General features: G+C 25.9%; 346 protein-coding genes, 23 tRNA genes, 3 rRNA genes, 1 other RNA gene and 10 pseudogenes. 185 read left to right on the forward strand and 198 right to left on the reverse strand.

From position 1 onward, the window contains the following. The coding region (gene dnaE / locus D9V68_RS01210; RefSeq protein WP_261979599.1) for a DNA polymerase III subunit alpha at positions 1 to 2803 on the forward strand (2803 nt) is incomplete at its 5' end. Between the two features lie 130 nt (positions 2804 to 2933). Here dnaE and D9V68_RS01215 read toward each other — a convergent pair. Further along, the gene (locus D9V68_RS01215; protein ID WP_158357554.1) at positions 2934 to 4664 is read right to left on the reverse strand and encodes a proline--tRNA ligase; all 1731 of its coding nucleotides are present in this window, start codon (positions 4662 to 4664) and stop codon (positions 2934 to 2936) included. Positions 4665 to 4930: 266 nt separating this feature from the next. On the opposite strand from D9V68_RS01215, the gene flhB reads away from it, so the two are divergent. Continuing rightward, positions 4931 to 6082, forward strand: a complete 1152-nt coding sequence (gene flhB / locus D9V68_RS01220; RefSeq protein WP_158357556.1) for a flagellar biosynthesis protein FlhB — start codon at positions 4931 to 4933, stop codon at positions 6080 to 6082. After that, positions 6075 to 8165, forward strand: a complete 2091-nt coding sequence (gene flhA / locus D9V68_RS01225) for a flagellar biosynthesis protein FlhA (protein ID WP_158357558.1) — start codon at positions 6075 to 6077, stop codon at positions 8163 to 8165. The genes flhB and flhA overlap by 8 nt, the downstream gene beginning before the upstream one ends. A 112-nt stretch (positions 8166 to 8277) precedes the next feature. Here flhA and argS read toward each other — a convergent pair whose 3' ends face one another. Then, positions 8278 to 10005, reverse strand: a complete 1728-nt coding sequence (gene argS, locus D9V68_RS01230) for an arginine--tRNA ligase (RefSeq protein WP_158357560.1) — start codon at positions 10003 to 10005, stop codon at positions 8278 to 8280. 367 nt (positions 10006 to 10372) lie between these two features. On the opposite strand from argS, the gene D9V68_RS01235 reads away from it, so the two are divergent. The 3 genes from D9V68_RS01235 (at position 10373) to D9V68_RS01245 (ending at position 12134) form a co-directional block, all read left to right on the forward strand. Continuing rightward, positions 10373 to 11918 (forward strand): 16S ribosomal RNA (locus D9V68_RS01235). A gap of 53 nt (positions 11919 to 11971) precedes the next feature. After that, positions 11972 to 12048, forward strand: a tRNA-Ile gene (locus tag D9V68_RS01240). 13 nt (positions 12049 to 12061) lie between these two features. Beyond that, a tRNA-Ala gene (locus tag D9V68_RS01245) sits at positions 12062 to 12134 on the forward strand. Here D9V68_RS01245 and gloB read toward each other — a convergent pair. Beyond that, positions 12116 to 12886, reverse strand: coding sequence for a hydroxyacylglutathione hydrolase (gene gloB / locus D9V68_RS01250; RefSeq protein ID WP_158357561.1), 771 nt, complete (start codon positions 12884 to 12886; stop codon positions 12116 to 12118). The genes D9V68_RS01245 and gloB overlap by 19 nt on opposite strands. Positions 12887 to 12913: 27 nt before the next feature. Beyond that, a pseudogene (rnhA, locus tag D9V68_RS03180) lies at positions 12914 to 13398 on the reverse strand (ribonuclease HI). 40 nt (positions 13399 to 13438) lie between these two features. On the opposite strand from rnhA, the gene dnaQ reads away from it, so the two are divergent. The 5 genes from dnaQ (at position 13439) to grpE (ending at position 16251) form a co-directional block, all read left to right on the forward strand. Then, complete coding sequence (gene dnaQ / locus D9V68_RS01265; RefSeq protein ID WP_158357567.1) at positions 13439 to 14158, forward strand: DNA polymerase III subunit epsilon; 720 nt, start codon at positions 13439 to 13441, stop codon at positions 14156 to 14158. Between the two features lie 70 nt (positions 14159 to 14228). Beyond that, positions 14229 to 14302: transfer RNA gene (locus D9V68_RS01270), tRNA-Asp, on the forward strand. 80 nt (positions 14303 to 14382) lie between these two features. Continuing rightward, positions 14383 to 14970: a D-sedoheptulose 7-phosphate isomerase gene (lpcA, locus tag D9V68_RS01275; RefSeq protein WP_158357569.1), complete on the forward strand. Its 588-nt coding sequence runs from the start codon at positions 14383 to 14385 to the stop codon at positions 14968 to 14970. 117 nt (positions 14971 to 15087) lie between these two features. Continuing rightward, positions 15088 to 15573, forward strand: a complete 486-nt coding sequence (gene gpt / locus D9V68_RS01280) for a xanthine phosphoribosyltransferase (protein WP_158357571.1) — start codon at positions 15088 to 15090, stop codon at positions 15571 to 15573. 102 nt (positions 15574 to 15675) lie between these two features. After that, positions 15676 to 16251: a nucleotide exchange factor GrpE gene (gene grpE / locus D9V68_RS01285; RefSeq protein WP_158357573.1), complete on the forward strand. Its 576-nt coding sequence runs from the start codon at positions 15676 to 15678 to the stop codon at positions 16249 to 16251. 108 nt (positions 16252 to 16359) lie between these two features. On the opposite strand, the gene D9V68_RS01290 is transcribed toward grpE, so the two are convergent. Then, positions 16360 to 16638 (reverse strand): RnfH family protein, encoded by a 279-nt coding sequence (locus D9V68_RS01290; RefSeq protein WP_158357575.1) that lies wholly within the window; start codon positions 16636 to 16638, stop codon positions 16360 to 16362. 71 nt (positions 16639 to 16709) lie between these two features. Between D9V68_RS01290 and smpB the strand changes: the two genes are divergently transcribed. Together smpB and tadA are read left to right on the forward strand one after the other, a co-directional pair. Beyond that, positions 16710 to 17198: an SsrA-binding protein SmpB gene (gene smpB, locus D9V68_RS01295; RefSeq protein WP_158357577.1), complete on the forward strand. Its 489-nt coding sequence runs from the start codon at positions 16710 to 16712 to the stop codon at positions 17196 to 17198. Positions 17199 to 17214: 16 nt separating this feature from the next. Then, positions 17215 to 17697: a tRNA adenosine(34) deaminase TadA gene (tadA, locus tag D9V68_RS01300; RefSeq protein WP_158357579.1), complete on the forward strand. Its 483-nt coding sequence runs from the start codon at positions 17215 to 17217 to the stop codon at positions 17695 to 17697. Between the two features lie 2 nt (positions 17698 to 17699). Here the strand turns inward: tadA and acpS are convergent, their stop codons facing one another. The 5 genes from acpS to lepA all read right to left on the reverse strand — a co-directional run bounded on the left by acpS (position 17700) and on the right by lepA (position 22542). Continuing rightward, positions 17700 to 18080 (reverse strand): holo-ACP synthase, encoded by a 381-nt coding sequence (gene acpS / locus D9V68_RS01305; protein ID WP_158357581.1) that lies wholly within the window; start codon positions 18078 to 18080, stop codon positions 17700 to 17702. Between the two features lie 57 nt (positions 18081 to 18137). After that, positions 18138 to 18986, reverse strand: coding sequence for a GTPase Era (gene era, locus D9V68_RS01310; protein ID WP_158357583.1), 849 nt, complete (start codon positions 18984 to 18986; stop codon positions 18138 to 18140). Beyond that, on the reverse strand, positions 18983 to 19663 hold the full coding sequence (rnc, locus tag D9V68_RS01315) for a ribonuclease III (RefSeq protein WP_158357585.1): 681 nt from the start codon (positions 19661 to 19663) through the stop codon (positions 18983 to 18985). The genes era and rnc overlap by 4 nt, the downstream gene beginning before the upstream one ends. A 125-nt stretch (positions 19664 to 19788) precedes the next feature. Continuing rightward, the gene (gene lepB / locus D9V68_RS01320) at positions 19789 to 20733 is read right to left on the reverse strand and encodes a signal peptidase I (protein WP_158357587.1); all 945 of its coding nucleotides are present in this window, start codon (positions 20731 to 20733) and stop codon (positions 19789 to 19791) included. Positions 20734 to 20748: 15 nt separating this feature from the next. Continuing rightward, a complete protein-coding gene (lepA, locus tag D9V68_RS01325; RefSeq protein WP_187308327.1) occupies positions 20749 to 22542 on the reverse strand; it encodes a translation elongation factor 4 in 1794 nt (597 codons plus the stop codon). A gap of 227 nt (positions 22543 to 22769) precedes the next feature. Here lepA and mnmA point away from each other — a divergent pair, with 227 nt between their 5' ends. From mnmA to ribA, 11 genes are all read left to right on the forward strand, one after another. Then, positions 22770 to 23873 (forward strand): tRNA 2-thiouridine(34) synthase MnmA, encoded by a 1104-nt coding sequence (mnmA, locus tag D9V68_RS01330; protein ID WP_158357591.1) that lies wholly within the window; start codon positions 22770 to 22772, stop codon positions 23871 to 23873. Positions 23874 to 23905: 32 nt separating this feature from the next. Next, on the forward strand, positions 23906 to 24538 hold the full coding sequence (gene hflD / locus D9V68_RS01335; RefSeq protein WP_261979600.1) for a high frequency lysogenization protein HflD: 633 nt from the start codon (positions 23906 to 23908) through the stop codon (positions 24536 to 24538). Positions 24539 to 24548: 10 nt separating this feature from the next. Further along, entirely contained in the window at positions 24549 to 25922 is a 1374-nt protein-coding gene (gene purB, locus D9V68_RS01340) for an adenylosuccinate lyase (protein WP_158357593.1), read from the forward strand. Between the two features lie 108 nt (positions 25923 to 26030). Next, on the forward strand, positions 26031 to 26621 hold the full coding sequence (locus D9V68_RS01345) for a transglycosylase SLT domain-containing protein (RefSeq protein ID WP_158357595.1): 591 nt from the start codon (positions 26031 to 26033) through the stop codon (positions 26619 to 26621). 95 nt (positions 26622 to 26716) lie between these two features. Continuing rightward, the gene (locus D9V68_RS01350) at positions 26717 to 27499 is read left to right on the forward strand and encodes an enoyl-ACP reductase (protein ID WP_158357597.1); all 783 of its coding nucleotides are present in this window, start codon (positions 26717 to 26719) and stop codon (positions 27497 to 27499) included. Positions 27500 to 27712: 213 nt separating this feature from the next. Continuing rightward, positions 27713 to 29650 (forward strand): exoribonuclease II, encoded by a 1938-nt coding sequence (rnb, locus tag D9V68_RS01355; protein WP_158357600.1) that lies wholly within the window; start codon positions 27713 to 27715, stop codon positions 29648 to 29650. Positions 29651 to 29706: 56 nt separating this feature from the next. Then, positions 29707 to 30351 (forward strand): YchE family NAAT transporter, encoded by a 645-nt coding sequence (locus tag D9V68_RS01360; RefSeq protein ID WP_158357602.1) that lies wholly within the window; start codon positions 29707 to 29709, stop codon positions 30349 to 30351. Between the two features lie 40 nt (positions 30352 to 30391). Further along, positions 30392 to 31042, forward strand: a complete 651-nt coding sequence (gene lipB / locus D9V68_RS01365) for a lipoyl(octanoyl) transferase LipB (RefSeq protein WP_158357604.1) — start codon at positions 30392 to 30394, stop codon at positions 31040 to 31042. A gap of 100 nt (positions 31043 to 31142) precedes the next feature. After that, positions 31143 to 32096, forward strand: coding sequence for a lipoyl synthase (gene lipA / locus D9V68_RS01370; protein ID WP_158357606.1), 954 nt, complete (start codon positions 31143 to 31145; stop codon positions 32094 to 32096). 63 nt (positions 32097 to 32159) lie between these two features. Next, positions 32160 to 32870, forward strand: coding sequence for an orotidine-5'-phosphate decarboxylase (gene pyrF / locus D9V68_RS01375; RefSeq protein WP_158357608.1), 711 nt, complete (start codon positions 32160 to 32162; stop codon positions 32868 to 32870). Between the two features lie 71 nt (positions 32871 to 32941). Beyond that, on the forward strand, positions 32942 to 33532 hold the full coding sequence (gene ribA / locus D9V68_RS01380; RefSeq protein ID WP_158357610.1) for a GTP cyclohydrolase II: 591 nt from the start codon (positions 32942 to 32944) through the stop codon (positions 33530 to 33532). 104 nt (positions 33533 to 33636) lie between these two features. Here the strand turns inward: ribA and D9V68_RS01385 are convergent, their stop codons facing one another. The 9 genes from D9V68_RS01385 to trpD all read right to left on the reverse strand — a co-directional run bounded on the left by D9V68_RS01385 (position 33637) and on the right by trpD (position 42282). After that, complete coding sequence (locus D9V68_RS01385; RefSeq protein WP_158357612.1) at positions 33637 to 34044, reverse strand: H-NS family nucleoid-associated regulatory protein; 408 nt, start codon at positions 34042 to 34044, stop codon at positions 33637 to 33639. A 259-nt stretch (positions 34045 to 34303) separates the two neighbouring features. Then, positions 34304 to 35764, reverse strand: a complete 1461-nt coding sequence (gene cls, locus D9V68_RS01390; protein WP_158357614.1) for a cardiolipin synthase — start codon at positions 35762 to 35764, stop codon at positions 34304 to 34306. Positions 35765 to 36045: 281 nt separating this feature from the next. Then, positions 36046 to 36453 carry an acyl-CoA thioester hydrolase YciA gene (yciA, locus tag D9V68_RS01395; protein ID WP_158357616.1) on the reverse strand — a complete coding sequence of 136 codons (408 nt, stop codon included), beginning with the start codon at positions 36451 to 36453 and terminating at the stop codon, positions 36046 to 36048. Positions 36454 to 36485: 32 nt separating this feature from the next. Then, entirely contained in the window at positions 36486 to 37019 is a 534-nt protein-coding gene (locus D9V68_RS01400) for a septation protein A (protein WP_158357618.1), read from the reverse strand. A 28-nt stretch (positions 37020 to 37047) separates the two neighbouring features. Beyond that, complete coding sequence (locus D9V68_RS01405; protein WP_158357620.1) at positions 37048 to 37791, reverse strand: YciC family protein; 744 nt, start codon at positions 37789 to 37791, stop codon at positions 37048 to 37050. Between the two features lie 91 nt (positions 37792 to 37882). Then, a complete protein-coding gene (gene trpA / locus D9V68_RS01410; RefSeq protein ID WP_158357622.1) occupies positions 37883 to 38686 on the reverse strand; it encodes a tryptophan synthase subunit alpha in 804 nt (267 codons plus the stop codon). After that, positions 38661 to 39872 carry a tryptophan synthase subunit beta gene (gene trpB, locus D9V68_RS01415; protein ID WP_158357624.1) on the reverse strand — a complete coding sequence of 404 codons (1212 nt, stop codon included), beginning with the start codon at positions 39870 to 39872 and terminating at the stop codon, positions 38661 to 38663. Before trpB ends, trpA begins: the two co-directional genes overlap by 26 nt. A gap of 39 nt (positions 39873 to 39911) precedes the next feature. Next, positions 39912 to 41273, reverse strand: a complete 1362-nt coding sequence (gene trpCF / locus D9V68_RS01420) for a bifunctional indole-3-glycerol-phosphate synthase TrpC/phosphoribosylanthranilate isomerase TrpF (RefSeq protein WP_158357626.1) — start codon at positions 41271 to 41273, stop codon at positions 39912 to 39914. Beyond that, positions 41236 to 42282 carry an anthranilate phosphoribosyltransferase gene (gene trpD / locus D9V68_RS01425; RefSeq protein WP_158357628.1) on the reverse strand — a complete coding sequence of 349 codons (1047 nt, stop codon included), beginning with the start codon at positions 42280 to 42282 and terminating at the stop codon, positions 41236 to 41238. The genes trpCF and trpD overlap by 38 nt, the downstream gene beginning before the upstream one ends. 221 nt (positions 42283 to 42503) lie before the next feature. On the opposite strand from trpD, the gene D9V68_RS01430 reads away from it, so the two are divergent. The 4 genes from D9V68_RS01430 (at position 42504) to topA (ending at position 47947) form a co-directional block, all read left to right on the forward strand. Then, positions 42504 to 43394 carry a DMT family transporter gene (locus D9V68_RS01430; protein WP_158357630.1) on the forward strand — a complete coding sequence of 297 codons (891 nt, stop codon included), beginning with the start codon at positions 42504 to 42506 and terminating at the stop codon, positions 43392 to 43394. A gap of 47 nt (positions 43395 to 43441) precedes the next feature. Continuing rightward, complete coding sequence (locus D9V68_RS01435) at positions 43442 to 44191, forward strand: pseudouridine synthase (protein ID WP_158357632.1); 750 nt, start codon at positions 43442 to 43444, stop codon at positions 44189 to 44191. A 32-nt stretch (positions 44192 to 44223) separates the two neighbouring features. Then, on the forward strand, positions 44224 to 45234 hold the full coding sequence (sohB, locus tag D9V68_RS01440; RefSeq protein WP_158357634.1) for a protease SohB: 1011 nt from the start codon (positions 44224 to 44226) through the stop codon (positions 45232 to 45234). Positions 45235 to 45355: 121 nt separating this feature from the next. After that, positions 45356 to 47947 carry a type I DNA topoisomerase gene (gene topA / locus D9V68_RS01445; RefSeq protein ID WP_158357636.1) on the forward strand — a complete coding sequence of 864 codons (2592 nt, stop codon included), beginning with the start codon at positions 45356 to 45358 and terminating at the stop codon, positions 47945 to 47947. 75 nt (positions 47948 to 48022) lie between these two features. Here topA and D9V68_RS01450 read toward each other — a convergent pair whose 3' ends face one another. Next, positions 48023 to 48820 (reverse strand): inositol monophosphatase family protein, encoded by a 798-nt coding sequence (locus D9V68_RS01450; protein ID WP_158357638.1) that lies wholly within the window; start codon positions 48818 to 48820, stop codon positions 48023 to 48025. A gap of 227 nt (positions 48821 to 49047) precedes the next feature. Here D9V68_RS01450 and rlmN point away from each other — a divergent pair, with 227 nt between their 5' ends. Genes rlmN through glyA form a run of 4 tightly spaced genes read left to right on the forward strand, consistent with a single transcriptional unit; the run spans position 49048 to position 53938 of the window. Further along, positions 49048 to 50157: a 23S rRNA (adenine(2503)-C(2))-methyltransferase RlmN gene (gene rlmN, locus D9V68_RS01455; RefSeq protein WP_158357640.1), complete on the forward strand. Its 1110-nt coding sequence runs from the start codon at positions 49048 to 49050 to the stop codon at positions 50155 to 50157. A gap of 51 nt (positions 50158 to 50208) precedes the next feature. Continuing rightward, on the forward strand, positions 50209 to 51315 hold the full coding sequence (gene ispG, locus D9V68_RS01460) for a flavodoxin-dependent (E)-4-hydroxy-3-methylbut-2-enyl-diphosphate synthase (protein ID WP_158357642.1): 1107 nt from the start codon (positions 50209 to 50211) through the stop codon (positions 51313 to 51315). Positions 51316 to 51366: 51 nt separating this feature from the next. Continuing rightward, positions 51367 to 52638 (forward strand): histidine--tRNA ligase, encoded by a 1272-nt coding sequence (gene hisS / locus D9V68_RS01465; protein WP_158357644.1) that lies wholly within the window; start codon positions 51367 to 51369, stop codon positions 52636 to 52638. Between the two features lie 46 nt (positions 52639 to 52684). After that, entirely contained in the window at positions 52685 to 53938 is a 1254-nt protein-coding gene (gene glyA, locus D9V68_RS01470) for a serine hydroxymethyltransferase (protein ID WP_158357646.1), read from the forward strand. Positions 53939 to 54022: 84 nt separating this feature from the next. On the opposite strand, the gene bioD is transcribed toward glyA, so the two are convergent. After that, positions 54023 to 54694: a dethiobiotin synthase gene (gene bioD / locus D9V68_RS01475; protein WP_158357648.1), complete on the reverse strand. Its 672-nt coding sequence runs from the start codon at positions 54692 to 54694 to the stop codon at positions 54023 to 54025. Between the two features lie 258 nt (positions 54695 to 54952). Next, positions 54953 to 55984 (reverse strand): biotin synthase BioB, encoded by a 1032-nt coding sequence (bioB, locus tag D9V68_RS01480; RefSeq protein WP_158357650.1) that lies wholly within the window; start codon positions 55982 to 55984, stop codon positions 54953 to 54955. Positions 55985 to 56063: 79 nt separating this feature from the next. On the opposite strand from bioB, the gene bioA reads away from it, so the two are divergent. Further along, the gene (gene bioA / locus D9V68_RS01485; protein ID WP_158357652.1) at positions 56064 to 57350 is read left to right on the forward strand and encodes an adenosylmethionine--8-amino-7-oxononanoate transaminase; all 1287 of its coding nucleotides are present in this window, start codon (positions 56064 to 56066) and stop codon (positions 57348 to 57350) included. Positions 57351 to 57356: 6 nt separating this feature from the next. Here the strand turns inward: bioA and pgl are convergent, their stop codons facing one another. Beyond that, complete coding sequence (pgl, locus tag D9V68_RS01490) at positions 57357 to 58358, reverse strand: 6-phosphogluconolactonase (RefSeq protein ID WP_158357654.1); 1002 nt, start codon at positions 58356 to 58358, stop codon at positions 57357 to 57359. Between the two features lie 30 nt (positions 58359 to 58388). Then, positions 58389 to 60809: a transcription-repair coupling factor gene (gene mfd / locus D9V68_RS01495; protein ID WP_158357656.1), complete on the reverse strand. Its 2421-nt coding sequence runs from the start codon at positions 60807 to 60809 to the stop codon at positions 58389 to 58391. Positions 60810 to 61366: 557 nt separating this feature from the next. Here mfd and D9V68_RS01500 point away from each other — a divergent pair. The 4 genes from D9V68_RS01500 (at position 61367) to gap (ending at position 65599) form a co-directional block, all read left to right on the forward strand. Continuing rightward, complete coding sequence (locus D9V68_RS01500; protein ID WP_158357658.1) at positions 61367 to 62566, forward strand: FtsX-like permease family protein; 1200 nt, start codon at positions 61367 to 61369, stop codon at positions 62564 to 62566. Then, positions 62559 to 63242 carry a lipoprotein-releasing ABC transporter ATP-binding protein LolD gene (gene lolD / locus D9V68_RS01505; RefSeq protein WP_158357660.1) on the forward strand — a complete coding sequence of 228 codons (684 nt, stop codon included), beginning with the start codon at positions 62559 to 62561 and terminating at the stop codon, positions 63240 to 63242. The genes D9V68_RS01500 and lolD overlap by 8 nt, the downstream gene beginning before the upstream one ends. 18 nt (positions 63243 to 63260) lie before the next feature. Then, positions 63261 to 64496 (forward strand): FtsX-like permease family protein, encoded by a 1236-nt coding sequence (locus tag D9V68_RS01510; RefSeq protein WP_158357662.1) that lies wholly within the window; start codon positions 63261 to 63263, stop codon positions 64494 to 64496. Positions 64497 to 64594: 98 nt separating this feature from the next. Then, complete coding sequence (gap, locus tag D9V68_RS01515; RefSeq protein ID WP_158358260.1) at positions 64595 to 65599, forward strand: type I glyceraldehyde-3-phosphate dehydrogenase; 1005 nt, start codon at positions 64595 to 64597, stop codon at positions 65597 to 65599. Positions 65600 to 65785: 186 nt separating this feature from the next. On the opposite strand, the gene queF is transcribed toward gap, so the two are convergent. Beyond that, complete coding sequence (gene queF, locus D9V68_RS01520) at positions 65786 to 66574, reverse strand: NADPH-dependent 7-cyano-7-deazaguanine reductase QueF (RefSeq protein WP_158357664.1); 789 nt, start codon at positions 66572 to 66574, stop codon at positions 65786 to 65788. A gap of 133 nt (positions 66575 to 66707) precedes the next feature. Further along, a complete protein-coding gene (gene fldA / locus D9V68_RS01525; RefSeq protein ID WP_158357666.1) occupies positions 66708 to 67223 on the reverse strand; it encodes a flavodoxin FldA in 516 nt (171 codons plus the stop codon). 405 nt (positions 67224 to 67628) lie between these two features. Here fldA and phrB point away from each other — a divergent pair, with 405 nt between their 5' ends. The 7 genes from phrB (at position 67629) to D9V68_RS01560 (ending at position 76608) form a co-directional block, all read left to right on the forward strand. After that, positions 67629 to 69068, forward strand: a complete 1440-nt coding sequence (gene phrB, locus D9V68_RS01530) for a deoxyribodipyrimidine photo-lyase (RefSeq protein ID WP_158357667.1) — start codon at positions 67629 to 67631, stop codon at positions 69066 to 69068. Between the two features lie 7 nt (positions 69069 to 69075). After that, positions 69076 to 69822, forward strand: a complete 747-nt coding sequence (locus tag D9V68_RS01535) for a Nif3-like dinuclear metal center hexameric protein (RefSeq protein WP_158357669.1) — start codon at positions 69076 to 69078, stop codon at positions 69820 to 69822. Between the two features lie 64 nt (positions 69823 to 69886). Further along, positions 69887 to 72613: a 2-oxoglutarate dehydrogenase E1 component gene (locus D9V68_RS01540; RefSeq protein WP_158357671.1), complete on the forward strand. Its 2727-nt coding sequence runs from the start codon at positions 69887 to 69889 to the stop codon at positions 72611 to 72613. Positions 72614 to 72630: 17 nt separating this feature from the next. Continuing rightward, complete coding sequence (sucB, locus tag D9V68_RS01545; protein ID WP_158357673.1) at positions 72631 to 73839, forward strand: dihydrolipoyllysine-residue succinyltransferase; 1209 nt, start codon at positions 72631 to 72633, stop codon at positions 73837 to 73839. Between the two features lie 77 nt (positions 73840 to 73916). Continuing rightward, entirely contained in the window at positions 73917 to 74612 is a 696-nt protein-coding gene (gene gpmA, locus D9V68_RS01550) for a 2,3-diphosphoglycerate-dependent phosphoglycerate mutase (RefSeq protein ID WP_158357675.1), read from the forward strand. Positions 74613 to 74749: 137 nt separating this feature from the next. Then, a complete protein-coding gene (gene pfkA / locus D9V68_RS01555) occupies positions 74750 to 75712 on the forward strand; it encodes a 6-phosphofructokinase (RefSeq protein WP_158357677.1) in 963 nt (320 codons plus the stop codon). 53 nt (positions 75713 to 75765) lie between these two features. Next, on the forward strand, positions 75766 to 76608 hold the full coding sequence (locus D9V68_RS01560; RefSeq protein ID WP_158357679.1) for an MIP/aquaporin family protein: 843 nt from the start codon (positions 75766 to 75768) through the stop codon (positions 76606 to 76608). Between the two features lie 5 nt (positions 76609 to 76613). On the opposite strand, the gene tpiA is transcribed toward D9V68_RS01560, so the two are convergent. From tpiA to serS, 7 genes and pseudogenes are all read right to left on the reverse strand, one after another. Then, complete coding sequence (tpiA, locus tag D9V68_RS01565; RefSeq protein ID WP_158357681.1) at positions 76614 to 77384, reverse strand: triose-phosphate isomerase; 771 nt, start codon at positions 77382 to 77384, stop codon at positions 76614 to 76616. A gap of 101 nt (positions 77385 to 77485) precedes the next feature. Further along, positions 77486 to 77788 carry an integration host factor subunit beta gene (ihfB, locus tag D9V68_RS01570; protein ID WP_261979573.1) on the reverse strand — a complete coding sequence of 101 codons (303 nt, stop codon included), beginning with the start codon at positions 77786 to 77788 and terminating at the stop codon, positions 77486 to 77488. 75 nt (positions 77789 to 77863) lie between these two features. Further along, entirely contained in the window at positions 77864 to 79537 is a 1674-nt protein-coding gene (gene rpsA, locus D9V68_RS01575) for a 30S ribosomal protein S1 (protein WP_158357685.1), read from the reverse strand. Between the two features lie 125 nt (positions 79538 to 79662). Next, positions 79663 to 80318: pseudogene (gene cmk, locus D9V68_RS01580) on the reverse strand ((d)CMP kinase). A gap of 47 nt (positions 80319 to 80365) precedes the next feature. Then, the gene (gene aroA, locus D9V68_RS01590) at positions 80366 to 81652 is read right to left on the reverse strand and encodes a 3-phosphoshikimate 1-carboxyvinyltransferase (protein WP_158357691.1); all 1287 of its coding nucleotides are present in this window, start codon (positions 81650 to 81652) and stop codon (positions 80366 to 80368) included. 63 nt (positions 81653 to 81715) lie between these two features. Then, positions 81716 to 82804 (reverse strand): 3-phosphoserine/phosphohydroxythreonine transaminase, encoded by a 1089-nt coding sequence (gene serC, locus D9V68_RS01595; RefSeq protein ID WP_158357693.1) that lies wholly within the window; start codon positions 82802 to 82804, stop codon positions 81716 to 81718. Positions 82805 to 82842: 38 nt separating this feature from the next. Next, positions 82843 to 84126: a serine--tRNA ligase gene (gene serS / locus D9V68_RS01600; RefSeq protein WP_158357695.1), complete on the reverse strand. Its 1284-nt coding sequence runs from the start codon at positions 84124 to 84126 to the stop codon at positions 82843 to 82845. A 345-nt stretch (positions 84127 to 84471) separates the two neighbouring features. On the opposite strand from serS, the gene trxB reads away from it, so the two are divergent. From trxB to aspS, 3 genes are all read left to right on the forward strand, one after another. After that, positions 84472 to 85431: a thioredoxin-disulfide reductase gene (gene trxB, locus D9V68_RS01605; RefSeq protein WP_158357697.1), complete on the forward strand. Its 960-nt coding sequence runs from the start codon at positions 84472 to 84474 to the stop codon at positions 85429 to 85431. 121 nt (positions 85432 to 85552) lie between these two features. Next, positions 85553 to 85771 carry a translation initiation factor IF-1 gene (infA, locus tag D9V68_RS01610; RefSeq protein WP_158357699.1) on the forward strand — a complete coding sequence of 73 codons (219 nt, stop codon included), beginning with the start codon at positions 85553 to 85555 and terminating at the stop codon, positions 85769 to 85771. A gap of 186 nt (positions 85772 to 85957) precedes the next feature. After that, positions 85958 to 87724 (forward strand): aspartate--tRNA ligase, encoded by a 1767-nt coding sequence (aspS, locus tag D9V68_RS01615; RefSeq protein ID WP_158357701.1) that lies wholly within the window; start codon positions 85958 to 85960, stop codon positions 87722 to 87724. 6 nt (positions 87725 to 87730) lie between these two features. Here the strand turns inward: aspS and znuB are convergent, their stop codons facing one another. From znuB to pyk, 3 genes are all read right to left on the reverse strand, one after another. After that, positions 87731 to 88525, reverse strand: a complete 795-nt coding sequence (znuB, locus tag D9V68_RS01620) for a zinc ABC transporter permease subunit ZnuB (RefSeq protein WP_158357703.1) — start codon at positions 88523 to 88525, stop codon at positions 87731 to 87733. A 34-nt stretch (positions 88526 to 88559) separates the two neighbouring features. Continuing rightward, complete coding sequence (gene znuC / locus D9V68_RS01625) at positions 88560 to 89276, reverse strand: zinc ABC transporter ATP-binding protein ZnuC (protein ID WP_158357705.1); 717 nt, start codon at positions 89274 to 89276, stop codon at positions 88560 to 88562. Positions 89277 to 90354: 1078 nt separating this feature from the next. Continuing rightward, the gene (gene pyk / locus D9V68_RS01630) at positions 90355 to 91797 is read right to left on the reverse strand and encodes a pyruvate kinase (RefSeq protein WP_158357707.1); all 1443 of its coding nucleotides are present in this window, start codon (positions 91795 to 91797) and stop codon (positions 90355 to 90357) included. Between the two features lie 240 nt (positions 91798 to 92037). Here pyk and zwf point away from each other — a divergent pair, with 240 nt between their 5' ends. The 5 genes from zwf to tsaB all read left to right on the forward strand — a co-directional run bounded on the left by zwf (position 92038) and on the right by tsaB (position 97711). Beyond that, on the forward strand, positions 92038 to 93513 hold the full coding sequence (gene zwf, locus D9V68_RS01635) for a glucose-6-phosphate dehydrogenase (RefSeq protein WP_158357709.1): 1476 nt from the start codon (positions 92038 to 92040) through the stop codon (positions 93511 to 93513). A 204-nt stretch (positions 93514 to 93717) separates the two neighbouring features. Continuing rightward, entirely contained in the window at positions 93718 to 94596 is an 879-nt protein-coding gene (gene htpX, locus D9V68_RS01640; RefSeq protein WP_158357711.1) for a protease HtpX, read from the forward strand. A 358-nt stretch (positions 94597 to 94954) separates the two neighbouring features. Beyond that, the gene (gene cspC / locus D9V68_RS01645; protein ID WP_158357713.1) at positions 94955 to 95164 is read left to right on the forward strand and encodes a cold shock-like protein CspC; all 210 of its coding nucleotides are present in this window, start codon (positions 94955 to 94957) and stop codon (positions 95162 to 95164) included. Between the two features lie 274 nt (positions 95165 to 95438). Continuing rightward, entirely contained in the window at positions 95439 to 97010 is a 1572-nt protein-coding gene (locus D9V68_RS01650) for a TerC family protein (RefSeq protein ID WP_158357715.1), read from the forward strand. A 35-nt stretch (positions 97011 to 97045) separates the two neighbouring features. Next, positions 97046 to 97711 (forward strand): tRNA (adenosine(37)-N6)-threonylcarbamoyltransferase complex dimerization subunit type 1 TsaB, encoded by a 666-nt coding sequence (tsaB, locus tag D9V68_RS01655; protein ID WP_158357717.1) that lies wholly within the window; start codon positions 97046 to 97048, stop codon positions 97709 to 97711. Between the two features lie 146 nt (positions 97712 to 97857). Here the strand turns inward: tsaB and minE are convergent, their stop codons facing one another. From minE to minC, 3 genes are read right to left on the reverse strand one after another with little or no spacing between them, the layout of a single operon-like run. Further along, the gene (gene minE, locus D9V68_RS01660; protein ID WP_158357719.1) at positions 97858 to 98109 is read right to left on the reverse strand and encodes a cell division topological specificity factor MinE; all 252 of its coding nucleotides are present in this window, start codon (positions 98107 to 98109) and stop codon (positions 97858 to 97860) included. Positions 98110 to 98111: 2 nt separating this feature from the next. Then, positions 98112 to 98924 carry a septum site-determining protein MinD gene (gene minD, locus D9V68_RS01665; protein ID WP_158357721.1) on the reverse strand — a complete coding sequence of 271 codons (813 nt, stop codon included), beginning with the start codon at positions 98922 to 98924 and terminating at the stop codon, positions 98112 to 98114. Between the two features lie 26 nt (positions 98925 to 98950). Beyond that, on the reverse strand, positions 98951 to 99664 hold the full coding sequence (gene minC / locus D9V68_RS01670; RefSeq protein ID WP_158357723.1) for a septum site-determining protein MinC: 714 nt from the start codon (positions 99662 to 99664) through the stop codon (positions 98951 to 98953). Positions 99665 to 99894: 230 nt separating this feature from the next. Between minC and rsmC the strand changes: the two genes are divergently transcribed. Then, a complete protein-coding gene (gene rsmC, locus D9V68_RS01675) occupies positions 99895 to 100911 on the forward strand; it encodes a 16S rRNA (guanine(1207)-N(2))-methyltransferase RsmC (protein WP_261979604.1) in 1017 nt (338 codons plus the stop codon). A gap of 7 nt (positions 100912 to 100918) precedes the next feature. Here the strand turns inward: rsmC and D9V68_RS01680 are convergent. Together D9V68_RS01680 and D9V68_RS01685 are read right to left on the reverse strand one after the other, a co-directional pair. Beyond that, positions 100919 to 101005, reverse strand: a tRNA-Leu gene (locus D9V68_RS01680). Positions 101006 to 101016: 11 nt separating this feature from the next. After that, positions 101017 to 101087: transfer RNA gene (locus D9V68_RS01685), tRNA-Cys, on the reverse strand. Between the two features lie 148 nt (positions 101088 to 101235). On the opposite strand from D9V68_RS01685, the gene D9V68_RS01690 reads away from it, so the two are divergent. After that, positions 101236 to 101320: transfer RNA gene (locus tag D9V68_RS01690), tRNA-Ser, on the forward strand. A gap of 96 nt (positions 101321 to 101416) precedes the next feature. On the opposite strand, the gene D9V68_RS01695 is transcribed toward D9V68_RS01690, so the two are convergent. Both D9V68_RS01695 and murJ read right to left on the reverse strand, forming a co-directional pair. Continuing rightward, positions 101417 to 102484, reverse strand: coding sequence for an OmpA family protein (locus D9V68_RS01695; protein WP_158357727.1), 1068 nt, complete (start codon positions 102482 to 102484; stop codon positions 101417 to 101419). 217 nt (positions 102485 to 102701) lie between these two features. After that, complete coding sequence (gene murJ, locus D9V68_RS01700) at positions 102702 to 104237, reverse strand: murein biosynthesis integral membrane protein MurJ (RefSeq protein WP_158357729.1); 1536 nt, start codon at positions 104235 to 104237, stop codon at positions 102702 to 102704. Between the two features lie 189 nt (positions 104238 to 104426). On the opposite strand from murJ, the gene pyrC reads away from it, so the two are divergent. Continuing rightward, complete coding sequence (pyrC, locus tag D9V68_RS01705; protein WP_158357731.1) at positions 104427 to 105479, forward strand: dihydroorotase; 1053 nt, start codon at positions 104427 to 104429, stop codon at positions 105477 to 105479. Positions 105480 to 105507: 28 nt separating this feature from the next. Here the strand turns inward: pyrC and flgN are convergent, their stop codons facing one another. Both flgN and flgA read right to left on the reverse strand, forming a co-directional pair. Beyond that, on the reverse strand, positions 105508 to 105909 hold the full coding sequence (gene flgN, locus D9V68_RS01710; RefSeq protein ID WP_158357733.1) for a flagellar export chaperone FlgN: 402 nt from the start codon (positions 105907 to 105909) through the stop codon (positions 105508 to 105510). Between the two features lie 49 nt (positions 105910 to 105958). After that, positions 105959 to 106609, reverse strand: coding sequence for a flagellar basal body P-ring formation chaperone FlgA (gene flgA, locus D9V68_RS01715; RefSeq protein WP_158358262.1), 651 nt, complete (start codon positions 106607 to 106609; stop codon positions 105959 to 105961). A 240-nt stretch (positions 106610 to 106849) separates the two neighbouring features. Here flgA and flgB point away from each other — a divergent pair, with 240 nt between their 5' ends. The 10 genes from flgB to D9V68_RS01765 all read left to right on the forward strand — a co-directional run bounded on the left by flgB (position 106850) and on the right by D9V68_RS01765 (position 115365). After that, complete coding sequence (gene flgB, locus D9V68_RS01720; protein ID WP_158357735.1) at positions 106850 to 107263, forward strand: flagellar basal body rod protein FlgB; 414 nt, start codon at positions 106850 to 106852, stop codon at positions 107261 to 107263. Positions 107264 to 107271: 8 nt separating this feature from the next. Then, a complete protein-coding gene (flgC, locus tag D9V68_RS01725; RefSeq protein ID WP_158357737.1) occupies positions 107272 to 107685 on the forward strand; it encodes a flagellar basal body rod protein FlgC in 414 nt (137 codons plus the stop codon). A 7-nt stretch (positions 107686 to 107692) separates the two neighbouring features. Further along, on the forward strand, positions 107693 to 108370 hold the full coding sequence (locus D9V68_RS01730; RefSeq protein WP_158357739.1) for a flagellar hook assembly protein FlgD: 678 nt from the start codon (positions 107693 to 107695) through the stop codon (positions 108368 to 108370). A 41-nt stretch (positions 108371 to 108411) separates the two neighbouring features. Continuing rightward, a complete protein-coding gene (locus D9V68_RS01735) occupies positions 108412 to 109641 on the forward strand; it encodes a flagellar hook protein FlgE (RefSeq protein ID WP_158357741.1) in 1230 nt (409 codons plus the stop codon). Between the two features lie 22 nt (positions 109642 to 109663). Next, positions 109664 to 110410: a flagellar basal-body rod protein FlgF gene (flgF, locus tag D9V68_RS01740; protein WP_158357743.1), complete on the forward strand. Its 747-nt coding sequence runs from the start codon at positions 109664 to 109666 to the stop codon at positions 110408 to 110410. Between the two features lie 19 nt (positions 110411 to 110429). Next, positions 110430 to 111212, forward strand: a complete 783-nt coding sequence (gene flgG / locus D9V68_RS01745) for a flagellar basal-body rod protein FlgG (RefSeq protein ID WP_158357745.1) — start codon at positions 110430 to 110432, stop codon at positions 111210 to 111212. 85 nt (positions 111213 to 111297) lie between these two features. After that, complete coding sequence (locus tag D9V68_RS01750) at positions 111298 to 112014, forward strand: flagellar basal body L-ring protein FlgH (RefSeq protein WP_158357747.1); 717 nt, start codon at positions 111298 to 111300, stop codon at positions 112012 to 112014. 189 nt (positions 112015 to 112203) lie between these two features. Then, the gene (locus tag D9V68_RS01755) at positions 112204 to 113325 is read left to right on the forward strand and encodes a flagellar basal body P-ring protein FlgI (protein ID WP_158357749.1); all 1122 of its coding nucleotides are present in this window, start codon (positions 112204 to 112206) and stop codon (positions 113323 to 113325) included. Further along, a complete protein-coding gene (locus tag D9V68_RS01760) occupies positions 113325 to 113636 on the forward strand; it encodes a rod-binding protein (protein ID WP_158357751.1) in 312 nt (103 codons plus the stop codon). The genes D9V68_RS01755 and D9V68_RS01760 overlap by 1 nt, the downstream gene beginning before the upstream one ends. 94 nt (positions 113637 to 113730) lie before the next feature. After that, positions 113731 to 115365: a flagellar hook-associated protein FlgK gene (locus D9V68_RS01765; RefSeq protein ID WP_158357753.1), complete on the forward strand. Its 1635-nt coding sequence runs from the start codon at positions 113731 to 113733 to the stop codon at positions 115363 to 115365. A gap of 145 nt (positions 115366 to 115510) precedes the next feature. Here D9V68_RS01765 and rne read toward each other — a convergent pair whose 3' ends face one another. After that, complete coding sequence (gene rne / locus D9V68_RS01770) at positions 115511 to 118432, reverse strand: ribonuclease E (protein WP_158357755.1); 2922 nt, start codon at positions 118430 to 118432, stop codon at positions 115511 to 115513. A gap of 330 nt (positions 118433 to 118762) precedes the next feature. Here rne and rluC point away from each other — a divergent pair, with 330 nt between their 5' ends. The 11 genes from rluC (at position 118763) to D9V68_RS01825 (ending at position 126848) form a co-directional block, all read left to right on the forward strand. Then, entirely contained in the window at positions 118763 to 119716 is a 954-nt protein-coding gene (rluC, locus tag D9V68_RS01775; protein ID WP_158357757.1) for a 23S rRNA pseudouridine(955/2504/2580) synthase RluC, read from the forward strand. Between the two features lie 84 nt (positions 119717 to 119800). Further along, positions 119801 to 119965, forward strand: a complete 165-nt coding sequence (rpmF, locus tag D9V68_RS01780; protein ID WP_158357759.1) for a 50S ribosomal protein L32 — start codon at positions 119801 to 119803, stop codon at positions 119963 to 119965. Positions 119966 to 120270: 305 nt separating this feature from the next. Next, positions 120271 to 120768, forward strand: coding sequence for an ACP S-malonyltransferase (locus D9V68_RS01785; RefSeq protein ID WP_158357761.1), 498 nt, complete (start codon positions 120271 to 120273; stop codon positions 120766 to 120768). After that, positions 120746 to 121222 (forward strand): ACP S-malonyltransferase, encoded by a 477-nt coding sequence (locus tag D9V68_RS01790; protein ID WP_261979575.1) that lies wholly within the window; start codon positions 120746 to 120748, stop codon positions 121220 to 121222. The genes D9V68_RS01785 and D9V68_RS01790 overlap by 23 nt, the downstream gene beginning before the upstream one ends. Further along, entirely contained in the window at positions 121215 to 121943 is a 729-nt protein-coding gene (fabG, locus tag D9V68_RS01795; RefSeq protein WP_158357763.1) for a 3-oxoacyl-[acyl-carrier-protein] reductase, read from the forward strand. Before D9V68_RS01790 ends, fabG begins: the two co-directional genes overlap by 8 nt. 85 nt (positions 121944 to 122028) lie before the next feature. After that, on the forward strand, positions 122029 to 122271 hold the full coding sequence (acpP, locus tag D9V68_RS01800; protein ID WP_158357765.1) for an acyl carrier protein: 243 nt from the start codon (positions 122029 to 122031) through the stop codon (positions 122269 to 122271). Positions 122272 to 122381: 110 nt separating this feature from the next. Continuing rightward, entirely contained in the window at positions 122382 to 123020 is a 639-nt protein-coding gene (gene tmk / locus D9V68_RS01805) for a dTMP kinase (RefSeq protein ID WP_158357767.1), read from the forward strand. Further along, positions 123017 to 124003 carry a DNA polymerase III subunit delta' C-terminal domain-containing protein gene (locus tag D9V68_RS01810; RefSeq protein WP_158357769.1) on the forward strand — a complete coding sequence of 329 codons (987 nt, stop codon included), beginning with the start codon at positions 123017 to 123019 and terminating at the stop codon, positions 124001 to 124003. The genes tmk and D9V68_RS01810 overlap by 4 nt, the downstream gene beginning before the upstream one ends. A 23-nt stretch (positions 124004 to 124026) precedes the next feature. Then, on the forward strand, positions 124027 to 124824 hold the full coding sequence (locus tag D9V68_RS01815; RefSeq protein ID WP_158357771.1) for a TatD family hydrolase: 798 nt from the start codon (positions 124027 to 124029) through the stop codon (positions 124822 to 124824). 149 nt (positions 124825 to 124973) lie between these two features. Beyond that, the gene (ptsG, locus tag D9V68_RS01820; RefSeq protein WP_158357773.1) at positions 124974 to 126407 is read left to right on the forward strand and encodes a PTS glucose transporter subunit IIBC; all 1434 of its coding nucleotides are present in this window, start codon (positions 124974 to 124976) and stop codon (positions 126405 to 126407) included. Between the two features lie 96 nt (positions 126408 to 126503). Then, entirely contained in the window at positions 126504 to 126848 is a 345-nt protein-coding gene (locus D9V68_RS01825; RefSeq protein WP_158357775.1) for a histidine triad nucleotide-binding protein, read from the forward strand. Positions 126849 to 127316: 468 nt separating this feature from the next. On the opposite strand, the gene D9V68_RS01830 is transcribed toward D9V68_RS01825, so the two are convergent. From D9V68_RS01830 to pncB, 3 genes are all read right to left on the reverse strand, one after another. Next, complete coding sequence (locus D9V68_RS01830; protein WP_158357777.1) at positions 127317 to 128456, reverse strand: porin; 1140 nt, start codon at positions 128454 to 128456, stop codon at positions 127317 to 127319. Positions 128457 to 128493: 37 nt separating this feature from the next. Next, positions 128494 to 129897 carry an asparagine--tRNA ligase gene (gene asnS, locus D9V68_RS01835; protein ID WP_158357779.1) on the reverse strand — a complete coding sequence of 468 codons (1404 nt, stop codon included), beginning with the start codon at positions 129895 to 129897 and terminating at the stop codon, positions 128494 to 128496. 174 nt (positions 129898 to 130071) lie between these two features. Then, positions 130072 to 131271 (reverse strand): nicotinate phosphoribosyltransferase, encoded by a 1200-nt coding sequence (gene pncB, locus D9V68_RS01840; RefSeq protein WP_158357781.1) that lies wholly within the window; start codon positions 131269 to 131271, stop codon positions 130072 to 130074. 233 nt (positions 131272 to 131504) lie between these two features. Between pncB and pyrD the strand changes: the two genes are divergently transcribed. The 3 genes from pyrD to D9V68_RS01855 all read left to right on the forward strand — a co-directional run bounded on the left by pyrD (position 131505) and on the right by D9V68_RS01855 (position 136528). Then, positions 131505 to 132515: a quinone-dependent dihydroorotate dehydrogenase gene (gene pyrD, locus D9V68_RS01845; RefSeq protein WP_158357783.1), complete on the forward strand. Its 1011-nt coding sequence runs from the start codon at positions 131505 to 131507 to the stop codon at positions 132513 to 132515. Between the two features lie 104 nt (positions 132516 to 132619). Continuing rightward, positions 132620 to 134722 (forward strand): bifunctional 23S rRNA (guanine(2069)-N(7))-methyltransferase RlmK/23S rRNA (guanine(2445)-N(2))-methyltransferase RlmL, encoded by a 2103-nt coding sequence (gene rlmKL, locus D9V68_RS01850; protein ID WP_158357785.1) that lies wholly within the window; start codon positions 132620 to 132622, stop codon positions 134720 to 134722. A gap of 21 nt (positions 134723 to 134743) precedes the next feature. Beyond that, positions 134744 to 136528 carry an ATP-binding cassette domain-containing protein gene (locus D9V68_RS01855; RefSeq protein WP_158357787.1) on the forward strand — a complete coding sequence of 595 codons (1785 nt, stop codon included), beginning with the start codon at positions 134744 to 134746 and terminating at the stop codon, positions 136526 to 136528. Between the two features lie 27 nt (positions 136529 to 136555). On the opposite strand, the gene D9V68_RS01860 is transcribed toward D9V68_RS01855, so the two are convergent. The 3 genes from D9V68_RS01860 to D9V68_RS01870 all read right to left on the reverse strand — a co-directional run bounded on the left by D9V68_RS01860 (position 136556) and on the right by D9V68_RS01870 (position 142038). Continuing rightward, positions 136556 to 137506, reverse strand: a complete 951-nt coding sequence (locus D9V68_RS01860) for a rhodanese-related sulfurtransferase (RefSeq protein ID WP_158357789.1) — start codon at positions 137504 to 137506, stop codon at positions 136556 to 136558. A gap of 51 nt (positions 137507 to 137557) precedes the next feature. Then, positions 137558 to 140431 (reverse strand): valine--tRNA ligase, encoded by a 2874-nt coding sequence (locus D9V68_RS01865; RefSeq protein WP_158357791.1) that lies wholly within the window; start codon positions 140429 to 140431, stop codon positions 137558 to 137560. A gap of 95 nt (positions 140432 to 140526) precedes the next feature. Continuing rightward, positions 140527 to 142038: a leucyl aminopeptidase gene (locus D9V68_RS01870; RefSeq protein ID WP_158357793.1), complete on the reverse strand. Its 1512-nt coding sequence runs from the start codon at positions 142036 to 142038 to the stop codon at positions 140527 to 140529. Positions 142039 to 142191: 153 nt separating this feature from the next. Between D9V68_RS01870 and argF the strand changes: the two genes are divergently transcribed. The 4 genes from argF to D9V68_RS01890 all read left to right on the forward strand — a co-directional run bounded on the left by argF (position 142192) and on the right by D9V68_RS01890 (position 145202). Then, positions 142192 to 143208: an ornithine carbamoyltransferase gene (gene argF / locus D9V68_RS01875; protein ID WP_158357795.1), complete on the forward strand. Its 1017-nt coding sequence runs from the start codon at positions 142192 to 142194 to the stop codon at positions 143206 to 143208. Positions 143209 to 143351: 143 nt separating this feature from the next. After that, a complete protein-coding gene (pyrB, locus tag D9V68_RS01880; protein ID WP_158357797.1) occupies positions 143352 to 144284 on the forward strand; it encodes an aspartate carbamoyltransferase in 933 nt (310 codons plus the stop codon). A 1-nt stretch (position 144285) separates the two neighbouring features. After that, complete coding sequence (gene pyrI / locus D9V68_RS01885) at positions 144286 to 144750, forward strand: aspartate carbamoyltransferase regulatory subunit (protein WP_158357799.1); 465 nt, start codon at positions 144286 to 144288, stop codon at positions 144748 to 144750. A 50-nt stretch (positions 144751 to 144800) separates the two neighbouring features. Next, entirely contained in the window at positions 144801 to 145202 is a 402-nt protein-coding gene (locus D9V68_RS01890) for a Rid family detoxifying hydrolase (RefSeq protein WP_158357801.1), read from the forward strand. A gap of 54 nt (positions 145203 to 145256) precedes the next feature. Here D9V68_RS01890 and D9V68_RS01895 read toward each other — a convergent pair whose 3' ends face one another. The 13 genes from D9V68_RS01895 to greA form a co-directional block, all read right to left on the reverse strand. Further along, positions 145257 to 147062 carry a DEAD/DEAH family ATP-dependent RNA helicase gene (locus D9V68_RS01895; RefSeq protein WP_158357804.1) on the reverse strand — a complete coding sequence of 602 codons (1806 nt, stop codon included), beginning with the start codon at positions 147060 to 147062 and terminating at the stop codon, positions 145257 to 145259. A 403-nt stretch (positions 147063 to 147465) separates the two neighbouring features. Continuing rightward, positions 147466 to 149589, reverse strand: coding sequence for a polyribonucleotide nucleotidyltransferase (gene pnp / locus D9V68_RS01900; RefSeq protein ID WP_158357806.1), 2124 nt, complete (start codon positions 149587 to 149589; stop codon positions 147466 to 147468). A gap of 184 nt (positions 149590 to 149773) precedes the next feature. After that, a complete protein-coding gene (rpsO, locus tag D9V68_RS01905) occupies positions 149774 to 150043 on the reverse strand; it encodes a 30S ribosomal protein S15 (protein ID WP_158357808.1) in 270 nt (89 codons plus the stop codon). 102 nt (positions 150044 to 150145) lie between these two features. Next, on the reverse strand, positions 150146 to 151084 hold the full coding sequence (truB, locus tag D9V68_RS01910) for a tRNA pseudouridine(55) synthase TruB (RefSeq protein ID WP_158357810.1): 939 nt from the start codon (positions 151082 to 151084) through the stop codon (positions 150146 to 150148). 16 nt (positions 151085 to 151100) lie between these two features. Beyond that, positions 151101 to 151481 (reverse strand): 30S ribosome-binding factor RbfA, encoded by a 381-nt coding sequence (gene rbfA / locus D9V68_RS01915; RefSeq protein ID WP_158357812.1) that lies wholly within the window; start codon positions 151479 to 151481, stop codon positions 151101 to 151103. Positions 151482 to 151525: 44 nt separating this feature from the next. Beyond that, a complete protein-coding gene (gene infB, locus D9V68_RS01920) occupies positions 151526 to 154168 on the reverse strand; it encodes a translation initiation factor IF-2 (protein WP_158357814.1) in 2643 nt (880 codons plus the stop codon). Positions 154169 to 154185: 17 nt separating this feature from the next. Then, positions 154186 to 155673 (reverse strand): transcription termination factor NusA, encoded by a 1488-nt coding sequence (gene nusA, locus D9V68_RS01925; protein ID WP_158357816.1) that lies wholly within the window; start codon positions 155671 to 155673, stop codon positions 154186 to 154188. Positions 155674 to 156020: 347 nt separating this feature from the next. Beyond that, positions 156021 to 156103, reverse strand: a tRNA-Leu gene (locus D9V68_RS01930). Positions 156104 to 156143: 40 nt separating this feature from the next. Next, positions 156144 to 156452 (reverse strand): preprotein translocase subunit SecG, encoded by a 309-nt coding sequence (secG, locus tag D9V68_RS01935; RefSeq protein WP_158357818.1) that lies wholly within the window; start codon positions 156450 to 156452, stop codon positions 156144 to 156146. A gap of 229 nt (positions 156453 to 156681) precedes the next feature. After that, positions 156682 to 158016: a phosphoglucosamine mutase gene (gene glmM, locus D9V68_RS01940; protein ID WP_158357820.1), complete on the reverse strand. Its 1335-nt coding sequence runs from the start codon at positions 158014 to 158016 to the stop codon at positions 156682 to 156684. A 196-nt stretch (positions 158017 to 158212) separates the two neighbouring features. Then, positions 158213 to 160045, reverse strand: a complete 1833-nt coding sequence (gene ftsH / locus D9V68_RS01945) for an ATP-dependent zinc metalloprotease FtsH (RefSeq protein ID WP_158357822.1) — start codon at positions 160043 to 160045, stop codon at positions 158213 to 158215. Positions 160046 to 160110: 65 nt separating this feature from the next. Then, on the reverse strand, positions 160111 to 160731 hold the full coding sequence (gene rlmE / locus D9V68_RS01950) for a 23S rRNA (uridine(2552)-2'-O)-methyltransferase RlmE (protein WP_158357824.1): 621 nt from the start codon (positions 160729 to 160731) through the stop codon (positions 160111 to 160113). A 51-nt stretch (positions 160732 to 160782) separates the two neighbouring features. Next, entirely contained in the window at positions 160783 to 161262 is a 480-nt protein-coding gene (greA, locus tag D9V68_RS01955; RefSeq protein ID WP_158357826.1) for a transcription elongation factor GreA, read from the reverse strand. Positions 161263 to 161783: 521 nt separating this feature from the next. Here greA and D9V68_RS01960 point away from each other — a divergent pair. The 5 genes and pseudogenes from D9V68_RS01960 to cgtA all read left to right on the forward strand — a co-directional run. After that, complete coding sequence (locus tag D9V68_RS01960; RefSeq protein ID WP_158357828.1) at positions 161784 to 162050, forward strand: BolA family protein; 267 nt, start codon at positions 161784 to 161786, stop codon at positions 162048 to 162050. Between the two features lie 38 nt (positions 162051 to 162088). Next, positions 162089 to 163342 (forward strand): UDP-N-acetylglucosamine 1-carboxyvinyltransferase, encoded by a 1254-nt coding sequence (gene murA / locus D9V68_RS01965; RefSeq protein ID WP_158357831.1) that lies wholly within the window; start codon positions 162089 to 162091, stop codon positions 163340 to 163342. A 107-nt stretch (positions 163343 to 163449) separates the two neighbouring features. Continuing rightward, a complete protein-coding gene (rplU, locus tag D9V68_RS01970) occupies positions 163450 to 163776 on the forward strand; it encodes a 50S ribosomal protein L21 (protein ID WP_158357833.1) in 327 nt (108 codons plus the stop codon). Between the two features lie 3 nt (positions 163777 to 163779). Continuing rightward, a complete protein-coding gene (rpmA, locus tag D9V68_RS01975) occupies positions 163780 to 164034 on the forward strand; it encodes a 50S ribosomal protein L27 (protein ID WP_158357835.1) in 255 nt (84 codons plus the stop codon). Positions 164035 to 164128: 94 nt separating this feature from the next. Beyond that, a pseudogene (cgtA, locus tag D9V68_RS01980) lies at positions 164129 to 165133 on the forward strand (Obg family GTPase CgtA); the annotation flags it as partial. Positions 165134 to 165192: 59 nt separating this feature from the next. Here the strand turns inward: cgtA and rpsI are convergent. Both rpsI and rplM read right to left on the reverse strand, forming a co-directional pair. Next, positions 165193 to 165585, reverse strand: coding sequence for a 30S ribosomal protein S9 (rpsI, locus tag D9V68_RS01985; protein WP_158357839.1), 393 nt, complete (start codon positions 165583 to 165585; stop codon positions 165193 to 165195). A gap of 18 nt (positions 165586 to 165603) precedes the next feature. Further along, positions 165604 to 166032, reverse strand: a complete 429-nt coding sequence (gene rplM, locus D9V68_RS01990) for a 50S ribosomal protein L13 (protein WP_158357841.1) — start codon at positions 166030 to 166032, stop codon at positions 165604 to 165606. 191 nt (positions 166033 to 166223) lie between these two features. Here rplM and D9V68_RS01995 point away from each other — a divergent pair. The 6 genes and pseudogenes from D9V68_RS01995 to rplS all read left to right on the forward strand — a co-directional run bounded on the left by D9V68_RS01995 (position 166224) and on the right by rplS (position 170918). Next, positions 166224 to 167380: pseudogene (locus tag D9V68_RS01995) on the forward strand (chorismate mutase). Between the two features lie 140 nt (positions 167381 to 167520). Further along, positions 167521 to 168876 (forward strand): signal recognition particle protein, encoded by a 1356-nt coding sequence (gene ffh / locus D9V68_RS02000; RefSeq protein WP_158357843.1) that lies wholly within the window; start codon positions 167521 to 167523, stop codon positions 168874 to 168876. 92 nt (positions 168877 to 168968) lie between these two features. Then, entirely contained in the window at positions 168969 to 169226 is a 258-nt protein-coding gene (gene rpsP, locus D9V68_RS02005) for a 30S ribosomal protein S16 (protein WP_158357845.1), read from the forward strand. After that, complete coding sequence (gene rimM, locus D9V68_RS02010; protein ID WP_158357847.1) at positions 169220 to 169750, forward strand: ribosome maturation factor RimM; 531 nt, start codon at positions 169220 to 169222, stop codon at positions 169748 to 169750. Before rpsP ends, rimM begins: the two co-directional genes overlap by 7 nt. A 14-nt stretch (positions 169751 to 169764) precedes the next feature. Then, positions 169765 to 170537: pseudogene (gene trmD, locus D9V68_RS02015) on the forward strand (tRNA (guanosine(37)-N1)-methyltransferase TrmD). Positions 170538 to 170570: 33 nt separating this feature from the next. Continuing rightward, on the forward strand, positions 170571 to 170918 hold the full coding sequence (gene rplS, locus D9V68_RS02020) for a 50S ribosomal protein L19 (protein WP_158357851.1): 348 nt from the start codon (positions 170571 to 170573) through the stop codon (positions 170916 to 170918). 94 nt (positions 170919 to 171012) lie between these two features. Here the strand turns inward: rplS and tldD are convergent, their stop codons facing one another. Next, a complete protein-coding gene (gene tldD, locus D9V68_RS02025; RefSeq protein ID WP_158357853.1) occupies positions 171013 to 172464 on the reverse strand; it encodes a metalloprotease TldD in 1452 nt (483 codons plus the stop codon). A 161-nt stretch (positions 172465 to 172625) separates the two neighbouring features. Between tldD and aroQ the strand changes: the two genes are divergently transcribed. After that, on the forward strand, positions 172626 to 173078 hold the full coding sequence (gene aroQ / locus D9V68_RS02030) for a type II 3-dehydroquinate dehydratase (RefSeq protein WP_158357855.1): 453 nt from the start codon (positions 172626 to 172628) through the stop codon (positions 173076 to 173078). Positions 173079 to 173179: 101 nt separating this feature from the next. On the opposite strand, the gene fis is transcribed toward aroQ, so the two are convergent. Both fis and rluD read right to left on the reverse strand, forming a co-directional pair. Next, on the reverse strand, positions 173180 to 173476 hold the full coding sequence (fis, locus tag D9V68_RS02035) for a DNA-binding transcriptional regulator Fis (protein WP_158358266.1): 297 nt from the start codon (positions 173474 to 173476) through the stop codon (positions 173180 to 173182). A gap of 148 nt (positions 173477 to 173624) precedes the next feature. Next, positions 173625 to 174563 carry a 23S rRNA pseudouridine(1911/1915/1917) synthase RluD gene (gene rluD, locus D9V68_RS02040; protein WP_158357857.1) on the reverse strand — a complete coding sequence of 313 codons (939 nt, stop codon included), beginning with the start codon at positions 174561 to 174563 and terminating at the stop codon, positions 173625 to 173627. Positions 174564 to 174706: 143 nt separating this feature from the next. Here rluD and D9V68_RS02045 point away from each other — a divergent pair, with 143 nt between their 5' ends. From D9V68_RS02045 to gshA, 6 genes are all read left to right on the forward strand, one after another. Next, a complete protein-coding gene (locus D9V68_RS02045) occupies positions 174707 to 175447 on the forward strand; it encodes an outer membrane protein assembly factor BamD (RefSeq protein ID WP_158357858.1) in 741 nt (246 codons plus the stop codon). Positions 175448 to 175608: 161 nt separating this feature from the next. Continuing rightward, positions 175609 to 178263 (forward strand): alanine--tRNA ligase, encoded by a 2655-nt coding sequence (gene alaS, locus D9V68_RS02050; protein ID WP_158357860.1) that lies wholly within the window; start codon positions 175609 to 175611, stop codon positions 178261 to 178263. Positions 178264 to 178456: 193 nt separating this feature from the next. After that, complete coding sequence (csrA, locus tag D9V68_RS02055; protein WP_158357862.1) at positions 178457 to 178642, forward strand: carbon storage regulator CsrA; 186 nt, start codon at positions 178457 to 178459, stop codon at positions 178640 to 178642. A gap of 162 nt (positions 178643 to 178804) precedes the next feature. After that, positions 178805 to 178897 (forward strand) — tRNA-Ser (locus D9V68_RS02060). Between the two features lie 19 nt (positions 178898 to 178916). After that, positions 178917 to 178990: transfer RNA gene (locus D9V68_RS02065), tRNA-Arg, on the forward strand. A gap of 116 nt (positions 178991 to 179106) precedes the next feature. Then, on the forward strand, positions 179107 to 180660 hold the full coding sequence (gene gshA / locus D9V68_RS02070) for a glutamate--cysteine ligase (protein WP_158357864.1): 1554 nt from the start codon (positions 179107 to 179109) through the stop codon (positions 180658 to 180660). A gap of 133 nt (positions 180661 to 180793) precedes the next feature. On the opposite strand, the gene metK is transcribed toward gshA, so the two are convergent. Next, the gene (metK, locus tag D9V68_RS02075) at positions 180794 to 181933 is read right to left on the reverse strand and encodes a methionine adenosyltransferase (protein ID WP_158357866.1); all 1140 of its coding nucleotides are present in this window, start codon (positions 181931 to 181933) and stop codon (positions 180794 to 180796) included. A gap of 223 nt (positions 181934 to 182156) precedes the next feature. On the opposite strand from metK, the gene D9V68_RS02080 reads away from it, so the two are divergent. After that, positions 182157 to 182834, forward strand: a complete 678-nt coding sequence (locus D9V68_RS02080) for an endonuclease (RefSeq protein WP_158357868.1) — start codon at positions 182157 to 182159, stop codon at positions 182832 to 182834. Further along, a complete protein-coding gene (locus D9V68_RS02085) occupies positions 182782 to 183582 on the forward strand; it encodes a 16S rRNA (uracil(1498)-N(3))-methyltransferase (protein WP_410051798.1) in 801 nt (266 codons plus the stop codon). Before D9V68_RS02080 ends, D9V68_RS02085 begins: the two co-directional genes overlap by 53 nt. A gap of 31 nt (positions 183583 to 183613) precedes the next feature. Here the strand turns inward: D9V68_RS02085 and D9V68_RS02090 are convergent, their stop codons facing one another. The 5 genes from D9V68_RS02090 to D9V68_RS02110 form a co-directional block, all read right to left on the reverse strand. Next, a complete protein-coding gene (locus tag D9V68_RS02090; RefSeq protein ID WP_158357872.1) occupies positions 183614 to 184204 on the reverse strand; it encodes a 5-formyltetrahydrofolate cyclo-ligase in 591 nt (196 codons plus the stop codon). Positions 184205 to 184214: 10 nt separating this feature from the next. Continuing rightward, entirely contained in the window at positions 184215 to 184877 is a 663-nt protein-coding gene (rpiA, locus tag D9V68_RS02095) for a ribose-5-phosphate isomerase RpiA (RefSeq protein ID WP_158357874.1), read from the reverse strand. Positions 184878 to 185057: 180 nt separating this feature from the next. After that, positions 185058 to 185132, reverse strand: a tRNA-Gln gene (locus D9V68_RS02100). 35 nt (positions 185133 to 185167) lie between these two features. Continuing rightward, positions 185168 to 185249: transfer RNA gene (locus D9V68_RS02105), tRNA-Leu, on the reverse strand. A 5-nt stretch (positions 185250 to 185254) separates the two neighbouring features. Beyond that, positions 185255 to 185331: transfer RNA gene (locus D9V68_RS02110), tRNA-Met, on the reverse strand. Between the two features lie 90 nt (positions 185332 to 185421). On the opposite strand from D9V68_RS02110, the gene glnS reads away from it, so the two are divergent. The 4 genes from glnS (at position 185422) to queE (ending at position 191002) form a co-directional block, all read left to right on the forward strand. Then, a complete protein-coding gene (gene glnS, locus D9V68_RS02115) occupies positions 185422 to 187116 on the forward strand; it encodes a glutamine--tRNA ligase (protein ID WP_158357876.1) in 1695 nt (564 codons plus the stop codon). A gap of 134 nt (positions 187117 to 187250) precedes the next feature. Further along, positions 187251 to 188924 (forward strand): CTP synthase, encoded by a 1674-nt coding sequence (locus D9V68_RS02120; RefSeq protein ID WP_158357878.1) that lies wholly within the window; start codon positions 187251 to 187253, stop codon positions 188922 to 188924. A gap of 8 nt (positions 188925 to 188932) precedes the next feature. Beyond that, positions 188933 to 190237, forward strand: a complete 1305-nt coding sequence (gene eno, locus D9V68_RS02125; protein ID WP_158357880.1) for a phosphopyruvate hydratase — start codon at positions 188933 to 188935, stop codon at positions 190235 to 190237. A gap of 105 nt (positions 190238 to 190342) precedes the next feature. Further along, complete coding sequence (gene queE, locus D9V68_RS02130; RefSeq protein WP_158357882.1) at positions 190343 to 191002, forward strand: 7-carboxy-7-deazaguanine synthase QueE; 660 nt, start codon at positions 190343 to 190345, stop codon at positions 191000 to 191002. A 19-nt stretch (positions 191003 to 191021) separates the two neighbouring features. Here queE and queD read toward each other — a convergent pair whose 3' ends face one another. The 9 genes from queD to cysG form a co-directional block, all read right to left on the reverse strand. Next, the gene (queD, locus tag D9V68_RS02135) at positions 191022 to 191405 is read right to left on the reverse strand and encodes a 6-carboxytetrahydropterin synthase QueD (protein ID WP_158357884.1); all 384 of its coding nucleotides are present in this window, start codon (positions 191403 to 191405) and stop codon (positions 191022 to 191024) included. A gap of 49 nt (positions 191406 to 191454) precedes the next feature. Next, positions 191455 to 192450, reverse strand: a complete 996-nt coding sequence (locus tag D9V68_RS02140) for a peptidoglycan DD-metalloendopeptidase family protein (RefSeq protein ID WP_158357886.1) — start codon at positions 192448 to 192450, stop codon at positions 191455 to 191457. Between the two features lie 39 nt (positions 192451 to 192489). Beyond that, positions 192490 to 192966 (reverse strand): 2-C-methyl-D-erythritol 2,4-cyclodiphosphate synthase, encoded by a 477-nt coding sequence (gene ispF, locus D9V68_RS02145; protein WP_158357888.1) that lies wholly within the window; start codon positions 192964 to 192966, stop codon positions 192490 to 192492. 21 nt (positions 192967 to 192987) lie between these two features. Next, the gene (gene ispD, locus D9V68_RS02150; RefSeq protein WP_158357890.1) at positions 192988 to 193692 is read right to left on the reverse strand and encodes a 2-C-methyl-D-erythritol 4-phosphate cytidylyltransferase; all 705 of its coding nucleotides are present in this window, start codon (positions 193690 to 193692) and stop codon (positions 192988 to 192990) included. A 65-nt stretch (positions 193693 to 193757) separates the two neighbouring features. Continuing rightward, entirely contained in the window at positions 193758 to 193958 is a 201-nt protein-coding gene (locus D9V68_RS02155; protein WP_158357892.1) for a septum formation initiator family protein, read from the reverse strand. 41 nt (positions 193959 to 193999) lie between these two features. Continuing rightward, positions 194000 to 194626, reverse strand: coding sequence for an adenylyl-sulfate kinase (gene cysC / locus D9V68_RS02160; RefSeq protein WP_158357894.1), 627 nt, complete (start codon positions 194624 to 194626; stop codon positions 194000 to 194002). Beyond that, on the reverse strand, positions 194619 to 196049 hold the full coding sequence (gene cysN / locus D9V68_RS02165; RefSeq protein WP_158357896.1) for a sulfate adenylyltransferase subunit CysN: 1431 nt from the start codon (positions 196047 to 196049) through the stop codon (positions 194619 to 194621). The genes cysC and cysN overlap by 8 nt, the downstream gene beginning before the upstream one ends. A 21-nt stretch (positions 196050 to 196070) precedes the next feature. Further along, positions 196071 to 196979: a sulfate adenylyltransferase subunit CysD gene (cysD, locus tag D9V68_RS02170; RefSeq protein ID WP_158357898.1), complete on the reverse strand. Its 909-nt coding sequence runs from the start codon at positions 196977 to 196979 to the stop codon at positions 196071 to 196073. Positions 196980 to 196994: 15 nt separating this feature from the next. Next, a complete protein-coding gene (gene cysG, locus D9V68_RS02175; protein WP_158357900.1) occupies positions 196995 to 198410 on the reverse strand; it encodes a siroheme synthase CysG in 1416 nt (471 codons plus the stop codon). A 130-nt stretch (positions 198411 to 198540) separates the two neighbouring features. Here cysG and D9V68_RS02180 point away from each other — a divergent pair, with 130 nt between their 5' ends. Beyond that, positions 198541 to 198801, forward strand: a complete 261-nt coding sequence (locus D9V68_RS02180; RefSeq protein ID WP_158357902.1) for a hypothetical protein — start codon at positions 198541 to 198543, stop codon at positions 198799 to 198801. Positions 198802 to 198855: 54 nt separating this feature from the next. Here the strand turns inward: D9V68_RS02180 and D9V68_RS02185 are convergent, their stop codons facing one another. From D9V68_RS02185 to mutS, 4 genes are all read right to left on the reverse strand, one after another. Next, a complete protein-coding gene (locus D9V68_RS02185) occupies positions 198856 to 199593 on the reverse strand; it encodes a phosphoadenylyl-sulfate reductase (RefSeq protein ID WP_158357904.1) in 738 nt (245 codons plus the stop codon). A gap of 15 nt (positions 199594 to 199608) precedes the next feature. Next, positions 199609 to 201318, reverse strand: a complete 1710-nt coding sequence (gene cysI / locus D9V68_RS02190; protein ID WP_158357906.1) for an assimilatory sulfite reductase (NADPH) hemoprotein subunit — start codon at positions 201316 to 201318, stop codon at positions 199609 to 199611. Then, the gene (locus D9V68_RS02195; protein WP_158357908.1) at positions 201318 to 203126 is read right to left on the reverse strand and encodes an assimilatory sulfite reductase (NADPH) flavoprotein subunit; all 1809 of its coding nucleotides are present in this window, start codon (positions 203124 to 203126) and stop codon (positions 201318 to 201320) included. Before D9V68_RS02195 ends, cysI begins: the two co-directional genes overlap by 1 nt. Positions 203127 to 203294: 168 nt before the next feature. Continuing rightward, a complete protein-coding gene (gene mutS, locus D9V68_RS02200) occupies positions 203295 to 205700 on the reverse strand; it encodes a DNA mismatch repair protein MutS (RefSeq protein ID WP_158357910.1) in 2406 nt (801 codons plus the stop codon). A gap of 166 nt (positions 205701 to 205866) precedes the next feature. Here mutS and D9V68_RS02205 point away from each other — a divergent pair, with 166 nt between their 5' ends. Further along, positions 205867 to 206481 (forward strand): DsbA family protein, encoded by a 615-nt coding sequence (locus tag D9V68_RS02205; RefSeq protein WP_158357912.1) that lies wholly within the window; start codon positions 205867 to 205869, stop codon positions 206479 to 206481. Positions 206482 to 206628: 147 nt separating this feature from the next. Beyond that, positions 206629 to 207492 (forward strand): 5'-3' exonuclease, encoded by an 864-nt coding sequence (locus tag D9V68_RS02210; RefSeq protein ID WP_158357914.1) that lies wholly within the window; start codon positions 206629 to 206631, stop codon positions 207490 to 207492. 83 nt (positions 207493 to 207575) lie between these two features. Here D9V68_RS02210 and yihA read toward each other — a convergent pair whose 3' ends face one another. Then, positions 207576 to 208193: a ribosome biogenesis GTP-binding protein YihA/YsxC gene (gene yihA / locus D9V68_RS02215; RefSeq protein WP_158357916.1), complete on the reverse strand. Its 618-nt coding sequence runs from the start codon at positions 208191 to 208193 to the stop codon at positions 207576 to 207578. Positions 208194 to 208461: 268 nt separating this feature from the next. Between yihA and typA the strand changes: the two genes are divergently transcribed. Continuing rightward, positions 208462 to 210291 (forward strand): translational GTPase TypA, encoded by a 1830-nt coding sequence (typA, locus tag D9V68_RS02220; RefSeq protein WP_158357918.1) that lies wholly within the window; start codon positions 208462 to 208464, stop codon positions 210289 to 210291. Between the two features lie 85 nt (positions 210292 to 210376). On the opposite strand, the gene gmk is transcribed toward typA, so the two are convergent. Then, positions 210377 to 211003, reverse strand: a complete 627-nt coding sequence (gmk, locus tag D9V68_RS02225) for a guanylate kinase (RefSeq protein ID WP_158357920.1) — start codon at positions 211001 to 211003, stop codon at positions 210377 to 210379. Between the two features lie 109 nt (positions 211004 to 211112). Then, entirely contained in the window at positions 211113 to 212072 is a 960-nt protein-coding gene (gene ygfZ, locus D9V68_RS02230; protein WP_158357922.1) for a tRNA-modifying protein YgfZ, read from the reverse strand. Between the two features lie 171 nt (positions 212073 to 212243). On the opposite strand from ygfZ, the gene prfB reads away from it, so the two are divergent. The 12 genes and pseudogenes from prfB to tusA all read left to right on the forward strand — a co-directional run bounded on the left by prfB (position 212244) and on the right by tusA (position 225395). Further along, positions 212244 to 213342, forward strand: a protein-coding gene (prfB, locus tag D9V68_RS02235) for a peptide chain release factor 2 (RefSeq protein WP_187308322.1) whose coding sequence is annotated in 2 segments (ribosomal slippage) — positions 212244 to 212318 and positions 212320 to 213342 — 1098 coding nt in all. Because the reading frame shifts where the segments join, the coding sequence is not laid out codon by codon here. A gap of 9 nt (positions 213343 to 213351) precedes the next feature. Then, positions 213352 to 214872: a lysine--tRNA ligase gene (gene lysS / locus D9V68_RS02240; RefSeq protein ID WP_158357926.1), complete on the forward strand. Its 1521-nt coding sequence runs from the start codon at positions 213352 to 213354 to the stop codon at positions 214870 to 214872. Positions 214873 to 214929: 57 nt separating this feature from the next. Then, positions 214930 to 216183: a diaminopimelate decarboxylase gene (lysA, locus tag D9V68_RS02245; RefSeq protein WP_158357928.1), complete on the forward strand. Its 1254-nt coding sequence runs from the start codon at positions 214930 to 214932 to the stop codon at positions 216181 to 216183. 39 nt (positions 216184 to 216222) lie between these two features. Further along, a complete protein-coding gene (lgt, locus tag D9V68_RS02250; RefSeq protein WP_158357930.1) occupies positions 216223 to 217080 on the forward strand; it encodes a prolipoprotein diacylglyceryl transferase in 858 nt (285 codons plus the stop codon). 6 nt (positions 217081 to 217086) lie between these two features. Then, complete coding sequence (gene thyA / locus D9V68_RS02255) at positions 217087 to 217881, forward strand: thymidylate synthase (RefSeq protein WP_158357932.1); 795 nt, start codon at positions 217087 to 217089, stop codon at positions 217879 to 217881. A gap of 62 nt (positions 217882 to 217943) precedes the next feature. Continuing rightward, positions 217944 to 219263 (forward strand): tRNA (N6-isopentenyl adenosine(37)-C2)-methylthiotransferase MiaB, encoded by a 1320-nt coding sequence (gene miaB, locus D9V68_RS02260; protein WP_158357934.1) that lies wholly within the window; start codon positions 217944 to 217946, stop codon positions 219261 to 219263. Between the two features lie 168 nt (positions 219264 to 219431). Further along, positions 219432 to 219749 carry an rRNA maturation RNase YbeY gene (ybeY, locus tag D9V68_RS02265; protein ID WP_261979606.1) on the forward strand — a complete coding sequence of 106 codons (318 nt, stop codon included), beginning with the start codon at positions 219432 to 219434 and terminating at the stop codon, positions 219747 to 219749. 81 nt (positions 219750 to 219830) lie between these two features. Further along, complete coding sequence (gene corC, locus D9V68_RS02270) at positions 219831 to 220703, forward strand: CNNM family magnesium/cobalt transport protein CorC (RefSeq protein WP_158357938.1); 873 nt, start codon at positions 219831 to 219833, stop codon at positions 220701 to 220703. Positions 220704 to 220792: 89 nt separating this feature from the next. Next, positions 220793 to 223372 (forward strand): leucine--tRNA ligase, encoded by a 2580-nt coding sequence (gene leuS, locus D9V68_RS02275; RefSeq protein ID WP_158357940.1) that lies wholly within the window; start codon positions 220793 to 220795, stop codon positions 223370 to 223372. A 37-nt stretch (positions 223373 to 223409) separates the two neighbouring features. Then, complete coding sequence (gene holA / locus D9V68_RS02280; protein ID WP_158357942.1) at positions 223410 to 224405, forward strand: DNA polymerase III subunit delta; 996 nt, start codon at positions 223410 to 223412, stop codon at positions 224403 to 224405. 28 nt (positions 224406 to 224433) lie between these two features. Further along, positions 224434 to 225077: pseudogene (gene nadD / locus D9V68_RS02285) on the forward strand (nicotinate-nucleotide adenylyltransferase). 81 nt (positions 225078 to 225158) lie between these two features. Further along, positions 225159 to 225395 (forward strand): sulfurtransferase TusA, encoded by a 237-nt coding sequence (tusA, locus tag D9V68_RS02290; protein WP_410051799.1) that lies wholly within the window; start codon positions 225159 to 225161, stop codon positions 225393 to 225395. Between the two features lie 146 nt (positions 225396 to 225541). Here the strand turns inward: tusA and asd are convergent, their stop codons facing one another. Beyond that, a complete protein-coding gene (asd, locus tag D9V68_RS02295) occupies positions 225542 to 226654 on the reverse strand; it encodes an aspartate-semialdehyde dehydrogenase (protein ID WP_158357944.1) in 1113 nt (370 codons plus the stop codon). A gap of 343 nt (positions 226655 to 226997) precedes the next feature. Between asd and D9V68_RS02300 the strand changes: the two genes are divergently transcribed. The 7 genes from D9V68_RS02300 to recD all read left to right on the forward strand — a co-directional run bounded on the left by D9V68_RS02300 (position 226998) and on the right by recD (position 239586). Then, positions 226998 to 227591, forward strand: a complete 594-nt coding sequence (locus D9V68_RS02300; RefSeq protein ID WP_158357946.1) for a YhgN family NAAT transporter — start codon at positions 226998 to 227000, stop codon at positions 227589 to 227591. Between the two features lie 183 nt (positions 227592 to 227774). After that, positions 227775 to 228944 (forward strand): phosphoglycerate kinase, encoded by a 1170-nt coding sequence (locus D9V68_RS02305; protein WP_158357948.1) that lies wholly within the window; start codon positions 227775 to 227777, stop codon positions 228942 to 228944. Positions 228945 to 228984: 40 nt separating this feature from the next. Then, a complete protein-coding gene (fbaA, locus tag D9V68_RS02310; RefSeq protein WP_158357950.1) occupies positions 228985 to 230061 on the forward strand; it encodes a class II fructose-bisphosphate aldolase in 1077 nt (358 codons plus the stop codon). 116 nt (positions 230062 to 230177) lie between these two features. Continuing rightward, a complete protein-coding gene (gene mscS, locus D9V68_RS02315; RefSeq protein WP_158357952.1) occupies positions 230178 to 231023 on the forward strand; it encodes a small-conductance mechanosensitive channel MscS in 846 nt (281 codons plus the stop codon). 53 nt (positions 231024 to 231076) lie between these two features. Further along, on the forward strand, positions 231077 to 234304 hold the full coding sequence (gene recC, locus D9V68_RS02320; RefSeq protein ID WP_158357954.1) for an exodeoxyribonuclease V subunit gamma: 3228 nt from the start codon (positions 231077 to 231079) through the stop codon (positions 234302 to 234304). 1 nt (position 234305) lies between these two features. After that, a complete protein-coding gene (gene recB, locus D9V68_RS02325; protein WP_158357957.1) occupies positions 234306 to 237782 on the forward strand; it encodes an exodeoxyribonuclease V subunit beta in 3477 nt (1158 codons plus the stop codon). Between the two features lie 4 nt (positions 237783 to 237786). Continuing rightward, the gene (gene recD / locus D9V68_RS02330) at positions 237787 to 239586 is read left to right on the forward strand and encodes an exodeoxyribonuclease V subunit alpha (RefSeq protein WP_158357959.1); all 1800 of its coding nucleotides are present in this window, start codon (positions 237787 to 237789) and stop codon (positions 239584 to 239586) included. 29 nt (positions 239587 to 239615) lie between these two features. Here recD and argA read toward each other — a convergent pair whose 3' ends face one another. Together argA and D9V68_RS02340 are read right to left on the reverse strand one after the other, a co-directional pair. After that, positions 239616 to 240944: an amino-acid N-acetyltransferase gene (gene argA / locus D9V68_RS02335; protein WP_158357961.1), complete on the reverse strand. Its 1329-nt coding sequence runs from the start codon at positions 240942 to 240944 to the stop codon at positions 239616 to 239618. 161 nt (positions 240945 to 241105) lie between these two features. Further along, positions 241106 to 241182, reverse strand: a tRNA-Met gene (locus D9V68_RS02340). Positions 241183 to 241303: 121 nt separating this feature from the next. On the opposite strand from D9V68_RS02340, the gene mltA reads away from it, so the two are divergent. From mltA to nusB, 5 genes and pseudogenes are all read left to right on the forward strand, one after another. Next, on the forward strand, positions 241304 to 242377 hold the full coding sequence (gene mltA / locus D9V68_RS02345; RefSeq protein WP_158357963.1) for a murein transglycosylase A: 1074 nt from the start codon (positions 241304 to 241306) through the stop codon (positions 242375 to 242377). Between the two features lie 39 nt (positions 242378 to 242416). Further along, a complete protein-coding gene (gene ribE, locus D9V68_RS02350) occupies positions 242417 to 242893 on the forward strand; it encodes a 6,7-dimethyl-8-ribityllumazine synthase (protein WP_158357965.1) in 477 nt (158 codons plus the stop codon). A gap of 49 nt (positions 242894 to 242942) precedes the next feature. Beyond that, on the forward strand, positions 242943 to 243914 hold the full coding sequence (gene thiL, locus D9V68_RS02355; protein ID WP_158357967.1) for a thiamine-phosphate kinase: 972 nt from the start codon (positions 242943 to 242945) through the stop codon (positions 243912 to 243914). A gap of 58 nt (positions 243915 to 243972) precedes the next feature. Beyond that, positions 243973 to 245076, forward strand: a pseudogene (ribD, locus tag D9V68_RS03215) (bifunctional diaminohydroxyphosphoribosylaminopyrimidine deaminase/5-amino-6-(5-phosphoribosylamino)uracil reductase RibD). A gap of 18 nt (positions 245077 to 245094) precedes the next feature. Then, positions 245095 to 245526: a transcription antitermination factor NusB gene (nusB, locus tag D9V68_RS02370; RefSeq protein ID WP_158357971.1), complete on the forward strand. Its 432-nt coding sequence runs from the start codon at positions 245095 to 245097 to the stop codon at positions 245524 to 245526. Positions 245527 to 245558: 32 nt separating this feature from the next. Here nusB and dxs read toward each other — a convergent pair whose 3' ends face one another. The 3 genes from dxs to D9V68_RS02385 all read right to left on the reverse strand — a co-directional run bounded on the left by dxs (position 245559) and on the right by D9V68_RS02385 (position 249502). Further along, positions 245559 to 247385: a 1-deoxy-D-xylulose-5-phosphate synthase gene (dxs, locus tag D9V68_RS02375; RefSeq protein WP_158357973.1), complete on the reverse strand. Its 1827-nt coding sequence runs from the start codon at positions 247383 to 247385 to the stop codon at positions 245559 to 245561. Between the two features lie 13 nt (positions 247386 to 247398). Further along, positions 247399 to 248277 carry a polyprenyl synthetase family protein gene (locus tag D9V68_RS02380; RefSeq protein WP_158357975.1) on the reverse strand — a complete coding sequence of 293 codons (879 nt, stop codon included), beginning with the start codon at positions 248275 to 248277 and terminating at the stop codon, positions 247399 to 247401. A 64-nt stretch (positions 248278 to 248341) separates the two neighbouring features. Beyond that, on the reverse strand, positions 248342 to 249502 hold the full coding sequence (locus tag D9V68_RS02385) for an MFS transporter (RefSeq protein WP_158357977.1): 1161 nt from the start codon (positions 249500 to 249502) through the stop codon (positions 248342 to 248344). A gap of 69 nt (positions 249503 to 249571) precedes the next feature. Between D9V68_RS02385 and D9V68_RS02390 the strand changes: the two genes are divergently transcribed. Further along, positions 249572 to 249916 carry a TusE/DsrC/DsvC family sulfur relay protein gene (locus tag D9V68_RS02390; protein ID WP_158357980.1) on the forward strand — a complete coding sequence of 115 codons (345 nt, stop codon included), beginning with the start codon at positions 249572 to 249574 and terminating at the stop codon, positions 249914 to 249916. Positions 249917 to 249935: 19 nt separating this feature from the next. On the opposite strand, the gene cyoE is transcribed toward D9V68_RS02390, so the two are convergent. From cyoE to cyoA, 5 genes are read right to left on the reverse strand one after another with little or no spacing between them, the layout of a single operon-like run. After that, a complete protein-coding gene (gene cyoE / locus D9V68_RS02395) occupies positions 249936 to 250793 on the reverse strand; it encodes a heme o synthase (RefSeq protein WP_158357982.1) in 858 nt (285 codons plus the stop codon). Positions 250794 to 250814: 21 nt separating this feature from the next. Continuing rightward, positions 250815 to 251144: a cytochrome o ubiquinol oxidase subunit IV gene (cyoD, locus tag D9V68_RS02400; RefSeq protein WP_158357984.1), complete on the reverse strand. Its 330-nt coding sequence runs from the start codon at positions 251142 to 251144 to the stop codon at positions 250815 to 250817. After that, on the reverse strand, positions 251144 to 251755 hold the full coding sequence (gene cyoC / locus D9V68_RS02405) for a cytochrome o ubiquinol oxidase subunit III (protein ID WP_158357986.1): 612 nt from the start codon (positions 251753 to 251755) through the stop codon (positions 251144 to 251146). The genes cyoD and cyoC overlap by 1 nt, the downstream gene beginning before the upstream one ends. Then, the gene (gene cyoB / locus D9V68_RS02410; protein ID WP_158357988.1) at positions 251745 to 253748 is read right to left on the reverse strand and encodes a cytochrome o ubiquinol oxidase subunit I; all 2004 of its coding nucleotides are present in this window, start codon (positions 253746 to 253748) and stop codon (positions 251745 to 251747) included. The genes cyoC and cyoB overlap by 11 nt, the downstream gene beginning before the upstream one ends. A 3-nt stretch (positions 253749 to 253751) precedes the next feature. Beyond that, positions 253752 to 254672 (reverse strand): ubiquinol oxidase subunit II, encoded by a 921-nt coding sequence (gene cyoA, locus D9V68_RS02415; protein WP_158357990.1) that lies wholly within the window; start codon positions 254670 to 254672, stop codon positions 253752 to 253754. A gap of 220 nt (positions 254673 to 254892) precedes the next feature. Between cyoA and D9V68_RS02420 the strand changes: the two are divergent. The 6 genes and pseudogenes from D9V68_RS02420 to ppiD all read left to right on the forward strand — a co-directional run bounded on the left by D9V68_RS02420 (position 254893) and on the right by ppiD (position 263347). Then, positions 254893 to 255253 (forward strand): annotated as a pseudogene (locus D9V68_RS02420) (BolA/IbaG family iron-sulfur metabolism protein). 129 nt (positions 255254 to 255382) lie between these two features. Next, positions 255383 to 256705, forward strand: coding sequence for a trigger factor (gene tig / locus D9V68_RS02425; protein WP_158357994.1), 1323 nt, complete (start codon positions 255383 to 255385; stop codon positions 256703 to 256705). Between the two features lie 132 nt (positions 256706 to 256837). Next, a complete protein-coding gene (gene clpP, locus D9V68_RS02430; RefSeq protein ID WP_158357996.1) occupies positions 256838 to 257452 on the forward strand; it encodes an ATP-dependent Clp endopeptidase proteolytic subunit ClpP in 615 nt (204 codons plus the stop codon). Positions 257453 to 257549: 97 nt separating this feature from the next. Beyond that, a complete protein-coding gene (gene clpX / locus D9V68_RS02435) occupies positions 257550 to 258836 on the forward strand; it encodes an ATP-dependent protease ATP-binding subunit ClpX (protein WP_158357998.1) in 1287 nt (428 codons plus the stop codon). A 183-nt stretch (positions 258837 to 259019) separates the two neighbouring features. Continuing rightward, positions 259020 to 261356: an endopeptidase La gene (lon, locus tag D9V68_RS02440; RefSeq protein ID WP_158358000.1), complete on the forward strand. Its 2337-nt coding sequence runs from the start codon at positions 259020 to 259022 to the stop codon at positions 261354 to 261356. A gap of 122 nt (positions 261357 to 261478) precedes the next feature. Beyond that, positions 261479 to 263347: a peptidylprolyl isomerase gene (ppiD, locus tag D9V68_RS02445; RefSeq protein ID WP_158358003.1), complete on the forward strand. Its 1869-nt coding sequence runs from the start codon at positions 261479 to 261481 to the stop codon at positions 263345 to 263347. Between the two features lie 84 nt (positions 263348 to 263431). Here ppiD and queC read toward each other — a convergent pair whose 3' ends face one another. Continuing rightward, on the reverse strand, positions 263432 to 264127 hold the full coding sequence (gene queC, locus D9V68_RS02450; protein ID WP_158358005.1) for a 7-cyano-7-deazaguanine synthase QueC: 696 nt from the start codon (positions 264125 to 264127) through the stop codon (positions 263432 to 263434). Between the two features lie 240 nt (positions 264128 to 264367). Here queC and D9V68_RS02455 point away from each other — a divergent pair, with 240 nt between their 5' ends. Continuing rightward, the gene (locus D9V68_RS02455; protein WP_158358007.1) at positions 264368 to 266113 is read left to right on the forward strand and encodes a SmdA family multidrug ABC transporter permease/ATP-binding protein; all 1746 of its coding nucleotides are present in this window, start codon (positions 264368 to 264370) and stop codon (positions 266111 to 266113) included. A 23-nt stretch (positions 266114 to 266136) separates the two neighbouring features. Beyond that, a complete protein-coding gene (locus tag D9V68_RS02460) occupies positions 266137 to 267882 on the forward strand; it encodes a SmdB family multidrug efflux ABC transporter permease/ATP-binding protein (RefSeq protein WP_158358009.1) in 1746 nt (581 codons plus the stop codon). Positions 267883 to 267886: 4 nt separating this feature from the next. On the opposite strand, the gene ffs is transcribed toward D9V68_RS02460, so the two are convergent. Then, positions 267887 to 267982, reverse strand: an RNA gene (ffs, locus tag D9V68_RS02465) — signal recognition particle sRNA small type. Positions 267983 to 268194: 212 nt separating this feature from the next. Here ffs and dnaX point away from each other — a divergent pair. From dnaX to adk, 4 genes are all read left to right on the forward strand, one after another. Beyond that, positions 268195 to 269280: a DNA polymerase III subunit gamma/tau gene (dnaX, locus tag D9V68_RS02470; RefSeq protein ID WP_158358011.1), complete on the forward strand. Its 1086-nt coding sequence runs from the start codon at positions 268195 to 268197 to the stop codon at positions 269278 to 269280. 268 nt (positions 269281 to 269548) lie between these two features. Then, positions 269549 to 269878: a YbaB/EbfC family nucleoid-associated protein gene (locus D9V68_RS02475; protein ID WP_158358014.1), complete on the forward strand. Its 330-nt coding sequence runs from the start codon at positions 269549 to 269551 to the stop codon at positions 269876 to 269878. 111 nt (positions 269879 to 269989) lie between these two features. After that, positions 269990 to 271864, forward strand: coding sequence for a molecular chaperone HtpG (gene htpG / locus D9V68_RS02480; protein ID WP_158358016.1), 1875 nt, complete (start codon positions 269990 to 269992; stop codon positions 271862 to 271864). A 73-nt stretch (positions 271865 to 271937) separates the two neighbouring features. Then, entirely contained in the window at positions 271938 to 272585 is a 648-nt protein-coding gene (gene adk / locus D9V68_RS02485; RefSeq protein WP_158358018.1) for an adenylate kinase, read from the forward strand. Between the two features lie 17 nt (positions 272586 to 272602). Here adk and D9V68_RS02490 read toward each other — a convergent pair. Beyond that, a tRNA-Arg gene (locus D9V68_RS02490) sits at positions 272603 to 272676 on the reverse strand. Positions 272677 to 272839: 163 nt separating this feature from the next. Between D9V68_RS02490 and folD the strand changes: the two genes are divergently transcribed. Then, positions 272840 to 273697, forward strand: a complete 858-nt coding sequence (folD, locus tag D9V68_RS02495; RefSeq protein WP_158358020.1) for a bifunctional methylenetetrahydrofolate dehydrogenase/methenyltetrahydrofolate cyclohydrolase FolD — start codon at positions 272840 to 272842, stop codon at positions 273695 to 273697. Positions 273698 to 273701: 4 nt separating this feature from the next. Here the strand turns inward: folD and cysS are convergent, their stop codons facing one another. Further along, positions 273702 to 275087 carry a cysteine--tRNA ligase gene (cysS, locus tag D9V68_RS02500; protein ID WP_158358022.1) on the reverse strand — a complete coding sequence of 462 codons (1386 nt, stop codon included), beginning with the start codon at positions 275085 to 275087 and terminating at the stop codon, positions 273702 to 273704. A gap of 187 nt (positions 275088 to 275274) precedes the next feature. Here cysS and ybeD point away from each other — a divergent pair, with 187 nt between their 5' ends. Then, positions 275275 to 275538, forward strand: coding sequence for a DUF493 family protein YbeD (gene ybeD, locus D9V68_RS02505; RefSeq protein WP_158338733.1), 264 nt, complete (start codon positions 275275 to 275277; stop codon positions 275536 to 275538). A gap of 114 nt (positions 275539 to 275652) precedes the next feature. Here ybeD and cspE read toward each other — a convergent pair whose 3' ends face one another. From cspE to D9V68_RS02540, 7 genes are all read right to left on the reverse strand, one after another. Then, positions 275653 to 275862 (reverse strand): transcription antiterminator/RNA stability regulator CspE, encoded by a 210-nt coding sequence (cspE, locus tag D9V68_RS02510; protein WP_025369112.1) that lies wholly within the window; start codon positions 275860 to 275862, stop codon positions 275653 to 275655. Positions 275863 to 276144: 282 nt separating this feature from the next. Beyond that, positions 276145 to 276260: ribosomal RNA gene (rrf, locus tag D9V68_RS02515) — 5S ribosomal RNA — on the reverse strand. Between the two features lie 103 nt (positions 276261 to 276363). Further along, a 23S ribosomal RNA gene (locus D9V68_RS02520) occupies positions 276364 to 279282 on the reverse strand. A gap of 154 nt (positions 279283 to 279436) precedes the next feature. Beyond that, positions 279437 to 279509: transfer RNA gene (locus tag D9V68_RS02525), tRNA-Glu, on the reverse strand. A 117-nt stretch (positions 279510 to 279626) separates the two neighbouring features. Beyond that, positions 279627 to 280481 carry a shikimate dehydrogenase gene (gene aroE / locus D9V68_RS02530; protein ID WP_158358024.1) on the reverse strand — a complete coding sequence of 285 codons (855 nt, stop codon included), beginning with the start codon at positions 280479 to 280481 and terminating at the stop codon, positions 279627 to 279629. Next, positions 280474 to 281001 carry a Sua5/YciO/YrdC/YwlC family protein gene (locus D9V68_RS02535; protein ID WP_158358272.1) on the reverse strand — a complete coding sequence of 176 codons (528 nt, stop codon included), beginning with the start codon at positions 280999 to 281001 and terminating at the stop codon, positions 280474 to 280476. Before D9V68_RS02535 ends, aroE begins: the two co-directional genes overlap by 8 nt. A 94-nt stretch (positions 281002 to 281095) precedes the next feature. Continuing rightward, positions 281096 to 281569, reverse strand: coding sequence for a DUF494 family protein (locus D9V68_RS02540; protein ID WP_158358026.1), 474 nt, complete (start codon positions 281567 to 281569; stop codon positions 281096 to 281098). A gap of 243 nt (positions 281570 to 281812) precedes the next feature. Between D9V68_RS02540 and def the strand changes: the two genes are divergently transcribed. Both def and fmt read left to right on the forward strand, forming a co-directional pair. After that, positions 281813 to 282334 carry a peptide deformylase gene (gene def / locus D9V68_RS02545; protein WP_158358028.1) on the forward strand — a complete coding sequence of 174 codons (522 nt, stop codon included), beginning with the start codon at positions 281813 to 281815 and terminating at the stop codon, positions 282332 to 282334. A gap of 6 nt (positions 282335 to 282340) precedes the next feature. Beyond that, the gene (gene fmt / locus D9V68_RS02550) at positions 282341 to 283288 is read left to right on the forward strand and encodes a methionyl-tRNA formyltransferase (protein WP_158358030.1); all 948 of its coding nucleotides are present in this window, start codon (positions 282341 to 282343) and stop codon (positions 283286 to 283288) included. 102 nt (positions 283289 to 283390) lie between these two features. Here fmt and rplQ read toward each other — a convergent pair whose 3' ends face one another. The 37 genes from rplQ to D9V68_RS02735 all read right to left on the reverse strand — a co-directional run bounded on the left by rplQ (position 283391) and on the right by D9V68_RS02735 (position 305223). Further along, entirely contained in the window at positions 283391 to 283780 is a 390-nt protein-coding gene (gene rplQ / locus D9V68_RS02555; protein ID WP_158358032.1) for a 50S ribosomal protein L17, read from the reverse strand. 44 nt (positions 283781 to 283824) lie between these two features. Then, positions 283825 to 284814, reverse strand: coding sequence for a DNA-directed RNA polymerase subunit alpha (locus D9V68_RS02560; RefSeq protein WP_158358034.1), 990 nt, complete (start codon positions 284812 to 284814; stop codon positions 283825 to 283827). Positions 284815 to 284841: 27 nt separating this feature from the next. Then, positions 284842 to 285462 carry a 30S ribosomal protein S4 gene (gene rpsD / locus D9V68_RS02565; protein WP_158358037.1) on the reverse strand — a complete coding sequence of 207 codons (621 nt, stop codon included), beginning with the start codon at positions 285460 to 285462 and terminating at the stop codon, positions 284842 to 284844. Positions 285463 to 285487: 25 nt separating this feature from the next. After that, complete coding sequence (gene rpsK, locus D9V68_RS02570) at positions 285488 to 285883, reverse strand: 30S ribosomal protein S11 (protein ID WP_158358039.1); 396 nt, start codon at positions 285881 to 285883, stop codon at positions 285488 to 285490. Between the two features lie 17 nt (positions 285884 to 285900). Next, positions 285901 to 286257 (reverse strand): 30S ribosomal protein S13, encoded by a 357-nt coding sequence (gene rpsM / locus D9V68_RS02575; protein WP_158358041.1) that lies wholly within the window; start codon positions 286255 to 286257, stop codon positions 285901 to 285903. Positions 286258 to 286339: 82 nt separating this feature from the next. After that, entirely contained in the window at positions 286340 to 286456 is a 117-nt protein-coding gene (gene rpmJ / locus D9V68_RS02580; protein WP_158358043.1) for a 50S ribosomal protein L36, read from the reverse strand. Between the two features lie 32 nt (positions 286457 to 286488). After that, positions 286489 to 287808: a preprotein translocase subunit SecY gene (gene secY / locus D9V68_RS02585; RefSeq protein WP_158358045.1), complete on the reverse strand. Its 1320-nt coding sequence runs from the start codon at positions 287806 to 287808 to the stop codon at positions 286489 to 286491. Positions 287809 to 287818: 10 nt separating this feature from the next. Further along, the gene (gene rplO, locus D9V68_RS02590) at positions 287819 to 288253 is read right to left on the reverse strand and encodes a 50S ribosomal protein L15 (RefSeq protein WP_158358047.1); all 435 of its coding nucleotides are present in this window, start codon (positions 288251 to 288253) and stop codon (positions 287819 to 287821) included. Between the two features lie 4 nt (positions 288254 to 288257). Continuing rightward, positions 288258 to 288437 carry a 50S ribosomal protein L30 gene (gene rpmD / locus D9V68_RS02595; RefSeq protein ID WP_158358049.1) on the reverse strand — a complete coding sequence of 60 codons (180 nt, stop codon included), beginning with the start codon at positions 288435 to 288437 and terminating at the stop codon, positions 288258 to 288260. A 10-nt stretch (positions 288438 to 288447) separates the two neighbouring features. Continuing rightward, positions 288448 to 288951: a 30S ribosomal protein S5 gene (rpsE, locus tag D9V68_RS02600; RefSeq protein WP_158358051.1), complete on the reverse strand. Its 504-nt coding sequence runs from the start codon at positions 288949 to 288951 to the stop codon at positions 288448 to 288450. A gap of 15 nt (positions 288952 to 288966) precedes the next feature. Further along, positions 288967 to 289335 (reverse strand): 50S ribosomal protein L18, encoded by a 369-nt coding sequence (gene rplR, locus D9V68_RS02605; protein WP_158358053.1) that lies wholly within the window; start codon positions 289333 to 289335, stop codon positions 288967 to 288969. Between the two features lies 1 nt (position 289336). Then, a complete protein-coding gene (rplF, locus tag D9V68_RS02610; protein ID WP_158358055.1) occupies positions 289337 to 289873 on the reverse strand; it encodes a 50S ribosomal protein L6 in 537 nt (178 codons plus the stop codon). A gap of 10 nt (positions 289874 to 289883) precedes the next feature. After that, on the reverse strand, positions 289884 to 290276 hold the full coding sequence (gene rpsH, locus D9V68_RS02615; protein ID WP_158358057.1) for a 30S ribosomal protein S8: 393 nt from the start codon (positions 290274 to 290276) through the stop codon (positions 289884 to 289886). 30 nt (positions 290277 to 290306) lie between these two features. Continuing rightward, entirely contained in the window at positions 290307 to 290612 is a 306-nt protein-coding gene (rpsN, locus tag D9V68_RS02620; RefSeq protein WP_158358059.1) for a 30S ribosomal protein S14, read from the reverse strand. A 14-nt stretch (positions 290613 to 290626) separates the two neighbouring features. Next, positions 290627 to 291166 (reverse strand): 50S ribosomal protein L5, encoded by a 540-nt coding sequence (gene rplE, locus D9V68_RS02625; RefSeq protein ID WP_158358061.1) that lies wholly within the window; start codon positions 291164 to 291166, stop codon positions 290627 to 290629. Between the two features lie 13 nt (positions 291167 to 291179). Beyond that, on the reverse strand, positions 291180 to 291494 hold the full coding sequence (rplX, locus tag D9V68_RS02630; protein ID WP_158358063.1) for a 50S ribosomal protein L24: 315 nt from the start codon (positions 291492 to 291494) through the stop codon (positions 291180 to 291182). Between the two features lie 25 nt (positions 291495 to 291519). Beyond that, the gene (gene rplN / locus D9V68_RS02635; RefSeq protein WP_158358065.1) at positions 291520 to 291888 is read right to left on the reverse strand and encodes a 50S ribosomal protein L14; all 369 of its coding nucleotides are present in this window, start codon (positions 291886 to 291888) and stop codon (positions 291520 to 291522) included. Positions 291889 to 292025: 137 nt separating this feature from the next. Continuing rightward, positions 292026 to 292280: a 30S ribosomal protein S17 gene (rpsQ, locus tag D9V68_RS02640; protein ID WP_158358067.1), complete on the reverse strand. Its 255-nt coding sequence runs from the start codon at positions 292278 to 292280 to the stop codon at positions 292026 to 292028. Then, positions 292277 to 292471: a 50S ribosomal protein L29 gene (rpmC, locus tag D9V68_RS02645; protein WP_158358069.1), complete on the reverse strand. Its 195-nt coding sequence runs from the start codon at positions 292469 to 292471 to the stop codon at positions 292277 to 292279. The genes rpsQ and rpmC overlap by 4 nt, the downstream gene beginning before the upstream one ends. Next, positions 292471 to 292881: a 50S ribosomal protein L16 gene (gene rplP / locus D9V68_RS02650; RefSeq protein ID WP_158358071.1), complete on the reverse strand. Its 411-nt coding sequence runs from the start codon at positions 292879 to 292881 to the stop codon at positions 292471 to 292473. Before rplP ends, rpmC begins: the two co-directional genes overlap by 1 nt. Positions 292882 to 292901: 20 nt before the next feature. Next, a complete protein-coding gene (rpsC, locus tag D9V68_RS02655) occupies positions 292902 to 293603 on the reverse strand; it encodes a 30S ribosomal protein S3 (RefSeq protein ID WP_158358073.1) in 702 nt (233 codons plus the stop codon). An 18-nt stretch (positions 293604 to 293621) separates the two neighbouring features. Next, positions 293622 to 293954, reverse strand: coding sequence for a 50S ribosomal protein L22 (gene rplV / locus D9V68_RS02660; protein WP_158358075.1), 333 nt, complete (start codon positions 293952 to 293954; stop codon positions 293622 to 293624). A 19-nt stretch (positions 293955 to 293973) separates the two neighbouring features. After that, positions 293974 to 294267, reverse strand: coding sequence for a 30S ribosomal protein S19 (gene rpsS / locus D9V68_RS02665; RefSeq protein ID WP_158358077.1), 294 nt, complete (start codon positions 294265 to 294267; stop codon positions 293974 to 293976). A gap of 20 nt (positions 294268 to 294287) precedes the next feature. After that, entirely contained in the window at positions 294288 to 295109 is an 822-nt protein-coding gene (gene rplB, locus D9V68_RS02670; RefSeq protein ID WP_158358079.1) for a 50S ribosomal protein L2, read from the reverse strand. A 15-nt stretch (positions 295110 to 295124) separates the two neighbouring features. After that, positions 295125 to 295427 carry a 50S ribosomal protein L23 gene (gene rplW / locus D9V68_RS02675; protein WP_158358081.1) on the reverse strand — a complete coding sequence of 101 codons (303 nt, stop codon included), beginning with the start codon at positions 295425 to 295427 and terminating at the stop codon, positions 295125 to 295127. Continuing rightward, the gene (gene rplD / locus D9V68_RS02680; protein WP_158358083.1) at positions 295424 to 296029 is read right to left on the reverse strand and encodes a 50S ribosomal protein L4; all 606 of its coding nucleotides are present in this window, start codon (positions 296027 to 296029) and stop codon (positions 295424 to 295426) included. The genes rplW and rplD overlap by 4 nt, the downstream gene beginning before the upstream one ends. 17 nt (positions 296030 to 296046) lie before the next feature. Further along, positions 296047 to 296676 (reverse strand): 50S ribosomal protein L3, encoded by a 630-nt coding sequence (gene rplC, locus D9V68_RS02685; protein ID WP_158358085.1) that lies wholly within the window; start codon positions 296674 to 296676, stop codon positions 296047 to 296049. Positions 296677 to 296701: 25 nt separating this feature from the next. Continuing rightward, the gene (rpsJ, locus tag D9V68_RS02690) at positions 296702 to 297013 is read right to left on the reverse strand and encodes a 30S ribosomal protein S10 (protein ID WP_009874476.1); all 312 of its coding nucleotides are present in this window, start codon (positions 297011 to 297013) and stop codon (positions 296702 to 296704) included. A gap of 297 nt (positions 297014 to 297310) precedes the next feature. Beyond that, positions 297311 to 298495 carry an elongation factor Tu gene (tuf, locus tag D9V68_RS02695; RefSeq protein ID WP_158358087.1) on the reverse strand — a complete coding sequence of 395 codons (1185 nt, stop codon included), beginning with the start codon at positions 298493 to 298495 and terminating at the stop codon, positions 297311 to 297313. Between the two features lie 67 nt (positions 298496 to 298562). Continuing rightward, a complete protein-coding gene (fusA, locus tag D9V68_RS02700; protein WP_158358089.1) occupies positions 298563 to 300671 on the reverse strand; it encodes an elongation factor G in 2109 nt (702 codons plus the stop codon). A 111-nt stretch (positions 300672 to 300782) separates the two neighbouring features. Beyond that, entirely contained in the window at positions 300783 to 301253 is a 471-nt protein-coding gene (gene rpsG / locus D9V68_RS02705; RefSeq protein ID WP_158358091.1) for a 30S ribosomal protein S7, read from the reverse strand. A gap of 68 nt (positions 301254 to 301321) precedes the next feature. After that, entirely contained in the window at positions 301322 to 301696 is a 375-nt protein-coding gene (rpsL, locus tag D9V68_RS02710) for a 30S ribosomal protein S12 (protein WP_158358093.1), read from the reverse strand. 122 nt (positions 301697 to 301818) lie between these two features. Beyond that, positions 301819 to 302106 (reverse strand): sulfurtransferase complex subunit TusB, encoded by a 288-nt coding sequence (gene tusB, locus D9V68_RS02715; protein ID WP_158358095.1) that lies wholly within the window; start codon positions 302104 to 302106, stop codon positions 301819 to 301821. Positions 302107 to 302117: 11 nt separating this feature from the next. Then, entirely contained in the window at positions 302118 to 302477 is a 360-nt protein-coding gene (gene tusC, locus D9V68_RS02720) for a sulfurtransferase complex subunit TusC (protein WP_158358097.1), read from the reverse strand. Positions 302478 to 302495: 18 nt separating this feature from the next. Then, complete coding sequence (gene tusD, locus D9V68_RS02725) at positions 302496 to 302882, reverse strand: sulfurtransferase complex subunit TusD (protein WP_158358099.1); 387 nt, start codon at positions 302880 to 302882, stop codon at positions 302496 to 302498. Between the two features lie 68 nt (positions 302883 to 302950). Continuing rightward, positions 302951 to 303715: an FKBP-type peptidyl-prolyl cis-trans isomerase gene (gene fkpA / locus D9V68_RS02730; RefSeq protein WP_158358101.1), complete on the reverse strand. Its 765-nt coding sequence runs from the start codon at positions 303713 to 303715 to the stop codon at positions 302951 to 302953. A gap of 290 nt (positions 303716 to 304005) precedes the next feature. Next, a complete protein-coding gene (locus D9V68_RS02735) occupies positions 304006 to 305223 on the reverse strand; it encodes an aspartate aminotransferase family protein (RefSeq protein WP_158358103.1) in 1218 nt (405 codons plus the stop codon). A 271-nt stretch (positions 305224 to 305494) separates the two neighbouring features. Between D9V68_RS02735 and tsgA the strand changes: the two genes are divergently transcribed. Beyond that, complete coding sequence (tsgA, locus tag D9V68_RS02740) at positions 305495 to 306661, forward strand: MFS transporter TsgA (protein WP_158358105.1); 1167 nt, start codon at positions 305495 to 305497, stop codon at positions 306659 to 306661. Positions 306662 to 306738: 77 nt separating this feature from the next. On the opposite strand, the gene trpS is transcribed toward tsgA, so the two are convergent. The 5 genes from trpS to aroK form a co-directional block, all read right to left on the reverse strand. Further along, positions 306739 to 307761: a tryptophan--tRNA ligase gene (trpS, locus tag D9V68_RS02745; RefSeq protein WP_158358107.1), complete on the reverse strand. Its 1023-nt coding sequence runs from the start codon at positions 307759 to 307761 to the stop codon at positions 306739 to 306741. Between the two features lie 22 nt (positions 307762 to 307783). Next, positions 307784 to 308470 (reverse strand): ribulose-phosphate 3-epimerase, encoded by a 687-nt coding sequence (gene rpe, locus D9V68_RS02750; protein ID WP_158358109.1) that lies wholly within the window; start codon positions 308468 to 308470, stop codon positions 307784 to 307786. 63 nt (positions 308471 to 308533) lie between these two features. Further along, complete coding sequence (locus tag D9V68_RS02755; protein ID WP_158358111.1) at positions 308534 to 309346, reverse strand: Dam family site-specific DNA-(adenine-N6)-methyltransferase; 813 nt, start codon at positions 309344 to 309346, stop codon at positions 308534 to 308536. Positions 309347 to 309607: 261 nt separating this feature from the next. Beyond that, positions 309608 to 310690 (reverse strand): 3-dehydroquinate synthase, encoded by a 1083-nt coding sequence (gene aroB, locus D9V68_RS02760; protein ID WP_187308324.1) that lies wholly within the window; start codon positions 310688 to 310690, stop codon positions 309608 to 309610. A gap of 42 nt (positions 310691 to 310732) precedes the next feature. After that, complete coding sequence (aroK, locus tag D9V68_RS02765) at positions 310733 to 311254, reverse strand: shikimate kinase AroK (protein ID WP_158358116.1); 522 nt, start codon at positions 311252 to 311254, stop codon at positions 310733 to 310735. 556 nt (positions 311255 to 311810) lie between these two features. Here aroK and D9V68_RS02770 point away from each other — a divergent pair. After that, positions 311811 to 311895: transfer RNA gene (locus D9V68_RS02770), tRNA-Ser, on the forward strand. A 43-nt stretch (positions 311896 to 311938) separates the two neighbouring features. On the opposite strand, the gene deoD is transcribed toward D9V68_RS02770, so the two are convergent. The 3 genes and pseudogenes from deoD to D9V68_RS02785 all read right to left on the reverse strand — a co-directional run bounded on the left by deoD (position 311939) and on the right by D9V68_RS02785 (position 315555). After that, complete coding sequence (deoD, locus tag D9V68_RS02775) at positions 311939 to 312643, reverse strand: purine-nucleoside phosphorylase (RefSeq protein ID WP_158358118.1); 705 nt, start codon at positions 312641 to 312643, stop codon at positions 311939 to 311941. A 25-nt stretch (positions 312644 to 312668) separates the two neighbouring features. Beyond that, positions 312669 to 313913 (reverse strand): phosphopentomutase, encoded by a 1245-nt coding sequence (locus tag D9V68_RS02780; RefSeq protein WP_158358120.1) that lies wholly within the window; start codon positions 313911 to 313913, stop codon positions 312669 to 312671. Between the two features lie 53 nt (positions 313914 to 313966). Then, positions 313967 to 315555 (reverse strand): annotated as a pseudogene (locus D9V68_RS02785) (peptide chain release factor 3). Between the two features lie 305 nt (positions 315556 to 315860). On the opposite strand from D9V68_RS02785, the gene ansA reads away from it, so the two are divergent. Further along, on the forward strand, positions 315861 to 316877 hold the full coding sequence (gene ansA, locus D9V68_RS02790) for an asparaginase (RefSeq protein ID WP_158358122.1): 1017 nt from the start codon (positions 315861 to 315863) through the stop codon (positions 316875 to 316877). Between the two features lie 5 nt (positions 316878 to 316882). Here ansA and D9V68_RS02795 read toward each other — a convergent pair whose 3' ends face one another. Then, positions 316883 to 317458, reverse strand: a complete 576-nt coding sequence (locus D9V68_RS02795; RefSeq protein ID WP_158358124.1) for an NfuA family Fe-S biogenesis protein — start codon at positions 317456 to 317458, stop codon at positions 316883 to 316885. Positions 317459 to 317666: 208 nt separating this feature from the next. Between D9V68_RS02795 and D9V68_RS02800 the strand changes: the two genes are divergently transcribed. Then, complete coding sequence (locus tag D9V68_RS02800; RefSeq protein ID WP_158358126.1) at positions 317667 to 318353, forward strand: alpha/beta fold hydrolase; 687 nt, start codon at positions 317667 to 317669, stop codon at positions 318351 to 318353. 58 nt (positions 318354 to 318411) lie between these two features. Here the strand turns inward: D9V68_RS02800 and D9V68_RS02805 are convergent, their stop codons facing one another. Beyond that, the gene (locus D9V68_RS02805; RefSeq protein WP_158358128.1) at positions 318412 to 318924 is read right to left on the reverse strand and encodes a single-stranded DNA-binding protein; all 513 of its coding nucleotides are present in this window, start codon (positions 318922 to 318924) and stop codon (positions 318412 to 318414) included. A gap of 486 nt (positions 318925 to 319410) precedes the next feature. On the opposite strand from D9V68_RS02805, the gene dnaB reads away from it, so the two are divergent. From dnaB to hemW, 5 genes are all read left to right on the forward strand, one after another. After that, a complete protein-coding gene (dnaB, locus tag D9V68_RS02810; protein ID WP_158358130.1) occupies positions 319411 to 320790 on the forward strand; it encodes a replicative DNA helicase in 1380 nt (459 codons plus the stop codon). A gap of 298 nt (positions 320791 to 321088) precedes the next feature. Further along, positions 321089 to 322048 (forward strand): glutathione synthase, encoded by a 960-nt coding sequence (gene gshB / locus D9V68_RS02815; RefSeq protein WP_158358132.1) that lies wholly within the window; start codon positions 321089 to 321091, stop codon positions 322046 to 322048. Positions 322049 to 322061: 13 nt separating this feature from the next. After that, positions 322062 to 322475, forward strand: a complete 414-nt coding sequence (ruvX, locus tag D9V68_RS02820) for a Holliday junction resolvase RuvX (protein ID WP_158358134.1) — start codon at positions 322062 to 322064, stop codon at positions 322473 to 322475. Positions 322476 to 322519: 44 nt separating this feature from the next. Next, positions 322520 to 323203: a YggS family pyridoxal phosphate-dependent enzyme gene (locus D9V68_RS02825; RefSeq protein ID WP_158358136.1), complete on the forward strand. Its 684-nt coding sequence runs from the start codon at positions 322520 to 322522 to the stop codon at positions 323201 to 323203. 39 nt (positions 323204 to 323242) lie between these two features. Next, positions 323243 to 324373 carry a radical SAM family heme chaperone HemW gene (hemW, locus tag D9V68_RS02830; protein ID WP_158358138.1) on the forward strand — a complete coding sequence of 377 codons (1131 nt, stop codon included), beginning with the start codon at positions 323243 to 323245 and terminating at the stop codon, positions 324371 to 324373. 10 nt (positions 324374 to 324383) lie between these two features. On the opposite strand, the gene trmB is transcribed toward hemW, so the two are convergent. Then, the gene (gene trmB / locus D9V68_RS02835) at positions 324384 to 325106 is read right to left on the reverse strand and encodes a tRNA (guanosine(46)-N7)-methyltransferase TrmB (RefSeq protein WP_158358140.1); all 723 of its coding nucleotides are present in this window, start codon (positions 325104 to 325106) and stop codon (positions 324384 to 324386) included. A 122-nt stretch (positions 325107 to 325228) separates the two neighbouring features. Here trmB and mutY point away from each other — a divergent pair, with 122 nt between their 5' ends. The 3 genes from mutY (at position 325229) to murI (ending at position 327412) form a co-directional block, all read left to right on the forward strand. Continuing rightward, positions 325229 to 326305 carry an A/G-specific adenine glycosylase gene (gene mutY, locus D9V68_RS02840; RefSeq protein ID WP_158358142.1) on the forward strand — a complete coding sequence of 359 codons (1077 nt, stop codon included), beginning with the start codon at positions 325229 to 325231 and terminating at the stop codon, positions 326303 to 326305. Next, positions 326302 to 326535 (forward strand): oxidative damage protection protein, encoded by a 234-nt coding sequence (locus D9V68_RS02845; protein ID WP_158358144.1) that lies wholly within the window; start codon positions 326302 to 326304, stop codon positions 326533 to 326535. The genes mutY and D9V68_RS02845 overlap by 4 nt, the downstream gene beginning before the upstream one ends. Before the next feature lie 91 nt (positions 326536 to 326626). Further along, positions 326627 to 327412, forward strand: a complete 786-nt coding sequence (murI, locus tag D9V68_RS02850) for a glutamate racemase (RefSeq protein ID WP_158358146.1) — start codon at positions 326627 to 326629, stop codon at positions 327410 to 327412. On the opposite strand, the gene sbcB is transcribed toward murI, so the two are convergent. After that, complete coding sequence (sbcB, locus tag D9V68_RS02855) at positions 327390 to 328841, reverse strand: exodeoxyribonuclease I (protein ID WP_158358150.1); 1452 nt, start codon at positions 328839 to 328841, stop codon at positions 327390 to 327392. The genes murI and sbcB overlap by 23 nt on opposite strands. A gap of 51 nt (positions 328842 to 328892) precedes the next feature. Between sbcB and D9V68_RS02860 the strand changes: the two genes are divergently transcribed. Then, positions 328893 to 329201: a DUF496 family protein gene (locus tag D9V68_RS02860; RefSeq protein WP_158358152.1), complete on the forward strand. Its 309-nt coding sequence runs from the start codon at positions 328893 to 328895 to the stop codon at positions 329199 to 329201. A 29-nt stretch (positions 329202 to 329230) separates the two neighbouring features. Here the strand turns inward: D9V68_RS02860 and D9V68_RS02865 are convergent. Then, positions 329231 to 329303, reverse strand: a tRNA-Asn gene (locus D9V68_RS02865). 124 nt (positions 329304 to 329427) lie between these two features. Between D9V68_RS02865 and D9V68_RS02870 the strand changes: the two genes are divergently transcribed. Beyond that, positions 329428 to 329500, forward strand: a tRNA-Ile gene (locus D9V68_RS02870). A gap of 128 nt (positions 329501 to 329628) precedes the next feature. Further along, positions 329629 to 330273 (forward strand): orotate phosphoribosyltransferase, encoded by a 645-nt coding sequence (gene pyrE / locus D9V68_RS02875; RefSeq protein ID WP_158358154.1) that lies wholly within the window; start codon positions 329629 to 329631, stop codon positions 330271 to 330273. 19 nt (positions 330274 to 330292) lie between these two features. On the opposite strand, the gene dut is transcribed toward pyrE, so the two are convergent. The 14 genes from dut to pgi all read right to left on the reverse strand — a co-directional run bounded on the left by dut (position 330293) and on the right by pgi (position 346430). Further along, a complete protein-coding gene (gene dut, locus D9V68_RS02880) occupies positions 330293 to 330748 on the reverse strand; it encodes a dUTP diphosphatase (protein ID WP_158358156.1) in 456 nt (151 codons plus the stop codon). Positions 330749 to 330786: 38 nt separating this feature from the next. After that, positions 330787 to 331536: a 3'(2'),5'-bisphosphate nucleotidase CysQ gene (gene cysQ / locus D9V68_RS02885; RefSeq protein ID WP_158358274.1), complete on the reverse strand. Its 750-nt coding sequence runs from the start codon at positions 331534 to 331536 to the stop codon at positions 330787 to 330789. A 45-nt stretch (positions 331537 to 331581) separates the two neighbouring features. Then, complete coding sequence (rplI, locus tag D9V68_RS02890) at positions 331582 to 332034, reverse strand: 50S ribosomal protein L9 (RefSeq protein WP_158358158.1); 453 nt, start codon at positions 332032 to 332034, stop codon at positions 331582 to 331584. 46 nt (positions 332035 to 332080) lie between these two features. Beyond that, the gene (gene rpsR / locus D9V68_RS02895; protein ID WP_158358160.1) at positions 332081 to 332308 is read right to left on the reverse strand and encodes a 30S ribosomal protein S18; all 228 of its coding nucleotides are present in this window, start codon (positions 332306 to 332308) and stop codon (positions 332081 to 332083) included. Between the two features lie 82 nt (positions 332309 to 332390). After that, complete coding sequence (gene rpsF / locus D9V68_RS02900) at positions 332391 to 332732, reverse strand: 30S ribosomal protein S6 (RefSeq protein WP_158358162.1); 342 nt, start codon at positions 332730 to 332732, stop codon at positions 332391 to 332393. A 162-nt stretch (positions 332733 to 332894) separates the two neighbouring features. Beyond that, positions 332895 to 335090: a ribonuclease R gene (rnr, locus tag D9V68_RS02905; protein WP_158358164.1), complete on the reverse strand. Its 2196-nt coding sequence runs from the start codon at positions 335088 to 335090 to the stop codon at positions 332895 to 332897. Between the two features lie 91 nt (positions 335091 to 335181). Beyond that, positions 335182 to 336471, reverse strand: a complete 1290-nt coding sequence (locus tag D9V68_RS02910) for an adenylosuccinate synthase (RefSeq protein WP_158358166.1) — start codon at positions 336469 to 336471, stop codon at positions 335182 to 335184. 38 nt (positions 336472 to 336509) lie between these two features. After that, positions 336510 to 337439: a protease modulator HflC gene (gene hflC, locus D9V68_RS02915; protein ID WP_158358168.1), complete on the reverse strand. Its 930-nt coding sequence runs from the start codon at positions 337437 to 337439 to the stop codon at positions 336510 to 336512. A 2-nt stretch (positions 337440 to 337441) separates the two neighbouring features. Beyond that, on the reverse strand, positions 337442 to 338656 hold the full coding sequence (gene hflK, locus D9V68_RS02920; RefSeq protein WP_158358170.1) for an FtsH protease activity modulator HflK: 1215 nt from the start codon (positions 338654 to 338656) through the stop codon (positions 337442 to 337444). Between the two features lie 156 nt (positions 338657 to 338812). Then, positions 338813 to 339724, reverse strand: a complete 912-nt coding sequence (gene miaA / locus D9V68_RS02925; RefSeq protein WP_158358172.1) for a tRNA (adenosine(37)-N6)-dimethylallyltransferase MiaA — start codon at positions 339722 to 339724, stop codon at positions 338813 to 338815. Between the two features lie 37 nt (positions 339725 to 339761). Then, a complete protein-coding gene (gene mutL, locus D9V68_RS02930) occupies positions 339762 to 341417 on the reverse strand; it encodes a DNA mismatch repair endonuclease MutL (RefSeq protein WP_158358174.1) in 1656 nt (551 codons plus the stop codon). A 106-nt stretch (positions 341418 to 341523) separates the two neighbouring features. Continuing rightward, entirely contained in the window at positions 341524 to 342687 is a 1164-nt protein-coding gene (locus D9V68_RS02935; protein ID WP_158358176.1) for a mannitol-1-phosphate 5-dehydrogenase, read from the reverse strand. A gap of 46 nt (positions 342688 to 342733) precedes the next feature. Beyond that, positions 342734 to 344641 (reverse strand): PTS mannitol transporter subunit IICBA, encoded by a 1908-nt coding sequence (locus tag D9V68_RS02940; protein ID WP_158358178.1) that lies wholly within the window; start codon positions 344639 to 344641, stop codon positions 342734 to 342736. A gap of 139 nt (positions 344642 to 344780) precedes the next feature. Further along, on the reverse strand, positions 344781 to 346430 hold the full coding sequence (pgi, locus tag D9V68_RS02945) for a glucose-6-phosphate isomerase (RefSeq protein WP_158358180.1): 1650 nt from the start codon (positions 346428 to 346430) through the stop codon (positions 344781 to 344783). Positions 346431 to 346683: 253 nt separating this feature from the next. Between pgi and orn the strand changes: the two genes are divergently transcribed. The 3 genes from orn to D9V68_RS02960 all read left to right on the forward strand — a co-directional run bounded on the left by orn (position 346684) and on the right by D9V68_RS02960 (position 348439). Beyond that, positions 346684 to 347226: an oligoribonuclease gene (gene orn, locus D9V68_RS02950; protein WP_158358182.1), complete on the forward strand. Its 543-nt coding sequence runs from the start codon at positions 346684 to 346686 to the stop codon at positions 347224 to 347226. A gap of 86 nt (positions 347227 to 347312) precedes the next feature. After that, positions 347313 to 347388: transfer RNA gene (locus D9V68_RS02955), tRNA-Gly, on the forward strand. A gap of 328 nt (positions 347389 to 347716) precedes the next feature. After that, entirely contained in the window at positions 347717 to 348439 is a 723-nt protein-coding gene (locus D9V68_RS02960) for an N-acetylmuramoyl-L-alanine amidase (RefSeq protein ID WP_158358276.1), read from the forward strand. Between the two features lie 75 nt (positions 348440 to 348514). Here the strand turns inward: D9V68_RS02960 and rpmE are convergent, their stop codons facing one another. Next, positions 348515 to 348733 (reverse strand): 50S ribosomal protein L31, encoded by a 219-nt coding sequence (rpmE, locus tag D9V68_RS02965; protein ID WP_158358184.1) that lies wholly within the window; start codon positions 348731 to 348733, stop codon positions 348515 to 348517. A gap of 525 nt (positions 348734 to 349258) precedes the next feature. Between rpmE and hslV the strand changes: the two genes are divergently transcribed. The 4 genes from hslV to D9V68_RS02985 all read left to right on the forward strand — a co-directional run bounded on the left by hslV (position 349259) and on the right by D9V68_RS02985 (position 352685). Then, on the forward strand, positions 349259 to 349789 hold the full coding sequence (hslV, locus tag D9V68_RS02970; RefSeq protein ID WP_158358186.1) for an ATP-dependent protease subunit HslV: 531 nt from the start codon (positions 349259 to 349261) through the stop codon (positions 349787 to 349789). A gap of 11 nt (positions 349790 to 349800) precedes the next feature. Continuing rightward, the gene (gene hslU, locus D9V68_RS02975; protein WP_158358188.1) at positions 349801 to 351132 is read left to right on the forward strand and encodes an HslU--HslV peptidase ATPase subunit; all 1332 of its coding nucleotides are present in this window, start codon (positions 349801 to 349803) and stop codon (positions 351130 to 351132) included. A 200-nt stretch (positions 351133 to 351332) separates the two neighbouring features. Then, complete coding sequence (locus D9V68_RS02980) at positions 351333 to 351818, forward strand: Hsp20 family protein (protein WP_158358190.1); 486 nt, start codon at positions 351333 to 351335, stop codon at positions 351816 to 351818. 108 nt (positions 351819 to 351926) lie between these two features. After that, complete coding sequence (locus D9V68_RS02985) at positions 351927 to 352685, forward strand: FAD-binding oxidoreductase (protein ID WP_158358192.1); 759 nt, start codon at positions 351927 to 351929, stop codon at positions 352683 to 352685. Between the two features lie 15 nt (positions 352686 to 352700). Here D9V68_RS02985 and epmA read toward each other — a convergent pair whose 3' ends face one another. After that, positions 352701 to 353675, reverse strand: coding sequence for an elongation factor P--(R)-beta-lysine ligase (epmA, locus tag D9V68_RS02990; RefSeq protein WP_158358194.1), 975 nt, complete (start codon positions 353673 to 353675; stop codon positions 352701 to 352703). 69 nt (positions 353676 to 353744) lie between these two features. Here epmA and coaD point away from each other — a divergent pair, with 69 nt between their 5' ends. Next, entirely contained in the window at positions 353745 to 354239 is a 495-nt protein-coding gene (gene coaD, locus D9V68_RS02995; protein ID WP_158358196.1) for a pantetheine-phosphate adenylyltransferase, read from the forward strand. A 62-nt stretch (positions 354240 to 354301) separates the two neighbouring features. On the opposite strand, the gene D9V68_RS03000 is transcribed toward coaD, so the two are convergent. Together D9V68_RS03000 and D9V68_RS03005 are read right to left on the reverse strand one after the other, a co-directional pair. Then, positions 354302 to 355087, reverse strand: a complete 786-nt coding sequence (locus D9V68_RS03000; protein ID WP_261979584.1) for a hypothetical protein — start codon at positions 355085 to 355087, stop codon at positions 354302 to 354304. 290 nt (positions 355088 to 355377) lie between these two features. Then, entirely contained in the window at positions 355378 to 355719 is a 342-nt protein-coding gene (locus D9V68_RS03005) for a hypothetical protein (protein ID WP_158358198.1), read from the reverse strand. A 254-nt stretch (positions 355720 to 355973) separates the two neighbouring features. On the opposite strand from D9V68_RS03005, the gene D9V68_RS03010 reads away from it, so the two are divergent. After that, the gene (locus tag D9V68_RS03010; protein WP_158358200.1) at positions 355974 to 356714 is read left to right on the forward strand and encodes a class I SAM-dependent methyltransferase; all 741 of its coding nucleotides are present in this window, start codon (positions 355974 to 355976) and stop codon (positions 356712 to 356714) included. A gap of 72 nt (positions 356715 to 356786) precedes the next feature. Here the strand turns inward: D9V68_RS03010 and D9V68_RS03015 are convergent, their stop codons facing one another. The 3 genes from D9V68_RS03015 to dapF form a co-directional block, all read right to left on the reverse strand. Next, entirely contained in the window at positions 356787 to 358259 is a 1473-nt protein-coding gene (locus D9V68_RS03015; RefSeq protein ID WP_158358202.1) for an inorganic phosphate transporter, read from the reverse strand. A gap of 140 nt (positions 358260 to 358399) precedes the next feature. After that, positions 358400 to 359617 carry an MFS transporter gene (locus D9V68_RS03020; RefSeq protein WP_158358204.1) on the reverse strand — a complete coding sequence of 406 codons (1218 nt, stop codon included), beginning with the start codon at positions 359615 to 359617 and terminating at the stop codon, positions 358400 to 358402. 33 nt (positions 359618 to 359650) lie between these two features. After that, complete coding sequence (gene dapF, locus D9V68_RS03025) at positions 359651 to 360475, reverse strand: diaminopimelate epimerase (protein WP_261979607.1); 825 nt, start codon at positions 360473 to 360475, stop codon at positions 359651 to 359653. 150 nt (positions 360476 to 360625) lie between these two features. Between dapF and cyaY the strand changes: the two genes are divergently transcribed. The 4 genes from cyaY to D9V68_RS03045 all read left to right on the forward strand — a co-directional run bounded on the left by cyaY (position 360626) and on the right by D9V68_RS03045 (position 362743). Continuing rightward, positions 360626 to 360976, forward strand: coding sequence for an iron donor protein CyaY (gene cyaY / locus D9V68_RS03030; protein ID WP_158358208.1), 351 nt, complete (start codon positions 360626 to 360628; stop codon positions 360974 to 360976). Positions 360977 to 361044: 68 nt separating this feature from the next. Then, the gene (gene hemC, locus D9V68_RS03035; RefSeq protein WP_158358281.1) at positions 361045 to 361989 is read left to right on the forward strand and encodes a hydroxymethylbilane synthase; all 945 of its coding nucleotides are present in this window, start codon (positions 361045 to 361047) and stop codon (positions 361987 to 361989) included. Between the two features lie 11 nt (positions 361990 to 362000). Next, positions 362001 to 362333 (forward strand): uroporphyrinogen-III synthase, encoded by a 333-nt coding sequence (locus tag D9V68_RS03040; protein ID WP_261979585.1) that lies wholly within the window; start codon positions 362001 to 362003, stop codon positions 362331 to 362333. A 2-nt stretch (positions 362334 to 362335) separates the two neighbouring features. Further along, positions 362336 to 362743, forward strand: a complete 408-nt coding sequence (locus tag D9V68_RS03045) for a uroporphyrinogen-III synthase (RefSeq protein WP_261979608.1) — start codon at positions 362336 to 362338, stop codon at positions 362741 to 362743. Between the two features lie 5 nt (positions 362744 to 362748). On the opposite strand, the gene D9V68_RS03050 is transcribed toward D9V68_RS03045, so the two are convergent. The 9 genes from D9V68_RS03050 to D9V68_RS03090 form a co-directional block, all read right to left on the reverse strand. Beyond that, a tRNA-Pro gene (locus D9V68_RS03050) sits at positions 362749 to 362825 on the reverse strand. A 48-nt stretch (positions 362826 to 362873) separates the two neighbouring features. Next, positions 362874 to 362949 (reverse strand) — tRNA-His (locus tag D9V68_RS03055). Between the two features lie 47 nt (positions 362950 to 362996). Next, positions 362997 to 363070: transfer RNA gene (locus D9V68_RS03060), tRNA-Arg, on the reverse strand. 194 nt (positions 363071 to 363264) lie between these two features. After that, positions 363265 to 364524 carry a transcription termination factor Rho gene (gene rho, locus D9V68_RS03065; protein WP_158358214.1) on the reverse strand — a complete coding sequence of 420 codons (1260 nt, stop codon included), beginning with the start codon at positions 364522 to 364524 and terminating at the stop codon, positions 363265 to 363267. Between the two features lie 130 nt (positions 364525 to 364654). Then, a complete protein-coding gene (gene trxA, locus D9V68_RS03070) occupies positions 364655 to 364981 on the reverse strand; it encodes a thioredoxin TrxA (RefSeq protein ID WP_158358216.1) in 327 nt (108 codons plus the stop codon). 126 nt (positions 364982 to 365107) lie between these two features. After that, positions 365108 to 367123, reverse strand: a complete 2016-nt coding sequence (gene rep, locus D9V68_RS03075) for a DNA helicase Rep (RefSeq protein ID WP_158358218.1) — start codon at positions 367121 to 367123, stop codon at positions 365108 to 365110. Between the two features lie 68 nt (positions 367124 to 367191). Continuing rightward, positions 367192 to 368667: a ketol-acid reductoisomerase gene (gene ilvC, locus D9V68_RS03080; protein ID WP_261979609.1), complete on the reverse strand. Its 1476-nt coding sequence runs from the start codon at positions 368665 to 368667 to the stop codon at positions 367192 to 367194. Between the two features lie 28 nt (positions 368668 to 368695). Further along, positions 368696 to 370549, reverse strand: coding sequence for a dihydroxy-acid dehydratase (gene ilvD, locus D9V68_RS03085; protein ID WP_158358222.1), 1854 nt, complete (start codon positions 370547 to 370549; stop codon positions 368696 to 368698). A gap of 231 nt (positions 370550 to 370780) precedes the next feature. Further along, a tRNA-Trp gene (locus D9V68_RS03090) sits at positions 370781 to 370857 on the reverse strand. A 164-nt stretch (positions 370858 to 371021) separates the two neighbouring features. On the opposite strand from D9V68_RS03090, the gene D9V68_RS03095 reads away from it, so the two are divergent. The 5 genes and pseudogenes from D9V68_RS03095 to fdx all read left to right on the forward strand — a co-directional run bounded on the left by D9V68_RS03095 (position 371022) and on the right by fdx (position 375435). Continuing rightward, positions 371022 to 372236: an IscS subfamily cysteine desulfurase gene (locus D9V68_RS03095; RefSeq protein WP_158358224.1), complete on the forward strand. Its 1215-nt coding sequence runs from the start codon at positions 371022 to 371024 to the stop codon at positions 372234 to 372236. Between the two features lie 29 nt (positions 372237 to 372265). After that, positions 372266 to 372646 carry a Fe-S cluster assembly scaffold IscU gene (gene iscU, locus D9V68_RS03100; protein ID WP_158358226.1) on the forward strand — a complete coding sequence of 127 codons (381 nt, stop codon included), beginning with the start codon at positions 372266 to 372268 and terminating at the stop codon, positions 372644 to 372646. Positions 372647 to 372741: 95 nt separating this feature from the next. Continuing rightward, positions 372742 to 373272 carry a Fe-S protein assembly co-chaperone HscB gene (gene hscB / locus D9V68_RS03105; protein ID WP_158358228.1) on the forward strand — a complete coding sequence of 177 codons (531 nt, stop codon included), beginning with the start codon at positions 372742 to 372744 and terminating at the stop codon, positions 373270 to 373272. 6 nt (positions 373273 to 373278) lie between these two features. Continuing rightward, positions 373279 to 375076: pseudogene (hscA, locus tag D9V68_RS03110) on the forward strand (Fe-S protein assembly chaperone HscA). 23 nt (positions 375077 to 375099) lie between these two features. Then, a complete protein-coding gene (gene fdx, locus D9V68_RS03115; protein WP_158358230.1) occupies positions 375100 to 375435 on the forward strand; it encodes an ISC system 2Fe-2S type ferredoxin in 336 nt (111 codons plus the stop codon). 271 nt (positions 375436 to 375706) lie between these two features. On the opposite strand, the gene D9V68_RS03220 is transcribed toward fdx, so the two are convergent. The 4 genes from D9V68_RS03220 to D9V68_RS03130 all read right to left on the reverse strand — a co-directional run bounded on the left by D9V68_RS03220 (position 375707) and on the right by D9V68_RS03130 (position 377738). Further along, a complete protein-coding gene (locus D9V68_RS03220; protein ID WP_261979586.1) occupies positions 375707 to 375886 on the reverse strand; it encodes a hypothetical protein in 180 nt (59 codons plus the stop codon). A gap of 217 nt (positions 375887 to 376103) precedes the next feature. After that, complete coding sequence (locus D9V68_RS03225; RefSeq protein ID WP_261979587.1) at positions 376104 to 376277, reverse strand: hypothetical protein; 174 nt, start codon at positions 376275 to 376277, stop codon at positions 376104 to 376106. Between the two features lie 103 nt (positions 376278 to 376380). After that, entirely contained in the window at positions 376381 to 377073 is a 693-nt protein-coding gene (locus D9V68_RS03230; RefSeq protein ID WP_261979588.1) for a GTPase, read from the reverse strand. 89 nt (positions 377074 to 377162) lie between these two features. After that, positions 377163 to 377738, reverse strand: coding sequence for a YfgM family protein (locus D9V68_RS03130; protein ID WP_158358232.1), 576 nt, complete (start codon positions 377736 to 377738; stop codon positions 377163 to 377165). Positions 377739 to 377994 lie beyond the last annotated feature (256 nt).

A 377994-nucleotide genomic window follows, 5' to 3' on the forward strand; every position in this document is an offset into this window, starting at 1 on the left:
TTCAAAAATTCAAAAAAATTACAGTGATCAGCAATTTTTGAAAAGTGAAAAAGAAATGTGTGATCTATTTGCAGATATTCCAGAAGCACTTATTAATAGTGTAGAAATTTCAAAACGCTGTAATGTTTTTATATTTTCAGGGAAATATTTTTTACCCCAGTTTCCAACTGGTAAAATCAGTGTTGAAAATTATTTAATTACGCAAGCATATAAAGGTATCGAAAATAGGTTAAACTCTAGAAATTCAGATCATAAAAAATATGCACGTATTTTAAATAGATATAAAAATCGTTTAGATATGGAATTAAATATAATTAATAAAATGGGCTTTCCTGGGTATTTTTTAATTGTTATGGAATTTATAAAATGGGCAAAAGATAATAATATACCAGTTGGTCCAGGAAGAGGTTCTGGTGCAGGTTCTCTTGTGGCGTATGCATTAAATATCACAGAAGTAGATCCACTTTCTTTCGATCTTTTGTTTGAACGATTTTTAAATCCAGAACGTATTTCATTGCCTGATCTTGATATTGATTTTTGTATGGAAAAACGTGATAAAGTAATTGATCATGTTTCAGATATATACGGTAGAAATGCAGTTGCTCAAATTATTACTTTCGGCACATTAACTGCAAAAGCTGTTATTCGAGATGTAGGTCGAGTGTTAGGATATCCATATGGTTTTATTAACAAATTATCTAAGATGGTGCCTTTAGATCCTGGGATCACATTAAAAGAGGCTTTTTTAAAGGAATCTAAACTATCTAATCTGTATAAAAATAATGAAGATGTTAGAAATCTAATTGATATTGCTAAAAAACTAGAAGGAATACATAGGAATGTTGGTAAACATGCAGGTGGTGTCGTTATTTCACCGACTAAAATTACTGATTTTTGTCCACTATATTGCGACGAAAAAGGTGATAATCCTGTAACTCAATTTGATAAAAATGATATAGAATATGTGGGATTAGTAAAATTTGATTTTCTTGGTTTACGCACCTTAACTATTATTAATAGTACAGTAAAAATGATTAATTTTAAACTAAACTATAGTAAAGAAAAATTAATAAATATTAATTCAATTCCTCTTAATGATAGTAAATGTTTTGATGTATTAAAAAGTGCTCAAACCAATGGTGTTTTTCAACTAGAATCTTACGGTATGAAAGATTTAATTAAAAGATTACAACCTGATTGTTTTGAAGATATTATTGCTTTAGTAGCTCTTTTTAGACCTGGTCCTTTGCAATCTGGAATGGTTGACAATTTTATTAATAGAAAACATGGGCGTGAAAATATTTCATATCCTGATCATAAATGGCAGCATATACTCTTGAAGCCGATACTAGAATCGACATACGGTATTATTCTGTATCAAGAACAAGTCATGCAAATAGCACAAATTTTAGCAGGTTATACTTTAGGAAGTGCGGATATTTTAAGACGAGCCATGAGTAAAAAAAACGCAAAAGACATGGCAAAACAACGTTCTATATTTGAAGCGGGAGCTTTAAAAAATGGTATAAATAAAAAATTAGCAATAAAAATTTTTGATTTATTAGAAAAATTTGCGGGATATGGGTTTAATAAATCCCATTCTGTAGCGTATGCTTTAGTATCTTATCAAACTCTATGGCTAAAATCACATTATCCCGCTGAGTTTATGGCTGCAGCGATGACATCTGATATAGATCATACAGAAAAAATAGTAACGTTAATTCATGAGTCTTTAAATATAGGAGTAAAAATTATACCTCCAAACGTTAACTTAAGTAAATATGAATTTTATGTAAAAAATGACAAAAATATAGTTTATGGTCTTGGTGCAATTAAAGGAATAGGGGAAAATTCAATACATAATCTTGTGCAAGAACGAGAAAAAAATGGAGAATTTCATGATTTATTTGATCTCTGTATTCGTCTTGATTCAAATAAGATTAATCGTAGAATTTTAGAAAAATTAATTATGTCTGGAAGTTGTGATTGTTTTAATAAAAATAGAAATTATTTACTTCAATCTATTGATGATGCTATAAAATCTTCAAAAGAATCTGTTAAAATTAAACATTTTAAACAAGAAAGTCTCTTTGGTGTTTTCAAAGACGAATTAAACCAAGTAAAAAAAAATAATTTTGTCAACTTATCTTGTTCTGAAAAAAATAAATTAAAAAACGAATATCAAGTATTAGGGTTTTATCTTACAGGACATCCTATCGATCAATATTCTGAAGAACTAAAACATTATTTAAATGGTATGAAATTATCAAAATTAAAATTTATTGAAAAAAATAGAACAGTGTTAGTAGCAGGAATAATAGTTTCTATTAAAGTTAAGACCACTAAAAATAATAATCGTATAGCTATTTTAATATTAGATGATAATACTAGTCGTATAGAAGTGATAATTTTTACAAGTTTATTGGATGTATATGAATCTTTATTAAAATTAAATGAAATTTTGTTTGTAAAAGGTATTTTAAATGTTAATTTTATCAATGCATATACTAAAATAATCGCAAATGATCTTATGGATCTGAATATAGCAAGAAAAAAACATATAAATAAATTAATAATTATATTAAATCAAGACAAACAAGATTTATTTTTTTTGAATAAGTTACGTGCATGTTTAGATAAACAATCTAAAGGAAATATTCCTGTATTTTTTTATTGCTATAAAAAAAGAGTTTTTTTTAATTTAGCATTAAACAAAAAATGGTTTGTGATTATTACCGATGATTTTTTGCATGAATTAAAAAAAATAGTAGGATCAAAAAAAATAAAGTTGGAGTTTCATTAAAAAAATATGTACTGAGATAATATTTTTTTAGAAGATACTTTATTTTTATGACTGTATCTTAAATAAATTATTTTAATATTCAAAAAATATATTCAATTTTGATTATTAACATTTATTTTCATAAAAATGATTATTGTTTATTTCTTTTAGTTTTCAAGTGTTTAACCATAAAATTTGTTATTTCTCCAATTTTTACGAAAACAATTTTTTTATTCTTTCTTGCACGATATTCAACACTACCATTATTAATGGAGCTAGTACTGATGATTATTTGATGAGGAATACCAATTAAGTCCATCTCATTAAACATAATTCCTGGTCGTTCATTTCGATCATCCAAGATTACATCTATGCCATTTTTTTTAAATTCTTGATATATAATATTGGCTATTTTTTTTATTTCAATAAATTTGTGCATATTTATAGGTAAAATAACTGCTTCAAAAGGTGCTATAGAATTTGGCCAAATAATCCCATTATCATCATTGTTCTGTTCGATAACAGCTGCTACAATCCGTGTGATTCCTATACCATAACATCCCATATATAAATTTTCTTGATTTCCGTTCTTCATTTTAACAAATGCTTTCATTTTTCTAGAATATTGCTGACCAAGTTGAAATATATGACCAATTTCAATACTTTTTTTAATATTTAAATATCCTGATCCATCAGGACTCCAATCTTTTTTGGTTACTTTTCTAATATCTTTAATTATTGGTATAGGTAAATCAACACCCCAATTTATGTTAATAAAGAAATGATTTTTAACATTAGCACCTATAGTAAAATTTTTCATTTGAAAAGTAGAAATATCAGCAATAACAGGTATTTTTAACCCCAAAGGTCCTAAGAACTTTTTTGTTACTCCCATAAATGCAATTATTTCTTTCTCTTCGAGAAATACTAAAGGCTTTTTAAGAATATCAATTTTTTCTACTTTAAATAAATTTAATTCATGATCTCCACGTATTAATAATGCCGCTATTGAAGTGATATTGTTAATTTCAGTTCGAACTAAAATGGTTTTAATACAATTAGTTAATAATACAGTATTTTGTTCGAAATGAATCATAGATTTATTGCTTTTTTCTTTTTCAATAATTTTATATTGATTTTTATTTTTAAAAAAATTAATTGTTTCCATGGATTTAGCCATATTCATATTTGAAGAATATGATCTATTTTCAGAAAAAACGATTTCGTCTTCACCATTTTTAGAAAAGGATTGAAATTCGTGAGAAGTACTACCTCCTATAGAACCTGAATCAGCTTTTACAACACAAAAATCTAATTTTATTTTATTAAATATATTTATATAGCTATGATAAAATTTATCATAAGTATTCTCTAGACATTTTATATCGGCATGAAAAGAATAGGCATCTTTCATAGTAAATTCTCTTGCTCGAACTATTCCAAAACGAGGACGTATTTCATCTCTAAATTTTGTTTGTATTTGATAGACTGTAAGTGGAAGAGCTTTATATGAATTGATTTCGCTTCTTATAAAATCAGTAATAATTTCTTCATTAGTAGGTCCTAAAATAAAGTTTTTTTTATGACGATCAGAAAATCTTAATAACTCTTCTCCATATACATTTAAACGACCAGTTTCTTTCCATAATTCTTCAGGTTGTATAATTGGCATCGATGTTTCTAATGCATTAATTTTGTTCATTTCTTTTTGAATAATATTTTTGATTTTATTTAATACTCTAATTCCAGTAGGAAGCCAAATATATAAACCTGAAGATATTTTTCTGATCATACCGCTTCTTAACATTAGTTGATGACTGATAATTTTTGCATCATGAGGTATGTTTTTTAAAGTTGATAATAAGTATTGACTTGTGCGCATTTACTAATATCTCAAAAATAAAAGTTTTAATCCAAAAAAAATTTTTTGAAAAACTTTGTTTTTAATAGTGAATATAACTATATTATATAATAAAATCTTATTTTAAATACTTTTTTTTTAAATTAAATACAAATACATACTATATTTATATTCAAAAAAAATATATCTGATTTATTTGAATGATTAATAAAATTCACTTGTTTTTTTTTTGATAGAGAGGTTTAATAAATTTTTCATGTACAAAATAATGGTTAAAAACATTTAAAATGAATCATAATACACACGAGGAAAAAACAGAAAATCCCACCGAGCATCGTATTAAAAAATTTCGCAAAAAGGGAAAAACTAGATATTCTAGAGAGTTAAATTCTTTGTTGATTTTATTAGTTGGCTTTATAAGTTTATGGAAGTGCAGAGATTTAATTATTTATCATTTGAGCAATATAATGTTTAATGGTTTTTGTTTTAATAGAAATAATATTTTAGATGAAAAAAATACTTTATTAGAAATATTTATATCTTTTCAAGACATGTTATTTGTTTTTTTTCCATTTTTAATCTCTTTATTAATTATAATCACTATACCTCCAATGATTTTGAGTGGTATTAAATTTCATATGAACTCATTAGAGTTTAATCTTAAAAAATTAAATTTATTTAATGGGTTAAAAAAAATTTTTTCTATTCAAATAATAATAGAATTTTTTAAGATAACAACAAAACTATTTATAGTTGGAAGTATATCTTGTTGGTATATATGGTTTTCTTTTCCCGAAATATTAAAATTAATTAATGAAGATTATATTTCTTCATTATTTCATGGATTCAATATTATTGCATCTTCTTGCATTTTAGTCATACTAGGATTAGTTCCCATTGTTTTTTTTGATATTATTTGGCAACAATTTAATTATTATAAAAAATTAAAAATGACTCATCAAGAAATAAAAGATGAATTCCGCGAAAGAGAAGGAAATCCAAGTATTAAAATGCGTATTCGTCAAGAAATGAAAGCTGCTATACGTAGGAGAATGATTGCAGATGTTCCTAAAGCTGATGTAATTATAACCAATCCTATACATTATTCAGTTGCACTTCAATATGATGAAAATAAAATGCATGCACCTAAAGTAATAGCAAAAGGTATAGGTGAAACAGCTATTAAAATACAAACCTTAGCTTTGAAAAATAATATTTCTATTATTTCCGCTCCATCATTAGCTCGTTCATTATATCGTTATTCTGAAATAGGAAAATATATTCCAGACGCTTTATATAAAGCTGTCGCAGAAGTTTTAGCATGGGTTTGGAAAGTGCGAAAATGGAAAAAAGAAGGTGGAATTTTTCCTGAACAACCTCAAAATATATCAGTTCCATCAGAATTAACTTTTACAGGGGAATATAAAACTAATGATTAATTTTTCTTCTTTTTTCCGTGTGATAAAAAGTTTAAAAACGACTCAATGGCAAGTACTTGCTGGTCCGATACTTATTTTAATGATTTTAGCGATGATGGTTTTACCATTGGCACCTTTTTTCTTAGATGTTTTTTTTACTTTTAATATTGCTTTATCTATAATCATTTTGCTTGTTTCCATGTTTACTCGTCATACTTTAGATTTTACTGCTTTTCCAACAATTTTACTCTTCTCTACATTATTACGATTAGCTCTAAATGTCGCCTCTACTCGTATTATTTTTTTACAAGGTCATACTGGAACTAATTCAGCTGGAAGAGTCATTGAATCATTTGGTCATTTTTTAGTTGGTGGTAATTTTGCCATTGGAATCGTTGTATTCATAATTTTGGTTATTATTAATTTTATGGTAATCACCAAAGGGGCTAGTCGTATAGCAGAAGTTGGTGCTCGATTTATATTGGATGCAATGCCAGGGAAACAAATGGCAATTGATGCTGATTTAAATGCAGGTTTAATTGGTGAAGATCAAGCTAAAAAACGTCGTATAAAGATAACACAAGAAGCAGATTTTTATGGTTCTATGGATGGTGCAAGTAAATTTGTTCGAGGAGATGCTATTGCTGGAATTCTAATAATGATTATTAACATATTAGGAGGTTTGATTATTGGTTTAATGCAGCATCATATGCTTTTAAATAAAGCTGTAGAAGTGTATACATTATTAACTATTGGTGATGGTTTAGTGGCTCAAATTCCAGCTTTAGTTATTTCTACTGCGGCAGGTGTAATCGTAACACGAGTTAGTACTAATCAAAATGTTGGCGAACAAATAGTCAGTCAATTATTTTATAATCCTCAAGTTATTTTATTAAGTGCAATAGTATTAGGTATTCTTGGTTTGGTTCCCGGAATGCCGAATATTATATTTTTAATATTTACAGTTTTATTATTTATACTTTCTTGGTGGTTGTATGAAAAACAATATTATTTAGAAAATAATTTTTTAAATTCTAGTGAAAAATATAAATTAATACAAGACTCAATTTCAGAAGCTTCTTGGAATGATGTTGCACTAGAAGATCCAATTCGCATAGAAATTGGCTATAAATTAACACCAATGACTGATATTAATCAAAAAGGTGACTTGTTAGATAGAATTCGTGTAGTACGTAAAAAAATTGCTCAAGAAATCGGATTTTTACCTCCACTCGTACATATTAAAAATAATATGAATTTATCAGGCAATGTGTATCGTATTTTTATTAAAGGGGTAGAAGTAGGTAAAGGTAAATGTTTTTATGGACGTTTTATGGCAATTAATTCGGGTCGAGAAACAGAATCTTTGCCTTTTGAAAAAGTACATGAGCCTACTTTTGGATTATCAGGTTATTGGATTGATGAAGATTTTAAAAATACAGCTCAAAAAAAAGGTTATTCTGTCATAGAATCTAGTACTGTAATTTCTACTCATTTAAACTTTTTAATTTCTCATCATATTGATGAGTTATTTGGTCGTCAAGAAGCTCAGCAATTATTAGAGCATGTTGCTGTACACATACCTAAATTAACTGAAAATTTAATTCCTAATTTAATTAATTTGACAGTTTTTCATAAAGTTCTTAAAAACTTATTATTAGAACATGTTCCGATACGTGATATGAGAACTATTGTAGAAACATTATCAGAATATGCAGAAATTCAAAAAGATCCTGATGAATTAACTAGTATAGTTCGTATTGCATTAAGAAAAATAATCATACAAAAATTATTTAATAAAAAAGATATTATCGAAATAATAGGGTTAGAATCAAATTTAGAACAACTATTATTAAATACTTTACAATCAGGAAATAATACTATAGAACCCACTTTATCTGAAACTTTATTAGTAAAGACTAGAGAAGCTATTAAAAAACAGCTACTAAAAGGTTCTCCTCTTGTATTATTAGTTAGACATCCTCTGAGGTATTTTTTATCAAGATTTCTAAGACAAAGCCTTCCAGAATTAACTGTTTTATCTTATATGGAAATTGAAGAAATCAAAAAAATAAAGATCACTAATATAATTGGAAAGAATTAATTTTTTTAAATTTTAATACAGATTGGTGTGGTTTTAAGTGGTACATTTTAGTACTACATTATTTCCTCACCTTGCTGAATTTTTAAAACAAAAAAATACATTTTATTTAATTTTACATTTTTTGAGAAATTTTAATTCCTAGCATATTCAGTCCTTTTTTTAATGTTTTAGCTGTTAAAATGGATAATTTCAGTCTGCTTTTACGTATTTTTATTTTCTTAGAAAAAAGTATAGAACATTTTTCATAAAAAATAGAAAAATAAGTGGCAAGTTGATAAAGATATTTACACATAATATGTGGAGTACCTTTTTGAGCAATTAATAGAATAGTTTCTTCAAATTCTAGTAGCTTAATAGATAAATTAACTTCACTCTCTTCTGTTAAAGAAATTTTTTCTTTTAGTTTATTTACACGTATCTCAGATTTTTTTATTATAGAAATAATTCTTGTATATGCATATTGTATATAGGGGGCTGTATTACCTTCAAAACTTAGCATTGTATCCCAATCAAAAATATAGTTTGTATTTCTATTTTTAGATAAATCAGAATATTTTACTGCACTGATACCTATTATTTTCGCTAATTGTATTAGTTTTTTTCTAGATAATTTAGGTTTTTTTTCTTTAATTAAATGTGTAGCTCTTGCTATAGATTCGTCAAGTAGTACAGATAATTTTATGGTATTACCATCCCTTGTTTTGAACGGTTGTTTATTTTTTGATAACATCATGCCAAACATATGATGTTCTAATACAAAATCTTCAGGTATATAATTAGCTTTTTTAGCTATAGTCCATGCTTGTATTAAATGTTGATGTTGACGGGAATCAGTATAGTATATAATACGATCAGCATGTAGTTTTTCATATCTGTATTTAAAACAAGCAATATCTGTAGTAGAATACAAAAATCCTTTATCTTTTTTTTGAATCACTACACCCATAGATTCTCCTAATCTATTCTTAAATTCTTTTAAATAAACAATAGTAGAACCATTTTCTTCAACTGCTATTTTTTTATTTTTAAGATCTTGAATAATATCAGGAAGCATTTTATTATATAAACTTTCTCCCATAGTATCAGTTTCTTTTAAAGTAACGTTTAATCTTTTATATATTTTATAATTTTCTAGCATAGTAATAGATACTAATTTTTTCCAAATAGCATAACAATATTGATCTCCATTTTGTAATTTTACGACGTATTTTCTAGATTTTTCTGAAAATAATTTATTACTATCATATTTTTTTTTTGCTTTACAATAAATTTTTTCAAGTTCAACAAGGGAAAAATTATTTTTTTGTAGATTTTGATCTTCTAAGTATGCAATTAACATTCCAAATTGTGTTCCCCAGTCACCAATATGATTTGCTCGAATAACATTATGTCCTAAAAAACTTAGAATTCTTACTATAACATCTCCAATTATTGTTGAGCGTAGATGTCCGATATGCATTTCTTTTGCAATATTTGGAGAAGAGTAATCTATGACAATATTTTTAGGTTTAGCGTAATGTATACCGAGTCGAGATGAAATAAAAACTTTTTCTAATTGTTCAGATATCCATTGATGACGAATGAAAATGTTAATAAAACCTGGTTGAGAAAATGTTATCTTTTTATATATATGCTTATTTTTAATATTCAAAATTATTATCTTAGATAATTCATATGGTTCTAATTTTAATATATTAGCTATTTTGATTAAGTTATTAACTTGATAATGACCTAGTTTTATTTTTTTGTTTGCTGTGATAAGTGGTTCACAATTATTTATAGAACTAATTGAAATTAAAACATCTTGAATGTCTTTTTTTATTATATTTTTTAAATTCATTTTTAAAAACCTTTTACAAAAAGTGAAAAATTATTTATTGATTGTTTAAAAAATTAATATATATTTTTTATAATTCTCTGAGAGAGAATAAACGATTATTTATGCTTATATATAATATATATTATATTTTTTAAATTACTTATTAAACATCATTTTTACAACTTTAAAAATTTTTTATATTTTTTTATTAAAAAGGTTGACAACATAATGAAAAGAATGTAGTCTCTTAATCTAAAGTTTCAAAATTTAAAAACCGCTCTTTAAAAATATATTAGATAATCTGTGTGGGCACAGACAATTAAGTACAAAACGTATTTTTTTTATTATTTAAATTCTTAAAGAATTTTCTTCTTTAAGAAAAGTTTTTCAATTGAAGAGTTTGATCATGGCTCAGATTGAACGCTGGCGGCAAGCCTAACACATGCAAGTCGAGCGGCAGCGAAAGAAAGCTTGCTTTCTTGTCGGCGAGCGGCAAACGGGTGAGTAATATCTGGGGATCTACCCAAAAGAGGGGGATAACTACTAGAAATGGTAGCTAATACCGCATAATGTTGAAAAACTAAAGTGGGGGACCTTTTGGCCTCATGCTTTTGGATGAACCCAGACGAGATTAGCTTGTTGGTAGAGTAATAGCCTACCAAGGCCACGATCTCTAGCTGGTCTGAGAGGATAACCAGCCACACTGGAACTGAGACACGGTCCAGACTCCTACGGGAGGCAGCAGTGGGGAATATTGCACAATGGGCGCAAGCCTGATGCAGCTATGCCGCGTGTATGAAGAAGGCCTTAGGGTTGTAAAGTACTTTCAGCGGGGAGGAAAAAAATAAAACTAATAATTTTATTTCGTGACGTTACCCGCAGAAGAAGCACCGGCTAACTCCGTGCCAGCAGCCGCGGTAATACGGAGGGTGCAAGCGTTAATCAGAATTACTGGGCGTAAAGAGCGCGTAGGTGGTTTTTTAAGTCAGATGTGAAAGCCCTAGGCTCAACCTGGGAACTGCATTTGAAACTGAAATGCTAGAGTATCGTAGAGGGAGGTAGAATTCTAGGTGTAGCGGTGAAATGCGTAGATATCTGGAGGAATACCCGTGGCGAAAGCGGCCTCCTAAACGAATACTGACACTGAGGTGCGAAAGCGTGGGGAGCAAACAGGATTAGATACCCTGGTAGTCCATGCCGTAAACGATGTCGACTTGGAGGTTGTTTCCAAGAGAAGTGACTTCCGAAGCTAACGCATTAAGTCGACCGCCTGGGGAGTACGGCCGCAAGGCTAAAACTCAAATGAATTGACGGGGGCCCGCACAAGCGGTGGAGCATGTGGTTTAATTCGATGCAACGCGAAAAACCTTACCTGGTCTTGACATCCACAGAATTTTTTAGAAATAAAAAAGTGCCCTCGGGAACTGTGAGACAGGTGCTGCATGGCTGTCGTCAGCTCGTGTTGTGAAATGTTGGGTTAAGTCCCGCAACGAGCGCAACCCTTATCCCCTGTTGCCAGCGGTTCGGCCGGGAACTCAGAGGAGACTGCCGGTTATAAACCGGAGGAAGGTGGGGACGACGTCAAGTCATCATGGCCCTTACGACCAGGGCTACACACGTGCTACAATGGTTTATACAAAGAGAAGCTAATCTGCAAGGACAAGCAAACCTCATAAAGTAAATCGTAGTCCGGACTGGAGTCTGCAACTCGACTCCACGAAGTCGGAATCGCTAGTAATCGTGGATCAGAATGCCACGGTGAATACGTTCCCGGGCCTTGTACACACCGCCCGTCACACCATGGGAGTGGGTTGCAAAAGAAGCAGGTATCCTAACCCTTCAAAAGGAAGGCGCCTACCACTTTGTGATTCATGACTGGGGTGAAGTCGTAACAAGGTAACCGTAGGGGAACCTGCGGTTGGATCACCTCCTTAAAAATTTATACTTTTTGAAAGTGCCCACACAAATTATCTAATAAAAAATTAGAAGGCTTGTAGCTCAGATGGTTAGAGCGCACCCCTGATAAGGGTGAGGTCGGTGGTTCAATTCCACTCAGGCCTACCAACAAAAATCATCTGGGGCTATAGCTCAGCTGGGAGAGCGCCTGCCTTGCACGCAGGAGGTCAGCGGTTCAATCCCGCTTAGCTCCAATAAAAAAATCTTTTTTTAATCTTAATTTAACAAAAACCTCATAATCAGTACAACTTTCTTTCAATCCCATTGATTTTTTTAAAGAAAACTCATTTGTCTTTAAAAATAAATTAATCTTTTTTTCAAAAAAAATATAAGCGGGCAAACTAGATCTACCTAATTTGATTAGATTTTCTATTCTTTTAAAGAATATGTGAATTGTTTTATCATGAGGAAGAATGGAAAGAGAAAATTGTAAATTTGATAAAGTATATTCATGAGCACAACAGATAATAGTATTGTTTGGAAAAGATTTAATAAGTTTTAAAGAGCAGTACATTTCTAAATATTTTTGTTTGTAAACACGACCACAACCTCCCGAAAAAAGAGTGTCTCCGCAAAAAAGATATGGTTTACTATAGTATGAAATATGACCCGGAGTATGACCGGGAGTAAAAAATACATGAAATGTTTTGTCCAAAATAATAATTTTATCACCTTCAGTAACAATTTTATTAACATATTTTTTTTTTATTTCAGCGGGTCCAAACACAGTTATGTTCGGGTAACGATAGACAATTTTCTTTACCCCTCCCGTATGATCTAAATGATTATGAGTCAATAGAATAGCAATTGGATGCCATTTTTTTTTTTCTATTTCTTGTATAACAGGATCAGATAATCCAGGGTCTATAATAATACAAAAATTATGAGTATTAAAAAGAATCCAAATGTAATTATCAATTAATACGGGTATTTTTTTTAAAAACATAATATTAACCTTCTTTAATATAAAAAATTATTTAATATTCTTTGTTAATTTACTATTTTCATAGTAAATATCCTTCATAGAAGGATGGTGAGCAGAGTTTCTTGCTATTGCATCACATCTTTCATTTTCTAAATGACCAATATGAGCTTTAATCCAAAGCCAAGTTACTAAGTGTTTTTCTAAAGCTGCATTAATACGCAACCATAAGTCTATGTTTTTTACACATTTTTTTTTAGTCGTTTTCCATTTTTTTTTTTCCATAAAGGCATCCAGTCAGTCACTCCCTTTTTTACATATAAACTATCTGTAGTAATTTCCACTAGACAAGATTGATTGAGAAATTCTAATCCTGATATTACAGCCATTAATTCCATTCTGTTATTTGTAGTTAAATAAAAACCTGAAGTTAATATTTTTTCATGTAATTTGTAACGTAATATCGTACCATATCCTCCTGCTCCTGGATTTCCTAAACAGGAACCATCTGTAAATATTTTAATTATTTTTGACATGATGTAAGTTATTCCAAAATTATATTTAAAATTTTAAATTATGAATAATCAAAAAAGAATTGTTGTATTAGATACCGAAACAACAGGTATAAATAAAAAAGAACTTCCTCATATAAATCATCGAATTATAGAAATTGGTGCTGTTGAAATCATTAATCGTCGTTTTACAGGAAACAATTTTCATGTATATATTAGACCTAATAGATCGATAGACCCTGAAGCATTAAAGATTCATGGTATTACTGATGATTTTTTATTAAAAAAACCTTTATTTAAAGATATAGCTGAAAATTTTTTAAATTATATTAAAAATTCTCAACTAGTTATTCATAATGCCTCTTTCGATTTGGGATTTATAAATCAAGAATTAATTATATGGAATAAAAAAATAGAAAAAATTGATACAATTTGTTCTATTATTGATACATTAAAAATAGCTAGAAAATTATTTCCTGGAAAAAAAAATACGTTAGATGCTCTATGTGTACGCTATAAAATCAATAAATCTCATAGAAATTTACACAGTGCAATATTAGATTCTTATCTATTAGGTAAATTATATCTCTTAATGACTGGTGGTCAAGATTGTATGTTTTCTTATGATACAATAAATGATAAAAAATTTCTTGCAAAATCACAAAAAATTGATAGATTAAAAAAATTTTCTTTAAGAATTCTGAGATCTACAGAAGAAGAAATAAATTCGCATAAAAAATATTTAGAATACATGAAAAAAAATAGTCAATGTTTATGGAAATAATTTGTTATTTTTATAAAAAAGATCATTGACTGATTTTTTTAAAATATGTACAATGTAGGAATACTAAAAAGGTGCGGTAGTTCAGTTGGTTAGAATATCGGCCTGTCACGCCGAGGGTCGCGGGTTCGAATCCCGTCCGCACCGAAAAAATATAATATTAAAAAATTATTAATATATTTTTTAAATAAAAAAATAATTTTTTAAAAAATTACAAATTTAAAATTATGTATAAAAAAAAAATTTTTTCTGAGTTTAATGCCGCATCAAAAATACTTCATAAATTTTTAAAAGATGATAATCAAATAAATAATATTCAAACTGCCGCTATATTAATTGCTCAATCATTTAAAAATGGTAATAAAGTTATATCATGCGGAAACGGAGGTTCACACTGTGATGCAGCACATTTTTCAGAAGAACTAACTAGTGTTTATAGAAAAAAAAGATCTGGATATCCAGCAATTTCTATATCTGATAGTAGCTATATTTCTGCAGTAGGAAATGATTTTGGATATGATGAAGTATTTGCACGTTTTGTTCAAAGTATTGGATCTTCAGGAGATGTATTATTAGCAATTTCAACTTCTGGAAATTCCTTAAATATCATTAAAGCAATACAAGAATCAAAGAAAAAAAATATGAAAATTATTGTTTTAACGGGGAATGATGGAGGAAAAATTAAAGAACTATCTGATATAGAAATTTGTATTCCTTACTATGGATATTCAGATAGAATACAAGAAATGCATATTAAAATTATTCATATATTAATATTAATTATTGAAATAGAAATGAAAAAATCAAGCAATTAAATAATTTTTAAATAAATTCTATTCTAGAATATTAAAAATAAATTAAAATCCTACAATAATTACAACTTATTTCCACTTTCTAATAAATACTATTTTATAGTTTCGGAATTTCTTTTTATGGGTGAGAAATACATTGTTACTTGGGATATGCTTCAAATTTATACTAGAAAATTAGCTAATCGATTACTTAAAAAAATACATACTTTCAATGGAATAATTGCTGTAAGTCGAGGTGGTCTTGTTCCATCCGCTTTATTAGCAAGAGAATTAGACGTACGACATGTTGATACAGTATGTATAGCAAGTTATAATTATGATTGCTTAAAGAAAAATAGAAAAATCATTAAAAAAGCAGAAGGTAATGGAGAAAAAATTATTGTAATAGATGATCTAGTAGATACTGGTGGTACTGCGAAAATTATTAGAAATTTATATCCAAAAGCATATTTTGTAACTATTTTTGCGAAACCTATGGGTCGTTTATTAGTAGATGATTATATTATAGACATTCCTCAAAATGTATGGATCGAACAACCATGGGATATGTCAATTTCTTATATTGCTCCTCTTATTCAACACTATAAAATCAAAAAAATATCTTAATTAAAAAATATCATATTTCCTAAAAATTTTTTATAGAATTATTTAAAAAAATACAGTCTAAATAAATATTTTTTTGAAATAAATACTAAAAAGGATATATTTATGATAAATAAAGAAGAAAAAAAATTGGAAAAAGAACAAGAAAACTATAAAGATATAACAATAGACGATAATAAAAATAATAATTTAATAAAAGAAAATTTGATTAAATTCTTAGAAATTCAATTAAAAGAATCTGAAGAAAAAATACTAGAAGTAGAAATGATAACTGAAAAAGAAATAATATCAGTTTATAATAGGTTAGATAAAGAAATTGAAAAAGCTAGAAAATTTTCTTTAGAAAAATTAATTATAGATTTCTTACCTATTATTGATAATATCGAACGTGCATTAAATATAATAGAAACAAATAAATCTGATACTAATTATATAGCAATTTTCAAACAATTAAAAAATACCTCTGATTTATTAAAAAAATTTTTTACTTTATTACAGGTAAAAAAAATAGATGATATAAATATATCATTTAATCCAACAATTCATGAAGCCATGTCAATTCATTATACTGATGAGATGGAATCGAATCAAATAGTTACAGTTATGCAACCTGGCTATCTTCTACATGAATCTCGTTTATTGCGCCCTGCTATGGTAATGGTTTCAAAGAAAAAAACATAAAAATTATACATTTTTTAGATTTAATAATATTCAGTTTTTATTAGATCTAAAAATAAAACATTTTTATTGATAAAAACTGTATATTTTTTTTAAATTATTTTTGATTTTCTAAAAACAAAATACTTTTTTTCTTCTTCTTTCTTTTGGATCTATTATTAAATTTCTATAAATTTCGATTCTGTCTCCATCTTTTACGTGTGATTTTAAATTCACTAATTTATTATGAATTCCCACACGATTATTATGTAATGAAATACTATCTATTTTTTTTAATAAATTTGATGCTAAGATGGCATCTTTTACTGTTGATCTAGATCTAAGATTAACTTCATAAATATATTGAATGTCTGGTAAAGCATAAACAACTGTTACTTGAATAATGTTCATGTTTTTAAAAAAAATATAGTTTAATCTAAATCAATATTCTAACTCATTTCACTTTTGGAATAAACTAAATCATGATTCATAAAAAGAAATGTCATACAAAATCATCTAAGATTGTAGTTAATAATAAAGCATATCATAATTATTTTATAGAAGAAGTGTTTCAATCTGGTCTAATGTTAGAAGGATGGGAAGTAAAATCTATTAGATCAGGTAAAATAAATATTTCAGAGAGTTATATAACTAGCCATCTTAATCAGATGTATCTTTGTAATTCTTTAATCCAACCGTTACCAATGTCTTCAAATCATATTTTTTGTAATCCAACAAGAAAAAGAAAATTATTATTACATAAAAATGAAATTAATTTTTTATCTTTAAAAAAAAAAAATATAGGATATACATTAATTTCGTTATCTTTGTTTTGGAAGAGATCTTGGTGTAAATTAGAATTTGGATTAGCCAAAGGTAAAAATATGCAAGATAAAAGAATAGAACTAAGAAAAAAAGAATGGGAAAAAGAAAAGTTCAAAATACTTAAAAAAAATAAATTATTGTCTTGAAAATTTTTTATAAAATATGAAAAAAGATATAAAATGGATGAAATTAGCATTAAAATATGCATATTATGCTAAAAAAAAAGGTGAAATTCCTATAGGTGCAGTATTAATTTTTGAAGAAAGAATTCTTGGAATTGGTTGGAATAATTCTATTTCTCAAAATGATCCTACTGCACATGCAGAAATTATAGCATTGCGCAATGCAGCAAAAAAAATAAAAAATTATAGATTATTAAATACTACATTATATGTAACTTTAGAGCCTTGTATTATGTGTTGTGGAGCAATCATACATAGTCGTATTAAACGTTTAGTATTCGGTACACCTTGTAAAACATTTAGTGACAGATGCTCTTTAAAACATATTTTTTCAAATTCAGAAAAAGACTATAAACTAAACATCGAAAAAAATATTATGCAAAAAGAATGTGCTAGTATTTTAGTTAATTTCTTTCAGAAAAAAAGACAAGAAAAGTATATATCTTTAAATAATTTAAATTAAAGTTAAGACTCTAAAACAACTAAAGCATATACATATAATTTTTCATCAGATATACTAACATGTATAGATTTACATTGAATTTCTATAGCTTTTTTTAAAGCTTTTTTTAAAAAACGTAATTTTGGTTTTCCTGATTGATTATTATAAAATTCTAATTGCTTAAATGTTATTCCGTAATTTATTCCTGTTCCTAAGGCTTTAGAAGCCGCTTCTTTAGCTGCAAATTTTTTTGCAAGAAAAAAAATATTATTCTTACTCAGAACATATTGATTCCATTCTTCCTTAGATAAAATTTTTTTAGCAAATTTATTTCCATAATTAAAAAAAATTTTTTTAATACGTGAAATTTCTATTATATCTGCTCCTATACCTATAATTGGCATTATTAATAATATATCCTTTATTAAAACAATTAATTTTATTCTGCTTATTTGGGGGATTTAATTTTTAACCCATAAAATAAGATGAGTTTTTATGTGAAATTCTTTTTCTATATTCTTTCGAGAAATCATACTAATTTTTTTTATTTTCTCTCCATTACGACCAATTACAATCCTTTTTTGTCTTACATTTTCTACCCAAATAATTGCTCGTATACAATATACTTCTTTTTTTTCTGTTTTTTGAAAAGATACAATTTCAACTTTAACTATAGAAGGTAATTCATCACCTAGTAATGATATTAATTGTTCGCGAACAATCTCAGATGCTGTAAAAAATTGAGAATTTGTTGTGATATAGTTTTTAGGATATATATGAGATTTTTCAGGTAAATAGGATTTAATTATCTTATTTAACAAAATTATGTTTTTAGTTTTTTTTGCGGAAATAGGAATAACTTCTTTGGGATTAACTTTTTTTTTAAGAAAATCAATAAATGGTAATAAAATGACTTTATTAGAAATTTTATCAATTTTATTAATTAAAATAACAATTGGAACATTGTTTTTTTTTATTATATTGAAAATTTTTTGATCATGTTCAGTCCAAAAAATACGATCGATCATAAAAATAATTAATATTGTATTATTTGTTATTTTATAGCAGTTATTTTTTTTATAGTTAATTTGATCATTTTTCTTTTCAAATAATACTCCCGGTGTATCTGTATAAATAGCTTGATAATGTTCTTGTGTTTTAACACCTATAATATTTTTTTGTGTTGTATTTTTTTTTCTTGATACAATAGAAATTTTTTTTCCAATTATTTGATTTATTAAAGTTGATTTGCCAACATTAACTTTACCAATAATAGTTATATGTCCACAATATTTTCGTTGTATGTTCACTCTACACCTAATTTAATTAATGCTTTCTGTGCCGCATCTTGTTCGGCTTTTCTTCTACTAGAACCAGTCCCGATTAAATACTCTGAAATAGTGTTTACTTTACAGTGAATAGTAAATAATTGATTATGGGCTTCACCATATACTGCCACTATAAAATATGTAGGCAAAGACAAATGTTTTGATTGTAAATATTCCTGCAATCGTGTTTTAGGATCTTTTTGAGTATCTCCAGGGCTTATTTTTTCTAAACGTTTTTCGTACCATTTTAATATCAGTTCTTCTACAGTTTGAATATTACTATCTAAATAAATACTTCCAATAAGAGCTTCTACAGCATTTGCTAAAATAGATTCGCGACGGAATCCACCACTTTTTAGTTCTCCTTGCCCTAGTTTTAAATATTCTCCCAAATCAAATTCGCATGCAATTTCCGCTAAGGTATTACCACGTACTAAAGTTGCCCTCATGCGACTCATGTCGCCCTCATCAATGTATGGAAAATGTTGATATAAAGCATTAGCAATGACGAAGCTTAAAATAGAATCACCTAAAAACTCTAATCTTTCATTGTGTTTACTACTTGCACTACGATGTGTTAAAGCTTGTTTTAAAAGATCTTTATGAGTAAAAGTATATCCCAATACTTTTTGTATTTTTTTTGTTACTATATAGTTCATGTTATACCAATTGCAATAATATTTTAATTGATTCTACATATAACACAGGAAAAATAGAAATTTGATAAAATTGAAAGTGCATGTCAATATAAAAATATTATTATATTATGTTATAATAATTTTTTCTAATATATATTTCCAATTCTATTTATACGTATGCCAGTAGGCCATTCATTTTCATTTTTATCAAAACTCATCCATATTTTAATGGCTTTTCCCACTAAGTTTGTCTCGGGCACAAAACCCCAATAACGACTATCTAGACTATTATCACGACTATCTCCCATCATAAAATATTGACCCTTTGGTACTATCCAAGTTAACTTAGGCATGTTTTTTTGTTGATAGTAATTTTGTTGTGGATTTTCAATGTTATTTAAGAATAATATATTATGTTTTAAGTTGTCGATATTTTCTTGAACAATATCAAAATACAATGAATTATATATTTTTTTTCTTTCTGTAAAGTCATTTTTATTCAAAAAATATATTTTTTGAATAAAATTACTTGATTTAGCTTTTGAATAACTAATAAATAATTTTTTTTTGCAATTGTTTCTATTTAAGTAATTTGGATATATTTTGATATGTTTATTATGAATATCATATTTAATTTTATCACCGGGCAATCCAACTACACGTTTAATATAATCTATTTTATTATCACGGGGATATTTAAAAACGACAATATCTCCACGTTTAGGATGGCTTATATTTATTAATGTTTTGTGTGTAATTGGTTCTTTAATAGCATATGAAAATTTTTCTACTAAAATAAAGTCTCCAACTAAAAGTGTAGGCATCATAGAACCTGAAGGAATTTGAAAAGGTTCATAAAAAAATGAGCGTATAATAAATATTAATAAAAAAATTGGGAAATAAGATGCTAAAGATTCAAAAAAACATATTTGATTGTTTAAGTTTAGTGTATTTTTTTGGTATATATCATTTTTTTTAATTATTTTTTTATTAATTAAATAATTTTTAATCTTTTTTATACGATAAAATATCCAAAATATTCCAGTAAAAAATGTAATAATTAATAAAAAAATAGTTAGTATATTAGCCATTTTAATTTCCTTGTATTAATTTTTACTAGTATTTAAAATTTCTAGAAATGCTTGTTTAGGCATATTAACATTTCCTATTTTTTTCATTCTTCTTTTTCCATCTTTTTGTTTTTGTAATAATTTCTTTTTTCTGCTAACATCTCCACCATAGCATTTTGCTAGTACATTTTTTCTTAATTGTTTAATAGTCGAACGTGCCACAATAGAATTATTAATTATAGCTTGAATGGATATATCAAATTGATGCCTAGGTATTAATGTTTTCATTTTATCAACTATTTCACGAGCACGATATTGTGCATATTTATGATGTACGAGAATTGTTAATGCATCGACTTTTTCCGAGTTAATTAATATATCTATTCTTACTATTTTCGCAGATTGAAAAAATTTAAAATCATATTCTAACGAAGCATATCCTTTAGAAACCGATTTTAGTTCATCAAAAAAATTTAATACTACTTCGTTCATAGGTATATTGTATTTTAATGATACTTGATGTGTATGATAAACCATGTTAGTTTGAACACCTCTTTTTTTTATACACAAGTTAATAACTGATCCCAGAAATTGAGGAGGTGATAAAATATTACATTCAACTATAGGTTCTTCAATTTTTTTTATATTGGTCATCATCGGAAAACTAGAAGGACTATCTAAATAAATAATTTTTCCATTTAATAATTCTACTTTATAAATCACTGTGGGTGCAGTAGAAATTAAATCAATCCCATATTCCCTTTCTAAACGTGCTTGAATGATTTCCATATGTAATAAACCTAAAAATCCACATCTAAATCCAAATCCAAGAGCTGTAGAATTTTCCGGTTCATAAAATAGAGAAGAATCATTTAAACTAAGTTTTCCTAATGCATCTCTAAATGTTTTATATTGATCCGATACCATAGGAAACAAACCCGCATATATTTGGGGTTTGATTTTTTTAAATCCCATCAAAACATTTTTTGCAGGATTTTTAGCTTGAGTTAATGTATCCCCAACAGGAGCAGCTATAATGTTTTTAATACCGCAAATAATCCAACCTACTTCACCGCATTTTAATTTGTTTTTATTCAATTTTTTAGGAGTAAAAACTCCTAATTGTTCAACAAAATAATTTTTTCCTGTACTCATGACTTGAATTTGATCCTTTTCAAATAAAATTCCATTTTTAATTCTTATTAAAGATACGACACCTAAATAGTTATCAAACCATGAATCAATAATTAAAGCTTGAAGGGGATTCTCTATCGAACCATTCGGAGAAGGAATATCAGTAATAATCCGTTCTATTAATTCTTTAATGCCTTGTCCTGTTTTAGATGAACACCTAATAGCATCTAGAGCAGATATTCCTATAATGTCTTCTATTTGTTCTGCAACCTTATCTGGATTTGAATTAACTAGATCTATTTTATTTAAAACTGGAACAATTTCTAGATTCATTTCCAATGCTGTGTAACAATTGGCTAAAGTTTGCGCTTCAACTCCTTGAGTAGCATCTACAACTAATAATGCTCCTTCACATGCCGCTAACGATCGTGAAACTTCGTAAGAAAAATCAACATGACCTGGAGTATCAATAAAATTTAAATGAAAAATATCTCCAGTTTCATTCTTGTAATCAATCATAACACTTTGAGCTTTAATAGTAATGCCTCTTTCTCTTTCTAAATCCATAGAATCTAGCACTTGATGAGACATTTCTCTTTCAGATAAACCACCACATATTTGTATTAACCGATCAGATAAAGTTGATTTTCCATGATCAATATGGGCTATAATAGAAAAATTTCTTATATTTTTCATATGTATTTTTATACCATATTTATTTTTTATATATTTTAACATGCAGTTAAATATTTTTTATTATTTTTATAGACTTTTTAATTAAAATAATTTATTAAATATAAATTTAATATGTTTTATATATTCAGGATATAATAGTATATTCACTACTGTTATTTATAATATATAATAAATAATAAAAAAATATGAAAATATACGTATAAACAACTAAAATTAATATTATCAACATGACAATAAAAAAATATAAAAAAGTAATTGTTGCTATGTCTGGAGGTGTAGACTCATCCATTTCAGCATGGATGTTAAAAAAACAAAAATATAAAGTAGAAGGTTTATTTATGAAAAACTGGGAAGAAGATGACGAAAAGGGATATTGTAATTCTACTCAAGATTTATATGATGCAAGAAATGTATGTAAAAAATTAAATATATATCTTCATACAATAAATTTTTCTACAGAATATTGGGAACAGGTTTTTGAAAATTTTTTATATGAACATAAACAAGGAAATACGCCAAATCCTGATATATTATGCAATAAAAAAATTAAATTTAATTTATTTTTTAATTATGCTCTTAAAGAACTTGAAGCAGATTATATTGCTACAGGTCATTATGCTCGTATAAAAAAAATAAATAGAAGATATGTACTTTTAAAAGGTATTGATCTTAATAAAGATCAAAGTTATTTTTTATATACTTTAACTGAAGTTAAACTAAAAAAAATTTTATTTCCTATTGGAAATTTAATAAAAACTCAAGTGAGAAGTATCGCTAAAAAAATAAATTTAAAAGTCGCTGAAAAAAAAGATTCTACTGGTATTTGCTTTATTGGACCTAAAAAAATAAAAAAATTTTTAAGTCTGTATATTACTGAAAAAAAAGGTAATATAATTACAACTGACGGGAAAGTCATTGGGGAACATAACGGTATTTTTTATTACACTTTAGGACAAAGAAAAGGATTAGGTATTGGCGGAATAAAAGATAAATATAACATACCATGGTATGTAATAGAAAAAAATCTTAAAAAAAACACATTAACAGTTGCTCAAGGATCTTTTAATAAATCCCTTATGTCTATCGGTCTAATAGCTAAAAATATTCATTGGATTAATAATCAAGTATCTTTTCCTATTTCTTGTATGGTGAAAACAAGATATCGTCAAAAAGATATCATGTCTAATATAGAATGTATAAATAATAAATATATCAAGATAATTTTTGATCAACCCGTTAGAGCAGTTACACCAGGTCAATCAGTAGTGTTTTATTTATCAGAAAAATGTATAGGTGGGGGCATTATTAAATCTAGATTGCCATTATTATAATTTTAATTATTTTAAATAGTAAGGAGATAATTGTGATTAAAAAAATGTATTCAATTACATTATCACTTGCAGGTATTTGTCAGTCAGTTCATTTAGTACAACAATTAGCTCAATCGGGAAAATGCGATAGAGATGCATTTAAAGTATCTTTACAAAGTATTTTAGAAATCAATCCTGATTCTGTGATAAAAATATATGGTAATCATGAAAAAAATTTAAATGTAGGATTAAAAAAATTAGTATCGATTTTAACTTTTTCTAATTTTTCTTTTTCATATATAGAATTAATTAAATATATTTTTGACATGATGATTGTTGAAAGAAAATTAAAAAAAGATCATATGGCAACTTGTTCTTTAAAAAAAAAAATATTAATTGTATCTAGCGAGTATTATATTAATAATAATATTCATATTTTAACTAGTCAATTAGCGAAAATATATCTCGATATTATTAGTTCTTTAGGTTCTCGCATTTTAGTTAAAGGAGTTAAAGTTTTTTTACAAGATTTTACAATCCAGGAAAAAATTCGTTGCTTGTTACTTTCAGGTATTCGTTCTATAGTTCTATGGAAACAATTTGGCGGAAATCAAATAAAGTTAATATATTTTAGATATTATATTATTAGAAAAGCAAAAAAAATATTGTTTAATTTAAAAAATTAGGATGTAGTATATGGAATTAACTTCTTTAACAGCTATATCTCCTATTGATGGTAGATATAGCAGTTCTACAATATTGTTAAGAAATATCTTTAGTGAATTTAGTTTTTTTAAATATCGTCTTGCAATAGAAGTGCAGTGGTTAAAAAAAATAATTAGTATGTCTGAAATATTAAATATTAAAAGCGTCATAGATGATAAAGAAATACTATTTCTCGATAATATTATTAAAAAATTTAACGAAAAAGATGCACTATATATTAAAAATATAGAAAAAAAAACTAATCATGATATTAAAGCATTAGAATATTTTTTAAAAGAAAAAATTTCTAAATCAAAAAATCTTTCACTATTATCTGAATTTGTACATTTTGGATGTACATCAGAAGATATTAACAATTTAGCATATGCATTGATGTTAAAAGATGTGCGTAGTCAAATAATTTTACCATTATGGAAGAAAATTATATTTTTTTTAAAAAAAATGATTTTTCAATATAAAAACATTCCTTTATTATCTCTAACTCATGGACAACCAGCTACACCATCAACTATGGGTAAAGAAATTGCTAATTTTTACTATCGAATGCAACGTCAGTATATAAAACTTGAAAATATAGAAATATTGGGAAAAATTAACGGTAGTACTGGTAATTATAATGCACATTTAGCAGCATACCCAGAAGTTAATTGGCATAAAATTAGTGAAGAATTTATAAAATCCTTAGGTATTCATTGGAATCCATATACAACTCAAATTGAACCTCATGACTATATTGCAGAATTTTTTAGTTGTATGTCACTTTTTAATACAATATTAATTAATTTTAATCGCGATATGTGGGGCTATATTTCTCTTAATTACTTTAAACAAAAATCAATAGAACAAGAAATAGGCTCTTCAGTAATGCCACATAAAATAAATCCAATTAATTTTGAAAATTCTGAAGGTAATTTAGGTTTGTCCAATGCTTTAATGAATCATATGATAAAAAAGTTACCAATTTCTCGATGGCAACGTGATTTAAGTGATTCTACAGTATTACGTAATTTAGGAGTCGCTATTTCTTATGCAATTATCGCTTATTATTCAGTGTTATCTGGAATTAAAAAGTTAGAAATTAATGAATTTCAATTGTTTAAAAACCTAGATGAAAATTGGTCTATTTTATCTGAACCGATTCAAACTGTTATGCGTCGTTATGGAATTAAAGATGCATACGAACAATTAAAAATATTAACTCGAGGGAAAATAATAAATAAAAATATTATAAAAGATTTTATTTCTAATTTAGATATTCCAAAAAAAGAAAAAGAACGTTTAAACAAAATTACTCCTTTTAATTATATTGGCGCAGCTAGTACAATAATAAATGATATTAAATAAATGATTATTTAATTAATTAAAAATTAGCAAGAATATTTATTTTAAATATATAAGTAGTTTCTTATTTTTTATTTCATCAATAACATAAAACATTAAGGAATTTTTCTCATGAAATTAGGAATTTTAATTATTTCTATAATATTCTTAACTGGATGTAATAAATTTTTAAATACAAGACCAAATTTAAAAATAAATTATTTTTTACAAAAAAAAATTATAGAAAGGAATTTATACAACTGGAATAATTTAATTAAAGAGGCTTCTCAGAAATACAAAGTTGATGAAAAATTAATTAAATCTATTATTTATGCGGAATCTTCTGGTAATCCCAATGCTAAAAGTAGTTCAAATGCTATCGGATTAATGCAAATTAAACCTTCTGCTGCCGGATTGGAAGTATATCGTTTATATGGGAAAAAAGGTCAACCTTCTATTAAAGAACTATACAATCCAAAAGAAAACATTAACATAGGAACTGCCTATATTCATTTTTTAGAAAAAAAATTCACTCGCATACAAAATAAAGAAGTAATGAGGTCTGCTATTATTGTGGCATATGTTAATGGAATGAGTGGACTTCTTAAAATATTTTCTAAAAATAGTAAACAAGCTATAACCATAATAAATACTATGACAATGCAATCTTTCTGTACATACATAAAAAAAAACATCCAGCAAAACAAGCATTTCCTTATTTAATCAAAGTAATTAATATTTATAATCTAGTATAAAAAATTTTAAAAATAAATTTCCAACATTAAAAATAATTAATATCTACAATTGAGATGTCAAAAATGGGAATTTTGAAAGGTAAAAAAATTTTAATTACTGGAATTTCAAGTACTAGATCTATTGCTTTTGGTATAGCAAAATCTTTGTATAATCAGCAAGCAGAATTAGCTTTTGTATGTAAAAATGAAAAAATAAGCAAAAAAATCAAACATTTAGCAAATTCAATGGAATCAAGTGTTATACTATCATGTGACGTTTCTAATGATGAAAATATTAAGAATCTTTTTTTTAATTTAAGTAAAGTATGGAAGAATTTTGATGGTTTAGTCCATTCAATTGCTTATTGTCCTAAAGAATTTTTTCATGATGATTTTATTAATAGTATTACTCGAAAAGGATTTAATATTGCACATGAAATTAGTTCATATAGTTTTTTGGGATTAGTAAAAGAATGTAGAAATATGTTAAATAATTTTTCTTCTCTATTAACATTATCTTATATAGGTGCTCAAAAAGTTATACCTAACTATAATGTTATGGGTTTAGCTAAAGCTTCGTTAGAAGCTAATGTTCGTTATATGGCTTATACTTTAGGTGAGGAAAAAATTAGAGTCAATGCTATTTCACCTAATCCCATTAGGACCGTTTCTTCTTATAAAATCAAAAATTTTAATAAAATAAAAAACGATTCTTGTAAACAATCTTTTTTAAAGAATTCTATTACTATTGAAAATATAGGTAATGTTGCATCTTTTTTATTATCTAATTTATCTATAGGAATTACAGGTTCAGTAATTTATGTTGATAATGGATTTAACGTGAGTAGTATTAATAACGTATTATAATATTTATTATATTTAAATATTATTTATTTTAACATTAAACAGTAATATTTTAATAAAATATTTTATTTTTTCAAAGAAATTACTAAAACATTTTTATTACACACTTAAAAAAAATGATTTTTATGATATTTCATAAATGAGTTATATATTTAAATTAATTTTTAAACTTATAAAATGATTAATTTTCTACTATGACAATTAGGTCCCACTATTATGTTCCATAATAATCCATTATTAACACAGTTAAAAAAAAACTTGCATGCCAAGATCCCCCGAGTTGAAGGAATAGTAAAAAGTACTGAAAGAGGATTTGGATTTTTAGAAATCGATACACAGAAAAGTTATTTTATACCTCCTAAAAATATGAAAAAAGTTATGCATGGAGACAAAATAATTGCATTGTTAAAAATAGAAAAAGATAGAGAGATAGTAGAACCTGAAAAATTAATTGAACCTTTTTTAAATAGATTTGTTGGAAAGATAGAAGAAAAAAATAATAAATTATTCATAATACCAGATTATCCATTTTTAAAAGATCTAATAATATGTGAGCCTAATAAAAATTGTATGAATAATTTTTATAATGGAGATTGGGCAGTAGCTAAATTAATAAAACATAAACTTAAAGGAGATCATGTTTTTTACGCTGAATTAATTGAAAAAATTATACAAGAAGAGGATCCATTTGCACCGTGGTGGGTCACTTTAGCACGGCATAATCTTGATAGAAAAGAACCTTTAGCAGAAGAAAATGATCTTCTATTAAAAGAAAATTATGATAGAAAAGATTTAACCAGTTTGGATTTTATTACTATAGATAACATAAATACAAAAGATATTGACGATGCTCTTTTTATCGATGAGACATCTTCTCATGAGCTTTGTTTAACAGTAGCTATTGCTGATCCTACAGCGTATATAGAACGTGGTAGTAGATTAGATTTAATAGCTTCTAAAAGGGGGTTTACAAATTATTTACCAGGATTTAACATTCCTATGTTACCACGAAATTTATCAGAAAACATATGTTCGTTAAATCCTAATCAATGTCGTCCAGTACTAGCATGTCGTATTACTATTTTAAAAGATGGTGATATTTCAGATAAGATTGATTTTTTTTTAGCATGGATAAAATCAAAATCAAAATTATCTTATGAATACGTTTCGGACTGGATCGAAGGATCTGGTACATGGATACCACCTAAAAAATCTATTGAAAAACAAATATTACTTTTACATCGTTTATGTTTATTGCGTATAAAATGGAGGAAGGTGAATGCTGTATTATTTAAAGATAGTTTAGAATATCGATTTCATTTATCTGAAACTGGAAAAGTGATAGATGTGTCAATTGAAAAAAGACGTATAGCCCATAAAATAGTTGAAGAATCTATGATAATTGCAAATATGTCTGCAGCTAATTTTTTATCTAAAAATTTAGGTTTTGGTATATATAATGTCCATACTGGTTTTGATCTTGTTAATGCTGAAAATGCAGTTTCTTTTTTAAAAAATTATAATTTAAACTTTGCTGTTAAAGAAATAATGACGTTAAAAGGTTTTTGTAATCTCAGACGTGTCTTAAATATATTATCAAATAATTATATTGATAGTCGTATTCGTCGTTTTCAGTCTTTTGGAGATTTTAGCACTATACCAGGTCCTCATTTCGCACTTGGTTTTTCAGAATATGCAACGTGGACTTCTCCTATTCGTAAATATAGTGATATGATTAATCATCGATTATTAAAATCTATTATAAAAAAAGATCAAGCAATAAAACCGAGTGAAGAAATAAAATTTAAAATAAGTGAACAAAGAAGACGTAATAGAATGGCTGAAAGAGATGTTTCAGATTGGTTATATACTATATTATTACAGAAAAAAAAGTATCAAAATAAACAATTTAATGCTGAAATTATCGATATTACCAGAAGTGGCATGAGAGCTCGATTAATAGAAAATGGTGCTAATGTTTTCATACCCGGAGTTTTTTTACATCCAATCAGGGAAGAACTAACATTTAATCAAGAACTAGGAAAAGTTTTTATTAATGGTATTATACACTATAAAGTATCTGATTTTATTCGAGTAAATTTATCGGAAATTCGATTAGAAACACGAAGTATTATTGCTAAACCTGAGTATTAAAAATTTAAATATTTTTAAATAACTTGTAAACATTCAATATAAATCAGGAGTATAATATGAATATTTCAATTTTTGATTTATCTATATATATAAAATTTTTTATAGGTTTGTGTGCTTTGGTCAATCCAATTGGAATGATTCCTATTTTTACAACAATGACAAATAATCAGTCTTTTTTAGAAAGAAAAAAAACTAATTTAGTAGCTAATATTTCAGCATCATTGATTCTTTTAATATCGTTATTTTTTGGTAGTAATATTTTAAACGCTTTTGGTATATCTATTAATTCTTTTCGCATTGCTGGCGGAATACTAATTATTAGTATAGCATTCTCTATGATTAGTGGTGAATTTATCAATAAAATAAAAATAGCGAGGAACCAAAAAGAAGAAAATATAGATAATATTAGCGTTGTTCCTTTAGCTATGCCTTTAATTGCAGGTCCTGGAGCAATAAGTTCTACTATTGTTTGGAGTACATACTATTCTACTTGGATTAATTTATTTGGATGTAGTTTGGCTATTATTTTGTTTTCTCTGGTATGTTGGTTATGTTTTCAGGCAGCTCCATGTGTCGTGAAAATTTTAGGAAAAACAGGTATTAATATTATTACTCGTATTATGGGTTTACTACTGATGTCTCTTGGAATAGAATTTATCATTTCTGGAACGAGTACTATTTTCCCTGGATTATTACATTAATCTAATTAAAATATTCTTTAAGCGTACGTCGGATAGTGTCTTGCAAAATAAAATAATTATTTTTCGTAATTTAGGATTAGAACATTGGCTTACAACTGTTCACAAAATGAATAATTTTACAATATTACGTAATCTTTATACACTTGATGAAGTTTGGTTCGTTGAACATTATCCGATTTTTACTCAAGGACAAATAAACAAAGAAAAAAATATAATTTTTCCTAATAACATTTCCTTAGTAAATACTGATAGAGGTGGTCAAATTACATATCATGGACCAGGACAACAAATAGTATATTTTTTAATTAATCTAAAACGTCGTAAAATTAGCATACGTCAAATTATTGATATAATGCAAAAAATAATCATAGAAACATTAGATCATTTTTCTATCAAATCATATACGAAAAAAAAATATCCAGGTGTATATGTACATAAAAAGAAAATATGTTCTTTGGGATTAAGAGTTAAAAAAGGTTCTACTTTACATGGTTTAGCACTAAATGTCAACATGGATCTAACACCGTTTAATTATATTTATCCATGTGGAGATGTAAATATAAAAATGACACAAATAAAAGATTTTAATTTAAGCATTCAATTGATGGATATACAGAAGATTTTAATTCAAAAAATATCTAAGTTTTTGGGAGTAACTATGATTAATGGAAAAGATAAAAAAAATAAATAATTTTTTATTGAAAATATTATGTGTAAAATTTTTTTAGATAACTATTTAAAGTTTATATATAGTGTATATTTTAATATTTATAATTGAGATAATAAATTTTATGAAGAAATATAAAGATATTTTCTTAGAAAATAACATATCAAATAAATTAAATATTATTCCTACTAAAACAATTCACAAGGTTATAAATATATTAAAGAAACCTAATTGGATAAAAGTTAAAATACCTATTAATACATCTCGTATACAACATATCAAAAATGCTTTAAGAAAAAATAAATTACATTCTGTTTGTGAAGAAGCCCATTGTCCAAATTTATCTGAATGTTTTAATAACGGTACTGCAACATTTATGATTCTTGGATCAATATGTACACGAAACTGTCCTTTTTGTGCAGTATCTCATGGAACACCTCATTCTATAAATATAGAAGAACCCAAAAAATTATCTGATACAGTATTTGACATGAAAATTGATTATGTTGTAATTACATCCGTCGTTCGTGATGATTTATACGACGGTGGTGCTCAGCATTTTGTTAATTGCATTCAAGCCATTAGAAAAAAAAATACAGTAAAAATTGAAATATTAGTTCCTGATTTCCGAGGAAGAATAGATTTAATTTTAAGAATTTTTAATCAAGCATTACCTGATGTATTTAATCATAATATAGAAAATATTCCTAGAATGTACAAAACAATTCGTCCTGGAGCTAATTATCAAAGGTCATTGTCTTTATTAGAATTATTTAAAAAAAAATACTCCAACATACCAACTAAATCAGGTTTGATGTTAGGACTAGGTGAAAAAGATTCGGAAATTATTCAAGTAATGAAAGATCTTTATTCGAGTGGCGTTACACTGTTAACAATAGGTCAATATCTTCAACCTAGCATCAGTCATTTACCAGTACAACGATATGTATCACCTTTAGAATTTGAAAGTATCAAACAGGAAGCTTTATCGATTGGATTTAAGAATGCTTTTTGCGGTCCTTTTGTTCGTTCGTCATACCATGCTAATTTTCAATCTGATTTGTCTATTAAAAAATAATATTGACGATTTTTTGAAAATTATTTTTTATTGATGTATATTCTTTATACCAGAGGTTACATAGTGTTAGATCCTAATGTTTTTAAAATACCAAAAATTATTATTGCATTAGATTTTTACAATAAACAATCAGCCATGAAATTAGTCAATCTTCTTAATCCTTCTGTTTATTATTTAAAAATTGGAAAAGAAATGTTTACGATTTTAGGTCGTAAATTTATTAAAGAATTACATCAAATGGGATTTAATATATTTCTTGATTTAAAATTTCATGATATCCCTAATACTGTATTCAATGCTACAAAAGCAGCTGCAGATTTAGGAATTTGGATGCTAAGCGTTCATGCTGCAGGTGGCAAAAAAATGTTAATTTCTGCAAAAAAAGCATTAAAATCTTTTAAAAAAGCTCCTTTATTAATAGCTGTTACAGCACTAACTAGTCTGAAAGAAAAAGAACTTAAAGAAGTTGGGATTAATATTTCATTAACAGATTATATTTTAACTTTATCAAAATTATCTAATGATTGTGGTTTAGATGGAATTGTATGTCCAGGAAGAGAAGCAAAAAAAATAAAATGTTTATTTGGAAATAAATATAAAATTATTACGCCAGGTATTAGAGTTTCTGAAGATTTATTATATGATCAAAATAACGTTATTACTCCTCAAGAAGCAAAAGAATTTAAAATAGATTATATAGTGATAGGACGTTCTATTACCCTGTCTAAAAATCCAATTAAAAAATTAGATTCAATACTAAAATCTATGCAATAAATATATATGAAATAATAAAAGATATTTATCAATATTTTAAAAATATATTTTATCTTAAATCAAGAGGATTTATGCAATTAATAAAAATAGAAAAAGCTATATTACCTACTCCTTGGGGGGAATTTTTTATATTTGGTTTTGAAGAAAAGAAAAATGGTAAAAATCATGTAGCGCTTGTATATGGTAATATAAAAAAAAACACTCCCATTCTTGCAAGAGTACATTCAGAATGTCTTACAGGAGACGCTCTTTTTAGTTTGCGATGTGATTGTGGTAATCAATTAGAAATGGCTATGAAAAAAATTGTTAAAGAAGGAAGCGGTGTGTTAATTTATCATCGTCAAGAAGGAAGGAATATTGGTCTTCTTAATAAAATACGTGCATATGCTTTACAAGATCAAGGATTAGATACTGTACAAGCTAATCAGAAACTTGGATTTTCTGCAGATGAAAGAGATTTTTCATTGTGTGCTGATATATTTAATATATTAAATATTAAAAAAATTCGTTTGTTAACAAATAATCCGTTTAAAGTCCAAATGCTCAGTAATGCTGGAATAAAAATTGTAGAAAGAGTCCCTATTATTACAAAAAAAAACTCCACGAATTCTCATTATTTAAAGACTAAGGCTGAAAAAATGGGCCATTTATTATCTGAATAGAAAAATAAATTATTTTTTTTAATGTAGATTAAATTATATATTGTGCTATACTAAATAATACTAATAATAGTAGGGGTTTTTTTGATTAACCCCCCAAATTCATATTATAATAAAAAATCCTCTAATATTTTATCATCTTTTAAAATCGCATCTTTTATTACTGATGGAGTGCGTCCTTGACCAGTCCACGTTTTAAAATCTCCATTATTGTTAATATATTTATATTTTGCTGGTCTTTTTGGTCTTTTTCGTTTTTGTAAAGATTTAATAGAATTAGTTTTTGTTAATAATTCATTTGGATTTATGCCGTCAGCAATAAGCATTTCTCTGTATCTTTTTAATTTTATAGTTCTATTTTCTATTTCTTCTTGTATTTTTTTTTCTTCTTCTTTTCTTTCATTTACAATAATTTTAAATTTTTCTAATATTTCTTCTAGAATTTCTAAAGAACATTCTCTTGAATGTACACGAAGCGTACGAATATTATTTAGAATTTTTAGTATTTCATTCATCATCATGTTCTCATAGCATCAGTTTAAGGTAAAAGTATTTTACTTAATAATTAAATATCAAAAATGAGAAAATAACAGTCTTATATAAAACTTTTGTATATATTATATAAATTTTAAAAATTTTTTAAAAAATATATAATATAAATTTATTTTTGTATAAAAATTATACAAAATTTTAGATGTGTATAAAATGCATGCAATTATATTGTGAAAAATAAATATATATTTTTTAATAAAAAATATTTTATAAGTATTATACTTATAATAATGGACTTAAAAAATAAAATATTTTTTCAAGCACTCTAGTCCAATACGCACGCATAGACCAAACTTTTTTATCTAATAAATAAGAATCAGAAATATACTGATTGTGTATACACAATAAATTACGTCCGAAATTACTATCATCGATTACTAAAGTAATTTCAAAATTCAACCAAAGACTCCTCATATCTAAATTTACAGTACCAATAAGACTTAATTGTTGATCTACTAATATACTTTTACTATGTAATAATCCTTTTTTAAATTGATAAATATTTACTCCAGCTTCTAATAATTCACTAAAAAATACTCTACTTGCCCATTTTACTAAAATAGAATCGTGATACAAGGGTATAATAATACTAACTTTAACTCCTCTTTGAGCTGCAGTGCAGATGGCGTGTAATAAATCTTCACTGGGTACCAAATAAGGAGTAGTCATAATTAATTCATATCTAGCTGAATAAATAGCAGTCAATAGTGCTTGATGAATCATGTTTTCTGGAAAACCTGGTCCAGATGCAATGACTTGAATACTAGAATTTTGATTTGATTCATTTTTTATCATGTTCTTATTAGGCAATGGAGGTAAAATCTTAAAACCTGTTTCAATTTCCCAATCACAAGAATAAATTATTCCTATTGTTGAAGCTATAGGTCCTTCTATTCTGGTCATTAAATCAATCCATTGACCAACACCAGAAGATTTTTTAAATAAATAAGGATCTACAAGATTCATACTGCCTGAATATGTAATATAATTATCAATCAATACAATTTTTCTATGTTGTCTAACATCTATACGTCTCAAAAAAACTCGTAGTATACTAACTTTTAAAGCTTCTACAATTTGAATACCAGATTCCCTCATAATTTCAACCCAAGGACTTTGAAAAAATTCAACACTTCCCGCAGAATCTAACATTAATCTACAATGTATTCCACGTTTTGCAGAATCAATTAAAGCTATTGCCACATCATCTGCTATTCCTCCTGGTTTCCAAATATAAAATACCATTTCAATATTTTTACGTGCCAAATAAATATCACGTATTAATATTTGCATAGTTTTTTTAGTATTAGTCAATAATTTAAGCTTATTACTTTTAATTCCTGCAATACCTTGTCTATGTTTGCATAATTGGAATAAAGAAGTAGCTACTTCACTATTGTTCATTTGAAAAATATATGTACAGGACCTTAATTCATTCAACCATTTATTAGATATAGACCAAATTCTATTCGCAATTTTTTTTTGTCTTTTCCCTAAATATAACTCACCAAAAAAAAACCAAATAGAAATTCCAATAAGAGGAATAATATAAACTATTAAAAGCCAAGACATAGAAGAGGGTATACTGCGACGTTTGATTAAAACTCTAAAGGTAATACTAGCAATTAACAACCAATAAATTGAAAAAACTAGACATTTGATTAAATTATAAAAAATATCCATCCATTGAAGGTCCTATTTATACTTTTTTTTAAAAAAGCGTCTTTTTATTTAATTAAATATTCTTTTATTTTTAAAAATTAAATTTGTATAATATTTAAAGTAATAGGATAATTAATTAATACTCCAAATTTATTTATTAACATTTAAAAATTAATTTTTATATTTAAAATTAATAGGAAAATCATGATTTTTTTACTTTTATTAACTATTAATGTATTAAATTTAATTAATATGATTTTAATAAATAATTATTTCTATTTTTAATTTTTGTATATTTTTATTTAAATAATACTCATAGGTAATAATTCACGAGGTTTTCCTATTTTATCAATTGCTACATAGATAAATTCTGCTTCTGCAGCACAGTAAAATTGACCTAATGGTTTCGAATAAATTTTTTTAATCCATATTTCCACATTAATTTTAATCGAACTTTTACCAATTTTAATACACTTTGCATAGCAATTAACAATATCACCAACTGATACAGATTTTAGAAAAGTGATTCCATCAACTCGTACTGTTACTACTTTTCCACCCGCAATTTCTTTTGCTAATATTGCTCCGCCCATATCCATTTGAGACATAATCCACCCACCAAATATATCACCATTAGCATTAGTATCTGCAGGCATTGCAAGTGTTTTTAATACTACTGTTCCCTTTGGTAATTTATTTTTTTCTAGCATTGTTAAAATATTCACTCTGTTATTTTAAAAAATTATTTTTCTTTTGATATTTTGTAGTTTATATAAATACCAGTTATTAAAATTAAAAAAAACGTTAAAGATGTAAATCCAAAAACTTTAAAAGTCACCCAAGTTTTTTCTGAAAACCAGAATGCTATATAAATATTTAAAATACTACAAAATAAAAAAAATAAAGACCAAAAAAAATTAATTTTTCGCCAATCTACGTTAGATATACTAATATCTTTTTCTAAAAATCTTTGTATTATTGGTTTTTTTGTTAAAAATTGACTAGTTAATAATACTATAGAAAAAATTATATAAATTATTGTTATTTTCCATTTGATAAATTGACTATCGTGAAAAAATATTGTTAGAGAACCAAAAAAAGCAATTACAAAAAAACTAAATAAATTAATTTTATCTATTTCATTATAGATTACCCAATAAATTATACATAATAATCCTGATGTAATAATTAAAGATCCAGAAGCTATAAAAATATCATAAAATTTGTAAAAAATGAAGAAAATGAGCATTGGTAATATATTCAATATTTGTTTCATAGTATAAACCTAGATAATCTTTAAATTTTCAAGTATTTGAAAATATCATATAAAATCGAAATAAGTATATAATTAAAATAGAATACAATATATTTGTACTGATATTTGATATTAAAAAAACTATGTTTTTATTTGAAAGATAGATACTAGATAATAATGTTATTAGAATAAATTTTCCAAACATCCACAATAAAACGCCTGATGCTATTATTTTTATATTTTTCCAGGAAATATGCATACTGAGACGTATAGAATCTATTAAACTATTTTTTTTAAAATAAAAAATAATAGGTGTTAAAGATAGTATTATTGTTAATACAATACCTGGAATAACTAATAACATAAAACCTAATTGAATAATAAAAGCAATCATAAAATTTAAAATAAACAAGCTTGGTAAAAATAAAAATAAAGAATGTAATACTTTTAGAATTGGTTCTTTTTTATCTTTAGATAGATTAGAAATTAAAGTTATCATACTTCCTAATAATAATGTTTTATTAATTAATAATTCTATTATTTTGAATATAGAATATTTTAATAATTGAGCTTTTTCTTCAAGATTCATATTATGAATTAATTCCAATAATGATTCAGCATTAATAAAATTATTATTCTCTATTATAAATATAATATGCATATCTGGTTTAATAAACATATCTATGAACATACTAATAAATGTTATGAATATAGATATAAAAAAAATAGTTGCTATTTGTTTATGAAAAAAATGACGCGTATCATGACGCAATTCTTTTGCTGTAATTAGCATATGCACGCTCCTTATCAACACTGTGTACAATACGAAGATATACATATTATTTTAGATGAGCATATTTTTTATATATAAAAATTATTAATTATTATTGAGTAGAGATTTTTAGCAATCTAGTAAAATCTTTTATTTTTTTAAACATTATATTTTCTTGAGTAAAATTTTTTTCGATAATATCTATGATTGCTGAACCACATATTATACCTGATAAACCTGATAATATTGCTTTTTTGACTTGTATAGCATTGGAAATTCCAAAACCTTGTAATAAAGGAAGAGAATTATATCGTTTTATTTTTTTGATAAAATCCTTAGATAGTGAAGGAGTTTTATCTTCTATTCCCGTTATTCCAAGACGAGACAATACATAAATATATCCTTGTGCATATAAAGAAATTTTTTTCAAGAATTCATCGTCTGCATCTGGTGGACATATAAAAATAGAGTTAATTTTATATTTGTTTGCAGTTTCATAAAAAATTTTTGATTCTTCAATCGGAACATCAGCTATAAGCACTGAATCTAAACCGCAATTTGCACATTTCCAATAAAAATTATCAATACCCTGATTATATATAAGATTAGCATATATTAAAACACCAATAGGTAATTGTGTATTTTGGGCCCTTAATTTTTTTAATATTTCAAAATATTCTGAAAACGTATTTTTTTTAGATAAAGCACGTAAACTTGCTTTTTGAATAATAGGTCCATCAGCGAGAGGATCCGAAAATGGTATTCCGATTTCTAAAGCATCAGCACCATTTTTAATTAAAATTTCAATTATTTTTATCGATATTTCTAAAGATGGATCTCCTAAAATTACAAAAGGTACAAAACATCCTTCTTTTAATAAAGATAATCTTTTAAACATTTCTGGATATCGATTCATTATATTTTTCCTTTTTTTCTAAAATATTATTAACTGTAAAAATATCTTTATCCCCACGTCCAGAAAGGTTAACAACAAAAAGTTGTTCTTTGTAAGGGTTTTTTTTCATTAATTTCAATGCATACGCTAATGCATGAGAAGATTCCAAAGCAGGAATAATGCCTTCTTTTTTACATAGAATTAAAAATGCATTTATAGCTTCTTCGTCAGTAATAGATACATATTGAGCTCGATTAATACTACTCAACCAAGCATGTTCAGGACCGACAGATGGAAAATCCAATCCCGCTGAAATTGACCAAGACTCTTTAATTTGACCTTCTTTATCTTGCATTAAATAAGACTTCATACCGAAATAAATACCAGTTCTTCCATGTTTTAACGGTGCCCCATGTTTTCCTGTATGTATACCCTGACCAGCGGGTTCTACACCAATTAAATTTACTTTATCATCCATAAAATCTGAGAAAATACCAATTGCATTAGAACCACCACCAATACATGCAATGATGGAATCAGGTAGTCTATTTTCTTTCTCTAATATTTGTTTTTTTGTTTCTGTTCCAATCATTCTTTGAAATTCACGAACCATAGTGGGGTAAGGATGCGGCCCAGCTGCAGTCCCAATCATATAATAAGATGTTTTATAACTTTTAGACCAATCGCGCAAAGCTTCATTGCATGCATCTTTTAAAGTTCCTGAACCATTTTTTACTGATATGACTTTTGCACCCATTAATTGCATACGAAAAACATTTGTAGATTGTCTTTCAATATCTTTGAATCCCATATAAATTCTACATTTTAAATTTAATAATGCACAAGCAATAGCAGTAGCTACACCATGTTGACCAGCACCTGTTTCAGCAATAATTTCCTTTTTTTTCATTCTAAGTGCTAACATAGCTTGTCCTAGAACCTGATTAGTCTTGTGTGCACCACCATGTAGCAAATCTTCCCTCTTAAGATAAATACGTGTTTTTGTACCTTGAGTTAAATTATTACATAAAGTTAATGGAGTAGGTCTTCCTGCATAATTTTTTAATAAATCATAAAATTTCTTTTGAAAACTTATATCTTCTTGCGCGGCAACAAAATTTTTCTCTAATTCAAATAAAGCCGGTATTAATATTTGAGGAACGTACATACCACCAAATTCACCAAAATAAGGATTCAGTAAAGTCATGCGATTCTTTCCTATTAGTTTGTTAACTATAAAAATAGTTTAATAATGTCTTAATCGTTTAAAAATTTCTTTGATTTTTTTATGATCTTTAATGCCAGGAGAGGTTTCTATACCAGAATTAATATCCAATCCTGAACAATTTAATTTAGAAGCCAGAATGCAATTATCTAAATTAATTCCTCCAGCTAATAAGACATTATCTAAAACATGATTATGCAAAATAGACCAATCAAAAGACTTATTACTTCCTCCAGAATTAGAATCGAATACATACATACTTATATTATTCCAATTAAGACTCGGTAATTGAGATTTAATAGAAAAAGCTTTCCAAATTCTAATTTCTTGAGGTAGTATTTTTCTTAATTTATGAATATATTCTTGATTTTCTTGTCCATGCAGCTGTACTGCATATAAAGATAATTCTTCAGCAATATTGACGATAATATTAATTTCTTCATTTTGAAAAACTCCTATAAATCTTAATTTGCTATTTACAATAATATTGTTTGCAATTTTTTTATTAATTTTTCTAGGTGAGCTTTTTACAAAAATAAGTCCACCATAAATAGATCCATATTTTTCAACAATTTTTATATCAGTGTGTCGAGTTAATCCACAAATTTTATTATTACCTATCATGATAGAACGTATACCCATCTCTAAATTTTTTTTAGACATTAAATGAGAACCAATTAAAAAACCATGCACAAACTTACTAAGTTCTCTTACTTGACGATATTTTTGTATACCTGATTCACTTACGATGATAATATTTTTTTTAATTAAAGGTGCTAATATACGAGTACGATTTAAATCGATTGATAAATCGTGTAAATTACGATTATTAATACCAATAATATTAGCTTTTAACTCAAGAGCACGATTTAATTCTGCGATATTATTTACTTCAGTCAATACACTCATATTTAATTTTTTTGCTATTATAGATAGCTCTTTATATTGTATATCATTTAAAACAGATAGCATTAATAAAATAGCATCTGCATTATAATATCTAGCTAAATATACTTGATATGGATCAATAAAAAAATCTTTGCATAAAATAGGCTGAGAGACAGATTCTCGAACTATATTTATAAATTTTAAATTTCCATGAAAATATTTTTCTTCTGTAAGTACTGAAATAGCAGAAGCATATTTTTTATAAATATTAGCAATATTAACCAAATTAAAATCGTTTCTAATAACTCCTAAAGAAGGAGATTTTTTTTTGCATTCTAATATAAAAAAAGGGTTTTTTTCTTTTAAAGAATCATAAAAATTACGTGTATTTTTATTAATTTTATCTTTAAAATTAACTAAAGGTTGTTTTTTTTTTCTAAACGCAATCCAGTCTTTTTTATCGTATATAATTTTTTTCAGTATTGTCTCTTGCATAATTATCTTCTTTTAGCATTTCAGCAACATTTCTTATATGTTTATAAACATCTCCACTGCGAATTTTATCTAATGCCAATTGAGTGTTTTCTTTTAAATTTTCTTTTCCAAATACTTTAAATAATAATGCTACATTGACTGCTATTAATTCTTCATGCAATCTATGACCTTTTCCTTGCATTGTTTGACTAATAATATGATAATTTTCTTCTAATGAACTTTCTGTAAATAATTTTTCGGTATGTATTTTTAGACCAAAATCTTGTGGTCCCAATTCATATGAAATAACTTTTCCATTGAACAACTCAGAAACATATGTTATTCCATTTAATGAAACTTCATCAGTATCATTACCGTGTAAAACGATGCTTCTTTTATATTTTAAATATTTTAAAATTTGTACTGCAGGACCAATTAATTTTTTATTATAAACACCAATTACAGAAAGAGGAGGTAGTGCAGGATTAAGAAAGGGTCCCAATATATTTAAAATCGTTTTAGTTTTTAAAATTTTACGAACATTATTAGAATATTGAAAACCATGATGATATTTAGGAGCAAATAAAAAACAAATATTTAATTCATCTAAAGATTTACGAGATTTTTTTGAAGATGCATATAAATTTATGTTGAATTTTTTCAAAAGATCAGAAGAACCTGATTTACTAGAAATTCCTTGATTACAATGTTTAATAATTTTATAGCCACAAGTTGCAGCAACAAAAGCACTTGCAGTTGAAATGTTAATAGTATTTTTAGAATCTCCACCCGTTCCTACTATATCAGAAAAAACATAGCTAGGTCTTGGAAAGTATTTCATATTTTCTGAAAATGCATATATTGCTCCAATGATTTCTTCTGTTGATTCACCTCGTATTCGCATTGCAATTAATACAGATGCTAATTGTACATCTTTGATTCTTCCAGAAGAAATAGATTTAAATAATTTATAACTTTCTTCTTGACTCAAATATTTTGAGTCGTAAATTTTATTTAAAATTTTTTGCATTTATGACCTTAAGTATTTTAAAAAATATTTATTTATATATAAAATCTTTTTATGTTTATTATTGTTAATATTTTAATAATGATCTAATTAAAAGTAATTTACGTTTAGTAAAATATCTCTTTGTAGTATTTATAAATAACTTTAAAACTAAAAATAATATATAAATATTAATGAAATACATGATATATGTTATATTTTTATTTTTTTTTGGGGTACTTGCAATGAATAAAATAGTAATAATAATATTATTTTCTCTAGTATCAATTACGTGGGGAACTACTTGGATTGCAATGAAAATTGCAATAGAAACTATTCCTCCATTTTTTGCAACTGGAATACGTTTTTTAGCAGCATCCCCCTTATTAATCATTCTTGCTTATTATACAAAAACACCTCTTTTATTTCCATATGGACAAAGATGGTTTCAATTTATTATTTCTATCTTTTATTTTTCTTTACCATTCACATTAATGTTATATGGAGGTAATTATGTTAGTTCTTCTATAGCTTCTATTATATTTTCAAATATGCCTGTGGCTGTATTAACAGTATCATTTTTATATTTAAAACAGAAATTATTTTTTATTCAAAAAATAGGAATATTAATTTCTTTAATTACATTATTAATTGTTTTACTAATAGAATTAGAATCACAATACTTTTATCAGTGGAAGGGAATTTTAGCTTTACTATTTGCCTTATTTAGTCATGCTATGATTTATGCTGAATGTCAAAAAAAATGCTGTAATGTATCAGTTATCACCTTTAATGCTTTGCCTTCATTAGTATCTGGAATATTATTGTCTACTATATCTTGGTTTATAGAACATCCTCATATTAATACATTTTCTAAAAAATCTATTTTTGCTATATTTTATCTTGGAGATTTTTCTGGAATTTTTGGAATTTTATCTTATTTTTATTTACAACAAAAAGTGAGTGCATTTTATGCTTCTACTGTTTTTTTAATTTTTCCAGTTATTGCTGGTTTTTTAGAAAACTATATTTATAAAAATACGATTTTATTTTATGAAATGTGGTTTATTTTTCCTTTAATTATAGGAATATTATTAACTTTAGTTCCAATAAATTATCTAAAGAAAAATAAATAACTTATTATCATTAATATATTTCTAAAAAAATATACAAGGATATAAAAATGACTGAAAAAATACAAAAAATATTATCGCATTTTGGATATGGTTCACGTCGTAATATCGAAAAAATGATTAAATCTGGAAATATATTTATTAATGGAAAAAAAGCACTAATTGGTCAGCGTATAGATAATCAAAATCCTGGAAAAATTACAATTAAAGGAGAAAACATATTTATAAAAAAAAAGGATTTTAAAACTAAAGTACTAATTTATAATAAACCTGAAGGAGAAATTTGTACTAGATATGATGCTAAAAAACGTCCTACTGTATTCGATACATTACCATTTTTAAGTACCAATAGATGGATTAGTATTGGAAGATTAGATCTTAATACTAGAGGATTATTATTATTCACAAACAATGGAGACCTAGCTAATAAACTCATGCATCCTAGAAATAAGATAGAAAGAGAATATTATATTAGAGTTTTTGGAAAAATTAACAAAAATACAATGAATATTTTAAAAAATGGAGTTAAAATTAAAGATGGTTATGCTTCATTTAAAGAAATACAATCTATTAATGATAAAGAATTAGGAAAAAATAAATGGTTTAAAGGAGTTATATGTGAGGGGAGAAATCGCGAAATTCGATCTATGTGGGAAAAGGTTAAATGTCAAGTCAGTCGATTAATTAGAATACGATATGGAAATATTATTTTACCTAAAAACTTAAAATTAGGACATTGGATAGAATTAAATTCTATATTAGTAGATAATTTATATCGTTTAATTTCTATTAAATACTAAAAATTTTATTTATTTTAAAAAAGGTTTATTTTGTGAATGTACTTGTAAATTACGAATTATTCTTAGCAAAAATAATTACTTTAATTATAATGATTGTTTCTGTCATACTACTATTTTCTGCAATAATGAAAAAAAACAAGAGCAAAAAAAGTAAACTAAAATTTACTTTACTTCAAGATAATTATAAAAATATAAAAAATAATATTTTATTATCAACAATGAAAAATTTTGAAAAAAAAATATGGTTAAAAAAAGAGAAAGAAAAAAATAAAGAAAAAAACAAAGAAAAAAACAAAGAAAAAATATTATACGTTTTAGATTTTAAAGGAGACGTTTATGCAAACGAAGTAGCTGGATTACGAGAAGAAATCTCTGCCATACTTTCAGTTGCAAAAAAAAATGATGAAGTATTATTGCGATTAGAAAGTGCTGGAGGTGTGATTCATGGATACGGCTTAGCCGCTTCTCAATTAAATAGATTGCGTCAAAAAGGAATAAAATTAATAGTCTCTGTAGATAAAATTGCAGCCAGTGGAGGCTATATGATGGCTTGTGTTGCAGACTATATCATTTCAGCACCATTTGCAATAATAGGTTCCATTGGTGTAGTAAGTCAAATACCTAATTTTAATAAATTATTAAAAAAATGTCATATAGATATTGAACTTCATACTGCTGGGGATTATAAACGTACTTTAACTATGTTTGGCAATAATACTGAATCAACACGTCAAAAATTTTGTGAAGAACTGAATACAACACATGAACTTTTTAAAAAATTTATTCAAGAAATGAGACCTTCTTTAAATATTGAAAGTGTATCCAATGGAGAACATTGGTTTGGAACAATGGCTTTAGAGAAAAATTTAATAGATGAAATCAGAACTAGTGATGATATCTTAATTTCTAAAATGGAAGATTATACTTTATTACATATCCAATATATTTATACTAAAAAAATATTAGAACGTTTTGTTTCTTCTATATTAGATAATATTAGTAAAATTTTTCTTAAAATATTTTTTTATAAAAATTATTTATAATCTTACAAAAGAAAAATGACATAAATAAATTTTTCAGAATAATTAATTTTATATTTAGTCATTTTATTACTGCAATATAAATTAATATAATTCAATTTAATATTATTGACTGGATAAAAATATGCAAAAATCTCTTGTGATAGTTGAATCTCCAGCAAAAGCAAAAACTATCAATCAATATTTAGGTCAAAAATACATAGTTAAATCCAGCATCGGACATGTGCGAGATTTACTTTGTGGTAAATCTAAAAATAAAGAAAAATCTAAAAAATCTGTTAACAAAATAAAAAAAAATATTTTAAAATCTGATGAAAAAAATATATTAATACAACAAATAGGTATTGATCCTTATCATAATTGGAAAGCTGAATATTATATTTTACCTGGTAAAGAAAAAATAATTTCTGAACTAAAAAAAATTGCAAATGAAGTAGATCGAATATATCTCGCTACAGATTTAGATAGAGAGGGAGAAGCAATTGCCTGGCATTTAAAAGAAGTTATTGGAGGAGATTCTTCTAAATTTAGACGTGTAGTATTCAATGAAATTACAAAACGTTCAATAGAAAAAGCTTTTCAAAATACAGGACACATAAACATGAACCGCGTGCACGCTCAACAAGCACGTCGTTTTATGGATCGAATTGTAGGATATATGATTTCACCTTTGTTATGGCAAAAAATTTCGAGAGGTTTATCTGCAGGACGTGTACAATCAGTAGCTGTTCGAATAATAGCAGAACGTGAAAATATTATAAAAAATTTCATACCAGAAGAATATTGGAAACTAAATGTTTCTCTTTATTCTAAAAACAAAAAAGAAATTACGATGGATGTTACACATAATCATAATAAAATATTTCGTCCAATAAATAGAAAAGAAGTAGATTTCTCAATAGAAAAAATTAAAAAATCATTATGCATTGTTCATAATTATGAAAAACAAATACTGTATAGAAGAGCACCTGCTCCTTTTATCACTTCTACTTTACAACAATCTGCTAGCCTTCGTTTAGGTTTTAGTGTAAAAAAAACAATGTTTTTAGCACAAAAATTATATGAAGAAGGTTATATAACTTATATCAGAACTGATTCTAATTATTTAAGCAAACATGCTATTGAAAGAGTTCGTACATATATAAAAAATTTTTATGGAGAGGATTATTTACCTCAAGAACCTAATATATACTCTAATCGTGAACATTCTCAAGAAGCTCATGAAGCTATTCGTCCATCTGATGTAAGAATAAAAGATATAACTTCAGGAAAGTTAAATGCAGATGCTAAAAAATTATATATGTTGATTTGGAATCAATGTATAGCATCTCAAATGACATCAGTGAAATATCAATCTATAACTATCACAGTATTATCTGATACATTTAAGTTAAAAAAAAATGAAAAAATAGTGCTTTTTAATGGTTGGACTAGCATTTTAAAAGAAGAAAAAAACATCATTACTGAATTTCCTATATTAAATATAGGAAGCGTATTGCGTATAAATAAAATCGTATGTAATCAAAACTTTACTAAACCTACACCACGTTTTAGCGAAGCATCTTTAGTACGTGAATTAGAAAAAAAGGGTATCGGGAGACCTTCTACTTATGCTTCAATTACATCAAAAATACAAGAAAAAGGTTATGCAAAAATTAAAAAAAATAAGTTTTATGCAGAAAAGATGGGGGAAATCCTTACTGTTAGATTAAAAAAAAGCTTTAACAATTTAATTGATTATAATTTTACTGCACGTATGGAACAAAAGCTGGATCAAGTGGCTGAAAATAAAATTGCTTGGAAAAATGTACTAAATTCTTTTTTTAAAGATTTTTCTCAACAACTAGAACAAGCAAAAAAAAGTCCAGAAGAAGGAGGAATGGAACCCAATATTATTGTTCTCACCTCAATTGATTGTCCAGTATGTTCTAAAAAAATGGGAATAAAAACTGCTATTACAGGTGTTTTTCTTAGTTGTTCAGGATATAATTCCGAACCTAAAGCCCGTTGTAAAAAAACTATCAATCTTATCTCATTGCGTGATTTTGATGAAAAAGAAAAAAAAGACAAAAAACATGTATCTTTAGAATTAGTCAATCAATGTCATATATGTAATATGGCAATGGATAGTTATTTTATTCATCAAAATCTTAAATTACATATTTGTGTTAATAATCCTAGTTGTATTGGCTATAAACTAGAAAAAGGAATTTTCAAGAGTCCTACTTATTTATCTAAAATAATTAAATGTGAAAAATGTCATGATAATATGACATTAAAAACAGGTCCATTCGGTAAATTTTTTATATGTATAAATAACACATGCAAAAATACAAGAAAAATCTTATCCAACGGTGAAATATCTGATCCAAAATTAACACCAATCCCTTTTCCAGAATTACTCTGTAAAAAATCTAACGCATGGTTTGTTTTAAGAGAGGGAATATCTGGTATTTTTTTTGCTGCAAATACCTTTCCTAAATCACGTGAAACTAGATCTCCACTTGTTGAAGAACTTGTTCGTTTTAAACATTTATTACCAGAAAAAATAAATCATTTATCCAGTGCCCCTATTATTGATAATAAAGGTAATAAAACTATAGTTTGTTTTAATAAAAAAACTAAAGAACACTATATTGCCTCTAAAAAAGAAGGAAAATTTACAGATTGGTCAGCTATATTTATTAATAAAAAATGGTGTGTTTTTAATAAATAGCATTTTTAAAAATCAAGATAGTATTAGTGTTTTATATGTAAAGTTTAACTGAAAAGTCTATTAATGTGAATAAAATTATGGAGAATAACATTCTCGTACTTTTTCAGTAATTAGTCTAATAAATTTAGGACTACCAATTAAATTTCCAGTACGGCTATTATTATCTCCATGTCCTCCTGTAAAATCACTAATTAAACACCCAGCTTCTCTCACCTGTAGTTTACCTGCTATAAAATTATTGGGAGCTAAATTAAAATCAAATAAGCAATCGATTTTTCCAGCGGCAACATAAGCTAAATCAAGAACAGTGGAACCAGTACATCTAAAAGAAATTCCATAAAAAGTTAATTTTTTATATATTTCAAAATAGAATAAAGCTTGATTATGAACATAATTAGGTAAATTAACTGCGACTGTAGTACAATTTAATTTATTAATATTGCTGCATCGAGTTCGATAACCATTTAATTGTGAACCTTGTCCTTTTACCGCTGTAAATAAATCATTTCTTATAGGATCGTATATTACGGAAATTTCTATTTTTCCTTTCACAAGAACAGCAATAGAAATACAAAAATGAGGAAAGTGTTTGATGAAATTATTTCTTCCATCTAATTCATTAATAATCCAAATAGTATTTATTTCATTGTTATTTAATAAAATTTTTTCGTTTTTGTTTAAAATAATATGATTTGGATAAGATTTATAAATAATTTCAGTAATAATTCTATATGTTTTATACATAATTTTATTTATAAATATTTTATTTTTTTCTCTATCTTCATCAATAAATTTTTGTGTGTCATAATTTTGAACAATAGTATTTCCTCCCTTTCGTACCGCACGAATAGCTATATTTAACATTGGATGCATTAAAATCTCCTAGATTCTAAAATTTATTAGAATAATAGCATGATTTAAATATCTTTAATATTCATTAATAATGAAAATATTTTTGATATATATAAATAAAACAATTAAATATTGTATACTACAATATTTAATTAAGTTATATAAAATAATGTATTTCATTTAATTTTTCTATTACATAACATGTTAAATAAAAAAATATTTTATAAATATATATTTAGGGTTTTTAGATGAACAAGAATATTAACATATTAAATATTTCAAAATCTAAAATCAATTTATTAGATTTAAATCGTATAGATTTAAGATCTTTTCTTATTTCTCTAGGGGCAAAGAGTTTTACTGCAGAACAAATTATGAAATGGATTTATAATTATTACTGTGACGATTTTAATAAGATGCTCAATATTAGTATAAGAATAAGAAACAGATTACATGAAACAGCTTGCATATTCGCATCAAAATTTATAGAAGAAAAAGTATCTTGTGATGGTACAATAAAATGGATTACTGCAATTAATAATCAAAAAATAGAGACAGTTTATATACCGGAAGAAAAACGTTCTACACTTTGTATCTCTTCACAAATTGGATGTGCTTTAAAATGTAATTTTTGTGCTACTGGAAAACAGGGTTTTAATAGAAATTTAACAGTTTCTGAAATTATTTCTCAAATTTGGAGAGCAAATAAAATTTTAAAACAAAAAAAAATGAAAAAATGTATTACTAATATAGTTTTTATGGGCATGGGGGAACCTTTATTAAACTTAAAAAATGTTATTTCTGCATTAAAAATAATTTTAGATAAACATGGTTTTAGTTTATCCAAAAGACGTATCACTATATCTACATCGGGAGTAGTACCAGGATTAGATAAACTAAGAATTAGCATGATTGATGTATGTTTAGCTATTTCTTTACATGCTCCTAGTGATTGCATTAGAGACTGTATCATGCCAATTAATAAAAAATATAATATTGCATCTATTTTAAATTCAGCTTTAAAATATCTACAATATTCTAATGCTAATCGAGGTAGAATAACAATAGAGTACGTCATGTTAGATGGAATAAATGATTCTAATAAAAATGCTGAACAATTAGCTCAATTATTACATTATATACCTAGTAAAATTAATTTAATTCCTTGGAATCATTTTATAGGTGCTTCTTTTCAATGTAGTGATATTAACAGAATTAATATTTTTGCAAATATTTTAAGGAATAAAGGATTTACAACAGTTATTAGAAAAAATAGAGGAGAAGATATTAATGCTGCATGTGGACAGTTAACAGGTACTATAATAAATCGTATTAAAAAAACACTTATTAATTTATAATATAATTTATTTATTACATTTTGATTGTATAAAATATATAAACAACATTTTATGAAAACATATAAAAATATTAATAGAAGACAATCTGATCGTATTTATGTCGGGAAAATACCCATTGGGAATAATGCTCCTATTTCAGTTCAATCGATGACTAATACTCGCACGACAAATACTTTACAAACAATTAATCAAATTTTAGAATTACAAAAAGTAGGAGTGGACATTGTTCGTGTCTCTATACCTACATTAAACGCTGCAGAATCGTTTAAAATCATCAAAGAAAAAGTAGAAACACCGTTAATTGCAGATATACATTTTGATTATAGATTAGCTTTAAAAGCTATAAAATATGGAGCAGATTGTTTAAGAATTAACCCAGGTAATATCGGAAACAAAAGAAGAGTATCAGAAATAATTAATGCTGCAAAAGATAAAAACATTCCTATTCGTATTGGTATAAATGCAGGATCATTAGAAAAAGACATATTAAAAAAATATGGCATTCCAACTCCAGAAGCTTTAGTAGAATCAGCAATAAGAAATATTGAATATTTTGATAGTTTAAATTTTAATCAGTTTAAAGTCAGTGTAAAAGCATCTGATGTATTTTTAGCTGTTGAGGCTTATAGAATATTAGGAAAAAAAATTACACAACCTTTACATATTGGTATAACAGAAGCAGGAAGTTTAAGAACTGGAACCGTAAAATCTTCTATAGGAATTTCTGCATTGCTATCAGAAGGTATTGGAGATACTTTACGAGTATCGCTAGCTGCAAATCCAGTTGAAGAAGTAAAAGTAGGATACGATATTTTAAAAGTTTTATGTTTAAGATCAAGAGGAGTTAATTTTATTGCTTGTCCTACTTGTTCTAGACAAGAGTTTGATGTAATTAATACAGTAAATCAATTAGAAAAGAAATTAGAAGATATTTCTACTCCTATAGATGTATCTATTATTGGATGTGTTGTTAATGGTATAGGTGAAGCCAAAGTAGCAACATTAGGATTGACAGGAAGTTATAAAAAAAGTTCATTTTATGAAAATGGAATACGTCAAAAAAATAAATTAAAAAATGAAGAAATAATAGAGCAAATGGAAATTAAAATTCGTAAAAAAGCAAAAGAATTAGATAAATTAAATTATTTAAAAAAATAATATTTAATTACATAAATCTTGCTTATTTTATATTAAATATAAGAGAAAATTGTGAACAAAGAAATTAAATCTATTAGAGGTATGCATGATTATTTTCCAAAAGACTTAAAAATATGGAATCACATAGAAACTATTTTAAAAGAAGTATTAACTAGTTATTGTTATTTAGAAATCAGATTGCCTTTATTAGAAAAAACAGAAATCTTTAAAAGAGCTATCGGTCATGTTACTGATGTAGTAGAAAAAGAGATGTATTCTTTTAACGATCGAAAAGGTAACAGTTTAACTTTACGGCCAGAAGGTACTGTAGGTTGTGTAAGAGCTATAATACAAAATCATTCTCTGCATAAAAAAAATAATAGATTTTGGTATTTAGGTCCTATGTTTCGATATGAAAGGCCTCAAAAAGGAAGATATCGTCAATTTCATCAATTAGGTGCAGAAGTATTTGGATTAGATAGAGAAGATATTGATTTAGAAATGATTCTTTTAACCAATCGTTTATGGAAGAGAATGGGTATTGATTCTTATCTAACATTAGAAATTAATTCAATTGGTTCTAAAACAGATCGTTTTCAGTATAAAAAGAAACTAGTTTTATTTCTTGAAAAATATCAAAATTTGTTAGACCAAGATTGTAAAAGACGATTGTATACAAATCCTTTAAGAATTTTAGATACTAAAAATATAGAAATACAAAAAATTTTAGAAAAAGCACCGTTACTTACTGAGTATATCAATCTTTCTTCACATAATCATTTTAAAAATTTATGCAGTATGATTAGTTCTTATGGAATACAATATAAGCATAATAAAAAATTAGTACGAGGACTAGACTATTATAATAACACTGTATTTGAATGGAAAAGCAATAAAATAGGTTCAAAAGATGCCATTTGTGCAGGTGGAAGATATGATTCTTTAATTGAAGAAATGGGGGGTCCAAAAACACCTGCTATAGGATTTGCCATCGGAATAGAACGTTTAGTTTTACTTATACAATCATTAAAAATTTTTTCAGAAAATATACAAGATATTGATATTTATATTATTTTTATAGGGGAACATAATAAATGTCATGCTTTAAATTTATCTGAAGAAATAAGAAATTTACACCCTAGATTAAAAATCTTTATTAATTTTTTTGATCAAAATCTTAAAAAAAAAATAAAAAATGCGATTAATTCTTCAGCTAGAATTGCTATTCTAATAGGTGATAATGAAATAGAAAAAGAATGTTTTTTAGTTAAAGATTTAAAAAAAGAAAAAGAGTTTTATCTTTCAAAAACACAACTAATAGTACAAGTTAAAGACTTTTTTTAAATAAATTTTTTCATTTTTTTTGTGTAATTAAAATTTTAGGTAAAATATGTTTAATAATAAAATAGATTTTTCTCTATATGATCCAGAATTATGGAATGCTATAGAACAAGAAAAAATAAGACAAGAACATCACATTGAATTAATTGCTTCAGAAAACTATACAAGTCGTTATGTTATGTATACACAAGGTTCTCAATTAACGAATAAATATGCAGAAGGTTATCCTGGAAAACGCTATTATGGTGGTTGTAAATATATAGATATTATAGAAGAATTAGCTATTAGTCGAGCAAAGAAATTATTTAATGCAGACTATGCCAATGTACAGCCTCATTCTGGTTCTCAAGCTAATTTTGCAGTTTATACAGCATTATTAAATCCTGGTGATACAATATTAGGAATGAAATTATCACATGGAGGACATTTAACTCATGGATCTTCTGTGAATTTCTCAGGAAAAATATATAATGTGATTTCATATGGAGTAGATCAAAAAGGTGAAATCAATTATGAAGAATTATTATTTTTAACTAAAAAGTATAAACCAAAAATGATTATTGGTGGTTTTTCAGCATATTCTGGAATTTGTGATTGGAAAAAAATGCGTGAAATTGCAGATACAGTCAGTGCCTACTTTATTGTTGATATAGCTCATATAGCTGGTTTAGTAGCAGCTCAAATTTATCCAAATCCAATAAATTATGCACATGTTGTTACTAGCACGACTCATAAGACATTAGCAGGACCTCGGGGTGGACTTATTATCGCTAAAAATGGAAGTGAAGACTTATATAAAAAACTTAACATGTCAGTTTTTCCTGGAGCACAAGGAGGACCTTTGATGCATGTAATAGCTGGAAAAGCTATTGCATTTAAAGAAGCGTTAGAGCCAAAATTTAAACAATATCAAAAGCAAATAGTAAAAAACTCAAAAATTATGGCTCAAAATTTTTCTAAAAGAGGATATACAATAATATCAGGAGGAACTAATAATCACTTGTTTTTAATTGATTTAACTAATAAAAAAATAACAGGAAAAGATGCAGATATTACTTTAAGCAAAGCCAATATAACTATTAATAAAAATACTATACCTAATGATCCGAAAAGTCCTTTTATTACTTCAGGTATACGCATTGGTACACCTGCAGTTACTAGAAGAGGGTTTAAAGAAACAGAAGTCACTGAAGTATCCAATTGGATATCTAGTATATTAGACGATATAAATGATGATAAAAATATTGTTAATATTAAAAGTAAAGTATTAGAAATGTGTTTAAAATACCCAGTTTATATTTAATTAAAATATATTCATCTTTGTTAATGATTATATTAATAGTGATACAAAAATAGTTTTAATAGAATTAATTTTTATTTTTTTCATTTAAGGTAATTTTATTTTGATACTTTGGAAATTAATTTTCTTTGTATCTTCTAAATAAGGGATTATTCCTAATAATGGAGCTTTAATATAACTTAACAAAGTTTGAATATAACATAAATTATATTTATCTTTTGGATAAATGTTGTTAGCAATCCAACCTCCACATTTTACTTGTTCTGCAATAATAGCTTTTTCTGTTAAAATAGCATGATTGATACAGCCTAATTTAATTGCAACAATAATAATAACAGTTAATTTTTCTTGTTTTACCCAATCTGAAAAAGTATCTTTATAAGATAATGGTGTATACCATCCACCAGCACCTTCTACTATAATCCAGTTGCTTTTTTTAACAATATTTTTTAGACCAAAAGACAAATGTTCTTTTTTAATAATATTTTCTTGAAATTGACTTAAAATATGAGGAGGAGCATTTTCAATAAATGAAATTGGATTGATTTCTCTATAACTCAATTTAATAGAACTATTTCTCCTAAGAAGGATCGCATCATTATTTAAAAATTTATAAGATTTTTTTTCACATCCAGAAGATACAGGTTTATATCCTATTGTTTTATAGCCAGCTTGAGTTGCTTTTTTTAATAGAATACTACTTGCAATAGTTTTTCCTATATTGGTATCAGTTCCAGTAATAAAAAACTTTTTAATCATGATAAAAAAACTTTTTTGTTAACAATGATATTCATATTCAATATACCTCCGAATTGAGTAACTCGATATAAATTATTATATTTATTTAATACAATAATATTGTAACATTGAGTTACTCTTAAAAGAGAAAATATTATTATGATTCATAAGAATTATCTAATTTTTTTACAAAATATTACACTGATAGAAAAAATATGCAATATTAAATTTAATTACATAATATAAATTTTCTTGAAAAATTAAGAAGATTTTTATGTATTATGATATTGCACCATTATAATACTGATCTTTGTTAATTTTGAACGGTTTAATAAAAAAATTATATTTTTTTTCTTCTGATATCGTTTTCTTTTTATACTCAGGATGTAAATTTAACTGTTTTAATAATTTTAAGTCCTGTTTTTCTTCTGGATTATCTGCAGTGAGTAATTTACACCCGTAAAAAATTGAATTTGCTCCCGCCATAAAACACATTGCTTGAGTTTGATCATTCATTTTTTGACGTCCAGCAGACAGTCTAATATAAGATTTTGGCATCATAATACGAGCTGCTGCAATAACACGAATAAAATCAAAAGGTTCTACATTTTCATTATTTTCCATTGGTGTTCCTGGAATTTTAACCAACATATTAATAGGTACACTTTCTGGTGGAATAGGTAAATTAGATAATTCCATTAACAATTCCATACGGTCTTGTATTTTTTCTCCTAAACCCATAATTCCGCCAGAACAAATTTTCATCCCAGCATTACGTACTTTATCTAAAGTATTAAGTCTTTCTTTATACGTGCGAGTGGTAATAATACTGCTGTAAAAATTAGCTGATGTATCTAAATTATGATTATAAAAATCTAAACCTGCGTTTGCTAATTTTTTTGCTTGTTCATTGCTTAGTGTACCTAAAGTCATGCAAGTTTCCATTCCCATAGATTTTATTTCTTTGATAATTTTTTCTAAATAAGGCATATCTTTATCTTTGGGGTTTTTCCACGCAGCACCCATGCAAAATCGACTAGAACCTGAGGTTTTTGCTTTTTTTGCAGCATTAAGAACTTGTTCTATTTCTAACAAAGGTTCTTTTTTTAAGTTTGTTTTATATCTTGCGCTTTGTGGACAATATTTACAATCTTCTGGACAAGCTCCTGTTTTTATAGATAGTAATGTACTTATTTGTATTGTATTGGGATCAAAGTGTTTTCTATGTTCTTTTTGAGCTTGAAACATAAGATCAAAAAATGGTTTTTTAAAAAGCAATTTTATTTCTTCTAGAGTCCATTTTTTTTTCATATTTATCTCCTAAAAAATTATGATTTTATTTTAGTAAAGGTTTATACTGAATTATGTAATATTTTATATATAAATAATTATGAGTCAATCTGATACATGTTTTGATTATAAACATATTTGGCATCCTTATTCATCTATGACTAACCCCGTTCCTTCTTTTTCCGTTATATCTGCTAAAGGGGTATATTTAAAATTACAAAACGGAAAAAATATTATAGATGGTATGTCTTCATGGTGGTCTGTAATACATGGATATAATCATCCTATTTTAAATAAAGCTTTAAAAAAACAAATTAAGAAAATGTCTCATGTAATGTTTGGAGGAATTACACATCCTCCAGCAATTAAACTATGTAAAAAATTGATTGCATTAACACCAAAAAAATTAGATTGTATTTTTCTTTCTGATTCCGGTTCTGTTGCTGTTGAAGTAGCAATGAAAATGTTAATACAATACTGGCAATCTTTAGGTCAAAAAAGAAGATTATTCTTAACAATTAGAAATGGATATCATGGTGATACTTTTGCTGCTATGTCAGTATCTGATCCTGATAATTCTATGCATAAACTCTATAATAATTTATTACCGATAAACTTGTTTGCAAATGCTCCAATTTCTTCTTTTAATGAAAGTTGGAATACCAGTGATATTATATCTTTTCAAGAAAAAATAGAAGAAAATTCATTGAAAATAGCAGGAGTCATTTTAGAACCTATAGTACAAGGTGTAGGAGGTATGAATTTTTATCATCCTACATATTTAAAAAAAATAAAAATTTTATGTGATCGTTATTGCATACCATTAATTTTTGATGAAATTGCAACTGGTTTTGGTCGTACTGGGAAATTCTTTGCTTTTGAACATGCTGATGTAGTTCCAGATATACTATGTTTAGGAAAAGCTATGACTGGTGGCACAATAACTTTAGCTGCCACTTTGACTTCAAGACATATTGCTAATACTATAAGTAAAAGTAAAATAGGTTGTTTTATGCATGGCCCAACTTATATGGGTAATCCATTAGCATGTGCTGTTGCTAATGCTAATATAAAAATATTAAACACTAATCAATGGAAAATACAAGTATCTAATATTGAAGCACAACTTGTTAAACATTTACTACCATTAATGAATCATCCCTATGTAGTAAACGTGCGTATATTAGGTGCTATTGGTGTAGTAGAATGTTCTCGTTTAGTTAATATGTTTTTAATACAAAAATTTTTTGTTAAACATGGTGTCTGGATAAGACCATTCAAAAGATTAATTTATATTGTACCACCTTATATAATTCATTCTCATGCATTAAAAAAGCTTATTGACGTAATCGAAAAAGCTTTAAATAATAGAAAATTATTCATATAAATATTATTATAATTTATGTATAACTATCCAGATAGGTCTTTCACCAGTATTGTATGTATTATTCTTTTTTAGTTCTCCATTTTTTTCGGAAATATTATATATAACTAATTTATTAGATTTTTCACCGGCTACTATTAAATATTGGTTGTTAAAATCAATATGAAAGGATCGAGGTTGCTTTTCTGTTTGATAACTTTTATAAAATACAATTTTTTTGTTATTTTGATTAATATGAAATAATGAAATAGTATTAAAAAATCGATCAGAAGCATATAAAAAACGTCCACAAGATGTTATATGAATATCGGAAGACCAATACTTTTCGGTACATTGATTGTTTAAAATATTAACATTTTGTATTTTTTGTACTCGTGTTATATTGTTTATTTTATATATTTTCCATACATCTATAGTTCCATTTAATTCGTTTATAGTATAAATAAAATCTTGATTAGGATGGAAAACAATATGACGTGGTCCGGATTTTGCTTGAGTGTGTAATAATTTTTGTTCAGTGTTTTTTAATATCCCAAAATCTGTTAAATAATACAAATAAATACGATCTTCTTTGAGGGACATAACAAATAGTACATTGTACTTATAATTTATTTTTGCAGCATGACAACCTTCTATATTATAGATAATTTGTATGGGATCTTGAGGAATGCCATACTTATTTAATGGACTTACACTAATGCAATTTCCATGATACGAACTGCAAAATAAAAATTTTTTATTGTAGTTTGAAGAAATATAATTTGGTTTCCCTGGAATAGAACTTTCGTTTTTCTTTTCAAGAAAACCATTTTTATCTATAAAATATGTAAAAATTTTGTTATCAGGACTAATTCCAGCATATAATAAATTCTTATTTTTAATAATTTTTATAGGTTGAACTTGACCTTCTGTATTAGTTTTTTGTATTAAATTCATCTCTCCATTTTGATGTAAATTCCAAACTTCAATGTTTTTACTCTCAGAGTTTGCAATATAAACAACTTGTCTCATGCTAATTCCTTTGATATTTATTAATGATATTTACATATTCTGTTTTAAATTTTTTAGTAAATCTATGATCCACTGAAGGCGCATAAAATCATTTTTTGTATTAATAGTAAATTTTATTTTTGTCGAACTCTCCATTTTCCAAACTTTTGGTTCTTCTGAAAAAATTTTAAGTAAATATTGTATATTAATAGAATTATTATGATTAAATTCTATAAAACCTGTATTTTTACTAGATTGAATATATTTAACACCAATTTCATATGCTATTAATCGAATTTTAGCTATGATAATTAAATTTTTAGAAAAATCAGGTAAAGGTCCAAATTCCTTAATTAATTGATATTCTATTTCTTCTATTTTTTTTTCATTTTCAGCACTAGATATTTTTTTATAAAAAAACAGTCTTGTATTAACATCTATAATATAATCTTCAGGTAATAAAGAGGATACATCTAATTTAATGTCTAATGGTTTATCTAACAATTTATTAATAGATAAATTTTTTCCTTTTTTTAGTAAAGTAATAGCATTACGTAATAATTTCATATATAAAGAAAGACCTATGTTTTTTATGTGTCCACTTTGTTCTTTTCCTAACAATGAACCTACCCCGCGAATTTCAAGATCTTGATTTGACAAAGAAAAACCACCTCCAAAGTTATTAATTGATGAAATTGCTTCAAGTCTTTTTTTTGCATCCGGAGTAATTTTTTTAAAATTGTTAACAATAAATAAAGCATATGCTTGATGATTTGATCTACCAATACGACCACGTAATTGATGAAGTTGAGATAATCCAAAATGATCAGCATTTTCAATGATAATTGTATTTGCTCTAGGTATGTCAAGACCACTTTCAATAATAGTAGTACAAATTAAAACATGAAATTTATTGTTATAAAAGTCATTCATTACTGTTTTTAAATCAATATCATTCATTTGTCCATGACCTATTTTGATCTTAGCTTCAGGAATTAATACTGATAATTTTTCAGCAATACTAATGATATTTTTAACTTTGTTATATATATAATAAACTTGTCCGCCTCTTGATATTTCATGTAAGATTGTTTTTCTTATTAATAAAGGATTATATTCTTGAATAAATGTTTTAATTGCTAATCTTTGAGCCGGAGGTTTTTCTATAATAGATAAATCTTTTATCCCAGTTATAGCCATATTTAAAGTACGAGGTATAGGTGTTGCTGTTAAAGTTAATATGTCAATATTAGAATATATTTTTTTAATGTTCTCTTTATGATTAACACCAAATTTGTGTTCTTCATCAATAATTAACAACCCAAGATCATACCATTCTATTGTCTTGAATAACAGCTTGTGAGTTCCTATTAAAATATCAATTTGACCGTTCTTGGTATTTTTAAAAATTAAATTTTGTTCTTTTTGGTTTTGAAATCTAGATAATATATAAATATTAACAGGCCAATTAGAAAAACGTATTTTAAAATTTTCATAGTGTTGTTTAGCTAATAAAGTAGTAGGTACTAAAATCGCTACTTGTTTATTATTAGATACAGATAAAAAAGAAGCTCTCATTGCAATTTCTGTTTTTCCGAAACCTACATCACCACAAATTAAACGATCCATAGGAATAGATTTAGACATGTCTCTTAATACAGATTGCATTACTTGATTTTGATCTTGTGTGATTTGAAATGAACAATCATTACAAAACATGTGATATTTTTCTTTATTTTCTTTAAAAGAAAATCCTTTTTTAGAAGCCCTTCTTGCATAAATATCTAATAATTTAGCTGCATGATCGTATACGGTTTTGCTAATTTTTTGTTTTTCTTTACTCCATTCCTCACCCCCTAGCTTATGTAAAGGAGCATGTTCCATCGATTTCTTAGTATAGGATGAAACAAGATACAAATATGAAACTGGTACATATAATTTATCTCCTTCTGCATATAAAATGATTAAATATTCAGATTTTATACTAGCAGTTTTTATAGTAGTCAATCCTTGATATCTTCCAATTCCATGTTCAATATGAACAATTGGTTGGTTGAAAATAAATTCAGATAAATTATCTTTTTTAAAAATTGCATTGCTTTTTTTAATATTAGAAAGATATATACGATTAATTAATAATGGTAATAAATCTTGCGTACAAATAAATAAAATATTATTTTTCTTATCTATAAATCCTTTTTTAAGTTCTTTTATCATGTAAAAATAATCATATTTTTCATCTATTTCAATAATTTTTTTGATATATTGAGGATCAATATTATTTTTAATTAAAAATTGTAAAATATTTTTTAAAGTTTCATCTTTTGTTAAAGAAAAGATTATTTTTCCTGAAAAAAAATATAAAAAAGATGATAATTTATTATTTTTTTTTGGATTTTTAATTTTTTCAAATAAAGTTAATAATTTTTGATATTTGAAATCAATAATTTTTTTATTTTCTGTTATTTTCATAGAAGCATATTTTTTGAAAGAAAGTAATAAAATTTATTTTTAATTAATTTTTTCTACTTACAGTGTAATATTAAAATATTTTAAACTTTATTTTATTAAAATCTTTATATATTTTAGATTAAATTCTATTTTTTATTTTTTTAAAAAATAAATATAATTTGCATAAATAAAAAATTTCTTTATGATTAATAATATTTTTTAGAGTTATTTTATATTTATATATTCAAATATCATCGATCATATAATACTTGTTTGTAAAATGAACAAAGTAACAATTTATTTATAAAAATTACTCTAATGCATTATTAATGTAATATATTTATTTCATGATATTTATTTTTTCAAGTCATCAGATAAAAATATATTAGTAATATATTTTTATAATTCAAAAAAAAATTAAGAGTATTATGAAATAAGTTGTATTTACTAAAATTAAATGAGTGAAGATTTTAAATCTTATAAGTTTAAATTTTTTATAATTATTTGAAATAACATTTAATTTTACTAAATATTTATTATTTTTTATAAAATTTTTTCTATGTTAAGATAATATCACAATGTATCAGCCTATATCTTTTTTTATTGGTTTTCGTTATTTATGGAACACTCATTTACCAAAATTTAAAAAAATTATTACTATTTTATCTATTATAGGTATCAGTATTAGTACAACTACACTTATTATTATAATATCTATAATCAATGGATCTGAAGAAAATTTTAAAAAAAATATTCTATCTTTTCTTCCACATTTGATTATCACTAATCACAATAAATATATTAATAAAATAGAATTTCCTAAAGATATTTTAAAATTAAATAATTTTGAAAAATTTTCTGATTTTATTAGTAAAGAAGTTGTTGTAAAAAGCAAAAATGAAATAACTATGGCGGAAGTAATTGGTGTTGATATTACTAATTATGATAATGTAATTAACTATAATATTAAAGATATTTTAGAAAAATTAAAACCAGGAAAAAACAACATAATTATAGGAAGAGAATTAGCTAAAAAAATAAATGTTAATATTGGTGATAAAATTCAATTGATTCTTTTATCGAATAAAATAAATTCTTTTTCAGGAAACATTTTTAATCAACGTATATTTAAAATCATTAGTACATTTTCAACTCAAAACGAAGTTGATTATTATCAAATTTTGATGAATAAAAAAGATTGTTTAAATTTTTTAGATTTTTCAAAAAATTATATTACTGGTTGGAGAGTCTGGTTAAAAGATCCATTACTTTTAGATTTTGATAAAATAAAAAATTCATCTAATCAGTTAGTTTTATTAGATTGGACGTTACAAAAGGGTGAACTGTTTAAAGCAGTAAAAATTGAAAAATATATTATGCTGTTTTTGTTTTTTTTGATTTTATTAATATCTAGTTTACATATATTTATAACTCTTACTGTATATACGATAGAAAAAAAAAATACTATTGCTATTTTAAAGACACAAGGATTGTTGAATTGGAAAATCATATTAATATTTGTTATTATAGGTTCTAGTACAGCTATTATTGGAAATATCTTAGGTACAATTATTAGTATTACACTAATTATTCAAAATGATTTTTTAAAATATCTTATTCATATTTTTTTTAAAGAAATTGATATTTCAATAGTAATTGTACCATTTCAAATTTTTTTCATTAATATGATATCTATATTATTGACTATTTTATCGACATTATATCCATCCTGGAATATCATCCGACTAAAACCAGCTAAGATTTTATCCAATGAATAATATTATAGAGTGTATAAATTTAACGAAATCTTATCAAGATGGAGACTCATGTTTCAATATTTTAAACAAGATATCATTTGAATTAAAAACAGGAGAAATAGCTGCGATTATAGGAAAATCAGGTTCGGGTAAAACAACTTTACTACATTTACTTGCGGGATTAGACAACCCTACTTCTGGTAGTGTATTATTTAACGGTAAATTATTTACTTCTATGTCATCTAATAAGATGGCAACATTTAGAAATACAAAATTAGGTTTTATTTATCAATTTCATCATTTACTACTAGATTTTAATGTGATAGAAAATGTTGCAATACCCCTTTTAATTAACAATAAAAGCAAAAAAGAATCTGAAGAAATTTCGTATGAAATATTAAAAAAAGTTAATTTAGAAGAAAAAATAAAAAAGTATCCATGTGAATTATCTGGAGGCGAAAGACAACGTGTTGCTATTGCTCGCGCACTTGTAAATAAACCTGTTTTAATAATAGCGGATGAACCTACCGGTCATTTAGATCAATATAATACAAAAATTATTTTAAATTTAATATTTCAATTAAATGCTGATTTTAATACTTCTTTTTTAATTGTGACACATGATCCTTTTCTAATAAAAAAAATATCTGTTTTATTCAAAATAAAAAATGGTCAACTATTCAGTTATAAAAATTAATAATAAAAGAAATATTCAATGAATTTTTTACCTTTTTTAATCGCGGAAAGATTATATCTTAAAAAAAATAAAAACTATACGCTATTTTTGATTTCGATTTTATCTAAAATAGGAATATCTGTTAGTGTATTTGTATTAATTATAAGTTTTAGTGCGTTTAATGGGTTTCAAATATTATTAAATCAAAAAATTTTATCAGGTTTACCACATGGTGTTATTCAATTAACGGATCAATCATTATTAAAATGGCAAGATATAATAAAAAAATTAAAATTTTTTCCAGAAATTACTTACGCTGAACCTTATATTTTAACAAACGGACTATTATTAATAAACAATAAAACTAAACTGATTGAAATTAAAAGCTTTAGTAATATAAAAAATTTCAAAAAAAAATTTTCATTGCAATATAAAAAAAATGATTTTTTCAACAAAAATAATACTCATGAAATTATTCTTTCATCTTATTTAGCAAAATATTTATCAATTAAAAAGGGTAGTTCAATTAATTTAATTATTTTAAATAAAAATGAAAAGCATTTTGCTTTTCATTTAAGATATTTTCCTTTAAAGGTTACAGATGTTTTCGAATCACATGGAATGTTAGATTCAAATATAGGATATGTTCCTTTTAATTTTTTTAAAAAACATCTTGCTATCAATAATGCTGTTAATTCGATAGAATTAAATACATCTAATCCTTTAAATGCAAATCAAATTATCATAAATGTAGCAAAGAAAATAAAGACCCCTCTTTTGATATATACTTGGATTAACAGTTATAAAAACATATATGAAGACGTTAAAAAAATCAAAGCAATTATATATATAGCACTTTTATTATTAGTGATAATTTCATCTTTTAGTATTGCGTCTATATCTTTAATGACTATTTCAAAAAAAACACAAGAAATTGCTATTCTGCGTAGCATAGGTGCTAATAATTTTCTTGTTCAAGTAATTTTTTTATATTATGGTCTGCGTTCTATAATTATAGGTAGCTTGATTGGGTTGTGTATAGGAATAATAACAATATTAAATTTTAAAAGTATATTGTATTTTTTAGAAAAGTGCTTTAAACAAAACATATTATTAGATAATATCTATTATAATAACTTTTTATTATTAAAGTTAAACACATTAGATGTGATTATTATATTTACAAGTACTATAATAGTAGGAATTATAACAAACTGGTATCCAGCATATTACGCTTCACAAATTAATCCAAGTGTAATACTAAAAGAATATTAATAATATTTTTTAAAAAAGAACTTTTAAAAAATTTATTAACATAATATATGAAAAATAAGATAAATGTCTTATTAAAATATTTTTTAAACGGTGGAAATATGACGATTAAAGTAGGCATTAATGGATTTGGTCGCATTGGGCGCGTATTATTCCGACTAGCTCAAAAACGTACTGATATTGAAATCATAGCTATCAATGACTTATTAAGTCCTGAATATATAGCTTATATGCTAAAATATGATTCTACGCACGGATTGTTTAAAAACAACATTGAAGTTAATAAAGAAAATATTATTGTTAATGGAAAAAAAATTCGTATTACTGCAATAAAAGATCCTGAAAAATTAATGTGGAATGATTTATCTATTGATGTAGTAATTGAATCAACAGGGCTTTTTTTAACAAAAGAAACAGCTTATAAACATATTTTAGCGGGATCTAAAAAAGTTGTAATAACAGGTCCTTCAAAAGATAATATTCCTATGTTTGTACGAGGTGCTAATTTTGATAAATACAAAGGAGAAAATATCGTATCTAATGCATCTTGTACTACTAATTGTTTAGCTCCTTTATCTAAAATAATCGATGATAATTTTGGTATTATTGAAGGTTTAATGACAACTGTTCATGCCAGTACAGCAACTCAAAAAATTGTCGATGGAGCATCTCATAAAGATTGGAGAGGTGGTAGAGGAGCACTACAAAACATTATTCCATCATCTACTGGAGCAGCTATTGCTGTAGGTAAAGTGTTACCAAAATTAGATGGTAAACTAACTGGAATTGCATTTCGAGTACCTATATCAAATGTATCTGTAGTAGATTTAACAGTTCGTTATAAAAAATCTGCTACATATAAAGAAATATGTCAAATTATTAAAGAAGCGTCTCAAAAAGAAATGAAAGGAGTCATGGGATATACAGAGGATGAAGTTGTTTCCACAGATTTTAATGGTCAAGAGTTAACGTCTATATTTGATGCTAAAGCAGGTTTATCATTAAATAAAAACTTTGTAAAATTGATTTCTTGGTATGATAATGAAACAGGTTATTCTAGTAAGGTTCTTGATTTAGTATCTTTAGTATCCAAAAAACAGATATAAATAAAAAAGAATAGAAATTTTAAAAATATATTTTTTAAAAAAATAATGTTTTATATTGCATATATATAATAATATATTTTATTTTTTTTGTATATAGCAGTATTAAGTTTATACCTAATACTGCTATTATTTTTGAAAAAATATTTTTTAATATTTATACTGAGAATGAACATTATAAAAAAATTTTTATTGTCTTGCCATTCGAATAAGGCAAGGTAAATAAATAGCATTACTTCTCCAGGGATTGATATCAATCCCACCCCGACGTGTATATCTAGCGTATATACTAAGTTTTTTAGGTTTGCAAATAGTTTCAATATCATTAAAAATTCTTTCAATACATTCTTCATGAAATTCATTATAATTACGAAACGAAATTAAATACTTCAACAGTGCGACATGATCGATGGCTTGTCCAGTATATACTATTTGTATTGATGCCCAATCAGGTTGTTGTGTAATAGGACAATTAGATTTGAATAAATTACTATATAAAGATTCTTCTACTACATCTTTTTTTAAATAATTTTCAAGCAATAGTGGATTATATTCATAACATGTAACTTTAATATTTTGATTATCTATACAAAACCCTTGAAATTTTGCTATTTTTTCATTTTTGATTTGATCTAAATCAAATAAATTTATAGATACTTGTCCATCAACACACATACTAAGATCAAATTTTAATATTTTAATAAAGTCTTTAACATTGTTAAATTTTATTTTATTAAAACTATTTATATAAATCTTAAAACTTTTAGATTCGATAATATTTATACTAGTTATATTAATTGCTATTCTAGCAACAGCTATTTGTGGTAATCCATTTTTGTTTAACCAAGACAACTCATATAATGTCCAAATGTCTTGTCCGATAAAAGGTAAATTTATATCATTTATTTTAATTTTTTTGCGATTTTTCTTACGGGGTATACTTTTTAATAAACTAAAATGATCTATTTTAAAACTCATATTTTTTCTTTTTATTTTATTTTATTATTATAAATATAAAAAAATATATACATATTCATGTAATAATATTTTCTATTTTTTCTAAAATACATAAATGTATTTTACAAAATATTTTTTTATAATAATGTGATGTTTAGTTACAGTTAAAATAAGGTAGAATTATTTTAAGCCATTGCTGGATTCTTTCTTCCGTTTTTTCGGCCTGTCGATCTTCGTCTAAAATTAATCCAACAAAATAATCTTTATTTAATAGAGCCTTAGATTGTTCAAAACAATATTCTTTTGTAGACCATCTGCCAACGATATTAGCTTTATTTTTTTTGATAATTTTGTAAATTATACCTACTGCATCACAAAAATATTCACTGTAATCTTCTTGATCACCACATCCAAACAACGCTACATTTTTATTCATAAAATTAATTTTCTTAAGAGTTGGTAGAAAATCATCCCAATCGCATTGCACTTCACCATAATACCAGGTAGGAACTCCTAATATCAAATGATTAAAATTTTCAATATCTTGTTTAGAAGTATTGCTAATATCATATAAAAAAGAAATATCATTGCCTATATATTGTTGAATTAATTTTGCTATCTTTTCTGTGTTTCCAGTATCACTTCCAAAGAAGATACCTATCTTATTCATAGCAGTTCCCTACAATAAAGTGTATTTTTAAAAAAAATAATATACGATTGTGTATATTTCTAATTATTTTATTAAGATGTATATAATATATAAAAAATTATATTAAATAAAATAATAAAAATTTAGTACATGTATACAATACAAAATCATTTTTAATAAAAAATATTGCTGCTCTATTTTTTTATTTTATCTATACTATATAAAAGTATGTTTTATAAATATACAATATTTATTTTTCTAAATTTTTATAATTATTTTTTTAAATTATTAAAATGTTATGATTAGTAGTTAATAAAGAAGTTCTCTATACTTAATAAAAAATAAATTCTAAAAATATTTTTTACTAAAACCATAAAATATATTAGTAAAAATTTTTTATACATTAATATATAAAATATAAAAATTATGAAAAAAAATTTAATCTGGTTTCGTAATGATTTACGTATATATGATAATACAGCTTTACATCAAGCATGTAGATCTAATCAAGATAAAGTGCTAGGTTTATTTATTGATACTCCAATTCAATGGAGTCAACATCACGTATCTAAAAAAAAAATATCGTTTTTTAAGCATCATCTTGTTTTTTTGAAAGAAGAACTATTTAAATTAAATATTATTTTATATTATCATGAATCTACTAATTTTTTAAATTCTATAGAATATTTAATATATTTCTGTCAAAAACATGAAATAAATAATATATTTTATAATTATCAATATGAAATTAATGAACGTAATCGCGATCATTTGGCTAAAAAAAAATTATCTGAAAAAGGTTTTTTTATCAAAGGATTTCATGATAATTTATTAGTTACTACTGAAAAAATAAAAAACACAAAAAATGAAACATATAAAAATTTTTCGTTTTTTAAAAAAAAAATTATAAACAATTTATATGGTAATATACCACAATGTTTTCCTATTCCTTTAAAAAGAAAACCAGATAGAGATCTTTTTCTAAACTATACATCTTTAGAAACGATACCATTGAATTTTAATAAAAATATTTTTCCTATTGGAGAAAAAGAAGCTATAAATCGTTTAAATGATTTTTGTAAATACAAAATTAACGATTATCATTTTAAAAGAAATTTTCCTTTTTTAAATAATACTAGTATGTTATCTCCTTATTTATCCTCAGGAATAATATCATCTCGCCATTGCCTGATGATTCTTTTAAAAATAAAAAAGAATATTCCACAAAATGTATTTTTTACTTCTTCTTGGTTTAATCAAATATTATGGCGTGAATTTTATTATCATTTACTAATTGGTTTCCCAAATATTAGCAAAGGATATCCATTGTTGACATGGGAGAAAAAAATTAATTGGAGTACTAACACTAAGTGTTTTGATGCATGGAAAAAAGGAAATACAGGATTTCCTATAATAGATGCCGGTATGAGACAATTAAATGAATTAGGATGGATGCATAATCGATTAAGAATGATTACAGCGAATTTTTTAATAAAAAATCTCTTAATTAATTGGAGGCAAGGCGAAGAATATTTTATGTCTCGTTTGATTGATGGGGACTTTGCTCTAAATAATGGAGGATGGCAATGGTCAGCATCTATTGGAACTGATCCAGTTCCTTATATAAGAATTTTTAATCCATATCATCAATCAAAAACATTTGATAAAACAGGTTCTTTTATAAAAAAATTTATTCCGGAATTAAAAAATATACCAAATAAGTATATTCATGAACCGCATGAATGGTCAAAACAAAAAAATTTGAAACTAGATTATCCTAAACCCATTGTAGATTATGATAATAGCAGAAAAAAATCTTTATTAATCTTTAATCAAGCACGACTAAATTCAAAAAAAATAAATTGAGAAAATTATGAACAATTTTTTTTTAGAAGATGTTATCAATAAAAAACTATTATCTTATCAATACAATGATATAGTTCCTAATGGCTTGCAAATTGAAGGAATATCAATAGTAAAAAAAATTATTACAGGAGTTACTGCCTGTCAAGATTTATTAGATCAAGCATTACTAAATCATGCTGATGCTATAATAGTTCATCATGGTTATTTTTGGAATAACGAATCAAAATATATACATAATATGCAAAGAAAACGATTACAAACTATACTTTCTCATCAAATCAACTTATATAGCTGGCATTTACCCTTAGATATTCATCCGAAATTAGGTAATAATGCACAAATAGCTAAAAAATTAAATATTTTTATTAAGGGAAATATTGGAATACCTTATGTATTTTGGGGAATTTTAAAAAACAAAATGACAGGGATTGAATTTGCAAAAAAAATAGAAGAAAAATTTAAAAAATATCCTATACATATATCTAAAAATACTCCAGAGTATATTAATCGTATTGCTTGGTGCAGCGGTAGAGGCCAAAGTTTTATTAAACAAGCATATAAATTTGGAATAGATGCTTTTTTAACAGGTGAAATTTCAGAGGAAACTACTCATATTGCAAAAGAATTAGGTATTCATTTTTTTTCTTTAGGACATCATGCTACTGAAAAAGATGGTATTCAGTCTTTAGGTAAATGGTTGTGTAAAAAATATAATTTAGATGTTGATTTTATTGATATTTATAATCCCGCATAATTTTAGAGATCACAAAATATTATTTTTGAAGATTTAATATAACAATTTTTTAAAAAAGAAAATTATGAAAAAAAATAAAATAGAACATTGGTTAAATTCTTCTTGGCTATCTGGAAACAATCAAAACTACATAGAAAATATATATAAAAAATTTTTAATAGATCCTCAATCTATTGATAATACATGGCATGAAATATTTTTAGAAATATCTCAAGATAGAAAAAATTTTTACGGAACAAACTGCATTAAAAAAAATACCGGATCAATAATAAACAAAATTAATTATATTATTAATGCATTTCGTACAGAAGGTTATAAACAGTCTTTGACTGATCCCTTGAAAATAGAAAAATACGAGAAAATTCAGAATTTACAACTATCATCTTATGATTTTACAGAAGAAGAAATAAAAGAAAACATTGAAATTAGTTTTAAAAATTGTAGTAATTTTAAGACTAATATCATGGATTTATACAATATATTATATAAAAAATATTGTGGTTTTATTGGTTTTGAATATATGTATATAGATAATATATCAGAAAAAGAATGGATTTCAAATTATATAGAATCTATTTTTGAAGATAATTTATTTAATACACAAGAAAAAATAACTTTTTTACAAGAAATTACTTTTGCTGAAATTTTAGAACAATATCTTGGAAAAAAATTTCCTGGTGCTAAGCGTTTTTCTTTAGAAGGTGCCGAGATATTAATTCCAATACTTCATGAAGCAATAAGATTTTCAAAAAAAAATAACATATCAGAAATAATATTAGGTATGGCTCATAGAGGAAGATTGAATGTACTTGTTAACGTTTTAAATAAAAGTCCTCAAATTTTATTTGACGAATTTTTAGGCGTCAATGTTTCTCATAAAACAAGCGGTGATGTCAAATATCACATGGGAGGCACTGCGGAAATTAAAGATAAAAAAAAAATAAAACTAAAAATGGCATGTAATCCATCTCATTTAGAAATAATTACTCCTGTTATCTTGGGAATGGCTAGAGCTTCTCTTGATAATCTGAAGAAAATTGATAGTGAAATCTTACCTATTAGTATTCATGGGGATGCTTCTGTAATTGGTCAAGGTGTAGTTCAAGAAACACTAAACATGTCTCAAACACCAGGTTATAAAGTAGGAGGTACTGTTCATATTGTCATTAATAACCAAATTGGTTTTACTACTTCACATCCACAAAATCTTCGTTCTAGCAAGTATTGTACCGACATTGCAAAAATGATTCAAGTACCTATTTTTCATGTTAATGCAGACAACGTAGAATCATCTATTTTTGCTATGCAATTAGCCCTTCATTTTAGAAAAAAATTTAAAAAAGATGTTTTTATAGATTTAGTCTGTTATAGACGTAATGGACATAATGAAGTAGATGAACCATCAGTTACACAACCAGTTATGTATAAAAAGATAAAAAATCATCTGACTATTAGAAAAATATATTCTGATTTATTAATATCTAAAAAATTAATTACACCTCAGCACAACGAAGAAATTATTAATAAATATTCTTCTAAATTACAAACAGGTCAACATATTTTTTCAAGGGATAAAAAAATAAAATTTTTATATGAAAATGAAAATATTATTTTAGAACAAAAACATACAAAAAATATGAATATCTCTACATTAAAAAATTTATCTTTATTAATCAATACCATTCCTGATTCAATAAAAATACATCATCGAGTTAAAAAAATTTATCAAGAAAGATTGGAAATGGGTCAGGGATTAAAATTATTTGATTGGGGTGCAGCTGAAACATTATCTTATGCTACAATTATGAAAGAAGGAATTTCTTGTCGTATTTCTGGAGAAGACGTTAGTAGGGGAACTTTTTTTCATCGTCATGCTTTCGTTCATAATCAAATTGATGGTTCTATTTATACCCCTTTAAATAATATTAACAAACACCAAGGAACATTTCAAATATGGGATTCTGTATTATCAGAAGAAGCAGTGCTAGCTTTTGAATATGGATATTCTTTATTCCCATCTAATACACTGACTATTTGGGAAGCTCAATTTGGAGATTTTGCCAATGGTGCCCAAATAGTTATTGATCAATTTATCAGTTCTGGTGAACAAAAATGGAATACAAAATCTAATTTAGTTATATTTTTACCTCATGGTTATGAAGGACAAGGACCTGAACACTCTTCTTCTAGAATAGAAAGATTTCTTCAACTGTGTGCAGAAGAAAATATGAAAATATGTATACCTACTAATTCAGCGCAAATATTTCATATTTTAAGACAACACGTTTTTGATAAGATCTATAAACCATTAATTGTTTTTACCCCAAAATCTCTTTTAAGAAATCCTATGGCCAGTGCTTCTTTAAATGTTTTAGTGAATGGTAAATTTGAAAAAATAATAGATGAAGTAGATAATTTTACAAAAAAAGCAACACGTCTTATTTTTTGTTCTGGTAAAATTTATTACGATTTATTACAGAATCGTCGTAAAAATCATATCGATGATATTATTTTAATTCGGATTGAACAATTATATCCTTTCCCTAAACATGAAATAGAAAAAATTTTACAGAATTATTCCTATATAAAAGATTTTATTTGGTGTCAAGAAGAACCTTACAATCAAGGAGCATGGCTTTACATCAAGAATTATTTAAATAATATATTACCAAGAAATATTTCATTAAAATACATTGGTCGTAAGTGTTCAGCTTCACCTGCAGTCGGGCATATTTCTATCCACAAACAACAACAAGAAAAAATAATTCATAATGCGTTAAATATTAATTAAACAACACAGGATAAAGAATGAAAACGATTAATATTCTTGTTCCAGATTTGCCAGAATCTATTAGTAATGCGACAGTTGTAAAATGGCATAAAAAAATAGGAGAAATAGTTTATTCTGATGATAATATAGTTGATATTGAAACAGACAAAGTAATGTTAGAAGTAACATCTCCCTGTGACGGAATTTTACAATTAATTATAGAAAAAGAAGGTAATATAGTTATATCTCAGCAAATACTTGGTCAAATAAATAAAAATGAGATTGTTGATAATGATATGCCTGAAAATCTTATTGAAAAACAAAAAAAAGATCTATCAAAAGAAAATGAAGAAATTTTTCTACAAGAACATATAAAATATTTAACTCCATCTGTAAGACGATTAATTAAAATCAATAAAACTCACAAAAATAATTATAATAAAAAAATAATTATGCAAAATAAAACAAATAGTGAAAGTTTTACACAAACAATTAAACAAGAATCAAACACAAATTTAAAAAGTGATGATACTGTACATACCAACAACAAGTTCGAAAAAAGAGTCAAGATGACTCGATTAAGACAAAGAATTGCAGAACGATTACTAGATAGTAAAAATAATACAGCTATGCTAACTACTTTCAATGAAGTAAATATGCAACCAATAATACTATTGCGTAAAAAATACGGTGAAGATTTTGAAAAAAAATATGGTGTGCGAATCGGATTTATGTCTTTTTTTGTAAAAGCAGTAGTTCAAGCCTTAAAAATATTTCCACAAATTAATGCTTCTATAGATGAAACAGATATAGTATTTTATAAAAATTTTGATATAAGCATTGCTATTTCAACACCGAGGGGATTAATAACACCAGTATTAAGAAATGCCGATAATATGACAATGTCAGAAATAGAAAAAAAAATTAAAGAGTTTTCTATTAAAGGATTTGAAAATAAAATTAATATGAAAGAATTAATAGGTGGTAATTTCACGATTACTAATGGTGGTGTTTTTGGATCTTTAATGTCTACTCCTATTATCAACCCCCCTCAAACAGCTATATTAGGTATGCATATTATACAAGAACGTACAATAGTAGTGCAAGGAAAAATTAAAATCCTTCCAATGATGTATTTAGCATTATCTTATGATCACCGCTTAATTGATGGTAAAGAATCAGTTAGTTTTTTGATAACCATCAAAAATATATTAGAAGATTTTACTCGTATTTTAATTGATATATAAAAAAAGAAATTTTTTTATTAAAAAATAATTAATATTAAAAATTAATAATTTTATAAACATATATTACAAGAGAAAAAATGAAAATTAATAAAGTAGTTTTAATCAGACACGGTCAAAGTGAGTGGAATGAATTAAATAGATTTACTGGATGGCATGATGCTGAATTATCTCACAAGGGAAAAGATGAAGCAAAATCTGCTGCTCGTCTTTTAAAAAAAGAAAAATTTTTTTTTGACTATGCTTATACGTCTGTATTAAAAAGAGCAATACATACCTTACAACATGTTATAGACGAATTAAACCAGTCCTGGTTATCAATAAAAAAATCTTGGCGTTTAAATGAAAGACATTATGGTGCATTAGAAGGATTAAATAAGAATGAAGTAATAGAAAAATATGGAGAAGAAAAAGTCATGCTGTGGAGAAGAAGTTTTAATATTACTCCTCCTCAAATTAGTATGAAAGATAAACGTTTTCCAGGATATGATATGCGCTACTCTCATTTGAATACTAATGAGATTCCTCTAGGAGAAAGCTTGGAAACAACTGCAATAAGAGTAATACCTTATTGGAATAAAATTATTTATCCACAATTAAAGAAAAACAAAAAAATACTTATTGTTGCACATGGAAATTCCTTACGTGCTTTAATACAATATTTACATAAAATAGAAAATGACAAAATTGTAGAACTCAACATTCCAACTGCAACACCTATTATTGTAGATTTCGATGAACAAAACAATCCCGTTAAATGGTATTATTTAAAATAATTTTGTTAAGAATTATTTTTCTCATTTTACAATCCTCTAAACTTCAATACTAAATTTATATAGTTAATCTAGAATTATATTTGTAAAAATTATTAATTAATAGCAAATAAATCAAAGTCAAAAAATAAGAGGTTTTAGTGATTAAAAAAATTGGAGTTTTAACCAGCGGTGGAGATGCTCCAGGAATGAATGCGGCAATTAGAGGAGTAGTTAGAACAGCGCTGAGTGAAAAATTAGAAGTTTTTGGTATTTATGATGGATTTTTAGGTTTATACGAAAATCGTATGGTACAGCTTGATAGATACAGTGTATCTGATATGATCAACAGAGGCGGGACATTTTTAGGATCAGCTAGATTTTATGATTTTCATAAAGATAAAATACGTTCTATTGCAGTTAAAAATTTAAGAAAGAGAAATATAAATGCTCTTGTTGTCATTGGAGGTGATGGATCTTATATAGGTGCACAGAAATTAACGGAAATGGGGATTCCTTGCATTAGTATTCCTGGTACTATAGACAATGATGTAGCAGGTACTGATTATACAATAGGTTATTTTACAGCTCTACAAACAGTTGTTGAAGCAATTGATCGATTACGAGACACTTCCTCTTCTCATCAGCGTATTTCTATAGTAGAAGTTATGGGAAGATATTGTGGAGATTTAACATTAGCTGCAGCTATTGCTGGTGGATGTGAATTCATTGTATTACCAGAGATTCATTATACTAAAGAAGAACTAGTTCTTGAAATACAAGCAGGTATTGCTAAAGGCAAAAAACATGCTATTGTAGCAATCACAGAATACATTTGTGATGTAGAAAAATTAGCGCAATATATCGAAAAAAAAACAAACCGGGAAACTCGAGCAACTATTCTTGGACATATTCAAAGAGGAGGAGCACCTGTAGTATACGATCGTATATTAGCTTCAAGACTTGGTGCGTATGCAGTGGAGTTGTTAATAAAAGGTTATTTAGGTAAATGTGTCGGAGTACAAAATGAAAAAATGGTTTTTAATGATATAAAAAACGCATTAAAAAATATGAAACGTCCTTTTAAAAAAGATTGGTTAATTACTGCGAAAAAGTTATACTAATATAATATTAGTGCCGGTATTTCCGGCGCTCTCTAAGCTTTTAACTTGATCTTATTTTTCAAAAAAAGTCATACAGGTTTTGCAAAAATGAAAACTTTAAAAAAAAAAATATCATAAAACAATGTTTTTTTGAGTTTTTTGGTACAGGTTTAATAATATTTTTTGGTATAGGATGTTTAGCTGCTTCAAAACTAACAAATATTAATTTTAATCCATTTGAAACCAGTTGTATTTGGGGGTTAGCAGTATCTATATCAATTTATTTTAGTTCTTCAATATCTGGAGCTCATTTAAATCCAGCCGTTACTATTTTCTTGTGGTTATCTTCTAACTTTAACAAAAGTAAAGTTTTACCATATATCATATCTCAAATTTTTGGTTCTTTTTTTTTTACAATACTAATTTACTTTCTTTATTATGATGTATTAATTGAGTTTGAAAAAAAACATAATATTATAAGAGGAACACAAGAAAGTCTTAATTTAGCTTCTATATTTTGTGTTTATCCTAACTATCAAAATAGCTTTGTGTATGATTTGATTATAGAAATATTTTCAACTGCTTTATTTATGATCATTCTTTTAGAATTTAATAATAAGAAAAATAATTTTTTTTTATATCATAGTTCTATAGTACCTATTTTAATAGGAGCATTAGTTTGTATGATCAATTTAGTTATTACTCCTTTAAATAATATAAGTTTAAATCCAGCTCGTGATTTGGGTCCTAAAATATTTTTAAGTATAACTGGATGGGGGTTTTTTTCTTTTACTGGAGGAAATAAAAACTTTTTATATTGCTTAATTCCTTTAATAGGTCCTATTTTAGGTGCTAATTTAGGAGGTTGGATACACAAAAAGATTCTTGTTAAGAATTTTTTTGATAAAAATAAATAATATTTTTATTCTCCAGTAATGTGACAAGCTATTCTTATGATTTTAAGAAATTCTTGAGGATTTAAAGATGCACTACCGATTAATAAACCGTTTATATCTGACTGTTTAAGAAATTCTTTTGCATTAGAATGATTAACCGAACCTCCATATTGAACTATTGTTTCGTTTATACTACTAGGATCATGTTTTCTTATGTAATTTTTTATGAATTCATGTATTAATTGCACATCTTTAGGATGAGCTGAAAAACCTGTTCCGATAGCCCAAATAGGTTCGTAAGCAATTACTGTATTTCTAAATGCTGAATTTCCTAACTTTTGAAAAATACAACTGAGTTGTTCTTTAATAACTTGTTTTGTTTGACCATTTTGCTTTTCCTTTTCTGTTTCTCCTACACATAAAATAGGTATTAATTTTAATTTTTTAACTAAAAGAAATTTTTTTGCAATAAAATCATTAGTTTCCTGGTGAAATAAACGTCTTTCAGAATGTCCAATAATAATATATTTTACACCAATATCTTTTAGCATCAAAATAGAACTTTCTCCAGTAAATGCTCCTTTAAGATTAATATCTACATTTTGTGCAGCAAGAAAAATATTCATATCATTAATACATTGATATACTCTTTCTAAATACACATCAGATGGAGCAAAAACAATCGTACTTTTGTTTGCATAAGCAGATAAATTTAATTTTAACGTTTCAAAAAAACTAGAAATCATCTTGATATTTCCATTTAATTTCCAATTAGCAACAATTAAAAAATTTTTCATTATTTTACCTCAATTTTGTTAAAATTATAGAAACTAAGCTTTTTTATAAAAAATTATATAGACACTTAGTTTCTACATGATAAAAAGAACATTAAAATATACTATTTGTATATATTTGTTCGATTACGTAATTGTTTTCCTGGTTTAAAATAAGGTATATATTTCTCATTTAATTTTAATGTTCTTCCAGTTTTTGGATTGCGACCAATACGAGAAGAACGATAATGTAAAGAAAAACTACCAAATCCTCGAATTTCGATTCTTTGTCCTTTAGCTAATGACATTGTCATATGTTCTAACATTTCTTTTATAGCAAGTTCTATTGTTTTATTTGAAGTATGAATACTCTTTTCAGCAATTCTTTCGAATAGTTCTGATTTAGTCATAAATCCTCTATAATCCACAGATCTTAAAAGTTTATTAATTCATATCATAAAGAATTAATTTTATAAGTAAAACATATTTATTTTATAAAATAATTATTCAGTATTTTGAGCGGCTTTAAAAGCTTCTGCCATGACGTTAGAGAACGTATCATCATTTGTTTTATTAGATAAAATTACTGTATCTTTTTTTTCTTTTTCATCTGGAATATGAATAATAAGATAAATTGTTCTATTTTTACGATCAAAACTAGATAACTTAACTAAAATTTCTTCTTCGATTTTTAATTTTTTAATTGTTTCTTCATAGTCTAAACGTGAAATATCAGATAATTTTACAATACCTTCTATATCTTCTTGTAATTTTATTACTGCTTGTTTTTTATCAAAAGATTTAATTTTTCCAGTAATAATTGTACCTTTTTTATGATTTGTAATATATATCATAAAAGGATCATCTTCTAGTTGTTTTATTCCTAAAGATATGCGTTCTCTTTCTGCATCTACTTGAAGAACTACAGCGGAAATCTCATCACCTTTTTTATATTGCTTAACAGCTTCTTCTCCAGGTATTTTCCAAGAAATATCGGACAGATGAACCAATCCGTCAATGCCTCCATGTAAACCAATAAAAATACCAAAATCTGTAATAGATTTTATTTTTCCAGCAACATGAATTCCTTTTTTGTGAGTTTCAGAAAACTCTTTCCATGGATTAGTTTTACATTGTTTAAGACCAAGAGAAATTCGACGACGTTCTTCATCAATATCTAAAACCATCACCTCAACTTTGTCATTAACAACTACTACTTTAGATGGGTGAATATTTTTATTAGTCCAATCCATTTCCGATACATGTACAAGACCTTCCACTCCTTCTTCTATTTCTACAAAACAACCATAATCTGTTAAATTAGTTACACGTCCGTTTAATTTAGTTCCTTCTGGATAACGTTTAGAAATAGCTATCCATGGATCTTCTCCTAATTGTTTCAATCCTAATGATACACGTGTTCGTTCTCTATCAAATTTTAAAATTTTAATATTAATTTCATCGCCTACATTTACTATTTCACTTGGATGTTTAACTCTTTTCCAAGCCATATCTGTAATGTGTAATAGACCGTCTACACCCCCTAAATCTACAAAAGCTCCATAATCTGTTAGATTTTTCACAATCCCTTGAACATGCATGCCTTCCTGTAAATTTTCTAGTAATTGATCTCTTTCGGCACTATTTTCTGATTCAATAACTGCTCGACGTGATACAACAACATTATTTCGTTTTTGATCTAATTTTATTACTTTAAATTCTAGTTCTTTTCCTTCAAGATGAATTGTTTCTCGAACTGGGCGAATATCTACTAAAGAACCTGGTAAAAATGCACGTATATCATTTAGTTCAACAGTAAAACCTCCTTTTACTTTACCGTTAATCACACCAATAACTGTTTCTGATTTTTCATGAGCTTGTTCTAATATCAACCATGCTTCATGACGTTTTGCTTTTTCACGAGATAACAGTGTTTCACCAAATCCATCTTCAATAGCATCTAAAGCAACATCAATTTGATCTCCTACATTAACATCTAAAAATCCTTGAGAATTTTTAAATTGTTCAGCAGGAATTGAAGATTCAGATTTGAGACCTGCATCAACTAAAACTATATCTTTTTCTATAGAAACAATTGTACCGCGAATAATTGAGCCTGGACGAGTTTTAATTTCTTTTAGTGATTCTTCAAATAATTGAGCGAAAGATTCATTCATATTAATAATATTAGAAATATTTATTTAGTGTTCATTTTTACTTCATGTTAAAATGATCTTGTTTTATATGTCTTATAATAATCCTTATTAAAGAGTATAATTTTAAAAAGTTAAATTAATTTCAATCATATTTTAATTTTTTCAATAATATATTCCATCACAGTTTTAGTAATTTCTGATATACTCATATGAGTAGAATCTAATATTATAGCATTTTTTGGTACGCATAAAGGAGAAATTAAACGATTTTGATCACGTTCATCACGATTCTTCATTTTTATTAACAATTTTTCAAAACTAACATGATAATTATACTTATGTAATTGTGACATTCTTCTTTTTGTACGTATTTCTAAAGAAGCATTCAAAAAAAATTTAAGTATAGCATTAGGAAAGACTACAGTACCCATATCACGTCCTTCTGCTACTAAACCAGGCCAACTTCTTAGTAATCTTTGTTCTTTTAATAAAATTTTTCTAATGCTAGGATAAGTAGCTAACTGAGAAGAAACTTCACTAATTTTTTCAACATCTATTAACTGATGAAGATAGTCGATACTTTTTTTTTTATTAATGAAAAATTTAAATTTTCTATAAAACAAGTTATGTTTTTTTCAAAAATAGGAATATTATTATATAATGCTAAAAAAGCCACTAATCGATAAATTTTTCCTGATTCTAATATAGACCAATGTAATTTATTTGCTATTATTTTAGATAGAGTACTTTTTCCAACACCACTAGGACCATCAATAGTAATAACAGGAGGTTTATTTATCATATTTTATCTTTGATATTTAAGAATACTTTATTAAAAAATTATGCCAATCAATCAGATTGACTAATAGACGAAAAAACTTTAAAATAAGACGGAAAAGTTTTTGAAGTACAATCTGGATTGAGTATATTTATACCAGTTCCAGATAAAGACACCAGTGAAAAACACATAGCTATACGATGATCATCATACGTTTCAATACTAGAATGTTTAAAAATAGTAGGGGGAGTAATAGATAAAAAATCTTTTCCCTCTTCAACTATAGCACCAATTTTTCTTAATTCTATAGCCATTGCTGTTAGACGATCAGTTTCTTTCACTCTCCAATTATATATATTTCTAATAATGGTGGTTCCTTTTGAAAAAAGAGCTACAATTGCAATTGTCATTGCCGTATCAGGAATATGATTCATATCTAAATCTATTGCATTTAATTGATTACGAGTACAAGTTATAGAATGATCTCCCCAACTAATTATTGCTCCCATTTTTTCTAATACATTTGCAAATTGTATATCACCTTGAATACTCTTTTTACCAACACCAATAACTTTAATTGAACCACCTTTGATAGCAGCAGCCGCTAAAAAATAAGAAGCTGATGAAGCATCTCCTTCAATTATATATTCCCCGGGAGTTTTATACTGTTGTTGACCCTTTATATAGAAAATTTCATAAGAATTATGTTTAATTTTTATTCCAAAAGATTGCATTAACTTTAATGTAATATCAACATACGGTTTAGAAACTAAATTTCCTTTTATAAAAATAGTTGTATCTTTTAAAGCAAGTGGAGAACTAATTAATAATGATGTTAAAAATTGACTAGAAATATTACCATTTAATATAATAGAACCACCAACAAAACCACCTCTGGTACGTATCGGCGGATATCCTTTATTTTTTTCATATTCTATAACTGCACCTCCTTGCTTTAATGCATCAACGAGATCTTCAATAGGTCTTTCATGCATTCTCTCATTTCCACTTAATATAATATTATTTTTATGTAAAGATAAAGCAGCAAGAAGAGGTCTCATAGCAGTACCTGCATTGCCTAAAAATAATGAAACAGTTTTAGACAAATGAAAAGATTGACCTATACCTTCAACATAACATTTTGTTTTATCATTTGATAAAGAATAATTAATTCCTAATTTTTTTAAAGCATTTAACATATGTTGAGTATCATGACTATCTAATAAATTACTTAAAAATGTTGTTCCTTTTGCCATTGCAGAAATTAATAAAATTCGATTTGAAATGCTTTTTGAACCAGGTAAATAAACAGTTCCATTAACATAAGATATCGGTTTTAAATTAAAAGAATCTTGCATAATAAATATACACTCTATCTAATTAAAGTTGAAATAGTATTTAGAAAATAAATTAGAGGTAATTTATCCGTATCTATTTTCAAAATATGACATAAATTTTACTAAAGATTTTATTCCTTCTAATGGCATGGCGTTATAAATAGAGGCACGCATACCACCTACTAGACTATGTCCTCTTAAAGAAGTCAAACCTAATTCAAAAGCTTCTTGTAAAAAAATATTATTTAATTTAGGCTCAATTAAATGAAATACAACATTCATCTGTGATCTATTTTTCTTGTCTATTCTGTTGATATAAAAATCACTATTATCAATTTTTTTATACAATAAATCTGATTTTTCTTGATTCAATATTTCAATTTTTTTTAAACCACCTTGCTTTTTTAACCATTTAAAAACTAATCCTGATAAATACCAAGCAAATGTAGGGGGTGTATTAAACATAGAATTATGTTCTGATATTTTTTTATAATCTAAAATAGAAGGGGATATTTTAGAATAATATTCTATTAATGTTTTTCGAATAATAATTATTGTTATACCTGCTGGACCAATATTCTTTTGAGCACCCGCATAAATTAGATCATAATTTTCAATATTAATTGAACGAGACAAAATAAAAGATGAAAAATCTCCAATAACTATTTTGTTATCGAAAACAGGTTCTTGATAGATAGATAGTCCTTCTATTGTTTCATTGGGGCAATAATGAATATATGCTGAATTTTTATTAATATTCCATTCTTCAATAGGTAAAAGAGATATTTTCTCATTTATCATTTTTGTAATAAATATAGACTTAGGCCTGCAATATTTTTTAGCTTCTATTAATGCGCAATTTGACCAATATCCACTATTTATATAGTCTGGGATTTTTGAATCATTACCTAATAAATTCATAGGAACAGCAGAAAATTGTCCTCTAGCACCACCTTGACAAAATAATACTGTAAAGGAATCTGGAATCATTAATAAATCTCTCAAGTCTTTTTCTGCTTCTAAAGCAACTTGAATAAACTCATCACTACGATGACTAATTTCCATAATAGACGAACCTGATTGATTCCAATTTTTTAGTTCTTTTTTTGCTTGTTGAAGAACATCTTTTGGAATCATAGCTGGACCAGCACTAAAATTGTAAACTACGTTCATTGTTTCTCACCAATTATCGTTTAGAATTATATTTATAATTAGTTTATAAATTCTAAACCTCGCATATATTTTTTTTGAAGAATTTTAGGAATTTCTACACGACCATCAGAATGTTGATAATTTTCTAAAATTGCTGCTAGCGTTCTACCTATTGCCAATCCAGATCCATTTAGCGTATGTACAAAATAATTTTTTTGTTCAGATTTTTTTCGATAACGAGTTTTCATACGACGAGCTTGAAAATCACTCATATTAGAACAAGAAGAAATTTCTCTATATTTTTCTTGAGCAGGAAACCAAACTTCTAAATCATAAGTTTTGACGGAAGCAAAACCCATTTCTCCTCCACATAAGAGTATTTTTCTATATGGTAGTTCTAAGAGTTGTAGTACTTTTTCAGCATGATTTGTCAATTTTTCTAAAGTTTCCATAGATTTATCTGGTGTAACAATTTGCACTAATTCTACTTTGTCAAATTGATGTAATCGAATCAATCCTTTTACATCACGTCCATAAGAAGATGCTTCTGAACGAAAACAAGGCGTATGTGCAGTTAACATAATAGGTAAATCTTTTTCTTCTATTATTTTGTTACAAACTAAATTAGTTAATGGTACTTCTCCAGTAGGAATTAATATATAATCGTGTTTATTCATAATATTTATATGAAATAAATCATCACTAAATTTAGGTAATTGTCCAGTTCCATATAAAGCTTGAGGATGAACTAAATAAGGTACATAAGATTCTATATAACCATGATTGATAGTGTGCAAATCTAACATAAATTGACTTAATGCACGGTGTAAAAGAGCGATATTACCTTTCATAACAACAAATCTTGATCCCGAGATTTGTACGGAAGATTTCCAATCTAATTCATTGAATTTTTTTCCTATTTCTACATGATTTTGAATTACAAAGTCATACTTTCTTTTTTTACCCCAATATTTAATTTCTTTATTATGACTTGATTTGTTTCCTTCAGGAACATCATCAGAAGGAATATTAGGTATACACATAGAAAAACGATAAATTTTTTCTTGTAAAGAACTAAGTTCAAGTTTAGAAGCTTGTAAATCTTTTCCTAATTGTATAACTTGGTTTTTCAAATATGCAGTTTTTTTCTTAATATTTTTTGCATCTCTAACTAAATTTGATAAAGAATTGTGTTTATATTGTAAATTTTCAGTATGAATTTGTAGTTTTTTACGTTTATCTTCCATAGAAGAAATAGCGGAAACATCTAATTCATAACCCTTTTTCAATAATTTTGCAGCTGTTGAATATAATTCATTTCGTAATAAATAAGGATTTAACATGGTATTTTTCTTTTTTTTTAATTATTTATGAATGTTTTAATTTCATAAAATATATAAAAATTGTTAATTTTATTAAATATTTATAAATATATAATATTTTTAATAATTGATTGCATTCAGTATATAATAGATTTGTGTATTTTTAATACTATACTTAATACGTAAAAAGATATTTGATATAATTCAATTGAATATATAAAGTAAAGTTATAAAATTTAATTATTATAAATAATAACTCATTTTTTTATTCATCACATAATTTTTTATATGTAAAATATTAATAATTAATTATCATATGATATATATTTTTTTTAATAGAATAAATTAACTTCGAAGGAATTAAATATGCGTACTATTGAACATAGAAAGGTAATTATTTTAGGTTCTGGACCTGCAGGATATACTGCAGCGATATATTCTTCAAGAGCTAATTTAAAGCCTCTTTTAATTACGGGAATAAATCCAGGAGGACAGTTGATGAATACTAATGAAATTGAAAATTGGCCTGCAGATATGAATCAAATAAGTGGTAAAGAATTAATGAATCGTATGCATAAACATGCAGTAAAATTTAACACTGAAGTTATATCTGATAATATCACTTGTGTAAATTTCAAAAAAAAACCTTTTTTTTTAGAAGGAGAAAATAATCAATATACTACTGATTCAGTTATTATTGCTACTGGTGCAAACCCTCGTTATTTAGGATTAGAATCAGAAAATACTTTTAAAGGAAAAGGTGTTTCAACATGTGCTGTTTGCGATGGTTTTTTTTATAAGAACCAAGAAGTAGCGGTTGTAGGTGGTGGAAATACTGCTATAGAAGAAACATTATATTTGTCTAATTTTGTTGAAAAAATATATCTCATACATCGTAGAAACAAATTTAACGCTGAGAAAATTTTACTTGATAGATTAAGAAAAAAAATACAAAGCAAAAAAGTGGTACTTTATTTGAATTCTACTGTAAAAAATATATTAGGTAATTCTTCTGGTGTAACATCTGTATTAATTAATCAAAAAAATCCCGAAGAAGAAAAATTATTTCAAATAAACATTTCTGGGATCTTTATTGCCATTGGATATACGCCTAATACAAATATATTTGTTAATCAGTTAGAAATGACAGATAATTATATTAAAGTTATGCGGGGAATGCACGGAAATTACACTCAAACAAGTATTCCCGGTATATTTGCGGCAGGAGACGTAATAGATCATGTTTATAGACAAGCAATTACATCATCTGCTAGTGGTTGTATGGCTGCATTAGATAGTGAACGGTATCTTAATTCTTTAATATAGAAAAATTATATTTAAAAAACATAAATAGATTGTAGATCATACTAGTCAAAATGACTAGTATCTGGTATAATAGAGCATTTTAACATCATATTTAAAAAAAATATCTAAAAATGAGAAAAAAATGGCAAAAGAAGAAAATATTGAAATGCAAGGAGTAGTAATAGATACACTACCCAATACCATGTTTCGTGTAGAATTAGAAAATAAACATATTATTACTGCACATATCTCAGGAAAAATGAGAAAAAATTATATTAGAATATTAACCGGTGATAAAGTTACTGTAGAGTTAACACCATATGATTTGACTAAAGGTAGAATTATTTTTAGAAGTCGTTAGTTATAATATTTTAAATAAAATATTAATTAAAATTAACCATACAAAATATCAAAAATCAATCAATTATTTTATAAAAAAATAAAATTCACTCCCTCAAAACTTATCTATGTATTTAAAAAATCTATTAATAAAAAATCATTAAAAATAATTTTTTTGTTATGAAAATAAAAAATTTAAAGAGAATTTATGCGTACTGAATATTGTGGAAACATTAGAATAATACATTTAAAAAAAACAGTTAAACTATGTGGTTGGGTGCATAAAGTAAGAAATTTTGGTCAGTTTATTTTTATAGACATGAGAGATTTTACTGGTCTTGTTCAAATTATCTTTGAATTAAAAAATAATATAATTTTTAAAAATGCTTTAAATTTAAGGAATGAATTTTGTATTCAAATTTCCGGTATTGTACAGAAAAGAGAAGAAAAAAATATAAACATAAAAATGAGAACAGGAGAAATAGAGATTTTAGCATCTTCATTAAATATTTTAAATATTTCTAAATCCTTACCATTAAATCATACTAATCATAGTAACGAGGACTCAAGATTAAAATATCGATATTTAGATTTACGTCGTTTTAATATTTTAGAAAATCTTAAAATAAGAAACAAAATTACTTATTTAATACGAACTTTTATGACAAAGAAACATTTTCTAGATATCGAAACTCCTATTCTCACAAAATCCACACCGGAAGGTGCTAGAGACTATTTAGTACCTAGTCGTAACCATCATGGAAAATTTTATGCATTACCTCAGTCCCCTCAATTATTTAAGCAAATATTAATGATTGCCGGTATTGATAGATACTATCAAATAGTAAAATGTTTTCGTGATGAGGATTTACGATCAGACCGGCAACCAGAATTTACACAAATTGATATTGAAGTTTCATTTATGAGTTCTGATAAAATTCGCAATTTAACAGAAAAACTTATAAAAAAAATTTGGTTTAAAATACTAAATATTAGACTAAGAAAATTCCCAAAAATATCTTTTCATGAATCAATAAAAAGATACGGATCAGATAAACCTGATCTAAGGAATCCAATAGAAATTATTGATGTACATGAAATATTTAAAAATAAAAAATGTACATTATTTTTTAATATCAATTCTAAAAAAAACAATCGAATAGCATTATTATGTATTCCAGGGGGTGCAAATCTCAGTCTAAAAAAAATTGATTCTTATACTGAATATGTAAAACAATATGGTTCTAAAAAATTATTTTATATAAAAATAATACAATTTAATGTTACATCTAAAAATATTCGTAGCTCAATGAAAAAGATATTAGATGAAAAAATTTTAGAAAAAATACTCAAAAAAAGCAATGCCAAAAAAGATGATATAATTTTTTTAATTGCTGATGAAGAACATATTGTTAATAAATCGCTTGGTATGTTGCGCTTAAAAATAGGTGATGATCTTAATATTACTCAAAAAAATACTTGGAAACCAATTTGGATAGTTAATTTTCCTATGTTTCATAAAGACGTTAAAGGAAATTTTTCTTCCGTTCATCATCCATTTACTGCTATAAAAAAAATGGATGAAAAAAAATTACGAGATTCACCTGATCTCGCTATTTCAGATAGTTATGATCTTATAATCAACGGTTATGAGATCGGTGGTGGTTCAGTACGTATTCACGATTCAAAAATACAAAAAAAAGTATTTGATATTATTGGAATGAAAAAATTAATACAAAATGAAAAATTTGGTTTTTTAATAGAAGCATTACAATATGGTGCTCCTCCACATGCAGGAATAGCTTTAGGATTAGATAGAATCGTCATGCTTTTAACTAACAGCCAGAGTATTAGAGACGTTATTGCTTTTCCTAAAACAACATCTGCAGCTTGTTTGATGACAAATTCCCCTAGTATTTCAGATAATTTAACATTACAAGAATTAGGTATTAAAATTATAAAAAATAAAAAATAAAATATTTTATTTTTGATAAAAATATTTTTTAATATTACTTAACACACAAAGAAAAGAAGAGCACAATACAATAGATGGACTAGCTGGAGTATTATAAAAAATAGATAAAAATATTCCTCCTGTAACAGATATAATACTCACTATTATAGCAATAATAACCATTTTTTCCGGAGAACCTGAAAAATGTTGTGCAGTTGCAGGTGGAATAATTAATAAAGAAGTGATCAATAATGCACCCACAAACCTAATAGCTATAGAAATAGTTAAAGCACTCATCAACATTATAGTTAAACGGGCATAAAAAAGATTTACTCCGTCTATTTGAGCTAATTCTTCATTAATAGTTGCTGATAAAATATGATTCCAACGAAAAAACAAAATACTCAGTATTATTATACTACTTATCACAATAACAATTAAATCAGATTTTTGTACGGATAATAAATTACCAAATAAATAATTAGTAATATCTATTTGTTGTTTAGTAGACATTAAGCTAATTAAAACTATTCCCAATGATAATGTACTATGTGACGTTATACTTAAAATAGTATTTAGTGAACAAGGTAATAATTCTTCTAACCAGGCTATAACAAATGCAATTAAACTCATCAAACAAATCAGAACATAAATAGAACTAACATTCAAGACGACAGATATGGCTATTCCTAATAGAGAAGAATGTGATAAAGTATCACCAAAAGAAGACATCCGACGCCAAACTATAAATGAACCCAATGGTCCAGTTATTAAAGATATTATAACACCTGCTAACCATCCTGAGAAAACTAGTTCAAACATAAAAATCACTCTATTAATAATATTAATATATTTTTTAAAAATCGTGTGTATGATTATGATTATGATAATAAATAGCCATTTCTTTTACACGTTGCAATCCAAATATAGAAATAAATTCCGCATTATTATAAACAGTTTCTGGAGCGCCAGAACAACAAATATGATTATTCAAACAAATTACCTCATCTGTCTTTGCCATTACAAAATTTAAATCGTGAGAAACCATTAAAACAGAACATTTTAATTCATATCGAATTTGATTAATCAATTCATATAAAGCAAGTTGTCCCATTATATCAACTCCCTGTGTAGGTTCATCTAAAACAAGAAGATTCGGATCATGCAATAAGGCTCTAGCTAACAGAATTCTCTGCATTTCTCCACCAGATAATTTTTGCAACTGAGAATCTTTTAAAGATTCCGCTTTTACACGTTTTAATATTTTTGATATTTTTATGTCATCTGTTCTTTTAGATAATTTCATGAATCGTTCTACTGTGATCGGTAATAATGTATTAAGAGATAATTTTTGCGGTACATAACCAATAGACAATTTACAAGAACGAACAATTGTACCAGTATTAGGTTTTATTAATCCCAAAATAATACGTACTAAAGTAGATTTACCAGCTCCATTGGGTCCGATTAAAGTAAGAACACGATTAGGAATTAAAGATAATGATATGTTAGAAAGGATAGAGCGATTAGAAAAATTTACATAAACATTTTTTAATTGAATGAATTTTAACATATCTTAATAAATCATTTTTTTTAGTTCCTATATTATAGGATATATTTTTTCAGATGAACATCAATATTATATTAAAAAAAAGTAAAAAATTCTAATTTTATTATTCTAATAAGAAATTAAAGTGAATTTTTTAAGTAAATAATAAATTTTTATCAAAAAAAATATTTTAAAAAAATATAGGAGATTGATAAAATGATTCTTTTTTTAATTAATATTAAAACAATATTTAGTTGTTTATCAGGCTCTAAATAACTCTTTTATTACACAAATTAAATGAAAGTTTTTTTAAATAAAATAGAATTGAGTTTAAAATACTTATAGAGCTATACAAATAATTATATAAATAATATTACAGATTATAGTCGTTTCGTTCGCACTGGAGAAAAAATCAATGAAGTTAACTATGAGAACTGAAATAGAAAATCTTTAATTTTTATAAAAAAATATTTATCTAGCAAAGTTCTGTTGTTTTTTAAAGTATATAGTAACCACGTTTAAATAAATCTTAAATCAATAGTATGATTAAAATAATGCAATGACCAGTAGATTTTTATCAATTTTAAATAAGAAGTGATTTTAATTTATTTATTCACATAATTTATTAAATAATAATTTTTACAACATCAATGTTTTTAGTAAAAAATGAATGTATTTATTGTTTGTTTTTCAAACAAAATAGAATTTCTTCTTCATTTTATTTACATTATCTTAATCTTAGTAACGCATTTCTTAACACTTAATTTATAAATAGATTTAGTTATTTCTAAAAGTATTTTTTATGTAGCTAATAGTAATAGTAAAATCATTAAAGAACATCTTAATAAAATATCTAGTTTTTAGATTATATATAAACAAATAAGTATGAATACAAAACTCGATATACATCAAAAAATTTTAATAAAGATACATGAAAAATTTAAAATAAAAGAAAAAATTACTTAACCGGGTAATACCAGATATACTGATAAATGATATTTATACTATAAAATCTGGATTAATAATTATTCTATTAATGTATCAATATAAAATCATATCGTTTCTATGCTAGTATCAATAAAAAATTGAATTTTAATGCAAGTTATATGACTTTTAAAATTCTACTAGTATTAGTTTTACCTATTTTACCCATAATATCACCTTGAGTTATAATAACTAAATCACCAGTATATAAAAAACCTTTTTTACACAAGAGATCAATTGCTTCATTAGCGGCTTGAAAACCATTATTTTCGCTATCGAAATATATGGGAGTAACGCCTCTGTAAAGCGCTGCTAAATTTAAAGTTTTCTTATGTTTTGATAAAGCAAAAATAGGTAATCCAGATGTAATTCTAGATGTCATAAGTGCAGTTTTTCCTGATTCAGTCATTGTAACAATCGCGGTAATTCCTTTTAAATGATTAGCAACATACATGGCAGACATTGCAATTGCTTCTTCAATATCATTAAATTTTGCATTAAGACGATGTCTAGAAACGTTAATACTTGGTACTTTTTCTGCTCCTTGACAAATTTTTGCCATTTTTATAACAGTTTCAGATGGATATTTACCAGATGCAGTTTCAGCTGAAAGCATAACTGCATCACTACCATCTAAAACAGCATTAGCTACATCCATAACTTCCGCACGAGTAGGTGATGGATTTAAAATCATTGATTCCATCATTTGTGTTGCAGTAATAACTATTCTATTTAATTGTCTAGCAGTTCTGATTAATTTTTTTTGAATACCGGCAAGTTCAGAATCACCTATTTCTACGCCCAAGTCTCCTCTAGCTATCATAATTGCATCTGATGCTAATATTATATCTTCTATAGTATTTTGATTTATCACGGCTTCTGCACGTTCTATTTTTGCTACTATTTTAGCATTACTTCCAGATTTTTCAGCTAATTTTCTTGCTTTTTTTAAATCATCACTACATCTTGGGAACGATACTGCTAAATAATCTACATTGATTTCAGCTGCTAGTATTATATCTTTTTTATCTTTTTCAGTTAATGCATTTGCAGATAACCCACCACCTAATTTATTAATACCTTTATTATTAGAAAGAATCCCTCCTATAACCACTCTCGTAAATATTTCATGATGAGTAACTTGTATAACTCTTAACTGTACTCTTCCATCATCTAATAATAGTATATCATCCACTTTGAGATCATATGGTAATTTTTTATAATCAATACCTACTCTATCTTGATTTCCATCATTTTCTTCTAACAGAGCATCTAAGATAAAAAAATCATTTATATTTAAAAAAATACTATTTTTTCTAAATCTAGAAATTCGAATTTTAGGACCTTGTAAATCACCAAGTAATGCAATATGACAATTTAAATTTCTCATGATTATTTTTGCTTTTTTGGCTCTTGATCTATGTTCGTTTGCTGAACCATGAGAAAAATTTAATCGCAAAACATTTACTCCAGAACGAATTATTTTTTCGAGATTATCATTTGCATCTGTAGAAGGTCCTAAAGTAGCTACAATTTTTGTTCTTCTTAATCGATTTAACATAAAAAATACCTTTTTAAAAATTTTTTAAAATTGTTTTTTAAAATAAATATTAGTTTAATTGCGGGAAATATTTATTTAACTTTATTAAGTTATTTAGTAAAATCAATAAAAATAATTTAACTAATCAAATAGTATATTATAAAAAAACAAAAATCTGTAATAATAGTATGATTTTTATAAAATAAAAATTTTGTGTGTAAAGTATTTATTTTATATATAAATTTTAAAAAAGAGAAAATTATGATCACAGAAACAAATCAAGCTTGCGATTTAGTAATTTTTGGAGCAAAAGGAGATTTAACGAAAAGAAAATTGTTACCTGCTTTATATAGATTAGAAAAATCTAAAAAAATACACAAAGATACACGTATAATTTTTTCAGGTCGTGCTAATTGGAGTACTAAAGACTATATAATAGTAGCAAAAACAGCAATAAAAAATTTTTTAAATGAAGAAATTGATAGTGTTATTTGGAAAAAATTTGTTTCACGTTTACATTTTTGTAATATTGATTTTTGTGAATTACTACATTTTTTTCGATTAAAAGAAATATTACAGAAAAAAAAAAATATCATTATTTATTATTGTGCAGTTCCTCCTAATACATTAAATGCTATTTTTACAGGTTTAGGAAATGCAAATTTAAATGTAATTCCAGCACGTATAGTTTTAGAAAAACCATTAGGAATTTGTTTAGAAACGTCAAAAAAAATTAATAATCAAATTTCTAAATATTTTCTAGAATCACAAATTTTTCGTATTGATCATTATCTAGGAAAAGAATCTATACTTAATCTTCTCGCTTTACGTTTTGCTAATTCATTTTTTTTTCATAACTGGGACAATAAAATTATTGATCATATTCAGATTACTGTATCCGAAGAAGTGGGAATTGAAGGTCGTTGGAATTACTTTGATCAAATGGGACAAATGAGAGATATGGTGCAAAATCATCTTTTGCAAATACTAACCATTCTTGCCATGGATCAACCGAAAAATATTACATCTGAAAGTATCCAATATGAAAAAGTAAAAATACTACGTTCTCTTAATCCAATTGACATTAATAATGTTCATAAAACAACTGTTCGAGGACAATATTGTTCTGGAATGATCAAAGGGAAACAAGTACCGTCTTATTTAGAAGAATATGGTGCGAATAAAAATAGTAATACTGAAACTTTTGTTGCTATTAAAGTTTATATTAATAATCAAAAATGGTTTGGTATTCCATTTTATCTGAGAACAGGAAAACGTTTAGCACAAAAATATTCTGAAATAGTAGTTTTTTTTAAGAAAGTACCTATAAATTTATTTAAAAATTCAAATTTAGAATTATCACAAAACAAGCTAATCATACGTTTAGAACCAAATACAAATATTAAATTTAATATTTTCAATAAAACACCGGGATTAGACAGAGAATATCAACTAGAAAATTCTCAATTAGAATCTATTCATTTGTATAAAAAATATTCTAAAAATTTAATTGATGCTTATGAAAGATTATTATTAGAGAGTATGAGAGGCGTAAAATCATTATTTGTATGTCGTGATGAAGTGGAAGCAGCATGGAAGTGGATAGATCCGATTATAGATGGATGGAAAAAAATGAAAAATAATACTCCTGAATTATATATATCAGGAACTTGGGGACCAAAAAATTCAGATTTACTACTTGCTCGTAATAATCATTTTTGGCATAAATTTAATTAAAAATAATTTTAAAAAATTGATCTGTCTTGACTTGATTCAGTCAACTATGTTAGCTTAAAAATTAATGTTTTAATATTCATCAAAATAAAAAATAATATAGAAATTGATATATTAAAAAAATTTAAAAATATTTACTTTTATAATAAATATTAAATTATTAGTTTAATAAATATTTATTTTGCTAAGCGAGGAAGATAATATCTCATGATACGTATTATTCTTTTCTTATTAACTAATTTAGCAGTTATGTTAATATTTAGTCTGATTCTTAATCTTACAGGTATTCAGTCTAATAATATTTATAGTTTATTAATTATGTCGAGTTTATTTGGTTTTAGTGGTTCTATTTTATCATTAATTCTATCAAAATGGATCGCATTAAGATCTGTAAATGGAAAAATTATCACTCATCCTCGGAATGAAATGGAAAATTGGCTAATAGATACTATTCGCGAACAATCTATTAAAAAAGGCATTATTATGCCTCAAATAGCAATATATCATGCACCTGATATTAATGCATTTGCAACAGGTGCGCGTCGTAATTCTGCTCTAATTGCTATTTCCACGGGACTATTGGAAAATATGACTCGTCATGAAGCAGAAGCTGTAATTGCACATGAAATCAGTCATATTTCCAATGGTGATATGATCACTATGACATTAGTTCAAGGTGTCGTTAATACTTTCGTTATTTTCATATCTCGTGTTCTTTCACAAATAATTAGCAGTACAATATCAAGCAATCGAAATGAAAATAATGTAGAAGAACGAAATCCTTTTCTATATTTTTTAATTTCTACATTCTTAGAGTTAATTTTTGGTGTTTTAGCTAGTATTATTACCATGTGGTTTTCTAGACATCGTGAATTTTATGCTGATGCTAGCTCTGCAAAATTAGTAGGTCGTGAAAAAATGATTTCTGCATTAAATCGTTTAAAAACAAGTCATGAACCTCAAGAATCTGATAGTATGATTGCATTTTGCATTCATGGAAAATCTAATTCTTTTCTAAAATTATTTGCATCTCATCCAACTCTAGAAAAAAGAATTCAAGCACTATATAAAAAAGAATATATGTAGTAAAAACATACTTCTCTTAATAGAAAAATATTTACCATCTTTCTATTAAGAGAACAAAAAAACATATAAAAGTATTTTTTTAGAATATTAATTTAAACTTGTTTTTTTATATAAAAATGTTATTATATGAAAATATTATGCTTTTTATTATTGAATTTTAATTATTAATTAAATATTTAAGTAAAACAAGCTACAATTCTGTTTATGCATAGAATCTTAAAGTTAAAAAAGTTTAGAGTAAAGACGTTGACACAACTTCTCTTGCCAAATCTTAAATTCATGCCTCATACAGTAATGTTATTGTTTTCTCCATAAATTAGCATTAAGACTAATAAATATTCCTTAAGGAAGTTACAAAATGGCTAAGATTAAAGGTCAAGTTAAGTGGTTCAACGAGTCTAAAGGTTTTGGTTTTATTACGCCATCAGATGGAAGCAAAGATGTCTTTGTTCATTTTTCTTCAATTCAAGGAAACGGCTTTAAGACCTTGAGTGAAGGACAAAACGTTGAATTTGAAATTCAAGATGGACAAAAAGGTCCTGCTGCAGTAAATGTTTTTTCTATATAAAATAAATACTAGTTAAGAAAAAATTTTTAAAAAGCCCTCTGTGATAAAAAATCAGAGGACTTCATTTTTTCAAAGATATTTAATACTTTTAAAAAATTAATAACTTCATACATGAATTCTCTCAAAATCTGTTCATTCGCATGATCTTTTTTATCCAAAACTATTTTTAATATTCTAGATATAATCAAATAAAGAGTATATCGACATAAGATATTTTATATCTCAGATGTATTAAATATTATGCTGTCCTATTTTTTTTTATGGAGTTTTTCTGATGGAGTTTTTTTTAGACCCGTCAACTTGGGCCGGCTTATTAACACTAGTTATCCTAGAAGTAGTATTAGGAATTGATAATTTAATATTTGTAGCAATTTTATCAGAAAAACTACCTCCTAATCAAAGAGATAAAGCGCGTTTAATTGGTTTAGGATTAGCTCTAGTGATGCGTTTAGCATTACTATCATTAATATCTTGGGTTGTAACACTCACTTCTCCTATTATTCACAACCATTTTTTCTCTTTATCAATACGTGATATAATTCTTTTATTTGGTGGTTTGTTTTTATTATTTAAAACTACAATGGAATTACATGAAAGATTAGAAAACAATCATCATGAAAATTCAGAAAATAAAAATTACGCAGGTTTTTGGGCTGTAGTAATTCAAATAGTCGTATTAGACGCAGTTTTTTCTTTAGACGCAATAATAACGGCTGTTGGTATGGTTAATCAATTATTAATTATGATGATAGCAGTTATATTGGCAACTATATTAATGTTATTAGCATCAAAAAAATTAACTAATTTTATTAATCTTCATCAAACAGTAGTAGTACTATGTCTTAGTTTTTTATTAATGATTGGTTTTAGTTTAGTGACGGAAGCATTAAGATTTTGTATTCCTAAAGGATATTTATACGCAGCAATAGGATTTTCTATTTTAATTGAAATTTTTAATCAAATAGCTCGTCATAATTTCATGAAAAATCAATCTAGAAGACCCATGAGACAAAGAGCAGCTGAAACTATTTTGCGTTTAATGATAAAAGAAAAAAATAAAAATAAACAAAAAAAAGAAATAAAAAATAATAATAAAAAAACAGAATCTATTGAATCATCATCAGAAATAGAAACATTTAAAGATGAAGAAAGATATATGATAAATGGTGTTTTAACCTTAGCTGGACGTTCTATTAGAAGTATAATGACTCCTCGAGGTAATATTTCTTGGGTAAATACAGAAAAAAGCACTGATGAAATTCGAATGCAATTATTAGATACTCCACATAGTTTATTTCCAGTTTGCAAGGGAGAATTAGATGAAATAATAGGTATTGTACGTGCTAAAGAATTACTTGTTGCTATTGAAAAAAAAATAGACGTATCTACTTTTGCAAGTAAAATATTACCAATAATTATACCGGACACCTTAGACCCTATCAATCTTCTTGGTGTACTTCGCCGTGCTCAAGGTAGTTTTGTGATTGTCAGTAACGAGTTTGGAGTCATACAAGGATTAATTACTCCTTTAGATGTTTTAGAAGCTATAGCAGGAGAATTTCCAGATGCTGACGAAACACCAGACATTATACAAGAAAATAATAGTTGGCTAGTAAAAGGTGAAACCGACTTGCATTCATTACAACAATTACTCAATACAGAAGAATTAATTAAAGAAAAAAATTACGCCTCTTTAGGCGGTCTGTTAATTGCTCAAAAAGGTCAACTACCTCTTCCAGGAGAAACTATTTACATTCATCCTTTTAATTTTCATATTATTAAAGCAACAGAATATCGAATTGATTTAGTCAGAATTATTAAAAATCAAGATGAAAAACTTAAATAATTCTTCAAGAAATTCAATAAGTCATTGAGAAAATTATGTCCAATATAATTTTAGCTATTGATAGTTCAATGGATTGTTGTTCAGTTGCTATATATAAAAATCAATATATTTATTCTCTATCAGAGATGTGCAAAAAAAAACATACAATAAAAATTTTGCCTATGATTCAAAAAGTATTATTTCAAACTAAAACCAAATTACAAGAACTAAACTATGTCTCTTTTGCAAAAGGACCGGGAAATTTTACAGGCATACGTATCGCTGCAAGTATTGCACAAAGTTTCTCTTTAAGTTTGCAGATCCCTATTATTAGTGTTTCTACACTAGCAATTATAGCCGAAAAAGCATGGCGAAAATATAAGAAAAAATATATCATATTTGCAGTTGATGCAAAAAAAACAGAAGTATATTGGGCAAAATATACAAGAAATAGTCAAAATATTTGGACTGGAGAAAATACAGAATCTTTAATAAAAAAAAAATTAATCAAAGATAAAATTAGCAATTTAAAAAATAATTGGACTCTTATCGGTAATGGATGGGAATCAATCGAATACAAAAATTTTTTAAACGTAAATAAATTTCATTATTTTTTACCTAATGCACAAGATATAATTCCATTTGTTTTATTAAAAATAAAAAACTTAAAAACATCTTGTTCTAAAGATAATGATATAAATTATATATATGATCATTTTTAAAAAATGATATATTATAATTAATAACAATCAATACTGAAATATTAAATATACTTCAGTATTGATTGCATTAAATTGAAATAAATAATAAAGTATATATGTAAATATTAATATTCTCATTATTAATTTAATATATTTTAGTGAGTACTTTAATCGGGTAAAATAATATTTAATTCTAATATAGAAATATCTTCTTTTTTTTGTTCTAATTGAACCGTTACCATATTTGGTTCTATATTTACATATTTACAAATTACAGATAGTATTTCACGTTTTAATTGTGGGAAATAATCTGGTTCATTGTTATATTTTCTTTGTTCTGCAACAATTATTTGCAATCTCTCTTTTGCAACATTGGCAGTATTTTTATGACGGGATAAAAAAAAATCCAACAAAGCCATACCTATCTCCCGAATAAACGTTGTAAAAAACTTTTTTTAGCTTCTTCAATAAAGCGAAAACTACATTCTTGTCCTAATAATCGATTAACGGTGTCATAATAAGCGCATCCCGCATTTGAATGGACATCTAAGATAATAGATTCTCCTTGATTAGAAGCGCGAAGAACTGATGTGTCTTCTGGGATTACACCTATTATTGGTATTTGGAGAATATCTAAAACATCTTTCATACTTAACATCTCACCTTTTTTAACACGTGTAGGATTGTAGCGTGTTAACAAAAGGTACTCTTTTATGGGAACGTTATTTTGTTCAGCTCTTTTTGATTTAGATGCGATAATTCCTAAGATTCGATCAGAATCTCGTACTGAGGAAACTTCGGGATTAGTAGTAATGATAGCTTCATCCGCAAAATATATTGCTAAAATGGCACCAGTTTCAATGCCCGCCGGTGAATCGCAAATAATAAAATCGAATTTCATTTTTATAAGTTCTTTGAAAACTTTTTCGACTCCTTCACGTGTTAAAGCATCTTTATCTCTAGTCTGAGATGCTGGGAGGATAAATAAATTATTTGTTTTTTTATCTTTTATCAAAGCCTGATTAAGTGTTGCATCGCCTTGTATTACATTAATAAAATCATATACCACTCTACGTTCGCATCCCATTATTAAATCTAAATTTCTTAATCCTATATCAAAATCTATAACAATCGTTTTCTTGCCCCTTTGTGCTAAACCAGTTGCAATAGCTGCACTTGAAGTAGTTTTACCTACACCTCCCTTCCCTGAAGTTACTACAATAATCCGTGTCATATAAAAAAATCCTTTAAAAAATACACTTAACCGAGAGAATTAATCGTTAAAAATTTATTTCTTAAGTAAATTTGAACTGATTTTCCAATAAATTCAGCTGGTATTTGATCTGATAACCAATATTCACCAGATATAGAAACAAGTTCAGCAAATAATGCTGTGCAAAATATTTTTCTTGTTGTGTCTCCATCAGCACCTGCAAGAACTCTTCCACGAACTACACCATAAATATGAATATTTCCATCTGCGACTAACTCAGCTCCAGCACTAACATTATTAACTACTATCAAATCAGCATGTTTTGCATAAATTTTTTGACCTGAACGTACAGGTATATCTATAATATGAGTTTTTTCTATTTTTTTTGTGATTGCTATTTTTGTTTTTTCTGTAGAAGCGATCGAGATATCATTGATGAGATTTTTATTTTTCTTTTTGCTTTCTGATAAAATAGGCAATCCTGAATTAATAATAATTCTTTTTAATGTTTTATCTTCACAACCGCTTACTCCTATAACAAAAAAACCATGAGACATAATAATTTCTTGTATTTTCTTCCAATCTGATACATTACATAAGCCTGATACATTAACAATAACAGGTGCGTTTTTAAAAAATTTTGGACATTCTTGAATTTTTTTATATAATGATTCATTAATCAAATCTATATTATGATTATTTAAATACATTACTAGTAATGTAAAATTACTACCCTTAATTTCAATGGATGTTTTTAGCATATTTATTGCTCAATAATATATACTTATATTCACATAAAATTTATATATCATTTTTATATCTGATTATAAATAAAAAAAAAAGAATTTATGCAAGTGAATTATAGTATAAATACTATATGATAACAATTTCTATTTTTTAATTAAAAAAAACAATACTTTTATAAGTATATTTTTAAAAAATAAATTAAAAACATTTTAAAAATATTACAAAGGAAAAAAATATTTTGTTTTTGTGTAAAAGCAGCAAACTTATATTGCGTCATAGCAGTATATTTAAAACTAAAAAAGTATTTTTTTCAGGAAATATACAAGATAATTTTCCTTTACGCCTCTCCACTGTTAATACAAAAATAAATCTTTATAAATATAATATATATATTAATTTAAAAAAGAATGTAAAAAATATAAAAAATATTCATATTTATAATAATTTATTAGTTTCACAAGAAATGATTCAAAACTGCGATACAATAATTTATTATTGGCCAAAAGATAAATCCGAAGCACAATTTCAATTAATAAATTTAATTTCACATTTACAAATAAATACTGAAATTTTTATTGTAGGAGAAAATTCTAGTGGAGTAAGAAGTGCGCCATTAATTTTTAAAAACTGGATTACTTTAAATAAAATAGATAGCGCAAAACATTCTCTTTTAATTTCAGGATTTTTAAAAAAACAAAAAAAATTTATATTAGAAGATTTTTTTAAGACACACATATGGAAAAAGTGTTTTATACAATCTCTTCCAGGTGTTTTTGGTTATAAAAAAATAGATGAAGGTAGCGAGCTACTCGCTTCTACTTTTACAAAAAATATAAGTGGGAAAGTTTTAGATATAGGTTCCGGAACGGGATTTTTATCAGCATCACTACTTTGTATTTCTCCTCAAGCAATTCTAACACTAGTTGATAATAATATAGCTGCATTAAAATGCAGCCAATATACACTTGATTCAAATCAATTAAAAGGAACAGTAATATGTAGTGATTTATACTCAAATATATGTCAAAAATTTGATTTGATTATTTCCAATCCACCTTTTCATGAAGATTTAAAAATTAATTTTAATATAATAAAAAAAATAATTTATGCTTCTAAAAAATATTTAACATTAGAAGGAGAATTAAGATTTGTAGTCAACAGTTTTTTAAATTGTGATAATTTATTAGAAAAGATATTTAAAAAATACTTTATATTAAAAAAAACAAACAAATATAAGATATATCAAGCTTTTTTAAAATAAAAATGTATGGTACCCGGAGCGGGACTTGAACCCGCAAAGCTTTAAAGCCGAGGGATTTTAAGTCCCTTGTGTCTACCAATTTCACCATCCGGGCTAATTTTTTAGAGGCGTATCCCGGAATCGAACCGGGCTATACGGATTTGCAATCCGCCACATATCCAATCTGTCAACACGCCTATAACATCATTATAGAAAAAAAAAATAAAAATTACAAATAATTTTTTTTAAATTCATTTATAAAAATAAACTAAAATTATCTTTGCAATATATAATATAATCATTTATTATTAGGATAATATCCTATTTAAGTTATTTTTTTATATCGGAGAGGTGGCCGAGTGGTTTAAGGCAGCGGTCTTGAAAACCGCCGACGAGCAATCGTCCGAGAGTTCGAATCTCTCTCTCTCCGAAATAATATAAAATAAAACTTAATAATAACTATCCTTCCATCGATATAATCAAAAAAACTATAACTAAATCAAACATTTAAGATATATATAAATTTTTATTGAATATCAGATAAAACTTCAATTTCTACGCGACGATCTGGAGCTAAGCAACTAATTAATAAAGGTTTGTTTTCTATATCTTTACAAACTTGATTAGTTAATGGATACGCGTTTCCCATACCTTGTACTGTGATGTTTTCTCTAGAAAAACCTCGAGATGTTAAATAATTTTTAATACTATATGCGCGATCTTCAGATAATTTTTGATTATATTCTGAATTGCCTATTTTATCAGCATGTCCTAAAAGAACAATCGAGATATTTTTTAGTTTCATCTTTTTTAGATCACTTTCTAATTTATCAAGTTTATCATAAGCAATCGGTTTTAATTCTGTGCTATTAAAAGGAAAATTAATATTTTCATTCAATATACTATATTTAGTAGTATTTAATAATTCATCATCATAAGATGAAAAAACATCATTAATATCAGGTTTTCCAAATTTCCATCCTAAAGAAAAAACAGCATCTCCGATAGAAGGTTTAATAGATGAATTCATTATGTTTTGAACACTATTATTCCAACTATAATCTAATCTAGTAATAAATTTTTTATTAAAAATATATTCGGCACCTAAAGAAACACTAGGTAATAATTTACTTTCTTTAGTAAACATGTTTTGTAAATCTTGTTTAGAAGAAAGATTATCCCAAGGAATCATACTACCTAATTTTGTATAAACATGAAAATTGTCTGTGATTGGATAAGATAGCTTTGTTGATAACTGCAGTCTATTAGACTGTATATATTTTTGATCTTTTTGATCTTTTTGAAACATTAAATGAGGAGCAAAACCATTAGTATCATTTTCTATTTCAAAACCAAAATAAGGATTAAATTCGTATCCTAAAAATAATCCAATAATTGGAGCACTAAATTTGTCTTTTAAAACATCAATTTTACTAAAATAGTCATTTTTAGAATTATTAACAACATATTTTAAAGGATCAAATTGAGACCATCCAATCTTAGTACCTAGATACCATCCATTTTTTTCTTCAGCTTGAACAGACGTGACTAAGCTTGCTAATAAAAATACGATAGCAAGAGTTCGTTTTTTCATTTGAAACTCCATTATTTTTAGATGAATGATAAGTCATATGAAATATATGTATTTTTTTATAATAGTACGTAAATATGATTTAAAAAATAATTGAGTAACTTCAAATACAGTTATATTTTAATATTCTTTAAAATCATATTATATAATAAATATCACATTAATTATATAATAATGATTACATATCATGTATATATGATTAATATGATACTAATTTATTTCAAGAATTTTTATCAAAAAAATGTAATAAATGTATTCCTAAAAAATGTAACATAAAAAAATATCCAATTCCAGATACAAATAGAACAAAAAATAAACGAGCAATTTTATACAAAAAAGAACCTATACTCCATAAGGGCATATAATATAGTATAAAAAATACAATCAAAATCATCGTTAATGTTGATATAATGACACTCATAAGAAAAATTAATTCGCTATATTTTAAATATATAATTTTTTTTTGATGTAACTTCCAATAAAGTAATGACAAATTTACCCATCCAGATATGCTTGCGGATAAAGCAAGACCGGCATGTTTAAAATAAAAAATTAAAAATGGATTCATTAATTGAGTCAAAAAAAGTGTAAATAATGAAATCTTCATAGGAATATTTATTTCTTCACGAGCATAAAAAGCAGAAGATAAAATTTTTACTAAAATAAAAGAAATCAAACCAAAAGAATATAATTCTAATGTTTTTTTTGTCATTAAAACATCAAGATCTGTAAACTTTCCATATTGGAAAAGAACTATAACTATTGGTTTTGCTAGAAAAAAAAGTATTGCTGAAATTGGAATGGATACAATTACACCAACACGTAACCCCCAATTAATTAATTTTTTATATTCCAATATTATACCGGATTTATAACTCTTAGTAAGAGATGTAAATAAAATAGTACTTAATGATACACCCAATATTCCTACTGGAAATTCTATTAATCGATCAGCATAATAAATCCAAGATATTGATCCAGAATTGAGTGATGAACTAAAAATAGTATTTATCACTAAAGAAATTTGATTAGCAGAAGCACCTAAAATAGCGGGACCTATTTTTTTTAAAATCTTCAAAAGACCAATATTATTCCAATTTATACTTGGTAAAACTAACATATTGATTTTATATAAAAAAGGAAGTTGATAACATAGCTGCAATAAACCACCTATGATTACAGCCCATGCTAGTGCAATAATAGAGGGATGAAAAAAAGCACTAAAAAATAAAGAAAAAATAATAATACTAATATTTAAAAATATTGGAGATAGAGCTGGAATAGAAAAATAGTTCCAACTATTTAAAATTGATGAAAACAATGAAGACAAAGAAATCAATAAAATATAAGGAAATATTATTTTTAATAAACATGTAGATACTCTTAATTTTTCAGGAATTTCTGTAAAGCCTGGTGCACTAATTAAAATTAAAAAACGAGAATAAAATATTCCCAATATTGTCGTTATCAACAAAACAAAGATCATAAAGCCAAATATAGAAGAAATAAAATTTTGTATATATTTCTCATTTTTATTCACTCTATATTCCATTAATATAGGAATAAAGGCCTGAGAAAATGCACCGTCAAAAAAAATGCGACGTAGTAAGTTAGGAATTTTAAAGGATATAAAAAAAGCATCGGTAAACATAGAAGCACCGAATATACTAGCTATTAAAATATCTCTAATAAAACCTAATATACGAGATATTAAAGTCATAAAACTTACTGATATTAAAGATTTTAAAAGTTTCATTCTACACTAACCTATAAATATAAAAAGATATTTTAATTTTTCTTAATGAGATAAACATGTTATATATTAAAGACTAATTATGAAAAATGACTTTTAAAAAATAATTTCAGTTTATATAAAAATATTTATTTAAAAAATATTGATAATTTAAAATTATTTAAAACAATTCTACTTAATCATAAGGAAAATATGCCTGAAATTATAAGAAAAATTACAATTATAAAACCTGATGATTGGCATGTTCATTTAAGAGATAATGAAATTTTAAAAAAAGTTATTCATTATACCGGTAAATTTTATAATAGAGCTTTAATTATGCCAAACCTTGACAGTCCTATTACTAATTGTTTTAAAAGTATTCATTATCGTAGCAAAATTTTAAATGCAATGAACTTGAAGTATAAATTCCAGCCATTAATGACTTGCTATTTGACTCGATTTACAATGCCTGAAGAACTAAAAATTGGGTTTTCTAAAAAAATATTCATAGCAGCTAAATTATACCCTAATGATTCTACAACCAATTCAAAAACAGGTATAAAAGATATCAGTTACATTATCCGAGTTCTAGAGTGCATGGAACAAATAGGAATGCCATTACTTATTCATGGCGAAGAGATCGATCAAAATATTGATATTTATGATAGAGAAGCAAAATTTATTGAAAATACTTTAGAACCCCTACGAAATAAATTTCCAAAATTAAAAATAGTATTGGAACATATTACAACTAAAGAATCTGTAGAATATATTAAAAAAAGCGATCCTTATTATCTTTCTGCTACTATTACACCACATCATTTAATGCATAATCGAAATGATATGTTTTTTGGTGGAATTCAACCATATCTTTATTGTTTACCTGTTTTAAAAAACAAAACTGATCAAATAGCATTAAGAGAAGCTATAGCTAGCGGAGATAGACATTTTTTTTTAGGAAGCGATACAGCACCTCATTTACATAAAAATAAAATTAATATTGTAGGACGAGCAGGTATATTTAATGCTCCTTCTTCTTTATTGTGTTATGTTCAAGTGTTTGAAGAAATGAATGCTTTAAAGTATTTACAATCTTTTTGTTCTGAAAACGGTCCGAAATTTTACAACATGCCTATTAATAAAAAAACTATAACTCTTGTGAAGAGTTCATATAGAGTCATTAAAAAAATTAATGTTGGAAAAAACAATATAATTGTTCCATTTTTAGCAGGTAAAAATTTAAATTGGTCTATTGAAGATTGATTCTGATTTAATTGTATTTTAAAAATATTTAGTTTTTTAAATTTCCTTTAATATTATAAGTAATACATGTTTTATATGATGGTAGTAGTTCTAAAAAATATTGATTTAAATAAAATTTTTTATTGATAAGAATTTTGTTTTTAAGATTTAATTCTCTCAATAACAAACATTGCTTTACTATTTTATTCCAATAATTATGCAATTGGTAATTATTTTTATAGGGTGCAAATATACCATATTTTTTTTCAAGAACTATCCTATTTTTATTTAATAAAAAATATTTTTTCAATAATATTTTTTTTTTAGTTAATTCTAATTTTTCTCCATTTTGATAAGAATGCAATAAATTATAATATTCTTGGTTTAGTATAATTCCTAAAGAAGATAAAATATTTTCTATTTTTTTTATTGTATCTATTAAATTATTCATTTGTCTATATTCCTATCAATATATAATTGTATCAAATAAAAATATTTTTTTACAGGGGAACAATTACTTCACCATTTTTATTAATAATTCCCGTAATAATTTTGCCATTTTTTGTTTTTACACGTATCTTGTCATTTTGAACCCCATTACCTAACGATGTGGCTTTAGAAGAAATAGAAAAATTACTTCCTTTCATAATAATAGTTACTTGTTGATTAACTTTCACTAACCATAATGGCCTCGTCATTAAAGATGTTATTGCTTGTAATGGAAAAATATCACGTAAATTTACTCTATTGATAACATCTTTTTTCTTTCGATAGGTATTAGTAGGTAATATATCTAGTCGTCCTATTAAAATTTTCAAGTCTGATTCTTGTATTTTAGTTCCCCTTGGAATTTGTCTGCTTGCTACAATATATTCTCCTTGAGCTTGAATTTCTACTTTTAAGTAATAATGTTGTTCAGAACAGGTCAAAAGAACATCTATCAAACCCAGACAATCAAAATTATTTAAGATAGAAAAAATAGGTTTTTTACAATATGTATTTTTTTTTAATGGAGTACGTATTATGATGTGTATATTATCCTTACTATAAGGATATTCTTTTTTAAAAAAATTATTTAATTCCTTAGTTAAACTAATAGCATCAACTTTAAAAGATAAAAAAAATAATAAAAAATATATTGTTATTTTTATTAGAATCATTGTTGTCCTTAATTTAAATTAATTCAATAACTTATATACTATAGTGTTTTAAGATCATTTTCTTGATAGAAAATATTTAATAAAGGTATAATAAAAAAATATATGTTTATTTTTATTTTTTTACAAAAAACATCATGAAAAAATAGATATTCTTAAAAAAACAGAATAATATACTATATTTATATATTTCTTTAAAAATAAATTTTTATATTTAATATTTAAGGATCAAATATGTTTGATAAAATAAATAAAATTTTTGATTTTAGTCAGAATGCATTGAATCTTTATGCTAAAAGACAAGAAATTTTATCTTCTAATATTGCTAATGCTGATACACCTGGATATAAATCTATAGATATAGACTTTAAAAACGAACTGAGTAAAGTACTACAACAAAAAAATATAAAAAATAAAAATATTTTATTAAAAAAAACATCTCTTTATCATTTAAATGGAAAAAATAATCATTCATTTTCATTAAAATTTATACCTGTTGTAGATGCAAATCAAATTAAACCAGACGGCAATACAGTCGATATGGATAGAGAAAGAATTGAATTTATAGATAATAGCTTAAAATATCAATCAAGTTTGATCTTTATGAAAAATCAGATCAAAAATATAATGAGTGTCTTAAAAGGATAATATAGATTATGTCTCTTCTAAATATATTTAATATTGCAGGTTCAGCACTAACTGCACAGTCACAGAAAATAAATATCATTGCTAGTAATTTAGCTAATATGGAAAGCACTATATATAAGAATGGAAAATATTATCCATATATTGCAAAAACAGTTTTTTTTAAGTTTGATGGTTTAAAAGAAAATTCAAAAATAGGTGGAGTAAAAGTATCTAATATACTTGATGATACAACTCCCATGCCATTAATATATGATCCCAATCATCCTATGGCTAATAATAAAGGTTATGTTCTAACATCTAATGTCAATCCTATTACAGAAATGGTCAACAACATATCAGCATCGAGAAGTTATCAAGCAAACATAGAAGTATTAAAAACAGCTAAATCAATGATAATAAAAACACTAACAATTAGCGAATAATGAAAAAATGAGCACTATAAATGTTAATTCATCCATAGATAATACAGTAATAAAAAAAAATGGTAATGATTTTCAAAACAATTCTAATCCATTAGATTTACAAAAAAACTTTTTAAGTTTATTAATTGCACAAATTAAAAATCAAGATCCGACTGATCCTATTAAAAATACTGAATTGACATCACAATTAGCACAAATTAATACAGCAAGCGGAATTGAAAGATTAAATAGTACTGTAGGAAATTTTTCTAGTCAAATTAATCATACTCAAAACATTCAAGTATCTTCATTAATTGGACATCATGTCATGATACCAAATACTCAATTAGTACATACTGAAAATACTGAAACAAGATTTGGAATAGAGTTAATTGGAGACGCTACTATAGTAAAAATACAGATTACAGATGAAAATGAAAAAATTTTACATGTAAAAACGATAAAAAATGCTAAACCTGGAGTATATAGTTTTAAATGGGATGGTAAAGATTTAAATAAAAAAAATGTTATGACTGGAAAATATAATATTTTAGTTATAGCTAAAAACAAAGATCAAAATGTTCCTGTACAAAGCTTAAGTGCAGCATTAGTAAATAGCATTATCACGTCTTCTGGAGATCCTATTATTGATTTAGGAGCTTTAGGTAATACAACACTTTCAAAAATTCGTGAAATCTTCAAATAAAACAACTATGTTTATTTACTATAAATGAAAGGAGCGAATATATGTCGATTATGGACGCTATAAGTGGTTTACTTGTTAGTAATGATAACTTAGATATTATATCTAATAATATTGCAAACGCATCTACTATAGGATATAAATCTAGAAAGCCAATTTTTTTCAATATTTTTTCTCATTCTTTTTATTCAAATAGTACTAAAGGAAATGGTGTCGGAATTTCAAATATTGTACAAAACTTTAATAATGGAATGTTAGTTGAAACTGGTAGAGATTTAGATTTGGGAATTATAGAAGAAGGATTTTTCCGAGTTTTAGATTCTCAAGGTAATATACATTACACTAGAGATGGTCAATTTCTGCTTGATAGAAACAAAAATATTATTAATATGCAAGGAATGTATCTGACTGGAAAAAATATATCTCACTTACAAAATACATTAGATAATTCGTCTAACTTAACACCAATTAATTTACGAGATACTTTTATATTAAAAGAAAAACCTACTTCTTCTATTACATTGAAAACTATTTTAAATAGTAACACTGATCTTACTAAAAAAACAGATAATTCTAACGAAAATGTATCTGAATCAAAAGATTATAAAACTTATTTTAATATATATAATAAAGCTGGGAAAAAAGAAAAAATAGAGATTTCTTTTAATAAAATAAAAACAAATACATGGATGGTAAACATAAAATCTCAAGATTTTATTAATAATTCAAACAAAAAAAATATTGATACAAGTTTTGAATTAAAATTTAATTCTAATGGTGAATTAACTTCTGATAAAATATTCAATATTAAGTCAGAAAATTCAAAGTATGAAAATATTACTCTTAATTTAACTGATACTATAGAACAATCAGATGTTGATAATTCTTGGGAACAATATTCTCAAGATGGACATTCAAAAGGTTCTCTAAAAGCATTCAATATTTCCCCAAATGGTGAAATCATTGGAACTTATTCTAATGAAGAAGTAAAAGTAATAGGTCAAATATTACTATCAAAATTCATTAATCCTGAAAAGTTACAACCTGAAAGTGGTAATTTATGGTCTGCGACTCGAGAATCAGGAAAAGAAAATATAGGAATGGCGGGTAGTAATGGTTTTGGTTTTGTAACTCCAAGAACTTTAGAAGCATCAAACGTTGATTTAAATAAAGAATTAATAAATATGATTATAGCACAGCGTAATTATCAATCAAATGCTCAATCTTTTAAAACAGAAGATAAGATTATTAGTACATTAATTAATTTAAGATAATAAAATAGGATTAAATACTATAATGGAGAATTCAATATATAACTCTATGATTGCCGCTAATCAATTATTAGAAAAACAAACCGTCATTTCTAATAACTTAGCAAATATTTCTACCACTGGTTTTAAAGAAAAATTTAATTATGCATTACAAAACCAGTATGTTAAAAATTTATATAAAACTTATAACAAAATTACAAAAGAATATCATAATCTTTCCCCAGGAACATTAAATTACACAAAAAGAAATTTAGATTTATTTGTTCAAGATAATGGTTGGTTAACAGTTAAAGATATAAATGGTCAAGAAGCATACACAAAAAATGGTCATTTAAAAATAAATTTAAAGAGAATGTTAACCATTCAAGAAAATGAAGTAATAGGAAGTAATGGAAGTATAAGAATACCAAATAATGTCAATGTAAAAATTTTATCTGATGGAATCATTACTTCAATAGAAAAAAAGAACAATAGTTTTTTTAAAACTAAAATAGGTGCATTAAAATTAGTACGCTTGCCTATACAAGATCTGATACAAAAAGAAAATGGATTATTTTATCTTAAAAAAAATAATTTATTTAAAAACATTATAAATCATGATGATAGCATACACGTAAAATCGGGAATGTTGGAAGAAAGTAATGTTAATGCCGCAAAAAACATGATAGAGATGATATCTAATTCTAGACAATTTGACATTCAAATGAAAATGATATCTATATGTGATAAAAACGCTGAATATGCAAATCAGTTAATTAATATTAACAATTGAAAATAAACAGGATAAAAATATGATTCCTTCTTTATGGATTTCTAAAACTGGTCTTGATGCTCAACAGATTAATATGAATGTTATTTCTAACAATTTAGCTAACGTTAGTACTAATGGATTTAAACGTTCTAGAGCAGTTTTTGAAGATTTAATGTATCAAACAATACGTCAAGCAGGAACAAATTCATCAATGGATACAACTTTACCATCTGGATTACAATTGGGTACTGGAGTAAGACCAGTAGCTACTGAAAGAATTCATAGTCAAGGTAATCTGTCAAAAACAGATTCTTCAAAAGATGTAGCTATTAACGGACCGGGGTTTTTTCAAGTACAATTACCTGATGGCAATATAGCATATACACGAGATGGTTCTTTTCAATTAGATCAAAATGGTCAATTAGTCACTAATAGTGGTTTTCCTATCATACCGGAAATTAGCATTCCTCCTAATTCTACAAATATTAACATAGCAAGAGACGGTGTAATTAGTGTTGCACTACAAGGACAAACACAGCCTATTTTTGTTGGTCAATTAAATTTGATTAATTTTGTTAATCATTCTGGTCTAGAAAGTTTAGGAGAAAATTTATATCAAGAAACTCAAGCGTCAGGATCACCAATTGAAACTACTCCAGGTTTGAATGGTACAGGATTATTATATCAAGGGTATGTTGAAACTTCAAATGTTAACGTTGCTGAAGAATTAGTTAACATGATTCAAACTCAAAGAGCATATGAAATTAATAGTAAATCTATTAGTACATCAGATCAAATGTTACAAAAATTATCACAATTATAACCATTTAATTATATTAACATGTTTTATAAACGTGTTTAAAGAAAAATTTATATATTAAACGTCTATCATTAAAGGTAACTGTTTCGTGATAAAGTTGTTTATTTGTCGAATTAAATATTGTTTAACCGCTATTTTTTTATTAATAATTCAGAGCTGTTCTAACATTGAATATACACCCCTGGTAACAGGTACTACAACTGCTATAGCACCTGATTTTTTACCTAAAGTAATCAATGGCTCTTTATTTCAAGAAAAAATACCACTAAATTATGGGTATCAACCATTATTTGAAGATCATCGTCCACATAATGTTGGAGACATCATTACGGTTGTATTACAAGAAAATATAAGCGCAAGCAATAGTTCTATTACAAATGTTAGTCGAGATGGTAGTGCCAATCTAGGCATAACAATATCACCTGGTCAATTAAATCCTATGCTAGGTGTGAATTTAAAAGACAATACAACTGGATTTAATGGCATAGGAAAAAACGATTTTTCTGGGAAGGGTAGTAATTCAGCTAAAAATAAATTTACTGGACTCATTACTGTTACCGTGCAAAAAATACTTCCAAATAGTAATTTAAAAGTTATTGGAGAAAAACAAGTTGCTATTAATGAAGGAAAAGAATTTATTCGTTTTTCAGGTGTAATAAATCCTAATAATATTAATAAACATAACTTAATTTCTTCTACTCAAATTGCTGATGCACGTATTGAATATGTAAGTCATGGACGAATTAATGATGTGCAAAAAATGGGATGGTTACAGAGATTTTTACTAAAAATCTCTCCAATATAGATATTTTTTATGAAATTATATACATACTAAATTAAATTGACTCTCATAAAGAACATTCCCAGTTCTTTATGAGAAAAATATTGAACATTTAAAAAAATAAAAAGTTTTTTTATATTTAAAAGACTCATCGAAAAAATATATTTATATATACTATAATACTTTTAACAAGTGCATTCATAAAGGTTTTTTATGTCTAAGAAAATATTATTATTGATTAAATCAATTATTTTTATTCTTATAATTTCTTCATCTCCTTTGCATGCTGAAAAAATACGCGATTTAACTAGTATTCAAGGAATTCGGAATAACCAACTGATTGGTTATGGTTTAATAGTAGGTTTAGACGGTACAGGTGATCAAGCTACACAAACTCCATTTACTAATCAATCATTAAATAATATGCTATCACAATTAGGTATTAGTATTCCTTCAGATACTAGTATGAATTTAAAAAATGTAGCTGCAGTAATAGTTACAGCAAATTTACCTCCATTTAGTCACACAGGTGAACAAATAGATGTAATTGTTTCATCTATGGGAAATTCTAAAAGTCTTAGAGGGGGAACATTATTAATGACTCCTTTAAAAGGTACTGATAATCAAATTTATGCTATTGCTCAAGGAAATATATTAGTATCTGAAAAGAATAATTCTGAAAATAAATTTCATTATATTCATTCCAAACAAGTAAATTCTGGAAGAATTCATGATGGTGCAACCATTGAACGTGAAATAAATTCTAATTTTGGAAAACAAAAAACAATTAACTTACAATTAAATCAAGAAGATTTTAGTACAGCACAACGTATTAGCGACATGATCAATATAAAATATCCAGATACAGCTACACCAATTGATTCCAGAACAGTACAGTTAAATACTGTACCTAACAATGATGTTCAAGTACACATGCTTTCTAACATTCAAGATATAGATATTTCCTTACCGTCACAAAAAGCAAAAGTTGTAGTTAATCCTCGCACTGGTGAAGTTGTTATTAACGAAGCAGTAAAATTAGGTTCATGTGTAGTTTCAAATCATAACATGTCTATTATAGTGCACGAAATTATAGACAAAAAAAGAGATTTATACTTTTTAAAATCATTTATTAAAAAAGATGAAAAAAAAGAAACTTCTTTAGAAGATATAGTTGATAAGAATTATATGGAAAATCTTCTTTTACGTAAAGAAAACCTAAATAATATAGTTCGGGCTTTAAATAAATTAGGTACTAAACCTGATGAATTAATGTCTATTTTGCAATTAATGAAACGCGCTGGCTGTCTTAACGCTAAATTGGAAATTGTTTAATGAACGATAATTTATTGTTAAATATTTCAAATTATAACACAAAATTTATTAATGAACTAAAATATCAAGTACATAGCAATCCTAAAAAATACGCCTTGCAAACAGCTAGAGAAGTTGAAAGTGTATTTATTCAAATATTACTTAAAAATATGAGAAGTTCTTTATCAAAAGATACTTTGTTAGATAACAATCAAAGTCGTCTCTATACTGATATATATGATCAAAAATTATCAGAATATGTAAGTAAAAAAGGAATTGGATTGACTGATATTATTTTAAAACAAATACAACTAAAAAAAAATATTGAATAAATATATATATATATTAAATATGATTAATATGTACTATTCTACATTAGAAAATATGTTGTTTAATAAAACACATTTTATAAAGTAAGGAATAAAAATGAGTTCTATATTAAATACAGCTATTGCTGGTATTAACGCAATGAAAATTATGATTGATAATACTGTTAATAAAATTAATAATCCCACTCAAAAAAACACAGAGAAACGTGTTTTTTTGGAAAATACTATACAAGATTCTAATGTAAACACAGCAGTAAAAGTAAAAGAAATATACGATAATTATAATGATTTTATTACAGAAGAAAGAAGAAAAACTAATGTACAAGTTCAAGATGAACAAACTAAAATTGAACAACTATTAAAATTAGAAGATTTATTATGCGAAAAATCAAATATTTTTAATGAATTAATTAATGATTTATATGAACAAATAGACAAAGATATCCTTGTAGATAAAAAAAACATTATCAATGATAAAATAAAAGAAAAATTAAATAATATAATTTTCACTCTTCATGATTTTGATAAAAAATTAAAATTTCTAGAAAAAGATATAAAAGAATCAGTTGTAAATAATTTAAAAAAAGTGAATTCTTTAATTGATGAAATTCATGACATTACGATTGACATTCGCTATTTTCCTGTTTTTAAAATCCCTAATAAGGTTGAAAATCTTATGGAAAAAAGAGATAATTTAGTGGATGAATTAAATGATTTAATTGGAGTGAAAGTTGTTAAAGGTAACGATAGTTATAAAATTTATTTAAATAATGGAATGTCTATTATCAATAACAATCAAAAGCAAAACTTAATTCCACTTACATCTGAATCTGATGATAGATATATAAGTATAGGATATATCGATGATGATGAAAAAACAGTCAAAAAAATAGAAGATATGATCCCGAGTGCTTCTATAGGAGCTCTTTTAAAATTTAAAAGAGATGAATTAGCTAATGCAAGAAATAAAATCGGACAATTAACAATTAATTTTGCTGATAGTATTAATTCATACCACACATTAGGATATGATATGTTTGGGCATGTTGGTAAACAAATTTTTAATATTAGCAATCCAGAAATTATATCAAGTTCAAGCAATCGTACATATCCTCTAACATCTGTAAAGTGGGTTTCTACTAGCAATGCAAAAGCTACTGATTATATTCTATATTTTAAAAATAACAATTGGATGATAACAAGACTGTCAGATCGAACTCAAGTACAACCTAATATACGTCAAGAAAATAATGAAACATTAATTACTTTTGATGGAATGGAATTTTCAATACAAGAGGGAAATACTGATGGCAATATTTATATGATTAAACCATATTCTAAAACGCTAGAACAATTAGAACTATTAATTGATGACGACGAACCATTTGCATTCTCATCAGATAAAATAAGTATAAACAATCAAAATAGAAACAATGCTATAATAATAAAAAAATTCAATCAAGATCTTTTAGTAGATCATAAAGAAACTCTTGATACAGCATATCAAAATTTTTCTAAATCTATAGCTCATAAATGTAATGCTCTTGAAGAAGAATTACCTTTTAAAAAAAATATGATCAGAATACTTCATAATAAAAAAATATCTATGTCGAATAATATTGAACAGGATTATCAGAATTTAAATTATCAACAAGAATGTTATCTTGCAAATGTAAAGGTATTGCAAACAGCTGAAAGAATTTTTAATGAAATAATTGAATGCTATAGTTAATTATAAAAAATATATTTATAAAAAAATAAAAACTTACTTTATAAGTAAGTTTTTATTTTTTATATAACTAGATAGTTAAGTAACTCATATGTGAATATGTTTTTTAATTAATATTCAAAAATATAACATATTATAATAAAAATTTTTATTTAGGCTTTGAAACAGGAGAACTAGAACAATTTGTTGCAGAATGTGCTCCTGCAGAATTTTTTATTCTAATACTTGATTTCATTGTCAATAAATCAGAATTAATTGTTGTTTTTTCATTCTTTAACAACAATGTCTCAGAAATTTTTGTTATAGGTGCACTTGATTGATTTCTTTTATTTTCTCTTTTGTTAATGGTATTTAAAAATATATTTTTTTTATTTGAAATGAACAAACTGTTTTCTTTAGATGCTACCATTAATTTAGATTTGATAATATTTTGGATTGAAGGATTATTTTTTAAAAACTTTTTACATTCATATACTTCACTGTGTAATTGTTTTTTTCTAAAAAAATCATGATTTTTAATATATTTTTTATTTAGTGTTTTTTCTAAAAAAGTTTCATTGTTTTTTGTATCTACAGAAGATATAAATAATTTTTTTTTATTACTTATTTTTTTTTGTTTTTTTCTTTCATCTAATGTATATAGATGTTTAATCCAAACTTTGCCTAATGCTAATTCTAATGAAAATACTGAAGAAACATTTAATTTAGGAGATTGAATAAGATTTATATTTGCAGGATTTTTCTGTACGATTTTTTTTGTTAACATTTTAGAATAATTTATAAAATGATAAAATATAGTATTATAGTCAATATTAGTAATGCAACACTTATTGAGTGAAATATTTTTAAAAAAAATATTTTGATGCTTATATTCCTGTTTTAAATTAAAATTTTTCATTTTATGATTTTTGTGATTTGTATTTAAAACATTATTTGATTTATTTTTTATATTATAAAAAAAATTATATTCACTACATAATTTTATTTTTTTGTTTTTTAAATGTTCTATTTCATTATTTGTATAAAAATTATTAGATTTTTCTAAAGAGAAAGAATGACTTTTTTTAATTGATTTAAATTTTGCATTTTTTAAAGATAAATTTGTAATACTTTCACTTAAATTATACATCTCATTATCATGTTTTTTTTCTTTCGATAAATTTAATGATATATTTTTTTTTCTAAATAATTTAGATGAAATTGTTATCTTTTTTTTGTCATAATTATCTTCATTTAAAGAAACACGTTTTTTTTTTAAGAAAATACTATTTTTACCATGAATAGTATTATTTTTAAAAATTTCGCTTGTAATAAAAATATGTTTAACTAAAAAAGAACTTTTAAGCCAAGTGATTATTTTAAATATAAAATTATTATTATTTGACAGTTTTGTACAAAATTTTTTACAATTATTTTTTTGTGAAACATTTTCTTGTTCTTTGTTTATATTGTTAAAATTATTTTTAAACAAGTTACATTGCTTTAAATCTAATTTTTTTTTCTTTTTTCTTTCTAAAATCTTTTCTGTTAAGAAATGTGCTATTTTATTTTTTCGAATTTTAGAGAGAGAATAACTAATCGAATTTACACTTTCACCTTTTCGAATTCTAGATACAGAATAATGAGGTGTTTTCATTTTTTTACTAGGAATAATAATTGTTTTTCCGCCTGCTTGACGTTTTTCAATAGCATGTACAGCCGCTCTTTTTTCATTCAATAAATAACAGGCTATTTCTATAGGCACAATAGCATGTACTTCATATGTATTTTCTTTTAATGCTTCTTCTTCTATTAATCGCAAAATAGACAAAGACAAAGATTCATTATCTCTAATAGTTCCTGTTCCTGTACATCTAGGACAAATATGGTGACTAGATTCACTCAAAGATGAACTTAATCTTTGTCTGGACATTTCCAATAAACCAAATCGAGAAATATGACCAATTTGAATACGTGCTCTATCTTCACGAGCCATTTCGCGTAATCTGTTTTCAACAGATTTTTGATGAGTCATAGATGTCATATCTATAAAATCAATTACTATTAAACCTCCTAAGTCACGTAAACGTAATTGACGAGAAATCTCATTAACTGCTTCTAAATTAGTATTAAATGCTGTAGATTCAATATCTGCACCACTTGTAGACCGAGAAGAATTTATATCGATAGCAGTTAAAGCTTCTGTAGTATCTACCATAATTGAACCACCAGAAGGTAGTCTTACCTTTCTTTGAAAAGCAGAATCTATTTGTGTTTCAATTTGAAAATAACTGAAAAGAGGTACTTCTCCAGAGTACAGCTTAATCTTATTAATAAAATCTGGACGACCTAAAAAAGTAATATGTTTACGTGCTAAATCTAATGTTTTAGGATTATCAATGAGAATCTCTCCAATATCTTTTCGTAAATAATCTCTAAAAGCACGAAAAATAATATTGCTTTCTTGATGAATTAAAAATGGTGCTGTTCTGTTTTTTGCTATTATTTTTATTGTATCCCAATGTTGTAATCTGAGTGATAAATCCCATTTTAATGATTCTATAGATTTTCCTGCACCAGCAGTCCGAATAATTAAACTCATATCTTCAGGTAGTGTCAATAAAGATAAAAATTCCTTTAACACTATTCTATCATTACCTTCTATTCTTCTTGATATTCCACCTGCTTTAGGATTATTTGGCATAAGAACTAAATAACTGCCAGGCAAGCTAATAAAAGTAGTTAAAGCAGCACCTTTAGTTCCTCGTTCTTCCTTGTTTATTTGAACGATAACTTCTTGACCTTCTTGTAAAATATTTTTGATATTTTGATTCGAATCATGCATGTGATTTGTTGGAAAATAATTTTTAGAAATTTCTTTTAATGGTAAAAATCCATGCTTTTCTTCGCCATAATCTACAAAAGCAGCTTCCAAACTAGGTTCTATACGAGTAATTTTTCCTTTATAAATGTTTGATTTTTTTTGTTCTGATCCAGAATTTTCTATATCAAGATCATATAAACGCTGACCATCAACAAGGGCAATACGCAACTCTTCCTGCTGAGTTGCATTAATTAACATTCTTTTCATTATAACTTTTTCTCTCTTATTTTTATAAATAAGTAAATATATCTACAGGAAATATGAACTATTAAAAATCAATTTTTATTATTAAAAATATGAATTTTATTTTAAAATACTTATAAAAATAAGTTTTTTATTTAATATTTAAAATAAAAACATTAAAATATACATTTATAAAAATTAATATATATAAAATATCTTTAATTTTTTTGAATATAAAAGTTTTTAAAGTTAATTTAAATAATAACAAATAATTTATTTAATATATTTATATAAATAATTATATTATAATAAATAAAAATTAAAAAAATTACTTTTGAAATAGAGATTTTTTTAATGAAACATAAAATACTACCTATATCTATTATATATATCAATGAAGATATGATAAATCAAAGAATAGATAATTTTATGCATAGTAGATATAAAAATATACCAAAAAGTATGATCTATCGTATTATCAGAACAGGAAAAATTCGAATTAACAAAAAAAGAGTCAAACCACATTACAAATTAAAGATTCGAGATATATTAAAAATTCCACCAATAAAAATTTTATACAACAATTCAAAAAATATTTTTTTTCCTTTGAATCATGCTAAAAATTTATTAAATAGTATTTTATATGAAGATAAGCATTTATTAATTATTAATAAACCTTCAGGAATCGCCGTACATGGCGGAAGTGGATTAAATTTCGGGGTTATAGAATATTTCCGAAAGTTGCGTCCACTAGATAAGTTTCTTGAACTTATGCATCGTATTGATCGTGAAACATCAGGTATTTTAATATTAGCAAAAAAACGTACATCTTTAGCATTTTTGCATCAACAATTAAGAGAAAAAAAGATTAGAAAAGAATATATAGCATTAGTACATGGTTTATGGCCTGAACATATAAAAAAAATTTCTAAACCTTTGTTAAAAGCAAAAATACAAGAAAAACAAAAAAAAGTTTCAATTGATGAAAAAGGAAAACCTTCAGAAACACATTTTAAAATAAAAAAACAATTTTCTTCTTCAACACTATTATTGGTTACTCCAAAAACTGGTCGAACACATCAAATTCGTGTACATTCTTCATATGCAGGACATCCTATATTATTTGATAAACGTTATGGTAATAACAATTTAGACGCTGATATAAAAATGAAAAACAAATACAATATTAATAGGCTTTTACTCCACGCGTCTGAAATTCATTTTATTCACCCGGAAAATGGCAAAAAAATGTGTATAAAAGCACCATTAGATATAAATTTTAAAAATTATTTAAGTACTATAATATAATTTATTATATATAAAATTTAGTATATAAAAAATTATATTAATTTTATTCATCTGATTTCAAATTTACTAAATAGAGAAATATATATGGCAGTTCAAAAAAATAAGCCCACTCGTTCTAAAAGAGGAATGAGACGTTCTCATGATTCTCTAATAACACCAACGTTATCTGTAGATAAATTTTCTGGAGAAACGCATATTCGACATCACATTACTATTAACGGATATTATAAAGGCAAAAAAGTCATTTAAAAAAATTTCATCTAAAATGGTGCTTTTAAAAAGCATCATTTTATTAAAAATTATATTTTATATATAAAATTTACTCATTTTAAAACTTTTTAAAGTCACTAATTCAACTATATAATATAGCTGATATTATTAATATAATTATATATTAATAAATTTATTTTTATATGTTTTAAAAGAAATACAATCAATTTAAATTGAATAAAACATTATTCATTATAAATTAAAAAATATTTTTATATATAAAAATTCATCTAAAAAATAAAAAATTTTACACAAAATATCGCATTAAAAATAAGGTAATTATAATGGCTTTATTCGCAATGTTATTCCCTGGACAAGGTGCACAATACGTAGGTATGCTATCTTCATTTTTTTTAAAAAAAAATAATATTTTTAAAAATACTTTTGAAGAAGCATCAGATTGCATTCATGATGATTTATTTAAATTAGTACAAGAAGGACCAGGAATAAAATTAAATAAAAGTCACTACACACAAGTGGCAATATTAACTGCATCAGTTTCAATCTATCGTTTTTGGAATGATAAAAGTGGAAGAATTCCATCTTTAATGTCTGGTCATAGCCTTGGAGAATATTCTGCTCTAGTATGTTCCAATTCAATAAAGTTTTCTGATGCATTAAAAATTGTTTTTTTTCGCGGAAAACTGATGGAAGAAACGACTATAAACAGACCCTCTTTAATGCAAGCGATTATTGGTTTAAATAAAAAATTAGTAAAAAATGCATGTTTAATAGCATCAAAAAAAAAAAATAGTATCCTTGGCAAGTATAAACTCTCATGATCAAATAGTAATTTCAGGAGATAAATCTGCTGTATATGAAGCAAGCGTAAATTGTAAAAAACTTGGCGCCAAATATGTATTGAATATAAATACTAATATACCTGCTCATTGTGCACTATTGAAACCAATATCTGAAAAACTAAAAAAAATATTTAAAATTATTACTATAAATTCACCAGTTGTTCCAATTCTTAATAATGTCGATGTAAAATCTGAAAATAATAGTGAAAATATTAAAAATGCATTAATAAGACAAGTCTATAGTACCGTAAGATGGAAAGAAATTATAGACTTAATAAAATCAAAAAAAATTTTTACTATGCTGGAAATAGGACCCAATACAATAATAACTAATTTAAATAAAAAAAATAAAAATATTATTGCATATAGTACAAATAACCTAAAAAATTTTTTAATATCCTTTAAAAAAATTAATCAAGGAAAAAATGAATAAAAAAACTGCATTAATAACAGGGGCAAATCGGGGAATAGGAAAAGCAATTGCAAAAAAACTTATAAGAAAAGGAATTCAGGTAATTGGTACAGCGACTACTCAAGATGGAGCTAATATCATTAGTAATTATTTAAAAGAAAATGGATTCGGTTGTGTTTTAAATTTAAATGACACTGATTCTATCACAGAAAAAATAAATGAAATTTATAAAAAAAAATATTCAATTGATATATTAATTAATAATGCTGGTATTAAAGAAGACAATTTATTAATTAATATGAAAGCTAAAGAATGGGATAAAGTTATAAATATTAATTTAACATCAATATTTCATCTTACAAAATCTGTTATCCGATCAATGATAAAAAAAAGAAAAGGAAGAATTATTACTATTGGATCTATAATTTCATGTATAGGAAATAAAGGACAAACTAATTATAGTGCTTCTAAATCAGGATTAATAGGGTTCCATAAATCATTAGCATTAGAAATAGCTTCTAAAGGAATTACTGTGAATATTGTTGCACCAGGTTTTATTAAAACAGATTTTACTGATCAATTAAATATTATTCAGTATCAAAAATATTTATCTGAAATTCCAATGAAAAGATTAGGATGTGCACAAGAAGTAGCGGATGCAGTTATTTTTTTAGCTTCAGAAAAAGCGTCATATATTACTGGACATACATTACATGTAAATGGAGGCATGTATATGATATAATATAGATATCTTTGTTTAATTTCACAAAATATATTTTATATCACTAATATAACCACTTATTTAAAAAATTTAAGGAAAAATGTACATGAAAAATATTGAACAGCGTATAAAGAAAATAATTAAAGAAAAACTAGATATTAAGGAAGAAAATATTTTAAATAATTCATCTTTCGTAGATGATCTCGGTGCAGATTCTCTTGATACAGTAGAACTCATTATGGCTTTAGAAGAAGAATTTAATATTGAAATATCAGATGAAGAAGCTGAAAAAATTAACACTATACAACAATCTATTGAATATATCGAGCATAGGTATGCAAAGGAGTAAATAAGTATATATTATACTAATAGATTGAGAATAAAATGAGTATTTATTTATAAATAACAATAAATATAAATGACAGACAACTAAAATTGTATAATAAATAGTTTAAAATCATGATAAAAAATAAATTTATTGTAATCGAAGGATTGGAAGGTGCAGGTAAAACTTATGCTTGTATATGTATTAAAAATATACTAAAAAAATATAATATTACAAATATACTATCAGTACGTCAACCGGGTAGTACGCCTATTGCAGAAGAAATAAGAAATTTAACAAAAAAAAAATTTAAAAATGACAATCTAATTAAAGAAACTGAATTACTATTAATGTATGCAGCCAGACTCCAATTAGTTGAAAAAAAAATAAAACCAGCATTAGAAAATGGGATGTGGGTGATTTCTGATCGTCATGATTTATCTTCTTTAGCTTATCAAGGGGGTGGATTGGGTATTAAAAAAAAAATAATAACTCAACTACATTCTTTATTTTTTGAAAACTTAATTCCAGATTTGACTGTTTATTTAGATGTATCTCCTAAAATTGGTCTATCAAGAGCATATAATAGAGATCCATTAGATCAAATAGAAAGTAGATCTTTAGAATTTTTCAGAAAAACTAGAAAAAGTTACTTAAAAAGTATACAACTAAACAAAAATACTATAAAAATAAATGCTAATTTAAACATTAAAATTGTAACGCATAATATTACAAAAAAAATTTTAAATTGGCTTAACAAGCAAATGGTATGAAATTATATCCTTGGTTAATAAATCCATATAATAATTTTATCAAACAATATCAAACAAAAAAAGCTCATCATGCTTATTTAATAAAAACTCAAAGAGGAATAGGAGCATCAATATTAATTTGGTTTATTAGTAAATGGTTATTGTGTCTTAAACCAGTTGGAATTAATTTTTGTAACGAATGTCATGGGTGTAAATTGATGTCTGTTCGAAACCATCCAGACTGGCATAATTTTATATCTGAAAAAAACAATATGTTTAACGTTGATAATGTAAGAATGATTAATGAGAAAATATTTAAATGTTCTCAACAAGGCGGAAATAAAATTATTTTTTTATCAGACATTGAAAAACTAACAGAATCAGCAGTTAACGCTTTTTTAAAAACATTAGAAGAGCCACCAAAAAACACTTGGTTTTTTCTTGTTAGTTATACAAACTTAAATTTATACACTACATTAAGTAGTCGTTGTCTCATATATAAATTATTTCCTCCTACAGAAAAAAATAGTTTGAATTGGTTAAAAAAAGAAACTATAAACAAAAATAGATCATATTTAACTGCACTACGAATCAATCAAGGTTCTCCTATATCTGCAAAAAAATTTATTAACGGTAATATCTGGATAGATAGAATAAATTTTTATAAGCGTTTATACAACTCTTTAAAAAACAAAAATCTATTAAATATGTTAAAAACATTAAATGAAAAAAACAGTATAGTGCAAATTGATTGGATATGTTTCTTACTTTGTGATTCTATTAAATTTAATTTTAATGAAAAAAAATATTTAACTAATTTTGATCAAATTGAATTAATTAAACTGCTTTCTTATAATGCAAATATGATTTTAGATCTTAGTCTTCGTACTTGGATGAGATGCAGATATAGACTATCAAAAATCTCTGGTATTAATTATGAATTATTATTATTAGAACAATTGCTTTTATGGGAAAAAATTTTGAATTTTAAAATCACAATTTAATTTTTATAAAATAGAGAAAAATTATGTTCTTAATTGATTCACACTGTCATATTGATCGATTAAATTATAGTTTATTACATAAAAATATAGAAAGTTTATTAAAAAAATCTTATAAAAACAATGTAAAAAATTTTTTAACAGTATCAACTTCTATTGATAATTTTTATACAATAAAAAAATTATTTAAAAAATATGATTCTATTTTCTATTCTTGTGGTGTCCACCCTTTAAATTGTATAAAAGAACTAAAAATTTTTAATAAAATAGAAGAATTATCTAATAAAATAGAAGAATTATCTAATATAACACGTGTAATAGCACTAGGTGAAACTGGATTAGATTATCATTATTCACATGAAACAAAAAATATTCAAAAAGATTTTTTTCGTGAACATATTAGAATTGCAAAGAAATTAAAAAAACCAATTATAGTACATTCTCGTAATTCTATTGTTGATACTATAAAAATATTAAAAGAAAAAAATTCAGAAAAATGTACTGGAGTACTACATTCTTTTAACGAAAATTATTATTCTGCATGTCAATTATTAGATATAGGTTTTTATATTTCTTTATCTGGAATATCAACTTTTAAAAATTCTATAGAATTATGCAATACAGTAAAAAAAATTCCATTGGAACGTTTGTTAATAGAAACCGATTCACCGTATTTATCACCAGTACCATATCGAGGAAAAGAAAATCAGCCCGCATATTTATTGTATATAGCAAAACAAATTGCTGTTCTAAAAAAAACAGACATAAAAGTTATAGCAAAAATTACAACAAATAATTTTCGCAAATTATTTAATTTAAAATAAATATAATTTCTATCTTATAAATGACTAGTTATAAAACAATGAACTTTATATTTTTAATAATTCTATTTTTATAAAAAATTTATTTAAATAAGAAATATGCGTTATGTATAATCTATTAATAATTTTATATATTTAGGAGTCTTTTTGATATGTTTAAAAATGTATTTGCAAACCTTCAGAAGGTTGGTAAATCACTTATGTTACCTGTTTCAGTATTACCTATTGCAGGAATACTTTTAGGAATAGGATCTGCACATTTTAGTTTATTGCCAGAAATAATTTCTCAAATAATGGCTCAAACAGGAGGTTCAGTTTTTAGTAATATGCCTTTGATTTTTGCTATTGGTGTAGCCCTTGGATTTACTAATAACGATGGTGTAGCAGCATTGGCGGCTGTTGTATCTTATGGAATATTAATTCAAACATTAACAGCAGTCGAACCTATAATCTTACATACTACTATTGATATTATAAATAATAAACATCTTGCTGATACTGGTATATTAGGAGGGATTATTGCAGGAGCAATTTCAGCGTACATGTTTAATAAATTTTATCGAATTCAATTACCTGAATATCTAGGTTTTTTTGCTGGAAAAAGATTTGTTCCGATCATTTCTGGATTATCTGCAATATTAATAGGTTTAATATTATCAATTATTTGGCCGCCAATTGGTCATGGTATTAAAATTTTTTCTGAATGGGCAGCTTATCAAAATCCTATTCTTGCCTTTGCTATATATGGATTAGTAGAAAGAGGATTAGTACCATTCGGATTACATCACATATGGAATGTTCCATTTCAAATGCAAATCGGAGAATATACTAATTCTATAGGACAAGTCTTTCACGGTGATATTGCTAGATATATGGCAGGTGATTCTACAGCAGGAAATTTATCAGGAGGATTTATTTTTAAAATGTACGGTCTTCCTGGTGCTTCATTAGCTATTTGGCATGCAGCTAAAAAAGAAAATAAAACTAAAATAGGCAGCATTATGATCTCGGCAGCATTGACTGCTTTTTTAACAGGCATTACTGAACCGATTGAGTTTTCATTTATTATAGTAGCTCCAATATTATATATTATTCATGCTATTTTAGCTGGATTATCTTTTCCATTATGTATTTTTTTAAATATGAGAGCAGGAACTAGTTTTTCACATGGATTTATAGACTTTTTAGTATTAAGTGGAAATAGTCATAACATATTTCTCTTTCCAATTATTGGAATACTTTATGGATTACTATACTACAGTATATTTTACTTTTTAATTGTTAATTTTAATTTAAATACACCGGGACGAGAAGAAAACAAAAATAATATCATGATAAAAAGTAATGCTGAAATAGCACCATATATTTTAAGAGCACTCGGTGGAAAAAATAATATTAAAAATTTAGATGCATGTATTACTAGGTTAAGAGTCACAGTTTTCGAAATATCAAAAGTAAATCAACAAGATTTAAACAACCTTGGCGCTGCAGGAATAATCATTTCAGGATCGGGAATACAAATTGTTTTTGGAACAAGATCGGAAAACATTAAAACAGCGATAGATGAGCACATACATTGTGCATAAGATAAATCTGTAAAATTATATATTATTAAAGATTGCTTTAGTAAAAAAAAATCAAATGTATAAAAAATCAATTTTAAAACATAAGGTATTTTAATTATGAAAGATGGTTCGGTTTTCAAAAAAATTATTAATAAAGAAATACCAGCAAGTATTGTATATCAAGACAAGCGAGTAACTGCATTTGAAGATATTAAACCTAAAGCACCAATACATATATTAATTGTACCTAATATTTTTATTGCATCATCAAATGATATTAATAAAAAAAACAAAAATATTTTAGCACATATGTTTTATATTGCCATTAATATTGCTAAAGAAAAAAAAATTAGCGAAGAAGGATACAAAATAATTATTAATTGCAATAAAAATGGAGGTCAGGAAATAAATTATCTTCATATGCACTTATTGGGAGGAAAAAAAATCAATTCACTCTTTTAAAATTAAAGGAGAAAATTTCAATTGATACTTACTTTCAATATTTATGAATACGATGTTTATGAGGAATTATTTTTTAAAATATAGAAAAAACTTATATAAACATAAAAAAATCATTTTCTTGAATGGAAATAATATTTATGTACATAGTAAAATTTCATTAGAATATACTAAATATACAATGTAAAATTTTAAATATAATAAGTAATTGTATTAATACTATAAAAATCAAATCTTTATGTTATTTAAAAAAATTAATTATTTTTTATTAACTAAATCCAGAATATAAATGCTAGTTTCTTAATAAGAAAAAAAATTTTTATTTTTACTAAGAGCAGCTCTTTCTACTGAAATTTATATAATAAAATAATTAATTATTTTTAAAATATAAAAAATAGACTTATCTATTTATAAATCAGTAGAAAGTTCTAACTCTTAATTATTACAAATTTTATACAAAATTTTAAATAATTAGAATTGATAAACTATTCCAGCACCAATAATATTATCTGTAGTCATGTGATTTGTTTTAATAAAATTCTCATTTTTTAATAAATTAATTTTATAATTCATATACGTAGAAATATTTTTAGTAAATTCATAACGTGTGGAAATATTAATTTCTTTCGCCAATTCTACATTATTATCAACAGATAAATCCTTTATATTTGCATTCTGTCCCTTAGAATCTAAGTAACTTAAAGAAGGATGAAAACCAGAGTGAAAATTATATTCTGCAATAGCTTCAATATTTTGTGTTTTATTAATATATGGCTGTTGACTAGACAAATTACTTTTATCAATAAAGCTAGGTGATGGTGTTAAATTATGTGCTTCACCGTAAAAGGCCGCGATATATATATCATTAGCATCATATTTAAAACCTAATCCATATGCTCCTACAGGAGATAATTTTTTATCTTTATTTTTATTAATTTGAGATCTTTCAGAAGTAAAACAAGAACCTACAGCAGTTAATCCTACATCACTTTCATATTTTAAAGAAGCACCCCAACTAGCACTATTTTGTTGGTTTTGAAATTTATTTTTAGATTCATTTTGATACTGTAATGCAAAACTAATTCCATCAATCAAACCAAAAAAATTATTATTTCTATAAGTCAGTAAACTATTACTTCTTCCGATCATATAATTATCATTGTGAGAAAATACACTATTTTTATTAATATATGGTGCATGATCCGTTAGTGACTGCACGTCATGAAAAATGCCGTAATTTCGACCATAATCTATCGAACCCCAATCACCATATTTAAAACCAGCATATCCCAAACGAATAATATTAGATGGTTGTTGATTTGATAACACTTCTGGTGTAGAAAAATCAGTTTTATATTCAACAGAAGCATAACTTAATAGTTCATCAGTAATATTAACTTCTCCTGATAAACCTAAAACTGCATTAGTATCATCACCATCAGATATAATTTTTGTTGATAAAAAACCATGAGAAAATTCATGATTAGGATTAATACTGCCATGTAACTCCAGTTTATTGCCATTTTTATTGAAAATATTTACAGCATCAACTCCGTTACTAGCAGCTAATAAAACTGGTATTATAACTGCTAAGGATTTACGATTTTTCATAATTTTTATGCTACCTTTTATAGTAAAATAATTTTAATTAAAATTTTGTATTATTAGAAGTACGTGGGAATGGTATTATATCTCGTACATTTGAAACTCCAGTAATACAAGAAATTAATCGTTCAAAACCCATTCCAAAACCTGAATGCGGAACTGTGCCATATCGACGAAGATCTCGATACCACCAATAATCCTCTTTCTTTAATCCTAATTCTAATAAACGTTCATCTAAAATTAAAATGCGTTCTTCACGTTGAGAGCCACCTATCAATTCTCCAACATTAGGGACTAATAAATCAATTGCAGCAACAGTTTTTTTATCGTCATTCAATCTCATATAAAATGCTTTCAGCTCTTTGGGATAGTTTTTTATTATTATTGGTACTTTGTTGAAATATTTTTCTACAAGAAATCGCTCATGTTCAGAAGATAAATCAGCACCTAAAAAAATAGTATTTTTAAATTCAATTTTAGAATCAATTAAAATATTTATAGCATCTATATAATCTATGCGTATAAAATCTACTGATAATAATGTTTGCAAACGATTTACTATATTAGTATCAATGTAATTTTTGAGGAAATTAATATCTGACATACAATCTTGTAAAATAGATTTAAATATATACTTTAACATATACTCAGCAAAATCTGATATATCATTTAAATTTGTAAAAGCCGATTCTATTTCCAACATCCAAAATTCTGCTAAATGACGACTAGTATTAGAGTTTTCAGCTCTAAACGTAGGACCAAAAGTATAAACTTTGGATAATGAACAAGCATATGCTTCTATATTTAGTTGTCCCGAAACAGTTAAAAAAGATTCTTTTCCAAAAAAATCTTTTTTAAAATCAACGGATCCATCTTTATTTTTAGGAATGTTATTCATGTCTAATGTCGAAACACGAAACATTTCTCCAGTACCTTCAGTATTTAATCCAGTAATAATCGGTGTAGGAACCCAAAAATAGTTTTTTTCATGCAGAAAATGATGCAATTTTTGTAATACGTAATGTCTGATTCTAGATATTACACCTATTAAATTTGTTCTAGATCTTAAGTGTGCTACTTCTCTTAAATATTCCATACTATGTTTTTTAGCAGATATAGGATAAGTTTCTGGATTTTCAATCCAGCCTACAACCTGAATTTCTTTTGCTTGAATTTCATATGTTTGTTTATCTCCAATTGAGAATATCAATATACCGGTAAGGATCACAGAACAACCAATAGTTAAATGCAATATTTCGTCATCATAATTAGATAAAGAATTCTTAGCAATAACTTGAATAGAATCAAAACATGAACCATCGTAAATACTAATAAAAGAAAAACCTAATTTTGAATTTCTACGACTTCGTACCCATCCACATATAGTAATAGAAGTATTTACTATAGTAGTATCTTTATATATATCTGATATTGATACGGTATTCATAAAATATTTTCCTTTATGCTTATTTTAAAATAGATTATTATAAATAAGATAATAAAATAGTAAAAATTTTCTCTATATTTTAAAAAAATTTAATTTATGAATCAATTTTAAAAAAAATAATATAAAAATATTTATAATATTTTATTAGCAATAAACCTTATAAACAATTATCATTTATATGTTCTTTATTGATACACGAAAAACTTTACATAAACTTTTTAAAAATTTTTTATCTAAACAAAACGTTTTTCCTGGACTATCAGATATTTTAGCAACGGGTTTTCCATTACATTTTACTAATTTAATTACAATGTTTAATGGCTTTACGTAAGGGATATCACAAGTTAATTTTGTTCCTATACCAAAAACTACATTGATTCTATTATGAAATTTTTTATAAAGAGATATAATTTTTTTAAAATTTAAATTATCTGAAAACAATAAAGTTTTAGTACCAGGATCTATCCCTAATTTTTCATAGTGTTTAAGAGCTTTTTCACCCCATTTTACTGGATCTCCCGAATCGTGCCTAATTCCTGTATAAGCAGAGGTCAAGTATAAATTAAAATCTCGCAAAAAAGAATCCATTGTAATCGAATCTGTAAGAGCAATACTTAAATGATTTTGATATTGATTTAACCATGTTTTTAATGCCATAGTCTGGCTTTTTTTTAAACTAGAACTAATTTGCTGATGTGCTTGAAACCATTCATGAGCTTGAGTTCCAAATGGTATCAATTTTAAAATACGTGCTATATGATAATTACTGGAACCTACTAAAAAAGGAAAAGTTTCTTTCAATCTTTTAACTATAGAATATTGTACATCATAAGAAAATCTTCTTCTTGTACCAAAGTCAACAATTTTTAAACGAGATAAATCTACATATTTTGCATGTTGAAAAAATTTTATTAATTTATTATCTAAATATCGTACAGCGGTCTTAGAAGTAATTTCCGGGGAAAAATTAGCATGAAAAACTTCACTAATTAGTGCTAAAATAGGAACTTCCCATAATATTACTTCTTTCCATAACCCACTTATACGGATATGCAATTGACCTTGATAATTATTTATTTTAACTTGTGAAATATTATAACGAAATTTTCTCAACCAATGTAAATATTCTTTCTTGAAGAAAGGAAAAGAGGTCATATAAATATATTCTTCATGACTTAAAGATAAAGATCTCATCATACTAATCTGTTCATATAAAACATTAGCATAACACCCTAAAAAATTATCTCCTCTACAAAGAAATTCAGCAACTACATCTACATTTTTATAATGATAAAAAACAGCTTGTTGCATATGAAGCTTGTATGCATCAGTATCAAGTAATGTTTTTATTATTGGATAATTATATCGTTTCATAGTATGTTTTATTTTCTTTGTACTCCTTATTTTTAATTTTTATATACTAAATTACATAATTTTGTATTTATATAAAAACTGTTAAAAATTTAGATATATTGTAAAAATATAACATAAATAAAAAAGTTATCAATTTTTGAAAAAAAAATAACATCTTTTAAAATAAATATGTATAAAATAAAATCTTATCATTTATTTTATTAAATTTTACTTTATATTAAAAAGGAATTATAATGTTTTATTATTTAATTCGTAAACTTTTATTTTTAATAGATCCTGAAAAAGCTCATTTTTTGACACTAAAATATCTTAAAATCGAAAAAATTCAATTATTCAATTTTTTTCGTACATTTAGAAAACCATTAAAAGAAATCAAGTGTATGGGTTTAATTTTTAAAAATAAACTAGGTGCTGCAGCAGGAATAGATAAGAATGGAGAATATATCGAAGCCTTGTCTGAAATGGGATTTGGTTTTATTGAAGTAGGTACAGTTACTCCTTTACCTCAAATTGGAAATCCCAAACCTAGAATATTTAGAATAGTTTCTATGGAAGGAATAATTAATAGAATGGGCTTTAATAACCTTGGAATAGACAATTTAATTAAAAACATAAAAAAATCTAATTTCAAAGGAATCATAGGTGTTAATATTGGAAAAAATAAAAATACTAGCATTGAAAATGCAATTAATGATTACTTGATATGCATAGAAAAAATTTATATTTACGCCAGCTATATTGCTATTAATATTTCATCACCTAATACCATAAGTTTAAGAAACTTACAATACGGAATACTCTTTCAAAATTTACTGAAAAAAATCAAAAAAAAACAACGAGAACTACAAAAAAAATATTTTAAATACGTTCCTATCGCTATCAAAATCTCACCAGATCTATCGAAAAAAGAATTAATTATTATTGCAAAACAATTAATTAAATATAAAATAGATGCAGTTATTGCAACAAATACAACATTAGATCACTCATCAGTATCTGGATTAAAAAATAGTCTAGAGCAAGGGGGATTAAGTGGTTTACCTTTACAAAAAAAAAGCACTGATATCATTTTAATATTATCAAAAATTTTAAAAAGAAAGATTCCTATTATTGGAGTAGGAGGAATTAATTCTATAGCTTCAGCAAAAGAAAAAATTTTATCAGGTGCTACTTTAATACAAATTTATTCTGGTTTAGTATATCATGGTCCAAAACTCGTTAGAAGAATTATTCATCATATTTAAAATAATTATCTTTATAAATTCTTATCTATTCATATTTATTATTAAATAGATATCAAATTCTTTATAAAATAAATAATTTTAAACTTAACAAAATAAGTATAAAAATGAACTATTTATTTGCAAGTACAAATTTTGGAACTGAAAAATTACTAGAAAAAGAACTTTTGTTTTTAGGAGCTAAAATTTTAAATATAAAAAATGGAGGAATTTATTTTCAAGGAAATGATATTTTATTATATAAAAGTTTGATGTGGAGTAGAATTGCCTCACGTATTTTTATATGTATAAAAAAATTTCATATAGACAATATTGACGATCTTTATCGTAATGTATATAGTATTAATTGGTCTGAAATTTTCGATGTAAATAATACTTTTTTAGTGAATTTTAAAGGAACAAATGATATTATTCGTAATAGTTTATTTGGAGCTTTAAAAATAAAAGATGCCATTGTAGATCAATTTAAAAAAAAATATTCTTTTCGTCCTAATATCAATCTTACTAAACCTGATATTCGAATAAGATCATTTTTATTTAATTATACAATACATATTATGCTAGATTTAAGCGGAGAATCTCTATACAAGAGAGAATATCGAAAATTTTGTCATATTACTCCTATTAAAGAAAATTTAGCCGCAGCTATTGTATTAAGTTCTCAATGGGATAAATCCATTCCAATGATAGATCCAATGTGCGGTTCAGGAACATTATTAATTGAAGCAGCTATGATAGCTTCTGATAGAGCACCTGGATTAACAAGATCACAATGGGGATTTAAATCATGGAAAAAATATAATAAAAAATTATGGGAGGAAACTCTTAAAGAAGCTAAAGCAAGATTTGAAATAGGAATAAAAAAATGTTTTAAAAGTTACTTTATAGGTTACGATTATAACCCTGAAATTATAAAAAAAGCTAGAATTAATGCATCAAATGCGGGCCTGTTAAATATAATTCAATTTTTTACACAAGATTTAAATGATCTAAAAAACACTTATAATAAAAAAGAAGTAGGAATATTATTAAGTAATCCACCATATGGAGAAAGACACCAAACTGAAAATCAATTAGTAGGTGTATATATACAATTAGGGGTAATATCAAAAAAATATTTTACTAATTGGAAATTATCAGTATTTAGTTCATCTACATTCTTATTAAATTTTTTACAAATGCATGCACATGAAGAATTTTTTTTTAAAAATGGAGCATTAAACTGTATTCAAAAAAATTATAGAATTTGTACACAAAGCTCTAATATTGAAAATAATGAATATAAAGATAGATTAAAAAAAAATGTTAAAAAATTAAAAAAATGGACTAATCTAGAACAAATAGAATGTTTTCGTGTATACAATGCTGATTTACCTAATTATAATATAATAGTAGATGTTTATAATAAATGGATAGTGATTCAGGAATACAAAGCCCCAAAATTAATAAATTATAAAAAAGCATTTAAAAGATTATGTCATGCTATTTATCATACTAAAGAAATATTAGCTATTTCTATCAACAATATAATATTAAAAATCAGACATAAAAATAAAAATAAAACACAGTATAATAAACTATTTAATAGTGATAGTTTTTTTATTATAAAAGAATATCATGCAAAATTTTTAGTCAATATAATAGATTATTTGGATACTGGACTATTTTCAGATAAGAGGATGATAAGAAAATTATTAGGAGAAATGTCTAAAGGAAAAGATTTTCTAAATTTATTTTCGTATACTGGAACTGCAAGCGTTTATGCTGGACTAGGAGGAGCAAATAGCACTACGAGTGTAGACATGTCTAATACTTATATAAAATGGTCTATGCAAAATATGTCTATTAATCATTTAACTAGTTCTAAACATAATTTCATTCAATCCGATTGTTTGAATTGGATAAAAGAAACCAAACAACAATTTGATCTAATATTTATCAATCCACCTACTTTTTCAAATTCTAAAAAAATGAGACAATCCTTTGATTTAAAGAGAGATTATCTCGATATAATGATTTATTTAAAAAAAATTTTACGTGATAATGGTAGTATTATTTTTTCAAGTTCTACACGAAATTTTAAAATTAATATTGATTACCTTCGCAAAATGCAATTAAACTCAAAAAATATTACGAAAAAAACACAATCAAAAGATTATTTAAAAGATTCAAATATTTACCATTCTTGGTTAATAACACACATTCAATAAAATTAAAGGATAGAATAGTTTATGTCTTTAATTAATATTCAAGATGCTTATTTATCATTTAGTAATTTAGAAATTTTAAAAAATAGTACACTGTATATAAATGAAAATGAAAGAGTATGTTTAATCGGTAAAAATGGTACTGGAAAATCTACTCTTTTAAAGATTATTAACAAAAAACAAGAATTAGATCAAGGTCATATTGTTTATAAAAAAAATATAAATATTAGTTATTTAAAACAAGAAAATCCTAATAATCTTAATATTTCTATATATGATTTTATTAGTTTAGGATTATGTAAACAAGAATATAGTAAAAAAAAAAATATAAATCAAATTACAAAAATAGAACAGATAATTGAAATAATTAAATTAGATAAAAATATTTTATTATCTAAACTATCAGGAGGTTTATTAAGAAAAGTAGCATTAGGTCGTGCATTAATCGGAGAACCTGACATATTATTACTAGATGAACCTACTAATCACTTAGATATGACAACCGTTAAATGGCTCGAAAATTTTTTAAAAAAATTTCCTGGAAGTATATTATTTGTATCACATGATAGAAGTTTTATTCAAAATATATGCACACGTATTATAGATCTTGATCGTGGAAAATTAGTTTCCTGGCCAGGAGATTATAAAAATTTTATAAAATTGAAAAATGAAAGTAATCGCATTGAAATTATACAAAAAAAACTATTTGATAAAAACTTGGAAAAAGAAGAACTCTGGATTAAAAAAGGTATTAAAGCGCGTTCTACTCGAAATGAAGGAAGAGTTAAAAATTTAAAAAAATTAAGACAACAACATAAAGATTACAAAAAAATAGAAAAGTTGACTAATATTAACATTAATCAATCTAAAAATCATCTAGGAAAAATAATTTTTAAATTAGAAAATGTAGATTTTCTAATACATAATAAAATTATTATTAAAAACTTTTCATCAATAATTCAACATGGCGATAAATTAGGAATTATTGGGAGTAATGGATGCGGGAAAAGCACTATGATAAAAATTCTTATAGGAGAAAAAAAACCTCAAAAAGGAAAAATTTATACAGGTACGGGATTGCAAATATCATATTTTGATCAAAACAGATCTGTGCTAGATCAAAATAAATCTATTATCGATAATATATCTTATGGAAAAGAGAAAATGATATTAAACGGAAAAGAACAACACATAATAGGATATCTAAAAAATTTTCTCTTTAAACCTAACGAACTAAAATCTTTAGTAAAAACACTATCCGGAGGAGAATGTAATAGATTGCTTTTAGCTAGATTATTTTTAAAACCAAGCAATGTTTTAATTCTTGATGAACCTACAAATGATCTAGACTTAGATACCTTGCAATTATTAGAAAAAATTATTATTGATTACCAAGGTACTGTTTTAATAGTTAGTCATGATGAAAATTTTATTAATAATACAGTAAATAAATGTTGGTATTTTGAAAAAAACGGATTGATTCAAACTCATATTGGTAATTATGAGTCTTTAAAAAAACAAAATAATAACTTTGTAACAAAAAAAATAAAAAAAAATCAATCCAACTTTCCTCTAATTAATAAAACTAAAAACAATTCAAAAAAAGAATTTAATCAAATTTTTTTCTCTATAGAAAAAATAGAATTTAATATTAATAAGTTGCAGGAAGAAATTAGCAAACCAAATTTTTTCAAAAAAAAATTAGAAGAAAAATTATCAATATTAAAAATATTAGCTCAACAAGAAAAAAAATTAGAAGAACAGTTGTTATATTGGGAATCTTTAGAAAGAGATGTCGTGAAGAAATAATTTTTAGAATATTTATCATAATATCAACTAAAAAATATTTTCTTCAGTATGTTTTTTCATGCAGATTAAAGAACAACAATTATTAAAAGTAATAGCACAATTTGCACACTGAATAAAAAGAAGATGACATAGATTATAACTACAATTAATATAAGTATCAGAAGGCTCATGACATTGTTTACAATTTGATATAACTTCATTTGATATTTTTTCACTCATACGATTATCAAATACAAAATTTCTTCCTTTAAAAAGGATCGGTAATCCATTTTTTTTTGCATCATGTACATAACCAATAATACCTCCTTCTAAATGATAAACATATTTAAAACCATTAAACCGCATCCAAGCAGTAGCTTTTTCACATCGAATACCACCTGTACAATACATAACGATTTTTTTATTTTTAGCATGTTGCATTAACTTTACCACAATTTGCAATTGTTCTCGAAACGTTTCACTTTTAATTTCTATCGCTTTTTCAAAATGACCAATTGCATATTCATAAGAATTTCTCATATCAACAAAAATTGTTTTTTTATCATTTAACATCAAATTAACTGTTTTTGATTTGATATAAATACCAACATTTTTAGGATTAAAGAAAGGTTCTATAATTCCATCTTGTACAATTTTTTTTCTAACCTTTACAGAAAGAACCCAAAAAGATCTTTGATTATTTAAAGATTGATTAAGACGTAAATTATTCAATTTTACATCAAATCCATATAAAAATTTTTTTAGATTAAAAAAATTTTTTCTTGGAACACTTATTTGCGCGTTGATACCTTCACTAGCTATATAAATTCTTCCTAGAACATTATATTTATAAAAAATTTCATAAATTTTATTTCGATATTCTTGGGGATTCATAATAGTAAAATATTTATAAAAAGATAATGTTAAACGAGGTTCTTTATCAGAAAACATACGTTTTTTAAGTTCTTTTTTAGAAATTAAATTATGTAGAAGTGCCATGTAAAATACCTGTAATAATTATATAGATGATATATAAAATGTTGATGATAATTATTTTTTATCAGTAAAATTGTTAAAAATTTTTATTTGTTCTAATAATTTTTTATATATTTTATTTAATTTGAAAAATTTATCTTTTTCTTTTTTGACTATGTTTTCTGGTGCATTTTCTAAAAAATTTTTATTTAAAATTTTTTTATGAATATTTAATATGTTTAATTTTATTTTTTTTTCTTCTTTTATCAATCTTTGCAATTCAACTTCTTTATTTACTATTTTTAGCATGGGAATGAGAACTTCAACCCCTTCAATAATTTCTTTGATATATAAATCTTTATCACATTTTTGAAAAAGTATTGTAATACTATCTAAAAAAGATATTTTTTTTAATAATGAAGTATTTTCTTTAATAATTAGTTCTTGTTCAGTAGTAATATTATATAAAAATAATGGTATTAATTTAGTAGCACTAATGTTCATATTAATTCTAATATTTCTTAAAAAGATAACTATGGATTTTATAAAATTTATATGAAGTAATGTTTTATTATCACATAATTGATTATTGTACTTCGGGAAATCTTTTAACATAATCGTCTTATCTTTAATATTTTTAATCAACTTAATGCGCTGCCAAATTATTTCAGTAATAAATGGAATGATAGGATGAGCTAATCTTAAAATTAATTCGAGCACATGTACTAAAATATTTTTAGTAGAATATATATCTTCAGAAGAACCTATTTTAATTACTATCTTTGCAAATTCTAAATACCAATCACAAAATACATTCCAAACAAAATCATATAAAATATTAGCAGCTATATCAAAACGATAAGTATCTAATGAGTGACAGTACAATTTTATTGTATTATTCAATTCTATTAAAATCCATTTATTGATTAATAACATTTTTTCTTTAACAGAAACTGTTAAAAATATATGATTTTTTGTGTTAATTAAAACAAATCGACTAGCATTCCAAAGTTTATTACAAAAATTACGATATCCTTTTAGTCTATTCATATCCCATTTAATATCTCGTGTACTAGATGCTAAAGCTGAAAAAGTAAAACGCAACGCATCTGTACCATTAGGTGGAATACCTTGAGGAAATTGTTTTATAGTACATTTAATAATTTTAGTAGATAAATTAGGTTGTAATAAATTACTTGTTCTTTTTTTAATTAATGCATTTAAAGAAATTCCATCTATCATGTCTAAAGGATCGATTACATTTCCTTTTGATTTTGACATTTTATTTCCATCTTCATCTCGAATTAAACCTGTTATGTAAACATTTTTAAAAGGAACTTCTGGTATACCTTTTTCATCTTTTATAAAATACATTGTTAACATAATCATTCTAGCGATCCAAAAAAAAATAATATCAAAACCGCTAACCAAAATATTAGTTGGATGAAAAAGTTTTAAAAATGTGGTTTTTTTAGGCCATCCTAACGTAGAAAAAGTCCATAATCCAGAAGAAAACCAGGTATCTAATACATCATTATCTTGCGTTAACAATATATTCTCAGATAAAGAATATTCTTTACGTATTTCTTTTTCATTTTGTCCAATATATATATTTTTTTGATCATCGTACCAAACTGGAATACGGTGACCCCACCATAATTGGCGAGAAATACACCAATCTTCAATATTTTTCATCCAAGATGAATACATAGTTTCATACTGTTTTGGTATAAACTTTATTTTTTTATCTTTTACAGCTTTTAAAGCTACTTTAGCCAATTTTGATGTTTTTAAATACCATTGATTTGTCAGCATGGGTTCGATAATCACGCCACTTCTATCACTAAAAGGAGTAACAATATTACATTCTTCAATATTTTCTAATAATCCTAACTGTTGAACTGCTTTAATAATTTTTATTCGTGCAGATAAGATATCTAAGTTTTGAAATTCATCTGGAATCGATCTACTATATTCATTAGATATATCACCTTTATAATTATAAACTTCAGCAACAGATTTGATTCGTCCATCAAAAGAAAAAATATTAATCATTGGTAATTTATGCCGGTACCCTACTTTATAATCATTAAAGTCATGCGCTGGTGTAATTTTTACACAACCTGTTCCTTTTTCTATATCAGCATATTCATCACTAATGATAGGAATAACTCTATTAATTAATGGACATCTAACAAATTGACCAATAAGTTTATTATATTTATCATTTTTGGGATGTATAGCAATAGCTGTATCTGCTAATAAAGTTTCGGGTCTAGTAGTAGAAACTACTAAATATTTTATTTTACTATCATCTGAGATAGCGGTATTACTTTGAATAATTTGATAGCGAATAAGCCATTTTTTCCCTTTTATTAGACGATGATCTACTTCTAAATCTGAAATTACAGTTTCTAATTTTGAATCCCAATGTACTAATCTTTTCTTCTGGTAAATTAAATTATTTTTGTATAGTAATATAAAAGCTTTTCTGACAGCAATAGAAATATCAGGATCTAAAGTAAATTTCTCATGATTCCAATCGACAGAAATTCCTAAACGTCTCATTTGATTTGTAACAATATTATTAGATTGCCTCTTCCACTTCCAAACTTTTTTTATAAAATCTTCTCGAGAATAATCTTTTTTAGATTTATTTTCTTCTAAAAAGATTTTTTGTTCTATTAATATTTGTGTTGCTATTCCAGCATGATCTGTTCCCACTTGCCAAAAAGTATTCTTTCCTTTCATTCTTTGATAACGAATTAATATATCCATAATAGTTTGTTGAAAAGCGTGCCCCATATGCAAGCTACCTGTAATATTAGGAGGAGGCATCATGATACAAAAAGTTCTTTTTTTTGAATGATCAGGTTTAAAAAATCCGTTTTTTTCCCAGAAATTATATAAAGATTCTTCAATATTTTTAGGATTATAAATTTTTTCCATTATATTTAACTTTTTATTAATAAAAGGCAATATTGCCGTGTTAAAAAGACAGTATTTTAATTAAAAACATCATTATACTTTATTATTTAATTTACTTAAGAATATATATAGTTTGATTGATTTAATAAAAATTGACATAAAAGTTCAACAGGACGACCTGTAGCTCCTTCGTTTTTATTAGATTTCCATGCAGTTCCAGCAATATCTAAATGTGCCCAATTATATTTTTTCGTAAAATTCTCAAGAAAGCAAGCTGCAGTTATGGCACCAGCTTTTCCTTTTCCTACATTAGTAAAATCTGCAATAGTAGAACGTAATTCTTTTTGGTATTCTGGAAATAATGGCAATCGCCATATTTTATCATCTGTTTCCTGTGAAGCTTTGTTTAACTCGAAAGCAAGATCTTCATTGTTAGTAAAAAGACCACTTACAGATTCTCCTAACGCCGTAACACATGCTCCAGTCAAAGTGGCAATATCAATGACTATATTTGGAGAAAAACGTTCTAAATATGTTAACACATCAGATAAAACTAAACGTCCTTCAGCATCAGTATTTAATACTTCTACTGTTTGACCTGACATAGTAGTTAAAACATCTCCTGGTCTGAAAGAATTTCCTCCTGGCATGTTTTCACAACCAGCTAAAATTCCTATTATTGTTAAAGGCAACTGTAATTCGGAAGCCATAATTAGAGTACCGTATACTGCTGCAGCACCACACATATCATATTTCATTTCATGCATGTTTAATGCTGGTTTTATCGATATTCCTCCGGAATCAAAAGTCAAACCTTTTCCTACTAAAGCAATCACTTTATTGTTGGCAACATTATTACTGGAATATTTTATTATAGACATAAATGGTTTATTTTTCGCACCATCTCCAACAGCTACATAAGCATTCATTTTTAAACTTTTCATTTGTTTAATATCAACAACTTCTACAAGAACATTATTTTTATATCTTTGAGCTAGTTTTTGAGCTTGGCAAGATAAATAGAATGGATTACAAATATTAGGCGGTAAATTACTTATATTTTTTGCAGAGGTAATTCCTTTATCAATTGCTAATGCGTGTTTTAAGGCTATTTTTCCTACAAATAAATCATTTTTTTTAAAAAAATTTAAAGTAATTAAGTCTAAATTTATACTCTTTTTAGTAGTACTATTGATTTTTAAAAATTTATACGAAAATTCTTTTAAAGATAATACTATTGATCTAATTATCCAATATATATTATTATTGTAAATCTTAATATTCAGTTCAGTAAAAGAATAAATAATATTTTTTATAGAAGTTTTTTTTAATACATTGGTGGTGCTTTTCAATATTTTTTTAAAACAAGATCTACTTATGTCATCTTTTTTTCCACAACCAACTAATAATATTCTTGGAGAAAAAACTTTTGGAATGTTATACAACATAAGTGTATCTCCTATTTTTCCTGTTATATCACCTAATTTAATTAGATTTGTTATATAACCATCACTACACTTATCTAAGTAATCTGCAGAAATAGAAAGTTTGCATAATTCAAAAATACCTACTATTATACAATCAGTTTTTTCTTGATCTAAATTACAGTGTTTTATAAAAAAATTCATGTTTTTTTCTCTATGCTAAATAATTTTTATTTTTTAATTAGTAATAAATATGATGGTTTTTAATTTAATAAAAATATTATATACTATAAAAATACTTTTTCTTCAATTTCAATTTTATTAACAATAAATGTTTTTTAATACTGAGACTTTAATATGAATAATCTTTATCAACGTGATTGCTTAAGACTATTAGATTTTTCTTCTTTAGATTTAAAAAATATTATTACACTAGCCCAAAAACTAAAAAAAGATAAAAAAAACAATCAAGAAATTCCATTACTTACAAGAAAAAAAATTGCTTTAATTTTCGAAAAAGAATCTACTCGTACAAGATGTTCTTTTGAAGTAGCTGCTTTTGATCAAGGAGCCCAAGTTACATATCTCGGACCAGGTAGTACACATCTTGGAACAAAAGAATCTATTGAAGATACTGCTAAAATACTTGGACGTTTATATGATGGTATTCAATACAGAGGGCATGATCACACAACAATAGAAATTTTAGCAAAATATTCAAAAGCACCTGTATGGAACGGTTTAACTGAAAAATTTCATCCCACCCAATTGCTTGCTGATCTATTAACTATCAAAGAAAGCTTTCCAAAAAAAAAATTTCATCATATAAAATGTGCTTTTGTTGGAGATGCTCATAATAATATGGGAAATAGTTTATTAGAAGCAGCATCACTAGTTGGATTAGATTTGCGTTTAGTTGCTCCCAAGGAATGCTGGCCAGAAAAAAATCTATTTATATTATGCCAAAAGGAGGCAAGAAAGAAAAAAGGAAATATAATATGTACTGAAAAAATTGAAGAGGGTGTAAAAAACGTAGATTTTATTTATACTGATGTGTGGGTATCGATGGGAGAACGTCAAGAAATATGGGATAAAAGAATTAAATTATTACGCTCTTATCAAGTTAATCATTCTATGTTAGATATGACTAATAATGCACAGGTAAAAGTATTACATTGTCTTCCTGCATTACATGATCAAAACACTAATATGGGAAAATCTATATTACAAAAGTATAATTTTAAAAATGGTATGGAAATCACAAACGATGTTTTTCAAAAACATCAAGAAATTATTTTTGAACAAGCAGAAAATAGATTACATACTATAAAATCTATTCTTGTATCTAGTCTCTTAAAAGAAATTAATTTATAATAAATATATTTAATAAAATTAAAAAACTAATATAGTTACAAGGAATTATTTCAATGTTACATGTGCAATATTTTTTGTAATTTTTTCATATATTGTAAATCATCTCATGCCATCTTTTCTTTAAAAATCAAGGAAAATAAAATTTGAGAAATTCTCTATATAAAAAAAGTATAATTTCAATTAATGATCTCAAGCGTAATGAATTAGAATTAGTTTTGAATAAATCAGCTGTTCTTAAAAAAAAATCTCAACCTAATTTATTAACAAATAAAATCATTGCTAGTTGTTTTTTTGAAGCATCTACTCGTACTCGTTTGTCATTTGAGACAGCAATTTATCGATTAGGAGCGTCAATAGTAGGTTTTTCAGACGGAAACAATATTTCTTTAAAAAAAAAAGGGGAAACACTATCTGATACTATTGCAGTAATTAGCTCTTATGTAGACGCAATTATTATTCGACATCCTCAAGAAGGATCTGCACGTTTAGCTGTAGAATTTTCTAATAACGTACCAGTATTTAATGCGGGTGATGGAGCAAATCAACACCCCACGCAAACACTTTTAGATTTATTTACCATCCAAGAAACTCAAAATAGACTTACTAATTTAAATATTGCTATGGTCGGAGACCTAAAATATGGTAGAACAGTACATTCACTAACTCAAGCACTAGCTAAATTCAAAAATAATAAATTTTTTTTTATTTCACCTGATACATTAATAATGCCAAATTATATTAATGACATGCTTGACAAAAAGAATATTTATTGGAAAAGATACAAAAACATCGAAGAAGTTATTTCTGAAATAGATATTTTATACATGACGCGTATTCAAAAAGAAAGATTAGATTCTACTGAATATACAAACGAAAAATCAAAATTTGTATTGCATACAACTACTTTAAAAAACGCACGTAATAATTTAAAAATATTACATCCTCTTCCTCGTATAGACGAAATAGATCGTGACGTAGATTATACGCCATATGCTTGGTATTTTAAACAAGCAGCAAACGGAATTTATGCACGTCAAGCAATTTTATCTTTAGTATTAATAAAACAACACTTATAATATGCAAATAAATAAACTGCAAGTAGAAGCTATTAAATCTGGTACTGTAATTGATCACATTCCCGCAAATATTGGTTTTAAGTTACTATCTTTGTTTAGATTTACTGAAACAGAAAAACGCATTACTATAGGTTTAAATTTACCGTCTAAAAAATTAGAAAAAAAAGATATCATTAAAATTGAAAATACTTTTTTAAGTGATGATCAAATTAATCAATTAGCAATTTATGCTCCACATGCCACTGTTAATTATATTAATGAATACAATTTAGTAGGAAAAGTATTTCCAACATTACCTAAAAAAATTAATAGAATTTTAATCTGTCCAAATAGTAATTGTGTTAGTAATCATAATTTTATAACATCTAGTTTTATTTTTAAAAAAGACAAGTTTCATAATATAAATTTAAAATGTCAATATTGTGAAAAAGAGTTTTCTAAAAACATAGTTTTATCTTATCAATGATCTTATTAATATGTAAATTTTTCTAGTTACTACAAATAAAACGGCATTCTATGAATAATATAATTAAAACTAAAAAAGCTCCAAAACCTATTGGGCCTTATTCTCAAGCTATTAAAATAGATAATTTTATTATATTATCAGGTCAAATACCCGTTGATGTTATTTCTAATCATATACCTGAAAATATCGCTGAACAGACATATCTTGTACTGATGAATATAAAATCTATTTTAAGCCATGCAGGATTTCAAATAAAAGATATTATAAAAACAACAGTTTTTACTACTAATTTAAAAAAAATTGATATTATTAATGAAATTTATATGAAATTTTTTATAGAAAACAAATCAGAATTTCCAGCTCGATCATGTGTTGAAGTTAAAGCACTACCTAAAAATGTAAAGATAGAAATTGAAGCAATGGCTTTAAAACAAAATATTAATCATAATTAAATTATATTTTCAGAAATAATAGGAATATGCCGCAGAGCGGCATAAAATAAAACATTAAACACTTCTACGACGGAAAAACGACGACTTAGATTCATTCTTTTGAGATGTATTAGATTTATTTAAACTGTTTTCAGAAAAACGACGATTACTATTTTTATCTCTATTGAAAATAGAACGATTAGACGTTTTGCTTTCATACGTTCTAGAATCCCTCAATAGTTGTATATTTATTGGTTTATTTAAAATTCTAGTACGAATAAATTTTTGTAATAAATCTTTAGACAGTCCTTTAGGTAATTCAATTGTAGAATACGAAGAAAAAAGTCTAATATTACCAATGTTCCGACTATTAATATTTCCTTCGTTAGCAATTGCTCCAACTATATGACGTACTTCCACTCCATCATTGCGCCCAACTTCGATTCGATATAAATCTATATCTTGATTGTCACGACGACGTTCACGACGTATTCGAATATTTCTATTGTCTTCAGATCGGTGATTATCTTTTAAAAAAGAATCGCGAGAAGAACGATTTATTAAATCTGGTTTAATAATTAAAGGTCTTTCACCTTGAGCCATTTTTAAAAGAGCAGCTGCTAATGTTTTTATATCCAAATCATCTGTAGAATATAATTTTTCTAACAATGCACTATATTCATCTAAATCTCTACTTTCTAACTGTTGTTGTACTTTTTTTGCGAATTGTTCAAGACGTCTTTGACATAATAATTCTATTTTTGGTAATTGAACTTCTGGAATCGACTGTTTAATAGTACGTTCTATATTGCGTAATAAACGTCGTTCTCTATTTTCAACAAATAATAATGCACGACCTGCACGACCTGCACGACCTGTACGACCTATACGATGAACATAAGACTCTGAATCCATAGGAATATCGTAATTAATAACAAAACTAATACGATCAACATCTAAACCCCGTGCCGCAACATCCGTCGCAATTAAAATATCTAATCGACCGTTTTTTAATCTTTCTAAAGTTTGTTCTCGTAATGCTTGATTCATATCTCCATTTAATGCCGCACTATTATATCCATTTCTTTCTAGAGCTTCAGAAACTTCCAAAGTTGCATTTTTAGTTCTAACAAAAATAATTGTAGCAGAAAAATCTTCTGCTTCTAAAAAACGAATTAATGCATCAGTTTTACGACCATATACCATCCAATAACTTTGTTTGATATCTGGACGAGTAGTAATATTAGACTGTATTTTAATTTCTTGTGGATTTTTCATAAACCTTTTAGAAATACGACGTATTGCTTCTGGCATTGTAGCTGAAAATAATGCAGTCTGATGTTCTTTTGGGATTTGTGTCATAATTGTTTCTACATCTTCTATAAATCCCATACGTAGCATTTCATCTGCCTCATCTAAAACTAATCCATGTAAATTTGAAAGATTAAGTGTTCCTCTTTTTAAATGATCTAACAGCCTTCCTGGAGTTCCTACAACAATTTGTGGACCTTGTCGCAATGCACGTAATTGCAGTTCATATCTTTGCCCACCATATAAAGGTAATACATGTATTCCAATCATGTGTTTAGAGAAGTCTGAAAAAGCTTCAGCCACTTGAACAGCTAATTCTCTTGTAGGAGCTAGTACTAATATTTGAGGGGCTTTTAAATTAATATCAAGATTATGTAATAAAGGTAATGAAAAAGCAGCTGTTTTACCACTTCCAGTTTGTGCCATGCCTAATACGTCACGTCCTTCTAAAAGCAAAGGAATACAAGCTGCTTGAATAGGAGAAGGTTTAACATATCCCATTTCAGTTAAAGATTGAATAATAAAAGGATTTAAACCAAGAAAAGAAAACGTGCTTTCAATATGAGTCATGCAGTAGATATGCCTTTTAAGTTACAGTGGCCAGTCTACATAGCTCATTATGAAAATATTTATTTATTCTCATTGAAAAGTTGTGAACCGGCTCAAATTAAATGATTTAACAAATAAAAAATTGAATTTTTTAAGAATCAATAATAATATTTATTAGTTATTGCTAATGATTTTTTAGATACACAATATCTATAAAAAATAACATTAGCAACTTATTGAAGTTTATTTTTTAAAAAATTATATACCCATTCTAAATCAAAATAATCTTTAAAATAAGATGAATTAATTTTTATACTATATATATGGTACTATTTGAAAAGATATAAAGCTATATTTTATTAAAAAATGTTTTTTAAAGCTTAATTTAAAATCAATATAAAAACGTTAAATAAATACAATTATATCAGATAATAGAATTATTTATTACTTTATTAGAAATAATAGAGCTTTCTATTTCTTTAATACTTAATCTTAATCTCCCTTGACGATCTATCTCTAAAACTTTTACAGATATTATTTGATCTATTTTTAAATGATTAGATACCTTTTCGACTCTTTTATCAGAAATTTGCGAAATATGCACTAAACCTTCTTTTCCGATACCGATAGAAACGAAAGCACCAAAGTCAACAATTCGAGTAACTTTTCCAGAATAAATACGACCAACTTCAATTTCAGCTGTAATTTCTTCAATTCGACGAATAGCATTTTTTGCTTTTTCTCTAACAGTAGCTGATATTTTTACTGTCCCATCATCTTCGATCTCAATTATAGTACCAGTTTCTTCAGTAAGCATTCGAATTACAGAACCTCCTTTTCCAATCACATCTTTAATTTTTTCAGGATTTATTTTGATGGTATGAATTCGAGGAGCGAATTCAGAAATTTCACTTCTTGATGTACTTAATGCTTGATTCATTACATTCAAGATGTGTAATCTAGCTGATTTTGCTTGACTTAAAGCGGCATGCATAATTTCATTGTTGATACCTTCAATTTTCATGTCCATTTGCAATGCTGTAATTCCTTCTTCTGTACCAGAAACCTTAAAATCCATATCCCCTAAATGATCTTCATCACCCAAGATATCTGATAGTAATACATATTTATCTCCTTCTTTAACTAATCCCATTGCTATTCCGGCAACAGCTGATTTAATAGGCACACCAGCATCCATTAAAGCTAAAGATGCACCACAAACAGAAGCCATAGAAGAAGAACCATTAGATTCAGTAATTTCAGATACTATTCTAATAGTATAAGGAAAATCATCTATTTTAGGCATAACAGCTAAAAGACTTCTTTTAGCAAGACGACCATGTCCAATTTCCCTTCTTTTTGGCGATCCTACCATCCCTATTTCTCCTACAGAATAAGGGGGGAAATTGTAATGAAATAAAAAATTATCCGTTCTGTCTCCTAATAATTCATCTAAATTTTGTGCGTCTCGAGACGTTCCTAAAGTAACACAAACTAAAGATTGAGTTTCTCCTCTAGTAAATAAAGCGGAACCATGTGTTCGAGGTAAAACACCAGTTCGAACATCTAAAGCACGAATCATATCTTTTTCACGTCCATCAATACGTGTTTGATTATTTAATATACGGTCCCGAACAATTTTTTTTTCAATTTTTTGAAAGATATTTTCTATTTCTATGATATCTGTGTTTGTGTTTTCCTCAAAAAATAATTTTACTATCTCTTCTTTAATAAAATTTAATTTTTCAAATCTTTCTTGCTTATCTAAAATAAAATAAGCATTACTTATATCTTTTCCAGATAATTCAATGATTTTTGATTCTAGTATTTTATTAGTATCTGGATAAGATACGATCCAAGGTAATTTACTTGCTTCATTTGACAAAGAACGAATATTATTAATTACTACCTGTTGTTGTTGATGACCAAATATAATAGCTCCTAAGATTTTTTCTTCACTAAGTATTTTTGATTCAGCTTCTACCATTAAAACAGCATTTTGAGTTCCTGAAATTACTAAATCTAAAGAACTACTTTTCATATTATCGCTAATAGGATTCAATATATATTGATTATTAATATAGCCCACTCTAGCAGCACCTACTGGACCATAGAATGGCATTCCTGATAAACTAAGTGCTGCAGATGCACCTATAATAGAGATTATATCAGGATTAATTTGTGGATTTACTGATACTACTGTCGCAATTATTTGAACTTCGTTTAAAAAGTTTTTTGGAAACAATGGGCGAATAGGTCGATCTATTAATCGAGCTGTTAATATTTCATTTTCACTTGGACGACCTTCTCTTCTAAAAAAACCACCAGGTATGCGACCCGCAGCATATGTACGTTCTTGATAATTAACAGTAAGTGGAAAAAATTTCTGTCCTGTATTTATTTTTTTTTGTCCAACAACAGTAACGAAAACTGCTGTGTCATCCATACTAGCCATAACAGAAGCTGTAGCTTGTCGAGCCATTATGCCAGTCTCTAAAGTAATCGTATGTTGACCATATTGAAATTTACGTACAATTGGATTTAGCAAAATAATATCCTTAACATAAAACAAACTTGTTAATAAAAATGAATTACATTTTAAAACTTTTTTATGATCAATAAATATTATTATTTGATCTATAAATTGTAAAAAAAGGGCTAAAGAAGCCCTTTGTAAAAATATATTTTTATTAATATAAAATTTTTAACTTTATGAGTTTTATATCAATTATTTATCGTCTTAGATGTAAATCTTCAATTAGATGAGTATAACGAGATGTATTTTTTTTCTTTAAATAATTTAATAGTTTACGACGTTTTGATACCATATTTAAAAGACCTCTACGACTACAATGATCTTTTTTATGTTTAGAAAAATGTGTTTGAAGATGATTAATTTGAGTTGTTAAGAGGACAACTTGTACTTCTGTTATTCCACTATCTTGTTTAGATTTACCATATTTTAAAATAATTTTTTTTGTATCTATTGCAGATAAAGACATATAATAATGCTCCATATATTTAAAATATATTAAAGTACTAATAACTAAATTCAGTTATATAAAAATAATATCATGCTAATCTAAAATTTAACAGTGAATAACTTAATTGCTAAATGTAGACAATAGTCGGTATGGAATTAATAATTCTTCTTTATTAATCTTTCCTAATCCGACAAATTTGTTATTTTTTTTTTCTATTACGCGCACTAAACTATATTTTATATCAGAATGAGAATATACTGCTTGTCCCAGTTGAAAACTGTATAATTCTTTAGGAGAAAGATATACTTTAGGCAAAAAATCTATAGGACTATCTATGGGCATTAACAAATCATCTATTTTTTTAAAAAAATCAATATTTTTAATATCCTTTTGGTTTAATAATTTATATATATCAGATATTTTAACTAATTTAGTATCAGAAAATGATCCTACTTGCAAACGACGTAAAAAAATGACATGAGCTCCACAACCTAATTTTTCGCCTAAATCTTCTACAAGTGTTCGAATATATGTTCCTTTTGAACAAAAAACTTTAAATTCGATTAAATTTTTCTCTTGACGTATTGAATATATATTATATATTGAAATTTTTCTTGTATTACGTTTTATATTTAATCCTTGACGTGCATATTTATATAAAGGTATACCATTACATTTTATTGCTGAATACATTGAAGGAATTTGATTAATTGAACCAGTCAGTTCTTTTATAGAACATTGCAGTTGAGAAGCAGTAAAGAGAATAGGACGTTTATTTAAAATAACACCATCAGAATCAGAGGTGGATGTTTTTTCACCTAGTTTAGCAATGACATGATATCGTTTATCAGATTTCGTTAAGTAATAAGCAAATTTTGTACATTCACCAAAACAAATTGGAAGCATGCCTGTTGCTAAAGGATCTAGAGTGCCAATATATCCTGCTTTTTTTGCACTAAAAATCTTCTTAACTTTCTGCAAAGCATTATTAGAAGAAATGCCTTGAGGCTTATCTAATAATAAAAATCCATGAACATTGCGTTTTTTATAAAAAAACATCTATTTGTCCTTTATTTTATTCATACAAAAATTTTTTCTTATTTTTTATTACATTATCTAAAATTAAAGAAATTTTTCTACCTCTTAATAAAGAATCATCATGATAAAAAATAATATTTGGGATAATTCTTAATCTCATTTTTTTACATAATAATTTACGAATATAACCAGAAGCTTTGTTTAATATAATTAACAATTTTTTTATATTTAATTCATCATCACTTTTTAAAAAACTAATAAATACTTGAGCATGAGATAAATCTTTAGACAACTGCACTTCCGAAACTGTGATTATTGTTTCAATACGAGGATCGTTAAGTGAATACTGTATAATCATAGCTATTTTTTTTTGTAATTCTTGAGAAATTCGAATAGATCGATTAAACAATTGTTCCATAATCATATTACCAAATTAACTTTTTATAAAAAACATCATTTTATTTATAAAATTCTTTTAATTTCATTAACTTCAAAAACTTCTATGATATCTCCGATACGTATATCGTTATAATTTTTTATACCAATTCCACATTCTAATCCATTGCGTATTTCATTTACATCTTCTTTAAAACGACGTAAAGATTCTAATTCACCCTCATATATAACTATATTATCTCTTAATATATGGATGGGATTACTACGTTTAATAGTTCCTTCTACAACCATACAACCGGCGATTAAACCAAATTTAGGAGATTTGAATGTATTTCTTACTTCAGCTAAACCAATGATTTTTTCTTTATACTCAGGTGACAAAAGACCTGCCATAGCGGCTTTTACTTCATCTAGTAAATCATAAATAACTGAATAATATCTTAAATCTAAATGTTCAGTATTAATTATTTTTTTAGCAGAGGTATCAGCTCGAACATTAAATCCTAAAATAATAGCATTTGATGCTAAAGCTAAAGAAGCATCTGTTTCTGTGATACCTCCGATACCTGATCCTATTATTTTGACTTTGACTTCATTAGTAGATAATTTCAACAAAGCTCCAGAAATTGCTTCTAAAGATCCTTGTATATCAGATTTTAGAATGATTTTTAATTCAGAAAAATCATCTTTTTTTATACTATCAAACATATTGTCTAAATTTATTTTATTTTGATTTGATAATTTTGTTTCACGAGATTTTTCTTTGCGATAAGATGCAACTTCTTTGGCTTTTTTTTCATCACGGACTACAGTAACTATATCCCCTGAAAATGGAACTTTAGATAATCCTAAAATTTCCACCGGAATAGATGGTCCAGCACTGAATATTTCACTTCCAGTTTCATTACGTAAAGTTTTAATACGACCGTATTCGAATCCACATAAAATTATATCTCCTTTACTTAAATTTCCTTTTTGAACTAATACCGTAGCTATTGGTCCTCGACCTTTATCAAGAGAAGACTCTATAACTACACCCTCAGCCATACCAGTAGAAACTGCTTGTAACTCTAACATTTCTGCTTGTAATAAAATTGTGTTTAATAATTGATTAATACCCTTTCCTGTTTTTGCGGAAATAGGTACAAAAATATTTTCACCGCCCCATTCTTCTGAAAGAATATTATATTTCATTAAATCATTTTTTATTTTATCAATATCAGAATCTATCTTGTCAATTTTATTAATAGCAACGATTAATGGAACATGAGCATCTTTTGCATGTTGAATGGCTTCAATAGTTTGTGGCATGACTCCATCGTCTGCTGCTACAACTAAAACAACAATATCAGTTACTTGAACTCCACGAGATCTCATTGCAGTAAAAGCTGAATGACCAGGTGTATCTAAAAAAGTAATAGAACCTAAATTAGTATTCACATGATAAGCACCAATATTTTGTGTGATTCCTCCAGCTTCGTAGAATGCTGTTTTTGTTGAACGAATGTAATCTAATAATGATGTTTTACCATGATCAACATGTCCCATTATAGTTACTACTGGAGCTCTAGTAATAGAAACATTATTTCCTGTATCACGATCTTGCATAATTAATTCTTCTAATTCATTTTCACGATGTACAGTAACTTTATGACCCATTTCCTCTGCAATTAGCTGAGCTGTATCTTGATCAAGAATATGATTAATAGTTCCTATAATTCCCATATTCATCATAGTTTTGATTACTTCAGAGCTTTTTATTGCCATTTTATTTGCTAAATCAGATACAGAAATAGTATTGCTGATAATAACGTCTCTATTAATAATAGATTCAGGTTTTTTAAAAACTTGCTGTAATAAGATAGGTTTATTTTTTTGTTTAATGTGTTTTTTATTACGATTAGAAGTACGAATTTCTTCTTTATGATATTTGCTGCTGTTATAGTGTTTATTATTTTTCTTTTGACGGGAATTTTTTACAATGCGACCATGATTTTTTTTATCTATTTCTATTTCTCGATCATTATCATCTTCAGCCTGACGAGCATGCAAAAATGTTGTTAAATGATAATCTTTTTTTTCTTCTTTATGAGATTGCCAAGTCTCCATATTATCTTTTGTTCTTTTCTTCTTATTTACATCAAATGAATTAGACTCTACATTTTTTTTTAATTTTTTATTTTTTTCATCTTTATTAAAAATATTTATTTTTTTTGATTTATTTAATTCTTTTAAATTATGAATATCGTTTTTATTAAATTCTATTTTTTTTGTGTTTTTTTTGTATTTTTTTTCTATTCCATTAATTTTTTCTAGAGGTTTTTTAAAAGAATTCATCTCTTTTTTATTAGATAAAAAAACTTGTTTTGTTAAAGGTTTAATTTTCTTTGTAGTATTTGATAAAAGTTCAGTTTCTGCTTTATTATTTTTTATATAAGTTCTTTTTTTTCTTACTTCTACTTGTACAGATTTATTTTTTCCTCCAATAGTTGAAACACTTAAAGTACTACGTGTTTTTCTTTGTAAAATAAAAGTTTTTGAAAAAGATTTTTTTTTATATTTTAAATGTTTTAACAAAACATTTTTTTCAATTTCAGAAATACTATTTTGTTCAGTTTTTACTATTCCAATATTAGATAATTCTTGTATCAATTCATTAATTGATATTTTTATTTCATTAGATAAAGTTTTTAAATTTATATCTGTCATACTATTATTTCCTATTATCAGACTTTACTACCAAACCAACAGATATTACGAGCAGTCATAATTAACAAACCAGCTTGTTCAGAATTTAAATTCTTAATATCAGTTAAATCGTCTATTCCTTGATCAGCTAATTCTTCTAAAGTAAATATATTTTTTTCAGCTAATTGCAAAGCTAGTATTTGATTCATACCAGTAATTTTTAATAAATCTTCTGCTATTTTTTTATTTGGAACATTTTTCTTGTTATCTGATTCCATTAAAAGTAATCTATTTTTTGCACCTTCACGTACTAAAGAAACTTCTTCTCGAGTTAAATTCTTAATTTCTAATAGTTCATTAAATGGAATATAAGCTAATTCTTCAAGAGAAGAAAATCCTTCTTTTACCAAAATTTTAATAATTTTTTCATTGATATTCAAATTTTTCTTAAAAGTATTAAAAGCAGCATGAGCCTCTTCTTGATGTTTAGAATGAAGATCCTCTGTAGTCATCACGTTTAATTCCCAACCACTAATTTGAGAAGCTAAACGAACATTTTGACCATTTCGACCAATAGCTTGAGCTAAATTGCTTGAATCTACAGCTATATCCATAGTGTTGTGATCTTCATCTACTACAATAGATACTACATCAGCTGGAGCCATAGCATTTATAACAAATTGAGCGGGATTATCATCCCATAAAATAATATCAATACGTTCCCCACATAATTCACTAGATACTGCTTGTACACGAGCTCCCCTCATACCTACACAAGCTCCAACAGGATCTATACGTTTATCATTGGTTTTTACTGCAATTTTTGCACGAGAACCGGGATCTCGTGCGGCCGCTTTTATTTCAATAACTTCTTCACCGATTTCAGGAACTTCTATTCGAAATAATTCAATAAGCATTTCAGTTTTTGAACGACTAATAAATAATTGCGCACCACGAGCTTCGGGATATACTCCATACAAAATACCACGAATACGATCACCTAGACGAAAATTTTCTCGAGGCAACATACCTTCACGTAAAATTAATGCTTCGGCATTGTTGCCTAAATCTAAAATTAGATTATCTCGATTAATTTTTTTAACTACACCAGTAATAATTTGACCGGTATATTGACGAAATTGATCTACTAACATTGCTCGTTCTGCTTCACGAACTTTCTGTACAATTACTTGTTTTGCAGTTTGAGTTGTTATTCTATCAAAATCAACAGATTTTATTTTATCTTCTATATAATCATTTATCTTAACTTTTTCACCTTCAAAACAAGCTGCTTCTAAAGTAATTTCTCTCGTTGGTTGAGTTACTATATCCACTACCATCCAACGACGAAAAGTAGTAAAATTTCCAGTTTTCCTATTTATACTAACTCTGACATCAATTTCTTGTTCGTGTTTTTTCTTAGTAGCTGTTGCTAATGCAATTTCTAAAGCTTCGAAAATTTTTTCACGAGGGAGAGATTTTTCATTAGAAACAGCTTCGACAACAGCTAAGATTTCTTTATTCATCTTAGAGAACCTCAAAATAAAAATTTTTAAAATGAACTATATCTGCTCATTTTACATGTATTAATTACAAAAAATTTAATTATGAAATTAGATAATTAATACACTAATTTTTATTAATCAAGAATTTATATAATTAATTATTACTTAATATTTAAAAATTTATTAAAATTATATAATTTTAGAATAAATATTCTAATAAAAAACCCCGAAAATTCGGGGTTTCAGGTGAAAATTACCCTATATACTCAGTTAATATTAATAATATTTATTATATTAATTATTTTGAATATTATTAATGTAAGACTTAATATAATGAATTTAAAAATTTTAAATAATATAGTCAGTAGTACCGAGGAAGGGACTTGAACCCATATGCCTATTCGGCACTATCCCCTCAAGATAGCGTGTCTACCAATTTCACCACCTCGGTAAAATATATTGTAATTAGTACGTATATACATACTAAAAAATCAATGAGGTATATCAGAATTTAATATTTTCTTATTTGAAAAAGACTGTTTTATAATATTCCCAGCGTCTTCCGAAAAAAAATCTGAATCTATTTTTCTAGTGTTAATATTACATAAAATAATACTTATTATTAAAAAAAAACAAGAAAACGCCCCGATAATATTTGTTCCAATATTATTTGAAAATTTAATACTGTTTTTCATATTTAAATTAACTGTATTATTTAATCCTTTTCCTGGTTGTAGTAAAATTAAAACAATTAAAGAAATGGAAACAAAAATAAAAAACATCAAAAAAAACAAATACATAAAAAATTCTTTCCTTTTTATAAACATTATCATTTATGAAATATGACTGCTATTATTTAAAATCTTTTTGAATAAAGAACTTATAAAAAATATTACATATAAATTATGTATATTTATCACATTGTACAAGAAGATAGCTTTGATGTATTTATTCTATTCATCTCAATTTCGAATAAAAAAATAATTTTATTAAATCTACTATTACTAAGATATTAATGAACTACGTTCTTTAAAGTAATTTAATAGCATCTGCAATATCATGAGCTAATTTGTAAACTTTTAAATAATTTTCTCCTTCTACCATAATTCGAACACAAGGTTCTGTACCAGATTTTCGAATTAATACACGACTACTTGGACCTAAAATATTTCTAGATCTAGAAATAATTTTTTTTATTTCCAAATCGTGTTCTAAGTTTTTATCTTTTTTAAAAAAAACGTTTAAAAGAACTTGAGGGAATAATTTTATTTGACTCGATAAACAGTATAAAGTCATATTATTATGCAGCATGATCAATAAAACTTGCAAACTAGCTATAATTCCATCACCAGTAGAATGTTTATCCGATAAAATGATATGTCCTGATTTTTCTGCTCCAATTGTCCATCTTTTTTCTTTCATTTTTTTATATACATGACGATCTCCTATTTCTGTTGCATAAAAGGGAATGCCAAGTTTCTTGAAACCTACAATTATACTCATATTAGTCATTACAGTTCCTACTACACCACCTTTTAATTGATTTGTTTTTAAATATTCTTTTGCAATAATATAAATTATTTGATCTCCATCTACTTCGTTTCCTAAATGATCAACCATAATAACACGATCTCCATCACCATCAAATGCTAAACCAATATCTGCTTTTTCTAATAAAACTAATTTTTTTAATGCAACAGTATTTGTAGAACCTGAATTCTTATTAATGTTTACCCCGTTAGGAGTAATAGACATGGTTATTATTCTTGCACCTAAGTCTTGAAAAATTCTGGGTGCAATATTAAAAGTTGAACCATTAGCACAATCTAAAACAATAGTAAATTTTGATAAATTTAAATCTTTGGGAAAAGTATTTTTACAAAAGTTAATATATTGATTTTCAGGATCTACAATTGTATCAGAACGACCAAAATTCGGACCAGTAGGATACAAAAAAGTATTTTTTATTTTTTTTTCAATAGAGAATTCTATTTCTCTAGTTAATTTAATTCCATTTTTATAAAATATTTTTATTCCATTATCGTTAAAAAGATTATGAGAACCTGAAATCATAATTCCTGCAGAAGCATTCAAATATTTTGTAAAATATGAAATTGCAGAAGTAGGTATACAATTAGCTAACAAAGTAGATGATCCTGTTGATAAAATACCGTATTCTAAAATAGACTGTAACATAAATCCTGATACACGTGTATCTCTTCCGATAATAATTTTTTTTGTTTTGTTTTTACCTAAAACTGTTCCAATAGCCCATCCTAATTTTAATAAAAAATTTGGCGTGATCGGTTTTTTACCTACTTTTCCACGTATTCCATCTGTTTTAAAATATTGCAAAAAAGTCATAATAAATTTTTTCCTATACTTTTTAAAAATATTTTTGAAATAAATTATAATAAAATTTTTATTAAAAAATAAGATGAAGCCATGATAATTTTATCACTTCATCTTATTTTAATACATATTAAATTTAGGAATGTTAAAGAATATATAATCAATGTATTTAAAAAATATATTTACATTACCAATGTAAAAGAGATTATTAATTTATTTCCGTCTCAGTCCAACCCTTTGGTTTGCGTACTTCTTTCCTCTCCATTAAATCATTAATTTGAAATGCATCAATAGTTTCATATTTTATTAAAGCATCTTTCATAGAATGCAATATATCAATATTTTCATTTAAAATATTTCGAGCTCTTCTATAATTGATTTCAATTAATATTTTCACTTCTTCATCAATAATTCTAGCTGTTTCATCAGACATATTTTTTGCTTTAGCTACTGACCGACCTAAAAAAACTTCTTCTTCTTCTTCAGCATATAACAAAGGTCCTAATTTTTCTGAAAATCCCCATTGAGTTACCATATTTCTTGCTAAATTTGTAGCCACTTTAATATCATTACAAGCACCAGTAGAAACGTTTTTAGCACCATAAATAATTTCTTCAGCTAAACGACCACCATACAAAGTAGATATTTGACTTTCTAATTTTTGACGGCTAATACTAAGTGTATCTGATTCTGGTAAAAAAAATGTAACTCCTAATGCTCGCCCTCTTGGAATAATAGTTACTTTATGCGCAGGATCGTGATCAGGTACTAATCTTCCAATAATAACATGACCAGCTTCATGATAAGCTGTAGATTCTTTTTGAAAATCACTCATAACCATTGATCTTCTTTCAGAACCCATCATCATTTTATCTTTTGCTCTCTCAAACTCCAACATAGAAACTACACGACGGTCAAGTCTAGCTGCAAAAAGAGCTGCTTCATTAACTAAATTAGCTAAATCAGCACCTGAAAAACCTGGTGTACCACGTGCAATAATCATAGGATCTACGTCTTTAGATAAAGGAACTTTTCTCATATGTACTTTCAGAATTTGTTCTCTTCCACGAATATCTGGAAGCGGCACAATAACTTGACGATCAAAACGACCAGGACGTAATAAAGCAGGATCTAAAACATCAGGTCTATTAGTAGCTGCTATTAAAATTACACCTTCATTTCCATCAAAACCATCCATTTCCACTAACATTTGATTAAGTGTCTGTTCTCTTTCATCATGCCCACCACCTAATCCAGCACCTCTTTGTCGTCCTACAGCATCAATTTCATCAATAAAAATTATACAAGGCGCAGATTTTCTTGAATGTTCAAACATATCTCTTACTCTTGAAGCTCCTACTCCAACAAACATTTCAACAAAATCAGATCCGGAAATTGTAAAAAATGGAACTTTAGCTTCGCCAGCTATAGCTTTTGCTAATAAAGTTTTACCAGTACCGGGTGGACCGACCATTAATATACCCTTAGGAATTTTCCCTCCTAATTTTTGAAAGCGACTAGGTTCTTTAAGATATTCAACTAATTCACTAACTTCTTCTTTCGCTTCGTCGCATCCCGCAACATCTGCAAAAGTAGTTTGAATTTGATCTTCTGATAACATGCGTGCCTTGCTTTTACCAAATGACATTGCACCTTTTCCACCACCCATTTGCATTTGCCGCATAAAAAAAATCCATACACCAATAAGCAATAACATTGGAAACCAAGAAATAAAAATGGAAATAAAAAGACTAGGTTCTTCAGGAATTACTCCAATAACTTTAACGTTTTTTGTTAAAAGATTATCTAATAATTTAGGATCGTTAATGGGAATATAGGTAGTGTATTTACTGCTATCTTTTTTAGTAACACTAATCATACGTCCGTTAATATATGCTTCACGAACTTGATCTTGATTAACTTCTGATAAAAAAGTCGAATAATCAACTCTATGATTATTTACATCATTAGTATTAAAATTTTGAAAAACAGACATTAATACAACTGTGATAACTAACCAGAAGATCAGGTTTTTAACCATATCACTCAAAGGAACAACCTCTCATTGAATCTATATGTAACAAACAACACAGATCGCTATAATATTTATCTGGTTGCTAGAATGAATATTTCTCGAGATCTTGTTCGAGAAGTTTTAGGTTTACAAATTTTGATTTTTTTAAATAATATTTTAATTTCTTGATATAAATTATCAAATCCTTCTCCTTGAAATGATTTCAGCAAAAAAACACCTTTTTCAGATAAAACACAATTTGATATGTTCAATGCTAATTTAGAAAGATTAATAATACGAGGCATATCAATAGAAAAATGTCCTGTTATATTAGGAGCCATGTCTGACATTACTAAATGAAATTTAATATGACTTAAAGAGCCTAGCATGAAATTTAGTATTTTTTGATTACGAAAATCTCCTGTAAAAATTTCTACTCCTTTTATTGGTTTCATGGGTAATATATCACAAGCTATAATACGTCCTGTTGTTCCTATTCTATTAATAGCATATTGAGACCAACCTCCAGGAGCCGCACCTAAATCAATAACATTCATGCCAGCTTTAAATAATTTATTACTTTTATCTAATTGTTCTAATTTAAACCAAGCTCTTGAACGTATTTTATTTTTTTTTGCTTGCTTAACATATTCATCTTTAAAATGTTCTGATAGCCAACGATTAGAACTATTTGATTTTTTTTTAACAATCATATTTTTGCTGCTTTAAAAAAAGTTTTTAATCAATTTTATTATTAGTACAAATTATATATAATCTATTTTTAAAATCTTATATTCCACATCACCGCCTGGTGTACATATCACTACAATAGTATCGATCTTTTTTCCGATAAGACCTCTTGCTATTGGAGAATTAATAGAAATTAAATTTTTTTTAAAATCAGATTCATCGTCACCTACAATTTGATAAGTAAATCTTTCATTATTATTTATATTTAAAATACTGACAGTAGAACCAAAAATTACTCGTCCGTTATTAGATACTTTTTTTATATCTATAATTTGAGAATTAGATAATTTTGATTCAATTTCTTTAATACGTCCTTCACAAAAACTTTGTTCTTCACGAGCCGAATGATATTCAGCATTTTCTTTTAAATCACCATGTTCTCTAGCTTCTGCTATTGCACTAATAATACGAGGACGTTTTATACTTTTTAATTGTTTTAATTCTTGACGCAGTTTTTCCGCACCTCTTATAGTCATGGGAATTAAAGTAATCATATGAACACTCCATTATTTTTCTTTTTTTAATTATAAAAATAAAAAGATATTTTTAAAGTTTAAAAACGTTAAATTGTATTTTTAAGAAAATATATTCTTTAATTTTTAAAAATATTATATCTTTATATCATTTTCTAAACGATAAATATTTTCCCTGTACTTTTTTATAAAACTTGTAATAAAAATTGTAAAAATAGAATTTTATTATTAATAAAGCTAAATTAACTTATATAGATTATGAAAAGATGTTTAAAATATATAAAAAATGATAATCTATCTATTTAAGATTTTTATAAAATTTAAAACATTCAATTTTCAAAAACATATATTTTGATATTAAAAATATATTCATCTATTTTAAAGTAAAAAATATAATTTATCAAAATTTTAAAAAAGCAGTCATATTTTTATATATTTTCAATTAAATTAATCAATAACATTGTTTTTGAATAAAAAATATTAGTTATTTCTTTTTAATTTTCACTCCACTATCAAACATTTAATTAGAAGTACATTACAAAATGAATAATCAAGATATAAAAAAAATACTTATAACAGAACTAGACTTAAAACAAACTTATGTTACAGGAGACAACAATCATATTAAAATAATTGCAGTAGGAGATGTGTTTAGAGGAGTTAGCAAGGTAAAAAGACAACAAATAGTTTATACACCATTAATAAATATGATTACAGAAAAACATGTTCATGCCATATCTATCATATCTTATACACCGGAAGAATGGGAAAAAAACAAAAAAAACAACAATCATTCTGATGATCTATAATATAAAAAATTATATTAACCATAGAGATTGATTAATACATGAATAAATTATGTATAGAAGGAAATAAAAATTTAAATGGTAGTGTTACTATTTCTGGCTCTAAAAATGCTGCGTTACCAATTTTATTTATGACTATATTAACAGAAGAAAAAATAAAAATTAAAAATGTTCCTATAAATTTAACAGACATTAATATAGCTCTTCAGTTACTAGTATATTTAGGAGTAAAAGTAACATATAAAAAAGTATTATATATTGATCCGAGTGCAATAAATATTTTTTATGCTCCATATTATTTAATTAAAAAAATTAGAGCATCTATTTGGATACTAGCTCCTCTTTTGGCACGTTTTGGTAAAGCCAAAATATTCTTTCCTGGAGGATGTAAGATAGGTAATAGACCTATAGACTTACATTTAAAAGGTTTGATAAAATTAGGCGCTACAATTAATTTACACAATAATTGTATTAACGCTTCTGTTAAAGGACGTCTGCAGGGAAAGTATATTTTAATGGAAAAAATTAGCGTTGGTGCTACTATTACTATTATGAGCGCAGCCACCCTAGCTCGAGGTATAACAGTCATTGACAATGCGGCTTGTGAACCAGAAATTATTGATATAGCAAATTTTTTAAATACTATAGGTGCGAATATTGTTGGTGCAGGTAGTAAAAAAATATATATTAAAGGTGTTTTAAAATTGACTGGAGGTACACATCAAGTAATTCCAGATAGAATTGAAACAGGCACTTTTTTAGTTGCTGCTGCAGTTTCTAGAGGTCATATTATTTGTCATAAAACTGAACCTAAACACCTAAAAAGTGTTTTAATACAATTAACTCAAGCTGGTGCTAAAATAAAAACAGGAAAAGACTGGATCACATTAGACATGAGGAATAAAAGACCTAAAGCTTTAAACATTTGCACTTCTCCTTACCCGGGATTTCCTACAGATATGCAAGCTCAATTTGCTTTATTAAATTCAATTTCTCAAGGCATAGGTACTATTACTGAAACAGTATTTGAAAATCGTTTTATTTATATTTCAGAACTAATTAATATGGGTGCAAAAATAAAACTAAAAAATAATACTATTATATGTTACGGAATGCCTAAATTATCATCTTCTAATGTTTTTTGTAGTGATTTGAGAGCATCAGCAACATTAATATTAGCTGGTTGTATTGCTTTTGGAGTCACAACAGTAAATAAAACTTATCACCTTATTAGGGGATATGAATCATTTCCTGAAAAATTAAATAAATTAGGAGCTGATATTAAAACTATGTAAATATAATTGATATTTTGATTAAAAAAGAATATTTAAAAGTATAAAATATATTGTTACTTGTAACATTTTTTAATTAAATTAAATATCACAAATAATTGGAGAGTTTTATGTATGCAGTGTTTTTGAGTGGTGGCAAACAATATCGAGTAATTAAAAATCAAGTGATTAGATTAGAAAAATTAAATAACCCACTTGGTTCAATTATTGAACTTGATCAAGTTTTAATGATTTCTAATAAAGATATTATAAAAATTGGAACTCCTTTCGTAAAAGGGGGAAAAATAAAAGCTTGTATTCAACATCACGGTCGATCAAAAAAAATTAAAATAATTAAATTTAACCGTCGTAAACATTATAAGAAACAACAGGGTCATCGTCAAAATTTTACTGACGTGAAAATTATAGATATTAATCATATTTCAGGAGAAATTTAAATAATGGCACATAAAAAAGCAGGAGGTTCTACTAGAAATGGACGAGATTCTAATGCTCAAAGACTAGGCGTTAAATGTTTTGGTGGTCAATTAATTTCATCAGGTAGTATAATTGTCAGACAACGTGGGACTAAGTTTCATCCCGGAAAAAATGTACGTTGTGCAAAAGATCATACGATTTTTGCCACTAAAACAGGAAAAGTAGAATTCGAAAAGAAAGGATTAAAAAAAAGAACATATATAAATATCATAAACTAAAATATATCAAAAAACCCCTTTTCTAGGGGGTTGCATTTTTTTACAAAAAATTTTTTTAATCATTTTAAAAATTAATATTATCAATGGATAAAACATGAAATTTATTGATCAAACTATAATACAAGTTATTGCTGGAAATGGTGGAAATGGATGTGTTAATTTTAGAAGAGAAAAATACATCCCGAAAGGAGGTCCAGATGGCGGAGATGGAGGAAATGGTGGAAACGTTTGGTTGGAAGCTAATAATAATCTAAATACTCTTATAGATCTAAGGTTTAAAAAAACATTTCAAGCTCAACATGGTCAAAATGGATTAGGAAAAAAATGTTCTGGTAAAAAAGGAGACGATGTAAAAATACAAGTACCTGTAGGGACAAAAGTCATAAACTATCAAACACGTGAGATAATAGGTGACTTGATTACACATAAACAACAAATACTCATTGCTAAAGGAGGTTGGCACGGATTAGGTAATACCAGATTTAAATCTCCAACTAATCGTACTCCAAGACAAAGGACATTCGGTACTATGGGAGAAAAAAGAGAGATACAATTAGAGTTGATGCTAATTGCTGACGTGGGAACATTAGGTATGCCGAATGTTGGAAAATCTACTTTGGTCAAAAGTATATCTGGAGCTAAAACCAAAATTGCAGATTATCCATTTACGACATTACATCCAGTTTTAGGAAGTGTAACGACAGATGATAATAAAAAATTTATTATTGCAGATATTCCAGGTATAATCCAAGGAGCATCTAATGGTTCTGGATTAGGAATTCGTTTTTTAAAACATCTGGAAAGATGTCAATTATTACTTCATATTGTTGATTTAGTTCCTCAAAACAATTTAGATTTCATACAAAATATAAATATTGTGTCACATGAATTAAAAAAATATAACATTAAATTATATAACAAACCAAGATGGTTGGTTTTTAATAAAATTGATCTATTAAGTGCGCAAAAAATTAATGAGATAATTAATCAAATTCGCTGCAAATTAAAAACAAAAGAAAAATATTATTTTATTTCTTCGATAAAAAAAACTGGTATAAAAAAATTGTGTTTTGATATAAATCAATATCTAGAAAAACAAAAAAAGAACTCGGTTTATTAAAAAACCAAGTTCTTACTAAAGTAGATTGCATTCCAATTTTAACGTTTAGAAAATTGTGGACGTTTTCTGGCTTTACGCAAACCTATTTTTTTACGTTCAACTTGACGAGAATCTCGAGTCACAAATCCAGATTTTCTCAATTCAAAACGCAGCGATTGATTGTATTTGATCAAAGCACGAGTTATACCCTGACGAATCGCGCCTGCCTGACCAGAAATCCCCCCCCCTCTAACCGTAATATAAATATCAAATTTATTTATTAAATCAACTAATTCCAATGGTTGACGAACAATCATACAAGAAGTTTCACGACCAAAATACTCATGTAACGAACGTTTGTTTACAACAATTTTTCCATCTCCAGACCTAAGAAAAACTCTAGCGGAAGAACTTTTACGACGACCAGTACCATAATTCTGATTATTAACCATTTATTGTATACCTCTATATCAAATATCTAATAATTTGGGACATTGAGCCTTATGATTATGATATTCATTAGGAAAAACTTTTAATTTTTTAAACATGGAGCGTCCTAAAGAACCTTTTGGTAACATGCCTTTTACGGCAATTTCTATCACTCTTTCTGGATGACGACAAATCATTTCTTCAAACCTAGATTGTTTCATGCCACCCACATAACCTGTATGATGATAATAAATTTTATTAATCTTTTTCTTTCCTGTAACTAATATTTTAGAAGCATTCAATACAATAATATAGTCTCCAGTATCAATATGGGGAGTATACTCTGCTTTATGCTTACCTCTTAAACGATACGATAATGCACTTGCTAATCTACCTAATATTTTATTAGTTGCATCTATATAATACCAACTTCTTTTAATATCATTTGATTTAGCTGAAAAAGTTTTCATGTAAAACCTACTTAAATATAATTATTTATATAGAAAATAATACTATGATTAGAATTAATAAGATATAGTAAATATATTTTGCTAAAAATATTTTTTTGAAGTTTTTTTATATATAATTTACTGATATTTCTTTTAAAAAAACATTCTATCTTTAATAATAAATATATTACATATTTTATAGGTAATAAATTATGCCTGGTAAAAATTCTTTATTAGTCTTTCGAAACGAAATCAATGATATTGATAAAAAAATACTACAATTGTTAGCAGAAAGAAAAAATCTAGTATTAAAAATAGCAAAATCTAAAATAGAAAATAATCAAGCTATACGAGATGTAGAACGCGAAAAAAAAATATTACAAAACTTAATTATTCTAGGGAAAAAAAATCATTTAGCACCGGAGTATATAACACGATTATTTCAATTAATAATTGAAGAATCTGTATGTACTCAACAAGAATTATTAAAAAAATTTTGCTATGATAATAAATTAACTCTTGCTAGTTTTTCTTTTCTTGGTCCGAAAGGTTCTTATTCTCACATTGCTGCTTGCAAATATGCAAATCGAAACTTGAAAACATGTATTACAAAAGAATGTTTAACGTTTGAAGAAGTAATTCTATCAGTTGAAAATAATCAAGCAGATTATGCCGTTTTACCAATAGAAAATACTTGTTCTGGTTCTATTTATGAGGTTTTTGATTTATTAAAAAAAACTAATTTATTTATTGTTGGAGAAATTAATATTTTTATAAACCACTGCTTACTTGCAATTAAAAAAATTGAATTACAAAAAATTCGAACAGTATACAGTCATCCTCAACCATTTCAACAATGTAGTAAATTTATCCAACAGTTTCCAGAATGGAAAATTAAATATACTAAAAGTACATCAGATGCTATGAAAAAAATTATTAAATATAATAATGTTACTAATGCAGCATTGGGGAGTGAAATTGGTAGTAAAATTTACGGATTAAATGTTTTATCTAAAAATCTAGCAAATAAAGAGAAAAATATCACAAGATTTATTTTTTTGCAGAGAAATCCCATTAATATATCTGAAAAAATACCAACTAAAACAACATTGATATTTAGTACCAGACAAGAATCAGGAACTCTTTCCAAAGTACTATTAATATTAAAAGAACAAAATTTAATTATGAGAAAATTAACTTCTAAAACAGATTATAGAAACCCATGGGAAGAAGTTTTTTGTATTGATATTCAAGTAAATTTGTCATCAAAAATTATGCAAGAAACGCTCGACAAAATTAACAAAATTACTAATTTTACAAAGGTTTTAGGTTGTTATCCCAGTGAAATATAGTCCCAATAGTACCATAAAATTTTTAAGAAATATTATAATAAAAATACTATTATTTTTTTTAAAAATACAATTCCTTTTAGATGAAATAAATATTATTTTAAAAAGATAATAATTGTCTTAAAAAAAATATTAAAAATTTCAATATGAGCAATAAATAATGTTTAATAACTTAACTCAGCGTCTTTCACAAAGCTTACAAAAAATTATAAGTAAAGGAAGACTTACAGAAGAAAATATTAAAAAAACTATACGTGAAGTACGTAAAGCATTATTAGAAGCAGATGTAACATTGTCAGTAATAAAAAAATTTATAGAAAATGTTAAAAATAAATCTATTGGTAATGAAATAAACAAAAGTTTAACTCCTGGTCAAGAATTTATAAAAATAGTTAAAAATGAATTAATATTTACAATGGGTGAAAAAAATAATACTTTAAATTTATCTATTGAACCACCAGCAGTTATATTATTCATTGGTTTACAAGGAGCAGGAAAAACTACTAGTGTAGCAAAATTGGGAAAATGGATAAAAGATAAACATAAGAAAAAAATACTAATTGTATCTACTGATATTTATCGTGCTGCAGCTATTAAACAACTTCAGATATTATCTGAACAAATAGAAATAGATTTTTTTTCATCAAATAAAAATCAAACGCCAGTAGAAATAACTGCACAAGCAATGAAATATGCAAAACTAAAATTATATGATATTTTATTGATTGATACAGCAGGTCGTTTACATATCGATAAGAAAATGATGAATGAAATTCAAGAAATACAAGATTTATCAAAACCGATTGAAACATTATTAATAGTAGACTCTATGATGGGTCAAGATGCTATCAATATGGCGAAAATATTTAATAATGATTTATTGATATCTGGTATAATATTAACTAAAACAGATGGTGATTCTAGAAATGGAATTGCTCTATCTATGCGTTACATCACTAAAAAACCTATTAAATTTATAGGAACAGGAGAAAAAATAACAGAATTAGAAGCATTTCATCCTGAAAGAATAGCTGATAGAATTCTAGGGATGAACGATGTGATGTCTCTTATTGAAGATATAGAAGAAAAAGTAGATAAATCTCAGATTCAAAAATTAACAAAAAAACTAAAAAAAGGTCATGATTTTAATTTAAATGATTTTTTAATGCAAATTAAACAAATGAAAAAAATCGGAGGTTTAAATTATTTTATAGATAAACTTCCTAAAAATAATCAATTATCTAATAATATATCTTTATTAAATACAGACAAAAACACTCTTGATAAAGCAGAAGCTATGATAGCTTCTATGACTCCTCAAGAAAGAAAAAACCCAATGATTATTAAAGGTTCAAGAAAACGTAGAATAGCATCAGGTTCTGGAACAAAAATACAAGATATCAATCAATTATTAAAAAATTTTGATAGCATAAAAAGAATTATGAAAAAAATAAAAACTAGTGGTATTGCAAAAGTAATGCGTGAAATCAAAAACATACTTCCTAAAAATTTTTAAATCAACATATATACATTAGAATAAATTTTATATGGGTCGTATAAACAATTCATTCTCATCTCAATTTAATAACTTTTTAAGAAGAAAAATATATGGTAAAAATTCGTTTAGCTCGATATGGAACAAAAAAACGCCCTTTTTATAAAATAGTAGTAGCTGATAGTCGTTTTCCTAGAGATGGACGTTTTATTGAACGTTTAGGTTATTTTAACCCTATTGCTAGAGGAAAATCTGATCCACTTAAATTGAATTTAGAACGTATTAAATATTGGATAAATAAAGGTGCTCAAATGTCAGAAAGAAGCAAAAAATTAATAAAATCATTAAATACAAAAGAGGTAGCATTGTAAATATTAGTATTAATAAACCATTTAAACCATTATTAATTGGAAAAGTTGGAAAAGCTTATGGAATATTAGGTTGGATCAGTGTTTTTTCTTTTACAGAGAAAGAGGAAAAAATATTTAAATATCTTCCATGGTTTTTTTACAAAGAAAAAAAATGGACAAAAGTACAAATTAATAATTGGAAAAAACATAAAAATAATTTTATTGTACAAATAAAAGGAATTTCTGATCGTTCAAAAGCTAGAAAAGTGACTAATTCAGATATACTTATTAGTAAGCACAAATTACCTTCATTAAAAAAAAATGAATACTATTGGAACGATATTATTAATTATGAAGTATTTAATGTAGATAAACACTATTTAGGAAAAGTAACTAGTTTAATAAGAACAAAAAACAATGATATTTTAATAATCAAAAACTCATTAGAAAAATTTAATAAAAATATTTTGATTCCTTTTATTGAGAATCAAATAATAAAAAATATAGATACTCATTATAAATATATAACAGTTCAATGGAATTAAATAGTGTAATTAATATGAATAAAGAAAATAATAATACTTTAATATGGTTTAATGTAATTACTATTTTTCCAGAAATGTTTCATGCAATGACTAACTATGGCCTAATCGGAAAAGCTATTAAAAAAAAAATTATTAATATTAATCTTTTAAACCCACGAAATTTCACTGAAAATAAATATAAATCTATCGACGATCGTCCTTATGGAGGGGGACCAGGTATGTTAATGAGTGTTAAACCACTCCATCTAGCCATTCAACATGCAAAATCTATATCAAAAGAAGCAACTGTTATTTATTTAACCCCTCAAGGGAAAACACTAGAACAAAATCATATACCACAATTGATCAAGAAGAAAAAAATTATTTTTATATGCGGTCGATATGATGGTATAGATCAAAGAATAATTGATGATCAAGTGAATGAAGAATGGTCTATTGGTAATTATATTATTACTGGCGGAGAATTAGCTGCAATGGTTATGATTGATTCTATATCTAGATTAATTCCCGGTGTTATTAAAACAAAACAATCAATAGAAGATGATTCTTTTTCTAAAAATTTACTTGATTACCCTAGTTATACTCGACCTAAAAAAATACATAACATGTCGGTTCCTAAAGTATTATTATCCGGGAATCACGAAAAAATTCGACTCTGGCGTTTACAACAATCTCTTGGTAAAACATGGATCAAACGTCCTGATCTTTTAAAAAAAAAAAATTAACTAAAGAAGAAAAAAAACTCTTAGATGAATTTAAAAACAATAGAGAAAAAAATAATTATTAATTTTTTTAATTATTTTGCTTACAGGAAAAAATAATGCTCAGTATAATTGAAAAAATAGAAAAAAAACAACTAAAAAAAAATATACCTATTTTTAGACCGGGAGATACTGTAGAAGTAAAAGTATGGGTCATTGAAGGTTCTAAAAAACGTTTACAATCTTTTGAAGGTATAGTTATAGCAATAAAAAATCGTTCTTTAAATTCATCTTTTACTGTACGTAAAATTTCTAATGGAGAAGGTATTGAACGTGTTTTTCAAACACATTCACATAGCATTAATGAAATTCTTATAAAAAGAAAAGGATTAGTCAGACAAGCAAAATTGTATTATTTAAGAAATCTTACTGGTAAAGCTGCACGTATTAGAGAAAGATTAAATTAATTTTAAAAATGATTCAATATGCAGTCATGACATAATTCTTGACTGCATTATTTTTATAATATTTTTTTCATAAAGAATTTTTATTTAAAAAAAATTAAACAGTTCCACCTATAGTCAAATTTTCTAATTTAACAGATGGCTGTCCTATTCCGACTGGAATATTTTGACCATCTTTTCCACATACTCCCGTTCCTTGATCCATTCTTAAATCATCTCCAACCATTGATATTTTTTGCATAACTTCTAAACCAGATCCTATCAATGTTGTATTTTTAATTGGTGTAACAATTTTTCCTTTTTTTATTAAGTAAGCTTCTGAAGTAGAAAAAACAAATTTTCCAGAAGTAATATCAACTTGACCTCCAGAAAAATTTATAGCATATATGCCATAGTCTACACTTTTAATTATATCATCGATTTTAGATATTCCAGATAACATGTAAGTATTAGTCATACGTGGCATAGGTAAGCATGCATAAGATTCACGACGTCCATTTCCAGTAGATTCTGTACCCATTAAACGTGCATTAAGCTTGTCTTGCATATATTTTTTTAATATTCCATTTTTGATTAAAACGTTATATTGACCCGGAGTACCTTCATCATCAATACTTAATGAACCACGTTGATCTTGAATAGTACCATCATCAATAATAGTACATAGTTCTGATGCAACTTTTTTACCAATCATATTAGTAAATATTGAAGTTTTTCTTCTATTGAAATCGCCTTCTAAACCATGACCCACTGCTTCATGCAATAATACACCTGGCCATCCAGAACCTAGAACTACAGGAAATGTTCCTGAAGGAGCTTCTTGAGAAGATAAATTTAATAATGCTATACGAACAGCTTCTCTTGACCAATGATCAATTCTTGTTTCTTTTGAAAAATCATCTTTATTTAAAAAAAAGTTATAATCAGTACGACTTCCTCCTCCACTACGACCACGTTCTCTTTTTCCATGATCTTCCACTAAAACACTAATTGAAAATTGTACTAATGGTCTTATATCTGAAGCTAAATTACCATCGGTAGAAGCAACTAAAATATGTTCATATGATCCTGTTAAAGTTGCATTTACTTCTATAACACGATGATCAAGACTACGTGCTATATGATCTGCTCGATAAAGAAGATCAATTTTTTCTCTAGAAGAGAATATTTTTAAAGGATTTATAGTACTATAAAAAGGTTTATTTTTTTTCGTTAATAATTTCCTTGTACTTCCTGGATCTTTATTTAAAATAATACTACGAGCTTTATCAGTACTATTTCTTAGAGATACTTTAGATATCTGATCTGCATATGCAAATCCCGTACTTTCTCCACTAATAGCTCTAACGCCAATACCTTGATCAGAATGATAGCTTCCTTCTTTTATAATTCCATTTTCAAGAAACCAAGATTCATGAAGGTGAGATTGAAAATAAAGATCTCCATAATCTAACTGATAAGTACAAAGTTCTTCTAAAGCCACAGAAAGATCTTGATGATTTATTTTATTTTCAGTTAATAAAGATTCAGTAACTAATTCAAATGTCATTTAAACTCACTTAATTTATAATAATATTATAAATATCTATTATAAAAGATAAAATAAAAAAATAAAAAATATTTTTTAGAAAAAAGTATTATATAATATTTTAAAAAAATTATGGTTTTTTATATTAACTATATTATTATTGCAAGAGATAAAAATTAAACATGAAAAATATACTTTTGATAAATGGACCCAATTTAAATCTTTTAGGAACAAGAGAAACTGAAATTTATGGAAAAATCACTTTATCTGACTTATTAAATAATTTAAAAATAAAAGCTAAAAAACTTAATATATCTTTACAACACGTACAATCTAATGCAGAACATATTTTAATTGATACTATTCATTCTGCAAAGAAAACTAATATTAGTTATATTATTATAAATCCAGCAGCATTCACACATACTAGTATAGCAATAAGAGATGCACTACTTACAGTTAATATTCCTTTTATTGAAGTACATATTTCAAATATTTATGCCAGAGAACAATTTCGTTCTCATTCGTGGTTATCTGATGTTTCTAATGGTGTAATTTGTGGACTAGGTTTAGATGGTTACTATTGGGCGTTAAAGACTATATCTAATAGACTTGTTAATTTCGATAAAAAATAAAAAAATTTATACTAATTGAAAAATATTTTTTAATTTTCAAAAATATATTTTTTTTGCACTCTCTTTATTTCTTATATTAAGATAGAAAGTGCAATAAAACATTAATGCATACCGTATTTTTTTAATTTCTTGCGTAATGTACTACGATTTATACCCAGCATCAAAGCTGCTCGTGTTTGATTACCTCTAGTATATTGCATAATCATATCTAAAAGCGGTTGCTCCAATTCAGTTAATGCTAATTCATATAAATTATTTACACATTTACCATTTAAATTTAATAAATAATATTTTAAAGATTGTTTAACTGATTCACGTAAAGTTTTTTTTATGATTTTATCTGAAGAACTTGTAGTAGATATAACTAAAAATTCTGTATTTGCTGTTTTTTCTAGCATCATACGATTAACTCTTTATTTTTTAAAATATTTGAACGAAAAAATAAAAATATTAATAAGTGAGACAATATATTTTAATTTTTTTAATAAAATAAATAATATGTTTTATTTGAAAAAATACAATAAATAAAAATAACTTTTTATTTTTCTATAACAGGAGAAGAAGATCTTGCATATCTTGGGGAAGAGGTATGGTCCAAGACATTAAATTATGAGTAATGGGATGCTTAAAAGAAAGATGACTTGCATGTAATGCTTGACGAGAAAATTCAGATATTTTCTCGCTTTTTTCATCTTTTTTATAATTTATTCGACGATGAATACCACTATAACAAGGATCTCCAACTAAAGGATATTTGATATATAACATATGCACACGAATTTGATGTGTACGTCCTGTTTCTAATCGAACTAGTATATGTGTATGACATCTAAAACGATGAATTATTTTATAATGTGTAACTGATTTTTTTCCTAGATGATGAACTGTCATACATGTTCTTTTAGTACGATGACGCATTATAGGCTGATTTATAGTTCCACCAGAAATCATTTTTCCTGTAACAACTGCTTGATATTCTCGAATAATTTTTCTTTTTTTTAAAAGATTTAATAAATAATTATAAGAAAAAACCGTTTTTGCAATTACCATTAATCCACTAGTGTCTTTATCTAAACGATGAATAATACCTGCACGAGGTAAATCTTTAATATTTTTATAATGATATAATAAAGCATTTAAAATTGTTCCTTGATTATTTCCAGAACCAGGATGAACAACTAAACCAACAGGTTTATTAATTACTAATATATCACGATCTTCGTAGATAATATCCAAAATAATATTTTCAGGAATATCAAATAAAACATTTTCAACAAAAGGATAAATAGTGATTTCTTCCCCCCCTAATATTTTTTTATCAGGTTGATTAACAACTTTTTTGTTCAGAAATACTTGATTTTTAAGAATTAATTTTTTTAAATAAGCACGAGAATATTGTTTGAATAATTTAGCTAATACTTGATCTAATCTTTGTCCTGATAAAGAAAAACAAGATACAATTGCATTCAATTCTATTTTTTTCAATATAATCATCCTTATATTTATAATAAATATTTTTTATTAGATTAAAACTAAATCTTTAATTTTTATAAATATGATATTCTATACTATTCTGAACATAAATATTTTTAATAAAAATTTTATTAAATTACATTGAATACATCCTAATGAAAATACAAAAAAACATTATATTTATATTTATATTTACAATATTATTCTTTAATTTAACAGTACACTCTGAAACTTTAAATAAAAATGTTTTTATAGAGAAATACATTCTTTATAAAAAATCTAGAAAGGAACTAAGAGAAAAACGTTTTGATAATGCAATATATATATTGGAAAATATGAAAAAAAATAACACAAATTATCTAGAAAATGACAGAATTCAAATTAATTTAATTTATGCTTATTATAAAAATTTAAATTTTAATTTGGCACAAAAAAATATAAAAGAATTTATATATTTTTACCCAAATCATCCTAATATGGATTATGTCATATATATAAGATGTTTAATTAGTATGATTTTAGATAAAAACATATTTTTCAAATGTTTACCTATAAGTTATCATAAAAACGATCCGCATTATGCAATTAATGCTTTTTTTCAATTAAAAAAATTTATTTATCAATATCCTAAAAGTTTTTATGTCATAAACGCCAAAAGAAATTTGATATATTTAAAAAATCGTTTAGCAGAACATGATTTTGAAATTTTAAAATTTTATTTTTTACATAAACAATATATATCAGTTGTAAATAGAGGGGCGGAGATAATTAGAAAATATTCAGAAACACTAACTGCACGAAAAACTCTTATATACATGGAAAAATCTTTTTTTGCATTAAAAATATTTGATACATCTAAAAAAATATCAGAAATAATTGCATTAAATAAAATTTAAAAATACAAATTTAAATATTAAATACTTAATTATAAAAATAAATTATTTTATCATACACAATATTTTTTATAAATATTTATAAAAATAAAATTATGTAATAATTTTATTTAAAAATATCTTATATAATTAAGATTTATTTTTAAAATTAAATAAGAATAATTATGAAGAAAACAACAAATCAAATCCGCCAAGATTTTTTAAATTTTTTTAAAGAAAAAGGACATGTAATAATTCCAAGCAGTTCTTTAGTTCCACATAATGATTCTACATTATTGTTTACTAATGCAGGAATGAATCAATTTAAAGAGGTTTTTTTAGGTCAACAAAAAAGATATTACCCCCGCATTGCTACTGTTCAAAGATGCTTAAGAACTGGTGGAAAACATAATGACTTAGAAAATGTAGGATATACCCCTAAACATCATACATTTTTTGAAATGCTTGGAAATTTTAGTTTTAATGATTACTTTAAAAAAGAAGCAATTGAATATGCTTGGGAATTATTAACATCAAAAAAATGGTTCAATATACCAAAAAATAAATTATGGATTTCAGTATACAAAGATGACAATGAAACATATAAAATATGGAATAATATTATTAATATACCTTCTGAACGTATTATTCAAGTAGGTAACAAAGATAATACTCAATATAATTCAGAAAATTTTTGGCAAATGGGTGACAATGGTCCATGTGGTCCTTGTACTGAAATATTTTATGATTATGGAAATGGAACTATAGATAGTTCAATAGATTTTTTAGAAAATAAAAATCATCGATTTATTGAAATTTGGAATATTGTTTTTATAGAATTTAACCGCATTTCAAAAACAAAAATCATTTCTTTACCAAATAAATCTATAGATACAGGTATGGGCTTAGAAAGAATATCTTCTGTTTTACAAAATGTTCGTTCTAATTATAATATTGATATATTTCAAGAATTAATAAAAACTATACTTTCATTTAGTACTACCAAAAATTTAAACCATGTTTCTTTAAAAGTTATAGCAGATCATATTAGATCTTGTTCATATATTATTGCAGATGATATTTCTCCATCCAATGAACATAGAGGTTATGTTTTAAGAAGAATTATTAGAAGAGCATTAAGACATGGTCATAAAATTGGAATTCAAGAAAATTTTTTTTATAAACTAGTTCCTTGTGTAATTAAAGTTATGGGAACAAGTTCTGATATATTGATATCAAAAAAAGAAAAAATAGAACAAATATTAAAAACAGAAGAAATGCAATTTTCTCAAACTCTTAATAATGGTCTTAAAATATTAAATCTTGAAATCAAAAAAGTACAAAATAATATGCTTCCTGGAAAAACTGTATTTTATCTTTATGACACTTTTGGTTTTCCAATTGATTTAACAGCAGATGTTTGTCGTGAAAAAAATATAAAAATAGACTACTCTGGTTATAAATTAGCTAAAGAAGAGCAAAAAAAAAGATCTAACATTAATGAAAAATTTTATAAAAATTATAATAATAATATCATTGTTAATGATACATGTACATTCCAAGGTTATAAAAAACATACAACAAAATCATTAGTAAGGTATATTTTTATAAAAAATAAATCTGTTTCACAAATTGTAGAAAATGAAACTGGAATAATTTTTCTTGATACAACATCATTTTATGCGGAATCAGGTGGTCAAATAGGTGATATAGGTCAATTATACTATAAAAAATCATGTTTTATAGTAGAAGATACAAAAAAATACGGAAAAACAATAGGACATATTGGAAAATTACTTTCAGGAAAAATTAAAATTAACGACTCTGTTTATAATAAAATTAATAAAGATTATAGACATTCTATTCAATTAAATCATTCAGCAACACATTTATTACATTCAGCATTAAGAAAAATTTTAGGTCCAAATGTCTATCAAAAAGGATCTTTAGTAACTAATTCACATTTAAGATTTGATTTCTCTTATTCTACACCCATAACGATGTCTCAAATACAACGGATTGAACATATTGTTAATATCCAAATTCGCAATAATATTACTATTAAAATTCAAGAATTAACTTTAGAAGAGGCTAAAGCAAAAAAAGCAATGGCTTTATTTAATAATCAATATAATTCTATTGTTCGAGTTGTATGTATAAATGATTTTTCAATAGAACTTTGTGGTGGAACACATACTAAGAAAACTGGAGATATTGGACTTTTTAAAATCATTTCTCAATCAAATATAGCATCAGGAATCAAAAGAATTGAAGCTGTTACTGGTAAAAAAGCTATAGATTATTTGCATATGCAAGATAACAATATACAAGATATATCTTTTATATTAGATTGTAATCATTCTAATATTAAAGAAAAAATACATAAACTTACAAAAAAAATAAAAATTTTAGAAAAAAAAATAACTGAATTACAACAACAAGAATATATATATTATATAAAAAAATTATTAAAAAATATTGAAAAAATAAAAGAAATAAAATTTTTGACACATATATTTTATAATTATGAACATAAATTATTAAGAACAATTGCGGACAAACTAATAGATGAACTAAATCATGCAATTGTTATATTAATTAATATTGTTAATCAACGTTTTACTGTTGTAATTAGAATTGCAAAAAAATTAACTAATTGTATCAAAGCAACACAAATTATAGATATCATTATGAATGAAACAAATGGAAAAGGAGGAGGAAAAAGAGAAATGGCTGAAGGAGGAGGAATTTATACAAAAAAATTGCCTATAATTTTAAATAATATTAAATCATGGATTAATATACAGTTAGAAAACAAGAAAAATAATAAATATTCTTAATATATATGTATTAAATAGTAAAATTTATTATTTTACGAAATTCTTCAAAGTAGATGATTTATAATCAGCATATATTTTTAAAAATATAATAATATATTATTAAAAAATTTTATGGTCTACGTTTAACCCTGTATGATTGATAACACTAGGAACTAGAGAGATCAAACTCTTGTAATATTTCAAGGAGCACAGAATGCTTATTCTAACTCGTCGAGTTGGCGAAACGTTAATAATTGGCGACGAGATAACTGTAACAGTACTAGGAGTTAAAGGTAACCAAGTTCGTATTGGTGTAAATGCCCCTAAAGAAGTTTCGGTACATCGTGAAGAAATATATCAACGTATTCAAGCTGAAAAAAAACAAAAAAAAAGTTGCTGAACAATACTGCGTCTTACTAATCTTGAGTAAGATGCAGTTTTTTATATTTAATATTTACTATAAAATTAAAACAATAAACCTACGAATATGTATAAAATGTATTTGACTTATATAAAAAAAAAAGTAAAATAAAAATAGAAAAAACTAAAAAAATTATAGTTAGGTGAGATGGCCGAGAGGATTAAGGCGCTCCCCTGCTAAGGGAGTATGTAGAAATTATCTGCATCGAGGGTTCGAATCCCTCTCTCACCGCCACCAATTAATTTTCAATATTGCATCCGTAGCTCAGTTGGATAGAGTACTCGGCTACGAACCGAGCGGTCGGAGGTTCGAATCCTTCCGGATGCAAAATAAATCATTAATAATCAATACATCTCTGAATTAAAAATACATAAAAAATTAAAATATGTAATATGTTCAAAATTCATAAAAGATAATTAAATATTTTAAATCAGGAGAAAAAATTGATACAAGATATCTCGAAAAAAATTGCTTTTTTAAAAGCAAACCCAAAAATTTTAAAAAGTATTTTTCGAGGAATTGAACGTGAAACCTTAAGAATTGAAAAAAATGGAAGTTTTTCTAAAAAAATGCACCCATACTTAATCGGTTCACCTTTAACACACAGATGGATCACTACAGATTTTTCTGAAAATTTGTTAGAATTTATTACACCTACTAGTAATAATATAGATTATCTATTATCTTTTTTAAAAGATCTCCACTGTTTTACAGCTTTAAAGACAAAAAATGAACTCATGTGGCCCTTCAGTATACCTTACTTTTATGAAAGTAAAACAAATATTCCAATTGCTCAATACGGTAATTCTAATCTTGGAAAAATGAAAACCATTTATCGAATAGGTCTAAAAAATCGCTATGGTGATCTTCCAAATACTATTTCAGGTGTACATTACAATTTTTCATTACCCGTAATTTTTTGGGATCATTGGAAGAAAACAACAAATAAAAAGAATAATACTGACTATGTTTCAGCATGCTATTTAAATTTAATGAGAAATTATTATCGATTCGGTTGGATCATTCCGTACTTATTTGGAGCTTCTCCAGCAATATCCCCATCTTTTTTAAAAAATAAAAAAACAAAATATCTATTCAAAAAAAACAAAGAAAATATATTGTATTTGCCATGGTCTACTTCATTAAGACTCAGCGATATTGGATATACTAATGTTAATAGTATAGATTTAAATATTATGTTTAATGATTTAAACTCATATATTAAATCATTAAAAAAAGCTATAGAAACACCATCAAAACAATTTATTAATATAGGATTAAAAGATATAAATGGTAATTTTAAACAATTAAATACCAATATTCTACAAATGGAAAATGAACTTTATATACAAATCAGGCCTAAAAGAAAAACGAATAATGGCGAATCACTAATAGAAGCTCTAAAAAATAGAGGAATTGAATATGTAGAAATACGTTCTTTAGATATTAATCCATTTTCACCTATAGGTATAAGCAAAAAACAAATACTTTTTTTAGATCTATTCTTGATTTGGTGTGCTCTAATTGACTTGCCTCAAATTGATACAATGGATTTTTCATTAACAAATAAAAATTGGGAAACAATAATTTTTGAAGGAAGAAAACCTAATCAAGAAATTTATATTAATAATAAATATGAGAAAAAAACATTAATAGAAGTAAGCAAAATAATATTTAAAGATTTAGATCAAATTGCTTCAATACTTGATTATAACGAAGATAATGTTTTATATCAAAAAACATGCCATGAAATGAAATTATTTTTTCAAGATCCAGATCTAACTTATTCTGCTCAATTCTTAAAATTTTTAATTAGATCAGGTATCAAAAAAACGGGATTATATTTAGCTAATAAATATCATAAAAAATTTATTGATAAAAATTATTTAAATATAAATCAAAATATTTTAGAAAAAGAAACTATTCGCTCTCATCAAAAAACAAAGAAAATAGAAGAATCGGATATGCTATCTTTTGAACAATATATAAAAAAGTAAAAATTCTCCCATGCTAGTAAACATGGGACAGATACACAATCAATATATTTATTCATATTCAAAAACACTTATCTATTTTAAAATATTTTCTTACAGCATATAGTCTTTAAAATCTCAAACTATTAGAATATTTTTATTGAGATAATTCGTCTATTTTATCCACTTGTTCCCATGGAAATTCTTCTCTACCAAAATGTCCATAAGCAGCTGTTTTAAGATAAATAGGTTGAAGTAGATTTAGCATATTAATCAATCCATATGGACGCAAATCAAAAATATTACGAACTAAACTAATCAGAGCGCTATTACTTATTCTTCCAGTTCTAAAAGTATCGATCATGATAGAAGTTGGTTCTGCAATTCCGATCGCATAAGACAGTTGAATTTCACAACGATCAGCCAAACCAGCAGCAACAATATTTTTAGCTACATATCTAGCTGCATATGCTGCAGAACGGTCTACTTTTGAAGGATCTTTTCCTGAAAAAGCACCACCTCCATGTCTAGACATACCACCGTAAGTATCAACAATAATTTTCCGCCCTGTTAAACCGCAATCCCCCATAGGACCCCCTATAACAAATCTACCTGTAGGATTAATAAAAAATTTTGTATTTTTTGTTAACCATTTACTTGGTAGTACTGGTTTGATAATTTCTTCCATAATTGCTTCTTTTAAAATATTTTGAGTAATATTTTCTCGATGCTGTGTGGAAAAAACTACAGTATCTATTTCTATTATATTTCCGTTTCTATATTTAAATGTGACCTGACTTTTAGCATCAGGTCTAAGCCAAGGTAAAATATTTTTCTTTCTTAATTCAGATTGTTTTTTCATCAAAAGATGAGCATAAGTAATAGGTGCTGGCATTAATACTTTAGTTTCATTAGTAGCGTAACCAAATATTATTCCTTGATCTCCAGCTCCTTGTTCTAGAGGGTTGATCCGATCTACACCTTGATTAATATCTAATGATTGCTTTCCAATTGCACTTAATACTGCACATGAATTAGCATCAAATCCTGCATCTGAATCAATATAACCTATATTATTGATAGTATTACGAGTAATTTCCTCAACATCGACCCATGCAGTTGTTGTGATTTCTCCACCAATCAAAACCATGCCTGTTTTAACATAAGTTTCACAAGCAACACGTGCTTTAAGATCTTGTTTTAATATCTCATCAAGTAGAGCATCAGAAATTTGATCAGCAATTTTATCTGGATGACCTTCTGAAACTGATTCAGATGTAAAAAGATATTCAGTCATGTTTTATCTGCCTTATTTAAAAAAAATTATCTTTATATCTGTAATATATAAAAAATTATAATTTAATATTTATTGTGAATATATAAAATATAGTATATTTTTAATATTAAGAAAAAAGATATATTTTTATGTTAAAAAACAAAAATATATCATAGAAAAACTTGTATTTTAAAATAGATAAAATAAAAATGATAAAAATAATATTTATTGTTATAATTAGTATATTTTTTTTTTATCCTCAAATAAAAAAAATAATTTCCGAAAAAATACTATACACAATTTCTATCAAGCAAAACTCGTAGCAATTAAAATTCACAAAAATGCTCCTGGTTCATTTTATTGTGGATGTAAAATTATTTGGAAGCAAAAAAAAGGAATCCCTAATTTATTTTCATGTGGGTATAAAATTAGAAAAGATAAAAATCGTGCTACAAGAATTGAATGGGAACATGTAGTACCAGCATGGCAGTTTGGTCATCAAAAAAAATGTTGGAAAAAAGGAGGGCGTAAAAAATGTGTTAAAGATCGTATATATAAAAATATTGAATCTGATCTTCACAATTTACAACCTGCTATTGGAGAAATAAATGGAGACCGTTCTAATTTTATGTATAGTCAATTAAATAATAAGGTTTCATCATACGGACAATGTAATATGAAAATAGATTTTAAGAAAAAACTAGTAGAGCCACCTGAAAGAGCTCGAGGTGCCATAGCTAGAACTTATTTTTATATGAGTGAAAAATATCATATTGTTTTATCTAGAGAACAAAATACATTATTTAAAATATGGGATAAAATTTTTCCTGTCACTAACTGGGAATGTGAAAGAGAAAAATTGATATTTAATGTACAAGGTCATCATAATAATTACGTTTATAAAAAGTGCAACAAAAAATAAAAATATGAAAAAAAATATCAGACGTATTTATATTAAAGATAACTTTGTTGTTAATAAAGTTTTTTGTTTATCAAAAGATAATACGCATTATATTAGAAAAGTTTTAAGAATGAAAGTACAAGATATATTAGAAATATTTAACAATACTAACTATATTTTTCTTGCTGAGATTATATTTATTTCTAAAGAAAAAATTAAACTTAAAATATTCCATTGTGAATTTAAAAACGTCGAATCTCCTCTTCATATTCATTTAGGACAAGTTATCTCTAAAAATGATAAAATGGACTTTACCATTCAAAAATCAGTTGAAATGGGCGTAAATATTATTACTCCGTTGTTTTCTGAAAATTGTAATATTAAAAAAAAAAATATAAACTTTTTTAATAAGATAAAGCGTTGGGAAAAAATAGCTCTTTCTGCATGTCAACAATGCAATCGCAATATTCTCCCTAAAATCAAAAACCCTCAAGATGTTTTTTCATGGTGTCAAAAAAAAAACAAAAATGATATTAGAATTATCTTAGATCCAAAATCAATATTAACATTAAATGAATTACCAAAATCTATACAGCGTATTCAAATACTAATTGGATCTGAAGGAGGTTTTTCAGAAAAAGAAATTCAAAAAATTATTCAATATGAATTTATTGCTATTAAATTCGGACCTAGAATTTTAAGAACAGAAACGGCTTCTGTTGCAGTAATTAGTGCATTGCAAATGAAATTCGGTGATTTATTAAAATAATACATATCTTTAATATTTTATTAGTCTTTTTTTAAAAAATCCATATTTTGTTTGGCGTTAAAACAATAGGTAAAGACACATCCCAATACTGTTTAGGTAAATTATCAACTAATTGAAAATTATAAGCAAAACCCATGGGGATAAAATTTTTTGTTTGCCAGTTTGCTAAAAAAGAATCATAAAAACCCCCGCCCATTCCTAATCTAGAACCGGTTTTATCAAAAGCAACTAATGGTACTATTATTACATCTAAATCACATATTGGAATAATATCTTTAGATTTAAAAAATGGTTCTAATATTTTATATTTATTTCTATATAAGATGGAATTGGAAAAAAAACGAACAAATAACATTTTTTTTTTATTGAAAGAATGTATTACAGGAAGAAAAACTTTTTTTTTATTTTTCCATAAATTTAAAATTAAAGGATAGGTATTAATTTCTCCATCAAATGGCAAAAAAAGAGCTATTTTTGTAGAATTATAAAACAAACTAAAATTACAAGACGTTATGAAAATTTTTATAGATTCATTATATCTTTGTAAAGTAGTTAAGGATTTACGTAAAATACGCATATCTCTACGAATATTCTCTCTTTTTTTAAGGGTTTTTTTAAGCATAAATTATATGTTATTGTTTTTTAATAGTTTTTATTCCTTGCTGTGTACCAATTAAAACAATATCAGCACTTCTAGAAGCAAATAAACCTACTGTAACAACTCCCGGTAATGAATTAATTTTTTTTTCCATTGATAAAGGATCTGTGATAAACATATCATATACGTCTATAATGATATTACCATTATCTGTAATAACATTTTTTCGATATTTTGGATTACCTCCCATTTTTATTATTTCTTTTGAAACATAAGAAAGAGCCATGGGAATAATTTCAATTGGCAGCGGAAAATTTCCTAAAACATTTACTATTTTGGATTTATCTACAATACAAATAAATTGCTTTGCCATTGCAGCAATAATTTTTTCTCTTGTTAAAGCGGCCCCTCCGCCTTTTATCATTTGCATATGATTATTGATTTCATCTGCACTATCAATATAAATAGTTAGCGAACTAAAATTTTTTAAATTAAATACTTCTATTCCTTGTTTTTGTAATAATAGAGTAGAAGAATTAGAACTAGATACTGCCCCGTATATTAAATCTTTTTTTGTACTTAACGCTTCAATAAAGTAACAAATAGTAGTACCTGTTCCTACTCCAATAATAGTACCAGGATAAATATAATCTAGTGCAGCCCATGCTGCTTGTTTTTTAAATTTATTTAAATTCATAATATAAAAAAACCTATTTTATTTTAAATAAAAATTCTAAAATAAAAAAAAGAATAGATTTTTGATCAGATTCAATTAAAATATAATATGAAATTAATAGTTTCACATAATAAGTTTGCATTCTTTATTGAAATATTATTTATATCGAGAAGTTAAAAAGTAAAAGATAGTCTTTAAGAGTGGCTGGGGTACCTGGATTCGAACCAGGGATGCCGGTATCAAAAACCGGTGCCTTAACCACTTGGCTATACCCCATAATTATATTCTAGTAAAAAGTGTTTCGTGTATAATACGGGAGGCGAGATTTGAACTCGCATACCTTTCGGCGCCAGAACCTAAATCTGGTGCGTCTACCAATTTCGCCACTCCCGCTAAAATGGTAGCTACGACGGGAATCGAACCCATGACCCCAGCGTTATGAGTGCTGTGCTCTAACCGACTGAGCTACGTAGCCTATTAAAAACATAATATATAATATATGAATTAAATAATCAATACAATTATTTTGATTGAAAATAGCTAAAAAATAAAATATAGGAATATAATGAATAATACAATAAAAAATAATAATAATTTTATTTGTCAAATTATTAATAAAGATTTTAAAAAAAATAAAAAATTATCTTTTTATACTCGTTTTCCACCCGAACCTAATGGATATCTTCACATCGGTCATGCTAAATCTATATGTTTAAATTTTGAACTTGCAAAAATATATAATGGACGATGTAATCTCAGATTTGATGATACCAATCCACTAAAAGAAAATATTAAATATATTCAAGCCATTGAGGATGATATTAATTGGTTAGGCTATCAATGGAATGGTAATATTCATTATACTTCTGAATATTTCCCCAAACTATATGAATATGCAAAAGAGTTAATTAAAAAAGGTCTTGCCTATGTAGATCAATCAACAAAAGAGCAAATACGTGAATATAGAGGAACTTTAAATACTCCAGGGAAAAATAGCCCATATAGAAATAGAACTATTGAAGAAAATATGGAACTATTTAAAAAAATGAAAAAAGGAGAGTTTTCTGAAGGAGAAGCGTGTTTGCGTGCTAAAATAGATATGAATTCTTCTTTTATAATTATGCGTGATCCTGTTTTATATAGAATTATTTTTACTGAACATCATCAAACTAGAAAAAAATGGTGCATATATCCTATGTATGATTTTGCGCATTGTCTTTCTGATTCAATTGAAGGTATTACTCATTCATTGTGCACATTAGAATTTCAAGATAATAAGTGTTTATATAACTGGATATTACAAAATACTAGTGTTAAAAATCATCCCAAGCAATATGAATTTTCTAGATTAAATTTAGAATTTGCAATATTATCTAAAAGAAAACTAAAAGTATTAATTGAAAAAAAAATTATACAAGGATGGAATGATCCTCGTATACCAACCCTTTCTGGTTTAAAAAGAAAAGGATACACACCATCTTCAATTAAAGAATTTTGTCAAAAAATAGGTATTACCAAACAAAACAATTTAATAGAATTTTCTATGCTAGAACATTGTATTCGAAAAGAATTAAACCAAACTGCCGTACGTACTATGGCGGTATTAGAACCTATTAAAATCATTTTATATAATTTAGAAAAAAATCATAAAGAAATATTTATAGTTCCAAACCATCCTAATAATCCAGAATTAGGTACTCATAAAATTATTTTTACCAAAATTATATATATTGAACGTTCAGATTTTAAAGAAAAATATGATCAAAAATACAAAAGATTAAAACTTGGAGAAGAAGTACGTCTAAGATATGCATACATAATAAAAGCAGAAAAAATAGAAAAAGATGAATATAATAATATTATTAGTATAATATGTTATTGTGATTTAAATACTTTAGGAAAAAAGCCTAAAAATAAAAAAAATCCTGCAGTAATACACTGGATTTCAGTACAAAATACACTTCCAGCAGAATTTAGATTATATGATCAGTTATTCAACATAAAAAATCCGGAAGAAAAAAAAGATTTTTTATCTTATATCAATTCAGAATCACTTATAAAAAAACAAGGTTTTATTGAAAAACAAATAGGGATAAATATACAAAAAAATATAGAAAAAGATAATAAAATATCATTTTTTCAATTTGAAAGAATCGGTTATTTTTGTATAGATTATCTAGATTCTAAAAAAGAAAACTTAATATTCAATCGAACTGTTAGTTTACGTGATCCATGGAATTTAAAAAATAAATTCAAATAAAAAAACATTACTAATAATTAGTATCAGTATATAATCTTACAATATATTTAAAAAGTAAAATACCATTAAGAGAAAAAATAAATTTATTTTTCAATTAAACACTTATTCATTTTAACTAATATTTTATATTTAGCATGACTAAAAATTATATTTTTATTACTGGTGGAGTCGTTTCATCCTTAGGCAAAGGTATTGCAGCTGCTTCATTAGGAGCAATACTTAAAGCTCGGGATTTAAAAATAACAATCATAAAACTAGATCCATATATTAACGTAGATCCAGGTACAATAAGTCCTATTCAACATGGAGAAGTATTTGTTACTGAAGATGGTTCTGAAACAGATTTAGATTTAGGTCATTATGAACGTTTCATTCATACAAAAATGACACATTTAAATAATTTCACTACAGGTAGTATTTATTCTCAAGTTTTAAAAAAAGAGAGAAGAGGCGATTATTTAGGTGCAACTATTCAAGTTATACCTCATATTACTAATGCTATTAAAGAGAGAATAATTTTATGCTCCAAAAATAGTAATATTATTCTTGTAGAGATAGGTGGTACCGTTGGAGATATCGAGTCGTTACCATTTTTAGAAGCCATTCGCCAAATGGCAGTAGACATTGGTCGTAAAAATGTTATATATATACATTTAACACTAGTACCATACATTTCAACCGCAGGTGAAATAAAAACAAAACCTACTCAACATTCAGTTAAGCAATTACTTTCAATAGGAATACAACCAGATATTTTAATCTGTCGATCTGAAAAAAGCATACCTTTGAATGAAAGAAAGAAAATTGCATTATTTTGTAATGTACCAGTTAATGCTGTAATTTCTCTAAAAGATGTTGACTCTATTTATAAAATTCCACAATTGTTAAAAAATCAGAAATTAGACGAATATATCTGTGAATATTTCACATTAAATGTTCCTGAAGCTAATTTACAAGAATGGGAAGCAGTCATTCATGCGGAAAAAAACTCTAATGAAACTATTATTATTGGTATTATTGGGAAATATGTCAAATTACCTGATGCATATAAATCAGTCATAGAAGCTCTTAAACATGCAGGTTTAAAAAATAAAATTAAAGTAAATATAAAATTAATTAATTCTCAAGAGATTGAAAATAATAATTTTGAATTGTTACAAAACCTTAATGGTATTTTAATACCTGGTGGTTTTGGTGATCGGGGTATTATAGGGAAATTATTATCTATACAATATGCACGAGAAAATAATATTCCATATTTTGGTATTTGTTTAGGAATGCAAATCGCAATTATAGAATTTGCGCAAAATGTCGTTGGAATAAAAGAAGCAAACTCCACTGAATTTGATCCTACATGTAAATATCCTGTTATTGATTTAATACAAGATTCGAATAACGATCTTTATCAAAATAATGATATAAAAGAAAAAAATATTAATTTAGGTGGTACTATGAGATTGGGTAGTCAACCTTGCAAATTAAGTACAAATAGTTTATCTAGAAAAGTGTATAATAAAGAAATTATTATTGAAAGACATAGACATCGATATGAAGTAAATAATTTTTTACTAAAAGAAATAGAATTAAAAGGATTAAAAGTGACGGGACGTTCGCAATATAATAATATAGTAGAAATTATAGAAATATCTCATCACCCATGGTTTGTAGCCTGTCAATTTCATCCTGAATTTACTTCTACACCTCGTGACGGACATCCTTTGTTTATCGATTTTATAAAATCAGCAGGAAAACATAAAAAAAGTCACACAAAAAAATTATACACAAAAAATATTTTAAAAACATATTAAGGCTAAAAATGTCTAAAATTATCAAAGTAATAGCTCGTGAAATAATAGATTCCCGAGGAAACCCTACTGTAGAATCTGAAGTTCATTTAGAAGGAGGTTTTGTTGGATTAGCTTCTTCTCCTTCTGGGGCTTCTACAGGCTCTTTAGAAGCTCTAGAATTAAGAGATGGAAACCAAGATAGATTTATGGGAAAAGGAGTAAAAAAAGCAGTTTCGTTAATAAATAAAACAATATCAAATGCTTTAAAAAATAAAAACGCCCAATATCAAAGTGATATTGATCATATTATGATCGATTTAGATGGAACATGTAATAAATCTAAACTAGGTGCAAATGCAATTTTATCTGTATCTTTAGCTGTTGCAAAAGCAGCTGCTGCATCTAAAAGAATGCCTTTATATCAACACATTGCAGAAATTAATAATACGCCAGGTATGTTCTCCATGCCACTTCCAATGATTAATATTATCAATGGTGGTAAACATGCTAATAATAATATTGATATTCAAGAATTTATGATTCAACCAATTAGCGCAAAAACAATGAAAGAATCTATACAAATAGGATGTGAAGTATTTCATGCACTAGGTGAATTATTAAAAAGTAAAGGAATGAGTACAACAGTAGGAGACGAAGGAGGATATGCACCTAATTTAAAATCTAATGAAGAAGCTTTAAATCTTATTCAAGACGCTATATCTAAAACTAGATATACATTAGGAAAAGATATACGATTAGCAATTGATTGTGCAGCTTCAGAATTGTATGAAAAAAATCAAAAAAGATATGAATTAAAAGGAGAAAAAACTAATTTTTCTTCAAAAGAATTTACTCATTATTTGGAATCACTATCTAACAAATATCCTATAGTATCAATTGAAGATGGACAAGATGAATCTGATTGGGAAGGATTTTTATATCAAACAGACGTACTAGGTCATAAAATGCAATTAGTAGGCGATGATTTATTCGTTACTAATAAAAATATTTTAAAAAAAGGAATTAAAAAAGGCATTGCAAATTCTATATTAATTAAATTAAATCAAATTGGAACATTAAGCGAAACTATTGAAACAATACAAATGGCAAAAAAAGCTAATTATAGTGTCATTATTTCTCATCGTTCAGGTGAAACAGAAGATGCTTCTATAGCAGACTTATCTGTAGGTACTTCTTCGGGACAAATTAAAACTGGTTCTATGAGCCGTTCTGATAGAACTGCAAAATACAATCAATTAATTAGGATTGAAGAACTTTTAGGTAAAAACAATGCACCTTTTCACGGTTTAAAAGAGGTCAAATCAGCGGTGTAAATTTATAAAAAATAACTCATAGCTTTTTAAAAGAATCAGGTATTTTAAAAAATATGCCTGCTTCTTGTTTACAGAAAATTTTATAATTAATTAACAAGGAAAATTATGTATTATCCAATCAATGAAATGTTTCAAACAATACAAGGAGAAGGCTATTATACTGGTACTCCATCAATTTTTATTCGATTACAAGGCTGTCCGATTCACTGTAAGTGGTGCGATACTAAATATACCTGGACATGTTTAGATAGAAATGAAATTTCTTATGATGAATTAATAAAAAAAAATACACCAAGTTCAAAATGGAGTTCTGCTAATGTTAAAAAAATACTCTTTTATATTAAACAAAAAAAATGGACTGCTAAACATGTAGTCATCACCGGAGGAGAACCATGTATATATGATTTATCGTACCTTACAGAAGAATTAGAAAAACAAGGATATAAATGTCAAATAGAAACTAGTGGGACACAATTAGTTCAATGTTCTTTAAATACCTGGGTTACCGTCTCCCCTAAAAAAAATCAAAACACATTGCGTGCAGCAATATTACGTTCGAATGAAATTAAATATCCTGTTTTGAAAAAAGAAGATTTATTGTATTTAGATAAAATTTTACTCGTGCTAAAAAATACAAAAAAACATCACATTTCGTTACAACCTATTAGTCAAAATAAAGAAGCTTTAGATATTTGTATAAAAAAATGTACAATTAACAATTGGCGTCTTTCGATACAACTTCATAAATATCTTTTAATACAATGAATAGAATATTATATTTATGCTATAAATTTCTTTTGTTATTTTTCTCACCTTTATAGATACAACCAGACGTACAAGTTTCTTGAATTACTACAGCACTTAATATAGATAAATTAGGTTTTAATTGAGTCCAAATCCATCGAGCTAAATTTTCACTTGTCGGATTCTCTAAACCAGGTATTTCATTCAAAAAATGATGATCTAAACGATCATAAATAGGTTTAAATATTAATTTAAGATCAGCATAATCTATTATCCATCCAGTTTTTTCTTCAATTTGATCTTCTATTTCTAATCGCACTAAAAAAGAATGACCATGTAATCGTCTACATTTATGTTCTTTAGAAACATATGGTAAATAATGTGCAGCTTCAAAATAAAAATCTTTAAATATAATAGTTTTCATATTTTTTTAAAAACATTGATATTAGTTATAAAAAATTAATAAATTATTTTTATTTATTAATATTAGGTAAGACTTTTAATGGATTGATAGATTCTCCTTTATAGCGTATATCAAAATAAAGTCTTGGTGTATTTGTTTCAGGTGATAATCCCATTGTAGCAATTTGCTGTTGGGGATATACTTTTTCTTTTTGTTTTACTAGTACTGAATTATTAAAAGCATAAACACTAAAGTAGTTTGCATCATGTTTAATGATAACTAATCGACCATATTTTTCAAATAAATCTGTAATATATACAACTTCTCCTGCTTCTGCAGCAAAAACGGGTTGTCCTTTACAACCGAAGATTTCTATATTTTTATTTCCTTCTAATCTAGATTCATGAAAATATTGAATATGCGCGCTTTTAATAGGCCAAAACCAATGCTCAGTAAAAGTAAAAGATTTTAACTTCAAAATATCATAATTTTTTTTTAATCCCAGATTGCAAGAAAAACATATTTTAGTCGGTTTTGTATTTTTATTTAAAAAATTCGATTTCCTCCATGAATTTTCAAAAATCAAGTTACAAGAATTATATTTTTTACTAGTAGTGTTGTCTGAATTAATGATAGAACAATAATCTATGTTTTTATTAATTAAAATGTCTCCTATCCAAATTTTTTGACCTATAATTATTTTATCAGGTTTTTTGATAAAATTGAATTTAGCTAATTCATGATAATTATGACCAGATTTTTTACCAATAGAGTATAAAGTATCTTTTAGTTTTACAATATAAAACATTTGAAATCTATCTTCTTTAAGAAAACCAATGAAGTTATCATTCTCAATAACTATTGTTTCTTGTTTAAATAAAATTTTTTTTTTAAATGAAAAACACTCATTCTTTTTCGAAAAAATAAAATTTTGAATATTTTTTTTATCAGAAAAAACATTTAAATTATTTTGATTGGCTGTAGATAAGCTGAATGAAAAACTATCAAAAAAAAACAATAAAAATTTCAAAAAAAATAATTTTCCTAAAAAATTTTTTAATTGCATTTATTTTTTCCATTGAATTTTATACTGAATAAATTTACTTTATATTTTTTTTATAAGCATGACAACAGCTTGACAAGCAATACCTTCTTGTCTTCCAATACATCCTATTGATTTAGAACTTGTAGCTTTGATGCTAATATTATCTATTTTAGTATTAAGATCTGATGATAAGTTTGATCTCATAAAAAAAATATAGGGTGACATTTGTGGATATTCTGTAATAATAGTAATATCGATATTAGAAATAACATAATCTATTAATTCAATTTTTTTCCAAATTTTTTTCAGTAAAATTCTACTATCAATATTTTTATACATATTATTATCACTTGGGAAGAAACTACCAATGTCACCCATAGCAGTAGCGCCTAATAAGGCATCTATTACGGCATGAATTAATAAATCACCGTTAGAATGAGCAATTAAACCTTTTTTATAAGGAATTAAAACACCACCAATAATTAATGGTTTTATACTTCCAAAAGCATGAAGATCAAAACCATATCCAATTCTCACGAATATATTCCTTTTATTCAGTTATGAATAATCTTTCAAATAAAATTTTGCAAGAAGAAGATCTTCAGGCCAAGTAATTTTAATATTTTTACAGCTTCCTGTAATTAATAATGGATTATACCCACAATATTCTAGTGCTGATGCCTCATCTGTTATACTAACTTTATCGTTAACAATTTTTTTTAAACAATATCGTAGTAAATTTATTCGAAATAATTGCGGGGTTAGGGCATGCCATAAATTTTTTCTATATACACTATAAAGTACTTTTTTTTGATCAAAACTACTATATTTAATGGTATCAGATACAGGTCTTGCTAAAAGAGCACCTACTGGATTTTTTTTAATAATAGATATTAGTCTTGCTAAATCTTGATAACTTAAGCAAGGACGAACGGCATCATGAACTATGACCCAATCAGCATCTGTTGCTACTATTAAACCTGATAAAACTGAATTTATTCTTTTTTTTCCACCTATAACAGAAATAATACGAATATGCGATGATATAGATAATTGATGAAAATAATCATCCTTATGATGCAAACTTACAATTATACGAATTATATTAGGATGCAATAATAGTGTTGCTAAAGTATGCTCAAGAATAGTACGATCTTTAATTTTTATATATTGTTTTGGTAAATTTGACTCCATTCTACTACCTATTCCTGCAGCAGGTACAATAGCTATAATTTTTGGTTGAAATACATTAACCAAGATCATTTTATATCCAAAATAATATTAAAAAATTTTTTATTTAAAGTAATTTGTATTACTTATCTGTTTTTTTAATTTTTAATATGATTGTTTAAATTTTTAATGTCTAATATAATTTGATTATTACGGATATCAAGATTAGCATTATTTTTTTTTTCTATTATAACTTTTTTATGTATTTTCATGTAATCAACAATACCATTTCTTCCTAACCAAAGAGAATATTGTAACCAAATTAACAAAGATAACAAAAATATTTTTAATAATCTCATATTTACTCTAACTAATTAATGTAATTCTAGATAAATATTTTTTATTTAACATTTTGATCAATAAAAGATATAATATTATAATCATATAGCATGCTAATTAACTTTTCCGAATTTTTTTCTAAAAAATCTGTACCGTCTAAAATAATATCAGGTTTTTCTGGGATTTCATATATAGATTGAATACCAGTAAAATTTGATATTTTTCCAAGACGAGCTTTTTTATATAATTTTTTAGGATCACGCATTTCACAAATACTGAGTGGTGTATCAATAAATATTTCTAATATATTTTCTTTTCCTAACATTTTACAAATCATTTCTCTTTGAGATCTATAAGGAGAAATAACTGATACTAATATTATCATACCAGAATCTAAAAATAATTTAACTACTTCTCCAATACGTCTAATATTTTCTTCTCTATCAATAATATTAAAACCTAAATCAGAACATAAACCAGATCTAATGTTATCTCCATCTAACAAATAAGTACTAATACCATTTTTAAATAATATTTCTTCTAAAAAATTAGCAATAGTTGATTTTCCCGAACCTGACAATCCAGTAAACCATAATACAATTGATTTATGACCATTCTTTTGCTCACGTTTCGTACGTGTAATAGAATATTTCTGCCAGAAAATATTTTTTTGACAATTATTATTCATGTTGACCAGAAACCTTTTTTATTGCTAATTTTGGTATATTCCAATGTGGAAAATATTTAGAAATTAAAGAATGAAAATCTGATTCAAAATCTGTTTTGTTATTAGATAATATCTGATTTTCGTTGTTTAAACTATATTTAATCATTCCTGCACCAACTGTAATATTTGTTATAAGATCAATAAAAATCATACTACCCGTCATTCTATTATCATTATAAGTATCAAAAATAACAGGTTCACTAAATGTCACTTTAATTCGACCAATACCATTTAAATTAAGAGAATCACTTTTTTCTTGTACTAAAGTATTAATGTCTATTTTAAATAAGATTTCTTTTATATAAACACGTATTTTTTTACCAGATAACTTAACATTATATGATTGTCCTATCAATAAGACATTATTTGTCATCCAAACAACATCAATAATAGCTTCTTGAGAAGGCTTTAAAAAAGAATCAACATTTACAAAAAAATCTCCTCGATTAATATCTATTTCGTCTCTTAAAACAATGGTAATTGCTTGACCAATTTCAGCTTTTATTAAATCTCCATCAAAAGTTACAATTCGAGAAACATGAGAATTGATACAAGCAGGTAATATTTTGATAGGCTGTCCAACATATATCGTACCAGAGACTAACATTCCAGAATACCCACGAAAATTAGAATTAGGACGATTAACATACTGTATTGGAAATCTTATTTCTTTTAAATGAGTACTGTTTTCAATTGTGATTGTTTCTAAAATATTCAATAATGTTGAACCGTTATACCAAGGCATAAGATTATTTTTAAAAACAATATTCTCACCAACCAAAGCGGATACGGGGATGAAAAAAACATTTATATTCTTAGGAAGTTTTTTAGAGAATGCCAAAAAATTTTTTTTTATCTTGATAAAGATTTCTTCTTTATAATCAACTAAATCCATTTTGTTAATAGCAACAATTAAGTATTTAATTCCTAGTAGAGTAGAAATAAAACTATGTCGATAAGTTTGTTCAGACAATCCTTTTCTGGCATCAACTAATAGAATAGACAAATCACATGTTGAAGCTCCTGTTACCATGTTTCGAGTATATTGTTCATGACCAGGTGTGTCTGCAATAATAAATTTTCTTCTATTAGTAGAAAAATAACGATAAGCGACATCAATTGTAATCCCTTGTTCACGTTCAGATTGTAATCCGTCTACTATAAGTGCAAGATCTATTTTAGATCCTTGTGTTCCATGACGTTTGCTATCAGTCTGAAGAGAAGATAATTGATCGTCATAAATTTGTTTAGTATCATGCAATAAACGACCAATTAATGTACTCTTACCGTCGTCTACACTTCCGCATGTTAAAAATTTTAACAAAGTTTTTTTTTGATTGAAATCAAACCATTTATGAAAATTATCTTTGATATTAATATTCATCTTTTGAATGTCTCCTTTGTATTAAAAATAACCTTGTCTTTTCTTTAATTCCATTGAACTTTTTTGATCATGATCAATGGCTCTTCCAGTTCTTTCACTCGTCGTAACTGTTACAGTTTCTTTAATTATGTCTTCAAGATTATTAGCCTCTGATTCTATTGCACTAGTTAAAGGCCAACAACCTAGTGTGCGAAATCTTACCATTCTTTTTTTAATTACTTCATTAGAATTAATGTTAATACGTGTATCATCAATTACAATCAAGGCTCCATCTCTTTCTAATACTGGACGCATAGCAGCAAAATAAAGCGGAACAATTTCAATTTTTTCTAAAAAAATATATTGCCATACATCCAACTCAGTCCAATTAGAAAGTGGAAAAACACGAATATTTTCTCCTTTATTAATTTCTCCATTATAATTCCACCATAATTCAGGACGTTGTTTTTTTGGATCCCATTGATGAAATGAATCACGAAAAGAATAAATACGTTCTTTAGATCGTGACTTTTCTTCATCTCTTCTAGCTCCACCAAAAGCAGCATCAAAATTATACTTATTTATAGCTTCTTTTAACCCTTCGGTTTTCATAATATCAGTATATTTACTCCCTCCACTTTGAAAAGGATTTAAGCCTAATAATTTTCCTTTTGAATTAGAATGAACTATTAATTCTACTTTGGAAGTATTAGCAATATAATCCCGGAAAATATACATTTCTTTAAATTTCCATCCAGTGTCTATATGCAGCAAAGGAAATGGTATCCTTCCAGGATAAAAAGATTTTTTTGCCAGATGCAGCATTACTGAAGAATCTTTTCCAATAGAATATAACATGACAGGATTCTGAAAATCGGCTATTACTTCTCTAAAGATGTAAATACTTTCTGATTCTAATTGACGTAAATAAGTAGTATTTTTTTTAAACATTATTTCCCCTCAAATTCATTTTTTATATGAAGATATCATCTGAGTATTATTAAATGCATTTTCATTGTGAAACCAGGATAATTTTTTATGTAAATGAACAACATCTCCAATAATTAATAGAGAAGGAGTGATAGAAAAATTAATTATTTTTTCAACGTCGTTTAAAGAACTTATAATCACTTTTTGATTGATAGTAGTTCCATGCCCAACAATCGCTATTGGTGTTGATTTTGAACGACCCAATGCAATAAGTTTTTTAGAAATATCCACGGCTTGTAAAGTACCCATATATATTACTAAAGTATAAGAAGAATCAGATAAGATTGACCAATTGTTTAAAAAACCATTCTTAGACTTATGTCCCGTAATAAATATCACACCTTGTGCATATTTACGATGCGTTAACGGTATACCAGTATAAGCTGCAATACCAATTGCAGAAGTGATCCCTGGAACTACTTGAAAATTAATACCTTCTTTTCTTGCTGCTTCTATTTCTTCACCACCTCTTCCAAAAATAAAAGGATCTCCACCTTTTAAACGTACTACTTTTTTTCCTTGTCTTGCCAAACGTATTAATAGTTCAATGATTTTATTTTGAGTAATATTTTTAAAACCAGCACGTTTTCCAACACATATACGCTTGGCATCACGACGAATTAAATCTAAAACATCTGAAGAAATTAAATAATCATACAAAACTACATCTGCTTCTTGAAGCATCTGTAATCCTCGTAAAGTTAATAAACCACTATCACCTGGTCCAGCTCCTACTAAAATAATTTCTCCTCTTGATGAATTATTAAAATTCATATTTTCTTTTAAAACACTAATAGCTTGTTTTTTTTTCCCATTAAGTATATGTTCAACGAACATGCTTTTAAATAATCTTTCCCAAAAATGTCTCCTTTGTAAAAAATTAGAAAAATGCTTTTTAATTACTGATCTCCATTCACCGGCAATTTGAGCAACATCACCTAATCTCATCGGTAAAATAGACTCAATTTTTTCACGTAAAAAACGTAATAAAACAGGAGCAGTACCTCCTGAAGAAATAGCTACAATTATAGGATTACGATCAATAATAGAAGGAAAAATAAAAGAACATTTTAATTTATCATCCACTGTATTCACTAATAAATAATGTTTATTACATATATCAAATATATGTTTATTTAATTTTATATTATTTGTAGCTGAAATTACTAGAAATATTTTATGTAAATACGATGGATTAAATTCTTTAGATATCCAATTCACTTTTTTTTGACTTACAAGCAATTCAACTTCTTGGCATAATTCTTTAGCAATAATATTTATTTTAGCCTCAGCACGAAGAAGTAATGTAATTTTATTAAATGCAACTTCTCCAGCACCAACAACTAAAACATTTTTAGATTTTAAATCTAAAAAAAGAGGAAGATAATTCACGGTTACCTTATTTTAAGTAAATCAAAAAAATTTTAAATTTAAAAAATTTTTTGTGATATAATTATGAATAACTTATAAATATTTTAGATTAAATTATAAAATCTTAAAATATAATTAAAAAAGAAAAAACATGTATATATTAGATATAATATACAAGAAGTATATTGATAAAAAAAATATAGTCTCATTACAACATATCGAATGGCTAAAATATTATTCTGATAAAAAAATTTTTATTATCATAGGACAAGAAAAAAATTATGATGAAATAATTTTCGTGCAAAATATTAATCGTTCGTATCTTGAATATATTTTAAATAAAGATCCAATTCGCGATATAGTAAATTATCGAGTAAAGAAAATAAATATTTTTCCTTATACTTCTATATAAAATAAGCAATAATAATTACATGATAATTATTTTTTTATATTTTAAATTAGAAATCTAATTTTCATGCAGACCACATTCTCGTTTTAATCCAAAAAAACGAGTTTCTTCTTCTAACATTCCAGGAATATGTTTCTTACTTGTATGTATATCTCCCACAGACAAATATCCTTCGTTAAATAAAGGATGGACATCTAACTTATTTTTTCTTATATAATGATATATTTTATCTTTAGACCAATCTAATATCGGTAATATTTTAAAAATAGTCGTTTTTTTAATAGAAAGATATGGTAGTAAACTCCTACTTTTCGACTGATCATAACGTAATCCAGCAAACCATGTTTTTGCTGATAATTGTTTTAAAGCCAAATTCATTGGTTCTACTTTATTCATGTTATTATAAAAATCAATACCTTTTATTCCCTTTTCCCATAATTTTCCATATCGTGCTTCTTGCCATGCAGGAGAGATTTTTGATCTAAAAACCTTTAAATTCAAATGAAATTTGTCAGTTAATCTATCAATAAAGTTATATGTTTGAGGAAATAAATAACCCGTATCAATTAATATAATGGGAATATCTGGTTTTTGTTGAATTACTAAATGTAATAATACCGTTGAATGAATTCCAAAACTAGATGACATAATATGCGTACAAGGTAAATTTTTTAACGCCCAAGAAATTCTCTCTTCTGTTGAGTAATTTGATATTGATAAATTAAGTTCAGATAGAATCTTATTTTTTTTTTCAGAATTTAATGAAAAAAATTCTTTATGATTAAATATAGACATTATAATTTCTCCATACTAACTCCAAAAATCTACAATAGGATTAATGATTTCTTTTACAATACCTTTTCTAATAATAAAATCCCCAAAATCTTCTTGTTTTTTTCTTTTATTCGACCATATCTTAATTAAATTTTCTAAATGAATTAATATTTCTTTTTCAGTAATATTTTCTTTATAAATTTTGGGAATTCTATTACCTATTCGATTTCCTCCTATATATAAATTGTATCGACCCATAGATTTTCCAATTAAACCAATTTCGGCTAATAAAGATCTACCACAACCATTTGGACATCCAGAAATACGAAAAATTATTGTTTCGTTTTCTACATGATATTTTAACATGATATTTTCTAATTGAGTAATAAAAAAAGATAGTACACGTTCGGCTTCAGCCATAGCTAAAGGACAAGTAGGAAAAGAAACACATGCCATAGAATTTTGACGTAAACTACTCGTTTTTTTTATCAATCCATATGATAAAGCTATTTTTTCTATTTCATTTTTATTACTTTCAGATACTTCAGAAATAATTATATTTTGATTAGATGTCAGTCTAAAATTACCTTCATGAATATTTGCTATTTTTGATAATCCCGATTTCAATAATTGATTATTATCATCATATATACGTCCATTTGGAATGAATAATGTTAGACTCCAGTTGTTATTAATATCTTGAATCCAACCAAATCTATCTCCTCTACTTGTAAAATAGTAATTACGAATAGGTTCAAAAGATATATTTGCTCTGTTTTCTACTTCTTTTTTAAAAGACTCTAAACTGAAGTTGTCAATAGTATACCTAGTTTTTGCATTAGAACGATCAGTACGATTTCCCCAATCTCTTTGTGTTGTCACTATAGCTCTAGCAACAGATAATGTATCTTGCACAGAAATATAACCTAATTCTTTTGCAAGAAATGGCCATGTACTTTTATTTCCATGAATGAAAGATAGACCACCTCCTATTAAGAGATTGAATCCAATAATTTTTTTGTTTTTTGTAATAGCAATGAAATTCATATCATTAGCATATAAATCTACATCGTTATAGGGTGGAACTACTACTGTTGTTTTAAATTTTCTTGGTAAATAAGTTTGTCCTAAAATGGGTTCTTTATCTGTTGTAGCAATTTTTTTTTGATCTAACCAGATTTCTGCATATGCTTTAGTATGTGGTAATAAAAAATTTGAAATGCTTCTAGCCCATTCGTAAGCTTCTTGATGAATTACAGATTCCATCGGATTAGATGTACAAAGTACATTTCTATTTACATCATTAGCAGTACCTAATGAATCTAATTCTATATCATGTAACATTTTGTGTACATCTTTCAACTTTTTCTTTAAAATTCCATGAAATTGAAAAGTTTGACGATTTGTTAATCTAATCGTACCATATAACGTGTGTTTACTAGCAAAAAAGTCAATTTTTAACCATTTTTTTGCTTGAATAACTCCACCCGGCAATCGACAACGTAGCATCATTGCATAACGTGGTTCTAATTTCTGTTCGTTACGTTCTAAACGTAAATCACGATCATCTTGTTGGTACATACCATGGAATCGAATAAGTGAAAAGTTATCTCCACTAAAACCATTGGTAATTTCATTTTTTAAATCATCAACAATCGTTCCTCTAAGATAATTGCTATTTTTTTTAATACGTTCTGCATCAGTCATTTTTGTTTCTAAAACTGTTTTTTTATTATTTTTTTTCATTAATATACATCTCTTTGATAACGTTGATTCATACGAAGATTATTTAAATATTCATCAGAATCTTCAAAATTCATACCACTATTCTCGCTGATAATATCTAATAATGCTTTTTCAACATCTTTCGCCATTTTAGATGCATTCCCGCAGACATATATTTGAGCTCCATCTTGTATCCAAGACCATATTTCTTTTCCATTTTCTCTTATTTTGTCTTGTACATATATTTTGTGTTCTTGATCTTGTGACCAAGCTAAATTCATCTTAGTAAGAAGTCCTTTCTTTATATATTGTTGCCATTCTACTTGATATAAAAAATCTTCAGTAAAACTAGGATTCCCAAAAAAAATCCAATTTTTTCCTTTAGATCCATCATTATCTCGTTGTTGAATAAAAGAACGGAATGGAGCAATACCTGTTCCTGAACCAATCATTATAATGGACGTATCTTTATTAAGAGGTAAACGAAAGTTATTATTAGTTTCAACAAAAATTCTCACTACATCATCAGGCTTTAACAATTGTGAAAGATAACCAGAAGCCCCTCCTAAATGAAAACAACCAGAAATTAATTTTTTTACTACTCCAACAGTAATATGAATTTCATTATCAATTTCCGCTTGCGATGAAGAAATGGAATATAATCGAGGAGTCAATGGACGTAAAAAACTAATTAATTGTTCAGCAGAAATTTTAGATGGATGATTATTTATCATATTAATTAACGGAGTTTCAGAAACATAATTCTGTAAATTAACATCACTACAGATGATGTTTTTTAAAATTTTATTTTTTGTAAAATTTGCATAATTTCTCACAATAGGTTTAGTATTATTAGTTAATTCAAAATGATTTCTTAAAGCATCAAAAATTGTCATAGTATCAGTATTTATCTTAACGATATCAGATGTTTTAATAGAAAGTAATTCTAGTATTTTTTTTACTAAGTGAATATCATTTTTATACCAAACGCCAATTGCATCACCAGGTGTATAATTAATGTTTAAATTAGCGATATCAATTTCAATATGATGAACATCTTTTTTAGAAGCACGACCAGTTATTTTTTGATTAGTTAATATGGTAGCTATAGCAGGGTTTTTTTTTGTATAAATGGGATTAGAAATAATAGATTTATCTTCTTTATCAGAAAATAATGAAGAAGAATTTGAAATGATATTTTTATTATTAATAGATATTAATAACTCTTTAGACCATTGATTATACATATCTTCATATTCAATATCAGCATCAAGTCGATCTAGTAAAGAACTGGCACCTAATTCTTTAAATCTTTTATCAAAATCCTTTCCTGCTTGACAAAATAGATTATAGGATGTATCTCCCAATCCAAAAATACTATAATATAAATTGTCTAATTTTGGAGCTTTTTTTGACATTATAAATTTATATAGAGATAGCGCCTCTTCTGGAGGTTCTCCTTCTCCTTGAGTGGAAATAATTAAAATTAATATTTTTTCATCTTTGATTTTTTTAAATTTATAATCGAGAGCATCAATCAAACGACTTTTTTTATTATTTTTATTAAAATATTCATAAAGACGTTTAGATAGTAACTTACCATTTCCAGTTTGAGAAGCCGAAATAATAGTTATAACTTGATCCTTATCATTTAATTCATTTATTATTTTGTGAGATACTGAATTAGATGTATGATTAGCTGCTTTCCAAAAATAACCTGATAACCAAGCACATTGAATATTAGAACAAGTACTTTCAAGTTTTTTTAAACAATTCAATTGCTCTGTACTTAAAGGGACTAAAAGATCAAGCATATTGTGATTTTTCATCGTACTCAACATCCACGTTTCATCGCATTAAACACTTAATATTATTAATAAAATATAATTTACAGAAAATATTGATTTTTTTCTACTATATAAATAGTAAAGTTCAATTTTTATGTAAAAAATATTTATATATTCTTAGTAAAAAAAGTAGTGATTATAAATAAAAAATTATGTATTTTCTAATTCTATTAGTTTTTCTTTTGAATTTTGTATAACAATATCAGGCAATCCAGATAATGAAGCTACTGATATACCATAACTTTTTTTTGAAACACCACGTTGAATTTTATATAAAAAAGCTATATGTAAATTTTTTTCCACTGCAGTAAAGTAGAAATTTTTTACAAACTTTTCTATTAATTCTAATTTTGTTAACTCAAAAAAATGAGTAGATAATAACGTCATAGATTTATTCTTATTAATTAAGTATCTTGAACACGACCAAGCTAAAGATAATCCTTCATTAGTAGAAGTTCCTCTACCTAATTCATCAATCAAGACTAAACTATTAGATGTTGCATTATGAAGAATATTAGATATTTCTGTCATTTCCATCATAAATGTTGAATATCCATTACTCAAATCATCAGAAGAACCAATTCTTGTAAATATCTTATCAATTAAACTGATAGATGCATATTCAGCAGGAACAAAACTACCTATCCAAGCCATTATTGTAATAAGAGCAATTTGACGCATATAAGTACTTTTCCCACCCATATTCGGACCCGTTATGATAATCATTCTTTGTTTTTTCGATAAAACTATAGAATTTTTTATAAACGGTGTTTTTAAAAAACATTCTACAACTGGATGACGGCTTTCTAATATGGAAATACCATATTTTTTAGTCATAACAGGCTGAACATAATTTAAAGATATAGCACGCTCAGATAAATTTACTAATACATCTAATTCTGACAATGCTAATGCACTATCTTGTAATTTTTCTAAAAATGGCTCTATAATATCAAAAATTTCTTCATATAATTTTTTTTCTAAAAATAAAGACTGTGTTTCTGATTGAGAAATTTTCTCTTCATATTCTTTTAGCAAAGGAATGCTATAACGTTCTGTATTTTTTAATGTTTGTATTTTGATATAGTATTTTGGAATTAAATGAATATGACGTTTGCTAACCTGAATATAATATCCAATAATTTTGTTGAATTTAATTTTAAATGATTCAATCATTAATTTTCTTTTTTCTTCTTTTTCAAAATTAGTGATGTATTCATTCGAATTAATTTTAATAGCTCGTAACTCATCAAGAGTAATATTGTAATTTGATGCTATTACACCACCATCTCGAATAGATGAAGATGGCTTTAAGCTAATAGCTTTATTTAATAAAAATAAAATTTTTGTAAAATAACCAATAGATAAACGTATTTTTTTAATATGCTTTACCTGTATTTTTTTTAAAATTATATGCAAATCAGGTAAAATTTTTAATGTAGAACGCATTCTTACAAAATCATGAGGAGAAGCGGTACGCAAAGATAACCGAGAGTAGATTCTTTCTAAATCATTAACTTGACGCAGAATAGGCTGTAATTCTTTATAAAAAAACTGTAAATTTTTAACACTTTCATGACGTTTTTTAACTATATCAAAATTCTTTAATGGGGAATGTAACCAGCGATTTAACATTCTACCACCCATAGATGTTACTGTTTTATTTAATATTGAAGACAAAGTATTTTTTTTTTCTCCTAAAGAATTTTGAGTAAGTTCAAGATTTTTGCGTGTACTAGCGTTCATTGAAATATTATCTTCTATATAGTTGTATTTTATTTCACGAATATTAGGTAATGCAGTCATGTGTGTTGTTTTAACATATTCAAGTAAACAACCAGCTGGACGTATTATGAAATTATTTTTTTCTATACCAAATCCATTTAAACTGTAAGTTTTAAATTGCAAATTAAGTAATTTATAAGATGTTTCTAAATCAAATTCTAATAATGAACGTGGACGAATACATACTCTATTTTCAATCAAAAAAATATCAGAAAAATTTTCTGGATAAAGTATCTCTTTAGGATTAGTACGTTCGATTTCTGATAGCAAAGAATTAACATCAGAATATTTAGAAACACCAAAAAAACCTAAAGAAATATCTAATATAGAATATCCAAATTCATTTTTTTCTTTCCAAATAGAAGCTATAAAATTATCTTCACTTTCTTCAAGAAAAGCTTCATCTGTAACGGTACCAGGGGTGATAACACGAACAATTTTACGCGTAATTAATTTATTTTTAGAACATTTTTCTCTCATTTGATCGCATACTGCAACAGATTCACCTAATTTTATTAGTTTTGATAAATAATATTCCGCTGTATGACATGGAACTCCAGCCATTGGTATAATTTTATTATTTGAAAATCCTTTTTTTGTTAAAGTGATTTTTAACAGTTCTGAAATACGTTCAGCATCTTTATAAAATAACTCGTAGAAATCACCCATTTGATAAAATAGTAACATATCAGGATATTTTGCTTTTAAAGATAAATACTGTTTTATCATTGGAGTGTGGTTATTAACCTTAATATTTATTTTTTTTTTCATAATATATAATATATATCTCTCTTTTAAATTATTAAGGAACTATTTTACAAGGTATAAAATATACAGATATAATATTTATACTTATATGTTATTAAAAAATTATTTCTCATTACTTTTAAAAAACTTATAATATAGAATTAATAACAAATTAAATTAGAAAATTTAGATGAAAAAAATATTAATTATAATATGCAGTATCTTCTTATCTTGCAATACTTCTGCTTATGAATTTCATAATCAAAAAGATTATATTATAAAACATAAAAGTATACACAATGTTCCTAAAGTCATGGACTTTTTTTCATTTTTTTGTCCATATTGCTATGAATTTAAAAAAATACATAATACTAAAAGTTTAATAAAAAATATAAACGTTCAAACATATCATGTTAATTTTTTCGGAGGGGAATTAAGTCATATTTTAACAAAATCTTGGATAATAGCCGAACAAATTGGGATCGAAGAAAAAATCGTGCTCCCTATCTTTAAAGCCATTCAAGAAACTCATACAATTAATAATATCGATAGTATAAAAAAAATCTTTAAAAAAGATGGAGGAGTTAGTGAAAAAAAATTCAATAATTTTTGGAACAGTCTAACACTTAAAATACTCGTGCAAAAAAAAAATAAAGATGTTGAAAAATCTAACTTAGATCATGTTCCAACAATGCTTATTCATGGAAAATACATTATTGATTATGCAAAAATAGAAAATGCTTTTAAAGAAAATTTTTCTCAAAAATATATTGAATTAATTCAATTCTTAATTAAAAAGAAATAAAAAATACACAGTAAATCGCGTAATTGTTTAAAAAAATTTTATATAATAAAATGTTTTATATGAGAATATTTAATCAAGACTACTTATTTAAATAAACATTTTTTGTAGAGATAATTTTTATTTAAATTCAAAAATTAGGTAAAAAATATGCATCAAATAAAAAAACCTCCGGTTATTATCATTGACGGAAGTCTGTACTTATATTCATCTTTTTATGGATTTCGTAACTTTGAAAGCATTTTAGGAGAACCATCTGGTGCAATATATGGTATATTAAAAATGATTCATAATATTTTACAAAAATACAAAAATTCAAAAAAAATTATTATTGTTTTTGATTCTTCTAAAAAAACATTCAGAACGAAACTTTTTAAAGAATATAAAAATAATCGACCTTCTATGCCTAACGAACTTTTTATTCAAATTAAACCCCTTTTTAGAATACTTAAAAAAATTGGCATTAAAATATTAACGATTCCAGGAATCGAAGCAGATGATATTATTGGAAGTTTAGCACATAAATTAGAACAAAAAGGAGAAAAAATTTTAATTATCAGTCATGATAAAGATATGCTACAACTTGTAACACGAAATATTAGTTTACTAAACAAAAAAAGTAATAGTGTCGTTACACCAGATATAATAAAAAAAAAATATGGTATACAACCCAAAGAATTTATTGATTTTCTAGCTTTAATGGGAGATGTTTCTGATAATATCCCAGGAATCCCTAAAATTGGAATAAAAACTGCATTATTCTTAGTTAATAAGTTCTCTAATATTAAAAATATTTATGAAAATATTGAAAAAATATCATTTTTACCACTTAGGAATGCTAAAAATATTGCTATTCAGCTGAAAAATAACAAGGAAATAGCTTTTCTATCATATCAACTGGCAGCTATAAAATTAGATATTCCCATTGAAATAACATCAAAAGATATGCTTATAAAATCAAATTGTTCCGAAAATTTATTTAAAATTTTTAAAAATTATATTTTAAAAAAATAATGAATTATATTTCAATAACAATTTTTTAAAAACTACTTTTTAATACTAGTATTTTTTATATTTTATTTATTCTATGGACATAATTAATTATTTAAAATAAAATATGTTTTATACCAATGATCTAACTTTAGTTGTAATTTTTTAATGCCAATCTTTTTCACAGACGAAAATAATTCAATTTCAAAAGAATTGAATAATGTGTATAATTTTTCATATACTTTATTTAATTGTATTTTTTGTTGAACTTCTTTCATTTTATCACATTTATTTAATAAAACAAAAACAGAGATTTTTTTACTGGTAGCTATATTGATTATTTTTTGATCAAGCGTTTTAAGAGGATGTCTAATATCCATTAACAGTACTAAACCTTTTATTTGATCTCTTTTTTCTAAATAATAATATATTTTTCTTTGCCATTTTTCTCTTACTAATAAAGGTACTTTAGCATAACCATATCCCGGAAGATCAACTATTCTAAAACCAGAAACTATTTCAAAAAAATTAATGAGTTGAGTTCTACCGGGAGTTTTGCTAAAACGAGATAATTTTTTTTGATTAGTTAATGCATTAATAGCACTAGATTTTCCTGAATTAGAATAACCAACAAATGCAATTTCAACACCATCTTGGATTTCTATATCAGTCGCTTGTGAATAACTTTTTAAAAAATTTGTTTTTGTATAGTCTAATGCGTTCAATTTTTCATCCTAATTATTAAAATTTTAAAACATTTCATGGTTTATATAAATAAATTTGTAATTTAGAAGCACTGTTATAATCTTAATAAGATTATGATTGTATTTTGTATAATTTATTTTAAAAAAAGTGTTTTTATGTGTGTTTATGTCTTACTATTAAGACAGTATATATACTATACTCCTCAATAATTGATCTTTTCTTTTAATTCTATCTTAAACTAGTCTGAAGTATATCTTGTTATTCATAAAGGGTTTGTGGAAGGAAAAAATGTATCATAATATAAGAAATATTGCCATTATAGCACATGTTGATCATGGAAAAACTACATTACTTGATCAACTATTACGACAATCAGGAACATTTCAAGAACATGAAGAAAAAACTGAACGAATCATGGATTCTAATGATTTAGAAAAAGAACGAGGAATTACTATTTTATCTAAAAATACTTCCATAAAATGGGGGGAATATAAAATAAATATAGTAGATACTCCTGGACATGCTGATTTTGGTGGTGAAGTAGAACGTGTGATGTCTATGGTAGATTCTGTCTTACTAGTAGTAGATGCATTAGATGGACCTATGCCACAGACTCGTTTTGTAACTAAAAAAGCATTTAAGTATGGTCTAAATCCTATTGTTGTAATAAATAAAATTGATAGAATAAATTCTCGTCCTGATTGGGTAGTGGATCAAGTTTTTGATCTTTTTGTTAATCTCGATGCTAATGATCAACAACTTGATTTTCCTATTATCTATACTTCTGCTGTTCTTGGTACATCAGGGGTAGATTATCTTAAAATGCAGAATAATATGATTCCATTATATGAATGTATTATTAAATATGCACCTGCTCCTAATGTTGACCCAAATCAAAAATTTCAAATGCAAATTTCACAACTAGATTATAATAATTATTTAGGAGTTATTGGAGTCGGTCGTATCAAACAAGGATGTATAAAAGCACACGATCAAGTAACTATTATTAATAATTTAGGAAAAACCCGTAACGGAAAAGTTAATAAAATTTTAAGTTATGCAGGACTAAAAAGAACAGAAATAGATTGTGGAGAAGCAGGAGATATTATTGCTATTACAGGTCTTGATAAATTAAATATCTCTGATACTATTTGTCATCCAGATAATTTAAAACCTCTTCCAATACTGAATATAGATGAACCGACAGTAAATATGTTTTTTTCAGTTAACACTTCACCATTTTCAGGGAAAGAAGGAAAGTATATAACTTCTCGTCAAATTTTAGAAAGATTAAAAAAAGAAACAATGCATAATGTTGCATTGCAGATAAAAGAAACAAAAGATGCGAATATTTTTTCTGTTTCTGGACGAGGTGAATTACATTTATCTATATTAATTGAAAATATGCGTCGTGAAGGTTTTGAATTAGAGGTATCTCGTCCAAAAATCATTTTTCGCGAAATTAATGGATTTAAAAAAGAACCTTTTGAAAATGTAATATTAGATATTGAAGAAAAACATCAAGGGAATATTATGCAATTTATAGGGATAAGAAAAGGTGAATTAAAAAATATGACTATAGATTCTAAGGGAAGAGTACGTCTAGAGTATGTATTATCTAGTAGAGCGTTAATTGGTTTTCGTACAGATTTTATGAGTATAACTTCAGGAACTGGACTCTGCTATTCATCTTTTAGTCATTACGATAATGTTCAAGAAAATAATATTGGACAAAGAAAAAATGGAGTGTTGATAGCTAATAGTAAAGGTATGGCAGTTGGTTTTGCTTTATTTAATTTACAAGAAAGAGGAAAATTATTCATAGGACACGGGGCTCAAGTATATGAAGGACAAATAATAGGACTTCATAGTCGTTCTAATGATTTAACGGTTAATTGTTTAACTGGTAAAAAGCTAACTAATATGCGAGCATCTGGTACTGATGAAGCTATAATGTTAACTACACCTATTAATCTAACATTAGAAGAAGCACTCGGATTTATTAATGATGACGAACTTGTAGAAGTTACACCTAACTCAATTCGTTTGCGTAAGCGTCATCTGAAAGAAAATGAAAGAAAAAGAGCTAATCGCAATAAAAACATTGATTTAAAATAAAAAAATAAATCTACTGAACTTTATATATTTAATTATATAATTCTATTTTTTCAATAGAATTATATAAAAGATATTTTTTGAAAAACTAACTTTTTAATAAATTAGAAATTAGTAGATCATATTTATTTTGTTGACGAAATAAACATAAATGTTCTGCGTTGATAATTGTTGTTAAATCATTAACAGCTTGTTTGAAGTTATCATTAATAATAAGATAATCATATTCTGAATAATGTTTCATTTCATCTACTGCTTTTTCCATTCTTTTTGCAATAACTATATCACTATCTTGACCTCTTTTCCTCAATCTTTTATATAATATATCTTTAGATGGTGGTAATAAAAAAATACTTTTTGATTTTGGCATTTTATATCGAATTTGTTGAGCTCCTTGCCAATCAATATCGAGAAACACATCAGTTCCAGAAAATAACATTTGTTCGATATATTGACGTGAAGTTCCATAATAATTACTAAAAACTCTTGCATATTCTAAAAAAGATTCTTGTTCAATCATAATCTGAAATTCTTTTTTTGATATAAAGTAATAATGTTCTCCATTTGATTCACCAGGCCTCATTATTCGAGTAGTATGAGAAATAGATACTTGAATATTAGATAAAGTAGTTTTTGATTTTAATAATCCCTGAATTAAACTTGATTTTCCTGTTCCACTCGGAGCTGAAATAATAAAAAGAATGCCTTGAGACATAATATTCAAAAAAAATTAGCTAAATTTTATAAAAAATAAATATTTATCGTAATCAAATGATAAATACTTTATATCGTTGAATACAAAAATATAATTTTCACGAAATCATTTAATGATTTATTAAAAAAATGTTTTTAAATCCATGTATTCTAAATAAATTATTTACATCTACAGGTTTATATAAAACAACCTGTATGCAAGTTTCTTCGTTTTTAATATTAACTATAGATAATAAAATACCAATTTTACACCATACATTCTCTATCTGAACTTCAAGAAGAGAGCCTACTTTGGGAGAAATATTTCCCTTTCCAATCAAAGAACATAAACAACTTTTATTTAAATTTTTAAAGAATATTCGTGCTATTATTTCTTGCCCATAATAACATCCTTTTTTAAAACTTATACCTTTAAGTTTATCTAAATTAATTGCTTGTGGTGTAAATTTTTCAGAAGATTCTTTTTCAATAATAGGAAAACCAGCTTCTATGTCTAATAATAACCACTGTTTACTATTATTAAAAAAAATATTTTCATTTATTGCTTTTTTTAAGAATAAAAAATCAGTTACAGATAAAACTAATAAAAATCGCTCTTCTGGTTTTTTAAACCATAGTATCGTTGTGTTTTTTTCATGAATTACTGGGCATTTTTGATTCGGTATTTTAATAAAAAACTTTAATAAAAATGCTCTAGCATTTAATCCCGCTAATCCTATTAAATAAATATTATTTAATTCAGTAATTTTTATCTTTGAAAAAATAGAATATTTTTTTAATTCTTTTATTTGAATTTGAGATATACTTTTTCTTTGAATATAAGCATAGCCTTGACAATAATGAAATAAACGTATAACACTCCATACTTTTCCATTAAAGTTACAGTGAGCACAAAGAGTATGATCTGTGTTAGGAAGCAAATTTACATCAATAGTCAATTGGTTTTGAAGATATTTTTTACTATCACAACCTTCTACATAAATTATAGACCATTCTTCAAGAAATATCATTGTTAATGATAATTCACTTGAAGGATAAATAATATTTTGTAAAGATATAAATGATGACATTTTTTCTATTTCCTAAAAAATATTTAAAATAACTATATCAAATCAAAATAAATGCATCTATATAATTAAATATATATAATAAAAAGAATGTTTTTATATCTGTTTAAAATACACGAAAAAAATTTAAAATTCTTATAATTTACTTTTTACTAATAGAAGAATCATAAAATTATGCTAGAAATAAATATTATTAATAATAAAATTAAAAATTTTAAAAAACGTATGGAAGATCTTAAGAGGTATCTTTGACTATACTCAAAAAGAATATCGAATTGAAGAAATTAACTTGGAATTATTATCACTTAAAACATGGGAAAAACAAACATCCATAAAAAAACTAAATCAAGAAAAATATTTATTAAATTCAATCATTAAAAATATTAACGATATAGAAATAAAAATAAAAGAAGTAATTATTTTTTTAGAATTAGCAATAGAAACAGAAGATAATATAGTATTCAAAGATACAATTACAGAAACACAAAAAATAGAAAAAAAAATAAAAAAACTTGAGTTTTATCGCATGTTTTCAAAAAAAAATGACATCTGTAATTGTTACCTTGATATACAATCTGGATCGGGAGGAACAGAAGCACAAGATTGGGCTAAAATATTACTTAGAATGTATCTAAGATGGGCTGATAAAAAAGGATTTAAAACAGAAATTATTCATGAATCTATTGGAGAAATAGTTGGAATCAAATCATCTACTGTTAAAATATATGGAGAATATGCTTTCGGATGGCTAAGAACAGAAACAGGCGTACATCGTTTAATTAGAAAAAGTCCATTTGATTCAGGCAATCGACGTCATACTTCATTTAGTTCAGTTTTTATATATCCAGATATCGATGATAAAATTTATATAAATATTAATTCTTCTGATTTAAGAATTGATGTATATAGAGCATCTGGAGCTGGAGGTCAACATGTAAATCGAACTGAATCAGCTGTTCGTATTACTCATTTACCCACGAATACTGTTACTCAATGTCAAAGTAATCGTTCTCAACATAAAAATAAAGAACAAGCAATAAAACAAATGAAATCAAAATTATATGAGATGCAAAGTAGGAAAAAACAAGAAGAAAAGCAAAAACTAGAAAAAAATAAATCAGATATAACATGGGGGAATCAAATACGTTCATATATATTAGATAACTCAAAAATTAAAGATCTCCGTACTGGTATTGAGAAAAATCATACTCAATCTGTTTTAGATGGTGATTTAGATGATTTTATTGAACAAAGTTTGATAATTGGAATATAAGGAATACAAATGTTAGAAATAAAAAAAATACAAAATAGTAATATTGTTAATGATGAAATAATAAGAAGAGAAAAAAAACTTCTTAGTATGAAAAAAGAAGGATTTTCTTTTCCAAATTCTTTTCAAAGAAATACTACTTCAAAAAAAATTCATAAAAAATATTCTATAAACAATAGAGATGAACTTAACACATTAAATATTGAAGTTTCTGTTGCTGGTCGAATGATACAAAGACGTATTATGGGAAAAGCTTCTTTTTTTACAATACAAGATATGGAGGGGACGATACAAATCTATGTAAAAGAGAAAAATATATCATCTGAATTATATAATTCTAATTTTAAAAAATGGGATATTGGAGACATTTTAGGTGTAATAGGTATATTATTTAAAACTAAAACAGGAGAGTTATCTATTTATTGTAATAATATAACGATATTAAATAAATCATTAAAACCTTTACCAGATAAATTTCACGGTTTATCTAATCAAGAAATACGTTATCGAAAACGTTATCTAGATTTAATCAGTAATAACAAACTATTTAATATTTTTAAAACTCGCTCTAATATTATTATGGCTATTCGAAAATTTTTGATAAAAAATAATTTTTTAGAAGTAGAAACTCCCATACTACAAAATATTCCAGGAGGCGCAAACGCTCGTCCTTTTATTACGTATCATAATGAAATTAAAGAAAAAATGTATTTAAGAATAGCACCGGAATTATATTTAAAAAAATTAATTATTGGTGGTTTTGAACGTATTTTTGAACTGAACAGAAGTTTCCGAAATGAAGGAGTATCTACTCGACACAATCCAGAATTTACTATGATGGAAGTATATATTGCATATTCTAACTATAAAGATATGATGCAATTAATAGAAAATATTTTTAAAAATATTACAAAAGTCATCTTTAAAAATACTAAGATTAAATATCTTAAATATAATTTTGACTTTAACAAACCATTTAATAGATTGACTATGAAGGATGCCATTCTTCAATTTAATCCTACAATAACACTATCTGATTTAGAAAATATCAAAACAATAAAAAAATTTGCAAAATCTATAGGAATAAAAATAAAAAAAACTTGGGGAAATGGTAAAATAGAGACTGAAATTTTTGAAAAAACAGTAGAAAAAAAATTAATTCAACCTACATTCATTACTGAGTACCCAGTAGAAGTTTCTCCACTAGCAAGACGTAACGATACAAATCCAAATATAACTGATAGATTTGAATTATTTATTGCTGGATATGAAATAGCAAATGGATTTTCAGAATTAAATGATGCAGAGGATCAAAAAATTAGATTTTTAAACCAAATAAAACAAGAAAAAAAATCAGATCAAAAAAATATATTTTATGATCAAGATTACATAGAAGCATTAAAGTATGGTTTGCCACCAACATCAGGATTAGGAGTTGGAATCGATCGTTTAATTATGCTACTAACTAATCAAACTAGCATTCGTGACGTGATTTTATTTCCAACACTTCGCTCATATGAAAAATTATTTTAATAAATAAAAAATATATCATTTAATAGATGTGATTATTAATATTTAATAGGAAAAAAAATGCCACAAGATTTAAATAATACTAAAAATAACTTTAATAGAAAAAATATTAAAGATTTAATCAAAAAATATAAACCTCCATTTTGGGTTTATGATGCCAATACTATTTATAAAAAAATAAAATTATTAAGACAATTTGATGTTATTAGATTTGCTCAGAAAGCGTGTTCTAATATTAATATATTACGTTTAATGAAGAATAAAAACGTAAAAATAGATGCCGTTTCATTAGGTGAAATTGAAAGGGCTTTATCATCTGGATTTGAATCAAAAAAAAATGAAATAATCTTTACTGCAGATATTTTAGATGAAGAAACTTTATCTAAAATAGTTGAATATAAAATACCAGTTAATGCTGGATCTTTAGACATGTTAAAACAATTAGGGAAAGTTTCTCCTGGCCATCGTGTGTGGCTGAGAATTAATCCACGATTTGGATATGGGCATAGCAAAAAAACTAATACTGGAGGAGAAAACAGTAAGCATGGGATTTGGGAACCTCTACTAGCAATACCAATTATAAAAAAATATAAACTAAAATTAGTGGGTTTGCATATGCATATAGGTTCAGGAGTAAACTATATACATTTAAAAAAAGTTTGTAAATCTATGATAGAAAATGCATTTGAATTAAATCAAAAAATATTATCTATTTCTGCAGGTGGAGGATTGCCGATACCTTACAAATTTAATGATAAACCAATTGATATAAAAAAATATTTTATGTTATGGGATCAAGCAAGAAAGAAAATATCTGCATTTTTAGGGAAAAAAATTGAATTGGAGATTGAACCTGGAAGATTCTTAGTTGCAGAATCAGGTATTTTAATTGCAAAAGTATGGGCTACAAAAAAAACAAGTAATAAAACTTTTGTTTTAATAGATGTTGGATTCAATGATTTGATGAGACCAACGATGTATGGTAGCTACCATCATATATCGGTAATTTCTGGAGATAATAGGATTATTAATGAAGAAGAAACTATTGATACTATTATTGCAGGTCCATTATGTGAATCAGGAGATATTTTTACACAAAAAGAAGGGGGAACTATTCAAACTAGACGATTACCAATTATAAAAATAGGGGATTTTTTAATCTTTCATGATACAGGTGCTTATGGTGCCTCAATGTCATCTAATTATAATACTAGACCACTTATTCAAGAAATATTATTAGAAAATAATAATTCTACTATTATTCGCAGACGCCAAAAAATAGAAGAAATATTAAATCTAGAAAAAATTAGATAATATAAAATATTTTTTAATAAAAGGATATTGCATCAACTAATGTACATTTTTTTTCCAAACTTGAATCCTGTTATTTTTTCTATCGGATCTGTTTCTGCTCGTTGGTACGGGCTTATGTATTTTATTAGTTTTTTATTTGCTATCTGGTATGGAAAAAAAAATAGCATTAAAAATAAAGAAATATGGTATAAAAAAAAAATAGAAATATTATTATATGCTGTTTTTTTAGGATCATGTATTGGCGGTAGAATAGGATATGTAATCTTTTATAATTTTTCATATTTTTCTCAAAATATATTATGTATATTCTATGTCTGGAAAGGTGGTATGTCATTTCATGGAGGATTGATAGGAGGCATGATTACAATATTATATTTTTCTTTAAAATATAAAAAAAAAATATTAGAAATATCTGATTTTATAACTCCTTTAGTACCCTTTGGTTTAGGTGCTGGAAGATTGGGAAATTTCATCAATAGTGAACTATGGGGGCGTGTTTCGCCAAATTTTTCATATGCAGTTATTTTCCCTAATTCTCAATATCAAGATTTAGAAGCAATAAAAAAATATCCGCAATTAAAAACGCTATTCGATGAATATGGAGCACTGCCTCGTCATCCTTCTCAATTATATGAATTTTTTTTCGAAGGTTTTATTTTATTTTTTATAATTTATTTTTTTTCAAAAAAAAACCGACCAACAGGAAGCATCAGCGGCTTATTTCTAGTTTCTTATGGTATATTTAGAACTATTCTAGAATTTTTTAGAGAACCTGATCCTCAATTAGGCCTGTTAAATAATATATTCACTATGGGACAAATACTATCAATTCCAATGATTATTACTGGATTGATTATTATGTTTAAAGTTTTTTATAGAAATAAAATAGATTATTGAGGAATAATGAAACAATATCTTAAACTAATCAAAAAAATAATCAAAATTGGAAATCAAAAAAAAGATCGCACAGGTACAGGAACATTATCTATTTTTGGCTACAATATGAGATTTAATTTAAAAACAGGTTTACCTCTTCTAACAACAAAAAAATGTCATATTCCATCTATTATTTATGAACTATTATGGTTTTTAAAAGGAGATACAAATATTAACTATCTCAATAGAAATAAAATATCAATTTGGAATAATTGGGCAGATAAATCAGGAGATGTTGGTCCAATTTATGGGAAACAATGGAGAAGTTGGAATACAGAAAAAGGTGAACCAATTGATCAAATAAAAAAGATATTAATACAATTAAAAGAAAATCCGGATTCACGTAGGATACTAGTGTCTAGTTGGAATGTTGGTGAAATAGACAACATGAGATTACCACCTTGTCATGTACTTTTTCAATTTTATGTTTGCAACAAAACACTAAGCTGTCAACTTTACCAACGTTCTTGTGATGTATTTCTAGGACTCCCTTTTAATATAGCCAGTTATTCAATACTAGTACATATGATAGCACAGCAATGTAATTTAAAAGTTGGAGAATTTTTATGGACAGGAGGTGATGTTCATTTATATAACAATCATATTGAATTAGCAAAAAAACAAATACTTAGAATTCCTAAAAAACTTCCGAAATTAATAATCACCAGAAAACCTCAATCATTATTTGAATATTCTTTTAAAGATTTTAAAATTATCGGTTATGATCCTCACCCAACGATTAAAGGGAAAATATCTATATAAAATTAAAGTTTTATATTAAATCGAATATATTTATACATTCAAGGGGATTAATTTTTAAAAAGATGAAATTTATATACATAAAAACTTGGGGTTGTCAAATGAATGAATATGATTCATCTATGATAATCTCTTTATTACAAAAAAAAAATGAATATTCACTCACTGAATCCGTAGAAAATGCTGACATTTTAATATTAAACACTTGTTCAATTAGAGAAAAAGCTCAAGAAAAACTGTTCCATCAACTAGGAAGATGGAAAAAAATAAAAAACAAAAACCCTGAAGTTATTATTGCTGTAGGAGGTTGTGTAGCAACTCAAGAAGGTAAGGAAATTTTTAAAAGAGCAAATTATGTAGATATTATATTTGGCACTCAGACTTTACATAGATTGCCAAAAATGATTACTGAAGTAGAAAAACATAGAAACTTATCTATAGATATTAGTTTTCCTAAATTAGAAAAATTTAAATATTTTTTACAACCTAAAAAAACAGGATATACAGCATCTATTTCTATTATGGAAGGATGTAATAAATACTGTTCATTTTGTGTAGTACCTTATACGAGAGGAAATGAAATAAGTCGTCCATGTGATGATGTTCTATTTGAAATATCAATGTTAGCAGAAAATGGTGTAAGAGAAATAAACTTATTAGGACAAAATGTCAATGCATATCAAGGTCCAACCTTTGATGGAAAAGTTTGTTATTTTTCAGAACTAATAAGATTAGTAGCAGAAATAGATGGTATCGATAGAATACGTTTTACTACTAGTAATCCATTAGAATTTACTGATGACATTATTGAAGTATATAAAGATACACCAAAATTAGTAAGTTTCTTACACCTTCCCGTACAAAGTGGTTCTAATAAAATACTCAATTTGATGAAACGTTCATATACAGTAGAAGAATATGAGTCTATTATTAAAAAATTAATCATTGCTAGACCTAATATTCAGATTAGTTCTGATTTTATTGTAGGATTTCCTGGAGAATCTGAAAGAGATTTTCAAGAAACTATTCTGTTGATAAAAAAGATTAACTTTGATATGAGTTTTAGCTTTATATATTCTGCTCGACCTGGAACGCCTGCTTCAGAAATAGAAGACAATCTTAATATTGAAGAGAAGAAAAAACGATTATATATTTTACAAAACCATATTAATGTACAAACCATGTCATGGAGTAGAAAAATGTTTGGAAGCATACAATCTATCTTAGTAGAAGGTGTTTCTAATAAAAATATCATGGAATTATATGGTAGAACAGAGAATAATAGAATTGTTACTTTCAAAGGTTCACCGAATATGATCGGACAATTTGCTAATTTAAAAATTAAAAAAATACATACACATTCATTAAAAGGCGAACTTATTTAAATAATTTAATTGAAAATATGAAAAACATTATTGTAAACCTTCAAATTTGCTGTAAAAAAAATCAATATATACCAAAAAAATTACATTTTAAAAAATGGATACAAAAAATTTTATTAAAAAAAAAAAAATATTAATATAATAACAATTCGTGTTGTAGATGAACTAGAAATTCAGTATTTAAACTATACTTATAGAGGCCAAAATAAATCAACAAATATTTTATCATTTCCTATTAATAAATTTATTAAAATGAATCATAAATTATTAGGAGATTTAGTTTTATGTAAAAACATAATAAAAAAAGAATCTTTAAAATACAATAAAACCTTAGAGGCATATTGGGCACATATGACTATACACGGAACACTGCATTTATTGGGATATGATCATAAAAACAATAAAGAAGCAAAAGCTATGGAAAAAATGGAAAATCAAATAATGTTATCTTTAAATTATTATAAACCATATACTTTAAAAAATTTCTAATCTTTGATAAAAAATATTTTAACTAATGCTTTTCTACCATAGAATAGTAAGACATATATTTTAAATAGATAATCTAATACTATGAGTGATAATCATTCACAAAACTGCGATAAAATAAATAGAAAAGGTTTCTTTTCTATTTTATTAAATCAAATTTTTCATGATGAACCTAAAAACAGAGAAGAACTATTATTATTAATTCGTGATTCAGAACAAAATGAACTTATTGATCAAGATACTTGTGATATGTTAGAAGGTGTCATGCATATCGCAAAAAAAAGAATCAAAGATATCATGATTCCTAGAACACAAATGATAACATTAAAGTTGAATTATAATTTAAACAAATGCCTTGATATTATTATTGAATCTGCACATTCACGTTTTCCAGTAATGAGTCCTGATAATAATTATGTAGAAGGATTTTTAATGGCTAAAGATTTATTACCTTTTATGAAAAATTTAACAAATATATGCCATATAAAAAATATATTAAGACCAGCCGTTGTAGTTCCAGAAAGTAAATATGTAGATAGAATGTTAAAAGAATTTCGTTCACAAAGAAATCATATGGCAATAGTAATTGATGAATTTGGAGCTGTTTCCGGATTAGTGACTATAGAAGATATACTAGAATTGATTGTTGGAGAAATTGAAGATGAATATGATGAAGAACAATTGAATATTCGAAAATTACAAAAATGTACATTTTCTGTCAGAGCGCTTACAGAAATCAAAGAATTTAATGAAACTTTTAATACTAATTTTAGTGATATAGAAGTAGATACAATAGGAGGATTAGTAATGAAAGAATTTGGTCATTTACCAAGTCGTGGTGAAAGTATTAATATTAATGGATACTCTTTTAAAGTATCTATAGCAGATAGTAGAAAAGTAATACAAATACATGTAACAGTTCCAGAAAATAAAACACCAAATTTGTCAGAAATATAACAATATTTTTTAAAAAAAATATAGTGCTATTTATTTTAAAATTAATAAATATTATTTTTGTTAAAAATTTTATTTCAGAGATAATAAAGATGGAAAAAGAATATTCCCCAAAAAAAATAGAACCTTTCGTACAAGAATATTGGAAAAAAAATAAAACTTTTCAAGTTAATGAAAACTCTAAAAAAGAAAAATATTATTGTCTTCCTATGCTCCCATATCCTTCTGGAAAATTACATATGGGTCATGTTAGAAATTATACTATTAGTGACGTTATAGCTCGCTATCAAAGAATGTTAGGAAAAAATGTTTTACAACCAATGGGTTGGGATGCTTTTGGTTTACCTGCTGAAGAAGCAGCTATAAAAAATGATACTCCTCCTTTATATTGGACTGAAAAAAATATAAAACATATGAAAAAACAGCTTCAACTACTTGGTTTTGGTTATGATTGGAGTCGTGAAATAACTACATGTAAGCCAGAATATTATCGTTGGGAACAATGGTTTTTTACTGAATTATATAAAAAAAAATTAGTCTACAAAAAAAATAGTTTAGTAAATTGGTGCTCTTATGATAAAACCGTTTTGGCTAATGAACAAGTTATCGATGGTTGTTGTTGGAGATGTCAAAATAAAATAACAATAAAAAAAATTCCACAATGGTTTGTAAAAATAAGAAGTTATGCTGAGTCTTTATACCAAGATTTAAATAAACTTACTCATTGGCCTGAAAATGTAAAAAACATGCAGAGGAATTGGATAGGAAGAATAGAAGGATTTGAAATTACTTTAAAGGTTTTTAATGCTTCTGAAAAATTAAAAACATTTACTGATAGATTAGATACTATAATGGGTGTTACATATATTGCTATATCTCCTTGTCATCAATTATCTATAGATTTATCAAAAAAAAACGAATCTATAAAAAAATTTATAAAAAAATATGAATATATTTCAAAAGAAGAAAAAGAAAAAATAAAATACAAGGGAATTAATACAAATATTTTTGTTATTCATCCAATTACAGAAAAAAAAATACCTATTTGGATTGCAAATTTTACTACACAAGAACATGGAACTAATTCGGTTCTTTCTACTCCTGCACACAATGAAAATCATTGGAATTTCGCAATTAAAAATAATTTAAAAGTAAAATATGTTATTTTAAATCCAAATAATAAAGAAATTAAACCTTATTGCTCTTATATGAACATAAAAGGAATACTATTTAATTCAAAAGAATTTAATGGGTTAAATTTTCAACAAAGTACCGAAAAAATAAAAAAAACATTATTGCAAAAAAAAATATTAAAAAATAAAATTAATTATAAATTACAAGACTGGTGTGTCTCAAGACAACGCTATTGGGGTGCTCCTATTCCAATGGCAACATTACAAAATGGAGATATAATACCTATATCAAAAGAAAAACTACCTGTACTTTTACCAGAAATTGACAAAAAAAATCATTTATTAAAGCAACCTATTAATCCTAATTCTAAATGGGCTAAAATTTTTATCAAAAAACAAAAAGCTATTAGAGAAACAGATACTTTTGATACATTTATAGAATCATCTTGGTATTATGTAAGATATACTTGTCCACATTTTAACACGGGAATGATTGATCCAATAGCATCAAAATACTGGCTTCCTGTTGATCAATATATTGGTGGCATAGAACACGCTACTATGCATTTAATGTATTTTAGATTTTTTCACAAATTATTGCGTGATTTTAAATTAGTCGATTTTGATGAACCAGTTAAAAATTTATTATGTCAGGGTATGGTTCTTTCTGATGCTTTTTACGAAATTGATGAAAATTCTCAAAAAAATTGGATTCATTCATCATCAGTTTTAATAAAACGTAACTTAAAAGGAGAAATCATTAAATCGTATAACAAACAAGGAAAAGATTTATTTTATGCCGGAATGATTAAAATGTCTAAATCTAGAAATAATGGAATAGAACCAGAATTAATCATTAAAAATTATGGTGCAGATACAATTCGTCTATTTATCATGTTTGCTGCTCCTGTAGAAGCCTCACTAGAATGGAAAGAATCTGGAATTAAAGGAATACATCGTTTTTTAAAAAAACTTTGGTTATTAGCTTATAATTACATTAATTTAAAAAATAAACATGAAAAAATAGATTTTAATTTTTTAAATGATAAACAGAACGAATTACTCTGCCAATTACGCAAAACTATTACTAAAGTTTCTGATGATATCAGTCGCCGGCAAACATTTAATACTGCGATTTCTGCAATTATGGAATTGGTAAATAAATTAATAAAAGCTCCCATGCAAGAAAAACAAGATCAATCAATTATGCGAGAATCTTTAATTTGCATAATTAAGATGCTTTATCCATTTACACCTCACTTTTGTTTTGTTGTTTGGAAATACTTCTGTAAAAATAGTTCAATTGAAGATCAAAAATGGCCTATTTTTAAAACAAAAACACTTTCAAATAAATATAATATTATTGTTATTCAAATTAATGGTAAAAAACGGTGTACTATAAAAATTTCTAACAATTTAAATAAAGAAGAAATATTTTTACATGCAAAAAATCAAACTATTATTAAAAAATATTTACAAAATATCAACATTAAGAAAATAATATATATCCAAAATAAAATAATAAATTTTGTAATATAATTACAAAAAATATTTTAAAAAAAGTGTCATTATTTACATGAAAAATATACATTTATATGAACTCAAAGAATATTTAACCAAAAGATTGAATTTTCTTTATGTATTTTTAGGAGAAGACTTCTTTTTATTAAATAAAAGTCAAGAATTAATATTAAATTTTGCATCTCAAAAAGGATTTTTAGAAACATCTACAATAGATATAGAAAAAAATAAAGATTGGGAAAAAGTTATTTTGTTTTATAAAAAGAAAAATTTATTTTTTCAAAAAACCAGCTTAATTATTAATTTCATTATTAAAAAATTAAACATTGTTTTAATGAAAAATATTAATAAAATATCTTCTTTATTAAATTCAGATATTTTAATGATATTAAAATTCAATCACTTATCTCTTGCTATTCAAAAAAATAAATCACTTGCTCAATTAAAAAAAAATACTGATATAGTATCTTGTTTTACACCATATAATTTACAATTTATTAATTGGATTAAATACGAAATTCAAGAAAAAAATATAAATATAGAAGAAAAAGCATTGTTTTTATTATGTAAGTATTATGAAGGTGATACTTTATTTATATATAATGTTTTAAGTGTACTTGTAATAACTTGGCCTAATACTTATATTACAGTCGATAAAATAAAAAAATTTATTATTGATTTTTTTAGTTTTCATCCCTTTCATTGGATCAATGCTATACTTGAAGGTAAAATAAAAAAAGCTATTTATATATTAAATTTTTTCCGCAATCATCAATATGATGTTCTTGTTTTAATACGCAGTTTACAAAAAGATTTATTGAAATTAATTTACATGAAACGCGAAAAAAATATAAATATTAATATGTTTTTAGTAGATGAAAAAATTTCAAAAAAAAGATGCAAATTTTTTATATATGGATTTAAGCACATTAATTATAATGTTTTATTTGAAGCGATACAAATGCTTGTAAGAATAGAAATGAACATAAAACAAAAAAATAATAGTGCCGTATGGAATCAATTACAAAAAATAACTTTAATATTATGTTAACTAACATTTTATATATCTAGAAATAAATATGAAAAAATTATATGCAATATTTGGTGGAAATTTTGATCCCATTCATTATGGACATCTTTACTTAGCTAAAAATTTAGCACAAGAAATCTCTATAGAAAAAATAATATTTTTGCCAAATAAAAATCCTCCTCATAGAGAAAAAAGCAAAACATCCATTGTAGATAAAGTAAAAATGATTAAATTTGCTATTAATAATTACCGTTTATTTCAAATTAGCTATTTAGAAACAAAAAAGATGAGGTTTTTTTACACTATAGATACGTTAAAAAAAATTAGAAAAAAAATAGGTCACTCAAGACCTTTATGTTTTATAATAGGGGAAGATAACTTAAAATCTTTTAATCTATGGAAAGATTGGAAAAAAATATTATTTTACTCTCATTTGTTAATTTGTCCTAGAAATCATAAAAAAAAAGTAACTCTCAATTAGAAAATTGGATTAATTCTCATCTTGTTAAAGATTATCATTTACTACATCAACAATCATGTGGATTGATTTTTTTTTCTAATACACCAATGATTGATATTTCTTCAAGTCAAATAAGAAAAAATTATTCTACCGGTAAGAATTCTCATGGACTACTACCATCAATAGTAAACAAATATATTCTATTAAAAAAATTGTACCATGACGAAGATTAGCATCTCTTTTTTAGAGATTTTATATTATTTATCATAATACAAGTGATATAATACTAATTTACAATACATTTAAATTGAACAATGATAAAAAAAAACCATATTATATTGAACTTAATTGGTCTTCGATGTCCTGAACCAATTATGATTATTAGGAAAACACTTCGTAATATGAAAAAAAATCAAATAATATTAGTTATAGCAGATGATCTATCAACAACAAGAGATATTCCAAACTTTTGTTATTTTATGCAACATCAATTATTAGAACATGAAATAAAAATTAAACCCTATCGTTACTTATTAAAAAAGGGATTATAATGTTTTTATATAAAATCTTTTAAAGATTACATATAATAAAATATTTAATATATACACATAAAATTTAATATATAGTAGTTTTATATTAAAATGTAGTGTATATATTAAAAACTGATATTATTATAATAATTGATAAAAAATTATAATCAATTAATTAATATGTTTAACATTCTTCTTAAAGGTTCTGCTGCACCCCATAATAGTTGATCTCCTACAGTAAAAGCAGATAAGTATTTCGGACCCATATTTAATTTTCTTAATCGACCTATTGGTATATTCAATGTATTAGTTACAGCAGATGGAGTCAGTTTTAACAATGTATCTCGCATATTATTGGGAATAATATTAACCCATCTATTGTGAGTACTTATAATTTCTTCAATATTTTCTAAGGATATTTCTTTTTTTAATTTAATAATAAATGATTGACTATGACATCTAAGTGAACTAATTCGTACACATGTTCCATCAATTAAAACTTTATTTTTTAAACCTAAAATTTTATTTGTTTCAGCTTGGCCTTTCCACTCTTCTCGAGTTTGACCGTTAGTCATTGCTTCGTCAATCCAAGGTATTAAGCTACCAGCTAAAGGTACAGAAAAATATTTTATAGGAAAAAGAGAACTTCGGGATATTTGAGTTACTTTTTGTTCGATATCTAAAATTGATTTTGAACCATTTAACAAGTCTGTATTTACACTATTAAATAATGATCCCATTTGCTTTAATAATTCTATTACATGACGTGCACCCGCCCCAGAAGCTGCTTGATAAGTAGCAACAGAAATCCATTCAATTAATTTTTTTTCAAATAATCCACCTAAAGACATCAACATTAAACTAACAGTACAATTTCCTCCTATAAAAGTTTTAACACCTGTTTTGATTGAGTTTTTTATAATATGATGATTAACTGGATCTAATATAATGATAGAATCACTTTTCATTCTTAAGGTTGAAGCTGCATCTACCCAATAACCTTTCCAACCATTTTTTCTTAAATATGGATAGATTTTATTAGTATACACACTTCCTTGACATGTAATTATAATATCCATTTTTTTCAATAGATTAATATCATACGCATCTTTTAAAATATTATGTCGCACATTATTTATTACAGGACCATCTTGACCGGATTGAGATGTTGAAAAAAAAACAGGATTAATTTTTATAAAATCATTTTCTTCTTGCATTCTTTTTAATAAAACCGATCCAACCATTCCACGCCAACCAACTAATCCAACAAGTTTTATCATTAGTAAATACACGGATTATTTTACATTGAAAATAACATTTTATTAAAATTGATAATAAAAGTACTTAAGGTAAAGATTTCCGGCTCCTGAAATAATTAGAAAAAATATTAATAAATACACATGTTATGTTGTAAATATATATCACCTCTAATAAGAGATTGAAAATTTTAATCAAAAATACATAAATAAAAAGATCTATTTTAAATATACTATAAATTATAATTTTATATTAAAAAAAAATTTTTATATAATTAATTGTGAAAAAATTAATTAGTATATATTCAAAAAAATAAGAATTTTATATGTAAATATAATAAATCAAAAAAGGACACGATCAATTAAAATGACTGAAATAATTTCTACGACTATATTGCTAATTCTAATTATGGATCCTTTGGGAAATCTTCCAATATTTATGACCATATTAAAACATATAGAAGCTAAAAGAAGAAGAATGATAGTTATACGGGAAATGATTATAGCATTAATTGTCATGCTATTATTCTTGTTTGTTGGAGAAAAAATACTAATTGTTTTAAACTTAAAAACTGAAACCGTTTCTATATCTGGAGGTATTATTTTATTTTTAATCGCTATTAATATGATTTTTCCTTCCGAAAATAGTAACAGTAATAAAGTATCTAAAAATGAAGAACCTTTTTTAGTTCCTCTAGCTATTCCATTAGTTGCTGGACCATCTTTATTAGCAACATTAATGTTACTATCGCATCAATATCTAAATCATATCTCTTATTTAGTTGGATCTCTATTAATAGCATGGTTCTTTACTGTTATAATACTATTATTATCTGGTTTATTTTTAAAGTTATTTGGTTCTAAGGGTGTTAATGCTTTAGAACGTCTGATGGGTTTAATCTTAATTATGCTTTCTACTCAAATGTTTCTTGATGGAATCAAGGCATGGTTTAAAAATTAAATCTATATTTAGATCAAAAAAAATAAATTATTTTTCACTTTTCTAATAAGTTTTTTATTAAAATATGTTATTTTTTTAATACCTGTTATTAATATAGTAACAGGTTAAAATAGTTTTTTACAAAAAATCAAATTACAAATAATACTAAAAATTGAATATAATTATATTACACAAGGAGTTTTTATGCATATCAGAAAAATGACTGAATTAAATCTAACAGGGAAAAGAGTATTAATAAGAAGTGACTTAAATGTTCCTATAAAAAATGGAATTATCCAATCTGAAGCTAGAATATTAGCGGCTCTTCCTACTATTAAACTAGCTATTGAAAAAAACGCAAAAGTTATTATTATGTCTCATTTAGGGAGACCAAAGGAAGGATGTTATACAAAAAAGTATTCTTTACTACCTATATTCGAATATTTAAAAAAAAAACTTAATAATACGAAAATGTATTTTTCTCAGAATTATTTAAATGATATTACGCTTAATTCTGGAGAAATACTAATGTTAGAAAATGTTCGTTTCAACAAGGGAGAATTAAGCAATAGCAATAAACTGTCTAAAGAATATTCTAGTCTCTGTGATATATTTGTAATGGATGCTTTTGGAAGTGCACATAGAATGCAGTCATCCACTTATGGTATTGGAGAATTTGTTAAAATTGCATGTGCGGGACCCCTTTTGATAAATGAAATTAGTGCTTTAAAAAAAGCACTAAAAGAACCAAAACGTCCCATGGTAGCAATAGTAGGCGGCGCAAAAGTATCAACTAAATTTAATGTATTGCATAAATTATCTAAAATTGCAGATACAATTATAGTTGGAGGGGGTATAGCAAATACTTTTTTAGCTATTGATTATAAAATAGGAAAATCATTACATGAACCAGATTTTATACCTGAAGCTAAAAAATTACGTGATAAATATAATATTATTACACCAATTGATTCTCGAGTAGGAAAAAATTTTTGTAAAACTGAAAAATCCATAATCCGATTACCCTCTAATATTAAAAAAGACGAAGAAATCATGGATTTTGGAGATGAAACTATTACAAAAATTACTAATATTCTTAAAAACTCGCAAACTATTATTTGGAACGGACCTGTTGGAGTATTTGAATTTCCACATTTTAGAATAGGTACTGAAAAAATTGCAAAAACTATTGCTCGTAGTCATGCATTTTCTATAGCTGGAGGAGGAGACACGCTATCTGTTATTGACATGTTTAATATAAAAGATTGTATTTCTTATATTTCTACTGGAGGAGGAGCGTTTTTAGAATTTATAGAAGGGAAAAAATTACCTGCAATAGATATGTTAGAAAAAAATTTTAAAAAAATAAATTAATTAATTCATTTTGAATCTCACATAATAAATAGGAAACACATTGAATATTTTAAATATTATTAATCCTGGTGTTATCAATGGTGATGAAGCTCGTATAATATTTGAACTAGCCAAAAAAAAACAGTTTGCAATACCAGCCATTAATTGTATAGGAACAGACTCTATCAACACTGTACTAGAAACTGCTGCTAAAGTACGATCCCCGGTTATAATACAATTTTCTCATGGAGGAGCTTCTTTTATTGCAGGTTATAAAAATAGATTTTCAATTAATCAAGAACAAGCGATTCAAGGAGCTATATCAGGCGCTAATCATGTACATTTAGTTGCTAAGTACTATAAAATTCCAGTAATACTTCATACTGATCATTGTCCCAAAGAAACATTATTATGGATTGATGGATTATTAGAAGCAGGTAAAAGATATTATATTAAACATAGGAAGCCTCTTTTTACTTCTCATATGATTGACTTATCAAAAGAAACTTTACAGGAAAACATCTATACTTGTAGTAAATATTTAAAGGAAATGAAAAGCATTAACATGATGTTAGAAATAGAACTAGGATGTACAGGAGGAGAAGAAGATGGTATAGATAATACTAAAATAGATAAAAAATTACTTTATACGCAGCCTCAAGATGTTAACTATGCTTATGAAAAATTAAATAAAATCAGTAAAAATTTTAGCATTGCAGCTTCGTTCGGTAATATACACGGTGTATATGAACCTGGAAATGTTGATCTTCAACCTATTATTTTAAAAAATTCACAAGAATATGTTAGTACTAAACATAATTTACAAAAAAATCCATTAAATTTAGTTTTTCACGGAGGTTCGGGTTCTAACTTAAAAGAAATAGAAGAATCTATTCAATACGGTATTGTTAAAATGAATATTGATACTGATATGCAATGGGCAACGTGGCAAGGTGTATTAAAATTTTACAAAAAAAACAAAGAATTTTTACAAAATCAATTAGGAAATAATAGTAATAAACATAAACCAAATAAAAAATATTATGATCCAAGATCATGGATAAGAGCATCACAAGAATCAATGTCAATCAGGTTGGAACAATCTTTTAAAGAATTAAACGCTTTTAATATTTTATAAAAATATTTTATTAAATATTTCAATATTATTCCGGGGAATAAATCAAAATATTCTCCGAAAAATCATTTTATATTTTAAAAAATTATCAATAAAGATAAAAATATACAGAGATAATAATGGACGAATTAAATGTCGTAAATGATATTAATCACGCAGGAAATTGGTTAATACGTAATCAAGAATTACTTCTTGGATATATGGTAAACCTAACATCTGCAGTTATTATTTTAATTGCGGGAATGTTTATAGCTAAAATAATATCTAATGGTGTTAATCAAGTATTGATTACTCGTCGTATTGACGCTACTATTGCTGGTTTTCTTTCTGCATTAATGCGGTATATTATTATTACTTTTACATTAATTGCTGCATTGGGTAGAATTGGAGTACAAACAACATCAGTTATTGCTATATTAGGAGCGGCAGGTATGGCAATAGGTTTAGCTTTACAAGGTTCATTATCTAATTTTGCAGCTGGTGTATTACTAGTCACACTAAGACCATTAAAAACAGGAGAATATGTTGATCTAGAAAGTGTTTCAGGAACTGTATTAAATATTCATATTTTCTATACAACACTACGTACTTTAGATGGAAAAATTGTAGTAGTTCCAAATAATAAGATTATTTCTGGTAATATTATTAATTATTCAAGAGAACCAGCGCGTCGTAATGAATTTATTATAAGTGTATCATATAACAGCGATATTGATTTAGTAATTAAAATTTTACGTGCAGTAATAGAAAAAGAAGATAGAGTTATTAAAGATAGAGATATTATTATCGGTCTTAGCGAATTGGCTCCGTCTTCTTTAAATTTTATAGTACGTTGTTGGAGTAGTACTAATGATTTAAATTCAGTATACTGGGATTTGATGGCTAAGTTTAAAAAAGAATTAGATAAAAATAATATCAATATTCCTTATCCTCAAATAGATGTACATCTTTACAAAAATAAATAAAAAATTATCTTTAAAAATCTTTTATATTTATTCAATAAAAAAATTAGGTACTTATGTTTTCAGTTTATCAATCTAATCAACTTACTGTACTACTATCAAAAGTATGTCAAATTATTCAGAAAAAACCTCTTCCTAATATTTTTGAAAAAGAGATTTTTATTCATGATAATAAGGTATTATTTCAATACTTGAATATATTCATTGCTGATAAAATAGGAATTTCTACTGGTTTTAACCTATATCATCCTAATGATTTTATATGGAAATTGTTTCGAAAATTTTCATATAAAAAAGACTTAAAAAATATTTTTACTCATTCTATCATGACATGGAAAATCATGAAAATTTTAAAAGAAAATTCCTCTCAAAATTTCTATCAAAATAACAATAGTATGAATAATTTTAAATTTTCATGTTTAATGGCTCAAATATTCGAACAGTATCTTTTATACCGTCCTAATTGGATTAATACATGGGAGAAAAATGAAAAAATACTAAATATTGATGCCAATGAGAAATGGCAAAAAAAATTATGGATGGAAATAATAAATCAAACTACAAAATATAATAAGTACTATTGTCATTTTTCAAATCTATTTTATCTTATTCAAGAATTAATTAAAAAAAAAATAAAAAAAAAAGATTGTCCTAAACGTTTGTTTATTATCTCTTGTTTTTCGTTAAATCCTTCTTATATAAAGATTTTTAAAAAAATTAGTCCATATATTCATATTTATTTTTTATATATTACACCTTTTAGACAAAATATACTTCATATAATTAAAGAAGAAAAAGATTTTTTAAAGAAAAAACATAAAGAATACATATTCGGTGATTCACTGATAAAATTATGGGGAAAATATGAAAAAATTTACTCATTATATATTATACAATCTAAAAAAACAAAAATAATTACTTGTTTCAAAAAAAATAGAAATATTAATCTGCTTAATAATATTAAAAATGATTTTTTTTTAGAAAACAGATTAAATACTAACAAAACTAAAAAAAAATATTTTATTTTGACAGATAATTCTATTTCTATACATATTTGTTTTAATAAAAAACATGAGATTGAAATACTATACGAAAAACTATTAACATTTTTTTTAGAGCATCCAAATATTAAAGCAAAAGATGTAGTAGTTACTTCTTTTTCAATTGATTCTTATATTCCTTATATTAATTCAGTATTTAAATCATTGAGTAAAAAAGAGCAAATTCCTTTTTTTATCTCCAAAAAATTCTCTAAAAAAACAGAAATAATATTATCTTCTTTTAATACAATATTAAATTTATCCAATAACCGTTTTAAAAACGAAGAAATATTAGCATTACTTGATATTCCTGAAATAGCAAAGAATTTTGATATTTCAGAAGAAGAAATAAACATTTTATACAATTGGATAGAAGAAACAAATATTAGGTGGGCAATTGACGAAAAACATAAAGATTATTTATCTTTTCCTAAAATCCACCAAAATACTTGGTTGTACGGTATTGAAAAATTACTTCTTAGTTATGCAATGAATAATACAGAAAATATTTGGAATAATGTTTTATCATGTAGTTTAATTAATGGTTCGAGAACGGAATTATTAGAAAAATTAATTATATTTATAAAAAAACTCGAGAAATGGCAAAAAAAACTATCCAAAACACAAAATCTTATTTATTGGCGTTCATTGTCTAAATTAATAATTAATGATTTTTTTCATATAAACGCAAAAACAGAAGAATCTATTCAAATTATTCAAAAAAATTGGATAGAAATGATTGATGACGGTTTATTGTCTAATTATTCATATAAAATTTCAATTAAAATATTACAAAAAAAATTTATCAACAAATATAATCATACTAACAATCAAAAATTTTTACCTGACGTACTAAATTTTTGTCATCCCTCTGCTATATGTTATATTCCATTTAAAATAATATGTATTATTGGTGCTGATTATCAAAGTACTCAAAGTACAAATAATATGGAGAGTGTTAATTTTCTACATAAATATCCATTAATTGGAGATGTAAATATTTACCAACAATATTGTTATTTATTTCTTCAAAGTATATCTTGTACTCAAGAATATTTTTATATAAGTTATGTTGGTTATTCTATTAAAGATGCAAGCAAAACATATCCCTCCGTTCTAGTAGATCAACTATTAAATTATATAGCAATACATTATTGCTTAATAGGAGATAAAAATTTATCTTTAGATAAAAACATTGCAAAGATTTCTAAGCAATTATGTACAAAATATAAACAAAATTACTTTTATGATAAAAAAAATGTAAATATTTTTAAAAAAAAACTAGAAAAAACACCTATCAACATAGATACAAAAAAACACAATAAAAATGTTTTTAATAAAAAAGAATTAAAAAAAAATCATTTTAATAAAATTAATTTAATTGATTTGATAAGTTTTTGGAAAAATCCAATACGCTATTTTGTTAAAAATACTTTAAAAATAAAATTTAATCTAAAACAACAAAACATTAATATTACAGAACCTTTTGTAGTAAATATACTAGACTCTTTCAAGATAAGAAATCTTTTGTTAAACAAAATAATAAATAATCAAGATACAACGAAATTATTTAAATATTATGTACTTTCTGGAAAGTTGCCTTATAAATTTTTTGGAATGAATTTCTGGAATAAAAATATTAAAGAAATAAATTCTATAGCAAAAAAAGTTATTCAAAATAAACACGACACAGAAGAAAAAAAGATTTGTTTAAAAATACAGAATTATCAAATAAATGGTATTTTATCTGAAATACAGAGCACAGGTTTGTTACGTTGGAAACCAAGCTTAATTAACTATAGTGATCGTATTTCTCTATGGTTAGAACATTTAATTTACTCCATATCAACAGGTTGTGGAGAAAGTAAAATTATAGGTTATAAAAATCAAACATGGTCTTTTTCTCCGTTAAAATCTGATATCGCATATGCTTATCTTTTAGAATATATTGAAGGATATATAAGAGGTATAAAAACTCCTTTATTTTTGATAAAATCAGGTGCTTGTTGGCTTGATCAAGTTTATGATAAAAGTGATAATTGTATTAAAGATGATGAGAATATAAAAAGAAAAGCATATAAAAAACTATTAGAATGTTGGATAGGAAATAATTATATTAAAGGAGAAAAAAAAGATTTTTATATTAATACTATAATCAAAAAACTCAATACTAATAATATAAAAGAAATATGCAAAATAGCTAAAAAATGGTTAATACCAATCTTGAAGAATAGAAAAAAATAACATGAATACTGATTATTTTAAAAAAAAACTTGATGTTTTTAAAATATTGCTCAATGGTATAAATTTAATAGAAGCTTCTGCTGGAACAGGGAAAACTTTTACAATTGTACTATTATATCTCCGTTTATTATTAGGTATAGGCAATAAGCAAAAAAAACTTTTAGTACATCAAATACTCGTAGTCACTTTTACTAATACAGCAAAAGAAGAATTATATATACGGATTAAAAATGGAATTCAAAACTTATATTTCACCTGTATTAATAAGACAACTTCAGATCCTATTCTCGAATTATTTTTAAGAGAAATAAATGACATAGATGAGGCTGTTGATATTTTAAATAAAGCACAAAATGATATAAACCATTCTTCTATTTATACAATACATAGTTTTTGTCAAAAAATTTTGCAATGGTATACTTTTGATTACAATATTATTTTTAAAGACGAAATAATTGAAAATGAAGATGATTTATATTTACAAGCTACAGAAGATTTTTGGAGACGTTTTTTTTATAACTTACCAGAAAACATTGTGAATGTTATTTGTCAAGATTATAATAGTCCAGAAAACCTTCTAAAAAAAATAAAACCATTATTACATATAAAATCAATAAACTTTAAAAAAAGACTTTTAAAAAACGAAACATTACTTTCATATCACGAAAACAATATAAAGAAAATAAATAATTTTAAAGAAATTTGGTTAAATAACTATCGAGCAATATCAAGATTAATGTATCTATTAAAGATAAATAAAAAAATATATAGTAAGTTTAATCTTTCTAGATGGATTAATGATATTACAATCTGGGCAAAATCTGAAACGAAAGATTATACACTTCCTATTGCATTAAAATACTTTTCCAAAAATTACATAGAAAAAAATACAACTAATAATATTAGTTCAGAATATATTATATTTAAAGAAACTGAAAAAATATTAAATAATAATTTTTCGTTAAAAAAAATTATTATATTAAATGCCATAAAAAATATTAATAGATTTTTACTTAAAGAAAAAAAAAATCAATCATTATTAAGTTTTAATGACTTGCTAAGTATTCTTTTGGAAACTATAAAAAAAAATCAGTATTTAAGAGAATTAATAAGAAAAAAATACCCTGCTGCATTTATTGACGAATTTCAAGATACTAATATTGAACAATATAAAATATTTGATTTATTATACAAAAAAAATGAAAAAACAGTATTATTTCTTATTGGAGATCCAAAACAAGCAATATACAGTTTTAGAGGAGCTGACATTTTTTCTTATTTATACGCTAAATCTAAAATAAAAAAACATTACTATCTTGATACTAATTGGCGCTCTTCAACTAAAATGTGTAAAAGTATCAACTTTTTATTCTCTCAACATAATAATCCATTCATATTTAAAAATCTTTCATTCAAAATTATTAAGTCTTCCTATAAAAATTCAAAAATGGACTTTGTAATCAACAAAACTTCTCAAATTCCAATTAAATTTTTTTTACAAGAACAAAAAGAAGTTTATATAGATGATTATCAAGTTTGGATTTCAAAACAATGTGCAAACGAAATTAGTTATTGGTTGGCTTGTGCAAAAGAAGGAAATGCTATAATTAAAACTAAAAAAGGAGAAAAAACTCTGACATATAAAGATATTGCTATATTAGTGAGAAATCAAAAAGAAGCAAATCTGATTACACAAGAACTTAAAAAACTTAATATCATGTCAATATATTCATCTTATAAAGACAGTATATTTCAAATTTTTGATGCTCAAGAATTACTTTGGATACTTAAAAGTATTCTAGAACCAGATAATGAAAACTTATTAAAACAATCTATTTCTACACATATTTTAAAAAAAATAAATAATAAAGAAAAGTCTTTTTTAATAATAGAAAAATTATATGAATATAATAATATATGGCAAAAAATAGGGATTTTTAATATGATTAAAACTATGATATTAGAATATCAAATGAATTCTAATATTATAGACCTCAAGATGTATTACGAAAAAAATTTGAATTTTCTTCATATAGCAGAATTATTAGAAGAAAAATTTCAATTTTTTGATAAAAAAGAATCTTTAATTCGTTGGTTTCAAAAAAAAATATTAGCAATAAAACAGCCTTCACATAATGAACGTATCAGATCTTTAAGTGAATCTCAATCAATTAAAATTGTCACTATACATAAAGCAAAGGGATTAGAATATCCTATTGTTTGGATACCTTTTAGCATAGATTTTAATCAATCCAAACTACCTGTTTATCATAAAAAAGAAAATTTTAAAGTATTTTTTGATACAGAAAAAAATCAAGCAAGCTTGAAAATATCTGATAAAGAAAGACTTGCAGAAGATGTACGTTTTTTATATGTTGCACTCACAAGAGCAATTGTTCATTGTAGTATTGGAATAGCATGCTTAATAAAACAAAAAATAAAGAATCGAGACTATAGTGACATTCACAATAGTGGTCTAGGATATATTATACAAAATGGTAAAATTATGAATTATAAAAATTTGTTTGATCAATTGAGCAAATTAAGTATGAATAATTTTATAGAAGTACAAAATAGTGCAAATAATTCTATGCTATCTATTAATAAAAAAAATATTCATTTAATATCTAAGAGGAATATGTTCAAAGAACATATACATAATATTTGGAAGGTAATAAGTTTTACTAAATTAAAAAAAGAGAATAAATCATCAGCATATGAACAAAAAGAAATTATTCTAGATAATGCTTTAAATATAAAAAAAAATCAAAAATTAACAGTACATAATTTTCCGACAGGAAAAAAAACTGGAATAATGATTCATTATATACTAAGAAATTTACATGATTTAAATGAAAAAAAATATGATTGGTTTTCTAAGATTTTAGAAAAATATAATATCTCTTCTAAATGGACTCCAATATTAATGTCTTGGGTAGAAAATATTATAAATACTCCTCTTAATAACGAAAATATTGTTTTATCAAAGATAAATAAAAAATTATGTATTAAAGAATTAGAATTTTTTTTGCCTATAAAAAATATTCTATATAGTACAGAATTAAATAAAACACTTCAATCTTCTGATTCAATATCAATTCTTTCTCCAAAATTATCTTTTGATCCAATAAAGGGAATATTAACAGGATCTATTGATTTACTTTTTTGTTGGAAAAAAAAATATTATATAATAGACTATAAATCTAATTGGTTAGGAAATAATAATAGTATTTATTCCGATGAGAATATAAAAAAAGAAATAATTAATCAAAGATATGATTTACAATATCAAATATATACTGTAGCAGTACATACATATTTACAAAAAAAAATCAAATACTACAATTATAGAAATAATTTTGGTGGCGTTTTTTATATTTTTTTACGTGCTGTTAATAATCAAAAAAAAAATAATGGTGTTTTTCACACTATTCCAAATTTTTCATTAATAGAAAAAATAATTGATTTAATTTCATAAAAAAATGATTATATTATTAGAACAAGCTGTAAAAGAAAAAATTATACGTCCAATTGATTTTTATTTTTCACAATTTATTGCAAAAACAAATACTATAGCAATGTTAGTTTCTGCTTGTCTGAGTTATGAAAGTAGAAATGGTTATATTTTTTTACCTATAGAATATTTTAAAAAAAACTCTTTTTTTTCTACTTCAAATAAAGAATTTATAAAAAAAATTGTAATAGTTTTAGGAAAAAAAATAAATTGGTCAGCTGAATTATTAAAACATTCATCTGTAAGTGATGGTTCTATTATTACACCTTTAATTTTATATAATAAAAAAATATATCTTTATAAGATGTGGAAAGCTGAAAGTAATATTTTTAATATGTTACATAAAAATTATAAAAAAAATAAAATTAATAAAAAAAAATGTTCTCAAATGTTAAATAATTTATTTCCTAATGAAAAAAAAAGTCTTCAAAAAATAGCAGTAGCACTAACTTTGATAAATAAAATAACATTTATTATTGGTGGGCCCGGAACTGGAAAAACTACTACTATAGTCAAAATAATTATTGCATTAATCAAAAAATCAAATAAACCAATAAACATTCAATTATCTGCACCAACAGGAAAAGCAACAACACGTTTAAGTAATATGATGCAAAATAATATTTTTAATTCTTTTCTTTCTAAAAAAGAAAAAAAATATCTTCCATCTCATGCTGTCACTATACATCAATTATTAGGAATTCAAAAAATATCTCAGAAAAGTCTTGTAAATAAAAACAACTTATTAAGTTTAGACGTATTAATCATTGATGAAACTTCAATGATAGATATTTTAATGATGGAAAAAATATTTTTTGCAACATCGGAAAAGACCAAATTAATTTTCATAGGAGATCATAATCAATTATCTCCAATAGAATCAGGATCTATCTTAAGGAATATTTGTTATTATGCGCACGGTGGATATAGTTTAAAAACTATATCTGATCTTAAAAAACTGATTAACTATAAAATATCAAAAAAAATTAAGACAAAAAAAACAAACTTTATTAGTAATAATATATGTATATTAAAGAAAAACTATCGTTTTAACAAAAAATCAGGCATTTATACATTATCATATGCAATAAAAAATAAAAAAATAGATATTATTCAAAATTTATTTCAAAATTCAATAAAAAATATTTTTTTTTATGAAATAAATTCAACTCAAGAATATAAAAAAATGATTGAAAGAATTTCTTTAAACTATGAAGATTTTTGGAATAAAATTAACCAACAAGAAAAAATAGAAGAAATAATAAAAGCTTTTCAAAGTTATCAAGTATTATGTATATTACGTGATAGTTTATTCGGAATAAATTTTTTAAATAAAACATTAGAAGAAAAAATGCGTAGAACAAAAAAGATAAAATATTTTTATATTAATAATCAACAATGGTACATAGGAAAACCTATTATGATTACTAAAAACAATAAATATTTAGATTTATCTAATGGAAATGTAGGTATTACTAACATGAGTAAAAACGGTTTTTTGCAAGTATCTTTTTTAAGAGAAAACCAAACAATTAATAATATTCCTGCAAGTATTTTAAAGAATTATGAAACTGCCTGGGCTATTACTGTTCATAAAGCGCAAGGGTCAGAATTTACTAATACCGCTTTAATACTACCTAATTTTGATTCAAATTTATTAAACAAAGATATTTTATATACTGGTATAACAAGATCTCGGAATACATTAAGTATTTTTTCAAATAAAGATATTTTCATAAAAACCGCTTTAAAAAGTACAGATAAATAAAAAATATTTTTTTGTTAAAAATAAATATCTTAAAATACATCAATCATTAAAATTTTTGAACGACGCTGATAATTATACATTTTCTTTTTGCTTTCAGGTAATACTTCAATATCTACTAAAACAAAACCTCTTTCTTGAAACCAATGAATACTTTGAGTAGTTAATACAAAAATTCTTTCTAAATGTATTTCTTTAGCATGACTTTTTATTTTCTTTAATAGTAAATCTCCGCGAGATGAATTTCTATAATCAGGATGAACAGCTACACATGCCATTTCACCTATTCTTTCTTTTAAAAAAGGATATAATGCGGCACAAGCAATAGTTAAATTATCACGCTCAATAATAGTAAATTTATCTACTTCAATTTCTAATTGTTCCCTTGATCGACGGACTAAAATGCCTTTTTTTTCCAAGGGACGAATTAATTCTAATATCCCTCCAATATCATTAATACTAGCTCGTCTTATTTTTTCTGCTGATTCCATTACCATCTGTGTACCAATACCGTCTCGAGAAAACAATTCTTGTAATAATGCTCCATTTTCGTAATAGCTAATTAAATGACTGCGATTTACTCCACTTTGACAAAATTTTATTGCTCCTCTTAGAAAACGAACAGTTGAAGAAATATAATCACCTTTTTTTTCTAGTTTTTTAATAACATCTTTTATATCATTGGGTAATAATTCAGAAATAATTTTACCTTTATGATCTATAACTCCTTGATTACTGCAAAAACCGATCATTTTTTCTGCTTTTAATTTAATACCTACTTGAGTTGCGATTTCTTCAGAAGTTAAATTAAAACTTTCTCCTGTTACAGAAACAGCAACTGGACCAATTAAAACTATAGCTCCATTATTTAATTGGCACTCAATTGCATTTTTATCAATTCTTCTAATTCGTCCACTATGACAATAATCAACACCATCATCGACCCCTAGTGGTTGAGCAATAATAAAATTACCACTAACTACATTAATATTTGCTCCTTGAAGAGGAGTATTAGTCAAACTCATTGATAAACGAGCTGTAATATCTAGTTGTAATCTTCCAGCGGCTTGTTTAACTTGCTCTAAAGATGCTGAATCAGTAATACGGATATATTTATGGTATATTATTTTAATATTTTTTTCATTTAAATTAGTGTTAATTTGTGGACAAGAACCATATACAACAACTAAACGAATACCTAAGCTATGTAATAATCCTATATCATTAATAATACCAGAAAAATTTCCATGTTTAATTGCTTCACCACCTAACATTATTATAAAGGTTTTACCTCGATGAGCATTAATGTAAGGAACGCTGTGACGAAAACCCTGAACTAATTCAGTAGTACGTTCTTTCATAACAATCCTCTTGCATTTTTACTGCAACCTATATATTATTTTTTACTAATAAAAATTTTGTATCTTTAAAAGATATTAAAATTTTATAAAATTTTGGAAGGTTTTTAAAAAGATGGGATTAAATTAAAAGATAATTTTTTATAAGTAAAATTTTTACTAATTGGTTGCGGGGGCTGGATTTGAACCAACGACCTTCGGGTTATGAGCCCGACGAGCTACCAGACTGCTCCACCCCGCGCTTGTAGTAATTAATATATTACATCTTTATTAAAAGATTTGCAACCTTTTTCCCAAATTAAATAGTTTTTTAAAAAATGCAAAATATTTTTTTAACCTAATAAGTTATTTTATCAATTAAAATGAAAAAGATAATAATTACAATAGTTTTTTTAAGTTCGTTTTTTTTTTCACAAACATATGCAAATGAACCTATAAATCGAGGAAAACAATACAAAAAAAAATTACTCACGAACTTTACTGAAATAAAAAATCTAAATATTCAAAGTAAATTGATTAATTCACAATCGTTTCTCATTCAAATTCAAGAAATTAAAAAACATTCTCCATCTTTATATTTTAAAAATAAATATATTTATAACGCAATTATAAATTGGTTAAAAAAAAACGAGAACATTAATGAACTTAATACATTTGGAATTAATTCTTTTCAAATGAAAGGAATAGATAACTATGGAAATGTTAAAATAAGTAGCTATTATACTCCAGTAGTAGAAGCAAGAAAAAATAAAAATACTATTTTTAAATATCCAATATATTCAATGCCTTTTCATCTTGAAAAAAATACACTTTTACCAAAAAGAAAAGACATATACAATGGAGTTTTAGATAAAAAATATATTCTGGCTTATAGTAATTCTTTAATAAATAATTTTATTATGGAAATTCAAGGGAGTGCTTTTATAGATTATGGAAGTAATAAACCGTTAACTTTTTTTAGTTATTCTGGAAAAAATGGCTGGCCTTATAAAGGGATCGGACAAATTTTAATTAATAGAGGCGAGATCAAGAAGAAAAACATGTCCATGCAAGCTATTAAGAATTGGTGCGCAAAACATACAGAAAAAGAAATAAGAAATTTATTTGAAGAAAATCAATCTTTTGTATTTTTCAAAGAAACAAAAAAAAAACAAGTATACGGAGCTAGTGCTGTTCCATTGGTAGCGAAAACATCAGTAGCCGCAGACAACTCGATAATTAAAAATGGCAGTGTAATTTTATTACAAGTGCCTTTACTTGATAAAGATGGTATATTCATTAATAAATATGAAATGCGTTTAGTAATTGCATTAGATGTAGGAGGTGTCATTAAAGGACAACATTTTGATATTTATGAGGGAATTGGTGAAAAATCGGGTATATTAGCAGGATATTACAATCACTACGGATATGCTTGGGTTCTAAATAATAAATAATTAATTGTATAAATTCTAACTATAAGTAAACATGAAAATATGAATATAATCCAATCAGGAATTACAGCTAAAGATGCATTTATTGCTATAATAGTTTCTAGATTTAATGAATTTATTAATAATAATTTATTATCAGGAGCATTAGATACATTAAAAAGAATAGGAAAAGTTAATGAAAAAAATATTTTAACAGTATATGTTCCAGGAACCTACGAAATAGCCCCTGTAGCTAGTTATATTGCAAATTCCAGTAAATATGATGCTATTATTGCTATCGGAACTATTATACAAGGAGATACTGATCATTTTAAATATATTGCTAGTGATACTAGTAGTAGCATTTCAAGAATTAGCACTAAATATTGTTTACCTATTACATTAGGTATATTAACCACAAAAAATATTGAACAATCTATTGATAGATGTGGTACAAAAATGGGAAACAAAGGTTCTGAAGCTGCTTTAGCAGCATTAGAAATGATTAATGTTATGAAAAAATTAGAAAAAGTACTATAATCTGAAATGTATGTTTATTCAATACTTATTTTAAAATTTGACTTTAACTATGAATTACACTGAATTTGAAATTATTTCACAATATTTCCAACGCAATCAAAGAAAAGATCATAATGAAATTCAAGGAATTGGCGATGATAGTGCCTTAATAAAAATACCTGAAAAAAAAATTCTTGCAATTACTACTGATACATTAGTCGAAGGTACTCATTTTTTAAGAAATATATCTGCCAAAGATTTAGCGTACAAAACAGTAGCAGTGAATCTTAGCGACCTCGCTGCAATGGGTGCCAATCCTAAATGGACAACACTATCTATTACTATGCCTAAATCTGATAGTATATGGCTAGAAAAATTTAGTATAAGTTTGTTTCACGTTTTAAAAAAGTTCAATATCAAATTAATTGGTGGTGATACCAACTGTGGACCTTTAAGTATTACTTTAAGTCTTTATGGACTATTAGAAAAAAATACTGCATTATTAAGAAGTAATGCTAGAGTAGGAGATTTAGTTTATGTTACGGGAACTCTGGGAGATAGCGCTGCAGGTCTTTTTTTACTTAAAAAAAAAATATTCATAAAAGATTTAAATATAAAAAATTATTTAATTAAAAAACATCTACATCCTATTCCTAGAGTACATGAAGGGAGAGCTTTAAGAAAAATTGCTAATTCAGCAATCGATATATCAGATGGATTGATTTCAGACCTAGGTCATATCTTAAAAAATAGTAAATGCGGAGCAAATATTAACTTAAATACACTCCCTATTTCTAAAGTTTTAACTGATAATTTTAAAAATCACTATTGCTTAGATTGGGCACTAAGTGTAGGAGAAGATTATGAATTATGTTTTACTATTCCCCCTAAAAATATACAAAAACTAGATTTAATGATAAAAAAATGTTTAATTAATTGTACATGTATTGGATACATTACACACTTTGAAAAAGGCTTGAATTTATTTTTTAACAAAAAAAAAATTATTTTCAAAAAAAAAGGTTTTAATCATTTTAATTGAAATATTTCCACAAAAATACACAATATATGTTGGTTAAAAAATGAATGATATATTTTACATGAAAAGAGCAATAGAACTGAGCAAATTAGGAGAGTTTACTACTTCACCTAATCCTAACGTAGGATGTGTAATTGTAAATAATAATAACATTGTTGGAGAAGGATGGCATGAACAATCGGGTAAAAATCATGCAGAAATTAATGCGTTAATAATGGCTGGTAACAATGCAAAAGGAGGAACAGCCTATATAACACTTGAGCCATGTAATTATTTTGGTAAAACCCCTCCTTGTTGCAATGCACTTGTTACAGCAGGTATAAATCGTGTTATAATTTCTAATATAGATCCTAATCCTAAAGTTTCCGGAAATGGAATTTTATATTTAAAAAAAAACGGTATTTCTGTAAAAACTGGATTATTATCAAAAGAATCAAAAAAATATAATAAAGGTTTTTTTAAAAGAATGAAAACTGGATTACCATGAACTCAACTTAAATTAGGAATGTCGCTAGATGGAAGAATAGCGATGAAAAACGGTGAAAGCAAATGGATTACTTCAAAGTATGCACGTCAAGATGTTCAAAAATTTCGAGCAAAAAGTTCAGCAATTCTCAGTAGCAGCGCTACTATTTTAAGTGACAATTCTTTATTAAATGTACGTTATAAAGAATTTAATGAAGAAACACGATCTATTTTTCCTCAAAAAATATTTCAGCATCCAATAAGAGTAATTATAGATAGTAAAAATCGAATTAAACCATCACATAAAATTATTCATACTAAAGGAAAAATATGGTTAATAAGATTAAAATTAGATACTCATATATGGCCTGATAATACAACACAAATTATAGGAAACGAAGATAACAAAAAAATTAATATTTTATCTGTTTTGAAACTTCTAGGAAAATTAGAAATAAACAAGGTATGGATAGAAGCAGGAAGTACTTTGTCTGGATTTTTATTGAATTCACATTTAATAGATGAACTGATTATATATATCGCTCCTAAAATACTAGGACATGAGGGACGGCCATTATGTATGATTTATAATCAACTAAAATTATTAGATTCTCTTCAATTTACTTTTCAAAACGTTCGCCAAATAGGTCCAGATATAAGATTGATTTTATCTGCTAAAAAAAATACATATAATATATAATTAAGAGAAATTTTATTCATGAAACCATCTTCTCGACGAAAAGCACGTGCATGTGCATTACAAATGCTATATTCTTGGGAAATATCTCATAATAACATTAAAGACAGTGCTATTCATTTCTTAAAAGAAAGAAATAAAAAAAATATTGATATTATATACTTTTATGAATTAATTTTTGGAATTACATGTAACTGTGAAAATATAGATAATTTAATGAAACCTTATTTATTTAGATCACTAAAAGAATTGGGACAAATAGAAAAAGCAATCTTGAGAATTTCATTCTATGAATTACATAACAGAAATGATATTCCTTATAAAGTATCTATTAATGAAGGGATTGAATTAGCTAAATTATTTGGTTCTGAAGATAGTCATAAATTTATAAATGGTGTTTTAGATAAAGCAGCATTAAAAATGGGGTATAATAAAAAAAATATTACTACATGAAAATTTATATTTAATATATTAATATTTTTTTATTATTTTATTAGCCAAGAAAAAATTTGTTTATAAATACCTTCTTCATCTAATTGATAATCATGTCTAATTTCTTCTTGTGTACCTTGTGGAATAAAAGCATCTGGTAATCCAATATTCAATACTGGCAAAAAAATCTTTTTTATCATAAGAAATTCATTTACAGAACTTCCTGCTCCACCAGAAATAATACCTTCTTCAAGAGTTACAAAAAATTTATGTTTATAAGATAATTTTAAAATCATATGCTGATCTAAAGGTTTAACAAAACGCATATCAACTAATGTAGCATTTAAATTATCTGCTGCGAAAACAGCATTCTTTAATAAAACACCAAAATTTAAAATAGCTATTCTTTTTCCAATTCTCTTTATTAAAGATTTTCCTAACGGGATTTTATTCATTGGCAGCAATAATGTTCCAATACCATTACCTTTAGGATATCTTACTACACTAGGACCATCATTATGCATATAACCAGTATAAAGCATTTGTCGACATTCATTTTCATTACTAGGAGTCATAATTACTATACCAGGAATACATCTTAAATAAGCTAGATCAAAAATTCCTTGATGTGTTTGTCCGTCATTCCCAACAATCCCGCTCCTATCAATAGCAAACAAAATAGATAATTTCTGCAATGCAACATCATGTATAAGTTGATCATAAGCGCGTTGTAAAAAAGTAGAATAAATAGCAACAACAGGTTTATAACCACTAATCGCAAAACCCGCAGCAAAAGTAACTGCATGTTGTTCGGCAATAGCAACATCAAAGTATTGATTGGGAAAAAGACGAGCAAATTTGCTCATACCAGAACCTTCACACATGGCAGGTGTAATCGCTATTAGCTTTTTATCAAATTCAGCTACTTCACAAAGCCAAGAACCAAAAACATCTGAATAACTAAGAAATTGTGAAACTGATAATTTACGTGGAGATATTGCATGCCATTTAACGGGATTTAATTCTGCTGGAAGATAACCCTTTCCCTTTTTAGTCACAAGATGCAATAAATAAGGACCTTTTTTATCTTTTATTTTTTTTAATATACTAATAATAAAAAAAACATCATGTCCATCAAATGGTCCTAAATATTTAAAACCTAAATTAGAGAAAATTGAATTAAAAGAAAAAAAATTATTTTTAATATTTTTATTTTTTCTTAAAAATTGTTTCTTAAATAAATATAATATTTTTTTATAATTTTTGATGCTCATTAATTGTCTCAAATTTTTTAAGTGCCGATGTAAAGCACCTACATTTTTTGAAATAGACATTTTATTATCATTTAATATAACTAATAAATTAGATTTAATTACCCCAGCATGATTCATTGCTTCAAATGCCATACCTGCAGTCATTGCGCCATCACCAATAACACAAATAGTTTTTCTATTTTTTCCTTCCTTGTTCGCCGCAATAGACATACCTAAACCTGCACTAATAGAAGTAGAAGAATGACCAACGCTTAAAGTATCGTATTCACTTTCTTCTCGACAAGGAAATGCATGTAATCCATTTTTTTTTCTAATACTACTAATTTGTTTAATTCTTCCAGTTAATATCTTATGAGGATATGCTTGATGTCCTATATCCCATAATAAATTATCAAATGGTGTATTATAAATGTAGTGTAACGCTACAGTAATTTCAATTACACCTAATCCAGAAGCAAAATGTCCTAAAGAAACAGACACTACATCTAATAGATATTCACGCAACTCAATACATAGTTTTGGTAATTGATCAATAGGTAAAAGACGTAAATTTTCTACTGAATTAGCAAAAGATAAAATGGGGTATTTTTTAAAATTAACATTCATCAGACACTCTTTATTAAATTGATTTACTATTTTTAATTATAAATTGTGTTAAATTTTCTAATACGCTAATATTAAAATCTTTTTTTTTTAAACAATTCAAAGCTGAAAACGATTTTTCATATAATTGTTTAACTTTTTTTCTTGATTGATCTAGACCTATTATCAACGGATAAGTATTTTTATTCAGTGTTTTTAAAATATCATTTTCAATATCTAAAATATCATCTTGAATTTGAAAGGCTAAACCAATAGAAGTTGCAAAACAATCTAAAGTAGATAATATAGATTTAGAAAAATTATTTGTAGAAAAATATGTTAAACGTACAGCAGAACGCATTAAAAAAGCAGTTTTATATAAATTAATAATATCTAATTCAGATACATTAACTACTTTTTTTTCCGCTTCTAAATCTAACATTTGGCCCATACACATACCTGATGAACCAATAGAAGTAGATAATTCAGAAATCATTTTAATACGTTCTAAATTAGAGATATTTGGCATAAAGCTTTCTGATAAAAGATTAAATGCAAGACTTTGTAAAGCATCACCAGCAAGTAAAGCAATATTTTCTCCATACTTTATATGACAAGAAATTTTGCCTCTTCTAAAACAATCATTATCCATACATGGTAAATCATCATGGATTAAAGAATAAGAGTGAATACATTCAATAACTGTAGATATTACATCCAATGTAACTATATTCACTTTAAATGTTTCTCCAGTTGCATATACTAAACATGAACGCAATCTCTTTCCACCTGAAAAAATACTATATTTCATCGCTTTTAAAAGATTGGAATTTTGAAAAGGTAAACTGTTTAATGTATAAAGAATTTTTTTATTTATACGATTTTTATAAATGTTATAGAGCTGAAAAAAATGCATATTTAAATACTCAAATAAAAAAATTTCTGCTATTTATTAAAATATATTGTACTATAAATACAAGTTACTTTTTACAAAAAATACTACACATTAACCATATCAAAACAATAAATATTTCAAATAAAAAAATTTCTGCTATATTTAAAAAACTATATAACCAGCCACTAATAATACCACCAAAAGAAATCCCTAAAAATTGACTAGTAGAATAAATACTCATCACACTTCCTTTATAATTACTTAGTAATTGTTTATTCAAATAAGAAGGTAAAAAAATTTCAAGAAAATTAAAAGCTATAAAAAAAACTTGCAAAGAAATTATTAAAAAAAATAAATTATTGTTAGCTTCTTGAAACATCAATACTGAAAATAAAATAAATACAATACAAATTTCAATAATATTTTCTAAGAAATATTTATGTTTACAGTAAAATATAAACAAAAATAAAATTAAAAAAGAAATTAATATAGTACTTGAATATACTTTCCAATGATTTTCAAAAGACAAACCAGATATTTCAAACTGATTAGGTATAACCATAAAATTAATCGTTAATAAAAAATGCAGAAAAAATATACCCAGATAAGATCTAAAAAATTTTTTATTAAAAATAAATTGCAACTTTTTACTAAACAAACTATTTTTATTGTTTTTAGATAATGAATAATTTTTAGAAGAAGGAACAATAAAAAAAACAATCAACATACAAAAAATAGAAAAATATGCAGATATCCAAAAAATAGAAAAATATCCAAAATACCGAATAATAAAAGGCCCAATAACCATAGAAATTAAAAAAGAAAAAGCAAAGCTTACACCTATAGCAGCAATCGATTTAACATGGTTTTTTTTTCGAATTACATCAGATAAACAAGCCATACATACACCAGAAATAGCTCCAGAACCTTGAAAAAACCTACCAATTATTAACCCCCAAATTGAATGCATAGTAGCAGAAAAAATATTTCCAATAAAAAATAGAAACAGACCTATTAAAATTATTTTTTTTCTATCAAATTTATCTGATAACATTCCAAATGGAATCTGAAAAATCACTTGAGCAATACCATATATTCCTATAGATAAACCAATTAAAAATTCATTTGCATCATCTAAAAGTATTCCATATTTACTTAAAACAGGAAGAATCATAAACATTCCAAGCATGCGTAATAAAAAAATTATACAAAAACTTAATGTGACTTGTAATTCTAAAAAGTTCATTTTATAATTCTCTTTATTCAATTTAATTTTATTAAAACTCACATTTAAGAAACAATATAATTGTAAAAAATGGATATTAAAAATAAAAAACTATATACATATGAAACAATAGAAAAAGATTCCGAAGGATATTTAAAGAAAACTAAAGATTGGAATATGATATTGGCAGAAGAAATTGCGAAAACAGAAAACATCAAACTAAATGCTGATCACTGGCAGATAATAATTTTTATACGAAATTTTTATTTTAAATTTAATATGACACCTTCTATGAGAATGTTGATTACCAGCATGAAAAAAGAAATGGGTATATCTAAAAGTAATAGTATTTATTTATTTAAACTTTTTCCTAAAGGACCAGCCATACAGGCTAGTAAAATTGCAGGAATACCTAAACCCGTGAAATGTTTGTAAAATATAAATAAAATATTTTTTAAAATAAAAAATCTATTGACATCAAAAAATTTAAAAAAACAACAACTATTATAGAATAATAAAACAATCGACTTGCATTTCTTTTATCATTATTTTTTTTAATATTAGAATAAGCCAGAAATAACCAATAAAAATTTATTATAGAAGATAAAAACAAAAAATTATAACTCAAAAAACCTAACACAGTTAATAATGAACTAAAAATAATAAACCCAATAATATAATAAAAAATGTGTTTTTTTGCAACAGCAATGCTTTTTACTAAAGGAAAAATTGGAATTTTAGCTTTTTGATAATCTTTAATTCTAACAATAGAAATAGCATAAAAATGAGACATTTGCCAAAATATAAAAATTATATATAATAATATAGAGCATACATCAATATAATTAGAAACTGCCGTATAACCAATCATAGAAGGCATCGAACCTGAAAAACTACCAATAAATGTTGAATAAATTGATCTTCTTTTATACAACAAGGTATACAAAAAAATGTAAATAAAAAATCCTAAGATTGAAAAAATCATCGATAAAAAATTTACTAAAAACCCTAATATAAATACTCCTAATATTCCTAAAATAATAGCAAAAATGGATGCTGATAAAAAAGAAATCAATTTTCTTGATAAGACTCTCTTATTTGTACGATTCATTTTTTTATCTATATCATGATCAATTAAATTATTAAAGACACAAGCAGAAGCTATTACAAAAGATGTACCTAAAATAGTATAAAAAAATAAAAAAAAATCAAAACAAGTGTTTCTTGATGCCAAAAAAAAACTTCCCATGATTAAAATTATATTACCTAAAATAATACCAGGTTTGATTATTTCTAAATAATTCTTAAACATAAATTATACGTCTTTAATTAATTATAATACAGTATACATCACATGATGATTTAAATTATACATGATCCATATCGAACCAAATACGACAATAAAAATAATTATAATTACAAACAATAGAGTGACAAGATTCCATCGCATTTCTGAAGAAAAATCTAAATGCAAAAAATACACAAAATGAACTATAATTTGAATTATAGAACATACTAAAACAAGTATATAATTTAATTTACTAGGAAAAGTTTTTTGTATTACTAGCAAAAACGGAACTATAGTTAGTATTATAGAAAAGCAAAAACCTAATAAATAAGACTGAATTTCTTTATTATTATTTTTTTTAATAAAATTGTACATTAAATAGCTCCATTTAAATAAACAAAGGTAAAAACACAAATCCATATAATATCTAAAAAGTGCCAAAAAATGCTGAAACATAAAATTCTGGTATATATCGAATTAGTTAAACCTAATTTTTTTAACTGATAAAATATTGATAATATAAAAATTAAACCAAAGAAAATATGGACACCATGAGTACCAACAAGAGTGAAAAAAATAGAAAAAAATGCATGTTTATCAGGACTTAAATTTCTTATTATAAGTTCATAAAACTCATTTATTTCCATAGATAAAAAAATAAAACCTAAACAAAAAGTTATTATTAAAGATAAATAGAGCATTTTCATGTTTTTACGATTCATTGCAATAACAATTAAACCACATGATAACGAACTTAATAATAATACAAATGTTTCTAATAGAATAAAAGATAAATTGAAAATTTTATTACTTATTAAATTAATAGATAAATTTGAAGAGATTATAGCATAAACAGCAAAAAGCACTGCAAACATAATACAATCACTCATTAAATATATCCATAAACCAAATAATTTATTATTATCTAATTTTTTATCTTCAGTATTAAAATTTAATATTATATTGTTTTTTTTATTATTTATCATTTGGAACCTTCTTTATCAATGCTTTTAAATTTTGATATTCAATTTCTTTTATGTCTTCTACTGAGATAGTATACTCTTTGTTTTCATTAATACTTGTCCACACTAAACTAATAATAATCACAGAAAAAGATAAACAACACATCCAAGTTATATGCCACACTGCTGAAAAACCAAACAACAATGAAAAAATACTAATAAAAAAACCCAGACCTGTATTTCGAGGCATATGAATTTCACAATAATTAGTATTATGTATTATTTTTTTGGTTTTTTTTATATTTTTATTTTTTTTTGTTTCCCAAAAATCATCTCTATCTGAAACTATAGGAATACAAGCAAAGTTATAGATTGGAGCGGGTGAAGAAGTTGACCATTCCAAGGTTCTACCATCCCAAGGATCTCCAGTTAAATCTAAATTATGTTGACGATCTCGTACTGAAACAAAAAATTGAATTATTTGACAAATTATTCCTACTCCAATAAAACAAGCTCCAGCTGCTGCAATACATAACAACATATGAAAATCAGAATCAATATTTTGACTTAAACGACGAGTCATACCCATTAATCCTAAAAAATATAAAGGCATAAACGCAAGAAAAAATCCTATAATCCAAAACCAAAAAGCACGTTTTCCCCATTTTTCATTTAAAATAAATCCAAACAATTTAGGAAACCAATAACTGATTCCAGCAAAACATCCAAAAACAACTCCTCCAATTATTACATTATGAAAATGTGCAACTAAAAATAAACTATTGTGTAAAATAAAATCAGCTGGAGGAACAGACAACAATACACCCGTCATTCCACCAATAGAAAAAGTTATCAAAAAACCTAATGTCCATAACATTGAAGAATGCATGTAAACACGACCTTGATACATTGTAAACAACCAATTGAAAATTTTTACTCCAGTAGGAATTGCTATAACCATAGTAGTAATTCCAAAAAAAGCATTAATATTAGCTCCTGCTCCCATAGTAAAAAAATGATGAAGCCATACAATAAATGATAAAATTGTAATAGATAAAGTTGCCCATACTAAAGATACATATCCAAATAAACGTTTTTTAGAAAAAGTTGCTACTATTTCTGAAAACACACCAAATACTGGTAATACTAAAATATAAACTTCTGGATGTCCCCAAATCCATATCAAATTAACATACATCATGGCATTTCCGCCTAAATCATTAGTAAAAAAATGAAAATTAAAATAACGATCTAAAGTCAGTAATACAAGAGTAATAGTTAAAACTGGAAAAGAGATTACAATAAGAATATTTGTGCAAAGAGAAGTCCAAGTAAAAACTGGCATTTTAAAAAAAGACATACCTGGTGCTCTCATTTTTAAAATCGTTACTAAAAAATTAATTCCTGTTAAAGTAGTACCAATACCGGCTATTTGTAAACTCCAAATCCAATAATCTACTCCTACACCAGAGCTATATTTAATACCAGATAATGGCGGGTAAGCTAACCAACCTGTTTGTGCAAACTCTCCTATTCCTAAAGATAAAGTAAGTAATACAGAACTACTAACATTTAACCAAAAACTTAAATTATTCAGAAAAGGAAAAGCTACATCACGAGCTCCAATTTGTAATGGTACAACCAAATTCATTAAACCAATCACGAGCGGCATGGCTACAAAAAAAATCATTATTACGCCATGAGCAGTAAATATTTGATCATAATGATGAGGTGGTAAAAAACCTTTATAGCCTGCCGATGAAATCACTTGTTGAGTACGCATCAATATGGCATCAATAAAGCCACGAAATAACATAATAAACGCAAGTATTCCATACATAATAGAAATTTTTTTATGATCCACTGTAGTAAACCATTCAGACCACAAATATTGCCATTTTTTATAATAAGTGATACTGCATATAATGCATAAAGTAATTAAGATAATAGCACTATATGTAAACATAATAATTGGTTCATGATAAGGAATTGCATTCAATGTTAGTTTTCCAAACATTTCTTATTTCTCCACTTTTATACTTTTAGTAGATATTTTACTGACAGTATTGTGATCTAAAATTTTAAAGTTTTTTGCTGAAAATTGGTTTATAATTTGATCAAATAAGTTTTTTTTAACATTAGAAAAATATTCTACTGAATAGTTCTTATTCGGAATAGATATTGTATTAAAATGTTTCATTGTATTTAATTTTTTAGATGAATGACTAATTTTCTTTACCCAATCTATAAAAAAAGAATCTTTTAATACAGAAATAGCAGTGAACTTCATATTAGAAAAGCCATTTCCACTATAATTAGATGATATTCCTTTATATTTTCCCGGATGATTAGCAATTAAATTTAATTTTGTCATCATGCCCGGCATAGCATATATTTGACTACCAAGAGATGGAATAAAAAAAGCATTCATAACAGAATTTGAAGTAATACGGAAAATTATAGGTCTATTGATAGGAAACATAATTTCATTAATTGTTGCAATATGATAGTCTGGATAAATAAATAACCATTTCCAATCTAGTGCAATTGCATCTATTTTTATCGGATTATAAAAAGAAGAAATAGGTTTTTTGGGTTCTAATTTATGACTATAATTCCAAGCCAAAAAAGCTAAAAAAGAAACTATAAAGATTGGAATAGTCCAAACTACTATTTCTATTTTTCTTGAATCAGACCAATTAGGTTTATATATCTGATTAATATTAGTTGAACGATACTTAATTGAAAAATATATAGTCATAAAAATTACTGGAATGATAACAAAAAGCATCATTATAAACGATATGAATATTAATGAACATTCCTCTATGGCAATAGTTCCATGGGGATTTAATAATAAACTATCACATCCATTAAATACAAAAATCATTAATATTAATGAAATAACTTTAAAAAAATTATTATAATTTAAACATGTCATTCAAAAACCTCAAAATAATATAATATTTTTACTAAAAATTTAATAAAATTATTAATTTAATATTTAAAATAATACATAACACTATTTTTACAAAAAAAAAACTAATACCTGTGAAATAATTGAATTATTTTTTAAAAATTGATAAAATTTAAAAATCAAAAATCAGTATGTATACGTATAAAATTTAAACATTTAACAAAATAGGAGATAATATTAATTAATGACTCTAGAAAAAATAAAAAAATATTTAACATCTCAAATTAAGATAAACTTTATTGAAATTTATGACAATAGTTCATTACACAATTATTCAAAAAAAAAACTTACACATTTGAAAATAATAATTATTAGTAATGATTTTATCAATGAAAAAATCATAAATAGACACCGTATAGTTTTTTCAAAATTATCAAAAATAATTATAGAAAAAATATATTCAATAACGTTGTATACTTATACTTTGAATGAATGGGAATGTAAAAAATACGAAATAGATAATTATTCTAAGTGTTTTAAAAAAAAATAATATTTTACTAGTTTACCAGAAAAAATTAAGACAAAAATGTACTAAAACACTTTAATATAAAAATATTTTCGATAAAAAATAATTATTATTCATAATAGCTCGAATAAAAAATCACTAAAAAATTTTAAAACTATTATAAAACATCTAAAATATACTGATAAAAGCAATCGTTTGAGGTAATAAGATGAAATTTTTTATGGAAAAAAATAAAGATACTGGTCATAGTGTCAGAATTAATATTCTAAAAAAAGTAGTTAACAATGCTATTGTTAAAGAACTTATAAACATTAGCAAAAAAACAAATATTAATGGATTTAGAAAGGGTAAAATTCCCATTAAAGTTGTAAAAGAAAAATATGGTGACGTCATTTATTATGATGTATTTAAACAACTAATGCAAAAATTTTTTTATGAATTTACAGAAAAAGAAAAAATTAAAATTATTGGTTCTCCAAAATATTATTTACATAAAAATGAAGATAATAAAAAAGAATATTTTGAATATTCCGTTATCTATGAAATATATCCAAAATTTAATATCGAAGACATAAAAAGCATAAAAGCAAAAAATATAACCGTAAATATTACAGATGCAGACATTAAAAAAAATATAGAAAAATACAAAACAAGAATAAATGTTTGGAATATAGAAAATAAAGCTATTAAGCCTCATGATCGAGTCACAATAAACTATAATATTTATGAAAAAAATAAAAGATTAAAAAATTTTGAAACAAAAAATTTTACTTTTATTGTATCTGAAAACACACTAATACCTCAATTAAATGAAAAAATCATTAATCATATTATTAATGACATTATTTTTTTTAAAAAAAAATTTCATCCGTTTTATCCAGAAAAAGAACTGCAAAATAAAGATATTACATTTAAAATCAAAATAGTAAAAATTGAAAAAAAACGAGAACAAGACTTAGAAGAAAAAAATATTAAAAATGAAAAAATTACTCAAGTTACATACCAAACTATAAAAAATAATTTTATTTTTCAGGTAAATAAAATAACTGAAAAATATTTAGAAGAGCAAATCATAAAAAATATTATCAAAAAAAATATTATACTAATACCTCCAATTTTATTTCAAGAAGAAATAAAATGTATATATGAACAATACAAAAAAGAATATTTAGAAGAAAAAAATCATAATATTTTAGAAAAAAAATATCATATAAATTTTGATTTTCAAGCTAGAAAACGATTATCTCTTAAAATTATTATAGAAAAAATTATTTCTGATCATCAATTACATGCTAATGAAAATAATGTAAAATCATTAATTAAAAACATATCTTTAAACTATAAAAAACCAATAGAAATTATTAATTTATATAATAAAGATAATCATTTAAAAAATAAAATTAATAACATAGACTTGGAAAATCAAGCGGTTTCTCTTTTAAAAAAAAACATTCAAACTACAGAAGAATATTGGACTTTTGATAAATTTATAAATTATAACTGGAAAATGCATGATGAATTTATTGTATAATTAATTTAATACTGTCTTCTCATAATTTGAATTTTTCTGCTATATTTATCTTTAATATAATAATTGAAATTATGATGTAATATAAAATAATACTAATTATCTAACAATATTAAAATTTTCTAGGAATAAAAAATGTTATATAATCATAATCGAAAAAACTCATATTCAACACTCATTCCTATGGTTGTAGAACAACATTCTAGAGGAGAGCGTTCATATGACATATATTCGCGACTTTTAAAAGAACGAATAATTTTTATGACAGGCAATATTGAAGATAATATGGCAAACAATATTGTAGCTCAAATATTATTTTTAGAAGCAGAAAATCCAGAAAAAGATATATTTTTATATATTAATTCTCCTGGAGGTATTATTACGTCAGGTATGTCTATTTATGACACAATGAAATTTGTCAAGCCAGATATTAACACTATTTGCATGGGTCAAGCATGTTCAATGGCCGCTTTATTACTAACATCTGGTACTAAAGGAAAAAGATTTTGCTTGCCTAATTCAAGAGTTATGATTCATCAACCATTAGGTGGATATCAAGGACAAGCTTCAGATATTGCTATTCATGCACGAGAAATAATGGAAATGAAAAAAAAATTAAATAAATTAATATCATTCCATACAGGTCAATCTATAAAAAAAATAAACAAAGATACAGAACGTGATTGTTTTTTATCAGCAGATGAGTCTATTCAATACGGATTAATTGATTTTATTTTAACTCAGCGTTAATAAAAAATGACATTTGTCAAATTTTTATAAAATATTACAAAATATATAGAATCTATTTACTCGAAAATATAAAAAAGCATAAGAAAGAGGTTAAAGCATGACAGATAAGAGTAAAGAAAATTCTAAAAAACTTCTTTATTGTTCATTTTGTGGAAAAAATCAAAAAGAAGTACGAAAGTTAATAGCTGGTCCAACAGTATATATATGTGATGAATGTGTAAAATTATGCAATGATATTCTTACTGAAGAAATTATAAAGAACAAAAAAACAGAAACCGAATATCAAATAAATTATTTACCTACACCTCATGAAATAAAAAAACATCTTGATAATTATGTAATTGGACAAGATCATACAAAAAAGATTTTATCTGTTGCTGTTTATAATCATTATAAACGTCTTCGTAATTTCAGTGAGAATAAAGATCTAGTTGAGTTGGGAAAAAGCAATATTTTATTAATAGGACCTACTGGTAGTGGTAAAACATTATTAGCGCAAACACTAGCGAAATTATTAGATGTACCTTTTACTATTGCAGATGCTACTACTCTAACAGAAGCAGGATATGTAGGAGAAGATGTTGAAAATGTAATACAAAAACTGTTACAAACATGTAAGTATAACGTAAAAAAAGCAGAATTAGGTATTGTTTATATTGATGAAATAGATAAAATTTCAAGAAAATCTGATAATCCCTCTATTACTAGAGATGTTTCTGGAGAAGGAGTTCAACAAGCTTTATTAAAATTAATCGAAGGAACATTAGCATCTATTCCACCTCAAGGAGGACGAAAACACCCTCAACAAGAATTTTTACAAGTAAATACATCAAATATTTTATTTATATGCGCTGGAGCATTTTCGGGATTATCTAAAATTATTTCTAAACGATTAAACACAGGAACAGAAATAGGTTTTAATGCTTCTGTTCAGAAATCCAAAAAAAAAATGTCAGAAGATTTCTTGCTAAAACAAGTAGAACCTAAAGATTTGATAAAATTTGGATTAATTCCTGAATTTATTGGTCGCTTACCAATAGTAACGGTATTGAATGAATTAACTGAAGAAGCATTAGTTGAAATATTATGTAAACCTAAAAATGCTTTAATTAAACAGTATCAAATATTATTTAAGTTAGAAAAAGTACAATTAGAATTTAGCAAAAAATCTATTGCTGCTATTGCAAAAAAAGCAATGAATAAAAAAACAGGTGCTAGAGGATTGCGTTCTATAATTGAAAGTATGTTGCTTGATATCATGTATGAACTTCCATCTATGCTCAATATAGAAAAAGTACTAATAAATGAGTCTGTTGTACATAATAATACATCACCAAAAATAATACATGGAAAAACAAATCACACAAAACATCAGATAAATTAAACAATATTTGATGCTCTTAAAAAATAAAAAAACTACTTTTTATTTTATCAAACGTTTAGTATTAAACATCAAGCGATTATTCCGATATATTTGGCTGATTATGGATGTAATGCATGATTTTTATTCCATCTTATAGTTTTTTTAAATAATACATATCGGAAAATTCAACTAAGAGAGAGCTCTATGAATTCTGAGCGTTCCGAACACATTACAATCCCCGTTTTGCCATTAAGAGATGTAGTCATATATCCTCATATGGTGATTCCATTATTTGTAGGTCGTAAAAAATCAATAAAATGTATTGAAACTTCCATGAATAATGATAAAAAAATTATGTTAATTGCACAAAAAGAAGCTTCTAAAGATGAACCTATTATAAAGGATTTATTTAACATAGGAACAATTAGTTCAATTTTGCAAATGTTAAAGTTACCAGATGGTACAGTAAAAGTATTAGTAGAAGGATTACAACGTGCACGCATTAAAAATTTAACTAATAATGGACAGCATTTTATTGGAGAAGTTGAATTAATTGTTTCACCTACTATTTTAGAAAAAGAACAAGAAGTATTAATTCGTACTACAATTAATCAGTTTGAATCTTATATTAAACTTAATAAAAAAATTCCATCAGAAATATTAAATACTCTTAATAATATTAAAAATTCAGAAAAATTAGCAGATATTATTGCTGCTCATATGCCATTGAAATTAAATGATAAACAATCAGTTTTAGAAATAAATAATGTTAATGAAAGATTAGAATTTTTAATGGCAATTATGGAAACTGAAATTGATTTATTACAAGTAGAAAAGAGAATTAGAAATCGTGTTAAAAAACAAATGGAAAAAAGTCAAAGAGAATACTATTTAAATGAACAAATAAAAGCTATTCAAAAAGAACTTGGTGACATGGATGACATTCCAGACGAGAATAAAATTTTAAAAAGAAAAATTAAAGCATCAAAAATGCCAAAAGAAGCTAAAGAAAAAACAGAATCAGAGCTTCAAAAATTAAAAATGATGTCACCAATGTCAGCAGAAGCAACAGTGGTAAGAAGCTATATTGACTGGATGATACAAGTACCTTGGTATATTAGAACAAAGATTAAAAAAGATATTAAAAAAGCTAAAAAAATTCTTGATATTGACCATTTTGGTCTCGAAAAAGTTAAAGATAGAATCTTAGAATATTTAGCAGTACAAAGTCGACAAAAAAAAGTAAAAGGTCCTATTTTATGTTTAATTGGACCACCAGGTGTAGGAAAAACTTCATTAGGAAAATCTATTGCAAGATCTACAGGTAGAAAATATGTAAGAATGGCTTTGGGAGGAATAAGAGACGAAGCTGAAATTAGAGGTCATAGACGTACTTATATAGGTTCTATGCCTGGAAAATTGATTCAAAAAATGGCAAAAGCTAAAGTTAAAAATCCTTTATTCTTACTAGATGAAATTGATAAAATGTCTTGTGATATAAGAGTAGATCCAGCTTCTGCTTTACTAGAAGTATTAGATCCAGAACAGAATATCACTTTTAATGATCATTATTTAGAAGTAGATTATGATCTTTCAGATGTTATGTTTGTCGCCACATCTAATTCTATGAACATACCTGCACCCTTGTTAGATCGTATGGAAATTATTCGTCTCTCTGGTTATACTGAGAATGAAAAATTAAACATAGCAAAAAAATACTTATATCCGAAACAAATAGAAAGAAATGGACTTAAAGAAGATGAAGTAAAAATTACTGATTGTGCGATAATTAGTATTATTCAATATTATACTCGTGAAGCAGGAGTTCGTAGTTTAGAACGTGAAATCTCTAAAATATGTCGTAAAGTAGTAAAAAATTTACTTTTAGATAAATCTTTAAAACATATTGAAATTAATAATAAAAATTTAAAAGTATTTTTAGGAATAAAACGTTTTGATTATGGAAGAATTAACAGTAGCAACCAAATTGGTCAAGTCATTGGATTAGCGTGGACAGAAGTAGGTGGAGAATTACTCACTATTGAAACAGCATCTGTTTCAGGAAAGGGAAAACTAACATATACAGGTTCTCTAGGTGAAGTAATGCAAGAATCTATTCAAGCAGCATTAACTGTAGTTAGATCTCAAGCAGATAAATTAGGTATAAAAAAAGATTTTCATGAAAAACATGACATTCATGTTCATGTCCCTGAAGGTGCTACACCCAAAGACGGACCTAGTGCTGGTATAGCAATGTGTACAGCTATCGTTTCATCATTAACAAAAAACTCTGTTAAATGTAATGTGGCCATGACTGGAGAAATTACCTTACGTGGACAAGTACTACCTATTGGTGGATTAAAAGAAAAATTATTAGCAGCACATCGTGGTGGAATAAAAATAGTATTAATACCACATGAAAATAAACGTGATCTAGAAGAGATACCTCAAAATATTCTTGAAGGATTACAAATACATCCAGTAAAAAATATTACAGAAGTTTTAAACTTAGCATTAGAAAAAGCCCCATATGTTTTATAATACAGAAAAATAATATTATACAGATAATATATAAGATTAGGCTGACAAAAATTGTCAGCCTTCATATTTAAAAAAATATTTTTTATTATACATAATTTTAAAATATCTAGGATCGTCATATCATGACAAAATCTTCAAAAACACGATCAAATCGCATTATAGTTAAATTGATTTTAGGGATAATCATCTTATCTTTAATTTTAAGTACTATGAATAGTTATATAAATCAAGATTCAGAAAAATATGTAGCAACAGTTAATGGTGAAAAAATTAGTTTTAAAATGTTTAAAAATATGTATGCTCTTGAAAGAGAAAAACAAAAAAAAATATTAGGAAAAAATTTTTTTAAATTAAGTCATAATGAACATTTCATGAAAGAAATGTATAATTATACTTTATCCCAGTTAATTAACAATGTTCTTTTAGAACAATATACAAAAAAAATGCAGTTATACACAAATGATGATGAAATAAAAAAAATTATATTGCATTCTTCTTTATTTCAAATACACAAAAAATTTAACAAAGAAAAATATTTCAATTATCTTGCATCTATAAATTTAAGCAATAATGAATATATTGACATTATTAAAACCAAAATAAATACTGAAAATTTAATACATGCCATTTCTAGTAGTAATTTCATTTTAAAAAATGAACAAAAAAATATTTTACAATTATTATCTCAAAAAAGAATATTTAAAAAATCAATTGTTGAAATTGGTCCGGAAATTTACAAACAACATGTAACTGATACGGAAGCGAAAAATTACTTTTCCCAAAATAAAAATAATTTTTACATCCCAGAAAAATTTAAAATAAGTTTTATTCAATTAAAGTCGGATAATTTTAAAACAAAATGTAATAAACAAGAAATTCATGATTGGTATCTAAAAAATATTAAAAAATACTTCACAAAAGAAAAAAGAAAATACAGTATTATTCAACTTAAAGATAAAAATAAAGCATTATTAATATTATCTAAATTGCATAATAAACCAGAAGATTTTTCAAAAATAGCTAAAGAAAATTCAACAGATCCTATTTCATCTAAAAACAGTGGAAATATTGGATGGATACCAATTAATTTAATACCAACTGAAATTAAAAATGCTAATTTAAATAATAAAAATGAAATATCTAATCTTATTCCATTTCATAATGAATTTTTAATTGTGAAATTAGATGAAATAATACCTAAAAAACAAAAAAAAATAAATGAAGTATATGATGTCATTAGAGAAGAAATAAAACATAAAAAATCGTTTGATTTGTATCATAAATTACAAAATAAAATATCTAATATTATTCAAACAAAAAAAAATAAATTTGATTTTATTCTTAAAGAAATAAATATGTCTGCTAAAGAAACTGATTGGTTTGATAAATATTCCATTCCCCAAACACTAGATATTCCTATATTAAAAAAGATAATTTTTGATAAAAAACAATTTAAAACAAATAAAACACTAAAATCGCACTCACATTTTATTATTTTAAAAAATAATCAATCATTTTTGATTAATGTGAAGGATTTTAAAAATAAAAAAATGCAAATTTTTCAAAATGTCAAAAGTCATATTATTCATAAGTTAAAGATTATAAAAGCAATTAAAGCAACAAAACGAAAATCAGAAAAAATTATTACCGAATTAAAAAAAGGAAATAAAAATTTATTTGAACAATCAAATCTTAGTTTTAATAATTCTGAAATAATATCTCGTTATAGTAATAATCCTATTACATCGCTAATTTTTTCTTTACCACATCCACGAAAAGATAGAAAAATATACACTTTATATCAAGATGAAAATAAAAATTTTATAATTATATCGCTTGAAAAAATTTATAATAACAGTTTTTCTGAAGACGAAAAAAAAATTATCATAAAATATTTAGAAAGAAATAATACTGAAATAATTTTTAATGCTATTCTTAAAAATCTTCATGATACATCAATAATTACATATGAGAAAATAGAAAAAATATAAAAAACTTAAAAAAGTTATTCGATATAAATATCTTTATATACGAATAACTTTGTATACAGTTAAGTTTTTATTTAAAAAAATACATTACAATAAATTCATTTTCATCTTAATACTATTCATATAATAAGAACGATTTAATTGCCATGTATCAAATCCTCTTTTTCTAAGAATACATGCTTGACATTTACGACAACCTCTTCCTGGGATACCATTATAACAAGTAACAGTATCATTTAAAATGATATCGGTAGAATTCCAATAATCTGATAAAGCCCATATTTCAGATTTATTGAGATTCATTAAAGGTGTTTTAAAAAAAATATTACAATTCATGCCTATTTTAACGGTATTATTCATTAATTTAATAAATTCATATCTACAATCAGGATAACCAGAAAAATCAATTTCATTAACACCCAAAACTATTGAAGTAATTTTATGATTATAAGCATACATAGAAGATAATGTTAAAAATAAAATATTACGACCAGGAACAAACGTGCTTGGTAAAGAATTATCTAATGGATGACTACTATTAATTAAAAGTTTGTTTTCAGTCAAGCTGCTAATAGATATATCTTTTAAATACTTAATATCTAAAACTATATGATTTTTAATACCCAGTTTTTTCGATATAACAAGAGCAGAATTAATCTCAGATTTATGTAATTGATTATAATCAAAAGTTATACAATGAACTTCTTTATATATATGCGTATAATGTATTAAACAAGTTGTTGAATCTTGTCCGCCGCTAAAAATTACTAATGCTTTTTTCATTTTGTTATAAATTATAATTTTGTAAAAGTATAGTCTTCTAAAAAACACACAAAATATTATATCAATAATATTTCAATTAAAAAAATATTGAAAAATTAATTTTTAGATGGAATACAAATAAAAATATTTTGTAAATAAACATTTTATGTTAGCACATAAAACGAAATTATTTTTATTAAAAATTTTATGAACTATAATTTTAAAAAATATTTATAAACATTTAACCCTTAGGATCCTGTTGTGAAATTGTTTAATCAATTAAGATGGTTTTTTATAAGAGAATGGAAAAGATATTTAGGAGCAATTGTATTATTAATAATAATTGCTATTCTACAACTTTTTCCACCTAAAATAGTTGGTATTCTAATAGATTTAATTATAAAAAAAAATATGCATGGTTTACAAATATTACCTTGGATTGCTATCATTCTTTTAGTGGCTTGTACTGTATATATACTACGTTACTTATGGAGAGTACTATTATTTGGTGCTTCTTATCAATTAGCGACAGAATTAAGAGTAAAATTTTATTCTTATCTGAGCGAACAAAGTCAAGTATTTTTTTTAAAAAATAGAACCGGAGATTTGATAGCTAGAGCGACAAATGATGTTGATCGTATAGTTTTCGCTGCAGGAGAAGGTGTTTTAACACTCGTAGACTCATTAGTTATGGGTTTTTCTGTTCTAATAGTCATGAGTACTCAGATTAGTTTTTTGTTAACAATAATTTCTTTAATACCCATGCCTATTATGGCTATTTTAATTAAAAAATATGGGAAAGAACTTCATGAAACTTTTCGTTATGCTCAAAAATCTTTTTCTTTATTAAATAATCAAACACAAGAAATATTAACTAGTATTCGAATGATTAGAGCATTTGGATCGGAAAAAACTCAATTAAAAAAATTTAATACAATTGCCACTGATGCAGGAAAAAAAAATATGGAGGTAGCAAAAATAGATGCACGGTTTGATCCTGTAATTTATTTATCAGTAGCTTTTTCTAATTTATTATGTGTTATGGGAGGGGGGTTCTTAGTATGGAATAATCAAATTACTATAGGACAACTAACTAGTTTTATCATGTATCTTGGATTAATGATTTGGCCAATGTTAGCATTAGCATGGATGTTTAATATAGTTGAAAGAGGAAGTGCAGCTTGGGATCGAATATATGCAATTATTAATAAAGAACTATGCATTAAAGATGGCAATAAAACTGTCCCACCGTATTCTGGTTTACTGAGTATTAATATTAAAAATTTTTTTTATCCTGACAATACAATTGCATCTTTAAAAGATATACACATAATTCTAGAACCAGGGAATACTCTAGGTATTTGTGGTCCTACAGGATCTGGAAAAAGCACTTTACTAAAGCTTATTCAAAGACAATTTAACTTTAACAAAAAAGATATAACATATCATTCTTTATCATTATTAGATTTAAAAATTGATACTTGGAGAAGCAAAATTGCTGTTGTAAATCAAACTTCTTTTTTATTCTCAGAAAGTATAGCTAATAATATTAGTTTAGGTAAACCTAATGCATCTCAAGAAGAAATAGAAGAAGTAGCTAAGTTAGCTGATATACACAAAGATATCATTTATTTACCAAAAGGATATAAAACTCAAGTAGGAGAACGTGGAGTAATGTTATCGGGTGGTCAAAAACAGCGCATTTCTATAGCACGTGCTTTATTATTAAATGCAGAAATACTAATATTAGATGATGCACTTTCTGCTGTTGATAGTCAAACAGAAAATATTATTTTGAAAAATATTAATCAATGGAAAAAAAATGGACATTCTTTAATTATTACTGCACATCGTTTATCTGCATTAATTGATTCAGACGAAATTATAGTAATAAAAAATGGTTTGATTATACAAAGAGGAAATCATTCCAAGTTAATTACAGAAGAAAATTGGTATAAATCAATGTATTGTTATCAACAATTAGCAGTAGAACTTGAGGACAATTAAAAAATAGGTGAAAAATTTATAACATGAATCATTTAATTGAGTTTTGGCCAATTTTAAAACGCTTGATACTTTACATAAAACCTTACAAAAAAAAATTAATTGTAGCATTCATTTTTCTTTTAGGTGGGTCAATATCAGAAGTTTTAGGACCTATTTTAATAAGTTATTTTATTAACAATATTCTATCTAAGCATGCATTACATTTAAAAATAATATTTATAATTATAATATTATATATAATTTTACAAATATTATCAGTTTTTTTTAATTACTTTCAAAGTATTCTGTTTAATAAAATTGCAGTACGCATAATTAACACATTACGTCAAGATGTTATGAACGCCGCATTGCAACAACCTATTAGTGAATTCGATTCTCAACCTATTGGGCAAATGATTTCCAAGGTAACGAACGATACTGAAGTAGTTAAAGAATTATATGATACTGTTGGACCAACATTATTTCGAAGTGTAATATTAATTTTTATTATACTATGTGCTATGTTTACTCTTGAATGGCGTATGGCAATAATAGCATTACTTATTTTACCATTAGTTCTAACAATTATGTTTATATATCAGTATTACAGTACTCCACTTTTAAGAAAAGTAAGATATCATTTAGCTGATATTAATAATAAATTTAATGAAACTATTAATGGAATGAATGTGATTCAACAGTTTCGTCAACAAAAAAGATTTAAAAAAAATATTAAAAAAAGTAGTGATTTACACTATTTAGCACGGATGAAAATATTACGATTAGACGGTTTTTTATTAAGACCACTACTTAGTTTGTTATCCGCTTTAATACTATCTAATTTTATTTTTTTATTTAGTTGTTTTCCTATTGAAGCATTTGAAGTAGGCATATTATATGCATTTATTACTTATCTTGGAAGACTCAATGAACCTTTAATTGCTATTACTATTCAACAAGCAATACTACAACAATCTATTGTTGCAGGAGAAAGAATATTCTCACTTATAGATTCTCCGAAACAAAAATATGGAAAAAATAAAAATATATTTACAAGTGGTAAGATCAATATTAAAAATATCAGTTTTCACTATAAAAACTCCCCTAAAAATATTTTAGAAAATATTAATATTAATATGCCATCTAAAAGTTTTATTGCATTGGTAGGACATACTGGAAGCGGAAAAAGCACTTTAGCAAGCTTATTAATGGGATACTATCCTGTAACGCAGGGTAAAATATATCTAGACAATAAATCTATTGATTCAATAAGTCATTCCGTTTTAAGAAAAAACATATTAATGGTACAACAAGATCCAATTATTCTTTCAGATACTGTTTTGTCTAATATCACACTGGGAAGAAAAATATCTGAAGAGAAAGTGTGGGAAATATTAGATACAGTTTGTCTTTCATCTTTAGTAAAATCTATGCCCAAAGGAATTTATTCTCTATTAGGAGAAGAAGGTAGCAATTTATCTGTAGGTCAAAAACAATTACTAGCTATTGCTAGAATACTAGTTTCTCGTCCCAAAATACTTATATTAGATGAAGCCACTGCTAATATTGATTCTGGTACAGAACAATTAATTCAAAAAACATTGTTATCTATACGAAAAAATTCTACTTTAGTAGTAATCGCGCATAGACTTTCTACTATTGTCGAAGCAGATTTAATTGTAGTTTTAAAAAAAGGAAAGATTGTTGAGTTTGGAAAACATAAGAAATTATTGGATAGTAAAAGTTACTATTGGAAGATGTATAAATTTCAATTATCTAAAAAACTTTAGAAGTTTCTGTTAGCTTTATCAGAACACCTGTATTAACTGATTTGGCTGCTTTCTTCCGAATCTGACCAAGTATTCAATATTACAGTGTTTGGAGCTAACAGAAAACTTTGTTTATAATTAGATTATACACACATATAAAAAAAGTATATATTTCAATTATATCATTTATTCTATAGATAAAATTTTAAATTTACAACTAATATTTTTATATATTAGATATTTTTAAAAAAAGCATACAATCTCAATGAGATCACTTTTATAATACAATTAATATTGATAGGATATTCTTTTCACAAATACTATAAAAACTCTATGAACTATCAAATATTAGCTCGAAAATGGCGCCCGCAGTCTTTTAAAGATATAATTGGTCAAAATCATATTATTACTGCTATATCTAATGGATTGTCTCTTGGTCGTATTCATCATGCATGGTTATTATCTGGTACAAGAGGAACCGGAAAAACAACTATTGCTCGATTGCTTGCGAAAAGCTTGAATTGCGAAAAAGGTATCTCATCTAATCCTTGTAGGACATGTATCATTTGTCAAGAAATAGAAAAAGGATTATGTTTAGATGTTCTTGAAATAGATGCAGCCTCTCGCACAAAAGTAGAAGACATGAGAGATATCTTAGATAATATTTATTATGCTCCTGCTAAAAGTCGTTTTAAAATATATTTAATTGATGAAGTTCATATGCTTTCTCGTCATAGTTTTAATGCACTTCTAAAAACTCTTGAAGAACCTCCTAAGCATATAAAATTTGTTTTAGCAACTACAGATATCAAAAGAATTCCTAAAACTATTATTTCTCGTTGTTTATATTTTAAATTAAAAACACTTTCTGAAGAAAATATTCTTAATTTATTAAAATATGTTTTAAATAAAGAATCTATCAATCATGATAATAATTCTTTAGAAAAGATCTCTTATTATGCCAAAGGAAGTATACGAGATGCACTTAATTTATTAGAAAATGCTATAAATTTAGGTAATGGTCATGTTTATATAAAAAACATAACAGAAATGTTAGGATTGCCTCCTGAAAAATATTCTTTTTTTTTAACTGATGCCATTTTAAAAAAAGATGCTAAAAAAACTATGTTTTTATTAAAAAAAATCGGCAATCTAGGAGTAGAATGGGAAGAAGTTTTAATAGAAATATTACGTTTCTTATATCATATTACTATATTACAATCTTTTCCATTAGTATGGGGAGAGATTTTTTCAGAAACGTATAAAAATCACATAGCAAAAATAGCGAAAAATATCGATAAAAAAAATGTTCAATTATGTTATCAAATATTATTAAATGGAAGAAAAGAATTAAAATTTTCTCCGAATTATAAAATGGGAGTAGAAATAACTTTATTACGTGCAATTAATTCAATATAAAAAATTTATTTAAAAAGAAAAAATAGCAACTATTTAGAAAATCAAATTGTATATTTAAATTTAATAAAAGAAACTAAAAAAATACTATTAACTAATAATATATATTATATATATGAATTTCTTATAAATAATTTTATAAAATATATAAAATTATTAGAAATAATCTTTTATTTATACAAGATACTAATCTTAAAATATTAATCAATTTTTACATAAAGGATTTACAAAATAACATATTTTTAACATTATAAAAAAGAGATAAAAAAACATGTTTACTAAAAGTGGTTTAGGTAATTTAATGAAACAAGCACAACAAATGCAAGAAAAAATGGCAAAAATACAAGATGAAATAGCTAAAATGGAAGTTACGGGAGAAGCAGGTGCTGGATTAGTTAAAGTCACTATCAATGGCGCACATAATTGCCGACGCGTAGAAGTAGATCCAAGTTTGCTTCAAGATGATAAAGAGATGCTAGAAGATTTAGCAGCCGCTGCATTCAATGACGCTGCAAGAAGAATATCGGAAGTGCAAAAAAAGAAAATGTCTGCTATTTCTACGGGAATGCAACTTCCAAATGGATTCAATATGCCAGTATAAAAAAATAATATAAAATTAAAATATAATTTTCATAAAGCATTAATTATTTATTGAAAAATTTTACATTAAAATAAATGTTAATCGTAAAATCATTTTAAAAGAGTTTAACATATGAAAAAACAAAAAACAGAAGTATATAATTTTCAATCAGAAGTAAAACAACTACTACATTTAATGATTCACTCATTATATTCTAACAAAGAAATTTTTTTACGAGAACTAATATCTAATTCATCAGATGCAATAGATAAATTACGTTTTAAATCTATATCATCACCAGAATTATATGAAAATGATAGTGATATAAAAATTCAAATTTCTATTAATAAAGCACAAAGAACACTCATTATTAGTGATAATGGTATTGGAATGACTAAGCAAGATACCATTGAAAATCTTGGTACTATTGCTAAATCGGGAACTAAATCATTTCTGCAATCTTTAGAAAAAAAACACAATAAACAAAATGAATTAATAGGAGAATTTGGAGTTGGTTTTTATTCATCTTTTATTGTATCAGAAAAGGTATCTGTTCGAACTAGATTTGCCGGAGCAAAATCTGTTGAAGGAACATTATGGGAATCCTCAGGAGAAGGAGAATATAAAATAACTGATATTGTCAAAAAGAAAAGAGGAACTGAGATCACATTATTTTTAAAAAAAGAAGAAGAGGAATTTTTAGAAATATGGCGTATTAAAAATATAATTAGTAAATATTCTGATCATATTACTGTACCAGTTTACATTCAAAATTATAATGAAACAAATAAAACGTATTTTTGGGAACAAATTAATAAAGCTAAAGCACTGTGGACACTAAATAAATCTTCTATTACCGAAGAAGAGTATAAAGATTTTTATAAACACATAACTAATGATCAGAATAATCCACTTATATGGAGCCATAATCGTGTAGAAGGAAATCAAGAATATATTAGTTTATTGTATGTACCTGAAAAATCAGCATGGGATATATGGAATAGAGACAACAAGCATGGTTTAAAATTATATGTGAAACGTGTTTATATTATGGATAATTCTCAAGAATTTCTTCCTAATTATTTACGTTTTATAAGAGGTTTAATAGATTCTAGTGATCTTCCTTTAAATATTTCACGGGAAATATTACAAGATAATTGCATTACACAAAATTTAAAAAAAGCATTAATAAAAAGATCTTTGTCTATGTTGGCTAAATTAGCAAAAGACAATAGTGAAAAATATCAAATTTTTTGGGATCAATTTGGTCTTGTTTTAAAAGAAGGGCCTGCTGAAGACAATGAAAATCTAAGTAAGATTTCTAATCTTTTACGATTTACATCGATTAAAAGTAATAGTTCTAAACAAGAATTATCTTTAAAGGAATATATCGATCAAATGGATCAAAAACAAGATAAAATATATTATATTACTGCAGACAGTTATGAATCAGCAAAAAATAGTCCTCATTTAGAATTATTCAAAAAAAATAACATTGATGTTTTATTGTTATCTGATCGAATCGATGAATGGATGATGAATTATCTTGTTGAATTTGAAGGGAAAAAATTTCAATCTATTAGCAAAGAAGATTTATCATTAAATAAATTAACAGAAGAGAAAAAAATCAAAAACCAAGAATTACCAAATGAAATGATTGATTTTTTGAAAAAAACAAAAAAAATTCTTGGAGATAAAGTAAAAGATGTAAGATTAACATATCGATTAACACATACTCCATGTGTTTTACTCAGTGATTCTAATGAAATGACTACACAAATGGCTAAACTTTTTTCTGCAGCAGGACAATCTGTACCAGAATTAAAATATATTTTTGAAATTAATCCAAATCATGTTTTAATAAAAAAAATATGTTTAATTCATGATGAACAACAATTTAATGAATGGATTAAATTATTATTAGATCAAGCACTATTAGCTGAAAAAGGTAATCTAGAAAATCCACATCAATTTATTTCCAGAATGAATAAATTACTTCTTACATAATAAAAAAATATGATTACTACTATTATACTAGTAGTAATCTTAAAATTCACTCACATTTAAACAAGAAATAATTATGCGTATTCTTTTGTTAGGCGCACCAGGAACTGGAAAGGGAACACAAGCAAAATTTATCAAACAGAAATATAAAATTCCACAAATATCTACAGGGGATATGTTGCGAGAAAATATTTATACTAAAAATAAAATAGGAGAAGATATACAAAAAATTATTAAAAAAGGGAATCTAGTTTCTGATGAAATTGTATGTAATTTAATACATGATAGAATTCAAAAAAAAGATTGTAAAAATGGTTTCATTCTAGATGGTTTTCCAAGAACTCTCGAACAATGTTTTTATTTATCAAAGAATAAAATAAAAATAGATTATGTTTTAGAATTAATCTTACCATATGAATCTATATTAGAGCGCATATCAGGTAGACGAATACATATTCCTTCGGGACGTGTATATCACGTAAAGTTTAATCCACCTAAAATTAAAGATCAAGATGATGTGACTAAAGAACTATTAATTACAAGAGAAGATGACCAAAAAGCAAGTATTAAAAGAAGATTAGAAGAATATAAAAAAATAACTTATCCCTTAATTGAATATTATTTAAATGAAAAAAAAATAAATGGTATAAAATTTTTTCAAATTAATACAATCAATTCAGTGTTATCAGTTAAGAAAAAAATAGAAGAAATTCTAAAACAATAGATTTTTTAAAAATTTTTTGCGTTCTACAGGATTCGAACCTGTGACCTACGGCTTAGAAGGCCGTTGCTCTATCCAACTGAGCTAAGAACGCAGAAAAATAATTAGATTAAAATCTAACATTAATATAATATATATGCAACTAAATTAATATTAATTTTCTTAAATATTAATACATTTCATAAAAATTAACATATATTATAAAAACGTTCCTATATATTTTTTTAAAATCAAAAAGAAAAATAATCGAGTTACTAATGTCAGCAATAATTATAAATGGTAATCAAATAGCAGAAAAAATAAAATCGAATATTCTAAAAAAAGTAAATCAACGCAAAAAAGATGGAAAAAAAATACCCGGATTAGCGATGATTTTAGTTGGAAATCATATTCCTTCTCAAATTTACGTGAACAAAAAAAAAACAGCATGTAAAAATGTTGGTTTTTTTTCAGAATGCTGGTATTTTCCTGAAAATACTGAAGAAATAGAAATATTAAAACTTATTGATAAACTTAATAAAAATAATAATATAGATGGAATCTTGATACAATTGCCACTACCTAAACAAATAAATCATCTTAAAATTCTAATTAGCATTAATCCCGATAAAGATGTAGATGGTTTTCATCCATACAATACAGGCTCTTTATGTCAAAGAACGCCAAAATTACGAGCATGTACACCTAAGGGTATTATTACAATGTTGAAATACAATAAAATAAAAACTCATGGATTACATGCGGTAATGGTAGGAGCATCTAATATCGTCGGAAGACCTATGAGTTTAGAATTATTATTAGCTGGATGTACAACTACTGTTACGCATAGGTTTACTAAAGGTTTAAAAAATCATGTAAAACATGCTGATTTGTTAATCGTTGCTATTGGAAAACCAAAATTTTTAAAAGGACATTGGATCAAAAATGGTTCAATTGTTATAGATGTAGGAATTAACAGATTAAAAGATGGTCAGATAGTGGGTGATGTGGATTTTGAAACCGCATATTTAAAAGCTTCTTACATAACACCTGTACCTGGTGGTGTTGGTCCCATGACTGTAGCAACATTATTGCAAAACACATTAGAAGCCTGCGAAAAAAATCATGATTTTTAAAAAATTACTTTTTTCTCCATGTCGTTTTATCAGAAAAATCTTCTAATACTATATTTAAAGAAATTAATTCTTTTCTGATGTTATCTGCTTCTTCCCATAATTTTAATTTTCTTGCAACATTTCTTCTCTCTATCAGAGATTCAATTTTTTTTACTATAGATGCATTTAATATAGTTTTTTGTTGTAAAAAATCTCTTGGATCTTCTAATAAAAAACCTAAACTATTTGCTAAAAATATTAATCGAAAGGCAAATTTACTTGATTTTAATACATCTTTTTTTTTAAAAAAATTTATTTTACGTGCTATTTTAAAAAAAATAGAAAAAGCTTTAGGAGTATTAAAATCATCATTCATAGAATCATAAAATTCGATTTGGAAATTCATTCCTTCTTCATCATTAGAATGAGGTTGAATATTACACAATGCTAAATATAAATATTTTAATGATCTATATGCTTGATTTAAATTCTCTTTAGAATAGTGAATAGGATGACGATAATGTGTTGAAAGAAAAAAATAACGCAAAACTTCAGAGCTATATTCTTTTAAAAGATCTCTTATGAGATGTGCATTTCCTAAAGATTTAGACATTTTTTGATTATTTATGATTACTACACCTGTATGCATCCAAAAATTGATTTTTGATGTATGATCAAAAGATACAGATTGAGATCTTTCATTTTCATGATGTGGAAAAAGAAGATCGGCACCACCTCCATGAATATCTATAGAATTTTTAAAAAAAACATTAGTTATAGCACTACATTCAATATGCCAACCAGGACGACCTCTCCCCCATGGGGAATCCCAAGAAAACTCTTTTTCTTTAGAAATTTTCCACAGTATAAAATCTAACGGATTTGTTTTCATATTATTTACTGGAATGCGCAATCCAGATTGTAGCGATGTTAAAGATTGACGAGATAAAGTTCCATAATTTTGATCACTTTCCACAGAAAAAACTACATCACCATCTTGGTTTATATATGCGTGTTGATTATTTATTAAATGTATAATAATTTTAATAATATCATTAATATAATCGGTAACACGAGGTTCTTTATCTGGAGGAATAATACCCAATAAATTAAAATCTTTATGCATCTCTTTAATCATAGAAGTAGTAAAAACATTCATTTTTATTTTTTCTTTGATAGATTTTGCAATAATTTTATCATCAATATCAGTAATATTTCTAATATAGTTTACTTTGAAACCAGAAAAACGTAGATAACGAACTATTATATCAAAAACAACAAAAGTTCGGCCATGACCAATATGACATAAATCATATACAGTAACACCACATACATATAAATTAATTTTTTTTTGTTTGATGGGTTTAAAGATTTCTTTTTTTTTAGTCAATGTATTAAAAATTTTTAACATCATTTATATCCTACAAAAAATATACTTTAAGAAAATAACATGAAATGTGTTATTTTCTATATTATCAATATGCTAAACTGATTAAATTATTTTTAGTACAAGTATTAATAAAAATATTTTTAAAAAATATATATTTTTAAAAAATTAATAGAATATTTTATTGTAAAAAACAAATTTGGAATTAATAATGAAAACAAAATTAAGAGAAATGTTAAAATTCCCTTGTTTTTTTACTTATAAGATCATTGGCTTGGCACAGCCTGAACTTATTGACCAGATAATAAAAGTCATTCAAATTCAGATTCCTGGAGATTATACACCTCAAGTCAAATCAAGTAATAGAGGAAACTATCTTTCCGTCTCAATTACAATATGTGCTAAAAATTTTGAACAAATTGAAATTTTATATCATGAAATTAGTAAAATAAACATAGTTAGAATGGTTTTATAAAAAAATAATATATATAAATTATTTATTTTAATATAGTACAGCCCTATTTAAGAGCCGTACTATAAAAAAACATATTTATTCTTATATTACAAAAATAAAAAAAGATAAATAAAATTATAAACTAACAACATTAGCAGCAGATGGGCCTTTTGCTCCTTCAGTGATTTCAAACTCAACACTTTGACCTTCTGCTAAAGTTTTAAAGCCATTACTTTGTATAGCCGAAAAGTGAACAAACACATCTTTACTTCCATCTTCTGGAGTAATAAAACCAAAACCTTTAGATTCATTAAACCACTTAACATTACCTTTAATCTTGGACATCTATATTACCTTCACATGAAAAAATATACTAAATTAAAAAAAATATTAATAAATAATTATGGAGTATTTTTCTCATAAAAAATTTAAATTCTAAATAGATTAACATGTAAATCTATTGTTAGCTAGAAAGTAATTTTTTTTTAAAAAATACTTATATACATTTTAATAAAAATATTTTTATATTTAAATACTATACTATTGATAAATTAAAATAGTAATACATTATTTAAAATAATTTATTTTAAATATAAAAAAACCCGAAAAAAATTTCGGGTTTTTTTTGCCTGGCTTATACCTACTCTTGCACGGGGAGGCCCCGTACTACCATCGGCGTTGAAGCGTTTCACTTCTGAGTTCGGAATGGATTCAGGTGGTACCACTACACTATTTTTGCCAGGCATTTTAATAAAAATGTGTTATTAAAATATATTAACTTTGTAATCAATTCAGTAAAACAAGCTTTTTTTATTAAATTTATTTTAAAAACACCTCTGGTGTTGTAAGGTTAAGCCTCTTGGGTCATTAGTACTAGTTAGCTCAACATATTACTATGCTTACACATCTAGCCTATCAACGTCGTAGTCTTCAACGTCCCTTCAGTAAACATTTCTGTTTCAGGGAAGATTCATCTTGGGGCAAGTTTCGTGCTTATATGCGTTCAGCGCTTATCTTTTCCGCATTTAGCTACCGGGCAATGCCATTGGCATGACAACCCGAACACCAGTGATGCGTCCACTTCGGTCCTCTCGTACTAGAAGCAGCCCCCCTCAATCTTCCAACGCCCACGGCAGATAGGGACCGAACTGTCTCACGACGTTCTAAACCCAGCTCGCGTACCACTTTAAATGGCGAACAGCCATACCCTTGGGACCTGCTTCAGCCCCAGGATGTGATGAGCCGACATCGAGGTGCCAAACACCGCCGTCGATATGAACTCTTGGGCGGTATCAGCCTGTTATCCCCGGAGTACCTTTTATCCGTTGAGCGATGGCCCTTCCATACAGAACCACCGGATCACTAAGACCTGCTTTCGCACCTGCTCGCGTTATCACGCTCACAGTCAAACTGGCTTATGCCTTTGCACTAACCTCACGATGTCCGACCGTGATTAGCCAATCTTCGTACTCCTCCGTTACTCTTTGGGAGGAGACCGCCCCAGTCAAACTACCCACCAGACACTGTCTCTGTACCGGATTACGGCACTAGGTTAGAACACCGAATTTTAAAGGGTGGTATTTCAAGTGTGGCTCAATTAAAACTGGCGTTTTAATTTCACAGCCTCCCACCTATCCTACACATTAAAATTTAGAATTCAGTGTCAAGCTATAGTAAAGGTTCACGGGGTCTTTCCGTCTTGCCGCGGATATACTGCATCTTCACAGCAAATTCAATTTCACTGAGTCCCAGGTGGAGACAGCCTGGCCATCATTACGCCATTCGTGCAGGTCGGAACTTACCCGACAAGGAATTTCGCTACCTTAGGACCGTTATAGTTACGGCCGCCGTTTACCGGGGCTTCAGTCCAGAGCTTTAAGTTTCCTTTGACCCCTTCGATTAACCTTCCGGCACCGGGCAGGCGTCACACCGTATACTTCCACTTTCGTGTTTGCACAGTGCTGTGTTTTTAATAAACAGTTGCAGCCAGCTGGTATCTTCGACTAGCTTCAGCTATATAAGAGTAAATCTTCTTACTTAATGCTAGCGTGCCTTCTCCCGAAGTTACGGCACTATTTTGCCTAGTTCCTTCACCTGGGTTCTCTCAAGCGCCTTAGTATTCTCTACCTAACCACCTGTGTCGGTTTAGGGTACGATTTAATATTACCTGATGCTTAGAGGCTTTTCTTGGAAGCGTGGTATTAGTTACTTCATCACCTTAGTGACTTGTCATCATGCCTCAGATTAAAGATAACCGGATTTGCCTAATTATCATACCTACACATTTAAACCAGGATAACCGTCACCTGGATAACCTAACCTTCTTCGTCCCCACTTCGCAGTAATATTAAGCACAGGAATATTAACCTGTTGTCCATCGACTACGCTTTTCAGCCTCGCCTTAGGGGTCGGCTTACCCTGCCCCGATTAACGTTGGACAGGAAACCTTAGTTTTTCGGCGAGCAGGTTTTTCACCTGCTTTATCGTTACTCATGTCAGCATTCGCACTTCTGATACCTCCAATATACTTTACAATATATCTTCTTTGGCTTACAGAACGCTCCCCTACCCAGCAAAAAAAATATTTTTGCTGCCGCAGCTTCGGTGCATAGTTTGAGCCCCGTTATATCTTCCGCGCAGGCCGACTTGACCAGTGAGCTATTACGCTTTCTTTAAATGATGGCTGCTTCTAAGCCAACATCCTGGCTGTTTATGCCTTCCCACATCGTTTCCCACTTAACTATGACTTTGGGACCTTAGCTGGCGGTCTGGGTTGTTTCCCTTTCCACAACGAACGTTAGCACCCGCTGTGTGTCTCCCGTGATAGCATTCTACGGTATTCGGAGTTTGCATCGGGTTGGTAAGCCGGGATGGCCCCCTAGCCGAAACAGTGCTCTACCCCCGTAGATGAATTCACGAGGCGCTACCTAAATAGCTTTCGGGGAGAACCAGCTATCTCCCGGTTTGATTGGCCTTTCACCCCTAGCCATAGGTCATCCGCTGATTTTTCAACATCAGTCGGTTCGGTCCTCCAGTTGGTTTTACCCAACCTTCAACCTGCCCGTGGCTAGATCACCGGGTTTCGGGTCTGTACCCTGAAACTTAACGCCTATTTAGGACTCGGTTTCCCTTCGGCTCCCCTATATGGTTAACCTTGCTACAGAGTACAAGTCGCTGACCCATTATACAAAAGGTACGCAGTCACAAATTATTTAAAAAAAATATGCTCCCACTGCTTGTACGTACATGGTTTCAGGTTCTATTTCACTCCCCTCGCCGGGGTTCTTTTCGCCTTTCCCTTACGGTACTAGTTCACTATCGGTCAGTCAGGAGTATTTAGCCTTGGAGGATGGTCCCCCCGTATTCAAACAGGATTTCTCGTGTCCCGCTCTACTTTTCGAACTCACAATATAAATTATTTCGTATACTGGGCTATCACCTTGTATCGCTGAATTTTCCAAATCATTCTACTGTAACTTATATTGATTATAGTTCTGGGCTGTTCCCTTTTCGCTCGCCACTACTAAGGGAATCTCGGTTGATTTCTTTTCCTCAAGGTACTTAGATGTTTCAGTTCTCTTGGTTTGCTTTATTAACTTATTTGATTCAGTTAATAATGATGTATTAAATACATCGGGTTTCCCCATTCGGAAATCGACGGTTATTGCGCTTCATATCAGCTTACCGACGCTTTTCGCAGATTAGCACGTCCTTCTTCGCCTCTGACTGCCAAGGCATTCACCATGTACGCTTATTTGCTTAACCTTACAACCCACAGGTGTTTTAAAAAAATAAGTTATTTATGCTTGTTTTCCGAATTTTTAAAGAGCTTTTTTAAACTTTGTTTTAAAGTTGTCTTGAGCATAACACAATAATTTAAATTAGTATATATTTATTTTTTTAAATAATAATTTTTTATCGTCCCCTAGGGGATTTGAACCCCTGTTGCCGCCGTGAAAGGGCGATGTCCTAGACCTCTAGACGAAGGGGACTTTTAAAATACTAATTTTAATTTAATATTATAATAAATAACAGATCAAAAAAAAAGAGTCAAGTATTTTCTTTATTATTAGTTCAATAATACAATAATTTTGATAAAATATGAAAAATTATATTAATTTATCTTTAAACTCCATGTTATTTTTTTTGTTTAAAATTTCAATTATATAATTTGTTTCTGGTAATATATTATGCCATAAAAAATAAGAATGAGCCGCTTGAAAAACCAACATTCCTATTCCATTAGTATAATAAGTCGCACCTATTTTTATACACCAATCGATAAAAAAAGTATTATCTATTTGATAATTCATGTCATAAAAACAAGTTTTTGAAGAAATTAAAGATAAAGGAAGAACGTTTCCTGATTCTTCAGTATATATCGATCTTGCGTTGATAATTAAATCAAAATATTTTATATTTAATAATTCTTGATTAAATATGTTTATATTTCCATATTTACGAAATTGTAAAACTATTTTTTTTGAATTTTCTATAGTTCTATTTAAAATAAAAACTGAACATCCAAATGATAAAAGAGAAAAAAGAACTCCTTGAACTGCACCACCGGCACCTAGTATTAATATCGAATAATTTTTTTTTATAAAGTTTAATCTAATTAAATCAGATAATAGTCCAATTCCATCTGTATTATCTCCTAACAAATACTGATTATCTACTTTTTTTAATGTATTAACGGATTGAGCAATTTTAGCTCTTTCAGTCAATTGAGTAGAAAAAGAATATGCTTCGCGTTTAAATGGTGCAGTAACATTTGCACCTTGACCGTATTTTTCAAAAAAACTACACAAAACAGAACGAAAATCTTTCAATGGAACATGTATAGAATTATAAGTATGTAAAATACCTGTTTGTTTTGAAAAAAAACTGTGAATCATAGGAGATTTACTATGCTTAATGGGATTTCCAAATACAGCATAATTAAATTTTTGATCTTTAAACATGGCGAATTATATTTCCGTTAATAATATTAATAATCCTAGAAGGATGTCTTTCATTTCCTATTTTTCCACTTAATAATGGAAAATCTTTACCAAAACATTTAAAAACTTCTTCAGAAGTAATACATGGATTCATATTTGAAATATTAGCACTTGTAGATATTACGGCTTTTCCGAAAGCATTACATAATTGTATTATTCCAATATGAGCACTTATACGTACAGCAATAGTATTAAATTTACCAGTCAACCAATAAGGAACATTATATTTTGCTGGCAGTAAAAAAGTGAATGGTCCCGGCCAATAACAAAAAATTTTATTTTTTTGTTTTTTTGATAAATCATTTTCATTAATATACATTCTTACTTGATCAAAATCTGAAGCAACTAATATAAATCCTTTCTCTATAGTTCTTTTTTTTAAAAAAAGCAATTTTTTTACAGCTTCTTCGCTAGTAGGATCACACCCTAGTCCAAACATAGATTCCGTCGGATATGCAATCACATTTTCATCATGTAACATCTTTATACAATAAAATAATGACCTTAAAAAACAATGTTTATCCATTGATATTTACTCATAATAAAAAATTTTTGTAATTCATTTAAAAAAATATCTAATGAATGACTTCTTCTTTAAAATTAAATAATAAATTTTCAAGCTTTTTATACATTGATTTACATCCAGGTACATTAAATAAAACGATTAATATAATCCATTTTAGATCTTCTAGATTTAATTCATTTATCTCTAATTCCATAATTCTTTCAATAATCATTTCTCTTGTATCTAATGTTAATATTTCTAATTGTTCTAAAACAAGTATGAAACCACGACAATCAACATTTAATTTAAAAGATTCTTCTTTAGTATAAATGCGCGTAGAAATTTGATTTGATGATAAATTAATCGATGAAATAATATTTTTTTTATAAGAAGAAAGATTTTTTAACCAACGTAAAGCATTGTAAATATCTTTTTGCTGAAAACCTATATCAAATAAATCATTTGTTAAACTATCATAATCGATAGACCTATTTGATTCACTATGCACATAAGTTTCAAATAAATATATTAATATATCAAACATTACATCCTCAATCACATATTAAAAAATTTAAATATTTAGTAATATATTCTATATATAACTTTATCATGAGTATCATTAATATATAATGTGAAAAATATTATAATATTACGTCAATAAACTTTTATAAAAACATCTTATAAAAATATAATCTTTTTTTATTTAAAATAATTTTAGGAAACTTTTAATTATAATAAAAGAGTCTATACTAATAGATAAAGTTTAACTATTTTACATCTAAAATATATGTCTTTGTTAAAAATACTTTATTATCCTGATAAACGTTTAAGACTTGTTGCTAAACCCGTGTGTCAAATTAACGAAAAAATCAAAAATATTGTAAACAATATGATAGATACAATGCATCAAGAAAATGGAATTGGTTTAGCGGCAACTCAAGTAAACATTCAATTACAAATAATAGTTATCAGCGCAATGGAAAAAGAAAAAAATAATTTAATACTAATTAACCCCAAAATAATTAAGAAAGAAGGTAATATTAGCATTGAAGAAGGATGCTTATCAATTCCAGAATATCGTGCATCTGTGCCAAGATTTAATTATATAACGGTTGAAGCTCTAGATTTGCATGGAAAAAAAATAAAAATAAAAACAGATTCAATAATATCTATTTGCATACAGCATGAAATAGATCATCTTAAAGGTAAATTATTTATTGATTATCTGTCAAAATTTAAAAAAGAAAGAATTGATAAAAAATTCACAAAACTAGAGAAAAGAAATAAAAAACATTTTATTAGGAATTAAAAAAATTTGAAAAAATTAAAAATTATTTTTGCTGGAACAGCAGATTTTTCTGCTGCACATTTAAATATACTTCTTACTTCTTCACATGACGTAATCGCAGTAATTAGTCAACCAGATTGCTCATCTGGAAGGGGACAAAAAATTACTTTTTCTCCTGTAAAAAGACTATCTATAAATAATAAAATTCCTATTTTTCAACCTACAAATTTACATGATGAAATATTTCAAAATAAACTATTAAAATTCAACGCAGATATAATGATAGTAGTATCTTATGGAAAATTAATACCAAAGAAAATTTTAACTATGTTTCCCAAAGGTTGTATTAATATTCACGCTTCACTTTTACCTAGATGGCGAGGAGCCACTCCTATTCAATCATCAATTTTAAATGGTGATAAAAAAACAGGTATCAGTATTATTAACATGGATGATAAAATTGATACTGGTAAGATAATATATTCAATATCATGCGATATATCTTCACAAGATACTACTAAAAGTTTATCTTTGAAACTAATGAAAATTGGAATGCAAGCATTATTAGAAGTCTTAGAAAAAATTACTAATAATACTATTATCGAAAAAAAACAAAATGAAAAAAATGCAATTGTATCAAAAAAAATATATAAAAAAGACGCTTTATTAAACTGGAATTTAAAAGCCGAAAAATTAGAACGTTTAATACGAGCATTTATTCCATGGCCAGTATGTTATTTTCTATTGAAAAATGAGCCTATAAGAATATGGCAAGCAACAGTTATACCCATCATTAAAAAAACAAATTTTTCTGTAGGAGAGATTATTGTTTATAACAATAATGGAATACAAGTAAATACATCTTATCAAATATTGAATATTGAAAAAATTCAATTTCCTGGAAAAAAGATTATAGATGTTAAAAACATACCTTTTTCGAAAAAAAAAATATTTCAAATTGGTACTATTATATAAAAAATAAGCAAACGGTATATTTCCGTTTGCTCATTTTAAAAATAAAAATTATATTTATTTTTAATAAAAATACATTTTATACATTTAATATTTTATAGAATTTTATTCTTCTACAATTTCTTTTTTATTTTTTTTTACACGATCAACTAATTCAATATAAGCCATCGGAGCTTTATCTCCAGATCGAAATCCACATTTTAAAATACGTGTATAACCGCCCAATCTGCTTAAAAAGCAAGGCCCTAATTTTTTGAATAATTTTGAGACTGTTTCATTGTTACGAATGCGAGAAAAAACTAATCTTCTATTTGCAATAGTATCTTTTTTAGATAAAGTTATCATCGGCTCAACGATACGTCGTAATTCTTTTGCTTTAGATAAAGTAGTTTTTATAATTTCATGCATAAATAATGAACATGCCATATTTTTCAACATAGCACTAAGATGCGTTCTACTACGATTTAATTGACGACCACTTTTCCGATGACGCATAAATTTATTCCTTCTATTAAAATATCAATATAAAATAATATAAATTATTCATCTATAATACTCGATGGTGGCCAATTTTCTAATCTCATACCAAGAGATAGGCTTCGAGAAGCTAATATATCTTTAATTTCAGTTAAAGATTTTTTTCCTAAATTAGGAGTTTTTAAAAGTTCTACTTCAGTTCTTTGTACTAAATCACCAATATAATGTATGGCTTCTGCTTTAAGGCAATTAGCAGAACGAACTGTTAATTCTAAATCATCTACTGGACGCAATAAAATAGGTTCAAATTCAGGTTTTTCTTCTTTAATTTCAGGTTCTCTCACATCTCTTAAATCAACAAAGGCTTCTAACTGTTCTGATAAAATAGTAGCCGCTCTTCGAATTGCTTCCTCTGGATCAATGGTTCCATTAGTTTCCATTTCAATTATTAATTTGTCTAAGTCAGTTCTTTGTTCTACGCGTGCTGCTTCTACATTATAAGAAATTCTATCTATAGGACTATAACAAGCATCTACTAATAAACAACCAATTGGTCGCAAATCTTCTTCTGTATGAACTCTAGAAGACGCGGGAATATAACCCCTTCCGCGTTGTACTTTTATTCTCATTTTAATAGACGCGTTTTCATCAGTTAAATGACAAATCACATGTTCTGGTTTAATGATTTCAACATCGCCATCATGTATTATATCTGTGGCAGTAACGGAACCAATTCCAGATTTATTCAATGTAAGAAAAACTTCATCTTTTCCATGTACTTTGACAGCCAATCCTTTTAAATTTAACAATATTTCTAAAATGTCTTCCTGTATTCCCTCTTTAGTACTATACTCATGAAGTACTCCTTCAATTTCTACTTCAGTTACTGCACATCCTGGCATAGAAGAAAGAAGAATTCTACGCAATGCGTTACCTAATGTGTGACCAAAACCTCTTTCTAATGGTTCTAAAGTTACTTTAGTATGAGTTGTACTAATTTGTTCAATATCAACTAGACGCGGTTTTAAAAACCCCATGATAGAATTCTGCATATTATCCTCGTTTAATAGTCAACTTTACTACTTAGAATAAAGTTCAACAATCAAGTATTCATTGATTTCTGCAGATAAATCAGAACGTTCAGGATATCTTTTAAAAATACCTTTCATTTTTATAGAATCAACTTCTAACCAAATAGGTTTCTCTCTTTGTTCGACAAGCTCTAAAGCGGCTTTTATACGCGATTGATTTTTAGATTTATCTCTAATTGAAATTTGATCATTAGGAGATACTTGATATGAAGCAATATTAACAACTTTATCATTAACTATAATAGATTTATGATTAATCAATTGTCTTGATTCAGCACGAGTACATCCAAAACCCATTCGATAAACTACATTGTCTAATCTGGATTCTAATAATTGTAGTAAATTTGCTCCAGTATTTCCTTTTAAGCTTGCTGCAAGTTTATAATATATTTTAAATTGACGTTCTAAAATACCGTATAAACGACGTACTTTTTGCTTTTCGCGTAACTGAATAGCATAATCAGATAATCTAGGTTTTCGAATACCATGTTGTCCAGGAGGTTGATCTAATTTACACTTTGATTCTATTGAACGAAGACCTGATTTCAAAAATAAATCAGTGCCTTCACGTCGACTTAGTTTTAATTTTGGACCTAAGTATTTTGCCATTTTATTCTCCAATAATTCCTAAAAATTATACACGACGTTTTTTAGGAGGACGGCAACCATTATGAGGAATTGGTGTAACATCAGTAATATTTGTAATACGAAATCCGGCAGCATTTAAGGCTCTAATAGTAGATTCTCTTCCTGGACCCGGACCTTTAACCATGACTTCCAAATTTTTTATGCCATAATCTTTAACTATTTCAGCACAACGTTCAGCAGCAACTTGTGCAGCAAAAGGAGTGGATTTCCGAGATCCTCTAAAACCAGAACCACCAGAAGTTGCCCAACCTAAAGAATTTCCTTGTCTATCAGTAATAGTTACAATGGTATTATTAAAAGATGCGTGAATATGTGCTATACCATCTAAGATTTGTTTTTTTACACGTTTTCGTGTACGAACAGATGCTGAATTTTTTACCATAATTAAACTTACCTAAATTATTTTTTTATTGGTTTTCGAGGACCTTTGCAAGTTCTAGCATTAGTTTTAGTTCTTTGTCCATGTACTGGAAGATTTCTACGATGACGCAGACCACGATAACAACTTAAATCAACCAAGCGTTTTATATTTAATGTTCTTTCTCTTCTTAAGTCGCCTTCAGTAACATATTTTGAAACATGCGTTCTCAATAACTCAATCTGTTCTTCATTTAAATCTATAATTTTAGAGTTTTCAGGAATATTAGAAATAGAACAAATTAATTTAGAACGTTTTTTACCAATCCCATATATTGCAGTCAATGCAATTAAAGTATGTTTGTGTTCAGGAATATTAATACCCGCAATACGTGCCATGTTATAAAATCCTATCAATTTATTATAAATCAAAGACTAGAAATAATAATTACGATTTTAACAAATTTTCTATTCATACAAATTAACCCTGACGCTGTTTATGTTTTGGATCATTTTTACAAATAACTCTTACAACATTATGTCTTCGTATTATTTTACAATTTCGACACAGTGTTTTTACAGAAGCTTGTACTTTCATGATGTTTTTCCAAAATAGATTTATATAATTTTTTAATTAAGATTCGCTTTTTTTAGTATAGAATCATATTGATTAGACATCATTAATGTTTGAATTTGCGTAATAAAATCGATAATAACTACAACAACAATTAATAATGAAGTACCACCAAAATAAAAAGGGACATTCATTACACTTCTCATGAATTCTGGCATCAAACAAATAAATGCAATATATAAAGAACCAACTAATGTTAATCTTAACATTATTTTATTAATATATTTAGCTGTTTGCTCACCCGGTCTAATTCCCGAAATAAAAGCACCTGATTTTTTTAAATTATCTGCGGTTTCACGAGGATTGAAGACTAGTCCTGTATAAAAAAAAGAAAAAAATATTATTGCAGATATATATAAAAATAAATATAAAGGTTGATTGGGTTGTAAATAAAATAAAATTATTTTTAACCATTGCCATTCACTGCTTAATTTACACCAAGATATAATAGTTACAGGAAATAGAACGATACTAGAAGCAAAAATTGCTGGTATAACACCAGACATATTAATTTTTAAAGGCAAATGAGTGCTTTGAGAAACATAAATACGCCGACCTTGTTGACGCTGTGCATAGTGAACAATAATTTTTCTTTGAGCTCTTTCAACAAAAACGACGAGAAAAATAACTAAAAACATTAATATTAAAATAAATAGAAATAATAGAAAATGCAAATTCCCCTGTCTTGTTTGTTCAATAGTATTGCTAATAGCTGAGGGTAAACCGGCTATTATTCCTATGAAAATAATAATTGAAATACCATTTCCAATACCACATTCTGTAATGAGTTCTCCTAACCACATTAAAAACATAGTACCAGTTACTAAACTTATGACTGAAATTAAATAAAAATAAAAATCAGCATTAATTATAATAGTGCGTATACCCGTTATATTAGGAAGACTGGTAGCAATTCCAATAGATTGAAAAATAGCTAATATTAAAGTGGCATATCTAGTATACTGATTGATTTTATAGCGTCCAGATTCTCCTTCTTTCTTTATTTCAGATAAAGTCGGATGTACTAACGTTAATAATTGAACAATAATAGAAGCTGATATGTATGGCATGATACCTAAAGCAAAAATAGAAGCTCTACTTAAAGCGCCACCAGAAAACATATTAAACATATCAATAATAGTACCTTTTTGCTCATTCAATATTTTAGATAAAATAGTAGTATCAATTCCAGGAATTGGAATAAACGAACCAATACGAAAAATAATAAGAGCTATTATCACAAAAATAATTCTTTTTTTTAGCTCACTGAAACTTTTTTGGGTATTTTTAAAATTTGATTCTATTCTCTTTACCATTATTTACCGTTTATCCTTCAACTTTACCACCAGAATTTTCAATTGCAGTACGAGCACCTTTAGTTACAAACAAACCTCTAATTATCAAAGATTTTTGTAATTTTCCTGAAAGAATTATCTTGACATATTTAACATTCTTGTTAAGAAGATTCGATTTTTTCAATATATCAAGATCAATAATATTTGTAGATAAATTAGATAAATCCGATAAACGTACTTCTGCTGTAATATTTTTTTTTCGGGAATTAAAACCAAATTTCGGAAGTCTTCTATATAAAGGCATTTGACCCCCTTCAAAACCACGACGAATACTACTTCCTGATCTAGATTTTTGACCTTTATGACCTCTTCCTGCAGTTTTTCCTAATCCTGAACCAATACCACGACCTAATCTTTTCCTATTTTTGTGTGCTCCATTTGCTGGAGAAAGAGTATTTAAATACATACTTTTATTCCTTTTCTACTTTTAAAACATAAGAAATTTTTTTGACCATGCCTTGAATGGAGGGTGTATCTTGACGTATAACAGTGTGTCCGATATAACGCAATCCTAATCCAATTAATGTTTTTTTGTGCTTAGGCAATCTTCCTATTGCACTTTTTATTTGAGTAATTTTAATATTTTTCATTAAATACAATTTATCCTAATATTTCTTCAATACGTTTATTTCTTTTAGCAGCTATCATTTTCGGAGATTTCATCTTGATTAAACCATTCATGGTGGCTCTAACTATATTAATAGGATTAGTCGAACCATAAGTTTTTGCTAATACATTATGTACTCCTGCTACTTCTAAAACTGCTCTCATAGCTCCACCTGCAATAATCCCAGTTCCATCAGATGCAGGTTTCATAAAAATATTAGATCCAGTATGAGAACCTTTTAATGAATGTTGTAAAGTTTTATTTACTAATGGTATAGTAATCATATTACGTCTAGCTTTTTCCATAGCTTTTTGAATGGCTGCAGGAACTTCTCGCGCTTTTCCATAACCAAAACCTACACGTCCATCTCCATTACCTACTACAGTTAAAGCTGTAAAAGAAAATATACGACCGCCTTTCACAGTTTTTGAAACGCGGTTTACTGTAATTAATTTTTCTTGTAAATCACTATTATTCTTTTTTTCAATATTAGCCATTCTATAATTTTCACCTTAAAACTTAAGTCCAAATTCACGTGCAGATTCGGCTAAAACTTGTACACGACCATGATATTTAAAACCAGATCGATCAAAAGAAACATTATATATTCCTTTACACAAGGCACGTTCTGCAATAATTTTACCTATTTTCGCTGCAGCTTCTTTATTTCCTGTATATTTTAGATCACATTTTATTTTTTTTTCTAAAGTTGAAGCGAATACTAATACTTTCGACTCTTCAGAAGAAATAATCTGAGCATAAATATGACGCGAAGTGCGATGCACAACTAGTCGAATGGCATTTAGCTCTTTGATTTTACGACGTGTTTTTATAGATCGGCGTATACGAGAAATTATTTTATTTTTATTAGAAAAAATCATTTTATTTCTTCTTAGCCTCTTTCATACGTATAACTTCATCTGAATACCGAATACCTTTTCCTTTATAAGGTTCTGGTATACGGTAAAAACGTAAATTAGCAGCAATTTGTCCTACTAGTTGTTTATCTATTCCTTTAATAATAATTTCTGTTGGAGTAGGGTTTTCTACGTCAATACCTTCAGGTAAACAATATGTAATAGTGTGTGAATAACCCAATGACATATTGATGATATTACCTTTTGTTACTGAAGCACGATATCCTACTCCAGATAATTGAAGTTTTTTACTAAATTTTTCAGAAACACCTATAATCATTGAATTTACAAGAGCTCTTGCTGTTCCTGCTTGTGCCCAAGCATTAGAAAAACTTAAACGTGGTGAAAAAATTATTTTACCATTTACATGTTCAACTTTAACTGATTGATGAATAGTACGTGAAAGATGACCATATTTTCCTTGAATTGATATTACTTGAAAATCTAATTGAATATTAATATTAGAAGGAATAATAATTGGACATTTAGCAACACGAGACATTCTTCCTCCACTAAGCTACATAACAAATAATTTCACCGCCAAGTCCTACTTGACGAGCCATACGATCTGTCATTACTCCTTGAGAAGTAGAAATTACGGCTATTCCCAAACCAGACATAACTTTAGGTAAATCATGTTTTTTTTTGTATATTCGCAAACTCGGACGACTAACACGTTTGATGGTTTCTACAACAGATTTTCCTTGAAAATACTTCAGAAATACTTCTATTTCTAATTTAGGATGTCCTGTAATTTTAAAATCTTTAATGTATCCTTCTTTTTTTAAAAGTTCGATAATTGATTTTTTTAATTTAGATGAAGGCATTTTAACGGAATATTTATTAGCTGATTGACCATTTCTAATGCGAGTTAGCATATCTGCTACCGGATCTTGCATGCTCATTTTTGACTCCAAAACCTGAAAAATTATATTTTACCAACTTGATTTTTTTAAACCAGGTATTTCACCTTTCATAGCCGCTTCCCTTACTTTAATACGACTTAATCCAAATTTACGCAAAAAAGCATGTGGACGACCCGTTTGACGACATCTGTTTCTTTGACGTGATGGACTAGAATCACGTGGAAAAGATTGTAATTTAAGAACTGCATTCCAACGTTCTTCTTCTGAAAGATTCATATTGGAAATAATACTTTTTAACGCAGTACGTTGTGTGTAAAATTTATTAGCTAATTTTACACGTTTAATTTCGCGTGCTTTCATTGATTCTTTAGCCATTGAATCACCTTATTTTACTTGCGAAAAGGAAAATTAAAAGCAGATAATAATAGACGTCCTTCATGATCAGATTTGGCAGTAGTAGTTATAGTTACATCCAATCCACGAACTCGATCAATTTTATCATAATCAATTTCCGGAAAAATAATTTGTTCGCGTATTCCTAAACTATAATTTCCTTGACCATCAAAAGAGTTGATTGATAAACCACGAAAATCTCGAATACGAGGAACTGCAATGATAATTAAACGTTCAAAAAAATCCCATTTTTTTTGACCACGTAAAGTGACTTTACAACCAATAGGATAGCCTTGACGAATTTTAAAACCAGCAACAGACTTTCGTGCTTTAGTAATAAGTGGTTTTTGACCGGATATTGCTGTTAAATCTAAAATAGCATTATCTAAAACTTTTTTATCAGAAGCTGCAGTACCTACACCCATATTTAAGGTTATTTTATCAATTTTAGGAACCTGCATAATAGAGCTATAATTTAGTTTGAGCATCATCTGTTTTATGACTGTTGATTTATAAAAATTATACAGTGTTGCCATTATATTACTCCAACTATTTAATCGTTTTTTTATTAGATTTAAAAAATCGAACTTTTTTCCCTTCTTCAAATCTAAAACCAACACGATCCGATTTATTAGATTCAGGATTTAATATAGCAATATTTGATATGTGAATAGGTGCTTCTTTTTCTATAATACCTCCACTTCTATTCTGAGATGGAACTGGTTTTTGATGTTTTTTAACTAAATTAAGACCGTTAATAATAGCTTTATTTGAAGATAAAATATTCTTAATAGTACCTTTTTTCCCTTTATCTTTTCCTGTGAGTATAATAATTTGATCATTACGGCGTAACTTTGAGGCCATTTTTTATTCCTTAAACATATTATAACTATAAAACTTCTGGAGCTAATGAAATGATTTTCATAAATTTTTCCGTTCTTAATTCACGAGTAACAGGTCCAAAAATACGAGTGCCAATAGGTTGTTCATTATTATTTAACACAACACAAGAATTTCTATCAAAACGAAGAATAGAACCATCAGCTCTTCTTACTCCTTTTTTAGTTCTTACTACTACTGCTTTAAGAACTTCTCCTTTTTTTACTTTTCCTCTAGGTATTGCTTCTTTAATTGTAATTTTGATTATATCTCCAATACCTGCATATCGACGACGTGAACCACCTAAGACTTTAATACACATAGCTGAACGTGCACCAGAGTTATCAGAGACATGCAAAATAGTTTGTTCTTGAATCATATATTTTAATACTCCAACTATTATAATTTAAATAAATGTAACAGTTACTAATTAAAATAATTTTATTATAACACTAGTTATATTGTATTAACAGAAAACATGAGCAGACCTGAGTTTGTTCATGTTTTTAAATTTTTTTAAAAAATGTTCTTTTTAATAATACGAACTAATACCCAAGATTTTGTTTTAGAAATTGGACGAGATTCACGAATTTCTATTAAATCACCTACATTACATTCATTATTTTCATCATGAATATGTAGTTTTGTAGTACGTTTAATAAATTTTCCATAAATGGCGTGTTTTATAAAACGTTCAATGGCAACAACTGCAGATTTTTGCATCTTGTCACTGATAACACGACCTTGTAAAGTACGTATTGTTTGCATTATTTTATCCTTTCCTTTTGCGTCAGCAAAGTCTTTATTCGAGCAATATTTCTTCGTACTTTTCTCAATAAATGAGGCTGTTTTAATTTTCCTGAAACAGATTGCATACGAAGATTAAATTGTTCTCGTAATAATTGCAAAAGTTCTATATTAAGATCTTTTTTTTCTTTTTTTCTCAATTCTACTGTTTTCATTACATCACCATCTTAGCTACAAAAGTAGTTTTAATAGGTAACTTTGCTGCTGCTAATTTAAATGCTTCACGAGATTCTTGTTCAGTAACTCCTTCTAATTCGTAAAGAATTTTCCCAGGTTGTACTAAAGCGACCCAATATTCAACATTTCCTTTTCCTTTTCCCATTCTCACTTCTAATGGTTTTTGAGTGATAGGTTTATCGGGAAAGATACGTATCCACATTTTTCCTTGTCTTTTAATACAACGAGTTATGGCTCTTCTTGCAGATTCAATTTGACGAGCAGTCAAACGTCCTCTACCAATGGCTTGTAAACCAAAAGAACCAAAATTAACATAATTACCAGAAGCCAAACCACGATTTCGACCTTTATGCATTTTGCGAAATTTAGTACGTTTTGGTTGCAACATTATCAGCTTCTCTCTTTTTCTTACTTTCTATGTTTACGATGTTGCTTTTTTGTCTGGACAGAAGGTTTTTCTAATCTTTCAATGGCTGCCATACCACCTAATATTTCACCTTTAAATATCCATACTTTAACTCCTATTACACCATATGTTGTATGGGCTTCTGAAGTACTATAATCAATATTTGCACGAAGAGTATGAAGTGGTACTCTTCCTTCTCGATACCATTCTCTACGTGCTATTTCTGCTCCACCTAAACGACCACTCACTTCAACTTTAATACCCTTAGCACCTTGCCTCATTGCATTTTGAACAGATCTTTTCATTGCACGTCGAAACATGACTCTTCGTTCTAATTGAGAGGTAATACTATCAGATACAAGCTTAGCATCTAATTCAGGTTTCCTTACTTCGGAAATATTAATTTGAACTGGTACACCAGTAATTTTAGCAATAGAAATTCTTAATTTCTCTACATCTTCACCTTTTTTACCAATGACAATACCTGGTCTAGCAGTATAAATTGTTACTCTAATACTTTTTGCTGGTCTTTCAATAATAATCTGAGAAATAGATGCTTTTTCTAGTTCTTTTTTTAAAAATTCACGAACTTTATAATCACTATCTAAATAATCAGCAAAATCTTTAGTATTAGCGAACCAAACAGAATTCCATTTTTTTATTATACCCAGTCGCATACCATTGGGATGTACTTTCTGACCCATCTCTGATTCTCCCTAATATTAACGATCAGATACAATTACAGTAATATGACTGGTACGTTTTAAGATACGATCTGCACGTCCTTTAGCACGTGGCATCATTCTTTTCATTGTAGAACCTTCATTGACAAATATTTTTTTAATAATTAGTTTATCTATATCAGCACCATCATTATGTTCTGCATTAGCTATAGCCGATTCGACTACTTTTTTAACTAAAAAAGCTGCTTTTTTATTTGTATAAGTCAAAATATTTAAGGCTTGTGGAACTTTTTTATTACGAATTAAATCTGCAATTAAACGTACTTTTTGTGCAGAAGAACGTGCTTGACGATGTTGGGCTGAAGTTTCCATTTACTCCTCTTTGCATTAGTTATTTATTCTTTGTTTCACGTTTTTTTATTTTCTTATCTGCGGTATGTCCTCTATAAGTACGAGTTAAAGAAAATTCCCCTAATTTATGTCCCACCATTTCTTCAGTGATAAAAACAGGAACATGATTCCGGCCATTATGAATAGATATAGTTAAACCTACCATATTTGGAAAAATAGTTGAACGTCTTGACCATGTTTTTATAGGTTTTTTATCTTTTGTTTGAACTGATTTTTCTACTTTTTTTAACAAACTTATATCAATAAAAGGACCTTTCTTAAGAGAACGTGGCATAAAATGATCCTCTAAAATAATTATTTTCTACGATGACGTATAATAAATTTTTCAGTACGCTTATTGTTGCGAGTCTTTTTTCCTTTAGTCTGAACGCCCCATGGAGTCACTGGATGTTTACCAAAATTTCTTCCTTCACCACCTCCATGAGGATGATCTACAGGATTCATAGCGGTACCACGAACAGTAGGACGTATTCCCATCCAACGAGAAGCTCCTGCTTTTCCTAAAACTTTTAACATGTGTTCAGCATTTCCAACTTCACCAATAGTAGCTCTACAATTTGACTGTGTCTTTCTCATTTCACCAGAACGCAACCGTAAAGTTGCATATTCATTATCAAATGCTACTAGTTGTACATAACTACCGGCAGAACGAGCTATTTGCCCACCTTTTCCGGGTCTCATTTCTACATTATGAATAAACGTACCTACTGGAATATTTTTAATGGGCAAAGAATTCCCTATTTTTATAGGAGAGTGTAAACCAGAAACTATAGTATCTCCTACATGAAGATCTTTTGGCGCTAAAATATAGCTTCTTTGACCGTCTTTGTACACAATTAAAGCAATATTAGACGAACGATTAGGATCGTATTCAAATCTTTCCACAACAGCTTCTATTCCATCTTTATTTCTTTTAAAATCTATAACGCGATATGCTCTTTTATGTCTACCACCAATATGGCGAGTCGTAATTCTACCATTATTATTACGTCCACCACTTTTACTGTTTTTTCTTACTAAAGAAGAGAATGGTTTTCCTTTATATAAATTTGTATTAACAATTTTAATAACGTGGCGACGACCCGGAGATGTCGGTTTGCATTTAACAATTGCCATTGTTTTGTCCTCCGACTACTCTGTATTACCTATGAAATCTAAATTATACCCTTTTTTTACTTTAATATAAGCTTTTTTCCAATTACTTCTCTGAATAATACGATTAGATTGACGCTTTTTTTTTCCTTTAACTTTTAGTGTTTTGATACTATCAACTTCTACATTAAATATTGTCTTTACTGCACATTTTATTTCATGTTTTGTAGCATTATTTAAAACTTTTAAAACGACAGTATTAAATTTTTCTATAGATATAGATGATTTTTCAGATACATGCGGAGAAAGTAGTATTTTAAGCAAACGTTCTTCAGAAATCATGAAAGTATTTCCTCTACTTTTTTCACTGCTTGAACAGTAATAATAACATGTTCAAAAGCAATTAAACTAACAGGATCTATAGAATGTACATCTTTTACATCAACTGAATGCAAATTTCTAGATGCTAGTAATAAATTATTATCTATTTTATCAGCAATAATTAAAACATTTTTTAAATCTATTTCTTTTAATTTTTGTACTAAAAGTTTAGTTTTAGGAAAATTTAATGAAAAATCTTTAAAAACTATCAATCGTTTTTGACGTATTAACTCAGAAAAAATACTTTTTAATGCACCACGATACATTTTTTTATTAATTTTCTGATTATGTTCTTGCGGCTTTGAAGCGAATGTCACCCCGCCTGAGCGCCAAATAGGGCTTCTGAATGATCCTGCTCGTGCTCTACCTGTACCTTTTTGACGCCATGGTTTTCTGCCTGAACCAGAAACTTCAGAACGACTTTTTTGTGCTCTCGTACCTTGACGAGTAGATGCTGAATAAGCAATAACAACTTGATGAATTAGAGCTTTATTAAAATCACGACCAAAAATGATTTCAGAAACACTAAGCACACTTTGTATGTCTTTAACTACTAATTCCATGCTTTACTCCTCACTGCTCAAACCTTAATTGCTGGTTTAACGATAAGATTACTACCGGTGGCACCGGGAACAGCACCTTTTACTAAAAGAAGATTTCTTTTTTCATCAATCTTTACTATATTTAAATTTTGCACAGTAACACGATGGTTCCCTAGTTGTCCTGCCATTTTTTTACCCTTAAATACTCTTCCTGGGGTTTGATTTTGACCGATAGAACCCGGTACTCTATGCGATAAAGAGTTTCCGTGTGTGGCATCTTGAGTATGAAAGTTCCAGCGTTTTACTGTACCGGAAAAACCTTTTCCTTTAGAAAAACCTGTAACATCAACTTTTTTTACATTGTTAAAAATATTAATTTTAATACTTTCACCAACCTTAAAAATTTCATTTTTATGAATTCTAAATTCCCATAAACCACGACCTGGAATTACACCTGATTTTAAAAAATGACCTGCTTTTGGCTTTGTTAATCTATTTGACTTTTTTACACCAGTTGTTACTTGAATAGCACAATAAAGATCTGTTTTTACATTTTTTACTTGTGTAATTCGATTTTCTTGAAGTTCAATTACTGTAACGGGCAATGAAACTCCTTCCTTAGTAAAAATACGAGTCATGCCAATCTTTCTACCAACTAAACCAATCATTTTTTTAATACCTTAATCTATCAAATTAACCTAAACTAATTTGTACATCTACACCGGCAGCAAGATCTAAACGCATTAGTGCATCAACCGTTTTTTCGGTAGGTTCTACTATGTCAATCAAACGCTTATGTGTACGAATTTCATATTGATCACGCGCATCCTTATTTACGTGTGGAGAAACTAAAATAGTAAAACGTTCTTTACGAGTTGGAAGAGGAATAGGTCCGCGCACTTGCGCACCAGTTCTTTTTGCTGTTTCAACAATTTCTGTAGTTGACTGATCAATTAATCTATGATCAAAAGCTTTTAAACGAATACGGATTCTTTGGTTCTGCATTAGCCCAGAACTCCAATTATTTACACAGTAAAAATTTAATCTGCTCTAGACGAATGTATATTCGAGAGTAGATGTCATTAAGTATTACCAATATAACTCCTATATTAGGAGTATTTTTATTTTTAAATACATTAAATAAAATTTTTTAAATGTACTATTGTTATTTAAAAAAAAATTTCTTTAAAAAAAATAATTATACTGTAACAATACTAGATCAATCAAGAAAAGAGCATTTTATACTCTTTTCTTAATAAATTCAACTAGATATCAGCATAAAAATATTCTAATATAAAATTATTATATTAAAACTTTAGAAACTACACCAGCTCCAACAGTACGACCACCTTCACGTATAGCAAATCGTAATCCATCAGCCATAGCAATAGGATTAATTAACGTAACAGTCATTTTTATATTATCTCCTGGCATCACCATCTCAACACCTTCGGGTAATTCAATAGAACCGGTTACATCAGTAGTTCTAAAATAAAACTGAGGACGATATCCTTTAAAAAATGGAGTATGGCGCCCACCTTCTTCTTTGGATAGAACATAAACTTCAGACTCAAATGTTGTATGTGGATGAATACTACCTGGTTTTGCTAAAACTTGACCTCTTTCAATTTCATCACGCTTCGTACCACGGAGCAAAACACCTACATTTTCTCCGGCACGACCTTCATCTAATAACTTTCTAAACATTTCTACGCCTGTACAAGTAGTTTTAGTGGTTTTTTTAATTCCCACAATTTCAACTTCTTCTCCAACTTTAATTATACCTTTTTCTACTCGTCCAGTAACTACTGTTCCCCTGCCTGATATAGAAAAAACATCTTCTATTGGTAATAAAAAAGGCTGATCTACTGCTCGTTTTGGTTCAGGGATATAGCTGTCTAAAAATCTAGACAAATCAATTATTTTTGACTCCCATTCAGGTTCTCCTTCTAATGCTTTTAGAGCTGAACCTCGAATAATAGGAGTATCGTCTCCAGGAAAATCATATTGTGTTAATAAATCACGAACTTCCATTTCTACTAGTTCAAGTAATTCTTCATCGTCTACCATATCACATTTATTAAGAAATACAATAATATAAGGAACACCTACTTGTCTTCCAAGTAAAATATGTTCACGAGTTTGCGGCATTGGACCATCTGTTGCTGCGACGACTAAAATAGCACCATCCATTTGAGCTGCACCAGTAATCATGTTTTTTATATAATCAGCATGACCTGGACAATCCACATGGGCATAATGTCTTAATTCAGTATCGTATTCTACATGAGAAGTATTAATTGTAATACCTCTTGCTTTTTCTTCTGGTGCATTGTCTATCTGATCAAAAGCACGTGCAGAACCACCGTATTTTTTTGATAACACAGTTGTAATAGCTGCAGTTAAAGTTGTTTTTCCATGATCTACATGACCAATAGTACCTACGTTTATATGAGGTTTTAAACGTTTAAATCTTTCTTTAGACATTAGCTTATTCCTTAAATAATATATTTTTTATATACAAAAAAATATTGTATACATTATAGAAAAACTTCTACTTTTCTCGTTTCTCAATAATTTCTTTAGAAATACTATAAGGTGCTTCTACATATTTTAAAAATTCCATACAATAAGAAGCTCTTCCTTGAGTTTGAGAACGTAGATCAGTAGCATAACCAAACATTTCAGATAAAGGAACACAAGCATTAATAATTTTACCAATTGATAAATCTTGCATACCTTCAATAACACCTCTCCTACGATTTAAATCACCTATCACATCTCCCATATAATCATCTGGAGTTTCTACTTCCACTTTCATGATTGGTTCTAATAAAATTGGATTTGCTTGTTTAAAACCTTTTTTAAACGCTATAGAAGCAGCTAATTTAAAAGCTAATTCAGATGAATCAACATCATGATAAGAACCAAAATAAAGACGTATACCAATATTAACAACTGGATAACCGGCTAATGGTCCATATTTTAATTGTTCTTGAATTCCTTTATCAATAGCTGATATATATTCACTAGGTATGACTCCTCCTTTTATATCATTAATAAACAAATATCCTTCGCTTCCTGGATCTAATGGAAATAATTCTATAACAACATGTCCATATTGACCTCTTCCACCTGATTGTTTAATATGCTTTCCTTCAATATCACTGACTTTATGAAGAATAGTTTCACGATATGCAACTTGAGGTGTTCCAACATTAGCATCTACGCTAAATTCTCGTTTCATACGATCAATAATAATTTCTAAGTGTAATTCTCCCATACCAGAAATGATTGTTTGATTAGATTCTTGATCGGTTCGAACTCTAAAAGAAGGATCTTCTTTTGCTAATCGTCCTAATGCTAAACCCATTTTTTCTTGATCTATTTTAGTTTTAGGTTCTACAGAAATCGATATTACTGGTTCAGGAAATTCCATACGTTCTAATATAATGGGTTCTTTTAAATCACACAAAGTATCACCAGTGGTGACATCTTTTAAACCAATAGCAGCTGCTATATCACCTGCATATACTTCTTTTATTTCTTCTCTTTTGTTGGCATGCATTTGAACAATTCTTCCAAATCGTTCCCTTTGAGACTTAACAGAATTAAATACAGTATCTCCAGATTTAACTACTCCTGAATACACACGAAAAAAAGTCAAATTACCTACAAATGGATCATTCGCGATTTTAAAAGCTAAAGCAGAAAAAGGAGCTTTATCATTAGAAGTTCTTATAGCTGGAGTATTCTCGTTGTTATTTAATACACCTTTAATATCTAAAATATCATTAGGAGCCGGTAAATATTCTACTATTGCATCTAATAAAGCTTGAACTCCTTTATTCTTAAAAGCCGAACCACAAGTAATAAGTGTGATTTCATTATTTAAAGCACGTTTTCGTAGTGCGGACTTGATTTCATTTTCAGATAATTGAATGCCATTCAAATATTTTTCTAACAGATCTTCATTAGACTCTACTGCAGACTCAAGTAAATTTTGATGCCATTTTTGTGCAGATTTTATCATGTTCACAGGAATTTCATTATAAGTAAATGTTAAACCTTGATCAGAATCTTGCCAATAAATAGCTTTCATTTTAATTAAATCTATTATACCAATAAAAGTATCTTCTGAACCAATTGCTAATTGAAGAGGAACAGGATTAGTACCTAAACGTTTTTTAATTTGTTTTACTACTTTTAAAAAATTAGCTCCCATACGATCCATTTTATTTATAAATGCTATACGAGGTACTTTATATTTATTCGCTTGACGCCATACAGTTTCAGACTGTGGTTGCACTCCACCTACTGCACAATACACCATGACAGCACCGTCTAATACACGCATTGAGCGTTCTACTTCTATAGTAAAATCAACATGTCCAGGTGTATCAATAATATTAATTCTATGAGGTTTAAATTGATTAGCCATTCCACTCCAAAATGCTGTAGTGGCTGCTGATGTAATAGTAATTCCTCTTTCTTGTTCTTGCTCCATCCAATCCATAGTAGCGGCCCCATCATGAACTTCACCAATTTTATGATTAATACCTGTATAAAAGAGGATTCTTTCAGTAGTAGTTGTCTTGCCTGCATCTATGTGAGCACTGATTCCAATATTACGATATTGAGAAATAGGTGTTGTACGAGACATTATCTTTCTCTCTCATTTTTAGGTTTTTAAAAGATTAGACCTCATGAGCCCAATGAAGATTCTTGCCTCAGTATATGTAAAATAATAAAAAAATTTTAAACTGTTATAATATTACCAGCGATAATGAGCAAATGCTTTATTAGCTTCTGCCATTCGATGGACTTCTTCTCTTTTTTTAACTGCTGTTCCTTTGTTTTCTAATGCATCATATAGTTCATTTGATAAGCGTAAAGACATGGATTTATCTGCACGTTTGCGAGCAGATTCAACGATCCAACGCATAGCTAAAGCATTTCTTCGAACTGGACGAACTTCAACAGGAACTTGATATGTTGATCCTCCAACTCGACGAGATTTTACTTCTACTGTTGGACGTACATGTTCTAGGGCCATCTCAAAAGCCTCTAATTCTTTCTTGTCGGTACGTTTAGATAAAGTTTTTAAAGCAGTATAAACAATGACTTCAGCAATAGATTTTTTACCATCTATCATAAGAATATTGATAAATTTGGCTAATAATTCCGAAGAAAACTTTGGATCTGGTAAAATTTTTCGAATGCTAACAATACGACGACGTGGCATAAAAACTCCATTTAATTTTAAAATATGTAAATCAAATAATGATAATTATAATTTAAACAAATCATTTTTTATACTTTTGGTTTTTTAACTCCGTATTTAGAACGACCTTGTTTCCGATCTTTCACACCAGCACAATCTAATGAACCTCTAACAATATGATATCGAACTCCGGGTAAATCTTTAACCCGACCACCTCGAATTAAAATAACAGAATGTTCTTGTAAATTATGACCTTCACCTCCTATATAAGCAGTCACTTCAAAACCATTAGTTAATCTTACACGACATACTTTACGTAAAGCTGAATTCGGTTTTTTAGGTGTAGTAGTATAAACTCTAGTACAAACACCTCTCTTTTGAGGACTTTTCCCTAAAGCCGGGACATTGCTTTTATAAACTTTCCGTAAACGAGATTTACGGACCAATTGATTTACTGTGGCCATAAAAACTCCTATTTTTTAATTGATTTTTTAAAAAAATATCAACATAATGTCAATTACACATAAAATATTTTACTATTATGAAGAATTTTAAGATAGGACTATAAATATATAACTTAGTACTTTTACCAAGTCATCTGTTTTTTATGTTTAAGTGTTAATGAAACGAAATGTATATAACTTATAAGAACAAATTCACTCGAAATGTTTTTATGAATACCTCGAGCATAAACATCTTCTTTTATAAGATATAATTTTACTGGAGACAGAACTATACTTTTTAAAAAAATATTATCTGCTAATGCAATCAGTACACCATCTTGTAGTGCTAAAAAATCATCTGATTTTTTCAACATGCTGATGAGGAAAGAAATATTTGTCTCAAAAGGAGATTTCATCAAAGTATGCAACATATTTATACACCCTAAAAATTGATAATTGCATCGTAACTATCTAGTTTTAAACGCAAATTATACGACTCTAATATATCTACATTTAATATAAAATTTTTATTATAATTTAAACCTCGTTCGATTAATGATGATTTACAACAATAAAAATCTTTAATATTATAAAAAGATAGTATAGAAAAAGAAGAGGTATAATTACGTGCTAAAATGTTCTCTGACTGATAACTTTTAATTAATTGTAAAACGCCATCACCAATAAAAAATACAGCTATTTTTTTAAATATTGCAGAAATACTTAAAATAGCATCTAATCCTTCTCTACCAAAACTAGTACCATGTGGAGAATGAGAAAAAATAAAAGCAATCATTTTCATTAAAATACGCACACTTGATTAAAATTGTATTATACGATCACATATTTTTATGGAATTTGCTAATTCCAACAGTCCTGTTATTTGAAAAGAAGGTGCTAAATTACCCTTTTTGACATTCATGTTTAATATTTTTTCATTTTCTATAATACCTCTTCTAAGAGCCGCGCTATTACAAACGTATAGATTGACTTTATGTTTTTTATTTAAATTTTGCCATGCTTTGATTAAATCAAATTCATCAGTTGCTGGTGTGATCATATTATTAGCATTAAGAACTCCATCACAATAAAAAAAAACACTATGTAATATATTTTTTGTTTCTACTAAAGCTTTGCAAAACAAAAAAGCGGTACTTGCATTTTGTGTACCATAAGCAGCACCTGTTACTAATATTGTATAATTCATTTTTTAAAATATTACACCGAAAGATTTTTATTAATACCATTCTTTTAAAATTGATCAATATCAGTATACTACACTGTATTAACTACATCTAATAATTCTATATCAAAGATTAAAGTAGAATTACCAGGAATTCCATTCACCTCTCTTTCTCCATATCCTAAATGAGGCGGTATGACTAACTTAATCTTACCTCCTTTTTTTATATACTTTACACCTTCTTGCCAACCTAATATCACATCTTTTAATATAAATGATATAGGTTTGCCTCTTTTATAAGAATTATCAAATTCTACTCCATTAGTAAATTTTCCTTGATAATGAACAGTAATTTTTGTATTATTTGTCAAAGTCTCTCCTTCTCCTTCTTTTTCTACAAGATATAAAAGACCACTAGATGTTTTTTCTACTCCTTTTACTTTAGAAAAGTTTTTCATGTACAATTCTCCTTGAATAAAATTTTCTTTTATGTTTTTCCCGAATTGAACCTTGGTCGCATTATTTAATTTTTCTTCTAGATTTTTTAAAATTGTAGAAATTTCATGATGCGATAATTTTAAATGGCCAGATATAGCATCTTCAATTCCTTTTAAAAGACTATATTTATCGAAGTTTATTCCTATTTTTTTTTGTTTTTCAAAAGATTGATTTACATAATTACCTAATGAAACACCTAGAGAATAACCTAATTTTTCATTGTTATTTTTAAATGTAAATATATTTTTTACGTTGGAATGAGATTCTGAGTAAATATTAGATAAAGGCACTGAAAAAGATTTTGGAACACATAATATTATAAATAACAATATTATTCTTTTGAAGGGAAAAAAAATCATTTATTACTCCAAAAATACATAAAAGATTATATCTTTAATAATGCAAAATCATTCTTTCTGTATACATGTAAGTTTAAATATTATTAAAATATTCTTACTTTAATTACTGCAAAAGATGTAAAACCGCAATCTTCAAAAGAATTCTTTAAGAATTAAATTATATTGTATATATCAAGATCATGAAATATAGTATTTTTTACTAGAATGTTAAATGATATAGTATTCTTGATTTATATAAAAAAATTTTCTATTTTTTAATTGATAAAGTTAGTCATTCAGTAAAAATATTTTTAAAATAAACACCTTTCTAAAGCACGATGAAAACGTTTCATACCTTCTATAATGTCAATTTTACTAATAATTAGTGATGGTGCTAAACGAATAACATTGTTTCCGGCTGTCAGAAAAATAACACCTTCTAGGAATGAAAATTTTAATATTTCACGTATTTTATAAGAATATTTTGATTTTAATACAATGCCGATTAATAAACCTCGTCCTCTTATTTCTTCAAAAATATTAAAATGCTTATTAATAATATTTAACTCAAAAACTATTTGTTTAAATTTTTTTTCTACTCCAGATAAAACTTTTTCTGTGTTAACAATATCAATAACAGATTCTGCTATCGCACAAGCAAGAGGATTTCCGCCATATGTAGTACCATGTATTCCGACTTTAATTACAGATGCAATTTCATCTGTAGCCAGCATCGCGCTAATTGGAAAACCTCCACCTAATGATTTAGCAAGAGTTAAAATATCTGGAGTAACACCATAATGTTCATAAGAGAATAATTTTCCAGTTCTGCCTATTCCAGTTTGGATCTCATCAAATATTAAAATAATATTATGTTGATTACAGAGCAAACGTAATTCTTTTATGAAAGATTTAGTTGCTGGTATTATTCCTCCTTCTCCTTGAATTAGTTCTACTACTATTGCACAAACATGTTCATTAATTAAATTTTTTACAGTATTAATATCATTAAATGAAGCATGTATTATTCCTGAAGGTTTAGGACCAAAACTATCAGAATATTTTGATTGTCCACCAACGGAAACAGTAAAAAATGTACGTCCATGAAATGAATTATAAAAAGAAATAATTTTATTTTTTTTTAAATTGTATCTTTTACATGAATAATAACGCGCTAATTTAAAAGCGGCTTCATTGGCTTCTGCTCCAGAATTTGCAAAAAAAACTTTCGATGCAAAACTAAATGAAGTTAATTTTTTAGCTAATTTTAAAGTTGGTTCATTTGTAAAAAAATTACTTACATGCCATAACATTTTACTTTGTTTTTTTAATGCTTTATTTAATAAAGAATGACAGTGTCCTAATGATGTTACTGCAATACCACCAGAAAAATCAATGTATTCTTTACCGTCTTGATCCCAGATACGACTACCTTTTCCTTTTACGGGAATAAAAGAAACTGGATTATAAAATGGTAAAATTAATTTATCAAAATTATCTCGTGTAATTAATGTTTTTTTTGATATCATTAAATTTCCTAAAATATATTTATTATAAAATTTTTTATAAAAATATTTTAAATAATATTTAATATACTGTAAATTTTTTAAAATAAAATATACATCATATTTCACTAAAATTAAACTTATTTTATTAAAAAAACTTAAAATCATTTTTTAAGATGATTTAAAAAATAAAATTATTTTATATAGCATTCATTATAAATAAAATAATAAAATGTATAATAATATATTTAATGATATTTTTATAAATTTTAAAATTTATAATAAGGTAACAAAAATGAAAAACATGAACGAAATAGGACTTACATGGATTAGTTTTTTTTCATATGCATTTACAGGTGCATTAGTTGTTGTAACTGGAATGATTATGGGAAATATTGCTAATTATTTTCATTTAACTATATCTGAAATGAGTAATACGTTTACATTTTTAAATGGTGGAATTTTAATATCGATTTTTCTTAATGCTTGGTTAATAGAAATTATATCATTAAAAAAACAACTTATATTTGGATTTATTCTCACTATCATATCTATGATAGGCATAGTTTTCTGTAATAACGTATTTTTATTTTCCATTAATATGTTTATACTTGGATTAGTTAGTGGTATAACTATGTCTATTGGCACATTTATTATTACTAATTTGTATTCAGGAGCAAAAAGAAGTTCTCAATTATTATTAACTGATTCTTTTTTTAGTATGTCAGGAATGATATTCCCAATTATTACGGCTTTTCTTTTAGAAAAAAAAATTATTTGGTATTGGACTTATATTTGTATAGGAGTAATCTATTTACTGATTTTTATTCTGACAATAAATCTAAATTTTAAGCAATTAAAAACTGATATAAAAAAAATCAATAATACACAAGAAAAGTGGAACTGTAACGTGTTATTATTATCAATGTCAGCACTATTGTATATTTTAGGACAATTAGGATTTATTTCTTGGGTTCCACAGTATATTACTGAATACATGCATATTAATATACAAAAAACAGGTAGTTTAGTAAGTAATTTTTGGATGTCTTATATGATTGGTATGTGGTTTTTTAGTTGTATTATTAAATTTTTCGATTTACACCGTATCTTTATATTTCTTACGAGCATTTCTACAGTACTAATGTATGGTTTTATTCATAGTGAAAGTTTTTTAATGCAGAAATGTATGATTATTAGTTTAGGTTTCTTCTCTAGTGCTATTTATACTATTATAATAACATTGGCATCATTGCAAACAAAATATCCTTGTCCAAAATTAATAAATTTAATTTTGCTATTTGGTACAATAGGAACTTTACTAACTTTTGTTGTTACTAGTCCTATAGTAGAAAAAAAAGGATTATATGCTACTTTAATCAGTTCAAATATATTATATGGTATAGTATTTTTTTTATCTATATTAATTTACATAAATAAAAAGAATAAAAAAATTATGTAAAAGTTTTAAAGAATATTATTCTTCATTTAAAATTTAATATTACATTTACAAATAAACTAGAAAAAATAATTTCTGGTTTATTTAAAATATGGAACTAGTCCTAATGTAGAATGTATTATTTTTAAAGTTTCTTCAGATTTTAATCGAGCCTTCATTGCCCCCTCATGTGCTACTTTTTTTAAATAACATTCATCATTACGATAATCATAATACGATCTTTGTAATTTGGATAAAAATTTGGACAAACAATCGGATACAATATTTTTTAATTCTCTATACATCATACCATCTAATTCTTTTAATAAAATATTCATATCTTTATTAGAAATAGCAGAAAGAATCTCTAATAAATTTGAAATTCCTGGTTTATTTTCTATATTATAATCTATTTTCGATGGTCTTTCTGAATCAGTGACAGCATGCTTTATTTTTAAAGAAACGGATTTTATATCATCTAACAAAAAAATTACATTGTTTTTGTTTGTATCAGATTTAGACATCTTTTTTTGTGGTTCTAATAAAGACATAATTTTAGAACCATATTGATGAATCAAAGGTTTTGGTAATTTAAATATATTTCCATATATCGAATTAAAACGATTGGCTATATTCCGCGTTAATTCTACATGTTGTTTTTGATCTTTTCCTACTGGAACAAAATTAGTTTGGTATAACAAAATATCTGCTGCCATTAAAACTGGATAATTAAACAAACCTAAATTTGTTTGTTTTACATGATTTTTTTCTACATTTCTCTTTACTTTAAATTGTGTCATACGGAGCAGTTCTGAAAATTGACTAAAACAATTTAAAATCCAACTTAATTGACTGTGTTGATAAACATGAGATTGAATAAAAATAATACTTTTTTTTGGATCTACTCCACATGCTAAATAAAATGATAATGTATCTAATGTATTTTTACTTAAACACATATTTTTTTCTTGAGCAGTTAATGCATGTAGATCAGCAATACAGTATAAACAATCATATTTTTTTTGCATTATAGACCAATGTCGCATTGTGCCAATATAATTACCAATAGTTAAATTTCCAGAAGGTTGTACGGCACTAAATAAAATAGGTTTTAAAAATAGCATAGTATATATTCCACATAAAAAATTAATGAATCAATCTTGAATAAGTATGCTCTAATTCTCGTCGAATTTTTTTAATAATTAAATCATAATTAGAATATTTAAATAATCCAGAACCAATTACAAAAACATTAGCTCCAGAAAATGCTATTTCAGCAATATTTTCCAATTTAACCCCCCCATCAACCTCTAACAGAATATCAGAAAAATTAGAATCGATAATTTTTCTTACTTGACGTAATTTATTAAATGTAGATGGTAAAAAAGACTGATTCCCAAATCCTGGATTTACTGACATTAATAAAATCAAGTCTAATTTTTCTAATATATAATCAAGAAAGTTTAGAGGAGTTGCCGGATTGAAAGCCAGTCCTACTTTACATCCATGATCTTTAATTAAATGTACTGTTCGTTCAATGTGATCTGTGGCTTCAGGATGGAAAGTAATAAAAGTAGCTCCAGCTTTAGCAAACTGAGGAATTAAATTATCTACTGGTTTTACCATTAAATGTACATCAATAGGTGCTTTAATATTATAATTACGTAATGATTCTAAGATCATAGGACCCATAGTTAAATTAGGTACGTAATGATTATCCATAACATCAAAATGTATTAAATCACTCCCTGCATCTATTACTTTTTGAGTGTCTTCTCCTAAACGTGCAAAATCAGCAGATAAAATTGATGAAGCTAAAAAAAACTTTTTCATATTAATTTTCCTATCTTTGTTTCACATCCATTAATCTTATATATAATGTACAAAGTAATAATATTAATTATATAACGCCAATAATTCATTAATGTTTTTTCGACTATTTATAGTGCAACCAATAGAACGTTTAGATTTTACAAAATATAAAAAAGCTTTTTGATATAATAAACGTGTTAAAAAAACATCTTGATTTGATATTAGAAAAGGAATAGATCGATTTTTAAAAATAGATTCTATAAGATAGACTAGTTTTTTGTGTTCATAGAAATCAAAATTATTAATATAATATCCAGTAAAATTAGAAGTTTTAGATAAAGGAATATAAGGTGGATCACAGTATACTACTGAATCAGTCGTAATATTTTTTAATGTAACATTATAAGAAGAACATGTAAAAACTGCTTTTTGAGCGTGTTCAGAAAACTGATATAATTCTTTTTGTGGAAAGTATGGTTTTTTATAACGACCAAAAGGTACATTAAACTCTCCTTTTAAATTATATCGACATAATCCATTATAACAATGTCTGTTTAAATATAAAAAAATTAGAGCTTTATCATAGTTATTAGAACTAGTATTAAATATAGTACGATGCATAGAATAAAAATCTAACTTATTAGTACGAGGAGTAAAAAACACTTGTGCATCATCAACAAAATCTAAAACACGTGTTTTAACAATATTAAATAAATTAATAAGATCACTATTAATATCTGCTAAAATATAACTATGATAATTAGTGTTCAAAAACACTGAACCGGCACCTACAAAGGGTTCAATTAGACATTTTCTTTCTGGAAGAATTTTAAGAATATCATCTAATATTAAATACTTTCCCCCTGCCCATTTTAAAAAAGAGCGTTTTTTTTTCATAAAATGTCTGTATTTTTTTATGGATTAATTTAAAGTAAAAGTATCTCTTAAAAGATTTAAAATATTATCTTTACTGTTCATAGTTTTATTTTTATTTTTTTAAAAATATTAATTATAAAAGTTTTTTATATTTAATATAACTCTTACCTTAAAATATCGGATGTATAATTTTTTATTAAAGAATAAAACTATAAGAGCAAAAAACATAATTAAAAATTTAATACTAGTATTAATGATTGTAATTTTTTAGATAATAAAAATTTACTGAGAATCTTTAATCGCAGTTAGAATAATGTTTTTATCTATATTACTGTAAATTTCTGCTTTTCCAATAGTCAATGGTAGGACTAATCTAATTTCTCCTGAAATAACTTTTTTATCTCTCATCATATGAGGAATATACGAAGCAGCTGACATATTTTTAGGTCCTTTTACAGGCAAACCAGTTCTTTTTAAAAGCATCAGTATTCTTTTAAAATCTTTTGTTTTTAAGTATCCTAATAATTCCGCGGTACGTGCAGCCATAACCATACCTGCCGATATTGCTTCACCATGAAGCCAATTACCATAACCTGCATGCACTTCAATAGCATGACCATAGGTATGACCAAGATTTAATAGTGCTCTTAAATTCTTTTCTCTCTCGTCAAGAGCAATTAATTGGGCTTTCAGTTGACAGCATTTTTTTATACAATAAGACATGGCGTTATGATTAAGAGATAAAATAATTTCAATATTTTCTTCTAACCAAGAAAAAAAAGCTTCATCAAAAATAATAGCATATTTAATAACTTCTGCCATACCAGATACTAGTTCGTTATAAGGTAGTGTTTTTAAACAATCGATATCGATAATTACAGAAGATGGTTGCCAAAAACAACCTATCATATTCTTTCCGAGCAAATGATTAACTGATGTTTTTCCACCAATAGAAGCATCTACTTGAGATAGAAGAGTAGTTGGTATTTGAATAAATCGTACACCTCTCTGATAAACAGAAGCCGCAAAACCAGTTAAGTCACCTATGACTCCTCCACCTAATGCAATTAAAGTTGTATCACGTGCATGTTTTTTTTCTAATAAAGCAGAAATAATTAATTCCATTTCATTTAATGTTTTATATTGTTCTCCATCTGATAGAATTACTTGATCTATTTTTATTCCAGATTTTCTTAAATGATAAAAAACTTTATCTTTTAAAAGATTAGCTAGTGTTTTATTAGTTACTAGCATAGCTTGATCTCCTGGTTTTAAAGGCCAAAAGATATTATCTTCTTGAATAATTCCAGATCCTATATTAATAGGATAACTACGGTTTCCTAGAATAACATTTAACTTTTCCAAAATTCTTTACACTCCATAAATTTTTTTATTCTAAGTGTTTCACTATATTTTTTCTAATAAGCGAATGATATTAAAAGCTACAGATTTCGCACTTTTGTCATCAGTTTGCACTGTAATATCTGCTATTTCTTCATATAAAGGATTTCTTTCATGAGCTAAAGTTTCTAATATAATACGATTTGAAGTAGAAACCTGTAATAACGGTCTTTTTTTGTCTCTTTTAGTACGCAATAATTGTTTTTCAATCGTTGTTTCTAAATAGATGACGATGCCTCGAGCTGATAAAAAATTACGAGTTTCTTTAAACTTTACTGATCCTCCTCCGGTAGCAAGAACAATACCTTGTTTGGTAGTTAATTCATCAATAATTTTTTTTTCTCTTGCACGAAAGCCAATTTCACCCTCTACGTCAAAAACCCAATTTATATCAGCACCAGTACGTTTCTCAATCTCTTGATCGGAATCAAAAAATTCCATATTAAGTTGTTGAGACAATTGACGACCAATAGTACTTTTTCCAGCACCCATCGGTCCAACTAGAAAGATATTTCGTTTTTCTGCCATTTTTTTATTACTAAGATAATTCGTTAATAAAACCGATGCTCAGCATATTTTGCTGGCAGGACATAAATACATATTATTAAAATAGAATAAAATCAATTATTTTTTAAAATATATGAAAATATCTTATGGTATTTCTTTAGCAAAAAATAAAATACTTACAAAAATTTTAATGAAATTATTCTAAATTAAAGATTAATAAATCTTTAGAAAAATAATTATTTTTTCATTAATAAATTTGATCCTTTAAATTAATCTTATAAAAATCATTGTACTAAAATACCAAAGATAAATTAAAATTTATTTAAAATATTGAGCACATACATTCAAAATTTATTCTATCAGAATCAGAATAATGTTTTCTATTTTTCTTTTAAAAAGATATATTTTATTGTTAAATACAAAAAAAATAAACTTATAAAGTTTATTTTTTTTATATATTGCTAACTGATACTGAAAAAGATTTAATCAAGTAAAAACTTGACTTAGTCTATTTTTTTAGATTAGTATATTATATAAAATATAAAAATATTTTTAGTATAGCATATAAAATAAACATGGTGAGATGTCCGAGAGGCTTAAGGAGCACGCCTGGAAAGCGTGTATATGGAAACGTATCAAGGGTTCGAATCCCTTTCTCACCAAAAAATATATATATCGTTCTAATTAGATATGCAATAATACCTATTATATAGTAGATTCCAAAGCTAATTTAATCATATCATCAAAACTGGATTCTCTATCTTTTGATGAAAGACTTTCTTTTTTTAAAATATGATCAGATACAGTGCATATTGATAATGCTTGAGTTTTAAATTCAGAAGCTACTGCATATATTCCTGAAGTTTCCATATCTACTCCAATAATATTGTATTTTTTTAAAATATGCAGAATTTCTGTATCATCATTATAAAAAGAATCTGTCGTAAAAAAATTACCTATACAAACTTTAATATTCATTTTTTTTGCTACTTGAACTGTATTATGCAGCATATCAAAATCTGCAATCGCCGCAAAATCGTGATTATTAAATCTTATTCTATTCACTTTGGAATCAGTAGAAGCACCCATGCTAATTACTATATCACGTAAATGTATATCATCTCGTACAGCACCACAAGTTCCTATACGAATAATTTTTTTTACATGATATTCGAGAATTAATTCTCTTACATAAAGAGAAGCAGATGGTATTCCAATACCATGACTCATTACTGATATTTTTTTATTTTTAAAATATCCAGTATAAGCTAACATCAAACGAGTATTATTTATTTGAACATAATTATTTAAATATTTTTCAGCAATATATTTAGCTCGTACTGGATCTCCTGGCATAAGAACTGTATCTGAAAAATCATTAATTTTACTATTGATATGAACTGTAGACACTTTTTTTTCCTTTTTAAAAAATGAATTAATAGTTTATAGAACTTTCAAGCATATTTTCACCGTATAACATATCAGATAATAAAAAATATTTTGCAATGGTTTGACCTATATCAGAATAAGTTTTTCGATGACCTAAAAAATTAGTTTTAATACCTGGAGAATAAATTAACACAGGAACGTTTTCTCGTGTATGATCTGTTCCTTTCCATGTTGGATCACATCCATGATCTGCAGTTAAAATTAATAAATCATTTTTTTTGACTAAATCTATTATTTCAGATAATCTTTGATCAAAAAATTCTAAACCTCTAGCATATCCCGAAACATCACGACGATGTCCCCAACTTGAATCAAAATCTACTAAATTAGTAAAAATCATCGTGTTATCTTCTGTGGCTAATTTCATTTCATGAATAGTGGTATTACACAACTCGTTTAAACCAGTAGATTTAATATTTTTACTTATTCCTACACCAGCATAAATATCAGAAACTTTACCAATAGCAATTACTTTTCCTTGTTTTTCTTCTATAAGTTTTTTCATGACTGTTGTAGAAAAAGGCCTAATTGAAAAATCACGTCTATTACCTGTACGTTCGAAATTATATTTATTTTTTCCGATAAAGGGCCTTGCAATTACTCTTGCAACTTTATATTTATATTGATCTAAAATACAACGAATAGTGTTACATAATTTATATAGATCTAGCAAACCAAAAAAATCTTCATGACATGCAATTTGAATAACGGAATCTGATGAAGTATATAAAATTGGCTTTCTCGTCTTGATGTGTTCTTCACCTAAATCTTGTATAATATCAGTTCCTGAAGCATGACAATTGCCAATAAAACCTGTTAATTTAGTAATTTGTAAAATTTTTTCTAATAAATTATCAGGAACACTATTGTATTTTTTATGAAAATAAAACCAATCATCTAAAACTGGTACTCCAGCAATTTCCCAATGCCCTGAAGTAGTGTCTTTTCCTGAAGATATCTCGCTAGCAAAACCATAACTAGCAATAACGTTCAAATTACCATCATATCCTAAAGGATATTCTCCTGTAGATTCTTTGGTCGCATTTATTATTCCTAATTTTACTAAATTAGGAATATATAAAGAACCTTTTCTTTTAATATTAGCTTCGCCTAAAAAACACTTTTCTACTATGTGTCCAAATGTATTTGAACCAACATCATTAAATTTGTAAGCATCAGGACTAGAACCTATGCCAAAAGAATCTAAAACAATTAAAAAAACTCGTTTCATTTTTAAATTTCCACAAAATTAATTAAAAAATATCTTTTAAATTTTTTAAAATATTATTGTTCTCGTACTTTATCGAAAAAAATATCAGTATACTGGATCATGGCTATATTTAGATTGGCAAGACTAGGTGCTAAATATATTAAAGTATTACAGGCATCATATGCTAAATAAGAATTGTTATTTTTTTTAAAATTATCAAAAACATGATTATTTTTAGATCTAATCCAGCGAGCAGAAGCAATATTAACTTTTTCATATATTGCATCTATATTATATTCTATCCTTAATCTTGCTATAACAACATCAAATTGTAATGTTCCAATCGTACCTAAAATTATATTATTATTAAGAACAGGACGAAATACTTGAACAGCACCTTCTTCTGATAACTGAATCAAACCTTTCATTAATTGTTTTTGCTTGAGAGGGTTTTTTAAATAAATACGACGAAATATTTCTGGAGCAAAAGTTGGTATACCAATAAATTTAATTTCTTCTCCTTCTGTAAAAGAATCTCCAATTTTAATTGTTCCATGATTATGTAGTCCTATAACATCACCTGGATAAGCTTTATTTATTAAGATTCTATCTCCAGCTAAAAACGAAAAAGCATCAGAAATGATGATATCTTTTTTTATTCGTACGTGTCTTAATTTCATTCCTTTTGTATATTGTCCTGAAACAATTCTCATAAAAGCTATTCGATCGCGATGTTTTAAATCCATATTAGCCTGAATTTTAAATATAAAACCTGTAAAATTTTTTTCTTCGGGATTCACTCTTCTTATGTTACTTTGACGATATAATGGAGATGGAGCCCATTTTATAAAACCAGTTAGTAGATGATCAATTCCAAAATTTTTAAGTGCACTACCAAAAAAAACAGGTGTTGAAATACCTCGTAAAAATTTTTTATTATCAAATTGTGGATATACATTTACAATCAAATCTAATTCTTGACGAATCTGTACCGCTAGTTCTTTCCCAATATATTGTTCCAATAAAATACTAGACGAGCTAAAAAAATTTTTATCAGTCAATATTTTTCTATTTTTTTTTTTTTATATAAGCAAAAAAATTTATCATATATATGATATACGCCTTTAAAGTTTTTTCCACAACTTATAGGCCAGGTAATTGGAATACAATGCAATTTTAATTTTTTCTCGATTTCATCTAAAATATCTATTGGTTCTCGACTATCGCGATCTAGCTTATTAATAAAAGTAATGATAGGAGTATTATGAATACGCGTAACATCTATTAATTTTTTTGTTTGTTCTTCTATACCTTTAGCAGCATCAATAATCACTAGACAACAATCTACAGCAGTAAGAATACGATATGTATCTTCTGAAAAATCTTTATGACCTGGAGTATCTAATAAATTCATTAAAATATCTTTATAAAAAAACTGCATAACAGAAGTGGTTACAGAAATACCTCGTTCTTTTTCAATACTCATCCAATCTGATTTTGCATATTTTCCATTTTCTCTTCCCTTTATTGTTCCAGGAGCACGAATTGCTTTCGCACAAAATAATATTCTTTCAGTAATAGTAGTTTTTCCAGCATCAGGATGAGAAATAATAGCAAAAGTTCTTCTTTTACTTAATTCCTGTTCATGATTTAAATTAAACATATATACACTCGTTTGAAAATACTTAATTTTAAAAACTCATAAAAATATAATATATTAAAATAATTATTTGTTTTAATTAAAAATATTATTATAAGTTTATTTTAAAGAGCTTTTATAAGTCACCTTGATTTATTTTTAAAAAATAGTAAGATTATAAAAAATTATATATATGATATATACATAATTTTATTAATCTTAAATATTTTAAAATTCTTTACATACATTTAAATCTAATAATATTTTAAATGTTATTATAATATAGATAATAATAGCATATTACATAAATGATAAAACAGAGTTTCTCAATGAAGAAAAAGTTTATATATATTGCATATACAGGTGGAACTATCGGTATGCAAAAATCAAAATATGGATATGTTCCTGTTTCTGGATATCTTCAAAAACAACTTCTAAGAATGCCTGAATTTCATAGTCAAGAAATGCCAAACGTTACGATTAAAGAATATGAACCATTAATTGATTCTGCTAACATGACACCAATAGAATGGCAAATGATTGCTTATGATATCGAAAAAAATTATCATCAATATGATGGATTTGTCATTCTTCATGGAACCGATACTATGGCATACACAGCTTCTGCTCTATCATTTATATTAGAAAATCTAGAAAAGCCTGTAATTGTAACTGGTTCTCAAATTCCTTTATCAGAAATTCGATCTGATGGTCGTCAAAATCTATTAAATTCTCTTTTAATGGCAGCTCATCATCCTATTAATGAAGTTACTTTATTTTTTAACTATAGACTTTATAGAGGAAACAGAACAACTAAATCACATGCTGACGGTTTTGATGCCTTTTCTTCACCTAATTTAGAACCATTATTAGAAGTTGGTGTCAATATTCGCTATCTTTGTAAAGAAAAATTAGAAAAAAATCAAAAAAAACTAAAGGTTTATCAAATAACACCTCAACCTATTAGTATTATTACTATTTATCCAGGAATTTCTAATAAAGTTATTCAAAATTTTTTATTACATCCAGTTAGAGCATTAATTTTATGCACATACGGAATTGGAAATGCTCCTCAAAATAGAGATTTTTTACAAGAGTTGCATATTGCATGTCATCAAAAAAACATTATTATTATTAATTTAACACAGTGTGCATCAGGAAGAGTAGATATGAACGGATATGCAACTGGAAGCTCTCTCATAAAAGTTGGAGTTATTAGTGGTTATGATTTAACAATAGAAGCTGCGTTAACAAAATTGCACTTTTTACTTAGTCAAGATATTTCTAAAGAAAGCATTTGTCTTCAAATGCAAAACAATTTGCGTGGAGAATTAACCCCTCTATAATAAAATTAATAAAAAGAATGCTGTCCATGTAAATGTTCTGTTTTGTCATATACTTTTTTTATTTCGGGAAAAGAAGCTAATAACTTTTTTTCAACTGTCTCTTTTAAAGTCAATCCAATCATAGAACATCCATTACAACCTCCACTAAATTGTATTGTAGCAGTCCCATTTTTATCAAATTTAATTAAATTTACTTGTCCTCCATGACTTGATAACTGGGGATTAATTTCAATATTCAAAAAATATTTTATTTTTTCTTCTAATGAAGACGTTTTTTGAGAAATATTAACTTTGGCATATGGTGCTTTTAATGTTAATTGAGAACCGAGTTTGTCTACTATAAGATCGATTTCTGCATTTTTAAAATAAGAAAGAATATTTTTATTAACATAAACAAAAAATCCATCATATTTTAATTGAATATCTAATTCTTCTATTTCATTTTTAGGACAAAATGCAACTCCACATTCTGCACTAGGAGTGCCGGGGTTAACTATAAAAACACGTATTTGGGTGCCCATTGATTCATTAGATAAGAGTGTTTTGAAATGTTTTTGTGCATTTTTAGAAATAGTTATCATAAAATTTATTTTAATAAATGTTTGTTTAATTAACAATTTTACTAATTTATTTTAAAAAAACAAGAATATTTCACTATAATCTAAATATTTTTTATATAAAATCATATAAAGAGAAATCGAAACAAATGAAAAAATTTTATTGGACTACTATAGGAACAGGAAAAATAAATATAATTCTATTAAGTGGCTGGGGAATTAATTCGAAAATATGGTTGTGTATTATTCAAAAACTCCATTTTTTTTTAAATTTTATTTGATTGATTTGCCTGGATGTGGAATAAATCAACATATGTCTTCTATAAAAATAGAAGAAATAATTGAAATCTTATATAATAAGATGCCTAAAAATTCTATTTGGTTAGGATGGTCTATAGGTGGATTAATTGCAAGTCGTTTTGTATTATCTTATCCAGAACACACTTTAGCTTTAATTACTGTAGCCTCTTCTCCATGTTTTGTAGAAAAAAAAAACTGGCCGGGAATAAAGAAATATACTGCATATAAATTTTATTCTGATTTACAAACAAATTACTTTAAAACAATAAATAATTTTTTCTATTTACAACAAAAATATACAAAAAAATATTTTTATAATTCAAATAAGTTAAAAGAAATAATACTTTCTCAATCCCAACCTAATAGGGAATTTTTAAAAAATGGTTTGGAAATAATTTGTTCTATAGATTTGCGTTTAGAAATGACTTTGATAAAAGTTCCTTTTTTGCGAATATATGGGTCAATAGATGGATTGGTTCCTAAAGAAATTAAAAATATACTTGACAAGATATGGCTTAATACTGATTCAGTTATTATAAAACAAGCTGCTCATATTCCACATGTCTCACATCCAAAAGAATTTTGTTCTATTTTGCTGAATTTTAAAAATTTACTTTAAAATATAAGCGTATGGCCCCAAAACGTTGGGGCCTTAATTAAGTTTTTATAAGATTATATTAAAAAGGAATTTCATCGTCAAAGTCTATTTCTGCAGAAGAATTAATTAAATCCTTATTTGATTTATAGGATTCTGTATTTTTTTCAAAATCTACTTGAGCTGTTTTTTTTGTTTTAACTAAATTGCTATTATGATTTGTTTGTACTGTTTGTAAATGAGAATTACGACTACCCAACATTTGCATAGTTCCACCAATATTCACAACAATTTCTGTAGTATAACGTTCTAAACCATTTTGATCTTGCCATTTTCTAGTTTGTAGTGACCCTTCAATATATACTTGAGAACCTTTTCGAAGATATTCACCAGCAATTTCTGCTAATTTTCCAAATAATACTATTCTATGCCACTCCGTTTTTTCTTTATTTTCTCCAGTATTTTTATCTTTCCAATTTTCAGAAGTTGCTAAAGTCATATTTACTACTGCATTACCATTGGGCATATACCGAACTTCGGGATCTTGCCCTAAATGTCCAATAAGAATAACTTTATTAACACCTCTACTTGCCATAATACAAACTCCATTTTTTGAATTTGATACACAAAAATAATATATTTATATATAAGTAACAAATTATACATGGTAAATATTTTATTTAGTACAATCAAATCTATAAAAATGCTATATTATTTTTTCTTTTCTAAGAAAATATTTATTTTTTTAAAATAATATTAATTATAATGTTTTAAAAATATCAAGATCTATTTATTAAACAGAAATCTTTGACATTTGAAATAGTATTTAATGTATAAAAATATTTTATTAATATAAACATTTAATATACTTTAAAAATAATTATTACTCATCAAAGATAAATAAAAAATTTTTTTATACATATTTAAATATGATTGTAAAACTAAAAAAATACATTGTATTTTATAAAAATATTTACATATAAAAAATGACTTAAATAGATTAGTCCTTAGATAGTGTATTATTGCAATATTAAGATATAATTTCAGAGAAATTCACTAAATAACGGTATATGCAATAAATATGACTAAGAATAAATTGTATTTAAATCAAATTAACAGATTAAAGATTCCACCTCATTCTTTAGAAGCAGAGCAGTCAGTATTAGGTGGTTTAATGTTAGATAATGAACAATGGGATACAGTTTCAGAACATGTGGTTGCTGATGATTTTTTTAGTAAACCTCATCGTTTAATATTTCAAGAAATGCAACAACTTCTTGATCTAGGGTATCCAATTGATTTAATCACTCTATCTGAATCTTTAGAACAAAAGGGAAAATTAGAAAGTGTAGGTAGATTTTCTTATTTAGCAGAACTATCAAAAAATACTCCTAGTACAGCAAATATTACTGCATATGCTGATATAGTTCGAGAACGTGCAATAGTAAGAGAAATGATATTAGTAGCTAACAAAATAGCCAATGCTGGATATGATACACAAGGTCGAAAAAGTGAAGAGCTATTAGATTATGCGGAATCTAGTGTATTTAAAATTGCAGAAAAACGTTTTAAAAAAGATTCAGGACCCAAAAATATCGAACAAATTCTTGATGAAACTGTTGCTAGTATTGAAAAATTATTTTTATCACCTCATGATGGAGTAACAGGAATTAATACAGGATATCAAGACTTAAATAAAAAAACATCAGGTTTACAACGTTCTGAACTCATTATTATCGCCGCTCGACCTTCAATGGGAAAAACAACATTTGCAATGAATTTATGTGAAAATGCTGCTATGTTATATGATAAACCAGTTCTGATATTTAGTTTAGAAATGCCTGGAGAACAAATTATGATGCGCATGTTAGCTTCATTATCTAGAGTTAATCAAGCACGAATTCGAACTGGACAATTGAACGATGAGGATTGGGCACGTATGTCTGGTACAATCAATATTCTTCTGAAAAAAAAGAATATTTATATTGATGATTCTTCAGCATTAACTCCTAGTGAAGTACGTTCAAGAGCACGTCGTATTTACCGTGAAAATAACGGATTAACATTAATTATGGTTGATTATCTTCAGTTAATGAGAGTACCTTCTTTATCTGAAAATAGAACCCTTGAAATTGCAGAAATATCTAGAACTTTAAAAGCATTGGCAAAAGAACTTCAAGTTCCAGTAATAGCATTATCACAACTTAATCGCTCTTTAGAACAAAGATCTGATAAAAGACCAGTAAATTCAGATTTACGTGAATCAGGTTCGTTAGAACAAGATGCTGATTTAATCATGTTTATATACCGTGATGAAATTTATCATGAAAATAGTGATTTTAAAGGAATTGCAGAAATAATAATAGGAAAACAAAGAAATGGTCCAATTGGAACAGTATGTCTAACTTTTAACGGACACTGGTCCAGATTTGATAACTATGCTGGTCCTAAATATGACTAAATATTAAAAGTTTTGTCAATTTACAAATAAAATAAATTATAACTATTAAAAAATATTTTTTTAATTATTTAATAATAACAGAATTGATCTTTTTTTAAATTAATTATTAAATGCTTCAAACTATTTTTATTTATAAAATGAAAATTTTTATGAAAATAAATTTATTAAAATATTTAAAAAAATAAAATAATTAAAATAATATTATTTTATTCATAAATATATTACTGTATAACTAATTTTAGTCAATCAAAAAATATTATCTATTCATAAAAAATATTTAATTAATAAGAAAAAATATATGCATAAAAAAAATAATTTAAAAATAGGTATAATAATGGATTCTATTGAATCAATTAATATTAAAAAAGATTCAAGCTTTGCCATTTTACTAGAAGCTCAAAAAAGAAATCATATAATTCATTATATGGAAATGAATGATCTTTATTTAACTAACGGACATCCACATGCAAGAACACGTTTGATAAAATTAAAAAAAAATACAGAACAATGGTATAAAATTACTGAAGAAAAAGATATTTCTTTAGGTGAGCTAGACGTTATTTTAATGCGGAAAGATCCTCCATTTAATACTGAATTTATTTATTCAACATACATTCTAGAACGTGCAGAAGAAAAAGGTGTATTAGTTATTAATAAGCCTCAAAGCTTGAGAGATTGTAATGAAAAAATGTTTATATCATGGTTTCCTGAAGTAACGACTAATACTTTAGTGACAAGAAATTTTTTTAAGATAAAAGAATTTTGGAAAAAACATCAAGATATTATAATCAAACCATTAGATGGAATGGGAGGTGCTAATATTTTTAGGATTAAAAAAGATGATCCTAATTTTTCAGTAATCGTTGAAACAATGACAGATTATGAAAAAAAATATTGTATGATTCAAAGTTATTTACCAGAAGTAAAATTTGGTGATAAAAGAATTTTAATTGTAGATGGAAAAACTATACCTTGGTGTTTAGCAAGAATTCCACTAATTGGGGAAACGAGAGCTAATTTAGCTGTGGGAGGAAAAGGTAAAATACAAAAACTAAGTAAAAAAGATTGGGAAATAGCTAATTATTTAGCTCCTTTTTTAAAAAAAAGAGGTTTAATTCTCGTCGGATTAGATATTATCGGAAATAAATTAACAGAAATCAATGTTACAAGTCCAACATGCATTTGTGAAATTGAATCAAAAAAAAATATTTCTATTACTGGTATGTTATTAGATTACATCGAAAAAAAAATATTATAACAGAGTATATAAAATGATATTACTTTCATTTGATTTTGGTATAAAAAAAATTGGAGTAGCAGTAGGAGAAAATATTATTAAAAAAGGAAGACCTTTAAAGGTCTTAAATGCTCATAATGGAAATCCAAACTGGGATATTATAAAAAATTTAATTCAATACTGGCAACCTCAATATATTATTGTTGGTTTTCCATTAAATATAAATGGTACAAAACAAGAAATAACTGATAAATCAGAAAAATTTGCTAATTTACTACAATATAAATTTAATATTATTGTAAAAATGCATGATGAACGTTTAACTACTGTAGAAGCTAAATCCATGATTTTTAAACAAGGCGGCTTTAAAGCATTAAAAAAAGAAAAAATTCATTCTTTTGCCGCTGTAATTATATTAGAAAGTTGGCTTAATGAGAATATAGTTTAAAATTTAGTCATATTTTAGATATAAATTTTCAAAAAGAGAAAAAAATGAATTATATTGATGTAAATTTTAAACTTTTAAAAAAAAATATAAAAAATATTATTAGTGAAAACAATCTGGTTATAAAAAAAATTAAAATAATAGCCGTTAGCAAAAACCAAAATGTTGATATTATTAAAAAAGCAATATTATCAGGAATAAATAATTTTGGAGAAAATTACGTACAGGAGAGCATTGTAAAAATAAAAGAACTAAAAAAATATACAAATATAACTTGGCATTTCATTGGTAAAATACAATCTAATAAAACAAAAATAATTGCTCAATATTTTGATTGGTGTCAAACTATTGATCAAGAAAAAACTGCCATTTTATTAAATCAACATCGACCTAAAAACTTTATTCCAATAAACGTATTAATACAAATTAATATTTCTAAAGAATTAAATAAAAATGGTGTAAATAATGTAGAAGACTGTTATGAACTAGCAGAAAAAATCTCTTTAATGCCTCATCTTAATTTAAGAGGAATTATGGCAATGCCTGAAATACAAAAAGATTTTACTAAAAATGAAAATCAATACAAAAAAATAAAAATTATCTTTAATAAATTGAAAAAAAAATACACATCAATAGACACCCTATCATTAGGGACAAGTGATGATATAAAAGAATCATTACTAGCTACAAGTAATATGATAAGAATTGGAAGAAATATTTTTCATAAATAAAATTTTAAAAAACAAGACTTTAAAAAAGATAAAAATATCATGTTTATATCTCCCCAAATAAGTTTATATATTCACATTCCGTGGTGCTTGAAAAAATGCGGATATTGTGATTTTCATTCCTATGTAAGTCAAAGCATTATTCCTGAACAACAATATATTGAACATTTATTAAAAGATTTAGAAAAAGATCTATCTCTAGTTGATTATAGAGAAATAAATACTATTTTTATTGGAGGTGGAACACCTAGTTTGCTCCAAAGTCAATCTATAGAAAAATTACTGAATGGTATAAAAAAAAGAAGTATAGTTTCTAAAATTGCAGAAATTAGTATAGAAGCTAATCCAAAAAAATTAGAATACAAACGTTTTATTAATTATAAAAAATCTGGAATTAATCGTTTTTCTATAGGTGTTCAAACATTTAATTCAAATTTATTAAGAAAAATAGAACGTACATATAATTACAAGGAAATAATAGATGCTATTAAAGCATCACAAAAAAACAATTATAATCTAAATCTAGATTTAATGTATGGTTTACCTGATCAGTTGTTGGAAGATGCATTATCAGATTTACGATATGCCATTCAATATTCTCCATCTCATATATCATGGTATCAACTCACTATAGAACCCAACACTCCTTTTTATGCAAGAAAAATTAAACTACCTAATGAAGATATAATTTTTAAAATGCTAAATAAAGGAGATAGTTTATTAAAAAAAGCAGGATATAAAAAATATGAAATATCTTCTTATTCAAAAGAAAATTACCAGTGTCAACATAATTTAAATTATTGGAATTTTGGAGACTATATAGGAATAGGATGCGGTGCTCATGGAAAAATTACTCAAAAAAATGGAAAAATTATTAGAACGCTTAAAAATAAAAACATGAATGATTTTTTAAATGGTAACTATCTAAATTCTATAAACATTATTTCTGATAAAGAGAAAATATTTGAATATTTTATGAATGTTTTTAGATTATACCAGCCTGTTTTTAAAAAACATTTCAGAGAAAAAACCAATATAAACGAAATGGTTATAGAAAAAAATATTGAAATAGCAATAAAAGAAGGATTTTTAATAAATACAATAGATTATTGGGATACGACAAAAAAGGGAAAATTATTTTTAAATTCATTATTAGAAATTTTTTTAAATTAAATGTAAAATATTATTCTTTTAATTGAAACATTAAATCAAAAATTTTATTACCTTGAAGACATCCTTTCTTTTCAAATTTAGTAATCTCACGAAAGATGGGGCGTTTAATAAACGTATTGTTTTTAGATAAATTTTTATATTTTTCAATGTTTTTAATTTCATCTAATATATAATAAGCATATTCTTCTGAATCAGTAGCAATGTGTAATATACCACTAATAATTAATTTCTTTGCAATTTTTTCTAAAAAACTACTTTTCAAAAGTCTTCTTTTATGATGACGTTTTTTATTCCACGGATCTGGAAAAAAAATTTGTACCTTTGATAAAGTACGATCTGAAATCATAGTATTGATGACTTCAATTGCATCATGATAAATAATCCTTAAATTATTAATTTTAGAAGAATAAGCAAAATGTAAACAAGAACCTATTCCTGATTTATATACTTCTATTCCTAAAAAATTTTTATTAGGAAATTTTACTGCATTTTTAACTAAAGATTTACCTGAACCAAAACCAATTTCTAACACAATTGGAGCCTTATAATTATCAAATATAGATATTAAGCTTAATGGTTTTAACTGAAAATCAATCCCTATTAATGACCAATATTTTTGAATGGCTTGTAATTGAGCTCTAGTAATACGACCTTTTCGACATACAAAACTACGAATCTGACGTAAAAAAGTACCATTATGATTATATTTCGGTATTAAAATGTTGTTTCTCATATTTTTTTATTTTTTATTTAAAATGAATGGAATATTTATAGAATATTACCTAAACAAGATTAGTTTTTTTAAGAAAATATCTATAAAACTTATTTTATTTTTTGTAAAATGGTTAAACTATAATGACAATATATTTTTTTTCACAGCTTGTTCTCAACTGGTACCATGAAAATGGTAGAAAAAACTTACCATGGCAGATAAACAAAACATTGTACACTGTATGGATATCTGAAATTATGTTACAACAAACTAAAGTCAAATCTGTTATTCCATATTTTAAAAAATTTATATTAAATTTTCCAAACATAAAATCTATAAATGATAGCAATGTAGATAAAATTTTACATTTATGGAGCGGTCTTGGATATTATAGTAGAGCCAGAAATATTTATAAATCAGCACAAATAATTAAAAAAAAACATCAAGGAATATTTCCTAGTCATTTTTCAGATGTAATCAAATTACCAGGAATAGGGAGATCTACAGCAGGAGCTATTTTATCTTTATCATTAAATTTTTTTTATCCTATTTTAGACGGAAATGTAAAAAGAATTTTAATCCGCTACAATGGTATCATTGGATATTTGCAAGATAGAACAATAGAAAAAACATTATGGAATATAATTAAAATAATTACTCCAGTACATAATACTGGAAAATTTAATCAAGCCATGATGGATATAGGATCAAAGATTTGTCTCCCTAAACAACCTAAATGTAATGTTTGTCCATTAAATCAAAAGTGTATTGCTAGATTAGAAGAAAACTGGGAAAAGTATCCTATAAAAAAGATAAAAAAAACATGCCCTAAAAGAATATCTTGGTTTATTATCATCGAATTTAAAAATACTTTTTGGGTGGAAAAAAACATCACAAATAAGCTTTGGAATAATTTATTTTGTTTTCCCAGATTTGATAATGAAATTTTAGCTTTAAATTGGATAAAAGAAAAAAAAATTAATACAAAAAAAAATGAAAAAATAACACCTTTTTCTCATACATTTAGTCATTTTATCTTAGATATTCATCCAATTTTAATTAAATTATCTTGTATGTCAAATTTTTATGAAAAAAATAATATAGGTCTTTGGTATAATTTACAAAATCCTCAAAATATAGGATTACCTCGACCAGTACAAAAAATAATTGAAATGTTCAAAAAAAATGCTTTAAAAAGAAAGGAGTATGAGAAACAATGAAACGTATGATTTTTTGCACCTTTTTAAATAAAAAATCTGAAGGTCAAGATTTTCAATGTTATCCAGGTGAATTAGGGAAAAAAATATACAATGAAATTTCTAAGAAAGCATGGAAAAAATGGCTGATAAAACAAACTATTTTGATCAACGAAAACAAGCTTAATATGTTTAAATGTGAAGATCGTAAAAAAATAGAAAAATACATGATATTATTTTTATTTCAAAAATAGTGCTATTTTATATCAAAAAATTCTATTATTATATTTAACAACTTTATGCTAACAAAATATATTAATTATTAAATAAAAAAAATTTTGCACAGTGCTTATATTTGATTCTGGAGCAGGTGGACTATCTGTACTCAAAATAATAAAAAAATTTTTTCCTAATATTCATTATATTTATATATTAGATAATGAAGCATTTCCTTATGGAAATAAAAAAGAAGTCTTTCTTATCGAAAGAAGTATAAAGATCATTAATAAAATTAAAAAAAAATACCCTATTAACATAGTAGTGATAGCTTGTAATACATTGAGTACTTTAGCTTTGTCAGATTTGAGAAAAACATTTAATTTTCCTATTATGGGAATTTTCCCCGCAATAAAAGATGCGGAAAAAATAACAAAAAATAAAATTATTGGTTTAATAGCAACTAAAGCAACAATTAACTCTTCTTATATTAGAAATATAATATACAAAAAATCTGGGGGTAATATTATAAAAACAATAGGTACAAATAAATTAGCTTTAATGGCTGAAAAGAAAATTAGAGGTATTAAAGTTTCAAAAATAGAATTAAAAAATATTTTTAAACCATGGGTTAATTTACAAGTACAACCTGATACAATTATATTAGGCTGTACTCATTTTTTATTATTAAAAAAAGAAATTAAAAAAACTTTAAATAAACAATCTGTTTTTTTTGTTGATTCAACAAAACACACAATATTTCAGATCAAAAATTATTTTCAAAAAATCAATTTTGATCAAAAAATAAAAAGTAATATTTTTTTTTATTCACAAAAAGATAAAGAATTAAAGGAATTAATATTATTTTTACAAAAATATCAATTTAAAAAAATTAAACACATTGATTTAAATTAATACTTTCATAATATAATTTTTGATATTTTTTTAATACATAATCTAATAATTTTCTAAGTAATGTTGTTTTTTTAATATTAGAAGAATTTTCTTTTAATAAACATTCAATCTTTTTTTGATATTCTTTTAAAGAAAATGGATTTAAAATTTTAAAACAATGTTTTAACCATATTTTTTTTTCATTTTTTTCTAGTGTTTCGTAAAAATTACGAGCACGATAACGAAACAACAAAGTCTTTAAACGAGGATCATTAAAATCAAAAGAAAAATTTTTTAAAAAACATGGTTTACTATCTCTAATAGTTTTAATAATTTTTTTATCATGAACGTTAAAAAAAGAATCATATATTTGTAAATCAACATTGGAAGATTTATTAGAATTATTTTCTTTAGAAAAAATAACTTGAATATTTTTTATAAAAAAAAGATTTTTTTTAAAGAAATTAACTTTTTCATTACATGAATAGATATTAAAATTTAATCGATCATAGTCTTCTTTACGAATTGTTTTCATCGGTGCTAATATAGGGCAGCGATTAAAATACACTAATACTATTCCTAAATCGAATAAATTTTTTATAAAATCACTTTCAAAATTAATTTTTCGACATAAAAAGATTAATTTTTCAATATCTTTAAATAAATCAATAGAAATTAAGATATTTTTATTTTTTTGATGCCATGTTATTGGAAGTATACAACTAATATTTCGACGAGCTGCACCAAAAAAACTAGAAACATAAAAAATAGGTTCATTTTTTTTTAGATTAATTAATTTGTATAATTCATTTTTATTTCTCATTTTAAAAAAAAAATCAAATAATTTGGGCTGTTTTTTTTTAATAAGTTTTGCCATCTCAATAGTAGCATATACATCTGACATGGCATCATGTGCATTAAAATGCATAATGTTATTTATCTTTGTTAAATCTGATAATTTAAAACTAGGAAGTCCCAGTTCGTTTCTAGGCCATTTTATACCATCTGGTCTTAACGCATAACATACTCTTAATAAATTTAATAAATCCCAACGGGAATTCTCATTCCGCCAGCTCCATTCATAAGAATCAAGAAAATTTCTATAAAATATATTTCTTGTAATTTCATCATCAAAATTTATATTATTATAACCAATAATACAAGTATGAGGTTGTGTTAAAATAGAATGTATTTTTCTTGAAAAATTATATTCATTCATTCCATGTTTTTGGGTATATTGAGGAGTAATATTAGTAATTAAAATAGAATAAGGATCAGGTAAATAATCATCTGATGGAAAACAATAAAAACACTCTGGATTATCTAAAATATTTAAATTTATGTCTGTTCTAATACAAGCGAATTGAGCCGGTTTATCTAAAGATGTATGTATTCCAAAAGTTTCATAGTCATAAAATAAAAAAGTAGGTTTTTTTTTTAAAAGTATCATATTGTTATAAATATAATTTAAAATTCAAGGTTGATAAAAAGGGAGTTTAACATGTCAGAAACAAAAAAGTCATTTAAAAATGTATTAGAATTTGTACATAAGTTTAGAAGAAAAAACAAAATTAAAAGAGAAATATGCGATATTGAAAAAAAAATTAGAGATAATCAAAAGAGAATATTGCTTTTAGACAATCTTAGTCAATATATTACATTGGATATGAATTATGAAGAAATAAAAAAAATAATTTTTACGATGAAAAACGATTATGAAGATAGAATAGATGATTACATTGTTAAAAATGCAGAATTATCAAAAGAAAAAAGGAATTTATCAAAAGAATTAAAATTGATTATTGATTAAAAAATATTATCAGATAAAAAATATTTTTTCTCCCCTGACTGGATTCGAACCAGTGACATACGGATTAACAGTCCGCCGTTCTACCAACTGAACTACAGAGGAATATAAATATATATATCAAAATTTTACATATCTGTCAAATATATATAAATATTTTTTAAAAAAATAAAAAGAATTCTAGATTATTAGAAAAAATTCATTTATAGTAAAGAGAGTATAAAAACGTGGCCCTTTAGCTCAGTGGTAAGAGCAAGCGACTCATAATCGCTTGGTCGCTGGTTCAAATCCAGCAAGGGCCATCAATAAAACTTAATACTTCTATATTATGCTATCTAATAAAAATTATGTTAATTTTTGATATCAATTAAATTATTAGTATTTAGAATGATATTCTAAAAATTTTATAATTAATTAGGATTTAATTTTTATGAACTGGAAGAAAGAATTTATTGATTTTTCTTTTAAAAAAAAAGCATTAAAATTCGGAAGGTTTAAATTAAAATCAGGACGGACAAGTCCTTATTTTTTTAATTCAGGTCTACTATCTACAGGAAAAGATATTACTAAAATTGGTCTATTTTATGCCCGTTCCATAATAGACTCAAAAATGAAATTTGACGTCTTATTTGGTGCTGCATACAAAGGAATTCCTATTGTTGTAGCTACTGCTATAGCGTTAAAAAATTATTACAATTTAAATATCCCCTATGCTTTCAATCGAAAAGAACAAAAAAAACATGGAGAAAAAGGAGATTTAATTGGAAGAGAAATTAGTGATAAAAACATTATTATTCTAGATGATGTCATTACATCGGGTACAGCAATACATCAATCAATTGAAATGATAGAAGAAAAAAAAGCAAAAATATCTTCTATATTTGTGCTTTTAGATAGAAAAGAAAAAGGAAAAAGAAATTTACATACTATTCACCACCTTAATAACAAGAAAAGTTATAAAATAATTTCAATAATTACTATTGAAGATTTGATTTCCTATTTACTAAGAGATACAAACTTAAAAAAACATATACCCGAATTAACAAAATATCGCGAAAAATATGGAATTGACTAGAAATCAGTAAAATTCTTTACTAAATTACACCAGAATGACCAAATCCTTTTTTAGCCCGTACAGTTTTTTTGAACTCTTTAACTAGAGAAAAATGGGGTTTTATAACTGGAATAAATATTATTTGCGCAATTCTATCGTACGGATTAATATAAAAATCTTTTTCACTACGATTCCAAAGAGATATCATTAATTGACCTTGATAATCTGAATCAATTAAACCAACTAAGTTGCCTAATACAATTCCTTTCTTATGACCCAATCCAGATCGAGGCAAAATTAAAGCTGTAACATTTGGATCTGCAATGTATATTGCTATTCCTGTTGGAACTAAAATAGTTTTTTGAGATTTTAATTTAGTTTTTTTTTCCAAACAAGCTCTAAGATCTAAACCAGACGATCCCATCGTTGCATATTTTGGTAACAAAAAACTTTTACTTATCTCTGAATTTAAAATTTTTATTTCAATATTTTTCATAAGAATATTACATTTTAAAGTAATTTGACTAATAAAAATTAAGATGTAGATGCACAAAAACCAGTATTAACAAAAGAACGACGAGAAGATAATGAATAATTTAAATTTTCATCCGTCCATGTTTTAACCTTTCCACCAGCTGCGACTACAATGGAATGACCGGCTGCAGTATCCCAAATATGAGTATTTCCAAATCTTGGATAAATATGCGCTATTCCTTCTGCTATCAAACAAAATTTTAATGAAGAACCCATTTTTTTTATTCTGTAATTTTTTCTTGCTCGTAAATAATCTTTTAATTCTTTATCAGGATGCGAACGACTAGTAATTAACAAAGGAACTTTTGATTTAGAAACATAAATTCTTTCTTTGTAACCAGGTTTTTTTTCTTTCCAAGCGTGTTTATTTAAAGAACAATACAAAATATCAAAAAAAGGAGCGTATATTACCCCTAATACAGGAATTCCGTTTTTAATTAAGCTGATATTTACTGTAAATTCACCATTTTTTTTTAAAAATTCTTTAGTTCCATCTAATGGATCTACTAACCAGTAATGATTCCAATGTTGACAAATTTTAAAATTATATAATTCCTCTTCGGAAAGAATTGGAATATTGGGGGTAATTAATGAAAGTCCTTTTTTAATTATACTATTAGCTTCGTGATCAACATTAGTTATAGGAGTTTTATCTGATTTGTAAGAAATATTTATAAATTTTTCAGAATTATAAAATTTCATAATTGTATTACCGGCGCTACGTGCCAACCCACAAATTTTATCTAACATTTTATGCCATATATTCATAGTACCAAAGAAAACATTTTTATAAAATTATTTTTTTGGAATTATATTAACCGTAAAATAAAGAAATACTTCGTTATGTGGTTGAAAAATAACTTTGTGTTCACCCACTTGACGTAATAAACCATTAGGTAATCGAATTTCTTTTTTATTTATTTTAATACCCAGTAGCATCATTTCTTTAATAATATTTCTAACTCCCACAGAACCAAATATCTTACCTTCTTTCCCAACTTTCGATGCAATTGTTAAAGAATTGACTTTTTTAATTTTATCGGCTCGTGACTGTGCTATTAGCAATTTGCTAATGTTTTCTTTTTCTAATGCAACACGTTGAGCTTCAAAAGATTCAATATTTTTTTTATTAGCTAAAATAGCTTTTCCTTTTGGGATTAAAAAATTTCTCGCATAACCAGATTTAACATTTATAATTGCTCCGGAATCACCTAATTTATAGATTTTAGATAAAAGAATGACTTCCATAGTTGACCTGTTCTCTTTTTATTTAATGTTTGATTGTATCGTAATTTCAACGGTGTTGATCAGTATATGGCAATAAAGCAAGATAACGTGCTCTCTTAATAGCTTTAGATAATTGTCTTTGATATTTTGCTCTAGTTCCAGTAATACGACTAGGAACAATTTTACCGCTTTCTGTAATATAATTTTTCAGAACAGTGATATCTTTATAATCTATTTCTTTAACGTGTTCTGCAGTAAACCGACAAAATTTTCGACGACGAAAGTAGCGAACCATTTTATTTTCTCCAAAAAAAATATTATAAATAATTATTTTAAAATATTTGATGTTTTCTAATACTTAATATTTTCAATGAATTTTATTTTTTTTCTTTTTTATCATCTTTAAGTTTTAAAATAGGTGATGATTCAGTTACTGCTTCTTTCATACACATAATGATATTGCGAAGAATAAAATTATTGAAACGAAATTCTGTTTCTAAAAGATTAATAGTTTGGGGAAAAACTTCTATATTCATTAAAATATAATGTGCTTTATGCAGTTTTTTAATAGAATAAGATAACTGGCGTCTACCCCAATCTTCTAAACGATGTATGTTGCCAGAATTATCATGAATTATTTTCTTATATTTTTCTATCATTAAAGGTATTTTGTCACTTTGATCAGGATGAACCATGAATATTATTTCATAATGACGCATCAAAATGCTCCTTTCGGTTTTTTTTAGCTTCCTTTATAAGATATTTTCTATATATATTTTAAAGGGAGCAAGGAACTTTTTTAAAATTTTTAAATAATTACTGTATATGGTATTTTAATTACAGAAAAAAATCAATATAATTTGATATTTTAAAAATATACATTAATAAGATTTATATAAAGATAATTCTATTTTTCTCTCATGTAAATTTACAGAAAGCACTTGAACTTGTAAAGTATCACCAAGACGATAAATATTCTTTTTAGACTTTCCAATTAGTTTGAGTCCTAGAGAATCAAAATAATAATAATCATCATGCAAAGAAGCTATGTGGACTAATCCATCAATAAAAAACTGATTCAAACGAACAAAAAATCCAAAAGAAGTTACATTAGAAATAACACCAGTTAATATTTCGCCAATTTTTTTATTCATAAAATCACATTTTAACCAATCAATTACGTTTCTGCTTGCTTCATCTGCACGTCTTTCAGTTATAGAGCAATGAATTCCTATTTGTTTCATTTCACTAATATTATATAAATAAGTATCAGAAGAATTACAATCATTCGATGATATATTATTTTTATTTGATAATAAATATTTAATTACTCTATGTAATACAAGATCAGGATAGCGTCTAATAGGTGAAGTAAAATGAACATAACTAGATAAAGATAAACCAAAGTGTCCACAATTATCAGGAGAGTATACCGCTTGTTTCATAGAACGTAATAATATTGTTTGAATCATTTCATATTCAGGACGATTAGAAATATTTTTTAATAAATTAGAATAATGAATTGATTCAGGAGTTTCTCCCCCTGACAATGTTAGCCCTAATTCTTTTAAAAATAAACGAAAACTGATAATACTATCTTTTTTAGGACGATCATGGTTGCGAAATAAAACGGGATGTTTATATTTTTCAACAAAAGAAGCTGAAGCGATATTTGCTAAAATCATACATGATTCGATGAATTTATGTGCATCATTTCGAATATTTTGATAGATATCTTTAATTCTAAAATTAGAATCTAAAATAAACTTAGGTTCTATATTTTCAAAGTCAATACCTTTTTTAGAATGATTATTATCATGTAAAATTTTTTGTAAACATGAAAGATTTTCTATATATTTTAATAATTTTTTATATTTAGAACGAAGAAAAATATCACCATTCCAAATTTTAAAAATTTCATTATATGTAAATCTTCCATGAGAATATATGATGGCCTCATAATGTTTATAACTGATTAATTCTCCTGTCTTCGATAAACTCATCTCACATATTAAACATAAACGTTCCGTATAAGGAATTAAAGAACATAAATTTGTAGAAATTTTTTCTGGTAACATTGGTATAACTAATGAAGGAAAATATATAGAAGTGCCTCTTGCTAAAGCTTCTTTATCTAATGCTGTATTAGGTTTGATATAGTAACTCACATCCGCAATAGCCACCCATAAATCCCAACCTTCTTCTAGATTTATTTTTTTTTTACAAAAAATAGCATCATCAAAATCACGAGCATCTTCGTCATCAATCGTAAAAAAAGGAAGATGTCTTAAATCTATACGATTTTTAAAATCAGATTGATTTATTGTATCATTGATTGTATTAATTTGTTTTTTGATTTCATCTGACCACAAAGAAGGGATAGCATGCGTACGTAAAGCTATTTCTATAGCTAAATTAATACCCATTTCTTTTCCAAGAACTTCTACTATCAATCCTTTTATTTTATTATTTCTTATGAGATTTTTTTTTAATTTTACAACAACAACAGAACCTATTTCAATGTGTTCTTCAACAGATAAACATATAAAAATTTTGAAGTTAAAACGAGTATCATCTGGAATAACAAATTTTTTTTCATTTTTAATATAATACCTACCAACGATTAATACATTATTAGGTTGTAGTATTTTTAAAAACTTTGCCGCACTTCTTCCTTTTCTATCAGAATTGACAATATGAGCCAAAATAACATCACCATGAATACAGCATCTCATTTGTTCTGATGAAAGCCAAAGATCATCTTTTAACGTTTCTGTTCTAAGAAAACCATAACCGTCTCTATGACCTATAACTTTTCCCTGGACTACTTTAAGATTTTCAGGAGCAATATAACAACGATTTTTAGTATAGATTATTTGACCTTCACGTTCCATTGCTCTTAATCTACGACGTAGTGCTTTTTTCTCTTCTTGATTGTTGATACCGAATTTTTTCTCTAAATTTCTTTGACTTATTAAGTCTTGACATTTTCTAAGCCATGATAAAATATATTCTCGACTTGGAATTGGATTTTTATATTTATTAGCTTCTCTTTTTTGGTAGGGATCTACTACCATATTTACTTCTCCATGTATATTGTTTTAGAATAAAATTTCACATTCATAAATAGCAATCTATTTTTCTAATAAATTAACAGTTTTATTTAATCTAAAAAAAATCTTGAATTAAAATAATATCAGAACGATCTGGACCTGTAGAAACTATATTAATAGGAATCTGTGTTATTTCCTCTATACGATTGATATAATTACGTGCTTCATGGGGTAAATGCTCTAACTTTTTCACTCCTAAAGTTTTCTTAGTCCATCCCGGATAAGTTTCATATATTGGTGTTATATTCTCCCAATTATCTCCTTCAGGAAATGATGCGCTTTCTAAAGTATTAGAATTTTTATAAGATGTACAAATTTTTATTTCATGTAATCCATCTAATACATCTAACTTTGTTATACACAAACTAGATATAGAATTAATTTTTACTGCTCTAGATAAAGACACAGTATCTAACCAACCAGTACGTCTTTTTCTGCCAGTTGTAGAACCAAATTCATGTCCTTTGTTTGAAAAATGTTTATCTATATCATCAAATACTTCAGTCGGAAAAGGACCATTGCCTACTCTTGTACAGTATGCTTTTGTTACGCCGATTATACAACTTAAGTCTTTAGGTCCTACTCCTGTTCCAGTAATAACACCACCAATCGTACTATTGGAAGAAGTAACATAAGGATATGTACCATGATCAATATCTAAAAAACTACCTTGAGCTCCTTCAAACACTATCTTTTTGTTATTTTTAATAGCTTGATGTAAAATACACGTAGTGTCTTGTATCATATCATGAACGATATCTATTATTGGTAGCAAATCTTTTAAAATAGTTTTGTAATCAATAGCTTTCTGTTTATAAAAAGATACTAATTGATGGTTATAATAATCAACTATTTTTTCTAAACGCATGGATAAAACTTTTTCATTTTTTAAATCTTCCATACGTAAGGCACGACGAGCTATTTTATCTTCATATGCAGGTCCAATACCCCTTCCCGTTGTACCTAATGCATTAATGCCTAATTTTTTTTCACGAGCTATATCCATTTCAATATGGTATTGTAAAATTAAAGGAGAAGAATTAGAAATAAATAAACGTTTACTAATAAAAATATTATTTTTTTTTAACATATTTATTTCTTTTATTAGTGCTGATGGTGAAACCACTACACCATTAGCAATAATTCCAATTACACTATTATGTAATATTCCGGATGGAATTAGGTGAAGAATAATTTTTTTTCCATTGACAACTAGAGTATGACCTGCATTATGTCCTCCTTGATATCTTACAACATATGAACTATCTGCAGTTAAACAATCTACTATTTTTCCTTTTCCTTCATCACCCCATTGCGTTCCTAATATTACTATATTTTTATTCATGTTTATAATGCCCATTTTGTATATTTATTTTTAAAATATTATTCTTCAATTTTAATCATTTGATTCATATATTGAAAAAAATCACTATCTGAATTAATTAACATAATATTCTGCTTGTTTTTAAAACTATTTTCATAAGCACGCAAACTACGAATAAAAAAATAAAAATAAGGCTCAGAACTAAAATTCTTTGCAAATAATTTTGTTACTTCTGCTTCCCCTTCACCTTTAATAATTAATGCTTCTTTTTGTGCTTTTGCTAATATTAAAGATACTTTGTAATCCGCTGCAGCACGTAATTTCTCTGCTTGTTCTTGTCCTTGAGAACGCTGACTTCTGGCTACAGCTTCTCTTTCTGCTCTCATTCGATTATATATAGCATCAGAGACTTCGATGGGTAAATTGATTTGTTTAATACGAATATCTACTACTTGAATACCTAGTGCATTCATACTATTAACATTAATTAAAGATGTTTTTTTTAAATTAATAGTGCCTTTATTCAATGAAGTTAGAACATCTGTTGTTAATCTTCCTCGAGAATCAGTAACAATTTCTTTGACGTTAAGACGACCTATTTCAGAACGTAATCGATCACTAAATTTTCTTTTTAATAATACTTCGGCCTGAAAAGTATCCCCTCCTCCAGTCGCAAGATAATAGCGACTAAAATCATTAATCCGCCACTTAATATAAGAATCAACAATAAGATCTTTTTTTTCTTTCGTAACAAAACGATCTGCTTGATTATCCATAGTATGAATCCTTCCATCTAACATTTTAACTGTTTCTAAAAAAGGAAGCTTAAAATGTAATCCAGGATTATATACTACAGTTTTCTGTTCATTATTACGTAAAACTTTACCAAATTGTAAAATAATCCCACGTTCTCCTTCTTTAACAATAAAAAAAGAGGAAGATAATAAAAGAAGCAAAAAACTTGATATAAAAATAAAAACTTTGTTCATATTCATTCTGTCTCTTTATTTGCAACATCACTTCGCATCGAGTCAATACGACGTTGTTCTAAAATATTCTTAGGAGATAATGAAGAAAAATAGTTAAAATGTTTATCCTTCTTAGAAGGATAAGAATAATTCTTACTAAAATTTTTATTAATAGATTTGATGTTAGAAAAAAGTTCATTCAAGGATAAAAAGAATGTGGAATGATTTTTCTGATCAATAAATATCTTTTTATTTTTACTTAACATTCTTTCCATTGATTCTATATAAAGACGTTTTAAAGTTATTTTTTTAGCTTTTTTATATTCAGGTAGAATTTTCGAAAAACGAGCCACTTCTCCTTGAGCTTCAAGAATTATACGCGATGAGTATGCTCGAGCTTCTTCTAAGATTCTTTGTGCCTTACCATTAGCTTTAGGATTGACTTCGTTGGCATAAGCTTCAGCTTCACGTACGTACTGTTCACGGTTTTCACGCGCTGCAATAGCATCATCAAAAGAAGATTTAACCTCTTCTGGAGGTCTAGCTGTTTGAAAATTAACATCTAATATTGTAATTCCCATTTGATATGGTTTGATGGTGTCTTCAATTTCTTTTTGAGTATCACTTCTTACCAAAGTACGTCCTTCTGTTAATACTCGATCCATAGTTGAATGTCCGATAACTCCCCTCAATGCACTATCTGTTGCTTGACGCAAACTGTCATCTGGATAAGAAACAGAAAATAAATAATGAGCGGGATTAGTGATTTTATATTGTACATTCATTTCTACACGAACTACATTTTCATCTGAAGTTAACATTACACCCGAAGTTGCTAATTCACGTACAGTTTCAACATTCACCGTTTTAACTTCGTCAATAAAAACTGGTCTCCAATTTAATCCTGGCTCGACTAAATGACTAAATTTGCCAAAACTAGTAACCACACCACGTTCGGCTTCTTTGATAGTATAAAAACCACTAATACACCAAATAAAAAAACTTATAAATATTATTATTAAAAAAGGATGACTTGTCTTATTTGATAAACTAAAAGAATTATTGTTTCTAGTAATAATATTCTTCATGTTATAAAAAAAACTTTTTATATCTTCTATAGTATCTTTGTTCTTTATTTTTTTTTCATTTTTATTATCCGAACAGTTTTTATCTTCACTATTCTTGCCCCCCCATGGATCAAGTTCAGGTTTATTATCACTTGGTTTATTCCAGGCCATTCTATGCCTCATTTATTAGTTTTATTACTAAAATAGTTTTAAAAAATTATTGAAAGAATTAAATGTTTATTTGTTTTAAGATCTAAAGAATCTATAAAAAATTTTTTATATTCTATTAAGAATAAAACACTATTTTTTCTATTAATATCATTAATCTTATAAAAACTTTTTACATCCTTTTTCAAGGGTATCTAATACTTGTTCAACTAGAATATTTGTATTAGAATTATATAATATCTTATTGAGATTCTCCCATTTTTTTAACCATGTTAGTTGACGTTTAGCTAATTTTCTTGTAGAAAAAACAATTTTATTGAACATTTCCTTATGACTTGTTTTGTATTCAAGATATTCCCACATTTGACGATATCCTATACATCGCATAGATGGTAAATTTATATGCAAATCTCCTCTTAAAAAAAGAAATTCTACTTCTTGTTGAAAATCTAACATGAACATTTTTCTTACACGAAATTCAATTTTATTATTCAACCATTCTTTATTCGGAGGTATAATTGCAAATTGAAAAACAGTATATGGTAATTGATAGTTATTATATTTTTTTAGTTCTGTTAAATTTTTTCCAGAAAGATGAAAAATTTCTAAAGCTCTTAATAATCTTTGAAAATCATTTTTGTGAATTCGACTAGCAGAGATAGGATCTATTAATTCTAATTTTTCATGTAAAGAATATTTATCGTTAGCTTTCTGTAATAAAAATTCACGTGTTTTAATATTAGATGGTGGCAAAACAGATAATCCATATAGTAATACATGATAATAAAACATTGTACCACCAACAAGACAAGGTATTTTCCCTAATTGAATAATATTATTGATTTCTTTTAAAACATCATTCTGAAATTCTGAAGCAGAATAGTATTCAACTGGATCTTTAATATTTAATAAACGATGAGGATGACTAGATAAATCAGAAAAACTTGGCTTATCTGTTCCAATATCCATTCCACGATAAATTAATGCAGAATCTACACTAATCAATTCTATTGGTAAATATTTTCTAAGACACATAGCAAGTTTACTTTTTCCACATGCTGTTGGTCCCATTAAAAAAAGAATTATAGGTTTTTTTTTTTATAAAAATTCATAGTTTTAAAATACATAAAGCTGCATCAATATCTATTTTTTGCAATAATTTTGGTGGAGGATTTTTTAGTAATAAAGGATAATAATATTCTATTTCTAAAATCACTGCAATGCCATTAATATAATTCCAATCTTTTAGTTCTATAAAAACGTTAATATAAAACCAATTTATCATTTCTAAAATTGATATTTTTTTTCTAAGAAATAGAAATTTGAAAAAAGATAATATTAGATCAATGTTATTTTTTAAAAAACAAGGAGTTGTGCTTAAAATAACATATTTTTTTTTAAAAATTAAATGAAATCCAATTTTTGATAAAATTTTTCTATTATTAAATAATATGATATATTCTTGCAATGTAGAATTAAGTTTAATGTTAGTTAAAAAGTATTCAGGTATTATTTTTTTTTCAATATCATTTATCAATTTTTTTTTTTCAACAATTCCCTGGGCTAAAGGTAATGAGATTAAGAAAAAATCATTACGATAACAAATCAAACCATAATATTTACGTATAACTATTAACAATTTTCCAATAGAAGTATTATCTTTTTTTAAACAACTCTTAAGATTAGAATTAAAAAAACCTGATTTATTAAGTTCTTTTTTTTCATATATATTTTTAAATAAAATATTTTTTGATGAATATTTATATGTAATTTTTTTTAAATTACATAAAATAGCTTCGTAAATAAAAATATAAATTATATTAGGTTGATGAAACTTGATTTCATTTTTAGTGGGGTGAATATTAACATCAATATTATTAGGTGGAATTTTTAAATACAAAATAAATGATATATTCTTATTTCCTACTATTTTATAGTAAGCATTACAAATTGCGTTAACAAAGAGTTTATTATAAATACATCGATTATTAACATAACAATATTGTATTTTTTTAAGATTGTTACAATCTTGAAGATATGATATCCATCCAAATAAAAAAATATCATCTTTTTTTGACTGTATCTCTCTTGATTTATTTATATTGAATGTATTTAGTATATTTCTCAATCTATAAATTTTTTTTTGCTCATTATTTACAGAATTATATTGAGCAATCAATTTTTCATTATGTTTTAAAGAAAAATTTATATCAAAGTGAGATAAAGCTATTTTTTTTATTACTTCAAAGATTTTAAAAAATTCTGATCTTTTATTCTTTATAAATTTAAGACGGACTGGTATATTATAAAATAAATTTTCTACTATAACAGTTGTACCTTTCGGATGAGCAATAGGTTGCACAGTAATATGATTATCAATAAATCTTTCTGAATATATTTTCCAAGCAAGACTATTTAAATGAGTACAAGAAATTAAAGTTAATCTTGATACAGCTCTAATACTAGCTAGAGCCTCGCCTCGAAATCCAAAAGTACTGATGGCATCTAAATCTGATAACGAATTAATCTTACTAGTAGCATGATGAGTAATTGCAAGTAATAATTCTTTTTTTTTAATACCGCAACCATCATCTCTTATAAGAATGGATTGAAAACCACTTTTTTCAATTATAATGTTAATATTTTTCGCACCAGCATCTATACTATTTTCTATGATTTCTTTAACAACAGAAGCTGGACGATCAATGATTTCTCCAGAAGAAATTTGACTAGATAAATCAGATGGTAATATAAGAATGGGCATTGCCTTTTTCTCTAATTTTATTTAATATACTATTTTACAAAAATAGAATAGAACTATTATGAACTATTCTATTAAATAAAAAGTAATTTTTTACTAAAAAATAATTTCATTTCAATTCTTTACAAATGGAATAATATTCTTTAAGAATAGAACATAATACTGTACTATTTATAGATACATTACAGACTGTCATTAAGGTTTTTTTAATGCCCTGTTTCTTTATTAAAGAAAAAATCTTCATGGATTCCAAATCTTGAGGATTTTGGTAATAAAATGCTGCCGCAGCACCTTTTGCTAAATTAGAATGAGGTAGTCCATATTCAATACTCTCTATCAAAGGTTTTATCAAACGTTCTTTTTTTTCTAGTTTTTGCAATGGATTCCTTGCTATACGTTTAAGATGATCTGATAAAAAAGGATTTTCAAAACGAAAAAAAATTTTATTAATATAAGAAAAATGATTATCTTTATTAAAATTATGACGTTTAATTAAGACAGCTCCACTTTCTTCCATAGCAGATCTAACAATAAAACGTATTTTTTTATCTAATATAGCTTCTTGTATCGTTTGATATTTTTTTATTAAACCCAAATAAGCAGCTACAGCATGTCCAGTATTTAATGTAAATAACTTTCGCTCTATAAAAGAATTTAAATTATTACTTAATTTCATATTAACTATTGTTGGTGGTGTTCCTTTAAATTGATTAATATTAACAATCCATTCTTGAAAATCTTCGGCAATCAAAAATAAAGAATCTTTATTTTCCTTTTTAACTAAAGGTATAATAGTATCTATACTACAATCTACGAAACCAATATATTTATTTAAATAATCATGATATTTTGTAGATAATTTTTTTAGAACTGCTTTTTTTAAAAAAGAACTGGCTTTGATTTTATTTTCGCAGGCAATAATATTCAATGATATTATAGATTTTACTTTAATTTTATATAATATTCCTTTAGCAATAATCAAAGCAATTTTATCTAGTGAACTAGGTCCGACTGCAGTGGTAATTATATTAACTGAAGAAATAATTTTCATTACTTTTGGATCATGAGAATTGATAGCGCTTACGTTTTTAACAGTAACAACCTTCTCTTGATTATTTCCTACTATTTTAACAACATACTCTTTATTACAATTAATAGCATCTATTATATTTTGATCAATATCAGAAAAAAATACGTGGAAGCCTGATTCTGATAGTATTTTCCCAATAAAACCACGTCCGATATTTCCAGCTCCAAAATGCAGCGCTTTCATAAGTCAGTCCAATAAAAATTTAAGATTGAAATGAATTAATAGCACACTAATTTTTTTCAATAGTTAAAAGCGATAATACTTCTTGTACACTAGTAGTACTAGATAATCTTTTTATAGTATCTTTGTCATCTAATGCATTAGTAATATTACTGACAACCATAATATGTTCGTTATTTTTAGCGGCTATACCAATTACAAGATAGGCAATATCGTCAATCTCTTCTCCAAAATGAACACCTTTTGGAAATTGACAAAAAATTACTCCAGTTTTTAAAACAGCATCTTTCGCTTCAATAGTTCCATGTGGTAATGCTATTGATTCTCCCAGCCAAGTAGAGGCTATTTTCTCTCTTTCTAACATTGAATTAATATAATCGAATTTAACATATCCTTGTTTTACTAAGTTTTTACCGACAATATAAATTGCTTCTTCTTTGTTAGATGCATGCTGATTTAATAAAATATTTTTTTCACTTAACTGAAATAGATTATTTGATTTTATTTGATAATCTATATTTTTATTAAAGGAATGAGTATTATTCTTATCTACAACAATTATATTTTCGATTATTTTTTTTACTAAATCGTCATAAAATTTATTATTCAAAAAATTTTTTAAAGATACATGATTGGCATAAGGTGCATATTCTTTAGCACGATGCGTTAAATTTTTATGTGTAATTATTAAATCTGCATTTTTAGGAAGAACATTAATAGCCATATTTAATACAGAAATGTGTGTTAAATGAGCATTTTTTATTTTTTTTCTTAGTATACTTGCCCCCATTGCACTAGATCCCATTCCGGCATCACAAGCAACTATAATAGTTTTAACATTAGAAAAAAAACTCGATTGAAGATCATTCTGATTGTCTTTAAGTACTTTCAAAGTACTTGTATTTTTGTTAAAAATTTTTTTAGTATTTTTTTGAATGATAAAAAAATTACATTTTAACAATATCGCAGCACTAATAAAAGAAACTATAAAAGAACAAAAAATAGCAGAAATATTAGCAAAATACAGTCCTTTAGGAGTCATAGCTAAAATAGCTAAAATAGAACCGGGTGATGCTGCAGAAATTAATCCTCCGTGTAATAAAACAAGAATAAAAATACTAGTCATACTACCCAAAATAAGAGAAATAATCAATTTTGGTTTGATTAATACATAAGGAAAATAAATCTCATGAATTCCCCCTAAAAATTCAATAATTGCGGCTCCTCCTGAAGATTTAGATAATTCTCCTTTGCCGAAAAAAAACCACGCGATTAATACACCCAATCCTGGAGCTGGATTAGACTCAATCAAAAAAAATATAGAACTATGATTTTCTGATGCATCTTGAATTCCTAAAGGAGAAAAAATTCCGTGATTAATAGCATTGTTTAAAAAAAATATTTTAGCGGGTTCTATAATAATAGAAGTAAAAGGTAATAGATTATGGCATACAATAACTTTAATTAATTTCGCTAATATATGAGATATCCATTCAATAAATGGTCCAATAGTAAAAAATGAAATTATTGCTAATAATATTCCGAATATTGCAATAGAGAAATTATTTGTCAACATTTCGAAACCGTTTTTTACTTTATTTTCTATTTTTTTGTCAAAAAATTTAATAGCGTAACCACCTAATGGTCCCGTAATCATTGCACCTAATAACATTGGTATGCTGGTACTAGTAATCACTCCTATAGTAGTTATGCTTCCTACCAACCCACCTCTCGTGCTAGAAATTAGACTGCCTCCAGTGTATCCAATTAAAATCGGTAAAAGATAAAAAATCATAGGTGATATTAACTGTTCTAAAGTTTTATTGGGTTGCCATCCTAACGGTATAAACAAAGCGGTCATTATTCCCCATGCAATAAAAATACTTATATTGGGCATTATCATATTACTTAAAAAACGACCAAATTTTTGTATTTTTAATTTCATTAATATAAACATAATAGCCACTCATATTTCTAAAAAGCTAGAATTGTAAAATAATTTCAAAATAAAACGTAAAAGATAATATTAGTAATTTAATTCTTTAAAAGAACATCCTTTTCAAAGAAAAAGTATGATTTTAAAAATAGTAACATAATTATGTTATAAAAGATTTGTAAAAATTAATGAGCCCTTCAGTAGACGAATCTTGATCATGTTCTTTTATGTTATTATTCAAACAATTATAAATATTCTGAGAAAATTCTTTTCCTATTTCAACACCCCATTGATCAAAACTAAAAATGTTTAAAATATAACCTTGAACAAAAATTTTATGTTCATACAAAGAAATTAATGCACCTAAAGTATACGGAGTAATTTTTCGAATTAAAATTGAATTTGTAGGTTGATTTCCTTCACATATTTTAAAAGACAAGATCTTATTTAAATTATTATAATTTTTTTGAGAAAACATATATTTTTGTAAAAGACTCTCTTTAGTTTTACCAAAAGCCAAAGCTTTAGTTTGAGCTAAAAAATTAGATAATAATTTTGTATGATGATTGCTTAAATTGTTATGAGAAATCACTGGAGCAATGAAATCACAAGGAATTAATTTAGTTCCTTGATGTAATAATTGATAAAATGCATGTTGACCATTAGTGCCTGGTTCACCCCAAATAATAGGACCAGTTTGATAAAGTATTTTTTTACCATTTCTATCAATAGATTTACCATTAGATTCCATATTAGATTGTTGCAAATATGCAGAAAAACGATGCATATATTGATCATATGGTAATATTGCTTCTGTTTCAGCACCAAAAAAATTAGTATACCAAATACTAATTAAAGCGAGGACTATTGGAATATTTTCATTATAATTACTATTATAAAAATGGTTATCCATAGCATGTGCACCATCTAAAAATTTTTCAAAATTATTAAATCCAATTGATAATATTATAGATAATCCTACTGAAGACCATAATGAAAAACGTCCTCCTACCCAGCTCCAAAATTTAAAAATATTATTAATATTAATTCCAAAATTTAAAGCATTTTGCACATTAGCTGACAAAGCAAAAAAATGTTTATTTAAAGTGTCTATATTCTTAGAATAGTGCAAAAACCATTTTTTTGCACTGTGAGCATTAGTGATAGTTTCATCTGTTGTAAAAGTTTTTGATGCTATTAAAAAAATAGTTGTTTCAGGGTTTATTTTACTCAAAACTTCAGCAAGATGAGTACCATCTATATTAGAGATATAATGAATATTTAAATGATTTTTATATGGACGTAATGCTTCGGTAACCATATATGGTCCCAAATCAGATCCTCCGATACCAATGTTTACAATATCAGAAATAGCTCTTCCAGTATAACCTTTCCATTGTCCATTGATAATACAATTCGAAAAATTTTTCATTTTTTCAAGAATAGTATTAATTTCTAACATGATATTACAATTATCTACTATAATAGGACGATTGGTCCTGTTACGCAATGCTATATGTAATACAGCACGATCTTCTGTTTGATTTATTTTAGCACCAGAAAACATTGATTTTATTGCGGATTTTACGTCTGTTTCTTTAGCCAAGTTTAATAAATACATTAAGGTTTCATCATTAATCCTATTTTTTGAAAAATCAACTAATATTTGATTTTTAAATAAAAGTGAGTATTTTTTGAATCGATTTATATCAGATGCAAAAATATCTCTTAAATGAATTTTTTTTATTTTTTTAAAATGATTTTTTAAATCTTCATAAGCTTTAGTTTTATTAAAATTAATGTTTTTCATTAAAAAATTTATCTCCTTTAATTTTATACAATAGTTTAAAATGTATATTTTTTATAATTTCGAAAAAATTTAAAATTATTTAAATATTATTGTTTTTCCTTAAAATAATAGATTTTCAATTAAAAATTAATATATAATTAACATATATAATATAAGATATTCAATAAAAATAAAAATTGTAAAAAACGATCGATCAATCATGAATTAATTATATTCATTTAAAGTAAAATGAACTTAAAAAACTTCTTATAAAATGCATAAAAAAAATTTGATTTGGATTGATTTAGAAATGACTGGACTCAATCCTAAGATACATCGTATTATTGAAATTGCTACATTAATTACAGATAGCAATCTAAATATAATTGCGGAAGGTCCAGTAATTCCTATATATCAAAAAAAAGAATATATTTCACTTATGAACTCATGGAATATTATAACGCATACAAAAAATGGATTGATTAAACGTAGCAATGAAAGTTTATATGATGAAAAAAAAGCAGAAATTGAAACTATACTTTTTTTAAAAAAATGGACAACTATTCAATCATCTCCAATTTGCGGAAATAGTATTGCTCAAGATAGAAGATTTTTATTGGAATACATGCCAAACCTAGAAAGTTATTTTCACTATCGATGCATAGATGTTAGTACTCTAAAAGAATTAGCACAACGTTGGTATCCAGTCATTTACAATAAATTAAAAAAAAAGAACAATCATAGAGCATTAGAAGATATTCGGGAATCTATAATGGAATTAGATTTTTATAGAAAAAATCTTTTTAAATTAAAATAAAAATCATTTTTTAGAAAAGAAAGCTTGAAAAATATATTTTATATATATAAAATATATAAAATATATCTATTAAATTTAAAAATTTTGCGGGAATAGCTCAGTCGGTAGAGCACAACCTTGCCAAGGTTGGGGTCACGAGTTCAAGTCTCGTTTCCCGCTCCAGTCTTACTTGATTAAAGTATTTATTCTCACGTACAAACTACTTAAAATTTAAAAATAAAAAATTAAGGAACAAATTTATGATTTTTTATTATTCTTGTAAATGGATAGTATTTTTTATTTTTTTATTTTCAACTCAAACTCGAGCTATTAACAATACAAATAATATTCTTTTCAAAAAAAACAACTCAAAAAATATACATTGTTTTTTTTTAATCAATTACATTTAGAACAATATAAAAAAACAAGAGAAAAAAAAAATAGTTTTTTTAAAAAAATCAATGTGTCTAATAAAAAAGAACTCTCAATCCAAAATCAACGACATCATTATATGTCAAAAAAAATTACGATAGTAATAGATGCTGGACATGGTGGTAGAGATCCAGGTGCAATTAGTCATACAGGACTTCAAGAAAAAAAAGTAAATATTCAAATAGCACTAAAACTTAATCAGTTATTAAATAATGATGGTATGTTTAATACAATTCTAACACGTAGTGATGATTCTTATTTTTCAGTAAAAATGAGAAAAAAATTTCTTAAAAAAAATCACGTAAATTTATTAGTCTCTATTCACGCCGATTCTTTTAACAAACAATATGTATCAGGAGCATCTATATGGATGATTTCAAAAAGTAGAATGAATCGTGAAATTGATAATTATATAAAAAAAAAAATAACTGTGCGTTTCCCTGAAAGTATTGAAAAAATATTTAAAGAAAATGAAAACGATGTTTTTTTAAAAAAAACTATTCTAGATCTAGAATTTTACAATTTGCAAAAAACAGTATTGGATATATCTAAATATCTTTTTCAAGAAATGAAGAAAAATATAAAATTACATAAAATGTCTCCAAATAATGCTAGTTTAGGAATATTAAGTTCAATAAATATACCTTCTATATTAATAGAAACTGGTTTTCTCACGAATTTTTCAGAAGAAAAAAAATTAGGAACAGATAGTTATCAAAATAAACTTGCTCATTCTATTTATTTAGCTCTAAAAAATTATTTTTATAATGTTTCTATCTTAAATAAAAAAAAATATTTTTAAAAAGTATTTTATAAATTTTAAGCACCTAAAAACATAATTTAAGATGCTTAAACAACATAAAAGATGAAAATAATTTTAACTTAATTCTTTTTTAGAAAATTTAAAACGTTTTTTAAATCTTTCAACACGTCCTCCAGTATCAATAATTCTTTGTTTTCCGGTATAGAATGGATGACATTTTGCACATATATCTAAATTTAGATCATGATTAATGGTAGAAAAAATTGTAATTGTATTTCCACAAGAACAAGTGGCTGTTATTTTAGAATAACGAGGATGAATGTTTTTTTTCATAAATATTTTTCCTAGAGCAATTTAAAATATCTATTTATTATACAATTATTAATATATTAATACTAAAAAATTAACAATTTTTTATAAAATGACGTTCAAAAAAATATATGTATTTAAAAAAAAAAAAAAAATAATTTATATATCTTTTTAATATTAACTGTAATGTCAATTTTTGTTTTTTTTGCCGCTTCCAATATAAATATTAAAAATTTTTCTAAAACAAAAAATAAAATTTTTATTAAAAATAGTAAAAATAATAGTTTATTACCTCCCAAACCAAAAGAAAAATGGAAATATATTCAAACGTTAAAAAATTTATAAAAAATATATTATTTTAAAAAACAGATACCGTTATTAATATTTTATACAAATAAACATGTTATTTAAAAAATATCTTTTAGAAATTTTCAAAAATAATACAAAAAAATCATATGCTATTTTTTAAATAAAGATAGTAAATTAAATTTTATATAATATATTTTTTATTATAAAAAATAAAAATGTTATTTTAAAGGGGCTTTTCTTGTGACTACAATATTAAGCGTAAGATTGAAAAATAAAGTAGTAATTGGAGGTGATGGACAAGCAACTTTAGGCAATACAATTATGAAAAGTAACGTCAAAAAAATTAGATCTCTTTATCATGAAAAAGTCATTGCTGGTTTTGCGGGAGGTACTGCGGATGCATTTACTTTATTTGAAATGTTTGAAAAAAAATTGGCTATGTATCAAGGTCAATTACAACGTGCAGCTATTGAATTAGCAAAAGATTGGCGTTCTGATAGAATGTTACGGAAACTTGAAGCTTTATTAGCAGTAGCCGATAAAGAAAATTCATTAATCATTACAGGAAATGGAGATGTAATCCAACCTGAAGATGATTTAATAGCTATAGGATCAGGTGGTACGTATGCTCAATCTTCTGCTAGAGCATTAATGGATAATACTACTTTAGATGCTAATCAAATTGTAGAAAAATCATTAAATATTGCTGCAAATATTTGTATATATACAAATCATACTTTTACTATAAAAGAACTATTTTCAGAAAAATAAGGATTATCTATATGTCTGAAATGACTCCTCCTCAAATTGTTTCTGAACTTGATAAATTTATCATTGGTCAAGAAAAAGCAAAAAGAGCTGTATCTATTGCATTAAGAAATCGTTGGCGTCGTATGCAGTTAAACAGTGAGTTGCGTCATGAAATTACTCCTAAAAATATTTTAATGATTGGTCCTACTGGAGTAGGAAAAACAGAAATTGCAAGACGCTTAGCAAAATTAGCTAATTCTCCTTTTATAAAAGTAGAAGCTACTAAATTTACTGAAGTGGGATATGTTGGAAAAGAAGTAGATTCAATTATTCGTGATTTAACTGATGCCGCAATAAAAATGATTCGAATAAAAAACATTAAAAAAAATAAAATTCGTGTTGAAGAAATTGTTGAAGAAAAAATATTAGATGTTCTTGTTCCTACACCTAAAAAAAATTGGACAGAAAATGAAAAAAATGAAAGTCTATTAAATACGATTCAAACATTTCGAAAAAAATTAAGAGAAGGTGTTTTAGATGAAAAAGAAATAGAAATCAACGTATTATCAACGACTATGGGTGTTGAAATAATGGCACCTCCAGGAATGGAGGAATTAACTAGTCAATTACAATCTTTATTCCAAAATTTAGGAGGACATAAAAAAAATACTAGACGTCTCAAAATAAAAGATGCCATTACACTTTTAACAGAAGAAGAAGCCGCTAAATTAATCAATCAAGAAGAAGTAAAAAAAGAAGCTATTAATGCAGTTGAACAAAATGGTATAGTATTTATTGATGAAATTGACAAAATATGTAAAAGAGGTGATTCCTCTGGTCCCGATATCTCTCGCGAAGGTGTGCAACGGGACTTGCTTCCATTAGTAGAAGGTTGTACCGTATCTACTAAATATGGAATGGTTAAAACAGATCATATTTTATTTATTGCATCTGGTGCATTTCAAACATCTACACCTTCTGATCTAATTCCTGAATTACAAGGACGTCTTCCAATTAAAGTTGAACTTCAAGCTCTGACTATTGATGATTTTGAAAAAATATTAACTGAACCTAAAGCATCTATTACTACGCAATATAAAGCACTTATGGAAACAGAAGGTGTACATATTAATTTTACAAAAGAAGGAATTCGCAATATTGCAGAAGCGGCTTGGAAAGTCAATGAATCAATGGAAAATATTGGAGCACGTCGATTACATACTGTATTAGAAAAATTAATGGAAGATATATCTTTTAATGCCAGTGATAATAATGGTAATACAATTGAAATAAATTCTAATTATGTAGGACAACATTTAGATCAATTAATATCTAATGAAGATCTTAGTCGTTTTATTTTATAATTTTTTAAAAAGTTATTTTTTAATACACTACCTCCACTACAGATAAATGTTTTACACTATGATTTTTTTAAATTATTTTTTAAATACCATTGAAAAAAAAAAATAAGACCTTACTATGAAAAAAGACTTTTTTTAATTTTTTTATACGTAACAATATTAAAAATATTTTACAATGTAAAACATAATAAGAGGAACTTTTTATGTCTTATCGCTCTCTTTCATTTGTTCCAAATTTTAATGATAATAATATTTTTTCAAACAGATTTAATCAAATTGATAAAATGTTTAGTACGCTAACTGGAGAAAAACCAATATCTGATACACCAGCATATAATCTTATTCAAATCAATGACATTCAATATCAATTGACACTAAGTATTCCTGGATATGAAGAAAAAGAACTAGATATATCTGTACATAATAATCAATTATCTATTCAAGGAAAAAAAGAAGATCATCAAAAAGAACATACTCATAAAGAAACTAGTAAATGGTTACATAAAGGCATAATGTTTAATAATTTTTCTTTAAATTTTAATTTAGATCATAAAATTCAAGTAAAAAAAGCAGAATTATCTTTAGGTTTATTAACATTAAATTTTGAATGTAATATTCCAGAAGAAGAAAAACCAAAAAAAATTTCAATTAACATGGCTAATGATAACAAAAAAATTGATCAAAAATAAAACAAAAAAAAATGGAAATACGTTTATCTTTTTTTTAAAAAATAATCATTGTACTTATAAAAAATAAGTACAATGATGTAATTAATAAATAATTATTGAGAATAAACAATGAATCCATGGATTAATGCAGATGTTTTAGAAGTAAAAAGATGGACTAATAACTTATTCAGTCTTATTTTAAATGCTTCAATAGCACCATTTTATGCCGGACAATATACTAAATTATCTTTGTATGATACTAACACTTTAAACAAAAATAAAATTCAAAGAGCGTATTCATATGTGAGTGCACCTAGTGACAAAAAAATAGAAATTTATATTGTTCGTATAATAAATGGAAAATTAAGTAATTTATTATATAATCTTCAAAATGGAGACACAGTATTTATTAAAGAAAAATCATTTGGTTTTTTTATTATAGACGAAATACCAGATTGCGAAACTTTATGGATGTTTGCTACAGGTACAGCTATAGGTCCTTACTGTTCTATTTTAAAAGAAGGAAAAAACCTTAATAGATTCAAAAACATTGTTTTAATACATGCAGTTAGATATCAAAATGAATTAACTTATCTTCCTCTTATGAAAGAACTCGATAAAAAATATCATGGGAAATTAAAAATTCAAACAGTCATCAGTAGAGAAAAAAATAAATATTCTTTAACTGGTAGAATTCCTTATTTATTAAAAAGTAAAATATTAGAAACACATATTGGTTTATCAATTAATTCTAAAACTTCGCATGTGATGTTATGTGGAAATCCTTTAATGGTAAAGGATACGTGTTGTTTTCTAATAGAAAATAGAAATATGCAAAAACACTTGCGTCGCAAACAGGGAAATATTACCATGGAAAATTACTGGTAAAATGTATTATAAATTTTAACAGCGATCTAATGGAAACGACATAACTTCATCAATACTTTTTTTATTTAGAATCAACATAATTAATCTATCCAAACCTATTGCAACCCCTGAACAAGGAGGAAGACCATAAGATAAAGCATTTAAAAAAAAATCATCTATTTTTCGAATTGGAAGGTTCATATCAACACGTTCTTTATTATCTCTAATAAACCGATTTTTTTGTTCATTAACATCAGTGAGTTCATAAAAACCATTCCCTAATTCTATCCCTTTAAAAAAAATTTCAAATCTTTCTGATATACGAGAATCTTTTGCATTAATAGCAGCAAGAGATGCTTGTTTTATAGGGAAATGATAAACAAATAAAGGTACTTCTTGTCCAAGATAAGGTTCTATTGTTAATGTAAATAATAATTGTATTAATTTATTTAAATCATTTTCACAATCAGTTAAATGATCTAATTTCAATTTTTTAGATATTTTATATAATTCTGATGCATTAGTACATAAAGGATCTATTTTTAAAAATTTTATAAATACATCTCGATAAGAGATTTTTTCTGACCTTTTACATTTCAATATAATTTGAAAAAAACTATCTATTTCTCCGATTAATTTTTCCATTGAATAAAAAGGTTGATACCATTCTAACATAGTAAATTCTGGATTATGGTATTGACCTGATTCTTCATTTCGAAAACTATGACATATTTGATATATAGGCCCACTTTCTGCTGCTAATAAACGTTTCATGTGATATTCTGGACTAGTGATCAACCATAATTGTAACTTATCACATGTATTCCAAGAAAAAAAATTAGTTTGGAAAGGTGTTAAATTTACGTCAGTAACTGTCGAACGAGATAACATTGGTGTTTCTACTTCTAGAATATTTCTTTCTAAAAAAAATAGACGAATATTAGAAATAATATTTGATCTTTTAATTAAATTTTTAATAGAAGCACTAGGTTTCCAATTTTCTTTTGTCATATTAATTTTCTTTAAAAATTTATATATAAAAATTAGTTTCAATAAAATACTTACATAAAAGTAAAAAATATGAACACAACTGCAATATATCCAGGTACATTTGATCCAATTACATTTGGACATTTAGATATTATAACACGTGCAACAAAAATATTTGACAGTATAACTATTGCAATCTCCAACAATTTTAAAAAAAAACCTATTTTTAACTTAAAAGAACGAATAGAGTTAACTCGAATTGCTACTCTACATCTTAAAAATGTGAAAAAAATTCTCGGATTTAACGATTTACTTGCTAATTTAGCAAAAAAAGAGAAATCTCACGTGTTAATTAGAGGAGTACGAACAATATTTGATTTTGATTATGAAATAAAATTAGCTGCTATAAATAAACAAATTTATCCAGAATTAGAGAGTGTTTTTTTGCTTTCTTCAAAAGAAGTTTCTTTTATCTCTTCATCTTTTGTCAAAGAAATAGCAAGATATAAAGGTAATATAAAACCTTATCTTCCGAAAGAGGTTCATTTTGCTTTATTAAAAAAACTTAATTTTTATAAAAAATAGGGTATATTGCATACCCTATTATTAAATTGATAATTATGTTTTTATGTAAAAAAAAATTTTTATTATTTTATAAAATGTGAATATTTCATAATAGGCAAACTATTTGGCGGAATAATTATAGTAGCACGTATTCCAAAATTTTTATATTTTTGAATATAATTTTTATTTTTTACATTTAAATCAGATAAATTAGTAGCAACTAATTTAATTGAACCATCATTAAGATGATTTATCTTGTAAATATTACGTGAATTTTTTACTTGATATTGATGAATTTCTGGATTTTCAGAAATCAATTGAAGATAAGATTGATGTAAAAATTTTTGATTAGCATATGTAGAAATTAATTTTTGAGATTCAATATCTGGTATTATTTTTTTAAAATCTTCTATCATTTGATTTTTATTATTAGAAAAAATCAATTTTTCATCTATAATAAAAAGAGATCGATAAAAATCAGTCATAAACGATTTATCTAATTCATTAGAAAATTTTGAATTTTCATAGTTATTTTGAAAATATTTAATTGTAGCTCCAATATTATCTAATGAATTTAATTGATCTGAAACTTGCCATGAACTGTCATTAACAAAATCGTTATAATAAGATTCTTCAATACTTTTATGCATTCTTTTTTTAAAGTTTTTGTCTGATTGATAGATATTTTTTCTTCCTTCTAAATCAAAATTTTCATCTATTCTTAGAAAAGGATAAAAACTATTTTGGTAATCAGGTTTTGGTGTAAAAGTAAAAAGGTCGGGAAATGAACTTTGATATTCAGGGTGTTTTGGATTGTTATTTAACTCGTTAATAATTTTTATTTTTCCTTGGTATCTAATTTTATCCATAATAGCTCGCATAAAAACTTTTGAAGATTCAATTGTTTTTTGGAGTTGTTCTACATGTTCAGATAAAGAAACGATGGAATCGGTATTAGCATCTAATCCTGTATCGTTATCTGAAAAAAATATTTTTTTAAAGGTAGTTCCATTAAAAAGATTGATGGTTTCTGTTTTTACAGTTTCATAAGTCGTTACAACTGTATCTTTGATGGCATTAAAAATATTCTCGGTTATTTTTAAAATATTGAAAGTTGGGAATGTTGTATAAGATAATTGTCTTGGATCATCAAGAGAAATTAAAGAGGAATTGTCAAGAATTTTTTTTTCATTAATATATTGTGAATATCTTTACTATTATTACTATTTGTAATTTCTTTAATATTATTTTCTATTTTATATTTTTTAAATATATTTTTTTCTGTTTGTTTTTCGATCATTTCCAATAAAATTAGAGTGTTTTTATATGAATTCTCTAAATTTATCGAATTTATTTTATCTTGAGTGGAAATGAATTTTTTATCAAAATTATTAGCAATAGAATTTTTGTTTTTTTTTAAAACATCTTTTTTAGAATCAACATAAATATTTGTTTTGTTTAAGTATTTTTGATTTAATATATTTATATTATTAGAAGACATAATATTTTGTCCTTTTTTAATTTACTATTTTTAGTAGTATAAATTATTATAAATAGATGTGAATTAAATTTTTATAATAAAAATTAATAGTTTGATTTTCTTGTAATATCAATTACATTTTTAAGATTACTTTTATTAATTAATTTATAATATTTTCTCTAAATTAAAACATATAAAAATAATCAATTTATATTCTAAGTATTTTTTTTTAAAAGTCAATTAATTAATTTAAAAAAATAAAAAAGATGAAAAATATGAAAATATATTTAGTATTTAAATACTATAATGAAAGAATATGTCATTTAATTAAATTATTCAATTTAAAACATAACAATAATTGTTCTATGGCTTTATTAATAAATAATAATTCATTAGAATTATATAACCGTGATAATCTTAAACAAAAATCTATAAAAGTTGATTTTACTTCAAAAAAAAATAATTATAGATGTTGTAATTTTAGAAAAAAAAATGAAATTTTATCTAGAGTTGTAGGAATAAAAAAATATTATTTTCCTTTTGTATTAGATGCAACTGCAGGATTAGGCAATGATGCTTTTGTGCTTGCTTTTTTAGGATGTAAAGTTATTATGATAGAACGTCATCCAATCGTTGCTGCTTTGTTAAAAGACGGTTTAGAAAGAGGATATGAGGATAAAAAAATAGGATTTTGGTTAAAAAAAAGATTACATTTATTAGTAAATGATAGTTTAAATATGTTGGAATTATCTATTCCAAAACCGGATGTTATTTATTTAGATCCTATGTATCCGACTAATAAAAAAAAATCTTTACCAAAGAAAAACATGCAAATTTTAAGAAAATTGATAGGAAAAAGCTATGATTGTGAAAAATTATTAAACATTTCCAGGAAATTTGCAAAAAAAAGAATTATTGTAAAACGTCCTTGTTATGCAAAACCATTATCTAAAGATAAAGTAAATTTTGTTATTAAAAACAAAAACCATCGTTTTGATATATATAATCCTTTTTAAGTACAATAGGAGTACATATATTTGACATGTACCCCTATTAATTAAGATTAATAATATATTTAAACTAATACTTTATATGAAAAGTAATGCTATCCAATACAATAAACTAGATAATAAGATTGAAACAGGTAAAGTTAATATCCATGCTAAAGCAATATTTTTGATAGTTTTTGCTTGAATTCCATCTCCATCAACTAACATGGTACCTGCCACAGAAGATGAAAGAATATGCGTAGTAGATACTGGTATACCTGTGTAACTTGCTACTCCGATAGAAAAAGAAGCTGTTATTTGTGCTGACATAGCTTGTGCATATGTCATGCTTTTTTTTCCTATTTTTTCACCAATGGTTACAACTATACGTTTCCAGCCTATCATTGTTCCTATAGATAAAGATAAAGCAACAATTAATATGATCCACATGGGTGCATATTCAATTGTTTTTAGTAATATTTTTTTGCTTTTTATTAACAAAATCTTATCGTGAGAACTAATATTATTAGTATTTACGGTTGTATCTATTATATCAGAAATACATAATAAAAAATGACGTAATTCCAATCGTTGTTTTACACTTAAACTATTATAATTAGATATACTTTCTAATAATAATTTAGTATTTTTGATGCTTTTTAAAACATCTTGGAATTGATAATTTATATTTGAATTAATAATTATATTTTTTTTATATATTGAATTAGATGAGTTTGTAGTATTTTTTAAAAAATATTCTTCTAAATTGTCAAGTGCATTTTTTGTGTAAATTATTTCGTTTTTATTAGCATTTAAATTTACTGAAAAAGAAGAAGGTACAATACCTATAAGCACAAGCATTATTAATCCAATACCTTTTTGTCCATCATTTGCACCATGTGCATAACTTACCCCAATAGATGATAGAATTAATGCGACTCGAATTAAAAATGGTGGTTTTTTTTTACCATCTTTTATTTCTCTTTCTAATGGTGTCATGTGAATACGATGAAGCATTTTGTTATTGTTGAAATAATATCGTAATAAAAAAATTAAGCTGCCAGCTACTATTAATCCAATAATAGGAGACAAAATAAGTGATAAAAAAACATTTGTCATTTTAGGAATATTAAGTGCATTTACTAAAGATGAACCTGTAATAATTGCATTTGTTAAACCTATTCCAATAATTGATCCAATAAGAGAATGTGAACTAGATGCAGGTAAACAAAAATACCAGGTAGATAAATTCCAAATGATAGCTGCTAGTAACATTGAAAAAACCATAGCAAGAGCATTATTATCAGTTGCATTTAGTAATAAATCATTCGGTAATAAATGAACAATTGCATAAGCAACAGTTAACCCCCCTAACAAAACACCTAAAAAATTAAACAAACCAGACATTATAACTGCGACATGTGCAGACATCGCTCTAGTATATATTAAAGTTGATACTGCATTAGCTGTATCATGAAAACCATTGATCGCTTCATATAATAAAACAAACAATAAAGCTAAAAAAACAAATAAACTATGATTCACATCAGAATAAGAAAATAAATATAGCATAATCTTTAAGCCATTTTTATGAATTCAAGTATGTTTATTATCTGTGAGAAACTATGTTTGAGGAAAGTAAAATATACATTTTATTGATAAAAAATTTTATATGAACTTAAATTGAAATAAATTAATAAGAAAATTTCTTTTTAAGAATTTATTTTTTTTAATCTAAAAGATAAAAAAATCCCAATAGATAACATGATTATAATGAAGCAAGAAATACCAGACCATTTTAAATGAAACCAAAAAAAACCACCAAATGTACCAAAAACACTTGAACCTAAGTAATAAAAAAATAAATATAAAGATGTAGCTTGTACTTTAGCGGTATTTGTATATGAACCAATCCAACTACTTGCAGTAGAATGAGATGCAAAAAAACCACCAGAAAAAATTATTAAACCTAAAATTATTATTAATAATTGATTGTATTGTGTTATAAACACACCTAATATCATTAAAATAAGTGATGTAATCAGAATGTTATTTCGATGATATTTATTAATTAAAATACCGGCTTTAGGAGAACTATAAACTCCAGTTAAATAAATAATAGAAAGTAGTCCTATACTAGATGGACATAATAAAAATGGCTCTAATATTAATCGATAACCAATATAATTAAAAATAGTAACAAAACTACCCATTAATATAAAACCGATTATAAAGAGAACTAATAATGCCGGATTTTTTAAATGTGCATAAAAAAGATTTAAAAAATTACGTAAATCAATAGAAATAGAATGGAAATTCTTAGAATTAGGTAAAAAATACAAAAAAACACAAGATGATATTAAAGAAAAGAAACCGATTATCATTAATGCAATATTCCATGAAAAATTTTCAGTTACAATACTAGTTAAAAGTCTGCCTGAACATCCACCGATAGTATTTCCGCTAATATATAGTCCCATACATAATGAAAGTGAATTAGGATGTATTTCTTCACTAATATATGTCATTGCAACAGCAACAACACCACTTAGTGCTAAACCAGTTAAAGAACGTAGTAAAACAATAGTATTCCAACTAGTCATCATTGAACATATAATAGTTAATAATGCGGCTATGAATAAAGAAGTACACATAATTATTTTTCTGCCAACCACATCAGATAACGGTCCGGTAAATAACATTCCTAAAGCCATTGTTATAGTGGCAGCAGAAAGAGATAAACTGCTTTCTGCAGGAGTTAAATAAAATTGTTTAGAAAATATTGGTAAAATAGATTGTACACAATACAGAATAGAAAAAGTAGAAAAACCACCTGAAAAAAGAGCTAAAATCACTCTATTAAATTGTTTTGTATTTTTTTTTATATACTGTTTTTTTAATACTTCTTTTTTGTTGTTTAATAAAATCAAAATATAGTCTCTACGTTAGAAAAAAATAATTTTTTATATATATATATAACCGTCATAAATGTGTTTTGCAGGACCTATCATATAAAGGGGATGTCCGAAACCTTTCCATTGTATGATTAATTTTCCACCTAACAATTTTACTTGAACACTATTAGAAAGAATTTTTTGTGCTATACCTACTGCAACTGCAGCACAAGCACCACTACCACAAGATTGCGTTTCACCTACATCACGTTCATACACTCTTAATTTAATATAATTTTTCTTTATAATTTCCATAAAACCCACATTTATTTTTTCAGGAAAAATTGGATTTTTTTCTATATTTTCACCTATAATATTTACAGGAGCATTTTTAATACACTGTACTTTAATTACACAGTGAGGATTACCAATAGAGATTACACTGCAAATTAAATTATCTTTTAAAAGTTTAATTGAAAATGGATCATCTAACTTGTTTTGAAATGACAATAATTTATAATATTTAAAATCGGGTTCATCCATATTTACTTTAATCATATTATCTGGCATGAATTCAATAATGAGTTTCCTTGTTTTTGTGCTAACAAAAATTTTTTTTTTATTGGTTAAACCTTTTAATAATAAAAAAAGACCAAAACATCTAGCACCATTTCCACATTGTTCTACTTCATTACCATTTGCATTAAAAATTTTATAATTAAAATCAAATAGAGGGTTATTTGATTTTTCAACTAATAACAATTGATCAAAACCAATTCCAGTATGACGATTAGATAATTTTTTTATCGTATGAGACAATGGAAAAAAATTATTTTCTATGCAATTAATAACCATAAAATCATTTCCTAAACCATGCATTTTAGAAAAATGAATTTTTTTCTTTTTCTTATAATTTAAATCCATTTTTTTTCCTAATTAATTATTTAAGAATTTAGTCTATAAATAAGATCGTATATTATACAAAGTTAATTATTTTTATTTTTATAATTTGTTATAATAAAAACTAACAATTAAGGATATTCTATGAATAAAAACATCACTCCAAAAAAGAATAATGAGAATTTTTATACATTAGTAAATCATTTATTTTTAAAAATAGAAGATAATTTAAATTTATATGATAATGAAATTGATATTGATTACGAAATTCAGGACTATGTTATGACTATTACTTTTTCAAAAAAGAGTGTAATTATAATTAATAAACAAGAATCATTAAAACAAATTTGGTTAGCTACAACATTAAATGGATATCACTTTAATTACAAGGAAAATAAATGGATTTGTAATCGCACTAATAAAAATTTTTGGGAGATATTTCAAAATGCATGTTCTTTTCAATCACAAAAAAAATTAATTTTTTATACAAAATAATATTTATTAAAATAAAAAAATTTATGTATCAATATAAAAAATACATCCATGTTAATATGAATCGCAATATGCAAAATAAAACATTAAGAATTGCTACTAGAAAAAGCCCATTAGCTTTACAGCAAACTAAATATGTCCAAAAAAAAATATTATCTTTATATCCAGATTTAAACATAAAATTAGTGCCTATTGTTACTCATGGAGATAATATTTTAAATAAATCTCTCTCTAAAATTGGAGGAAAAGGATTATTTATTAAAGAATTAGAACTTGCTCTTCTTGAAAATAAAGCAGATATTGCAATTCATTCTATGAAAGATCTTCCGGTAAATATTACAAAAGAATTATGTTTAGTTAGTATATGTAAAAGAGGAAACGCTTTAGATACATTAGTATCTAATAATTATCAATCAATTAATCAATTGCCTCGAGGTGCTATCATTGGCACTTCTAGTTTAAGAAGGCAGTGTCAATTAATTACTTATAGACCAGATTTAATTATTTCCCCTTTAAGAGGAAATGTAGAAACAAGAATCGCTAAATTAGATGCAGGAAAGTATGATGCTATTATTTTAGCTGCTGAAGGATTAAATAGATTAAGTTTAAAGCATCGAATTACTCAAATTATACCTGCAGAATTATCTCTACCTTCATGTGGTCAAGGCGCTATTGGTATTCAATCTAGATTACATGATAAAAAAGTCTTATTTTTTTTATCTCGTCTAAATCATGTCAATACTTTCATTGAAATTAATGCAGAAAGAGCGTTTTGCAGAAAATTAGAATCTGGATGTCAAATTCCTATTGGAAGTTATGCTATTTTAAAAAAAAATAAAATTTGGTTAAGAGGATTAGTAGGTTCCCCTAATGGCAAAATAATATTAAGAGGAGAAAGAACGGGTTTGTATAATACAGGAGAAAAAATGGGATATTCATTAGCTGACGAATTACTGAGTCATGGAGCTAAAAATATTCTTAATAATCTTCATATGACACAATCTTATTATATATGAAAATACTAGTGATGCGTCCTTCACCTGCAGGAGAAGAGTTAGTCAATAATTTAAATAATATAGGTATACCTTCTTGGCATTTTTCTTTATTTGATTTTTATCCTAGTCTTAGTTCAATAAGCTTATCAAAAAAAGCAAATGAATTATATAAATCAAATATCATTTTAGTTTTTTCTAAAAAATCTATTTATTATACAAATTTATATTTAACACGTCATAATTTAAGATGGCCATCTCATGCAAGATATTATGCTATTGGTAAAAGTACAGCTTTTTTTCTTTATAAATATATTAAAAAAAAATTTTTTTTCCTAAAAAAAAAGAGAATAGTGAAGGTTTATTAAAGATATTAAATAAATGTGAACTAAAATATAGTAAAATTATTTTATTACAAGGGGAAAATGGACGAAAATTAATAGAAAAAAATTTAAAAAAAGAGGGTTTTAAAATTTGTGTAATAGAATGCTATAGAAGAGTTTTGAAAATTTTAGATGGAAGAAAAGAAGGAAAAAAATGGCGTTTGTATAAGATAGATACTTTAGTAGTAACAAGTAGTGAAATATTACATCAATTAAAAAATATTACTTCTGATTCTGATCAAATTGAATGGTTATTAAAATGTAAAATATTTGTCGTAGGTAAAAGACTATCAAAAATAGCAAAAAATTTAGGTTGGAACGATATTATCGTCTCAAACTATGCTAATAATGAATCTTTTTTAAAGATAATTAAAAAAATTAATTCTGAAATTTAATTTTTTGGTCGGCGAAAGAGGATTTGAACCTCTGACCTACTGGTCCCAAACCAGTTGCGCTACCAAGCTGCGCTATTCGCCGTGTTATAAATTTTTTTTAATATTTTATTTATTTTGATTTTGTGGTGTATGGGGTGGCTAATGGGGTTTGAACCCATGACCACTGGAATCACAATCCAGAACTCTACCAACTGAGCTATAGCCACCAATTTAATAAAAATTTTATGTTTTTTTGTTTATATTATTAAATAGTTGCGCTCGACAGGATTTGAACCTGACTCCTCTACCTTCGGAGGGTAGTGCTCTATCCAAATGAGCTACGAGCGCATTAACACAAAAACAAATTAGATTTTAAGATTAATAATCTTCATTGTCCAGCTTTTTTTGCAGAAATTTAAATATAATGAATTTTATTATATACGATTGATTTTAAAATAGTTCATTTTAAAAAAAAAGATAATACAAAATATTTTTTAAGATAATTTTTTGTATTAATTTTTGATATAGATTTTTTAAAATTTTTATGAACGTTTCATCATATCAAAAAATTCATCATTGGTTTTAGTCATAGCAAGTTTATTTAGTAAAAATTCCATTGCATCTATTTCACTCATAGGATGAATAATCTTTCTTAGAATCCACATTTTTTGAAGTTCGTCTGGTAAGGTTAACAATTCTTCTTTTCTAGTTCCAGATCGATTGTAATCAATAGCAGGAAAAACACGTTTTTCTGCTATTTTTCTAGATAATGGAAGCTCCATATTACCTGTTCCTTTGAATTCTTCATAAATAACTTCATCCATTTTCGAGCCTGTATCTACTAAGGCAGTTGCAATAATTGTTAAACTGCCGCCTTCTTCTACATTCCGAGCGGCTCCAAAGAAGCGTTTAGGTCTATGCAAAGCATTAGCATCAACACCCCCTGTTAAAACTTTTCCAGATGCTGGTACCACTGTATTATAAGCACGTGCTAAACGAGTAATGGAATCAAGTAAAATAATAACGTCTTTTTTATGCTCTACTAATCTTTTAGCTTTTTCAATAACCATTTCAGCAACTTGAACATGTCTGGAAGCTGGTTCGTCGAAGGTAGATGCAACTACTTCTCCTTTAACTAATCTTTGCATTTCAGTTACTTCTTCTGGTCTTTCATCAATTAATAAAACCATTAAAACACAGTCTGGATGATTATAAGCAATACTTTGAGCAATGTTTTGAAGTAATATTGTTTTTCCAGCTTTTGGAGGGGCGACAATTAATCCTCTTTGTCCCCGTCCGATAGGTGATGCTAAATCTAACACTCTTGCTGTTAAATCTTCAGTAGATCCATTTCCACGTTCCATTCTCAATCTAGAATTAGCATGTAACGGTGTTAAATTTTCAAATAATATTTTACTTCTTGCATTTTCAGGCTTATCGTAATTTACTTCATTTACTTTAAGTAAGGCAAAATATCTTTCACCTTCTTTTGGTGGTCTTATTTTTCCAGAAATAGTATCACCTGTACGTAGATTAAATCTGCGAATTTGACTCGGTGAAACATAGATGTCATCAGGACCTGCTAAATAAGAACTATCAGCAGACCGCAAAAAACCGAATCCATCTTGTAATATTTCTAAAACACCGTCTCCAAATATATCTTCTCCACTTTTTGCATGTTGTTTAAGGATGGCAAAAATAATATCTTGTTTACGCATACGCGCTAAATTTTCCAACCCCATTTTTTCACCAAGAGTAATTAATTCAGAAACTGGCATATTTTTAAGTGCGGTAAGATTCATAATGGTGGGTTCTTAGTAAAATCGGGGTAAATCTCGAAATAACAATAATTATGACATAATTTTAAAATTTATGAGTAATTTTTAAATGAAATTAAAATTTTATATTTTAAATCAACTGTTTAGACTGATATCAGTTAATATTTTCATCTAAAAATTCTTTAAGTTGTAATTTAGAAACTGCTCCAACTTTAGTAGCACGAACTTCGCCATTATGAAATAATAATAATGTAGGAATGCTTCTAATAGAATATACTGGAGCAGTATTGGGGTTTTCTTCAATATTTAATTTTCCAATAATAATTTTGTTAGAATATTCTTTTGATATTTCTTCTAAAATAGGTGCTAACATTTTACAAGGATTGCACCAATCAGCCCAAAAATCTACTAAAAAAAAATGTTTTGATGTTAAAACTTTTTCTTTAAAATTTTTATCTGTTAATTCAATTATTTTATTCATTTTGATATATTTACTCAGTAGTAAGAAATTTTAAATAAATAAAATTTGTATAATTTAAAAGTATATAACATGATAATATCATTCTTAAGACTTTTTTAAAACTAAATTTAAAAAAAAATATTAAAATTATTTTTTATTTTTTAATATTTTTTTTAAATTGTATATCTTTAATATCGCGTCCTGTTTTTTTATGAAAGATTTTTCTAAAGAAATGTTCTTATCCCATTTCAAATCTTCTTGAGGTAATTCGAATAAAAATCTGCTAGGTGACATATGTAATATTTGTCCATATTGCATGCGGTTACATGAATAGGTAAAAAATAACTGTTTTTTTGCTCTAGTCATTCCAACGTAAGTTAAACGTCTTTCTTCTTCTATCTTATCATCATTAATACTTTTTTGATTGGGTAAAATTCCTTCACACATACCTATTATAAACACTGAAGAAAATTCTAATCCTTTAGAAGCATGTAAAGTCATTAATTGTACTTGGTCTTGTTTGTCTTTTTTTATATTTTTTTCCGAAATATCACGAAGTGTCATTTGTGTGACAATTTTTGATAAATTCATTGGTTTTTCGAACTCATCTCCTTTAAGCATTTTTTTGAACCATTCGGATAAAGTATAAATATTGTTGATGCTATTTTTAATTTTTTCAGGTTCTTCTAAAATTTTAGATAACCATTTTTTGTATTCAGTTTGATTGATAATATGATCTAAAATATCAGATGGTGTTTTATAAGATAATCTAGAAAAATTTTTTATTAAAAGAATAAATTTTTTTATTTTATTTATAGTTTTTTCTTTTAAAAAACTTTTTATTTCTTCATCATGACTTGCTTGAAATAGACTTTTGTTTTTTTTGTTTGCAAATTCTTCTAATTTGTTTAATGTAATTTTACCTATTTTCCGCGAGGGAACATTTATAATTCTGATAAATGCATAATTATCATCTGGATTAATGATGATACGAAGATAACTTAATAAATCTTTAATCTCAGGACGAGAAAAAAATGACGAATTTTCAGAAATATTATATGGAATATTTTTTTTTATTAAAATTTTTTCGAGGATTCTAGCTTGATAATTACCTCGATATAAAATCGCATAATCTTGATATTTTTCTTTTTGGGAAAGATGTTGAAATATAATTTTTTTTGCTATTTTTTCTGCTTCATTTTCTTCGTTTTCACCTATTATGATTTTTATAAAATTTCCATATTTTAATTGAGAAAATAATTTTTTATTTAAATAATGTAAATTATGCGCAATAAGACTATTAGCGGCTTTTAATATTCTACCTGAAGAACGATAGTTATGTTCCATTTTTATAATTTTTATACTAGGAAAATCTTTATTCAACAGAAAAATATTTTTAGGATTTGCTCCTCTCCATGAATAAATAGATTGGTCATCATCTCCTACTAATGTAAAATTAGAGTCATGATTTGTAAGTATTTTTATAAACTCATATTGACTATTATTTGTATCTTGATACTCATCTACTAATAAATAAGAAATTTTTTTTTGCCAACGACTTTGTATATTTTTATTATTTTTTAACAATAGTGTTGGTATACAAATTAAATCATCGAAATCTAATATATTTAATTCATAAAGATAATTATTGTATTTTTTATAAACAGATGCAAAGTGTTCTTCTATATTAGATTGTGCCGATAATTTAACTTGTTGAGGAGTAAAAAATTTATTTTTCCAATAGGAAATCATAAAGTTTAATTTTTTTAATAATTTTGTATCATTTTTTATTTCTTTTTTACATATTTTTTTTAATAACATCATTTGATCTTTTTCATCAAAAAGAGTAAAGTTTTCATTAAATTTTAAAGCATGAATTTCTTGTTTAATAATTTCTAATCCCAATGAATGAAAAGTAGAAATAATCATTTTGTTTATTTCTAAAATATTTAAATGTTCTGAAAGACGTATTCTCATTTCATGAGCTGCTTTATTTGTAAAAGTTACTGCTGCAATATTATGAGGTCGATATTGACATTGATTAATTAAATAAATTATTTTATTAATAATAACTTTTGTTTTTCCAGAACCAGCCCCTGCTAAAATTAAACAGGGACCATTAATAAATTCAATAGCTTTTTTTTGAGCAAGATTTAGAGGCATAAAAAATATTAATATTGAGTGAGTGAAGTATGTTTTTAGTTTCTAAAATGAAAACTTAAAGATGTTCTTTATTGTGCTACTTTAATTGTTTTCATTTTTTTCATATAAGCTCTTAATTTACGTCCAATAATTTCTATCGGATGATTGTGAATCATTTCATTAATTTTATTTAATTCAATATTATTGATTAAGTTTTCAGATAACGAACAACCAAGATCACTTTTATTAAGAGTTAATATAAAATCTTTTAAAAGAGGATATGCAGCTTCGGAAAAAAGATAGCTTCCATATTCAGCAGTATCTGAAATAACCATATTCATTTCATATAATTTTTTTCTTGCAATTGTATTAGCAATTAATGGTAATTCATGTAATGATTCATAGTAAGCAGATTCTGCTATAATACCTGTATTTATCATTGTTTCAAAAGATAACTCGATACCAGATTTTAATATCGCAACCATTAATGTACCATGATCATAATATTCTTGTTCTGATATTTTATAATTAGAATAAGGAGCTTGTTCAAACGAAGTTGTTTTTGTACTGCATCTCCAACTTAGCAGTTTTTTATCATCATTTTTCCAATCTTTGATCATTTCATTAGAAAAATTTCCAGAAATAATATCATCCATATGTTTTTGAAATAATGGAGATAATATTTTTTTAATGATGACAGACAGTTTATGTGCTCTAATTTTTGATGAATTGGACAAACGATCCATCATTAAAGTAATACCACCATGTTTAAGAGATTCTGTGATAGTTTCCCAACCAAATTGTATTAATTTTGAAGAGTACATCGGGTCGTAATTTTCTTTTATTAATTTTTCATAACATAATAATGAAGCAGTTTGAAGCATACCGCATAAAATTGTTTGTTCACCCATTAAATCTGATTTTACTTCAGCTACAAATGATGATTCTAATACACCTGCACGATGCCCTCCTGTAGAAAAAGCCCATGCTTTTGCAATTTCTAATCCTATTTTGTGAATATCATTTTCAGAGTGAACAGCAATAAGTGTTGGAACTCCAAATCCTCTTTTATATTCTTCTCGTACTTCTGTTCCAGGACATTTTGGAGCAACCATAATTACAGTGATATCTTCTCTTATTTTTTCTCCCATTTCTACAATATTAAAACCATGGGAATAACCTAAACAAGAATTTTTTTTCATTAATATTTGCAGTTTTTTTGTAACATTACTATGTTGTTTATCAGGAGTTAAATTAATTACTAAATCCGCATGTGGTACTAATGATTCGTAATCATTTACTTCAAAATTATTTTCTATTGCATTGACCCAAGATTGACTTTTTTTTAAAATACTATTTTTTTTTAAAGCATAAGAAATATTTAATCCTGAATCTCTCATATTTAAGCCTTGATTTAAACCTTGAGAGCCACAACCAATAATTACTATTTTTTTATTTTTTAAAATATCATTTTTTTTATTAAATTCTTCTTTTTTCATAAAACGACATTTTTTTATTTGATTAATTTTTTGACTAAAATTTAATGTATTAAAGTAATTCATAATAAAAGCTCCTGTTTTTTATGATTTTTATTTAGATGTTCGATATTTTTTTATGATTCCTAACAGCTCCTTTGTCAGCACTTGTTGCAAAAAAAGCGTATGTTTTTAAAGCCGAAGAAACATATCTTTTACGATTGCAAGGTTTATAAGCTGAAATTCCTTTAGATTCTTCTTGAAGAATACGATTGGATATTTCTTGTTCTGTAATATTTAAATGAATAGTTCTATTAGGAATATTTATATTAATAAAATCACCATTTTTTACTAAAGCAATGATTCCTTTATCCGCTGCTTCAGGTGAAATATGTCCTATAGAAATTCCAGATGTACCTCCTGAAAATCTACCGTCAGTAATTAACGCACATGTTTTATCTAGATTCATAGATTTTAAATATGTAGTAGGATATAACATTTCTTGCATTCCCGGACCGCCTTTAGGTCCTTCATATCTTATAACAATAATATCACCTGAAGCTATTTGATTGTTTAATATAGCGTTGACTGCTTCTTCTTGACTATCATAAACCTTAGCAACACCAGAAAAAATGTAGTGTTCTTGATCTATTCCAGCCGTTTTTATTATACAACCATTTTTTGCTAAATTTCCATATAAAACAGCTAATCCCCCATCTGGACTATAAGCATTTTTACAAGAACGAATACAACCATTTTTACGATCATAATCTAATGTTTCCCATCTAAAATCTTGAGAATATGCTTTTTTTGTACGAATTCCACCTGGTCCTGCTTGAAACATTTTAATTATATCAATATTTTTAGTACATAAAATATCATATTGATCTAATGTTTCTTCTAAATTAAGTTGTAATATGTTCGTTGTTTTTTTATTTAATAAATTAGATCGATTTAATTCTCCCAAAAGACCCATCACACCTCCTGCACGGTGCACGTCTTCTACGTGATATAATGAAGTACTTGGAGAAACTTTGCAAATATGGGGTATTTTTTTAGATAATTCATTGATATCAGATAGTTTAAAATTCACTTCTCCTTCTTGAGCTGCTGCTAATAAATGCAATATAGTATTAGTTGATCCCCCCATTGCAATATCTAATATCATTGCATTTTCGAAAGATTCTTTATTAGCAATATTCCTAGGTAAAATTTTTTCATTATTATTTTTATAGTATTCTTCAGTAATTTTTACTATAGTTTGAGCTGACTTTACGAATAATTTCTTACGTTCAATATGAGTGGCTAATAGAGTACCATTTCCAGGTAATGATAAACCCATAGCTTCTGTTAAACAGTTCATAGAGTTAGCTGTAAACATTCCCGAACAGGAACCACATGTAGGACAAGCAGAAAGTTCAATTTTTTTTATAAAATTTTCTGATTGATCAGGATTACCCCCATGAAGAATTGCATCAACTAAATCAATTTTTATTGTTTTGTTTTTTTGCGTTATTTTTCCTGCTTCCATTGGTCCACCAGAAACAAAAACTGATGGAATATTTAAACGCAAAGATGCCATAAGCATACCCGGGGTAATTTTATCACAATTAGAAATGCAAATCATTGCATCAGCACAATGTGCATTTACTACATATTCTATGGAATCTGAAATTAATTCACGTGATGGTAGGGAATATAACATTCCAGAATGTCCCATTGCTATTCCGTCATCTATAGCAATAGTATTAAATTCTTTTGCAACACCACCTGATTGTTCAATTTCTTTACATACTAGTTTCCCAACTTCTTGTAAGTGTATATGTCCTGGAACAAATTGAGAAAATGAATTTACTACAGCAATTATTGGTTTATTGAAATCTTCATCATTCATACCAGTAGCACGCCATAATGATCTTGCTCCGGACATGTTTCTACCATGTGTAGTTGTAAAAGAACGATATTTAGGCATATGAAATTACTCCAAAAAATATTACTTTTTAAAAAAATCATTTAACGATATGAATTAATTTAAAAAAAATATGTCTTTATATTGAAAGAAAAATTTTTCAGTTAAAATATAATTTTTTAGAAATTTTTCAAGAAAAGTAGGGATTATATTGTTATATAATCATAGATTGATATTGATTTATTCTTTAATAAAACAATTAATTTTATTAAATGATTTTCAATTGTTGAATTTTGGCAGGGGTGGAAGGATTTGAACCTACAACTTTCGGTTTTGGAGACCGATGCTCTACCAAATTGAACTACACCCCTAAATTGTAAATTATTAATGTAATTATATTATTAATAGTTATAAAAGTCTAGTATGTATTTACGTATTTTATTAAAAATAAGTTTTTTTAAATCTAAAAACCCATTAAAATGATAGAATATTTATTCTATCTAGTAAGAATATTATTTTAAGGTAAATATTAATTATGAAAATTCCAATTTATTTAGATTATGCAGCTACTACACCGGTAGAATTTCAAGTTGCGAAGAAAATGATGAATTATTTAACAATAGATGGAATATTTGGAAATTCTGCATCGCGTTCTCACAAATTTGGATGGGATGCAGAAGAAGTAGTTGATATAGCGCGTAATCAAATATCTGAACTAATTGGAGCAGATTCTCGAGAAATTGTTTTTACTTCTGGTGCCACTGAAGCTAATAATTTAGCTATAAAAGGAGTTGCTTCTTTTCACAAGAAGAAAGGTCAACACATTATTACTAGTAAAACAGAACATAAATCTGTTTTAGACACTTGTAGATTTCTTGAAAGTGAAGGATTTTCTTTAACTTATCTTACTCCGAAAAATAATGGTATTATTGATTTAAATGATTTAAAAAGAAATATCAAAAAAGACACTATACTTGTTTCTATCATGCATGTAAATAATGAAATTGGTATTATACAAGACATTGATAGTATTTCGAAAATTTGTCGAAATAATGGTGTCTTTTTTCATGTAGATGCGACTCAAAGTGTTGGGAAAATTCCTATCGATTTAAAAAAAATAATGATAGATTTAATGTCTTTTTCAGCTCATAAAGTTTATGGTCCAAAAGGTATTGGTGGTTTATATGTACGTCGCAAGCCACGTGTTCGCTTATTAGCTTCAATACATGGAGGTGGACATGAAAGAGGAATGCGTTCTGGTACTTTACCTGTTCATCAAGTTGTAGGTATGGGAGAAGCTTTTAATTTAGCTAAAAGAAAAATACATGACGATTTTATTCGTTTGACAAAATTAAGAAATTGTCTTTGGAATGGTATCAAAAGTATTGAAGAAGTTTATTTAAATAGTGATTTAAAGCAAGGTGTACCTCATATTCTAAATGTTAGTTTTAATTATATTGAAGGTGAATCTTTAATTATGGCACTTAAAGATTTAGCTATTTCTTCCGGTTCCGCTTGTACTTCAGCTAGTTTAGAGCCATCTTATGTTTTAAAGGCTTTAGGTATAAAAGATGAATTAGCTCATAGTTCTATTCGTTTTTCAATTGGAAGATTTACTACAGAAAAAGAAATTAATCACGCAATAGAATTAATTCATAAATCTATTCATAAATTACGTGAACTTTCTCCTTTATGGGAAATGTTTAAATCGGGAATTGATTTAAATAGTATAGAATGGGATCATAATTAATTATTTTAATAAATTTAAGGTGATTTTAAATGGCTTACAGTAAAAAAGTAATGGATCATTATGATAACCCTAGAAATGTTGGATCTTTTTCCAGTTCTGATATTAATGTAGGAAGTGGATTAGTAGGTGCTCCTGCTTGTGGTGATGTAATGAAATTACAAATAAAGGTTAATGAGAAAGGTATTATTGAAGATGCATGTTTTAAAACATATGGTTGTGGTTCTGCTATAGCATCAAGTTCGTTAGTAACTGAATGGGTCAAAGGAAAATCTATAAAAGAAGCAGAAGAAATTAGAAATACAACTATAGTAGAAGAATTAGAATTACCTCCTGTCAAAATTCACTGTTCTATTTTAGCAGAAGATGCTATTAAAGCCGCCATTGCTGATTATAAAAGCAAAAAAAATTAAATTTTTCATAAAAATTTGATGTTGAAAGAAAATATTCTTTCAACATCAAATTATAATATTATATTTTTTGTAATTAAAATTAATTGGGATAGTTTATGAATTACTTTACATTATTTAATTTACCAGAGAAATTTAAAATTAATAAAAATTTACTTTGTAAAAATTATTATCAATTGCAATTACAATTTCATCCTGATTTATTTATCAAAGATTCTGAATCTCAAAAAAAAATAGTTTTAGAAAAATCAATACAAATTAACAAAGGTTATAGAACTTTAAAGAATTTCTTGAATAGAGCAGTGTATTTACTTTCTTTGCATGGTTTTCAAATAGAAAAAGAAACGTTTTTGTTAAAAAATAATAATTTTTTGATAGAATACTTTTCTTTATATGAAGAAATAGATAATTTGAAGGAAAGTTGTTTTGACGAACTATTATTAACTAGTTTATTAAAAAAAATAAAACAAAAGATAAACAATTACGAACATGAAATTGATTTAGAATTTGATAAGAAAAATTTTAAAAAAGTAGTTAAAATAACAGCAAAATTACTTTTTTTAAATAAAATGAAATTAAATTTAAAAAAAGAGCATAATATATATTTAAAAAAAGATAAATTAGGATAATTTTATATGATTTTTGTAAAAAAAAAACAAAATAAAAAGTTATTATTAGGCATTGATCTTGGTACTACTTATTCTTTAGCTGCTACAGTAAGAGAAAAAGATGTTATTTTATTAAAAGATAATAAAAATCGCTATTTGATGCCATCTGTTGTGTGTTATAAAAAAAATAGTATATCAGTAGGTTGGGAAGCTTTAGAAAATATTATTACAGATCCAGTGAATACAATTAGTTCAGTAAAACGTTTATTAGGTCGATCTATTGAATTTATCAAATCAAGATATCCTATCATACCATATATAATAGAAGAAGAAAAAAATGGAGGAATTTTTTTTCATACAAATGCTGGTCCTGTTACCCCCGTAGATGTTTCAAGTGATATATTAAAATGTTTAAAAAAAAGAGCTATTTTTTTGTTTGATCAAGAAATACATGCAAGTATTATTACGGTCCCTGCATATTTTGATAATTTTCAAAAAACAGCAATTAAAAAAGCTGCTCTTTTAGCAAAAATCAATTTAATAAGACTATTAAATGAACCTACAGCCGCTGCTATTGCATATGGTTTAGAAATACAAAGGAAAGGTATTATTATTGTTTATGATTTAGGAGGTGGTACCTTTGACGTTTCTGTATTAAAATTAAATAAAGGAATATTTGAAGTATTAGCTACTAGTGGAGATTCAAATTTAGGAGGTGATGATTTTGATTCTGTTTTAGCAAATTATATTTATAATAAAGCAAAGTTATCAAATCAGTGTAATAATTTTTTTCAATCTTCATTGCTTAAAATTGCAAAAGAAACTAAGTTAAAATTAACTCAATATAATAAAATTGAAGTGCAGTTTTTTAATTGGAGTGGTTTTATTACTAGAGATGAGTTTAATCTTCTTATCATTAATTTTATTAAAAAAAGTTTGTTAATTTGCTCTAATCTTCTTGAAGATATCAATTTGTCTATAAACAAGATTGAAGAAGTAGTTATGGTCGGGGGATCAACTCGCGTTCCATTAGTATATACAGAAGTTTCAAAATTTTTTAATAAAAGTCCTTTGAATTTTATAAATCCAGATCAAGTTGTAGCAATAGGTGCAGCAATTCAAACTAATATGTTAATTAGTAGTAATATAAAAAATAAAACAATACTATTAGATATCATGCCACTTTCTTTAGGTATTGAAGTTATGGGTGGTTTTGTTGAAAAAATAATTTTTCGAAATACTTCAATTTCTATTTCTAAAACAAAAGAATTTATTACGTATAAAGATAATCAAATATTTATTTTAATACATATTTTACAAGGGGAAAGAGAACTAGTTAAAGACTGCATTTCTTTACATTTTTTTATTTTAAAAAATATTAAGCCTCAAAAAACTGGATTAGTTTGTATATTAATTACATTTCATGTAGATACAAATAGATTAATTCATATAAAAACTTTAAAAAAAACAGTAATAAAGAAAAATATTAAAATTGATAATAATGTTGTATTAAAAACACTCAATTTTTCTAAAATAGTACAAAATTCTTTAAAACATGCTAAAGAAAATTATTATCTTAGAGTAAAAGAAGAAAAAAATGAAATGTAGACATGTTTTAAAAATTTTAAATATTGCTCTTAAAATGAATCAAGAATTAATTTCTGAAGAAAAACTAAAAGAAATACGATGTAGATCGAAAAATTACAACGATCTATTGATCAAAGTGATTTTTTCTATGAAATTAAATTTAAAGAAATTAGATAAAGAAAGTAAAAAGTTCTTTTCATTAAATTTTACAAATATTATTAGTTTATCTTCAATTTAAAATATTTTAAAAGAGAACACATAATGCCTAAAGTATTATTTTTGCCTCATAAGATTATATTACCGAAAGGTGGTACATTTGAAGGAAAGATAGGTGAAACAATATTAACAGTTGCTCTTCGTAATAATGTTAAATTAGAACATGCATGTGAACAATCATGTGCCTGTAGCACTTGTCATTGTATTGTAAGAAAAGGATTTTTTTCTCTTGGGGGGTGGTCTGAAAAAGAAGATGACATTTTAGATAAAGCTTGGGGTCTTGAATCTGAAAGTCGTTTAAGCTGCCAAGCAATTATTGGGAAATTGGATATTGAGGTAGAAATTCCTTTATATAGTGTAAACTATGTAAGAGAAAATTAATTAAATATTGTTTTATATAGTGAAGATAAATATTCAACTTGAGTACCATGTATAGTAAATAGTAGGCGGATTAGAACGACCTAAATGTGTATATTTTAATCTTATTCGACGTCGGTGTACAATTTATGAGGAGTAGTCTGAAAAAACGATGATATTTTAGATAAAGCTTGGGGTCTCGAATCTGAAACTCGTTGAGTTGCCAAGCAATTATTGGGAAATTTGATATTGAGGTAGAAATTTCTTTATATAGTACAAATCATGTTAGAGAAAATTAATTTTTTATTTTTTTTGAATAAGGATTTAGGTTTTCTTTGAATTGTATTTGAATAGGTGTACCTTTGATTTTTAAATAATCATAAAAAAAATTAATTAAATATCGTTTATATGGTGAAGATAAATATTTAACTTGAGTACCATGTATAATAATAGTAGGTGGATTAGAACGACCCAAATGTGCATATTTTAATTTTATTCGACGTCGGTGTACAATAAGGTAGTTGATGTTTTTTAATTGCTATATGCATCGTTTTTGTAAGTATAGAAGTACTAATTTTCTTTTTAGATTCTTCGTAAGATTCATCAACAGATCGAAATAATTGAAATATTCCCTTTTTATATAATACTGATGTAAAATGTACTTTTGAAAAAGAAAGAAATTTTAAATCATTTTAAATTGATTCTTTTATTTTTTTCTTTTCTAAGGCATTTAATTTATCTGCTTTATTAATTACGATAACGATCCCTTTTCCGGTATTGATGATAAAATCAGCCAAGGATAAATCTTGATTACATATATCAATACTTGCATCTATTATCAGTAATACAACATTTGTTTTTTCCATTTTTGCAATGTTTTAATTATTGAGAATTTTCGATATTATTCATCTTTTTCTTTTTTTTAAATACTTTTTCTATATTAATCAATATATAATTTTTGGAATTATATTAAACAGATGTCGCTATACTGTCTAATGTTGTTCCTAATATATTGCATATAATTATCTTTTTTTCTTTTAAAAGACTATTTATTAACGTTGATTTTCGAACATTTTTTCTACCAATAATAGCGACTTTTATCGGTTTTTTTTTCGATTCTTGGTTATTATAGTTTGTTTTTTTTGTATTTTTATTTTTAATTTCTAGAGCTATCCAAGGTGTTAGATATTCATTAATAAGAGTATTAATACCTCGATTATGACTAGCAGATACTTTTTTTATTTTTTTAAATCCTAGTGAGTAGAATTCATTGAATTTATAAATATCTTGTATACCATCTATTTTATTAATTATTAGGATAGTTTTTTTTTGATACGTTCTAATTTTTTTAGAGATTTCAAACTCTTGTGGCATTAGTCCTTTGTGAGCATCTACTATAAATAAAATTAAGTCTGCTTCTTTAATAGCAATTAATGTTTGTTGATGTGCTTTTTCTTCAATCTCATTTCTTTTTATATCCAAACCCGCTGTATCAATTAAAATTGATTTTTGATTGGATTCAAATTCGCAATAACCATATTGTCTATCTCTAGTAATACCTGGATAGTTTGCAACTAATGCGTTTCTAGTTTTTGTTAAAATATTAAATAAAGTAGATTTCCCTACATTAGTACGACCGATTAGTACGATAATAGGTATCATTTTACATATACGCTCTGATTTTAAATAATTTTGATATTAACAGAATAGAATAAAAATTTTTAAGTTTTTTGAATTTTGCATTTATTTTTTTATTCATTTAATTCGGCAATTTTTATATTGATAATTTCTTTAGATGCATTAGAATTTTCTATAGATAAACTTTTTCTCCAAGCTTTGATAGCTTCTTTTTTATTTTTTTCATTAATAAAAATATCTCCTTTCATATTTTCGATTATATTGTCCCAATTATGATTTTTAATATTTTCTAAAATATTTAATGCATCTTTATTTTCTGAATTTTGCATTTTTATTTTTGCCATTCTTAGTTTTAAAATATTTTTTAAATTTTCTTCTTTTGTGTATTTTAAACTATTGTTTAATTGAAGGAATGCTTTATTAAGTGTACCTTCTAAAGTATATTTTTTTGCTAGATATAAAGCGGTCAAAGTTCCATAAATGTTTTGATTTTTAATAATAAAATGTTCTGCTTCAATTAAATTTTTAGAGTTTTTTTTATTTATTTTTTTTATGATTTTTTTGTATTCTGATGAATCTAGATTTTCTTTTTGAGCTCTAAACGGATATTGTAAATAGAATAAAAAAACAATAAGAACAAGAAAAAGGGAAATAAAAAACAAGACGTTTTTTTTTAATAAATTGAACATATTCACCCTCTAAATATTTAAATGATTTTATTTCAAGTTAAATTTGCAATCATATTTATAAATAATAATTTTACAAAAAATTTTTCTCCATGAATGCAATGATGATTTTTATAACTGGCTATATTTTTTTAAATTTAGCTTAAAATTATAGCATATAAAAAAGTTATTCGTATTAAAATCACTAATTGTACACAGCTAGTTCAAGTAATAAGTTCTTTTATTATCAATGCTACAGACTACTTATCCACAGATTTTG

It is taken from the genome of Buchnera aphidicola (Hyperomyzus lactucae), assembly GCF_005081705.1.
GTDB lineage: Bacteria > Pseudomonadota > Gammaproteobacteria > Enterobacterales > Enterobacteriaceae > Buchnera > Buchnera aphidicola_Y.

What these genes read in the sequence shown, in the direction of transcription:
- D9V68_RS01830 (WP_158357777.1), bottom strand. Translation starts at nt 128,456, where the DNA reads ATGAAAAATCGTAAATCCTTAGCAGTTATAATACCAGTTTTATTAGCT.
- rlmE (WP_158357824.1), bottom strand. Translation starts at nt 160,731, where the DNA reads ATGATTGTTAAAAAAAAATCAAATAGTTCTAATCGTTGGCTATCAGAA.
- epmA (WP_158358194.1), bottom strand. Translation starts at nt 353,675, where the DNA reads ATGACAAAAGAAAATTGGAAACCTAGTGCTTCTATTAAAAATTTAATT.
- cyoA (WP_158357990.1), bottom strand. Translation starts at nt 254,672, where the DNA reads ATGACATGTTTAAATTATAATAATTTTTTTAAAGTTATTTCATTAATA.
- D9V68_RS02780 (WP_158358120.1), bottom strand. Translation starts at nt 313,913, where the DNA reads ATGAAACGAGTTTTTTTAATTGTTTTAGATTCTTTTGGCATAGGTTCT.
- rne (WP_158357755.1), bottom strand. Translation starts at nt 118,432, where the DNA reads ATGAAAAGAATGTTAATTAATGCAACTCAGCAGGAAGAGTTGCGTATT.
- D9V68_RS02800 (WP_158358126.1), top strand. Translation starts at nt 317,667, where the DNA reads ATGGTTGTGTATTATTCAAAAACTCCATTTTTTTTTAAATTTTATTTG.
- cyoD (WP_158357984.1), bottom strand. Translation starts at nt 251,144, where the DNA reads ATGTACAATTTTATTAAAAAAAATAATAATAAAGAAATTCAGTCTTAT.
- gpt (WP_158357571.1), top strand. Translation starts at nt 15,088, where the DNA reads ATGGGTGAGAAATACATTGTTACTTGGGATATGCTTCAAATTTATACT.
- trpA (WP_158357622.1), bottom strand. Translation starts at nt 38,686, where the DNA reads ATGAATCGATATCCAGAAATGTTTAAAAGATTATCTTTATTAAAAGAA.
- glyA (WP_158357646.1), top strand. Translation starts at nt 52,685, where the DNA reads ATGTTTAATAATAAAATAGATTTTTCTCTATATGATCCAGAATTATGG.
- fusA (WP_158358089.1), bottom strand. Translation starts at nt 300,671, where the DNA reads ATGTCTCGTACAACACCTATTTCTCAATATCGTAATATTGGAATCAGT.
- rpmF (WP_158357759.1), top strand. Translation starts at nt 119,801, where the DNA reads ATGGCAGTTCAAAAAAATAAGCCCACTCGTTCTAAAAGAGGAATGAGA.
- hflC (WP_158358168.1), bottom strand. Translation starts at nt 337,439, where the DNA reads ATGAACAAAGTTTTTATTTTTATATCAAGTTTTTTGCTTCTTTTATTA.
- miaA (WP_158358172.1), bottom strand. Translation starts at nt 339,724, where the DNA reads ATGGGACCAACAGCATGTGGAAAAAGTAAACTTGCTATGTGTCTTAGA.
- zwf (WP_158357709.1), top strand. Translation starts at nt 92,038, where the DNA reads ATGATCACAGAAACAAATCAAGCTTGCGATTTAGTAATTTTTGGAGCA.
- metK (WP_158357866.1), bottom strand. Translation starts at nt 181,933, where the DNA reads ATGACTGAATATCTTTTTACATCTGAATCAGTTTCAGAAGGTCATCCA.
- rpsI (WP_158357839.1), bottom strand. Translation starts at nt 165,585, where the DNA reads ATGGTTAATAATCAGAATTATGGTACTGGTCGTCGTAAAAGTTCTTCC.
- rpsN (WP_158358059.1), bottom strand. Translation starts at nt 290,612, where the DNA reads ATGGCTAAAGAATCAATGAAAGCACGCGAAATTAAACGTGTAAAATTA.
- D9V68_RS01500 (WP_158357658.1), top strand. Translation starts at nt 61,367, where the DNA reads ATGTATCAGCCTATATCTTTTTTTATTGGTTTTCGTTATTTATGGAAC.
- truB (WP_158357810.1), bottom strand. Translation starts at nt 151,084, where the DNA reads ATGTTTTTTTATAAAAAACGCAATGTTCATGGATTTTTATTATTAGAT.
- thyA (WP_158357932.1), top strand. Translation starts at nt 217,087, where the DNA reads ATGAAACAATATCTTAAACTAATCAAAAAAATAATCAAAATTGGAAAT.
- rpiA (WP_158357874.1), bottom strand. Translation starts at nt 184,877, where the DNA reads ATGAATTTAAATAAATTTAAAAAACAAGCAGCATGGGCTGCACTAGAT.
- topA (WP_158357636.1), top strand. Translation starts at nt 45,356, where the DNA reads ATGCAAAAATCTCTTGTGATAGTTGAATCTCCAGCAAAAGCAAAAACT.
- rpsL (WP_158358093.1), bottom strand. Translation starts at nt 301,696, where the DNA reads ATGGCCACAGTAAATCAATTGGTCCGTAAATCTCGTTTACGGAAAGTT.
- tig (WP_158357994.1), top strand. Translation starts at nt 255,383, where the DNA reads ATGAAATTTTTTATGGAAAAAAATAAAGATACTGGTCATAGTGTCAGA.
- htpG (WP_158358016.1), top strand. Translation starts at nt 269,990, where the DNA reads ATGAAAAAACAAAAAACAGAAGTATATAATTTTCAATCAGAAGTAAAA.
- hemC (WP_158358281.1), top strand. Translation starts at nt 361,045, where the DNA reads ATGCAAAATAAAACATTAAGAATTGCTACTAGAAAAAGCCCATTAGCT.
- D9V68_RS01400 (WP_158357618.1), bottom strand. Translation starts at nt 37,019, where the DNA reads ATGAAACAAATATTGAATATATTACCAATGCTCATTTTCTTCATTTTT.
- dnaQ (WP_158357567.1), top strand. Translation starts at nt 13,439, where the DNA reads ATGAATAATCAAAAAAGAATTGTTGTATTAGATACCGAAACAACAGGT.
- recC (WP_158357954.1), top strand. Translation starts at nt 231,077, where the DNA reads ATGTTTTCAGTTTATCAATCTAATCAACTTACTGTACTACTATCAAAA.
- znuB (WP_158357703.1), bottom strand. Translation starts at nt 88,525, where the DNA reads ATGTTTGAACTAGTTTTCTCAGGATGGTTAGCAGGTGTTATAATATCT.
- rep (WP_158358218.1), bottom strand. Translation starts at nt 367,123, where the DNA reads ATGCCTCTAAATCTTGCTCAAAAAAAAGCTATTGAATTTATTAATGGT.
- D9V68_RS01405 (WP_158357620.1), bottom strand. Translation starts at nt 37,791, where the DNA reads ATGCTAATTACAGCAAAAGAATTGCGTCATGATACGCGTCATTTTTTT.
- gmk (WP_158357920.1), bottom strand. Translation starts at nt 211,003, where the DNA reads ATGTCTCAAGGCATTCTTTTTATTATTTCAGCTCCGAGTGGAACAGGA.
- ffh (WP_158357843.1), top strand. Translation starts at nt 167,521, where the DNA reads ATGTTTAATAACTTAACTCAGCGTCTTTCACAAAGCTTACAAAAAATT.
- cyaY (WP_158358208.1), top strand. Translation starts at nt 360,626, where the DNA reads ATGAATAAAAACATCACTCCAAAAAAGAATAATGAGAATTTTTATACA.
- alaS (WP_158357860.1), top strand. Translation starts at nt 175,609, where the DNA reads ATGAAGAAAACAACAAATCAAATCCGCCAAGATTTTTTAAATTTTTTT.
- rpsM (WP_158358041.1), bottom strand. Translation starts at nt 286,257, where the DNA reads ATGGCACGTATTGCGGGTATTAATATTCCTGAACACAAACATACTTTA.
- bioD (WP_158357648.1), bottom strand. Translation starts at nt 54,694, where the DNA reads ATGATTAAAAAGTTTTTTATTACTGGAACTGATACCAATATAGGAAAA.
- corC (WP_158357938.1), top strand. Translation starts at nt 219,831, where the DNA reads ATGAGTGATAATCATTCACAAAACTGCGATAAAATAAATAGAAAAGGT.
- ispG (WP_158357642.1), top strand. Translation starts at nt 50,209, where the DNA reads ATGAAAACATATAAAAATATTAATAGAAGACAATCTGATCGTATTTAT.
- flgN (WP_158357733.1), bottom strand. Translation starts at nt 105,909, where the DNA reads ATGAATAATTTAATAGATACAATAAAAAAAATAGAAAATATTTTATCT.
- D9V68_RS02795 (WP_158358124.1), bottom strand. Translation starts at nt 317,458, where the DNA reads ATGATAACTATTTCTAAAAATGCACAAAAACATTTCAAAACACTCTTA.
- tsgA (WP_158358105.1), top strand. Translation starts at nt 305,495, where the DNA reads ATGAAAAACATGAACGAAATAGGACTTACATGGATTAGTTTTTTTTCA.
- tpiA (WP_158357681.1), bottom strand. Translation starts at nt 77,384, where the DNA reads ATGAAAAATTTTTTAATTGTTGCTAATTGGAAATTAAATGGAAATATC.
- coaD (WP_158358196.1), top strand. Translation starts at nt 353,745, where the DNA reads ATGAACACAACTGCAATATATCCAGGTACATTTGATCCAATTACATTT.
- ppiD (WP_158358003.1), top strand. Translation starts at nt 261,479, where the DNA reads ATGACAAAATCTTCAAAAACACGATCAAATCGCATTATAGTTAAATTG.
- D9V68_RS01870 (WP_158357793.1), bottom strand. Translation starts at nt 142,038, where the DNA reads ATGAATTTTTTTATAAAACACTGTAATTTAGATCAAGAAAAAACTGAT.
- D9V68_RS02860 (WP_158358152.1), top strand. Translation starts at nt 328,893, where the DNA reads ATGTCAGAAACAAAAAAGTCATTTAAAAATGTATTAGAATTTGTACAT.
- D9V68_RS02755 (WP_158358111.1), bottom strand. Translation starts at nt 309,346, where the DNA reads ATGAAAAAAAAACGCTCTTTTTTAAAATGGGCAGGGGGAAAGTATTTA.
- secY (WP_158358045.1), bottom strand. Translation starts at nt 287,808, where the DNA reads ATGGTAAAGAGAATAGAATCAAATTTTAAAAATACCCAAAAAAGTTTC.
- cyoC (WP_158357986.1), bottom strand. Translation starts at nt 251,755, where the DNA reads ATGATAAATAATAAAAAAAACAATATAATATTAAATTTTAATACTGAA.
- D9V68_RS01765 (WP_158357753.1), top strand. Translation starts at nt 113,731, where the DNA reads ATGAGTTCTATATTAAATACAGCTATTGCTGGTATTAACGCAATGAAA.
- rpsP (WP_158357845.1), top strand. Translation starts at nt 168,969, where the DNA reads ATGGTAAAAATTCGTTTAGCTCGATATGGAACAAAAAAACGCCCTTTT.
- clpP (WP_158357996.1), top strand. Translation starts at nt 256,838, where the DNA reads ATGTTATATAATCATAATCGAAAAAACTCATATTCAACACTCATTCCT.
- D9V68_RS03230 (WP_261979588.1), bottom strand. Translation starts at nt 377,073, where the DNA reads ATGATACCTATTATCGTACTAATCGGTCGTACTAATGTAGGGAAATCT.
- cysC (WP_158357894.1), bottom strand. Translation starts at nt 194,626, where the DNA reads ATGAATAATAATTGTCAAAAAAATATTTTCTGGCAGAAATATTCTATT.
- fabG (WP_158357763.1), top strand. Translation starts at nt 121,215, where the DNA reads ATGAATAAAAAAACTGCATTAATAACAGGGGCAAATCGGGGAATAGGA.
- iscU (WP_158358226.1), top strand. Translation starts at nt 372,266, where the DNA reads ATGGCTTACAGTAAAAAAGTAATGGATCATTATGATAACCCTAGAAAT.
- rlmKL (WP_158357785.1), top strand. Translation starts at nt 132,620, where the DNA reads ATGAACTATTTATTTGCAAGTACAAATTTTGGAACTGAAAAATTACTA.
- ptsG (WP_158357773.1), top strand. Translation starts at nt 124,974, where the DNA reads ATGTTTAAAAATGTATTTGCAAACCTTCAGAAGGTTGGTAAATCACTT.
- D9V68_RS03005 (WP_158358198.1), bottom strand. Translation starts at nt 355,719, where the DNA reads ATGTCTTCTAATAATATAAATATATTAAATCAAAAATACTTAAACAAA.
- def (WP_158358028.1), top strand. Translation starts at nt 281,813, where the DNA reads ATGTCTTTGTTAAAAATACTTTATTATCCTGATAAACGTTTAAGACTT.
- D9V68_RS01350 (WP_158357597.1), top strand. Translation starts at nt 26,717, where the DNA reads ATGGGAATTTTGAAAGGTAAAAAAATTTTAATTACTGGAATTTCAAGT.
- trpS (WP_158358107.1), bottom strand. Translation starts at nt 307,761, where the DNA reads ATGCTATTTTTAAAACCTATTTTATTTAGTGCCGTACAACCTTCTGGA.
- D9V68_RS03010 (WP_158358200.1), top strand. Translation starts at nt 355,974, where the DNA reads ATGAAAATATATTTAGTATTTAAATACTATAATGAAAGAATATGTCAT.
- cls (WP_158357614.1), bottom strand. Translation starts at nt 35,764, where the DNA reads ATGGATATTTTTTATAATTTAATCAAATGTCTAGTTTTTTCAATTTAT.
- lgt (WP_158357930.1), top strand. Translation starts at nt 216,223, where the DNA reads ATGTACATTTTTTTTCCAAACTTGAATCCTGTTATTTTTTCTATCGGA.
- gap (WP_158358260.1), top strand. Translation starts at nt 64,595, where the DNA reads ATGACGATTAAAGTAGGCATTAATGGATTTGGTCGCATTGGGCGCGTA.
- bioA (WP_158357652.1), top strand. Translation starts at nt 56,064, where the DNA reads ATGAGTCAATCTGATACATGTTTTGATTATAAACATATTTGGCATCCT.
- rplU (WP_158357833.1), top strand. Translation starts at nt 163,450, where the DNA reads ATGTATGCAGTGTTTTTGAGTGGTGGCAAACAATATCGAGTAATTAAA.
- flhA (WP_158357558.1), top strand. Translation starts at nt 6,075, where the DNA reads ATGATTAATTTTTCTTCTTTTTTCCGTGTGATAAAAAGTTTAAAAACG.
- D9V68_RS03225 (WP_261979587.1), bottom strand. Translation starts at nt 376,277, where the DNA reads ATGGAAAAAACAAATGTTGTATTACTGATAATAGATGCAAGTATTGAT.
- D9V68_RS01435 (WP_158357632.1), top strand. Translation starts at nt 43,442, where the DNA reads ATGACTGAAAAAATACAAAAAATATTATCGCATTTTGGATATGGTTCA.
- aroK (WP_158358116.1), bottom strand. Translation starts at nt 311,254, where the DNA reads ATGGCAGAAAAACGAAATATCTTTCTAGTTGGACCGATGGGTGCTGGA.
- D9V68_RS02845 (WP_158358144.1), top strand. Translation starts at nt 326,302, where the DNA reads ATGAAACGTATGATTTTTTGCACCTTTTTAAATAAAAAATCTGAAGGT.
- D9V68_RS01430 (WP_158357630.1), top strand. Translation starts at nt 42,504, where the DNA reads ATGAATAAAATAGTAATAATAATATTATTTTCTCTAGTATCAATTACG.
- pncB (WP_158357781.1), bottom strand. Translation starts at nt 131,271, where the DNA reads ATGAAACGATATAATTATCCAATAATAAAAACATTACTTGATACTGAT.
- rplD (WP_158358083.1), bottom strand. Translation starts at nt 296,029, where the DNA reads ATGGAATTAGTAGTTAAAGACATACAAAGTGTGCTTAGTGTTTCTGAA.
- D9V68_RS03095 (WP_158358224.1), top strand. Translation starts at nt 371,022, where the DNA reads ATGAAAATTCCAATTTATTTAGATTATGCAGCTACTACACCGGTAGAA.
- rluC (WP_158357757.1), top strand. Translation starts at nt 118,763, where the DNA reads ATGAAACATAAAATACTACCTATATCTATTATATATATCAATGAAGAT.
- purB (WP_158357593.1), top strand. Translation starts at nt 24,549, where the DNA reads ATGGAATTAACTTCTTTAACAGCTATATCTCCTATTGATGGTAGATAT.
- rpsJ (WP_009874476.1), bottom strand. Translation starts at nt 297,013, where the DNA reads ATGCAGAACCAAAGAATCCGTATTCGTTTAAAAGCTTTTGATCATAGA.
- D9V68_RS02390 (WP_158357980.1), top strand. Translation starts at nt 249,572, where the DNA reads ATGGATATTAAAAATAAAAAACTATATACATATGAAACAATAGAAAAA.
- tmk (WP_158357767.1), top strand. Translation starts at nt 122,382, where the DNA reads ATGATAAAAAATAAATTTATTGTAATCGAAGGATTGGAAGGTGCAGGT.
- flgB (WP_158357735.1), top strand. Translation starts at nt 106,850, where the DNA reads ATGTTTGATAAAATAAATAAAATTTTTGATTTTAGTCAGAATGCATTG.
- lepA (WP_187308327.1), bottom strand. Translation starts at nt 22,542, where the DNA reads ATGAAAAATATAAGAAATTTTTCTATTATAGCCCATATTGATCATGGA.
- cyoB (WP_158357988.1), bottom strand. Translation starts at nt 253,748, where the DNA reads ATGTTTGGAAAACTAACATTGAATGCAATTCCTTATCATGAACCAATT.
- grpE (WP_158357573.1), top strand. Translation starts at nt 15,676, where the DNA reads ATGATAAATAAAGAAGAAAAAAAATTGGAAAAAGAACAAGAAAACTAT.
- rpsC (WP_158358073.1), bottom strand. Translation starts at nt 293,603, where the DNA reads ATGGGTCAGAAAGTACATCCCAATGGTATGCGACTGGGTATAATAAAA.
- lysS (WP_158357926.1), top strand. Translation starts at nt 213,352, where the DNA reads ATGTTAGAAATAAAAAAAATACAAAATAGTAATATTGTTAATGATGAA.
- glnS (WP_158357876.1), top strand. Translation starts at nt 185,422, where the DNA reads ATGAATAATACAATAAAAAATAATAATAATTTTATTTGTCAAATTATT.
- rpsR (WP_158358160.1), bottom strand. Translation starts at nt 332,308, where the DNA reads ATGGTTCGCTACTTTCGTCGTCGAAAATTTTGTCGGTTTACTGCAGAA.
- rplX (WP_158358063.1), bottom strand. Translation starts at nt 291,494, where the DNA reads ATGGCCTCAAAGTTACGCCGTAATGATCAAATTATTATACTCACAGGA.
- D9V68_RS01735 (WP_158357741.1), top strand. Translation starts at nt 108,412, where the DNA reads ATGTCGATTATGGACGCTATAAGTGGTTTACTTGTTAGTAATGATAAC.
- flhB (WP_158357556.1), top strand. Translation starts at nt 4,931, where the DNA reads ATGAATCATAATACACACGAGGAAAAAACAGAAAATCCCACCGAGCAT.
- clpX (WP_158357998.1), top strand. Translation starts at nt 257,550, where the DNA reads ATGACAGATAAGAGTAAAGAAAATTCTAAAAAACTTCTTTATTGTTCA.
- trpD (WP_158357628.1), bottom strand. Translation starts at nt 42,282, where the DNA reads ATGCAAAAAATTTTAAATAAAATTTACGACTCAAAATATTTGAGTCAA.
- D9V68_RS01855 (WP_158357787.1), top strand. Translation starts at nt 134,744, where the DNA reads ATGTCTTTAATTAATATTCAAGATGCTTATTTATCATTTAGTAATTTA.
- flgG (WP_158357745.1), top strand. Translation starts at nt 110,430, where the DNA reads ATGATTCCTTCTTTATGGATTTCTAAAACTGGTCTTGATGCTCAACAG.
- queD (WP_158357884.1), bottom strand. Translation starts at nt 191,405, where the DNA reads ATGAAAACTATTATATTTAAAGATTTTTATTTTGAAGCTGCACATTAT.
- rpsG (WP_158358091.1), bottom strand. Translation starts at nt 301,253, where the DNA reads ATGCCACGTCGTCGTATTGTTAGCATTCGAAAAATTTTACCAGATCCA.
- D9V68_RS01825 (WP_158357775.1), top strand. Translation starts at nt 126,504, where the DNA reads ATGAAAGATGGTTCGGTTTTCAAAAAAATTATTAATAAAGAAATACCA.
- flgC (WP_158357737.1), top strand. Translation starts at nt 107,272, where the DNA reads ATGTCTCTTCTAAATATATTTAATATTGCAGGTTCAGCACTAACTGCA.
- pgi (WP_158358180.1), bottom strand. Translation starts at nt 346,430, where the DNA reads ATGAAAAACATTAATTTTAATAAAACTAAAGCTTATGAAGATTTAAAA.
- D9V68_RS02960 (WP_158358276.1), top strand. Translation starts at nt 347,717, where the DNA reads ATGTCAAAAAAAATTACGATAGTAATAGATGCTGGACATGGTGGTAGA.
- glmM (WP_158357820.1), bottom strand. Translation starts at nt 158,016, where the DNA reads ATGACTTTTTTGCAATATTTTAAAACAGATGGAATACGTGGAAAAGTA.
- argS (WP_158357560.1), bottom strand. Translation starts at nt 10,005, where the DNA reads ATGAATTTAAAAAATATAATAAAAAAAGACATTCAAGATGTTTTAATT.
- tuf (WP_158358087.1), bottom strand. Translation starts at nt 298,495, where the DNA reads ATGTCTAAAGAAAGATTTAAACGTTTAAAACCTCATATAAACGTAGGT.
- minE (WP_158357719.1), bottom strand. Translation starts at nt 98,109, where the DNA reads ATGGCTTTGTTGGATTTTTTTTTATCCCGTCATAAAAATACTGCCAAT.
- trmB (WP_158358140.1), bottom strand. Translation starts at nt 325,106, where the DNA reads ATGAGAAACAACATTTTAATACCGAAATATAATCATAATGGTACTTTT.
- D9V68_RS02140 (WP_158357886.1), bottom strand. Translation starts at nt 192,450, where the DNA reads ATGCAATTAAAAAATTTTTTAGGAAAATTATTTTTTTTGAAATTTTTA.
- hflK (WP_158358170.1), bottom strand. Translation starts at nt 338,656, where the DNA reads ATGGCCTGGAATAAACCAAGTGATAATAAACCTGAACTTGATCCATGG.
- trpCF (WP_158357626.1), bottom strand. Translation starts at nt 41,273, where the DNA reads ATGCAAGAGACAATACTGAAAAAAATTATATACGATAAAAAAGACTGG.
- cysQ (WP_158358274.1), bottom strand. Translation starts at nt 331,536, where the DNA reads ATGTTAGATAAAATTTGTGGGTTGGCACGTAGCGCCGGTAATACAATT.
- tldD (WP_158357853.1), bottom strand. Translation starts at nt 172,464, where the DNA reads ATGACATTTGAATTAGTTACTGAATCTTTATTAACTGAAAATAAAATA.
- mfd (WP_158357656.1), bottom strand. Translation starts at nt 60,809, where the DNA reads ATGAAAATAACAGAAAATAAAAAAATTATTGATTTCAAATATCAAAAA.
- D9V68_RS01860 (WP_158357789.1), bottom strand. Translation starts at nt 137,506, where the DNA reads ATGGCACTTCTACATAATTTAATTTCTAAAAAAGAACTTAAAAAACGT.
- ribE (WP_158357965.1), top strand. Translation starts at nt 242,417, where the DNA reads ATGAATATAATCCAATCAGGAATTACAGCTAAAGATGCATTTATTGCT.
- rplS (WP_158357851.1), top strand. Translation starts at nt 170,571, where the DNA reads ATGCTCAGTATAATTGAAAAAATAGAAAAAAAACAACTAAAAAAAAAT.
- ribA (WP_158357610.1), top strand. Translation starts at nt 32,942, where the DNA reads ATGCAATTAATAAAAATAGAAAAAGCTATATTACCTACTCCTTGGGGG.
- pyrC (WP_158357731.1), top strand. Translation starts at nt 104,427, where the DNA reads ATGCCTGAAATTATAAGAAAAATTACAATTATAAAACCTGATGATTGG.
- aroQ (WP_158357855.1), top strand. Translation starts at nt 172,626, where the DNA reads ATGAAAAATATACTTTTGATAAATGGACCCAATTTAAATCTTTTAGGA.
- cspC (WP_158357713.1), top strand. Translation starts at nt 94,955, where the DNA reads ATGGCTAAGATTAAAGGTCAAGTTAAGTGGTTCAACGAGTCTAAAGGT.
- rplW (WP_158358081.1), bottom strand. Translation starts at nt 295,427, where the DNA reads ATGATTTCTGAAGAACGTTTGCTTAAAATACTACTTTCTCCGCATGTA.
- D9V68_RS02540 (WP_158358026.1), bottom strand. Translation starts at nt 281,569, where the DNA reads ATGTTTGATATATTAATATATTTATTTGAAACTTATGTGCATAGTGAA.
- rpe (WP_158358109.1), bottom strand. Translation starts at nt 308,470, where the DNA reads ATGAAAAAGTTTTTTTTAGCTTCATCAATTTTATCTGCTGATTTTGCA.
- rplP (WP_158358071.1), bottom strand. Translation starts at nt 292,881, where the DNA reads ATGTTGCAACCAAAACGTACTAAATTTCGCAAAATGCATAAAGGTCGA.
- cspE (WP_025369112.1), bottom strand. Translation starts at nt 275,862, where the DNA reads ATGTCCAAGATTAAAGGTAATGTTAAGTGGTTTAATGAATCTAAAGGT.
- flgF (WP_158357743.1), top strand. Translation starts at nt 109,664, where the DNA reads ATGGAGAATTCAATATATAACTCTATGATTGCCGCTAATCAATTATTA.
- D9V68_RS02380 (WP_158357975.1), bottom strand. Translation starts at nt 248,277, where the DNA reads ATGCATTTTTTTCAGCTCTATAACATTTATAAAAATCGTATAAATAAA.
- tusA (WP_410051799.1), top strand. Translation starts at nt 225,159, where the DNA reads ATGATAAAAAAAAACCATATTATATTGAACTTAATTGGTCTTCGATGT.
- D9V68_RS01810 (WP_158357769.1), top strand. Translation starts at nt 123,017, where the DNA reads ATGAAATTATATCCTTGGTTAATAAATCCATATAATAATTTTATCAAA.
- ansA (WP_158358122.1), top strand. Translation starts at nt 315,861, where the DNA reads ATGAAGAAAAAGTTTATATATATTGCATATACAGGTGGAACTATCGGT.
- cyoE (WP_158357982.1), bottom strand. Translation starts at nt 250,793, where the DNA reads ATGTTTAAGAATTATTTAGAAATAATCAAACCTGGTATTATTTTAGGT.
- dnaX (WP_158358011.1), top strand. Translation starts at nt 268,195, where the DNA reads ATGAACTATCAAATATTAGCTCGAAAATGGCGCCCGCAGTCTTTTAAA.
- pyrD (WP_158357783.1), top strand. Translation starts at nt 131,505, where the DNA reads ATGTTTTATTATTTAATTCGTAAACTTTTATTTTTAATAGATCCTGAA.
- rho (WP_158358214.1), bottom strand. Translation starts at nt 364,524, where the DNA reads ATGAATCTTACCGCACTTAAAAATATGCCAGTTTCTGAATTAATTACT.
- D9V68_RS01960 (WP_158357828.1), top strand. Translation starts at nt 161,784, where the DNA reads ATGAATAATCAAGATATAAAAAAAATACTTATAACAGAACTAGACTTA.
- thiL (WP_158357967.1), top strand. Translation starts at nt 242,943, where the DNA reads ATGAATTACACTGAATTTGAAATTATTTCACAATATTTCCAACGCAAT.
- ruvX (WP_158358134.1), top strand. Translation starts at nt 322,062, where the DNA reads ATGATATTACTTTCATTTGATTTTGGTATAAAAAAAATTGGAGTAGCA.
- rpsO (WP_158357808.1), bottom strand. Translation starts at nt 150,043, where the DNA reads ATGTCTTTATCTGCAATAGATACAAAAAAAATTATTTTAAAATATGGT.
- murA (WP_158357831.1), top strand. Translation starts at nt 162,089, where the DNA reads ATGAATAAATTATGTATAGAAGGAAATAAAAATTTAAATGGTAGTGTT.
- recB (WP_158357957.1), top strand. Translation starts at nt 234,306, where the DNA reads ATGAATACTGATTATTTTAAAAAAAAACTTGATGTTTTTAAAATATTG.
- queF (WP_158357664.1), bottom strand. Translation starts at nt 66,574, where the DNA reads ATGAGTTTTAAAATAGATCATTTTAGTTTATTAAAAAGTATACCCCGT.
- sbcB (WP_158358150.1), bottom strand. Translation starts at nt 328,841, where the DNA reads ATGATACTTTTAAAAAAAAAACCTACTTTTTTATTTTATGACTATGAA.
- smpB (WP_158357577.1), top strand. Translation starts at nt 16,710, where the DNA reads ATGATTCATAAAAAGAAATGTCATACAAAATCATCTAAGATTGTAGTT.
- holA (WP_158357942.1), top strand. Translation starts at nt 223,410, where the DNA reads ATGAAAAATATACATTTATATGAACTCAAAGAATATTTAACCAAAAGA.
- ilvD (WP_158358222.1), bottom strand. Translation starts at nt 370,549, where the DNA reads ATGCCTAAATATCGTTCTTTTACAACTACACATGGTAGAAACATGTCC.
- rpmE (WP_158358184.1), bottom strand. Translation starts at nt 348,733, where the DNA reads ATGAAAAAAAACATTCATCCTCGTTATTCTAAAATAACAGCCACTTGT.
- asnS (WP_158357779.1), bottom strand. Translation starts at nt 129,897, where the DNA reads ATGAATACCGTATCAATATCAGATATATATAAAGATACTACTATAGTA.
- ispD (WP_158357890.1), bottom strand. Translation starts at nt 193,692, where the DNA reads ATGATCTTGGTTAATGTATTTCAACCAAAAATTATAGCTATTGTACCT.
- serC (WP_158357693.1), bottom strand. Translation starts at nt 82,804, where the DNA reads ATGAACGTAGTTTACAATTTTAGTGCTGGTCCAGCTATGATTCCAAAA.
- fkpA (WP_158358101.1), bottom strand. Translation starts at nt 303,715, where the DNA reads ATGATTTTTTTTCCCTTCAAAAGAATAATATTGTTATTTATAATATTA.
- rplI (WP_158358158.1), bottom strand. Translation starts at nt 332,034, where the DNA reads ATGGAAGTCATTCTTTTATCTAAAATCTATAAATTAGGTGATTCCGGA.
- D9V68_RS01385 (WP_158357612.1), bottom strand. Translation starts at nt 34,044, where the DNA reads ATGAATGAAATACTAAAAATTCTAAATAATATTCGTACGCTTCGTGTA.
- D9V68_RS01650 (WP_158357715.1), top strand. Translation starts at nt 95,439, where the DNA reads ATGGAGTTTTTTTTAGACCCGTCAACTTGGGCCGGCTTATTAACACTA.
- D9V68_RS01215 (WP_158357554.1), bottom strand. Translation starts at nt 4,664, where the DNA reads ATGCGCACAAGTCAATACTTATTATCAACTTTAAAAAACATACCTCAT.
- mutS (WP_158357910.1), bottom strand. Translation starts at nt 205,700, where the DNA reads ATGAAAAAAAAAATAAATATTAAGGTTAATAACCACACTCCAATGATA.
- D9V68_RS01755 (WP_158357749.1), top strand. Translation starts at nt 112,204, where the DNA reads ATGTCTAAGAAAATATTATTATTGATTAAATCAATTATTTTTATTCTT.
- recD (WP_158357959.1), top strand. Translation starts at nt 237,787, where the DNA reads ATGATTATATTATTAGAACAAGCTGTAAAAGAAAAAATTATACGTCCA.
- cysS (WP_158358022.1), bottom strand. Translation starts at nt 275,087, where the DNA reads ATGTTAAAAATTTTTAATACATTGACTAAAAAAAAAGAAATCTTTAAA.
- D9V68_RS02985 (WP_158358192.1), top strand. Translation starts at nt 351,927, where the DNA reads ATGAATCCATGGATTAATGCAGATGTTTTAGAAGTAAAAAGATGGACT.
- aspS (WP_158357701.1), top strand. Translation starts at nt 85,958, where the DNA reads ATGCGTACTGAATATTGTGGAAACATTAGAATAATACATTTAAAAAAA.
- D9V68_RS01345 (WP_158357595.1), top strand. Translation starts at nt 26,031, where the DNA reads ATGAAATTAGGAATTTTAATTATTTCTATAATATTCTTAACTGGATGT.
- trxB (WP_158357697.1), top strand. Translation starts at nt 84,472, where the DNA reads ATGCGTACTATTGAACATAGAAAGGTAATTATTTTAGGTTCTGGACCT.
- rpmJ (WP_158358043.1), bottom strand. Translation starts at nt 286,456, where the DNA reads ATGAAAGTACAAGCTTCTGTAAAAACACTGTGTCGAAATTGTAAAATA.
- D9V68_RS01360 (WP_158357602.1), top strand. Translation starts at nt 29,707, where the DNA reads ATGAATATTTCAATTTTTGATTTATCTATATATATAAAATTTTTTATA.
- D9V68_RS02940 (WP_158358178.1), bottom strand. Translation starts at nt 344,641, where the DNA reads ATGTTTATATTAATGAAATTAAAAATACAAAAATTTGGTCGTTTTTTA.
- D9V68_RS02195 (WP_158357908.1), bottom strand. Translation starts at nt 203,126, where the DNA reads ATGAAAAATCACAATATGCTTGATCTTTTAGTCCCTTTAAGTACAGAG.
- queC (WP_158358005.1), bottom strand. Translation starts at nt 264,127, where the DNA reads ATGAAAAAAGCATTAGTAATTTTTAGCGGCGGACAAGATTCAACAACT.
- nusB (WP_158357971.1), top strand. Translation starts at nt 245,095, where the DNA reads ATGAAACCATCTTCTCGACGAAAAGCACGTGCATGTGCATTACAAATG.
- D9V68_RS01535 (WP_158357669.1), top strand. Translation starts at nt 69,076, where the DNA reads ATGAACAATTTTTTTTTAGAAGATGTTATCAATAAAAAACTATTATCT.
- eno (WP_158357880.1), top strand. Translation starts at nt 188,933, where the DNA reads ATGTCTAAAATTATCAAAGTAATAGCTCGTGAAATAATAGATTCCCGA.
- fis (WP_158358266.1), bottom strand. Translation starts at nt 173,476, where the DNA reads ATGCTAGAAAAAACAGCAAATACAGAATTTTTAGTTATATCTACTACA.
- D9V68_RS01695 (WP_158357727.1), bottom strand. Translation starts at nt 102,484, where the DNA reads ATGAAAAAACGAACTCTTGCTATCGTATTTTTATTAGCAAGCTTAGTC.
- rplV (WP_158358075.1), bottom strand. Translation starts at nt 293,954, where the DNA reads ATGGAAACTTCAGCCCAACATCGTCAAGCACGTTCTTCTGCACAAAAA.
- D9V68_RS02305 (WP_158357948.1), top strand. Translation starts at nt 227,775, where the DNA reads ATGCATATCAGAAAAATGACTGAATTAAATCTAACAGGGAAAAGAGTA.
- D9V68_RS01540 (WP_158357671.1), top strand. Translation starts at nt 69,887, where the DNA reads ATGAAAAAAAATAAAATAGAACATTGGTTAAATTCTTCTTGGCTATCT.
- rplM (WP_158357841.1), bottom strand. Translation starts at nt 166,032, where the DNA reads ATGAAAACTTTTTCAGCTAAATCAAATGATATTAAAAGAAGTTGGTAT.
- D9V68_RS01510 (WP_158357662.1), top strand. Translation starts at nt 63,261, where the DNA reads ATGAATTTTTTACCTTTTTTAATCGCGGAAAGATTATATCTTAAAAAA.
- tusB (WP_158358095.1), bottom strand. Translation starts at nt 302,106, where the DNA reads ATGTTGCATACTTTGATGAAATCTCCTTTTGAGACAAATATTTCTTTC.
- rpsH (WP_158358057.1), bottom strand. Translation starts at nt 290,276, where the DNA reads ATGAGCATGCAAGATCCGGTAGCAGATATGCTAACTCGCATTAGAAAT.
- hslU (WP_158358188.1), top strand. Translation starts at nt 349,801, where the DNA reads ATGTCTGAAATGACTCCTCCTCAAATTGTTTCTGAACTTGATAAATTT.
- fldA (WP_158357666.1), bottom strand. Translation starts at nt 67,223, where the DNA reads ATGAATAAGATAGGTATCTTCTTTGGAAGTGATACTGGAAACACAGAA.
- D9V68_RS02935 (WP_158358176.1), bottom strand. Translation starts at nt 342,687, where the DNA reads ATGAAAGCGCTGCATTTTGGAGCTGGAAATATCGGACGTGGTTTTATT.
- orn (WP_158358182.1), top strand. Translation starts at nt 346,684, where the DNA reads ATGCATAAAAAAAATTTGATTTGGATTGATTTAGAAATGACTGGACTC.
- D9V68_RS03015 (WP_158358202.1), bottom strand. Translation starts at nt 358,259, where the DNA reads ATGCTATATTTATTTTCTTATTCTGATGTGAATCATAGTTTATTTGTT.
- rpsS (WP_158358077.1), bottom strand. Translation starts at nt 294,267, where the DNA reads ATGCCACGTTCTCTTAAGAAAGGTCCTTTTATTGATATAAGTTTGTTA.
- D9V68_RS01730 (WP_158357739.1), top strand. Translation starts at nt 107,693, where the DNA reads ATGAGCACTATAAATGTTAATTCATCCATAGATAATACAGTAATAAAA.
- dxs (WP_158357973.1), bottom strand. Translation starts at nt 247,385, where the DNA reads ATGAATGTTAATTTTAAAAAATACCCCATTTTATCTTTTGCTAATTCA.
- lipA (WP_158357606.1), top strand. Translation starts at nt 31,143, where the DNA reads ATGAAGAAATATAAAGATATTTTCTTAGAAAATAACATATCAAATAAA.
- ygfZ (WP_158357922.1), bottom strand. Translation starts at nt 212,072, where the DNA reads ATGTCATCATTTATATCTTTACAAAATATTATTTATCCTTCAAGTGAA.
- D9V68_RS02120 (WP_158357878.1), top strand. Translation starts at nt 187,251, where the DNA reads ATGACTAAAAATTATATTTTTATTACTGGTGGAGTCGTTTCATCCTTA.
- cysI (WP_158357906.1), bottom strand. Translation starts at nt 201,318, where the DNA reads ATGAAAAAAAATAATAAAAAAACAGTTTTAGAAACAAAAATGACTGAT.
- argF (WP_158357795.1), top strand. Translation starts at nt 142,192, where the DNA reads ATGAATAATCTTTATCAACGTGATTGCTTAAGACTATTAGATTTTTCT.
- infA (WP_158357699.1), top strand. Translation starts at nt 85,553, where the DNA reads ATGGCAAAAGAAGAAAATATTGAAATGCAAGGAGTAGTAATAGATACA.
- hemW (WP_158358138.1), top strand. Translation starts at nt 323,243, where the DNA reads ATGTTTATATCTCCCCAAATAAGTTTATATATTCACATTCCGTGGTGC.
- pyrE (WP_158358154.1), top strand. Translation starts at nt 329,629, where the DNA reads ATGAACTGGAAGAAAGAATTTATTGATTTTTCTTTTAAAAAAAAAGCA.
- D9V68_RS02735 (WP_158358103.1), bottom strand. Translation starts at nt 305,223, where the DNA reads ATGATATCAAAAAAAACATTAATTACACGAGATAATTTTGATAAATTA.
- minD (WP_158357721.1), bottom strand. Translation starts at nt 98,924, where the DNA reads ATGACACGGATTATTGTAGTAACTTCAGGGAAGGGAGGTGTAGGTAAA.
- queE (WP_158357882.1), top strand. Translation starts at nt 190,343, where the DNA reads ATGTATTATCCAATCAATGAAATGTTTCAAACAATACAAGGAGAAGGC.
- D9V68_RS02980 (WP_158358190.1), top strand. Translation starts at nt 351,333, where the DNA reads ATGTCTTATCGCTCTCTTTCATTTGTTCCAAATTTTAATGATAATAAT.
- htpX (WP_158357711.1), top strand. Translation starts at nt 93,718, where the DNA reads ATGATACGTATTATTCTTTTCTTATTAACTAATTTAGCAGTTATGTTA.
- rpsF (WP_158358162.1), bottom strand. Translation starts at nt 332,732, where the DNA reads ATGCGTCATTATGAAATAATATTCATGGTTCATCCTGATCAAAGTGAC.
- dut (WP_158358156.1), bottom strand. Translation starts at nt 330,748, where the DNA reads ATGAAAAATATTGAAATAAAAATTTTAAATTCAGAGATAAGTAAAAGT.
- D9V68_RS02045 (WP_158357858.1), top strand. Translation starts at nt 174,707, where the DNA reads ATGAAAATACAAAAAAACATTATATTTATATTTATATTTACAATATTA.
- D9V68_RS02205 (WP_158357912.1), top strand. Translation starts at nt 205,867, where the DNA reads ATGAAAAAAATATTAATTATAATATGCAGTATCTTCTTATCTTGCAAT.
- D9V68_RS01760 (WP_158357751.1), top strand. Translation starts at nt 113,325, where the DNA reads ATGAACGATAATTTATTGTTAAATATTTCAAATTATAACACAAAATTT.
- ybeD (WP_158338733.1), top strand. Translation starts at nt 275,275, where the DNA reads ATGAAAACAAAATTAAGAGAAATGTTAAAATTCCCTTGTTTTTTTACT.
- D9V68_RS01290 (WP_158357575.1), bottom strand. Translation starts at nt 16,638, where the DNA reads ATGAACATTATTCAAGTAACAGTTGTTTATGCTTTACCAGACATTCAA.
- cysN (WP_158357896.1), bottom strand. Translation starts at nt 196,049, where the DNA reads ATGAATATTAATATCAAAGATAATTTTCATAAATGGTTTGATTTCAAT.
- gshB (WP_158358132.1), top strand. Translation starts at nt 321,089, where the DNA reads ATGCATAAAAAAAATAATTTAAAAATAGGTATAATAATGGATTCTATT.
- lpcA (WP_158357569.1), top strand. Translation starts at nt 14,383, where the DNA reads ATGTATAAAAAAAAAATTTTTTCTGAGTTTAATGCCGCATCAAAAATA.
- argA (WP_158357961.1), bottom strand. Translation starts at nt 240,944, where the DNA reads ATGAAAGAACGTACTACTGAATTAGTTCAGGGTTTTCGTCACAGCGTT.
- D9V68_RS01815 (WP_158357771.1), top strand. Translation starts at nt 124,027, where the DNA reads ATGTTCTTAATTGATTCACACTGTCATATTGATCGATTAAATTATAGT.
- tusD (WP_158358099.1), bottom strand. Translation starts at nt 302,882, where the DNA reads ATGAATTATACAATATTAGTAACAGGTGCTGCTTATGGTACACAAAAT.
- tusC (WP_158358097.1), bottom strand. Translation starts at nt 302,477, where the DNA reads ATGAAAATGATTGCTTTTATTTTTTCTCATTCTCCACATGGTACTAGT.
- cysD (WP_158357898.1), bottom strand. Translation starts at nt 196,979, where the DNA reads ATGTTTAAAAAAAATACTACTTATTTACGTCAATTAGAATCAGAAAGT.
- rplB (WP_158358079.1), bottom strand. Translation starts at nt 295,109, where the DNA reads ATGGCAATTGTTAAATGCAAACCGACATCTCCGGGTCGTCGCCACGTT.
- D9V68_RS02210 (WP_158357914.1), top strand. Translation starts at nt 206,629, where the DNA reads ATGCATCAAATAAAAAAACCTCCGGTTATTATCATTGACGGAAGTCTG.
- D9V68_RS01895 (WP_158357804.1), bottom strand. Translation starts at nt 147,062, where the DNA reads ATGACTCATATTGAAAGCACGTTTTCTTTTCTTGGTTTAAATCCTTTT.
- typA (WP_158357918.1), top strand. Translation starts at nt 208,462, where the DNA reads ATGTATCATAATATAAGAAATATTGCCATTATAGCACATGTTGATCAT.
- D9V68_RS02460 (WP_158358009.1), top strand. Translation starts at nt 266,137, where the DNA reads ATGAATCATTTAATTGAGTTTTGGCCAATTTTAAAACGCTTGATACTT.
- asd (WP_158357944.1), bottom strand. Translation starts at nt 226,654, where the DNA reads ATGATAAAACTTGTTGGATTAGTTGGTTGGCGTGGAATGGTTGGATCG.
- D9V68_RS03040 (WP_261979585.1), top strand. Translation starts at nt 362,001, where the DNA reads ATGCGTCCTTCACCTGCAGGAGAAGAGTTAGTCAATAATTTAAATAAT.
- fdx (WP_158358230.1), top strand. Translation starts at nt 375,100, where the DNA reads ATGCCTAAAGTATTATTTTTGCCTCATAAGATTATATTACCGAAAGGT.
- D9V68_RS02300 (WP_158357946.1), top strand. Translation starts at nt 226,998, where the DNA reads ATGACTGAAATAATTTCTACGACTATATTGCTAATTCTAATTATGGAT.
- serS (WP_158357695.1), bottom strand. Translation starts at nt 84,126, where the DNA reads ATGTTAAATCCTTATTTATTACGAAATGAATTATATTCAACAGCTGCA.
- rpsE (WP_158358051.1), bottom strand. Translation starts at nt 288,951, where the DNA reads ATGGCTAATATTGAAAAAAAGAATAATAGTGATTTACAAGAAAAATTA.
- D9V68_RS02560 (WP_158358034.1), bottom strand. Translation starts at nt 284,814, where the DNA reads ATGCAGAATTCTATCATGGGGTTTTTAAAACCGCGTCTAGTTGATATT.
- folD (WP_158358020.1), top strand. Translation starts at nt 272,840, where the DNA reads ATGTCAGCAATAATTATAAATGGTAATCAAATAGCAGAAAAAATAAAA.
- rplF (WP_158358055.1), bottom strand. Translation starts at nt 289,873, where the DNA reads ATGTCTCGTGTTGCTAAATGTCCAATTATTATTCCTTCTAATATTAAT.
- pyk (WP_158357707.1), bottom strand. Translation starts at nt 91,797, where the DNA reads ATGTTAAATCGATTAAGAAGAACAAAAATTGTAGCTACTTTAGGACCT.
- rnr (WP_158358164.1), bottom strand. Translation starts at nt 335,090, where the DNA reads ATGGTAGTAGATCCCTACCAAAAAAGAGAAGCTAATAAATATAAAAAT.
- lysA (WP_158357928.1), top strand. Translation starts at nt 214,930, where the DNA reads ATGCCACAAGATTTAAATAATACTAAAAATAACTTTAATAGAAAAAAT.
- mutY (WP_158358142.1), top strand. Translation starts at nt 325,229, where the DNA reads ATGACAATATATTTTTTTTCACAGCTTGTTCTCAACTGGTACCATGAA.
- sucB (WP_158357673.1), top strand. Translation starts at nt 72,631, where the DNA reads ATGAAAACGATTAATATTCTTGTTCCAGATTTGCCAGAATCTATTAGT.
- rpmC (WP_158358069.1), bottom strand. Translation starts at nt 292,471, where the DNA reads ATGAAAACAGTAGAATTGAGAAAAAAAGAAAAAAAAGATCTTAATATA.
- yciA (WP_158357616.1), bottom strand. Translation starts at nt 36,453, where the DNA reads ATGCTAGAAAAAAATAAATTACCAAAGGGAACAGTAGTATTAAAAACA.
- D9V68_RS02180 (WP_158357902.1), top strand. Translation starts at nt 198,541, where the DNA reads ATGTATATATTAGATATAATATACAAGAAGTATATTGATAAAAAAAAT.
- D9V68_RS01890 (WP_158357801.1), top strand. Translation starts at nt 144,801, where the DNA reads ATGAATAATATAATTAAAACTAAAAAAGCTCCAAAACCTATTGGGCCT.
- D9V68_RS02825 (WP_158358136.1), top strand. Translation starts at nt 322,520, where the DNA reads ATGAATTATATTGATGTAAATTTTAAACTTTTAAAAAAAAATATAAAA.
- murJ (WP_158357729.1), bottom strand. Translation starts at nt 104,237, where the DNA reads ATGAAACTTTTAAAATCTTTAATATCAGTAAGTTTTATGACTTTAATA.
- D9V68_RS01865 (WP_158357791.1), bottom strand. Translation starts at nt 140,431, where the DNA reads ATGGAAAAAATTTATAATCCTAAAAATATTGAAGAATCTTTATATAAT.
- D9V68_RS02155 (WP_158357892.1), bottom strand. Translation starts at nt 193,958, where the DNA reads ATGAGATTATTAAAAATATTTTTGTTATCTTTGTTAATTTGGTTACAA.
- aroE (WP_158358024.1), bottom strand. Translation starts at nt 280,481, where the DNA reads ATGTTTAAAGATCAAAAATTTAATTATGCTGTATTTGGAAATCCCATT.
- rplE (WP_158358061.1), bottom strand. Translation starts at nt 291,166, where the DNA reads ATGGCAACACTGTATAATTTTTATAAATCAACAGTCATAAAACAGATG.
- lolD (WP_158357660.1), top strand. Translation starts at nt 62,559, where the DNA reads ATGAATAATATTATAGAGTGTATAAATTTAACGAAATCTTATCAAGAT.
- gpmA (WP_158357675.1), top strand. Translation starts at nt 73,917, where the DNA reads ATGAAAATTAATAAAGTAGTTTTAATCAGACACGGTCAAAGTGAGTGG.
- D9V68_RS02805 (WP_158358128.1), bottom strand. Translation starts at nt 318,924, where the DNA reads ATGGCAAGTAGAGGTGTTAATAAAGTTATTCTTATTGGACATTTAGGG.
- csrA (WP_158357862.1), top strand. Translation starts at nt 178,457, where the DNA reads ATGCTTATTCTAACTCGTCGAGTTGGCGAAACGTTAATAATTGGCGAC.
- znuC (WP_158357705.1), bottom strand. Translation starts at nt 89,276, where the DNA reads ATGTTAAAATTCATTCAATTAAAAAATGTTTATGTAAATTTTTCTAAT.
- dnaB (WP_158358130.1), top strand. Translation starts at nt 319,411, where the DNA reads ATGACTAAGAATAAATTGTATTTAAATCAAATTAACAGATTAAAGATT.
- mutL (WP_158358174.1), bottom strand. Translation starts at nt 341,417, where the DNA reads ATGCCCATTCTTATATTACCATCTGATTTATCTAGTCAAATTTCTTCT.
- mscS (WP_158357952.1), top strand. Translation starts at nt 230,178, where the DNA reads ATGGACGAATTAAATGTCGTAAATGATATTAATCACGCAGGAAATTGG.
- D9V68_RS01785 (WP_158357761.1), top strand. Translation starts at nt 120,271, where the DNA reads ATGGCTTTATTCGCAATGTTATTCCCTGGACAAGGTGCACAATACGTA.
- rpsD (WP_158358037.1), bottom strand. Translation starts at nt 285,462, where the DNA reads ATGGCAAAATACTTAGGTCCAAAATTAAAACTAAGTCGACGTGAAGGC.
- ftsH (WP_158357822.1), bottom strand. Translation starts at nt 160,045, where the DNA reads ATGGTTAAAAACCTGATCTTCTGGTTAGTTATCACAGTTGTATTAATG.
- D9V68_RS02475 (WP_158358014.1), top strand. Translation starts at nt 269,549, where the DNA reads ATGTTTACTAAAAGTGGTTTAGGTAATTTAATGAAACAAGCACAACAA.
- rbfA (WP_158357812.1), bottom strand. Translation starts at nt 151,481, where the DNA reads ATGGAACAATTGTTTAATCGATCTATTCGAATTTCTCAAGAATTACAA.
- rplR (WP_158358053.1), bottom strand. Translation starts at nt 289,335, where the DNA reads ATGATTTTTTCTAATAAAAATAAAATAATTTCTCGTATACGCCGATCT.
- tsaB (WP_158357717.1), top strand. Translation starts at nt 97,046, where the DNA reads ATGTCCAATATAATTTTAGCTATTGATAGTTCAATGGATTGTTGTTCA.
- tadA (WP_158357579.1), top strand. Translation starts at nt 17,215, where the DNA reads ATGAAAAAAGATATAAAATGGATGAAATTAGCATTAAAATATGCATAT.
- lepB (WP_158357587.1), bottom strand. Translation starts at nt 20,733, where the DNA reads ATGGCTAATATACTAACTATTTTTTTATTAATTATTACATTTTTTACT.
- trpB (WP_158357624.1), bottom strand. Translation starts at nt 39,872, where the DNA reads ATGACTTTACTGAATCCTTATTTTGGTGAATTTGGTGGTATGTACGTT.
- trxA (WP_158358216.1), bottom strand. Translation starts at nt 364,981, where the DNA reads ATGAATAAAATAATTGAATTAACAGATAAAAATTTTAAAGAAAAAGTT.
- rpmD (WP_158358049.1), bottom strand. Translation starts at nt 288,437, where the DNA reads ATGAAAAATATTAAAATTACTCAAATAAAAAGTGCAATAGGAAGATTG.
- rlmN (WP_158357640.1), top strand. Translation starts at nt 49,048, where the DNA reads ATGAACAAGAATATTAACATATTAAATATTTCAAAATCTAAAATCAAT.
- bioB (WP_158357650.1), bottom strand. Translation starts at nt 55,984, where the DNA reads ATGAAAAAAAAATGGACTCTAGAAGAAATAAAATTGCTTTTTAAAAAA.
- rpmA (WP_158357835.1), top strand. Translation starts at nt 163,780, where the DNA reads ATGGCACATAAAAAAGCAGGAGGTTCTACTAGAAATGGACGAGATTCT.
- leuS (WP_158357940.1), top strand. Translation starts at nt 220,793, where the DNA reads ATGGAAAAAGAATATTCCCCAAAAAAAATAGAACCTTTCGTACAAGAA.
- D9V68_RS02185 (WP_158357904.1), bottom strand. Translation starts at nt 199,593, where the DNA reads ATGTCTATATTTAATCATAAAGAATTTTTTTCATTAAATTCTGAAAAA.
- D9V68_RS02385 (WP_158357977.1), bottom strand. Translation starts at nt 249,502, where the DNA reads ATGAACTTTTTAGAATTACAAGTCACATTAAGTTTTTGTATAATTTTT.
- D9V68_RS03130 (WP_158358232.1), bottom strand. Translation starts at nt 377,738, where the DNA reads ATGTTCAATTTATTAAAAAAAAACGTCTTGTTTTTTATTTCCCTTTTT.
- nusA (WP_158357816.1), bottom strand. Translation starts at nt 155,673, where the DNA reads ATGAATAAAGAAATCTTAGCTGTTGTCGAAGCTGTTTCTAATGAAAAA.
- D9V68_RS02090 (WP_158357872.1), bottom strand. Translation starts at nt 184,204, where the DNA reads ATGCTTAAAAAAACCCTTAAAAAAAGAGAGAATATTCGTAGAGATATG.
- mltA (WP_158357963.1), top strand. Translation starts at nt 241,304, where the DNA reads ATGAAAAAGATAATAATTACAATAGTTTTTTTAAGTTCGTTTTTTTTT.
- aroA (WP_158357691.1), bottom strand. Translation starts at nt 81,652, where the DNA reads ATGCAAGATTCTTTTAATTTAAAACCGATATCTTATGTTAATGGAACT.
- D9V68_RS03000 (WP_261979584.1), bottom strand. Translation starts at nt 355,087, where the DNA reads ATGGATAAAATTAGATACCAAGGAAAAATAAAAATTATTAACGAGTTA.
- rpsK (WP_158358039.1), bottom strand. Translation starts at nt 285,883, where the DNA reads ATGGTAAAAAATTCAGCATCTGTTCGTACACGAAAACGTGTAAAAAAA.
- phrB (WP_158357667.1), top strand. Translation starts at nt 67,629, where the DNA reads ATGAAAAAAAATTTAATCTGGTTTCGTAATGATTTACGTATATATGAT.
- rplO (WP_158358047.1), bottom strand. Translation starts at nt 288,253, where the DNA reads ATGTATTTAAATACTCTTTCTCCAGCAAATGGAGCACACAAAAATAGG.
- minC (WP_158357723.1), bottom strand. Translation starts at nt 99,664, where the DNA reads ATGCTAAAAACATCCATTGAAATTAAGGGTAGTAATTTTACATTACTA.
- infB (WP_158357814.1), bottom strand. Translation starts at nt 154,168, where the DNA reads ATGACAGATATAAATTTAAAAACTTTATCTAATGAAATAAAAATATCA.
- pgl (WP_158357654.1), bottom strand. Translation starts at nt 58,358, where the DNA reads ATGAGACAAGTTGTTTATATTGCAAACTCTGAGAGTAAAAACATTGAA.
- rnc (WP_158357585.1), bottom strand. Translation starts at nt 19,663, where the DNA reads ATGAACTATATAGTAACAAAAAAAATACAAAAAGTATTGGGATATACT.
- greA (WP_158357826.1), bottom strand. Translation starts at nt 161,262, where the DNA reads ATGATTACTTTAATTCCCATGACTATAAGAGGTGCGGAAAAACTGCGT.
- acpP (WP_158357765.1), top strand. Translation starts at nt 122,029, where the DNA reads ATGAAAAATATTGAACAGCGTATAAAGAAAATAATTAAAGAAAAACTA.
- lon (WP_158358000.1), top strand. Translation starts at nt 259,020, where the DNA reads ATGAATTCTGAGCGTTCCGAACACATTACAATCCCCGTTTTGCCATTA.
- D9V68_RS02910 (WP_158358166.1), bottom strand. Translation starts at nt 336,471, where the DNA reads ATGAATAAAAATATAGTAATATTAGGAACGCAATGGGGTGATGAAGGA.
- gloB (WP_158357561.1), bottom strand. Translation starts at nt 12,886, where the DNA reads ATGTTTTTAAAAAAAATACCCGTATTAATTGATAATTACATTTGGATT.
- D9V68_RS02085 (WP_410051798.1), top strand. Translation starts at nt 182,782, where the DNA reads ATGTACAAGGTCATCATAATAATTACGTTTATAAAAAGTGCAACAAAA.
- rplN (WP_158358065.1), bottom strand. Translation starts at nt 291,888, where the DNA reads ATGATTCAAGAACAAACTATTTTGCATGTCTCTGATAACTCTGGTGCA.
- D9V68_RS02535 (WP_158358272.1), bottom strand. Translation starts at nt 281,001, where the DNA reads ATGTTACATGATGAAAATGTGATTGCATATCCGACGGAATCTATGTTT.
- mnmA (WP_158357591.1), top strand. Translation starts at nt 22,770, where the DNA reads ATGACAATAAAAAAATATAAAAAAGTAATTGTTGCTATGTCTGGAGGT.
- rpsA (WP_158357685.1), bottom strand. Translation starts at nt 79,537, where the DNA reads ATGAATGAATCTTTCGCTCAATTATTTGAAGAATCACTAAAAGAAATT.
- adk (WP_158358018.1), top strand. Translation starts at nt 271,938, where the DNA reads ATGCGTATTCTTTTGTTAGGCGCACCAGGAACTGGAAAGGGAACACAA.
- rnb (WP_158357600.1), top strand. Translation starts at nt 27,713, where the DNA reads ATGTTCCATAATAATCCATTATTAACACAGTTAAAAAAAAACTTGCAT.
- hscB (WP_158358228.1), top strand. Translation starts at nt 372,742, where the DNA reads ATGAATTACTTTACATTATTTAATTTACCAGAGAAATTTAAAATTAAT.
- miaB (WP_158357934.1), top strand. Translation starts at nt 217,944, where the DNA reads ATGAAATTTATATACATAAAAACTTGGGGTTGTCAAATGAATGAATAT.
- pyrI (WP_158357799.1), top strand. Translation starts at nt 144,286, where the DNA reads ATGCAAATAAATAAACTGCAAGTAGAAGCTATTAAATCTGGTACTGTA.
- secG (WP_158357818.1), bottom strand. Translation starts at nt 156,452, where the DNA reads ATGTATTTGTTTTTTTTGATGTTTTTTATTTTTGTTTCCATTTCTTTA.
- acpS (WP_158357581.1), bottom strand. Translation starts at nt 18,080, where the DNA reads ATGCCAATTATAGGTATAGGAGCAGATATAATAGAAATTTCACGTATT.
- D9V68_RS01450 (WP_158357638.1), bottom strand. Translation starts at nt 48,820, where the DNA reads ATGCATCCAATGTTAAATATAGCTATTCGTGCGGTACGAAAGGGAGGA.
- rplQ (WP_158358032.1), bottom strand. Translation starts at nt 283,780, where the DNA reads ATGCGTCATCGGAAAAGTGGTCGTCAATTAAATCGTAGTAGAACGCAT.
- rplC (WP_158358085.1), bottom strand. Translation starts at nt 296,676, where the DNA reads ATGATTGGTTTAGTTGGTAGAAAGATTGGCATGACTCGTATTTTTACT.